The sequence below is a fragment of the Paenibacillus sp. cl123 genome (assembly GCF_900101595.1).
Taxonomy (GTDB): Bacteria; Bacillota; Bacilli; order Paenibacillales; family NBRC-103111; genus Paenibacillus_G.
Genome location: NZ_FMYY01000002.1, coordinates 170,924 through 598,446, shown reverse-complemented (window position 1 = coordinate 598,446; position 427,523 = coordinate 170,924). Strand labels below are relative to the sequence as shown.

The following is a 427,523-nucleotide window of genomic DNA, read 5'->3' as shown; positions in this document are numbered from 1 at the left end:
TGTTGGTGGGTTTACACAAAATTCTTGACAGACCCAGCGGCCGCCTTTAAAGTCGTATTCATACCACTTCATACATTCAAAGAACACGACTTTAACAGCGGTTGGAAGCCCATATCCAATTCCCTCCCCATGCTCGAAAGTATGGGTTCAGACAAGGACCTAGCCGCAGGCTAGGTTTTTCTTATTATAGATGCAGATGTATTTGAATTAAAAGCATTATTTTACGAATTACCAAAAAATGATACTTATAGTCCGTCGACTCCATGCAATTCTTTAGATTAACATGGACCTATGTCGGTAGGAAGGTTACATGGCTCTAGATTGAATAGGATGGATAGACTAGGGGGCTGCAGAATGGCTTGGTTTGATTGTCATTTTTATTCAGAGGTGTTGGGCTTGGCAACGACTATGTATGTTCTTTTGCCCCAGCGGTCCGGACTTCAGATTGGGAATGAGATAGGCAACAATCAAGATAAGCATCCAGTGCTTTACTTACTGCATGGATTATCTGACGATCATACAGCTTGGATGCGTTATTCGTTAATCGAAAGATATGCTTCCGAAGCTGGTTTAGCTATTGTGATGCCTGCCGTGAATCGCAGTTATTATACAGATATGCTGCATGGCGGGAAATATTGGACTTTTATAAGCGAGGAATTGCCACGGTTGGTCAGGTCCTTCTTTCCTATATCAGCTGACCGCGGGCAAAATTATGTAGCTGGTCTATCTATGGGAGGGTATGGCGCCATAAAGCTGGCTATGAGTTGTCCTGATCGTTTTGCCGCAGGGGCTAGCTTGTCTGGCGCGCTTGATCTGGAAGATGGTTACCGTCAAGGGATACCTGATTTTCCATTGATCTTCGGACCTGCTGAAGGAATACCAGGCTCCAAGCATGACCTGTTTGCTAATGCAGCTCGACTGGTCGAAATCAATGGCTTAATCCCGCGCTTATACATTTGTTGCGGAACTGAGGATAAGATGTACGGACAGACAGTCCGTTTCCGCGATCATTGCTATAGGCTAGGGCTGCCGCTCACTTATGCCGAAGGACCTGGCGCTCACAACTGGGATTATTGGAATCAAAGTATTAAGGATGTGCTTTCGTGGCTTCCACTCCAACAACCATTGGGCAACACGGATCTCTCATCGGGAGAACAATAATATGTTTAAAGCTTTGGCTCGATTTGTTAATTCGATTACGATTTATAACAAACTGCTGTTATCCTATTTTGTCGTAGTAGCGATTCCTGTTCTTTTGGTTGGTGTCATGCTCACGCAATCTCTTAGGGAAATGGCATTAGATAATGCGATTAGAAGATCTATGGAAAGTGTCGAAAAAATCAGGAATCGGACGAATGAAATTATTAGGACACCAATTAACATCTCGAACGAAATTTTGCTGGATAAAAAGTTAAGGAGGATCGTGAATACGGAGTATGAATTCACCTATGAAGTAGTGAAGGCTTACTCGGAGTATACCGATTTTAAGGATTATTTGCGTCTGAACAAGGTCATATCAGGCATCCAATTTTACACAAAAAATGCAACTATGCTCAACAATTGGGAGTTTTTTTATGAGGATGATCAGATTTCTTCCAAGGCTTGGTTTCAAGACGCAATGAATGCCAAAGGACGGATCGAATGGCGCTATCTGTCTAATGAAACAATCGGTGGCGGCTTTATGATCAGTTTAATACGAAAAATCGCGTTTTATGGGGATAGCAACTATGGAATGCTGGTTATAGGCATAGATCCCGCAGTTTTCCAAACTATGCTAAGCGAAGAGCCATTTGAGACGATGTTAATCACAGACGATGGATTCGTTGCAGCAGCAAAGAAAATGGATTTAGTCGGCAAGACGGTTGATGAACTAAATTTGAATGTTATGGAGGAGGGTCTGCAGGGGCAAAGCGTGATTGAAAATGAAATCGTTTACAATGGAAAGCCATCTAAGGTAATTGTGAATCATTATTTGCCGGATGCCAGTCAAAGCGGTTTCAAAATAGTTTCCATTATTCCTGTTCAAAGCATTGTCCATGAGGCAAATCGAATTAGTATATTCAGCTTTACGATCATCAGTATAAGCATATTAATCGCAGTTATCCTAATCCTCGTATTCTCCAATACGCTAGGAAGACGATTGAAGAAATTGAGTAAGGAAATTAAGAAAGTTGCTCTGGGTAATCTCTCGGCATTTTCAGAGATGGAAGGCAAGGATGAAATCGGGCAACTGTCCCGACAGTTTAATTCCATGGTTAGCAGTATTCGGGATTTAATGGAGGAAGTATCCACAGCAAACCTGCAAATGAATCAATTGATCGACAAGCAGAAGGAAATCAAGTTGAAAATGTTGGCCAGCCAGATCAATCCGCATTTTCTGTTTAACACGCTGGAAACGATTCGAATGAAAGCCCATATACGCAAGGAATTGGAGATTGCGCATGTCGTTATGCTGCTAGGCAAATTAATACGGAAAAATTTGGAGTTCGGCAATGACAAGATTCCTTTAGCAGAAGAACTTGAAAATGTACAAGGCTATTTGTCCATTCAAAAATTCCGATATGGTGACCGGCTTAATTTTCACGTGGACGTTCAGAAAAGGGCTATGTCTTTCAAAATTTTCCCTCTCATTTTACAGCCTTTAGTGGAGAATGCAGTCATTCATGGTCTTGAATGCAAAGAGGATCCCTGCACAATTCGTATACACGTACATTTTGTAGACCGGCGGCTGCAGATTTCAGTCATCGATGATGGTAACGGCATGGAATCTGAGCAATTGGAACGTGTCGTGCATACGCTCAATGAGCCAGACGAGGAGACGCAGACGCACATCGGACTTAGAAACGTCCACCAGAGAATTCGATTATCCGATGGCGAAGAATATGGTCTTTGGATCGAAAGTGTATCTGGAAAGGGGACAAGAGTTACTTTACATTTGAAGGTGGAGGGGGAAGGATATGTTTAAAGTGATGCTTGTAGATGACGAGCCGTCCATCCGGGAAGGGCTGAGGACGCTTATCGACTGGGAGCGATTCGGTTTCCGGATTGCTGGTGATGCCCATAATGGCAAGCAAGGTCTTGAACAATGGGCAAAGGTGAAGCCAGATCTCATCCTAACAGACATTCGAATGGCTGGAATGGACGGACTTGCTATGATCGAGGAGATTAGAAAGCAGGACATGAGATGCCAATTTATTCTATTGACTGGCTATTCCGATTTTCAATATGCCCAGAGAGCGATCCAATATGGTGTCGACAGCTATTTGCTCAAGCCCGTTGATCCAGTTGAACTGCAGGATCGGTTGGGACGCGTATATAAACAATTGTCTGAAGAACTGGCGGATCAGAAACAGAAAGCCAGTATGCTTCAGCTATATCACGAAGAGCTGCTCCAAAGAATCGTAGTGGGTAATGAGGGTGAGGAAGGGCATTCGGCAGCTGTAAGGGAACTGGGTTTGGAATGGAAGATTTACCGAGTATTATTGGTTCAGTTGGAATCCTCGCACCCCGGCTCTGAGGAAGTTGCAGAAAAGTCAAAGAGAGCGGCGAAACAGCAGTTACAGCAAGCCATTGCAAATAAGGGACTCGGTTATGTGTTCACACTGGAAGGTTTCATAGCTATTTTACTGAAGGAGGTATTACCTGCATTCATAAGACCACTGCTCGAGGAGACAAGAAATAGGGGCGCCGCCGAATATAAAACACAGATGACTGTTTTCATTGGACATGAAGTGAGGTTGAAGAAGGAGCTTCCTCACTCCTATCGAACGGCTTTGAAACTTGCAGTCCATGCATTCATTTATCGCAGTGGAGACGAGATGATGATTGCGGATTATGACCAAGCGAGTAATTTTTCTCAACGGTTATCTGCTTCTTCCGAAACAGATGTGGGTGAATTTTTTCAGATGGATCAAGCTGTGGAGAAGCTGATGTTCGCCGTTGAAGCTGTTAACAGGAAGCTTATTGGCAAAATACTAGGTGATCTGGCCTGTCAGCTTATAAGGACAGAATATTCGGAGTCCAGAATCAAATCGAGCTTCGCACTCGTGTATACGAAGATTATTTTCGGCCTGTCCCAGACAAGCGGTGTCTCGAAGGAGAGCATGGTTCCGTTTGAGAAGTTTGAATACCAGATAGATGCTTACCGTTGTCTTGCGACCTTGCTCACCGATCTGGAAAATTGGTTATGTGAGATCGCGGATGTGGTAAATGTGGAGGGAACGGATAAAGGTTTTGGCCGCATGCTCATGTTTATCCGGCGTCACTACGATAAAGATTTGAAGCTTGAGTCGTTGGCCGAAATGTTTCACTACAACAGTAGTTACTTGGGAAAGTTATTCAAACAACAAACGGGCCAATACTTCAATACCTACCTGGACAACCTGCGAATCGAAAGAGCAAAGGAATTGTTACTGCAAGGATTAAAGGTGCATCAAGTTGCGAAGCTGGTAGGTTACGCGAATGTTGACTATTTTCATGGGAAGTTTAAAAAATATGTCGGGCAATCTCCCTCAGGATACCGTGATGACTCTAAACTATAACAAGGGGGTGTGCATGTAGAATGCACACCTCTAATTTTTATATGAAAATTAAGCGAAAAATTCGGGTATTGGGACTTTATTAAATTTGTTACGCTGTTAAAGCAAGAAGAAAACGTTTACAAAGGAGAGATGAAATGGAGGTAAAAGCAAAGAGAGGGGCTCTCTTAGTAGGGAAGAAAAAAAGGTTATGGCAGCAAATATCCAAGCAGCGATACTTGTTGCTGATGTCATTTCCCTTTGTCCTTTGGGTGTTTGTATTCAATTACATACCCGTTTGGGGATGGACGATGGCTTTTCAGAATTATCGGCCGGGGAAGTCGTTCTGGACGCAGAATTGGGTTGGTTTCGAGCAATTTGTAGAGCTGTTCTCGGACGAAAGGTTTTATATGGTTATGCGAAATACACTTGCCATGAGTTTCCTAAGCCTGCTTATTGGGTATACCGTACCCATCGTATTCGCCATCCTTCTGAATGAGATTCGCAGAGCAAAGTTCAAAAAGGTTATTCAAACGATTACTTATTTGCCTCATTTCGTTTCTTGGGTCATTGTGGCCGGATTGATTTACAAAATGCTCTCGATCGATAGCGGGATTGTCAATGAACTCCTGCTTTTCCTTCATCTCATTGACGAGCCGGTGCAATTCATGGCTCAACCCAAGTCATTCTGGCTAATCGTTACTTTATCTGACATGTGGAAGGAGACGGGCTGGAACTCCATTATTTTTTTGGCAGCGATAGCAAGCATTGATCCTGAGCTTTATGAGGCGGCAACGATCGATGGAGCGGGACGATTCCGACGTATCTGGCATATCACACTTCCAGGTATCAAGACAACGATTATGGTGATGCTGATCTTGTCGATCGGTTGGCTGACGAGTATCGGATTTGAAAAACAATATTTGTTAGGCAACCCGCTAGTAAAAGATTACGCGGAAGTACTGGATTTGTACGTACTTAATTACGGCATCAACGTGGGCCGATATTCGTACGGCACGGCAATCGGGATCTTCAACTCGGTGGTAAGTATTATATTGCTGCTGACAGCTAATGCCATATTTAAGCGGTTCACTAAGGAAAGTGTTATTTAGCGGAAAGGAGGAAGGAAGCAGCCTGTGGATATGCATTTGGGAAAACGCTCGAATCGGGCGGACAGATGGTTTGAAGGTTTCTTGTATGTTTTTATGATTGGAATGGGTATCTTGACGGTTTATCCTTTTGTGAATGTGCTGGCGATCTCACTTAATGATTCGACGGATTCCGTGCGAGGAGGTATCTATATATGGCCCCGGAATTTCACTTTGGAAAATTATCGAACAATCTTTCAATACAAACTGTTGTTAACAGCATTCCAGAACTCCGTTTTGCGCACGGTCTTGGGAACCATTCTAGGGATCATCAGTGCTTCGATGCTTGCGTACACGCTTAGTCGGAAAGATTATTTTGCGCGCCGGTTCATTTCCTTTGTACTGGCACTTACGCTTTATTTTTCCGGGGGAATGGTGCCGGTTTACATGCTGATGAGGGAGCTGCATTTACTGAATTCGTTTTGGGTGTACATACTGCCCGGCCTTGTGAACGCCTGGAACGTCTTCGTCCTGAGATCCTATATGGATGGCTTGCCTTATAGTCTTCAAGAATCCGCGAAACTGGATGGGGCGAGCGATTGGACCATTTATTGGCGGGTCATTTTGCCTCTATGCAAGCCAGTGTTGGCGACGATAGCGCTTTTCATAGCCGTTGCACAGTGGAACGCATGGTTCGATACTTTCTTGTACAACAGTGGCAAAGAAGGGCTAACGACTCTGCAGTATGAGCTTATGAAAATATTGCGGAATACGGCTAACAGCGGAGGAGGCCAAAGCCAACTGCACAATCTGGATGGTGCGCAATCGATGCAAGTTTCACCGGAATCCATACGTATGGCCATAACGATTGTCGCAACAACGCCGATTCTCGCTGTATATCCGTTCTTACAGAAATTTTTTGTCAAAGGGTTAACGCTAGGTGCAGTCAAAAGCTGAATGATTCGATTAAAAAAAGGAAGAGGTATATCGATGAAAAGAAAAATAGGCAAATTGCTTTTCTTGTGTACGACTGTGTGTGTGGTTGCTGTTTCAGCGACAGGATGCCAATTCAAGGATTCAACAGATTCAATATCAACAGGAACATCAGGTGCGGATGAAAAATCAGGAGAGAAATTACCCCCAATAACTTTCACCATGTATGGGGCGACGCCGAATCCGAATTTTGAAAATATGGAAAGTCCGGTCGGCAAGATCATTACGGAGAAAACAGGTGTAAAGCTGAAGATGGAATATGCTGTCGGTGAAGAAAAGCAAAAAATATCACTAATGGCGGCGAGCGGCGATTACCCGGATCTGATTTTCGCACATGGGAGTGAAAATGTTTTAGTAGAAGCAGGAGCCTATATCGACTTAACTGAACTGATTGAGAAACATGCTCCTAATATCAAAAAGCTGTATGGTGACTATTATAAACGACTGCGCTGGAGTACGACGGATAAATCGATCTACACTTTGGGTGCTCTCGGTGTTAATCAACAGAAATGGGAGCCAGCGACAGGCTTTCAGCTGCAGCATGAGGTCGTGAAGGAATTAGGTTATCCCAAGCTAAAGACCATCCAGGACTTTGAGAAGGCGATTCAGACCTATAAAGATAAATACCCGAAGATTGATGGCCAGCCAACGATTGGACTTTCGATTTTGGCTGACGACTGGAGATATAAGATTTCGGTTACCAATCCGGCATTATTCGCTACGGGCGGGCCAGATGACGGTGAGTTCTATGTGAATCCCGATTCGAAAAAAACAGTTTATCATTACACGAGACCGGAGGAAAAGGAATACTTCCGCTGGCTCAACCATATGAACGATGTGGGGCTGCTCGATCCTGAAAGTTTTGTTCAAAAATATGATCAATATGTGGCTAAGATATCGTCAGGCCGTGTACTTGGTCTAAGTGATGCGAAATGGGAATATAGAGATGCAGAGCAGGCTCTTAGACAGGCAGGTAAGCTAGGACGTATGTATGGAACTTATCCGTTAACCCTCAACGAATCTTACAAGTATGCCGATTTCCAAACAGGCGGATATTCCGGGGGAACTGGGGTTGGGATTTCCAAGAAATGCAAGGATCCGGTAAGAGCCATCAAGTTCCTCGATTGGCTGGCTTCTGAAGAGGCTCAAATATTGAACAACTGGGGAATCGAAGGTGTGCATTACAAGATCGAAAATGGTAAACGCGTAATTCCACAAGAAGAAATGACAAAGCGGTTAAACGATCCTCAATACGGCAAGAAAACGGGAATCGGTGTTTATCTGTATCCCTTCCCTGAATATGGAAATGGTGTACTGGATTCTACGGGTCAAACCATAACAATTCGTTCTAAGGATCAAATTAAGGCGAGTTATACGGATATTGAAAAAGAGGTTTTATCCAAATATAACGCAAGTATGTGGATGGATCTGTATCCGCCAGCTTCTGATTTTCCAGTGAAACCTTGGGGTGACGCATGGCAAATCAGTATTCCTCAGAATTCACCTGCGTATGTCATTTCCCAAAAGACGGAGGATATTGTCAAGAAAAGAGTGCCGGAAGCCGTTCTGGCGAAGCCTGAAAAGTTTGACCAGATCTGGGAAGTATTCATGAAAGAATTGGAAGCCGTAGGTGTCCACAAGATGGAAGAGGAGTTTAACAAGCTGTTGAAGGATCGCTTAGAGCTTTGGAAATAAGCTCCATGCAGATCTAAGGTTAGGTTATTGGTTATGAGCAGCGAATCCTGCATGTATACATGCAGGATTCGTGAAGGGGGGTGGCTGTGAAAGCACACGGGTCAGACATGATGGCTGGAAAATTCTGAAGGAAATCAGAAGAATTGAAAGGAGAACATGTTGATGCCATTAACCATGAACAAAACCTCATTCCGTTTTATCGTCGTCGTCCTTGTTTCTTTATTCATCTTACAGACTATGTTTACATTTGGTGCACCTGGCAGGGCGCACGCAGCAGCAACATTTACAGTTTCAGCTCTGGCTACCCCTTCCAACGTGGCGCCAGGTTCCAGTGTGACATTGAACGTGAACGTTGCTTCATCAGAAGCTGGATCCGTACTGGTAGATGTAGAAATCTTTAATGCTTCATTAACGAGAGTTAAACAACTGGTTGTTGATAATGTTCAAATTGCAGCAAGTGGCAGCACGAACGTGCCTTTTGTGTGGGAGGTCCCAGCTAATTTACCTGAAGGGACTTACTCAGTAAGTGTAGGCATTTTTGGGGCTGGTTGGAGTTCAGGCATGAGTAAATGGGTCGCTGGCGCGGCTCATGTGACAGTTAGCGGCGGAACGCAGTCGGTTAACTTCACGAGCAGTGCAGCGGTCAATCCTGAAACAACCCATCCTGGTGGGACATTGAATGTTAATGCAGCCATTACAGCTAGTCAGGATATAAGTGCTTTAGTCGAACTAAGGGTAATGCAGCCAGATGGCACCAACGTTAAGACAGAAACGTATACGGAGGCATTTGTAGCCTCACAAACCAAAACTATGGCAACCCAATGGAATGTGCCCTTAAATGCTCAGCTTGGAGCTTACAGAGTTGAGCTAGGGGTATACAACGCTGACCGTTCCCAGACCTATCATATGAACGCACAGGCCGGTCAATTCAACGTAACTTCACCAACGCAGCCGTCGATAGGCATTCCAACTAACCTGCAGGCGGTTCCTTCACAAGCTGCTGTTGGCTTATCCTGGAATGCTGTAACTAGCGCAACCTACTATGATTTAGAGGTAGATGGAACGATAGTTAATAATATTGGAACCACTTCTTATTCGCATACTGGTTTGCAAGCTGCTACTTCACATACGTACAGAGTGAGAGCCAAGAATGTGCAGTTGACAGGAGAATGGAGCTCTTTGGTCACAGTGACTACGTTATCCGAGCCTGTGTCAGGGACGATCAAGGTGCAGACCAAAACATCCGGAAGTTCCTCCTCGCAGCAGTTGTCGCCTGGGTTTGAAATAACGAATACGGGCAGCCAGCCTATATCGCTTAGTGATATCCGTGTCCGTTACTATTTTACGATCGATACGTGGGAGACGATGTCTGTGAATTTCTGGACGACAGTCAACAGCAATAGCAACGTGCTCACCGAAATTGTCTCCATGCCAATGACGACAGAGACGGCCGATCATTTCCTGGAAATCGGTTTCACCGCTGATGCCGGCTTGCTGCAGCCCGGAGCCAAGAAGGGTGTTTACACATGGATGAACAAAAGTGACTGGTCTTCTTTCAATCAGACCAACGATTACTCCTATAGAAGCAATTCGTCAAGCTATATGGATAATGATAAAGTCGCGGGTTTGGTTGCCGGCGAGCTAAAGTGGGGATCTTCTCCAATTCCGTTCGACTTACCGGCATTCCCGGAACAAATTGCGGTAACACCAACTTCACCGACAACCCTTCTCGTTACCTGGGAACCCGTAATTGGAGCGACGAGCTACGATATCGATGCAGACGGTACCGTGACAACGAATCTGACATCTCCACAGTTCACCGACCAATGGTTGAATCCCAATATACCTCATACCTATAGAGTAAGAACACATCAGGATTCGATATATGGTTATTGGAGCGAGCCGATTACCGTGCGAATGACGAATGCGTCAATCTTGCCTCCGCCGGTTAACATCAAGGCGACCAAGACCACAAATTCGATTAGCTTGACATGGGATAATCTGAAAGAATCCGTTACAGAGTACGAGGTTGAAACGGATGGGCTCGTACAGAGCGCAGGAAGCGCAAGCTCTTATACGCATAGCACTCTGACTCCGGGTTCGTTGCATTCCTACAGAGTTAGAGCAAAGAATGGCCTTGTTATCGGAGACTGGAGCCCGCTGATCAAGCTGAACACATTAAGCACGCCGACAGGCACCTTTACTGTCGATTTTACGGTAGACCCGTCAGCCGAGAGAGCACCCATCAGCCCTTACATTTATGGAACGAATGAGAACATGACCGGAACCGAGAATTTCAAGTCGAGGAGAATGGGCGGCAATCGTTTAACTACTTACAATTGGGAGACGAATGCGTCCAATTCCGGCAAGGATGTTACTGGACAGCCAAATGACAATTATGTCCCCTTTTACTACGGTGAAGTGCCATCGTCTCAATACAATATTCCAGGGATAGCGGTCACAGCTTTCCATGAAAAATCATTGGCACAAGGTGCCTTGTCGTTAGTCACTCTACAAGCCGCAGGCTATGTAGCTAATGACAAGAATGGAAGTGTGAGCGCCAGTCAGACAGCGCCTTCTGCCAGATGGGCGGAAGTTAAAGCGAAGAAAAACACTCCGTTCTCGCTTGTACCTGATGTAACGGACCAGGTTGATTATATGGACGAATTCGTAAACTTCCTTGTGAATCGTTTTGGCAATGCAAGTACGCCAAACGGAGTCAAAGCGTATCTTATTGATAACGAGGCTGGTCTGTGGTCCGAAACTCATCCCTATATGCATCCGGCACCTGCGGGAGGCGCTGAAGTGCTCAATAAGTCGATCGAGTTGGCCAAAGCGGTCAAGAATATCGATCCTTATGCCCAAATTTTCGGTTTGGGGGCTTATGGATTTAGCGAATTCTATAACATGCAGCAGGCTCCAGACTGGAGCCAGCTTAAAGGCAACTATGATTGGTATATGGATTACTATCTGGATAAAATGCGCAGGGAATCGGCCAAAGAAGGAAAGCGGTTGCTCGATGTGCTCGATGTTCACTGGTATCCGGAGGCAACAGGAGGCGGCGTAAGAGTTACACGAAGCGATACGAATAATAATATCGAGGCTAATAAAGCGCGGATTCAGGCCACAAGAACACTTTGGGACCCAAGCTACAAGGAAACTAGCTGGATTACCGGCAACTCGAATTTCTTTTCCTTTTTACCGCTTATCCCCAGATTGCAACAGTCAATTGACCTCTATAACGAGGATACCAAGATTGGGTTCTCGGAATACAATTATGGGGGTGAAAATCATATTTCCGGTGGTATTGCATTAGCAGATGTGTTGGGTATATTCGGGAAGACAGGGGTCTACTCGGCGCAATATTGGAAAACCGTAAAACAAGTAAGCGATGCTCCATATTCTTCGGCAGCGTTCAGAATATTTAATAATTATGATGGCAATAAGTCCGAATACGGGAATATTAAGGTCCAGGCAGAAACGAACAATATTGAAAATAGCGCCATTTACGGATCTGTATTCGCCGATAGCAATAACAATCTTCACCTGATTGCGATTAATAAAAACTATGATTATGATATGAATGCCGTCTTCCATATCGGCGGAGAGACGTATAGCGCTGCACGTGTGTGGGCTTTCGACAGCAATAGTTCTGTTATTACGGAGCGTCAGCCTATTACGCAAATTAATGGATCATCCTTCTCCTATACCATTCCCAAACTTACCGTGTGCCATATTGTACTAACCAAGACGTCTGCAGGGCAATAAGTTTCAACAAGAGAGAAGTCGGTATAGAGCCGATTTCTCTTCTGCATGTGCGCCGCGCATAGCGATTAACTAGGCGGTGAAAGTCCGTGCAAGGCGGATTCTATGATCTAATGGAAGCGATGGAATCTCTTCTTTTCTGATTATTATCGACTTATTATCGACAAGTCACTGCGTAAACTAATGGAATCGCCGTTAACCGAACGGTACTTATGGTGGCATGGGAGGTCGGCTACTCAACTAATGGGTAGCCTCCTACCCGAGGTCAGACTCCAGAACCGTCATTAGCCCGGCTTTCATGAAAAATTGAGGACATAAAGTCTATCCCAAGCTGCGATCATTTATTATCTAATGAAAATGATACTTATAGTCCGTCGACTCGGCTCATGATGTAGCTTAGGATTTATTTATACCCATAAACCAGAAGGATGCGTTTTTATGAATATTATGCAAGATTTTGGACCACGTCTTAAAGAATTAAGACTACAATCAAATATGTCTCAAGACAAGCTTGCCTCACTCTCTGGACTGGACAGGACGTATATTGGGGGTGTGAAGCGTGGCGAACCAGCACCGGATTGATCCGCTCGGATTTTTGAAAGAATTACAAAAGGATTACGGTGGCGTGGCCCAAATAAGATTTGGTCCGCAGACTATGTACGTTATTTTCATATTTACTTAGGTTAGGAGAATTACTTAAATGGATATTCAAGCTGAATTTGGATTTCGCTGCAAACAACTTCGAGCTCGATCCGGAATGTCCCAGGAAATGCTGGCAATATGTTCTCAATAGAACGATTTTCCGATACTCCTGCCTATCAACGGCAAGATTTCATACAACCCATCTCAGAACGATTTAAATACCATACGGATTTTGAAAATAGAATATTATCTTTTCAGATTAGTGGACTGTTAAACGCGGAGCATGTTGAATGCATGTCGAAAACATGGTCTAAAATAAGTGCATTATTTGGGGATAAAGATATAAGTGTATTTTTCGACTATCGTGGCATGATCGCTTCTGATGGTGAGCCCGCGGTCTTTTTACCCGAGGTTGCGGAAAAGGCGGGCATGTTCCAAAAGAAACTGACTTCAAATATAAATCGATTGGTAACACTCTGTAATTCTGAATACATGAAGCAACAATTAAATCATGTTTCAGCGATTAGTAATAATTCAGATAGATCACTCAACCTGTTTGGAAACAATAAGGAAATGATTGGTAAGGCTTATGAACTCTTAGGTATAATTGATAATGAACTTATCAAAGCAACGACGTCGGTAGCACAGCCTGCAAGGTTCCTAGGACGAACAATCCGGCCAGCCGACGAAGGAACCGGGGGAAGAACGCGACACCTTTCCAGACTGCAGAATCAACTTGAAGCGTAAAGCTGTATCCGAAGAGGAAAGAGAACAGAAGGTAGAACTTCATCTTGGACAGCAAGGAGTATGCGAACACAACGTCAAATAAGAAAAAATATGCTGGTTACACCTTGCTTGTTTCCTGTTAAAGAGACAAACACCAAACTTCGAAGAACTTCTTTTTCTTCCTAACAGGTTAATATCGATCAAACGTGGAGAATCTTATCTCAAATAGTGGTAAAGCTAAAAATGGAAATAATAGATAAATATGGATTTTTGATTTTCATGGAAAAATAAAAAGAAAGGGATGCATAGGCATGAGTGAAGAAATAAAAATTGTTAAATATAATCCACAATGGGCAATTGATTTTGTACAAGAAAAGTGCATCTTATCCTCGCTTCTTGGTGATCAAGCTATTGCTATTGAACACATTGGAAGTACGTCCATTCCTGGTCAAGAAGCAAAGCCAATAATCGATATCTTCGTTGGAGTGTCACCTTTTTCAGAGTTAGCTTACTATAAATCTATACTTGATTCAGAGTTATACCATTACATTCAAACGGACATGAGTAGTAGATATTTATTCTATAAATACACAGATGGAGTCTGGACCCATAACATACACATCATCCCTTACAATGTTGAGTTCTATAACAGAAATGAATTGATATTAAGAGATTATTTGAAAGAACACCCTAAATTAGTTCAAAAATATGGGGAACTCAAGAGAAATTCCGCTAAAAATTTTAATGTGAACTTGGATGAATATACCCGTTCTAAAACGGAATTTATACAACATGTAATTGATGTTGCAAGAACTAAAAAAGGACTGCCTTTACAAGATGTTTGGACTAACGAGTTAAAGTAAATAAAACATTACCGCCTGTTCAGAGTAGGCGGTTTTTTTGTGGTCGAGAAACAACAATAAAATTTAATAAAATAGGGCATTGAATTAACGAGCAGCATTCCTATATTAAAGAAAGAACCAAAAAGGCTCCTCAGTATCATGTTAGTGGGTCCCAAAGCTGGCCTGCGACCGGATCCAAAAACAAACCAAGGAGACTACAAGATGCATGCTACTCAAAATGAACGAATTATTACTCTCAATCCAAGTAACAAAGCGGCATCTCTGCCAGGCCGTTTTGTCTTTATTTAAACGCATCTAGATTTTTTCTCAGTAGCAGGTTCACCATAAATGAATATAATTCGTACAGCTTTGGAATTCTAGACTTATGTATTTGAGGAGAATTGAGGAAAACTTCATGTGGCCTAGTTTCTATGTTTTCTTTCCAAAACTGTCTTCTTTGATTGGGGCATTTATCTCCTTTCTAATCCCATACACGATTGACCGGATATTTCGATTGATATCGAGTTCTATTAGAAGAAGGTGAGAGTGTTGCCGCAACCGAAGTTCACAGCAGGTCTCCAGGATAATTTGATTATCATGAAAGAAATCTTGGGAGGCAGTATGGATTTTATGATCCGTACGCTTACGATTCAACCTGCGTGGAAAGCAGCAGTCGTGTACATAGACGGATTGTTAGAAAAAAACGTCTTGAATGACCAAGTTATCAAGCCTTTGTTGAACTTGCAGTCTACGATGCCGCAGTTAGCTTACAGAGATCCTGAACAGCTTATGCAATTTATTTCCGATTCGATAGTTTCAATCTCGGAAGTTCAAGCTGTTAGGCAGGTAAACGAATGTACTTCACAAGTGCTGCAAGGGAATGCAGCATTATTTCTTGAAGGCGTTGCATATGTGATTATTCTTGGTACGGCAGATTGGGAAAGCCGTGCGATAGAGGAACCTTTTTCTGAAGCGGTGGTAAGAGGTCCGCGGGAAGGATTCGTCGAGAAGCTCAAACTTAATATTTCGCTGATCAGACGCCGGATCAAAGATCCTCATTTAACCATTCACAATTATAAAATCGGTCGACGTTCCAAAACCGACGTTGCTCTATTATATGTGGAAGGGATAACCAACCCCGATTTGATCAAAGAAGTAAAGGATAGGATCGAGCAGATTGATATCGATGAAATTCCTGAGTCCGGTTTTATCGAACAACTCATTGAGGATAATTCCCTCTCTCCTTTCCCACAGGTACAAAATACAGAGCGTCCCGATAGGGTCGCCAGTGCCTTATTGGAAGGGCGAATAGCATTAATCATCGACGGTACGCCTATCGCTTTAATTGTCCCGGTTACCTTGGCTGTATTGATGACCTCCTCGGAAGATTATTACGAGCGATGGCTTCCTTCCTCTTTGATTCGACTAATACGTTATGGTGCTGCGCTCATTTCACTATTCCTCCCGGCACTATACATTGCTTTAATTTCTTATAATCATGGTTTGATTCCTACCAAGCTAGTCTTGTCGATCGCTGCCGGAAGAGAAGGGGTTCCTTTTCCATCTTTGATCGAAGCGTTAATTATGGAAATTACGCTGGAGATTCTAAGGGAAGCTGGTTTGAGATTACCCAAGCCCATCGGGCAGGCCGTAGGTATTGTAGGCGGTTTGGTGATAGGGGAAGCTGCTGTGCAGGCTGCAATCGTGAGTCCAGTCATGGTAATAGTGGTAGCTTTAACTGCCATATCATCTTTTGCCTTTCCTCAGTATGCCGCTGGTTTAGCTATTCGTATGCTCCGATTTGCCTTGATGATAGCCGCGTCTGTGCTGGGACTGTACGGGATTATTTTGATGGTTCTTCTCATATCGGCTCACTTGATGAAGTTAAAGAGTTTCGGAGTGGAATACATGAAGCCGTTTGTTCCGATTCGTTCGAGCAATTGGAAGGATTTAATCCTCAGACTGCCGCTCCAAAAGATGAAACAGCGCCCAGAAATGGTTAAGCCCATCGATCGTCGTCGCAGATAAAGAAGGGCAGGGAGAGTGTATGTTTACGAATAATAAAGGTGAAATCACATCGACCCAGATAGCCGCGATCGTAGCAAAAAGTATGATTGGAACAGGGATTCTTATTTTGCCTCGCGAAATAGCGAAAAGTACGGATTCTCCAGATGGCTGGATATCTGTCATCTTAGGCGGTTTAATAACGCTATGCGCAGGATATATAGTAATGAAATTAAATCTTATGTTCCCGAAACAAACGATTTTTCAGTACGGCAATACCATTGTTGGAAAATATCTAGGGATCTTCAACAGTCTCATAGTTATAGCCTATTTTACTATTTCTGCAGGTTATTTGCTACGGGTCTTAGGTGAAGTTATTCGGATGTATCTATTAGTCGAAACTCCGATTGAAGTGACCATGATCGCTTTTTCAAGCGTGGCTGTTTATTTGACATTGGGAGGAATCCAGCCGATTGCGCGCTTCATTGAGTTTTTCTTCCCTCTTATCATTGTCATTCTGATTGCTTTAATTGCTTTAAGCTTTCGGGAGTTTGAAGTAGATAATATCCGTCCAGTTCTTGGAAACGGGGGTTACCCCGTACTCAAAGGCATCGTTCCTTCTGCTCTTTCATATAGCGGTTATCAGATCATGCTGATTCTTGCAGCGTATGCCAAGGCGCCGGAAAAGGCCGTGAAATTGGCTCTGACGGGTATTTGTATTGTGATTATTTTGTATACAATGGTTGTTATTGTTTCGATCGGAACTTTAACCGTAGAGGAAGTTAAAACTGTAACTTGGCCAACAATGTCAGTCGCCAAAGATATTGACTTGCCTGGGGGATTCTTTGAGAGGTTTGAATCCATGTTCTCTGTGCTCTGGGTGATAAGTATGTATACAGCGTTTGTCCCATATCACTTTGTGGCAAGTTTAGGTTTAGGGGAGCTTTTCCACAAGAATTATCAGAGCTTTGCTTACTTGTTGCTTCCTTTTATCTATATTTTCGCAACGTATCCGAAGGATTTGAATGCTGTATTTCGACTAGGGAATTTTGTGGCATATTATTCAATATTTACGATGGTCGTGATTCCCCTCTGCTTATGGATCATTGCTAGGATGAGGAGGATCGGAACTTGAAAGCATGTGGCACTTTACGGATTGCCATCGCTCTGACAAGCCTCATGATTTTAAATGGATGTTGGGACCGAGTGGAAATCGAAGACGTAGGTATAACTCTCGGCATCGGTTTTGATATGCCAGATAAAAATACAATGCCTAGTGATAAGGAAAAACAGCTAATTTCCATGACCCATCATTTTGCCATTCCTGAACAATTCTCATCCAAAGGAGGTACCACAGCAAAAAAATCATATACAAACCTGGCCAGTACAGGGGAACAAGTCTTGGAAAACGTTAGTGAAATATCGATGCGCTTGTCCCGCACTCCCAGCTACGAGCATCTAAGAGTTATTGTTATCAATGAGAACGTGGCGAAAACCATTGCTTTGAAAAATATTATTAACTTCTTACTGCGAAATAGTGAGACAAGGAGATCAATGCCCGTCTTAATTTCACAAGGACCAACGATCCAAGTTTTTGAAAAGGAAGCCATTGCAACAAATCCCGCAGTGAAATTAAGGGGAATGACAGAAAATTTCCGCAAAACTTTAAGTATACCGCCATCCCTTAAGTTAGGAGATCTGTCAGAAAAGCTTACCGGAAAGAAAAGCTTTGTCATTCAGAAAGTAGTGACCACAGCCACAGAATCCAAATTGTCAGGTGCTGCCGTGGTCAAGGGGGAAACTGGGAAAATGGCGGGATGGCTATCTGAGGAAGAAACCACAGGGTTAAATTTACTTTATCCGGATCATCAAAGACGAGGTGTAATAAAAGGAATTGATAAGAGAAGCGGGGGGCCATTAGTCTTTGAGGTACATCATTTAAACAGAAAAATTACGCCGCGACTGTTCGAAGACAGGGTTGATTTTGAAGTTGAGTTGAATGTAGTTGGCCGCCTTCGAGAGGACTGGGTATTTCCAGGTAACGCATTTGATCAAGAATTCGTCGCAAGATCTGAGTCTGCAATCAAGCAATCCATCGAGAGACTTATTAATAAGGCACTTTCTAAAACACAAAAAACGTTTAAAGTCGATGTAGCAGGTTTTGGAAAGAGACTTCAAATTAAAAATCCCAAGTTATGGAGTAAACTGAAGGATAATTGGGATGATAGGTTCACCCAGTCTGTAATTAACGTCAAGGTTGTTGTGAAAATTATCGAGTTTGGAACGACAGCGACTAAAAAAGGGTAGAAGAGAACCGAGTCGATTGTTCGGGACACAACCATGATTGCTTACAGAATCTAGGCAATGTCCCGAACATTGGCACGCCGCTGCTGACGCGAGCCGGGGAAATGTCTCCGCTGGACACATGCGTGGTCGAGCTATCCAGCTTCCAGTTGATGGACATGACGTGCTCTCCCTATGTAAACGGCGACAACCCAGCGACCGCCACACTGCAAGGACGGGGACGGACTAATTATTTCGGTGCGCAAATGATCCGGGAAGTCAAGAAAAGGTGCGGCTTTCATCCTTTTGGTGGAACGGTACCGGCTTTCATCCTTTTGAATGGCTTATTCATTGCGAAAAATATTGTCGAACAGCATCAAGGCGCGATCTCGGCCCAAAGCGACCGAATTCGTACGCTCTTTGAAGTCCGTCTCCCGCAAAGCATCGTATCCGAAGGATAATCAGACTACCAATCATTTAATAAAAATTTTATTTTTACCCCACCTATTCTTTAAACAGTCCTCCCTATTCTAAAGCTAGATGAATAGATGGAGGAAACTGAGAATGAATAAGTGGGGATTTTTGTGTCGCTAATACCCGCAAACGATCTTGAAATAGCTCTAATGGCGGATTGATTCGGTTAAATCGCAGTATGTGGAAATCAAACCAAGAGAATGGCCGGCACTGTCGGCAATGTGGCGTATTCGCCGGAAAACGTCGCCGATTACACCATAATGCTAGTACGTATGGCCTTGCCCAGGCCGAGAATGCATTGCAATGGGCCAAATGACCTCGTCGGCGCCGGCGCTCCGCTTCGCCGATAAAGGCAAATGGTTGGAGGAAGCAGAACATGAAGAAACGGTTCATTAGGCACGACGTTGCTGTGAAGATAAAGAAATGGAAGCGTAAGGATTCGGCGGTTGCCTGGATATTTCTCGCACCGAGCGCAGTCGGATTCGCGCTGTTCTACCTGATTCCGTTTGTCATGGGAGTGTTCTATTCATTCGTGGACAATGCGGTAGATCGTCATTTTGTGGGATTGGAAAATTACCGCGAATTGCTTGCGAGCGGGTCCTTCCGTAAGGCAGCATTCAATACGTTTAATTTCAGCGCGTTGGGCGTTCCGCTTAATCTAACGTTGTCTTTAGGGTTAGCGTTGCTGCTGAATACGAATATTTATCTGCGGAAATGGTTGCGAACCGCCTATGTTCTGCCTCTTGTCGTTCCCGTCGCCTCGATTGTGTTTATCTGGCAGATGCTGTTTGATTGGAACGGATCTGTGAATGCCTGGCTGAACGACTTCGGAATCGAACGCGTGGACTGGATGAAGACCGAAGCGGCACGGTATGTCATCATTGTCGTTTATTTATGGAAGAACATCGGGTATAACGTCATTTTATTTTTGGCGGGATTGCAGCAAATCCCGAAGGATTATTATGAAACCGCCCAAGTGGAAGGAGCGGGACGTTTGCGGCAGTTTGGCAGCATTACCCTTGTCTATCTCACGCCCACGATGCTTTTTGTCGTCATTTTGTCGATCATGAGCTCGTTTAAAGTTTTCCGGGAAACGTATTTGATCGCAGGCGATTATCCGCATGACAGTATCTACATGCTGCAGCATTATATGAACAACATGTTCACGTCGTTGGACATTCAGAAGCTGACTGCGGCAGCGACTTTGATGGTCGTTTGTATTCTTTTGATCGTCACGGGATTGTTCACGCTTGAACGCCGGTATCGGCAGTTCACGGAATAGAGGTGGAAAATCATTGCGCATTTTCAAAGTGCTTCAAAGATTTGGGCTCACAGTCGTCATGGGTACGGTTGCGATCCTATTCTTATTTCCGATTGTGGTCACGTTCACCAATTCATTCATGACGGCACAGGAAATCGGTATCAATTATGGAACCATTGGGCAGATGAATGAAGCGGCTGAAGAAGGAAAAAACCTTTTTGCGAATGTTAAATTGCTGCCGGATCTAGTGACCCTAGAGCAGTATGGGAAAGTATTGGTGGGCAGTCCAAGATATTTGACGATGTTCTGGAATTCGGTATTTTTGGTGGTACCGATCATCGCAGGACAAACTTTCGTAGCGGCTTTTGCCGCGTATGGATTCTCCAAGCTGAAATTCCCTGGCCGGGATCGGTGGTTTCTCATCTATGTCATGACGATGCTCATGCCATTTCAGGTGACATTGGTACCGAATTTCATTATGGCGGATAAGTTGGGACTTTTAAATAGTCCCCATGCTGTTATATGGCCCGGCGTTTTCTCAGCTTTCGGCGTATTCATGCTCCGACAGTTCATGCTGCATATTCCGTATGCCTACATAGAAGCTGCGAAGATGGACGGGGCCGGCCATTTGCGGATTTTCTTCACGATCATCCTTCCCATGGTGAAACCGGGCCTTGCAGCGCTTGTTATTCTTTTATTTGTCGATTATTGGAACATGGTGGAACAGCCGCTTATTTTTTTGGACGATCCGTTCAGGCAGCCGTTATCCGTGTATTTATCCAGAATCAATGATGAGCCGGGGATTGCTTTCGCAGCGTCCATGCTCTACATGACTCCGATGGTGCTGTTATTTTTGTACGCGGAAACCTATTTCATTAAAGGCGTTCAATTGTCCGGCATCAAGGGGTAAAAGAAAGACTTTCCAACGGAAAATTTGTTAGGGAGGAGAAAGACCAGATATGGAGTTAGCAAACGAACCGGGTGATCGCAGACGCAAGCGAAGTATTCAAGTTGTGTTCATTGCCTTTATGGGATTGCTATTATTTCTTACGTTTTTCAGCAATACGTTCGAGTCATTGACCTTGCCGAAGGTGAGAACGGAACCGTTGGTTACCGGAAGCCTTTTATTTACGATCGAGGGCAGCGGCATGTTGCAGCCGTTCAACGAAGCGAGATTAGCGAACCCCGCCGGCTGGGAGGTTCAAACGATTTTTGTCAAGGAAGGAGATCGGGTGAAGAAAGGGCAAAGGCTCATCGAGTATGACAGCAAAACGGCCGAGCGAGAATTGGAGAATGAAATCGCCAACTTGAAGAAGATGAACATCGAGTTGCAAAATCTTCAGGATCAGTTCATTCAGTCGACAAAGGGAGGGGATGAGCTCGACATTCGGAGCACACGCCGCGCGATCGAAACACGAAAACTGGATTTAGGCACGCAGGAACGAAAAATTGACGAGTTGAGAGATCGTTTGACAAGCGGACAGGAGCTGACCGCTCCGTTCGATGGGATCATAACCCAATTGAATGCCGTCGAAGGACTGGCGACAACTGGAGAACCGGATGTTCTGATTTCAAATGACAGTCAGGGCTACAGGTTGGATATTCCCGCCGATTCCGCGCTGATGACCCGATTGGGGATTGCAGTCGGAGCGAAGATAGATGTCGAGGTACAAAACCCTCAGGAACAACAGACCCGTATAATCGAAGGAACGATTGCCGAAATGGCGAATGCCGAGCCGAGAACCGAGAGTTCATCTGAATCCGCAGAAGAGGCGGTCCAGACCCGAACGATTCCTCAGAAGGTGATTCGCATCCAGGTTGTTGATTCCGAGCTGAAAGGAGGTGAGCAAGCACGGATCAATATCGAGAAACGCTCTCGCCTGGAAGGGCTGGTTATTTCGAATGAGGCGATTCATCGAGATCAGGGTGGCATGTTCGTTTATAAGATTAACGAGCAGAGAGGAGCGTTGGGCAATGTTTTCGTCGCACGTAAAGTGCGTATTCAGCCCGGTGAAAGCAATGACACTGAAACATTGATTCAAGCGGATAGCCTGGATGAGGACGATCTGATGATTCTGGAAAGCAGCGAGCCTTTGCAGGATGGAAACCGTGTTCGTCTGCAATAGGGTAGCAAGGATTTATAAAAAGACAGGAGGAAATCATTCGATGAAAAAGTGGCAGTATACGATAGCTTCGGGGATTTTAATCACGTTTGTGACCGCATGCAGTTCCGGGGGAGGAGAAGAATCGAAAAGCCCAGTACATTCGGTCAATCAAGAAGGGAAGACCATTGTTACAATGTCTGTCCAACAACCGATCCCTTTTTACCAGACAGCAGAAAAAAAGTTTGAAGAGAAGAATCCGGATATCGATCTGCAAATCAAGGTTACAGAAGATTATGAACAATATCAAAAAACGACGAGTACAGAAATACTATCGGGCAAAGGCCCGGATATCTTTGAAATAAGTGGTTTGCCCATCAAAGATTATGTAAATAAAAACTTACTCCTGAACATGGGCGAGCTTATGGAGCAAGATAAAACGCTAAATAAAAGCGATTTGCAAATGAACATTTTGGATGCATTAAAGTCAGATGATGGTATTCTGTATGCCATGCCTTTCGGATTCAACTTGCGTGCATTTGTTGGTGATGGAAATATTCTTAAAAACGCGAAGATCGACGATCAGAATTGGAGTTGGAAGCAGTTCGAGGAAATATCGAAGCAATTGGGAGAGAGCGGTGCGGAACGTCGTTATGCCATGGCGGGTGAAGCGCCTGATTTTCGCATGCAAGAAATGATTGTGGATCGATACACAGAGTTTGTTGATCCTGCAGCGAAAAAGGCCATGTTCGACTCGCCCGTATTCGTGGGTGCAATGCAACAAATTAAAGATATGTACGATCATAAGGTCATGACTTCGGAGCCGGCAGATATAGGTAAGCAAATGTTCTATTCTACCGTTCTGCGATCGCCGGCAGACTTCATCGATGGTCTGCACGCCTTCTTCTCCAATCCAAAGCTGCTGCAAAAACCGGAACAAAAAGGGGGAACGAGGATTGTCCCTGCATCACAGTTTTCCATTCAAGCCAAATCCCCGGTGAAAGAGGAAGCTTGGAAGTTTATTGTGTTCATGCTGTCTGAAGAAGGGCAATCGCTTCAAGAGAGACCAGGATTTTCACTGCTGAAATCCGTGAATGAGAAGCAGTTGAACGACATCCAGCAACAAGTGAAAAGCGGAACGTACAAGACGCCAGACGGGAAATTACCTAAAATGTCGGATAATGAAATCGCCAAGTTCAAAGAATTCATTAATACGGCGGACAGCTACGCGGAAGCGGACGGTAAGGTAATCTCCATTGTAGGAGAAGAATCGATGGCATTTTTTAGCGGACAAAAAACTGCTGACAACGTAGCAAAGCTGATCCAGAACAGAGTGACAACCTATTTAAACGAGTAGAAATTGAAGCTGCGCACATGCGCGGACGGGAACGGCGACAGCTTGGGGGATTTAATCGTAACGGGCAGTTCCACGACGATCCCTTAAAAAAATATGTTATATTCTGTTTATGGGTCTCAATGTTAACGCATCTGTCAAAATGGCCAACGACGCAAAAAAACACCGTTCACTAAACAGTGGTTTTTTGCGTCGACAGGGGCCGGGACTTTTTAGAACTTGAAAATACACATCATATAATGTGTAACCATATTTACAAACTCTTGTGAGACAAGGGATATTTCCGGTCTCGGTACATATGTACAAAATACGGGTTTTGTGAAAAAGTATTCGGGATTAATTACCGGACTGTTTGAACCTACATTTAAATACGCTTCGATAACACTTATTTCAAACAATACTTAAATAGCTGGTTGATTTCGTGGCTGCTGCAGTTATATTTATTCTCCATATTAATCCGCTCTTTTTTGAAACAAAGCTGCCCATAATCCCGATGTACCAAAACAATCACTTGGTTGTTCAATATCCTGCATTCTCCGGATTTCAACAATTTGAAAGTCTTGAAATATCATCTTTAATTTTTCAGGGGTATATCCAAGTCCGCCTCTTAGACTACGTTGACGATAAACTTCCCAATCAGTAATATCAGAACCACCTAAAATACCATTCTCAACAAAACAAGTGATTCCAAAGAATCCACCAGGTTTTAAACCTTTGTTAAGCAGGTTTACATAATCAATTCTTCGATGTGGAGCAATATGGTGAAAGCATCCAGAATCATATATGACATCGTATTCTGACTTCTGAACATCCAAATCAAATATGTTTTTAAAAATAAAATTAATGCTGATCCCTTGCTCTTTAGCCCTCTCATTCCCCCATTGCAAAGCCTCTCTGGATAAATCTACTGCATCAACGTCATACCCTTGCTTGGCAAAATAAATAGCATTTCTTCCCGGTCCGCAACCCAGTTCTAGGACCCTTCCTCCTGGTGTGAGCAAATTGTTCTTAAAATATTTAATCAAGTTTTCATCAGGAGCATTTACGAAAAACGGAACTGCCTTGCTTCTTTCAGAATAGAAAGCATCCCAATTAAATTTAGACTGTTCTTTTAATAAGGAATCTAGCATATTAAGGATATCCTCATTGGAATAAATTGTCTCTGTCATAATGTCCTCCTCCCGTCTTAATGTAAATAAACGGTCAAGTTCGGATACGACAATGCTAATCTTTCTAACTGTTGATTAAGTGAATCCCTAGCGAATCCTTTGCCAAATATTTCGGGATCGGGTCTAAAGGTTATACGGGTACCATTGGATTGCGATACGCCTACTGTCATTAGATCGGATTGTGGAATACCATGTTTATAATCTTGACGATAGATATAACCTTCTCTTTTGACCTCAACAGTAAGACTGTAGGTAAGAGCATTGACGATTGCAATGCTAATTCCTTTTTCCGCACCAGGTGCTTGGTACGGAGCCTCGCTGCTAAATCTTTCGATGTCAGTTAATACAGTTTGAACAGTTGATTTATTGCTGTCTTGAAATGCTTTTACGGGTATACCTCTACCGTTATCGCTAACGGTTACACCACCATTTTGATGTAAAAAAATATGGACCTCGTTGACATAACCGGCAACGTGCTCGAGAATTGAATTCTCTACCACTGCCCATAAAAGCAAATTAGCATCGAAGCCATCCTTGCTTGTTTTCCCCAGATATGATCCTGCCGAATTTCTCACCTCGACCATATCTAAATAATCGCTAGTATCTAACATATCCACCACAGCTGATAACAACAAAAGGAAAGGCAATTTTCGGTGATCAGGCAATGTGTAGCGTCCGCTTTTGTCCTGTGATAGCAAGTCTGCACCTTGCAATGCCTTCAAATGGTGATATAACTGCCCAGTGGTACCCAAACCTAACTTTTCGACGATTTCGGTGCCAGTAAGCGACTCGATAAGAATGGATGTTATAATATCGAGACGCGGTTTACTGCCTAAGGCTGAAAGTATTTTTGAAATTTTTTCGGTGCCAATACTAAGTAACTGTTCCAATTGTCTTTCTTTGGGTTCCCAACGCAATAATTTTCCATTTGATTGATACTGACCAGCATAATAAACATAACCAGACGAATTTCTTTCATTAGTTGCATGAATCTCGTCCGGCAACTCGAAAGAAGGACGACCGGTCGAGATATTTCGAACAAGTCGTTCTAGTTCCGTCATTTGTGTTTTCAATGCGTTAATCTCAATACGCAATTCTTCATTGCTGATGAATACCGCCCCCCAAATTATACGTAAATACGTAATTACGTATTAACTATATCAAAATGCCGACCATATGTAAACAACTACCATTAAAATGTTCCTTATCGATTTGTTCTGGCGAGATTATTGGAAACATATCCAATTCCTAAATCGGTTTAGCGATAAGCTAATGTTTTAGCCCCTGCCTACTTCACAAAGAACTTCTCTGCGCCACTATCAACTCCGAAGCTAATGTTTCCAGAATCCTGTTGGTCGAAAACGGCAAACACCCGTCCTATTGTTCTGTGGTAAATTCTCTTTTAACGTCCAATCAAATAAAAATGCTTAGAATAAAATGGAAGGAATATAAGTGAAAGGCGTGTATTTATGTACAAACATGAAACACCTATAGTTGTTCTTAACCTTAGCGGTTCGGGTCTATCCGTCATAAGAAGCTTACGCCGTTATGGAATCTCCTTGTACGCATACGATATTAAATCACGATATGTAATCGGGAAAACACGTCTTGCCGTTTGTGGTATATGCCCTAATCCGTTAACAGAGGAAGCAGAGTTGCTGCAATTTTTATGTAAGGTCGGTTCATCATTTCCAACAAAGCCGGTTTTATATCCATGCTCGGATGATTTTCTTCATTTCATATCCAGATTTAGGGAAGCATTGTCTCTTTACTTTGTATTTCTAATTCCGGAGCACTCGCTGGTTGAAACGGTTTTGGACAAACGACTCACCTACGAACTTGCTGCCAGATACCGTATCCCAGTTCCTAAGACATTTATTATTGAGAATGCCAATCATTTGGAAGAGCTTTTGCCGCAAATTCCTTTTCCTTGTATTTTAAAGCCTGCCTTCGGCATAATCTTTCGGGGTAAGACGCATCTCAAGGCAATTGCAGCCGACAATCCCGATGATCTCAGAAAGAAATATTTGCATTACAGTCAATACAGTATGCTTATGGTGCAGGAGTTGATACCAGGGGAAGACCACTGTATCGTCAGCGTTAAAACCTTCTATGACCAAGAAATGAATTTGATCGGTATGTATTGCAATCAGAAGCTGCACCAGTTTCCGGCGGATTTAGGGTCGGCCTGTTATGCGGTTACGAGTAATGACAAGGAAGCTATCGAAATGGCCACCTCTTTTCTCCAACAAATTCATTGTCGGGGCATTGCGGGGATGGAGTTTAAGAGAGATCCCAGGGACGGGAAGCTAAAATTCATGGAGATCAATGCAAGAATTCCGTTAACCGGCGCACTAACCCTCAACTGTGGTGTCGACTTAGCCTATCTATATTATTTGTCCATGACAGGACAGCAGCCTAAACCCGTTACTTCGCAGAAAGATGGAGTAACCTGGGTTTACTTGGTTCGGATGCTTTTGACTTTTCAAGTGAAGCACAAGCAAGGGAAAATGACTTATAGGGAACTGGCTCGGATCATCTTTTCGAAGAAGACCGAAGCGATGTTTACCTGGAGGGATCCCATGCCATTTGTGCGCAGTTTTATCTCTCATCTGAAAAATGACTGGAATCAGAAGCGGATGAGTAAATCGTCTAAGGAGAGTGTCAGCGATGCCGAAAACCGTAATGGTGTTTGCGGCCCACCCGGATGATGAAATATTGGGTGTGGGAGGAACCATCCGCAAACTGATCATAGAGGGAGCCAGCGTAATTAGCGTGATATTGGCTCACGGCCGCAAAGAGGAACAAAAACGAATAAGCACATGCATTGAAGAAGCGAACCGGCAAATTGGCGTGAGTCAGGTTATTTTTCTTGGACTTCCGAATTTGGAAATGGAGACGATCCCTTTATACACCATTAATCAGGAAATTGAAAAGCTTCTGCGTACTTACACGCCAGAAATGGTTTTTACTCATCATTATGGCGACCTGAATAAAGATCATCAGATTACATTTCAAGCCGTTTTCACATCATGCAGACCCTTACCTGGTTATTCGCCTGCCGAATTGCTCTGTTTTGAGACCCCTTCCTCCACCGAATGGATGGCTCCATTTCCAGAACAATCATTTAAACCCAATTTCTTTGTCAATATATCAGAGACGTTATCAGAAAAGCTGCGTGCTCTGCGCCATTATCAAATTGAAATGAGGCTCTATCCCCATCCTAGGTCTTATGAAGGAGTGAAGCATTTAGCGGCAGTACGAGGAATTACGATTGGCGTCCCACACGCTGAAGCGTTTGAAGTGATAAGGAGAATCTGGAAATGAAGCAACGGCCGTTTATACGGCGCTTATCTAGCGAGCCCGCACCTGTTCGTAAATCGTATTTAGTTCATTCATCATTCTTCGCGTCGACAAATAGGATCGGGCTCTTTTCTTTGCTTCCATGCCCATAGTTATCCTTACTCCTTCGTTAGCCAATAAATAAAACAATTGACTATACAATATTTCACTATTTTCGGATGGAAAACAAAGGCCGGTCACCGTGTCCTCAATAAGTTCCGGCAGCCCCCCGGCATCGGAGACAACAGATGGTTTTCCGGACCATTGAGCTTCCATTGCCGCATATGGATAATTGTCATTAATGCTGGGGCACACAAAGATATCCGCTAACGTGAACAAATAGGCAACATCCGTACGCTGCCCTAAAAACAGAACATGAGAATCGAGCCCTAAAGCCGTGCATTGGAGCTTTAAGGCTTTTTCCATATATCCTTCACCACAGAGCCAGCAAACCCAATCATCTGTATGAAGTTTCAACTTTGAAAGCGCATCTATAAGGATGTGAATCCCTTTGGCGTAAATTAATCGGGATGTACAGATCAAGATTTTTTTACCAAGCTGCATTGAGCTCGGCAGTGGATATTGATATTTTTCTAAATTGGCTTGGAATTTCTCTTCGTTAATGCCGTTATGTACACACTGCATGTTGATATGGGGCAAAGGATATTGATTGTGAAAATAATTTTTTAACCATATGGAAGGAGTGATGGTTATCTCTGCAGATTCTAAGCCTATTCTCTCTAAATCGGAATAATAGTGATATTCCGGAGTTTTTTTAAATTCATCTTCCGAGTAATTTGGAATGACAGCTTTTGTCTGCAAATATAATTTCCGCAGCAGAGACCCGTGAATGGTAGTGACTAGCGGTATGGGCTCCTTCAGCACTGTTCGAATGGATCTCGCTGCGATGACATCTTGAGCGTGTATCACATCGTATTGATTTAGATTCAATAAAGCTGCATGCAGCTCCATGCAGTATCTGTACATTTCATTTTTATAGATAAAATGGTCTTCTTTAACGGGAATATTCGTGAGGTTAATTTTGCGGTATAACGACGGTAATAATGGAGCATTAGAAAAAATTCTATTTTGATTCACGAGATGAAAGGCATTTTCGTTCATCCTTCCGAATAAATCAACCTGGTGTCCGGTTCTTTTGAGTTCAGATGCTAGGTGCTCCATATATGACCATACACCACCGGCAGAGGGTACTTCCCAAAAGCTTGCCAAGAGGATTTTCATTCTTATCTAATCCCCCCTTTCACATCATTCCTATCCCATTTTATGTTTGATTCCTCTCAGAATGACCCTAACCTGCCGCCTCAACTTCAATTTATCTCGGGCAAGATTCGTGTGTAGTTAGACGGGAGGTTCACCAAGATGATGGTCGATCAAACGCAGAATAGCGTCTGTGCCGTCGACGTAAGTCGCGGATGCCATCCTGCGCCTTAGCTCCTCGCCGTTCTTCATTGTCTCCAGCGCTTCGCGCAAAAGCGACTCGGGCGTCAAATTTTCCTCGAACAAAACCCGCGCAAACCCTTGCTGGCGGAACGATTCCGCATTCAACAGCTGGTCTCCTCGGCTCGTCCAGAGCGTTAGAGGAATGAGCAGCATCGGCTTGCGAAGCGCCAGCAGCTCGAAGATCGATGTTGAGCCGCCGCGGGAAACGACCGCATCGCTGGCAGCGAACAAGTCGGGGAGCTGCTCCTGCACATACTCGAATTGCTTGTAACCGCGACGTCCCTCATGATCCAAACTGATGTTCCCCTTCCCGCAAATATGAATAACCTGGAACTTCTCCAGCAGCCTGTCGAGCGTCGCTCGCACCGTTTCATTGATCTTCTGCGCGCCGAGACTGCCTCCGACAACGAGCAGGACCGGCTTCTGCTGATGAAAATCACACAACGACAGCCCGCTCCAAGCGTTCCCCCGCATGATTGGCTCGCGGATCGGCAAGCCGGTGCACACCGCCTTCTCCCCCTTGATATGCCGCATCGTTTCCGGAAAAGTCACGCACACGCTCGTTGCTAGCGGCATTGCTATTTTATTGGCCAAACCGGGCGTATAATCGGACTCATGGATAATGACGGGGATGCGATTCAGCCAACTGCCGATAACGACTGGAACGGAGACGAAGCCTCCCTTGGAGAACACGAGGTCGGGCTTCAAACGACGCAGCAGCCGATACGATTGGCAGATCCCTTTCAGGACGTTCAGCGGGTCCTTGAAGTTTTTGACGTCAAAGTAGCGGCGCAGCTTGCCGGAAGCGATCGGATAAAACGGTACTCCTGCCTGCTCGACGATTTCACTTTCCATGCCGTCTTTTGAGCCTATATAGGCGATATCCCAGCCAGCAGCCTTGAGCCTGGCCATAAGCGCCAGATTCGGCGTCACATGGCCGGCCGAGCCTCCGCCGGTAAAGACGATTTTTCTCATCATACAGGTCACCTCGAATAACGGGAAAAGGGCGATGGCGCCCTCTCTCCTCCATCACAGCTTTCGCGTACACGTTCATTTCGCCGCTTGCAAAGCCCGCTCGACTTGGGCGAGGTGCTTGGCCATAGTCGCTGCCGCCGCTTTCGGATCGCCGTCGCGAATCGCTTCGAACAGCCGTCTATGCTCTTCGAACAGCTGGCCGGCCGTATCTTTCGCGCTATAGAGCCATAGCTTGCGGCTGTCTTGAATCGTTCGGTATATCGCAGCAGATACGTGCGTCATCATGGTCTCCAGCATCTTATTGCCGGATGCTTTGGCGATGGCGATATGAAAGTTGGTTTCGTAAATTTGGCTGATTTCCTCGTTGCCTACGGCGTTTCTCATCTGTTCGACGATTTTGCCGAGCTCTGCGATGTCATCCTCGGTACGATGGCTGGCCGCCAGCTCCGCCGCTCCCACTTCGAGAACTTTGCGCACCTGCAGCACTTCCGCCAGCTCGGCGTTCGACGTCTGCAGCGAATCAAGCACCGCCTGCGGCTGGGGACCGGGCTTTGTTACATAAGTGCCTCCCCCTTGCCGCGATTCGACAAGACCGAGCGCTTTCAGATGGCTGAGCGCCTCGCGTACCGTCGATCGGCCTACCCGATACTGCGCAGCCAGTTGGTCGATCGTATCGAGCTTTTCTCCCGGCTTGATGAGCCCCGCCTCAAGAATACGGCGCAGCTCGTCCGTAATGATCTCGTAATTTTTCTTATACACATTCATGATAAGCGACCCGTTCACTATAAAACAGGGAAATCAAAATAGGTGTCGGGGTACGGTTCGTTTCTCAATACATAGTGCCACCACTCGAAGCTGTATGCTTCAAACCCGCTGTTTTCCATGATGGAACGCAAGCATCTGCGATTTTGCGCTTCCGTGCTTGTAATCCCTTGGGCATCATGATGGGAACGCTCGTCCATAAAATCAAAGCTGCCTCCCATGGGAACAAGCTCACCCGTATCCAAGCGATAAAGCGTAAGGTCCACGGCGCTTCCGCGACTATGACTGGATCGTGACGCAATATATCCCTTCGCCACCATCTCGTTTCGCCGGATGTTCGGATAAAACAGTTCTTTGGTGAGGTTATCTTCCTGTTGTTCGGACCAGCGCAGAAAGCAATCCACCGCGCGTTTGGGCCGGTACCCGTCCCATAACAGCAAACCGTACCCGAGCGCCTCCGCTTGCTTCTGCGCCTCCAATAGCGCAAAGGCTAAAGCATGCGTGCCCACAATGCGATTGACCTCATATCCGTCCACCGGTTTTCCTGTGAAATTGTCCCATGTAGCATATTTGGCGTCCCAGCGTACACCGTGCAGAATATGATCCAAATAAACAAATCCCTTTTCCATGCTTATCATCCTCTCTCCTTTAGCGCTAACAGGATCAGGCGGTCAATCAGCTCGCGAAGCGTCATACCTGCGGCGGCCATCATACGGGGATACCGGCTGTATGAGGTGAAACCGGGCAAGGTATTGACCTCATTAAGCACAATGCGGCCGGTATCTTGTAAAAACATATCTACACGGGAAAGACCTTTACAGCCAAGCGCCTTATAGATTTGTTTGGCCGTCTCCTGAATCCGTCTCCGTTCCACTGCCGGCAAGTCTGCAGGAACAGTTATACTCGCGTTTTCAGAGCCTTTCTCCGGCTCGGCTTCCTGATGAATGCGAAAGATCCCATGCCGCAGCCTGATTTGATCCACCTCGCCAACTATCAACTCGGAACCGTTACCCATAACGGCACAACCGACCTCACAGCCCGACACAGCCTGCTCAATTAAGATTTTGCTGTCATATTGCTTGGCCGATTCAAGGGCGGCGTCCAGTTCGTCCGGGCCGCCGACTTTGGTCACGCCAAAGGATGAGCCTGAACGCGCCGGTTTAACAAAAACAGGATAGGTCAACGCGTTTGCTGCCGGCCTCTCGTCTTTATCCATCACCCAAAACTCGGGCGTAGCTATGCCGGCGTGCTTCGCCATGATGTAGGCCAGCGATTTGTCCATGCAAATCGCGGAGCCTTGAATATCGCAGCCCACAAAGGGGATGCCGGACAATTCAAACAGACCTTGTATGGCTCCATCTTCACCCGACTTGCCGTGCAAAACAGGAAATGCTGCATCAACGCGGCGGATTTCATATTCCTGGTTCTTGATCACAAGCAATCCATGCATATTTTTATCCGGCGAGAGCACGGCTGTACAGCAGTCCCCGTTTTCCCAATCCGGCCCAGGTTTTTCACATAATTTCCAAGCGCCGGATTTTGTAATGCCAATGTATAACGGCTCGTATTTTTCGTTATCGATATGAGCGGCGACCTCGATGGCGGATTTCACCGATACCTCATGCTCCTCCGAGCAACCGCCAAACAGAATGGCAACCTTTACTTTATCCATACGCCAAACTCCTTTCAAAATCCAAACAGTTTTTTATTGTTTTTATAACAGTATCTCGCAACGCCTGTTCGGTATAGTAAGCCATATGAGGCGTGAGTATGACATTAGACATCCCTTGAAGCTTCAGTAAAAATGGATGATCAATGGGCTGTTGTCTGCAATCCAAATAGAAAATCCCTTCCTCTCCCTCCAAGACATCCAATGCGGCTCCGCCCAGTTTTCCGGCTTCCAGTGCTTGAACGAGCGCAGCCGTATCCACCAGCATACCGCGGCCTGTATTGATTATTAATGCGCCTTGCTTCATTCGGCTTATTTGTTCATGGCTGATGATATGACGCGTATCGCTGCTAAGCGGCACATGAAGCGTAACGATATCGCTATTTTGCAGCAGCACATCCAACGGGACATAATTCGCCTCAATGCTTGGGGTGCGGCTATAAGCAAGCACGCGGCATCCAAATGCTCGCAGCCGCTCCATAACCGCTTTGCCTATGTGACCGGTTCCCAGCACGCCGACTGTCATGTCACGCAGCACCTTACCACGGACATTGCTCAGCCTGAAATCATGTTTTTCCACCGAGCGCTCGATAGATTTCGCGTTGCGTAGGGCCATCAGCATCAGCATGATTGTAAAATCAGCTACGCTATCCGGCGAATACGCCACATTGCCGACCGAAATGCCCATGCTCTTAGCAGCAGTTGTATCTATATGATTACAGCCGACGCTTCGGGTTGAGATGTATTTCACGCCGGCTTTCTTCAGAGCAAGAAGAACAGACGCGGAAACCTTGGATTTATGTCCCACGCTGATACACGAATGGCCAAGGGCGGATAGAGCATTGACCTCTGATACCGCGGCGTTAATAATCGTGGGCATGATACCAAAGCGCGGCGAAAGAGCACGGAATGCCTCTGCTTCATCCTGCTCGCATCCATAGACGGTAATGCCGATGCTTTTCGTCATGAAGCCCCTTCCTTTCTGCAAACTGCCTCTTGGATTCCGCCATTTCCGGTAATCGAAAAAGGCTCGTTCTTACGGTTTAAGTCTACCGTACAAGAACGAGCCATTATTTAAGTTTAAATGGTTAATTTCCTAAGAAAAAGTAAAGATGATCTTTAGATTTTCCTAAGAAGCCGGCAAAGCCGGAAGCTCTACCGTGAACATGGTGTAGTTATCCTTGCTGTCCGCGTAAATCCGTCCGCCATGCTGAACAATGATTTCATTGGCAATCGCAAGTCCTAGTCCCGCTCCCCCCGTATCGGAAGAACGGGCTTCATCCAGTCTGTAGAACTTTTCAAATATAGCGGCGAGCTTATCGGAGGGGATGCTTCCGGCATTCTTGAATACGATGGACACCACATCCCCCGACAGGTTTGCCGTAATGTCAATAATGCTGTCAGCCTCGCTGTATGCGGCGGCGTTTTTCAAAATATTATTAAAAACCCGCGCCAGCTTGTCGGGATCGCCGAATACGGTCAAATCCTCGGAGGCATGGATTACCGCCTGTTTTCCATTCGCGGCAAGCTGGGGATAAAATTCGTCGGCCATCTGCACCAGCATATAGTAGAGGTCTATTTGCTTTTTTGTGAGCGTAATCGTTTGGAGGTTATACCGCGTAATCTCGAAAAACTCGTCGATCAGCTGTTCGAGACGAATCGCTTTGCTCAGCGTGATATTCACGTACTTGGCCTTTTGCTCCGCCGGCATATCCGGAGCCTCGTCAAGCAGGCTCAGATAACCGATAACGGATGTGAGAGGCGTTTTAATATCATGCGCCAAGTACAACACAACGTCATTTTTTCTTTGTTCGGCCAGCTTGGCGTCCTGCTCCCGCTTCTCCAAAGTTTGTTTTAATGTGCCGAGCTTCTGTTCCATGAACTCCAGCTCCGCAGAAAACTCAATCGGTTTATCTTCATTCTGAATCAAAATATCAATGCCGGCATTGACCTCGTCAAAATATTTTGCAAATTTGGACAGCATGACGCGGCATAAAATAAGAAAACTGATGGCAATCGCCACAGAAATAATGATATCCATATTATTTCGTATCACATAGTGGTAAATATCCATCGCTACCTGATGGTCGAAATGAAAACTTTTTTCCAAAAAACGTACGATCCAGTCCCCGACAGCGGCTTGTTTCTGAGTAAATAGACGCAAGAACAACACGAATCCAACCGCTGCCGTAACAGTCACAAAGATATACAAATATAATTTTCGGATGAGTCTGGAATAATCGGTTTTTTTATTCTTATTTTTCAATTTTATAGCCAACCCCCCATACCGTTTTTATATACTTCGGATTATCGAGGGTATCGTTCATTTTGATGCGCAGATGCCGGATATGCACAGTGATGGTGTTGTTGCTCTTGCTGAAATACTCGTCGCCCCATATCTCATGAAATAACTGCTCGGAGCTAACCACATTCCCCTTGTTTTCACAGAGAATGCGCAGGATTGAAAATTCAGTCGGCGTCAGGGACAGAGGTTTTTCGTTCAAATAACACTCGTGCGTATTAATATCTATCACAAGGCCAGAGTGGACGATAACATTCTCATTTTTCACCGTCGCTCCGCTGTATTTCTTATAGCGGCGCAGCTGCGCCTTCACCCGCGCAACTAACTCCAGCGGGCGAAAGGGCTTCGTCATATAATCGTCTGCGCCGATCGTTAACCCTGTAATTTTATCGATCTCCGTATCTTTTGCGGTCAGCATGATAATGGGATAGGTGTGCTTCTCCCGTATTTTTTGGCAAATCGTGAGGCCGCTCGAACCGGGAAGCATGATATCCAACACGGCAAGGTCAAGCTCGGTATTGTCAATACAGGCCAAAGCATCCTTGGCCGTATAGCATTTGAAAACCGTATAGTTTTCGTTATTCAAGTACAGCTCAACCAAATCGGCGATTTCGCGTTCGTCATCCACCACAAGTATTTTTTCGCTCATCCTAATCAGCTCTCTTTTAACAAATTCATTAATGCCATTATAACCCGATACGCAACCTGATGCTGAATGAACCGCGCAAAAAACCTCCATGTCCGTCAAGGATAGGAAATTTTATCACATTCCCGAGATGGAATCAACTTCCTTTATCGCCCTCCAAAACTACCTATACTCCATTCGCGCATACTGCGATTCCGGCGCCTGGTACTGCTTCAACAATTATCTGGTTCAACTCATCCTCTAGATATCCATATGAATTTCTTCTATGCATTTAGGATGCAAACTCCTTCTTTGTTTTCGCTTGACTGGTCAAAATACCGCTGAATATGAAAAATAACAACGAACCGGCAAAGCATATAGCCGCAAACATGCCTACGGCCAAAAAACCTTTAAAAGTCGCGTAAATCAGGCCTGCGACCCAAGAACCGAGCGTTGTCGCAGCGTACATGATTGAATTGGCCAAGCTGGAGATCGTGCCGCGGATGGTTGGATTTAAAGAATTCAGCATTCCCAATATTAGGGGAAAAGCGATCCCCATATTAACGAATATGAAAAAGTAAACACTTTCGAAAGCCGCAACGGATGGCAAGTGAGGCAAAACAATAAAACATGCGATAGAAACAAGAAAGCCCGCAACCAGCGTATTGAAACGGTTTAACGTTTTGATCACATAGGCACCGCCGAAGCTCCCGACTATATTCCCGAGACCAAGAAAAAACATCACGTACCCCGCTTGATCAATTGAAAGGTAAAAGCGATCCGTCACCCATTTTCCAATGAAAGAAAAGGCAGCAAAAAATCCGCATTGAAATAAGAAATGAGCGAGGAAAGCCTTTCTCGCCACTCGGCTATTCAATAGTGGGATGTATCTACTGAAAATCGGAGTTTTGGTTTTTTGGCCTTGGTTCGGTTTCATTTCGGGCAAAGCATAGAAGATGAATACTGCTACCAATAATGCACATGCACCGATTGTAAAAAAGGGATAATTCCAATGGGTTGAGGCAAGCAGACTTCCTATAGGGATGCCGAACGCTTGGGAAGCCGCCAAGCCTGCCATGACGATTCCTGATACTTTGGCGATTTTTGTTGTTGGAAACAGAGTAGGAATTGAGGCCCAGACTTGAGGCGCCGTAAATGCTGCACTGACTCCGGCTAAAAAACGGAAGAAGAACATCGACCAAAAACCTGTGGCAAAGCCGCATAACACGGTTGAAACCGAGAAGCAGATCATGCCGGAAAGCATGACTTTTTTGCGATCCCATCCATCGGAAAGCGGTCCAGCAATCAATGCAAAAATGGCATAGCCTAAAGCATAAGACCCCACCATCCAACCAGAATATTCGGTCGGGATTTGAAACAAGTCCTGAAGAGTGGGGATGAGCGGAGAAATCAAAAATGTATCCGTACCAATAACAAACATGATGAGGAAAAATAAAGCAGTTAATTTGATCATTCTATTCACCCTTTGTAGTTAGTTCTATAGTTCAAATATTATTGAACTAATGAAGAAAAAAAAGAATTTCTTTCTACAACGTATCCAGAAATCCGGGTAGGTAAGTTTGAAATGTCTCCAAATCGATGCTCATATACTTCGCTTGAGCTTCTTTTCGTACCTTGATCAGTTTCGCCTCCTTTAAAGTACGCAAGTGATACGATGTATTCGATTTCGTAGTATCGCGAATATGTCCTACTTCTCCACAATTCATCTCCTTCTTGCTGGCGTATAGAGCTCGTATGATGTCCAATCTTGTTTCATCAGCTAACGCCTTAAATATTTTGACTCTGAGCTCATCATTTATTGTTTTTTGAGTAGTCATAAAACCATTGTACTAAGATATCGCTACAAATTTCAAGTCTTTAGAAAAATACCACCATAACTTTCTTTACTCTTAAAAAAATGGACACGCCGCTCGCCGGGAACGGGTGTCCACTCACTTTGTCTATTGGTGCAAAGCCTCGACGACCAACTGCTTGATGGAAGTCGTATGCCCGATCAGCTTCTGCAAATCATCGGCCGTTCTCTCCATTTTCCCCTCTGCTACGGTGCTATAGATAAAAGCCGTCATTTCCGCCAAAGCTTCCGGCATGCCGGAGCGCACGAGCAGGCTCTTCTCCTCTTCCATGGAAATCGGCTGATGGATTACGCTCGTTCCCGAGACCTCGGTGAGAATAGCCGCCAAATCGTCAAAACTCCACGGATTGTTGGAAACAAGGTTATATGACTTGTTTTCATGTCCGCTCTCTGTCAGAGCGGTTGCCGCAGCCAGAGCCAGATCGTTGCGGCTGACCGCATTTATTTTACCCTTGCCGGTATTCGTTGTTATCACCCCGTTCTGTATGCAGGTTTGCAGGGATGAGTTAATAAAAAAATCGGCATAACCTCCGTTGCGCAAGAAGGTGTAGGGAATATGAGTCGTGCGAATCGCATACTCGGTAGCCAGATGCACATGAGCAAACGGATTGTCTTCGGCAAAAGCAAAGCTGGTATAGGCTATATGCCGAATATGCTGATCTCGTGCCGCTTTGACAACGTTGGCGTGCTGAACAATGCGCAAAGGATCATCCGCTGCCGAGCTGGATATAAACAGCAGCTTGCTCCCCTCTTGAAAAGCAGTCTGAAGAGATTCAGGGTTGTTATAATCCGCCTGGCGAATCTCGATCCCCAGTTCTGCCAGAGGAGCGGCTTTATCGAGATTTCGAACGACCGCGGCCATACCGTTAGCCGGTACTTTGTTAAGCAGATGCCGTATGGCAAGACTTCCAAGCCGGCCTGTTGCTCCTGTAACGATAATTTTCATGAACCAGGCATCCTTCCTCATTTTAGATAATAGCGTTCAGCCACATCCCGTGGGCGCTAGCTTAACCATAACTTTCCGTTTAAGAGACCGCAAGTGAGTTCATCGCTATAGTTATTTTTTATTATGCGGCTCGAAAAAAAGCAGCGGCAGGTCAGGAACCGAAAGTCCCTGCTCTGCCGCTGCGTCACTTTATTCAACTACACGATGCGTCCATATCCCTCGAACGGATAATCGATCGCAATGCGCCCAACCTGACAATCTCCGATGCCGCTGTAAAGATCCGCTTTGCCGTCCGGACGCATGACAATGCCTGATGCAAAGACGCAGTCGACGAGATGCGGCGCCTTCGCAGGTCCCGGCGGATAGCAGGAACGGCTTCCAATCAGATGCAGGTTCGATGACTCGCGCGTGATGGGATCAAAGATGAACGCCATGTTCAGATACACCTTCACGACGTCTCCGCTCTCATCTTTATCCTGGTAGCAAATATGGCCGATAACGCCGATTTTGCCGCTGTCCAGCAGGTAAGCCTGGTTAACGCCTCCCCATTCGCCTTGTCCGAATATGCCGTAAATGTACGGGGCGTTCTCGATGACTTCCGCCGTAAGCTCTTCGAGACTGCCAATGATCGTGAAGCCGATCATGGATTCGCTTCCGTATTTGACTTTCATGTCCGCGTGGCGCGGACGCGAGAAAACGCCGATCCTGCCGTCCGCTAACGGTACGAGGCGAATATCTTTCATTTTGTTGGGCCCGGTCGTAAAGTAGTACAAATTGTGGAGGTCCGTGCCTCGGAAGAAATAGCCGAAGAACGTGCTGTATTTCCCCCGATCATATTGCACATGCGTCCCGCCCATCACAAGCTCATTCCCGAACTCGGTGATGTAAGGGTCCTCCAGCGTATAAATCATGCTGTCCTTCACGACCGTCCATTCATCCTGTCCCGTCTCCTCGAACAGGCGTACCCAGGAGCGCGCCCATTCCTCGCGCCGTTCAACCCGCCCGAATATATATCGCTTTCCGTCCCGGACGAACGGAATCGAAACATTATAGACGTCAAAGCCGTCCACGCCGCGAAAAGCGACGGTTGTACTTTCATAAATTTGTTTGGCTGCTTCAAACTGTATTTTCTGCGCTTGCAGAGTCAATGTTCACCACACCTATCCATCGTGTTTTCAAGCCTACGGCTGCAGACAAAGCCCGAGCAGATCGTCCACATGGGCGGTCGCCAAGCATTCCACCGTATCGGCCGCGCCGTAGTATATTTTTACTTCGCCCGAAGGCTCCAGAATCATGCCGCCCGGGAAAATGACATCGTTGCGGAATCCGCCGGATGTCTCGTATGCAGCTTCCGGAGCGAGCAGCGGCGACTTGCTCATGCCTACGATCCTGCTCGGGTCTTCCAGATCGAGCAGCATGATGCCGGCCGAATACCGTTTCTTCCATGCCCGCTCCCAGCCGTTCTTGCCGCGATTCTGATCGATATCGACGGCGTGGAACGTTGTCAGCCAGCCCTTGGCGGTCTTAATCGGCGGTGCGCCCGGGCCAACCTTATCGTTGGCGAACGGCACGTCCTCCACCCCTAGCACGAGCTTGGAGTCGCCCCAATAACGCAGATCCGGCGAATCACTCAGCCACGTATCGAAGCGGTCGACGCCGCCGCGGCCGTATACCGGGAACGGACGTTCCAGACGGACGTACTTGCCGCCGATCCGTTCCGGGAACAACACCATGTTCCGGTTGTCCGGCACCGACATGCTGAGCACGTCGAAGTTGTGGAAGTCGTCCGTGACGGCAATGCCGCCTCGCACCCCGTGCTTCGTATCGACCGCAAAGCACATATAACATCTGCCGTCCATGACGGTTAATCTGGGGTCGTACACACGCACGATCTCTTCATCGTTCCAGGACCAGACAGGCTGCGGCTGAACGTTCCAATGCACGCCGTCGTCGCTCAGCGCCAGACCCAGATTGGTCGTGCGGGCAGGCTCGACGGTTTCCGCTTCGGCATTGCCGTAATCGTTGCGGAATACCATCACGTATTGGCCTTCGTATTTGGTAACGCCAGCGTTAAATACCATCGCCGGGCCGTAAGGCACATCCTTCGGCGACAGCAATGGATTAGCCGGATGACGGTGAATGACCGGACTCGACTGCAGCGGACCGATAAGCGTTTGATTTTTATTCGTGGACATAGCTAATCTCCTTCGTATCGGCTTTATTTGCCTAATTTGTTCATATACTCGATGTATTCTTTCTCGGCGTCAGCTGTAGCCGGGTACCATTCCTTCTCCAGGAAGTCTTTAAATTGCTGCTCCGAAATCTTTCCGAGAATGAACTGCATCTCCTGCTCGTCTTTCTTCTTCATCAGATCCGGAATCGATTTGCTGAGGTTCAAAATTTTCGGCGACCGTACGACCGGCACGTTGATAACCGTCACCTGCTTCATCGCCTCGTCCAGCTGCGTCTTGTAGATTTTCATCCGCTCCGGCGTATCGGCATTTTCGATCAGTGCCGGTTCGCCGTCGATAGCATTGGCGATCGTCATGTAAGTGCTCGTTGTGCTGACAAGCTTCGTTGTCTGATCGGCGGTACGCGATATGCTTTTCGTAGCCGGATCGTAGCTGTCATACGTAAGCCCTTTGATACCGATTTGGAACAACGTGTTGGCTTCCGCCGTATTGCCCCAGTCCAAAAATTTCAAAGCCTCGTCCACATTCTTCGACGATTTCGGAATCATCCATCCGCCCCACGTCGCCTGCGTTACCCAATCGCTCGCTATGCCTCTGCTATCCTTCAAAGGAGCGTGGTACGTATATTTCTTGTCGGAATCCTTATCCTTGGACAAGTTGGCCATGACCGTGTACTGATGCGCGATGTTGATGCCGACACGGTTTTGGTTCAATTTGTCCTGATCGACGTAAATTTTGTTGACCAGAAACTCCGGATCGATCAATTTCTCGTCGTTCAGCTTCTTCAAGTAAGTCAGGAAAGGGATGTAACCGGACATTTTCTCCTTGATTTTGTAATTGCCGTCCGTATCCTTCGCTCCGCTCACAATCGGCAAGCTGAACGCGGACGCCAAGAAGTACGACGCGTTCCAAATCGTATTGGAGCCAAGCGTCGGGTTGGAGAAGCTGAGACAATACGTATCCGCCTTGCCGTTGCCGTCGGGGTCGTTTTGCGCAAACGCCTTGCAGACGTTCGTAAATTCGTCGAGCGTCGTCGGCGCTTTCAGATTCAGCTTGTCCAGCCAAGTCTGATTAATGATATAGCCCCAATGATTGACGATGTTGGTGCGCGGCACGATGTAAATTTTGCCGTCGTTCACCGACCTGACGCCTTCCCACATTTCTTTCGTGATGTTTTTGGTCAGGTTCGGATACTGGGCGATTTTGTCATCGAGCGGTGTGAGCAGACCGTTCTTGGCCCAGGTTTCCATATTGGAATCGGCGCCGCCCCAGTTATAGATCAGATCCGGCAGATCGCCGGAGGCCATAAGCACCTGCAGCTTGTCGTTGTAGTTGTTGATCGGCGGCGCTTCCAGAGACAGCTTCACATTCGCCAGCCTGCCCGCCTCGGCGAGAACCGGGTTATTGTCGACGGCGATCTGCGCGTTGACCCGATTGAACATGGTGAGGGTGACCGGCTCGTTTTTGCCGGACGCTGCGCCCCCGTTACTGCCTCCGGACGAATCCGGGCCCGTGCTGCAGCCTGCGGCGAATACAGCCAGCAGCGTTGCGCCGGCGATAGCGCCTACTTTGCGTTTATTTTCCATTTTCCACGACTCCCTCGTAATTTAATTATATTACAACTGCAACAAGCTGCAGCTATAACCGAATGGTTGGACTACCCTTTAATCGAGCCGACGAGCAAACCTTGCATGAAAAACCGCTGAAGGAACGGATACACGAGCAAAATGGGAAGCGATGCGAAAATAATAATCGCCATCTTGATCGTAAACACCGTCACGCCGGCGCTGCTGGCGTCCATCGCATCCTTCGCAAGCCCGCCGTCGTCCACGACCAGATCGCGTAAGATAAGCATCAGCGGCCACAAATCCCGCTTGGACGTGTACATGACCGCCGCGAAAAACGTGTTCCACTGCGCGACCGCATGGAAGATGACGAACGTGGCGATCGCCGGCTTCGACAGCGGCACGATAATTTTCCATAACACCTTCAGCTCGTTGGCGCCGTCGATGAAGGCGGCTTCCTCCAGGCTCGGCGGGATGGCACCGACGAAGTTTTTCATTAGAATCAGGTTGTAGGCGCTCAGCGCCCCGGGCAAAATCATACTCCACAGCGTGTTATACAGATGCAGCTCCTTCACCAGATAAAAGTTCGGGATGAGCCCGCCGTTGAAAAACATCGTGAAGGTGATGAGCACAAGCACGACGTTGCGGCCTTTCAGGTCCGTTTTGGACAGCGGGTACGCGGAGATAAGCATCAGAACGATGTTGATCGCTACGCCTATGACCGTTATAAGGATCGTGTTCCGGTAACCGGTCCACATCAGCGGCATGTGCAAAATTTGCTTGTATGCGCCCAACTCGATTTGGCTCGGAATGAGCTTCATCGGATTTTCCAAATATTCGGCATAAGGCGTTACGGAAAAGGAAGCTACGTAAAGAAACGGGAACAAGCAAGCCAGAGAAAACAAGGTGACAAACACATAATTGATGACATCAAACGTTTTATCTCCGAACGATCGGATTTTCACAAGTACCGCCCTCCTCGTCGATATGCCGTGCCGATTACCATATGCCGTCCTCCTTCAGCAGCTTGGCGATACGGTTACCGGCCAGCAGGAAGATGAGGCCGATCACTGACGTGAACAGTCCGACAGTCGTACCGAAGGAGAACCTTCCGCCGAGGATGCCGACCCGGTACGCATAAGTCTCGAACACTTCCGAGACGTTCAGGTTCATCGGGTTTTGCAGCACGAAAATTTGCTCAAAGCCGTTATTCATGACTTGTCCCAGCCGCAAAATAAGCAAAATGACGATCGTCGACTTAATCCCCGGCAGCGTCACGTACCACATTTTTTGCAGCCGGCTTGCGCCGTCGATACTCGCCGATTCGTACAGCTCGGAGTTGATGCCGGCGATCGCAGCCAAATAAATAATGCTGCCCCAGCCCGCTTCCTTCCAGATGGTGCTCAGCACGACGACCGGTCGGAAATAGTCCGGGTCGGCGAGGAAAAATACCGGGTCGAAGCCGAGCTGCTTCAGGAAAATGTTGACGAGTCCCCAAGCCGGCGACAGGAAATTGACGAGAATGCCGCCTATGACAACCCAGGAAATAAAATGCGGGAGGTAAATGATGGTTTGCGTCACGCGCTGATAAGTCATGTTGCGTATTTCATTCAGCATCAAGGCCAATATAATCGGCAGCGGGAAGCCAAACACGATCCGCAGCACACCCAAATAAAAGGAGTTCCAGAACACCTGGTAAAAATCGCTTAGGCTGAACATATACTTGAAGTTGTCCAGTCCGACCCAAGGGCTATGGAGAATCCCTTTTGAGAAATCAAAGTCCTTGAACGCCATCAGCACGCCGTACATCGGCATGTAATTGAATATGAGGAAGTACACGACGCAAGGAAAAAGCAGTAAATATAAATATTTCTTCTTGTTCAAATAACTGAGCACAGCGTTCACCTCCACCTTCGATTTGTCTACATCAGTGTAATATGCGCCCCCCCCTTGCAACATCTAGGAATTATGGGAATCCGGATAATATCTTTAGTTTGCGGTACAGCAATTAAAAAGCAGCAGCCCGGAAGCCGAAGCCTCCGAGCTGCTGCTCGTAATCCGTTAGTCATTTGCCTTGCGCGGCGCGCTGTTCCTTGAACATTTCATAGATGTCTTGCGTCAAGATGATGCTGTGTCTGTCGTGCGCGTAAAAATTCCGGTACCAGTCGTCGACCTGCTTGCCCCCCGCCTTCTCCCACGCCGCTATCGCGTCCCGCTTCGCTTGCTCCGGCGTATAGTCCGGCGTCACGATCGCCTTGATCCAAATATCGCCGGCATCGACATCGACCTGGTTCCTCGTGCCGGTCAAGATCGTCTGCAGCTCCTTGGGCAGCTGCGGCAATTGCTCGGAGTTCGTGGGACCTGCGATCGGCAAACTGAAATCCACATACGCCGAGTTCAGTTCAAACATGTTCTTGACGTCCTGCTGCAGCGGATCGCGCGAATCCAGCTTCTCAGCGGCATAATAGCAGTTGCCGGCCAAAATCGGCGAGGCCAGCATCGCAAAGTCGCCGATGGCGTAATTGAATTCCGTCATCCATTTGCCCAAATCTGTCATGACCGGGCATTTTCCGGGCTCGGTCTTGCTGTGGACGCCTTCAAAGCCATAGTACATCGTCTTCATGAACTTCTCGGAGGAAGCGAAATCGACGTATTTCATGACGGCTTCCGGGTGCTTGGTTTCGGCATTGACAACTGCCGTCATTTGAATCGGATTGACGAAGATCGAATTGAACCGTCCCACCGGCGTCGCCGGGTACGGGATGACCGCCAGCTCGGCACTCGGCACGTTGCGCTTCAGCGGCACGTAAGTGTCGGTGTAGAACGTCATCGGCACGTTAAACTGGTCCATGAACATGCCGATGCGATTGTTCAGAAAATCCTTCTTCGCCCTGGCCCCGTTCTTGTCGCTTAAAAAGTTCGGGTCCACCAGACCTTCGCTGTACAGCTTCCGCTTGAACGCCGTCAGCGCCTCGATATGGTCCCAGCCATGCACCAGTTCGCCGTCTTGGACAACGAAATTCGGGTACGTCACGCCGAACATTTCGCTCAGGACATAGCCCGAGCTGCCCGACAAGGCGATGCCGTACGTGTCGTTGATTCCGTTGCCGTCAGGATCCTGCTCCGTGAACGCTTTCGCCACTTCGTACAGCTCCTCCGTCGTCGTCGGAACCGCCAGGTGGAGCTTCTTCAGCCAATCGGCTCGTATGAAGAAGCCCCGAGTCGGAATCGTCTCGTTAATGCGCCCGAACTGGTACAACTTGCCGTCCGATCCGGTTCCCGCCTTGCGCAGCGCCGGGTACTTGGCCAGCAGCTGCTTATAGGTCGTGCTGTAGCGCTCGATCATATCGTCAATCGGGCGCACCATCTTGCGGTCGATCAACGTATTTTTAATTTGCGGCGCATATTCCATCATGAGGTCCGGCCCTTCGCCGGAAGCGAACAGCGCGTTCAGCTTCTGCTCCGCCTGCGAGCGCGGCACGGCCACGAATCTCGCTTCCACATCTGCGGTTTCGTTGATCCACTTCGTAATTTTGTTGTTCTCGATCGTGCCTTCGCTGGACGGAACGTTGCCGCGGTCGTAGACGGTCACGGTGATCTGTTCCCGCTCCGAAGCTTGCGGCGCGTTTTCATTGCGGGTATATCCCGGGCTTGCCGAGCAGCTTGCCGTGACGGCGGCCAGCGCGCCAGCCGCCAGTAGCGGCAGGGCCGCACGCTTGAGCTCATGCAGCATGTCCGCTCCCCCTTATATCATATGGTGCTTGCGATACTCCTTGGGCGTTAAGCCCGTGTTGATTTTGAACAGCTTGGCAAAATAATTCGGCAAATCGTACCCCACCTTGCCCGACACTTCCGTAACGTTCAAATTCGTATTGGACAGCAGCAGCTTCGCCTTGTCCATGCGAACGTCGATCAGGAAATTGACGAAGCTGCGGCCGGTTTCTTTTTTGAACAGGTGGCTGAAATAAGCGGCGTTCAGATGCACATGCGAAGCGACCTGCTGCAGCGACAGCTGCTCGGCGTAGTGCTCTTCGATATAGCGGATCGCCCGAGACACCGCGTTGGAGCTGTACCGGCTCTGCCATTCCTCATAATGACGCATAAACCGCTCGGTCTCCGCCTTCATCCACGCGCACACTTCATCCTTGCTGCGACATTCGTTCAGCTTGCCGATCCGTTCCGACAAGCTGCGCGCATCGGACTCCCGCTCCAGCTGCTTGCGAGCCGCATCCTGCAGCGCAAAGCTGAGCGACAATGCTTCGATCGGCAGAGCTTCGGCGTCCAGGGCGCTCATTTCTTTCATCAGCCCATCCAAATATTGCTGCAAAGCTTCCGCTTGGCCGGCCATAATGAAAGCCGCCGCCTGAGCGCCTATGAGCTGCTGCCGGACGCGGTTAACCGGCAGAGCCGCTTCCGGCTGCTCGTCCCGATCCCTGGAGGCGCGGCTCTGCGCGCTGTTCGCCAGGGCTGCCTCGTACATGTCGGCAAGCCCGCCGAGGCTGGAGACGACGCCGGCTTCATGCGCCGCGACCGTCAAGCCGAGCAGCTGCCGCACTGTGGTGCAAGCCGCGTCAAGAAGCCGCTGCACCTCGGCCTCGGCTCCCGGAGGCAGCAGCAGGGCGAAGCGCCCTGCCTCAATCAGCAGCAGCATGCTCCAGGACCGATGCGCGTCGAGGAGCTCGCCCATGATGTTCAAGACCGCGAATTGCAGCAAGGGCACATCGCGCTTCGTATAGCTCCGCTCTGGCGGGAGAAAATCGGCTACGTGCAGCACGATCAGCTTAGTGGAGCGAAGCTTCTGCTCCAGCTCGGCCGCCGCCTCCGGCCGATACGGAAAGCGCAGAAAAATGGCGCGCAGCGCATTTTCCTGGAGCAGCTGGCGCTCGCTCGCCTTCTTGCGGGCAGCCGTCCGTTTCTTTTGCACGAATATATCTGCTTTGGTCAGCGCATCGTGCATATCCTGCTTGCTGCACGGCTTAACGAGCAGATCGAGCGCACCGCTGCGCAGCGCCGCCTGTGCGTATTGAAAATCCTGAAACCCGGTAATGACGATAAACTCGATATCCGGGAAGGCGGCCTTGGTGCGCTGCAGCAGCTCCAGCCCGTCCATGACCGGCATCCGGATATCCGTGACGATGAGATCGGGCTGCAGCTCGGCAATGAGCTGTTCGGCCTCCTGGCCGTTCTCCGCCTCGCCGCAAACATCCCAGCTCGCTTCGCTGCCCGCAATCATTTTGGCCAGACCTTTACGGAATAAAGGCTCGTCTTCAACTAACAGGATGCGCATATTGCTGTCCCCCTTCCTCCAAGCGACCCGTTTCCTCTTCATATGGCAGCTTGACACGAACTAGCGTTCCTTCCGGCAAACGCTGGATTTCCAGCCCGTACGACTCGCCGTGCACCAAATAAATGCGGCGCAGCACGTTGCGCACCCCGAGCCGCTCCCGTTCGCCGCGCTCGTCGTACAGCGTGCGGTCATCCAGCAACCGATGAATCATGTCAGGCGATATGCCGTGCCCGTTATCTTCGATTTCAACGAACATATCAGCCTCCCGGCGGCTGACGCGAATGGCCAGCCGCTTGCTTGCCGTCTGATCCATAAAAGCATGAACGAAGACGTTTTCGACAAGCGGCTGCAGCAGCAATCGCTGCATGCGGCAGCCCATGAGCTCCTTCGGCGCTTCGATGCTGACCTGCAGCTCGTCGCCATGCCGCGCTTCCTGAATCCGGATATAGTTCCGGATTTGCGCGAGCTCGTCCCGCAGCGTACTTGGCGTCGATACAGGGGCGAGCGAGTAGCGCAGCAGCTCCGACAAGCTCGTGACGAGCGCCGCCGTTTCTTCGTCGTCATACAGCAGCATGATTTTCCAATAAATCGAATTAAGCGCGTTATGCAGAAAATGGGGATTCAGCTGCGCCTGCAGCGCCTTGAGCTCGGCCTCCTGCTCGCTCAGTTTGCTGACGTACACTTCCTGGATGAGCGACTGAATGTCCGCCGCCATTTGATTAAAGCTGTCCGTGAGAAAAGCAAACTCGTCATTCGACGTACGCGGTATGGCGGTCCGCAGGCTGCCTTCGCGCACCCGCTGCATCGCCCTCACGAGCACATGCAGCGGCTTCAGCATTTTGCCGCTGAAGAACGAGACGCTGACCGCCATCAGCACAATGCTGACAAGACCGAAGGCGAGAGCAAAATGATAAACCGTGCGCCCCTTCGCCTTGATATCTGCGAGCGAAATACCGCTGATAAGCTTGAACGAACGGGGTTCGTAGACGCTCTTCACAAATAAATAGTCGTTGCCTTCGCGGTGCTCGATGAAGCTCCCGGGACGCTTGCCCGGGGCTGGCTCGAAGCCGGGGCTGCCTTCGGGCTCCCGGCTGAACAGCAGCCGGTCGTATTTATCGTAGATGTAGGCCCCGGCCGTTTGTCCGGCCATAAGCCGGTCGAGCGAACTGCCGAAGTATTGTTCGTCAATAATAAGAATAAGCATGCCGTACACCGTCTGCTGCTCGGTCGACTTCAGCCAGCGCGAGGCGACCAGGCTTCTCTTCTCTCCGGACGCTTCATAGAGATCGGAGATATTCATCCGCTGCCAGACAATTTCCGCCGACGAATGATCCATCCCCTTTTTCACCCGTTCATAAAACTCGGGAAACTGAAGCTGAATCGACGGGTTCGCCTGGCTGTAATACATATTATAGCCTTGCAAGTCCGCAATATAGACGGCGCGTATATGTGTCGTTTCATTTTTGAGCGGCAGCAGGACATTCTCCAGATTCCGCTCCAGCATGAAGTTCCGATACGCGACGCTCTCTCCGGGCTGCGGATCGGCATGCATATTTTCCACCGTGCGTTCCACGTGGGTGTTGAAAACCACGAAGTCCGTGATGCGATAAATGTCCTGAATTTTGGAGCCGATCTGCTCGATCGTTTGCTCGCTTGTCTTCAAGTACTGTTTGCTGATTTCGCTTTCAAACAAGTTCAAATTCATCCGGTAAGACATATAACCGGTGACGAGCGAGCAGATGGTAATAATGACCGACAGCGACAAAATGAGCTTCACTTTGAAATGCTGATTGATATATTGGAGCACATGCTTGTGCTTCATCATGGATGGCTCCTCTTCGCGAAGTTACAGACGTTGGCTCTCAGCTTATTATAATGAATTGGCGCTGATCCTACAGCCAGGAACCCGAGAAAAACGGATAAAATTTTTAGGTTTCAAGAAAAGGAAGACGGCGGGAACGTCAATAGGAACCGAAATGGGCGGATGCTCATATACTTCATGAACGAATGTTAGGAGGAGAAAACTATGTATCAAGCACCCTCATACTGGAGAAGTTTATATTATATGCGGGTCGACTTTGTGCCTATCTGGAGCACCGGATTTGCGAAAGCCGTACAACTGATAAAGGAAGCGGTGCAAGGGGAGCGTAACGATGAGTTGTTCTACAATGAACTGATCAATCTGGCCCCCTCCCAAGAACAGGCGGCTATTATTGAAAGCATCCGTAACGACGAGCGCGCTCACAATAAAATGTTCAGAGAGATGTATCGGGCTTTGACGGGACAGGAAGTTACTGGCGTCAGCAGCTGAAAATCACGAAGTCCGTGATGCGGTAAATGTCCCGAATTGGGGAGCTTATCTGGAGCGAGCAAATTGTGACAATGTTAAGGTCCCTTTTACCGTTCCTTTTCTTTGATAATAAAGTCCCCACCGCCTGTGCAGATGGGGACTTGTTGCCGTCATATGAAACAGCAGGCGGCACGGCGGCGAAAGGTTCCTCAGCTCACCTGTTTACTGTACGACCTGATGACCTTGCGGATCAAGTCGTTTTTATCCAGCTTCCGGGCGATTTCCGGAGACAGCTTGAACATAGTGCCGGATGGAATAACCGCACAAGCAAAAAGGATACATAACTAATGTTATGTATCCTTTTTGCTTGTGAAATGATCCGCCAGGCTATGAGTAATAAACCCGGTACTCAATACGGCTTCTTGGCTTCCTGATGTCTTGGCTCTCTTAGTCTTTCAAGCGAGTTGATTTTATCGCCATTCCCTTGGTCGAACCCCTCCTGGAGCATTTGAGCTACGCTTTCCGCTGTATAAGACGAAACCTCTTCGTGACCGGTGAAGCCGGTTTCAGTCTCAAGGTTTGTCCTGTTTCTCCCCCCTCTTCCTCCGAAGTGATACATGCTATATGATTTAGGAAAACTACCTCTAAGATTTCGTCGTGTAAGGATTTAAATTTTCTGCTATACAAAAGATAACATAATATTAATTATGTAATCTTTAATCCCGAAGACGTTCTTCCATTATTTCGCTTAAACGATCAAGCTCATCGTCCAGTATTGAAAATGCGGCTGCTGCCATGATGGAAATGTTTGTTCGCTCACCTAAGACCGTCGTGAGACGGGACTTTGCAGTAACAACTCCTGCTTCTCGTCATCGTATCCGTAAATAATTCCGAATTCGGGAATAAACAAGCTCCACCTTATGACGGGATTGACCATCTCTATCGACTCTTGCGCAAAGGCGCCAGCCTTGTTCCAGCTTCTCCGGCGCTGCGGGCGTCCGGAACCCGTCAAGATGCTCGCAGGTAAAGCCTGAAATGTTAAGCGCAATCTGGCAGTAAGTCTGCTATCAGCTTACTTAATTTGAGAAACATTAAAAAAATGAGTACACTAGAGAAATGAAGGAGGCGAGTGCAATGGCCCATGGGGCTGTCAACATCGAAATAGGAATCAGCACATTTTTGGAGGCAACGCCAGATCCTGTGACAGGAGAGGTCATCAGTCACGCCGAACGGCTGCGCCATGCCGTGGAAGAGATCATTCTGGCCGACCAGGTCGGCCTGGATGTTTATGGAATCGGAGAACACCATCGCGCCGATTACGCCGGCTCCGCCCCCGCTGTGGTGCTGGCGGCAGCGGCTGCCGCGACCAAGCGGATACGACTCACGAGCGCGGTTACCGTTCTGTCGTCCGATGACCCGGTCAGGGTCTATCAAGCGTTCTCTACACTGGACGGCATTTCTAACGGCCGGGCCGAAATTATGGCCGGGCGCGGCTCGTTCATCGAGTCCTTCCCCCTCTTCGGCTACAGTCTGGAGGATTACGACGAGTTGTTCGAGGAGAAGCTTGAGCTGCTGCTGGCGATCCGGGCTTCGGAGAAGGTGACTTGGGAGGGCAAGCATCGTGCGCCGATCCACAACCTGCCGGTATATCCTCGATCCGTGCAGGACCCGCTGCCGGTATGGATCGCAAGCGGCGGAAACGCGCAATCGGCTATCCGTGCCGGCATGCTGGGACTTCCCATCGCCTTCGCCATCATCGGCGGCATGCCGGAAAGCTTTGCCCCGCTGGTGAAACTGTATAAAGAAGCTGCCAAGCGAGCCGGACATGATCCGGACAAGCTGGAGATCGCCACCCACTCCCATGGCTTTGTCGCGGATACGAACGATCAGGCTGCCGATTTGTTTTTTGCCCCGACGCAGGCCCAGATGAACGTCATCGGACGCGAGCGCGGCTGGGGACAGTCATACACCCGGTCCACGTTCGATGCCGCGCGCAGTCTGCGTGGAGCGCTGTATGTCGGCGATCCGGAATATGTCGCAGAGAAAATTATTTTGCTGCGCAAAAATCTGGGCATTACCCGCTTCTTCCTGCATGTCAACGTCGGCACAATGCCCCACCGCGAGGTGCTGCGCGCCATCGAATTGCTCGGCACCCGGGTAGCGCCGCTCGTACGCCAGGAGCTGGCGCGAACCGAAGCTAAGAACTGAGCCGGTCTGCGGACCCGGCGTCCGGCGTACCAAAAAACCATTGAACCTACATGCGTAGATTCAATGGTTTTCTTGTTTAACCGATGACCGTGTCCACGAAATGCTCTAAAGCGGTCATATCTGTGATGTTCTTGTTGCATTCCTGACTGTGCGCGCACACATAGTTCCCGACCGCTTTATAGTAATCAGCGGAACTGTGAACAGGTCTTTTGCGGGAAACCGCGGAGAATAAGACCAGCTCCTCATACTTGTTGCACACGAAGCAGAAGCCTTTTTTATTCGTATCCGTATATCTGCCTTCGATGCCAACGAACTGACCGTTCATCGGATAGACCATGAATAACTTCTGGGTTGCTATATCGGTCCAGCTCAGATACGAAACCTGCCGATAGTCGATCGCGGACAGATCCGGCAGCTTGAGCTTCTTATTTTTCGGAAACAGCTTTTGAATCTGCTTGGCCGTAATGGACGGAAATTCCATCCGATACGGCTTTAGAGCCTCAAGATATCTGTGAAAGTCTTCTGAAGTGTTCAATCCGGCTATTTGACCCAGCATACGCTTTTGCTCATCCGCGGCGTCCGGGAACAACTCACTAATCTTGGTTTCGGCGCTATATCTGACGGATTCCACAATCTTCGGATCGGCAATCGTACGCAGAGCCTGCTGCAGAGACTCAGCTTGCTTCTTGATGAAGTTATACTGATGGTTTCTAATAAATGGTACATGCATGGATGTCCAGCCCCTTATTTTTTATAGTGAGGAAATAAGGTGCAAAACCCAAGTATTAGAAACGATAAATGTAAATTCGGGCGATGTTAGGAATAACAATCCGCCCATGCAAAGTATCGCCTCTAATCTAGGCTTTGCATGAGGCTGAGCCAATCCGGCAATCGATCATTGCCATCGTTACCAACTCCCCGGCTTTGAGATAAAACTATTATAGAGGAAAATACTCGCACGCTCAATGGCGAGTATCGGTAAGCGGTTGATTCCGAATACCTTCGCTTGCCGGACAAGCAGGAGTAAGCTATAATTAATACTTTCAGTATTCCAATTCGAGATTGCGCAGGTGACCAATATGATAGAGATCAAAACTTCTTCATTAAGCGACGGAGAGTTCAATAGAGGCGTATTTGCAACACGGAATATAGCGAAAGGCGAGCTCATCCATGAAGCGCCCGTCATTCCCTACCCCAATGAACAGCATGTCCATATTGAGAAAACATTGCTAGCCGATTATATGTTTGAATACGGAGCCAACCATACGGCCCTGCTGCTCGGATACGGCATGCTGTTTAACCACTCTTATACGCCCAATGCGTATTATGACCTTAACTTCGACAATCACACGGTAGATTTCTTTGCCTACACCGATATCCTGGCGGGCGAAGAAATTTTAATTAACTATAACGGCGAGGTCGATTGCGATGATCCGCTGTGGTTTAACGAGAATAAAGAGGAAGCTTCCTCGGAGAGCTGAGACAGCAAGGGAATTCCTTGCCAACGCTTTAACAAGATCATTCAACAAGCAAGCGGTGACAACCGGGACCGGGAACGCGCAAGGGGTCACCGCACGATTCGTTTTCGTTCGAAATAATCCTCGCTGCGGATACCATCACGTTTACCCGGTCTCGTAACGATTATCAAGCCCCCCCAAAAGTTTTTCCCGCTATAAGTAAACGCCATTGTTACTCAAAATGCCTAACCCATTGCGCTCAAATCCCTGCACGTTACCGGTGGAACTCCTTCTCCCCTTTTTTCGCCAGGCGACGAATCCTTTCTATACACTTTGAGCAGACTTCCGGCTTGCCAAGGAAACGGCCGCAGACTCCGCTTCTTGAAAAGCTTTAGCCAATACTTCCTCCCTAGTCAAGGAATAGTTCCCTTGCGCGCGGATTATTTGATAATCGACTCCCATAAAGCTGAACATGGATTGTAAAAATTTATGCGAATACTCAACTTCCGTATACCAATCCTGGTTCGTATAAATACCGTCGCTCGCTTGAATAACAAGTACATGCCGGCCGTCATTTAGCAGACCGACCGAGCCCTTATCCGTATAGGCAAAGGTCTCTTTGGCGATCAGAATATTATCCATATAGTCTTTTAGCTTGGATGGAACGTTAAAGTTATGCAGCGGCATGGCGATGACGTATTTGCCCGCACTTTTAAATTGTCGGAGAATTTCCGACATCCGGGAGTCCAGCGCCTGCTCTTCTTCCGTCAAGCGCGCAGCTCTTCCCTTTTTTTCCTGAAGACTCAGAAAGGTTCGGTCAATGCAAGGAACATATTCCCGGTACAAATCGATTTGTTCGATGGGTCCTTCAGGGTTCGCTTGTGAGTAGTTCTCCAGAAAATGACGAAGCACCTGCAGACTTACGGACGAATCGTCCTCTACTTTGGGATGGGCATTTATAACGAGCAGCTTTTCCAATGTCGATCTCTCCCTTGTTCTCTACTTGGTACGTCTATAAGACAACTAAGGGACGTGTTTTGTGACACAATTGCTCAATTCAGATTGATTCCAGGCAATAGGCTTCAGCTTATCCGGATTCGTAATCATGTATAATCGGACAGGACGGGAGTGGCTATCAAACTGAAAGGACAAGATTCCGAAAAGTTCACCGTCCCTCATAAGCAAAAGCCCCGGCTGGCCATTAACGTTGACAAGCAGCTGATTTTGGGACCGCAGACTTTTGGGGGCAATCCCTTGGAGAAAAGCAAGGATTCTTGCGCTGCCGATAATCGGGAAGACGGCTGCTCGCACCTTGCCGCCGCCGTCCATGTACAATCGCGCCTCATCCGCCAGCATCCGGACGAATGGCTCGAAATTACCGGTAAGGGCGGCGTTCATAAAGGAGCGGGCAAGCACCTCCGCTTGCATGGCGTGCGTGCTATCGGCGCTGATGTCCTCGATCGGCAGCGCAATCGGAGCTTCCCGTTCGCCCGCCGTTTCCTCTTTTTTCCTCTGAATTCGTCCGCGGTTGATTTTCTGTTTCCCCCGGCTGTGCAGCTTCCGGCAGCTTTCATTGCTTTTGCCCAGCAGCTCCGCAATGTCCCGGTAATCATAGTCCAGCGATTCCCGAAGGATGAAGACAGCTCTCTCCATGGGCGATAGCTGCTCCAGGAGGACGAGAAGCGCATAGGATATCGTTTCCGCCCGCACCGCCAACTCCTCCGGAGTTCCAGCCGCATCGCGCACCTCAGGCTCCGGAAGCCAGGGACCGGTATAAACCTCGCGCGTTCGGCGGGCTGATTTCAGCAAATTCAAACACCGGTTGGTGACCATTTTTACCAAATAGCCCTTCATATTCCTGATATGCTCGACACGCATGGTCTCCAGCTCGGCAAACACATCCTGCACCATATCCTCGGCATCCGTTAAAGAGCCTGTCATTCGGTAAGCGATGCCGTTCAACAACGGTTTATAGGCGTCATACAAATCATTTATACTCACTCTCATCATCCCAACTCATTTTTCCTGCGGATTTCCGCATATTGTATCATAAATCGAAGCTTCCAGGCAGTTCCAGGCGCGGACAAGCAAAAAAACGGCTGCTCCCCAATACGATGGGAAACAACCGTCTGTTCGCCGACGAACAAGCTCTTCCTTTAATCCCGCTGAATCGGGTCGGGTACTAATCCTTCCTGTGCCAGCTCTCCTTCCGTCTTGACCTCCTTCATATCCTCGCCAAGACGTTTAACCTCCTCCAGATCAGGAGCCATAGAGCCATTTATGACTTCGCTGATCGGCTTGTCCGATCCTTTTTTCTCCGCAAATTTCTCATGTTCCTTTACGGTTTTCAGATCTTCATTTTTATATTCATTGTTGATCATGGATATCGCCTCCTGTTTCGATGAACCGATAACCTTTATTAACCGGAGGCTGGCTGGCTTAAACAGGTCGAATGAGGCGAACGGTCCGGTCGCCAGCCGTGTAAAAAGCTGCCCCTGTCCTATCTCCTCACCGAAGCCGGAAGGTCCGCTTCTCCATGCAGAAATCTTCGGCCTCACCTTAAATCGGCGATTTGGAAGGCGCCGATCTCTCCCCCGGTGTACGCCAGGTCCCGTCTTTCCTTACTTGAATCGTACGCATGCTCACGGCTAATTCGCTCGCTTTTATGCCGAACGTTCACTTCTGCGATGTGAGCTGCTGCTTCAGCCAGTCCCAGGAACGGCGGCCGGAAATCTCATGCTTCCCTGGAAAAAGATCCGATTGCAGGTGGTCCTCCGCCCCTGTGAGCCGGTAAATGGCGCCCAGCCTGCCCAACGCCTCGCGTGCCGCTTCCACGGGAAAGACGAGATCCTCCGTACCGGACTCGATAAACAGCGGCCTCGGCGCTATGAGACCGAGCAGCTCCGGCTGCTCGGCCACCTGCAGGATACCCGGGATATAATTATCCAGACAGTGCGGGCGGCTAAGTATGCTGCTCTCGAACGTATTGGCGTAGCCGCACAGGACGACAGCGCGGATGCGCTCATCCAGCGCCGCCGTATGCGAGGCGACAAGCCCGCCGCCCGAGAAGCCGAGCGTCCCGATCAAGCCTGCGTCAACCTCGGGTCTGCCGGCAATATAATCCAGCCCCCGCTTCGCCTCATACACGCGCAGTCCTGCGATCGTCATCCCGCACATCAGCAGCATGAGCGAGATCGGCAAGCAGCTCGTATCCGTCGCCTCCGGATTGGCATCGACGCTGGCCTGCAGACGACGGTCGCCGAAGCCGATCAGCTCCGGCACAAGGACGAACATCCCCCGGCGCGCCAGCTCGACTGCAAAGCGGTTATGGATACCCGCTTCCTGCGCGAACGTGCCGTCCGCATTCAGGCCGAGGGCAGCGCGCTGCCCCGGACCGTGCCCATGGCAGGCCAAGACGGCCGGGAGCTTGCCTCCGGGTTCCCGCGGGTACAGCGCATACGCCGGCACACGCAGTCCCTCGCAGGTCGTATAAGCCAGCTTCTCGATGATAAGTCCCTCATGCTCGAACCTTTCCAGCGTTTCGGGCTCCAGGGGGGCATCCTGCTCCGGCACGCCGCCCAAGGCGTTTGCCAGCCTGCGCCGGAGCTCCTGCTGCTTCTTGGCATAGGGAATCTGCTGAGAAGCGGCGTCGAAGCTGGAAGCGAGTGTATCGCGATACAGCTTCGCCAAATAGCTGTCAGGGCTCCACATCCTTTTCAGCTCCTCAGACATCATCGCTCGCCCTCCCGGGTAAATTTTTGCGGGCTTGCATTTAGATGAACGACTGCTCTGTGGGTCCAAGAACGAGCCGGGTTCGGGCTAAGGGTCATAACGGTTATCCGCCTCCATAAATAGACAATCATGTTTCCGTAATCCTGGAGCCACCGCGCCTGTAAGCCGGCGCCCACCGCCGCAGAACACGGTCAACCTCTGTCAGCAGAATCGGCTTGCTGATGAAATCATGCATGCCGGCAGCCAGACATAATTCCCGGTCCTCCCTGCGTGCGAATGCGGTCACGGCGATAATAACCGGACAGGCTGACTCGGGAAGCAGGCGCAGGATCTCCTGAGTCGCTTCGATCCCATCCTTGACCGGCATCTGGACATCCATAAATACGATATCGTAGCTCCCGCCGAGCACGGCACGAACGGCGTCTTCCCCGTTTTCCACCAGGTCTGCCACATATCCCCGCTTCTTCAGGATAGCGGTCCACAGCTTCAGATTGACCGGATGATCTTCGGCTATCAATAGCCGGATGGGCCCGAATTGGGCGGGGGGCAGCGCATAATCGCCGGCCGAGGCGTCGTGTTGGCTCAAAGCGCGGCCAAAGGCAGCCTCAGCGCTGTCCGTCTGAGGAAGAGCAGCCTGGATCGTGAAGAAAAAGGTTGCCCCTTCTCCCCTCTGGCTCTCCACCCCGATGCTTCCTCCCATCAGCTCGACCAGCTTCTTGCTGATGGCAAGTCCCAGTCCGGTTCCGCCGTATTTGCGGTTAATGGACGGATGCAGCTGAGAGAAGGATTGGAACAGCTGGCCCTGACGATCGAACGGAATCCCGATTCCGGAGTCCTTGATCGTGAAATGCAGCAATAACTGGCCTGTGGCTGGCTCTGGCCTAGCGATCACTTGCAAGAAGATCGTGCCCTGCTCCGTAAATTTCACGGCATTGCCGATCAAGTTGACCAGCACTTGTCTGAGCCGCAGCTCATCGGTGATGATGAGTTCGGGAAGCAGAGGGTCCAGCTCCCAGGTCAGACTCAGCCGTTTCTCCGTTATTTTGACAGCGAACAGCTCCATCACGCCCTTAACGACCTGGCGTACATCGACCGGCTCCAGATTGAGCGTCATCTTGCCGGCTTCGATTTTACTGAAATCGAGAATTTCATTCAAAATATGCAGCAAAGCCTGGCTGCTCTCGTTAATAATCTCCGTGTAGCTGCGCTGCTCGTCTGTCAGCGAAGTTTCGGCCAGCAGGCTGTTCATCCCGATAATGCCGTTCATCGGAGTTCGAAGCTCATGACTCATGATCGCCAGAAATTCAGACTTGGCTCTATCCGCCTGTTCGGCAAATTCCTTGGCCCGGATAATCTCCTTCTCATCGGTCATGTCGCGGAAGACCACGACCGCTCCTACCGTCACGTCATTATCCACCAGCGGCGTTACCCGGTACTCCACAAGGAAGCTTGTGCCGTCCTTGCGCCAGAACACGGCCTCTTTGTTCTCATAGGTTCGCCCTTCCTTGAGTGCCAGGAAGATCGGGGCTTCCCCGGCCGCATACTGGGTCCCGTCCCCGCGGGTCTGCTGAATCGCGTCCAGATAGCAGTGGCCGATCATCTCCGCACTGGAGTATCCGAGCAGCGCGGCGCCGGCGGGATTCAGGAAGGTCGTTCTCCCCGACATATCCATGCCGAAGATGCCTTCCGATACGGCATTGAGAATCATTCCATGCTCGTAGCTGAGCTTCTCCACCTGCTCCATGTACCGCTTGCGCTCCGTAATATCGCTGGAGATGCCATACACTCCGACGACCTGATCATCGATAATGATCGGAATATTCGCCACGCTGATTTCGACAGGATATCCGTCGCGGTGAATAATCGTAATCTCATAATTTTGCGGATAGCCTTGGCGAGCCAGGTTGAAATGATACAGCGTCTTGGCCATATCCTTCTCCGATACGAGAGGTCCGAAGTACATCCCGATCAATTCGTCATGCGTATAGCCGGTCAGCTTCTCCAGATTCGCATTGGCCGTCAAATAATTGCCTTCCAGATCCATCGAGTAGACCGCTGCCGGATTGTATTCGAACAGAGACTTGTACCGGCTTTTGCTTTCCTTCAATCGTTCCTCGGCCATGAGGCGCTCCGTACTGTCGCGCGAGATGGCGATGATCTCCCGATTTTGCGTATCGGCATCCTCCAGATAACGGCATACGGTTTCGAAATGAATATAGCTGCCGTCTTTCCGCCGGAACCGGAAAGTGAACGCCTCTGTGCCGCCACGGCTCTGAATCTCCTTCAGCAGCCGGCGCACCCTTTTCACATCATCCGGATGTATAAACTCAAGCCCCGACCGCCCGATCATCTCCTCCGGCTCGTAGCCGAGCATGGTCCGGCATACGGGAGAGGCATACAGGAAGGTGCCAGCTTCATCGCCGGCATGCCGGGAAATAAAGTCCAGCGATGTCTCCGAAATAAGCCGGTAATGCTTCTCGCTGTTGCGCAGCCGCTCCTGCATCAGCATGCTGTCGGTAATATCCTGTACGAAGCCCAGAACCTGCACCGTTTGTCCCTTCTTATCCAGAGCAACCTCCCATTGGGTATTCACATAGCGTACCGATTGACCGGGCGGCAGAAGGCGAAATACCAGCTCGCCCGATTGTCCGGCGCGGATGGCCTCATTCACCACTCTGCAAACTTTGGCGCGGTCTTCCGGGTGGATGTACTCCGGAAATCCGTCGGAACAATCATCGGAGGACAGTCCGAATATGCGCTTCGCTTCCTCCGAGTAAGTAAACTTCCCCTGCTGGATATCCCATTCGCAGCTGCCCAAGCGAGCGATCCGCTGAGCGGCGAGCATTATATCCGCTTGCTTCTTCTGCTCGGTCACATCCCGTCCCATGGTCAGCACCTTCTCCACTTGACCCTGGGCATCTCTGATGATCTGGAACGAAGTTTCCATCCACAAGTAATGCCCGTTCTTGTGCCGCAGCCGTCTTGTAAACCGTTCTTGATCCGAATAAAGCCTGTTGGCCTGGCCCATATCGTCTGCATCGGACGGATGATAAAACTCTCTGCGGTTATGCCCGATCATTTCCTCCGGCTCGTAGCCCAGAACGCTGAAGCAGGATTCAGAGATATACAGGATCTCCCCTTCGGCATTGCTGAAGGAAACCAAATCCTGCGTATTGCGCGTCAGCAATTGATGAAGATCCTGATGCTCCTCTTTCCACCGCTCCAGCGCCTTGAGCCCGGTCTTGTCCACAAGCTCCGCATAAGCCCACTCGGGAGCCTCCCCCCCTTGCTCCGCCGGCAGTATCCGGATGCGGACATCGCCCCACACGATCCCGTCCGCCCTCAGCCCGCGCAGCTCAGCATAATAAGTGTCAGAGGAAGAAGCTCCCTTGGACCATGCATGCCAGGACCGTTCGTACTCCGCCCGGTTATCCGGATGCCACAACGCCCAGAAGCCATGTCCCTTGCACGCCTCCTCGCGAATAGCGAAGAAGTTGGCCAGCGAAGCATTTGCTTGTCTTACGAGTCCTTCTTTTATCGAAAATACAGCCATTCCTGTTGAGGAAAGCCGGAATAGTTGTTCATATAGACTATTATCCGTTTCTTGGTAAATCTCCACCGAGTTACCTCCTAGCTATCGGTCGATGCTTTTCCTTCTATTTACCCGTGGATAATCAAGTACAATCCTTATTTTAACTGATTTCCTTATCGAGAAAAGCCCTTGAACCGGTTTTATCCGCATTATTTCGGGAAAATAGGGTCCCGCAGCTAAAAGACTACGCCAAACAGCCCATCTCCGCGCATCGTACGCGGAGTATGGGCTGAAGGAGATCCGCCAAGCTGACCTTAGGAGACGGTCACCGTTTTCTTCTTGGTAACGTGGAGATCGCCTTGGTAGATGTGGATATATATCGTGTAGACGCCGGCTTTATCGAATGTTTTCTTATACACATACGCTCCGCCGCCGGCGGGTTCGGCGGTCACGACCTCGGGCAGCGCATTTTTGTTTTCGCCGCGGATGTCGAACTGAACGTTCGCGCCCTCCTCCTTCACCAGCCCGCTAACCTGGGCGGTCAGCGCAACCTCGCGTGCGGCAGGGGGCGCTGCCGGGTCGGTCGTCAGTTCGACCTTCACACTGGCAGGGTCCTGCCCCTGATTGGAGGACGAGCAGGCGGTTAAAGCGAGCATGACGCACAAGCTGAGACAGAGGCTGATCCATATCCGTTTCATTTCACAAGCCAAACTCCTTCCGTTGAGGGATACAAGCTGTTGTAGCTTCATTGTACCCTTTTTCCGGAGCATCGTGATGACTCAATGGGGCTATAAGCATGTCCAAGCTGTGACATTCATGAATTCGGCTGGCAACTTACGACGATGAGAGCGTCATATGGAAATAATCATGGTTCGCGATGACGAATTGTCCGGTGACGCTAAAGCCCATACGCTCATACAGCCGGCGGGCATTAACGTTAAACTGCTCGACATTCAGCGAAAGCTTGCTCCATCCGGCTGCTCCCGCTTCCGCGATGACGGCTTCGAGCAGACGCGTGCCCACCCCTTGGCCCCGGAATTGGGGAAATACGCACAAGGAATCGATGTACAGCTCATCCTCTTCGGCTTCCCGGTCGAAAACGACCTCTTCGCCAGGATATCTGGCGGCGATCAGCTCGGATAAATGCCGGTCCAATCTCGCGGCCTCGGAGCCCGGATAGACCAAGGCTATTCCGGCGACGCGTCCGTCAAGCTCAAGCAGGCGGACGTTGGCTAGGCTGAACCGATTGTCCTCGGCGAGGTAAGCTTCTTCAATTAGTGCGAGCAGTTCTTCTTCCGTCAGCTTCTCGACAAACGGAAGTCCCATGTCCCGGACAATAACCGCCAGCAATTGCGCAGCTTCGCGGCTGTCTGACATTTGCGCAGATCTAATCATAGCTGTCCTTTCCTGACCGATTCATGCAATTAATTATTCATGCAATTAAATATTAACGAAGTATATTATAACCTTGCTCACCGTAGGGCTGCAGCTTTTCAAGCCATTTTGCTTCCAATTTCTTCAGTTCATCCTTCATATTGAAGAAAGGGTTGTCTTTTTTCTCCACAATTTCGAGTACATCAAAATCGAATGCTTCCTCGCCCAAAGCGCTCCAGTCTTTCTGCAGCTCTTTATTCATATGCGAGCCGGCATTCAGGGAAAATCGCACCCCATTCAGATTGCGAAGATTGGGACTTCCGTCAATAAATATTTTTCCGTTTTTGTTATTCTTTATGCGATAGATACCGGCTTCTATCTTCACTTCCTGGTATTGCTGCTGCAGCTCTTTTCTGCGGTCCTTGTTGCTCATGGCATTTCATCCTTTCTTAAGTCGATTGCCGTCAGGCAAGCCAATACTCGCTTCCATCGGGCTGACGCTTCAGGAAGCCGTATTCGATCAGGTAACGGCGCAGGGTGACATAATCGTCATGGGCTTGCTTCAGGATCTCGTTCACTTCCGGTTCGCTGTACGTGCGGCCGGGCCGGAAGCGAGCGGCAATCTCCCGAAGCACGATCAGCTTGTTTTTTTGCTTCGATGGGAATGTTTTGAGCAGACCGTCCTTGCCGTTCGGAAAATAGGTGTTTACGATCCGGTCCCGTTCCTCCACCGTCACATTGTAACGTTCATCGACCATCGTGGCGGTTTGATGCACATCGACGAAGCGCGGCGCATGCCGGTCCTTCTCTTTCAGCAGCTCCATGAGCGCTAGGAACACCTTGGACTGACGCTCCTTCTCTTTCAGCACAAAGCGATGATTGCGGATGGTTGACGCGCTTCCGATGCCTAGCTCTTGCTGAATCTGCGCATCCGTGCGCTCCTGGTAAAATAAACGCAGCAGACTGTTCTGATGCTCCGTTAAGCCCGTCAGCTTCTTGTCCAGCTGAATCAAGTAGTCAAAGACCGACTGATGCGCGATCCGGATATGCAGTCGTATATATCGCTCCGCTTCGTAAAGCAGCCCGTCGACCGGATATATAATCCCCCGCACACAGCTGCTTCCGCAGAGCAGACAGATGAATTGATCCTCTTTTTGGACATACCCTTGCTTTAACTCCTCCAAAGAGGCGCTCCAAAACAGCTCACTCACTTCCATTACAAACACCTCTTACATCCGTTTGCTTTATACATGGACATTATAGATTTTGTTTGTGAGCTAGTCAAGTTTGCAAGATTTTTGTCCTGCCGTTTTCCTCAATCTTTTCTTTGATCTGCTGCTTCTTTAGATTGAGCAGCGTATTTGATATACGATATAGTATAATAAGCTAAAGAAAAAAGTGGGATTTTATTAATTGATTACATAATAAATATTATGTTAACTAATAACCTGTCACAGCCAAGGAGTGAGCAAGATGAATGTGATCAAAGCCAAAGATAGGCTGGAGCTGGAGAAAAAAATTCCGCAGATGCCGTGGTATGTCGAAAAATTTATGAACTACAAGCTGCCTGATCTGTCCCCTTCATCGCTGCTCGAATATGCCAGAGACTACGAAGCGTTTTTCGGGTGGATGCTGGCTGAAGGTTTGGCCGAAGGCGCCTCCCGCATTCAGGATATCCCGATTACGGCGCTGGAGAAGCTCCATATGGAAAGCATCGATCACTTCAAGATGTTTCTTTCCATGCGCAAAACCCAGGCGAACACAAGAACTACGATCTCGCGCAAGCTGTCCTCCCTTCGCTCGTTATTTCATTATTTGAGCCAGATTGCCGAGGACGAAAACTTCTATCCGCTGCTGAAACGCAACGTAATGGCCAAGGTCGAAATCAAGCGCACGCACAAGCCCAAGGATACGGCGGCCAAGCTGGAAGGGAAGCTGCTGCAGGAAGCGGAGATCAGCGAGTTCATCGACTATATTAAAGCCGGCTACGGGCAGGATGTGAGCAATAACAAGCAGGCGACCTATGCCTATGAAATCAATAAAACGCGAGATGTCTGCATCGTCAGCCTGATCCTGAATTCGGGACTCCGGGTGTCGGAGGTCGTAAATTTGAATATCGAAGACGTCGATATGAAGAAGAAGCTGCTGTATGTATTTCGAAAAGGCAAAAATGACGAGACGTTCAAAACGCCCGTCTATTTCCGTCAGGATGCGGTTGACGAGCTGACCCGTTACATGGAACTGCGCGCCGCGACGTATAAAGCGCCCAAACGCGAGAAAGCTTTGTTTCTGGCCGTCGCCAATGGCAAGAAGGAAGGCGAGCGGATGACGAAGCGCGCCATCCAAGAGATGGTCGTCAAGTACGCCAAACGGTTCGGCAAGCCTTATTTATCCGTTCACAAGCTTCGCCATTCCTTTGCGACGGATTATTATTTGCGCAACGATCTGTACAGAACCCAAGAGCAGCTGGGCCACGCCTCTCCGGAGACGACCCAGATCTACGCTCATCTGACCGACAAGACGATGTCCGAGGCGATCGACAAGCAAAAGGACGGCACCGAAGGGTGACCGTCCTTTCTTTTCGTATAAAAATGCCGCTACTGTCCTTTGCTGATCCAAAACGACACGCTCTCGCCCTTGGCAAGCACCGTGCCGGGCGCAGGGCTTTGGCGGAATACCGTATTGGCGGAGTTCGGATTTTTCTCGAGAAAATATTCGTACTTCAAGCCGGAATCCAGCGCGCGCTTCTCCGCTTCCTGCTTATTTAAGCCGACCAGCTCCGGAGCCTCTACGACTGCATCCGTTTCTTCCTTTCTTTCCTCTTCCGGCGGCTTAGCAGGCAAAACGGGGGCTTCAGGCTGCCGGTCCGTGACCTTGCTGCTCACTAACGGAGTGCCCGTTGCCTGTTGGCTGCCTGCCGGCTGAGGCTTGACCGCTTCTTCCGTAACGGCCGAAGCCGGCTTCTTGCCGAGATGCGCTCCCAGCTCCAGGAACAGGAAGAACACGCCCACCGCGCTGGCCAGCGCCACGCCGGCCAAGGTGATGCCGAAGAACGTTTTACGCACAATCCGCCTGCCGATTGGCCGCTGCTCTTCGCTTTCTTCCGGCTCAGCGGCCTCGCTATCCTCCACGGAAGCTTCCATGGCACGGTCGGGTCCGGGACGGCTCCAACCCGCATGCCGCGCCGTATCGGCCCCGAGCTCCTCGCGCAGCGAAGACAGCGCACGGGAAGCGGAAAGCTCAGCCTCCTCCTGTGCCCGGGCTAATAATGGATTCGGAGGCTCCTCGACCGGAGGACTGCCTGCGAGCACAGCAAGCTGATCGACCATGCCCCGCAGCGTTTCGCCGCCTTCCCATACCCGGCTTAACAGAGCGATGAGCCGCTCGGTCCATTCTTCGCGAGCGTGCGGTTCTATCGCGGCCCGAAGAGCGCGAAGCCGCTCCTTGCCGTCAGCCGGAATCGCTTCGCCTCCCGTTACAAGCTGATAAAACAACCCGGCGAGACCGTAAGCCCCCTGTCTTTGCCGCTCAGCCTTCTCCCAATAATTCACTATTTTCAATCCGCCGTCATCGCCGACCCAGACGTTGTCCGCCAACACCGAGAATCCGGATATATCCCGGCCGGCCGCTTCGCTTACGCCTTGTCCAAGCTCGGATACGGCTGCAGCCGCTTCAAGCGGAGTCCGTCTTCCTTCCTTGAGCTGAGAGGATAACGGTTCTCCCGGATACGCCTTCAATACAGCATAAATGGACAGCTCTTCGACGCCTACATCAAGCAGGTGCAGGAACCGGCTGTCATTATAATGCGCTACGGCCTGAAGCAGTCTCATATATGCCTGCTGCTCGATCCGGCTCGGCTGTTCGGATACGAACACAGCAATATCCCGGCGAAGGGATAAGTCTTCTCCAGCGAACAGCATGCCGTTGCGGGCAGGCAAGACCGGTTTGTGCAGCACGTATCGGGCACGGAGCGTCTTTTCCATGTGACTCCCTCCAAACCTTATACTTACTTTAGGGATTAACCTAAATTATGTTCGTTTAAACGCTCTTGCAGCTTCAGAGCGCCCAAGCATCAAAATGCCTTGGAAGTCGTTCCTATACTTATTCGCAATCATTTGTTCCATTGTGACCGTCTGCCAATAAGTTAACATAATAAGGATTATGTTATCAACCAGGACGTACAACCCAAAAAGATGATTCACGCTCTATTAGATTAATCCTCGCGTGCGCTTCCTCATGGGTAACCGTACTTTCATCTTAGCCTAATCCTGCGAGAACAGCAACTCGGGCGGATTGCCGCGCTGCTGTGAAAGCGCTTGGGTCACCCGGCTGTTGGCTGCGGGCTTAACGCAGCCAGGCTGCCTGCTCCAAGACCGCCGGCAGGCTTAGAGTTAAACGCATCCGCTTTATGGGATGAAAAATCAACCGGTTTATGGCCAAACTCAAACTGCTGTTACCGAGCCCCCACAAACTTCTAAACGGTCACTCCCCGTAGGCTTAGCTGAAGAGGCCGCGGGTTTGACGTTTACGCGAGGATTTGCGGTAAGCAACAACGAGCAAGAGAAACATTCGCGTTTCAGCCGAAGCTTATTGCGAGCAGAAAGAAAATTTAACCCCGTCTTATCGCTGGAGTAAATCTAAAAAAAGCAGGCCGTCCGGCGGATGTACTCCGCCTTGATGACCCGCTTTTGGCGGCGTTGGTGTTTTGCTCGCAACACTCGCTATTTCCTTAGAGAAGACAGCAGCAGCGAAACGCCGCGAACCGGTTTGCTTTCTTCTCCGTCTGCTCCGCCCTCTTCGGCTTCGCTGCGCTCCGCCAGCTCTTCGTTCAATGCAGCCCGAAGACGCATGAGCTCCGGCGGGAAAGGCGTCAACAGGCTTTGCAAATAATCCGGTTCCCCGTTGCGCTCTTCGTTCAGCCACTCGTCCCAGTCATTTCCCTTCAGGATCGCGGGCATCCGTTCCGTATAGGCGTAGAGAAGCCGATTCGATACGGTCGTCATCATCGTGCAGGTACGGAATTCGCCGCCCTGCTTGTCGAGCCAAATCTCATAAAAGCCGGCAAGCGCAAGCGTCTCCCCATTCTCCGCCGCCGCCTCATACACCTGCTGGCGTTTTCCTTCCTGCGTGTACACATAAAACTTGTCGCAAGGAAATACGCAGCGATGCTTGGCGAACAATTTGCGATACTCCCGCTTGTCCTGGATCTCGGCGCTGTCCGTCAATACGGCATCCTTAGCCCAAAACGGGACCAAGCCCCAGCGGTGCCCTTCCAGAGCCCGCTTGCCGCCGTCGTTTACAATCACGGGGACCGTGCGGTTCGGGCTGTAATCATGCCGCGGACGCAGCGACACTCTCGTATCATGCAAGGCGAAGCGCTCGCATAGATCAGGTACAGTTGTCGTTAATGAAAATCGGTCACACATTGCTTCATCCCACCTTTTTTTGACTGCCTGGTTCCAGTATCTTCCCGAACCCGAAAATTATGCAGCGTTTGACAAGGTTTCCACCGTATATGGTAAGATACGGGAGGAGATAAAGGAGGGATAAATGGATGAGCGCTTATGAGATTCGCACTTATGAGGATACGTACACCGTTTACGAATTAAAGGAGCCGGCTACCGATTCCTGGTTTCGCATCGTACCGCAGCGCGGAGGAATCGTAACCAGTTACGGCACAGCCGGTGAAGAACGGCTCTACTTGGAGAGAGACACCTTGCTTGATCCGGAAGCGAACATCCGCGGCGGCATTCCGGTGCTGTTTCCGGTCAGCGGCTTCGTCACAAGCGGCGGCTATGAGTGGGAAGGGCAGCGCTATGCGATCAACAACCACGGGGTCGCCCGCAATTACGCTTGGACGGTCGAACGGACCGGCACAGATCACAGCGCATATATCGTGGTATCGCTTCGAGCCAATGAACAGACGCTTGCCGCGTTCCCGTTCGATTTCGAGCTGCGTTTTACTTACCGGCTGCTGGAGGGCAAGCTGACTATCGAGCAGGATTACATCAACCATTCGGAGAAGCCGATGCCGATGTACCCGGGATTTCACCCGTATTTCCTTGCCGATGCCAAGGCCGTCCATTATGAGACCGATGCGGATCAGCTGTTCGACTTCAACGATTACCAGCACAAGCCCTACGCTGATGTGATCGACCTGGACAAGCTGCCGGAATCCGTCGTATTTCAAAATGCGAAGGACCCGTCCATCCGGGTTACCTTCAAAGGCCGGCAGCATGTCGAGATGACTTACAGCGACGCGTTCCGGTATGTGGTACTCTGGTCTGTCCGAGGCAAGCCGTTTATATGCGTTGAGCCCTGGATGTCGATGCCTGATGAAATCAATCACAAGCAGGAGCTGGTCTTTGTACCGCCAGGCGAGACGGTATCCGCCGAGCTGTCGATCCGGAGCATACCCGTATAGCGTATAGCGGCTGGCTATAAACGCCCGACAACTTCTTTTAGAAGACGTGCGTTTACCAAGCAATCGAGCGATCACCCAAGCTTGCGCTTCTTGAGACCGAACAAAGGGCAATTTGTCAAAATGGGAGGCCCTTCTTCCCCGGATTTGACAGATTGCCCTATTTTTTATCCCAATTAGATCTCTATTTGTCGAAAATATCTGAAAAATCGGAAAACAAATCATTTCCTGCGCTTACCCGGGAAATGAACGGAGCGGGCGGCCATTATTTCCCCGCCAGCTTGGCTTCGACCGCATCCGCGACCATCTCGTAATAGGCTGCGGGATGTGGCACAAAGTCGGCCGCAGACACGGTCCGCGCATCCGCCTCCAACTGGCCTTGCCGTCCCAGCTTCACGCCTTCGATCACGGCTGCTTGAAACGTCCCGGCAGCAATCTGCCTGAGCTGGCCCAGTCCAAACGCGTATAAGCCGGTTACTTCATCAGGCTGCAGGGAGTACCGGTGAAGCGGCCAATCGCTGCGCAGCAGATAAATGTGGCAAAATTCCCGGTCTATGCAGTCGGCAGCGATAATGTCCTCCTCGGTGAATATGCCGACGGGACTCAGCTCGCTGAAACTTGCCTGCAATCCCAGCTCCTCTTCCAGCTCGCGCACCCCGTCTTCGGCGCTCTCCCCGGCCAGCAGATGCCCGGCACATGAAATATCGAGCAGCCCCGGAAACGTATCTTTCTCCGGATGGCGCAGCTGCACCAGCACCTCAGGACCTCCATTTCCTTCCGTCCATATCCAGCAGTGAAAGGTCTGATGCCACAACCCCTTCGCATGAACCTCCGCTCTCGTTGCCGTGCCGATCCGGTTCCTTTGCCTGTCGAAAATATCAAACAGCTCTTGCTCCATCCTTCGGCCCCCTGTTTCTCAAGATATTGTGCTAATACCCTCGTTCGATCCGCACCCGATTCGGGAGCTCGGTCTCTCCCTGCTGAAGCAGCCGCCACGTGGCAAGCAGCTCTTCGGCGGCCTCTCCAGCATCCGTCACCGCCGCGATATGCGGCGTAATCCATACCTCCCGTCTGTCCCACAGGAGAGAATTTGCCGGGAGCGGCTCTGCGCTGAAAACGTCCAGAACCGCTTTGCGTACCCGACCCTCGTCCAGGGCGCGGATAAGCGCCTCTTCCACTAGACTGGCTCCCCGCCCCACATGGATGAGCGCGCTTCCGCGCTTCAGCTTCCGGAATAGGCGTTCATCGAATAAAGCTTCCGTACGCTCAGTCAACGGCAGCGTATTGATGAGCCAATCCGCGCGCCCAAGGACGCTGTCCGCCTGTTCCAGGGTGGACGTTCCATCGAAGCCCGCATGTGGAGTACCGCTGAGCGAAACGCCCCATACAGTGACGCCAAGCGCGCGAAGTACGGCAGCAACCGTTCCGCCAATTGCTCCGGTACCGAACACGACAACCGATTGACCCGTTAGCGCAGCGGCAGGCTTCGGCCGCCATTGCCGCGCGGCCTGGTCTTTCCTGAACGACTCATGATGCTGAGCGTCGGCGAGCATATAGCCCAGGCAATATTCGGCTATCTTGCGGCCAAATTCGCCTGTTGTCCTTGTCAATATTGTCGCAGGGTTCCACTGCCGGCGGTGGAGGTAAGCATCTACACCCGCACCCAGCGCATGCACCCAGCGGAACCGGTCCGCGCGGAAGCCCGGAACCGGCCTGAATCCGACATAGGCGTCTGCCCAGGCAAGGTCTGTCTCCCCCACTTCCGCTTCCGGAAGGCAGCGCAGCTCGGCATCTATGGAGCCGGCCAGCCGCTGCCCTAGCTCGGCATACAGTCTGCCGGTCAACAAAATTTTCTCCAGCTTCATCTGATGTTCACCCGTTCCTGTCATTGTCAGTTTTGCCCCGGATAGTGTATCATGAATTTCATGGAAAAGCATGAAGAGAAGGAGCAGTCTAATGAACGTACACGAAGCCATCACCGCGCACACTTCGAAACAGCATGCCCATCTGCAGCGCTTCCTCGAGCTGGAGGAAGCCAGAGAGCGCGCGATTGACCGAGCGCTGGACGATTGCCGCGCCGGCCGGCCTGTTTCCGTCGAGCCGATCAACGTCTGGACGGCGCTGATCAACGAGCATGCGCAGCAGGGCATTTCCCCCACCCGTACGACGGTCACCGAGCAGATGATTCGCGAATTCGCTTCCCGCAGCTAGCGGTCGTTCGCTCTGGCGAACGGATTCGACATAGCAGCGCCCGCCCTGGATTTGTCTTGCCAGAGGCGGGCGCTGCTTGCTTTATAATCGTCCTTCCTTGATCCATGAACGAACTCTAAATAACCAGAAGATCGTGAGGATAGTCCAAACGATGACATAAACCATTCCACGTTTGACTTGATCTTTATCGACAACCATGTAAATCAAGCCGATGATGTCGATCAACACCATTATCATCCGTATATAGACAGCGACGGCACCACATCGGTAAACCGATACAGCTGCGCCGCCCGCTGAGAGTAACGATTCGACATCCGAGGAGTGCCGTCGGGCTCGCGGACTGCCTCCAGAATGCCCTTGCGGCTTTGGGTGGAAGTTACTTTGCGGATAAAGTTTTTTTCCTCGAATTCGGGTACGACCGTCTGAATGATCTGGTACAGCTCGCTGAGCGTAAATTCCGCGGGGAGAAATTCCTTGGCGATCGTCGTCGTCATCATGCTCCGGCGAATCTGCTGCAGCGCGTCGCCTATGATCTGATGATGATCGAACGCAAGCGGCAGAGCCGGCAGGTCCGCGACCGGGAACAGACGCACATCCGCCGCATCATCCGCAGCCCGGCGTTCCGCCAGCGCCTCCTCCTTCACCAGGGCAAAGTACGCATGGGAGATCATCCATCCGCGGGGATCGCGGCCTGGTTCGCTATATACGCCGAAATACTCCAGATGCACCTCGGCAATGCCCGTCTCTTCTTGAAGCTCCCGTCTCGCACAGTCATGGAGCGACTCGTCCGGACTTGAAAACCCGCCGGGGAGCGCCCATTGCCCTTGGAAAGGCTCGTTTTTCCGCTGGATCAGCAGCACCTCCAGCCTTCGCTCCGGCAGCGCCTTTTTTCCGCTTTGCTTCTCCCGGGACGTAATCGTAAAGATGACGATATCTGCCGGCGCGCCGTCAGGCGTCCGGTACCGCTCTGACGAGTAACTTGTATGATCGTCCAGCATGCCAACCCCTCCATACTTCTCGCTGTTTGATAATGTCAGTATGACATATAAACTCCGCTTGTCAAGAAAAGTCGTCTAGCCCGTCCCGGAGATCGCAGCTCAACCGGATGTCCAACCCAAGCTACAAAGCCGGACGCCGACTCCGGTCACTCCAAATTTCTACGCTCTTCCACATGAGCCAGGCCCATCGCCGCAATATCCAGCCACTGCTCCAGGTCCTCGATATGGCTTTCGTCGATTTTACGGGCGAAGCGGATAACGATCCGGTACATGTCGGGTGCGTCGGCAGCCCATAGCTGCGCTCCTCCCTGGCTTGGGAGCAGTGGGACGGACAGCGTGTGCCGGATATCCGCTTCTTCCCCCCATAGCCGGGTCAAATAATCGTGCAGAGCGCCGGAGTAAGGCTGGTACGACGCCGGCAGCTCCAAGGCCAGCTGCAGCTCGGCGCCGCAGCGAAGCTCCGCCGGACGGGCAATACGCCGCTCCATGGCGAAGTCCGTCAGTCCGCTGGTCAAGGTCACAACGGCCGAGCAGCGCCCACGTGCAGGCTGGATGGTCATCCGGAACGTGCGCGACAGCGCGGCAAGATCGATCAGATCCTCGCGTCCGGTTATGCGGATGCTTCCCTCGGCGTCCAGGTCATACAGCCTGCCTTCCATCACTACTTTCAAGTTATCGAAAATCGTCGGGTCAAACATCTGCGCATTCTCCTTTGCCGGGTTCGGGATAAGCCGGTATAAAGTCCGGCATGGGCTTGGAACAATAAGGGAAATGACATTTGCCAAGGAGATGCTTAAGCTATGAAGCAAAACAAACGGACGCCTCGGCTCACCGCTTTCGGAGCCGCCGCCGCCGTTGGCATACTGATGATGGGAGCGGAGACGGGCAGCTCCCGTCAGGCTGAGCAGGTCCGGCCACAGCAAACGCAGACAGCCGAGCGAGCCTGGCAGGCCGCTCCGGCGCTTTCCCCGGCGTCTCCGAGCGATCCGCTCGCTGAACGCCTGAAGCGGCTGCGCCTGCCCCATGAGGCCATTCCAACGGCTGAAGCCTTGGCCCGCCAAGCTGATTTGATCGTCTTCGGCCATCTGCAGAGCCAGGTATCGGCGTATCCCGCAGGGGCCAGGATCGGGGCCGGAGAACTGTATCATTACGTGCAGACGATCGTCGTCCGCACCGTATTGCGCGGCGGAGGCGCTTCCGCGCCTTCTGCCGTCAAACTGGTCACGGACGGGATCGAGCCGCTGCCTCCGGCTTCTGATCCGCTGAACCTTACGTATACAGGACCGCTGGCTGAAGGAGAGTATGTCTTCTTCCTTCGCCGAATTCCCGGTACAGATCTCTATGCGCTGCTAAATGGCTGGCAGGCGCTATACCCGGTGCTGGACGGCAAGCTGATCGCTCTCAAGCAGAACGGCTTTGCCGCTTACAACGATTTGACGATATCCGGACTGCAGCAAAAGCTGCGCTCCAGCGCCGCCGCATCGCCTGAAAACCCTTGAGCGGAAGAACATGCGATTCCCGTGCAAGCGTGAGTCCCGAATGTTTATCCGGGAACGCCCCGGCGATCGTCAGTCTTCCGCAGGAATATCCCGCAGATCCAGCACATCTCCCTGCCGCCAGTCTCCCGATCGGATGAACCGGATGAGTCTATCGGCAGTCTCCTCGGGAGTTTGCAGCAGCCCGCCGGCCTTCAGGTCTACGAATCTACTCTTGGACGGAAAGTCTTCTTCATCCGCAGCTCGAATCTGTTCCTGCATTCCGGTATCGATGACGCCCGGAGCGATGGACAGGCATCGGACCGCCCCAGGCTTCTCCCCCTGCTCGGCAGCTATGCTTCGGCTCATCATGTCAAGACCTGCCTTGGCCGTGCAGTAGACGGCCCAGCCGGCGTACGGCTTGCGGCCCGCACCGGAGGAAATGCTGACGATCGCCCTCTCGGCGCTGTCCCGATAAGGCTCCGTCAAACGGATAAAGGCCGAGCTGAGCACGAGCGGCGCCGTCAGATTTACTGCCAGATGGGCGGACAGCTCCTGCTCGCCCGCTTGCTCCAGCGGTCCGATCGGCCCGAGTATGCCTGCGTTATGTATCAGGGTCATCCGCGTGGCGGCCGTTATCGGGAGACGGCCCAGCGCCTCCTCCAGCCGCTGCGGGAGCAGCTCGGTGCGCTGCAGATCGGTTTGGACGAAGACGAAGCTTCCTCCGTTCCCTCCTGCATGCGAGGAAGAGGCTGCAGCCAGCTCGCCGAGCGATCCGTCATCCGAGCGGGAGATGCCGATCACCGCCGCTCCTTGGCGGATGCATCCGGCAGCCAGCGCAGCGCCGAGTCCCCTTGTCGTTCCCGTAATGATATAGACGTCCATTTCGATCCCGCTCCTTCTCTCAATGTCTGTAAATGAAAAAAAAATAATCCCCGGACAGCCGGGGATAAAGCCAAGCGGATCAGGGAGTCATCCAATCGTCTGCGGTAATTCCCTGTTCAACGGCAAACTCAAAATCATAAACGTCGTATACCTGCACAGGAATTTCCGCCTGAATTATTTTATCCATAAATTCCACCTGATCCGTTAGAACAGGCGCCTGCTCCCGCAGAGAAGTGAGAATGACCTCCGTTTCGATCGGGTCGATAGCTTCGCCGTATTGGGCATTTTCCATCGCGTTCACCACGGTAAAGGTCACATGCTCGTTGATCGGCAGCGGCGGGCTAAGCCGCCATGGCGCCTGGAGCGCGCGTTCCAGCTTCTTTTTGTTAAACGAGTCGTCGAAGAAAGCGATCAGCTCTGCAATCTTCCCTTTAACATGGGCATCGTCGCCCGCTTCCGGCATGACCGGCTCGGGGCTGTCCTTCATCTCGTAAAGCTCCATAATCGTATGGTATGGGATCAAATACTCCACGGGCTGACTGGGCGCCATCAGTTCTCCGTATATGGCAACCAATACCGCTTCAATTACAAATCGCCGGGACATGCTTGATTCCTCCTTCAAATGATGCGTCCGTCCTTCTTGTCCGGCCTCATTCTTTCATAACATAAATATTTGGAAATGTCCATCCGCTTATGCAGCCCAGCCGCCTGAATTCCGCGTCCGCCTGCTGACAGAACTCAAGAAAAGCCGCCCGCCAAGCGCGGCAAGCGGCCCATAACTTCCTTGCTTCCATTTACATGCAGGAGAACAGAAACCCGGACCCGTATTAATTGTAGCAAACAAGCAAACCCCGTTCTCCCGCATAGGTGCCGATGACCGGTCCCATGTCCGTAATGATCGTGTGACGGAACGGATAACGCTGCAAAATGCGGTCCTTCAACGCAACGGCTTCCTCCAGGCAGTTGCTGTGCGCGATGCCGAGCACCTTCTCCTCCAGCCCGTGCCGGGCGTCCTCCAGCTTATCGATCAGCCGGATCAGCGCGTTTTTACGGCCTCTTACTTTATCGGTCACCTCTACTTCTCCGGCCTCGCTCGCTTGCATGACAAGCTTGATGCTCAAGACCGAAGCGATCGTTCCTTTGGTGCGATCCAGCCTTCCTCCCTTGATCACATTCTCCAGCGTATCGAGATAAAAAACGGTTCGCGTATGTTTAACCCGGCTGCCGCTGCGGCGCACGATGTCGTCGAACGAATGGCCGGCCCGTATGTCCTCCAAAGCCCGAAACAACAGCAATCCCGTGCCCAGCGAGGCCGTCAGGGAATCAATAACCTCGATTCTTCCCGAGCGCACGCCGGTTTCTTCCGCCATTTCCTTGGCGAGCCGGGCATGAGCATAGGTGCTGCTGAGAGAAGAAGAAAGCAGAATAAGCAGGATATCGTCATCCGGATATAAAGCAAAAGCGCGCAGAAAATCCTCCGGCGACGGACTGGCCGTCTTGGGCAGCTCCGAATGCGTTTTCATCATGTCGTAAAAATCAGGTTCTCCCTGAACATCCTCGTACCGTTTACCCCCGAAGGTGACATACAGCGGGATACAGTGCACGACTCCTTCTTTCTTCCATTCCGCCGGATAATCCGCGCCTCCGTCCGTCATTACCCGAATGGCCATAAGCTTCCCTCCCTTTCCGGACTTGCTCGTCTATTCTCTGAATCTAGTTATATTATGACATATAGCGACTATATTCGACAAGTTTGGCGGCTGACAGATAGTTCTGGAATTAAAAAAAATCGGCCGCATATCGGCCGACTTCCTCCTGCACAAAAGTATGAACGCTAGATCCTACATGACGCGGCGCGCCGTAGCGTAATTTTTCTTCCACCAATCTTTGTTGATATCGGTAATCGTCACACCCGGGCTTCCGTACGTATGAATCATTTTACCGTTGCCGATGTAGATGCCTACATGGTGGATCGGGGAATAGAAAAATACGAGATCGCCCGGCTTCAGATTGGCTTTGGACACATAAGTGCCTACCTTGGACTGTTCCTTCGCTGTACGGGGCAGCGTTTTGCCGTAACGTTTGAATACCGTCCAGACAAATGAAGAGCAGTCGAAGTTGCGGGTTTGTCCAAGAGCGGCGCCGTATTTATACGGTTTATTCAGGTATTGCTTGGCCGTCGCGATGACGCTCTGAGCTTTGGAGCTCGTCATAGCGCTGGCTTGTGGCGCAGGAATGGCAAGTGTACCGGTCATAAGCAGCGCCGCGCTCAAGCTGACGGACACGAAAATTTTAGTGAGACGTTGTGGGAACCGTTTCGTCATTGATTTCGTCCTCCTTGGGTTTGGGTTGGCTCATGGCCTGAAGCCAATATACCATACGCCAAGACTGGATGAAGCTGGCAATGACGCTGTATTCATAGACGGGCCGGAGCTTTGGAGCCTTTTATTAGAAATTGATTAAAATATCGCCCGCGGAAGCGTTATCTCCACTTGAGTCCCCGCTCCGGACCCGCTTTGTATGCTGATTGTCCCGTTATGACGGTCCACGATCTGCTTGGCGATCGACAGGCCGAGGCCGCTTCCTCCGCTGCGCCGCTGCCGGGTTTTATCCACGCGGTAGAACCGCTCGAACAGATGCGGAATGTCCTCCTCGGGTATCCCGATTCCTTGGTCGGCTACCGTGAGCACGATCTCTCTTCCCTGCTCCCTGCACCCTATAAGGACAGGCCCGTCGCTGTAGGAAACCGCATTATCGAGCAAGATGATCAGAAGCTGCTTAAGCTGCTCCTCGCTGCCCAGACAGACGGGCTCGGCCCCTTCCGACACGTCAAGCCGGATCTCCCTGCGGAAAGCCATCGCGAGCCGGCCGGCCGTTTCCTGCAGCAGTGGGATCAGCGATACGGGCTGCTTCGGGAGCTCCTCCCCCCGTTCGAACTCGGCCTGCCGCAGCAAGGAATGAATCAGCCCCTTCAGGCGGACCGATTCGGATTGAATCGCTTGAATCGCCTCCTCCCGGACCTCCGGCCTCTCCCCTCCCCACCTGCTGAGCAGGGAAGCGTAGCTTTCGATGACGGTCAGGGGGGTGCGGAGCTCATGCGAGGCGTCGGCCACGAATTGCTTTTGCCGGGCGTCCTGCTCCTTGAGCGTTTCGATCATATCGTTGAACGTTTGACCCAGCCTGCCGAGCTCGTCCTTGGCCGACGCATAGCGGGGGCTTAGCGTCACGAAATACCGTTTCTTGCGGATCTCGTTCATCGTGTCCAGCAGCTCTCCGATCGGACGGATCAGAACCCGGGTATAGAAATACCCGCTGACCAAAGCGACGACCAATACGGCTCCGCTTGTCATGTATAGCCCCGTGCCAAGCAGCTTAAGCCATTCGCTCATGACATTAAGCGACTTGCCGAGCTCCAAGGTTCCGAGCTGGTAGCCGTGCGCGCGAATCGGCACCTGAACGAATAGCATGCGGACTCCGAATTCATTGACCATAGCGCTGCCGTAACCGGATTTGTACGAAACGGGATAGGCGGCCAGCCGGTCACTCGTAGACACGGACGCTCTGATCACGCCCTCCGTATCGATGATGCGGACGAGCATATCTGGCTCGTTGTATTCCGCCAGCAGATCGGGATCCCCCCAATTATCCGGCTGGCGAGAATAAGGGTTGCGCAAAATAATCTGCGCCTTATTCCAGAGTAGCTTCGTCTCCGCTGTAGTGGAATTTCGAAGGATGTAGAAATAGATCGTGACGTTGAAGACGATCACGAGCAGCAGCACCCATACGGACGACAGCAAAATCAACCGGGTACGCAGGCTCATGGGCTCGGAGGAGACAAGGAATAACCGATGCCGCGGATGGTGCGGATCAGCTTCGGACTGAATCCCTTGTCAATCTTTAGGCGCAGATAACGGACGTACACATCGACGATATTCGTATCTCCCGTATGCGCGTAGCCCCATACGTCGCCAATCAGCTGTTCGCGGCTCAGCACTTGCCCTTGATGCTTCATCATATAATGGAGCAGCTCAAACTCCGTGGGCGTAAGCTCGATCACGCTTTCTTGGCGGATCACCTGGCGGCTGCCGGGGTTCAGCGTCAGATCGGCCGCAGTCAGTACCTCCCCCGGCTCCTCCTTGCCGCTCGTCAGCCGAATCAGATTGCGGATACGCACAAGCAGCTCCTGAGTGGCGAACGGCTTGGTGACATAATCATTAGCCCCAAGCTCGAATCCGAGCACGACTTCCTTCGTCGAATCTCTCGCCGTCAGCATCAGCACGGGAGATTCGCCGCCTCCGCTGCGGTAACCCTCCAGCACCTCCAGCCCGCTGATGCCCGGAAGCATCACATCCAGCATAATCAGGCTCCAATTGCGGGCCAGAGCGAGCGGCAGCGCGCGCGTGCCGTCCGACGCCACGGCTGTCTCATAGCCTTCATGCTGCAGCTCCAGCTCCAGCACGCGGGCGATATGCGGTTCATCTTCGACGATCAATATGGAATGGTTCATAGAGGCAGCTCTTTCATGTTGCGCATAGTTGGAGATAGCATCCCCTCGCCGCATGACCTCTATACGTTTGCCGCTGCCCCCAAAACTCTCGCCGAGCGTTCCGCTACCGCTTCTCCTGCTCCTTCACATGCTCGCTGCCGAAAGCCATAAGGACCGTCTCAATCTTCTGCAGGCGAATGAACTCATTTTGCTTCAGATCGGCTCTGAAATAAGCGTACATATATACACCCTCGAGAAAGGTCAGCGACGGATAGCATACCAGGTCTGCATTCGTATACGGGTTGTCGATCAGAATCTGCCATTCTCCGTCCCTGCAGTCCGTACCGATAGATTCCAGCACCGTGCGCTTGTAGCCGGCGATCGCTTCAAACTCGTCCCAGATATGCGCCCAGGACGGGCTGAAATGCGCCGGCTCCGGGAACAGCCGTTTGGCCAGAGCGATGCTCTCCGCAATCTTGGCGGAATCGTCATCCTCATATTCCTTCAGCTTGCTGCGGAAGCCGTCGAGGAAATGGCGGAATGCCGTGAAGCCGCCCTCGATGACCGTTTGCCTGAATTGCTGCAGTTCTTCCTCCGAGGCAGCCTGCTCAAACTTCACAAAAAGGTTCGTCATCCTCGCTCTCCTTGTTCCATATAGGTTTGCCTTCTGCCTTCATACGGTATGCTTCATGGCAGGCGCCCTTCCAGCGTTCCCTCCGGATGCATGATCAGGCGGCGCGCCGGATCGTTTTTAAGCTTCACATTTCCGAGCTTGACCCGGCTCTCATCCAGATGCAGCACGAGCCAGCGATGCTCGTCGTCATGTCCGATCTGCTCCAGAAACATGGCTTTCTGTTCCTGCGCCTCCTGCTCGCTGTCCCATTGGCGGATGCCGTAATAGTCCAGGTCATAATTGTTTTTCTGCAGACAAGCGGCGATTTCTCCGGTAACGGAATGTCTTAGCACATAACTCATGGCGGGTAACACCGTCTTCCTGCCTTCGCAAGGCATGTTTCATTCGTTCGATAGGGCAAGAAGGACGCAAGGCTCGAACCGCGAGTTTGCGCCCTTCTCTTGTGTACCGTCTCTTTTACAGATACGGATTTTCGTGCTTAGCCTTCAGCCTGCTCCAGCGGCGATCGACCTCGTTTTCGAACGATTGCAGCGCCTCCGCATATTCAGGCTTGGTGAGATGCTTCGTTTTGCCCATATTTTTCAGCCAATCGCCGACCGGTATACGCTTGCTCTTCTCCTCGGGATTGTACGTAATATTCGTGATGCCGTTCTCCACCTCGTACATCGGGAAGAAGCAGGAGTTCACCGCTTCATCGATCAGCGTCTGGCCGATCTGTTCCTCGGACAGCCAGTTCAGCGGGCAGGTGATGAGAATTTTACCGTAGACCAAGCCTTCATTCTGAGCATAGTACTGCGCCTTGGCCGCTTTCCTGAGCAGATCCTGGGGCAGCGACTCGGACCCGGTGAATACATAAGGAATATTGGTTGCCGCCATAATCTGCGGGGTATCCTTGTGATGGAACAGCTTGCCTCCTTGATGCTTGCCGACATTGGAGGTCGAGGTGCGGTGTCCGAGCGGCGTCGAGTAGGACAGCTGGGCGCCCGTATTCATGTATCCTTCGTTATCATACTCCAAAATGATCATCTTATGATTGCGCAGCGCGGCGCCGATCGCCGGGCCCATCCCGATATCCATCCCGCCGTCGCCCGTGATCATGACGAAGGTGAAGTCAGCAGGCAGATTCAGATGGTCGAGATCGCCGCGGCGTTTGCGCTCCCAGAACATCTCCACCACGCCGGACAACGTCGCCGCTCCGCTCTGGAACAGGTTGTGGATATACGTAGCCTTATGGGAGGAGTACGGGTACCCCGTCGTGACGACCATCGCGCAGCCGGTATGGAATAAAGCGACGATATCGCCCTCGATCCCCTTGAAGAACAGCTCCAGACCGGAGAAAATGCCGCAGCCCGGACAGGCGCCATGACCCGGAGCCAGCCGCTTCGGCTTTTTGGTAAGCTGACGGATCGGCGGCACTTTGACCTTCAGCTGCCCCGTGGCTTCATCTTTGTTTACCGTAATCAGACCCGAGTTCAGATCCTCATACTTCATCGGCTCGATCACCCGCTGAGGCTTTTTGTTCGGATCTCCGGGCGTATGACCGTAATAATCGAACGGAATCTCTATTCTTCCCGCCTCCACGGCGTCCATGGCCATACGGAAAAACGCGTGACCGTCCTCGGCGTAGAAATCTTTGCCTCCCAGCCCGTATACCCGGCTGATCACCATCGTGTCGGTATAACCGGCCGTGAAGAGCGCCGCCTTGATCTCCAGCGACATATTCCCGCCATGCGCGCCATAAGAGTCCGCGCGGTCGCCGATCGTCACGGCTTTGACGTTTTTCAGCGCCTCGGCGATTTCCTTGGCCGGGAACGGACGGATCATGTTCGGCGCGATGGAGCCTGCCTTGATCCCCTGCTCGCGAAGCTGGTCGACGACATCCTTGATAATCTCCGAGGAGGAGTTCATCAGGAAAACAGCGACGTCGGCATCTTCCATCCGGTAGAGGTCGAGGATCGGATAGTCGCGACCGGTCAGCAGCTTGTATTCCTGGCGAATCCGGTCAAATACTTCCCCTGCGCGGTACATCGCTTCCGACTGCTGGTAACAGTTGTTAATGTAATCCGGCTCATTCATATAAGGTCCGACCGTGATCGGGTTGTTGCGGTCCAGCACATGCGGGAACTGCTTCGGCTGCTCCCCGATAAAGGCGTGCACATCGGACTTGTGGGCGAACGTCTGTACCCGGCGCTTCTGGTGGGATGTGAAGTAGCCGTCCGATGCGACGATAACCGGCAGACGGACCTCCGGGTCTTCCGCCAGCTTGATTGCCATGATGTTCATGTCGTACACGGCCTGCGGATCGCGGCTCATCAGAATCGGCCATCCGGTATTAAGCGCGTAATACAGATCGGAGTGGTCCCCGTGGATGTTGAGCGGCCCGGACACCGAGCGGCAAACCAGGTTCATGACCATCGGAAAACGCGTCCCGGACTGTACGGGCATCTGCTCGAGCATATACAAGTAGCCGTTGGCGCTTGTGGCATTAAATACGCGTCCGCCCGCTGCCGCGGCTCCGTAACAAATCCCTGCCGAGCCGTGCTCGCCGTCCGCCGGGATCAGCTTGATATCATGCTGGCCGTTCGCTTTCATCAGATCGAGGAACTGCGCGACCTCCGTAGAAGGCGAGATCGGGAAATAACCCATCACGTGATAGTTGATCTGATGGGCCGCATACGCCGCCATCTCATTGCCCGACTCATAGACCATGCGCTGCTCGACCGTGCCTGCGCTCACTTCTTTATTCAATTCGATTGCCATTGTTTATCTTCACCTCTCCCGTATAGGATATGAGTTATTCGGCCAGCTGGAACCGGTGCGCCACGCGATTCGCTTCCGCGTACCCGTCCGTCTCGCGGCTTGAGGACAATGCCTCCGTCGGACAGGCAACGACGCACTTCAGACAGCCCTTGCAATACTGATAATCGATCCCTTGCAGGAACATCTGAGGACGGCCCTTCTTGTCCGGCTGCTCATCCCATACGAAGCAGAAGTCGGGACAGGCGGTATCGCAGGCCGCGCAATGAATGCACTTCTCGTCGTCAAAATGCGGCATCATCCCGTTGCGGGAAATGCTCAGATCCTTCAGGATGCTGTTGCCCGGGTTCGAGACCATCCCGCCGATCGGCTGGGTCAAATAGCCGTAAACCGGAATGTCCCAGCGCTTTGGCTCCGGCATGGAAGCGCCTTCAGGGAGCGTGAACGTCTGGAACTGCACTTCGTCGTAGCCCCGTTGGAACGTGCGCAGCGCCGGTTCGACAGCGCCGGGGTATTTTTTCTCCAAACTTTTGCGGATAATGCCCTTCATATGTTCAAAGTCGAGGAACGTACACAAGCGGAACAAGCCGCCCAGCATGGCCATGTTGACCCGGTTCTTCTCCTCCAGCGAGATGCCCGTCGCGTCGACTACGGCGACGATTCCGCCGGTCAGCTTCAGCTTCTCCTTCAGCTCCTCAGGGCTTTTGCTGGAGTTGACCAGCACAACGCTGTCCTCGTAGATGCCGCTGACGACATTGACCGTCTTGGACAAATTCTCATGAAAAACGCCGACCACATGCGGACGCTCGACCGGGGTCGTATCACGGATATTCGTATCCAGATCGCAGAACCGGATGTGGGCCTTCACCGGGGAGCCCTTCTTCTCCGAGCCGTAGGAAGAAAAGCTGACGCCGTTGAAACCGCTTCCGACAACGCCGGCTTCAGCAAGCATCTTGCCGGCCAGGTTAGCTCCAAGTCCGCCGATGGACTCCAGCCTGATCTCGAAGAAGCCGAGGTCATTCATTTTCGGTAGAACCGCCATGCTACTAACGCCCCCTCAAGAATATGATAGAATGGAATTTCATTCCTTGGCATCAGTATAACAGCATATAGGGGGAGCGCATAGTGTTTACGTCATATTTTTTTGCTGAAAATGGGCTGAAACAAGGGTTTTTTTACGACTATTTCCCCTAAAAGTAACACTGTATAGTAGTTGTCAAAAGTACTACTAATACAGATAGCATGGACTTAAGCTTGTTCCGCCGCTGTTGTCAATGAATATGCGGTTATCTCTCATTGTCCATCGAACATTGCACTCCGAATCTATCAATACGAGATCGGTATTCGCTTGAGGAATATCCTGCTGACGCAGCATCGGGACTGCGACGCAAGCTGCGGTTGCTCCGGCTGCCGAAGCGATAACGGGCATGGATGTCATGCCCGCGTTGCCGGTTGAAGCGTTTATCCGCTGCGCTTGCGCCTTGCGTCCGGCATGGCCTTGCGGATGTTCAGGGATAACCTTTGCGGAAAACCCGGTCTTCGAATCAGCGGAACAAAACGAGCACCCGATTCGGCCCGGTGCGGCGCATCACCCGATAACCGGAGGGAGCCGCCGTTGCTTCGCCCTTCTCTCCCGGCAAGCAGAAGCCGCCAGGACGGCAGGTGCCGTCATCGCGGACCTGAAGCTGGCCGAGCAGACCGACTGCGACCCACTCGGGCCGTTCGCTGCGGGGGATGTAAGGCTTCGCGCTGTCCCAGTCGGGATGAATCAAGCGGCGGATTTCGGTGCGGGCCGGCAACGTTACGGTGCCCAGGCCGTCTGTTTCAGCCTCCAGCCGGACCGCTTCCGTAAGCGGCCTCCCCCATTCGTCCGTTTGATATTTCCCCCGCCATTCCGTATCTCCCGCATTCCCCAGCACAGCAGGCGCGGCGCTCGTAATACCGAGCACGTAACCGTCCTCTGCAGCGGCCGGACGAATCTTGTCGCCCTCAAGCGTGACAAAGTATCCCGGCTCGATCGCGAGCCCGTCCACCGTTTCGAACAGCTCCGCATAATCGGCAGGCCCGAGAGAAGTGCCGCCTGTGAACGTTCCGACGCCAGTGTTGCCGGATATTTTGGCTTTGATGCCACCGTTGGCCAGAAACCAGGAGAACGATTCATTGGCGCTGCCGCTTTGGCCCATGATATGCGAAGCGGTGAATCCGGCCGTGGAGGTCAATATCCCCTCCGAATGAGACACCGGTCCGCTGGCCAGCGTCTGAAAGCCTTGGGCATGAGCGGATTCTCCGCTGGCGATGGTCGCGCTGCCTTCGGCATGGCTGTTGTTGCCGCTCGCCGACGTGCTCCCGCCTTCGGCATGCGAGTTTAGGCCGCTCGCTATCGTATTGAAGCCTTCCGCGTGGGCCGCCTGACGGCTGGCCGTCGTGTTGAAGCCCTCGGAGTGAGCGCCGAGGCCATTTTCCAGCGTGCCTGCTGTCGTATTAAAGCCTTCCGCATGGGAGGCTTCGCCGACAGCCGTCGTAGCCTGTCCTTCTGCGTGGGAAGCTTCGCCGATAGCCATCGTCAGCTTATCGACGCCGTCGATAATCGCATATTCGCCTTCGGCATGCGAGGCGAATCCGCTGGCGACGGTAAGGTTGCCTTCGGCATGCGAGGAAACCCCGCTGGCCAGCGTAAGGGCTCCTTCGGCATGCGACAGATTGCCTTGGGCGATCGTTTGGATTCCCTCCGCATGGGACGCGTCTCCGCCCGCATACGTGTTGCTGCCTTCCGCATGGGCGCCTACGCCTGCTGCGATCGTCTGAAACCCCTCGGCATGCGAGGCGAACCCGCTTGAGGTGGTGGATTGTCCTTCGGCCGACGAGCAGCCGCCGCTCGGATTTGCATTGCAAGCCATACTCCTCACTCTTTTCATTATGAGATGGTGTACCTTCTTGTCCGTACGCTATATGCATATGTAATCTGCCGGAGGATGGCGGCGGCGCTTACCTTGCTCGCAGCGCGCATGGCAAAGAGGCCTAGCCCGAATCTTGCTTGGACTAGACCTATGCCGCGGCCCGGCTTCAAGGATGCTTGCGCCAGCTGCTGAACAACGCCCACCAGATGACGTACAAGGCATACACGCCCAGATAGGCGCCGCTCATTAGAAACCACGAGCTATAAAATACGCGGTGTACCTCGGTCATCATGACCGTATCGTCTCTCAAAATTTTGTATATAGCCCCGGTTGCGATCCATCCGAAGCCGTATAACGCCGCTACCGCTATAAAATCAAAAAACAGCGCCAGCTTGGGAGTGAAAAACCGCACCGCGAACATAAGTAGGGGGGCCAGTATAGAGCCCGCAATCAGCAATCCGAACAAAGGCACCATCTCCTTCGCCCCTAGTCTCGCGCAAAGAGCAGTCGGCTATGCATGTTTACCACAACTAATCTGCGGTGAATCTTGCCCTTCCGCCGACCGGCCCATAGCATTCCAGGCTCAGCGGTCTGCTGATTGCGTGCCGGAACCGGCGCCGTGCGGGAGCAGCATCCCGCCCGCACGTCCCATAAACCATCGTTTGGTCAACCAAGCCGCAAGCAGGCCAAGCACGCCTGCGAAGTAGAAGCCGCTCTTCAGACCGGCCCATTCGTTTAACCCTCCCGCCAGGAACGGGCCGGCAAACATGCCGATGGCGTAGACCGCCTGATAGAAGCCCATCGCCGTAGCCCGTTTGCCCTCCTCGATATGCTCGATCGCGAGCCCCAGCAGCAGAGGGAAATGCAAACCTTGCACAGCGCCGTTCAGAGCCTGCGTGGCGACAAGCACGGCCAGTCCCGGCGCAAACGATGTCGCCGCCGAGCAAACCGCGCTGACCGCGAAGCCGGCCAGCACGACCGGCCATGAACCGAACCGGGGCGCCAGGAAGCGTCCCGAGCAGAAGGCCGTCAGCGCATGCGGAATCATAAACGCGAGCACCAATACGGTCAGCCCCATTTCATCCGCGCCCAGATACACGGCAAAGGATGGCGTAAACCCGAACATCGTAATAAACAAGATGCTGTGAGCCAGGATAGATAACGTCGAAACCTTCCAAAGCAGCCGGTCCTTCATCACGGGCCACAGATCGCCGTAGCTCATGGAAGGTCTGGCAACTTCGGAGCGAGGCTCCTTGAGCAGGAATGACAAGGCGAAGCCGAGCAGTCCGATAACCGCTCCAATCCGAAACGCCAGCTCATAGCCGCCCGCGCGGACGAGAAAACCGCTGACGCTCATGCCAAGCAGCTGACCGGCCGCCGTGAGCAGACTGATCATGCCCATCGCCCGCGTCGCATGCTCCTTGGCGTACATGCTCGCATACAGTACCGTGAAGGCGACCCAGGTGGAAGCCGCGACGCCGGACATAATGCGCCCCGCGAGCGCCCACTCCAGACTCTCGCCCAAGGCGAAGCAGACGCAGCTGAGCGTCACGGCCAGCATGCCGGCAACTACATACGGCTTGCGCTTCTTCATGCGGTCGGAGGCGACGCCGAGGGGAAGCCGCAGCGCGATCTGCGTCAAGCCGTAGCTGCCGAGCACGATTCCCATCACCGTGTACGACATGCCCATCTGCTCCAGATAAGGGGACAACACCGGCACATAGACGTACAGCGAGCACCAAAACAACAGGGTGACGATAATAAATAAATAACGGTTCAGCCGATCCGGCTCTCCTCTGCTCATCTGCCGGACGGCCTACAAGCTGGAGCGGAGAATGTTCAGCACATCGTCGGCCTGCAGCTTGCGGAACGAGCCGACCGGACCGAAGCGGACCGTCTCCTCGGCCATTCTCTCCAGATGCTCGTCCCCGATGTTCAGCTCGCCGAGCGTGGATGGAGCGCCGATCCGGGTGAAGTAGCTCCGGGTCGCCTCAATGCCGGCGCGCGCTACTTCCTCCAGGGAACGTCCGCTCGGATTGATCTGCCATACCCGAGCGGCATATTGTGCAAACCGCTCCACCCGCTGATCGCACACATAAGTCATCCAATTCGGGAACAGCACCGATAAGCCTGCAGCATGCGCGATATCGTACAGAGCGCTCACTTCATGCTCGATCATATGCGTCGCCCAATCCTGCTCCATGCCCACGCTGATCATGCCTCCGTTCAGCGCATAAGTGCTGCACAGCATCAGGTTGGCGCGGGCTTCATAATTGTCCGGCTCGGCGAGCGCCTTCTCCCCGTTCTCAATAACCGTTTGCAGAATCGACTCGCACAGCCTCTCCTGAAGCGGGGTGTTTTCCGTCAGGCTGAAATATTGCTCGAATACATGCGACATCGTATCCACAATCCCGTTGACCGTCTGATGAGGCGGGACGGAGTAGGTCAAGGTCGGATCAAGGATCGAAAATTTCGGATAAGCATGGATGCTGCCAAATGATTTCTTCAGATTCTCCTCCCAGTTCGTAATGACCGAATTGCCGTTCATCTCCGAGCCGGTAGCAGACAACGTAAGCACAGTGCCCAGCGGCAGAGCGGAGCGAATCTCCGCCTTCCTCATCAGAAAGTCCCACACATCGCCCTCGTAAGGAACGCCTACAGCCACCGCCTTGGCTGCGTCGAGCACGCTGCCTCCGCCTACGGCGAGTATGAAATCGACGTCATGCTCCCGGCACAGCCCGATGCCGCGGCGCACGGTCGTTACACGGGGGTTGGGCTCGATGCCGGGCAGCTCTACGGCGCGAACCCCTGCTTGACTGATCTGAGCCTGAATGCGGTCATACAGACCGCTATGCTTGATGCTGCCGCCTCCATAGACTAACAGAACCGTCTTGCTGCCGAACGCGGCGAGCTGCTCGCCCAGTTTATCTACCATACCTGCTCCGAACAAGATACGGGTAGGGTTCTGAAAAGCAAACGAATTCATCGTGATCTCCTCCTTGTGCTTGCAACCAATGACCATTATAGCAATTATTCTTCCTTAGTGAAATGAACTAAACAACCGTTAGGAGCTAATTATCTTGCCCTCATTGAGCAAGAACTATCCTCTACATGATTGCCAGCTCATCGCCTGATGAGTCATACTCCCACGTTAGGCCGCCGTCATTACTCGATAAAAAGATGGTTCCGACTGTACCTTTTTCATGATCGGTCAGCGCTATGGGATATTTCCCGTTCTTCCCGTTAAACGTAGGGGATAGAGGCGTTTTTAGGTAGGCGTCAAATTTCTGCGGCAACGTTACGGTTAGCTGACTCCAGGATTTCCCTTGATCCTTGGTCCAATAGATGATAGGACCTTTATCTTCATAATACCGGTAACTGATGAAGCCGACGTCTGAGTTGGAGAAGCCAGCCCCAGCTGCCTGCTCCGCATATTGTTCATTCGGATTCCCGACTTCTTTCCAGCTCTTTCCTCCATCATGAGTCTGATAAACGTAATTCAGCGCTTGACCAACGCCGGCGGTGCCGCCTGCTACAATCCAGCCCTCGTTCTTTGAGATGAAGCCGATCCATTTAGTATCATAGCCCTTTGCGCCGTTAATGGTATACTCGTTCCACGTTTTCCCTTGGTCGTCGCTGACTAAGGCATGTAGCGGTTTGGCTCCGTCTGCGAATCCGTAGACAATGGCCGTTTTTTCTTCGGAGACGAAAAATCCGGTTTCACTGGCACCCATGCCGACTTCCCTGCCAGTCGTATCGAGTTGCAGCGGCGCTTTGGCAGTGATCGCTCCGTTTTGAAAGGAGAGCGTGATGTTTCCGGCTGGGTCAACCGCATATGTGCCGGACTTAAGTGTCGAGCTTACTCCATTCCCGTTCGTACATACGGCCAACACGCCGACAGCAACGAGCAGCATTAGCATAGTGCAAAAGAGAAACAGATCATTGCGTCTTTTTTTCATACTAAGAATGCTTTGGAATCGTTGTTTCATAGAATTTTTATCTCCTGAAAAATGAATGGATAAAGCAGAAAAACGAGGGTGTCCGCCCTGCATGGCCGATAATATCGCTTCACAATACTTCTTGCGGTACGCCAGATCACGGGCATGAACAACCGTATCGTCACAGTAAATTTCAATTTCCCGTCCGGCCTCGCGTACCATTCGCCAGACGAAGGGATTAAACCAGTGTACGGCGTTCACTAAGAGCAGTATCAGCTTATAAAAGCCGTCATGTCGTTTATAGTGAACCAATTCATGCCGTAATATAAAATCAAGCTCTGTTTCGTTGAATCTTTCATGAGGCAAAAACAGCACCGGCTTTCGGACACCCACCAGCATAGGGTTGGGCACCTTTTCGCTCGTCAGCAAGCGGACTGGCCGTCGTAGTTTCATTTCATTGCTGATTCGGTTCATATGATGAACTATTCGCCGCGTGACCGGCTTGCTCCAGCGAAAAGCCTGTCTTTTAAACAGTCCATAGCCGATAACGTGATAGAGAAGGTACAGCACACAGCCGACTAGCCAGATCAAAGCCAATTCCGATAGTAATTTGGATGTTGGTGACGCTGCTGTTTGCTGCATGGGCTGCATGGCCATATCGGATACAAACGGTGTCTGAGAAGCGGATGCCGCTTGCCAAACATTTGCGAGCCGGGGCGGTTCTGGAACTTGAAATTCAATCAAGGGATTGGGCAGTGAATAATTTACCGGCAGCAGCAAGCGGATCGCTAACACAATCCACATCCAGTAGATCCATTTGGCCGTAAAGTGTTTGCGTAATAAAGGAGAACAGACGGTCAGAGCAATCACAAGTAGACTGGTTGTAGCAGAAACGAGAAGTAATTGCGTAAACAGGTCAATCAGCATCACATCTCCTCCTTATCTACTTTGTCCAGCAGTTCGCGCAGCTCCCGCAGATCTTTTTTGTCAATTGCCTTCCCGTTGTATAAGGACATAACCATATGCTGAACAGAGTTGCCAAAAAGATTAACGAGCGTCGATTTTCCTTCGCTTGCCTTATAGTCGTCTTCAGATATGAGCGGACGATAGGTATTGAATCGCCCTTCCTTCTCGCACATTAAAAACCCTTTGTCCGTTAGCCGGGAAAGCACTGTCATTAAGGTTGCCAAGGCCCATTGACGTTTTGTCCGCAACTGATCCAAGACGTAAGAAGAGTTGACCGCTTTGTCGGCCGCCCAGATGACCAGCATAATTTCCAACTCGGCATCAGGAAGTCGTTTAATTTTGTTTTCCATGTTCATCCTCACTTATACAAATGTGTAATGAGTTCAATTATACAATTGTATAATTGAAAGGCAAACAAATCCCTGAAAAATTGCTCTCCATAATCTTTGACGATTCGGAAGAAGGAAAGGTTGCGTCGAACCAAGGATTTACCCTGATTTTGTTAAAAATTACAATATAGAGATAGACCTATCATGTCTTTTATTGCAGACCATTCACGAAAATTGTCGTTTTTAGCGAAAAAGGTATGGTAATTTCGACATATTTTGAATAAGATTAATTCCGGTACTTTTACCTAACTTGCTGAAAGGGTGCGTCCAATTGAATCAACATCGAGAAATCCAGGTGGGGGAACGCCCGCCTCTGCTCCAAAGCGTTCCGCTCAGCTTGCAGCATCTGTTCGCCATGTTCGGATCGACCGTGCTCGTGCCGGTCCTCTTCAAGATCGATCCGGCCATCGTGCTGCTGATGAACGGGATCGGCACTTTGCTGTATCTGCTGCTATGCCGAGGCAAAATCCCCGCCTATCTTGGCTCCAGCTTTGCCTTCCTCTCCCCGGTATTTGCCGTGTTCGCGGCCGGCATGTCCTATGAGGCGGCGCTTGGCGGCTTTATCGTCACCGGGCTTATTTTCACGCTCGTGGCCCTGATTATCCGGTTTGCCGGAACCGGCTGGCTCGACGTCGTATTCCCTCCCGCCGCCATGGGCGCGATCGTAGCCGTCATCGGCCTGGAGCTCGTACCCGTCGCAGCCGGGATGGCCGGGTACATCAAGCCTTCCGACGCTGGCGCGGACTGGTCGATCAACCCCGATACGGTGCTGATCTCGACCGCGACCCTGCTGATCGTCATTATCGGCAACGTCCTGTTCCGCGGCTTTCTAAAGATTATCCCGATTTTGATCGCGATTGTGGGCGGGTATTTGCTCGCATTCCTGATGGGCTACGTCGATTTCACGGCCGTCTCAGCCGCCCCTTGGCTGCAGCTGCCGACCCGGTATACGCCCCAGTTCGAGTGGTCGGCGGTCGCAGTTATCGCGCCGGCCGCTCTCGTCGTGATCGCCGAGCATATCGGCCATCTGATCGTGACAGGCAACATCGTCGGTAAAAATCTGTCCAAGGACCCGGGTCTGGACCGCTCTCTGCTTGGCAACGGCTTGTCTACAATCATCTCGGGATTTGCCGGATCAACGCCCAATACGACGTATGGAGAAAATATCGGCGTTCTCGCCATTACCCGCGTATATTCCGTCTGGGTGATCGGCGGCGCCGCGGTGCTGGCCGTCTTCCTGTCCTTCTTCGGCAAGCTGGCCGCGCTGATCAGCACGATCCCTACTCCCGTCATGGGCGGCGTGTCGCTGCTCCTCTTCGGTGTCATCGCCTCCTCCGGCATTCGTATGCTGGTCGAAACGAAGGTGGATTATGCCAAAACATCCAATCTGATTTTGACGAGCATCGTCCTCGTCGTCGGCATCAGCGGCATGAGCGTGACCTTCGGCAACTTCTCCATGAAAGGGATGGCTCTCGCCACCGTGCTGGCCATCGTGCTTAGCCTGTTTTTCAAAGTCATCGAGAAGCTGAAGCTGTCCAACGAGGCATAAGGGTGCTTCTCCGATGACGGTACGCTGCAAAAACGGCGCCGTACCTAGAGCAAGCCCTCCGGATTTTCGGGAGGCTTGCTTTTTTTGTCGCTTCTGCGGGCAGCCTCGTGCGCTCCGATAGTTGCATCTGCGGGCAGCCTTGTGTTTGCCGATGGTTGCGTCTGCGGAATCCTCGTATGCGCAGAAAATCGCGTTCACGGTATCCCCGTGTGCGGATGGCTGCGTCGACCGACACTCTTCGTTTGCGATCCGCCCGTTTCGCCCTTCTTCCCGGCACGCAAACAACCCCGGCTGTCTCCAACCGGGGCTTCGCGTTATATCCATCGTCTTCGGGGCTGCCTCGTGCGCGGCTGCCGCGCTCAGGTCACGGCATCCAGTCCGCCGTACCGCGAGATCGCAAGCAGAAGATCGTGCAGCACAGGCAGAACGAATTGAACCATGCTCAATTTGAAAATGCCGCTGCGGTTATGCAGCGTCGCCTCCTTGGCATAGATGCGGTAATGCTGCATGCCGGACTGAACGCTGACCGTCTCGCTGCCGCCTGCGCCCTCGCGGCGGATGCGCATAGGCTTGGCGCCTACGGGAAATTCGAACGGGGTGATGCTGATAATATCGGCCAGCTTGATATGATAATTCGCATGCGGTCTCTGATAGACAAGCTCCTGCGTAGAAACCGTCAAGCCGAAGTCGCGCTTTTTATGGGAAAACTTCAGTTCCCCTTCAAGCGCCTTGATTCGGATAAAATGTTCATTCAAAAGGCCTTCCTCCTTCAACCGGCGAACGGCGTGCGCGGACAGGCTATCCCCTCTCGTCCAGCCGAGGTATTCCATCCAGCATACCACAGAACGCATAAGAGATGCTACAGACTGCCGGGAAAAGGAGAAGGCCGCCTGAGCGGTTTATCCTCCCGGGCGGCCTTGCTAGGGTCATGCTGCCTTGCTGCTGTTTTAAAAGCGCGGTGACTGACGCGGCCTGCGGCCGACCGGGGATAACCGCTCGCTGTTTCAAATCTACTGCTTGACGTTACTGCTTCAACGTTACGAGCAGACGTTTCGCTGCGCCGTTCGGGGTTTGTACCGTCTCGTAGACGCGCACGCTGAGCGGGTATTGGAATTGATTGTTGTCAACATTAGTCAACGTGATATTTTGCCAATCATTGATCAGCTTGTTTGTTCCCTGCAGTGTGTAGGTGCTGCTGCCCAGTGCCCGGCCTGAAGGGTCCACCAGCTCAAACTCCAGAGATCCCGTTGCGTCATCCACCATGACATCCGGCTGTTTTTTAATGTTCAAATCCAGCGAAAGCTTGTAGGCCCAAGTGTTGTTGTTGTAGTTGCCGTTCAAGGACCAGTTATTCACCTTCACCTCGTAAGGGTACAGCTTCAGCGTCGTTCCGAGAACCTCCGGCTTATCGCCATCCGTCGACCGCACCGCTACTTGCTTGGCTGCGATCGGCAGCTTCAGCTTGGAGGTGCCGCTGCCTTCCAGTATGCTCAGCTTGAACGTGCCCTTGACGTCCGGCGGAAGCAGGTAAGAATAGCTGTAGGCATAGGAAGCCTGCGGGACCAGTTCCTTCAGCACCGTCGTTTGCTTCGTACCGCTATACGTCTTCCCGCTCCCGTCCTGAAGCTCGGTAGCCAGCTCCGGCAGCGTCAGCGTTTCCTGCCCTTTATTGGTGAATTTATATTTGGCGATCACCGACTGATACCCGGTTTCCGGATTCGAGTGCGAGTTGATCTCCACAAGAGTGACTTCCAGGTTTTTGTTCACGGATTGATTATCCGCCTTGAATACGAACGGTGTGCCAAGCTCGCTGCCGGTTGCCGGCGTGCCGTCAACTCCGGCTTGCAGGCCGCTGTCCAGGTTCAAGGCAGCCAGCGGCAGCGTAACCGAGCCGCCGGAAGAACCGCTGCCGGAGCCGGTTTGTGCCGAAGCGCCTGTCGGTTCCGCGGCATTGGCGCCTGTCGCCGAGCCGGATGCTGCGGACGATTTCTTCTCCGAGATGTACAGCTCATACTGCTCGGACACCAGCTCGTCGGGTATCTCGGCGACGAATTGGAAGGTAGCGTCTTTCCCTGCCCCTATATATTTCTCCGTGCCGGTGATCGTCTCCGTCGCCAGCGAATTTTGCTGGTCCTTGGAAACCAGCAGGCCGGCAAACTCCGGAATGGCGATCGAGCGGCTGCTGCCGTTATAAAGCTTGGCGGTCACGATGCCGACACGTTTGCCCGATTGCATCACTTCTTCGGCTTTGGTCGCTTCAAGGGTCATCCCTTCATGGCCCGGGCCCGCCAATGCGGCTTTCTCGCCGAGCTTGACGAGCTGGAAGGAGGATTGCAGGCCGATTTGACCGATTTCCTTGCCGCTTGACTTGACCTGCATCACCAGGGATAAACCGTCAAGCTGAGGCTGCGCATCCAGCTTGGCTGTCAACAGCATAGAAGTTGCCGTCGCCCCGTCCTGCTTGGTTTCATCCGTCTTGGCCGCCGCCAGCGCGATGGTCTTGCCCTGCTCATCCCTCAGCGCATAGCTGAGGCCTGCAGGGTCCCAGCCGCTGCTCGTGCCCGACACTTTGACCGTTGTGTCCAGCGCGACATTCCACTTGCCGTCAGCCGGATAAGCGAACGCTGCCCCTGCCTGTACGGAGACAAATGTGCTGCCCGTCTGTGCCGGATCGGCGGCAGATAGGCTGAACACGAATTGACGGTCATTTTGCTGGAACGACATCGCCTTCGATACCGACAAGGAACCGAGCTCCAGCTGATTGCGGCTGCGGTCGAAGAACGTGACGCTCAGCTGATCCGCAGTCAAGTCAGAAGCAAGCTTCGAGATGAAGGCAAATGTTTGGCTGGACTGGGGATTTACCAGCGCGTCGGCCTTCTCGCTGAGCTGCGCGTAATAGCTGCGGCCGCCCGGCGCCGTTACTTTCACGCCATAGTTATTGAAATCAACGGCCGTGCCGCTGCCGTTGGTCAGCATAACCCGCAGCTGCAGCGATTGGCTGTCGGTGCTCTTGGAAAGCGAAACCTCCTCCAGTGTAAAAAATACGCTATTGTTGATGAACACCCCTTCCTTGCCGGCATAGGAAATGTTCGGGCAAAGGCTGTACAGCAGCAGGCAGGCGATGATCAATACCCAAGCAATGAGCGGATACTTGATGCGGCTGGGTCTGGTGTAATTCAGATCGTTGTTCAATGTCGTTACCTCCTTGATTCGCTATGCGAGAATGCTTGTTCGTCAGTCGGTGCGCAAAGCATCGATCGGCCGCAGCTTGGACGCCTTGTTCGCCGGATACAGGCCGAAGATGATGCCCACGGCCACCGAGAACAGGAATGCGTAGAAGCTGATATCCCATGAAATAACGGTCAGTTGGTTTTTATTCAGATAAGGCCAAGCCAGCGATATCCCGATGCCCAGTATAAGCCCGAGCAGCCCTCCGAGACCGCTTATGACGACTGCCTCCACCAAAAATTGAGCCAAAATGTTCCGCCGCTTGGCCCCGATCGACTTACGGATGCCGATCTCGCGCGTCCGTTCGGTGACGGTAACCAGCATAATGTTCATAATCCCGATGCCGCCTACCAGCAGAGAGATGCAGGCTACGCTGACGAGCTGGCTTGTCAGCGAGCTGGTCGCTGCCGTGCGGGACTCCACCAGGGAGTCCTGGTTCAGGATGCGGAAGCCGTTTGCGCTTTTGTATTTGGTCGTCAAATAATTGGAGAAGGTTGTCTGGGCGAGCGCCATCTGTTCCTTGCTTTTCGCTTCGATATACGTCGTCCGGATGTTGCCCAGCGCCAGCTGCCGCTGTCCGGTCGTAATCGGAACGATGATCGATTCGTCGACCGACATCCCCATCGTCGCGCCCTTCGTTTTCAATACGCCGATAACCTTGAATTCATATCCCTTGATATTGATGATTTTGTCTATAGGGTTGGCCGACTCGAACAGCTCGGTCGCCACTGTGCTGCCCAGCACGGCCACATTGGTCCGGAAGCTGATATCCGATTCCGACATGAGCCGTCCCGAAGCAAGCTCCGTTTTCGTAATCGAGAAATACCGGTCATTGGTGCCGAGCACGCTGTATGTATCCTGCGTACGGTCATACTTGACGTTCATATTCCCGCCGGTTACGGCCGGGGCCAAATAGTTGAATTCGGGAAACTCTTCGAACTGCATCACTTCCTCATAGTCCAGGCTGTTCGCGCGTCCTTGACCGAGAATATTGACGGTAATCAGGTTCGTCCCCAGATTTTCGAATTGCTTTTCGATCGCCGCTGTCGTGCCCCGTCCTATCGAGACGAGCGTAACGACGGAGGCCACCCCGATGATAACGCCCAGCATAGTCAGCAGCGTGCGCATCCAGCTGGCCGTCACCGTCTTGAGCGCCATCGCTATAAGCTCGCCCGCCCTCATACGCTTACCTCCGTCGCCGGGCGGCCAGCCGCGGATTTCAGATCATTGCGCTTGTCGCCGACGATCTCTCCGTCCCGGATCGTTACGACCCGCTTGGCATTGTCTGCAATATGCTGATCATGCGTGATCAGTACGATCGTATTGCCCGCTTTATTCAGATCAATCATCAGCTCCAGCACTTCCTGGCCTGTCGTAGAATCGAGCGCTCCGGTCGGTTCATCCGCCAGCAGAATAGCAGGACCGATCGCCAGCGCTCTGGCGATGGCGACTCGCTGCTGCTGCCCTCCGGACAGCTCGCTCGGCCGGTGATGGGACCGCCCGCCCATGCCCAGCGTCTCCAGCATGCTCATGCCGCGCTCCCTGCGCTCCTTCTTGGCGATGCCTGCATAGATCATGGGCAGCTCCACATTTTCGATGGCAGTCAGTCGCGGAAGCAGATTGAACTGCTGAAATATAAATCCGATCTTTTTATTGCGCACCTCGGCCAGCTGATCGTCCTTCAGCTTCTCCGTCGCTACGCCATCGAGCATGTATGAGCCGGAAGTCGGCATGTCGAGCAGCCCGATCGTATTCATCAAGGTCGATTTGCCGGAGCCGCTGGGGCCGACGATGGCAATGAAATCGCCTTTCTCCACCGCCAGCGACACGCTTCGCAAAATGGTCAAGTCTTCGGTTCCGCGTTTGAATTTCTTCACGATATCTTTCAATTCGATCAAGCTCATAAAATCACCTCTCCCCGGCCTATTATCTCATTCCGCCGCCAGCGCCTCCGCCACCGCCGCCGGGAGATATCATAACGCCGCCACCGCCCGGGAATCCGCCGCCTCCACCAAAGCCGGCATTGCCGCCTCCGGCGCCGCGGGCCCCTTGCTGGAATTGATTGCGCATCTGCTGAATCTGCTCCTCGGACAGATTATTGCTGCGGGTCGCGCCTCCGACTACAACCTCGTCGCCTTCGGCAAGCCCTTCGACGATCTCCACATTCGTGCTGTCGTTTACGCCTACCTTGATCTGCTTGCGTTCGGTCGTTCCATCCGCCTTCTTGATCATGACTGCGCTTTGTCCGCCGCGCGATTGTACGGCCTGGGTAGGCAGCAGCAGCACGCCTTTTTTGTCGGTCACAATAATATCCGCGCTGGCTGTCATCCCGTACTTGAGCTCCTCGCTGCTCTTCATGCCGAGAATGACGCTGTATGTACTGACCCCGTTGGAGGTCGTCCCGACCGTTGACACCTGCTTGACCTCAGCTTCATAAACTTTGCCGGAGATGGCATCGACTCGGACCCGCGCCTTCTGTCCGACTTTTACCTTCGGCAGGTCCAGCTCATCGACGCTGATGGCGAGCTGCAGCGTGTCGAGACTGGCGACGGCCCCCAGTTTAACGTCGCTTTTGATCGTGGAGCCGACGCGGTAAGACGCCAGCACGTTCGTCTTCGTATCGGCAAAGTCGGTCGAGAACACGCCGTCGAACGGCGCATACACCTTCAGGTTAGCGAGCTGATCGTTCAGATCCTGTATGGTTTTGGTCTGCTGCTCGATCTGCTGCCGCTTGGTGGTAATGTCTTTGTCCAGCGTATCGTTAACGATCGTGGCGATCGCTTCGCCGGCGCCCACGTTCCGGCTTTCCGTTATGTCGAGCTTGCCGATTGTGCCCGAAACATTGGCGAACACCGACGTAGTCGTCCGGTATTGCAGCTTGGCCGATGACGTAGACTCTACCTTCAAGCCGTTGACGGTGACTGAGCCCTGCACGCTCAGCTCCGCATCCAGCGTGCCGTCGTTGTCGATCCGAATCTTCACTTCGCTCAGCCGGTTGCCTTTGGCATCCGCTTTGCCGCCCGATGCGATCGACTCCACGACGCCGGTCTTGGTAATCAGGTATCCGTCCACCGTCAACTGAATCGTATCCCCTTTCGCAAGCTGGGCGACCTCCTCCTGGATGAAAGGAAGCGTAACGATCAGAGCCCTCGTATCCGCAATGGTCGCAATCTTCGTCGTTTTGGATACGCCCGAGCCTTCGCTGATATTCGCCGAGAGGATCAGCTTGCCTGCTGCTGGCGCCTTCACCCGAAGCGAGCTTTGCTGTTCCAGCAGCTCCTGCAGATCCTTTTTGTACTGCTCCAGCGAAATCTGAGCGTTGTCCAGCTTCTCCACCAGGCTTGTGTCTGTCAGCTCCAGAAGCAGATCCCCCTGCTTGACAGTTTGGTTGCGCGTCAGATTAATCGTCTTGATCATGCCTTCCTTGGGCGGCGTAATCATCTGAAGCTGCTCCGCCGCGAGCTGCGAGGTCCCTGTGATGGTTGACTGCAGATTGCCGCGGGTTACTTTGGCCGTCTGCTGCTGAACGACCGCTCCAGTACTCGGCTTGCCGGCCCCCTGGGTGACATACACCGTAGTCCCGGCCCCCGCCACCAGCAGCGCAGCCACCGTTATAATGATCGTCTTCTTCTTGTTCACAGGCCACAAACCTCCCGATATGCTACTGATCTCAATGAACTATGTATCTATTAAATCAGACCTAGATTAAAACTGCATTGGAAAAAGCTTAAGATTAGCTGAAAGGTTGCTGAAACTGTAAGAAAGGTTCCTGGCTGGAGTGTTTCACGGCTGAGCAGCCGCGTTTCAGCGGACGTTTTTCTTGTCGGTTCAAACGTTTACAGCATAATAAAAAAGCTCCTGATCGGAGCTTCCCCGGTAAAGATATATTTGTTCCGAAGTGGCTTTCGCGAGCAGCTCGGCAGCTCCTTCCAGGACCGCCGGCGGGCTTAGAGCTGCTACGCATACCGCTTCACAAAATACCGTCTCCCGCCCTCGAAGACCGCAGACAGGCCAGCATGGACTCCCAACGAGCCCAGGCCTCTGACCCACTTCAACGCGTCACCGCCGTGATTTGCGCACACACCGCGGCAAGCAGCAGCCGTAGCTTAAGCAGCGCCGTCGTCACTCTCGGCGAAACGCCGCTGGCCTGGCATGTCTTTCCATGGGCAGCCGCACTTCAATAACAGTTCCTTCTCCCTCTTCGCTCTCGGCCCTGATCGTTCCATGATGGGCTTCCACAATCCACTTGGCGATGGACAATCCCAGTCCCGTTCCTCCGTCGCCGCGGCCGCGGACTTTGTCGGCCCGGTAGAACCGGTCGAAAATGCGCGGAAGATCATCCTTGCCGATCCCGATTCCCGTATCTTCGATGCGCAGCAGCACGTAATTTCCTTCGGCAGCCGTCCGGATGGTTATCGTCCCTTCCCGCGTGTAGCGCAGCGCGTTATCCAGCAAAATGACCAGCAGCTGATGCAAATAACCGGAATCGCCGACCATCGTGACGGCTTCGTCCGCATAGGTCTCCAGCCGGATCCCCCGCATCCGGCTCAACTCTGCAAAATCGCCGGCAGCTCGCGCTACGAGCTCCGGCAGCGCGATGGCCGACTCGTGAAGCTTGACCCCACTCGCATCCGAGCGTGCCAGCGTAAGCAGGTCGCCGACCATCTTGCTCATCCGGCGCGTTTCGTCGATCATGACCGCGATCTTCTCGCTTTCCTGCTCGATGGTCCGCTCCGGATGGCGGAACAGCCGCTCCAGATGAATCTGCAGCACCGAAAGCGGAGTTCGCAGCTCATGCGAGGCATCTGAGACGAACTGCTGCTGCTGCTCCCAGGCTTTGCGGATCGGTATGAGTGCCCGAGCCGCGAGGAACAGACCGGTGAGCAGCGCGATCAAGATGCTGACCAAGCTGCCCGTGGCGATCATGACCAGCAGATTGTTCAGCACGTTGCGCTCCGGCTCCAGATTATAAGCGATCTGCAGCCGTCCTTCAGCCAAGTCTCGCGTCAGCAGACGATATTCCGCGCCCTCCACCGTCACGTTGACGAAAGCTCTGTTCACTCCCGCTTCCTTAAGCAGAGACGGGAGTTTATCATCGACATTTTCGCGGGGGATCTGCAAAACGAGCTTGCCTTCGGCATCCCAGTGCAGCACGGTCATCAGCCGCATGGGCCGAAATGGAAACTCGCGCCGTATCTGCCGTTTCACCCATCCCTCCAACCCGTTCATCTCATTCTCAAGCACGCGGTCCGTCTGGGAATACAGCCGGTTTTCCGTCGAGAAGTAGAGCGTCGCCCCCAGCCCGTTGATCAGGACGAAAAATACAAGGGAAAAAAGCAGCGCGAGCCTGTATCTCGTCTGTTTAAACATGAACGCTCTCCGCTTTAAGCATATACCCGACGCTTCTCACGGTCCGGATGTAATGCTCACAGCCACAGGCGCTCAGCTTCTTCCGCAAATAATGCACATACAAATCGACGGCCGTCTCGTTCGCCTCCGAGTTCATTCCCCACACCCGCGCGAAAACTTGATCGCGCTTCACAATCTGTTCCTTATGCCGGATAAAAAAGGCAAGCAGATCATATTCCTTGGCCGTCAGCTTGATCGTCTTGTCTCCGCATACAGCCTCGCAGTCCTGCGCAGACAAACTGAGACCCCCATACGCCAGAACGGGCTCCGCTTCCTGTCCCTTCCTCCGATGCAGCGCACGCAGCCGGGCTAGCAGCTCGTCGATGGCGAACGGCTTGACCAGATAATCATCCGCTCCCGCATCCAATCCGCGCACCCGCGATTCTACGGAATCCTTGGCGGTCAGAAACAGACAGGGCGTCCGGACCCCGCGCTTTCTCAGCTCCTGAATAACCGAGATACCGTCCATGGCGGGCAGCATAATATCCAGAATCAACAGATCGTAAACGCCTTGTCCGGCGAGCAGCAAACCTTCCCGCCCGTTATCGGCGCAGTCCACCTGGTACTGCTCATCTTCCAGCACAGATGCGATCGCATCCAGCAAACGTTTGTCGTCTTCAACCACCAGCACGCGCAACTTGCAAGCACTCCCGTCTGTACAGCATCCTTCCTGAAACCAGTTAATCACCTTTTGTCCCGTGAAGCAAGCGCAAAGGTGCAGCTGCCCGCAGCCTCAGGACCTCGTTTTCGCAAACGCATTATGGTACAATAAACCTTCGACAAGACAGCGCCAGGAGGAATACCCATCATGTTAATTATCGGCATCGCCGGAGGCACAGGTTCAGGCAAGACGACTGTCGCCCGCTCGGTCATCGACCGTCTGGGGAAAAACAAAGTTACTTTTATCTCCCAGGATAATTACTATAAGGACAACCCGCATCTGCCATTCAGCGAGCGGGAGAGCATCAATTATGACCATCCGCTCGCCTTCGACAACGACCTGCTGTATGCCCACCTGCAGCAGCTCAAGCAGTTGCAGGTCGTACAGGCTCCGGTATACGACTTCTCGCAGCACGCCCGCTCGGCCTCCGACACGGTGGAGCTGAAGCCCAATAAGATCGTCATCATCGAGGGACTGCATGTGCTGTCGGACGAGCAGCTGCGCACGATACTCGATATCAAGGTTTTTGTCGATACGGACCCCGATGTTCGCATCCTCCGCCGGGTGCTTCGCGATATCCATGAACGCGGCAGATCGATCCAGTCGATCCATGACCAGTATCTGAACACGGTGAAACCCATGCATGAAGCGTTCATCGAGCCGTCCAAAAAATATGCCGACATCATTATACCCGAAGGCGGGCAGAACGAAGTCGGCATTCAACTGCTTTCCATCTTGACCGAAAAGTATTTAACGACATGAATCATTCATGTCGTTTATTTTTCGCCCTTCCTCGCTAAGAAACGGAAACCGCTTCACCCCCAGGGGGATCGATCTTCATGCTGCTCTTTCTCCAGCTGCCCCAGAAGTAATAGGATGCGGACAACAGCAGCGCGCATACAAAGCCTATCGGGAAGCTCCACCAGACAGCATTCAGGCCGAACGTCTTTCCCAGGTAATAGGCAAACGGGATTCGAAAACACCATAACGCCAAAAAGGTCGTCAGCAGCGGGATCATGACCGCGCCTGTCGAGCGGATAACTCCGGACACGACGAAGGTAATGCCGAATACGATATAAGCCCACAGCGTAATATGATTGATGTTCATGCCGATCTGGATCGCGGATTCGTCCTTGAGGAAAATATGCAGAATTCGCTCATTCCAGCCATAGATCAAAGCGACCAGCAAGCCGGTCATCAGCAGGTTGAACAAGCAGCCGATCCCGGTCGTGCGGTGTACCCGGTCCCATTTCCCCGCCCCCACATTCTGAGCGGCTGCTGCCGATACCGCGCCGCCGATAGCCATCGCCGGCATCTGCACGTAGCTGGAGATTTGCATCGCAGCGCCGAACGCCGCCGTGGCCGCAGAGCCGAAGCTGTTCACCAGCGAGACGACGGCTATGGCGCTGGAAGATACCGTCAGCATCTGCAGGCCCATCGGAATGCCCTTGCGGACCAGAAGCTTGATAATCTGAGGGTCGAGCCGTACATACCGGCGGTCGGAGCCTGTCAGCCGCAGCGGATGCTTTTGCCGGTACAGATAGGCGATGAAGGCCGCCAGGCTGATGCCTTGCGCGATGACAGCCGCGAGCGCGGAGCCCGCCGTCTCCATCCGCGGGATGGGACCGAACCCGAAGATGAGCAAAGGGTTGAGCGCAATATCGAGCAGGGCCGACAGCAGCAGGAAATAAAACGGCGTCTTCGCATCCCCGGCTCCCCGGAGTATAGTCATGACGAAATTGAAAAAGAACATAAACGGAATGCCGATAAATGTAATCCTTATGTAGCCCAGCGCGTAATCCATGGAATCCGCCGGCGTCTGCATCCAATGGAGAATACGTGTGCTCAACAGCAGCCCTGCGGCCGCTATCAACACGGACAACAGCACATAAAACAGCGCGCTTGCGCCCACTACCCGTTTGGCCCCGATCTCATCCTTGGCTCCGATCCGCTGCCCGACCAGGATGGTCGAGGCCATCCCGATCCCGAATACAAGACTCAGCAGGAAAAACATAATGTTGTTGGCGTTGGAGGTGGCGGCGAATGCGCCTTCACCCAAAAAATTGCCTACCCAGATCGCATTGATCGTGCCGTTCAGCGACTGCATCACATTGCCCAGCAGAATAGGCATGGCGAATACGAGCAGTTTCTTCGCGAGCGGTCCTTCCGTAAGATTCATTCCGTTGTGCTTAGGCAGAGCCATCGGTTCCCCTCCAGCCAAGACAAATCCCTGCAAGCTGCAAGACTCGAACGGTTCAGGAAGTCCGAAGCCATGTCCGGACAGACATGCGAGGGGACGCCGGGAACTTATCGTTTGTTTGCAGAGCAGGTGCAGAAGGGCAGCTTCCGCTGCCCTTCTGCGTTATGATACGTATTTACCTGCTATTATAGCGTTCGAAACTTTAAATAAATTAATTGGCGGGTCCTTCCGTTCCTGGGACGCCAGGCTTGCTGTCGCCTTGAACCGGCAGGGTGACAACCGGAGCGGCTGTTTGCGCCGGCTTGGCTCCGGCTTTCTCCGTGAAGTTCTTGATCAACTGCTCCACATCGAGACCGCTGACGCTCTTCAGCATCTCGGGGGCGGTGGCCATCAGCTCGGTTACGTAGTTGCTGACGCGCGTAGCGCCTTGGCCGTTGCCCGTATCCACGACGGTCAGCTTGTCGATGGACTTGATCGGCTCGGCAATCCGCCCTGCCAGCTCAGGGAGCATCTTGACGATAATATCGAGGATGGCCGCTTCTCCGAACTTCTCGAACGCTTCGGCAAGCCTTTCCTTGGCTTCCGCTTCGGCAAGACCGCGCAGCCGGATAACCTCCGCCTCCGCCGTACCTTTGGCCCGCTCGGCGTCTGCAATCGCAAGACCTTCCAGCCGCTTCTGCTCCGCCATCGCCTTCGCTTCCGCCTCGATGCGGAACTGCATCGCTTCCGCTTGCGTGATTTGCTTCGCTTTATCCGCTTCAGCCGCCTGTACGACCGCGTAGCGGTCGGCATCCGCCTTCTTCTTCACCTCGGCGTCATATTGCTTCTCGCGGCGAAGTATTTCCTTCGCTTCCAGGTCGATCTCGCGTTCTCTGCGAACAATCTCGACCCGCATCTGCTCCTCGACTACGCTTTGCTTGGAGCGCGCTTCCTGGATATGATAGGCTTGATCCGCTTCGGCGCGGGCCGAGTCCTGCTCCTTCTTAAAGGAGGCGACCTTCAGCTCCTTCTCCTTGCTTGCCTCCGCAATATTCGTATCGCGCACAAGCTCCGCCTTCTGGCCCTCTTCTTCCGCCTGGGCCTTCTGAATCCGGGAATCCCTGACCGCCTGCGCTTCGGCAATCTCCGCATCGCGCTTGACCGCTGCGATCCGCGGCTTACCGAGCGCATCGAGATAACCGTGCTTGTCGCGCAGGTCCTTGATCGTGAAGGAGACGATCTGCAGCCCCATCTTCTTCAGATCCTTGGCCGCGACCCCTTGCACTTCTTGGGCAAATTTATCCCGGTTCCGGTATACTTCCTCGACGGTCATCGATCCGAGTATGGCGCGCAGATGACCTTCCAGCACTTCCTGGGCTTCGCCCTTCAGCGCTTCGGTAGGCTTGCCCATGAACTGCTCGGCCGCCGTCGCCACGTCTTCCACCGCTCCGCCGATCTTGATGATCGCCACCCCATCCGCCATAACGGGCACGCCTTGCTCGGTGTAAACCTCAGGCGTGGACACGTCCAGCTTGTGCGACAGCAAGGACAAGAACTCGGCCTGCTGGAATACCGGTAGAATAAAGGAACCTCCGCCGCGAACGATCTTGATCCGGCGGCCGGTATCATCTTCCAATACATTGCGTTTGCCGAGGAATGAACCTGTTACGATCATGGCTTCGTCGGGGCTGACCGTCTTGTATCTGGCCCAGAACGCAAGACCGAGAACTATGATGACTCCTACGATAATACCTGGTACGACTAATACATCACTTCCGAGACCGCTCATTCTCCATCACTCCTCATCGTTAATTGTGCGGCTTCCAGCGGCGCTACCAACACCGCCCCATCGCGGACCTCGACGGTTACGACACGCACCCCCGCCGGGATGCTTTCTCCATCGAAGCTTTCGGCAATCTGATTGGTCAGGCTGCCGCCGATCTTGAACAATACCTCGCCGCAGCCGGCGGCCGGCACCGGGATGGAAACCTCGCCGATCCTGCCGACCAGCTCCTTCATGGAGAAGCCAACCGAGCTGTCCGTGTTCGCCATCGGCTTCACATAGAGCAGGTAGATCAGGACGGAGCTGCCGACGGCAGCCAGAACAGCCAGCCCAAGGATGACGAGCGTTCCGAATGCGCTGTACCTGCTAAGCAGCCAACCTGCGCCTCCCATCACTGTAATACCGCTGAACAGCACCATCGGCTGCAGCGCATGAAGCAGATCGCCGCTCAACCAGTCAAACATGCCGTCAAGCGCATTGCTGAGCAAATCACCGAACAGAACCGTCACCAGAGCAAACAGCACTCCTGTAATCAACATCCCGGCATAAACGTCCTGCATCTCCATCCCCTCCCGTCCTATCAAGCTTACACTATTCTATACGTTCTATCTGTCATTTAGTTGCGCATTTCCTCGCATTTGGCAAAATTCATCCGTTTTTCCTGCAAAAAATTAACCGCTGTCGCGAATGCTCGCGCTAGCGGTCGCTATGTGGCCGGATCACAGCTATCATCTGATACACGGCACGCCGGTCGCCCTGCAGCCTGACCTCCTCCGTCCTCATCTGAGAGGAGCCGTCGCCATCCAGGAAGATGCCATCCTCCAGCTTGCCCGGGTTCACGGTCTCAAGAATCGCTTGCCGGAACTGGGCAGCGGTCACCGCCTTGTCGGAGACAACCAGCCATACCACTCCTTCCTTGTCGTAGACCGCGCCGGAACGACGCCTCCTCTCATCCATAAGCGGCATATCCTCTGCAGACGCCTGCTTCCGCCACTGGTCGCCAAGCGGCAGCGACATGCTGACGCCGCCTTGCGCCCAATACTGCTTCCGGTCCGATACCCGCAGCTGATTAGCCGCTTCGACAATCTGGACGGAAAAACGGCCGGCCAGCTTGTCCCAAACCAGGGTGCCCTTGGGCATATCAATATTGCTCCACCCCGAGCCGTAATCATGAGGCTCCCCTTTCAGCGGCCTGTCATCCGCCACCGCGATGCTGAGCAGGTCCCCGTTCCAAAAAAATCCTCCGTTGATCCCATACTCCTTCGTCTCGGTAACGTTGGTTGCGATCGGAAGCAGATGAATACGGTCGGGACTTGTGCGCATGGTATGCAGTAAGGTGCCGTCGGACGCCCTGTAGGTTTCATACCGGTAAGAAGGCTCGTGCTCCAGCACCGCAGGCGACTTCGGCGTGCGAGCTGCCAGGAGCAGCCCCGCCCACGTCCCGAGAACGAATCCGGCGAGCAGCAGTATGGTCAGGAGGTACTTGGACACAGACAATTTTCCGGCATGTGCGGACCTGGACAGTCTCATCCTATCGCTTCCTTTCGGCAACGGTCATTGACATTCTCGGACCGGCTCAGCTTGACATGCTTGTCCTCCATTCTATGAACGGGATCCCAGCGCTATGCATGCAGATAGAGGGTTGTGGTTTCCCTCGATAAACTGGCATCAAGGGCTGAGATCGGGTACTATGAGAATGCGTGAATAAACTTCACAAGATCATGCGGATGCAAGCAACAGCGAGGTGAGACTGTTTATTATGGAAGAAGTCGTGATCATAGGAGCAGGTCCATGCGGATTGTCTGCGGCCCTGGAGCTGCAGCGAATAGGAATTGACCCGCTTCTGATTGAAAAGGAGAATGTGGTGCACTCCATTTATTTGTACCCGACCTATATGCAGTTTTTCAGTACGCCTGAGCTGCTGGAGATCGGCGATCATCCGTTCTCCACACCCAATGAAAAGCCGTCTCGGCTGGAAGCTCTGAATTACTATCGGACGGTTGCCGCGCGCCGCGGGCTTCGAATTCGTCCGTACCATAAGGTGGCCGAGATCAAACGGGACGTTACCGGAGAGGGCTACGAACTGAATGTCGTGGACCGGAACGGCGGGGCCAGCACAGTGAGTACGCGTTATGCCGTCGTAGCTACCGGCTACTTCGATCATCCGAACATGCTGGGGATTCCAGGCGAGGAGCTGCCCAAGGTAAGCCATTATTTCCGGGAGGCCCATCCTTATGCAGGCACGCGGGTTGTCGTGATCGGCGGCAGCAACTCCGCGGTAGACGCTGCGCTGGAGCTTCAGCGCGCCGGGGCCATTGTCACGGTTGTATACCGGGGCGACACATATTCACCCGTTATTAAACCGTGGGTGCGTCCGATATTCGAGAGCATGGCTAATAAAGGGCGCATTCAGATGAGGTTCCGCTCCCAGGTCGTACATATCGGTCCCTCTTCGGTCATCATAGCTTCAAACGGCAAACAAGAAGAGGTCGCCAATGATTTCGTGCTCGCTCTGACGGGCTTCCGCCCCGACCGCAGCCTGCTCAGATCGCTCGGGGCCGCTTTCAAGGATGATGACGAAGTGCCGCTATACAACCCGGAGACGATGGAAACTACCGTTCCTGGCATCTATATTGCGGGCGTTGCGGCTTCGGGCCGCAATGCGAATGAAGTATTCATCGAGACTGGCCGTCTGCACGGACGTTGGATAGCTGAGCATATAGCATCGCTGAGGGGATAATGCGGGAAAGCGGCTTAAGGCCGGGGCGGCGTCGTAAGACGGCCGCTCCGGCCTTAAGATCGTTCGCTTGTGGGAGGATTAAAAAATCAGATCTTTCTCGCGCTGAGTAAGTCTTCGTCCGGCGATGTCGACCACGAACTTGCCGTCCGCGAGCCCCCAGATACGCGACCCATACTTCTCCGCGAGCTCTACTTGATGAAGGCTGCAGAAGATCAGCAGTCTCTCCTTGCGGCAGATGGCCTGGAAATCCTGCAATATGACGCTTGCCGCTTCCGGATCAAGCCCGGAAACCGGCTCGTCGGCGAAAATGACCTTGGCTCCCTTGATCAGAGCCCGGCACAGCGCCACGCGCTGCTTCTCTCCTCCGCTGAGCTTCTCCACAGGTTCATGGGCTTTGTCGAGCAGCCCTACCCGGTCCAAATAGTCCATCGCTTCCATATGATCGTCCGGAGATACGGAATTGGTAAGGAAGCGCCACCAGGACTTCTTGAATAGGAGAGCTCCAAGCACATTTTTGAGCGCAGACTTCTTGGGGTTGAACTGGGGCTTCTCCTCCAGATAAGCCCACTGCTTGCGCAGCTTCAGCTTGTCCCAAGCTCCGATGCCCGTAATATCGCGGCCATCGTAAATATACTGCCCTTCGTCCCATTTCTCTTTGAGCATCAGACAGCGGAACAGCGTCGTTTTACCGCTGCCGCTGGCCCCGATCAGCGCTACCAGTTCGCCTTCGTCGGCCTGAAAGCTGAGACGCTGAAGCACCCGGTGGTCAGGCGGATAAGTCTTCGATAAGTTGCGGACAATGATCATTGCAGGCGATTGCTCCTTTATGTACGCGGCCTGAATCCGCTCTCAACTCTTTTGCGATAACGGATAAGGCCTTTTCCTAACTATAGCATGTTTTTCCGTCCGTTTACCACCACATGTGCGTCAGGCTCCGCGATTCGGAACAGCTGCCGCGTCTGACGACTCACTTCGTGCGGAAGCGCACTGTCGCTGCCGCCTCCGGACAAGCGAAATAACCCCACAAAAGTGGGGCGAATAAGGCCGACAAGCTGCGCCGGTTATTCTTTAGCGTGATGCTTTGCCTACTGGGGATTATTTTCCTTTGTTACGCCGTTTAAGCTTGCAGGCCGCTTGGCCGCTTTCTCGGCCGAGATCGCGCTGTCTTCCTGCACGTATTTATTTTCTTTATAATTCGGGTTATTTCTGGATTCCTCGCTGTTTCCGCTCATTTGTCGTCTCACCTCCATGTCAGCAGTAATATGCCGCAATCGCTCCACGCCTATACGAAATTTGTTTCATTATGTCAAAAAAAAATTATGAGGCATTCGACAACGATTTACAAACTTTACAAGTCATCCATATTATAATGGGTCGAGATACGGACAACTTATTTGGTGGGAGTTGGGTAAGGTAAGATGGAAGAAGTGGAATTGAAACGTCGCTTGGAGAGCATGCAACACCAGCTCTATATGCTGGTAGAACAAAGAGGAAGCTTTGTTGATCCCCAAGTGGTTGAGCTCAGTCAACAAATCGATCGCCTTGTCCTGACCATCCAACGAAACAAGATGAAGCAGCATGCCGAGTAAACCAGAGGCCGCTAACCATGCGCCTCTTTTTTTAAGTGCAAGGAAAATTAAACTTATATTAAAGCGATAGGACAGCACACAGATTTGGAAGTTTTGCCAGCTCCATCAGGTTGTCTGCTTTTTCGAACTGGGCTTGAAATAGTTAACACGATGTGTTATATTAAAAACGAGGAAAATCAAGGATTTATAGCTGAGAAAGGGCTTTCCTCGTTACCAAGCTGCACCCGCTGATGCACCACTCATTCTTAAGGAAAAGGAGCGATGCACCATGTCTTACGAAACGCAGCAATCCCCTCAGGATAAAAAAATATCCGTTGAACTAACTTTCAATGAAGCCTTGGCTTTGACCGGCGTCCGTTTTCCGCAAAATCACCAGTTGGAAGTTGACGCCATGCACAAGATCAAGAAGCAATTGGAAGAGCAGCTGATCGACCGTCGTAAAAATCTGCAATAGTCTTCCATATCAGCCCGCCGGGATCTTGAATCTCGGCGGGTTTTGTATATCTGTATCCCCCGCTCCCCGCGCTAGGCCGCTCGTTGCCCTTCCTCCCGCCAGCGTCTATAATAAAATGGCAGCTTATACATTCAGCGCAGGCGCAGGAGGCGAGTCCCCTATTATGAATACAACGATTGCAGCATGCATAGATCGGCATGCGGAAGCTTTCATCGAACTGTCCGATTTTATCGCCCGGAATCCCGAGCTCGGACATGAGGAATGGAAGGCGTCGCAGCGGTTGAAAGAGGCGCTGACCCGGCACGGTTTCCAGGTAGAATCGCCCGTGCTCGGTTTGCCGACAGCCTTCCTGGCTACGTATCAAGCCGCGAAGCCGGGACCGACGGTAGCTTTCCTATGCGAATACGACGCGCTGCCGGAACTGGGACATGCTTGCGGCCATCATCTGATCGCCGCGATGGGCTTGGCTGCCGCCGTCGGCTTCCAAAACGTCGTCGAAGAAACCGGCGGCATGATCCGGGTATACGGAACGCCGGCGGAGGAAACCAAAGGCGCCAAAGTCACAATGGCCGCGGAAGGGTTATTTGACGATGTCGATATCGCCCTGATGGCTCATCCCTTCTATACGTATGAGCGTTCCGGTCAATCCCTTGCCATGGATGCGCTGCAATTCGAGTTCCATGGCAAAGCCGCCCATGCCGCAGCCAGCCCTTATGAAGGCGTCAATGCGCTGGATGCGCTGCTGCTGCTGTTCCAATCGATCGGACTGCTCCGGCAGCAGCTTCGCAGCGACGCGCGGATTCACGGCATCATCAAGGAAGGCGGACAGGCGCCGAATATCATTCCTGACTACACCGTCGCCCAATTTTATGTACGCTCGGCAGACCGTCCTTACACCGACGAGCTGGCCAGCAAAGTCATTCGCTGCGCGGAAGGCGCGGCTCTGCAGACAGGCTGCACGATGACGTGGTCCAATTACGAATATTCGTATGACGAGCTCATAACGAACGAAGCGCTCTCGGAAACTTTCACCAGGCAGCTTCATGAGCTAGGTATTCCGGATGAGGAGATTCAATACGGCAAGGATCACGGTTCCCTCGATCTTGGCAATGTGTCGCGCCGTTGTCCTGCAATCCATCCTTACGTGAAGGTCATCGACGAGAAGCATCTGCTCCATTCGACCGAATTCCGCGATCTTGCCCAGCAGCCCAGAGCTTATGAAGGCATGCTGCTCGGAGCCAAGGCGCTTGCCATGACCGCCTATGAGGTAGCCTCCTCCCCCGAGCTGCTGCGCCGGATCAAGGAGCAATTTCACCAAAGCCGTTCCTAACTTTAGCTCATAGCGAAACAAGCTGAGGACCTGCCCGCTGCCGGACTGCCTCAGCTTGTTTGGCTTTATCGTTCACCTACCCGTGTCGGACAACCGGGTTTCGTAGGCTACAGCACTTTGCGCAGAAAGTCTTGCGTCCTAGGATGCCGCGGATTCGCAAATACGTCGGCAGGCTGCCCCTGTTCGACGATCTGTCCACCGTCCATAAAGATCAGATGGGTGCCTACCTCGCGGGCGAAGCCCATCTCATGGGTCACGACAACCATCGTCATCCCTTCCGCCGCCAGCTCCTTCATCACGTCAAGCACCTCGCCGACCATCTCGGGATCGAGCGCCGAAGTAGGCTCGTCGAACAGCATAACCGCCGGCGACATCGCCAAAGCCCTGGCGATCGCGATACGCTGCTTCTGGCCGCCGGAGAGGCTGGACGGATAAGCTCCCGCCTTCTCGGATAAGCCTATCCGCTGAAGCAGTCGCTGCGCAATCTGCTCGGCTTCCCCCTTGGACTTCTGCTGCAGCTTGAGCGGAGCGAGCGTAATATTATCCATGACCGTGAGATGCGGGAACAAATTAAATTGCTGGAACACCATTCCCATCCGCTGACGGAGAGCGTTTAAATCCTGCTTCGCCTGCAGCAGCGAGACGCCGTCGAATACGATATCGCCGCCGGTCGGCTGCTCGAGCAGATTCAGACAGCGCAGGAAGGTGCTTTTCCCCGAACCGCTGGGACCGATGACGACGACCACCTCGCCTTTGGCTATATCGATATCGATTCCGTTCAGCACTTTGTTGCTCCCGAAGGCTTTATGCAGACCCGTAACCTTAATCATAGGTTCTCATCCTCCTCTCGGCCAAACCAAGCAGCTTGGACAGCGTAAAGGTCATCACGAAATAAATAAGCGCTACAACCGCAAGCGGGCCGAACGTCTGGAACGTATTGCCCCGCACCGTATCGAAGCTGTACATCAGCTCGCCGATCCCGATGACGGACACCAGGGACGAATCTTTCACCACGATAATAAATTCATTGCCCAGGGCCGGCAACACATTTTTGAACGCCTGCGGCAGCACAATAAACCTCATCGCCTGGACATGGGACAGCCCAAGCGAACGCGCCGCCTCCATCTGTCCTTTGTCGATCGCCTGAATGCCCGCGCGGAACACCTCGGCCACATACGCAGAGCTGTTGATGGACAACGCGATGACGGCGAAGGAAAAGTCCGGAAACGAAACGCCCATCAAAGAAAAATCAGGCAGCTTAACGCCAAGGTTAGGCAGGCCGTAATAGATCAGAAACAGCTGCACCAGAAACGGGGTGCCCCGGATGAACTCGATGTAAGAAGCCGCCATCGCCTTGAGCGGCCACACCCGGGACATCCGCATCAGACAAAAGATCAGACCGAAGATAACGCCTAATATGATCGTGAAAAAAGCAAGCAGCAGCGTAATCTTCGCTCCATTGAGAAAAAACATGTAGTATTTAGGCAAAAATGAAAAGTCCACAAAGCCCCTCCTTCCCTAAAATGACTCCGACTCCGATAAAGCAAGCAAACGCGAGAATGTCTGAGATTCAAACAAAAACCTGCCGAAGTCCGGCTTCGGTCAGGTTTTTGGCACATGCGGTCCACCTACCGCTAGCTGACGAGGCTTATTGGACCTCGACCAGCTCATTGGCTTCCGTCACGAATTTATCGATCTGCTTGTCAGCGATGAGCCTGTCCAGCGTTTTGTTCATGGCGGCGATCAGCTCGGGGTTATTTTTCTTCACGGCGATAGCGGAGCCCGCATCCTCAACGGCCAGTTGGATGTCGGCGAACGCCAGGTCTTTATTTTTGCTCAAATAAGAGGCCGCGACCGGCTTCTCCACGACAAGAGCTTCGATCTTTTTATTCTTCAGCTCGAGCATCAGATCGGAGATTTTGCTAATGGCCTTAAGCTCCGACTGCGGAAACTGCTCCTTGACGATCGTTTCTTGAATCGCGCCCTTCTGAGCCCCAACCTTCTTGCCCTTCAGATCGGCGATTGTTTTATATTTGCCTTTATCCTCAGCCCGCACAGAAACGGTTTGCACGGCTGTATAATACACTTTGGTAAAGTCCACGCTTTGGGCGCGTTCCTCCGTTGGCGTCATACCCGAGATGACAAAGTCGATTGCGCCCGCTTCAAGAGCGGGAAGGAGACCGTCAAATTTCATATCCTTCATTTCCAGAGTCACGCCCAGATCCTTGGCGATTTCCTTGGCAATCTCGATATCGAAGCCGACGATTGTGTCCTTTTTGTCCACTTCCTTGTGAAACTCGTACGGCGGATAGTCAGCGCTGGTGCCTACGACGATTTTGCCGTTTTTCTTAATTTGCTCGAGCTTGCTCGCGGCAGCGCTCGGCGGTGCTGCCTGATCTCCGCCGGTTGTGGTCGCTGCAGGTTTAGTTCCGCAGGCGGAGAGCACGAGAGCAGAGCATAAAATAATGGAGCCTAGTATCTTTTTATTAAACATAGGTCAATTCCCCTTTCCGAGTAACTTCAACATTATATTATATTCGACGTTTGTTGACAACTTTTTTCCTCCTCGACCATAGGCATAAAATAATGGCTTAATCGTCACAATAAGCAGGTATGATCGTCTACCGGCAGACCGGCGACTTTCCTTTTCCCTATCAATAAAAGCCGCAATCTACGAAGGGTGACTAGAAGTATATGGAAAAGAATCAAAAGAAAGCTCTTATCGCTGCCGCTTCTGTCCCGTTAATCATGACGTTGGGCAATTCGATGCTCATCCCTGTTCTGCCCTCTCTGCAGAAAGAGCTTCAAGTAAGCTCGTTGCAGATCAGCTTGCTGATTACGGTGTATTCGATCGTAGCCATCGTCCTTATTCCGCTGGCCGGCTATTTGTCAGACAGATTCGGGCGCAAGAAGATTATGCTGCCGAGCCTTATCATCGCCGGGGCCGGCGGCCTTCTGTGCGGCACCGCCAGCTGGTTTGCAGGCGATCATACGTATCTGGTCATCTTGCTTGGACGTTTGATTCAGGGGATCGGGGCCGCGGGGGCCGCGCCTATCGTCATCCCTTTGATGGGCGATATGTATGAAGACGAGCGCGAGGTCAGCGGCGCTTTGGGCATTATCGAAACCTCCAATACGCTCGGAAAAGTGATCAGCCCGATTTTGGGCTCATTGCTTGCGTTATGGGCCTGGTATGCCGTTTTCCTGTCTATTCCGGTGTTCTGCCTGGCATCCGTCCTGCTGGCCGTCTTCCTTATTAAGGTTCCTAAGCGGGACAAAGCCGACTCGTCGGCGCAGCAGCGACCGGGGCAATTTTTCTCTTCGTTAGCCGGCATCGCCAGACAGGAAGGACGCTGGCTGTCCGCCATTTTTGCCATCGGCGCTGTGGCGATGTTTGTGCTGTTCGGCGTATTATTTTATTTGTCCAATGTGCTTGAGGAGCTGTTCGGCATACACGGGGTGTGGAAGGGAACCTTGCTGGCCATTCCGCTGTCGGCGTTATGCTTGTCTTCCTTTTTAACCGGCAAATGGATAGGGGAAAACAAGGCCCGCATGAAATGGGTAGCTGTAGGCGGACTCGGCATTCTTGCCCTGTCGCTATTCGGAATTGCGAGATTCGGAACCGATCCTTTATGGCTGTTATTTGTTTGCGTTGGCCTTGGAGGGATCGGGATCGGCGCCTCTCTTCCCTGCATGGACGCTTTGATTACGGAAGGCATTCGCAAGGAGCAGCGCGGAACCGTCACTTCTCTGTACAGCAGCATGAGGTTTATCGGCGTGGCGCTTGGGCCTCCTGTCATTTCTATCGGTATGGATCGCTTCCCTGGCTGGCTGTTCTACGGTCTCGGCGCTCTCTCCCTGCTCGCTCTGCTGTACGGCCTGTTTGCCGTTAAGCCGGAGCGCGGGAATCGCCGCGCTTCCAAGCCGGATCTACCTCCCGGCAGCGAACCGGCATAAGAACCGGCTTAGCCCCTGACGCAGGCAGTGTGGAGCTATTGCTTGCTTACCTAATGCGGAGAAACCGGCGGAAAATAGCTCGCCTGAATGCGTGGAAAGTGTTCGCCTTTTCGCACGCATCAAAAAAACGGCGGCCTCATTAGGGCTGCCGTTTTCCTTTGCGGCCCGTCTGCTCTAAGGACGGGCTGTTCTTATTTACAACCGCTAAGACTGGGCGCGCTGCTGCTTCGCTTGGGGCGATTCTTTTTTGATCGCCGCTGCATCCGATGAGGAGGAATCGAACCTTTTGCGTTCCGTGCGTTCGATTTGCACGATTCTGCCGTCATGTACTACTATTTGAACGCTGCCGTATTCCAGTCCGTCTACGCTTTGGATAATCCGTTTCGTCCAAAGATCGTCTATAATTAGCGGTTTGGCCATCATCGGTTCCTCCTTTAGAAGTCCGGCGAACAACAAGCGGCTGCGGCCAATCGGGGTCTTTACTCGCTGTTTCAACTCCCTGCCCGGCTCTCCTGCCACTTGTTCACCTGACTTTTAGATTTGTTTGTCTATATCGTCCAGTCATTCCAATCCTTCTTCTGCTTCTCCAGAGCGAGCAGCCAGTCCCGTGTCCGTCCAATGACCTCGGCCTTCGCCTGACCGCCCGAGAACGTATGGTCCGCCTGGAAAATTACTTCCTTGTCGCACTGGCCCTGAATTCGCAGCCAAAACAGCTTTTGGTACAGGAAGCAATAATCGACCGGGATCACTTCGTCATTCGTTCCGTGAACGAGCAGCACATCTCCTCCGAACTTGCGCAGCTGCTCGAATGGCTGATGCCGGGTTAAGCTTTCGAAAAACACAGGCTTAAGCGCGTACCCCAAATAATCCGTGGAGCCATTCTGGACAGCCTGTTCATAAGCCTTCTTGCCGGTAATTCCGACAATATCGTTAAAAGGATATGCCACGGAAGACCACATCACAAGTGTTTTCACCCGCTTGTCGCGGGCTGCGGTCAGCAGAGCTACGGCCCCGCCGAGGCTGTGCCCGAGCAGGATAACCCGCTGCGGATCGACGCAATCGATGCCAAGCGCATAATCGATGACGCTGCGGGTCTGATCGATCAGCGCATCAAGCCCGCCCTCGCCGTATTCGCCTGTGCTTTCGCCGCAGCCGCCATAGTCGAAGCGAAGCACCATATAGCCATGCTGCGCCAAGTCACGTGCCGCCAGCACGAACAGGCGGTCTACGCCGATGCGGCTGCCGATGAAGCCATGAGCGACGATGACGATCGGAAGGCGCTTGTCGGAGCGCGATTCATCGGTTCCCGTTCCGAGTGCGGGATAATGCAGAGTCGCCGCGAGCTCGATGCTGCCGCTTTGTATCGTGATGTGATGTTCCATAGCGATCTCTCCTTAGACGATTAGATATGAACGGGCAGCGGATCGATCTTGAGCTCGTTCTCCAGCGTAAGCTGCTCTTGTTCATTAAATACATACAATCTGTGAATCAGTACGGCGACCTCATCGCCTACATTCAGCTCGGGAAGCTCCAGTGTCCGGTAAGCGAATACCCGCTCTCCCTCAACTTCCACTTCAATCTGCCAATGAACGCCGCGGAAGTAAACATGTTTGACGATCCCCTTCTCCGCAGCGGAGGGAAATGAAACTTCGCCAGGGCGGCCCAGCTCGATAAATTCGGGCCGGACCATCGCCTTCGCCCCCGGCAGCCTATCCGGATCAAAGCCCTTGAAGGAAGCGATATCCTCGATCGGGTTCGATTCGCCGATAAAGCCGGCGACAAACGGCGTTCTCGGATGCTTATAAATATCGAGGGGAGTGCCCTTCTGCTCCAGCTTGCCGTTATGGATGATCATGATCTGATCGGCTACCTCAACAGCCTCTTCCTGATCGTGAGTAACGAAGATCGTCGTAATTCCGACACGGTCGATCATATCCTTAAGCCAGGTGCGGAGCTCCTTGCGAACCTTGGCGTCAATCGCTGCGAACGGCTCGTCGAGCAGCAGCAGCTGCGGCTCGGGCGCAATAGCCCTGGCGAAAGCAACACGCTGGCGCTGCCCTCCCGACAGCTGATGCGGAAGACGCTTTTCCAGCCCCTTAAGGCCCGTCAGCTCGATCAGCTCACTCACCCGTTGCTTGATCTGGGCCTTGCTCCGCTTCTGCACCGTTAAGCCGAAGGCAATATTATCGAAGACGCTCATATGGCGGAACAGCGCATAGCTCTGGAAGACGAAGCCGATGCCGCGGCTTTGCGGCGGTTCGTCGTTCACGCGTTTGTTGTGAAACAATATGTCCCCGGAATCCGGTTCTTCCAGGCCGGCCAGCATCCGCAGAATCGTCGTTTTGCCGCCGCCGCTCGGTCCGAGCAGCCCGATCAGCTTCCCCTTCTCGATCTCGAAGCTGACGTCTTTGGTCGCTTGAAAGCTGCCAAAGCTTTTGGTCAAGTGTTTGGCAACGATATGCATAGGCGTTATTCCCCTTCCCGGATTTGCTCCCTGGCATGCTTCCACTCCACGGCTGACTTGACCAGCAAGGTCACGACGGCAAGCAGGACGAGCAGCGAGGCGATGGCAAATGAACCGGCAAAATTATATTCGTTGTACAAAATCTGAATATGCAGCGGCATCGTATTCGTCTCTCCCCGGATATGACCGGAGACGACCGATACGGCGCCGAACTCGCCCATCGCTCTGGCATTGCAAAGGATGATTCCGTACAGCAAGCCCCACTTGATGTTCGGGATTGTCACTTTCCAGAAGATCCGCCAGCCCTTCGCTCCGAGTGTGACGGCAGCCTCTTCTTCCTGCGTTCCCTGCGATTGCATCAGCGGGATCAGCTCGCGGGCCACGAAGGGGAAGGTGACGAAGACAGTCGCCAGCACCATGCCGGGCAGCGCGAACAGGATCTTGATGTCATGCTCCTGCAAAAACGGGCCGAACCAGCCCTTCGCTCCAAACAGCAGAACGAAGATCAATCCCGCGATAACGGGGGAGACGGCGAACGGCAGGTCGATCAGCGTAAGCAGCATATTTTTTCCCTTGAATCTGAACTTGGAGATCGCCCAGGCGGCAGCGATGCCGAAGACCAGATTCAGCGGAACGGCGATCGCCGCCACCTGGAGCGTTAACCGGATAGCCGCGGCCGCATCCGGCTCGACGAGCGCGGCTTTATATACTTCCCAGCCTTTGCGGAACGCTTCGGCGAAAACGCTAACCAGCGGCAGAATTAGCAGCAATCCGAGAAACAGCAGCGCTATACCGATCAAAATAAACTTGACCACAGGCGCTTCCGTGACAGTACGGGAGCGCGGGGAGGATTGCCTTCCCGCCTTGCCCGCTGTTGTGACATAACCGGCCATTTGATGTCCTCCCTGACCTACACGTTAGCCATGCGGCGATTGGCTCGCCACTGGATCAGATTGATGATGAATAACGTCGCGAATGAGATGACCAGCATAACCAAGGCGATCGCCGTAGCTCCGGCATAATTGTACTGCTCGAGCTTCGTCATGATCAGCAGCGGCGCAATCTCGGTCCTCATCGGCATGTTGCCGGCGATGAAGACGACGGAGCCGTACTCGCCGACGCCGCGGGCGAACGCCAATGTGAACCCGGTAAGCAGCGCCGGCAGCAGCGCCGGGAAGATGATGGTGCGGAAGGTGCGCCATCGTCCGGCTCCCAAACTGGCGGAAGCTTCCTCGACTTCCTTTTCCAGTTCCTCGATCACCGGCTGGAGGGTCCGCACGACGAACGGAATGCCGATAAAGGTCAGCGCCAGCGTAATGCCGAGCGGCGTGAATACGATGCGGAATCCGTACGGCTCGAGCAGCTTGCCGACCCAGCCGTTCTGCGAATAGATCGTCGTCAAGGCGATGCCGGCTACGGCCGTAGGAAGCGCGAACGGCAGATCGACCAGCGCATCGACGACCCGTTTGCCTGCGAACGAATACCTCACCAGCACCCAGGCGACGATGAAGCCGAACACCGCATTGACGAAGGCGGCGGCGAATGCCGTCCCGAAGCTGAGCTTGAGCGATGCGACTACACGCTCATCCGTGACGGTAGCCCAGAAGTCCGCCCAGCCCATACCGGACGTCTTGATAAAAATGGCCGATAAGGGAAACAGCACAATCAGACTTAAGTACAGCACAGTAAATCCCATCGAAAGCCCGAACCCGGGCAATATACTGCGTTCTTTCCAAGCTATACGCATGCCGGCTGTCTCCCTTGCTTACGGTTTATAAATTTTGTCGAAAGTCCCGCCGTCGCTGAAATGCGTTTTTTGCGCCTTCTGCCAGCCGCCGAACGGCTCGTCGTTGATAGTGAACAGGTTCACCTTGGCGAATTGGTTCTCGTACTTCTTGGCAACCGACTCCAGTCGCGGACGGTAATAGTTTTTAGCCGCGATCTCCTGGCCCTCTTCCGAGTACAGATACTCCAGGTAAGCCTGTGCGACCTCACGCGTTCCCTTCTTGTCAACGACTTTGTCGACGACGGCCACCGGCGGCTCAGCCAGGATGCTGACCGAAGGCGTGACGATCTCGAATTTGTCTTTGCCGAACTCGTTGATCGACAGGAAGGCTTCGTTCTCCCAGGCAAGCAGCACGTCGCCGATTCCCTTCTGCACGAACGTATTGGTGGAATCACGCGCCCCGGAATCCAGAACAGGCACGTTCTTGAACAGCTTCTGCACAAATTCCAGCGCTTTGGCTTCGTCCTTGTTGCTCTTCTGGTAAGAGTAGCCCCAGGCGGCCAAGTAATTCCAGCGGGCGCCGCCCGATGTTTTCGGATTCGGCGTGATGACCTGAACGCCCGGCTTGATCAGATCGTCCCAGTCCTTGATGCCCTTCGGATTGCCCTTCTTCACCAGAAATACGATCGTTGAGGTATAAGGCGTGCTGTTGTCCTTAAGCTTGCTCTGCCAGCCTTCCTTGATCAGGCCGGCCTCCTGGATCGCATCGATATCGTAAGCGAGCGCCAAAGTCGTCACATCGGCTTCGAGGCCGTCGATGACCGAACGGCCCTGTTTCCCGGAACCGCCATGGGATTGCTTGATTGTTACGGTCTGGCCTGTTTTCTTGGACCAATAAGCGGCGAATGCTTTATTGTAGTTGACATACAGCTCGCGCGTCGGATCGTAGGACACGTTCAGCAGCTCGACCGGCGCCTTGGCGGCCGCGGCAGCGGGCTTGGAGCTGTCAGCCGGCGCGGGTGTCGCGGCTCCGCCGTTTTCTTTGGTGCCGCCTCCCGTGCCGCATGCGGTGAGACCAACCATCGATAGTGTTAATGCTCCGAACAAAGACCATTTGCCGACCGACCGGAATACTTGTTTGTGTAAAGTTAACATAAGAGCTTCTCTCCCCTTTTATCAATAAATCTTATGATTTGGATAAAGTTTATGGCTGTCTCCGACTTGCACTAGGCAGTCATCGCCAGGGATAAGCGCTCCGGTCGTCCGGTCACTAACTTATTAATCCGATAAACTTACTTAGTTATGGATGTATATTAGCATCCGGCTTTTTGTCCTGTCAATCACTTTTTGGAAATTTTGCGGATGAACACAAAAAGAAGCTGTTCCCGTATGCACGTATGCAGCGGGCAGCTTCTTTGAATGAAAGAAAATAACTTGGATGTTGTTTGCCATCTCGTTCACGCGACACCTGAGGAACGACTGATGCTTCAGGCAAGTTTTTACTGTTGGCGGACAAGCGGGGGTTAGTTGGGCGCGTTTGTACGATTTTCCGCATAATCGCCCGGCTTTGGGCCATCTGCCGGACGCGTTTGTACGACTTTTCGTATAAACGCCGGGCTTTGGCCATCAAATGGGCTCGTTTATACGATTTTCCGCATAAACACCCGGCTTTGGGCTATCAGCCTGGCACGCTTGTGCGACTTTTCGCATAATCGCCGGGCTTTGGGCCATCTGCCGGGTGCGTTTATACAACTTTCCGCATAAACGCCCGGCTTTAATTGGTCGGCTGCTCCGTCCCGGCTTGCCCCGCGCTGGCACTCGCATTGGTGCAATCATCGCAATAACCGAGAATATCGAATCGATGGTTGACGATCCGGAAATCTTGCGGCAGATTCGGCATATGCTTCATCGGGCAGAACTCGAACGGCACCGTCTTCTCACAATTCAGACAGATCAGATGATGATGGTGGTGGGTTCGGCAGCGCGCCCGGAATTTCAAACCGTCGTTCAAATAAATCTGCTCCAGCACGCCCATCTCGCTTAGCAGACGTAAGTTGCGGTAAACCGTATCAAAGCTGACGCCCGGGTATGACGTCCGCATATAATCATATACATCCTTCGGAGACAAGTAACCTGTCGATTCGGCGAATAACGCCGCCAGGCTTTTGCGCTGGTCGGTAATACGCCAGCCCTTGGACGACATCGCGCCGATGATCTCGCGGATCAATTCCTGTACATCCTGCGCTTCATCGTGCGTATGTCCATGATCATGTCCGTGATCATGCTCATGCCGATGTTCATGGTCATGAGTAGGGTCATCCTTATGCTTATGCTCCTGCGCATGAGCTTCTGCGTGTTTGTGTTCTTGTGTTCCCATAGCGACCTCTTCTCTAAGCATCGTTGGCGTCTTTCTTCTAATAATGCCTTACCCGGACGCCTTACGTCAAGGCAGGGGACGTTCTCCGGCCGCGTTACCTGCGTCAAGCGCGGCCAGTTCACGCACCAATGCCGTCTTGTCGAAATGCTCGCCGATAAATACGGCAACGCTCGGCACCTCCGCTTTGGGCGTTATTTTAATAAAATCTGCCTGGCGGTACGCATATTGGAACATAAACGTACTCGCGGTATCGGTAAACCGCAATACCCCTTTGGCCCGGAAAACCGTCTCCGGCAGCCGCCCGATCAACGCCTCGAATTGCTCGCTGTCGATCGGCCCGTTAAAATAATGCGTATACGCTACCACATGCTCATGGGTAACATGCGGAGCTTGCTCAGCTGCGGCGTCTTCCTCCCCGGCGTGGCTCGCATAGCTGCAGGAGGGGTCATGGCTGACGGCCGCCGGATCATGCGCATGCTGCGAGTGTCCAGTGCCATGGCCATGTGCGCCGCAGGAGCAGGATGCAGCCTCGTCCCTCCGGCGATGCCCGGTTACAGAGCCTCCCTCCAGCGAATCGAACAGCGTAAAATCGATCTCGCTGCGGACCGTCAGCAGCATCGGAGCCGTATCGTTCAGCTCCCGGATCGCCGCTTCCAGCCTGGTCCATTCCGACGGCGGCACCAGGTCAGTTTTGTTCAGCAGCAGCAGCGTCGCGCAGCGGATCTGATCGGACATAAGCCGGAAGGTTCGTGACCTTGGCGAAACGGATCTTTCGGCAAATTGCGCCGCATCGACGACCGTGATCACCGAGGCAAGCCTGACATGCGTAAGCAGCGAAGCATCGGTCACGCCATCCAGCATTTCCAGCGGATTGGCCGCGCCCGTCGATTCCACGAAAATCACATCCGGCTGATGCTCATCGATCAGCTGCTTCAGCTCCATCCCCAGATCGCCGCGGATCGTGCAGCAGATACAACCGCCCAACATCTCCGTTGTCGGGATGTCCGCATCCAGCATCATGCCGTCGAGATTGACTTCGCCGAGTTCGTTCATAAGCACGGCCGGCTTGCGACCGCTCATCTTATAGTAGTCAAGCGCTCGCGTCAGCAGCGTTGTCTTGCCGCTGCCGAGGAAACCGCTTAATATATGCACGGGAACGACATGCGGCGCTGCCTGCGGGGAGGAAGTCACTGAGGTTTGAGTATGACTATCATTCGTTTGCATATAAAGTTTCCCTCCGTTTTTCTTCAAATTGTAGGCTTGACCGGCCGGAAAGTCAATTTATAAGTAAACATTACGAAGGCGGGATGCAGTCATCCCTCCTCCTCCTGTGATGATAGAACAAGAAAGGAGCTCCCAGACTTTACGCCGAGAGCCCCTTATTCCCTATGTCATTGCTTCAGCTGCTGAAGCGCTTGTGTCATCTCCTTGTCGTATTCGCGTCCGCCAATCTTCTCCCAGGCGGCGAGCATGGCATCGTACTCCTTGGCCGGATCGTTTGAAATAATGATCTTCGAGAACGAATCGTTCAGTAATTTTGCGATCGTATCTTTATTCTTCTGTGAGAAAGGACGCGGCATGGAGAGCATCGGCTCCGCCTTGCCGTATTTCTGAAACAATTCGGTTATACGGAAATTTTCGGTCGCAGAGTACTCAGGATCAAAATATTTGGCGCTTTCGGCTTTCTTTCTTAATTCTTCCTTCTTAGCAGGCGGCTGCCCCTGCTGCACGATGGCAAGGTCTTGCGCAAACCAGCTAACTTCCCTGCTATATTTCTCGGGATCAATAGGGATTCTGAGTCCGTCTTGCAGTTTCCAGTGCACACCTTCCAGACCGGATTGGACGTTCGCAATCACTTTATCATTAGCCATCCAGTTCAGGTACTTGATCGCCGCTTCAGCCTGCTCCTGCTTGCTTGATTTCGGGATCATAATAAACATGCCATATGATGGATTAGACATCATCGCTTGTGTACCGTCCTTGCGCTTAAGCGGATCGAGTACGACCCATCTTGCATTCGGAACAGCTTTCATCGTTTTGTCCGTCAAGGTTGTGCTGGTATCGTTGGAATCGACGAATCCTGCAGTACCCGTTGCAATATACTGGTTATACTGCTGCGCGTTAACGTCGGTAGCAAATTCCTTCGGCAGCAGACCTTCCTTATACAGCTTGTTTAAGAACAGGAACATTTCCTTCGCTTGCGGCAGCGCCACGTTCGAAACGAACTGACCATCGACGAGATTGCCGCCGAGCATATCCGTTCCGTTATTGGTCCCATCGTTCATGATGCCGTACGAAAGGCCAATATTATAGAGGAATGCTTTGCCAATCGCCGGGAATGCCCACGGCACAACCTTGTCTTTGCCCACGCCGCCCGGGTCCTGTTCCTTGAACGCCTTCAGAACGGTATACAGCTCATCGACTGTCGTAGGCGCTTTCATACCGAGCTTATCAAGCCAATCCTGACGAATCTTGAAGATCGGTCCGACATGCGGATTGCCTCGAAGCATAGGAACCGAATAGGTTTTCCCTTTATACTTCCCGACCTGATCAAACGCCGCTTTGTTGTGGGCCAGCAGCTGCTGTCCGTTTTTTTTCAGCAAATCGTCCAGCTCCCAAATCCCGCCCTGATCGGCATATCGAAAAAGGGTGTCTTGGCCATATGTAAAAATAATGTCCGGAGCCTGCCCCGAAGCAAGCCATACGTTAAGCTTATCCTCGGCCTCGCCGCGTGGAACGGTGGCAAACTCAAGGTCGATTCCCAGCTTTTTCACTTCGTCCTTCGTCCATTGGATAAGCGGGGAATCATCCAGCTTCATACTGGCGGGGGCGTTCCCGCGGTCGTAGATCATGACGCGAAGCTTGGTCTGTTTGGCCGGAGCCGCAGTATCGGAGCCCGGAGTTTGGTTCGGTGCGGTTGAAGATCCGCCGGAACTGCAGCCGGCCAACAGCATCGTGGCTGCAAGAACGAGCGATGCGCTCAGCTTGATCTCTTTTTTGAGCTGTTTCATTATCCTTCTGATTCCTCCCTCTCATAGTTACATCCTACAGGCTATATAAAATGGACAAGTCCATTCCCTGTCTATCATGACAATCCGTATCTTAGCTGCGCGATTCAGCCCTTAACCGATCCGAGCAGCGCACCCTTCACAAAGTACTTTTGCAGGAACGGGTACACGATCAGAATCGGCACGGTGGCGAAGACGATGACTGCCGCTTTAAGCGATTCCGCGATTACATTCAGTTCGTTTTCTTCCTGCATCGTTTCAAGCGAGGTGTCCATCTGCGACAAAAGCAAAACGTTGCGCAGATGAACCTGCAGCGTCCAATACTTCGGATCGTCATTGTAGATGAGCGCGGCGGAGTAACTGTTCCAATGTCCGACTGCGTAAAACAGGCCAATTGTCGCCAGCACCGCGCCGGACAAAGGGAGCACGACGGTCAAGAGATAGCGTATGTTGCTGCAGCCGTCGACAACCGCCGCTTCGCGAAGCTCGTCGGGCATATTCTGGAAGAACGTTTTCATGATAATCACATTGAACGCGCCCACAAGGCCCGGAATCATCAATACCCAATACGTATTCAGAAGTCCGAGCGATTTAATCAGCAGGTATCCGGGAATCATGCCGCCGCCGAACATCATGGTAAAGATCATATAGTTCATGAAATACCCGCGCCATTTTAAATCCCGACGGGATAACGGATAAGCTGTCAAGATGGTCGCGACCATGTTCAGCAACGTTCCGAAGACGGTCGTATATACGGTGACTCCCATCGCTTTAAGCACGTTTTGGTCCAACAGCACCGCGCGCATCGCATCCCATTGAGGCTCCACCGGCCAGATCAGCACCTTACCGGCTTGAATGGCATGATCGCTGCTGAAAGCGTTGGCGAACGTGTTCAAGAAAGGGAACAAGCACATAAATGTCAATAACGAGATCAGCGTATAATTCACGGTATGAAAAGCGATGTCGCCGTAGCGAACCGGCTTTACCCTTTTCTTTGCCGAAGGCTGTGTCTGCAACAAAGCTCATCCTCTCATCTTTTTGTCTATGTTTACCAAATACCCTCGCGCCCTGTCAATCTTGCCGCATAGTTCGCTCCAACAATGAGAATGAGGTTAATGACCGACTGCACCATGCCGACAGCTGTCGTCAACCCGAACTGGCCGCCCTGGATCCCGACTTGGTACATATAAGTGCTGATCACGTCGGCGACATCTGTGACAAGAGGATTCATCAGCGCCATGGGCTTCTCGAAACCGATCGACACCATATGTCCGACGTTCAGGATAAGCAGGACGACAACCGTTGGCAAAATGGCGGGAATCGTAATGTGAACTATTTTGCGGAAACGCCCCGCGCCGTCCATAATGGCCGCCTCGTAGAGATGCGGGTCAACCGTCGTAATCGCCGCCAAATAAATAATCGTACCCCACCCGACTTCCTGCCAAATGCCCGAGCCGATATAGGTGGTGATCCACCAGCCCTTGGAGGCCATAAAGTAAATCGGTTCTAAACCAAAGTACTTCAGAATTTGGTTGATGACGCCGTACTGCGGGGACAAAAGCGCGTACACGATGCCGCCCAAAACAATCCAGGACATAAAATGCGGCAAATAAAGCAGCGACTGCGAGATTCGTTTAAAATACTTGTTTCTTACTTCGTTAAGCAATAGCGCCAAAATAATCGGTGTCGGGAACCCGATTAAGAGTCCCATAATGTTAAGCGTCAAAGTATTGCGAACGATCTTAAAGAAATCGGGGAGCATCAGCATATCCTTGAAATACTGAAAGTTGTTCCATTCGCTCGCGAATACCCCCTTAAAGATGTTATAGTCTTTAAATGCAATTAGCAGCCCGAACATCGGAATATAAGAGAAAATTAGAAAGTAAAAAAATCCGGGGCACAGCATCAAGAGCAAATCGTAGTTCCTGGTTAATTCATCCAAGAAGGCACCGCGAGCCTTTCGCTTCGTACTGGCCGCAACTCCGGGAATCGGGGACGCTTGGGTATCCATACTCCATACTACACTCCTCTCTGCGCTTTGCTTTAACTTCATGTCCCCAGTATAGAAGTAAATGAAAGCGGTAACAATTAGGCGTTTTTTACTTTTTATTAGTTTATTTGCTCTATTTAGCTTCAAAAAAATAAAGCCGCGGTCGAGAAAACCGCAGCTTCCAATGCATATAGATAGGACTGATCCTTTGCTTTATATGGACCTTACCGGCTCCCGAAACAGCGGAATCCGAATTTGCACCGACGACCCTTCGCCGATTTCACTCTCGATGGAAATGCCGTAATCGTCGCCATACAAAATCCGGATTCGTTTGTGTACGCTGATTATTCCGACATTCGTATGCTTTTCCTTGCTTTCCACCGCATTGTAGCGTTCCGGATGCAGAAGACGTTCAATTGTCTCCTTGTCCATCCCGATCCCGTTGTCCCTGACTACTATTCGCAGGTCGCCGCCGTCGCGCCTGCACTCGATGTGGATTTCGCCTACGCCAGGCTTCTTTTCAATACCGTGAATAACCGCATTCTCGACGATCGGCTGCAAAATAAATTTCGGCACCGCATGGCCCATCAGCTTCTCGTCCAGATTATATTGCACTTGAATCTTATCGCCGTAGATCATTTTATGAATCGACAAATAATCTCCGATAAATCCGATTTCCTCGCTAAGCGGGATAACGTCCCCCTTCCGGCGGATGCTTTCGCGGAGCAGACGGCCGAGCAGGTACACCATCTCCCCGATTTCGTCCTGCCCCTTGATCTTGGCCAAACTATGAATCGCTTCCAGCGTGTTATATAGAAAGTGGGGGTTCATCTGGGCCTGCAGCGCCTTGTACTCAAACTGAAGCGTACGATATTCCGCTTTCTGCTTTAAAAGCTTCTCGAGATAAACGGTGTTGAACAGCTCGTGGATGCGTTCTACCATCAAATTGAATTTTTCAGCCAGCAAGCCGATCTCGTCCCGCCCCTTCGGCACGATCACTTTTTGGTGAATGTCCAGCGCGAAGCTTGACATGGTGTGGAGCAGCATCCGAACGTTGGCCGTAATGCTCTTCGAGATGATCGCAGCCAGCAGAAATGCAACTACTAGCGCCGTTACCATGGTACCGATCGTCCAATACTTGATGACGTCTGTGCCCTGTATCAGCTGACTGATATCGATGGCCTGCAAAATTTTCCACTTATCGTAATCTGTAGCAAGGACCTTTAACATATAGCGCTTGCCCATGTATGTAAATCCATTCTTCAACGCTGTCTGTGACTCAAACAGCCTGTTCTCCATAATATACTGGACAACGGGACTTTGCTGCTGCTCGCGGATGAGCAGTTCGTTATTGTCATTCAGGAAAAAAATATCGGCGCCTATCAGCATCGTCTCATCCTTGACAATACTGTTGATGTACCCGCTGTCGAGGCCGACAGCGAGAATGCCTCTGTAATTGTTCGTCGGAACATCATAGATCGCCCGCGCCATAAACACGGTGCCCTTAGCCCCCCGAAACCATAAGGCGCGCCCTCTGGCCGCCAGCACGTCATCGGGACGCAGCTTTTCCATCAGCTCCTGCTGATAGTACTTCAGGTTGCTTCGTTCAATCGCGTACGATCGCCCGTACCTGTCTATAATTTGCACCGCCTGAAAATAATCCTGGTCAAACATCAAACTGTTCATGAAATCGGAGATATACTTATCCCGGTCAAATGCTTTCTCGTTCGTTTCCGGTATGAGACTCAGCTGCTCGCTCAGGCTGGAGCTGCGGTATTGCCGGAAAACGAGCTCCTCTACGTCCGCTGTCCGCTTCTCCAGCGTAATCCCGACTTGTCTAAGCAAATACTGGGAGAACTCCCCCGAATTGCGGCGGATCGCGTCTACGGAGACGAAATAGTTCACCGTACTGATCATCAGCGTAGTAATGACGATCAGTACAACAAACGATGCTAGAAATTTGGACCTGAGCTTCATATTTGCCAACATATCCCCAATACGCCGAATTGGACTCACCTGCAATGCGAGGTTAAAGCGCGGTCAAGATCGCCGATAATCGACTCCAAGCTTTCAAGCCCGACTGAGATGCGGAGCAGCCCAAGCGGAATGCCGATACGGCGGGATGTTTCCGCATCGATCCCGAGGCCCGGGGAGTTAATTAAGCTTTCGAAGCCGCCCCAGCTGGGTCCTTCCTCGAAAATGTCCAGACTTTTCATCATGCTGCGGATTTGCTCCGGCGTCCCTTTCGGCACGAAGCTGAGCAGGCCGGAGAAGCCGGTCATCTGCCGCTTGGCCAGCTCATGCTGGGGATGACTCGCGAGTCCGGGATACAGCACCCGCTCGACAAGCGGATGAGCCTCAAGAAAGGCGGCAACCTGAAGCGCGCTCTCCTGGTGCTGCTTCATCCGCAGCGGCAGCGTCCGCAGACCGCGGGCAAGCAGCCACGCTTGATGCGGGTCCATTACGGCGCCGAACAAGCTGCGCTCGTTGTCCGCGAGCGATTGCATCCTCTCCCGGCTTCCGACAGCGGCCCCGCCCAGAATATCGCTATGTCCGCCAAGATATTTGGACGCCGAATGGACGACCAGATCGATGCCGAAAGCGAGCGGATTTTGATACAGCGGTGTCGCCCACGTATTATCCACGATCGTCGTGATGCCATGCGGCCTCGCAAGCGCAGCCACACCGGCCAAATCTTGCAGCGTAAATAGGTTCGACAACGGCGTTTCCAAATAAATCGCCTTCGTATTCGGCCTGATCGCCTGCGAGAATTCTTCCAGGCTCTCGCCGGATACGAATGTCACCTCCACGCCGAATCGGCCCATGTAAGTCTCAAGGAACACTTTGGTCGGGACATATACCGCCTTCGGACAGATGATGTGGCTGTCCCGCTCCAGAACCTGCATAAGCACAGCCGAGATTGCTCCCATGCCCGAAGAGAAGCAGCGCGCTTCCTCGCCCCCCTCCAGCGCAGCGATCTTCTTCTCCGCCAGCTCGATCGTCGGATTGCTGACACGCGTGTACGTGTAGCCATGGTTCATCTTTTTGCGCGTAAACAGTGAATTCTGATATAGCGGAGGCACAATCGCACCAAGGTGCCGGTCATAGTCATCGCCGTGGTGGGTGCAAATATCGGCTTTCGTCATAGTTTTGGGGTCCATCCGTAATCATTCCTTTGCAGTTTTCATGAAAGAAAGGACGGTCTGGCGGCACGCATGCGTCCGTAATCCCCGTCCTTTCCTCTTTCATAACATGTTCAGTTTTACGGGAGAGCCTTTGCATTGGTTTTTATAGCTCTTCGGCGAGATGCCTTCCAGCTTTTTGAACACTTGATAGAAGTAAGCGTAGTCCTTGTAGCCGACCATTTCGCCCACCTCGTTCACTTTATACTTCGGGTTCCGTAAAAGCCGTTTCGCCGCTTCGATTCTTGCCTTGTAGACGAGATCGACGAAGTTGATGCCGGTCTCTGCTCGCAGCAATCGGCTCAGGTAGCTCGGACTAAGGCCAAAATGTTCGGCCACTGCGGTCAGACTGATGTTGTCGGCAAAGTTCGAATTGATGTAGTCAATTACTTCTTTGACCATCAGGCTGTACTCCTTGTTTCCTCCCTCGAGCTTGAGTTTAATGCTCTTGATAAAGGCTTCCAGGTATTGCGAAGCCCCCCGCATGCTGCCAAGCTGGTAGATATCGCACAGAATCTGGTCGATGCTCTTGTCGAGGCCAAACTCATCTCCCGTGACACGGTAATAGAAGCGCGCCAGCGCCAGACAGCTCTCGGACAACAGTCCTTTGGCCACCAAAATATTACCCTCGCTGTAAACCGCGATCTTCTCAAGCAACTGTTCAAGCTGCTCGATCATCTGCTCGATGCTCGATTGCTCAAACAGCTGATCGAACCGCTCCAGATCGCGTATGATCGAAAGCTTGCCAGGCGCTGCCGACGAAGGAATTTGATCGAAGTAGAGCAGCGGTTCTTCGCTGCGAAAAAAGCCCGCCTCAATCAAACTGGCAGCCTCTGCGTAGGCTTCGGACAGCTCTTTTAGCGACTTGCGGGCGGAGCTGACAGTGATGCGGCAGCTCAGGCCGTTGTCCCGCTGGAGCTCAAGCACGAGATCCTGGCAGAACGGCTGAAGCTTCATCCGCACCTCACTTTGCCAGAGCGGCCTCGAAAACAGGCAGACCAGGACAAGCTGATTATGATGAGAGCAGCCAACGATGTCGAAGTCCGCTTGTTTCTTTACCCGATGGACGGTTTCGAAAAGTCTGGCATATTCTCTGGAAAGGTTGAAATCGCTTTCGCCGGTGAAGCCGCGCGGTCCGGTAGAAATGATAAGCACGATGAAGCTTTTAAACTGAAGCCCAAGCTCCTGCTGAACCCGATTGACATCCATGGATTCCGGCATGTAGCCGCCAAGAAGGTCCATAATCAGCTTGTTTGAATACGCTTCCGATTTTTCTTTCATTTGGTCTGCTTGCAAAAGCCTGTCGTCGAGCTCCTTCACGGCGGAGGAAATGGCAACCTGGAGCTCTGCATTGCGAATTGGCTTAACGATGAAATCCATCACGCCGATCCGGATTGCACGCTGCGCATATTCAAAATCCTGGTATCCTGTGATCAGGATTGTTTTGGAAGCGGGCCTTATTTCCTTCAAGTGTTCGGCCAAATCAAGCCCGCTAAGCCCAGGCATTTTGATATCAGTAATGAGTATATCCGGCTGCTGCTCCAGAATGACGCGTTTCCCTTCGATACCATCTTCAGCCTGCCCCACGACCTCGCAATGCAGCTTATCCCAATCAATCGTCTGCACGATCGATTGGCGAATCAACGGCTTATCATCGATTACGACGACCTTCTTCTTCAGCGGACATCCCTCCTTACATAGCGAATTATACAACAAGTTCCAGCGGTTGTCCCGACTAAACGTGCTTCAAGCTTTCCACCATCATAAGCAGCGCCATGGATTGGCCGTAAGGCATCGGGCAAATTTTGATTTGCTTATAGTATTCGGCGGTCTTCCCGACCACCGTCCCGTAGGATACGCCCTGAACGGTGCCGTCTGCGTCGATTCTGGAGAGGACGGCTTGCAAAGCCTTGATTCCTGTTTCCTTGTATTTGGCATCCAAATACCCTTGGCGTACCGCCTTCAGAATGCCGTAGGCAAATCCGCTTGTGGCCGAAGTTTCCACATACGAGGCAGGATCATCCAAAACCGTGTGCCACATGCCGTCTGCTGCTTGCAATTTTTCCAATGTCTGCACTTGGCGCTCCAACGAAGAGATCAAGAAGTCCGATACCCCTTGGGGCAAAGGGACCATGTCCAGATAATCGACCAAGCCGGCGGTGTACCATGCATTGCCTCTGCCCCATAGAACGCGGGCATAGTTGTGATTCCCTTCGAAGCTCCATCCGTGAAAAAACAGTCCGGTCGACGTATCAGTCAAATATTTCAAGTGAACCAGAAATTGGCGGATGCTTTCCTGGCAGTAGTTTTCGTTGTTCAGTATTCTCCCCATACGCCCTACAAAAAGAACCGTCATATAAAGCGTATCATCCCATAGCTGATCTTTATTGGGCCCTGAGATAGTCGCATGGGCCATACCCATCTCCGGGGTACGCGGAATTCCGCCGTTAACCGCGTAATTTACCCATTCTTGGCAAAGCTCCAGGTAATCCTGGCGCCCGGTTTCTTCGTACAGATAACTCAGAGTAAGCATGGGACACATCGTATTGATATTTTTAGAAGGAAGCCCTTCCTCGATTCGGTTGTCGAACCATTGGATTAAATAATCGAGGATATCTTGGTCGCCGGAATCTTTATAATAGAGATAAAGGGAAAATAACCCGACACCCTGCGACCAATCCCAATGGTTCATAGAGATGATGTTTATTTTCCCTTCGCTTTCGGCTTCCAGACCGATCATGCCTTCAATAATTTTACCGATTACCGCTTCAAGCTCCGTTCGTTGCACAATGCTCGCTGTCATCCCGTCCATCCCCTTCCGTTTCCATGTTCACAGATACCTTTCAATCTTTGTTTTCCAGCCGGCGCGGATTGCCTCAGCTTCGTCGATCGCCATAGCCTCCGGCGCCTTAATAACCATCAGCGGCTGCCCCGCTTCTTTGCTCCAAGAAACATCAATACGCCCGAAAGGCGTCGGAATTGAGCCTTCCGCCCAAGTTATATCGGTTACCGGAGGCTGAAGCACGATCGACTTGAAGCCCTGCTCGCCTTTTGTTACCCCAAGCAAGCGGCTGCCCATTACGTAGGCGGGCGCTGCGGACCACGCATGGGCAAAGCTGCGTGTATGCGGATAAGTCTCCCACGCAGTCGTCGATCCCTCCCGGACCATCGTTCCCCATACCTCCCGTATACGCTCCAGAATTCGGTCCAGCCGGCCCATCCGGTGCCACATCTCAAATAAATAAAATGACATGAACGGCGAAATAATTGGCACCCAATCCTCAGGAGGGTTGAGCAAACGGCCTTCCACCGCTTCCCGGTTGCGATCATTCAGGGCATTGAAGAGATAGAGAAGCACATGGGTTTGGTGGCTGAACGTTTTGGACCGCTCACCCGTACGGTATAGGCCGTCAGTATAAGCCTGATTGGCTTCATCCCATAAATGCGTGTGAAGCGCTTCCCTCATCCGGCGGACGACGCGGCTCCACTTCTCGGCCTCATCCGGCTTCCCCAGCTGAAGAGCCATCTCAGCGGCCAGCTCGCAGCAGTAGGCAAGCGCCGCATGCTGTGCGGTTCCAATCCCTGCACGCGGGATGTCCATGTCGGCCCAATCCACCATATTCCAGGCGCTGATATCAAACAAATCGTCCGCATTCAGAAACTCGCAGTAAGCATCCAAAGCACGGGCATAGTCGGGATAAATTTCGCTGGCAAAACCTGCATCCCCGCTATACTCTATGTAATCCTTGCACGCGATCATCCAACTGAACGTCCACATGGGAATGACTGTCTGCCAATCCGTGGGTAAGCACGCAAGCAGAAGCGGGCTTTGGTCACGAGAACGCGGAACCATCTGCAGACAATGCTTGGCCAGTTCATACGAGCCGAATAAATAGTAATTTACCAATGCGCTTACGCGGCAATCTCCTACCCAGAATACCCGTTCGAACGTGGGACAATCTACAAACGTATCCTCCGTGCATACTTCGGAGGTATGGCGGCTAATTTCCCAAATATCGTTCAAGAGCGGATCCGAACAGCGGAATATCGCCTGGTCGGTGACCGGATAGCCCGACTGCTCAGTCATGACCTTATAAATCGATACGGGCTCTGTCTGATTCCGAACGGTCAGGATCAAGTATCGGAATCCCATCCGGGAATCGCTCTTGTACGTCTGCCTCCCGCTCCTGGACGTATAACGGAAGCCATTGTTTAACCCTGAGGTATATCTTATACTGCCGTTCACCATAGCCTCGAAACCATAGACATCGAACACAGTTCCTTCCGGCGCTTCCACATCCAGTTCGATCCGTCCGACGTAAAGCTTGCCAAAGTCGATCACATATTCCATGTTCCCGCCGAGCTTTGGCATCGGGATGACAGCAGGGCGATCATGGTCATACAGCATCCTTTCCTTTTCGCGTTTTACGGCGTAGGATGCCAATGTTTTTTTTCGGAGCATAAGAGAATAAATACTGATGTTTTCCATGACATGTGCGGCGTCTACCGTTTTAGCCTCGCTCCGGTAACGCTGAAGCGCTTCCAAAGATTGGACTTCCCCTACCGTCTTGAATTCCGGTAATTCCAAATCAAGTCCATTCTTCTTTTCTACCCCTCCGTACTTCGGCTGCCGCCCGTCGGCTTTCGATCTGATCACCTGGTAAGGGCCCAGAGTAACGAAGGCGGATTCCCCTTTCTCAAGCCGATCCTTCAAAGGGTGCACGAAACGAATCTCTGCCTGGAAATCCCATTCCATATGGCTGATGACATCATTATGTACAGCTCCGATCTGAACCAGAAACAGATGCTTTCCTCGTGTCAGTGTCATTTCGTCTCCGGCCGCGTACCACTTCTCATCTATTTTAAACCGGCCCTGGACTCCATTCCAAGGTGTGTGAGCAAATGTCAGCTTGCCGACCGCCTCTTCATCCACTTCGATGGCGGAGGCGAAATATCCCGTGAAAACCTTGGCATTCGCGTCCCGCTCCCCGGGAAAAAAATTATCCCGCATGTTGACCGCCACTACTTTTTGCACCGGCTGAATCTCCGATTCGGAAACCAGCTGCCGGGGGAAAATCGTCCGCTTCGCGAAAGGTTCGATCGGCCTGGGAAACAGCTGCCCCCACTCGCCTTCACCGCCCGCACATACCGTATGCGCCGACGGCCAGCCCGAGTCGTCAAAATCAGTGTCCAACCATTCCTTGTTCCAACGCCGGGCGTCATACACTTCCAGCCAGCCGATGTTGACATTGCGCTTCACCACATGTTTCTCATACCCCTCATGAATATGAGTCTTCCAGCTCGAATCGCTGGGGTAAGCAGTTATATGGCCGGACTGATCTTGAATTTCCAGGCAAGCGATGAGGCCGGCGCGGTTTTCGACGTATTGGTAGGTGGAGACGCCGTAGTGACACACCTCTGCCGCGATCGTGTTTATTCCCTGCTTCAAGAGATGCTGAACTTGATATTGCTCGTAATACCAATGGTCTTTAGTAGATCGGATCGGTCCGTCACCGACCTCCGCCCCATTGACCCATACTCGAAATAACGTATCGGCGCTAATCTTCAACACAGCCTTGGCGACGTTCCTACAATGGATGGCAATCGACTTGCGAAAGCACACATGCGCGTTAATGGGCTGAGCTTCCTCATTCAACCAGATCCATTCCGCTTTCCAATCCATATGGCTTCTCCTTTAAGGCAGAGTGTACTCATTATATAAGGTATTTCATTCCTTAGTGATAAAAGGATAAATGGCATATTCGTCCTGCACGTGAACGAATCTGTGCGATTCCTGCAGCCGGGTGAGAGCTGCCCATTGTTCGGGGTAAATGGCCGCGCTTAACAGCGACTCGGCCGATTGCAATTCCTTCAACTTGCTGATTCCTACTAATGTCAAGTCAATATCAGGCTGAAATAACCCATATTGCATCGCAGCGGCAAGAATGTCGATTCCCATCTCCCCGCATAACTTCTTCATACCTTGAATCAAGCGATGGCGCTTCAGCACCTGTTTATTTATGTACGATTCCCGTTCTTCCGACAATTCCACCCTCTCGCCTGAATAGGAAACGAGAAACCCGGGCATCAAGGTGGAGGCGTTGATAAAAGCAACCCCTTGTTCCTTCGCACAAGGTAAAATCCGCTTTGCCGCTGTACTTAACAGGTTATACTCGAAATAGCATAACGAAGCGTCGATGATGCCGTCCAGCATCGCTTGTTCGTGTGCGACCAAGGATCGCGTGCCTAAGCCAATAGCGCCAATCATGCCTTCTTTCTTCCGCTCCTCCAGAAAGGGCAAGACTTGTTCAACGCCAACCGCATAGGATTCGGTGTCGTGAATATGATACAGATCAATATAGTCGGTACGCAGCCGTTCGAAGCTTTCATAGAAGGTTCTCTTGAAAACCTCGAACGCGGCATGCGCTCCTTTCTCCTTATACGGAAACGGCGCTTTCGTAGCGATAAAAACAGAGGTACGCTCTATCTGGTTCATAAAGTGCCCCAGCAGAACCTCGCTGTTGCCGTAGGCTGCGGCCGTATCGAAATAACGTATGCCTGACGAGTATGCCTTCGTCAGTAATTCAAGCGTATTGGCAAGAGCTGTTTCGCCATTTCCTTCCCTGCCGATCATCGCGCAGCCCATTCCCACCGGGAGCCGCCTTGATCCCGCTTCCCAATAAAACTGCCTAATTTTCAATTTCAGCGAAGCGCTGCTCACGACGCCACATCCCCATCGGAAAAAGGATCGCCGTAGAACGGCTGATTGCAATAACGCGACACTCGAAGCTCAAGGTCGCATTGCGCGGCTGGTCCCAGTTCTACCTCAAACAACGCAGCGTTTATCTCGGTGGCTTCCCCATCATGAAGAACAGAAACGATGGAATGCTCCCCATAAACGCCCGATTGAATATATAACGACCTTGCCTTCGTCGGGTGAAGATTACACAAAGTAAGACTTACGCCGCTGTCATCCATTCCGCGCACAAGCGCAGCCACATCCTCCGGAAGACCGGGTCTTCGCTTCTCCGCATCGAAATAACGGACGGCAGCCTGCAGCAGCCCGCCGTTATAGATCGGCAGTGCCCCGCCCATTGTTAATTGCACCAAGCCTTCCAAGGAGATTGGACTCCGCTTTTGCAAATAACTATTGTCCTCGAACTTCTCCCTTACGGGTTCTTCCCGAATCGTTTTCATACGGGAATACACATGCTCCAGATTGAGCTTCAGTATGTTCTCCGGATAATCGTCAAAATCCCCGTTCAGGAATTGCAGCCATGACAGATCATGTCCGCCTAAGCATTTCTTCATGGAATAGGACTTTACAATTTCCCTCCAATCCTGTTTGCGGCGGTCCTGAAGGCTGGATATATAATCGTAATCCTCTTTATTTTGCGAGATGAACCACATATGCGCAGGTTGTTCGAGCGGCAACGGGCAAAACTCGTACCAGCCGTCAATTTCCAGAAGCCGCTTGTAAGCGGGGTTGTCGGTAATTTTCTGTTCGTCGGGCATGGTTAAAAATTGTCCTTGTTCGGCAGGGTGATATTCCTGAACAGCCCCCGGCTCACTCTTCTTCAAAGGGACGAAGATGGTTCCATCCTGCTCGACGGATTTGTCTCCAAGCATGCGATATTGGGAACGAATCCAATCGGTTCGCTCCAGTTCTCCGGTTAACAGAACTTCATTTTCTATAGCGACCGTCAGCGCATCGGCAATAAAATAAAATCCGTGCGGCCATGTCCACCCATAATATCCGCCGTACCAATTATGGTTTGGCATGCATTCGCCAATACGGCCATTCGGGCCTATATTATCGGGCACGATGCCACCGTTCTCCTGTGTTCGCACGCGCCACGTTTCAGTATATTGCAGAATCCACTTTTTATATTTCTCATCGCCCGTGTGCAAGTACGCATTCATGATCAACGACGTAGCAAGAAGATTCACAACGGTGTCGCCGTAAGCCATTCGCTCCTTCATTGCGATTCCCATGCGGACCGCCTTTTCCGGATAGTCCATGTCATCGATCGTGACGATGCCGTCCAGATCGTTGAACGGAAGTCCATACCATACTTTCCACCCCTCCTTGACCCAGGGCTTCCCCTCGAAATTGCGATGCGCAGCACCCTTGCTTCCGACATAGCAGCAGAGCAACATATGTTTGTCTTCGTCGAAATTGATCGCGTCCGGATCTTCATTCAGATAAAAACCCGCATAACGGAGCGATCTGGCTTTGTTGGCCGGATGCAGGGGATCGGCCAGATTGAGCAGATAGAACAGCCCATACCCTTCTCCCTGGTGCATCCAATCATACCCTTGCTCGTATTCCTTCACGACCATCGGATGTCCATGGCCTGAATCGTAGTGGGTGAACTGCTCTGTGATCGCTTCGAATTGCTTCTGCGCAACGGTTAGGAACCGTTCATGCCCGCCTAATATATAATAAAGCGGCCAATAATAGAAGCTTTCGTACATGTCATCCAAGCCGTCGATCGAGGTAAAGTCTGGAGAAGGAGGCCATTTCATATAACCGTTCGGCTCCACATACTTTTCCATAACAAGATCGATCGTCTCATTCATCGTGCGAAACAACTGCCGCTGCAGGACCGCCCACGTCGGCATGCGTTTAGCGGGTGTCCTACAGATGATCTTCTTGATTCCCGAAGCTGCTTTCAAGTGTACCCCTCCTCCATGCTACCGTTTCCCTATGCTCTTGAAGGTCTGACGCCCGGCAGCTCGCTCCTGGCTTCGACCGCAAACTCATCCTCCGCCGGGATATTCCCCACAACGATTGCATGCTCCTCTTCAGGAGCGAGCGTAAACGGCACCTCGTCCAGCTTAAGTTTGACATTGCTGCTCGTATGCAGCTGAATCACGCCGCTTACGGTCTGGTTGCTGGCATTTCGAATGGCCAAAGTGAGCGTTCTTTCCCCTTTGTACGGATAGGTTAAGCTTGTTAAAATCCTGGGAGGATTCCTGTCCCGATCGCCCTCGATCAAACCGATCGTGCTTAACTCCCTGCGTTCATATCCATATTCGTAGGCTTCAGATCCTTGACGGACGGCAATGTCGCCCCACTTCGCGTCCGCGAAATCGGAAGGCTGGGCTGTAAAATTTTTCTCAAATAGCCATGAGCCTTTCCCCGCCGACCATTCCATCTGAACGTCTTGCCTGGAATCTACAATCGCACAGAGCTGAGCCGGGGTCGGCTCAATCAAAGTACAGTCGTCGTACAGCTTCTTATTATTTTCATCCCGCTTGTCGTAAAAATAGCGAAAGAGCGTTTTGGAGCAGAAGACATTCCGGGAGATTCGGGCCGCGCCCGTCATCGGACGGTTCTCTCTAAACATCCGGTCGATTTCGGCGAGCTCAGGGTACCGGTCGATATAAGGACTTTGGCTTGCGTCCAGCGCAGGCTCTGCCGAATCCTTGCGCCAAGACGACGCTCCTTCGTAGAAGCTCTTTTTGAGCACCGCGTAAGCCCGATCCCAGAAAAATTTCGTATGCGCGACGCGGCTGTCCGCCGTGATGGCAGGATAGCATTTGACGAAAACATTGTTTTTTACCACAAAATCCACGCCGCCGCCCATAAATGCCGCCCGGCCGACCTCTAGGAAGAAGTTATCCTCCATCACAGTTCCCGATATGCCATCATCATTGTAGATCCCCATCGTCCCGAGCCCGACTCCGCCAAGATGATGGATAAAGTTATGGCATACGCGGTTGCCTCGGGAGCTGAGATCGCGGCCGGAATAAATCGCGCCCGCATCCCCGGTCTCCATACACACGCTGTAAATTTCATTATGCTCGAGAACGATGTCATTGCCCCAGTACAAAATGCCGATGTGCGGAAGGTCATGAATCAGATTATGCGTCGCCCGAATCCCGACGCCCTTGATGTTGATCGCCGTGTTGTAGCAGCGGCTCCACTGCCCGATCCGGTAAATATGGTTATTTGTAAGCGCAAATTCGCACGATGCAAGCGTTGCCCGGTCTCCGCCAAACGCGTTGATTCCTCCGTCTCCGCAGTGATGAATCGTACAATTGCGGATGGAATTGCGTTCGCCGCCTTCCAGATGAACGGCCGTATTTCCGATGTGGCGGAATAGGCACCGGTCGATGATCAGGTCGGATGCTCCTTCAGCCTGCAGTCCGTTGCCTCGGGTGCATTCAAACGTTAAGCCGATAAGCGATATTCCCCGGCATCCCTCCAGCTTTAGCATCGGCGTCTCCAGCATCGATATGAGCAGCTCGCTATTTTCGCTGGCCGTTTGGCTGTCGGGGCAGAAATAAAGCTTGTTTTCCTTGCGGTCTATATAATAATCGCCCGGGCTGCGAACTTCCTCGAGAATATTAAGGAAACAGAAGCGTTGACCGATCCGGAAAGGATGGACCGCATACGGCGGGTTCGTCCGTACATGTCTGGTTTCCAAATCAATGGACCTTACATGTTCATAGGACTGAGCCCAATCAAAGCTCCAATACCCGTGTATCCAAAGATCGTCATTCGCCGCCCAGGAGGCAGGTTGTTCGTCGTCATAATAAAATCCGTGCTCGGGTATTCCCGCCATTTCTTCCAGCTCATTCATTTGTCCTTGGGCGAACCCGGTAATGGTAAGGAACTCCCCCCGTTTCGGGTATTGGCTGAGATGCAGCGGTTTACCGTTCCAGAACACCTCGGCATGAGAAGGGGCAGCCGCGCGGCCAAAGCCGCGTGAGACAAAGCTGCCCGTCTGCCTGATTCCCTGCTCGGCAAGATCGCAAACCATCACTTGTCCTCTCACCGCCGGATTCAGCCGTGCAAGCACTTCCGCTGACTGAATCGGCTGCCATCCCTTCAGCTGCCTTCCGCCCAGGAGTCGGACGCGTCCTTCCCCTCGCAGAACAAGGTCTTGGTAGGCGGCGTCAAGGACAAGAGCAGAAGCCAGGCAATAATCCCCTTCCGCGAGCACAATCTCCGTTTCCCCTCCTGCAGTACGGCAAGCTTCGAGAGCCGCTAGCAATTGATCCGAAGCGGTTACATGGTATACCTGTTTTATGTTCATAGAGGCTGCACCCTTTCAGCATGTATGGGTTCGTTCTTCCCGCTCCGCTTCATAGCAGCGAATCGACAATGTCTGTGTTAAGGGGGTCATACTATTGATCGTCAATCGGGTTACATCCGGATTCGGCTTTTCGTTGCGCATAACAACATCCCGGTGTTTCTTTTCCCCCGGTCCGATCTCGATGCAGTCCCCATCCTTCTTGTAAACGGCATACCCGCTCGTGAGCTGCAGGATCCTCGCCGCGTCCGTCGTTCGGATCCCCTCGCCGCCGAGGGCGCCATCCGGATCGAACTGAAACACATGCTGGAAGTAAACTCCTGACACGTTATCAGAAATAAGCGTGATATCCACCCCGTTCTCCAGCAGCTCGAATTCCATTGCGACCTGAAGCATGGTGACATGCGTCTTCGCCCGTTCCCGGTTGGGCATGTCAACGTACGAGCCATTCAAGCCCTGCACCTTCTCCGGAGGCAGCGCATCGAAGTAACATCCTTCCAATTCGACCTCCATTCGGTATCGGGCAGACCCGATTTGGACAATGGAGGGGAAGCTGACGTTTGCGATTCCGAACCAGCCAAGACCGAGCTTGTAACCCACCATCCGGGCGTGGCCAAACTGGACATATAACAGTTCGGGCTGCGCCGACATGACCGTCACGCTTAATTGGCCGCGGCGATGCCGGACAAGCGGCGCGCCGTGCGGGTGTTTCCTGATCTGGCTTCCGTAGGGAATATTCGCCGGAACGTTTACCTGGTTGCCTTCGCCCAGAAATATCGTGTAATACTCGGAAAGCGGCTCGGCAGGCCCCTCCGGCAAAGTCATTCTCTCGGGGTACAGCATCCAATACATGAGCGCATGGGAGCCGACCGATGCCGTTTCCTCCGCAAGCCTGGCAAGGGAGACGAGAGCAGGGTCGCGGTCCTTCGAAGCCATAAGATGCAAAGAAGTATAATACCAATCATTCATCTTCGCGCGCTGGCCCAGATCCTGACGGCCGGAATACTCCGTCACAATGTCGTTGCCCGGATGGAACATGTATGGCATCATGAGCAAATTTTTACGAACCGCTTCGTACGAGGCTTCGTGGCCGAACACCTCGCCGACATCAACAAGGTGAATGGCCAGCGCGGAATTGTACATCGCATTGCTGCGCTCCGTCCATTCGCCATATTCCGTAATATCCAGACCCTCATCGAGAAACTGGAAAGCCCGGCGTTTGAACGCCTCATCGCCGAATATCTCGTACATATTGGCTAAAGCGCCGCACATGACCCAGCGATGGTTCGGCGTATGGATCCCGCCGGTAAGCAAGCAGGGCTTCGCCCGTTCCAGAAACAGCCTGATTCCTTCCACGATTTCCGAGAGCTCAGGTAAACCGCTCTTCACCAGCACTTGATAAGCGATTGCAGTGCCATGCACCTGAAAGGCAGTGTCGGGCGGCGAGTCGATGTTGCAATTAAGCAAAGAGATGCATCCGCTTTCTAATTGATCGCCCAGAAGGCATTGCACCCCCTGTTTCATCCAAGGCAGCAGCGAAGCATCCCTGTAATAAAGAGATTCCTCGTGGCAATAGAGGGGAGTCAGCAGGTTGATCAACCCTCTGCCGACAAGCGCCTCCCTGTCCAATTCATCCTCTGTCCTTTCGATTCTGGACAAAAGCTGCGCCCAATGAGTTTCCACCATGTGAAGAATTCGTAATGCCTCGCTCAATTTCACCATCCCCCAACTCCAGCTATTTCATTTAACAGCCGTTCGAAAGCGCATACAAGACTGGCTGGCAACCTGTCGATTTCCTTGTTGCAGCTTTTAACGGCATTCACTCCTTCGATCCGCGAGCAGCTAGTATCCCTCTTCTCCCCTCATTAAATCAAGAAACGAAGGCGTATGACATTCCAAAATTTAATCATTATATTAGTTTTTTTGTCATGACCATCAAAGCGATGGCGCGAAAAAGCGTCTCAGGCGGCCGACCGGTCAGCCCTCGAATTGCTCGCCGTCGACCGGCCCGGTAAAATAAGGCGTATAAGCAACAACATGCTCATGGGCGGGTTAATCCCATGGCTGTGAGCGTTCCTCCGTTTCTCTTCAAATTGCAAGCTGGACCGGCTGAAAAGTCAACTTATAAGTAAACATTACGAAGGCGGGATATGCGATGCTCAAGCGCAGAGACGAACAAGCGACGATTCAAATCGATCCTACGTTTGCTTATTACACCGGCAGAAGCCCCCACAGCGTAGCGGCCGAACTGGCGGCCGCCGGCTACAGCGCCGTGCGATATTTTGTTACGGATGAGACGCGCGTCCAAACCGCTCTCGTACATGCGCTGCGCGAGCACGGCCTTGATGTATGGGCGATGGTGCTGGGCAACGGCGCCTATTCCTCGTCCCATCTTCCGCCGGATTGGCGCAGCTGGCAGATGGAGCTTTTGAAGCCGGTAAATGACGGGTATATCCGCCTCTCTCCCTTTCACCCGGCGTACACCGCGTGGAAAAAAACGGCGCTCGCACGGCTAGCCCGCGAGCATCCCTTTACCGGCATCGAGGTGGCCGAATGTTATTTCCCCGAATGGAACGGTCTGTACACCGGCGTATACGGCGATATCGGCCCGCAAGCCCAAGCCGCCTTCCGAGCCTGGGGAGGCGGCTCGCTGCCCGAATTCCGAAGGTCCGGCTCCGCACATTATTATAAAAAGGATCTTGAGCGCTATGCACGCTGGATAGAATGCCGCGTCGACGCCGTGAATCGGTTCGTGAACGAGCTGTTCAACGGCGCAGGCGGCGTCCGGGAAGCGCGCGGCGATATCCGTATCGCAACCTGGTCTGTGGCTGTCGATGCCGGATCCCGAGCGGCGCTTGACGTGCGGGAGCTGCAAGGGATGGACGCCGTCACGATGATCCGGCTCGTACGGCCGGATGCGCATGTGCTGCAAACGCATTGGCCCGATTGGATGCGCGCTCGCCTGCCGGCCGACTATGCCCGCCGTTACGAAGCGTTTGCCGCGCCGATCCGCGAAGCGTTCCCTTCCCTCGCCTTGGGCATCCAGACGGATATAGGCTCGCTGCGCCGGATGAGGCGCAGCTCCGCATGGCTCGACCGCTTCGCCGCAGAATCGCATAAGCTGGGCTACCGGTTCTGGACGGCGTATGAATATTCCATCGGCCGCTGGATGTACGAGGAGCCGCCGATGCCGGTTCAGGCCATCCGCCTCGCCGCCGATCGCTTGCGCATACAATTCAGCAAGCGCATCGACGCGGATTCGGCGCGGGACGCCGTGTATGCGGTCGTAACGGGGGCCCCCGCTCCGCGTTCCGGCGAGGCATTCGGCGGTGAAGCTGAGCCGCCGGCGGGACGCAGCGTCCTCGGACGCCGGATCGGCAAGCCCTCAACGGCGAAGCGGACATTGACTCCGCTGGGCCTGGACGTTGACGGCCAGCTGCTGGAGCTCCGGGCCGCCGGTTTGCCCGAGGGTCCGTTCGAGCTCGAGCTGTCCGGCATTCGGGATACGCCAGGCAGCTGGCTGCTCAAAGGCATGGCGGCCAATAAGCTGCCGGCCGGCTGCCGCATCCCGGTTGACGGCTGTCCGGACTGGTCATAACAAATTGACTCCATAAAAGTGCTGCGATAGTCAAAGGTATTTATAAGTCCTAGACTATCCCTGCTTTATTCCTTTCCACGCAGAAAGCCGGCATTCGTTTACACGGTAACGATGCCGGCTTTTCTTCCTATTGTTTATACAAGACTTGCATCATTATAGTCGGATGAGAGCAAGATCCTCCATCACTCGCATAAGGACCACTGCCGCCTCCGCTCGTGTCGTATGAGCTTTTGGGTGCAATTCCGATGGGGTAACTCCAGTTATCCACCCCATCGATATGGACTGAAGTGCAGCCTCACGAGCCCATGGGGCCAGCTTAACTTCATCCTCATAGTCGCTTAGTACAAAATCGCCCTCTATCTTTTCAGTTACTTTGCCCAGCCGGTTTGCATACCGGACGAACAACACCATCATTTCCTCCCGAGTAAGGGGGTCCTCGGGCCGGAATTGCCCATTGTCGCCCTGGACCAGTCCGAGCCTTGCTGCCTCCGCGACGTAAGAAGCATACCATGCGTTATTCGGTACATCCGTGAACGGATTAGTACTGTCTACCCTATTGGACTTAAGCGAACCAGCCTTGCTTAACGCTTCTACGAGCAGCTTCGTCAATTCCGCCCGCGTCAGAACGCGATCGGGCTCGAAACGCTGATCCGAAGTGCCGTTTACAATGTGACGGCTGGTCAGAATCTGTACCTCCGAACGGCTCCAATGTGAGGCCATGTCGTCAAACTCCTGTCGGTAGAGCAGCACGGCATATTCTCCCCACTGGTCGGCATTAGCACGAAGAATTGACTTGGACGCATTATCCAGACCGCCGATATAGGTCCAGCCGGCGGGCGTGCCGCCATCCTTTCGGTAGATGCCGAATCTTCGGGTATCTATGGCTGGAATAACCGACCGGTCATACACGAGTTCAAGTTCAATGGAACCTTTTACATCGCCAGTTTCTCGTCCAATACGGTACGTCGGGGATAATTTCGTATAGGCTTTGTTCAAAATACCCGTTTTTTCGTCGGTAATGGCGTATGTTATATCACTCTCGCTGTTAAAAGAGCCCGGCTTCACGCGAATCGCCAACCGGCCTTCGTAAGCATGGAACGTGCCGCCCTCCTTACCAACCTTCCACGACGTATCCCCTCCGAATGGTGGAGTCGCCCCGCCGCCCGGAGGCGTCTGTCCTCCGCTAACAGGCGGTGTTTCGCCTTCGTCCGTGATGTAACCGGCTGTTGCGGTTACCTCGGAAGCGATCGACTCATTCCCTTGCTTGTCGATCGCAACCACAAATACCTTATAGCTTGCCCCTTGCCGAAGATCCTTTATTTCATATGTGGTGCTTTCCTTGGCCACCTCCGTAGAGCCCCCGCCCGAAGCGGTGCCGGCCGCCTTCCAGCTGATGCGCAGCTTCGCTAGATCGGGTGACAACGGATTGCGCCAGGAGATCGCCAGCTTGCCGCCACCAGCTGCAGGAGCAGCTTGAAGCTCGCTTACGGTACTCGGCGCAGTGTTATCCTTCTTTTCTGCGGTCACCCACCGCCATACCGCACCTGCCGATTCATTGCCGTATTCGTCTTTGGCCGTCACGAGTACATCATAGCTTTTATGTTCGGACAGACCGCCGATAACAGCCCAGCTTTGATCCTTTGCCATATCGATCGGTGCACCGTAATCTTCCGCTCCCGACTCCTTCCAGCGAATGCGCGCTCCCGCATAATCCATATCTTCCGGCGGGCTCCACATTAGCGATGCTGACTCTCCGGCTATACCGCCAGCTAGCTCCGTCACTTCTGCCGGCGGAGTCTTATCCTCGCCTTCAATCAGCAACTGCGCGGTAAACACATCCTTCAGCGGAATACCAGCGTAGCTTAACACGGCTTTATTTAATGTTACCGTATAGGTCTGGCCGATGGTCAAAGTCTTATTTGGCACGAATAGAGCCTCCGTCGACAGCAGCATGCCATCCGTTCCCGGCTGCGGCTCCAGCCCTTCCAAGGTTCCGGCGACCGTCTCCCCGTCCTTGGTAACTGCGATCGTCTCAGCAGTCAGCGAATTGGCCTTCACCGGCTTTGTAAATTGCAGTTTAATGCCGGTTCCGCCTGGCTGCGCTGCGATTGCCTTCACCTCCGGAGGATCATTCGAGACCATTGGAATATTAACGTCAAGCTGCGGCGGCGGCACTTCCAGTTCATCGCTGTATGCGGTTGTATAGCCTTCCTTCTCGAATTTGACTTTCCAGCGTCCGGGGGGAACATCCCATGCGTAACGTCCGGCATTGTCCGTATTCAACGGGTTCTGCTGCTCGTACCATGCTGAATCCCATACGTCCCACGTTGTGCTATTCTCGTTCCACTGCAGCGCCGTTGCCAGTACCTCGGAAATACGGTTCGAAGGAAGTCCTTCGTACACGTACCCGCTCGGATCAAGAATATAGCCTGGCTTCGCTATTGGCGGCCCAGCCGGCTCCGGCGGCGGCATGCACATCATGGAAAAATAGGGCTTGATGTAAGTTTCCAGCTCGTTCAATTCCATTTCAATGATCTCATCCATCTTCTTGCCGGCCCATGTGGCTTCCGTCCACAGGATCAGACCCGGAAGTCCGGGAAGCTTAATCGTCCCCGCCGCATTAAGCCCATGTTTGACAATCTCCGTGAACGCAAGATCGACCAAAATTTCCATCGCAAAGTTCATGTAGTACTCACGAGCACGTTCATCGCATATTTTTTTCGTCATCTCGTAGAGCCTGAGAGCCCGTTCGACCGCCCCATCCGGGTTGGCAATACTCTCTAGGGCGTTGATTAAGTCAAACGTCTTCGCCCCTTTGTCGAGTGCATCTACCGTAATTTCTAACAACCTCATCCCGCTTCCGGCAGCTGCTAGAGCATTGCTCGAGCCCTCCGGAATATAGCCGCTAATCGAACCTTTGATTGAGTTTTTGCCTATGCTTCTCGATAACGAAAATCCATATAAGGGAATCCCTGATTCTCGCTCATTATTCAAATCTTTCGCTGTTGGAGTGTAATCCGTCACCGGACTGCTGGAAATCGTAACATCCATCTCCAGGTCCTCCATCAGTCGAATCCTGGAGTTCAGCGAAGCCTTGTCAGGATATGGCTGTTCCGCGGATAATATCTCAAAATTTCGCAAAGCAGGCGGCAGCGTGTCGCGCAGCTCCTGGTCGGTATAGGGAGGCGGAACATGGCCGGGATCTGACTTTTTACTATATTTGACAAAGATCGGTCCCGGATCGGTATTGAGTTTCATCGACGCCTTGAAAACACCATCCTCCAGCCTCGCCTCCGCACGGTTATTCCCGTTCCAAACCTCGACGTTCGAAATACGTGCCGGGTCGCGGAACTTTAACTCGTAGAGAATCGGCTTCGCCGGAACAAATACGTAAGGGAAGATTGCTACGCCGTCCTCTGTCCGGAACGTATGAACCCTGCCGTCCGGCTGACGCATGGACACCTCATCTATTCCCGGATCGTTCGGGTCATAAATCAGATTTGCCTCCTGGCCGGCTTGAACGATGCCGCCGACCTCTACCTGCGTCCGGATCGAATGCCGACGATGCGTCGGATCCGCTAGCGTTATATTCGCCTGCCAGACTCCTTCAGGCGTTACAGCTGCAGTCGCTACAGCCGTGCTGCCATCCAGTACCGTAATCTTCGAGTTGGCCGGTGCACTGCCGCTAACCGCAAAAGTCGGCTTAACGACAAGCTCAGGGACATTCAAGGTCGCTTGAGCAACCTGAACGAGCGCTGTTCCTATGATCTCTTCGCGTTGGGCCTGATCGGCCGAATACCGGACAGCCGCCGGCAACACTATGCTGCTCTGCTGCTGATTTTCAGCCGTCTCCAGAGTGAAGCGAATCCCCCCGTGTTCAAGCTTCCCAATCGTGCCGACCTTCACGATGAGCAGCTGATTCTCCTGCACGAAGTCGGAATGCGCCTTGCCGTTAACAACCACCGTCCCCGGCAGCAGAGCTACTCCCTTCGGCAGCAAAAAAGTGAATGCTGCATCCTGAACCTCACTCCTTGTATTCTTATAAGCTAATCTTGCCTTGATTAAGCCATCCCGCGTTGTCAGATTCGAAACTGTCGTGAACTCATTTCCTTCCTGGCCGGTGAAATGGCCGGGCTTCCGCAGCATAATTACCCCCAAATCGACAGGCAGACCAAGCGGAACATCAAAATCAAGAATAGCGGTTGACCCACCGTTGCCTCTGGCCTCCAATCGATAGCGGCCGGGTTGGGACACTCCGATGCGGTAGCTGCCGGTCAGCCTTGTCACGATCGCTTCTTCAAGGACGAGAGCTTCAGCATCGTAACGATACAGCTTTTGATGTACATAGCCCGGATCGGACCCATCCTCTAGCTGGAATGCTGTAAGCACTTGGGCACCAGCGGATTCCAGCCTAATTTCGAGCGCAGCTTGATTGTCATCCCCGATGACAACCTCTTCGCATGTTGAAGGAAGCTGCGATTGACTGCCATTGACGCAAACTCGGAAGTTGTCCCCGGCAACTGCCGCAACCTGCAATGGCGGGCCGTAGCTGAGAATCGCAGCCGAAGGCTTCACCTGGAAGTGCGCGGCTACCCGCCAGTCGATATCGAGCGGCCCCTGCCACGTGCTACCCTGCTGCTTCGTATAGAGGTCAAAATCAACCGTCGCATAATCCAGGAGCCGCAGTTCAATGCCGTTTGCGCCCCCTTCCGGCACAGGGACCGTCACGTATGTCGACAGCTTGCCGTTGACTCCGTAGCTGGACGCTCGGAGCCGAAGCTCGCCAAGAGGAGTTACGAACGCATATTTCCCCTGCCCGTCTGTCCGGACCTTAAATACCTTCTGCGTCCCCATGAGCTGTGCGGTAACAATGGCATCCTTGACCGGCAAGCCGTCTTTCCCGAGTACGGTTCCTTCTACGGGATGCAGGTCTTTGTACGCGAAACGCACAGGCAGCTCCTTCACCAGCTGATCGGCAGAAAACTCAAACGTCTGGGGAAGATAGATCGGATCATTCGGCGTCAGCGTCAGCCGGTACCGCATGCTGCTTGCCGTGTCCACCCGGATATCATACCGGCCTAACACCTTCCCTTGCGCCGTAACGGCACCGGACTCATCCGTCAGCTTGTAACTGGCAGAGACGGCCTCATCGTCTGGTCCCTTGATTGTCCCGGTTACTTGAACCCTGAAATTTGGTTTCACCTTGTATTCCCCCGTCTCTCCGTACCTCACTGCAGGCAGATCAGCGGAAAGCTCGAGCAGCTTGGAATTGGCTGGACGAACGGAGGTCTGGTATCGGGCTGTCTCAAGCGGCACATCGAATGTGTAGACAAGCCGGTCAGCCGTAACCGTGACCCGTTCGTAGTAGTTAAAGGTGGACTGTCTGTCGTTAACGATAAGAGACGCTCCTTCAAGGGTATCCGCCCAACCGTCTCCATCCGGCAGCTCGAAAGAAAGCTTAAACCGGCCGGCTGCGTTCATACCGATCGGATAGGCGTTCCCCACCTGCTCGCCGTCGACGAGCGCAGTAACCGATTCGAATCGAACATCCCCTTCCTCAACACGGAAAACGCCTTCGTAATGACCAGATGACGCCTCCGTCAACGAAATGATTCTCTTCACCGTTTCAAGCTCTTGATTATTTTCCTGCCTGCGCTGGACCAAAAGCTCTCCGGCAAGCAGAAGTCCCGGTTTGGCGGAAGCAGCAAGCTTCGCCTCGCTTCCCATCACCACAGCCTCGCTAGGACCGCTGCCGACGGTACTCCCGAATTCGGCAGTCATTGCCTTCACCGCAGCCGTCGTCTGCCGAAGCTCAAAGCTGATCTGGTTGCCGCCAACGGCAAGCGTGACAATCTGCGGCTCCGTCTCGTCGTAACCTACAGGAGGTATGACGGCAACCTTGATTCGTTCTCCCGCCCGATGCGTTCCGGGAAGCTGCGCCTTACCTTGCTCGTCGGCCTTTACTTCTCCAATCAACGCGTCGTCCGCAGCATACCTGAAAACGATGGTTGCCTGTTCGGCTGGGGGTTTGTCATAGTTAACGACAATGGTCAGCGACGAAGTAAACTGAGGGTTCAATTTAACAGAGGTCGTCTTGGCGTTTGCTATCTCAATGCCGCTCTGCTGCGCAAGCTGAATCTTCCTACCCGCATCTAGGAGCGCTAGGCTATAAGGCTCGCCGGCCGCCAGCTGGATTGAATAGGTTAAAGCATGCGGTGCAACAGGTATCTCACTCACCTGACCGTTCGGCTTAGTCACAAGCAAGTGTGTGCCCAAGAGCAGCTCCGGCTGTTCAGTCTCGATCTCGATTGCAAGCAGACCGGATATACGGACCGGAAGCCGTTCGAGCGCAATGGTCTGACTGTTATCCGGAAGCGAAACCGTAATTCCGGTCAGCTCGGTAACACCTTCCGCAGCCGTAAATTGTCCGGCGTAAAGACCTTCCGCTCCTGCATCCTGAAGGAGCGGCACAATGGTTGATTTCGTTTCGTTTCCTTGCTTGAAGTAAACATCCGCCACTACACTCAGTCCCTTGCTGCCGCCAGCCTGAATGGTCAGTGTGCTTCCCGGCTTCAGCTCTCCATCCACCCACGCCGTTGTCGGCGCCGTCCAATAGGCCGATGTAAGCGGCTGTTCAGGCCCAGGCCCCTCGCATGTGGAGATACACATCATGTAGAGCGCTTGACTGCGCGCATAGATAAGCCGCTTGCCCGAACCGTCCATTACGCCATTCGACGAAGGCATCACCGGGTTGCCGGCTGCGATAACTTTACCTGTTTGCCGATCGAACAGCTCGCTGTACCGGTCCATCCCTTCCACTTCTGGCTCAGTATCATTCAATTGGGCCAGAACAAAGCGGCCATCTTCGCTTAGACTCAGCTTGCCGTAGGCTTTATGGAGCACCTCGGTTTCACTGCGTCCTGCATTCAAATCCAACATTTCTCCGGTTGAACGGTCGTACAAATACGGATGGCCAAGCGTACTGCCGCCAGCGGACTCGTTATAGGCGATGTAACGGCCATCTTCGCTTACAGTCAGCTGGTCATGATATTCATTCGACTTGAAACGTCCTGTAATCGAAGAAGCTCCCGTCTCGAACATATAGATGGCATGCTCTTTTCCGTCGCCGGCCGGACCTGTCAGATTCGAAGAATCGGACGTAAAAGCAATAACCGACCCATTGCCGCTTATGGCCGGGCTGCCGCTTACGCCATCCTCGCTTTGAGCATTTGCACGGCTGACCAAAATCCTATCCTTCGTTTGCGTATTATATGCATAGACACGTTCATTGAGGGTCAAGGCCACGAGCGAAGCCGTTCCGCTAATCGACGATCGTCCCACCCTCTCCCCCGGATGGGAGAGCAGCAGAAGATTTTTCTCGGAGCGGTTGTATAGGTACACATAGTCGCCCGGCGCTTCCGGAGCAACCCAGAGGTTCGCGGCATTCGAGGTAAAAACGATCGTATTCCCCGTCCGGTCCACATCAATATCCCATACTTCTCCGGAGAGCGGCGCGCCGAACTGAGTAAGGGACAGCTTCGACTTCTCCTTCGTCCTCGTGTCGAGCGCATAAAGCTCCCAGCCGCTCATATCGGCTGAACGGTCGGTGTAAACAACAGTCGAGCCGTCGGCGCTGATCGCCACACTCGACGCCGGAAGATCCGAATAGCTGGCAGTGAGGTCAACGAGCTTGTCTTCCGCGGCAGGCGAGATACCAACCGTGACGGCCGTACCCGAAGACTCCCTGCCATCGCGATCTATCGTCATGACCCAATAACGATAAGCAACTCCGGCCTCCAATGATTCAAGAATAAATGCCGTCTCCTCCGTTATCCCTACCTCGACATATTCATCCGTGTAAACCTTGTACTGCCACATCCCCGAGTCGTTATCCGAGCCGGATGGTGCAGGAGGCTCCCAAGCTAGCTTCACGCTTGAAGCATCCAACTGGTACCAGTTTAAATTCTGCACTTCGCCCGGCAACGACGTCTCATCATTGCCGGAGGGCTTCGCGATAGCTTCCGTTACTTGTTCGCCTTCTCCGGAGTCAACGTCTGGTGCAGTTAACGGTGAGATGACCTGCAATGGCTCTGCCAAGCCGACTGCCGGCTGCAGACTTGTAAACAGCATGGAGGCAATCAGGAAAAACGCGATAAACGGCCTTCTTTTTCGTCTTGCGGGTTTCATCAACCAAGCCCCTTCCTGCGGATATTTCGCCGGTAGACCGATATTCGCCAATCGGCCGATAGCCCCGGCGTTTAATCCACATAAAGATAACATGAATGGATCTGGTGCAGATATTACTCGGAAGTATACTCTTAACTCCAAAACTATCCGTAAGGATAGTAGCTATATCTTGATTTTCAGCTGATAATGATGTGGTCGCTGTCAGTAAGAATCTATATGCTGCGGGAGGGAGAGGGATTGACAAAATCAGATTAAATGATGGACTGATTTGGAACATCCTCTGCCGGAGAAAGAGGATTGCGAGGGGGACAAGAGCCCTTGTCCCATCTGCCCCGGCGGATGCCGAGAGGTTAAAGAACATACAGGAGGGAATATATAAAATGCCCAAGTTAAAGACTCATTTCGCCAAGAAGCTGTTGTTCCTGGTTTTAACCGGCTTATTCGTTGTATCCGGAACCGCGTTTGGATTCGGCGAGACGAAACCTGCAGGAATTGAAATCAAGGAATTCAGCCTGCTCGATACAGCAACTGATCTTATAGGCTCCGATTATTTCAAGCCCGAGGGCTACAAAGACGGGCATTTTAAGCTGAAACTCAATCTCACGAAAAAAACCGTCATCAAAGCCATCGTCCTGCGAACAACGGATGAAAACGGCAAGGATGCTTCCCAAGGCATTTGGAGAACGAATCGAGTGACCGCAGGCTGGCTGCTCGGAATCGTTCAGAACAAAACAGTTACCACCAGCACCGGCACTAAACAAGAAAATGTCATTATAAACACTGGTGGATTTCACAAAGATACAACGGTTCCCGTCGGTGAGTTCGAAGGGAATCTGTCGTTTGATTTGTATGCGAGTAATAACGGACACAGCGGTTCGATTAAAGAGACACAGCATTTTGTACTGGAAATCGAGACACCGGAAGGAACGGTTTCATCGATTCCAATTAAATATAAGAAACCGATGATCGTTGAAGGAGCATCTCCTGCGCCGGATTCTGACCCATCGACGCCGCCTCCGCCGGCAAGCTCTACGATCGAAGTATATTTTAATGACGAGAAAATTCAATTCGGTAGTGCCGCGCCAATAATCAAGAATGGCTCAACGCTTGTTCCGTTCCGCAAGCTGTTCGAAACGCTTGGCTTTACGGTGACCTGGGAAAGCTCAACTGAGCAGGCCACCGGCACCAAGGATGGGCTTGTGATCGAACTGACGATCAACAGTTCAACCGCGAAGGTAAACCAAAATGCGATCACTCTTAGCGAACCCGCTCAAATCATTGAAGGAAATACGATGGTCCCGCTTCGTTTTGTGGCGGAGAACAGCGGTTATCATGTATCGTACGACAGCAACAATGGCATTAGTACGATACGTATCGATAAAAAAGGCGGTACCCCGAGTATCCCTAGTGCCCCAAGTACCCCAAGTACCCCAGATACGCCGGGTGCGCCCAATTCTTCGCAGGATACCGTTGAGCCTTATGTGGTAAAAGGTTATATTCGCGACATCGACGGTAATCCGATCGCCGGGGCATCGGTTTTCGCGGATAACACCCTTTTCTATGACAGCAATATTATCGGACAGACCGACGCTAACGGTTATTACCGTCTGGAGCTTCCAGAACTCGCAGCAACATGGCGGATGAGCGCAAAGTTCACCAAAACTATTAACGGCAGTAATTTCACCTACACCATCTATGCCGACCAAGATCAGCCGTTTGCCGGTAACTCCGGAGCGATCCGTCCCTTTACATGGAAGAATGCCGACGGGTATATCTACATCTATCCCGACCATTCTTCGTTTAGAGAAGACCTGCCGACTTTTAACATGCTTGATGTTGAAATAACACTGACACCTACAAGCGGAGCAGAGCCCATTACAAGGAAGGCCCACTTTGTGAATGACAGCGTCGGATTAGACCAGCTGCCTATTACCCGTTACAAGGCAACTGCCAGATGGCTGCCGGAGGGTCATGACCCGATACCTCTCTTGATCAGAGTGGAGAATACCGGAGCATATGCGGCATCCGTCGAATTTGAATTTGGCGGACCGAAAGGCGGATTGGATTACTTGAAGTTTCAAAAAGAACTCGAAATTAGCGTTCCTTAGCGTAAAATAGAGCGTTTTCCATAGCGCTTGCGAAGCCTCGGGAAGGTGCTCTTTCCGATGTATGCTCCTCCAATAGAAATACACCTGCCGCAAGAGTAATACCGTTTGCGACAGGTGTATTTTTGTACAAATGGCGGATCAAGCAAGTGCTCCGCCCACAAGGCATCCATGCGACGGGCCAGCGGCTATTTGATCTGCTCGAGTATGATGCTTGTAAGCTGCGTTCGGTTTTTCAGCCCGGTCTTTTGCAGCATGGATTGCACGTGCTTCTTGACGGCGGCCACGGTAATATACAAAGCGGAGGCGATTTCCAGATTCGTATGTCCGCGTACGAGCAGGTCGGCGACCTCCCTCTCTCTAAGCGTAAAAGGCAGCTCTCCGATATGATCGGTTTTTTCTAAAGAAGGACTTTTCGGGATCTCCGAGCCCTGGAGCAGACCTGTAACAAACGCGTACAATTTATCACCGCTCGTATCCAGCATGTAAGTGTAGGCGGGTAATTTTTTGTCGTATTCATAATGCTTGGTTCCGGCTACCGGTTGGAAGCCCAGACTCTGGTAAGTTTTGGAAAAAAATTCGACCGGCAGCGGAGAAAGGAGCAAAATTTTCCGGGACATCATAAACTCGAACAAGAGGCGGATAATGTCCGATCGCAGCTCGGTTTGCTCCATGTCCTCAACATCAATGGCAAATAAGTATGTGCCGGGCGAATGCTCGGCGGACGTACGATAGGTCTTTAATTGAGCTGGAGTCAAACGGCTGAAGAACGGTCCCGATACTGGGGATTTCATTAAGTAATCCAAGGTCGATTCATGAATGGGCATCGCCGCAAGCAGACCTACCATCCGCCCTCCCGGGTTGCGCAGCAGTTGCAAATCTCCTCCGACACGAAGCATCTCCCGCACCCGCACGCAGCTGCTAAGACGGGAATTACTTTGCTCCTGCGTGTATTTATACCGAAACGAAGTGCCGGATTCAGGGTCGGAGCAGACGATTTTCCAATCTTTGTCCTGCCGGTTCCGTAGCCTGATATATTGTTCCACTTCTCCGATATTCGCCTCGGTCACAGCTTCCAAACAATTGGTAGATCCTCTGGAATGCCGGAAATGAGCTCTCAATATCGGATTATCCGTATGAGGCAGCATTTCAGCGACTTCCCATGCCGCATTTTGACCGCTCACCATCGCATTGAGAATGTACCGGTGATAGATTTGAACCGTTAATTGGCGCTGCTTCTCGAACGTTTCGGGCATTATATCCCGATAAGTCCGTCGTATCGTTTCTCTTACAAGCTCATGCATTTGCCATCCTTTGGCCGACCGGCGAATGAAGGATAACCGGATCAGCTGGCTGAACAGCGACAGAGGGACTTCTTTTTCCATCAGCTGCGACAAAAATTCCTGATGAAACGTCCGTGGAACGGACGCCGTCATAATGAGGCTGCGCAGCTCGTCGCTTGGCGCTTCCTGAAACCACTGATCGACTATCGCTTCGAATGGCGACTCCTGCTCGTAAGCAAGCTCGGCTGCCGTTCCTGCACGTGCTGCGATTGGGCCGAACAACGAAAGGGTGAGAGGATGACCCAACGTTTTGAGCCATACTGTATCGATAACAAGTTCGTCGGTAATGCCCAAATTTCGCGCGTATGCCGTCGTCTCTTCATAGTTCAGCTCTGAAACGGGGAGCGTTACAATAAGCTTCTGCCATGCTGAGGATACCCGCCATGAGCCTTCCAAAGGATACCTGCCGGCTATAAGGATCAGCACCTGGTTATGCAGTTGGGGGATGAAAGACTCCCTGAGCCACTTATCCATGCTTCCGGATTCCTCATAGTGATCGAAGGCAAGGATGATCCGCTCTTCGGCTGCCGCCATGTTCAGAAGCCTCATACCTTCTTCCTGCCGGCACTCGTCGTTCGACTGCAGTTTCCCGTAGATTTGCCGGACCAACTGGTTAACAATGGCTGCGGGATCGTTCATATAATCTCTCATATCGACAAGAGCAAACCGTATGCCCCGCTGTTCCGCGCGTTTGCGGTACTGCTCCAAAAGCCGGGTTTTGCCCATGCCTCCGGTTCCGTGAAGGTTGATTATGCGCTCCCTGCGTGTATGCAATTGCGTTAAATATTCATCGAATAAATGAAGCTCGAACGATCTTCCGGTAAAATCCAGATCATTCCACTGCTCGAGCTGCTGGCCGATTGTCGGGAATGACCGGATCGACTGCCCGATTTCCCTTTCCATGGACCCCATCACCTGACCTCTCATATTTTAAGCCAAAGTATACTATGAATTTCCACTTCTGGGTAGTATCCCGCAAAGGGCTTCGGAAAGGCAAGCAGCGGCGGGCTTCTTCCATCAGTTTCATGGCTGGTGGAATCCTGATTTTCAGCGGGCTCCATTCGCTTGTTTCTTCGACAAAAAAACTTGATCGACATAAAGTCAATCAAGTTTTTGCTTTTCCATTTCGTTATCTTAACAGAATATCGATTCAACTAATGCCAGCTATGACTGCTCCGATTTCTCGTGGACCAAACTGCATACCCCATGCCGATGTAGGAAAGTCCCCACAGCAGGGCGACCCATTTTTCCAGCATCGGTATTGGCCCGACAAATAGCATGGCAATCATTAGGATGCAAGGCCATTTCGGCAGCACGCGGGCTTTTAAGCCGGCAATCGGGAACAGAATCAGACCGAGCATGCCTGTCGTGATCTCCATTGTCTTGACGATGCCCCACTCCCAGGGATCAACATGCAGCATCGAAGACCATACCGTACATGTCACCAAGATGAGGCCAAGCTCCAGAATCAAGAAGGAAATAAAGCCAAACTTGCCCGATTCTTTTATTTGCTTCAAGTAAATTCCGAAGGTGCCGATCACCATCAGAATATTTGCGATAAACGCGCAAATCAATTCCTGATCGCTGTCTCCTCCCCAGATGTACGATGAAGGAGTCATCCCGATCCGGCTGATCCCGCCCAGAATGGCTATAAGCGCAAGCCAGCCTGCCGCTTTGTCAATTGTCATAACATCTCCTCTTTCGATTGTCCATGCTGAACCGCAGGAAAGACTCTCCCTGGCTCCATCGGCCAATTAATCAGCTTTTGCCGGTATGCGTACTTCGAACTCCCGCATAAATTTGAGCGAGTCCGGTCCATTGACTGAGCTTCCAAACTCGAATTGGACGGATTCGGCGAACTCCCCTTTGTTCTCTAGCCGGATCAAGAGCGGAATAGGATCATGCCCTGCCGGCAGCCAAATGGCAGAAGCGGTGAACTTGCCCATGGGCAATTGCTCCAGCCCGACGCTGTCATTTACATAATCGACCATCCTCGTAATAGGGGTTCCTCCGCCTACAGGCGTCAGCGTTACTTTCACATCCAGCATGTCGAACTGGGGCAGATCTTCTCTAAAGGAGAAGATATCCGGGTAGAGATAGATGTATCCATCCCCATTTTTCCAGGTAATATGGCGTATTGCTCCCGTGTTGCCGCTAAAAGGCTCATCCTTGTCAGCAAAGACTTGGAATTCGGTGCTTTTGCCGTTCACAACTTTTGTGAATGTTGCTCCTATCCGCCATGTGGAGGCGAGCTCAGGAAGCTGCAGCCGGTAATACCCCGTTTCGTCCGAAGCTCCGATGATATTGCTGTCATAGAGTAGGGTGTTGTCTGCATAAACCGTCGCGCCTGCAATCGGATTTCCTTCGGCGTCGCGAATATAGCCTTTCACCACATAAGGCTCGATGTTATCCGATAAAGAATCCGGCGCATCCGGAGTGCCGCCTGATTCACCGATTCGTATCGTACTGACGCCATTGTTGCTGTCGAACGATACTTGATAGCCGCTGTTCTCCGCCACAAAGCGAAGCGGGACCATCGTATTCCCTTCGATGATTTGGGCGGGTTCGCTGAGAGTGACCGCTTTTTGGTTTACCTTCGCGGAAGTACTGTTGATCGTAAGTTCAATCACAAGCCCATCCTTGGTGCCGATGGCCCGCTCTGATGAGCTTTCCCAGGTCACCGTGTAGCCAAGTGTTTCAAACAGCTTGCGGAACGGGACAAGCGTCGAGCCGTTTTTGATCAGCGGCTCGGCGTTATTGAATTGAAGCTTTTCCCCTTGGAAATATACGTCGATAGTCGAGCCCGCTTGAGCCCCGGCAACGAATCCGCATGCGCTTGCCGAGCACACGATTTCGCCTGCCACGACCAGACTAAGTGCCTTTCTAATAAACCATGGCTTTACAACAAACATTTTGTTCTCCCTCCTGAATCTTGTGAGTCGACCTCATGCACTCAGAACATTATAATCCTGGATCTGCCGGGATTCCTATTCACCTTTGGGATAGAAGTTGGTATCCGATATGCTACCTTTCTCCATCAACTGATGAACGAAGATTGAAAAACAAAGGTTGCTAACTCCACCATGCGGCGCAATCGACCGGTAGCGGGTCTTGTTGGTAAGATGCTGGCGGGACCTTTATAATAAAGAAAGAAAGGAGTGAGGGAAAAAATGAATGCCGCTGTATTAAAGCAGGAGCGGGCCAATGCGATCAGTCACGGAATCGGCGTGGTGCTGAGTGTAGCGGCGCTCGTCCTGCTGGTCGTTAGATCCTCCCTGCACGGAACGCCTTGGCATGTCGTCAGTTTCGCCATTTTCGGAGCTTCTCTGCTGCTGCTTTACTTATGCTCCACCCTGCTGCACAGCGCACGGCAGGAACGCTGGGTCCGCATCTTCGAGATTATGGACCACTCCGCCATCTATGTCCTGATCGCCGGAACGTATACCCCTTTTCTGCTGGTTACGATCCGCAGTCCGCTCGGCTGGAGTCTGTTCGGCATCGTGTGGGGGCTTGCCTTGGCGGGTATTATATTTAAGCTGTTTTTCACCGGCAGATTCAATGTGTTGTCCACGCTCTTCTACATAGGCATGGGCTGGCTGATCATATTCGCGTTCGTCCCTCTTCAACAGCAGCTTCCGCAGCCCGGACTCGCCTGGCTTGTGGGGGGAGGCGTCTTGTATACGCTGGGGACGGTGTTCTACCTGTGGAAAAAGCTTTTCTACCATCACGCCGTCTGGCATTTGTTCGTACTGATGGGCAGCATCTGCCACTTCGTCTCCATCTATTTTTATGTGCTGCCGAGTTAGGCTCCCGTTCCACGCTGAGCAGCCCGCTCCTGGATACCAGGAAGCGGGCTGTTAAGGCATAACTTTTAATTAATATCATTAATTATATAGATGATTAAATGTAATGTTCCCTATCTTCTTTTCAACCGCTTCCATTGGTAATACAGAAAACAGCCTACACAAAAGCCGGCGAGCGCAATTAAGGCCGCCAGCGCTACGAAACCGGCCAGCACATAGCCCGTCCAGCCGTCGCGATCGATCCAGAAGCCGACAAGCGACAGCGTCAGCAGGCTGACCGCTATGGCGTTATTAAACCGCTGCAGCTCCCGCGATTCCGTCTGAGCGCCGGCGATCCGGCTTCTCAGCAGAGGGGCGGCCAGCTGTACGAACAGGTTCGCTCGTACTCCCCGCCACAGGGTCATCACCTGCACTGCCCACAGCGCCGCTATGATAGCGGGTTCCTTCAATAGAATAGCCGCCGCCACAAATAGGACAATCCCCGCTTGATTGGTTTTAACTAACGGTACAGGCACTTCCTTCATGCTCCGTCCTCTCCTCCTCCGCAAAATGTTCAATGCCAAGCCGTAGCGCAGCGCCCGCAGCAGCAGAGCAAGCCCTGCCGCTTGCCGCCGTGCCCCGGCCGGCTCATATACACGCTCGCAGGTCAGGTTCCGTCCGCCGGCTCGATCGCCAGCTTGCCGGTAACGTTGTCCTTCAGGACAAGACTTCCCTCCAGCACATGCCCCTGCTCGTTCTGCAGCCGCATCCGGGCCGTGCGCCCGTGCCGGAGCAAATACGCGACAGCCGTATCGGTCAAGGATGCGCCGAAGCTGTCCTTCCAGATCACGAACGTACAGCCGGACTTGTAGGCACTGCAGCCATAACCCCGCTTGCCGCGTATGATACGGCCCTCGCATCCGGGGCGCGGACATGCGCCCAGCGCCGCATAGCCCCCCGGAGGAGCCACGCTGCTGCTGCGTTCCGCGTCAGCTGCTCGCAGCGAGGCTCCTCCGGGCGGCGGGGAGCCGGCGCTTGTCGCTGCGGCGACGGCGGACGCTCCCGCGCCGCCGCGGGAACGCGGCGCCTGCCCGCCTGCAGCGGCTCCGGCCGTCGCCGCAGCCGAGCTTGCTGCGCCGGCCGCGCTGCTGCGGCGCTTGGGAGCGGCTGCTTCGGCGCGACCCGCCTCATCGGCAGCTGCCGCTGTCCGCTTGCCGCCTCCGGCCGCTCGGCCGCCTGTCGTCCCGGCAGTCCGGGCAGCGGGCGAACGCTTCCCCCGCTTCGCCGGGGAGTCGCCGCCTCCCGCTGCCGGATCGGCAGCGCCGCCCGGCTTGGCCTTCGTCCTGCGGCCCGGCTTCTCCGGCTTAGTCTCCGACTCCGTGCCGAACGCCTGCTTCTCCGCCGGACGCTGCATTCTTACCTTATCGACGATCGATACGGTGAACCGCTTGACATTTTGCATAAATGTCTCGTCCGAAGCCGAGCCGCGCGCAATTTCATTGAGCCGGCGTTCCCATTGGCCCGTCATCTCCGGCGAGGTCAGCAGCTCGACGCCGGCCCCGCGAATCAGCTCGACAGCGGTCCGGCCCTTCGTCGTGATCTCGATGCGCTTGCCCTGCATCACGACATAGCCGACCTGCTTGAGCCGTTCGATCACGGAGGCACGCGTCGCCGGCGTCCCGAGACCCGAATCCTTCATGGCATCGCGAAGCTCCTCATCCTCGATCTGCTTGCCCGCGCTTTCCATCGCTTTCAGCAAGGTGCCTTCGGTATATGGCTTCGGCGGCTTGGTCTCCTTCTCCTTGGCCTCCGACTTCCGGCATGTCACGCCCGCAGCCGCATCCAGGGTGAACGGCGTTGTAATCTCTTCTTCCGCCGATTCCTCTTCGGCTTCCTTGTCCCCGCCTTTTTTCGCTGTCCGGGAGGCCGGCTTCGTTTCTTTCGGCTCGCCGGCGTATACGGTCTTCCAGCCGGGAGACAGCTCCTGCTTGACCGTGCTCTTGAATTTCTCTCCTTCGCACGCGGTCACCACCGTATGAACCTTGTACAGCGCCGGCGGGTAGAAATGCGACAAAAACCGCTTGACGATCAAATCGTACAGCTTTCGCTCGTCCGGAGCGAGCGCCCCGGGCATCTTATGGGTCGGGAGTATCGCATGGTGATCCTCGACCTTGGTTGGATTGCAGACGGCCCGGTTGCCCGTATGCACCAGCTTCTTGTCCGCCTGCTCCGCAAGCTGCGCGTAGTCTGTCCGCTTCAGCTGCTCCAGCGTGCGGTGCATTTCGGGCACATTTTGCTCCGTCACATAGTTCGAGTTGGTCCGCGGGTAGCTGATCGCCTTATGTTTCTCATACAGCGCCTGTGCAAGATCAAGCGTCTTTTTGGCCGAGAAGCCGAACTTTGCGTTCGCTTCACGCTGCAGCAGCGTCAGATCGTACAATTTGAACGGATATTCCCGGGTATCCTTCACCTCATAGCTGTCGATCCGGCCGGGCTTGCCCTTCACCTTGGCTGCGATCGCCTCGGCCTTCTCCTTGTCGGTCAGCCGCTCTCCCTGCCACAAGCCGCGGTACTCGGTGGGCTCTTGGGCAAACCATGCCTCCACCTCATAATAGGTGGCCGACTGGAAAGCTTCGATCTCCTTCTGGCGGTCGTAGAGGATCGCAAGCACCGGCGTCTGCACACGGCCGACCGACAACAGCTCCCGATGCTTCGTCGTAAAAGCGCGCGAGCCGTTCATGCCGATCAGCCAGTCCGCTTCGCTGCGCGCCTTGGCTGCCCGCGTCAGCGGGTCGAACTCCGCCCCATCGCGCAGCTCGGCAAAGCCCTTGCGGATCGTTTCGGGCGTGAGGTCCGAGATCCAGAGCCGTTTCACCGGCTGCTTCAGCTTCAGATGCCGCTGGATCAGGGAAAAAATATGCTGTCCCTCGCGCCCGGCGTCACAAGCATTAACTATGGCGTCGCAGCGCTGGGCCAGTTCCTTGATGACCTTCAGCTGATCCTTCGTCCGCGGATTCGGCACAAGCTTGAATTTGTCCGGAATGATGGGCAGATCGTTAAAATTCCATTTCTTATAGCGCTCCTCATACAAATCAGGCTCAGCCAGCCCGATGAGGTGTCCGATCGCCCACGTGATCACATAGCGTTCTCCCTCGATATAGGTTCGCTGATTTTTCGCCTTCGGCTCGATTGCTGCGGCGATATTGCGCCCCATATCGGGTTTTTCGGCGATAATAAGAGTTTTCAAACGTTATTCGCTCCCTGATAAATACATGTTTTCACAATGCTGCCGCTGCGGAATTCCCTGTCTTCTACGAGAATCATACCATAACATCGCACCTTCCGCGACGCAACCTTTCCGTCCAAAATGCTTGTCCCATGGACGAAAGTTGTTCTGCTTCATCTTGGCTCCTTACGAATCAAGAAGAAGCCTGTGAGCTGGAATGCCGCCCGATGACTGGAGGCCCTACAACAATCCGGCGGTATGGCAAGAAGTCCGAAGCGTTCCTCCTATCCAGCGCAAATAGCCCGCACTAGAAATTTCCGCTGGCATCGGGAAATTTGTGTGCGGGCTTCTTTTACCCATTTGCGCCGTTTGTACATGACCCTGTTTCCTTACCGGAGGGATCGCCAGGTTTAGACGCGTTATCCTGATGTCACCGCAGCAGCGGGACCGTGACCATGTCCCCCATTTCCAGCGTTCTCAGCTTGGATGACATGTTAAGCCGACCAAGCATTTCCGCTCTGAAGCTAACCCTTGCTCATTTCTGCTTTTTTATCCGCCAGCATTCTGGCCTCTTTCCACTTCCCGAACCTGTAATACCATACATTCAGAATGGCTCCAAGCAGGAAGCTGGCCGGAAAGCTCCACCAGATGGCATCCAGGCCGTACTCGTAGCCCAGCCAGTAAGAGAGCGGAATCCGCAAAATCAGCAGCGCAATAAACGTATAAATCAGCGGCATCATAACCGCTCCCGCAGATCTCACAACGCCTGCCACCACATTAAATATGCCGAACAGGATGAAAGACCACAAGGTCACATTATTAATATGGATGCCGATATCAATGGCCTTGCCTTCTGCGGGAAGGAACAGGCCCAGCGCTTGCCGGTTAAACAGGTGGATGAGCACTACCAGCAAGCCGGTAAGCACGATATTAAAGCCTACGCCCGTCCACGTGATGCGATGAACCCGGCTCCAATTGCCGGCGCCGATGTTTTGCGCAGCCATGGAGGTTACCGCCCCTCCGATCGCCATTGCAGGCATCTGCACATAACTGGAAATCTGGTTGGCGATGCCGAAGGCGGCTGAAGCTTCCGATCCGAAGGAGTTGACCAGATGGATGAGCAGCAGATTGCTTAACGAAACCACCACCATATTGAGTCCCATCGGCAATCCTTTGGCTATCAACGCTTTCACGATCATCCAGTTGACCCGGAGCATATGCAGATCGCTCAGCGTGATGCGCAGAAAATACTTTTTGCCGTACAAGTACAGCAGCAGCAGCACAAAGCTGATCAACTGGGCGATAAAGGTTGCGACGGCCGACCCGGCAATGCCCATTTTCGGAAAGGGGCCCATCCCTTCGATCAGCAGCGGATTGAGAATAATGTCCAGCACGGCCGACAGCAGGAGGAAATAAAAAGGCGTTTTGGCATCGCCCGAACCCCGCAGCACGGCCATAATCAAGTTGAAGCCGAACATAAACGGAACTCCGGCGAATATAATCCGGGTGTAAGTGACCGCCAGCTCCATAACATCCTCAGGCGTGTTCATCCAGCCCAAAATGGCTTCGGAGAACAAGACGCCGATTCCTCCGACGATGACGGACAGTACCGCGAAAAAAACGGTGCTTGTGCCTACGACCTTTTTCGCCTCATCGATCTTTTTGGCGCCAAGATTTTGCCCGACCAAGATGACCGCGGCCATGGCAATGCCGAAGATGGCACTGATAAGCAGGAACATCAGGATGTTGGCGTTCGAGGTGGCGGCAAGCGCCTGCTCCCCCAAATACTGGCCGATCCAGATCGAATTAATCGATCCGTTCAGCGATTGCAGCACGTTGCCCAACAAGATCGGCAGCGAAAATAAAAACAATGTTTTGGCTATCGGTCCTTCGGTTAAAGAAGCACGATTGGCTTGCGGCTTAGGCTTGGATGAATTCATGCAGTTCTCCTTATCGGGTTGTCCGGTGTTTCGTGGCGGCCTCTCCGGCCGCAGCATCGACTTCCTTGATTTTACACCCCGGACGCGAAAAATGCGAACTTGAAAAACGGCGCTTGCTTCGGTTCGCAGTCAAGCGGCTGCTCAGCGAAAAGGGTTCCGCCCTCTTGCGGCGCACAGGGGATTTCATTCCTGCGCCGAAGCTGCCAAGCGCAAGAAAAAGCCGCCGGGCGAGCTGCTCCCCGGACGGCCGCTTTCGACCTATGACGCTCCGCTTGTATCGTTAGCCCTTATGACCGGCCGCTTCCTGAAGCGCCGGTCAAGCCCGAGCCAGCCGAATCAGTCGAACCGGAAGTCGTCGTCGGTCAACGATTCCGTATGAATCGTCCGCACGTAGCCATTGCCTTTTTTGGAGAAAAAGTCATGCTGCTTCGTGCGGGTGCTGATGCCGTTGAGGACGATCGGATTGATATCCTCCTCCTCGAACAGCGGCTCCTGCCCCAAATTCATCATCGCTTTGTTCGCATTGTAGCGGAGAAAAGCTTTCACATCGGCCGCCAGCCCGATCGGTGCGTAGAGCTGATCGGTATACTGCTCCTCATTGGCATGCAGATAGCGGAGCAAGCCTTGCAGCGTCTGGAGCGCCTCGTCCTGCTCGTCCTCCGACAGTCCGGCATACACTTCCTGCGCCAGCACGCCGACATACAGGCCGTGGATGCTTTCGTCGCGCAGAATCAGGTCGATGATCTCGCCGCTGCTCGTCATTTTCCCCTGTCCGGCCAAATACAGCGGATAGAAAAATCCGCTATAGAACAAGTAGCTCTCCAGCAGCACGGAGGCGGCCATTGCGAGATACAGCCCCTTCGGCGTATCGATGTTCTGATAATACTGCGAGATCGTCTCTGCCTTCAGCTGCAGATGAGGATTTTTCTCCACCCAGCGGAATACGCCGTCGATCTCCTCGGTTGTAGCCAAGGTCGTGAAGATGCTGCTGTACGACTTGGCATGAATCTGCTCCATCATCCCCATAAAGCCGAGCACCGCTTTGCGCTGCAGCCCGTCCACATGCTCCAGCAGCTTGGGCATCCCGATGCCGCCCTGTACCGTATCGAGCAGCGTCAGACCGCCCAGCACCTTCATATACGTATCCCGTTCCTCCGCGCTCAGCGTGATCCAGGACATCTTGTCGTCGGACAACGGTATTTCCTCGTCCGTCCAGAACTGCATCAGATTCTGATTCCAGAACATAATGGAGAAGTCGTCATCCGGCCGGTTCCAGTTCACTGCTTTGAAGACGCTCATCAATCACGCGCCCCTTTCTATGTCTTGTAGCGTTACACGGAGCAGCTCAGGCATTCTTCCACCGACAGCCGGTTCGTCCGCGTGTAATATAAGGACTTCAGACCCTTGCGGGCCGCATATATATAGTAGCGCGCCAGCTGACGCGTCGTAATGTCGCTGTTCACATGCAGCACCGTCGACACGCCCTGATCGACATGCGCTTGAATTTCGGCGATCAAGTCCAGCACCTTGAACTGGTCCGTCTGGTAAGCCGACTTATAATAGAATACATTATTCCGGTCCATATACGGCATAGGATAATAAGTCGTGGAGTTGGCGTAAGTGCGCGTCTCAATCTGCTCGACGATCGGCATTACGCTGCTTGTGGCGTTCTGAATATATGAGATGCTCTGCGTCGGAGCGATCGCCAGACGGTACGCATGATACAGACCGTCGCGCTGAACCTGCTCGCTTAGCGCCGCCCAGTCGTCAGGCGTCGGCACATGCATGCCGTCAAACAGCTGCTTCACCTTGTCCGTCTTCGGCGTGTAGTCGGTTTTCACATAGCGGTCAAAATAAACGCCGCTGGCGTAGTCGGATTTCTCGAAGCCGTCGAACCTTTCTCCTGTCTCGCGGGCGATCTCGGCGCTTTTCTCGAGCGAATAATAGTTCATCATCATGAAAAACGTCCCGGCGAAATCACGCGCTTCCGCACTGTCATAAGCGATCCGGTTTTTGGCGAGATAGCCGTGCAGGTTCATCGCCCCTAGACCGACCGCATGCAGCTCGCGGTTCGCCTTGGCGACGCCCGGCGCATTGCTGACCTCCGTCATGTCGGTGACCGAAGTCAGCGCGGCGATTCCTTCATGAACGGATTCCCGCACTTTGCGGCGCTCCATGACGTTCACAATATTGAGCGAAGCCAGGTTGCAGCAGATGTCCCGGCGGATCTGATCGGCTTGGCCGTAGTCGCCGATTGTCGAAGTCTCCTGCAATTGGAAAATTTCCGTGCACAGGTTGGACATCTTGATCGAGCCGATTCCGTTCAGCGCATGAGCCTTGTTCGCATTGCTGCGATTCATCATGTAAGGGTAGCCGGACTCGAGTTGAATGGCCGCGATTTTTACCAGCATATCCCTTGCGCTCATCACGATTTTTTTGCGCACCCGATTGTCGGCGAGCAGCGTATCGTACATGTCATCCAGATCCATATCGTCGAGATGCTGACCGTAAGCTTTGAACACGGTGTAAGGCGCAAATACATGCAGAGGCTCGTTGTCCTCCGCCAGCTTGTAGAACCGGTTAGGGACAACCAGTCCGATCGAAAGGGTCTGCAGCCGCGTCTTCTCGTCCGCGTTGATCTTCTTGCTGTCGAGGAACTCCATCACATCCCAGCCGAAGATGTTGTAATAAGCGGCCCCGGAGCCTTTTCTCTGCCCCATCTGATCCGCATAAGAGAACGCGTCCTCCATCAGCTTGAGCACCGGCATGATGCCCTTGGCAGCGCCTTCCACGCCTTTGATCGGCTCTCCCCGGCCGCGCAGCTTGGACAGATTGACGGCCACGCCGCCGCCGATCTTGGACAGCTGCATGCAGGTCGCCAGCACATAGTTGATCGAATTGAGCGAGTCGTCCATCTCCAGCAGGAAGCAGGACACCATCTCGCCCCGGCGGCTTTTCCCGGCGTTCAGGAAGGTCGGAGTAGCCGGCTGCACCCGCTGCTCCATCATCGCGCGGGCCAGGTCGCGCGCTACCGCTATCCGGCCGCGTCCCAGATGGAGCGCGACGATGGCGACACGGTCCGGATAATGCTCCAGATAGACGGAGCGGTCATCGCTTTTGACCGCATAGTCCGTATAGAACTTGGAGGCGGCCATATAGGAAGGAAACTCGAAGCCGTAGTCGTGTGTAATCCGGTAAATCTCTTCAACCTCGGAAGCCGAGTATGTATCGAACACATTCTCATAGTAGTCCTGATCGATCATGTAACGAATCTTGGCCGCGTGGCTACCGAAGGTCATGCTTCTGGCATATACCTCTTCCATGAAAGCCTGGACTGCCTCCCGGTCCTTGTCCAGCTGGAAAAATCCATCCGTCCCCCGTTGCATCAGAAGATTGTTCAACTCAATATGCCGCAACCTTGTCCACTCCCATCATAAATTGTTGCACATCCCGCTGCGTCCCTGCGAGCTCGAACTTGGCCAGTACCGGCACCCGGTACTCCTGGGCGATCTTATCGGCGCTCAGCGCGAAGCCGGATCCCCAATTGCGGTTGCCGCTTGCCGCCACGCCTTGCAGATAAGCGCCATTGGCGCGCAGAAATGCCGCTACGCGATCGGGGACTTGTCCGAAGCCCGTCGTATAGGTGACAAGAACAAACGGTTCCTGGGTCAGCATGGCGTCTTCAATTTGCAGCGAGCGAACGTTCAGCTTCCGGACAAACCGGCGAACGTTGCCCGTCTTGGAATCATATACAACCAGCATAGAGGAATCCCTCCAAGTCTTGTAAGTATGCCCGCGCGCCTAATATGACGGGGCTGGGCGCTCCTCCGGGGACTGCGGAAAGCAGCCGCCGCATGGCGGCAAAAACCGGGCCCGCTGCCGCCTCCAGAGACTTGTCGCTATAGCGCGAATGCTTGTCCCTAAGGCGCGTTCCCTTGATGCCTCACGCGATATCATTACCCCGGATTCTGATTTTCAAACCATATGTAGACACATTCAACAAACTCATATCAATATATAGTGTTTTTATCCTTTCTGTCAATGAGAATCTTTATCGACAAAATAGGACAGCGCAAGAGTCTTTCGCCTCTGGGAGCTGTCCCGGCAAATGCTTGGCATGCGTTTACGAATAACCTTGTCGTCAACCAGATTATTGAATACTTCTGTGTCACATGCGAACAGCGTGGCCACCTTTGGCTCTCCATTGCTCCCCACCCCCATCACGTACCACCCACACCGAGCCCTATCTCTTCACAGCTCGAACCCGTGATCCATCAAGCTGATCTCTATTAACGATCTCCTTGGAATGCGCTCTGTGATCTCTCCGTTCTTCCTGAAAGGTGTCACAAGAGCGTATACTTTCTGCCGAAATAGAAAAAGCCGCCCACCCGGCGGCTCGACGCGCACAAAGCGCATGTTCATTTAGTTCGTTTGTATCGCGAAAATAGCCATGATATACTACGATCATGCCCAAAATCGTAAATCATTCCTTAAGACGCGAGCAGCTTGCAGAAGCCGCATGGCGCGTTATTCACCGGCAAGGCATCGAGGGCGTCACCGTACGGTGCGTCGCGGAAGAGGCCGGCGTCTCGCTCGGTTCGCTCCGCCATCATTTTACTACACAGTCCGAGCTTCTGGCTTATTCCATGAGGCTTGTTTCCGAGCGGATTCATCAGCGGCTCGGCCAGCTCCCCTCCACCGGCGACCCGCGGGCCGACTTCGAGCGGATGCTCGGCGAGCTGGTGCCGCTGGACGACGATACCAGATCGGAGTGCGAGATTTGGCTCGGCTTTATCCAGAAAGCCTCAACATCGCCCGAGCTGAGGCCGCTGAGCATGGAAGTGCATGAGCAGCTGTATTCCGCCATTCGGCGCTGCCTGCGGCTGATTGCGGAAGCCGGCGACGCTGGAGCGAAGATGGATATTGAGCTGGAAGCTCTGCGCGCCCACGCTTTGATCGACGGGCTGGTCGTACACGGCATCCTCTATCCTTCCTATATGAACAATGAGCGGATCGCCCGGATCATCTCCGCTCATGTCAACAGCCTGTGCGGCCTTTAAGCTGCCTGCTGCTGTTGCATCCAACTGTGCATATTCAGCCCTCCGTCCGTAGACGAGGCGCAAGCCAGCCTCCGGCCGCTGCTTTGCATGCCGGAGGCTGGCTATGGCATGGCGATGCCTAATCGGCTTCATTGGCCTATCGACTGCCGAGGTTCCTGAAGCCCCAGGAGATCATTCGCCCTTCGCCGATTCGGCCACAAGCCGGTTCAGCACAGCGGCATCGGCGAGAAACTGCCCGGGGTCGCTGTCCTTGACAAACTCCAGCATCGCATACCGGCGCCGGCCATCCGAACGGGCCAGCTTCAGATAAGCCAGCCACTCTTCGGCCCCTTCGGCCAGAGGAAGCTGCTGTCCTGGCAGCCAATGAAAGACGTGCAGATCGGCCAGATCCGGAAGAGCCGCCTTCAGCGTCTTCAGACGATCGTTGGACGAGAGAGGGATCGGCGGCTGCCAGTTGGTCCTAACGTTGGCATGGCCCGTTTCTGCGAGCAGAAGCGCCGTTGATTCGGCCGTGTCCGTCAACGTCTTCGCATGGTATTCCAGATGGATAGCGATGCCTCTCGCTCCTGCAAGCTCCCCCACTCGGGCGATATCTGCCGTAATCATGGCCCTCTCATCTAGCGTTGTAACCGCGCTCCCTTTATTGCCAGCCCATATCCGAATAGCAGGCGCACCAAGCTCGGCGGCGGTTCGCAGCACGACATCGAAGGCAGGAGAGCTGCCATCCGTAACTCCCGCTCTATAGTAAGAGCCGTAAGAAGCAACCGCCAAACCTTCATCCTCGGTCAGCCTTCTGACCCGCTGCGCCTCGTCGTAACGGCCGTGCTGGACGTGCTTATCTCCGCCCCACTCGATGGCCTTCAGCTCCGCTTCCTTCACCAGCCGGACAATCTGCTCGCAAGTCAGCTGCCGGAAGGTAACCGACAGCATTCCTATTGTCAACATTCTCAGTCTCACTCTCCCCTAGTTCTCCAGCCTTCTGCTCATGTATCGAAAGCCTTATATTTCGTATGATGGTCCTTCTTCTTTTCCCTGACTTCAATGACTTCAAGCCTTCGGATGGATCATCTCTTCCGGCTTCACAACCTCGTCGAACCGTTCTGCGCTCAAATATCCGCTGCGGACGGCCGCTTCCTTCAGCGTCAGCCCTTCCTTATGAGCCGTCTTCGCAATAGAGGCCGCTTTCTCATACCCGATATGCGGATTGAGCGCCGTAACCAGCATAAGCGATTGCTCCAGATGACGCGTGATGACGGCCCGGTTAGGCTCGATGCCGACGGCGCAATGCTCGTTGAAGGAATTCATCGCATCGGCCAGCAATCTGACGGACTGCAGGAAGTTATGGATGATGACGGGCTTGAACACGTTCAGCTCGAAATTGCCTTGGCTTGCGGCAAAGCCGATCACGGCATCGTTGCCCATTACCTGGCAGGCCACCATCGTCATGGCCTCGCTCTGCGTAGGATTCACCTTGCCCGGCATAATCGAGCTGCCCGGCTCATTTTCCGGGATGGTCAGCTCGCCGATGCCGCTGCGCGGACCGCTCGCCAGCCAACGGACATCGTTGGCGATTTTCATCAGATCGGCGGCCAGCGCTTTCAGCGCTCCGTGCGTGTAGACGATCTGATCATGGCTGGTCAAGCCGTGGAACTTATTATCGGCCGATGTGAAAGGAATTCCCGTCTCCCGCGCAATTTCTTCGGCGGTCGCTGCGCCGAATTCGGGGTGAGCGTTCAAGCCCGTACCGACGGCGGTCCCTCCGATAGCCAGCTCATGCATCGTCTCCATACTTTGGCGGATCATCCGCTCCGTCTTGTCCAGCATCGCCCACCAGCCGCTGATCTCCTGCCCGAGCGTCAGCGGAGTTGCGTCCTGAAGATGCGTTCTGCCGATTTTCACGATATCGGAGAAGGCTTCGGACTTGCTCATCAAGGTGGACTTCAGCGTCGCGATTGCCGGAAGCAGCCGCCGGTGCAGCGCTAGGACAGCCGCAATATGCATTGCTGTAGGGAAGGTGTCATTCGAGCTCTGGGAACGGTTCACATCGTCGTTCGGATGAATGCGCACGTCGCTTCCCTGTTCTTCTAAACGCTGATTCGCCAGGCGCGCGATGACCTCGTTCGCATTCATATTGGACTGGGTGCCGCTTCCCGTCTGCCAGACGACGAGCGGGAAGTGCTCGTCCCACTTGCCGGCTGTCACCTCGGAGGCCGCGGCAGCGATGGCGTCGGCCTTAGCCTGCTCCAGCTTGCCCAGCTTCAGGTTGGCCAGCGCCGCCGTCTTTTTCAGCAAACCGAAGGCATGCACGACCTCGAGCGGCATCCGTTCGGTGCCGATGCGGAAATTTTCGCGGCTGCGCTGCGTTTGGGCTCCCCAGAGCTTATCGCTCGGAACGCGTATTTCACCCATCGTATCTTTCTCAATCCGGTAATCCATGCCAATTCCTCCTCATAATTCGAATCTGTCCGGGTTGTGACCGGTTTAGTTTGCCTTGCTCGGACTGGCTCCATCCCGCTGCCGACCGGTATGCATAGGCCGGCTGGGCGTTTGGGCAACCTATATGACTGACAAGAGAGGAGGGATTTCCTGTGAAGGACAACCTGAAAGGATCGACAGAGCAGTTCGTTGACAAGCTCCACGACACTCAGGCCAAGGATGAAAAAAACCGCGAGCATAACGGTGGAGGCCATCCGGAAGGCAAGCTGCCGAACAAGCAGCATCTGAACGGCAACTGATAGCGCTGTCCGCCAGCCGGACTCACGACCTCTCCGGGTCGGGAGCCGGCTTTTTCTTCGTGAAAGCGGATGACCTTCCTTATATTCAGCGGACTATCGGCGGCGAAGCCGGCATCAGGCGCGATAGAGCATGTAACATTCAGTCGGCTAAGGAGAGATGCTCTATAGAAGTCCGGCTTGACCGCCGCGCCGCCATCGTATTGCGTTATCTGTGAGCCAGCATCGCCGTTTTTTCGCCCTCCCGTTCTTCCCTTCCATGATAAGACGAATACGCACCCGAAGCAACTTCAGCGGCGGCCACCGGCCGGCTGGAAGGTTACAGTTGCCGCCCGGAGCCAGGATGTGGTATACTCTTCAATCTGTTGACAGTTGTTGGAACATAAGGAGAACGGGAGGACAATCAATTGGAAACCGCTTTGCACCAAGCGTATCAAGAAGAGCTGGATCGGCTGGCACGCACGATTCGGGAGATGGAGGACCATCTCAGCCAGCTGGAAGCCGTGCCGCGATACACCGGGCACGATGTGTCGGAGCAGGTCCTGGAATCCATTCGCGAGAACAAGCGGCATAACTTGGCCCACGCGATGCCGGAGCCGTATTTCGGCCGGTTGGACTTTCAAGAGGCCGGCAAGCCAGAACCGACACCGTTGTATATAGGTAAATTCGGTGTCGAGAAGGCCGATTCCCCCGAGCTTCTCGTCATTGACTGGCGGGCGCCGGTAGCCAGCTTGTTCTATTCCTTCACAGGCGGTCTCGACTCCGCCGCCTACGAGTCGCCCGACGGCACGGTGGAGGGACTGGTTTATTTGAAGCGCAATCTGGCGATCCGCAAGCGCATTCTCCAGCGTGTGGTCGATACCTTCGACCGGGAGCAGGATGCGATGGCCGTCACCGACGAATTTCTGCTCTACCGGCTGGGCGAAAACAAGGACAACAAGCTGCGCGACATCGTCTCTACGATTCAAGCGGAGCAGGATGCCATTATCCGCGCCGGCAAAAATGACGCTCTTGTGATCCAGGGCGTTGCCGGAAGCGGAAAAACGACCGTTGCGCTGCACCGGCTCGCCTTTCTGTTATATCAATACCGCGATCAGGTGAAAGCGGAAAAAATGATCATTTTTGCTCCAAACCGGATGTTTCTCGACTATATTTCAGGCGTGCTGCCGGAGCTCGGAGTCGGGCATATCCAGCAGACGACCTTCAGCGACTGGGCGCTTGAATTGCTGGACCGGGAGGTCGCGTTATCCGACCCGGCGGAAAAGCTGAACGAATGGTTCCGCGTCGGTCCCGAGCGTCCCGCTGCGGATGATCAGGCTCCCGGACGCCTGAAGGGCTCGCTTCGCTGCATGCAGTGGATCGCCGATCATCTCGACGCGTATGAACGACAGGCCGTGCCGCAGGAAGACTTCCATCCCTGGGAGGGCAAGAAGCTGCCGGCAGCGGTTATCCGGAATTGGTTCGAGGTCGAGAACAAACATGAGCCGCTGATGAAGCGCCGCGAGCGCGTGCTGGCACGCATCAAGCGCTGGGCCGAGATGGAGCTTGAGAAAATATGGGAGGTTCATCTGCGCAAGGAATACAAGAAGAAGCTGTCTTCGCGGCTGCGCGATTACGGCAAGCGCTGGACGGCTTATACGCCGTTTACCTTCTATAAGGAGCTGTTCGCACCTGAAGCCGAAGCCGCCCCATTTGTCCGGGAGGTTACGGGACGAAGCGGCTTCCTTCTGCCGGACTCGGTGCGCGAAGCTACGCTGCGGCTCGCCAAGAAGAAAAAGGCGCAGCCGGAGGATCTGGCCCCCATGCTATTCATCCGGGAAAGGTTCTTCGGCATCCACCCGGATCTCCGGTTCGATCATACGGTGATCGATGAAGCGCAGGACTTCTCCCCGTTCCAGGTAGCGGTGCTGAACCGCCATACGAAAAACGGCTCCTTTACGATACTCGGCGACTTGTCTCAGGGCATTCATGCCTATCAGGGCGTACACCGCTGGGAAGAGCTGCTTGAGATGTTCCCGGCAGACAGCCGCGGCTTCTTCACCTTGAACCGCAGCTACCGGTCTACGATGGAGATTATCCACTATGCCAACGCTGTGCTGGAACGGGCGCCCGAGCCGCCTGCGACACTGGCTGTTCCGGTTTTCCGGAGCGGACGCGAGGTGACAGTCGCGGAGGTGCAGGAGCCCGCCCTGATCGATCGGCTGGCGGACGAAATCCGCGCCTTCCAGGCCGCTAACGACAACGGCACGCTGGCGATTCTTACCCGTACCGAGCAGCGAAGCAGCCATATTTACGAGCGATTGCTTCAAGCCGGTTGCGAGCATGTGCATCGTATCGGGGCCGGACAGCAGCATTATGAGGGCGGCGTCTCCGTATTGCCCGTGTACATGGCCAAGGGATTGGAGTTCGATTCGGTCATCATCATCGATGCGGACAGAAAGCATTACGAGCGAACCACCTGGGACGCCAAGCTCTTATATGTCGGATGCACCCGCGCGCTTCATGAATTGAAGCTGATCTATAGCGGCGAGGTCTCACCCTTGGCCTTGGCAGCGATCTGATTGCTGCCCTCGCCTCGCTCCCCTCGTCTTGCTTGAGCAACACGCCCCGCCTATATGCGCAGGCCCCACGCTCATGAATGCAGCGTATGTCATCCGCAGAACGTACAGAAAGGCGCGCAGCCGGCCGGCTAGCGCGCCTTTCCTATAGACAACGGGCTTTGCATTTGCTGCCGCCGGCCGCCTGGTATGTAGTGCCTACGTTCAGCTCGGCGGATCAGGTCGTCGCCTTCTCCGGGTTCCAGTCCATGATGCCGTTATCCTCCAAAATGCCGAGCGTCACATCGGATATATCCGGATCAGCCAGCAGCTGGTCGCGAACCCGGAATTTGATATCGTCCGCATCGGCCAAGGAGAAGCCCTTGCGCAGCTCGATATAGCCCTCGACGTGGTAAGTGCGGCCTTCCTGGATAATCCGCAGCTTGTTAATGTCGGTAACATCCGGATCATTCAGAATAATTGCGGCAATTTTCGTTTCCACCTCTACCGGCGCGGCAACCCCGATCAGACCGACCATATTGTCATATCCGACCTTGAAGGCAACCCCGACCATCAGAAATCCGATCAAAATCGTGGCGATGCCGTCGAACAGCTTGAAGGGCGTGAGCTGAGCGACGATAACCGCGATTAATGCAAACAGCGCGCCGGATGTCGCTACAATGTCCTCGTAGAATACCAGTCTCGTCGGAGGAGCGGCTCGGCCCACATTCCGGAAGGCCGCCGGGATAACCGCCGCCCCCTTGGCATCTACCCGGGTTTCCTTGACGATTTCCTTCATGGCCTTGATGAGGATCGCGCCGTCCACGGAGATCGAGATCAGCAGCACGATGAAATTCAGCCAGAAGCTGTGGCTTTCAGCCGGATGCTGCAGCAGATGCCAGCCTTCCTTGACGGTCTCATAAGCCATGACCGTAACTACGATAACGGCAACCATGCAGAAGATGTTGATGATGCGGCCATAGCCCACCGGGAACCGGCGGTTCGGCTGCTTCTCCGCCCAGACGCTGCCCGCAAATACGAAAGCCTGATTCACCGCATCGGCAACCGAATGCATGGCCGAAGCAAACATAGCGCCGCTTCCGCTAAAGGAGGCGGCGATCGCTTTTAACACCGCGATGCCCGTATTGCCCAGAGCCGCCGCCGCGGAGGATGTATTGCCTTTTTTCACCATTGCCCAAAAATTCCCCATAATCGTCTCCCTCGCCAATCAGGATAAATAGTGTAAAACTATCGGATGCAAGCTTGCATTCCTCTCTATCTTACCCGATTTCGGCGCCTTGCTACCGGACATTTTCCATAATTGCGAGAAAAAATCTCGCATCTGCCGCCAAAGGCACGGTTAGAACGGCTTATTCAGCATCAGATACAGCACGACGAGCGGGATGATCGTAACCAGGGTGCCAAAACTATCCCATAATCGAGAGGCTTTGCGGTACGAAGGAGTAAGGCTTCCTGCGGAGGCTGACAAGCTGCTCTCGCGAATCATCGCCCGCTGAGCCGGCAGCAGCACGAGCAGCCAGATGAGTCCGCTGAGTGCGAACAACCCTTCCGAAGCGCTGACCCAATTCCATTCGGTAAGCGGATAACCTCGCTGGGCGGCCAGGATATGACCTGTCGCCAGCAGCAGCACAATGCCCGGCAGCGTGAATATATAATCGGCCAGCATCACATTGCGGGTCACCCGATGCAGATGCGGAAGATCGCCTCCCCTCTCCGCCTTCAGCTTCCAGAATGCCGCCGTCACAATATTCCCCAAAAACATCATAGCGCCAACCACATGCAAAAAAATCAAAATCCCCATTCGTCTCCACTCCCCGTTTGTTATCAATTTACTACCCCTCAAGCTCCTTCTGCAGACGCTGCAGCGCCTCTACCTGCCCTTGGTGATATCCGATCCCGTACAGCAGAGAAAGCTTCGTCGACTTAGGCATATGCGCCTCATGCTGCTCCATCAACAAAGAAAGGCGCGACAGCTTGCTGGTATGCTGCTCCAATCCTTGCCTGATCCAGTCCGCAAGCTCGGCGTCCTCCTCCTCGGTTCCGAAATACAGGCGCATCGTCAGGTCCGAGCGGACCTTATCCTCGATCAGAGGACTTTGCAGATACAGCGCCAAAGCCTCAATGCCGGCTTCCGTAATCGTGTAATCATGCCTGTTTGGGCGGTCTGTCTGAACGATCGTATGCTTGACGATCAACCCCTCTTGCTCCAGCTTGTTCAAGGTGGGATAGACGCTGCCGTAGCTGGCATCGAAGAAAAACGAGATATCGCCTTCGAAGCTCTTCTTAATCTCGTAACCGGACATAGCTCGCGTGCGCAGCAGACCGAGAATGACATACTTCGCTTGCAATTGCATTTGAAAAAACCACCCCTCCTGGTTCATATGCATATAATATATATTAATAATATGAATATAAGGCGCAATTGTCAACAGGCTTATTTCGTCCTGCGGGTAAGATGTGAAACGGCAGCCGATCCTATGCTCGGCTGCCGTCAGCAAGAGGCACGACTCTGCTGTCCATTTCTTCTTCATCGCGAACAGGTGTATCTTTACTTACTACTACTCTCTCCAAAACGTGGAACAGTTAGCCTTTGACAAAATATTGAAATCAATCATTTTCTCAATTAGTGAGTAATCAATCGGACTCTTCCACGGGAAGCGAACCAACTCTTTAGTGTAGTCAAGTCCAGCCTTCACAATGTCATCCTCTAAATGAGTTATTGTATAACTTTCAGGTGATACTGCTAAATGCTTTTTAGAAGCACTAAATCCAATAATAAATGTTCCGTGATCCGTAAACATCGGTTGTTTCCATTTTATCACTTCATCTAGTTGGGGATACTTTTGTCTAATCCAAGTAAACAATTCCTCCATTTTTTCTCTGTGGTTAGGGTCATCAATCCGCCCTAAAAAATCAAAAAAATCTTCCATTATGATTCCTCCCACTATAAAGTAATGTTTTCTCTTATTTTCTCATAAAATCTCACTTTAAACAAAATCGCTGCTAGACTCAGGCGAGAGATGCGATAGATACGCATGTCACCGCTTGATTCTGCGATCAAATACAAGACGTTTCGTTTAGCGACGATACCGAGCGGATTGACGATCCTCTCCACACTCTCTTCGTCTCTTCGGTAACGATTCCCTCAACTGATGCCAACCAGCCCCATCAACTAGCATCCGCTGACGCACCTTTTCGGCATTCATTTTTATTTCCGTCGGGGAGGCGGCCAACAATTTTTGAATGGCGACATCAAAATGATCTTTAATGCCAAGGTCATCCAGCAGATTGGACGGATTGGTAAGCTGAAACGATAAGATCTCCTCTGTTTTCATCCCTGTCAGATTTGTCCGGCACCCAAGAGTGGTTTTCTGTGACACGCACTCGGGACGAACTATCCATGCTGTGTCCGACGTCAGCAACCCATAACCTGGATAAGGTCGAATCCGAGCAGCGAAGGCGTTGCATTCAGGTGGCAGATGTGTTGGATTTCGGATCAACAAGGATTCTATATTTCGTTGTAACCTCAGGAAAATGATTCCTGGGTGGCTTCTGCCTTGCGCAGATATGTCCCCGTTATCAAATGCTTGGCACCAGCAAGCTGGACAGGCGTGCCTTCGAATACAATTTGGCCACCCCGGTGGCCGCCCTCTGGACCCACGTCAATGATCCAGTCCGCACTCTTGATCATATCCAGATTGCGTTCGATGACCACCACCGTGTTGCCCCCGTCGACCAAGCGGTTCATAATGTCCATCAGACGAGAAATATCGGACATATGAAGTCCGGTAATCAGCGAGCCGCATTCTGGGCACATCCCGGCCGGGTCGTTAAAGGAGAAAACATGCGAATGACCGGAAAACGGTTTGCCGATTCTGAAGAACAGCAGCCGGGGCATCGCATAATTATCCATGATGTGCCGACAGTCGAACTGGAGGTGCCGCCGAGTCTCTTCTAAATCTATGACAACTGCCGTAAACAAGTTCTCGATGAGATCGGCATCTGGCTGGCTAACCGGGGCAGCCGGCTGCGGATGAATGCGGAGAAAGTTCTAATGACGCTATCATTGACGTTCATGGCCCCCACCGTCCCAATGGTAAATGAGCTGTACAAGGCCTGAGGAGAACGTTCTTGTATGAGCCAACTTTAAATTCAACCGTTGTTTGATATCTGCAAACAGCGGTTTCCCTTCTCCTAACACCACGGGGTGAACGGATAATCTAAATTCATCCACAAGTCCTAATCGGATAAACGTTGTAATCAGACTTGCTCCACCATATAGCCAGATGTCTTTGCCGGGTTTCTGCTTTATTTTATTTACTTCTTCAAGGATATGATCGTTAATAAATACGGCCTTATGATCCGTCCCCTGCTGCGCCCTGGAAAACACATATTTCTCTTTGCTATGAACCAATGCCCAAAATTGTTTGTCAGCATCCGAATCCTCATGATTCGGGGTGAATTGTCCCCATTCGTCATAGCTTTTTCTTCCATAAAATATGGTATCAACTTGATTTAAAAATTGATTAAACTCCAGTTCAGGATCCATAATGCACCAATCCACTTCACCATTTTTTCCCTCAATGAAACCATCCAAAGTAACTGCCAAGTCTAAAATGATTCTTCTGCTCATGATTTACTGCTCCTCTCGTTGATCTACTATTATTATAGAAATTCATTATGTCATCTTGTGTCATATTTAAAACAACTTGCTTAATAAAACTTTTTAGCTCGGTACTCAAGTGAGAATGATGCGGCAATCGTGGCTGTTTTCTTCAAACCGGTCTCTACAATCTCGCATGTCAAAAAGGCAGGCCGGCGCATCCGGTACTCCTTCCTGCCTTCCACTATTTCTATGCTCGCAGAGATATCCCTCGCTGCATACTCCACCCCGTCCGGGTGACGCTTGCTACAGCAAATGCTTCAGCTCGGGCACAACATGTGCCTCGCCTTCCCCGGTCAAGACCGCGACCAGATTGCGCGCGCCAAGCATCGCCATATCGAAGCGCGTAGCATGCGTCGCCGAACCGATATGAGGGAGAGTAACGACATTCGGCATCGTGAAGAACGGATGATCCGCCCGCGGCGGCTCCGGATCGAATACATCGAGGCCGGCCCCCCGGATAACGCCGTTCTGCAGCGCTTCGACTAGGGCGGCTTCGTCGACCGTCTGTCCCCGGGAAGCGTTGATAAAGATCGCGGACCGCTTCATGAGCGCGAAATGCTCTTTGCGGATCATATGCTCAGTTTCCGGAGTGAGCGGCGTCATCAGCACGACGAAGTCCGAGACGGACAGCACCTCCTCCAGCGTGGAGTACACCGCGCCGTATTGCTGCTCCGCCTCCGGCTTGCGTGAGCGGTTATAGTAGTGCAGCTTCATCCCGAAGCCATGCACAGCCCGTTTGGCGATGGCCTCGCCAATCCTGCCCATCCCGATAATGCCTACAGTCCTGTGATGCACGTCCACGCCGAAATGAGCATCTTCGGGAAGCCCTTGGCCCTTCTGCCACTGCCCTCGCTTCACATAGGTATCCAGCTCCGGGATGCGGCGGGCCGCAGACAGCATCAGGGCAAGCACCAGATCGGCTACGGTATCATCCAGCACATAAGGAGTATGCGTGCCTATGACTCTCCGCTCTTTCATCGCATCCAGATCGAAGTGGTTGTAACCGACGGAGATGCTGCTCACCGCGCGCAGCTTGGGCGCCCTCTCCAGCAGCTCCCGGTTGATCAGCGCCCCGCCCGGCATCAGCAAGCCCTCCGCATCTCCCAGCTCGGAGAGCAGCTTCTCGCGGGAGGCGCCGCCTTGTCCGTCCCACATCCGGCAGACGGCATGCTCCTCCAGATAGCTCAGCACCTCTTGCGGCACCGGTTTAGAAATATAAATGCTAGGCTTCGTCATCTTGCGAAATCCTCCTTGGGTGCTGGTTTGACTATATCCCGTTCCTAAGAAATGACTCAAGCATGTAAAGCTTGCTCCGACGCAGGCAATACTTCATTCAGACTGCCCGACCGGTAGCCCAGCAGATCCAAAGTCACGTAATCATAGCCGATCTCGCGCAGCTTCGCGTATACCGTCTCCGCGACCGGCAGCAGCTCGGCCAAGTCCGACGACGCCACCTCAATACGGGCCAGATTGCCGTGCTGACGAACGCGCACCTGACGGAAGCCAAGCTGCATGATGAAATCCTCCGCTTGGTCGATCATCGACAGCTTGCGCGCCGTAATTTCCTCGCCATAAGGAATACGCGACGACAAGCAGGCAAATGATGGCTTATCCCATGTGGCCAGTCCGAAGCTGCGGGACATATGCCGAATCTCCGACTTGCGGATGCCCGCCTCCAGCAGCGGAGCCAGCACCCCGCGCTCATGCGCCGCCTGCAGGCCAGGACGATGCTCGCCCAGGTCGTCGGCGATCGCGCCGAACACGACATAGGGATACCCTTTGGCTTCGGCGATCGGTATCAGATGATCAAATAATGAATTTTTACAGAAATAGCACCGGTTGGTCGGATTTTCGGCATATCCCGGAATGTTCAACTCGCTGGTCGGAATAACTTCATGAGGCGCGCCCAGCGACTTCGCCAGCGCGATCGCTTCCGCCTTCTCCCGTGCCGGGTAAGTCTCGGAATCCGCCGTAATCGCCAGCACATTCTCCTCGCCCAGCGTATCCATCGCCGCCTTCAGCAGAAAGGCGCTGTCCACGCCGCCGGAGAAAGCGACCACTACCCGCTTCATGTCGCGCAATATATGTTGAAGCTTTTCGTATTTACTCTCCATGCTGACACCAGTTTCTGCCATACGTTCGGCCTCCCTCTTCATCCATGACGGCTCCTGCCGTTTATGCACACGTTTTCCGTCCCATAGATCCCAGCGATTTAGATCTACTGTAGCCTATTATAGAACGTTTTGCGCCGGGAGGAAATCGTTTTATGCCGCGGCCGGCAAAATAATGGAATCCCGCCGCTGCCGCATAACGGCACGGATGCCATGCGCCGTCCCTGTTATGCGGCAGCAGGCTCAGGCAACCTATCCGAGCAGCTCCTCGATATCGGCCTTCAGCTCGGAAGGCTCCGTTCTCGCGCCAAATTGCTTCACGACATCCCCTTCGCGGTTCACGAGAAATTTGACAAAATTCCATTCGATGTCTCCCGTGCGATAAGGCTCAGGCACGTTGTCCACCAGATACTTGTATAACGGATGGGCATTTGCGCCTTTTACATCGATTTTGGCGAACAGAGGGAAGCTTATGTTGTAGTTCAGCTCACAGAACTGCTTGATGTCTTCTTCCGTCCCCGGCTCCTGACCGGCGAACTGGTTGCAAGGGAAGCCCAGGACAACGAGTCCCCGGTGCGCATAAGACTCGTGCAGCTCCTGCAGTCCCTTATAATGAGGAGTCAGGCCGCAAGCGCTTGCCGTGTTCACAATCAGGAGCACCTTGCCGGCATAGGCCGACAGCGGTTGTTCATGGCCATCGATCGTTCTGGCGGTAAACTCGTACACATTCATTAATTGAAGTCCTCCTCTATACTCTTCTGCCGGGCGTATGCAAATTCCGCAGCCGCGTCTTTCTCATTGTAGCATGCCTTGGAGCGCGTAGACAAAGTAAAGCGACTTGCTCAAGTTAGAGAATTTACACCGGGTCTGGTACAATGAATCGAGTCAAGATTACGACGTAACGAAGGGAGTTTTCTCGCAGATGAATGATATAGAAGTCATCCAACATAAGCTTGAGCAGGCTATCGAGCAGCTGGAAGCACGCTTTCTGGAGCGGGAAGAGCTGATCCGGATTCTGTTGCTCGGCCTGATGGCCGGAGAAAACGCGCTGCTGGTCGGGCCGCCCGGCACCGCCAAGTCGCAGCTTGCCCGCGCCGTCGCCCAATTGTTCGACGGCGGACGCTGGTTCGATTATTTGCTCACCCGTTTTACGACACCTGATGAGATGTTCGGGCCCGTCTCACTCCGTCAGCTCAAGCTCGATCACTATGTGCGTCAAACCGACGGCTATCTTCCGTCAGCCGAATTTGCCTTTCTCGATGAAATTTTCAAGGCCAATAGCGCTATTCTGAATGCCCTGCTGTCGATTCTGAACGAGCGGATCTTCTTCAACGGTCAAGACAAGCAGCAGACCCCGCTGCGTTTCCTGATCGCCGCCTCCAATGAGCTGCCCGAAGACAATGAGCAGCTGGAAGCGCTGTACGACCGGTTTCTGATCCGGTATGAAGTCGAATATATGAAACAGATGTCCAGCTACGAGCGCATGTTCCAGCTTACGGACGAGCCGCTTGCTCCCGTACTCTCGCTGTCCCATATCGATATCGTGCGCAACGCCTCCGTCAAGGTCGTTCTGCCGGAAACGTTGATCTATATGCTTTATCAGCTGAAGACGGCCATGGAGGAGAAGGAATTCCGGCTCTCCGACCGCCGCTGGCGCAAAATTGGACAAGTGTGGCAAACCTCGGCCGCTCTGAACGGCCGCACCGAGGCGAATGTGTGGGATACCGTCTTCACTCCGCATATGCTCTGGGATCTGCCGGAGGATTATACGACCCTCCATGATCTTTTCCAGCAGGCATTCCAGGAAACGTTGAAGGCCGAAACTGAACGTGAGCTTCCGCTGAGACGCTATGACCGGATCGCCAAGCACTGGCTCGCTCAAGAGGATGCGCTGCATGCCTTCCAGTTCAAGAAAGAGATCGGAGCGCGGCTCAGCCAGGAGGAGCAGCTCAAGGCCAAGGCAAACCTGGAAGAATGCAAGCTGGAGCTGGAGGAAACGGCCCGCGAGCTTCAGGGCAAGCTGGTGCAATGGCTGCAGCGGGAGAAGGACTTGCCGGGCTATATCCGCAACCGCAACTTCCTGGTTCTGCAGACCGCCCATTATGCAGTCAAATACACCCATCTGCGCATCCAGGGCGAACGCACGCTGCAGTCGCTCCAAGGGCTGTACCGCACCTTGTTCGACCGGGAGCTCCCAGGGATTGAATACGACTACACCCTCTAAAAGTCCCGTAAACAAATGGCCGGGGAGCCGATTGGGAGTTGAAACGGCAAGTGGAGACCCCGATCGGCCGCAGGCCGCGCGTTATTCGCCGGACTTCCAAAGCCTTACATGAAATGAGGTGAGCTGATGATAATCCGCGCCGCCAAGGTCGATCGCTATGTGTTCGACGGGTTTGTGACAAATTCCCGCGCCGCTCAGGAGTGGATGCGCGAGGTCAAGCTGCGCACCGCGTGGTTTACCGTGGAGCTGCTGGCCGATTTCTACCATTGCTTCTATCTGGCGAAACCCGAGGAGGAGCCGTATGCCCAGGCGGAGCCCTTCCATCGCTGGATGGTCAGGGAGCTGCGCAGGCAGCATTTTTACCGCAAGCTGCATCCTCTTACGGCCGGGCAAGCGAACGCTTCTTTCCGCACGGCGTTAAAGGCTTTGATGTGGCTGACCTCCACCTTCGAGGAGGAGGTCAAACGGCGCAAGCAGGAGGAAGCGCAGCTTCGCACGATCGGTCTCAGCGAGCGCGAGCGGCAGCAAGGCCGGCAGGAGCAGGAATCTTCCACGGTGCAGGAGCATCTGACCGCCAAGCAGATTGAGCGCCTGAAGCTGGTCGGCTATACGCTGCAGCAGGGCAAGCAGAAAGTGGAGGACAAGCAGGCGGCGCTCGATGCGAAACCGCTGGTCGCCGGCGAGGTGCAGCTTCTTAAGGAGCGCGTCCGCTCTCTGCAGGAGGAGATGCGGACGGACTTCATGCGACGCGACAAGCTGAGACAGAAGCTGGCGAAAGCGGAGCAGGAGCTGAAGGACGCGGAGAAGCAGGCGGAGCGGCTGCGCCGCAAGGAGCAGGAGACGTTCCGGCAGCTGGATGAGCAGCTCGGAGATTGGCTGGGCCGTGCCCTCTCGGAATCGCTGGAACGCGAAGAAAACGCGGAGACGGACCTCTCCGAGCTGCTGAAGGCAAGCCAGCGTATAGCGAACAGACGGTGGGGCAGCGACCTGGGGCGTCTGCACCGGCAGCAATACGCCCAATACCTGGAATGGATCGAGAAGCTGAAGCGATACCCCGATCTGCTGAGCTTCCTGCAGGAAGTGGGCCGCCGTCTGCAGCAGCTCAAAGCTTCGCGCAAGCAGGCCCGTTCGATCCGGATGCCGGAGAGTTATGACGATCTGCGCCAGTCGGGCGATATTGCCCATATGCTGCCAAGCGAGGCCAGCCTGCTCTCCGATCCGGATTATGAAAACTACTTTCTGGTCAAGTGGCTCGAAGGCAAGCTGCTCAGCTATAACATCTCGGGACGGTCCAAGGAGCCGGAGAAAGGGCCCGTAATCTGCATGCTCGATACGTCGCATTCGATGCGGGGAGCCAAGCTTCGGGTAGCGCAAATTTTCGTCGCTACCTTCGCCGCTTTCAGCATGCTGGAGAAGCGGGACTTCCTGCTGATGCTGTTCGGCGCCCGCGGCGAGCTGCTAGAGCGGCCGCTTTATTGGCGAAAGCCCGATTGGGCGGCGTTCTACGCCCTCTCTCAGCTTGCCTTCGGGGGCGGGACCCACTTCGACGCTCCGCTGCGCCGGGGCATCGAGCTGGTCGGCTCCGAGCCCCGCTACCGGGACGCCGACTTCGTCATGGTGACGGACGGCGTCGGAGCCGTCTCCGCCCCTGTGCGCGACGCGTTGGCGGAGCTCGGGAAGACGAAGCGGGTTCGGCTGCATACGTTGATCGTAGGGACGGCGCGGCAGCATCTGGTTCAGCGCTACGATCTGCCGGGCGTATCGCATCAGGTCCGGTTCGCCGCCAGCTGGGAATCCCAGCAGCAGCATGACCTGCTGCTGGATGTATGCCGACCGCAGCGAACCTGATGGGCTGTCCAGCCGGTCTCAAAGCTCTGCTGTCTTACGAAGCCTCCGCGGGATTGCAAGCCAACACCGCCGCGGTCCGTAAGGCGGCAGAGCCTCTCGGCTCGCGCTTTTCGCTGTTAACCCTCAGCTCCTTTTCCTCCCGCTTCGCATTGTTAAGCCTGCAGCCCCACTCCCCTCAGCTTCCGCCTCCCGCAGCTAAGCCCACAGCTCCATTTTCTCCAGCTCGCGCCGCTTGACATCGCCATTGCCCTTGTGCAGCCTTGTTCCCTATACGGCCGAACGAACGTCAAACATTACGTCGCTCTCCTATCTTCCGCATCCGCAGCCGAATCTCTCATTCTCGCATGTCTTCGCATTTGTTTCCCGGATATATAGTTTAGCGGGACTGAATGCCCCGGTCGCCGCTTGATCAACCAGTTCCTGGAACCTAGGACCTTTCGGTTAAATTTATCACTTTTGGCCTTTTTTTCGTAAAGGGCAATTCTATTTTCCACTATATTCATGGTAAGATAGAATTACAGATTTGACGAAATGAGGTTTACCATGTCGAACAAAAATAAGCATGTCCCCCCGTTTGCCCTTAAGGCCTGGAGAGGTCTTTTGGCCGCTTCCCTGGTTATAGCCCCCGCCTCCTATCCCGCTGCATTCGTGCATGCAGATCTCTCTCCTCATCCGGTGCATGATATCGTCGCGCTGCCCGGCGAGCATATGAAGCTTCAATTAAAAGATTTGTTTGACGGCAACAGCGGAGTTTTCCAGCTTTCGGGCACCGAGGACGACGAGCAGGTGGTATCCGTTAATTTGGATACGCATGATCTTCAGCTTTTCTTCCGGCAGCCGGGCCAAGCTACATTTACGGTCACCCTGAATGGCGATAGCCGTCAAGTCGCCGTCAATGTGCTTGAGGCTGCCAACGAAGGTCCGATGGATATCGGCGACCTGGTCCGCTTTATTAACGCCAACCCGGAAAAATTCACCGACCGCTCCTCGGTCTCCACTTATCTGCAAACCGTAGCCCCCGGCGAGGTTCAGATGAATCATGCGCCTACGGTGAGTCAAGCTACTTATTCGCTGCGCTACACGTCCGGCTATACGCTGGACATGTCGGCCTTTTTCAACGATTCGGACGGCGACACGCTGGACTATGTGGTTCTTCCCGCCTCCATGAACGGCATTGAAGCCTCGCTCTCCGGCAGCGTGCTGACATTGACCGGGACACAAACCGCGAAATCGGCTTTTACCGTGTACGCGATGGATCCCAAAGGAGCCTTTGCATCCATCAAGCTGCTGCCGAATACGCCTCCAGCCCCCCTTTCGGTTACAGGCAGCGTGTATGCGGCCGTCTATGAACAGCCCCAAGCCATCTCCCTCTCTCCATATTTTATCGATATGGAAGGCGACGAGCTCAGCTACCGGGTAGCCGGAGTAACCGTGACCGATTACACCTACAATGGGCAGTTGACCCCTCTTGTTCCGTTTATCAATCCCGGAGAGAGCATACTGCGCTTCAGCGGGCAGCTCGCAGCCAGGACAGATATCAGCATCATCGCGGGCGACGGCCAGTATGAATCCGAGCCGTTCCGGCTGACGCTGGACCCGTCTCCGTCTGCCTATAACCGGCCGCCGGTCGGAACGCCCCTGTCGCTTTCGGCGTACAAAAATTCCTTGCTATCCTCTGTTACGCTCAGCACATACTTCCACGATCCGGATGGCGATCCGCTCACCTATTCGGTATCGCCGTCTACTTCCGGCAACGTCACGGCTTCTATAGCGAACGGCATCTTGTCGTTCAGCGGGAAGATCAAGGCCAACGCGACCTTTACGGTCGTCGCGACAGACAGCCACGGCGCCTCGACCAGCGCAGCATTTACGTATACGCTGGATAATCGCGCGCCGACGGGTTCGCCTGTCACAGCCGTTGTGTACAAAAATACCGAGCTGTCCTCCATAGCACTCGCTTCGCATTTTACCGATCCGGATGGCGACTGGCTGACGTATACGGTATCCCCGCCTACTTCCGGCGGCGTTACGGCTTCCATTACGAGCGGCGTTTTATCCTTCAGCGGACAGTTGGCCGCGAATGCAAGCTTTATTGTTACGGCGAAGGATGCTCAGGGCGCTCAGGGCAGCGCCGCCTTTACGTATGTGCTGGAGAACCGGCCGCCGGCAGGCACGCCATTTACTGTTCAAGTGCCTCTGTATACGACTCCGGACTCCGTAACGCTGGCCACCTATTTCTCCGACCCGGATGGCGACGCTTTGTCTTACACGGTTACTCCCGGAGCCCCCGAATCGCAGAACGGGCTTGCGGCCAGCATTATTGACGGCATCTTGTCGTTTAGCGGAGCGATCACAGGCCCGTCGGAATTTGTGGTCCGGGCTTACGATGGAGGAGGACTTTTCGGCGAAGCCGTCTTTGCGTATGACATAGCCAATTCGGCTCCGATTGCCGCCGAGCCGGTTGTCTCCTTGAACGTTCATAACGAGGTGCCGCCCATCGATCTGTCCGCCAACTTCAGCGACCCTGATCTGGACGAATTGACCTTTACTGTCGATCCGCTGGAGGCCGCCAAACTGCCGGCTTCGATAGAAAATGGCTATCTTCTGATAGACGGCATGCCGGAGGATATCGTCTCCTTCACCGTTACCGCAATGGACCCGAGCGGCGCTTCGGCAAGCGCGGTGTATCAGCTGACGCCGTCGAACACTCCGCCAATCGCAGAGCCGCATACGGTGACCGGCGCCAGATACCATGCTCCAGACCCGATTGATCTGACCGAGTTTTTCCAGGACGACGACGGGGATAAGCTGACCTTCAGCCTAACTTCAACTGAGGAAAGCGGCGGATTAAACGCATATATCGAAGGCAATCATCTAAATTTCTCAGGAGCCCAAACCGCAACAGCCGTATTCACTGTGACCGGAACAGACCAGATGGGCGGCACGATCAGTGCTATGTTCACGATCGAATTAATCAATCAAGCGCCTACGGGTTCATCGAGGAACGAAACGGTGTTTAAGAATGACGAGCTTGTGTCGCTTTCCTTGGACGACTACTTCACCGACCCGGATGGCGACGAGCTGACTTATACGGTCAGCCCGGACGAAGCGGGCGGGATTACCGCTTCCATCGAGAGCGGCGTGCTTTACCTCAGTGGATTGATCCAAAGCGACGCCAGCTTTACGGTAACGGCGACGGATATTGGCGGCGCCGAAGCCACCGCGACCTTCAGCTATTTGCTGGCGAACCGCAAACCGGAAGTTGTCCAGGTGCCGGATGCGATCAGCACACCTAGGAACGGCGCGCTGACCAGTATTGATCTGAGCGCATATTTCTCCGACCCGGACGGCGACGAGCTTTATTTTGAGGTTCTGCCTAATGAAGAAGTAAATGGCATTACCGCTCAGATAAACGGCGGCGTAATGTCGTTTATCGGCTCCATAACGGAAACGACGACGTTCACGGTGCGGGCATACGATCATTCCGAAGCGTATGAAGAGCTTGAATTTACCTTCCTTATAGTCAATCAGGCTCCTATAGCCGGGGAAACGCTTATTACCTTGCAGGCGCACAATGAAGTGGGGGCCATCCATCTGCCGAGCAACTTCAGCGATCCGGACGGCGACAAGCTGATATTTACTGTTGACCCAGCCGTTACAGGCGATCTTACGACAAGCATCCAAAGCGGCAATCTTTATATCACCGGCGTTCCCAAGGAGCAAGCCTCCTTCACGGTTACGGCTACGGATGAGCGCGGAGAGTCGGCTTGGGCCGTTTACACCATAGTTCCCGTCAATCAGGCGCCAACCGGCAGCCCGGTCACCATTGCCGGTACCTGGAATGAAACGCCTGCGACAGTAGACCTCAACGACTATTTCCAAGATTCCGATGAGGATGAGCTTCTGTTCAGCATAGCCGAGCCTACAACAAGCGGCGGATTAACGGCTTATCTGGAGGGCGGGCATATGCTCTCCTTCACCGGCAATCAAACAGCCGAAGCCCGATTCGAGATCACGGCGGCCGATATCATGGGCGGGTACGAAACGATCACTTACACGATAGAGCTTCATAATTTGCCGCCCGTCGGCGAAGTGCTGTATTTGGACGTAGGCCGCAACAGCTATGCAGCTCCGATCAGTCTGGCCGAGCTTTTCGTCGACCCGGAAAACGACCCTCTTACCTTTGAGGTGGAGACTCTCTCCTCCGGCAATGTGCACGCCTCGATTTCCGGCAACCTGCTTATGTTTGAGGGGCAGATCGAAGCGGATGCCAGCTTCAGAGTAACCGCCACGGAATACCGCTACGATCAGGCGGCTCCTTTGTCGGCTACTGCAGATATTCATCTGCGAGCCGTGAATTCGGCTCCGGAGACTGCCAGTCCGGTGATCACCGACTACTATCATTACTTGTACGGCGAAGCTTATATTTATCCGGCCGTAACGCTGGCCCATCTGTTTTTGGACCCGAACGGGGACCCCCTGACCTTCAGCTTGAAGGACGGGGCGAATAGCGGCTTGTCGGAGGTTACAGTCAACGGCGTAAAAGCCACTATCATGCCGGATAATGAAAAAATCATGCTTTACTTTGGAGGCAATCCGACGAACGTCGACGAAGCGATTGAATTTACAGTCGTGGCGGCGGACGGTCAAGGCGCTGAAACTCCGTTAACCTATCGCCTGGCGTTTAATCACGCTCCCGAGCTTGTGGACCCAGAGGGCGGCTCCGAAGGGCTGGCTTATGTATATATCGATCATACCGGAACTATCGAGGACCTGGATCTGAATACCCTGGTTGACGATCCTGACGGCGATCCCCTTGCTTTTACTTATTACGAGGATGATTCATACACGGACGGACTTAGCGTAACGCTTAGCGGCTCCACGCTTAGCTTCGAGGGGCGTCTGAATAGGGAAACTCCCGAACCGGAGCTTGCCCTTCATCTCCAGGCCGACGATGGAAAAAATGGAAGGATCGATTTTGTTCTGCTGGCCAGATACCGCAGCATTCCGGTAGCGAGTGAGCCCGAAGTTCGCGTCAGCTATTTGAAGGAACAGCCGGCGGGCGCGTTAGCCCTAAGCTCCGTCTATAATAGATTTTACGCTACGGATGGCAATGAGCTGTTTTATGAGATTTATGAGCCTGAAGGCGAGCCGCTTCCCGACGGGTATCATGCCGAGCTTGCATACCCTGACGGGCTGCTCCATGTACAATTAAGCAAAGACAGCTCGGTTGAGGTCGAGACCCCTTATGTTCCTGTTCGGGTGCGTGCTCACGGCGCCCACGGCTTCGCCGAAATCGTATATGTATTTCAGTTGAATCAGGCACCGGCTTCTCTGCTGCCATCTAACGTAGATATTTACCCGGAGATCGGCATTTTGAATCAGCGCGAATTTTTTATGGACCCGGATGGTGGAGATTCGTTTACCGTAGAGATGTCTATCACAGACCGGGGGTATGACGGCCAAAATTACTGGCTTGGCATCACCGGCGGGAGCTACGAGCTGATCGGACTGAATCCTTATCTGGAAGACGGACTGAACGGGATCATCAGCTTTACGGCCACAGACAATCATACGCAGTCCTCGCAGCAGACCGTCGAATTCCACAAAACGGCTGCTTCAGAGGTCATCCAAATGCCGGACAAGCGGTTGTCTGCCGGAACGGAGCTGACGCTCAAAGACTTGAGCACCCGTTATTCGCTGGACACAATACACAAATTCAAAGCTTCCAGCGATGATCCGGAAGGCATGCTTGTTTCTATATCCAACGATGGCCAGGACTTGACGCTTGCCGCCGAGCATGCCGGCACGTATCGGATCACCTTGATTGGAACGGCTGCGGACGACACCGGCTTCATCGATCAATTTTATGTGACGGTAACAGAGCCTGAAATTTTCGGCTCCAGCTTGACCATTAGCAACCCGTTCGGCACGGAAGCCATCGTTAATCGCGATTCGGTGGAATCGGAGAATGCGAATTTTGCAGCTGTGCTCGAGGACGAAGCTGATCCTGACCTGCTTCAGCTGCAGGTGAGCGTTGACGAAGGGGCAGCGTTCTTGGAGAATACGTATTTTATCCTGTACTCCAACGGTGCGATCTACAAAATTCGCTTCTATTCGAATACGACGGCTTAAGGGTAACGGACGATGACTATATCGAACAACCAACCGCCCTCTTCGAACCGTTATGCCGGAATCATCGGGCATCTGCAGCATCGCAGATACGCCGAGGCGGAGCGGGAAGCGATCCGGAAAATCCGTCAGACGGCTCTCCATCCGCAAGGCTGGACGTTGCTGGGCGAAGCTCTGCTCCATCAAGGCTTCGGCTCGGCGGCCCGTCTTGCGTTCGACCGCGCCTGGCTGCTCGATCCTCAGGCCGATTGGGTCGGCCGAGTGCGCCGCCATCTCGGCGAAGTGCCGGGCGGCCCCGAACGCGGCGATATCCGGCAGCTGCTTCAGACAGCCCGCCCTACCGTAGCAATCGGAATTATCGCCAAGGACGAGGAGAGGACCATCGCCCGGTGTTTGTCCAGCCTGCGCGGTGCGGCCGACGAGATCGTGCTTGTCGACAGCGGCTCGACCGACCGGACTTTGGCCATCGCCGCAGAATTCCCTGAAGTCAAGATCGTGCATGCGACTTGGCGGCAGAGCTTTGCCGAGCTGCGCAATGAAGGTCTGCGTCATATGAACGCGGATTGGGTGCTGTGGATCGATGCTGATGAGTACTTGCATGAAGAGGACGTACCTGCTGTCAGAGAGGTTGCCGGTTTATTCGATTCGGCGCCTCTGACGCCTATTTTATATATCTGGCAGGTGAATCAGGTTCGGGGGATGCTGAAGCATGAATTTTCCCAAGCGAGAATGTTCCCGCTGCGCCGCGGCTTAAGCTACCACGGGAGAGTCCACGAACAAATCGGGCCGGCGAATGGGGATTCATTCACCTTCGAGGCGTATCGTCAGCCGGTCCGCATCCGGCTGCTGCATGACGGGTACGAGCCCTCCGTGGTGGCCGCCAAAAACAAGCTGAACCGCAACCTGGAGCTGCTGGCTATGATGACGAAGGAACAACCCGAGCACCCCGGCTGGTGGCTGTATTATGCCCGGGAATCGCTGGCCATGGGCTTTCGCGAGCAGGCTTCCGCCGCTCTGGAGCGCGCGGAAGCTGCCGCCCGGTATGTTCCTTCGTTCGCCCGCCTGCTGGATATATATATGCTGACCGCGAAGCTCCATGCAGCCGAAGGAAATTGGAATGCCGTCGAGGAAGCTTGCGACAAGGCGCTGGCGCTTCATCCGGATTTCCCCGACGCCTTGTTCTACCGGGCGACGGCGAAGCTGAAGCAAGGTTACGCCCTGTACAGGGAAGCGGAAGCCAATCTGAAGCAGTCCAAGCTGGGCTTCTCGACTTATCGCGGCACGGTAAGTCCCGATCATGAGATCGGCAGCTGGAAGGCGGATGCCTCGATCGCCGATATCGCCAGAGCTGTCGGCAGATTCGGCGACGCCGCCCTCATCTATCATCAGCTGGCCGAGCAATTTCCGCAGGTGGACAGTTTGAAGAAACCCAAGAAGCTGATCGATGAGCAAAGAACTATCCTGAATAAGCTGTACGATTAAATAATCGCATGCCAACAAGCACGCAGTCTCCCTTTACGGAAAGGAGCTTGCGTGCTTGTTGTTGGTATTGGGTTCTTCCCTAGTCCGCCTTGATCACGCCGCAGGCGATCCTTGCTCCTGCATTGCCGGCAGGTGCCGATTTGTAATCGTCCGGCTTCTCGTGAATGACGAGCGAGGTTCCGCCTTCCTTCAGCAAGGAGTTAGGCTTGCCGGGTTCAAGTGTAACAGAACCGGCCACTACATCGATCCGCGCTTTACCCTGCGCGTCTGCGACAAGATTGGGCAGATCGCCGGCATGCGCTCCGCCCTCGCTGTGCATGCCGTGGGTATGTCCGCCAGGGTTTAGATGCCCGCCGGCAGATGTAAAATCGGGAGCGACGCAGGCGCCGGATTCATGAATATGAAAGCCATGCTCTCCAGGTTTTAATCCCAGAGCTTCCCCCTGCAGTCTGACGCCTTCCGGTGCCGGAGTCAAAGTCACTTCGCCGGCCGCCTCCCCCTTTGTACCCAGCAGCTTGATCCGGACGGCAGCAGCCGATTTGTCAGCCGCCATCACGGCAGTGCTTCCTTCAGACCTCGGGGAATCATATCCGCGTCCATGCTTCGTATCAGCTCCCATCCACGGGAGCATCGGGCTGTCGCAGCCGGCCGCGAGCAGCAGCGGCAGCGACAGAACGACCGCTCCAAGCCTGCGGATCGTTTGTTTGTTCATTTGATCATCTTCTCCTTATTCAGCAGCATTTGGCCTACTGACCAGTGTTGCCGGGTTGGAGCAGATTTAAACGAACGCCGACGGACGCAAGCCTTCATGCCTGCGGCCCCGGCTATCCCGCCTTCTGCACGACAAGCTCCTTCCTCCTGCCGAACAGCAGCGCATACAGCAGGATCACGACGGCAAGGAGCAGCGCAAGCAGCAAGAAAATATTGCTGTACAGCACGCCGCTCTGCACCGTGACCAGCGGATTGAAGCCAACCGAAGAACCTCCGAAATCCAGCACTTTGCCGATCACAGCTGTAGCGGATGCACCCGCAATAAAGTTCAGCATCGAGAACAATCCCATCCCGATCCCGGTCTGCTCCCTGGACAGTGTGCGGGAAATCGTGTTGGACATGGCAATCTGCATGAAGGTTTGCCCCACAAAGCCGAAAATCAGAAACAGCGCGATCCAATAAGGGGAAAGTCCGGCCACGGTCGACATGGCCAGGAAGCAGATCATCAGCATCCAGGCCGCCGTATAGACGAGAAATGAATTGCCGCGCTCATCGGCGAGCCGCCCTCCCCTTCTCCCTAGCAAAGCGGATGAGATAGCCGCCGGAAACATCAGAAAGCCGATGACAGCCGGGGTGACGTGATTGACATGGGCCAGCAGCTGCGGAATCGTATAGCCGATGCCGAAGCTGAAGCTGGTGGCCAGGAAAGCGATCATGAGACCGTAGACGTACGCCCGGTTGCGAAACAGCGCCGGTTGTACGAAAGGCTCGGCCGCTGTCCGAATCCGCACGATAAACAAAACGAGCAGCAGCACGCCTGCGCCGAGCAAACTCCAGGCGGAAAGCGTAATAGCGAGCAGCAGAGCAGCTACGGAAGCGGCCAGCAGGAAGCCGCCGACAAAGTCGATCCGTCCGGCTTGACCGCGTTCGTCATCCAAGTATTTGCGGTAGAACGGCAGCGTGAGCAGCGCCAATATCGACAGCGCAAACAAAAGGCGCCAGCTGGCAAAGCTCGTGACAAACCCGGAGACGATTGGTCCGAGGGCTCCGCCAAGAGACAGGCCGATCGCCGTCGTACCCAGAGCGCGTCCGCGCTGCTCGGGGGCAAAGTAGCGGATGGGGATGATCATGGCCGTCGCAGGAATGACAGATGCCCCGGCCGCCTGCAGCACGCGTCCGGCGATAACCATCCAGAACTGGGTCGCTGCCAGGCCCATAATCGAACCCAAAGCAAAGACGATAAGTCCGATCGTAAGCAAATCCTTCAGCTTGTACTTATCCGCGAGCTTGCCGAAGGTCATCGATCCGATCGCATACACAATCATATAGCTGGTTATGATCCAGCTGACCTGCGAGGCGGACAACTGGAACTGCTTGCTGATCTCGGGAAGCACGACATTAAACATCGAGGCGTTCATAACGGATAAGATCAAGGTGAACACAAGCACCTTAAGCAGTTTTTCTCCGGCCTGAACTTGCTGGCGTTGCGGTATGGCATCCATCTGGTTTCCTTCTTTCTGTCCGAACCTCGTCAGCTGCGAAGACGGCTTTAGTGTATGTACCATTATCACCCCTAAAACATACTTAGTCAATAAATATGTATATAAAGTTTTATGAAGCTTGCATGCCGCTTTATGACAGATGTCCGCAGCTATAAAAAACAGCCTGCCCAGGGTTTATGCCCTATGCAGACCGTCTTGAACCTTTCGTTTATCGGGAATAAAACGGATTTTTCCACTCCATCAGCATCGCATAATTCCGCGATTCCTCGTCTTCCAGATAGTCGGCTGCAAGCTTCAGCGGCGTGCGTCCGCATTTTAACAGGAAGCTCATGACCGGATCTTTGCGCTTGCCCTGCAGCACTTCCTCCACATACGCTTCAGGCGTCATCTCCTCCGCGACCCGGCCGTAGCCCGGGAGCCGCCCGCCGCCAAGCAGACGCTCGCGGTTCAGCCGGATGACCACCTCGTACATCGAAAGCATCAGCCATTTGCCCAGTCCCAGCTTGCGGTACGCAGGGCGCGCCCCGATATCGACCACGTACAGCGTGTTTCCGTCCGGGTTGTGATTCGTGATGTAGCCGGAATCGGTTATTTCCGCCCAGCTGTGATCTTTGTCCTGCGGATCGTAATGAACGAGCAGGCCCGTCATGGATGCGACGACCTCCCCTTCGACCTCCGCGCACAGAGCGCCTTCAGGAAACAGCCTCATATGATTGCCGAGCTGCTCTCTGTTCCACCAGAGCTCTTCAGGGAACGGAGGCGGGAAGCTTTCCTGCTGAATTCGGATCATAGCCTCCATATCCTGCTCCGTATACGGACGAATCACGGTTTTCCTGGGACGCTCTCCGTCAAACACGTACAACTCCTTACGGTACATGGTCATCTCGCCTCCTGTCTGCGTTAGCTCCAATCCGTGTACAGATCCGTCCGGCGGTCGCGCCAGGTAGTGACAGAGCCCTTCTCCCGCACCTCGTAGAGCAGCTGCAGGTCCAGATCCCCTGTAATGATCATATCGCCGTTGATCTCGCCTGCCGTCATGATGCCTCCGGGCGGGAAGGGCACGTCATTGGGCGTAATGATCGCGGCCTGTCCATAGTTGCCCCGCATGAAATCAACAGTCGGAAGCGAGCCCACCGTACCTGTCGTCACGACGTAAACCTGATTCTCGATCGCGCGCGCATGGCAGGTGTAGCGGACGCGGTGGAAGCCGTGCCGGTCATCCGTGCAGGACGGGCAGAAGATGACGTCCGCCCCGCGCGCCTTGGCCATCCGGACAATCTCCGGAAACTCGATGTCATAGCAGATCAGCAGCGCGATCCGCCCCTTGTCCGTGTCAAATACCGAAAGCGCATCGCCTGCGCCCATCCCCCATCCCTTCACTTCCGATGGCGTAATATGCAGCTTGCGCTGCGTAACGATCCGTCCATCCGGGTAGAACAGGTAGGCGGCATTGTACAGCTTGCCGTTCTCCTCCACGATATGCGTACCGCCTATCAGATGCATGCCGGTGGAGCGGGCCAGGCGGCTGAACAGCTCCTCATAATCCTGGGTGAAGCCGGGCAATGCCGTAATCGGCAGCCCCTCCCGGCGGTTGTCCGGCTTGCCGATGGACAGCAGCTGCGTGGTGAACAGCTCCGGGAACAGAACGAATTCGGCGTCGAATTCAGCGGCTGCTTTGACATAATGTTCTACCTGAGCCGCAAACTCTTCGAAGCTTGCTATTGTATGCAGGTGATACTGGACCACGGAAACTCTCATTTTCATACTTGCTCTCTCTCCTCTTCTCCCTCGTATGGAACAAGGCTGTCTTCGATGGGATCAAAAAATAAGATATGCGGCTTCTTCACGCACCAGGTTGTCATGGAGCGCTGCCGTTCCACCTGAACGGTTTTGATCGGCTCGACAAACAAGCCGTGCAGCTTGTCCGTCCATTTGTGCAGAAACTCCAGGTCGGCCAAATACCGCTCGGTGCCGTCAGGCAGCGCAAAGCGCCGGTTCCCCAGCGGCACCACGAGATCCTCGATCCCTATGGTGGAGGCCAGCCGCACGAAAAGCAGCCCTCCCGGCTTGAGCACGCGCCACAGCTCCGTGATCATCTGCCTGAAGTGCTCGTCATGCTCGGCGAAATGCAGCACGGCGCATGCTACCACCGCGTCGAACGAATCGTTGGCGAAGCTCAGCTTCTCCAACGGCTCTACCCGGAATCGTTCCTCCAGCTGCTCGCCGGTCAGTCCGTGCGCCAGACGGCGCACGGCACGGATGGCTTCCGGGGAACGGTCGACGCCGTAGGCTTCATAACCTTCCCGCAGAAAATAACCGAGATTGCGCCCTTCTCCGCAGCCTGCGTCAAGCAGCCGCATACCGGGCACGATACGACCCTTCAATAACTGGTCGAACAGATAAATATCGATCAAGCCGAACTGCTCTCTAGGATTCATGCCCCCGCTCGCTTTCTTCCCTTATAAGGCGTTGTACGCTATTATAGCACGTTCGGATAGGCTGCTCCACGCCGTAAGATGATTTTCATAGAGTTAGCGCTTCCCACTGAAATATGGTACAACAAATAAAGACTGTATGTCATGCTCTCATAATGGCATGAATGTGAAAGGAGCAGCTTTCCCATGAAATCATTGGTATTAGCCGAGAAGCCCAGCGTCGCCAAAGAAATCGCGCGCGTGCTTGGCTGCGGTCAGAAGCATAAGCATCATTTTGAAGGCCCCGCCTATGTCGTGACCTGGGCGCTCGGGCATCTGGTCACTCTTGCAGAGCCGGAAGACTATAACCCGAGCTACAAGGAATGGAGATTGGAGGATCTGCCTCTTATCCCTGAGAAGATGAAGCTCAAGGTCATCCGCGAGACGACGCCTCAATTCAAAGCCATCGCTCAGCTTGCCAAGCGCAGCGATTTGAAGGAACTGATCATCGCCACGGACGCCGGACGCGAGGGCGAACTGGTGGCCCGCTGGATCATGGAGCTGGTCCAATGGCGCAAGCCGTTCAAGCGGCTGTGGATTTCCTCGCAGACCGACAAGGCGATCCGGGACGGCTTCGCTTCGCTGAAGCCCGGACGCGATTATGACCGTCTGTATCGTTCGGCCGTATGCCGGGCGGAAGCGGACTGGCTGATCGGACTGAACCTGACGAGAGCGCTGACTTGCAAGCATAGCGCCCAGCTCGCTGCGGGACGCGTCCAGACCCCTACGCTGGCGGCGCTGATGGAACGGGAGCGGCAGATCCAGTCCTTTCAATCCAAAGATTATTGGCTGCTGCACGGGGACTTCGGCTCCTTTCAGGCTCAATGGCGCAGCTCCTCCGCGCCGGATGGCAGAATATTCGATCAGGCGGCGGCAGAAGCGCTTTTGCACAAGCTCGAGCGTGCCGGATCGGCCCAGATTGCAAGCGTGAAACGAACGGAGAAGCAGGAGCCTCATCCGCTCGCTTATGATTTGACCGAGCTGCAGCGGGATGCCAATAAGCGTTACGGCTTCTCGGCCAAGCAAACCTCCAATGTGCTGCAGCGGCTGTACGAGCAATACAAGCTGGTCACTTACCCGCGTACCGATTCCCGCTATTTGTCCACCGATATCGTCCCTACGCTTGCCGGAAGGCTCCGGGCGCTGCAGGCAGCTCCGTATGCCGCATTGATCAAGCCGCTGCTGGCAAAACCTCTCCCTGTAACGAAGCGGATCGCGGACGACAGCAAGGTAACCGATCATCACGCGATTATCCCGACGGACGAGCGGCCTGCGCTTCAACTGCTGGGAGCCGACGAGCGCAAGCTGTACGATCTGATCGTCAAGCGGTTTCTCGCCCTGTTCTATCCCGCTTACCGCTATGACGAGACGACGGTCACCGCAACGCTCGGTGGAGAAGCGTTCCACGCCCGCGGCCGCGTCGTCCGCGAGCCCGGCTGGCGGCAGCTGTACGAAGAAGCGGTTTGGGCCGAGGATGCCGAGGATGAGGATAACCCGTCTTCCGAATCCGGGGCCATGCAGTCCCTGCCGCCGCTCTCGCAGGGCCAGAAGCTGGATGCGCGCCGCTTGAGCCTCCAAAAGCAGATGACCCGTCCGCCCGGGCGTTACACCGAAGCCGGACTGCTGACCGTGATGGAGAAGCAGGGCTTGGGCACCCCAGCTACCAGAGCCGATATTATCGAGAAGCTCCTGCAGACCGATACGATCGAACGGCGGATGAATACGCTGCAGCCTACAGGCAAAGGCGCTCAACTGATCAACCTCGTATCGCCCGAGCTTCGTTCCTCCGAGCTTACTGCCTCTTGGGAGCAGGAGCTGCAGCGCATCTCAGCCGGGCAAGGGGACGCCGACGCCTTCATGAGCCGCATCCGCAAACAGACCGAGTCGATCGTCCGGGAAGTCAAAGTCAGCAGCGCGGAATACAAGCCGCATAATCTGACCGGTTCCCGCTGTCCGGAGTGCGGCAGCCAGCTTCAGGAGATGAAGGGCAAGCAGGGCAAGCGCCTCGTCTGCAGCAGCCGCGAGTGCAGCTACCGCCGTGCCGCCGAAGCTCCCTTGCTAAACAAGCGCTGTCCGCAATGCCGCAAGAAGATGGAGCTTCATGAAGGAAAAGCCGGCAAATACGCCCAGTGCAAGCCGTGCAACGTTATCGAGATGCTGGGCGAATCCTGCGGCGGCCGCGGCGGCCGCGCCGCCAAGCGCCAGCAATCCCAGCTGGCGCAGCAGTTCAGCGACAACGTAACGGTGGGCTCCAGTATGGAAGAAGCGCTGCGGGCTGCGCTGGAGAAGAAAAAATCCTAGGCAGTCCGGTTTTCTTTTAGGAAAACTTGGCTATCGGTCGGATCTGTATGCTTTAAATGAACTCCCCCTCAGCACAATCACCGGAGCTTATCCATGCTGAGCGTTGCACAAAGCCCTGCCCGGAGTCCGGGCAGGGCTTTGTGCTGGGCAAACGCGCGTTAGATCGTCGGACGCACCTGCTGCTCGTAATAATGCCGCAGCTGCGCCTTCTCCGATTCGGTAAATTGATATTCGCAATCTCGGCCTTCATCCTGCGCGGCAATCTCCACCAGCAGGCCGTCTCTTGTGGCGACAAGCAGCGCCCCCAGCTCCCCGATCGAAGCCGGCACAAGCTCGGGCGCTTCCGTTTCCAAGCGCACATAAACGTCTACCCACCGCTCATCGCGGATATCGATATCATGCTTCATCGAAGTAAACTTCAGCTCGCTTACATCCGTGCTGCCATAGGTAAGCATGCTACTTCCCCCCCTGCTTCCCGTCCGGCAGCAGATCCATCAGCGCAAGCTCCATGACCGGATAATTAAAGTGAAAATTGCGATCCAGCGCAGCCTTGGGCAGTACCCGCTGGCCTTTCAACAGCAGCTGGCTCATTTCTCCAAACATCAGCTTGATCAGAAACGCCGGCACCGGGAAGAAATTAGGCCTGCCGAGCCGGGCCGCAACTCTTCGGCTGAATTCATCATTGCTGATAGATACCGGAGCGGTCGCATTCACCGGCCCCTCCAGCTCACCATCGGCGATGCAAAAGTCGATCAGACGACACAGATCGTCGATATGAATCCATGACATATACTGAGTGCCGGAGCCGATCCGGCCGCCAAAGCCAAACTTGAACGGAGCGATCATCTTCGGGAAAGCTCCGCCGTCTTTGCCAAGCACTACGCCAAGGCGCAGCAGCACCACCCGCGTATCGGGGATTTGCTCGGCGGCAGCCTCCCACTCGTCCACGACATTGGCCAGAAAATCGTCCTTTCTCCATTCGCTTTCCTCGATGAAGCTTTCGGTCTCCGACATCCCATATATGCCAACGGCGGATGCATTGATCAGCACCGGTTTCTTCTCCATGTTCTCGATCCAGGAGCTGACGCGGGCAACCGCATCAAGCCTGGACTGCATAATGCGCTTCTTGGCGTCCTCCGTCCAGCGCTGATTGATCGTCTCCCCCGCCAGATTGACGATGGCGTCGACGCCATCCAGAAGCTTCGCTCCGGCCTCCAGCTCATCCCAGGTCACATACCGCATCAGAGGATGGGACGACTTCTGCTTCTTGCGTGTGACGACCAGCAGGCTCGCCTTCTGCGCGATGTAATAATCAATCAAATGCTTGCCGATAAACCCCGTACCACCGGTAATAACCACCTTCATCTACATTCCTCCGCCTGATTCCAAACCTGATTATGCCCTACATTATATATCAAATCGGACTGGATGAAAAATAGCGGAAGTCTTTCCAGGCGAATATTGCGAAATTTATCTGGATTTGTCTGTCCATGTCAAAGAAATGGAAGCTTTAACGGTTGCTTAAGCTAGTTAATGAAAGTAAAATAGCATCAGAAGATCTAGCATCGGAGGTCGCCGCATTGGTCTGGGATTTCATTGAAACATCCGTCGAGCCGGTTGACGCATATGGCCGCATGAGTTTATATCGAGCCGTGGAACGAGAAACCGGCATGATCCGCTATTTGAAGGCTCCGCATCCCGAATACGCAAATGAATTTTCTTCAGTGAGGCTTCCAGCCGAGCTCCGGCAAGCGGCCAAGCTGCAGTCCGCCGGCGTTTGGATGCCCGCGGAGCCGGCCGAGTGGAACGGCGTTCCAGCCCTGCTCATGCAGCCTGTTGAAGGACAGCCGCTTGTCTCTTACATACGCTCCGGACCCATGGAGCTGACGTTATTCCTCCATCTGGCGGCTGGGATGGCCGAAGCCGTAAGCAAGCTTCATCAGGCGAAGCATCTTCATCTGGCGCTGTCCCCTCAAGCCTTTTTTGTCGAATCTAATCGCAGGGCATGCAGGCTGACCGAGCTGCATCTCGCGGCTCCGTTCTCGGCGGCTGCGGAGCAAAATCCCGGCGCTCATCCGCAGCCGGACGGAGATGAAGGCGCCTTGTTATACACCGCTCCCGAACGGATCGGGCGGCTGTACCGCCGCGTGGACCCGCGTACGGATATTTATGCGCTGGGCGTTCTTTTCTACCGCATGCTCACCGGCGTTCACCCTTTCGACAGCGCCGATCCCGCTGAGCTGGCGCACAGCCATGTCGCCAAAGACCCGGAGCCGCTGACAGCTTGGCATATTCCGAAGCCAGTCTCGGATATCGTGAACAAATGTCTGGTGAAGCAGCCGGACGGGCGCTACCCCAGCTCCTTCGCTTTGCAGCGTGATCTGAACACCGCGCTGGAAAAGCTGCTCAGCCATGGTTATATCGAAGACTATGAGATTGAAGCAGACAGAATCTCCGACCAGTTCTCCATCTCGGAGTCCATCTACGGCCGAGAGAACGAGCTGCAGCTGTTGGAAAACGCCTACAAACGAGCCGAGACCGGGAGCCGGGAAGTTGTCTTTGTCTCCGGCATATCCGGGATCGGCAAATCCTACCTGATCCATGAGTTCCAGAAGCTTGTCCATCAGCGGGGAGGTTTGTTTGTTTCCGGCAAGTTCGACCAGTTCCAGCGCGATACCCCCTATCATGCGCTCCACCAGGCAGGCAACCAGCTTCACCAGCACCTGCTTACGCTCGGAGAGGACGAACTGCAGCTGCGCAGAGATCAGATTTTGCAGGCCGTAGGAGGCAACGGACAAGTCCTGATCGACATGAATCCCTCCTTCGAGGCTTTGTTAGGTCCGCAAAATCCGCTGCCTAAGCTGCCGCCCGCCGAGATGCACAATCGCTTCGTCCTGACGCTGCAAAGCTTCTTGTCCGTGTTCTCCTCCAGGGAGCAGCCGCTGGTCGTCTTCCTGGATGATCTCCAATGGGCCGACGCCGCTTCCATCCAGCTGCTGCACGATATGAGCATCGGTTCCCTCGCGAGGGGCTGCCTGTACATCGGCGCTTTCCGCGACCGCGAGATGGGCGCCAATCAAGCGCCTCTGCGCAAGCTGATGGAGCATCTGGAGGGCAGCAAGCATTTTCACTACACAGGAATTCGTCTCGAAGCGCTTCAAGCCGGCCATCTGGAGCGCCTGCTCGCAGACAGTCTTCAGCCAAGCGGCCGTTCGGTCAAGAAGCTGTCCCAGCTGATGATGCAGAAAACGAGAGGCAATCCTTTTTTCACGAAGCAGCTTTTCCGTTCGATCTTCGAGCAGCAGCTGCTCTGGTTCGATTATGCCACCTGCCTGTGGACCTGGGACGAAGACAAGATTCAAGAGCTGCACATGACGGAGAATGTCGTCGACTTCATGATCAATAAAATCGTACGGCTGCCGGAGATGATTCAGCATCTGCTCATGCATGCGGCATGCATCGGCCATCAATTCACGACGGACATTCTCGCTTTGTCCAGCGGTCTGGAGCACGACGAGATCCGGCAAGCGCTGCTTACGGCCGAGAAGGACGGACTGATTCACGGCTCCAGCCTGTTAAGAGGCGCGGAAGCCGAGGAAAGCGCTGCCTATAAATTTCTTCATGACCGCGTATATCAGGCCCTCTACTCGCTTGTGTCGGACGAGGATAAAGCTGCTATGCATCTAAAGATTGGCCGCATACTGGAGCAGAAGTACCGGCTGGCCGGCAGCCTGGAGATGCATTCCTTCGAAATAGCGAACCAGTTGAATCTCGGTTCCTCATTGCTTCAATCCCGCGAAGAGCGCGAGCGTCTCGCCCAGCTGAATCTGATCGCCTGCCGCCGGGCCAAAACAAGCTCCGCCTACGATACGGGGCTGCGCTACGCCAGGCATGGCTGCGATTTACTGGAGACTGACTGCTGGGACACGCAATATGCGGTGGCGTATGCCCTTCTGCTGGAGAAAGCCGAGCTCGAATATTTATCCGGCAACTTCGAGGAAGCCAAGCTCTCCTTCTCATCGGCGCTCGGCCATGCGAAGACCCGGCTGGAGAAGGCGGATGCCCACACCTTGATGATGGTGCTCTGCACCAATATGGGAGAGCATGAGGAAGCGCTGCGCATCGGCCTCGAAGGGCTGCAGCTGCTCGGCATCCGGATCAAGTCCCGGGTCGGCAAGTCGGCGATCCTGTGGGAGCTGCTGAAGTCCCAAGTCCGCAAAGGAACGCGCAGCGTCGACGATCTGCTGGACATTCCGGTCATGACCGACGCTCATCATCAAGCCGTCATTCGCCTGCTGCTCCACCTGATCGCGCCCGCCTATTATCTGAACTCGGAGTTGTACGTTTATCTGATGCTGCGCATGTTCAACTATTCGCTCCTGAACGGCCATACGGAGGCCAGCGCGCTCGCTTACTCCACCTACGGCGTCATATCCAGCTCGGTGCTCGGCAGACTGCAGGCCGGTTACGACTATGGGATGCTTGGCGTGAAGCTTAGCGAGTCGTTTAATCATCTGCCGGTCAAATGCAAGGTATATTTCGGTTACGGAGCCTTCACGAGCCAAGTGAAGGAGCCGATTTCCAACAATATCGAACAGTTGCATAAAGCCTATCAGTTCGGCGTACAATCCGGCGACTTCGTGTACGCAGGGTATGCCATCACCTTCAGCTTCTTCCTCCGGCTGTTCAAGGGCGATCATCTGACGGATGTGCTTAAGGAGACCGAGCAGTACCAGAGCTTTATTCTAAAGGCCAAGGACCGGGACACCGCCATGATCCTGACCGTGCTTCAGCGGTATATGCTGAATCTGAAGGAGAAGACGCCGCTGCTTCCCCCGGGTACGGACGCAGAGACGGAATGCTTCATGACCACCGAGGAGCTCTCGGAGCTCCCGGGCTATACCAATAAGGCCATTATTCATACGTATTATGCGATGCAGGGACATACGTATTATCTCTTCCAGCGTTTACACGAAGCGAGGAAGCTGTTGGAGGAAGCCGAGGCATCCTTGTCCAACGTGTTTGGCATGCTGCATATCCATTTGCATCATTTCAATTATGCGATGGTGCTGGCTGGACTATACCCGGAGGCCGGGGCTGCGGAGAAGAAACGGTACCGTTCCCGCATCCGGAAAAGCCTTCGATTTTTGGACAAGTGGGCGCAGCATTCACCGGACAACTTTCTGCATCTGAAGCTGCTGTTAGAGGCGGAGTGGCATCGTATCCATGACGACCGCCATATGGCCGAAGAGAAATACGACCAAGCGATTCATTATGCCGGCAAGCACCGCTCCATGCAATATGAAGCCATAGCGAGCGAATGCGCGGCCCGGCATTATTTCCGACTTGGCAAGCTGAAGATCGCCCGCTCCTACCTGGTGGAGGCGCGCAGCTTGTACGCCCAGTCGGGGGCCGAGCGCAAAGTCGCCGATCTGGACGAACGGTATCCGTATCTCGTAGGTCGGGGCCAAGCCGAATCGTCCATCGACATGTCGAGCCTCGTGAAAGCTTCCCAGGCGATGTACGGGGAGACGGTGCTCCAGCAGATGCTGGACGTGATCATGGCCATCGTCCTGGAGCATGCGGGAGCCGAGCGCGGGCTGCTGACGCTGGTCCGTGACGGACGGTTGTACATCGAAGCCGAGAAATCGCTGCAGGCGCCGTTCGAGGCGCTGCAGGCTTCACCGCTCGATAGCTGCGAGCATGCCGCCATATCGGTTATCCAGTATGCAGCCCGCTCGGCTGAGCCCGTGCTGCTGCACGATGCGGTCCACTCCGAGCTGTTCGGCAAGGACCCGTACATTCAAGCCAGACGTCCCAGATCCGTATTGTCCTTGCCGGTCAGCCGCTCTAGGCAGCTGGTGGGCGTCCTGTATCTGGAGAACAATCTGGCGACCCATGTGTTCCATGAAGAGCGTCTGCAAACCTTGAAGCTTCTCGCTTCGGAGATTGCCGTCCTGATCGAAAACGCCAAGCTGTACGACCACATCGAATCCAGGGACTACAAGCTGCAGCTGCTCGAAGAGCAGGAGCGGAGCATCCGCAAGCAGCTCAGCGAGAAGGAGCGCTGGATTCAGTCTTCCGAGGCAACGATGCTGAACATCCGGAAGGCTCAGCATGAGCTTATCAACAATGTCCAAACCGTACATGCCCTGCTTATGATGAACAAGTACGATATGGCCAAGGACTATATCTCCGTCTGGTGCAAAGAGATTGTTCACCAGTCGGTGATCGGCTCGGTGAAATTTCCGGTGCTTGGCGTCGTTCTGAACAATCTATCTCTTACCTGCATCTCCGGGAAAGTCGAGCTGCAAGTGGACGGCGATCTGGCATGCACCTTCGAGGAGCTTACGCTTCCGATCAGTTATTTCTCCAGCATCATGCATAATCTGCTCAAGAATGCCGTGGAAGCGATCCCGCCTGACGACACGCTGCGGACAGTCAGGCTGACCTTGGAGGAGCAGCAGGACGGCTATAAGCTAACCGTATTCAATACGGGCTCCTATATCCCGGAGGCCAAGCTGGCGAAAATTTTCGATAAAGGGTTCACGACAAAGCCCGAATCGGGCAATTCCGGTCTCGGCCTTCATATCGCCCAGCATTATGCCGAGCATTACGGAGGGCGGATCGACTGCATCTCCAAGCTTCATGAAGGCACCTCCTTTTTCGTCTACTTGCCGAAGCGGCGACAGTCGCAGGACCTGCCTCCGGGACTGAGGGAGCGCGGCGCCGACTCTGCCGTCCGCTCCTCCTAGAGCGGACGCGGCGCGCAGACTGTGCCTTTCGCTCCCCTAGAGCGGACGCGGCGCGCGGCGGACCGGCACTGCTTGCCCGCGGCGTATCGGAATGCCAACGGCCCGCAGTTTCGCTTGTCGGTGCAGACAAGTCGAAAACTGCGGGCCGTTTCTTTCGGCTTTAACTGTGCAGCGTACGCTCGATAAATCTTAACGCCTCGGGCAGATGTCCTCCGAAGTAGGCCCACTCATGCTCCCCTTCGAATTCCATATATTCATGCTCATACCCGATCTGGTCAAGCAGCGCCTTGAACGCCTGGTTGGCCGGGAATAGATAATCGCCGCGCCCGCAGTTAAAATGCAGCGCGGGTCGCAGCTCCTCGCGGACCCGTTGGGCAGCCAGCACATGCAGGTCAAGCTGCTTGGCGTAAGGGCCGTGCAGCGGCCCCATGATTCGCGGCGTCTCCGATCTGTATTCCTGCGGCGACAGCAGCGAGGTGCTGATCAGCGCCCCGGCGATGCTGCTTGCGGCTCCGAACATGTCCGGGTTGCGCAGGGCCAGAGAGAACGCTCCGTACCCTCCCATCGACAAGCCGACGAGCGATCTTTTCGAGCGATCCGCGATCGTCCGGAATTCACGGTCAATCGCCGGGATCAGATCATAAAGGAAATAGTCCTCGAAACGTCCGGTCCCGTCGTACCAGTTCACATAAAACGTGCCGTGGCCATAGCCGCCGTCACTCGGTATCACGACGATGCTTTCGCTCAGCTCGCCGGATTCCATCAGCGCATCCAGCGTCGATACCGCATTTCCTTTGACTACCCAGCTCGTCTCATCCCCGTTAAGGCCGTGCAGCAAATAAATAACAGGATATCGCTCGTCCTCTTCCTGCGCGTACCCGGCCGGCAGGTATACCTGACATACCTTTCTGGCAAACAACGCCCCCGAAAAAAATGAAAAAGGGATTACGTGTCCTTGGCTCATGCTCGCACGCTCCTCTCGCCTTTCGTCACTCCATCAGCTCAGGACGGCGTGCAGATGCTCTTCCGTAATCGCCCAGTGCGACGTGTTCCACACCGTTTCCTTGTTTTTGACATACAGCACTTGCGGCGAAGCATGCTTGACGCTGGTGTCCTCCGCTATCTGATTGGATACCGGACGGGATTCGATAACCTTGACCAGCAAGTAGTCGACATTCTCGTTCGGCGATTTGCCGAGATACGCCTCATATTCCTGAAGCGCGTTGAAGCTGACAGGACATGCCGTGCTATGCTTCAGTACTACTAACGGCTTGCTGCTGCTGTTCTCCAGAGCTTGCTCCCATTCCTCATTCGTCGTAATTTCCTTCCAAGTAGCCATATGCTTCTCCTCCTTATCATGAATGAATTGCCGGACTGCGGTCCGCATAATAAACATGCCGGGCTTCGATCCGATCGGTCAGCTCCAGTATGCCATACGAAAAAAGCTGCTGCCGCCGCTTATCGGTAGGCGACCCGGGATTAAATAAAAGGACGCCGCCCCGCGTCTCCGAGAACGGGATATGCGAGTGGCCGAACACAATCACGTCGACCTCCGGCTTTCCTTCCGCGCTGCAGAAAGCCCGATACGCCGTATCCGGCGTAGAACGGCCCCCGTCCCCATGGATGAGACCGATCCGGCGTCCCGCCAGCTCCAGCACCTTCCGCCTGCCGAAGCGGCGTACGATGCCGGGACCGTCATTATTGCCAGCGATGCCGTCAACAGGCGCAATCGCAGCGAGGCGATCCACGATCGACTCGCCGATCCAGTCTCCGGCATGAAGAATGCGATCCACGTCCTGCAAGCCCTCTACCAAAGCGGCCGGGAGCTCCGGCTTGTGATCGTACAAGTGGGTGTCCGACACGATACCGATACGCATGCTTCATCTCCTTTGCAGCTGTGTATTTTATTCTACCATAATTGCCCGGACGAGAACAAAACAGGCGACCCGGGTCGAGCCTACAAGACTGCCGGCGGGCTTGCAGCGGCCGTTCTGACCAGACTTCTCCCGTCTAAAAGACCGCCCGCGGGCTTGCGAGCTCGAATCGCGCGCTGGATTCGCCCAAGCAGGCTGCCAGGAACGAAAAAGTCGAGCTCAGGGACAAATGCATGCCCTGGCTCGACCTTTCTTCATAAATGCGGGAGTAGCCCCTCGCCTTTTCTCAATCCACTACTGCTTCGCGACAGCCCGCTTGTAACACTACTCTCTGAACTCTATCGCGTCGGTTTTCCCTTCCAGATCCTGATCCTCCTTATTGTCCCGAACGGTTTTCTGGAGCACGAACGAGGACATCGTCAGGAACAATGCCGTCACCGCGTAATAACCTTGAACGGACAGCGGCTGATTCAAATTGACGATGCCGATAAACATCGCGGCGAGCGCCGTGGCGAATGCCGCCCAGGCCAAGAATGTAAAGGCTTTGGTGTTCCGCTTGGTCCGCTCCCCTTCATCATCCTGATTGTCGCGGATCGTCTTCTGGAGGACGAACGACGCCATCGTCAGGTACAGCGCGGTCACGGCATAATAGCCTTTGACCGACAGCGACTCTTCCAGCGTATAAATTCCGATAAACATAGCCAGCAGCGCGAAAGCAAACGATGCCCAAGCCAGAAAGGTAAAAGCTCCGGTATTCCGTTTTTTCATCATCTCGACACCTCTTCACGGTTATTTTTAAGATGAACTTTTAGGACCAGGTGGTTATAGTTACATCTTACCAGCTTTTCGAAAACCGACCAGTACTATCTTTATGTAGTACTCCCCCTCCGCTATCACCAATGCCGGTAAAGCCGAGCGAGGCCTCGGCTGCAGGCTAGGCGGTAACTTCGCTGCACTTCCAGTCGTCCTTGCCAGTCGTCCCTACCTTTCGTGCTTACCAGTCGTCCTTAACGTCGCCCTTGCCACTCAAGCTTGCCAGTCATCCTTTACAGTCGAGCTTGCCAGTCGTCCCTACGTATCGAGCTTGCCAATCACTCTGCCGTTCGAGGAGAACGCTTTTAGAAGCCAGTGCCGTTTGCCTTATAGCAACCGAACAAGCGCCGGAGCTTATACGTACTGAGGTTCAAGCCAAAAAACCCGTCAGCCTCGGGGCTGACGGGTTCCTCGCATCTCATCCATGATTGTCGGCTAACGAACAGTTAGCTCGGGTTGCCTGCAATCTCCAAAGCTTGCTCGGAGATCGTTCCTTTGAACTTGGACATGCAGTTGCACAAGAAATCCTTGCGGCAGATCGGGCAAGGCTCTTTGAGCAGCCGGTTGATATGAGTCGGCTGCAGGCTGCCGGATGCGTCCGTTCCATAGATAAGACGACATACCGTCCGGTCTTTGAGCTGAGCTACGATCTCGAACAATCCGTTCTTCGGATTATGGCTGACGATTTTGGCATCGACGACCTGTGGGTTATATGCCATCTCCAGAACTCCTTTTCCACTATACATATATTGAGACTCAAACGCTGTATTATGAATGATAACGTTCTTAACGGTCGCCGTCAAGCAAATTGCCGAGCCCGCCGAGGATACTGCCTTCCTCCTTGCGTCCGCCTGCGCGAGATGCGCTCAGTACCCGGTCCGCAAGTCTGCTGAACGGCAAAGATTGGATCCAGACGCGTCCCGGGCCGCGCAGCGTGGCAAAGAACAGCCCTTCGCCTCCGAATAACGCCGTCTTGACGCCCTTGACAAACTCGATGTCATAATCGATATCCTGCGTCATCGCCACCAGACAGCCCGTATCTACCCGCAGCAGCTCGCCCGGACGCAGAATACGCTCGCAGATCGCGCCGCCCGCATGAACGAAAGCAAGTCCGTCGCCTTCGATCTTCTGCATGATGAAGCCCTCGCCCCCGAAGAAGCCGGCCCCCAGCTTGCGCTGGAAATCGATGCCGATCGAAACGCCTTTGGCCGCGCACAAGAAGGAGTCCTTCTGGCAGATCAGCTTGCCGCCCAGCTCTGATAAATCCATGGGCAGGATGCGCCCGGGATAAGGCGAGGCAAAGCTGACGCTCTCTTTCCCTTGCCCCCTGTTCGTGAACAAGGTCATAAACAGGCTCTCGCCCGTCAGAAGCCGTTTGCCCGCCCCGAACAGCTTGCCGACCAAGCCCTTGCCTTGATCGCTGCCATCGCCGAATATCGTCTCCATGGCGATATTTTGATCCATCATCATCATGCTGCCGGCTTCGGCAATTACGCTTTCGCCGGGATCAAGCTCGATCTCCACGTATTGCATCTCCGAGCCTTCGATCCGGTAATCGATCTCATGCGCGTTCATTCGATCCGCTCCCTGTCGTGTATTCGATGCGCAGCAGACCCGCGGCCAGCTTGGCGCGGCTTCTTGCCTCTTCCACTTCGTCGGCCGACGCAAGAGCCACCGCCATCCGGCGCCCGGGCTTCGTCTCCGGCTTGCCGAATACGCGGACTTGTGTATGCGGCACCGCCAAAGCTTCCTCCAGACCGCCTATCCGGAAGGCCGTGCTGTCGCGGTCAGCTTTGAGCGTGCAGGAAGCGCCGGGCGTCAACACGCGCACATCCGGAATCGGAAGGCCCAATATGGCGCGGACATGCAAGGAGAACTCGGACAAATCCTGGGTCGCCATCGTGACCATCCCCGTATCATGCGGCCGCGGGCTGACCTCGCTGAAGTAGACGCGATCCGGCGCCAAGAACAGCTCTACGCCATATATTCCGTATCCGCCAAGAGCTTCCGTAATCGCACCGGCGACCTGCTGAGCTTCCCGGATCTGTTCGTCGCTCATCTCGTGAGGCTGCCATGATTCGATGTAGTCCCCGTCCTTCTGAATATGCCCGATCGGAGCGCAGTAAGTCGTCCCGCTGACCGAACGGATCGTCAGCAGCGTAATCTCCGAATCGAAGCGGATGAACTCCTCCACGATAACGCGCGCTTTCTTGGCTCTGCCCCCTTCCATGGCGTAGCTCCAGCATTGGTCTGCTTCCTCTGGCGTCCGGCATACGCTCTGGCCTTTGCCCGAAGAGCTCATAATCGGCTTGATCACGCATGGCGTACCGATCTCTGCCACCGCTGCCCTAAGCTCATCCAGACTGTCGGCGAACGCATATCGCGCCGTAGGCAGCTTCAGCGTCTCCGCAGCCAGGCGGCGTATCCCTTCCCTGTCCATGGTCAAACGGGCCGCATTGGCCGTCGGGACGACCTTGAAGCCCTCCGCCTCCAGCTCGACGAGCGTTTCCGTCGCGATCGCTTCAATCTCCGGCACGATCAGATCCGGCCGTTCCGCCTCGATTACCCGCCGCAACGCGGCCCCATCCAGCATATCGATGACATGGGAACGGTGCGCCACCTGCATGGCCGGCGCATGGGCGTACCTGTCCACGGCGATCGTTTCGACGCCGAGACGCTGCGCTTCGAGCACGACCTCCTTGCCCAGCTCCCCTGAACCAAGAAGCAGCATCTTGCGGGCTTGTCCTGTATAAGGTGCTCCGTACATGAAACTCCATTCCTCCTATCGGTAATGAAAGCAGACTCCTATCGCATTTATACTGGATTTGCTCCGTTTTTTCAACCTAAATATGCAAGTATCGACAACAAGGAACCCTTCAATTGTGATGGCAGAGGCCAGATTCGGACAAGATATGCAAACTGGACACAAAAATCTTACTTAAACGAAGTAACTTATGTTAAAATGGATACAGAAGAGGTGAGAACGATGTCAGATCATCCACAAACGATGTGTCCGAGGTTTGAAGCGGCGTTTGAAATATTGGGGAAGCGATGGACAGGATTAATCGTCCGCGCGCTGCTGCAAGGCCCTCGGAGATTTAAGGATATTTCAGAAATGATACCGGGCATGAGCGACAGGATGCTGGCCGAACGGTTCAAGGAGCTTGAAGCGGTCGGCGTCATCAGCAGGCATGTATATCCGGAAACGCCGGTACGGATTGAATATCAGCTTACTGAAAAAGGCAAAGCGCTGCAGCCCGTCATGGAGGCTGTGCAAAACTGGGGAGAATCGTGGTGCTGCCAAGAGTAGCACTCGCTTCTTCCTTCTTCTTGACATGGCCATTTCGCGTCGTTCGCTCTAAAGCGCTTTCGCTTTGTTCCGCGCTTCGACTGGAAAGCGAGCTTGTCCTATTCCGTTCCTGCACAGAGCAGAGCATGCCAAAAAGACGATTCCGGACAGAATCGTCTTTCCATTGCCGCAGGTTCGGATGTTTTACATAATTTACATGATCCGGCGGATCGGCAGCGCGGTTCTTGAGCCTGCCTCCGGTAGGATCAGGAAGTTTGGCGCATCGGATGCGATTCATGCATCGCCCGCAGGATTAACTGGTCAAGCTCCATGCTCTTTCCGACGACTTTCGGATCAGTAAGCATGAGCCCTTTGCCGGACACCAGGTCGCTCAGTTCATCCACACATTTTTGAATTTGGCACTCCAGGCGGACAGTTGTCATGATCAAGATCGTATCCTCCTCATTCGCAGTTCGCATTTACGAACCGGCGTTATATCGATTTAAGCGCTCCGTCATTCTGTTACATTATCTTTAACCAATTCAAAATGATGGAAATCACAAAATTGCAACTTGTCATGATTTTGTTGAATTACTTGTATTATGAACCCGAATATTTTGGAAAGTTACAGCCCCGCATGTGGCGAATATGAATTTTGCTAACCGATTCCTAATATATTTCGATAGTTGAGGTGGACTGTCATGTCTAGAATATTGCTGGTTGAAGATGATCATGGTATCGCGGATATGATATCCATTTATTTGAGCGAAGAAGGCTATACGGTGAATCGGGCTTATGACGGTCAGCAAGGCATCCAGATGTTCAATGAGCATCGCCCCGATGTCATTATTCTGGATCTGATGCTGCCGGATACGAACGGCATCGATCTGTGCAAGCAGCTGCGGGGGATATCCTCTGTCCCCATCATGATCGTCTCCGCCAAAAATGAAGTTTCCGAGCGGGTCAACGCCCTGATGAACGGGGCGGACGATTATCTGTGCAAGCCGTTCAGCATGAGAGAGCTTGCCGCGCGCACAACCGCCCTGCTGCGGCGTTCCGCCCTGACCCAGCAGAGTGGCGCGGCTTTGACGCCCGAGCCCCCGGCTGTGGATACGCGCGACATTGTGCTGGATATGGAAAAGCGCTGCATCTATGTTCACAAGCAGCCGATCGATACGACCTACTCCGAATTCGAGATTATGAAAAACTTTTGGCTATACCCGGGGAAGGTGTTCTCAAGAGAGGAATTATTGAACAAAATCAGGGGAATCGATTCCTTTGTCACAGAGCGTTCCGTGGATGTTCATATTACCAACCTGCGCAAAAAAGTCGAAGCCGAGCCCAAAGAACCGAAGCATATCAAAACGGTCTGGGGCGTCGGCTATAAATTCGAGATGTAGGACATGTCGTTTGAATACCGGAGCGGAAGATACAATAACCGTACAATCCATGCACAATGGGGACGACTTCAAGCGCTGTTGAAATCCCCCTCCCCACGCGACAAAAATACAGGACAATACGCGGAAACCTTCAAAAACCCGGCCACCGCGGGCTGTTGACTCATTATCAACAGCCCCGCTAGCCGGGTTCTTTTTGCGGTAAAGATCGTTTATGTCCTCTGCCAAATGAAAGCCTTGTATGAAGGGTCAGCGAGTTCCGTTACAGCTCCGGTCGTGCCCATCCCACCTCTCATCCGTCCGTCCGCAAGGCTACTCGTCAGACCGCTTTCCTTGAGAAATAGATCATGCCTGACGTCAGAAACAGAACAAGCCCGCCAAGGATGATACCGTATAAAGTAAAGGCGGATACATGAAAGGCGCCATAGGCCTCACCGGTATTAGGCATCATGGCCAGCATGGGCTGAGCCCACGGATAATAAGGGCCGAACTCCCGCGAATTGACGATCAGCAAATTGGGCAGCGTAAAGATCGCGTTGACGGCGAGCGGCGCGGCAAAGTTCGGCCATGCTATGGAGATCCCGAGCTGCAGCGCAGCAAGCGGCAGGCAGGCCAGCAAGCCGCCCGACAAGGAGCTCAGCAGCTCCGACCATGGGATCGGGAAGGCGAAGCCGAGCGACATTCCGACGAGCAGCAGCAGCCCCAGGAATAACAGCTGCGTCACGGCGAGCAGCAGAACGACAAAGCCGAACTTGACGAGAAAGACCTGGCTTCTCCGTACAGGAAGGGCGAGCATCTGCTTCCATCCTCCGCTCATGTGCTCATACCGGCATAGCAGCGCGGCAAATACTCCGGTCAGCAGGGGCAGAAATAGTAAGGCATGCAGCGCGGACATAACCGAAAGCGCGACAAGCCACGCCGAAGAATCGTGCGTGCGCTCCGCGTCCAGCAGCGCGACCGCTCCCGCAAGCAACGGACTGACCGCCGCGAGCAGCCATATGACCGTCTTGCGCAGCTTCAGCCATTCGGATCGTATGATCGCTAGCATCATCTCACATCCTTCCGTACGAATTCGAGCATGCCGGCAACCAGCACCACGACGCCTCCGAGCATGCCAAGCGCGATGGAATAAAGCGGATTGTCCGCGGCGTTTTGCAGATAAGGCCATTTGTAGGGCATCCAATCGCCGAACCGGAGGGAGAACATCGAAAACACGGTTCCTGCAAAACCGATGACAAGCGGAATCGCCTGATTATGCATCGTGATGGAAAGCCAAACCTGCAGGGAGATGAACGGAATGATCGCCAAGTAAGGAAAATAGCTCATCATAAGCACCTTACTGTACGGTACCGCGGTAAGGTCCAGCCCAAGCGCGCCGCCTAGCCCTACCATGCCGACGGCCAATAGCGTCGCCGAGCACCCGAGCAGCAGCAGCGTGAGCAGAAATTTGCCCAGGAACACTTGAGTTTTCGTCACCGGCAGCGCAAGCGTCTGCTTCCAGGCATTCATCTGATGCTCGATGCCCGCATTCATGGAGGCGATGATCGTCAAGCCGATGAACAGCGTAGGCACCGTCAGTACGGCGACTTCACCGATCAGTCCGCCCCAGGGATTCTGCGCATAACGCTTCATCAAGTAGTCATAACGCAGCCCGAAGTTTACTGCCTGCAGGCCGATAACGCCCGCCGGCCCAAGCATGATCAGGAACCAGATCATTTTTCTGCGGATTTTAAGCAGCTCCGACGCCATAATACGCGCGATCACAAGCTCCCCTCCCCGCCGGTCATGTCCAGGAAGATATGCTCGAGAGAAGCGCCTTCACGCTCGACCCGGTACACCTCAAAGTCATGTCTGACCAGGCTGGATACGATCGCCGCGGCGATATGATCGTTGGCCCCGTTTACCGTTAGCCGGCTCCGGTCCCAATCCGCCTGATAGCCGGCCGACAGCAGCATCCGCCAAGCGGATTCCGGCTCGCTTACGCCCAGCCGGATTTTCGCCGGCGCCTTAGCCTGCAGCGACTGGATGGAGTCCTGGAAAATCATCCTTCCTTTGGCAATAATCCCGACCCTAGTCGCCATCTGCTCCATCTCCGACAGCAGATGACTGGATACGACGACCGTTACGCCGAGCTCCTCGGGCATCCGCTTGATCAGCTCGCGGATCTCCAGAATACCCGCCGGATCGAGCCCGTTGGTCGGCTCATCCAGAATGAGCAGCTCGGGCTGGCCCAGCAAGGCGGTAGCGATCCCGAGACGCTGCTTCATCCCGAGCGAGAACCCTTTGACGGGCCGCTTGGACTCCGAGGTCAGCCGCACCATATCCAGCACCTCTCCGATCCGGGTACGCGGCACATCCAGCAGCCGGCGGACGGTCTCGAGATTTTCCTCCGCGCTCAAATGCCCGTAGTAGGAAGGATATTCAACGAGCGAGCCTACCTTGCGCAGGATGGCCAGCCTCTCTTTTCTCAGCTCTTTCCCGAAAATGCGGATGCTTCCGTGGGTCGGCTTGGCCAAACCGAGCAGCATGCGGATAGTCGTCGTTTTGCCCGCTCCGTTCGGCCCCAGAAAGCCGTATATATCCCCTTTCCCGATCTGCAGCTTGACATCGTTCACTACGGCTTTACCGCCGAGCGTTTTCGTAAGCTTCTCCGTTTCCAATATCCATGAACTCATGCTTCTCATCACCTCGAAGCCTATGATACAGCCTCAAGGTTAAATCCAAAGCAACGTTTCGTTTAAAATTCGTTTAAAAATCAACATACAGCCGCCTATTCCGGATTGGCGAGCCTACGGGTTCGGCTCCGGGTCTTTGCGAACGGCCGGCGAGATGCGGATCACGGTTTTCCCAGGCTTGCTGGCGACCGTGCTGCTCAATCCCATCTCCTTCAGCATAAGAGCGATGATGGACAGCCCGAGCCCTGCTCCCTTCTCGGCGGATTCGCCGCTCATCCCCGGACCATGATCGGTGATCGTAATGGCTCCCCCATGCCGCTCGGTCACCTCCAGCCCGATATACCGACCGGAGCCGGCATGCCGGAGCACATTCTGAAAGTAATTGTCCAGCACGCGCTCCAGCCAAGCGGGGTCCAGCTGCCAGTACACCGCCGTCTCGGGAAGCAGCAGCTCGATCGTAAAGTCATGCTGCTCGAACACCGGATACCAGCTGGCGAACAGCGTGCGCACCGTGCGGACCATTTCAACGCTTTGCGGCCGGTACGGATATTTGCCGGCGGACAGCAGCGAATAAGAGAATAAATTTTCGATCAGCCCGCTGAGATGCTCGATTTTCCGTTCGATCAGCAAGGTGGAGGCGACCCCTCTATCCGACAGCTGCTCTTCACGCAAGCTGTAAGCGTGGCTGCGAATCGTCGTCAGAGGGGTCCGCAGATCATGGGAAAGCTTGGAGATGAGATCGCGGCGCAGCTCCTCCTCTTCAGCCTCTCTTGCACGGCTGCGCTCCAACTTGTTCACCATCACATTAAACTCGGCTTCCAGCAGGCCGATCTCGTCTTTGTTCTGAACGATGATCTGATCGGGAATTCCTCTGTCGGAAGTTTGCGTCATCGCCCATTGAAGCCGGACAAGCCGGCGTCTGATCTGGTTGAAGAATACGAAGGAAATAAACAAAAACGCGCCGAGCACCAGCAGCATCCCCGTGATAACCGCCATACTATAGCCTTCCAGCAAACGCTGTCCCTGCGGCTTCATATAGTCGCGCGGCAGCTCGAATATCATAAAGCCTTGGGACTGGGATTTCCCGATGAAAGCAACGATCGTAAAAGGATCGCCATTCGTCCGCTCCTTCATAAAACGGATGGTGTACGGGACCGACCAGATGTCCGGGTAATCGCGGTTCTCCAGCAGTTGAAGACGCGTCCTGCCCGACTCATCAACCCACAGCATGCCGGCTTCCGGATAAAGTGCCTTCAGGCGGCGCAGCTCGTCGTCGATAACGCCGGCAGGCTCCCCTTCCAGCTTCGCCGCTTCCCGGTGCCACATGCGCTCCAGGTCGCCGGATTGCCCGTATCGGGCCGCAGTCTCCTCCGTCGGGCCCCAGCCGCCTAATGTATGCGTAGAAATCAATATAATAATGGGGACCAGAATGAAGGCCAAGGGCAACAGCAGCAATGCCCCGCAAATAATAAGAACATATTTGGAGAGCAGCGAATGACGAAACCAGTTCTTCATAACTTAACCCGGTACCCGATCCCGCGGATCGTTTCGATGATAACGGGATCGCTCGGATCGATCTCGATTTTCTCCCGCAAATACCGGATATGAACCATCACGGTTTTGTCGCCTTCCATATAAGGCTCGCCCCACACGGACTCATAGATTTGCTCTTTCGTAACGATCTGATTGCCATGCTTGACAAAGTACAGCAAAATTTGCAGCTGCTTGGCCGTCAGCGGGATTTCTTCGCCAGTTCGGCTGTCGATAACGGTCTGCCGGTCCGGACGCACGAGGATATGGCCGACCTGGATGTCCTGGCCGGACGATTGGCCGAATCTTCGCTGCAGAACCTCAAGCCGGGCCGCCAGCTCGTCGGGATGGAACGGCTTGGTCATGTAGTCGTCCGCAAAGCTGAGGCCATGCAGCTTGTCCTCCACTGAAGCAAGCGCCGACAGCATCAGAATAGGGACGGACGGCGCTTCTTTCTTAAGCCTCTGACCGACGGAAAAACCGTCCAGGCCAGGCAGCATAATGTCCAGCACGACCAGATCGGCCTGCTTTACCCCATCAAGCGCTCCTTCGCTTGACAAAAGCCAGTTTACAGCGTAACCTCGCCTCTCCAGGTCCGTTTTCACCCATTCGCCGATCTCCCGGTCATCTTCGATGTACAAGATCGTTTTCATCCGCGGACACCCCATTTATCAGGAAAGTGATTAACCTTTAAGTATGTTTTACATTCTAGGAGATTCCCCGGGGGATAGAAAGTTAAATTTCGTTTAAATCTTTCGCATAAACCCATTTGTTCATGCAGCTAACCACTTGTTCTACAGCGAAAAAAGCCCTCCGCTTCGCCATGCGGGCGAACGAAAGGCTTACGAAAGAAGTAAACGCCGGTTATTTGCGGGTATTTACATTATCCGGAAACACATGTTGAATCATCGTGTTGAATTCATTCATGTAAGGCGTGAGTCCGTTTTTTTCTTCCCGGGCGTACAGGCGGACGCGCTGCACAAAGTTAGGGTTGGCCGACACATACACGTCCTGAATCTGAGTCGACGCTGAGGAGAGGACCAGCTTGCGGATCTCATCGGCCTTGCTGTGGGCCAATCCTCCGCTCTCCGTCCAGGATATCCGCTCCGGCGTCCCTTGGCCGGTTCCGAACAAACCGGCTCCGCCCTTCTCCGTGATCCGGTGAGTCGTCGTATCGGGGTTCGCTTCCTCGTCCGGATTATGTCCGTCCAGCACGACCGCCACATAGGCATTAACCTCCGTCAGCAGCACCTGAGCCGCCTGAACGCCAGGCAGCTCCGCGATCTTCGCCGCAATACCGGGATCGAACGCCATCGTGCCTGCCAGATGACGGTTGGTCATGTCCAGTTGAGTCCTGCCTGTGTATTCCGGTCCCTTCCGGTTCTCTTGCTCCTGAATCCAGCGGTCCTTCACGCCAAGCGACTGGTCCTCATTATTGCGAGAATCGCGGTCATAGACCGCCTGCTGGCGGTAGTCGGCGAGTCCGGCTCCAGGCTTCTCTCCGGAAGCATGATTGCCCGAGCAGCCTGTGAGCAGCAGCCCGGCGGCAGCGGCGAGAGCAAGGCTTTGAACGGCGGCTTTGCCGGTCCTTCTGATCTGCATCCTGCACTTCCCTCCTGTTTCTCCTAGCTTTGGAGACTCCAGGTTTAGGATGAATCATCGGAAGGAAATTATGCGCGATCCCGTCACTTTTCCTCGGAATCCGCTTCCAGCTTCCGCAGCAGACGCTCCACTGCGGCCTCGGACAGATCGCCTTCCGCCTTGAACCGGTTCAGCTCCTCGAGAATTTGCTGTCCCAGCGCTTCATATTCGCCTTCCGCTTCTGTATAAGACGGATCGAACCATACATAGTCGCCCTCCGGGCCGTTGCGTAGAAAAGGCTTCTGCCAGTGCTCCGGATAAGCATACGGCTGTTCGCTGAACATGATCCCGAGCACATCGTCGGATTCCAGCGGCAGCAGCTGATGAAAAACCTCATCCTGTCCGTTCGTGCCGATCGCTCCGATATTCCGGTGAAGATAGGCGTAGTGCAAATAGTGCTCGCCGGTCAGCTTGTCCTTGGCGATCTCGTACAGCTCCAATTCATCCTCGCGCAAGGTGCGCACGGTCTCCAGCCTCTCCTGCATCGAGGCGGACGGAACGAGCTTCCATTCTTTCCAGGACGTATCCGACTTATGATCCATAGTTGGCCACTGCTCCTCTCCTCTATTCAGCTTCCGCTCTTCTCCATAGACGGCTCGTCCGACAGCTTCAGCGAACGCCGCGGCAGCCGCCACTTGCGGATAACAGACAACATGCGCAGCAGCACGACCGCGGCGAAGAGCGCCAGCAGCTGCCAGGAGCCTTGCACCCAGCCGAGCCCGATCATCAGACCGGCCAGCATCGCCCATACCGCGTAAATCTCATCACGAAGCACGAGAGGCTTGCGGCCGGCCAGAACGTCGCGTATCATCCCGCCGCCGATCCCGGTCAGCATCGCCGCTACCATGACGGCGGACAGCGGCACGTTCATCTGCTTGGCGTACAAAGCTCCCTGAATTGCGAAGGCGGCCAGGCCGATGGCGTCAAACAGCGACTCCCACGTTTTCCATTTGCGAATCCAGCTGACAGGCACGATAAAGACAAGAAAAGCGGCGATGAGTGCGGTTTTTAACAAATTGCCCTGCTCCCACAGGGTCGTCACCGGGATGCCGATCAGGACATTGCGAACGACCCCGCCACCGAAGGCGGTGACGAGGGCCAGTACAAATACGCCAAGTATATCGTATTCTTCTTCCATCGCAACAACTGCGCCCGATATAGCGAACGCAATTGTGCCGATCATGCTGAATAGCTGTAAATTCAATTGAAGCAGTTCATCCATCGGCATGTGACTACTCCAGACTCCAATCCAGGTTTACCAGCTGGCCGGTCCGCGACGATTCATAGATCGCCTCCAGCACCAAAGAGTTCGCCAGTCCCGACATCGCGGAGGTAAGCGGCTCCCGGCCTTCGCGCACGCATTCCAGGAAATGTGCGTTCATTCTCAATCGAGGGCCTTTGTCGCCTTCGGGGAACGTCAGCTCCACATCCGCCGTCCGGTCGAACAGCTCGGTATGCAGCGTACCCTTGAACGGCTTCAGCGAAGCGCCGCCGTTCGTTCCCATCAGATTGATATACGGTCCGTTATCCTGGAATGCCGTATGGGCCGCCCAGCTGACATCCAGCGTTATCGTGCTGCCGTTATCCAGCTTGATCAGCGCCGAGGCGAGATCCTCAACATCGTAGAAGCCATTCCAATCGGGTCTGCCCCAGCCGCCGATTCCCTTTTTGTGCGGTCCGAACTCGGCATAGGTCGAGCCGAAGACGGACACAGGCTTGGGGCTGCCCATAAAATGCAGGGACAAATCCAGCATATGTACCCCGATATCGATCAACGGGCCGCCGCCCGATTTATGCATTTGCGTGAACCAGGTACCCCAGCCCGGAATGCCCTTGCGCCGCATCCAGCCGGCCTTGGTGTTGTAGATATGGCCGAGGGCGCCTTTGTCAATCTGCTCCTTGGCCTGCATGTAGATGGACTCCCAGCGGTTTTGATGCGACATCATCAGCACCTTGCCGCTCTTGAGGTAAGCCTTGACGATCTGCTTGGCCGAGGCGGCATTAAGCGCCATCGGCTTCTCCAGCAGCACATGCTTGCCGGCCTGAAGCGCTTCGATGGCGATAGGAGCATGCACATCGTTGGGAACGGCCACGACAACGGCGTCGATCCCGGGATCAGCCAACAGCTCCTGATAGGTGACATATACTTTCGGTATGCCGTATTGCCCGGCCCTCTCGATCGCCAGCGGCTGGAATACGTCCGTTACCGCGCATACGGCCGCCCCTTCCGTAGCCTGGAAGCCTTTGATGTGCTCGTTGCCGATGCCTCCGGCGCCGATAATACCGATTTGGATTTGATCATTTGCAGCCATCGCGTTTGATTCCTCCACTTTCTTTGGATCGGATTATAAATGTCGTACCTACTATATCACAACCGTTACAGGATGCCCATATCTTTTGCCTTCTGCGCAGCCTCCTTGCTGCTCTTGCCTCCCAGCTTCTTCAGGATATTACCTACATGCACTTTGATGGTGCGGATCGACACGAAGAGGGTATCGGCGATTTGCGTCTGGGTCAGCCCCTTCTCGATCAGATCCAGCACCTGCACCTCCGTCGGCGTCAGCAGATCGCGCAGTTCCTTCACCCGGACCTCATGCTCAAGCTGCTTCAACCGCCGGAATTCCTCCCGCATCTGCGCCGCAACGCTCGGATGGATCGCGCTCCGGTTCGCATAAGCGCTGCGGATCGTCTGCGGAATTTCCTTGAAGTCGGATTTCACCATATAATCCACCGCTCCGGCCTTGAACGCTTCGAAGATCATATCCTTTTCTTCCATGGAAGACAGCATGATGACTCTGGCTCCGCTGCATTTGACGATCTCCGCCGCCGCCCAAAGTCCCTCGGGGTTATCCGACATCATGATATCCATCAGCACGACGTCAGCCTCCAGCTCCTCCAGCAGCCGTACGGCCGCCTCTCCGCCCGATGCCGTCCCTACAACCTTCATATCCGGCTCCCGGCGCAAATAGCTCTTTAGTCCGGCCAGCCATTCCTGATCGTCTTCGACTATAACAACGCGTATGAACTCGTTTTCCTCCTGCATACGCTAACCTCCTTCCGACCGCTCCCTTCCCGGCGATGCGGCGTCCGGCCCCAAGGCCGTCTTCTCCGTCGTCTCCGGCTTCGGGAACTGCATGAATACGCTTGTTCCCTGGCCCGGCTTGCTATGTATATTCATCGTTCCTTTATGCTTTTGCACGATCGCGTAGCAATAGGACAGTCCAAGCCCGAAGTTCATCTTTTTCCCGCTTTTGGTCGTATAGAACGGATCGAACACCCGTTTGAGCTGATGCTTCTCCATCCCATGTCCGCTGTCCTTGATTTCGACGACGATTTTGCGCTTGGTTTCCGTGATACGGACCGTCAGCGCTCCGCCCTGCGGCATCGCCTCCAGCGCATTTGTCAGCACGTTGGTCCATACTTCGGCTAGCAAAGCCCGGTCGGCCCGCAGCACGCCGCGATACCCGTAATGCTCGGTCAGCTCGATCTCCTTCATCTCCGGCGCCAGCATCTCGAGACATTCATGCATCAGGTCCGCGGCCGGGACCTCTCCCATCCGCAGCTCAGCCTCCTGCGTCTGCCCCTGAATCCGGTAGATCATATCATAGATATGCTGGGAGGCTCGCATAATGACCTCGACATCCCGGATCAGCTCCGCCTTGTCGGTCAGTCCGTCCTCTGCGTCGTATTTGATTTTTTCTCCGAACAATCTGATTTTGCCGACATCGTTTTTGATCGCGTGGTTAAGAATCGATGTACCGGATGTGATCGCGCGGAGCGTATAATCGAGCTTCTGATTCTGGATGGAGATTTGCAAGCCCATGAAGCCGTAGCGGAAGCTGGAGCCGACAATGACGGCCAAAGTAAAGGCGATCAGCACGGCATTGTACCGCCACCACTCGTATACCCCGAAAAACGTCGGCAGCACATATAGCGTAAACAGCGCGAACAGCAGCGTCGGAACGGCAGCGGCCGTGACGAGCATCCGGCTGCGCCGCAGGAATGAATTCCGCTCCTGCAAGGTCACGGACAGCAGCAGACCGATGCCTGCCACAATATACGGCGTGGCCCATGCCGTCACGTACCCGTACGGGATCGGATCGCCCGGCTTTATGTCGAACAGCAGCGAGCCGGCCACGGGAACAAGCAGCGCCCAAGGCAGCCACGCTCCATTTTTCCACAGCGGATAACCGGGATGATAGACGATAGCGAACATCAGGAACGTATACGGAAGCCCGTAGTAGCAGGTCAGCGACGATATGCGCTCGGCCGTGGCGAGCAAGTCCGCCAGAGGCTGGGTCAGCCACCCTCCGGCGGCCAAGGCCGGAACGAGATGGTCGGCGATAACCGCAGACAATCCGCCGGAGCCGCCGGTGAAGGCGATGCTGCTGATCCAGCGCGTGGTCGGACGTTTGGGATCGGTCAAGATCAGCAGCAGGCCGATGGTCCACAGACCGACGAACACAAACAGCATGATCGATCACTTCCGTTTCTTTATGTATAGTCCCGCTTCCGCTTCTCCAGCTCCTCCAGGCCGCGCTCAGCCCATCTGCGCATCCGGTCCAGCCGTTCCTGCTCTCGCTCCAGCGCTTGCAGCAGCGATGTCCGGTAATCCGGCACGGTTCCGTGATAAGCGCTCACCGTGTGCGGGGGCATCAAAGCGATCTCTTGGTAGGCGAGCGCGGGACGCTCATGAAAATACGGCACATCCGGGTCCATCGGGTGATGCAAATCTCCTTGGACAGGATGTCCGGCAACCGCAAGGACGCGGACAGCGAGCTTGCCGCTGTTCATCAGCTCGACGACCTCGCCAATGTATTCGCCCGTTTTATACGAGGCTTTGACAATCGCCCCTGGTTGGAAGTCATGAGTAGACATCAAATTTTTCTCTCCTCTCGGAAAATGACGAGCAATTGACGATCAGGGGCTGCCGCCTGCGCTTATCCATTCCCGCAGCGCGGGCACGCCCTCCATCCGGTAGCGCTTGCGGAGCACACGCCCGCCGCGAGTCTCGACCAGACAGGGCACGCTCTCGATCCGCCACGCCCCGGCAAGCTCCCGGCATAGGTTAATATCGGCAAGTCCGAGCCTCAGGCCCGGGTCCATGACGGCCACAATCTCAAGCATGCGCCGCGCCGCCTGGCATGTTCCGCACAAGGGAGTAACCAGCAGCACATAACGCGGGCCTTCCTTGTGTTCGTCCAGGCTAAGCACGGCTGGGCGGCGCAAAAGCTCCTGTTCCGTCCATTCCGGCAATTTCAATCTCGTTCGCTCCCCTGGAATTATGGTTGCTTAGCAGTGGACAAATCCGGTATAGTGGTAATATATTGACCTACAGGCAGGTGTTAACTCATGACAGAGACTAATCAACCGGAAGAACCGCGCAAAATCAGCCTTGCGGAAGCCATGAAGCAGAAGCTGGCCCAGAAGAAGCAGGCGCAAGCCGATGCCAAGAACAATCCGCAGCAGCGGGCAGGCAGCGACGCTACCATGCGCAGCCAGAATCACAAGAAGCCGAACAACCAGCGTCGCCGCACCGGCGGGAGCTAATCGGCCCACAGGTGCTAAAGAAGGATGAGGACTTCCCCCGGGAAGCCGCTCATCCTTTTTCTTGTTATCAGCAGGTTGACGCCCCGGTACGGGGCGCGTTCTTAGGCGTAAGCGAGCTCGCGCTGGCGCTTGATGTCCTCGTTCTCCAGGTACTCGTCGTAAGTGATGACTTTATCGATAAGACCGGTCGGCGTAATTTCGATGATCCGATTCGCTATCGTTTGCACGAATTGATGGTCATGCGAAACGAACAGCATCGTGCCGTCGAAATCGATCAGCCCGTTGTTAAGCGCCGTGATCGATTCGAGATCCAAGTGGTTCGTCGGCTCGTCGAGCAGCAGCACGTTGGCGCCGCTCATCATCATTTTGGACAGCATGCAGCGAACTTTTTCTCCCCCGGACAGCACGCTCGCTTTCTTCAGCGCTTCTTCGCCGGAGAACAGCATGCGGCCCAGGAAGCCGCGAAGATAGGATTCGTCCTGATCCTTGGAGAAAGGACGCAGCCAATCGACCAGCGTCGTATCCTCCTGGAAGTAGGAAGAATTGTCCTTCGGGAAATAAGCCTGCGACGTAGTGACTCCCCAGCTGTATTCGCCGGAGTCAGCCTCGATCTCGCCCATCAGAATCTGGAACAGCGTCGTCTTGGCGATACCGTTCGGTCCGACCAGCGCGATTTTGTCGCCTTTGTTTACCGTCAGCGAGATATCGTTAATGACAAGCTGTCCGTCGATCGACTTGCTCAGCCGCTCGATCGTCAGCAACTGCTTGCCCGCTTCGCGCTCCGGCGTGAATTTGATAAACGGATATTTGCGCGTCGAAGGCTTGATATCCTCCAGCTGCAGCTTCTCCAGCGTTTTCTTACGGGAAGTCGCCTGCTTGGACTTCGAGGCGTTGGCGCTGAAGCGGCGGATAAACTCCTCGAGCTCCTTGCGCTTCTCTTCGGTCTTCTTGTTCTGCTCGCGCACGAGCTTGAGCGCCAGCTGGCTGGACTCGTACCAGAAGTCGTAGTTGCCCACGTACAGCTGAATCTTGCTGAAATCGATGTCCGCGATATGCGTACAAACTTGATTCAGGAAGTGCCGGTCATGGGATACGACGATAACGGTGCCTTCATAACGCGACAGGAAGTTCTCCAGCCAGCGCACCGACTCGATATCCAGATGGTTGGTAGGCTCATCGAGCAGCAGAATGTTCGGGTTGCCGAACAACGCCTGGGCCAAGAGAACGCGCACCTTCTGGTTGCCGTCCAGCTCCTTCATCTTGAGATCGTGCAGATCCTTCGGAATGCCGAGACCGAGCAGCAGCTCGGCCGCGTCGGACTCAGCCTGCCAGCCGTCGAGATCCTGGAATTCCCCTTCCAGCTCGGCTGCCTTCATGCCGTCTTCTTCCGAAAAATCCGGCTTCGCATACAGCGCGTCTTTCTCCTCCATGATTTGGAACAGGCGGTTATGCCCTTTAATAACGGTTTTCAGAACTTCAATTTCATCATATTCGTAATGGTTTTGCTTCAGGACAGCCATCCGCTCGCCCGGAGTGATGCTGACCTCGCCTTTGTTCGGCTCCAGCTCTCCGGCCAAAATTTTGAGGAATGTCGACTTGCCCGCGCCGTTGGCGCCGATCAAGCCGTAGCAGTTGCCGGGCGTAAACTTGATGTTTACGTCCTCGAACAAAGCCCGTTTGCCGTATCGTAAGGTGACATCGGTTACCGTAATCATTATTAGCAGACCCACTTTCGGTTATAGACTGAAGCGACGCTCGACAATCCAAACGCTTCCAAACGTTAATTATACCATAACTGCGGCATGTTTCCCAAGAAAAGTTGCGAAATTCCGTTATTTGTTGTTCCCGATGCTTTCGACCAGCTCGGACAGCTCCGACCAGCGCTCCATCGCCTGCTCAAGCTGAGCCGTCAGCTCCTGCTCCTCGCGGAACAAATCCTGCACCTTGCCGTAATCGCTGCCGGCCTGCTCGATGCTTCGCTTCACTTGGGCAAGCTTATCCTCCATCTCCGCGATCCGGTCTTCGATCCCGTCCCATTCCTTTTGCTCCTTGAAGCTCAGCTTCTTGGGGCGGCCGGTGTCCCGCTTACCTTCTTGCTGTCCGGCGGTCTGCGACTCTCCGGCTGCAGCGGCAGACGCTTTGACAGGACGCGCCGCCTCGCTCTCCTGCTGGCGCTCCAGCTTCGACTGCTCCAGATACTCCGAGTAGTTGCCGTAAAACTTGCGCACCTGCCCGTCTCCCTCGAAGACAAACAGATGATCCGCCGTCCGGTCGAGGAAATACCTGTCATGGGATACCGTAATGACAACGCCAGGAAAGTCATCGAGGTATTCCTCCAGAATCGTAAGCGTCTGGATATCCAGATCGTTCGTCGGCTCATCGAGCAGCAGCACATTCGGCTCGCCCATCAGCGTGCGCAGCAGGTACAGCCGCCGGCGCTCTCCGCCGGAGAGCTTGCCGATCGGCGTCCATTGCTGGGAAGGCGTGAACAGAAACCGCTCCAGCATCTGCCCGGCCGTAACGGCTTCCCCGCTGGCCGTGCGGATGACTTCCGCAGCTTCCTTGATATAATCGATCGCGCGCTGCTTGTCATCCATTTCGACATTTTCCTGCGTGTAGTAGGCCAGCTTCACGGTCGTGCCCGTCTCAATGGTCCCTTCATCCGGCTGCAGACGGCCCGCCAGCATATGGAGCAGCGTAGACTTGCCTGACCCATTCGGTCCGATGATGCCGATCCGATCTTCCGGCAGCACGATATAGCTGAACCCGCCGATCAGCTTGCGGTCCCCGTAAGATTTGCCCACATCCTCCAGCTCCATGATCTTCTTGCCTAGCCGGCTTGCGCCCAGCGACATGTCCATGGAAGCGGCTGGCCCGTCCACCTTGCGGTCGCGCAGCTCCGTTACCCGGTCGATTCTGGCCTTCTGCTTCGTCGTCCGGGCCTTCGCGCCGCGGCGAAGCCAGGCCAGCTCCCGGCGCAGCAGATTTTGCCGCTTGTCCTCCATCGAGGCTTCCCGCTCCATCCGCTCGGCTTTCTTCTCCAGGAAAGAAGCGTAGTTTCCTTCATAGCTGTACAGCTTGCCGCGATCCAGCTCGAACATCCGGTTCGTCACCCGGTCCAGGAAATACCGGTCATGCGTAACGAGCAGCAGCGAGCCCTTCCACGAGCTCAGATAGCCTTCCAGCCACTCCACCGTCTCGTGGTCAATATGGTTGGTCGGCTCATCGAGGATGAGCAGATCCGCAGGCTGAATCAGCACCCGGGCCATCGCCACCCGCTTGCGCTGCCCGCCCGACAGCGTGCCTACGCGCTGGGAGAAGTCGCGGATGCCCAGCTTGGAGAGGACGGTCTTGGCTGTCGTCTGAGCCTCCCAGGCGCCTGTGGCGTCCATCCGGCTTTGCGCGGCGAACAGCTTGGCCTGCCGCTTCTCATCGCTAGGCGCCAGCTGCAGCAGAGCCAGCGCCTCCTCATAGTCCCGCAGCGCCTTCATAAGCGGGGTATCTCCGTGGAATACCTGCTCCAGCACGGTCGAGTCCATATCGAATTCCGGCTGCTGCGGCAAATATTCCACATGAAAATGATTGGCATGCGTAAGCTTGCCCCGCTCCGTGGACTCCAGGCCCGCCATCACCCGCAGCAGGGTCGACTTGCCGGTCCCGTTGACGCCGACGAGCCCGATCCGTTCCCGTTCGTTGATCTGGAACGCGATGCCGTCGAACAGCACTTTCTCTCCGTAGCTTTTATATAAATCCTCCACCGAAATAATATTCATGCGGCGCGCTCCTCTCTGGGCTTCTTAAGCCTTCGGTCATCTATTCGTAGCTTGCCGCGGGCTCTTGCACATAAGCGGCAAGCAGAGCGGCCGTATTAACGATCGCCTGCCGATGCGTGCGTTCCATCGCATGCGAAGCGTGAACCCCCGGTCCGATCAAGGCCGCCCGGATGTTGCTCCCCCCGCGCAGAGCGGCCGACGCGTCCGACCCGTACTGCGGATATACGTCCACGGCATAGGACAGCCCCTCCCGCTTGGCCAGCTCGATCAATTTGGAGGTCATTGCATAATCGTATGGCCCCGACGAATCTTTGGCGCAGATCGACACGTCCAGCTCGGTGCAGGACAGATCGTCGCCCATGGCCCCCATATCGACTGCGATCAGCTCGCTGATATCGCCGGGCAGCCAGGCTGCTCCGTGCCCTACCTCTTCATAGGTGCTTAGCAGGATGCTGAGCGGCCTGGCCGGCGTGACCCGCTCCCGCTTCAGCCACTCCAGCAGGCCGAAGACGGCAGCGACCCCAGCCTTGTCGTCCAGATGCCGCGACTTGATGTAGCCGTTAGGCAGCATGCGCACCCGCGGATCGAAGGAGATAAAGTCGCCCGGATCGATGCCGAGCGCGCGGACGTCGTCCGCCGACTTCACCCGCTCGTCCAGCCGCACCTCCATCACCGCTTCCTCGCGCTTCAGCTCCCTCGCATCGGCGTATACATGCACGGAAGGCTTATTCGTCATGATCGTTCCGGTATAGGTCCGGCCATCCCTCGTATGAACGATGCAATATTCGTTCTCGACGGAGCCGAGCATATATCCCCCGATCAGGGTGAACCGCAGCGTCCCCCCGGGCCTAACCGCCCGCACCATCGCGCCGAGAGTATCCACATGCGCGCTCAGTCCGATGGCCGGGCCTTCGGACATTCCGTCTACGGTGATGATCCCGTTGCCTTTGGGCGTAAGCTGCATGGCGAGGCCGAGCCGCTGCGCTTCATCGCGGAGAACGTTCATGATCGTCCGGCAGTATCCGGTCGGACTCGGTGTTTCCAGCAGCTTGCCAAGCAAGGCTGCGATATAATTTTCATCGATGCTGATTCCCATGATTCGGCTCCTTTATTTGATTCCCCGCCTACATTCGTGTAAGCTTTGGAATGAATTTAATCCGAGGCTGGCCCATGGCCTTAACAGGAGGAATTGCTGATGTCTAAAGAATTGGAAGCTTTGCCGCCCAAAACCTGTACGATCGAACGCATGATCACGGTGGAAGCTGATGTGGAGAAGGTGCTCAGCGGTCAAAAAACATCCACCCGGCGCAACGGACGTTACGCCGATCCCGGGGAAATTATGGAGCTGCGCGGACAGCGCTTCGAAGTCACTCGTGTGTACCAGCAGTCGCTTGGCGAGCTGACGGATGAGAATATTCAATCCGAAGGTTATCCGACCGTGGACGCGTACAAAACATACATCACATCCCTGCATGCGGGCATGCCTTGGCTTCCGCAAATGAAGGTATGGGTGCACGAATTCCGGCAGGTCTAGCGCCCCCGGGCGCAGGTCTGCTTGACCGTCCGCTCAAATGAAAACAGTGCAGCGGTGACCGCCCTCCCCGGCTCCCGGCCCGGACGCGCTGATCACTCGCTGCACTACTCACCGACCGATCTCTCTTGTCTGGAGGAATAGCACTTATGTATCAATGGCTTGTTTACATTCATGTGGTCAGCGCCCTCGTATCCATCGGACCGTTCTTCGTGCTGATGCCGATGCTCCGCAAGCTCACGCTTGCCGAAGGGGAACAGCTGGACATCTATCTGGATTCATTCGCCTTCGTCGTCAGATTGTCCAAGCATACCGGCCACGTCCTCGTCGTCTCGGGCCTGCTGCTGATGTGGCTCGGCGGTTATCCGTGGACGACGCCGTGGATCTTCGGCACCTTCGTCGTCCTCTTCGCCTCGCTGCTGTTCATGGCTCGCGCCTTCTCCCCCACGATCCGGCAGCTCCGCCAGCCCGGTCACGATCGCGGCGCCCTTGTGCGGAAGCTGGCCAGATCGCTTTATCTGTATCTTTTCGTGCTGTTCGTAATGCTCGGGCTCATGGTTATGAAGCCGGCCCTTTGGGGCTGACGTGCAGGCGAAGCGGAAAGCCGTCACGCCTTGCCTGAACCGACCCGGCTGCCAGAAACGCCAATCAGCTTTCGAAATCCACGCACACGCTCGTCCCGTCGAGCACCTGCTTCATATGCGCCTTGACCTCCATGTGAAGCGGGTGGACGTCATATACTCCCAGATCGGCCAGCGAATCAAACTTCGTAATCAACGCGATGTCGTAGGAACGTTCCGAATGCAGCACATCCAATCCTACCTCTATGTAGCGCAGCACCTCGATTTTGCCTTCCATATTGCGCAGCACGTTCGCTGTAACCTCTACCGCTTCTGGACTCCGGTCCTTTAATTTGAAAAATACGACATGTGTCAGCATCTTATAATCTCCCTTATAAATGAGTTATAGCTTGCGATCGCAGGCCGCGTCGTGGAACTTGCAGTGGCACGGCGCGGATGGCCATACCATTATAGCATCTAGCGGGAGCGCGAATCCAGAGGAGCAAGAAGCAAAGACCAAGGCGGAACGGATTAGCCGGATAACCACCACGGCAGTCTCGGATGCCGAATACGGTGGACGATGATGGACAGTCTCGCTCCAAACCGCCGCAGCCCCGCTTTCCCCGGGTCGGTCGGCCGCAGCGCGAGCACGCTGGCATTGTCCGGAGCGGTTCCTTCCAGCGTGCGCGACAACAACGCGTCGCAGAGCGCCTGCACATCCTCTACCCGGCCGCCGTTCTCTCCGATCAGCCGGGATACGCCCCCATCGGCAAGCGGACCGTGAAGCCCGTCGCTGGTGAGCAGGAACAGGCACTGTCGTTCGTACAGCCCGCAGCGGACATCGATCCGGGCCCGGCCACGCATCCCGAGATATCGCAGCAGCACATTGCGCTTCGGATGCTTGCCGGCCGTATCAGCGGCCATCAGGCCCAAGCGGACCTGCCGACCGACCCAGGTATGATCGCGGGTCAAACGGGCCAGCCGGGTCTGCCGACCGCCGCGGCCGGACAGCTTGTAGACCCTGCAATCCCCGATATGGAAAATCCAGTAAACCGAATCAAATAAAAGCAGTACGGTCAGCGTCGTTCCCTGCTTCATTCCTTGGCTGAGCGCCCGCTCGCTTATGCTGCAATGGATCGATTCGAACCGCCGCTGTATGGAAGCTTCCAGCAAGCCCCATCTGTCCTTGCTCTCCAGCAAATCCGGCAGCTCCTCCTCCAGCCAGCTTCTCAGGCCGTCTATCGCTTCATCGCCGGCCAATCCCCCGTCGGCGAGTCCTCCCATACCATCGGCCAATGCCGCTGCGGCATAAGGAATTCCCCTGCTCGTCAGGCCCATGCGCAATAAAGAACGGTCATCGTTAAGCGTGCGCTGCCAACCGCTGTGGGTGGCGGCACCGTATTGCCAATGGACAGCAATTTTTGTTTTCAATGGCGTCTTGGCTCCCTGAAGGTCATATGTCATACTTGTGCTTTCCTCTACTATACCATCTCCGCTGCGGATTTGTTATGGGAAAGAAGACGCCGGGCAGCACAAAACCCCGGACGCATCATGCGCACCGGGGCCGCGAGGGAATAACGTCGTATTTGCCTGGATCAGGTCAGCTTGAACAGCTGCTTCGCATTGCCGCTGAAAATTTTCCGCTTCTTTTCAATCGGCAGCCGCTGCAGGATTTTCGTCGGATCGTCGAAATCCCAGTGCGGATAATCGCTGGAGAAGAGCAGCATATGCTCGGCGTCAAACATCTCGAAGACGGCGTCCAAATGCTTCGGGTTGTCCGGCTCCTCGATCGGCTGCGTCGTCATGTAGCAATGGTCGCGGACATATTCGCTCGGCATCCGCTTCAGCCACGGCGCGGAAGCCCGTAGCGCCTTGAAGTTTTTATCCAGCCGCCACAGCAGCGACGGCAGCCAGCTGACGCCCCCTTCGCTGAACACGACCTTCAGTCCGGGGAATTTCTCGAATACGCCTTCGCATACGAAGCTGACCAGATGCGCCATATACGTCTGCGGCAGGCAAGTGTGCCACTGCAAGTAGTTGGACACGTAGCCTACGGCGGTAGGCGGGTTGAAAACACCCGCTCCTTCCGCGCCCGGATGGATAATGAAAGGCAAGCCGTGTCGCTCGCACGCCGCGTAGATCGGATGATAAAATCTTTGCCCGTACGGCGACCGCGAGCCGCCGATGACGGCGACGCCGACGATATCGGGATGCGGACCGATCCGGTCGATCTCGCGGGCAGCCTCTTCGGGGTCCTGGGTGCCGATGCACAGGAAGCCTTTGAACTTCGGGCTTTTGGACAGCCATTCCGCAATCAGATAGTCATTGTAAGCTCGGCAGATCGCCGCCGTATAGTCGGGGTCGGCGAAGCCCGATACGCCGATGATCGAATCCGAGCAAAGCAGCGCATATTCCATATGAAACGGCTCCACCAGATGCTCCAGCATATAGTCCGGATCGGAGCCGACCGGCAGACCGCTGGGCGGATCGGCGTCCTTGCGTTTATTGCCGATGGGAGAAGCATAAGGCAGTCCGCCCCCGCTCACCCCGAACTTCGCCACATGGCTTTTCCACGGCTCCTCCAGGTACGGCACCAGATCCTTGCTGCTGCGGAACTGGTTATGCACGTCGCAGTCGATGACGGGAATAATTTCTTTAGCTTTTGAATGATTCATGGGTTACCTTCCCTTCTGCGGACGAACGGCCTAGAACAAGACCGATCTTTCCCTCCTCGACGACCACCGGATAGCTGCGCACCCGCACTTTCTCATTGAACAGCGATTTCCCTGTCTTCAAATCAAATTCCCACCCATGCCACGGACAGCGGACGATTTCCTGATCCCGGCCGTAGATGAATTCGTACACCCGGGATTCAAGCGTCGTCCCGCAGACAGGACCTTTGCACAGCTCCGCCCCCTGATGCGGGCAATAATTATGGACGGCGTAATATTCGCCCTTGACATTATATATGCCGATGGAGCGGCCCTCTACCTCGACAATCTTATACGTGCCGGGCGGGATCTCGTCCACCGAAGCGATCGGATACGTCTGCATCCTCGTTCATCTCCTCTTCCGTCTGTACTAGCGGGTAAGCGCCGGTGCTATAGCGGACAGTTCCTCCTCGCTCAGCGCTTCGCTGAATACGGCCAGCCCTCCGAGCGACCCGGCAAAGAAATTGCCCATCTCCCCGGAGCGATGCACGCCTCCCACCGTAAAATCCGCTCCATGCTCGCCCCCGTCGTACAACCCGTCGAAGTAAGGGAACGGATTGAACGCGAGACGCGCATCAAGCTTTCCATCGAGATAGACCTTCGCGAACGAACCGTCATAAGTGAAAGCCGCGAATCTCCACTCTTGCATAGGGACAGGCGTCGCTCCGATGGCCGTCGTCATGCACCACGGATGTCCCGGAGTGGGACCGCCCACGGAGGACACATGCCCGCACACCTGATCCGCGCTGTCCCAAATCCGCAGATTCAAAAACATGCAATATTGCCTCTTCTTCTCCGTCTCGTTCCACATGCCGGCGACGGCCTGACACTGCTTCTCCGGCGCGGGCTCCCGCTTGATCCATGCGGCAAGCGTCAGCTTGGCTCCCTGTCCGCGGAAGTTAAGCGCCGGGCACTCGGCGCGCGGGATGCGCAGCCATTGTCCGCGTTCGAAGCGGAGCGACTGCGGACCGAACACGCCTTCGGGACGCCGCTCGACGGCTCCGGCCATCTCCTGCAGCCTGTAAGGATGCGGGCCCTTGGCCTGCAGCGCGTCTTCTCCCTGGAAGTCCCAGAACGATACAAGCGCAGGGTGCTCCATGATGGACATAGGTTCAGCAGTCATGAATTGCATCACTCCTTTGATTACAGTTTAGAGGGGAAACGGTTGATTAACCAGACATGAAACTACTGTTTTTTGTACGATTCTATGGTAATATCAATAAGAGTTGGAAGGAGGTCATCACATGCTATCGCTTCAGTCCGTTTTTGTGGACGATATGGACCCCTATTGGGTGAAGGATGAAACGCCGACTTTGCATCATATTTTGATCCTTGTTACCCACGGCAAGCTGCATTATCATCTGGAGGGCGTTCATTTCCCGCTAGCGAAGGGCGATATGCTATTTATTCCGAAAGGCATGCGCCGTTCGGGCTTCAATGATCCGGCAGGTCCTCATCAGAAATATTCGGCCCATTTTCTTCTGGACGCGCCCTCTCGCCTGCCATGGCCGGACCCGTATAAGCCGCGTAAGGCGAGTGCGCGCAACTCGGAATACCTGAAGCAGCGCTTCAAAATTCTCGCCCAGCAATGGACCGGTCAGCTGCCGGCCTACGAGACGATCGGCCAAGGCATCGTCATCGAGCTTCTCGGCTGGCTGGCCCAGGAAAGCGAAGCCGAGCATTTCTCCTCCGTGAAGCTGGAGCTGATCAAGCAGGTGCAGGACTATTTGCGGGAGCATTACCGCGAGCCGGTCCGGATCGCCGAGCTGGCCGAGCTGATCGACAGAACGCCCAACCACGTGACCCAGACGTTCAAGGAGATTACCGGCGTAACTCCGATCGCTTATATGCATCAGCTTCGCATCCATACCGCTCGCGATCTGATTCTGAATACCCGGATGTCGATCGGCGAGGTGTCCGACTATCTCGGATACAGCGACCAGGCTCATTTCAACCGGATGTTCAAGAAGATCATGGGCTGCCCGCCTTCCCGTCTTTTTCGCGAAGTGTAAGCATGAATAAGCCGCTCCCCGCCCGATAAGCTTGCTCTGCACGGGGAACGGCCATATAGACAAACACTATTTCTTCGTATACCAGGCGTTCATCGCTTCGATAGCGGCTTTTCCGCCCTTCGCGTTGAATTCCTGGACAAACTTGTCGAATTCATCCAGGCTGCGTTTATTCATAATAAACTTCAGAGCATTTTCCTCCGTGAAATTGCGAAGCTCGGTAAATTTAGTATCCCACGCCTCGACGGATGGGGAGAATACCGTCTCCTCGCGGTTCCGCTTGAAGGGCTCCAGCGGCTGATAATACGGCAGGAAGCCTTTGGCTTCCAGTCTCGCGAAGAAGCTCGGGTCCGAGTCTCCCAGGAAATACAGCGTCCGCCATGGAATTTCATTGCTTTGCTCAGGAGTCTGCACGGCTTTGCCGTTCTCCATCTTGTAGTCCTGTCCCTCGATGCCGTAGGTCAGCAGCTTGTCGGCCTCTTCCCCATAAATGTAGCTGATATATTCGGCAGCGCCCTGCTTGTTTTTCGCTTGCTTGGGAATAACCCAATAGCTGCCCCCGGCCACCGCTTCCTCCGGCACGCCAGACTGGCCGTTTTTGCCGGTGACGGGCGCGATATAGCGGAGCGCGCCTCCGTTTTTCTTCTCCTTGATCGAACGGTCGATCGTAAACGCATCCGCCCAATAACTGACGGAGAATGCCGCGGTGCCGTTGATCATCTTATCCTTCTCATCCTTGTTGATGGAGAACTCCTGGTCGATCAGCCCTTCCTCATACCATTTTTTCATCGTGGTAAGGAATTCCTTATACTCCGGCTGCAGCCAGGAAAATGCGAGCTGTCCGTTCTTCACGACCGTCGTAGTGCCAACCCCGAACGCTCCGGCGAAGGGCAGGAAGGATGCTGTAAAGCTTCCCGGATTCGATGCCTTCGCGGTCAATGGCGCCATATTTTTCTTTTCCTTGATCGTCTTAAGCGCCGCATAAAATTCGTCAATCGTCTTCGGCTCGGCTACTCCCGCCTCCTGCAAGATATCCGAGCGGGAGAGGATACCCACTCCGACCTTCTGGGCAACCCGGTGCGGAAGCCCGTAAATCTTGCCTTCATAGCGGGCGGCATCCAAAACTTCCTTCGTATTCATCGACGAGATATTCGGAATATATTGCTGGATCAGCTCGTCTAGCGGCTCGAACGCCCCTTGCTGGGCGAGCTTGAAATAATCCGACTTGCCGTTGATCCTCATCAGGTCGGGCACATCGCCCGAAGCCAATATGATCGACACCTTCTGGGAAGGATTGTCCTTCGGCAGCGACTCATACTTTACGTTCAGCCCGGTCTTCTCCCTGATCACTTTCGTCAGCTTGTTGTCATTCATGTTGTCCGTGCCCTTGAACTGCTCCATCGATGCATGATAGGACATCATAACCTTGATATCTTTGTTTTTGCTGCCGGATGTCCCTCCGGCCTGTGTGCCGGTCCCCTGCTGCTGGCTGCAGCCGGCGGCCACGCCTGTCAGCAGCAGCGCAGACAAGCCGATAAACGAAGATTTTCGGAATAACATAGGTAACCCTCCCCAGGTTTATTATCTATATGAGGATGCGGTATCCGGCCATCCGGATCAGCCTTTTACCGCGCCCAGCATAACGCCCTTGACGAAATATTTTTGGATGAACGGATAGACGCACAAAATCGGAATGACCACGCACAAAATCGCCGCCGCCCGGATCGTCTCCGGCGTAATGTCGCGGAACACATCCAGTATGGCCGTATCCGCCGTCCGCTCATCCGTAACCAGCTGCAGCAGGAACATCTGCAAAGGCATCCAGCGCCTTTCCGTAATATACATCATCGCCTGAAAAAAGCTGTTCCAGTAGCCGACCGCATAAAACATTGAGATCGTTGCCAGAGCCGGCATGGACAGGGGGATATACAGCGACCACAATATCCGCCAGTTGGATGCTCCGTCGATGCGCGCCGATTCTTCCAGCGTTTCGGGCAGACTCAGGAAAAAGTTGCGGATCAGGATCAGATTGAAGGGAGCCAAGGCTCCAGGCAAGATCAGCGACCACAGCGTATTGAGCAAGCCGACTTCCTTCACCACGAGATAGGTCGGGATCAATCCCCCGCTAAAAAACATCGTGATCACGAACAGCAGCATCAATCCCCGGCCGTAAGGCAGGTTTCGTTTGGACAACGGATACGCGGCCAGCACTGTCAGCAGCATGCTGATCGCTGTCCCAACAACCGTGATAAATACCGAATTGGTGAAGGAATCGAAAAATTGCTTGTTTGTCAGCACATACCGGTAAGACTCGAGGTTCAGTCCTTTGGGCCACAGGATGACGTCCTTGGCCAGCACATATGCTTCGCTGCTGAGCGACTTGGCGGCGATATGGATAAACGGCAAAATCATCGACAGCGACACGAGACTTAATATCGCGACATTAAATACGGCAAACCAGTTTTCGCCCTTGGTACGAATCAAGCCGTTCCACTCCTTTCTTTTCGCTCACTCATTTAATAGACGCCGTCCTCGCCCATTTTCCGTGCTATAAAGTTGGCCGTCACGAGGAGCAGGCACCCGATCACCGACTTGAACAGTCCCGCTGCGGTTGTCAGCCCGAATTGCATCGTGCCGAGTCCTACTCGGAACACATAAGTATCGATGATATCCGCTACGGAATATACTGTTGGATTGTACATGGCCAGTACCTGCTCGAAGCCGACATCCAACACATGTCCGAGCCGCAGCAGCAGCAGCACGATAATGGTAGAACGGATACCGGGCAGCGAGATATGCCAGATCTGCTTCATCCTTCCCGCTCCGTCCACCGTCGCCGCCTGAAACAGCTCCTCATTGATGCCCAGCAAAGCGGCCAAATAAATGATCGCTCCCCATCCCGCTTCCTTCCAGATATCCGTAAAAACCAGTATCCAGCGGAACAGCCTCTCGTCGGTCATGAAAAATACCGGCTCCATGCCGAAGCTCATCATGATCTTGTTGACGATGCCGCTGTTGGGCGACAGCAGATCGACTGTAATGCCGCCGACCACCACCCACGAAATAAAATGCGGCAAATACGTGATCGTCTGCACCGTCCGCTTGAACAACGCCAATCTCAGCTCATTGAGCAGCAGCGCCATAATGATCGGAGCGGGAAAGCCGACGATCAGCTTCATCAAGCTGATGATCAGCGTATTACGCACGACCTGGGGAAATTCGCTGAAGGTAAACAGCTCGCGAAAATGCTGCAGACCGACCCATGGACTTTTCATCACGCCTTGTATAATATTGAAGTCCTTGAAAGCGATCACGACGCCGTACATCGGCGCATACTTGAACACAAGCAGGAACAGCAGCGCCGGAATCAGCATAAGGTACAGATCCCAGAACCTCACGAACCGTCGGCTTTTTTTCTTGGCGGTATCAGGCAATGCCGCTGCCTGTGAAGTCGCCGTTCTCATGGCCTCTCCTCCTCTATTTTCTGTTGGTGTAATCGCTCTCATTTACTTTAGCATCTTTCTCCGCACTGTCGTATACCACTTCTTTGCGTTTACTCGCAACTTTTTTGTCCTCTTGCCGAAGGGAGAAACGCCAAAAAGCCGGAATCGCATCCGGCTATTTGTTCACTTCGCTGGGTTTCATGCCCCAGTATTTTTGGAAATTTTTAGAGAAATAATTGACATGCTTGTATCCCACCTGCTCGGAAACATCATAGACCTTGCAGCCTTTCGCCAGCAGCTCCTTCGCTCTCTCCATCCTCAGGCGCAGCACATAGTCGGAGAAAGACTCGCCGGTCGCTTCCTTGAAGCTTCGGCTCAGGTAGGAGTAGCTGATGTACATGTTTTCCGCGATGAGATACAGGCTCAGCGTTTCCTCATGGAGATGCGTATGGATAAAACGCACGACTTCGTTCATCGCGATCTGGGTGCCGGATTGTCTGCGCTCGGTAATGGTTCGGCTAATTCGGGACGCCATCCGGAACAGCCATTCCCCGATCTGTTCCTTGGAGAGCAGCTGATGGAACTGCTCGAAATCTTCAAAATCGTCCTTCAGCGTGTCCCGCAGCGTCCAGCCATGCTTGTGGACCATTCGGGCCAGCAGGCAAACGAATCTCCAAAGCATTTCTTTGGAATCGGCCACCGCCTGTCCGCCGGCAAACTCCGTGTCCATCACGCTCCGGATCACCTCATTGCTTTTAGCTTCATCTCCCGTCTCAATCGCAAGCTCCAGCTCTTTCTCCAGCTGCTCCATATGGACCCAGGAATGCTGCACCGCCCCGTCGTCGCGGTAAGGGATCGCGATGCCGCTGCCGAAGATGAGCCGCTCCTGCAAGGCCAGCCTGCTCTGCTTGTATGCCTGGCTGAGCAGCAGCCGCTCTTTGACGACAGGACCGATACCGGCGCTTGCGGTCAGCTTCAAGCAGTCTTTCACCGTGCCGAGCACTGTGTTGACCCATGCATTCACCTTGAGCTGAAAAGCTTCCTCCTTATCGCCGGCCGGGGCGAAGCATACGACGGCCGTCATCCCGTCATCATCCTGCAGCACCACGCCGTCTTCTACCGGCAGCAAATCCCGTACGATCGTATAGAGCAGAAACTGGACAAGCCGACGGTCCCGCGCCCGAAACCGTTCATTGTCCTTCGCGATCGGGTCCATATCCAGGATCAAGGGCTTATAGAGCTGCCCTTCGAGAGGCAGCAGGAGCTCTTGGCTGCTTTTTTCAATCTCCCAGTCGGTGTACCGTCCATTCAACCAATTTTTATAAAAAAGATCCCGCAGATGGGGCAAATGTTCTCTCCAGCGCCGCTCCATCACTTGCAGATCATGCTTGGCCAGCAGCTCCTTCTCGCGGACAGCCCTTGCTTCCAGCACCGTGCTTATAATCTCTTCGTTGTCCGCCGGCTTAAGCAAATATTTAAATACGCCATGTTCGATGCTTTCTCTTGCATACTCGAAGTCATCGTAGCCGGACAGCAGGATCGTTTTCACAAGCGGAAATTCAGCCTTGATCTGTCTCGCCAGCTCCAGACCGCTCATCTCCGGCATATAAATATCGCTCAGGACGAGATCGATCCTGTCATTATGCATGATCAAAAGCGCTTCAGCAGCGCTTTCTACCGCAGCGGCCAGTTCGATCTGATGGGCCGACCAATCGATGCCTTCGGCAATTCGCTCCCGGACATGCGGCTCATCCTCGACAATCAGCAGCTTCATGCCTTCTCCCCCTTTTGGATTGGTATAATGATCGTCGCCTTCGTCCCTTGACCTTCCGAGCTATCCAGGAGGAAGTCCGCTTCCTCCCCGTAATAAAGCTTCAGGCGAGACTTGACATTCTGCAGGCCGTAGAAGCGCCGGAACGGAAGCTCACGGGGCATCTGATACGACTGGCTGTTGATCGCGGACAGCACCTTGCGAATCTCGGCAAGCCTGTCCTCGGGAATCCCCGCCCCCGTATCGCTGACTTCCACGCTCAGCCGATCCCCGTCCTCGGACAGCTTCGAGCGGATGTAGAGCTTGTTTTCTCCTCGGCTTTTTTCCAAACCATGGATAATCGCATTCTCGACAAGCGGCTGAAGAATCAGCTTCAGCATAGGCAGCCGCTTGGTCGCTTCGTCCAGCTCGATATGCACCGAAAAGTTATCCTTGCGCAGCTGCTGGACCCGGATATAATACATCAGATGCTGCACCGTCTCGGACAAGGTGAACGATTCCCTGCCTTTACCCAAGCTGACGCGGAAAAACCGGGCCAGGTTGATCACCATGTCGCTAATTTCGGGAACCTGCTTCTTCAGCGCCACCGAGTAAATCGCATCCAGCGTGTTGTACAGAAAATGCGGGTTGATCTGCGATTGCAGCAAGCTGAACTCGGCCTTGGCGAGCCGCAGCTCCTTCTCATAATCGTCTTCGATCATTTTCCGCTGCGCGACCGCCATCCGGTTAAACGCATTCATAACGAATCCGAATTCATCCCTTCTTTGATGCTCGACCTGGGTAGTCAGATTGCCGCTGCTAAACTGCTTGAAGGCGACGACCAGCTGACGCAAAGGCTTCGCTATGCGGCTGTAGACGAACCAGGCGATCCAGACCGCCATCACAATGCTGACGGCTATAATGATAAAGGTGAACCGCTGCAGGTTGCGCGACAGCTGGAACACCTCGGCCATCGGCTGCTCCAGCTCGATCGACCAGAAATCGCTTTCAACTTTAATGTGAAACATCGGCTGATTCCGGTCGCCGGCCGGCAGCGGATTCGTTTCCAGCACGGGCTCGTCATTATAGAACAACGTGATGTCCGTATGGTCGGAGGTTTGCAAGTGCTGAATAATCGAACGGAACGAAAGCTTGTCCACCGCCAGAATCATCACATTGGGTTCTTTATTTTGACTCAGCACATCCAGCAGTCTGACATAATAAATCTTATCCTCGCTCAAATAATCGGACCGGAAGCCGTCTGCCTTCGTCGGGACGTAGGTGACAAGCCCTCCCCTGGCATGCATCGTCTGCTGGAACCAGAATTCTTCCTTCACGCCGGGCCACTTGACCCCGCCCTGCAAGGTCGAGACGCCGTTCCCGCTCTCCCCGTGAAGAATAAACGCTTCCTTAACCGCGCCGTTCACATTGGTCAAGGCGGACAGCTGCTGCTGTACGGTGTGTATGCCATACAAGAGGTCGGGTCTAAGCGGATCGTCCACATCGCTCCAGATGTCAACAATGTTAGGATTGGAGGCGATCAGCAGCGTCTGCTGGTCCATGCTTTTGGTCAGCTGATCGACATACTCCAGCGTGGTAAGCAGCGCTCCCTTAGTCCGATCGCTGATTTGCTCGTTGAGGATGTTCTGCGAATAATAGTTCGCAAACACGCTGACTGTTACCAGCGGGAGCAAAATCAGCAGGAAGGTCATCGTCAGCTTCGTTTGAATCGAGTGGTTGCGGGGAACATGCTTCATCAGGGCAAGCCTCCTCCGGAGAATACTGCTATCTTAGGGAATTTGACGAGTATCGTCAAGCATGGCTTGGAGGTGTGAGGCGGTGAAATTAGGGAAGCTTGCGCAAGCTCCGGTCTGAGAGGCTGGGATCAGCAGAAAGCTTGCGCATGCTTAGGGACTGAGAGACGAAAACAGCAGAAAGCTTGCGCACGCTCAGGAGCATAGAGCCGCGAATGCTGCAAAAGAGCCCCGCAAGGCGTCTTTGCGCCTAACGGGGCCTAGTTCATTCGTTTAATACGTAAGCTGTCTCACTTTGTCTACTTGGAAATCGTATAACGCACCGTTATGCTGCCTGAAGGAACCGAACGGATCACGGTCAGGATCTGGCGGCCGATCTTCAGGCTCATGCTGTTTCCGCTGGCCTGAACCTGCTCGATCAGCTGACCGAGCTGCTGCTCCGATGCGGTGATGCCCGCCGACCGGAGCAATGCATAACCTCCGCGGACCAGCGACGCTTGAGTTGTATCCAGCAGCTGCAGCTCCCCGGATGTTTCGTCGGTACGAGTCAAAATGACGCCGCTGCCTGTGCCTGCCGGATGAGCAAGCTTGTACCCGCTGCCCGTCGTCTCCATCGTCAGGCCGAGAGCAGCTACAGCCTGCTGCAGCCGCTCTTCCCGCATAACGCCGGTATCACTGCTCGTTCCCGGATCTTGCGGCCGCGTTGGCGGCGGGTCTGTCGGGGGCGGATCTGTGGGAGGCGGATCTGTCGGCGACGGATCAGGCTTCTGCCCGCCCGTCGAGCCGTTCGAGCCCCCGGGCTGTACCGGGCCGGAACCGCTGCCCGCTCCGGCTTCGCCGGATTGCCTTGGCCGGCTGCCGCTTCCTTGACCGGCCGGCTTATCATGCGTGCCGGGCTTCGCATTTGGCGCCGCAGGCGGCGCCAGCATGGCCGCATACCGGATGACGCTGCGCACGAAGGTAACCGCTTCGGCCCGTGTCAGCGTCTGGTCGGCGGCAAAGCCCTCCGGCGTCGCAGCCGTTTTGCCTTGCGATAAGCCGGTGTCCAGCAGAAAGCGAATGGCGCTTGCTTCATCCGCCATCTTCGCTTGCCCGGCGAAAGCTGCGATCAGCACGGCGACCCTCCCCCGCTTAAGCTCCAAAGCCATGCCATTTTCAGCTGCTTCCACCGGCAGTCCATATTGGACAGCCTTATTGTAGTAAGGCATGTACCAGCTTTCGCCTGCTGCCGGAGCTTGCACCTTGGCCGAGGCGGCGCGGAGCAGCATCGTCACGAATTCCGATTCCTTGACCGGCTGCCCCGGGCGGAACGTGCCGTCTTCATAGCCGAATACGGCCTGTCGTTCGACCGCCCAGACAAGCTCTTGCTCATACCACGCGCCGGACGGAATGTCAGTAAAAGACGCCGCCCAGGCCGAGCCTCCCGCCGCCCCTCCTGTCAGCAGCAGGAGAGCGATTGCCGCTCCCCATACTTTGCGCTGCCTTCCGTCAGCTGCTCTGTCGTTTATTCGTTGTTTGTAACGCCAATTAAGCATTGTTATCTTCCTTCCGCATCCGGCGTTCTACTCCTGAGGTCAATCAAGGATTGGTTACGATCAGCGTAGCCGAACGCCCCGGCAGCTCGACCGAGTAGCCGGCCCCCGCCTCCAGCGAGCCGACATGTGCAAGCCGGTTCGAAGCATCAAACCGGTATACGTCCTTCCTTGCCCCGCTATACCCATCGATCTGCACATTCGCCTGCTTCGGGAGCGGGTCTTTATTGAACAGGAGCACGTACAGCTTCCCGTCCGGGCCTTGAACCGCATAGCTGCCAACCATATCCACGTTGGAGCTGTCCGCTTTTACACTGAAGCCCTCGATCTTTCCTCCCTGGCCATCATAGTCCAGGAACAGCTTGAAAGCATCCTCGACCGGCGTATTCGCCAGCGGCTGACCCCATCGGGTTGCCAGATCTACGCCTTCCCGGCCGAAAATCGCCATTGCCTCCGCCTGCGCCAGCCCGCTGCTGATTCCCCGTCCATTGCCGAAGTTATACTCGGTGATGGCCAGCTTCGTGCCGGGCGCCGTCCGCCCGATCAGCTCCTTCATCCGCGGAATCAGGTTCACCGGTTCCCCGATCCAGGAGGAGCTGTCCTTGAAGCTCGGATCATACAACGCTTTAAGCGATCTCAAGCGCCTTGCGGCAATCTGATTCGACTCGTCGGCTGACAGCGCCACGCCCGATTCGGTCGGATAATAGTGGATATCCAGGTAGTCGACAAGCCGCGTACCGTTAGTCTGCTCGTGCTTGCGCACCTGCTCCAAATACCATTCGAGAAACGGCTTGCCGCCATGCGCCTGCCGATCGGGTCCCGGAGCGCAGCCGTCTGAAGCCGAGTAGAAATATGCGCACCAGCCCCAGACAACCGGGCCGAAAATTTGCCCGTCCGGATCTGCCTGCTTGATGGCCTGTCCGTAGTCCCGTGTATATGTCCACACCTCGTCATACGTCGTCATCTCCGGGTGGATATCCCGGTGCGTGTACGGCCACAGCATAGGCTCATTATCGAGCGCGTAATAGTTCACTTGATCGCCGACCCGGCTCTGGATATGGTCGATCCACCGCGCCGCAAAATCCGGCCCGACCGGCTTCGACGTGTCATGCGGATCGTTGCCCGCAATATAGCTTCCATCCGGCCTGATGCCGTTGCCGGCATCCGGATTGCACCACCAGTCCCCCCACGAGCATTCGGTCTGCTGCTGCTGGCCGTACTTGCTGACCGAATAACCGGTGCGCACTTCCCTGTCCTTCGGCGTCCACCCGATGGTCGGCACCGTCAGCAGCACTTTGCCGCCGTCCCCAAGCGTCTTGTCGATCAGCTGATCAGTCCGCGAACCGTGAGGCAATTGCTCGTTCGGGCTGTTCGTCTTGGGTAAATTCATATAAAACCAATCCGAAGCATGATTCTGGACATTCGTCTCCCAGTTGTACCGGGTTGTCGAGTTGCCGCCCCAGCGCACAACCGGGTAACCGGTAAACGAAGACATGTCCTGCGGCTCGATTTCCTCAAAATTCACACCGTATATATCCGGGTTGATCGCCCTTCGGTTGGCGCTCGGATCAATCCGGACGTCGACCTCATGGACGACAGGCTTCGGATTTTGCCGGCGGTCTTTGTAGCGAAGCAGCTGGATATCGTCGATATACACAGGCTCCTGCTCCCGCCAGTCCCAGGCCTGAACGACGAAGGAGTCGAAATAGCCTTCGGTGATGCCCAGATCGGCCAGCCTTACCGTCACCTTCTGCCAGACGCCCGGACGGATGCCGTCAGGCAGCAGCTCATCCAGCACAACCGAACCGAGAATCGTGTTCATATCCTGGACGACAAAACGCAGCTTCTGCTTGCCGAGGTCTCCGCCATGCACGTAAAATTCGAACCCGTAATAATCACGCGCTTCGAAGCCTTCTTCATGATCGATGTAAACGCCCTGCCACCACCTCGGCGCAAACCGGATTGCCTGCGACCCGCTGCGGACGACTGTCCCGTCCGTTAAGCTGACAGTTCCCCAGCTCCAGTTGTCGAAGCCTTCGCGCAGACGATCGTCATATACAGGCTCCGGCTCTACTTGAACGACCTGCACCTGCAGCGAGGCGGCAAACGTTTCATACGTCGCCGTCACCACCGTGCTGCCGGTACGGTACGCCTTCAGCCTGCCGTTTTCGACAGCCGCTATGTCCGGCTGGCCGCTTGACCAGCTCACTCCTTGCTCCTGCGACTCAACATAGCCGTTATCATAAAAAGCTTTGAGCAAGGGAGGCTCGTCGCCGCCTTCATGCACCACGAGCGAAACCGCCGGAAAAGCGATGCGCTCCATACGAGGCTGCTCGTACGTCTCCTTGACGATAACAAGATCGTCCAGATAGACGGCAGGCTGCGATCCATCCCCTCTTCCTTGGAAGAGCAGGCCGTCAAAAACCTCGCCCGGCAGGTCCAGAGTATCCAGCGCTATCGACGCTTTGCGCCACTCGCCGGCGGCGATCGTTCCGTTCGTCAGCAGCTTCTCGACTTCGATCCGGGCTGCCGACTGACCGCCTGCCTGAATCGTCAGATCAAGCTGCTGGCCGCCTTCCGTCCCTCCATGCACCCAAAATTCCAGCGTTTTATACTCCGTCGTACTGAGCACCCGGTCTTTGTAGAAGTAAATCCCATGCCCATCACCGGGTACAAGCGACGCCGCATACGTACCGGCATGCACGGTCGTCGTCTCCAGCAGCGAGCTGGCGGGCGAGCCAAAATACGTGAAGTCGGCCCTCATCCGGTCGTCGAATACGACAATCTGTTCGCTGATCGGCGCCGGCTGCTTGTCCGATACCGGGAAGCGCTCGCGGACGAGCCGGATGTCGTCTATGTATACGTCCTCCTGATGACCGTGGCTTTGGTCCCCCAGCATAATGCCGTCAAAAACCCCGCTGGGGATTTTCAGCTTGGTGAGATCCACTTGCACCTTCTGCCAGTCGGCAGCCAGTCTGCCTTCAGCCAAATATTCGCCCAAATCCACCTTGGCGGCCTCTTGACCTCCAGCCTGAATAATGACATTCAGCTTCTGTCCTCCGAGAGAGCCGCCGTGAATCCAAAATTCCAGCGTGTTGTAGTCGGACAGCAGATAAGCGCTTGAACTGTACAAGTAGAGGGCGTTGTCCAGACTCGGATTGAATCGGATCGCCACGCTCCCCTGATGCACGACACCCCTTTCGGTGAATGATCTGTCCCCCCAGCTGTAATCGGTAAACCCGTCCCCCAAACCTTCGGCAAATACAACCCTTTGATCCAGCTCCTCCGCCTGTACTCTGGCATCCGGCGTCACAGGCAACATCCCCGCCAAGCCGAGCACAAGAGCGACGGCAATCGCCGCCTTACGTTTAGCTCTGCGCATCCATGCATTCATTCCTCCATGCCTCCCCTAGCTGCCTACATTTGCTATTCTACTGCCTAATTATATAGGATACCGGGAAGCTTGAGTAGGACTTGCAGCTCATCATTACAAAAGTTGTGACAACAAATGACAACCTCCGTAAACAGGTAAAAGTTCGACCCGCTTAACGGAATAGTCCATTCTTCCTGTCCTTTGGAATTAAGAGACAGCGCCCTTGAAAACAGGCTGAACCGCAAGGATGTTGGCGATCAGAAACGCCCGCGGAGCGCGCTTCACAAGACAAAATGCTTGGACCACACCGTCACGGACACCCCGAACCTCGACAGTGCGCTGAGTGATTTGATTGTTTCGTCCCATGTACACCATTTCAATCGTGCGACCTATATATTTCTCCATTATGTTCGCCTCCCGAACAGGAACATTTGTTTGTATATATTCAGTATATGCGAACTTATGTTCCTTATTCAACTGGGATAAAATAACTGTTAGCGGCACAGGTTTAGGGAAAAAGTATCAATTTCGCGCGTTAGGGACATTTATTTACATTTCTTTCCGAATGGTGTCGGGGAGATCATTCGTTAGGAGAGGATAGCATGAAAATCACGCTTGATATTCGCCAACTGGCCGATCAGCTGAAAGGACCTTATGCCGAAGCCCTTCATGCTTGGCAGCAGCAATCCGACATGAAATCCGCTCCTTCCAAGCGGCAGCATGCAGGCGAAACGAAAACCATCAACAGCGTACGGCAGCATGTGTTAGCCAAATAGCAATAACCCCGCAAACAGCTGCGGGGCCAGACCAGTGACTCGGGATTCGCGATGCACGGCGGCAGACCGGAAGCAGAATCCGGGTGCTGCTTTTAATTTTTGAATATAAACTCGGTCGTCACGATCCGTATCGTATCGCCGTCGTTCAATCGCCGGCCTTGATAGGGGATCAGAAGCTCGCCGTTTACCCAGGTGCCGTTGCTGGAGCCGAGATCCTTGACGGTCACAATTTCCGATTCCGTTACAATTTCAGCATGGAGTCGCGAGACACCCATTTCATCCAATACATAAGCGGCCTCAGCTCCTTGTCTGCCTATGACAAAGCTTTTTTTGTCAAGCCATATTTTGTCGGTTTTCCCGCCACCGCGAAGCTCCAGATATTTTCCGGTCATCGCTTTCGGAGAAAACGTCTGTGAAAGTACGACCGTCGCATCCGGGCGGCGCAGCATCGTAGTGCGGCCATCCAGCCTTGCTTCCATGGTCAGCGTTTGCTGATCAGTCTCACGCTGGCCGGCCGTGACCACATTCTCATCGCCTGCGCCAGTGGAATGCCGCAGATTCGGAGTCGAACCGGCTAAGCCGATGCTTTCAAGATAAGAAGGAGCTTCGGCTATGAGCGGGCTTGCCCGAAGCGGAGCGCTTCTTTCCGGGTAAACTCCGGCTTGCGGCCAGACAGTGCCACGGGTTCCGTCAGCAGCGAAAGCGGCGGCTTCGGCCGAACGTTCCGGAATCGGCGGGGCATACATTTGCGCGGGCGGAGAAGCTGATTTCGACTGCCCGCCGCCTGCTTTCATACGCAATAAGCCGAAGCCTGCGGCCACAATGACCAATGATCCTCCGGCGCATACATACAGCAATTCCTCCTCAGGCTGATCCGCATACAGCTTCCACAGCAGACTGATTGCAAGTATCATGCCCAGCGCAACCGGCAAGCGCCGGAATCGCGGAGCATCCCCCTTCTCCGCCTCGCCGCCGTCAACCGAAGGCTTCGGTTCCGCAGGATGATAAGGGCTCGTTAGCCCGGAGCCGAAGTGCAGCGGGCCGTCTAACGGACGAGACGAGCCAGCTTCGTGCAATTTATTTGCCGGAGCCGGTCGTTCTCTCGCGGAATCCGAATACGACTGCCGTTCCCCGAGCCGGATAGAACCTGGAAAAATGCCGGTGTCGCTCAGCTGACTTTTCTGCGTCGCTGCTCCTGCCTGTTCGTCCCCCGGGCCGTACGCTTCATAGCTCCTGCCTGCTGCGGATGCCGCAGCCTCCGCAGCAGCACCCGCAAGCCGGTCAAGCTGCCGGTGCAGCAGCTGTTTAAGCTCCGGCACATTAAACGTTTCTTCCTGCAAATACCGCATCAGCTCCTGAAATCCTCCGCCCTGCAGCTCGCTGACACGATGAATCCAGCGTGAGGCCAGATGCAGCAGATCGGCGGAAACACTGTTTTTACCCTCCAGCTGTTCTTTGGGCAAGTAAGTAAGATAAAGCTGATCCAACCCGCCTGCGCAAAACATAAAGTCCTCTTTCAGCACAAATCTTCCTGGCTGAAGCATGTGCATCGCACTGTCTGCAAGCACCTCCGCGATCTGAAGCAGCAGCGTATAATATTGCTTCATCGAGATCGGCTCCATGCGAAGCAGCTGCGAAAGCATCCGCTTGCCGGCTATATTATAATACAGCGTGCAATTCCCATCCTTCGCTTCGACCTTCAGTTCAAGCAGGCTCGGAATCCGGTTGGCCGCCAGCATGCGAAGCTGGAATTCGGACAGCATGTCCCTCTTGAGCCCTTCTTCGGCGTATATCGCCATATCATGCCCGTACTGCTTAACAAATTCAACCCGCAGGCCGTACAGCGGTTGTGACAATGCTTGTTCACCTCCTTCATTTGAGCGTTTGCGTCATCCTTGCGCGGCAGATGCCGCTCGCTATCGCGTTCTGACGCGGCTCACCTTATCCATAATGCGCCCCGGCATGTCCTCAGAACAGCTCCTGCCAGGACAGAAATGAGTAGACCGCTCCCGGCAGCACCGCCCACATAAACGGAAACCGGAGCCTGTCGCTCTCATTGGCCGGTTTGGCCAGCGCAGCCAGATCCCGAAACAGCCAAAGACGAAGCAGCAGAGCAGCTATATGTCTGAACCGCTGCGCGCGGTCATGCCTCCATAGAAATACGAAGCAAGCTATAATTCCCGCCAAAAAAAGCGAAACAGCCAGCGTATACAAAGTAAATGAAGCGCCCGTAACAGCTCCGACAGCGGCAAACAGCTTTACATCCCCGGCCCCTACGCCTTGTATGGCATACAGCAGCAGCAGCGGAACGAAGCCTGCCGCCAGACCCAGCGCCGACCAGGCCAAGCCATCCCAGCCTGTGGCGACACCGTGGCCTGCAAGACCGGCGGCTGTTCCGGTGACCGTCAGCCAATTCGGAATAATACGCTTGCGGACATCGGTTGCGAACGCTATGGCAAGCAACAGACCGGCAAACCACCATTCCATCGTTTCAGCCTCCTATCCATGCTTGCTCTCTGGCCTGCTTGCGCAGGACGATCTTCCTGGTCACGAACGGAAGGAGCAGCGTAAATTCATATTGCGCCTCCACAATAACTGCCGCAGTCGTTCCATTATGGAAGTCGGGGAGCCGCACGTCCGTTACTTTGAATTTTCCCGGCCGCAGGACGGAGGCATCGCCGAAGCTTGCAATCAGAGGAGTCGAGGCCTCCGCGGCTTTTCGCCGCAGCGTCCGCTTCCATTCATCTGTCTGCTCGCCCGCCGCCGCCTCCGCCGCCGCCCGGTAGTCTCGCTCCCACGCCATCAAACGAACGATCGGCTCGGGGATAAACCGGCCGTACTCCTCGGTAAATGTCTCTGCAGCGATGACCCGGGAGCGGGCGGCATCCGCCTGAGCGACCGCCTGCTCCAGCCACACGCCGGGCGGGCTTGCCGCCAAACGCTGGCGAGCCTCGCCGTATAGCTGCTGGGCCGGGTACAGATTGGCCGCAATCACTTTGGCCGATTCGGAGACAACGGCTTGCAGCGCCATATCGGCTTGCGCGAGCCGGATCATGGACGCGAACAGCATAAGCAGCGAGACAAACAGCGGCAGGACAAGAGCCGCCTCCAGCACCATGCCGCCTGCATTCGACTTGAACAGGCGCATGCCTTTCACCTCCTTGCTTGTGCATCCTATTGGATCAATAGTGATAATCCGCCGTCTTCGTCCGCATGCATCGGGATGGCTCGTCGCCGCATCCTCCAAAGCTTTCTGCGCCAAGCGAACGCAAGATGCCTCCCATAAACCAAAACCGGAAGGAAACCGTAGCTTGACCGGATGCATAAGTAAAAACCGTAGACAAATCGACAGAGGTATTGTAGTGAATCAATGCCTGCATCCGGGACAACAACACGCTTTCCCGGCTGTGCAGCAGCAGGAAGATGCGCAAGTAATCCCGGTAATTCAAAGTGACGGCCTGGCTCAGCTTGCGGGACAACGCCACTTCCTCTCCTTGAATAAGCTTCGCCATATCCTGCTGGGCCCGTACCGCCCCTTCGGCGACCGCTGCCAGCAGCACCAGCAAGGGCGACCCGGCGGCTAACGCTTCATTTCTGGGCTCCAGCAGCGCCTCTGCCGTCCCCACCGCCAGCCGGAAGGCGAACATCTCGGCATAGGCAAGCGAATAGTTGCCTGCGCAGGAATCGGCTCCATAGATTAAATACTCCACCTCCTGATTCGTCAACGGATGCTGCTCCGGCAAAGACAGCTCCTTGGACTTCCGTGGCGCGCCCGCAGACTCTGCTCCGAGACCCAGCGTCCGGTAGCTGAACTTTGTGACCGCGTACTCATCCACATAAAATTCATCCCTTACATCCGTCAGCAGCTGCTCCAGGCCTGCTGCCAGCTTCAGCGCGCCCAATCCGGCCCGATCGGCGGAATCCGTCGGAACGGCAGGAACCGCTTCCCCTCCGGCGGGAGCCGCATTGCGCGTCATGTATGCGCTGAACAGCCCTTGGGCGTCCGGCTTGCGCGAATCTCCCTCCAGCTTGAGGTAGATGTTTTCAAAGGGATCTGCACCAGTTGTCAAGCTGCAGACACCCAGACTTTTCCGGACTTCGCTTAGCACGGCCTCCGTTTTGCTGCGCTGTTCCCGTTTGCCCGCCTGGATAGCCCGCTGACTGGCTTGCTGGCGCATGACCGTGGGACTCATCCGGGCGGCAGTCGCCTCAAGGGAGCTCTGGAAGCCTTCCAGCGCCTGAAGGACTGTCGTATATTTCGCTTGCGTAAACCACAGCCCGTCATTCATCTGCGCATCGAAGCCGGCAAATTGGGCGACGGCCCCGACCACATCCGCCTGCCACGTGTCCAGCTCCTGCCTGCTCAGCACCTGAACCTCCGCAAAAGTCCGGTTCTCCGTATCCGCAAGCGCCTGGGAGCCGAGCGGCGTTCCCGAAACAGCTCCGCCGCCTCCGCGGATTCGCTCAAGCTCCTTCTCCACCGCCTCGCCAGCTTCAACCGCTTGCCGATGCGCCTGCTGAAATTCGCCGAGCGCGGTCTGAACCCGCCCCAGATCGGCGGATGTTTTCGTGCGAATGACAAGCAGCAATTCCGCATAACGGGCGAAATTTCTTAGCAGCTCTTCGAATTCAGCCGCCAGTTGAATCGCTTCCCGGTATTGCGCATTCAGCTCGGACTTTGCCTGGCTTAGCTGAATAAGAGCCGGAACAGCCGCTGCTCCCGCCTGCGCGAGGGAAGCCATGGACGCGTCAATTCCTTTTATCTGCTGCTCCAGAGCTCTTGCCTGAGCTTGAGCGTTTTGCAGCGCCGCACGGGCGTTTTCCAGCGTGTGCACCCCGATTTTGGAGCTGAGCGCATTCAGATCGCGCAGCTGTGTCCGGTAGAAGGGCGTCAGCTCGGCGGCTTGTCCCCGGATATCCTCAAATTCCTTCCACGCCGTCTCCAGACGGCTGTCGCGTTCCTCCAGCAGCCTCTCCAGCTGCGCCGCATTTCCCCCGAAACGGGAAGCTTGGCCAAGGTTAGCGGCGATACCGTTCTTCCTCCACTTGTCGATCAGCTCGAGGGAATAGCTGATGGGGGCTCTATATTTCATCTCCTCCAAAATTTGCCGCTTGAAAATCTGGTGGCTCGAGAGCGGATAAATAGCCGTTAACCGCGCATCTCCGTCTTCCTTCTCCAGCGTCTGCGCGGTCCACGCGAAACGCTCCCCTTCGGCGGGAGCCGCGAGGTTATCCGCAACCGTTTCCGCAAACAGACGGTTCGCTGCCTGCCCGTCGCCCGCGTCGAGCGCGAACAATCCGTATGCCTGGAGCGGCTTCGAGAATCCTGCCAGCACGGAACGGACACCGGCCTTGACGGCCAGCTCCGCCTGCTGATCGGCAGTTCGCCAGCGGAGCACATCGATCAGCAGTCCGAGCAGCAGCAGCAAAGGCAGCAGGATGAGCATCAGATAGACGGATACGGCGCCGTTTTCCTTTCCCAGAAGCCCTCTCTTCCCGGACATAGGTCTTCTCCTCCCCGGCTTATTCATGAAACACCATCACGATGCCGTGACGTTCAATATCGTTTTTCAGAGCTTGCGTCAGCTTGACCCGTTCCTGCTTGGACAGCTTGAAGAAATGCCACACCACGCCCTTCACCTGCGTTCCCGCCTTGAGCAGCGCCGCGTCTTTCGGGAGCTGCACTTCCCGCAAATTTTTCTCGTTAAACGTATAATACGCCTGATGAGCCACGCCCGAAGCGTCCAGCGCATCGATCACCCGCTTCGTCTCCGGCGTCACCTGCACCGTCTTCTCGGCACCGCCGACGAGCAAGCGCACATATTGCGCAGCCTGGGCATGCGAGGTGATCGGCGGCTTTGCCGCAGAGCCCGTAACAGGCTCCGTCATCAGTGCAAGCGCCGCGGCCGGCTTGATGCGGCCCTGCACCTCGGCGATGAACGTCCGCGTCAGGTCGGTCAGCCGGATCGTTTCTACAGGATCGATCACATGAGACGAAGTGCCGGCTTTCAGCTGCGAAGAGGCGTGGAACCAACTCCTGACAAAATCAGGAAGCCGGACCGTACGCTCCAGCGATGACCGAACGACGCGGAACAAACCGTAATGTAGATAGGTCAATTCCCCGCGCTGCTCGCTCCCAAGCTCCGCTGCGGCTCTTCCCAGCTTGCCCGCCGCTCCCCCTCCTGCCGAACCGGCAGCCTGCGACGGGAGCTGAACGCCCACCGGACCGGAAGAGTGGGTTATGTTAAACCATTGCGACAGCCCGTCCGCCGTAAGCCGCCAATACAGCCCGTCGCTTAACGCCGGATCAACCGCTCCCGTCACATAATCCTTGCTGCTGTTATTCCATATATAAGCTGTCCGCTCTGCCGATCTTCCGGCCGTATAATACAGGCTGGACTGCTGGTAATAATAAGCGGCCACCGCCAGCAGCACGAACGTTGCCAGCATAATGACAGGCAAAGTCATGGACGCCTCCAGCGTCAGCTGGCCGCTCCGTCCTTGACAGAAACCGGCCACTCTTCTGCCCGCAGCCCGGAAAGCTCTGCCTGCCGAGCGGAAATGCCGTCTGCCGGATTGCCGTCTTTTCAGAATCACGGAGTTGTTTTCGGACTCAGCTTGTTCCCGTCGCTGCGGACATTTTCGTTCTCAAGCTTGATTTCCGCATCCGCATTCGTGAACAGATCGCTCATCCACTTCATGATCCATTAGCATCACACTAATGGTAAAAATTTATATTTATGCATCATTAGTCTTAATTCTGTATATTTATAAACTATTTTGTATAATTTTATGTCATATTTTAACGATGCATTATGCAATAGATAATATCATGCATATCTTGTATATAAATGTAATTATCTGCCGATATTTGTATTAATTAATTATTTAATTAATACAGGGTGAAGTATGTCTATGCTTACAATTAGAACTGGCGAACAAAAACAACAACAAGAAATTTTTATTAACACAATACAATCCATATTCAGCATTAATAGTCGTGCCCCTTTCAGGTTTATAGAATTTCTAACTGAGCAACAAATAAATCATAGTATTAATTTATTCATTTTGAGTTTAATAATTAAATCACATACTGCCGAAATTTACGAAAAAATAAATGCAGTCAATACTTTTAATCTTACAAGTATTATTTATTACGCTACATATAAATTCTCAAAAGAAATTTTTGATGCAAATCAGATTGATTAGGTCACGTGTTTATTCTTACATATACGAACTATCTCAACTTTCTCTAGAAATAACTTAAGTGGAATCGTCTCTAGGCGGTTCAGCATATCTGGAGTTAAGTTGCATGCCCGAAGTTAACGAGCCCTCATGTCCAGTATTCATCGCCTGAGCCATATACACACGGTTACGAACATGAAAAAAAACCTTGAAATATCAAGGTTTTTGCAGAATTATGTATTGTCTTATAGGTTAAAATACATCAGCGGGACACGGGAAAATTATATATATAATAGGACACGTGCTTCCCCACCCTTCATTGGCCTCGACAAACGAAGAGTATTAATATTTTTATCTTCAAAATCCAAATTTTGATTGTTCACTCGTTGTTCGTTATTGCCATATTTTTGAGATCCTATCATCAAAACACTTAATTTTATCGTCGAAATTCAGATCAAATATTTCACTAATACTTTCTAGAGCAATTAATACTATTGACGCAGATGTAAGTACATAATCTTTTAAGTCTCTCGTTATTGGTCCATTGTTAAAGCTCACTATATTATCATTATTATCAGTATTAATGTAGGAGTATAAGGAAAAAGGTGTAGTATGAACATCATCACTTAACACTCTATATACGTATTGATAATACGATTCCATATCTGCTCTTGAAGCAAGTTCTTCTACTTTAAAATCTCTAATTTTATCTTCTAATTTTTCTTTTTGTAGTATTTCTCGCAACTCTTCATTAGCCTTTGTCCGATTGTTAATAAAAGTATCTTTAGTGAAAATGGCGTTAAGCCATTTTAACTGCATACTTTTATGATTTGAACCAAAGAATTCTTCAGTAAATTCCTTGTTAGAGGACATTATTTTTAATGGGAAAACCGCCTCTAAAAGAGACCTTGTTAAAATAGCACATTCTACTCCAAGGCCTTTTTTAGCTAAAATGATTGTAGATTGAAAACAATTTAAAACTTTTAAATAAAGACTTGCACTTGCAATAAATCTTCGCTCGTTCGCTTGAACATTTAGTTTATACTTAGCTTGGTTTCCAAAAAGACTAATCTCTTCAATCAACTCGAAAACGTCCGTATTTTCCTTAAGATAAGACTCCATGATATCATCTATTTGTTGACCCAGAAAACCGATTTCATCAAAGTCAGGTCTCATCAGTCTTTCCCCCCGAGAATTTTTAATGATTTCACAATTTAACCATGAGTTCTGTTTAAAAGAATATGATTTAACTAACATGCTACCTCAGTACCATTACCATTTTTCCATTGACTCAACATCTAGTTTCATAGCTCCAAGAACATTTTCCAAAAGAAATTCAGCTTCTAATACTCCCCCGCAAAAATCAGGCGAAATTGCAATAGTTATAATATCCCATGGGTATAAATTCAATAGGCTTTCAACACTTTCTCTGACCACATGCATTGGTGCTAACATTGGGTCGCGATCTGACTCGTTAAAAACATCAATATCAAGATCAAGGATAGCCGTCCTGTCTGAAACGTAATCAGTAAAGTTATCCCTATTGAAAGACATTAAAAAGGATTCAATTGAGTGATACCTTAAATGCCTATAATTGCAGTCAAAAGGAAGATTCGACATTATCATTCTTGACTCTATCCCGCCATTTTGTTTTAACCCCTTTATTGATGTTACTTCTTGCTTATCCCTCGATACATATATAACTTCTTCAATAGTTCTTCTTGCTATTGATGCCCATATAAAATTATCAATATGCATTATGTTATTTTCATTAAAGATTCCAGAAGATCTATCATAGCTTTCACTAACCTTCATAATCTCTTCAACTGTTTTTGCGGACAGTAAATTCGTTACTAATGCTCCATCCGCTACATCGTCAAGATGTGAATCAACATGTACAACTAAGGATTTTTCTTTGATTCGATTATCGATTTTTGCTATCTCCCATGCAGCAAAACTCCAGTTATGGTCTCTCATAAGATATACACGTCTATCTTTAGTGCGCAACTTCCAATTTATATCCTTCTCCCATTCAATCATCGCTTTCCACCTTTTCATAAAGTAATTTAGTTTATAACTTTCTTTGATTTCAGATCTCTGTATAACTTTAGTTGCTCAGTTAGGAAAATATGTTCATCATCGGATAGTTCAGTGATGCTCTTTTCTTCTGGAAAATTTTCCATGTTTTCAAAAATTGAAATCATTTCTTGTGTGAATAGAGAGCTTGGATCAATTTTTAGATAACCCTCATCAAATTTTGATGTCTCTAAATAATTTGTTGTTTTCATGATCTGTGTAAGTTCTCTTAAAATATCAATTTTATCTTTAACTCCCATCGATGACATTACATATTCAACGATAGTTTCAAAATTAGTCTTAAAATGCTCCGCTTGTTCGTCTCCATCCTGTACAAATCTCAGAAAAAAATTTTTATTATTGATCATGAGAACTTTGAATGTATCCGTGAATGAGTCAAGTATTTCATTAAGTACAGGTGCTTTTTCTGCATAAGCGGCCAATATTAGTTCCTCAGCATCTGATTCTAAAACCTCAGCTAGTGCCCTATTGATCTCATCTCCAGCAGGTGGTAATTTCCCATTCTGTAATTTACTAATATATGTTTTATTGGTTGCTAGTCCGGCTTCTCTAAGCCTTATCTCTAGCTGACTTAATGTTAATCCTGAATTTTCAATATATGTTTTAAGTAATTCGCTGTATGATTTCATAAATTGCACCCCGTAATCGTTCATTTTGTTATCATAATTAAACAACGTTGTTTTATGTTGACAATGAATTATCTCAGTGCTATTATTGCTTTATAACAACAACATTATACCACGTTGTCTAATTAAGACAATAACATCTGAAAGGAGCTACGCTCTTATGCCAAAACTGATCATTGCAGTAGTGATATTATTATTAATTGTATTATTCCCTGCGCAGATGTCTCATTTTTTTGTATCAACCACAACTGGCCTAATTGAATCTATTAGCAATCTGTTAATCGAGAATATACAGCTAAACTTAGCACAGTAATACATATATTAGGCAAAGAAAAATCACCTCCTTATATTCTTGAGGAGGTGATTTTATTACTATGTAATTTGCGTAAGAGAAGTTTCGGTTATGATACGAATATATTTTAACGAAGCAAGGTATTGTTCTCTCGCCTCTCACTACCCTAGAATCTTGCTTTTCATCTTACATAAGTACACTTTTGAGAGTTGTAATTCCGTATGTCTGATCTAAGATATCTTTGGGGCATCTTTCAAGAAACCTTTTAACGCATGCAGGATTATACAAGACGATATGGACGTATCCTTTTTTGTATTCAAACTCCATGTCTCCTCGAACTCTCCATTCTCGTTCATGAGTCCAATCGGTAATATCCCAGTCGTTCCCAGTAAGTTTATACTCGTTGTCAACGATTCTCCACCATTCTTCTGGAGGTAAAATAGATTTGGCAACCTCAGTCTCCTCATAGAAGACTTGCCTAGCTCCATAAAAATGATACATGTCAGGTTTTATAAATGATATGCCTACACCACAATATCGTAACTTTTCCCTAGCATTCACATCTCTTCTTTTTCTTTCATGTTCAACATTTTGGACCAGTGCATACAAAGGTGTATCCTGAAAACAAACAGCTTTATTACTACCGATTACATAGCCCTCCCTGGAACTTCCATTGAGCTTTTTCTCAGTTAAAATATTTATTAAATTATCTACTGCGAGAAGATTTATATCCTCGAAGCTTATTCCATTGAGATCTAAATTTTTTGATGGTCGAGTTAAATGCGTTAACCTACCAGTTAAGTCTGAACGACTTGCTATTCGCGCAGCCCAATCACTACTATTAATCCCCATGGCCACAACACCTCAATATAATATTCAATGAAATATGTCTTTCATCGATTTATTCCCTTCTCTATCATATATCTGCCTATTTCAAAAATAGCTGCAAATTCAACTGATGAGACTTTAGCAATTATTGTGTTGTCAGATTTTCGATAAAAATTCTCTCCATCAGTGTATACATACTGGTAGATAGGACTTATATCAAAAATAACTTTGGGTCTTACGAATCCTTCTCCTTGAAGTATTCCAGCAGATATTGAATGATTTCCTCCCTTTACAAACCCAATCCTCATAGGTAGCCACAATTCAATTGAATGATTTAATTTATCCTCTGTCCAACTCCCCCGGATTCTTCCTTCACCTATATTGGCTAATGATTGTATTTGACGGCCTTCATCCCAGGGCCAAGGTAAAACTAAGTCATGTTTGATACTGACAAGTGCCTGCTCAGTAGAGACTTTCTTAAATAAATCATACATTCCTTTACCATCGTAAGTAATATCCTCGGAATCACTAAAAAACACGTGCCATGGATCCATGTTGGGCAATCGTTCTCTTTCGTAATTATATAATAAATTGGTCAAGTATTTTGTTTGAGTTCGCAACCCAATTAATTTTATAACATCAAAAATGGGGTGAGTAGGCTCAGCAGCTTGTCTCTTGTCTCGATTTTTTTCATGTGTTTCAATAACATCGCTAGCAAACGTCAACATTTGGTAGAACACCGATTTCATTTCCATGCTCGAAGCACAAACACTCTTATTATAAACATTTTGTTTCTTTTGTTCTTTTTTAAACATAGTATTTATAATATTTTTCAGCATCGTGATCCCCTTGTATATTACCATCTAAACATATCATTTCTATCACTATTAGCACTGTTGGCATTCGAAAATCCGTCCAAATCTGGAAATAATGTTTCATTTCTGATATCAAAACAATCAATTAATAATCTTCGACAATCCAATTTCAATTTAGCTGTAATTGCAATAAATAAATTTGCATTATTTTCCACAGGCAATTTTAAACTGCCTCTTTGCATTTCGCTTATATCACTGTATAAAAATACTCCATGTTGAGCTGCAATTCTCTTCGATACAACTGGAGTTTCAATGAACATAGGATGATCGTATGCATTTAGATTCTTTGTTAAATCATTATAATCCCGATCTTCAAGAACACCTTCGACACCACCCCCTACAAAATTTGTATGAACACCTAACAATACTCCTGTTTTGTCTTGATTTGCTTGAACACAAAACCATAAACCAACAAGTGCGTTTTTGGAAAAATCAACTAGCCTTGTTGCTGCTCCGTGATGTTGCAATTTTGCGAGAAGTTCTGAATCACTAATCTCATTCCCATATAACTTTCCGTAGCCTTTGTGTCTTGCTTGTTTTATCAAAGACCTTTCATAGTATAAAATATCTTCCTCTAAAATTTCAGACTTAGATTTTATCAATTTTCGATAGGCGCCACTATGTATAGGCCAATCAATATCACTTTGACCGCGCCACAATCTAACATTACCGAATTTTCCGGAATTATTAATAATAACCAACTCGATTAATTCAAGAAAAGACTCAGGTTGGAACACTTCGCCAAATAAATCAGTTTGTAAATAATTCAAATTTCCCACCTCAAAGTTCTATAAATTTAAATACAAAACATATTAAAAAACTCATTTTCTTCGAATCAATCCCTCGGGTAATCAAAATTCATGATTTCCATGAATGGTTTTAACTAACTTGTCCCTACGAACATGAACTTTGCCATAATAAACAGACGATATTTCATGAAAAGCTTCTGTAATTTGTTCTCCAAGCTCTTCTAAAGTGAACGCAACTCGTGTTGATCCTTGAAGAGTCATTTAATGAACTTAATCCAACTCGAGGAGTCCCCATTAACCCTATTGTAGATATCTAAAGATGTCCATTTTTCGCCTTCCCCATCAATGAACACACAACTTTGAGAATACTGATCTATAGATAAAACAGTAAGATGAAGGGTTCTTAGGCTCGATCCAATTTCTATCCTACGGGGAAATCTCCCTTTTGCCTCGATTGTTTGACCAATTTCAAGATTATTCAACTCATTTAGAGTATTAATGTTTTCATTATGTCTAGTCATAATTTATTTTGATCCTCATTTCATAATAAAATAACCTTAATATGCTCAAGGATGTTAGTTTTCCTATCCCAAAATACAATATTGATGTTATACTACAATAGTACCATAAATAGTATTTTATACCTAGTTACTTTCTTGTTACTTGCATTTATTCACTTTCATAAATAGGAGGAATTAATTATGCTTAATCAGTAATAGAAGTTAAGAAGTCAAGTAGTTATACGGTTCAGGTTCTTATGGGAAGCTCTGTATTATATTTATTCTCTCATTATATTTACAACTATAGTCCTATAGTGTAGTGTTTATTTCATTTCATTTCTACAAATAATAGAAGTCCTGCAAATTTATTTTCAGCATATAAAATTTCGCTTAACTAATAAGACAATTCCAATAATACTCAAGTTGCACGGATGCCCGCTTTGATATTACAATGACAATACTCTAAACACACATAGCTGTTTTAAGTAATATCCTTCATTTAAAAACACTTTATTTCCAGTATGTTTCTTTATCACTCCTACATAATCAATTTGTTCAGATTCTTGGAATATTCCAATCTTTATACCGAAAAACATAGCATTATCAAAATCGACGGGTGAAATAAGCACTTGATTTATTTTGAGCATTTAGTTATCTCCTATATTTGCGTATTGAATTCTACGAAATTGATTAACAAATACTATTTTTATTTTTTGAAAACGGATAAGTTTACATAAGTAATAATCACTTTAAGATTCTTCGAAAATATTTGATAAGTCTAAGAGTCACGTAATTAATTAAATCACTTACCATTTTGATAAATTTGGTTATATTATTTGTAATTATTGGATAATATAAGTCACATAACCCCGCACCACTCTACCACTATTATCCTCTTTAATTCATGATCCATTTTCTAAACGCTATTGCAATAATGATTAATACCGCTATTATCAGTAAAATTTCCAGAGTTCCGAGGCCGTCTTCTTCCTTCCAGAAACGATGCCAGGCCTGCCGGAGCCGCCGCCCATTTGTACTCATGTCCAAACTTGTACTCGCGCCCGAACTTGAACTTATTCCCGTACTTAAACTCATGCCCATACTCATATCCCTAGCGATATTTCCGCCCACGCCGGTAACCATGCCCATATTCCGTTGTCCTCCTCTTAGCTTTATTTGACCGAATCTGACTCGAAATCACGTATTCGCAACCCCAAACCCCGTAATCCGCAACTCCCATCAACCCGCCAGCAGCAGCGCAGGGACAGCCACAATCACCATAACGACAAAGAAAATCAGCACCATCGGAAACACCAGCTTGGACGAAGCCTCCTCGCCGAGCGTCTTGGCGAGCGCCTTGCGCTTATCCCACAGCGTCATCGACAGCTCGCGCAGCGAGACAAGCATTTCATCCCCTCCGCGTCTGTAGTTCAGCAGCAGCGTCGTCGTAAATAACGTTGTCTCCTGCAGCGCGCACCGTTTGCTAAACTCCTCCATCGCCTTGGTGAAAGAGGCGTTCATCCGAAGCGCGCCGGCCGTCTCGCTCAGCTCCTGGCGGAGCGGATTATCCGCTCCGCCGACACCGGCATGCTCTGCGATGCGAATCATCGCCTGCTGCACCGTTTCGCCCGCGCCAACCAGCAGCATCAGCTGATTCAGCACCTCGGGAAGTTCAATCAGCATCGCCCGTTTTTTGCGCAGCAGCTTGGCCTGCTCCTGCTTGTAGAGCACGAGGGGAGCGGCAGCGGCGCACAATACGCCATAAACAAGCATTTCGGGTTCGCCGTCCATCAGAGCGCCGGCCGCAGTGAAGAAGGCCAAACATCCCCACATGGACAGCAGCGATCTCACCGTAAACCAGCGCGTACGAGCCAAAGCCGCTCGAGCCCCATGCAGACCGGCCATAATCTGATGCACCTTGTGCAGCGGCTCGCTAAGCCTGTCGGACAGCTGCAGCCGCTCCATGGCAAAGAGCGCAGCTGCCCCCAGCCAATACAGCGCATCGCGAGTTTCCAGCCCCCATTCCTCCTTCAGCCACGGAGCATAGCCGCGATGCGTTCTAACCGCCAGCGTCGGTACTGCAATCGCCTGCAGCAGCATCAAAGCGAGCATCCAAGCCAACCTCTCACACCCTTATATTCATAATTCGCCTGATCCAGGCAGTGCTCAGTCCAAGCGCCAGCAAGGCCGCCGTCATGACGAAACGCCCGCCGCCCTCATAGAGCGGCTCCATATAATCCGGCGCCGTCCAAGCCATCATGCCCACAAATGCGACCGGCGCGGCAGACAGCAGCCTGGACTCGAGCTTCTTTTGCGCCAAGGCGACAGACAAGTCCTGCTCGATATCCAGCTTCTCCTGAATCAGCATCGATGTTCTTCGCACCACCTGCACCAGATTGCCACCGGTCCGTTTGCAGATGACGAACACATCGGCGAACTGGCCGATCTCGCTCAGGCCTGCTCTCTGCGCGAATCCGAGCAGCGCCGATTCGATGCTCTCCCCGTTATCCAGCCGGTGACCGATAATCTCCAGCTCACGGATGATCATCGTCGTGGAGTCCGGATAAAGCAGGCGCAAATCCTGCATCGCGTCGCGAAAAGCCGTCTCTATCGACTTGCCGGCGCCCAGCGAGGTCGAGACGGCCGACAGCAGCTGCTTGAACTGAATCTTGAGCTGCGCTGTCCGGCGTTCCAGCAAATATCTCCGCAGCAAGTCAGGACATAGCAGCCCCGCAAACGCAAGCAGCAGCACGGCAAACGGATGACGGTAAAACACCCAAGCCAGCGCTCCGCTAAGCAAAGCTCCTGCTCCGATCGCCAGCCACCGCTGGCTTGAGCTCAGCTCCAGCTGACCATAATCGGTCAGCTGCGCCGCCGGCTTGAACCTGGAGACGCCCCGTCTCCATCCGATCTTCTGCCGGAGGGCCGACAGTCGCTCGCCCGCTCCCTTCCATCCAGCCCATTGTCCAGCTTTCATGCATGTCCCCCTTCTGCGCATGATTTTATTTGCATCCCGCTATCATCCCGCACCGCCTGCCGTCCTCTTGCCCGAAACAAAAGCAAGCGGCTCGTCCCGCACGTCTTCCAAGCGGCCGATCACCCGGCCGTCCGGAGCTTCCCCTCGCTCCACGAACCGGAACACCGGCCGCAGCATCACCTCCCCTCCCGAGATGCCCGCGACCTCGCTGATCTCCGTCACGCGCCGGCTCCGGTCGCGAAGCCGCTGGAGATGCACCATAACATCGAGCGCCGAGGCAATCTGCTTGCGCACGACATCCAAGGGGAGCGACGCTCCGCTGAGCACCATCGTCTCCAGCCGGCTGAGCATATCGGCCGTCGAATTGCTGTGCCCCGTCGACAAGCTCCCCTCATGCCCAGTGTTCATGGCGGCCAGCATGTCCAGCGCCTCCGCTCCGCGCACTTCGCCGACGATGATCCGGTTCGGCCGCATTCGAAGCGAAGCGCGGATCAGCGCGCGGATGGGAATTTCGCCGCGCCCTTCCGTATTCGCGTTGCGGGTTTCCAGCCTGACCAGATTCGGCACGCCCCGGATCTGAAGCTCCGCAGAATCCTCGATCGTGATAATCCGCTCATCGTCAGGAATATGCTGGGACAACGCGTTCAGGAACGTCGTTTTGCCGGAGCCGGTGCCTCCGCTAATGAAAATGTTGGATTTGTCTTTCACCAGACGGATCAAATAAGCGGCCGCCTCCGGGGTTATCGCCTGCCTGCGCTGCAGTTCCTCGAGGCTCATGGGATCTGCCGGGAATTTGCGAATCGTCATGGTCGGCCCGTCCAAAGCGATCGGAGGAAGCACCACATGCACGCGCGATCCGTCCGGAAGCCTGGCATCGACGACCGGACTCGATTCATTGACGATACGGTTAACGCGTCCGACGACAGCCTGAATCGTATCCTCCAGCTTCTCCCGGCTTTCGAAGGCAAGGCCGGTTTCCGTTACACGTCCCGCTTTCTCCACGAAGATGCGATCATGGGAATTGACCATAATCTCGGTGATGTCGGGATCATCAACCAGCGGCTGGATGACGTCCAATCCGCGGAACGAGTGAAAAATATCCCGGACGAGCCGGTCCATCCTTCCGGCCGTCAAGCGGCTACGGCTGGAGCGGGCGAACACCTCCGCTTCGATCAGATCGAGCAGCTGATCATCCGTCAGCGTACTGCCGTAATCTATCCGCTCCTGAACGATGCGCTTAAGCTCGGCCCGCAGCTCCATCCACTGCCGCTCTTCGTTCAACCGCCCCGCCTCCCTTCACCAGAGCGGCAGCATCATCGGCGAAACCGCGGATCAGCATCTCTTCGACCCGTGCCACGCACTTCCACTCCGGCACATAGGGCAGCTGGCCGCTGACGGTAATGGAATATGCCGTAAAATCATTGCGCCGCTCCCCCGTGTTCCGATTGTGCAGAAACCTGAGCTTATCCAGCAGCCTCCTCGCCTCCTCCCCGTTGCGCTTGCGCTGGGCTTCCATCCAATCGCTAGTTTTTCTGAGCTGTACGCAGTCATCGGCTATCGGCCACAGCACCAGATCGGCTTGCCGCAGCAGCTCGAGCTGTGCGGAAGCGTCGGACGAATCCGAATCCACGATGATTCGGTCATACAATCCGGATTGTCCGGCCGCCTGCAGCAGCGCCTTGATGTCCGAAGGCTTCAGTTCCATCCATTCGCCGACTTCCCGGAGAGGACGAAGACCGTCAAATCGTCCCAGCGTATGCCGGTACTTGGCTTGTTCCAGCTTGGCCGGCAGCAGCTCCGGTCTTGATCTCGCATAATACAGCAGCCGTGAAAATGTGTCATCCGGCTCGACTTGATCAGCCGGTCCTTCATACCACGCATACGAGGGCAGGCGCTCAAGCGAAAAGCAAAGCACCCGCTCCCCTTGAGCGGCGAGATGGGCGGCCAGATGAACGGCTGTGACGGTCTTCCCGCTGCCTCCTATCGCCGAGTATACGGCGATAATCTGCGCCGCTCCCGCCGAGTCGCTGTACAAGGGCATCTCCGCACAAAATTCGTGATAATGCGCAGCTGCCATAGCCAGCATCCGATTCAGCGGCTGATATTTGAACAGGACCGGAAACTCCAGTACGCCGCCCATCCGTTCCGTTTCGCTGACAATCAGCATGCAGCCGGTCCTTCTGGCGAATACCTCATCCGGCGGCGGAAGCCATGATTCATGAATCAACGCGATCACAGGCTCCTTCGACCCGGACAAGTAAGCAAAACCTTCCTCGCGGCTCGTAAACCGCTGCAAATCAAAACGCGGCGCAAACTCGGACGACCTTATGTACGCGGACAGCATCTCTCCGAAATACGGGTCGGAATCCAGCAGCGCCAGCTGAAGCCGGCTCATCATCCCATACCCCTCCCTTGTCCCGAAACGCAAAAAAAGCACGCGCTGCCGAGACTGTTGTCTCGGGCAACGGTGCTTCCGCTGACCTCATTCATAGAACTTCATTTAAGCTATGACTTGGATTATATACGAGAATCTGGAAAATTTCAAGCGTGTATACTAACGGACCGAGTCACTTGAGCGCTCTATAACCCCTTGCCTCCCAGCGGCAGGAGCGAGATCGCCTCCACCCCCGCGATGAGAGGCATCGCGCGCTGGATCGAAGCTCTTGTTTCTTCCAGGGCCAGAGCGGCATCATGCGCGTCTTTGCTGCTCCAAACCTCGTTGACCCATATCGTGTCAGGCTCCGTGTCCGATACATGCACGATATACAGCTCGCAGTCCCGATCCGGGCGCGCGAGCTCCGCCGCTTCCAGCAAAATGTCCGCCAAAGCTTCTCGTTGCCCTGGCTGCGCCGTAAATTTTACATTCATACCATATCTGCTCATATATTCACCTCAGCATGGGAGTTGGACATCTACTTTGTCAGCATAGCCTTCTTAACGGAAGCTGTCTTGTAAAAACACGACAAGAAGAAATCCGGTCATCAAGCCTTCCGTCTCGCATGCTTCGTTCCGTTTACAGCCTGTTCAGCATTCTTCGCTCAGCCTGGGGCCTGCAGGCATCGCATACCCCGATGACCTGTCCCGTTTCATTCGCATAAAAGGCCAGTCGTCCGCTTTTCTTTTTGCAAAAGGAGCATGTTTTTTTATTCCCTTTCATCTCCTTAGCGGACTTCCCGGAGCGGCCTGACCGCGCTTTGTACAAGCTCATCTTGATGACCTTGTTCGCTTCCGCCTTGTCTCGGACCTTACGGCCGACCTTAACCAGCATCCATGCCGCTATTCCCGCAGCAACGATTCCGGCAATCACCCAGCTTGCAGTCCAATTTGTCCACATAGGCCCGACCGGCTCCTTTCCGCTTCGAATTAGACGTGTTTAGACGCGTCAGACGGGACAAATGCACGCGGATCGTCATATTCACCGGCGCCATTCCCGTCTGCTCCCCGCCTCAATCCCGCTGGACCGCCGCCGTCCACGCTATCTTCGGCCGGTCATAACGCGGCATGGGACATTCCTCCAGCAGGCTTATATGCCAGCGGCCGAACAATGCTTCAAGCTGCTCCCGCTCAAAAAAACGCTTCAATCTTCCGTCCTGCTCATAAAGACCCGGCTCTAGCTCCAGCCCTTGCCCCGCTCCATATTCCGTATCCCGCAGCGAATTGACCCGGCACAGCAGCCAGCCTCCGGGCTTCAGAACGCGCCGGATTTCCTGAAGTATGCGGACTGTATCGGCCCAGTGAAAATAATGCAGGCTCAGGTCGGCTACAACCGCCGCAGCATGGGCATCCCCGAAGGGAAGCGGCTCCAGCAAGTCAAGCTGGACAACCGGGACTTTCGGCAGCCGTTCCCTCACCCGCTTCAGCGCCTCGGCGGAGCGGTCGCAGGCGATAACCGGGATGCCGCGCTCGTACAAATACAGCGCATTGTTGCCGGCCCCGCAGCCCAGATCGAGCACCGGCCGTTCGGCATCCTGACGAAGCTGCTCCAGGTAAGGCTCCAGCCATAAGTCATACCGCAGGCTTTCTGCCGTCTTGCCGGCAAAAATGTCGTCCCAATACTGCTGCGACATAGCAGCCTCCTTTCATCGCAAGTCGCGGCTTGGCGAGCTTATGCCTTGAGGAAAAACAGCGTAAGCTCATCCCGGTTATGGAACAGCTGCTTCGCCTTCTGCAGAGTGAATGCGCCAGCCAAATCCTCCGTCACTTCCCGGATCGACTGGAACGCTTTTTTGTGCATGAGCTTGACGGTAATGATCGCCGTCCCCCCGGACTGCACCGCATCGGCCAGTTGAAGAACAAGCTTGGCCATCTGCCGGTGGCTCCAGCTCATATCGCAGACGAGCAGATCGAATCGGCCTGCATCGAACTTCACCTCATCGGCTTTTTTGGCCAGATACGTCAGACGAGGATGGCGCAGCAGCGCAGGGTCCAGCTTGGCCGGGTCCACGGCCGTCACGTCCAGGCCACGTTCCAGCAGCAAGCTGGTCCAGCCGCCCGGCGCCGCCCCGATATCCAAAGCCTCCCGGTAGCTGTGAAAATCAAGGCCGAAAGCCTGCTCCGCCTCCAGCAGCTTGAATTTGGCCCGGGACACCTGGCCTTCCTCCTTGCGGAAGCGGATCGCTCCTCCCGGCCAGTCGGACAAATTCTGCTCAGGTTTTGTCAGCCCGACATACAGACTGCCGCGGGTCATGTAGACGGACAATATCCAGTCCGACTGCCGGACAACGGCCTGCATGCCGTATTCCTGCTCCAGAAGCACGTCAAGCTCGGCCTTGAGCGCGGCAGGCGAGGCGATATCCTGCTCCGCTTCCGGGCGGCGGATCTGAACGGCGATCGTCGTACGGTCCTTCAACGCGGACCGCTTCTCCCCGATCAGCTCGCAGACAGCGCCAACCGCTTCCTCTGCCGTACCGCTCCATTCGCGCTCGGCATCGGCCGGAAACATATGCCTGAGAAATGCCGGCTCCTGCTCAAGCACGGCGGCAATCGTTTCCTCGCGCCCAAGCGGCGACTGAATCCGAAACGTCTCCCCGGGCGATAGCCATCCGAAGCGAACGGACGGGCCGAGCAGCCGCTTCAGCTCCTCCTGGGCCTGCTGGGCGAACCCCCGGTTGGAGGTTCCGACAAAGACGGCACCGCTCATCCCAGCACCTTGATCCACGGGCGATCGCCGAACCATTCGATCCGAATGGGAACCTGGAACGCTTTCACCAGATTCTCCTCGGTCAGCACGTCGCGTTTCTCGCCGCAGGCGATGACCTTGCCTTCTTCCACCAGCAGCACGTGGGTGAACATAGGGACGATTTCCTCCAGATGATGGGTCACATAAATGACCGTCATGGACTGCTCGCCAAGCGTATTGATATTCACAAGCAGGCGCTCCCGCTCGAACAGATCCAGCCCCGCGCACGGCTCATCCATGATCAGAATCGAAGGCTCCGTCATCAGCGAGCGAGCCAGCATGACCTTCTTGCGTTCGCCCTGCGACAGGGAGCCGAGCGGCTGATCGGCCATATGCAGCAGTCCTACCTCATGCAGCTTGTCGAGCGATTTCTCACGGATTCCTTGCGGAATCGCCTCATAGAACCGCAGAAAGCCGAACTCTCCGGTAGCGACCACTTCCCAGACCGGGTCGGCCGGATTCAGCTTCTCGTACAAGGACTGGCTGATGTATCCGATCTGCTTGCGAACCTCGCGGACATCGCATTGTCCATATGTATGGTCGAGCACGCGAACCTGGCCGCTGGAAGGGAATTGATAGCCGTTCATCAGCTCCAGCAGCGTCGTCTTGCCCGAGCCGTTCCTCCCCAGAATAACCCAATGCTCGCCTTCCTGAACGACAAAGCCGACATCGTTCAAAATATGCCTGTTCTCGCGTATAAAATGAATGCCCTCCAGCGCCACAACCTCCGCCGTCCGGGTAACTTTCGTGCTTGCTGTCATTTGCAACCTCACCTATTCTTCAGCTATTTGATTGGAGGCTTGCCCTGCGTGCGGGCAATCTCCACGAGCAGCTCATAAGGCACAGGCCCCGCGGTCAGCGACACATGAGCAGGCTTGCTCTGGTACAGCGCCTCATACATCTGCCTGCGGCCGATATCGCTTGATGTGTGCAGGTAGATCTGCTCGGGGTATTGCCCTGAGGCGATAATGCCCCGCACCACATCCATACCGGTCGGCTCATGCCAGCCGAGATCATAATCCAGCGACAGGATGCCGATGTCGTAATCACGCAGCAGCAGCAGGCATTCCTCTACATTTCTGGCGAGGACGAAACCGGGCGGACAAGGCCTGGCGTCATCCAGATACACATCCATCTTCATTACCCCGGCTCAACTCCCGAATGAATCGAATTTCAGCTTCATGGGTCGTTCGGGCCGCCACAGGCGTCTCCAGCACGACTGGCAGACCGGCCTTTTCCTTCCATACCGGCGAAGCCAGCATTCTGGCGAAAATTTCTCTGCCCATCTTCCCGCGGCCGATCGGCGCATGCCTGTCCTTGCGGCCCTCCCGCGGATAGACGGAATCATTCAGATGAACAGCCTGAAGAGCGGGCCAGTATCCGGTACGCTCCATCTCCTGCTGCAGCCTGTCCCAGCTGTCCGCCCCTCCGGAAGGCCACAAGCCGGAAGCGAAAGCATGGCAGGTGTCAAAGCAAAATCCGACCAGCTCCGGACGTTCGCACAGCTTCCGCACCTGAACCAGCTCTTCGAATGTCGTTCCCATGCCGCCGCCTTCGCCCGCCTGATTCTCAATCAGCAGCATCGTGCTGCCGGTATAGCCCATGAGCGCTTCATTTATACATTGTATAATATTTTTATAGCCTTGTAACGTGTCATTTCCCCGGTATTTGCCAAAATGAACGACGATTCCGGCCGAACCGCAGGCATTTGCGATCTCCAGATCATTGCGCAGTGAGGCGATCGTAGCCTCCCGCAGCTCGCCGGGCTCGACTGCCGGATTCGTCGGATAGGGCGTATGTGCGATCGTGACGATCCCATGCTCGCTGCAAAATGCCGCGCAAGCTTGAGCGTCGGCGGGAACTGGCGATTTGATGGACAAACTGCGGGGATTTTTGGGGAAGTATTGGAACGCGTTAGCGCCTAACCGAACCGCCGCTCGGGCCGCTTCCAGATAACCGCGGCGAATGCTGAGATGACAGCCGAGCTTCATCGTCTCCTCCCTCCTTTCAAGATTGGCATCCGAGACAAAAAAAGGACTTCTTGGAGGAAATCTCTCTCCGCTGAATAAGAGCTCCGCAGCGCACGCAAGGCTCGCCCTCGCGGTCATAAACGCGGCAGCGGCTGTCGAAGCCGCCTGTCAGCCGATCACCCGGATAAAGCGGCAGCTCCATATAACCGCCCCAGTTGGTCGCTTCATCCAGCACTTCGCGCATGGAGTGAAATAGCCGTAGAGCCTCCGCCGTGCTCAGCGAAGCCGGCTTGCGTTCGGGCAGCAGTCCGGCGGCAAAGCAAATTTCATCGCTGTAACAGTTGCCTATGCCGGCGACAAAGCTTTGATCGACCAACGTGCTTTTCAGCGTTCCTTTGCGATCGGCCAGTTTTTCAAGAAATACAGGCGGGGTAAGCATCGGATCATACGGCTCGGGGCCCAGCTTGGCTAACGCTTCGATCAGCTGCTCCGGTCCCAGGACATGCAGATAGCCAAGCCGGAGACCGATCAGATACAAGTGACGGTCCCCGAACGAAATCCGCACCTGGACCGTACGATCGGGTTTCTCCTGCAGCGTGCCGTAGCAAATAATTCCGCCCAGCATCAGATGCAGCACCATCGTATCGCCGGATTCCAGCGCGAACAGCAGATGCTTCGCTCTCCGGTCGATGCGCCTAATCGCCTGTCCCTGGAGCAGACGGTCGAACTCCTCCGGGTCCAGATTAATTGATTTCTCGCGGGTAATCTCCGTGCCGGTAATTGGTCTTCCGACGATCAAGCCGCTCAGCAGACGCCGGTAATTTTCCATCTCGGGCAGTTCGGGCATAACGTTCTCCTCAAGGTCGTAGTAGGTTATTCCAGTTTATGCCCCGAATAACGTCACTTTATGCATGGGATGAAGCCTGTCCCCTCCGGTAAATGCAAAAACGCCCGGGAATCCGGACGTTTTCGGCTGCCGTCGCTCCTTGGTTACACCAGATGCGCCGGCTTCAATCTGAATAGCTCGTATTTCAAATGCGTGTGCTGTCTATCGCTAGAACAGCTGCGGCTGTGTGATCGCTCTTCATACCGCTAGAACGGCTCAACCTGCCAGACAAGCGTTACGCACCGTCAGAACAGCTCCTGTTGCCCGACAGCTGCCCGCTCCGAGCGCCGATTCCGCCGCACCGGTTGACTTCCCGTAGCTGCCATGCGACCCGTGCCCTTTGACTCTATGTCATCGTCCGCCCATTGCCCTGTCGTCTCCCGCATTCCCGGTCCCGTCGCGCTTCCTGGGGCGCTGCGTCCCTTCGGTCGTCCTTTTCGCTCCAGCCGCTCGATCCGCTTAAGCAGCCGAGCCTCCTCGCTGTCCATGTCTTCCTCGCTACTGCCCGCGGGACGCGCGTTCACACCCGCCTGGCGCATGCTGCTGCGCTCCAACGCCTGCCGTCTCCAGAGCACATCCTGTGCGCCCTTCGCATAGCTCAGAGCCATATCCAGATCCTTAAGCTTGTGCTCGCCATACATCGACAGCTCGATGTACGGCTCCAGAGAAGCAAGTCTGGAGCTGCCCTGGCGCTGGATGTACAGCTTCCACATCGCACTGGCTGAGTCATACCGCCCGTTTTTCTTCAGATAGCGGGCCAGCGGGAGCACGCAATCCGGCAGCACCGAGGCCGCCGGGGCATCGCCTGTGTCCGTCAGCAACTCATCCATCAGCAGTTCGTCGACCAGCGCTTCCATCGTTACCATCGCCGCCTCGCCGAGTCCGCAGCGCTCCATCCACCGTCCGTAGCGGAACCATTCCTCGCGCCCGAATAAGCGGACATCCTCAAAATCCGTCTCGCCCGTCAGCAGCCTGCTGAAATGCACCGCCAAGCCGACCAATGTAAGCACATCCCATTCATTGTGACGAAATACGCCTTCCAAAATGGCAGGATCGCGCTCCGCCAAATATTGAAAATATAAGGCTGGAGCCAGCGATCCCGGCACATCGTCCTCTCGCCGCACGCCAAGCCGGTCTTCTTCCACCTGTCCCAGCCGGCAGGAGGCTAGCGTCGTCCTCCACAGGCTGCGGGACGGGTATAGAAAATCGATATGGCCTTCCGGTTCCGGCGGCAGCGGAATCCGGTTTAGAATAAACCGGTTTTTCACGATCGGCCAATCGAACGACTTGCCGTTATACGAGATCAGAATCGGCCGCTCGGCGATGCATGTCCGCAGGTAAGCCAGCATAGACGCCTCCTCGCCCGGATGGCGGATCAGCATCTGCTCCACCGTGAAGCCTCCATTCTCAAAATAGCCGATCCCGATCATGAAAGGCACGTTGCCCGCCCCTTGACCAAGTCCGGTCGTCTCCGTATCGATGAATAACAGCCGCTCGGCGGCCGTATCCGGCACCGCTCCCTCCCGGGCGGCATGCTTCCCACCTCGCCCGGACTTGGCTTGCGGCTGCAGCAAACGCTCCAGCGCTTCGGCGGAAGCCTTCAGCTCACCCAGCATGTAATGCCCATGGCGAAATTCCAAATCATAGGTCAGACGCCGCGTGACGAAATCCCCCCACTCGCCCGGCCGCAACGCGGCGCCAAGTTTTGACCAGCCGGCGTCCTCCGGATCCGCATGCGGCGAAGGTTCGGACGGCGGCCCGGAAGTCGGTGCAACGACGGCAGTCGGCGAGTCTTCGGCAGCGCTTGCCGTCGCAGAAGTCTTCTCCTGCATTTCCGAAAGCTGCTGCGGCTCCAAGCGCTCCGCCAATTCGCCGTCAGAACTCGACACTACAGCATCCGCCTGCTTCAAATGACGGTTTAATCTCTCACGCAGCCTGCTCATCGCGCATCCTCCTTCAGTCTGGCGAGCAGCTCCAGCGCCAGCTTCTTGCCGGTCAATCCGACTTCCTCGATCGGTCCGACGCAGGCCGGACAGCCGCTAAGGCAGCCGCAGCCGCCGATTAGCCTGGAAGCCTCCGCGAGCAGCTGCCCGTGCAGCTCGTACAGCCGCTCGCTAAGACCTACTCCGCCGGGATAGCGGTCATAGAAGAAAATCGTCGGCTGCTTGTTATGGACCGCCTTTACTTGAGCGACGACGCGAATATCTTGAGGGTCGCACATGAGATACAGCGGCGCGATGTGGACAAGCACATTCGACAGCCCGAGCAAAGCGAACTGCATGTCATTCGTCGTCATCTGAGCGGCCGTCTCCTCGTCGAAGGTTAGCCAGTAGGAGCTGGTGTGCAGTTCCTCCTCCGGCAGATGAATGGGCCCCGAGCCTATATTCTCGTGCGTATGCAGCTTAAGCTTCTTGAAGATCGTCGCCTTGGCGTTCACCGTAACCTCGCCGTACTGCCGGGTCAGCCCCTGCAGGCGGTCCTCCCGCATCACATGCAGCACCTTCAATTGAACAGCCAGATTCGCATCCGTGAAGTAATCGACGTCCACCTCGCGCACGTAAGCTTTCTTCTCTTCATAATCCAGCTTCTCCACCTGGTATTGAACGCCCTCGTGCAGATAGATCGCTTCCTCATGGATCAGGGTAGGCGCGCTGAACCGGTCGACCTCACCGAGCACCTTGGCTCCGCCCGTCATGTCGATGATGATAAAGTTCTCCTGTGCGGCGGACCGCAGACTGACATCATGAGCGGGGAACGATTGCTCCATCCAATGCCAACGGCTTTTCACCCGGTGAAGAATGCGCTCGTCCGTCAGAAATTCGAGAATTTCATGCAGCGCTTCGCCGCCGAACGTCTCATTCTCCTCGAAGGGCAGCTCGTAGGCGGCGCATTTCACATGATCGACCAGGATGATCAGGTTATCCGGTTCGATCAAGGCCCGCTCCGGCGCCTTCTCGATGAAAAAATCCGGATGCTGGATCACATATTGATCGAGCGGGTTGCTGCTTGCCACGAGAAACGTAATCGAGCTCTCCTGACGCCGGCCTGCCCGGCCTGACTGCTGCCAAGTGCTGGCGATCGAGCCCGGATAGCCGTTCAGCACGCAGGCCTGGAGCTGGCCGATATCGATGCCAAGCTCCAGCGCATTCGTGCTGACGACGCCGCGGATTTCGCCGCTGCGCAGTCCCCGTTCGATCTCCCGGCGCAGCTTGGGCAGGTAGCCGCCCCGATAGCCCCGGATGGACTTGGTACCGAGCTCGTGAGCGACCAGCTCCTGCAAATAGGTCAGCAAAATCTCCACCCTCACCCGGCTGCGCGCGAAGACAATCGTCTGAATCCCCTGCTTCAGCAGCAGCCCGGCCAGCTTGCGCGTCTCCAGCACGCTGCTTTTGCGAATGCCCAGCTGCTCATTGACGACCGGCGGGTTATAGAAAACGAAATGCTTCTCCCCGGCGGGCGCGCCGTTCTCGTTCACCAGCGCCACCCGTTCGCCGATCAGCCGCTCGGTATGCTCCTTGGGGTTGTCAATCGTCGCTGAAGCGCATATAAACTGCGGCTCTGAGCCGTAGAACCGGCATATCCGCTTCAGGCGGCGGATGACATTGGCCACATGGCTGCCGAAGACGCCACGGTATGAATGCACCTCGTCGATCACGATATACTTGATATTCTCGAACAGCTTCACCCATTTGGTATGATGAGGAAGAATAGCCGCGTGCAGCATATCGGGGTTCGTTACGACGATATGTCCGGCATTGCGGATAGCCGTCCGCACTGTCGGCGGCGTATCGCCGTCATACGTATGCGTCTTGATATCCGCTCCCATCGTGGTCGCCAGCTCCTGGAGCTCGGCGACCTGGTCCTGCGCCAGCGCTTTTGTAGGGAATAAATACAAAGCCCGCGCGCTGTCATCCTGCAAAATACCTTGCAGAACGGGCAAGTTGTAGCATAACGTCTTGCCGGAAGCCGTCGGTGTCACCGCCACGACATGGCGGCCTGCCGCCGCTTCACGGAAAGCCTGAGCCTGATGCGTATATAGCTGCCCGACGCCTCTTGAGACAAGCGCTTCGCGCAGCTGTTCGTTCAATCCCTCTGGGAACGGTTCGTAGCGCCCGTCCCGGGCCGGGATCGTATGCCAATAAGTAACCTGCTTCATAATCTCCGGCATGCTGCGCACCAGCTCGATCCATTCGTCCATGGAAGATACTTTGCCGGTCAATCGGTTCATGAGAAGTCCCTCTTTCCTCTACAGCTAGCTTCTTCCATTATAAACGAATGCATGTTCGGCTACAATGGTTTGGTTAGAAACCTTGGAATTTCCGTATCATTTGTCCAAGTTCCTTATATACATAGTAAAGAGGCGGGACTTTTTGGGGGTAGAGCGGCTGCTTCATGCTTCCTATCCGCAGGTCTTGCGGCATCCGGCCTCCCCCGATCCGCCTGCGTCTCACTACTATTGTCAATTCGAGGTGACTGCCATGCTTCGCACGCTCAAAAAAGCCATGAGGAAGAGGAAACGCTCCGCTCTTTGCCCTCATAAGCCGACCAAGCCGTATGTATCGATCAATTTTCCTGGAATACCGCATCAAGCCTTAGGCGGAGAAAGCAGAACGGTATGATGGGCCGATGGGTCATCCTTATGTCGATCCTGTACCTGCTCTGGTTCGTTGTCGGCTTGACCGGCAGCGGCTTGAGCGTCCAATGGCTTGCATGGGCCAACGGCATTTATCTGATTCTCGGAGGGGCTACGGCTCTCGTATGGTACGTCCGCAAGTATGGAGCCAGGCAAGCGGTTTTGATGTTTATTATTTGCTCAAGCATCTCCTATGCGGCTGAGTGGCTCGGAACGAGGCACGCCGGATTTCATACCGGTGCGGACAGCGATCCATCCCGCTTTGCCCCGCTGCTGTTCGGCGTCCCGCTTGCTGTTCCATTTGCCTGGTGCATGCTGCTGATCATAGCCAAAGCGTTCGCTCCCGTCGAGCCTGCGCAGGACATCTTGAAAGGACTTACACCGCTCGAGAAATTATCGCCGGGCTTGAGACAGCTGAAGCTCGAGCGCAAGCGCCGCAAACGCCGCAGCTTCTGGCTGCCGGCCTTGTGGACGGCCAGCATGGCCGCCTCGATGAACCTGCTTCTGCAGCCAAGCGGCGTTCAGTCGCAGCCCCGGCCATGGAACGGCGGCTGGCTGAGTGTCTGGAGTACGCCGGACGACCAGACGACCTTGATTTTTTTCATCTGCTGGTGGTTTACCGCTCTGCTCATTATCAGCATCATTAATTATTTACATGATGAATATATAGACCAGGCCCGGTCGGCTGCTTTTTCTCCATTGTTCGTTCCCGTTATGCTCCTGCTGACATTGGAATCGTTATTTCTAACTTTAGCGGTGCAAAGCGGTCTGTGGTGGAGCGTGCTTCTGAACGTATCCATGCTCGCTCTTCTGTTCCTGCTCCGGCGGAAAAAAGCTTCCATAGTTTAAACTTACGCCAAACAAGGCCTGCTGCGATAATGTATCGCGGCAGGCCTTGTTTGGCGAAGCTCGACATGCGGTGCATAGCGCCCGGGTCCAAGCTCATCCCAGATCCGTGGAGTCGTCATAATCGAAACGATATCCGTCTTGAAAAGCAAGGTGCGATGAACTCATCGCTGAGGAAGCATTTGCTCTCAGCTTGCCCAGCACCTCCTGATAAGCGGCACTTTTGCTTGCATCGCTCTGCGAGCGAATAGCAATCTGCAGGGCTTGTTCAATCACAGCGATATCTTGACTCGTAAAGCCCATACTGCACCCCTTCCCCATGTATGGAAATTGAAGCGTAAATTTACAGCAACTATTATGCTCAGCCAACTGTGAAGGTATACCTGCAACCTCTATATTCGCCATGAAAAAAATTTAATACTTGAATTTCGTTCCATAGCGCGAGCTATTGTCGTTTACGATGCTGGGACCGCCGGTATAATAATAGATCCGGTAGCCTCCGTTCTCCACGTCGATGCGCTTCACATACTGGCGCAGAGGCTGCCGGACCTGCTGCCCGTTCAACTGCAGATGGGTTGTCACCATATGGACAAGCTCGGTTTCTTGTATGCGAAAGCTGTTGGCGCAAGCGCCAGTTCCCTTTCTCATATGAGTTAAGCAGCCATAGACGCATATATCGCCTGACAAGCTTCCGCGATAGGATGCGCCGCAATGCTTGCAGCACAGGAGGGAAGCAAACAAGGACATATCCGCTCCCTTGGTAAATCTGTAACTGAACCGGCTGAGCGTCATTTTAAGCGCGTGCAAAGGCATCCCTCATCTCTCCTTGCTTGGGCTTTGGACTAATCTAGCATATTCCGCTAGAGAGAGAGTTATGCTTTTTATTGAAGAAAAACGAGCGGATCGCAGGGCCTGCTCCCGGATAACCGGAAGCGCCTCTGCTCCGCTCGCCCTCTGCAGCCAGCCGTTAGCTGGTTGTTCTCCAATCTCCGAAGTTAATTTGACCGTTGTTGCCGCCGCTGTCTTCCGTATATCCGTCCGGCGCTTGGCGGGTGATGCGTATCGTATTGGGCGGACCGTTTTGGTTGCCGTTATATTTAATAGTTTGACCGGTACTTAAACCGCCGAAATACATGAAGCCATCCAGATTGTAATTGAAGGCTATCCCTGCCGTGCCTGCTATAAAGCTGCCGACAAAACAGTCATCCTTCGAATTACATCCATACAATTTCGGAAATGTTACGGATCCGTCTCGCGAGAGCAGCGCCCCGTCGATATTCAAATAGCTCAGGTTGACCGGCATGGTGACGTTCTGGTAAGCATAGATCGATTGGCCGACTCGTACTCCGTTCAATTGCTTGAAGTCTATGCCCTTGGCCGAATAGATGGACTGCTCCACCACAACGCGATATCCGGCATTAAAGTTTAAGTCCGCCACTGTAGAGTTGCTGACCAGATTTTTTTTGAACACCGTGCTCCCGTTTATATTGCCATTGAAAGCAAGCAGCTTGTTCGCGATGACATCTCCCAGCACAGTCGCATTATCAAAATTACCATTAAACGTAATATTCGCGTCGCTCTGAATGTCGCCAAGCGTCGCGGAATTTCCTTGCACGGCTTTCCACAGCACAATATTGCCCTTCGCGTACAATCCCATGATCGTGGAGCTTGTTATCGGCTCGTTGAACGTAATCGTGTCATGACTGTGCAGGGAACCGCTAATGAGGACTCCGCTGCCTACTTCCTTATTGAATGTAATGGCCTTGCCCGCTACAAACCGGGCAGAAGCTGTCAGGTTCCGGACCGGCTCATCGAAAGTCATGCTGCCGCCGCTCATCAACGAGCCGGATATCGTAACAGGTCCATTCTCGCCGACAGGACGCTTGAACTGCATATTATTGCCGGCCACCATGTCGGCGCTGATAGCAGCTTTTTCGATTTTCTCTTGAAATACAATATTGTTTGCCGCCGACACTCGTCCTGAGTATGTGACATTGCCGATCACATTTTTGAAGTAAATGCTGTCCCCCGATACCATCTCGCCTGAGAAGACCGCACCGTTCAGCTTGTTCGCAAACTCGATGCTGCCTCGCGCGGAGATTTTTTGGGAGTGAGTAAAGCCGCTGTTCAGCTCGCCGCTAAAAATCACCTTGCCGCCCGCAATCAGCTCCCCGTATTTCCCCCCGGACAATTTCCCCTCGAACACAATATCTTTACCCGCCGACAAAGCCCCAAGCGTCGTGCCCGCGCTTAAATCGCCTCTTACCCGGATCGTGCCGTTCGAATAAATAGTTGTTCCTTTCGTCAAACCAGCGGGATTAATCGTTATATCGCCCAAGCAGTAGATATCGGGGTATTTCTCCAGATCCGCCCTCTGAAACTCTGCCATGGCGCAGTTTTTATTGTCAAATACATCAAGCGGTGTGGCCGGCGTGCCCGGAGCCTGCAGCGGGTGCACAGTCGAAGCTTTGAACACCGGCCGCTTCGTATCCACCTGCTGCGTAAAATACTTCGTCATCTGCTCCTGATAGTTTATAATTTTGTAGTACTGGCCAGGCGCCGTCTGCACCTTGCCGTCCCAATGGCGAACCCAAGCCTCGGTCTTCGCCTTGTTTGTCTCCGTAACCGACGTGCCCACCACATCGTCTCCGAAGATGCCTTTGCCGTTACCGCCAGCGCCTCCGCCCGACGTATTCAGCAGAATAGGGAGCGTAATCTTGGTCTGTCTCTTCAAGTTATCGCTGTATTTGGATTTACCGGTAATCTCGACAACAAATTGACCCGCTTCCTTGCGGGAGCTGATTTCCATCGCATTGCTTCCGCTCAGCGAGAAGGACGGATTGACTTTCTCCAGGGCCGTCTTCAGCTGCGACTCCTCCATGCTTTGCACCTGGACATTGTTTGCTGCGGCATTTTTTACCAGACGCTTGACGATAACCGCTCCGGATTCCGCTACATAATTGGACCGTTCGGCATTGCCGTCATGAACAGAATTTCGTTGACCCTGCTGAGTGCTCATAATCAGCGCCGTTAAACCGACCGTAACGACCATGCTGAGCATCAAGACCAGAATAAGGGCAGCGCCGCGCTCATTTCTCCATAAATTTTTCATGGATCCCCATTCCCTCATCATGATTTTTGGACTATATTTATAGTATCATAGTCCTTGCTTGAAAGGGTGAATAATTTGGTAAAAAACCAAAAAGGGCTGACTCTTGTCGAAATTTTGGCGAGTATTGTCATATTGGCTATGGTTATACTCGCATTCACGTATATGTATAATAACTTGTTTGCCGCCTCGACCAAAGAGCAGCGTCGCGACGTCTCCGTCGATATTGCAAGATCGGTGATGGAGCAGCTCAAAACAAGCTTCAGCACGGGAGCGGCGACGATGAATATCTGGTTCCCTCCGGCCGGCGCCTCGGCCGCTCCGCCCGGCTCTGGCGCAGGGAGCCAGCAGTCGGTCGATCTGACAGCGCTGCGTCAAGTTGTAACGGCTCCCTATACGGCGGACGCTATCTATTATCCAAGCGCGGCCGACAGGCAATACAAGGTTCAGATCTCCAATGTGCCGATACCGGAGGCAGGCACGCAGAAGTATACCTTGAACGACGGGACGACCAGCTATACGCTGAATGTCGTCGATCACTTTTCCTTGATTCAGGTCGAAGTCATCGCGATGGGGACAGGAGTCAGCTACTCCATACAAAGCTATCTGGACAGGAGCCCTTAGCCATGAAGAACTTCATCCGTAAACAACAAGGGCTCACCTTGGTCGAGCTGCTGGCTGTTATTGTGCTTGTCGGGATTGTGTCGGGGGTCATCGTCATGGCGCTGGGCCAGCTGAGCGCAGGCAATCAAGTCACCTTCGCCCGCCAGAACGCCCAGGAGGAAGCGAGAATCATCTCGAATCATATCATCGGCAAGCTGCGCGAACAGAAATACAATCTGATCGTCCCGGCAGGAGCAGCCACGGCGCAGTCCAAAAGCTTCCTCACCCTGTACACCACCGCCAGCCGCACGGACAATTACATCCGCTACTATCTGGATATCCCGCGCAAAGCCATCGTGGTGGAAACGGTTATGAACGGCCAGGCTCCCGTAACCAAGGATCTGGCTGCTAGCGTTACCGGCGCCAGCTCCTACTTCCTGACGCAGAGCGGCCAAACCAGCAGCCTGAGCAGCAGCGAGATTCAGGTCAAATATCTTCACCTGGAGTTCCAGCTCGTTCTCCTGGCCAATCAGAAGGGCAAACAGCAAACCTACGATTACAAAACGGACATTACTATTCCCGCTTGGGATAAGTAATGCCCATTTTTTCTTTCTACTTTTTCTCGTCAGCGGACAGGTCCGATACTTTGGCCGCCAGCGCCGTGTTCAATGACTTCGCATAATCATTGTACAGTGCCCAGCCGAGCTTGTAGTCGCTGGTTTGCTTGCTGCCCCAGCCACTGATGACGATCTGCATGGAAGCCATCATTTTATCGAACAACACCGCTGTCGGCTCGTCGCCTAGCTGCTTGGCAATGTCGCGCAGCTCCCCGTACCGTTTGTTATTCGTCACCAGTCTCGCTTCATTGTCGCTTTTAAAGGCCGCGATAAACTCAGCCGTAATGGAATTGTTTTGCAGGATCAAATACTGATACATCGCCTTCTGGGAAGCCTGATAGATGTCCCTCGTTCTGTCCGAGGTAAAATCGACATCGACCGTCTGCGTCTGCCCGTTCCAGCTCACTTCGGCTCCAAGCGCCTCGGACAAGCTGCGCAGCGGCACGTAGATGGAACCTTCATAGAACATAACGTCGCCCTGCATATTGGCTTTTTGTCCGTTCATGGTCAGATTGATTTGCGAGAACATCGCATCGATCGTGCGCAGGCTGCTTTCGGCAAACGCGGTCCCGTATAGAACGGCCGACATGACAAGCGTGCTGATGATGATCTTCTTCATCCGGGAGCACTCCCTTTCCTGTAAGTATTATGGCGCCGGCTTCAGCAGCGGATAGAAGGAGTTATCAGTCAGAGTAGGATCTGCTCGCGACTCGGAGACCGGAGAGGAGACCTGCTCTAAGGAGCCCAGCTTGCCTTCGTAACCGGGAGCCGCATACAGACTTAACACCAGCTCCATACTGTGCACGGCTGCAGCAACATTTTGCTCCGAGCCGCCCTCCTCCGGGTTGGCGGCCGCAGCTTGCCCCGCAGAGGCGGCTGCATTCGTTTTGCCCGAATTGGCCGTGATCGCCCATGATGTCACGGTTGCGAGCCGCTCCGTCATCTGGATACCGCTGAGGAACTGCTGCAGCGAAGCGTAGGTCCCGCTCACCTTCAGATTGACGGTCAGCTCCGTCAGCCCGTTGGCCTGTACGGCCTCAGCAGGCTGAGCCGCCTGCGTCTGAACGGAGTTTGTTCTCGTATCGATAAACTGCTGCTGCCCCTCTACATGTTTAGCTGCCGTGCCTGTGCTGTAAGACTGCAGCACAACGCCGGAAGCTCCCTCCGTCTGCAGCAGCTCGTACAGAAACCTTGGTATTTCAGGCCGGGTAGGCACTCGCTGCAGGACGGCCGCAATTTCGCTTTCCTGAACCTTCACAGGTACGGGCTGCTGCTCCAGCATCGCCCGCTGCTTCTCCAAAGCAGCAATCTCCATACTTGCCGCACTCGAAGCGGCCAGCACCGGATATACCGAACGAATCACATACAATCCAAGCATCACTACACTGAACAGGATGGCTGCCGTCAAGATAACTTGCCGGTTTTTCAAGCGGACCGCTAAATCTTTCCATTGTTGTTTGTTCATGCGCCTCACCTATTCATCTATGGCGTACTTGTTATGGGAAGAGGTTTTGTTTGAATTTCGAGATTGACCTTGTACACGATAGCTTTTTTTTCCGGAACGGCAGGAGCCTGGTCCTTCTCTTCCTGCACCGGGTCCGCGCTGCGATGGTCTGAGTCTGCCGGGAACATCGCATCGAACTTGTTGACCTGCTCCTGTGCCTTACGCCATTCATCCTCCGTAATCGGGGAATCTCCGATCGGCTCCGGACTTGTAAACTGCCTGTCAGGCAACGTAATGCCATGCTCCTGCTCAAACATGCTGCCGCTGATCAGCCAATCCAGCTCGGAGAGCAGCTCCTCTGATTTGGTTGCCGTTTGGCCCGGTTTCTGGGCCTGTGCATCCTTAATAAACTTCTCCTTGAGCGTAGGATCTGGCGCCTTCGGTGTCTTGGGCGTCTCCGTCTCCGTCACCATCGCCACAGGAGCGGGGAGCACGATTTCATTTTTCTGCACGGTCGTGATGACGACTTCTTGAATATGCTTGTCTTGCTTCACGCGTACGACATAATCCGCAATCTGCCTGAAGTCGGAAAATTCCAGCGTAGCGACAAGCTTCTGGCTGGCTCCCCCCGTTCCCGTTGGACTGCCTGCCGTCTGACCGTTTGGAGGCGCTGCCGCCGCGTCCGTATCACGAGCCTCCGCGGTCTGCAAGCTTAGCAGGCGCGAAGCTTCCGGCAGTGGTGAGGTGATCCCCGCAATAATCGGCATCCAATCGATTCGCTTGTCTTCCAGACGCTTAACCTCAAGAACCAACCGGCGATACTCGGCCGTTCGCGGTTCTTCTGCATGCTGCTGGGTAAGCGCCTGAATGCTGGCCTGCAGCTGCTGCTTATAAAGCGCGTCGGATGCGGAAGCCGAGTGCAGCTTGTATTGCAGCACGGCGAGCGAACCGAACGAAATAACCAAAGCTACAGCCGTTACACTCAGGACCGGCCAGAATAGCTGCTCGCTTCGCGGCTTGCGAGGAAGAAGGTTAATATTGTTCATGCGTCAGCCCCTCGCAATGCAAGCCCGATCGAAGCCGCGAACGCTTCCGGAGCCAATTTAATCGACCGAAGCGGCCGATCCCAGTCCGCCTGTACGATCAGCTTGGCTGCCTTCAGCGAAAGCCGGTTCTGCAAATATTCGGCAATCTCATCAAGCCTCTTCACGTCCCCTGCGATATATAACACGAGAAACTCCTCATTGCGATTGTTCAATGTATATTTATAGAAGTTGATCAGCCGTTCCAGCTCATGAGCCAGCTCGCTGCATGCATGATGAAAGCCCGAGTCTCCGGAATCAGCCGGATCAGACAACCAGGAGAACGAATCCTCTTGCGGCTCCTTCGAAGGCTCTTCTCCAAACGCCACCTGCACGTTGCGCGAAATTTTCAGCTGCGAGTCGGCGAACACATTAACATCGCATATGGTCTCATTCACATCGATCAGCAGAAAAGTTCCTTGCGGCTGTTCTCGTTCCGTCTGCAGGCAGCGGAACAATGACATTGCCTTGATCTCGATGCTGCCCAGACGAATCCCTGCCTGCTTGAACAGCGCCATATACTCTTCGACCATCGCTCTCGGGACGGCGACCAGCATAACGTCGCAAAGCTCTTCCTCTGGTTTGTCCTGAGACTGCTTATCCAGGTCTGCGAACGGATCATGGTTTTTGCTCCCGAACAATCCTTCAGCTGATGCAGCCGCCTCCCTGCCCGCGACGGTCATCTGCTTGGTGGCGGCAGCCTCCCGCTTTAGCAGCTTCACTGGAGATCTTTGGTTGTTATGGCCCGTCAGCTTGACGAAATCATACACCGGATCTTCAAAGGGCAGATGAATCGTATGCTTGATCTCGAAATCAATTACCTGGCGCAGCTCTTTCAATGGAATATCCGGAAATTTCATAAACCGAACCATGACGTTTTGGCTGGGCAAGCAAATATTGGCCCGATTGGCGCGCTTCGAAAGTCGCGCCTTGGCCGTCTGCAGAGTGCGGACGACCTCCTGCGGCTCGACAATTTTGCCGTCCTGGATCGCGTGCTTGGGCAATGGCTCAAGCACGCAGGATGTGATGCAGGGGGGCGCTCCTTTTTTTATAGTAAGCTCTGTCAGCTTCACTGCAGAGTCCGTGAATTCGATCCCAAGATAACTGCTGGCCGGTGTAATCCAATGACGCAGCCTCTGAATGTTAAACCGCATATGACCAGCCACCCTTCACTGCATTAGCGTGTTGTCCGAAAGATCGTTCATTTTACCGCAGAAGTCCCACATACCAATCAATCCACTCATTTCCGATAAACATACAAATGACGCTTGCACAAGCTATATAAGGTCCGAACGGTATATAGGATTCGCGGTTCGAGCGTTTGACAGCTATGGCTATCACGCCAACAACCGTACCGAGCAAGCTTGCGACAAATAAAGTAAGCAGGGTTAGCTTCCAGCCCAGTACAAGGCCAACAAGCGCAAACAGCTTCGCATCCCCCATCCCCATCGCTTCTTTGCGGAGAATGAGCGAACCTAGCAAAGCAATACCTACAATCAACAGCAAACCGCCTATCATACCGACGACATAATGCCAGAACGGAAGCGGATGAGAAATCAAACGAAGGACCAGCACCCCGGCCAGACCGACCAGCAGGACACGGTTCGGAATAAGCATGGCCAGCAGATCGGTGATGACAATAGCGATTAGAATCGATACGAATATAAGCCCGATAACGGCTTCCCAGCTTACTCCGTATTTCCACACAATGACTATATAGAGCAAGCAAGTTGCCGCTTCCACTAATGGGTATTGGATAGAGATACGTTGATGACAATATCGGCAGCGGCCTCGAAGAAATAAATAGCTAAATAGCGGGACCAGATCCCAAGCCTTCAGCCGGTGGCTGCAGTGAGTGCAATGGGACGGCGGATAAGCTACGGACTCGCCTGACAAGGACCGAAGCGCAACCACATTCAAAAAACTCCCGATCAACAACCCCAGCACGGCTGCGTACCCGATAATGATCGCCATCTCCATGATTCCCTGCTCACCTCCTGCTTGAATGAAACAAGGTAACCCGGGAGAGTTACCTTGTGGTTAGAGAAAATTGATGACTTAGTGATTAAGGGTTAGTAGGAGTAGCCGTACCAGTATTGACAGTAGTTGCCGTCCATCCTGTGTTTGCATTATGAGCAACGGTTACAGATACATAAGGGACGCCAGTTGCCTGCCTATTAATATTACCAGCCTTCAGATAGCCATTTGTCTGAAGATCAGCAATCGTAACATTTGTTACTGTGGTAGCAATATTTCTATCGATTAAATATCGAACTGCAGCATCGCGAATAAGTTCCTCGGACTGAGTGTCCGCGTTAACCTTAGAATTCTGAATTACCCCACCAATCGATGGCACAGCAATCGCAGCAATGACCCCCAAAATTACAATAACAGCGAGCAATTCTACCAGCGTCAACCCTTTTTCATTTTTACGGAACAGCTTCAATTTCAGAAACTTCTTCACAGTAATCTCTCCTTTACCAAAGTAAATAATATATTTAAAAAAGTAATACACCAGTAATAAGTACTAAACAATCAAATCAATTGATTCCCACAATCCCGTTCTTCATCATCTCGAACGTCGGCAGCATAACCGCCAGCACGATGCCTCCGACAACCCCGGATAAAGCCACGATCATCAAGGGCTCGAGCAGGGACTTGAGACGATCGGTCATCGCATCGACATCCGCTTCGTAGAAGTCAGCGACCTTCTCCAGCATCGTATCCAGCGCGCCCGACTGCTCGCCGACCGACATCATCTGCACGACCATCGGCGGGAACAGCCACGACTGGCGAAACGGGTCCGTAATGGACTTGCCGCCAACCAGGCCGTCGCGTGCGTCTTCGATTACTTTGCCGATGACGACATTGCCTGTCACGCTCGATACAAGCGTCAGCGCCTGAAGCATCGGAATAGCAGCCGTAAATAACGAGCTGAACGTGCGGCTGAACCGTGCGATCGCTTGCTTATGAAGCAGCTTCCCGAATACCGGGATGCGCAGCTTGGCATAATCGATCCAGTAAGGCCCTTTGGGATGACGTTTGATCAGGCCTACAAGCAGGCTTGGAACAAAGACAATAACGGGAATCGCGTACCAGTAAGCTACGATCCAGTTGCTGACCTCGACGACGATTCTTGTCGGCAATGGCAGCTCGAGTCCCATGGATTCGAAGCTGGACACATAGTTCGGAATAACGAACAGCATCATAAGCGTAACGACAATGACGGTCAGAATCGCCATGATCACCGGATATACCATCGCGGACTTTACTTTCTCCCTCGTGTAATGCTCCTTCTCATAGAAGACGGCCAGCCGGTTCAGCATCTCGTCGAGATTGCCGCTAAGCTCTCCGGCCCGCAGCATATTGATAAAAATACCGCTGAACACCGTCGGATACCGCGAAGCCGCCTCCGACATCTGCGTTCCCTGCTGCATGCTGGCAGCCACTTCGGACAAAATGTTCCGAAATTCCTTGCTTTCCATCTGCTCGGCAAGCGCCTTGACCGAATCTACCATCGATACGCCGGACTTGTATAAAGTCGCCAGCTGTCTGCAGAACAGCGTAAACTGCTGCACCTTCACCTTCGGTCCGCCAAACTTGATCTCCCGGTGAAGCACGCTCTGGCTTTGATCGAGGAGCTCGGTGATCCAATACCCCTTGCGCTTAAGCTCATCCATAGCCTGCTGGAATGATTGGGCTTCCAGCGTCCCCTTGAACGGCACTCCGCTATGATCCACGACCTTATACATGAACTTGGGCATAGCTGTTCAACTCCATTCTGCGCCGTACCTGAGCTAACCTAGCTCCGCAAACCCGAACAGCGCTTCCTTGGCCGTTTCCAGCGAAACGACCCGCTGCTGTACAAGCTCGCGCAGCACCATATCCATCGTCACCATGCCTTGCGCCCGCCCCGTTTGCATCGCGGACCGGATCTGATGCACCTTCTCGGATCGGATCAGATTGGCGACCGCCGGCGTATTAACCAGCACCTCGATAGCCGCCACTCGCCCCTCCCCATCCAGTCTGGGCAGCAGCCGCTGCGCCATCACGCCGAGAAGCACGGAAGCGAGCTGGACCCGTATCTGCTGCTGCGACTCCGGAGGAAATACGTCGATAATCCGGTCGATCGTCTGGGGAGCATCGGCTGTATGCAGCGTGCCGAACACAAGATGGCCCGTCTCAGCTGCGGTAATAGCGGTCGAGATGGTTTCCAGATCGCGCATCTCCCCTACGAGAATGACATCCGGGTCCTGACGCAGAGCCGCACGCAGCCCGGTACCGAAAGAATCCGTATCAACGCCGATCTCCCGTTGATTGACAATGCATGACTTGTGGGTATGTACAAACTCGATCGGGTCCTCCAGCGTAATAATATGATCGCTGCGCGTCCGGTTGATAAAGTCCAATATGGCCGCCAGCGTCGTGGACTTTCCGCTCCCGGTCGGTCCGGTTACGAGAAGCAGGCCTTGGGGTTTCCTTGCAAACTCCAGAGCCATCGGCGGAAGCCCCAATGTTTCCATCTCCGGAATTCGGGAAGGAATCAGGCGGATCGTCAAGGAAACATTGCCTTTTTGATGAAAAGCGTTAACCCGAAACCGGGATACTCCCTCTATCCCGTAGGAAAGATCCGCGTCGCCCTTGCTCATAAACTGTCCGAACTGCTGCTCGGTCATAATCTCACGGGCCATGGCCGCACAAATCTCGGGCGTAAGCAGCTGATCGTTCACCGACTTCAAAGTCCCGTGAATTCGGAATTTGACCGGTGAACCGACCGTAATATGTATATCGGAAGCCTTTTTCTCGGCAGCAAGCTTCATAAGATCAACCAGCAATGACATGTAAAACTCTCCCCGCTCCTCATTCATAGGATAATTATCCTGTAAATATAGGTATTACAACCTATTCCATACCATTCCATTATACGGCGCGGCATATCGAAAGAAATCCATTATCAATTATTTTTTATAGATTCTTGACACTTCCGGCAGCCGCCTCAATAGCTTCCCAGCACGCGAATGACCTCGGAGACGGTCGTTTGACCGCTAACCACCTTATTCAACCCGTCCCTGATTAATGGAATCAGCGATTTGGACTCCGCATACTTCTGATAATCGCTATCCGCCCGTTTTTCCAAAATCATGGACTTCAACGTCTCATCAATGGTGAGCACCTCATGAATGGCCAGCCTGCCTTTATAGCCGGTACGTCCGCATTCTACGCAGCCGGCCCCGCGCCGAAGGCTTCCGAACGAGTAGCCGTGCTCTCCCAGATACCGCTTCTCCTCTACCGTCGGCTCATTCTCCTGGCTGCAGGATGGACATACCCGGCGGACGAGTCGCTGGGCGACAATGGTTTTGAGCGAAGAAGCGATCAGAAACGGCTCGATCCCCATATCAATAAGTCTCGTTACCGTATTGGCAGCATTGTTCGTATGCAGCGTGCTCAGTACCAGATGGCCGGTCATCGCCGTACGCACCGCGATCTCAGCGGTTTCCATATCCCGGATCTCACCGATCATGACGATGTTCGGGTCCTGCCGGAGTATCGCACGAAGCCCGCGGGCAAATGTCAGCCCTGTTGTCGTATTGACCTGAATCTGATTGATTCCGGGCAGCTGATACTCAACCGGGTCCTCGATCGTGATGACATTGATATCATCCGAATTCAGCCGGGCGAGCGCAGAGTAAAGCGTCGATGTTTTTCCGCTTCCAGTTGGACCCGTGATGAGTACTACGCCGTGTGCGCTCTGAATACCTTTCATAAATTGCCGGTAGTTGCTCTCCGAGAAACCAAGCTTCTCAATATCCGTCAGTGCGCTGCCCAGATCAAGCACCCGCATAACGACCTTCTCTCCATGAATCGTAGGAAGCGTGGATATCCGGATGTCTACTTTGCGGAATTCATTCTCGATCTCTACGCGTCCGTCCTGAGGAAGTCTTCGTTCGGCCACATTGAGATTGGCCATAATTTTAATACGAGCAACAAGAACCCGCTGCATATGAGGCGGAAGCGTCCGCTCGGTCCGCATCACGCCGTCGACCCGGTACCGTATGCGCAGGGCGTCCTCCTGTGGATCAATATGTATGTCGCTGGCGCCAACTTGTACGGCTTGTATAATAATCTGGTTCACCGTCTTCACGACCGGTGAATTCTCGTCTTCGATCTGGGTGGTAATTTCCTCCGCTTCACGCGTCTGCAAAATCTGACTGATCTGCTCTACGGATTCCTGCAGGCCGTAATATCTGCGAATAGCCCGCTGCAGCTCCTCGCGGGCGGCGATCGTCGGCTCAATCCGCAGCCCTGTGCTCATCCGCAGCTCGTCGATAGCGAAATAGTCGAGCGGATCGGCCATCGCAAGCAAAAGCTTGTTGCCGTCGACTCGCACAGGCAGCACCTGATGCTGTTCGGCAACCCGTTGAGGAATCAGATTGATCACCTTGGGATCTATCTTTTGCCGGAACAGTTGAATATGCGGAATGCCCAGCTGGAACTCCAGCACTTCAATAAGCTGCTGCTCGGTAATATAGCTGCGGTTAATCAGAAACTCGCCGAGCCGCATCTTCGTTTCCCGCTGTTCCTGAAGCGCCTTCGACAGCTGTTCCTGGGTCAAAAGTCCGGCTTCTACCAGCAGATCGCCTATACGCTTGCGAGGTGCCATCCTAGTTCCCCCTCATTCCAACCGAATACAAAAAAGACCTGGATCGGATAACACTCAGGTCGGTTGCGCTACTTGCTCATGGCTGCCCAAGCGCCCACATACAGGCTTCCACTCATCGCTCTTCTAAGTTATTCATTTACATTCATTTAAGCATAAGCCTATGCAAATCGTCAACGAAAAATTAGATCAAATTCACTAACGTTTTGTAAATTTCGACATTATCTAACAATATTATCACATTCCAAGGACCCATCTCCGCCATCCAAGCCATGCAAACTTCTTCATTACTAAAAAGTCAAGTGATATTATTACCGAATATTTCCACAACATGCCATACGGCAAGGTTTAGCGTTCGTCATCATTCACAGAAGACAGGCAAGAAGAAACTAGTTCCAGTTCTTATTTCGATAGTTCTCATTGGACCCTCTCTCTTGAACAGATAGATTTGAATTCGCCTGAACCAAAAGAAGCCGCATACTGTTGCGGCTCCTCGCTTCCCCTTATAGACAGCGACCTGCTCGGCTTCCTTGTTTAATGGCCCCTTCCCCCGCGAAGGGGGATATCAAGGCGAAAATGATCAGCCGCTAAATAGGTCTGAGGATGAATCGACTGCGCCTCGCGCAAAAGCTCATCGGCAGCATGCTCCTGGTAACGGGAGCTGATATGGGTCATAATGAGCGTCCCCACGCCGGCTTGCTGTGCCGTACGAGCGGCATCCATCGCTGTGGAATGATCGTAGCGGATCGCCATCTCCTTGCGCGCCTCGGCGAAAGTCGCCTCATGGACCAGCAGATCAGCCTGACTGGCAAGCGCGACGGCATTATCGCAAGGCTGAGTGTCGCCCAGAATAGTGATGATACGTCCCGGCACAGGGGGACCCAGGAACTCGGAAGCGGCAATCTCCCGACCGTCTGCCAGCACGGCAGGCTGGCCTTTCTTGATACGCCCGTATTGCGGCCCCGCTTCCACCCCCAGCTCCCTGAGCCTATCGGTCAGCAGCTTCCCGGGCTGATCCTTCTCCGTAATGCGGAAGCCGAAGCTGGCGATCCGGTGCACCAGCGGAGCATATTCCACCCGTACCTGATTATCCTCAAACAGCAGGCCGCTGCTCTCTTCTTCCATTTCGACAATATGAGTTTCATATCCCAGATGCGAGTCGCTGATCCTCAGCGAAGTCTCAATAAATTCCCGGATGCCTCGGGGACCGTAAATCGTGAACGGCGTATCCCCCCCTTGGTAGGATCGGCTCGACATCAAGCCCGGCAAGCCGTAAATATGATCGCCATGAAGATGCGTGATAAACAGCTTCTCCAGCTTGCTGATTTTCACAGGGGCGCGAAGAATCTGATGCTGAGTCCCTTCCCCGCAGTCGAACATCCAGTATGCGTTCCGCTCGGCAAGCAGATTCAGCATAATGGAGGTCACATTGCGCTCCTTGGACGGCATTCCGGCCCCGGTTCCAAGAAAATAAATTTCCATCTCCATCCACCCCTCCTTCCACCGCTCTTGCGGCTTCCATACAGCGAAAGAGTGGAGCTTCATGCCCCACTCTTTCTAGTATAACCCAAATTCATTAAGCGTTAAAATAACGGGCCTGCGGATGAGCGAATACGATCGCCGAGACCGAAGCCTCCGGCTCCATCATGCTGCCCTCGGTCAATTCGACCCCGATATCCGACGGATTAAGCAGGGCAAACAGCTGCTGCTGATCGTCGAGATTCGGGCAAGCCGGGTAGCCGAACGAAAAGCGTTGGCCGCGGTATTTGGCTCCGAACCGTTCCTGCATCGTCATCTCCGCCGGGTCAGGGAATCCCCACTTATCCCGCATCAGCTGATGCACGCGTTCGGCCAGCCCTTCCGCCATCTCCAGCGCCGCAGCCTGAAGGGCATGAGAGCGAAGATAGTCGCCTTTATCCCGCCACAGCGTCGCAAGATCGCTAATGCCATGACCGGCAGTTACGACCAGGAAACCGACGTAGTCCATCTCTCCGCTGTCTACGGACTTCAGGTAGTCGGCAAGACAGAGGAAAGGTTCTTTTTCCTGCCGCGGGAACGTAAAGCTTTGCAGCACCTTGGTTTGATCCTGCGGATCGTACACAAGCACCTCGTTGCCGCGGGACTGCGCCGGGAAAAACCGATACATCCCGTGGGCTTGAATAATACCTTGGGCCTGGGCTTCGGCGAGAATGCCGTCTACGGTTTCCTTCAGCTGCAAAGCCTTGGGATCCTTTTCGGCCAGCAATTGATTGACTTTGCCTTTGAGCCCGAGATGATGACCAAGCAGCATCTGCATGTTGACGTAAGGGATCAGATGGCTAATCGGGAAATCGCGCAGTACATGGCGTTCCAGATCGGGCGGAACTTGTACCGGAAGCGTCCGGTCCACATCCGAGGTCCTCACGCGGGACAAAGCAGGCATAGCCTCTTCCTTGCGGCCCGCCTCCTTCACATCCGATTCGATGCTCTCGCGAAGCTCGCGGACTAGCTGCTGACGCTGCTGAGGGTCGCTCAGCTTGTTGGCGATATCCAGCCCGTCCATCGCATCCTTGGCGTACAGAACCATGCCGTCGTATTCGGGAGCGATGCGGGTTTTCGTAAATTTGCGGGTTAACGCCGCGCCGCCTACCAGGATCGGCACATCGATGCCGGCCGTTTTCAAATCCTGGGCGGTCACCACCATCTGCTGAGCGGATTTGACCAGCAGCCCTGACAGTCCGATCGCATCGGGCTTCTCCTTGCGGTAAGCTTCGATCAGCTGCTCCGGCGGCACCTTGATGCCCAGATTAATAATTTTGTACCCGTTGTTCGACAAGATGATCTCTACCAGGTTTTTGCCGATGTCATGAACGTCGCCCTTTACCGTAGCGAGAATGATCTTCCCTTTGACCGCGCTCTCGGACTTCTCCATGAACTGTTCCAGATAAGCGACAGACGCCTTCATTACTTCGGCGCTCTGCAGCACCTCCGCCACGATCAGCTCATTGTTGTTGAACAGCCTTCCGACTTCTTCCATGCCACGCATCAATGGTCCGTTGATAACTTCCAGCGGAGCATAGGTTTTCAGCGCTTCCTCCAGGTCGGGCAGCAAGCCGTCCTTTGTCCCCTCCACCACATAAGAGGCCAACCGCTCCTCCAGGGACAGGTTCGAAATCTTCTCTTTCTTCTCAACCTTTTTCGTTCGGAAATGCGCGACGAAATCAGCCAGCGTATCGTCGTTCGTGTTATAGATCAGATCCTCCGCAAGCTTGCGCTCCTCTTCAGGGATCGAAGCATACCGCTCCAGCTTCTCGGTGTTTACGATCGCATAATCAAGTCCCGCCTTGGTGCAATGGTACAAGTAGACGGCATTGAGCACCTCGCGTCCCGCGTCCGGCAAGCCGAAGGAAATATTGCTGAGACCGAGAATGGTTTTGCATTCCGGATATTTTTCCTTAATCAGCTTAATACCCTCGATCGTTTCGACGGCCGAACCGATGTACTGAGGATCGCCGGAGCCGACCGGGAACATATTCGGGTCGAAAATAATATCGTGCGGCTTCAAGCCGTACTTGTTCGTAAGCAAATCATACGCGCGAGTCGCCACCTCAAGCTTCGCCTGACGGGTGACTGCCTGCCCCCGTTCGTCGATCAAGATCATAACAACGGCAGCGCCGTATTTATGAATAAGCGGTACGATGCTTTCGAACTTGCTCTCTCCGTCTTCCAGGTTGATCGAATTAATGATCGCTTTACCCTGCGAATGCTTGAGACCCAGCTCTATGATATGATCGTAGGTCGAGTCGATCATGAGGGGTGCTTTGACTTTCTTCGTGACGAAGCTCAGGAAATTCTCCATCGCGTACGCTTCGTCAATATCCGTGTCCTGAAGGTTGATATCAATCACGTGGGCGCCGTTCTTAACCTGCCCCCTGGCGATCTCGGAGCCTTCCTCGAACTTGCCCTCTTTAATCAGCCGCTTGAATTTGCGCGAGCCGGAGATGTTCGTCCGCTCGCCGACCATGATCGGCCGGTTATCTTCCTCCAGATACACCGTCTCGATCCCGGATACGGCTGCCGGGTGCGAGCCCAGCTGCTGACGCGGCTTGTATGAGCTCAGCGTCTCGGCCATCGCCCGGATATGCTCAGGCGTCGTGCCGCAGCAGCCCCCGGCAATATTCAGCCATCCCTGATCGGCAAACCCGGCAATTTTTTTCGCAAGCGACTCCGGAGATTCATGATATTGCCCATTCTCATCAGGCAAGCCGGCATTCGGATAGCAGCTGACAGCCGTGCCTGCGATTTCGGACAACGTACGAATATGATCGCGCATGAATTCGGGGCCCGTCGCGCAGTTTAGTCCGATGGAGATCGGATCGAGATGTTCCAGCGAGATGTAGAACGATTCGATATTTTGACCCGCCAAAGTCGTTCCCATAGGCTCGATCGTACCGGAGATCATCAGCGGAAGCTTAGTGCCGCTTGCCTCGAAGGCATTCTTGATCCCGATGCTCCCGGCTTTTACGTTAAGCGTGTCCTGCGATGTTTCAAGCAGCAGTGCATCTACGCCCGCTTCAATCAAGGCCAGCGCCTGCTCGCAGTAACTATCGACGAGCTCCTCGAATGTCACGCCACCTGTAACCGACAAAGTTTTGGTCGTAGGGCCCATCGCCCCGATTACATAACGCGGCCATTCCGGCGTGCTGTATTTATTGGCAGCTGCGATTGCCAGCTTGGCTGCCGCCAGATTGATTTCTCTGGCTTTATCCTGGATATCGTATTCGGCGAGCACCACACTCGTCGCGCCGAATGTATTGGTCTCGACCATATCGGCTCCCGCGGCAAAATACTGCTCATGGATACGCTGAATCACATCCGGCCTAGTCAGCACGAGCATTTCGTTACAGCCGTCCAGCTCTTCTCCGCCGAAGTCCTCTTCGGTCAGATCCTCCTGCTGGATCATCGTGCCCATCGCACCGTCCAATATCATGATTTTACGTTTAAGCTGTTCCTTCAAACTCAACTTTGCCATATTTCCAGCCTTCCCTTCTTTACCGTGCCGGTCGTCAGCTGCCGTTCAACCCTTGGCAGAACGAAATCGCTCCCTCCGCGAAGCGAACGATTTCTTATCATATATTTCGGATATTAAACTTTAGTGTAGCAGAAACATGACATGAAGAAAAGAAACTCAGATAAAAAACACATATTTTTCATAAATCCTATCGGTTTGGTTAGTTATTGTAGATCGACAGACGCGCTCGCGTCTACTATAATACGTAATAGAAGTCATTATTCCATTTAGAAAGAGGGCTACCCCATGGCAGAGATCCGAATCCGCAATACCGATGAACGCATCCGGGGCGAAGAAAACGTTCGCGCTTTTCTAGAAAATCAAGAAGTGTTGTATGAACACTGGAATCCCGGCAAGCTTCCCGCCGAGCTACAGGAGAAATTTACGCTGACAGATGAGGAAAAAGCACAGATCCTCTCCACCTTCGACACGGAAATTCGTGATCTGGCTGGCCGCCGCGGCTATCAGACCTGGGATTTGATCGCCTTGTCCGAGGCTACGCCAAATCTTGATGAGCTGCTAAAAAAATTCGAGCAAGTGCATACTCATACCGAAGACGAAGTTCGCGCCATAACGGCGGGACGCGGCATTTTTATTATCAAAGGCACGGACGATGTCGGATATTTCGATGTGGAGCTTGAAGCCGGCGATGTGATCTCCGTACCGGAGCATAAGCCACACTTCTTTACTCTGATGGATAACCGCCAGATCGTTGCCGTGCGTCTGTTCATCGAAACAGAGGGCTGGATCGCGCATCCGTATGAAGACGCCTCGTTCCAGAAGGCTTAATATCAAAGCATCTACAAAAACAACCCGGCTGCGATGCCGGGTTGTTTGCATATCTAAACGAAAAAGCGGCTCCGCATATAGCGAACACCGCTCGTATCCAATACATTTTCTTATAGGGAGGCCAGAATCGGTTCTATCTCACGAAGAGAACGGATTTGATGGACAGGTTTGTTATCCCCCGTAAGCTCAAGCTCATGACGATTAATCCACATATTGCGCATCCCTACAGCGTTCGACCCCATAATATCTGTGGTCAGCTTGTCGCCAATCATAACGCCTTCCTCCGGCGTAATCTGCAGCAATTCCATCGCATGATGGAAAATAGATGCGGCAGGCTTGCCTTCGCCGAACTCTCCCGATATCACGATATGATCGAAATAAGGAGCTAGCTGAGCCACGCCGGCGAGCTTCTCCTTCTGCAGATCGGGAGAACCGTTGGTCAACAGCAGCAGCTTGTACTTGCTCTTCAATTGGTCCAGCACCTCAAATGTCTCCTCATACACAATCGGGCGCCTTCTGCGTTCAGCCGGAAACTGTTCGGCCAGCTTGGCTCCCAGCTCCGCATCTTCAATCCCCAACGCTTTTAAGCCGCGCGTCCAAGACTCCTTGCGATAACCCGGCGCAAGTGCCTCCAGCTTACGGAACTCTTGCTGATGCCCTTGGGTGAAATTCGCCCAAAGACCTTCAAACGGATTAATCCCGATCATTTTGGTAAACGGGAATGTCTCGAATGTCTCATAGAGACTTCTCGCTTCCCGACGCACTTCTTCCTCCAGGCGCGCTGGGTCCAAATCATAATACCGGGCAGCTTCCTGACAAGTTGCCTCGAAAGCCTCTTTCACGCTGCGGTCATCCCACAGCAGCGTATCGTCCAGGTCAAACAAAACCGCCTTGATGGTCATCGTTAAGTTCCTCTTTCTCCCCTAATCTAATTAAATCGATAAATGACATGCCTTTTATACAGTCTGCTTGAACTCCACATTATTTTTGGAGGCAAACTCGGCCAGCTTTTCTGTCATCGCTTCGATAGGCATCCTGTGAAATGTTTTGGAGAAGCCCCAGCGATTGCCTTTGGGCCTTATAGTGACAATAACAGTGTCCTTCGTAATCGTAATATCCTGGATCTTCGAAGCTTCCACGACCCGGTCCCCACCGAACCGTCTCGAAGTCAGGGAAGTTTTGCCGACCTTCAGCAGCGGTCGTCTAGCCCAATACATCAGCAGTGCCAGCACGATATAGCTTGAGCCAGTCACCCAATACATCGACTCCTGACCCGGCATCCTCCGGAAAACGACAAAACAAAATATCCCGATAACGATCAATAATAAGGGAAGCAGCCAGCTTCTCCCCTTAAAGGTAACCGAGCCGTCCGTCGCTTTTACAGCCGAGCTCGTACTTCCGCTTTGATTGCGCCGCGCAGCAACTTTGGAGTTTTTGCGCACCATGCGTTCCCACTTGCGAGATGACATCGTTCAATCCCCTTATGTATGTCTTATAGAAGGCTAATCTCGTGGTTACAGCTCACGACGAAATTTTTCGATAAAGCGATACGGATACTCGGACGGCAAAGCGCTTATCTGATCCAGTCGCTCCCACTGTGACTCCGACAGCTTCCAGCCTATAGCACCGATATTGTCGTCATATTGCTCCAACGTACGGGCGCCGAATATCGGAGCCGTAATCCCAGGCTTGTTAATCAGCCAATTCAACGCTACTTGGGCAGGGGTCTTGTCCACCTCTTTGGCCACTTCCAGAACCTCATCCAGGATACGGAAGTTTTTCTCCGTATTGCGCAGCTCCCAACGGCTTTCCCCGGCTTTGGACGACAGTCTGCCTTCGCTCGGCTCCTGACCGCGTTTGTAACGTCCCGTCAGGAAACCTCCGCCAAGCGGGGCCCATGGTATGACGCCGACATTCTCCTCCAGACTTACTGGCAAAACCTCGCGATCCATCTCGCGGCTGACTAAGCTGTACTGCGGCTGAATGGAAATAAACCGCGCATAGCGGTTATAATCGCTGACAGCCAAGGACTTCATCAATTGGTAGCCTAGAAAATTCGAACATCCGATGTAGCGAACTTTTCCGCTGGCCACCAAGTCGTCCAATGTCCTGAGCGTTTCCTCGATCGGAGTCAAGTGATCCCAGACATGCACTTGATAAAGGTCAATATAATCCGTCTGCAGGCGTCGCAGACTGTCTTCCACACCGTCCATAATATGCTTGCGCGACAAGCCCCGTTGATTGACGCCCGAGCCAGTAGCCATTCTCACCTTCGTGGCCAATACCACATCGGAGCGGCGGCTGCGAATCGCTTTGCCGACAATCTCCTCGGACTTTCCCGAGACATACACGTTCGCTGTATCGATAAAGTTACCGCCACGTTCCAGAAAACGGTCAATCATCTCAATAGAGTCGCTTTCGTTGGTGGCAGCGCCAAAAGTCATCGTACCTAAGCACAGCTCTGACACGACCAGACCGCTTTTACCCAGAACGCGATAATTCATTCAAACCCCTCCTATCTCTTCTCCTCATCTTCATCAATAAATTTGATGTTGTCAAGCTGAGTCCGCAAGGAAGCTTTGAACGAATTGATATACTTGGTGCGCAGCTGATTCCGCTCTTCGATTTCAGCCTCGGACAGTCCCTCGGCTTTCGCCTTGCGGGCCAGCTCATTAATTCTTTTTACGGTTTCGTCATGTTCGGATTCCTGCATGCCGGTCCTCCCTGTATCATCATCTGCCTAAGCGAGAGATTGCTCGTGAGTATTCACGCCAAACTCGCTCCACTAGCTCAAATTATACTTTGACATTGCGGGCATGCATTGTCAAGAGAAGCCGTTACCGAACAAGGGTCCTGCTTTAGCCCGCTAAGGCAGAAGCAGCTTCTGGCCGGAACGCAGCGAAGACTCTTTCAATCCGTTCAACTTCTTAATCTTATATATGTATTCTTTAATGGTCTCGTCCGAAGATTTATAAACGGCTGCGATCGTCCACAGAGATTCACCGCTGCTGACAACAATGGCGGGATGATTTACAGGCTGCATGTCGGCTGCATAAACATCGGAATCTCCGGCAAACAGCATAATCGCGCCGCTGCCTACTAGAAGTGCGACAAGAACCGCAGCAATCACGACAAGGCGCCCCGCATGTCCGTTAGATCTATGAGCTGCCCGGCTGCCGGCAGCGGAACGCGCCTCCGAATGAAATGGAATCGTTTGTATCATGTCCATGTCCCCCAAACGTTTGTTCTGTTCTTGTTCTTAAATTAACACGAACAAACGTTTGTGTCAACGTATTTTCGAACTTATGTTTGTACGAACGGCTATTCTATGTTATACTTCGTTTTAATAATTCCCTATAATTGGAGTGATACCATGAGCAAGATTTCCTCACGGCAGCAGGCCATTCTTAATTTTATTAAAACCGAGGTCAAAGATAAGGGGTACCCTCCATCCGTTCGCGAAATTGGCGAAGCCGTGGGACTGGCATCCAGCTCGACCGTTCACGGACATCTGGAGAGACTGGAGAAGAAGGGCTTGATCAGACGCGACCCGACCAAGCCTCGCGCTATCGAGATTTTGGACGGCTCCGAGGGGGACAATGCCTACGCGGTGGCCGTTGCCCACGTGCCTCTCATCGGGCGGGTAACTGCCGGCGTGCCGATTACGGCGACCGAGAACATCGAGGACTACTTCCCATTGCCAAGCCATTTTGTCGGAGATAACAATGTCTTCATGTTAAGCGTCATCGGCGAGAGCATGATCGATGCCGGCATTCACAACGGCGACTATGTGATCGTCCGCCAGCAGCAAACCGCCAACAACGGCGAGATCGTCGTTGCCATGACCGAAGAAGACGAAGCTACGGTCAAAACCTTTTACAAAGAAAGAGATCATATCCGCCTTCAGCCCGAAAATCCGACGATGGAGCCTCTGCGCCTGACGAATGTATCCATACTCGGCAAGGTCATCGGCGTTTTCCGCAATATCCATTAATCCCTTTATAACACAAAACCCCTTCGGCTCCTCCGACCGGCATACGTCCGGCGAGGAACCAAAGGGGTTTTGTGTTGTTCGCAGCTCCATCGAAAAGAAAACGGGCATCCCGGAATCCGGACGCCCGTCGATCGGCCTATTTTTAATACAAGCTCATATATTGATCGCGTTCCCAGGCATGGACCTGCGTGCGATAAATATCCCACTCGATTTCTTTCAGTTCCACGAAGTGAGCCAGCGCATGCTCGCCGAGCGCATCGCAGATTACATCGTCGCGCAGCAGCTCGTCCAGCGCCTGCTTCAAACTTTCGGGCAAGCTTGGAATGCCTTGCTCTTCGCGCTCTTCCTCGGACATGACATAGATGTTGCGGTCCGTAGGAGGAGGAAGCTGCATATTGTTCTTAATGCCATCCAAACCGGCCTTCAGCATTACGGCAAGGGCCAGATACGGGTTGGCCGCCGGGTCCGGATTGCGAACCTCGACGCGCGTACTCAGCCCGCGGGAAGCCGGAATCCGAATCATCGGGCTGCGGTTGCTGGCCGACCAGGCTACGTAACAAGGAGCCTCATAGCCCGGAACAAGACGCTTGTACGAATTGACCGTAGGATTCGTAATCGCTGTAAAAGCGCGCGCATGACGCAGAATGCCTGCCATGTATTGACGGGCAACCTTGCTCAGGCCGAGCTTGTCGCTTTCATCGTAGAAAACATTTTCATTACCGCTGAACAGCGATTGGTGCGCATGCATCCCGGAGCCGTTGACGCCGAATAGCGGCTTGGGCATAAAGGTAGCGTGCAAGCCATGCTGGCGTGCGACGGTTTTTACGACAAGCTTGAACGTTTGAATCTGGTCTGCGGCCTTAATGGCATCTGCGTATTTAAAATCGATCTCATGCTGGCCCGGTGCGACTTCATGATGGGAAGCCTCGATCTCAAAGCCCATCTCTTCGAGCGTAAGCACGATCTCGCGGCGGCAGTTCTCGCCAAGGTCGGTAGGCGCAAGGTCGAAATAACCGCCCTGGTCGTTCAGCTCCAGGGTAGGATTGCCTTTCTCGTCCGTTTTGAACAGGAAAAACTCCGGCTCCGGCCCTACGTTCATCGCCGTGTAGCCCATTTCTTCCGCTTCCTTAAGCGCCGCCTTCAGAATACCGCGCGGGTCGCCTGGGAACGGGCGTCCGTCCGGCAAGTAAATATCGCAGATCAATCTGGCTACGCGGTCTTCCGCTACCCAAGGGAAAATAACCCAGGTGTTCAGATCAGGGTACAGGTACATATCGGATTCTTCAATCCGCACATAACCTTCGATGGAGGAGCCGTCAAACATCATTTTATTATCCAAAGCTTTCTCAAGCTGGCTTACGGGAATTTCAACATTTTTGATCGTGCCGAGCAAATCGGTAAATTGCAAGCGGATAAAGCGAACGTTCTGTTCCTTGGCAATACGTAAAATATCGTCTTTTGTATAAGTTCTTTCTGTCACAGTCTATTCTCCTCCTTAAGCTGCATGCCTTATGCGGCCGATCCGATGCCGCCTTTGCAAGCGGCGCCGGTGCTTCCCAGTTGGTCCTTACTTTCTAAAAAAGCGCGACAGCTCGCCCTGAATCAACGACACATGATTCGGCCGTTTTCCCCCGCCCATCAGCTGCTGCTTGAGCATCTTATGGAGCTGGGAGTCCGTAAGCTCGCGCCGCTTGACTTCGGATTGCTCGCTGACCACCGTCGCATCCTCCGAATCCTTGTCGACCGGCAGCAGCACCTGCTTGATCCCGGCGATATTGACGCCTTTCTCGATCAAGTCCTTGATCTCAAGCAAACGCTCCACATCGTTGAATGAATACAAGCGCTGATTGCCGCCGGTTCTTGCTGGTATGACCAATTCATGCTGCTCGTAATACCGGATTTGTCTGGCTGTCAGATCTGTCAGCTTCATCACGATACCGATAGGAAAAAGGGCCATATTTCTGCGGATATCATCACCCATAACTATCACCCCTAACACAGGAAAAACCTTACTTCCATTGTAGCTTTGAAGACAAAAAGTGTCAAGTCATGTTAGGTTATCTCAAAAATGTAAGCTATGATTACAATAAATTGCGGTCCTTCATATTTTGTAAAGCGGTGAGTACGCCAAGCTTACAGTGCGAATAAGTGAGCCCGCCCTGCATGTAAGCGATATAAGGTTCGCGAATAGGCGCATCGGCCGACAGCTCCAAGCTGCCTCCCTGGATAAATGTCCCTGCCGCCATAATGACCGGGTGCTCGTACCCCGGCATGTCCCACGGCTCAGGCACCACATGCGAATCGACCGCCGCCGCCTGCTGTATCCCTTGCACGAATGCAATCAGATGCTCCGGTCCGGTAAAACGGATCGCCTGGATCAGATCTGTCCGCGGATCGCTCCATTTCGGATGCGTGACAAAGCCGAGCTCATCGAAGACGGCCGCCGCAAACACAGAGCCCTTCACGGCTTGTCCGACCAGATGGGGAGCCAGGAACAAGCCCTGGAACATCGCGCGCAAGGTTCCCAGCATGGCTCCTACCTCGCCGCCGATGCCGGGAGCCGTCAGCCGGTAGGAAGCCAGCTCGACGAGCTCGCGCTTCCCGGCGATGTAGCCTCCCGTAGAAGCAATCCCTCCGCCCGGATTTTTGATCAGCGAGCCCGCGATCAGATCGGCTCCTACTTCCGATGGCTCCTGCAATTCCGTAAACTCACCATAGCAATTATCGACGAAAACGATCACATCAGACTTCACTTCTTTGACAAACCGCACCATCTCCGCAATTTGTCCGACCGTAAAAGAAGCCCGCCACGAGTAACCGCGCGAGCGTTGTATGCCGATCACCTTGGTCTTCGGGGAGATGCGTCTGGCAATTTCCTCCCAGTCGGGGCTGCCGTCCTCGCGCAGGCATACTTCCCCGTAGCCGATGCCCCAGTCCTGGAGCGAGCCTTGGCCGTCTCCCGGCTTGCCGATGACCTTGTGCAAGGTATCATACGGCCGGCCCGTTATCATCAGCAGCTCGTCCCCCGGACGCAGCACGCCGAACAAGGCGGTCCCTATCGTATGCGTTCCCGAGACGAAATGCGGACGCACAAGCGCCGCCTCCGCCCCGAAAACATCCGCGTACACGAGATCAAGCACTTCGCGTCCGCGGTCATTGTATCCGTACCCGGTAGAACCTGCAAAATGATAATCGCTTACTTTATGCTTCTGAAAAGCGCCGATCACTTTCCATTGATTGCGGTCGACCGTCCGGTCGATATCCTTCAGCTTCCCATCGGTAACCTGCTCCGCCCGTTCCATCCAGGCAAGCACCTGCTCATTAAACATACTCCGTCGTCTCTCCCTCATGATCCCCATGCGCCTGCCGCGCCGAATCGTAAGCAGCAAGCAAGTAGCCCAGTTTGTTGTATTCCTTCGTGTTTACTCTAACCTTGAACAACATCTCTTCCCCAACCATTTCGTTCTCCAGCACCTCGCCTACCCGGTACACCAGCGAGATTACATCGCCCTTATCGGCCGGAATGCGGAACAGCCGACTGCCTCCCATCAGATGCTTCTCCAATGCCTCCAGCACACGGCCAAGATCCGATTCCACATAGGCCGATATCCGCAGAAACTCCCCTCCGGTCGTCAGCATCTCGCGCTGTTCCGGCGTGCACAGATCGGTTTTGTTAAACAACGTGATCCGGTCTTTGCCATGAGCGCCCAGCTCCTCCAATACCTCGTCAACCACCCGCATCTGTACGGCCATCATATCCGTGGAGCTATCGACGACATGCAAAATCAGATCGGCTTCATTAACCTCTTCGAGCGTGGCCCGGAAGGCCGCGACCAGATCATGCGGAAGGTTCTGGATGAACCCGACCGTGTCGGTCAGGACGATCTCCAGTCCGCCGGGCAGCTTGAGAGCTCTGGAAGTCGGGTCGAGGGTGGCGAACAGTTGGTTTTCTATATACACATCGGCTTGCGTAAGCTGGCGGAGAAGCGTTGACTTGCCAGCATTCGTGTAGCCGACCAGCGCCACTTGATAGACGCCTGTCTTCTTCCGGCGTTCCCGGTGCAGCACGCGATGACGGACGACCTCCTGCAGCTGCCGCTTAAGCTCGCTGATCCGTCCGCGGATATGTCTGCGGTCGGTCTCCAGCTTCGACTCCCCCGGCCCCCGAGTCCCGATCCCGCCGCCCAGCCGGGATAAATTTTTGCCATGTCCGGACAACCGCGGAAGCAGGTAGCTGAGCTGGGCCAGCTCGACCTGTATGATGCCCTCGCGCGTCTTCGCCCTGCCGGCGAAAATATCCAGGATAAGCTGGGTGCGGTCAATGATCTTCACATCCAGAAACTGCTCCAGGTTCCGCACTTGGGCTCCTGACAGCTCCTGATCGAATATGGCGGTGTTCGCTCCCGACTCCTCTAACAGCTGCTTCAGTTCAGCCGCTTTGCCCTTGCCGATGAACCATTTGGAATCCGCATACTCCTTATTTTGCGACAGCGTGCCAAGCACCACGACGCCGGCAGTCTCGGCGAGCCGAACAAGCTCGGCGAGCGAGTAGTCGGGATCATAGTATTCTTCCCGCTTGAGCGATTGGGTAACCAAGCTGACCAGGACAGCTCGGGCCTGATTGTCCGGCGTTACCTCATGAACGGTAGGTTTCATACGATCTTAGGGGTCTCCTTTACCGATTGCGAACGAACCGCGCGCTGCCGATCGCAATCTCCAGTTGATTTTTCTCATTCGCGATCTGCTGACACAGCTTCAGCTCCGTAGCGGGATTCATTGTTTAAGCTGGATTTCCCGAACTATACGGTCCATCAGCTGACCTGCCCCCATATTATCTCCACTTCTCCATTTTCATGTAATTTTTTTCAAATTCCTCCAGTTGACTTTCTAAATTGTTTAGTTTTTATGATACCTTTAGAAAATAGATTAATCAATCGAGACTTGGATTTCTCCTTTAGCAAGATTTATGATTAACCTTGTATGTATTTGGATAAGCAAACGCTCATCCTCAAAATTTCGAATACTTTAGTATCTTCCTGTACATCGTTTTGTCTTTTAAAGTATTAAAAATGCTCATATCCGGCCTAGTGTTAACCTCTAACACCCATGGTTTCATTTTCGAATCAATAGCGATATCAACCCCGAAAGCTTTATTTCCGCGGAGGCTTTTCCCCAGGACAACACTTGCTTCCCTCCCTAATGATTCAATCTTTTTTATTACACTCGCTCTCTGAGATCCTCTCAAATGAGATTTGAGTAAAGAATCTATTTTCATGGGAGTGCCCCCATTGTGATAATTAGTAACTATCTTGTTCCTTTTAGCCAGTCGCCCAATGATGCCCGTTGTTTCGAGCTGCCTATTTCTGTTCTTTTGCACCATCACTCTTATATCGAATGGACGCCCTTCATGTTTTAATAAGTCAATACCTTTTTGCACCACATATTTCTTTTTGCTTACCACCCTTTGAATAGAACCGTATAAAGCTTGAAAAGACTTATATTCTGTTGAGCGAGTTCCACTTTTTAATATAAAGCTGTTATTCTTTTTAATGATCTTATAAATTCCAAAGCCACCTGTCCCCACATTTGGTTTTAAGTAGAGAGAATCATACTTGTTTATCATGCTGACTAGATTAGCTTTTGTAGCTGCACGCGTATCAGGCAATACTGTATTAATACGATTATATTTTTTCATGAAATTGTGTTTTCCTAGTTTGCCCACTTAATTACACCTCCATTTATTGACACGAAAGTAATATATGCCAACAGAAATGGAAAAGGTGTGGGTGCCCAATGATTCTGGACACTTGGATAATTTTTCAATGCATGATTTATAATAATCAGCAGGAGGTGAATCATGAATTCCATTCCAAAGATATTAATCACTCTCGGTGCTGTACTTATGATCATAGGTGTCTTATGGGCTGTTTTATCAAAGTTCATAAATATCGGGAAGCTGCCTGGCGATATCGTAGTTGAAAGAGAAAACTTTAAATTTTATTTCCCAGTCGTTACATGTCTTGTTATTAGTGTTATTCTGTCTGTCATTATGTACCTGATAAGGTTTTTTAAATAGGAGTTTTTAATGATGAATGAGTCTGGCCCTAACTGGCCTATCGTAAATTTTTGAATTCCGCATTGCGACTAAAGACATAATCTGCTATTGTCGAATAGGTACTAATAACTATACCCAGGAGTGAATTACTATGCGCTTCTCAAAACTACCTATTCTCGTGTCGATAGTTCTAGCTGTTCTACTAACCTCTCCTTCTTTTGCTCACCCAGGAAAACTCGACAAATACGGCGGCCATGAATGTTCATATGAGGCATTAATGAAACGTCTGTGCAAAGGATATCACTCGCATACCGGCGGCTTTTTTATAGGTGAGTTCCCATCGAATGAACCTACAGCCCCCGCACCGGTCATCGAAGAGGTTATCCCAGAAGGACATGTTAAAGTTACTCTTCCTACATTTAGAATTCTCATTAACTATGAATCCGGAGCTTCGGATGCTCAAAATTCAACTTTAAAATACCCGTTTTTTATGTACAATGATATCATCTACGCGCCTTTGAATTATGATATGTGTTCAACACTTACAATTGAAAGCAATTGGTCGAATGAAGTAGGCTTATCATTAAGAAAAACTGACGCAAAAATTGGACAAGGTGTGCGGTTTCAACGTATCGAAGCATCCTCTGCTCAACCTGCAAACATGTATGCTCATCTTCCTTCGTTCAATATTTATGTGAATGATACATGGGTCGATAATGGGAAAGAGGAATATCCTTTTTTAGTTTATAATGATGTAACCTATTATCCAATGACTTGGAATAATAACAATAAGTTTGGTCTAATCACTGGATTAAAAGACAACAGGTTTGATATTTCCAAGTAGATGAAAGAGCTGCCAATGGCAGCTCTTTTTGCGATCTTTACCTATTTTAGGTTTATGCAAATTTAGAGAACTTATCAAGTTTGCTGGCTTGAATCTCCTCATCCATAACAAAATCTTCACTAATCAGGTTAATCAAATCTTGTTTTGTGGGTGGTGCGCTTTTTCGCACAATTCTTACTGCTTGATGTCTAATCGCTTTCTCGATCAGATTGCGAACAAACCGCGCATTGCTAAAATTTAAAGAAAATACCTCTTGATTCAACCGCTCTCGAATTTTTATAATTCCATCTGATGTTATGACGTAGTCTTTTTCTACGGCAAGCTTATTAGCAATCTTAATTAATTGCTGAACGGTATAGTCTGGAAACTCCACCTGAATTGGGAATCTTGAAGGAAGCCCGGGATTTGTAAGCAAAAAATTTTCAATTTCAGTCGGATAGCCGGCAAGAATTAAAATAAAGTCATTTTTATAGTCCTCCATGGACTTCACTAAACAATCGATGGCCTCCTTGCCGAAATCCTTATCTCCGCCCCTCGCAAGGCTGTAGGCCTCATCTATAAAGAGGACCCCTCCCAATGCCTTCTTGACCAATTCCCGGGTCTTTAACGCGGTATGGCCGATATACTCACCGACCAAGTCTGCTCTTTCCACTTCTATCATATGACCTTTCGATAAAAAACCCATCGACTTAAACATTTTTCCAAGGATTCGCGCAACGGTAGTTTTGCCCGTCCCCGGGTTCCCTTTGAAGATCATATGATATACCTGGCTGCCAGTTTGAAGTCCGGCTTCATCTCGAAACTTTTTTACCTGAAGCATTGCATACACTTGAAAAACCAGCTCTTTAACATCCTCGAGGCCGATCATCTCATCCAGTTCTCTGAAGATATCGGAGAATGTATCTGTATCATGAACCAGTTGTCTAACCTCTGCTTTTTCTATAGCCTGTTCTGCCTCTGATGGTTTAAAAACAACATTAATTTGCCGATTTCGTTTGGTGATCAAACGGGTATCTTCACTCATCCATCCATCCCCTTCTCTTGATTCAGAAGAGCCATTCCTATTCTAAAGGATATGCGAGCGGATAAAGAGCTACGACTTCTGGTTTTGATAATTTATTCCTTGCACGACATCGATCTGTCGGGCATTTTTCGTGATCTGAATTTGATCCGATGGCCGAACACATCCATTCATGCGTCACATCACCTCTTCTTTGGTGGTAAATATATACGCACAAGCCGGGCGGATTTTGTCTGTTTTATTTTTCAAAATGACTTTCGGAACGTGCCGCGGATGTTCTCCTAGTCGCCTTCATACAAAGAAGCCGGCGCCTTCGAGGCCGCCGGCTTTGCCGATTCGTAAACAAACTTGCCATGCTATGAGACGACAGCTACCCCAGCTGTACGCCGCCTTCAGGCCGCTGCCGCAGCGTTCAGCTTCTTCCGGTACACCCACTTGGATAAGGTGACGCTGAACTCATACAAAATCAGCAGCGGGACGATCACAAGCACATCCGAGATGAAATCCGGCGGCGTAATCGTGATCGAAATGACAATCAGCGCAAAATAGGACACTTTCCTCGCCTTGGCCAGCCGGTAAGGGTTCAATAGGCCGATTTTCGTCAGAAACATGACGACAACAGGCATTTCGAACAGCAGACCGAGGGGCAGCGTCAAGTTCAGCATAAATTTAAAGTACTTGTCTACCGTGTACAAGGTTTGAACTTGTCCTTCGGCCATTTCCCTGAGAAAGGACAAAACCATCGGAAACAGCACGGCGTAGCCAAAAGCAATCCCCGCTGCGAACAGCAGCGTTAAAGCGGGGATATACCCGAGCGCCGCTCCTCTCTCCTCTTCGGACAATGCGGGCGCTACGAACAGCCACGCCTGCACAGCCGCCACGGGGATCGTAACGCCGATCGCGAATACCCCCGAGATCATCAGATAAGCCCATAAAATATCGGTAGGACCAAGCACGGTCAGCTGTCCTCCCAAATCTCGGACAAGCCAATGGTAGATGGGCTTCGCGTACAGAAATGCTGCGATTAAGGCGACCAGGAAAGCCGCTAGCGTAATAATCAGACGCTTCCGCAATTCCTCCAGATGGCCGAACACATGCATATCCTTTTTATCCATAACCTGTTTTGCACCTTCTCCGCCAATTGAGCCTAGCTTTCCTTGCCTGCCGCAGGCTGCGCCTTGCCCGCCTCGGCCGCTTTTTCATCTTCCCCGTTCACAAGAGCGCGCGTGGCAGTTTTGAACTCGCTCAAGGTGCGTCCGAAAGCCCGTCCGAGCTCGGGCAGCTTGGAAGGCCCGAATATGATTAGCGCAATAATAAGAATCAATATAAGTCCCGGTATTCCAATATTGCCGAATGGCATATGCTCATCTCCTTAGGTGATGTTCGTTTCCTCGCGGCCAGAACCTACTTCAGCTTGAAGCCGCTGATCGCCACAACGGCTCCGCGGGCTTTCTTGTCGCCCTTGCGGTGCGGCCATAAGCTCGTCGGCTTCTCCAGATCCGTTGTGTTTTCTCCCGGATGCTGGATCGAGAGGAACAAGGTCTGCTCGTCCGGGGTGAAGTATGGCCCGGTCAGCTCGCAGTCCTTAGGTCCGGAGGCGAATTGGAGCGCCTTCCCCTTGCTTGGTCCCTGTGTCGGAATGACGAACAGCCCATTGTTAGCGAAGGATGCGTATACGCCCTTGCTGATCGAGGAGCTGGAAATGTCGGTAACGACCCACAGATTGCCGTTCGAGTCGAACGCCAGATTGTCAGGCGAGCTGAAGCCGGATTGACGGCCGCCGGCAGCAAAAATTTCGAAGTCGAATTCCGTTGAAGCCAGGTCGTTGTCCTTCTCGAAAATTCGCGTAATATGCCCGTGAATATTGCCGTGCGAGTCATTATTCGTATGACAGATGAAGATCGTGTTGTCGAAAGGCGAAATCTCCACATCCTCCGGACGGTCGGTAGGCATCCCGCCAAGAATCAGTGCCGCCTCGTGACAATTCGTCACGATATCCGCCTGGCTTTGGAACAGCTTTTGCAGCTCCTCCCGGGTTCCCTTGACACCTGCAGGGGCTTTGAATTTCTCATTGTCCAGCGTCTTGGCCATCGCTTCATAGGTCAGTGGAATCCATTTGCCGCTCTTCAGATTAGCCACATACAAAGTTCCTTCCGCCAGCAGGTCGGAGTTGGCGCGCCCGTTCGCAGACACATATTTGTTTTTCGTTACAAATTTATAGACACAGGCGTCCTTCTTATCATCGCCCATATAGACGACAACCCGGCCGTCCTTGGCCAGTCCCATCGCCGTGTTCTCATGATTAAAGCGCCCGAGAGCGGTATGCTTTTTCAGGAAAGAGCCGTCAAACGGATCGATTTCCACGACCCAGCCATAGTGGGTTAACGGAAGCCCCGCATCGGTTGCCGTCTCGGAAAAATTCTCCTCACAGGACATCACCGTATTCCACAGCGTTACGCCGCCCGAGCAGTTGGCGAACGTCCCTTGAGCCGTCGCGGCATGATTCAGCGCAGCGGAGCCTTTCGCCGGACCTGTGAATTCGAATTTCGTAAATCCGTTGATACGGCGAGCATACTTGGAGGCAGTGTCCATCTTCCAGACGCCGTCCTCGTCACGGAATACTTCGAGCACGGACATTCCCTGATAATACAGATCTTTTTCCACTTGCTCCTTTGTTTTCTTTCCGTCCTTAATCGGCCCGAGACCGAAAATAGACGTGTATTCATGGTTATTTACCAGCAGTCCGCGTGAATTCGATCCGTCGATCGGCAGGAAAGCATTGTAGTCGGAGCCTTCACCGAATCTTTCTCCAGCCTGGTTGATCACATCATCCAGCGCCGCGATCACATCGTATTTAAAACCTTTGGGGAGCAGCAATTGATCTTCCGAGGAAGGCTGGATCGGCTCAAAATAACCGCTGACTTTATTGGTCTTGAAGCCAAACAGATGATCGGCAGTCGAAGAAGCTGCCGAAGCCTTGCCCTCCAGCACGCCCAGACCGGCCGAGGCCGTAGCCAGAGCGGCGGCTCCGGTGCCCAAATAAGAAAGAAACGTTCGACGATCCATGTTTTTTTCCATATGTACACTCCCTATAGACAATTGTGATTCCATAGACAAGCATACGGTTCCAAGATCATCGGAATGTTACGAGCGTTTGAAGATTATGTAAATGGCAGCAAGGTATTGGAGGCGGGAATTACATGCGGTCGGTTTCATGCGCCAACTACTACGGAGTTCCGTTCCAACAACTTCTTCCGTTCCCTTCGTACAATCCTGCGTCCGCAATCTAGCCCATTCCAGCCCCATTTTATCATCTGTGGCGCCGCCCTGAAGCATCGTCGGATGTAAGGGATAAACTTTCCAGCAAGTCAAAAAAACCGCCGAGGATCAGCTCTGCAGCTTATCCCCGGCGGTCAGAAATCACGCGCTTCCCCTCAAACAGGCTGCGCTTGCTCAAACGGTTTTATCCGAATTAAACTTTCTTCGTCTCCGGCTTCTCGTCTTCCTTATCCCCCGAAGTCAGTCCTCGGGTCGATTCCTTGAATTCCGACAGCGTCCGGCCAACAGCCCGTCCCAGCTCAGGAAGCTTGGAAGGTCCGAATAGCAGCAGGATAACAACGAAAATCAAGATCAGTCCGCCGATCCCAATATTAAATGGCAATGTGATCACCCCGTTTCTGGAGTACATTCTTGTTATGAATTATAGCATAGGTGAGCGCAGAATGATATGCTTGCCTTTGCGACTGGCGCATGGTCAGCCTTTAAGCTGACGCCCCAGCACCAGCTGCAGCTTGTCCCACTCCCATTTGTAAATAGCAAGCGTCTCACGGCTCCGGTGCCAGGCCATCATCAGTACGCTCGAATCCATAGGCGAAACCTTCGGCTGCTCATACCCGACATATCGGGCAATATCCAATGCCCGCACCGCATGATACCGATGCGTAATGATCACGGCCGATCTCCAGCCATGACGCTCCATCACAGCCTGGCTGAACTTTAAATTTTCGTAGGTGCTGCGCGCTTCCTGCTCCAGCTCAATATGCTCCGCCGGAATGCCCTGCTTGACCAAATAATTACGCATACCCTCCGCTTCCGTCAGCTCGGAATCCTCCCGATCGTAACCCCCGCTGACGATGAGCCTGGGAGTCACGCCTTCCTTGTACAGCTCGGCAGCGCGGTTCAGCCTCTCCTTGAGAGCCGGACTTGGCTCAGTCTGCCATAAGGCTGCTCCCAGCACAATCCCTACATCCGCCGGAGGAAGAGACTGATCGGGCAAGGTGATCATTCTCCACTGAATACCGCCCATACCCAGTGCAAATACGAGCATTAGTCCCAGCAGCAAGCGGGAGGTTCGACCGCCTATTCGTTTCAAATTGCCGCGCTTCTGTGTCTCCATATCCCACTCTCCGTCTCTGGCTGAACTTAATTCGGCAGAGAGAGAAACCGCCCGACCGTCCTGAACACTTCGGGAGCATCGGGCTCGAAGCATAACATGTGTCTGGATTGCGGGAAATAGATCAGTTCCTTATCCCCCTGAAGCCGGTTATAAATATAACGGGCGCTCCGGGGGTGAACGATCTGATCCTTGCGCCCTTGAGCGATCAAGGTGGGGACGGCCACCCGTCCCAGCTCGCGCGTCTTCGCATAACGGGCCAGCTTCATGAACTGCAGAGTGGCCAGCAGCGGCACGCGCTTAACGCGTCCCCAGTGCTCCCAGTCATGAAGCCTCATCCGCTCCGCCAAGTCCCGAATCAACAGCAGAGGGCTCACATAGATAGCAGCCGCATTCAGCAGGACAAGCCGCCTGATCGGGAACCGGTTGGCCACATAGGCCGACAGCAGCCCGCCCATCGAGAAGCCCACCACGTCGAACGTCTCGTATTGCCTGCTCATCTCGTAAGCCTCGCCCGCCGCCGCATCGAGCCAATCTCTCCAACTGACGCGGCCCAGCTCCCGCAGCTCCTGATCATGGCCGGGAAGCATCGGGATCCGGCATTCGTAGCCAAGACCGTGCAAATAATCCGCCAGCGGCTCCACCTCAAACGGACCACCCGTGAACCCATGCAGCAGCAGACAACCCCGTTCCTTCATCTATGTCTCTCTCCTTTCCATTAGACGATATGCCACCCGAGACGGTTCCCTTGCCAGCAACGGGACGCGACGAAAAAATCTGAAAGCAGCGTGAGTATGACCTCTCACGCTGCTCCCGGGTTTACTTTTCCGTAATGGCGATGGACTGAATGACCACTTTTTGCGTAGGCTTGCTCGGTACCTGCTCGCCTCCGGCTTCCACCGGCGTTGCCGCAATTTTCTGGATCGTATCCATCCCTTCAATTACTTTTCCGAATATCGTATAATTCGGGGTTCTGTTCAAATTTTTGCTGTCTTCCCCTGTACAAATAAAAAACTGGCTGCCGTTGGTATTCGCACCGCTGTTCGCCATAGCGACAATACCCGGCTCGTATTTGCGCGTCGTTTTGAGCTCGTCCTCGAACTTGTATCCCGGTCCGCCCGTTCCATTCCCTTTAGGATCTCCTGTCTGAATCATGAAAGACTGGATAATCCGATGGAACACCACATCATTATAGAAGCCTTCCCGCGCCAAAAATACAAAGTTGTTGACCGTCTTGGGCGCTTCCTTCGGGTAAAGCTCAATCGTAAACGTCCCTTGCGAGGTCGTCACGGCCGCCTTGTACGTCTTCGCGGTATCAATGGTCATGGCCGGAGGAGACGACCAGGATTTCGGCTTTGCTTGCTCGGTTTGGCCGCCCTGCGCCGGTGCGCCGGAACTGCCTCCAGCTCCTTGATCGGCCGGCGCGGGTTTCGTTCCGCAGCCCGACAGCATCATGCCTGCCAGCAGCAGCGACGAGAGCGCGATTCCGATCGTGGTCCGGGTCATTTGGATACTCATGGTTGATTTCATCTCCATCTGAACTAAGTTGATTGCTTTGGCAAGATTATACTACAGATGCCGATCAGAATAAAATCAGCGGATTTTCAGGCGGCACAGAACGTCAGGAGGCAGGGGAAGCCTGCAATGCTGCCGGCTTTCCCCCTTTCGATTGCATCAGTCCCGCCGTTTATGCCGCATCCGCTCAATTGCCTCCGTTGACAGCGCCGGTGCCCGCTCCGGTTCCGCTGCCGGTATTTGTTCCCGTACCTGTGCCAGACCCGGCGTTTGTTCCTGTACCAGTTCCCGCGCCTGCGCCGGACCCTGAACGTGTGCCGGTTCCGGTACCGGTCCCCGTACCTGTTCCAGTCCCTGTACCCGACCCGCTTCCGGTCCCCGTACCTGTTCCTGCTCCAGACCCGGTGCCGGTCCCCGTACCTGTTCCGGCCCCTGTACCCGACCCGCTTCCGGTCCCCGTACCTGTTCCAGTACCAGTACCCGACCCGGTCCCAGTCCCTGTTCCAGTACCTGTACCCGTTCCGGTGCCGGTGCCGGTCCCTGTTCCAGTGCCTGTTCCCGTTCCGGTGCCGGTCCCTGTTCCAGTGCCTGTTCCCGTTCCGGTGCCGGTCCCTGTTCCAGTGCCTGTTCCCGATCCGGTGCCGGTCCCTGTACCCGTTCCAGTACCTGTACCCGTTCCGGTGCCAGTACCGCTGCCCGTTCCTTGACCGTTGCCAGCTCCGGTGCCGGTTCCATTACCATTCCCATTCCCGTTGCCATTTCCCGTATTCGGTCCGCCAGGGCCCGTCGTTCCATCGCCCGGCTGATTCGGATTCGTTGTGCCCTCTTCCGGGTTCGCCGGATCGCCAACGATCACACTGACGATATTGGATGGACTGCCGGCGACATTATTTTCCGGATTCACCGGCACAACCATATATTGATACGTGTCCGGCTGAATCGCGCTGATATCGTTGACCTCCGTAAGCGTCGTCGACGTGAGCGGCTCCTTCGGAAAGTCCTCCGTCTTGCTGTCCTTGCGGAATACCTGATAGGTCGTGCCCTCTCCTACTCCAGACCAGCTTAGCTTCACCTTACGTTCGGCGGCCGCATATTCCCCTTTCAGATCGCCGACTGTTTTCGGCGGCTCCTTCAGGTCCTGAACGCCGTCCGGCTTCGTGAACTTGGTCATCGGCTTTTTGGCCAGCGACTTCTGCATCACTTCCTTGAAAATAGCCGCCGGCGCGCCGCTGCTCATCGACACGTAATGCTTCGAATCGGTTTTGTCGAAGCCCATCCAGACCGCCGCCGTCCACTCCGGCGTGTAGCCGACAAACCAGAGATCGCGGTTGTACTTCTCCAAGCCTTTGATTTCGAGCTGAGTTGAACCTGTCTTGCCTGCGACCGGCCGCTCGAATTTGGCAGCAGTTCCCGTTCCGCCCGGCTCAACGACGGTTTGCAGCATCTGGGTCATATTCCAGGCCGTTTTCGCGCTCCAGACCGATGTTTTCTCCGGCTTCACTTCAATCACTACGCCGCTTTCATCGGTGATCTTCTTAATCGCATGGGCCTTGACCATGCCTCCGTTATTTGGAAAAGCCGAGTAGGCCTGAGCCATCTGCAGCGTCGTCACGCCGTTCGTCAGCCCTCCGAGCGCAATCGCCAGGTTGTTATCCTTTGCATCAAACGTAATGCCCAGCTTGCTTACATAGGATTTCGCCTTCGACACGCCGATCTCGCTCAGCACCTCGACAGCCGGAATGTTCGCGGAGCGCTTGATCGCATCGATCATCGTCACCTGCCCGCGGTAAACCCCGTCCCAGTTGCGGGGCGAATAGCCGTTGAACGACCTTTGCTCATCCTTCAACATCGAATATGGCGTATATTTCCCCAGCTCGAGAGCAGGCGCATAGGAGATGAGCGGTTTAAAGGAAGAGCCCGGCTGTCTTGGCTGCATCACCGCCCGATTCAGACCGCGGATCTGATAATCCCGTCCGCCGATCATCGCTACGATGCCGCCGTCGGTATTGTTCAGTATCACCATACTGCTTTGCATTTTCTGAGCAGGTCCATCCTTTTGGAAAAACTTGGAATTAGCATACGTTTGCTCCATGATGCTCTGCGCATTCGGATCGAGATTCGTATAAATATCGTATCCGCCACGCAGCAGCTGATCCTCGTCGAAGCCGTGCATCTCTTGAGCCTCGCGCAGCACGTAGTCAATATAGGTCTGGTATTGCTCCTTGGAGCCGGTCTGCAGCGGTTCATACTCCTTCTCCGCCGCTTCAGCCCGCTGCTGCTCCGTAATATAGCCCTGATCGGTCATCAGCCTCAGCACGACCGCCCGGCGGTCCTTGGATTTTTCCGGATTATTGATCGGATTATAGGTGTTCGGCGCCTTCGGCATCGCAGCGAGCGTAGCGACCTGCCACAGCTCCAGCTTGCTCAGATCGCTTACTCCAAAGTAAGCTTTGGAAGCGGCCTTGATCCCGTAAGCGCGGTTGCCGAAGTAAATCCGGTTCAGGTAGTATGCCAGAATCTGTTCCTTAGACATATTGCGCTCAAGCGCCATCGCGATCGACATCTCCGTCGCCTTGCGGAAAAACGTTTTATCCGAGCTGAGAAACACATTTTTGGCGAGCTGCTGCGTGATGGTGCTTCCGCCCTCCACCATGCTCCGGGCCACGACATCCTTGACGAGCGCCCGGCCGATCCCGAGCAGATCGATCCCCGTATGCTCGTTGAACCGTTTGTCTTCCGTCGCGATAAAAGCATCCTTGACGAGCTTCGGAATTTCTTTCTCGTCCACGCTTTCGCGGTTCTCAACCTTCAATGTGCCAATTTCATTTCCGCCCAGATCGTAAATATGGGAAGCTTCATTAAATTCCAATTTATTGATGTTAGCTTTATAAATGTCCTCGCCGTTAATGATGACGAAAATATAGACGCCCATCGCACATAAAGCCGCCAGACTGCCCGTGATGAAAAGTGCGAGAAAAATTTTCCCTGCGTTGGACTTTTTCTTCCTGGGCTTCTTGCCTCCGCCGCTCTTCGTACTGCCGGACGCTGCTTTTTTCTTCGGCGCTTGGCCCGGTGTCTTCTTGCTCTCTCCCGTCATGCCCCGACTCCCTTTCTATGTCTGTTTGACTGCCTATTACCCTGAGGCGTCCCCGACTTAAACAAAGAAGAACAACCCGGGGAACGGGTTGCTCTTCGCGGGTTCTATGCAATAGACGTGTCCTGCTGGCAAAATGTTGCTCGCAAGCGCAGACGGGCGACAGCTACTCCCCCGCCGTATCCTGCTGCTGCATCAACGAAACGGCCCGCTGCGGGGTGAATGTCGATATCGCATGCTTGTAAACCATTTGCTGGCGGCCTTCGCTGTCGATAATAATCGTAAAATTATCGAAGGCCCGAATCACTCCGCGGATCTGGAATCCGTTCGTCAAATAAACGGTGACCGGAATGCTCTCCTTGCGCAATTGGTTCAAAAATGTGTCCTGAATGTTGATCGACTTGTTCATCAATGGGCCCCCTCGGTAATAGTTAACGGTCCAGATTTAGTTTAGTAGCAATTATACCACGAACGGCTTGCAGCTGGGTAGAAAAATCTGCCATTTCACTCACGTTCACCCATTCGATATCCTTCATATGACGGAACCAGGATAACTGCCGTTTGGCAAAGTGGCGCGTATTTTTTTTCAGAAGATCTACCGACTCCGCAAGCGTTAAGCGTCCTTCCAGGTAAGCGACAATTTCCTTGTAGCCGAGTCCCTGCATGGACAGCGCAGAGCTTGATACGCCTTGCGCCAGCAGCCTGCTCACCTCATCGACCAGACCCTGCTCCAGCATCAAATCAATACGTTCTTCAATACGTTTATATAGTATTGCTCTATCCATTGTCAACCCGACGATGCACAATTGATAAGGCGTAGTCCGTTTTTGGCGCTCCAATTGCTCGGACATTCTCTCTCCCGTCAATCGATAGATCTCCAAAGCCCGGATCACCCGCCGCACGTCGTTCGGATGGAGCCTTGCGGCGGATGGGGGATCGACCTCCGCCAGCTTTTGGTGCAGCGCCCCGGCCCCCTCAAGATCTGCAAACCGCTGCATCTCTTCCCGGAAGGGCTCGTCCGAGCCCGTCTCGCTGAATTGGAAGTCGTAGCAGACGGACTCGATATATAACCCCGTCCCTCCGACGATGAACGGAAGCCGTCCCCGACCGTCGATCTCGCGAATCAGCGGAACGCTTCTCTCCTGAAATTCAGCTGCCGAGAATGGTTCGTTCGGATCATGAATATCGATCAGATGGTGCTTGACCAGCGCTAGCTCCTCCTGGGAAGCTTTGGCCGTGCCGATATCCATGCCCCGGTAGACCTGCATGGAATCGCCCGAGATGATCTCGGCTCCATAGAGCTGCGCCAGCGTCAGGCTGAGCTTGGTTTTCCCTACCGCCGTGGGACCGACCAGCACCAGCAGCCTGGGCTTATGAGGCGGCTCGCCTTCTACGAACATCGAATCACTCCATATGCAATTTTTGTCGAAGGCCGTCTCTCCACCAAAAAACCCAGCCGTTCGAACTCTTGACTGTCCCGATGCTCCTTAAGCACTACGGCCCGCCGGGCAACCCGCCGCGCCTCGGCGACCGACTCCGGACTGAGGGCGCGCTCATCCGCCAGGCCGCGGATAGCCCGGATAGACGCCGATTCGGTGATCGGCTTGCGGAACATCGGATCGAAAAACACGATATCATAGCTGTTATCCGGCTGCGAGCGCAAGAACTCCAGATGATCGAGCGTCCGCACGTCGATTCGGCGCATTGCTTCATTTAATCCCGGCACATCCGACTGGTAGGAGCTGACACCCCGCGAGAGCAGAAAGCCGGGGATCAAGGCGCTCTCAAGCGCCGTCACGGCGCCCAGGGGACCCACCGCGTGAGAGAAAACAATGGCATCCGACCCGAGCCCGGCCGTGCAATCCAGCACGCGGTCTCCCGGCTTTATGCCGCACAGCTCCAGGAGCGGATCGCGCTCTCCCAGATTAAGCCGCTTAATCCGGATGCTCGCCGTGCTCGGATGAAAAAACAGCGGCTGGCGGCCGCCATGATGGTATTCCAGGCGCTCCTTGGTAATGACGAGAATACCTTCTTCGCCATCTTCCCGGCCGAAGCGCTGGCGCAGATGCGCCAGCGTCATCTGCCGTCTCGGCACTAGGCGGCCACCCAGCTTCCCGGCGAGCGAATGCGCCTGCTCCAGCTGTTCGGCGCTAGGCTCATAGGAAGTTGTAACTAACACCGCTACATCACCCTCTTGAACATTTTCTCCAGCTCATACGTCGAGAAGCTGACCACGATCGGCCGTCCATGGGGACAGGTGTACGGGTTGCGGCAGGCTCCCAGACGATCCAGCAGCACTTCCATCTCCAGCATGCCCATATTCTGATTGGCCTTGATCGACGCTTTACAGGAGCACATGATAGCCGCCTTTTCGCGGAATTTGCCGATATCGACCTGCCTGCGCTCCGACAGCAGCCACTCGATCATCTCTTCGATCAGCGCCTGCTCCTCCCCTTGCGGGAGCCAATGCGGATAAGCTCTAACCAGGAAGGAGGAGCCGCCGAACGGCTCCAGGAACACGCCGGCCTGCTCCAGCTGAGACAGCTTATCCTGCAGCCGAACGGCCTCGGCGGAAGTAAATTCCAGCGTAATAGGAACGAGCAGCTCCTGGCTGGCGGCCGCCGGTTTCCCGAACATTTCATAATAATGCTCGTAATTGATCCGTTCATGAGCCGCATGCTGATCGATCAGGAACAAACCTTCTTCATTTTGAGCCACGATGTAAGTCCCATGCAGCTGCCCGATCGGGTGAAGCTTCGGGAAAGCGGGCAGCGGCGGGGGGGCGGTCGCCGCCTGCTGGGCCAGCGAGCGCGACAGCGCTTCGGAAGCGGCAGCGGTCTCGCGGTTTGATGCCCGGCTTCCGGGCGCCTCGGCAGAAGACGCGCCCACTGCCGCCGTACGCTGCTGCTCCCATGAGCTTCTGTTGCTGAAAGAACCGGAACCAGAAGAACGTACTTGGCTGTCCGGCCTCTGCGCCGGCTCCCTGGAGGAACGATCAGGCATCGGGTTATCGCCGCCGGTTCGTACAGGCGCCTCAGCAGCACCGGCAGATATGCCCGGCTTTTCTCTGTCCGCATTTCCCCCGGTTTCTTGCGGAGACGTCGGCCAGGGCGCACCCTCCAGAGCTGTAACGCTTGTGCCGGCTGGCCCGGCTGGCTGACCGGCCGCACCACCGGACCCGGTGTAGCCTTCCTGAGTCCCATCCGGCTGCCGGGACGGCTCCGTCCGGTACAGCTCCAGCTGCTCCTGTACGACCGCCTCCCGCGGCTTGCGGGCGGCTGTTTGACTCGCCTCCGGGATAAGCCGCTGGCGTGACAGCACCGAGCGCGCTTCCCGTTCGACGAACTGCATCAGCTCCTGCTCCTTGCTGAAGCGGGCCTCCAGCTTGGCCGGATGAACGTTCACATCGATCAATCCGGGGTCCATCTGCAGGTGCAGCACGGCTATCGGATAACGGTTGATCGGAAGCAGGGTATGGTAGCCCTGCAGCAGCGCCAGCGCCAGCGTATAATTCCGTATGTAACGCCCGTTAATAACCGTTGTTATTCCTCCGCGGTTGGCTCGCGTCAGCTCAGGCTTCGACATGTAGCCCGTCAGCTTGTAATCCAGCGCCTCGCCCTCCAGCTTAAGCATGGAACGCGCAACGGCCGTGCCGTAAATAGCCGCCACCGTGTTCAACAGATCGCCGTTGCCAAGCGTCTGAAGCAGCGTGCCGCCATTATGTTTCAGCGTAAAAGCAATGCCGGGATGAGCCAGCGCAAGCCGGTACATATAATCCGTAATATGGCCTAGCTCCGTCTGGACCGTCTTCATGTACTTTAACCGCGCCGGCGTATTGTAGAACAACTCTCTTACCGCAATATCCGTCCCCCGGGAAGACGCCTTGTCCGACTTGTCGACAAGCGCGCCGCCTTCGATCACGATGCGTCTGCCGAGTCCGCTCGTATCGGAGCAGGTGACCAGCTCGACCTTGGACACCGCCGCAATGCTGGGCAGCGCCTCGCCGCGGAAGCCCAGCGTCCGAATCGCAAACAGATCATGCGAGGTCGCTATTTTGCTGGTCGCATGGCGGAGAAAGGCCACCTCGCCATCCTCGGGCTCCATGCCGGAGCCATTGTCCGTCACGCGGATGAGCGCCAGCCCTCCGTCCTCAATGGCGACATCCACCCGGGTGCTGCCGGCATCCACCGCGTTCTCGACCAGCTCCTTCACGACGGAGGAGGGGCGCTCGACAACCTCGCCCGCAGCAATCTGGTTCGCTATATGATCGTCCAACAGCTTGATTTTCCCCATAAGCGCGCTCCTTACCATGTATTGCCTGTTTCCGCCGGATTCACACCCGCCGGCTGCTTATCGCGCCAGCTCTGAACCCGGCCTTGTTTCTTGTCCGGCTTGCCTGCTCCTAACAGACAAGCCTGTCAGCTGCGTCCTGATCTTGCCTATTTCGCCTTGAACATCTTGCCTTGCTTTTGTTTGCCGCATCTATCATCGTTTTCCTGTCCTGCCCGCCGCATGCGTCAAACTTGCCGCGGCAGGCATGGACAGCCCCGCCATCGGCATGTCCCCGCGCTTCGCCTCTTAACCGCCAAGCTTCAGCACCTGACCGTCATCGCTCCATGTCAACGACCGGAAAAATTCGGCAGCCTGAGACAAGCTGACATAAGTGACTCCATCCTGGAGCTTGCTTCCCGTTCCGGACGGGGCGTAGACGATCGAGCCGTCCTGCGACTGAAGCTTCGCGGATGAGGTTACGGCATCCCACGCTACCTTCGCGCCCAACACAGCGGCCAGCACGCGGGCCGGCACATAGGTTTGTCCTCCCTCGCGCAGCACGCGGAACGAATCCTCGACCGCATGGCCGTTCACCGTGAGGTTAATGCGGCGCAGTTCCAGCGAGAACGAGCCGACGCCTGCAGTCCGCAGCGCCGTCAGCAGCTCCGGCACCTGGCCGCCTTCCACGGCGATATCCGGCTCCAGGCCGACGCGATTCACCGGACGCTGATGAGGCGTCAAGTATTCCTCCACGGTAACCTTCAGCGCTCCGCCCTGGTCAAGCGGGATCACGTTCTGCACGCTGCCCTTGCCGTACGTCTTCGTACCGATGGCTATGGCCGCTTTGTAGTCCTGGAGCGCCCCGGTCAATACTTCGGAGGCGCTCGCGCTGCTTCCGTTAACCATCATGTAGACCGGGAACGGCTGGACTTCTCCTCCCGAGAAGGTTACCGGCTCATCGAGTCCGTTGCGGTTTTTCGTATGGATCAGCGTGCCCTCCTTCACGAACAGCCGGGCCATCTCCTTGGCGGTGTCCAGCAGTCCTCCCGGATTGTCGCGCAGATCGACGATCAGACCTTTGATTTCCCCTTGCGATTTGAAATATTCAAGCAAGGCCGCAACCTGCTCGTCCGCGTCGCTGGAGAAGCTGGTCACCCGCACGTAAGCGACTCCTCCCTCGAATCGCTTGCCGGTCACGACAGGCACCTGAATCTGCTGCCTCTTCACCGTCTTCTCCAGCTCGGCGCCGTCCCGGACAAGCCGCAGCTTCACTTCCGTGCCAGGCTCTCCCATGATCAGGGAGGTCGCCTCCCCGAGCGGGGCTCCGACAACGCTTTGCTCCCCGACCTTGACGATGACGTCGCCGACCCGGATCCCCGCCTCACGCGCAGGACCGTCGAACACTTCGGCAATATAGACGCCGTCCGGCTGCTGGCTTACCCGCACACCGATCCCGACATAACGGTTCGCCACTGCATTTTCGAACTCGGTCAGCTCCTCGGGCGTGAAATACTGCGTATACGGATCGCCCAGCGATTCAATCATCGCCTGAATCGCCACATCGGACAGCTTCTTCGCGTCAGGCGCGCTGACATGTTGACTCTCCAGCTTCTCCAGCACTTCCTTGGCCCGTTCGGCGGGATTGCCTCCCACCGTCAAGGCAGCCGCAGCGGCAGGCAGCGCCGCAGGCAGAATCAGCGTCAGCGTCAACGCGGCCGCGGCCGTCCGACGCCACATTTTTCCTTTGCGTATCGACTTCATTGGATCGGATTCCTCTTCTCTGTATAGGTTCTCTATGTGTACTGTGTAAATTCTAATGAGTGAAACGCTAGGAGCCGGCCAGCTGCTTTTTCAGCTCATAAATCAGATTCATCGCCGTCATCGGCGTCATATTCATCAGATCGGCCGCCCGCAGCTGCTCCAGCACCTTGTCAGCCCTGGCGTCCTTCTTGGACGGCTTCTCCGGCGCAGCGGCCTCGGCCGGAAACAGACTAAGCTGCACCGCACGGCCGGCTGGGCCATCCTCCGGACTGGCTGCAGCCGGCGTGCTGTCTCCCGCTTCGGCGCCGCTGCCTGCAGCTGCCGGACTGTAGCCGCGAGCCGCAGTCTCGCGAACTTCCGCCGCTCCCGGCTCGCCGCCCACCGCTGTTGCTTCGGCGCCGAGCTCCGTTCGCGGCTCCGCTGCCGGCGTTTCGCCTTCGGCTGCAAGCGCTGCGGCACGGCCTCCTCCCCGGGGCTCTGCGGCTGCAGCTGCCTGGAGTTCGCTCTGTCCCAGCTCGGCCCGCGCCTCGAAGGCGTGCAGCAGCTCGTAAGAGCGCTCGATGATCGAGCCGGGCAGTCCGGCGATCTGAGCGCAGTAGATGCCATAGCTCGTATCGGCCGCACCCGGGACCAGCTTGCGGAGGAAGGTAACGTCCTGACCGCTCTCCTTCACAGCCATGCGGCCGTTGCGCAGATCGCGCAGGCTTTCCTCCAGATGCGCCAGCTCATGGAAATGCGTGGACACCAGCGTCTTGCAGCCGATGCGGTCATGCAGAAATTCGATGACGGCTTGAGCGATAGCCATCCCCTCACCGGTTGACGTGCCCCGGCCGAGCTCATCGATGATGACCAGACTTCTGGCTGTCGCCTTCTCCGTCATGACCTGGATATCCATCATCTCCACCATAAACGTGCTCTGGCCGCCGATCAGATCGTCCGCCGCTCCGATCCGGGTGAAGATGCGGTCGACGATCGGGACGACGGCGCGTTTGGCAGGGACAAAACAGCCGATCTGCGCCATCACGCTGATCATCGCAACCTGACGCATGTACGTGCTTTTGCCGGCCATGTTCGGGCCTGTGATCAGCAGCATGGAGCCGCCTTCCCGCGTCAGCGACGTATCATTCGCGATGAAGGAGCCGTCCTCAAGCACGGCCTCCACTACCGGATGCCGTCCCTCCTCGATCTCCAGCCCGTAAAATTCGCCGACCTGCGGACGGGTGTACCGCTGAGCGGCGCTGACATGCGCCAGCGACTGGTAAACGTCGATCGCGGCGATCAGCCCGGCCAGCTGCTGCAGGCGGGAGAGATGAGCCAGCAGCTTCTCGCGCAGCTGCGAGAACAATTCATACTCCAGGTCGACCATCCCCTCCTGAGCCTCCAGGATCAGGGCCTCCTTCACCTTCAGCTCCGGCGTGACAAAGCGCTCCGCATTGGCCAGCGTCTGCTTGCGCTCATAACGCCCTTCTTCCAGGGCGGACAGATTCGACTTGGTAACTTCGATATAGTAGCCAAACACTTTGTTGTAGCCGATTTTCAGGGACTTGATGCCGGTGCGCTCACGCTCTTGACGCTCCAGCTCGGCCAGCCACTGCTTCCCGTTCGTATTCGCCTCGCGAAGCTGGTCCAGCCGCTCGCTGACGCCCGGACGGATCATGCCGCCGTCGCGAACGGACACCGGAGGCTCGTCCACGATCGTGGATGCGATCAGCTCTTGCAGATCCCCGCAAGGGTCGATCCGCTCTGCCAGGGCGGCCAAAGTAGCCGAACCGCTGTCTGCGCATAACCCGCGCAGCGTCGGAACCTGTGCGAGCGAGCAGCCGAGCGCGACCAAGTCGCGCGCATTGGCGCTGCCATAGGCGATCCGGGCGGTCAGCCGCTCCAGATCGTACACTTCCTTCAACGACTGCTTCAACTCGTCGCGCAGCATTAACTGATTGTACAGACGATCTACGGCCTCCAGCCGCTCCTCGATCTGGGAAGCGTGCATGAGCGGCTGCTCGATCCATTTGCGCAGCAGCCTGCCGCCCATCGCCGTCACCGTCTTGTCCAGCAGCCATAGCAAGGAGCCCTTCTTGGAGCGGTCCCTTACCGTCTCCACCAGCTCCAGGTTGCGCCGCGTGAAGGGGTCCATCATCATGTACTGGTCAGGTTCATAGACACGGATATGCTTGATGTGGCCGAGCGAGCGCTTCTGCGTCTCCTGCAAATAATCCATCAGCAGCTCCAGCACGGCTCGGCCCCCTCGGGGCAAGGCAGCCAGCTGCTTGTCCGAGAAATATGCCGTTATCGGCTGCAGATTGGCTCCGGCCGCCGCTCCCGGCGTTCTCTCCGTCAGCACCGATGTCCGCAGGAACGCGGCCGAGCCGCTGCGGATCTCCTCCAGCAGCGCGCAGTCGCCGAGCACCTCGGAGGGCGCGTATATATTCAGCTCATCCAGCAGCCGCTGGACGGAGTCCGTCATCCGTGTCACGTACAGCTCGCCCGTCGACAGATCGCAGGCAGCCAGACTATAGCCCTGCTCATCGCCCAAAACGGAAGCGATGTAGTTGTTGGCCGTTTCGCTCAGCGATCTTGCGTCCATCACCGTGCCGGGCGTGACGATCCGGACAATCTCCCGGCGAACGACGCCCTTGGCCTCGGCGGGGTTCTCCACCTGCTCGCAGATGGCAACCTTATACCCTTTCTCTACGAGTCTCGCGATATAATTGTCGGCCGAATGATAGGGAACGCCGCACATCGGTATGCGTTCCTCCGCTCCTCCGCCTCGTCCCGTCAGCGTAATCTCCAGCTCGCGGGCCGCCAGCACGGCATCTTCGAAAAACAATTCATAAAAATCTCCCAGCCGGAAGAATAAAAAAGCGTCCTTGGCCTCTTCTTTAATGGCAAGGTACTGCTCCATCATAGGCGTGTATTTGGCCATTCTCCATCCTCCACCAACATTGCCGCAGGGGCGGACCGGTCCGCCGCAGCCGAGCAAAGCAGGCTGCCGGCGGATGCGAAAGCGGCATCCGCTTCCCGGCAAGCCGGGCCGCGTATGCCGCCTGCGCGCCGCGCCAAACGCCCCCGCAAGTTATCTACTAGTATATCATGAAATAGTAGAGAACACCCGTTTTAGACGAACGGCGCTATTTTCCACTTCGGCCGGATATCTTCCTTTTCGTTCCAAGAGCGCATCTGCAGCATCATCCGTCGCAAGGGAAGCAGATACGGCTCCAGCGCGGCGTAGCCGGACAGCTTCTCCAGATCATGCCAAAGCGACGGCACAAAGGAACGGATGTGCGGCTTGTCGCTGCGGTAATACGCCTTGACGATCTCGTAGTCCGCGAGCGGTCTCCGGTTCAGCAGCGGATAGTTTTCCGCCGCCAGCTTGGCAAGCGCCAGCACGCCCTTGGCCACCGACGGCGACACCATCCAGCTGGGCAGCACCCGGTATTCGAAGCCGCCATGCCGCTGCCGTCTGAAATCGCCGAGAAAGCCGTACTGCGGCTTGCGGGCAGCCGTCGTCGCATCCTCCAGCAGCGTCAGAGGCAGCGCGACATAATTATCCAGCACGCGCAGCAGCTGCGCATCCAGCTCAACGCCGCTGAAGTGAATATGTCCCCCCAGCGGGAAACCGCGCACAGGCATGCCGCCCGCCACCCAGGCGAGCTCCGTGTCGGTGATGCGCTTAGCTGCGAGCTGCATCGTGCGGTGCAGATGCACGATCAGCTTGCGCACATCGGTGCTCGGCGCCGGACGCAGTTCTGCCAGCGGGAACACCTTGCGGCGGCTGGGAAGCACGATCGCGTCGCAGCCGAACGGTCCCTCCTTGCCGACGAATTGCGAAGCGAATCTCACCTTGCCCCGATCCGTCACCAGCAGAAACTCAGGATCGGCCCCCAGCATAACCTCACGCACGCCGCCGCGCTCCGATTCCTTGGCCAGACGCTGATCGAAGCGGTTAATAGCCTGAGCGAACAGCTCGGCCAGCCGCGGGCTCAGGACTGGTATCGGCTCCACCCCCTGCACGACGAGCGAGGCGTCCGCTTTCACTCCGACCCGCACCACCCCGTAATCCAGTCCAAGCGCGTAGATGCTCCGCACCGCTATGCGCATCGCACGCGAGGCATAATAACCTGGCTGCTCGAGCCCGACCTCGTTGAAATCCCCGCCCGCAGACTCGCCTGCCCGCTTGCCCGCCGTACCCAGCTTTCCATAAAATACACCGCCGCCCGAACGATGCAGCACCGTAAGCGCCTGCAGATGAAAGACGGGCACGATGTACTCATGCGACCATCTCTCCGTCTTGGCGGCGTCGCTGCCTTCTTCAGCCCCCGTCTCAAGTCCGTGCAGCCGGAGCAGCTCGGCGGAGCGATGCGGCTGCAGAGCGGCCAGGATGCTTTTGACCGGCTGCAGGACAGCCGGTTCTCCTTTGTCGGGATGATACGCTCCCCAATGAATCAACCGCACCTCCTCCTGTCGGCTCTGGGGAAGCTTGGCGCCGTGCGGAGCCGTCAGCCCGGCAAGCAGCGCGTCAAGCCCGGGTTCACCCGAATGTAGCAAAAAAGCGCGCATACCGCTCACTCCTCTGCCGCCGTCTGTCCGGCGGCCCTAGTTGCCGTCTGCGGCCATTCCATATTTGCAGGCCGCAGACGCCGGGTCAAAGCCCAATTTGCGGTCACAGCCGCCCCTAAACAAAAAAGAGGGCTGACGCCCTCTGCCGAAATGAGCTCCGCAGGCATATACTGCATTACAACCCGATAAGACTCAGCCCAGCTCGTCGTCGAGCAGATCCGGGTCGAGATCCTCAAAATCGCCTTCGTCTGTGCCGAAGTCCACATGCTTGTCGTCAAAATCATCGCAGCCGTTAGGGCTTACCACCACGCAAACCTTCGTCTCTGCGATCATTTCCACCTTGAACTCCCGCTCCACACGGATTAGCACGCTTTCTCCGCTGGAGGAGATGCTTGCTTCCACGCAGTTCGGTTCCTGGGTGGCGACAGCGGCTACTTCGGCCGTCGACGGCTTATGTCTTTTGTCCAGATAATGAAGCGGTACGACCTCTACATAAGACACCGTTTCCTTGGCCACATCGGTCTTCGTGTTCCTGTCGTAGGAATACCAGATGTTGATGTCGTAGGTGCCGACCACCTCCACGTTTTCCCCAGCCTTAACCGCGTCGTATTGGTTGTTGATAATCCAAGCACCCAAAATACTGGTCGGAGCATGAGGCGGAGTGACCGTGTTGGTTACCTGGGAAAATTTACGTCCTTTGCCGCAGACAGCCTTCGTATAGATCTCTCTGACTTGCAAGTCTTTATCTAATGACATCCTTCTAACCTCCTCCATACAATCATTCCATACATTTGTATGCAGGACAGTCGTCTAGTGTGATAACTTTTTTTCGCCGGATGCTTCTCCACCCGGAACGGGCGCATCCGCGGGCGCCCTGCCCGGCCTCGCCTCCTAAGCGCGTGCGCCCACTGGCCGCTTCTCTTGTTTGGCCGCAGCCAAATAAACCTTCAGCTCTTCCACCAGCTGAAGCAAAGCTGCGCGGATCTCGAATTCCTCCCGGGTCGCCGGCAGCGCCATTCCTCGAAATTCCTCTTCCAGTCTGGAGAGCTCCTGCTCCGATCTGCCTGTGTAATGTGGAATTTTAACGTCCTCGCTGAGTCCTTCGAATACGCCGGCCAGCAGCTCCGCATGTGGCAGCGTCTGATAAATGCGGGCGACAAGCTGCGTCATCCGGCCGATCCCTTCCAGCTGGCGTTCCCTCATATAAAAATAAACGCTCCAGTCCGCCCGGTCCTGGCTGAGGCTGTTCTCCATGCGCCGCTTCGCCGCGTCTTGCGCCAGACGAAGCAGCTTTTCGCTGTCCAGCAGCTCCTGCCCGCTCCATACATAAGCGTTATCTCTCAGATGCCGGGAAATTTCCCTGAATATCCGGGAAAACTGCTCTTCCAGCTCAGTGCGGTAGTGCAGAAGCTGCTTGTCCTCTCTCGGCATATAGATCACATTGACCAGCGTTGCCATGCCCAGACCGACGACCAGCAGCGCGACCTCGTTTACGAGCAGCTCGAAGCTGACAGTCCGGGCAGCGTACAGATGAAACATCACGACCGAGCTCGTCACGATGCCGTCCTTTAGCCGAAGCCTGCTCAGCAGCGGATACATCAGCATAATATAAAGTCCGATCACCCATACATGAAAGCCGAGCAGCAGAAACAAACCGACGCTCAGCAGCAGGCCGAACACGGAAGCCACAATCCGCTGTACCGAGGTCGCGATGCTTCGCTTCTTCGTCACATCGACGCCCAGCACAGCCAGCAGCCCGGTTGACAGCGGTGACGACAGTCCCAGCGCCTGAGCGGCATAAATAGCGATAATGACGGCAATGGCCGTCTTGATTACGCGGATTCCCATGTTCCCACACACCTTTTGACCAACTGATCGATCCCTAATCTATGTTTCTTATCTTAACCATTCGGATCTGCTCTGACAACCGGCTGCGGCGGGCGCCTTCGCTGCTTGTCCGCTGCCGGTTATTTTAGAAATTCCGCGTGCGGCTCCATCCTTTTGGTGCGTGGGGGAATGGAGGGGCGCTGGGTTCCGCTACAATTATAAAGACATCGAACAATCACCGGAGCTTGTACTTGCTGAGATTTCAAGCAGAGCGGCTCCTCGGAGCCGCCCGTCGCCGTTCCTCCGTCCGCCATCTGTGATTGGCGGCGGCTTTGATTTACCCCGACCTTCATCGCTGCACAAGCTTGCTTTCGAGATATGCGACTCCTTGATACATGATCGTCGCCGCAACCGCGATAACGACAACGCTGCCGATCACCAGCGTAAAGTTAAACACCTGGAACCCGTAGATGATCAGATAGCCGAGCCCCTGCTTCGACACCAGAAATTCGCCTACGATAACCCCAACCCAGGACAGGCCCACATTTACCTTCAATGTAGAGACAATAGTCGGATACGAGGCAGGGAGGATCACCTTCTGAAACACTGTCCGCCGGGCGGCGCCGAAAAGCTGAACAACCTTCAGCAGCTGAGGGTCCACCTCGCGAAAGCTGTTGTACACCACCAGCACCGTGATGATGACGGTGATGGACAAGGTGGTGGCCACGATGGACAGCGCTCCCGGACCGAGCGCTACGATAAACAGCGGCCCCAGCGCAACCTTCGGCAGGCTGTTCAGCACCACGATATACGGGTCGAGCACCCGTGACAGGAAAGGAGAGAACCAGAGCAGCGCAGCGATACATGTTCCGGCCAGCGTACCGAGCAGAAATCCGACAATCGTCTCCCATACGGTAACGGCGGTATGGAGCGGCAACGAGCCGTCCAACGTCTTCTCGTAGATCATGACCGAGATCCGTGCCGGAGAGCTGAACAGCAGACCGTCGATCCACTTCAGCCGAGCCGCCGCCTCCCAGGCAAGCAGGAACAGCGCCAGAATAGCGGCCTGCGTGATGCGCACCTGCCGCGTTTTGCGGCGTTCCTTCTGCATATAGGCTCCGTATACCTGGGCCGACAGCGACTCCATGCGGCTCCGAGCTTCCGGCTTTGATTCATGCGTCGTCATGGCCTTCCTCCTTTCTCTCCATCTGCTCGAACATCTGCCACAAGGAGCGGAACAGCTCGTGAAAGCCTGCCTTCTCCCGGGCCTCGAGCGGGAGGGCGCTGCGGATCGGCTCAGGCACCTCCACCTCGGCGAGCAGCCTTCCCGGGCGGGGCTGCAGCACAATAATCCGGTCGCTCATCGCGATGGCCTCCGAAATATCGTGCGTGACCAGCACGGCCGTCTTGCCCTTCGCCTTCAGCGTGCTCACGATCAGATCCTCCAGCTGCAGCTTGGTCTGGTAATCCAGCGCGGAGAACGGCTCATCCAGCAGCAGGATGCCAGGCTCGGCGGCCAAGGTACGCACCAGCGCGGCGCGCTGGCGCATGCCCCCGGACAGCTGCTGGGGCGTCGCGTGCCGGAAAGCGCCCAGCCCCATCTCCTCCAGCAGCTGCCGCACGGACCGGACGGACTCGTCGTTCTTCCGGTCCAGCAGCTCCAGCCCGAGCATGACATTGTCTTCAATCGTACGCCACGGAAACAAATAATCCTGCTGCAGCATATAGCCTACCTGCGGCGTTGGCTTGGTCACCGGCTCTCCCATCACGCGAACCTCGCCTTGCACGGGAGACAGCAGCCCGCTGATCAGCGACAAAATCGTCGTCTTGCCGCAGCCGCTCGGACCGATGAGGCTCACGAACTCGCCCGTCTTGATCCGCAAATCGATTCCGGCCAGCGCCGGGTAAGCCCCTTTTGTATTGACATACACGTGAGTCACGTCATTAACTTCGATAGCCGCTTCGCGGGCAGCCGTTTCCGTCGCAGCATTCGCAGTCGTCTTCACAGCTATCCCCCCTTGTATGCTGGGCGCAGCGTCCGGGCGGAGGCTGCTTTTTCACTTTTTCGCTCCAAGTCATGGCTTAACGGTCGATTTGGCTTTTTCTGCGAAGCTATTGTCCACCAGCTTGCCGTGCTCCGCCCGCTGCTTCAGTTCGCCGGCCGCTTCCATCACGTCCTGCAGATTATTCCATTCGGCCTCATCGACAATACCGTCCGTTGCAAACGAGCCCTGCTCCTTGTAGCGTTTGACGACGCCGATGACAATCTCTTTGTCCGTATCCGGGAAGAACGACATGATCGCATCTGCGATCTGCTCAGGCGTCGAGGTCTGCACCCATAGCTGCGCCTTTTGAACGGCATTGGCAAATTTCTGAACGGTATCCGGCTGCTTCGTCATATAGCTTTTCTTGGTCATAAACACCGTATAGGGCAGCTTGCCGCTCTCCACGCCAAACGATGCGATAACATGCCCTTTGCCTTGCTTCTCGAACATCGTCGCCTGAGGCTCGAACAGCTGCACGTAATCCCCGGTTCCGGAGGCGAAGGCCGTAGGAATATTGGCGAAGTCCACATTTTGCAGCAGATTCAGATCCTTATGCGGATCAATGCCGTACTTCTTCAAGGTAAACTCGCCGGCCATCTGCGGCATCCCGCCTTTGCGCTGGCCGAGGAAGGTAGACCCCTTCAGCGTATTCCAATCGAACTTACCCTGGAGCGGCTTGCGCGAGACGAGGAAGGTTCCGTCGGTCTGGGTCAGCTGGGCAAAGTTCAATACCGGGTCGTCGCTGCCCTGCTGATGCACATAAATCGAGGTTTCGGAGCCGACCAGCGCCACATCGATGCCGCCCGAGAGCAGCGTAGTCATCGTTTTGTCACCCCCCGCTGTCGTAGTCAGTTCCACATCCAGCCCCTGCTCCTTGAAAAATCCCTGGTTAATCGCTACATATTGAGGCGCATAGAAAATGGATCTCGTCACCTCGCCGATTCTGACCTTCACAGCTCCGTCCTTAGGACCCATACCGCAGCCGGCCAGCAAGGCCATTCCCGCCAGCACGCCGGACACCGCCACAGCCAGCAAGGCTCTCTTGCGGCCGAATCTCTTGCTCATAAGCCAGTCCCTCCCATCGTTGATTTTGCTTTAGAAGTTACTGGCAGTGTATGCATCCGCCCAGCGAAGGGTGCGGAGTGTGTGTCGTATCGTTCGCTGGGCGGGTAAATGAGAGCTTCACGCTGATTCAGTCAACCGGAGGGCGAGGGCACATAGCAGGGAGTTCGTTTCAAAGCCGAGTCCGGTACTTAGCTGGGACCCTACCTTTTAAATTTTATAAATGACAAAAAAACCGCTCAACCAGGAGCGGCATGCTGCTAACCCATTAATGGCATTGCTTCTTCAATCGGTCGATTTTATCGAGCGGGAATCCGGTCACTTTGACTATCACATCGATGAGCAGGTACAAGAACACTACGGAATTCCCCAAAAAACCTTCTCCGTCGGAGAAGGCTCGGTCTTATACCTATGCGCTCCTTACAATTGGTAGATGTCGCTGTACTTGGCCTGCAAATATTCAACCAGATAATCGGGATTCAGCTCTTCGCCGGTCACTTCAAGAATGATTTCGGAAGGGGTGAGGCTTTTCCCGTGACGGTAAATCTTCTCGGCGAGCCATTCCTTCACCGGCAGCAGGTTGCCCTGCTCGACCAGCGCATCCAGTCCGCCAAGCTCCCGGTCCAGCGTCCTTGCGATCTGCGCCGCGTACATGTTGCCTAGCGCATAGGACGGGAAATAGCCGAAGGCGCCGCCCGACCAATGCACATCCTGAAGCACGCCTTCTCCGTTGTTCGCCGGCTCTATGCCCAAATATTCGCGGTACTTCTCGTTCCATACGCGAGGCAGATCGGCCGCCTTCACCGAGCCGTCGAAAAGCGCCTTCTCGATCTCGTATCTGACCATAATATGGAGATTATACGTCAGTTCATCGGCTTCGATCCGGATCAGCGAAGGCTTCACTTCATTGGTAGCCCGGTAAAAGCTCTCGGCGCTCACATCGTCGAACTGCCCCGGATAATTGCGCTGCAGATCCGCATAATACCGGCTCCAGAACGGACGGCTGCGTCCGATCATATTTTCCCAGAAGCGGGACTGCGACTCGTGTATGCCCATGGACGTGCCCGTGCACAGCGGGGTGCCGAGCAGCTCCTGCGAAATATTTTGCTCATACAGCGCATGACCGCCTTCATGGATCGTGCCGAACAAGGCGCTGTTGACATCGTCCGGCAGGTAGCGGGTAGTGATTCGCACATCTCCGGGATTCAGCCCGGTAGCGAACGGATGCACCGTTTCGTCCAGACGGCCCGCGTCGAAGTCGTAGCCCATCTGCTCCAGAATAAACAGGCTGAATCGCTTCTGCTTATCCTGGTCGAATGTCTGCTTCAGGAAGCCGGTCGCCGGCTTGTGCGCGGACGCCTGGATCTTTGCGAGGAGCGGAACTACCTTCTCCCGCAGCGCGCCGAACACTTGATCCAGCTTCTCGACGGTCATGCCCGGCTCATACATATCGAGGAGCGTATTGTATTTATGGCCTTCATAACCCCACAGCTCGATGAACTCGTGATTGAATGCCACGATCTTCTCCAAATATGGCAGGAAAGAATCGAAGTCGGCGTTATGCTTGGCTTCTTCCCAAGCCGTCTCCGCCTGCGTGGTCAGCACCACATACTCCTGATAACGCGCGGGCGGTATTTTTTTGCTGCGGTCATAGTCCTTCTTGCACTCGCTGACGATGCGCTTGTCGATCCGGCTCAGCCCTTCCTGATGCTCAGGCTGAGAGAAATATTCCGTGAACTCGCGCATCTCCTCGGATACCGACAGCTTGAACAGCTCGCCGGACAAATCTCCGACAACCTCGGATCGGGCAGCCATGCCTTTCTTCGGCGCGCCGGTCCGCATATCCCAATAGATGAGGCCGATCGCTTCCTCATAGCTTTTCATTTTTTTCACATACTGCTTAAACTGCTCCCATTTCGCCGCATGCGCTTCAGATCCCATACGCGTACCCCTTCCATTCCTTGGTATTGGTATATGCTTGATCATACTTGGTCTTGAAATGAGAAGCAACTTCCGTCACAATAAGGGCGAAGGAGGGATAACCGCCCATGCAAATCACTTGTACCGAACAGGCCGCAGCGGTCATCGAACAGCATTTTGACGCGAGACAGTCCGGCGTCCTGAGACTTGTTTACGATAACGAAGGCTGCGGCTGCGCCGTGAACGGCGTGCCGACCTTATGGATTGAGAACGCTCCCCAGCCAAACGACCTGGCTATCGTAACGTCCGGGCTCGCACACGCCTTGTGGATCGACAAGAAGCATGAAATTTACTTTGAAGACTTCATGACCTTGGACTATAAAAGCGAAGGCCGCAGCTTCATATTGAAGAGCCGCGGCCAAATTTATAACGCGCATATGAACTTGGTGGACAAGCGCGTCTGATAGTCCCCGGCCGGGACCGGGACGAGAGGTCGGACTAGCCTTCCACGATAACGTCCAGCTTGCCGGTAGCGGGATCTATGACCAGTCCATGAACCGGAATATCCGGAATCAGCGGATGATTGCGGATCAGATTCACGCTGCCGCGCACGCTCTCCCGCACATCGTCAAACCCTCGAAGCCAGCGCTCCAGATTCATGCCCGAGTACTCGATAATATCGATCGTATCCTGCTTGATGCCCCGCTCGATAAACTTCTTCTTCACCCGCTCCGGGTTGACGCTGCTCATCCCGCAATCATGATGGCCGATTACGAACACTTCGCTTGCGCCGAGCTCGTAGATAGCGATGAGAATACTGCGCATGATGCCGCCGAACGGCGTGTTGACGATACCGCCCGCCGACTTGATAATTTTGACATCGCCGTTCTTGATGTTCATGCTGGCCGGCAGCAGCTCGATCAGCCGGGTATCCATGCATGTCAGGATGACATACTTCTTGTCCGGAAATTTAGAAGTCAGATATGGCTCATACTTCCGGCCCTCGACAAATTCCTGGTTAAACGCCAGTATGGTTTTCAATGATTCATTCATAATGCTTTCCTCCGCTCCGCAGCTGTTTATGTAGTGGTATTTTGCTAGCATACTTTCTATAAAATTGTACTTGATCGGCACTCCGTCAAGCAAGAGGCAGCTCATTGCCCCTCCGCCTGCCCGGGACGAGAGGAAGAACGACGTTCGGCCAGCCGCAGCTCCTTCTGCCGCAGCCGCTCCGCGATGACCCCGCTCCGGTCGCGAAGGGTATGCTTGTTCAGCAAAAATAGATCCTCCATCGGACTCGGCCGCTCCCAGTCCGCCCTGCCGCGGCATTGCTCCCGGCAAAGATCCAGCAGCTCGGGGTCGGCGATCGGCAGATTCAGATCCTCGAACGGCTTGTCTCCTGCCTCGAGCTCCCGCAGCCGCTTCTCCAATCTGGCTAGCGTCTCTTCCTGATCGAGTCCGAGGGGAGCCAGCGAGGTACGCGCCAGCCGCTCCACAGCGCCCTGCAGCATCTTGGCCGCTCCGCTCCTCCGCCCTCTGCGCTCATGGTAGGAGGCGACGGCGATCTGGATCAGCACGACATAAGCACCGCCCCTCGGGTCCTCCGGATGCTCCTTCCAGTATTCCTCCAGCACCTCATGGCATTCGAAATAATCTCTATCCGCATGAAAATAAATCAAATATTGCACATATTCGTCCGGATATCGGCTCACTTTATCCCCCCATCCCGTTCATTTTCTCTTACTCAGCCCATCCTCATAAAATATTGTATCAATTTTGAGTAAATGTTGAAACCACCGTCCATCTTATTCGTAGTACCGTTCGTGTGACTATACTCAAATCTTATATTTGGAGGATGCAAACAACATGTGGAAAAAGCTATCTCTCGTCTTGATGGCAGCTACCATCGCCTTCTCGTTCAGCGCTCCGCAGCAAGCTGACGCAGCGAAGAAGTACTCTTCATCCAAGAAAAGCTACAGCCCGAGCAGCGGCTCGACGAATCAGACGCCTAACAGCGGGGTCAATAATTCCAATCCGGCGGCTTCCAAGACGCCTGCCGCCTCTACATCGACTCCTGCGCAAAAGCCCGGATTTTTCAGCGGCGGACTGATGAAAGGTTTGATGATCGGCGGCTTGGCCGGCATGCTGTTCGGAGGTTTGTTCGGCGGTCTGGGCGCGCTAGGCAACATTCTCGGCATGCTCGTGAACGTACTGGCGCTCGTCGTCCTGTTCGTCGTCATCCGCAAAATCTATGTCCACTTCCGCGACCGTAAAAAGTTCGATCAAAACCCGCGCGGAAATGACTACCGCTAGGAGCAGGATGCATGAAGCTTATTGAGCAGGATATTATCAATGCTGTCTGCCTGAACATGGCGGAACGCAAACAGATTCAGCCTAGCCAGGTCGAAGTTGAGCTGATGTGGGACGAGGATCTCGGCTTCTCTGCCGAGGTGGAGGCCGATGGCCGCAGCCAAGTGCTGATCGCAGCAAATTTGCTGGAGGCTATCGAGCGCTTCCTGTACACCCAGCATAACATGCGGGTGTTCCGCGATCAGATTCGCCTGGAGCTGGAAGAGGAAATTGTCGCTTACGTAGCGGTGTAACAACTTATAACGAAGACCGGCCGGCACTGGCGAACGGGCAATCCGTTCCGGTGCCGGTTTTTGCTGTGTGCTCCTTTCCCCAAATCCGGGAATTACAGGGAGGGGTTCCCGCAAAGTACCTGCGTTGGCTTCGAGACCATTTCCAAAGCTTAACGGGCTTTTTCGCCTTTCTAGCATTTACCTTGCAACTTTCGTCTCGTTTCTGTCGTTTAATAGAGTGATAGATTCTGCACTTTGGGACAGAAAGAGGCTGATGCATGTTGAAGCGCAAGACCCTGCTGTCGTTGACCGCCCTCTCCTTGTTATTCTCCGTTGCCGGTACGGCCGCGGCAGCCGATAAGACTACGAAATACCGTGTCTACCAGGATACGACCCTGCTCTATGAAGCGCAAGATTACAAGTCGGCCGAAGCCTATGCGCGGCGATTTGCCGACTCCCATGTCGAAGAGATCGGCTCGCGCAACTGGGTATGGCATAACTACCCCCGCTACAAAGTTTATCAGCACGGCTACAGCAGCTCCTCCTGGGAATACGCTACCTTGGAGCAAGCGATCCGGGAAGCGTCCAATTGGGGCAGCGCCAGCGTTCGCGATTTGCAGTCCGGCGGCTGGGTGTGGAACAATTACCCCGAATATCAGGTATACCAAGGCGAAGGAACTATGCCATCCTGGTCCTTCCGGACGTTAAATGAAGCGATCCTTGAAGCGAAGAAGTGGTCCAACTCCCATATTATCGAACTGGATTCGCATGCCTGGGTGTGGGATAACATAAGCGCCGCCGCCAAAGCTGAGGCGCGCAGCCAAAGTCCCAAGGTATATCAGGTATACCAAGGCACGCATACTTCGGACAGCTGGAAGTTCGGGCTGCTGGAGGACGCCGTGCAGGAATCTCTCCGCTGGGGCAATTCGACCGTCGTCAATACGAATTCCGGCCAAGTTGTATTTTCCAATCTGAAGCCATTCAAAGTATACCAAAACAGTACGTATCTGAACGACTTTCTGAGTTTGGACGACGCGATCGCTTATGCCAAGCAGTTCGCCCACACACGTATCGAAAACGAACAGGCTCCCAAGGTGAATGGGAAAGCGCAAATAATATGGAATAATTATCCTTTTTATCAGGTTTACCAAAGCTCCAATCTGATCGGAGAATTTACGACGATCGGCTCGGCGCTGCAATACGCGAAAGGGTACAGCAACGCATCCATCCGCCTGTACGACGACGGCTCGGCGATCTGGGACAACCTGCGCAAGCTGCAATATTGGGGATGGAACGGAAGCTCCGCCGACGCCACGATCCGCAGCCAAGTAAATACGACGAGGGGACTGGACGTCGTCTCCCCTACCTACTTCACGCTAGCGGATGCGTCAGGCAATCTGACCGATACGTCAAACAAGGACACCGTCTCTTGGCTGAAAAGCCAAGGCATGGCCGTTCATCCGCTCGTCAACAACCAGTTTGACGCAGCCCTTACGACAAAATTTCTCGCTTCCAAGGATGCCCGGGCTAAATTTATCGCAGCCTTGGTCGACAAGTCAGCAGCGCTGGGGGTTCACGGGATCAACGTGGACTTCGAAAGTCTGGCGGCCAGCGACAGGGCCAACTTCACGACGTTTATGCAAGAACTGGTTAACGCCGCTCACGCCAAAAACCTGCTTGTTTCCGTCGATCTGCCCCGCGGCAGCGTAAAGTGGAATGCAAAGACAGCGTTTGACCATGAGAAGCTGGCTACCATTGCGGATTATATCATGACGATGACTTATGACCAGTATTGGAAGGGCAGCACGGAGCCAGGCTCTGTAGCCGGTCTCCAGTGGGTGGAGGAAGGCGTGAAGGAGTTCCTCTCCTACGGTATTCCGCGGGATAAGCTTATTATGGGAATTCCTTTTTATGTACGCGAGTGGAAGGTGGATGGCAGCGGCAATCTCGTCAGCAACCGCGCCGTTCTCATGAAGGATATCCCTAAGCTGATCCAAGACAAAAAAGCGACCCAGACATGGGACCCTGCATTCCAGCAGTATAAGGTGGAATACAAGGAAGGCGGATTCACCTACGTATTCTGGAAAGAGGACGAAGCGACCGTCAAGGCCCGGATCGATATCGCGGCCAAGCATGAGCTTGCTGGCGTCGCCGCCTGGCGCCTCGGGTACGATACGACGGAGCTGTGGAACATGATGCTTCAGCAGAAATGAGAAAACAGCAAGGCACGTCGTCAAGCCCGGCCGGACTGCTCACAGTCCAGCCGGGCTTTCTCACGTTCTCTCAAGGTTCAGGCGGATCTCAGGGGACACCCGGTTCAATGCTGCCTGTATTGCTCGGGAGACATCCCCGTAAATTTCTGGAAGGTCCGGAACAGCTGACTCGGACTTGAGAAGCCGACCTCAAGGCTGATTTCGGTAACCGTTAGCCGGGTGGAACGCAGCAGCCGCCTGGCCTCCTCTATCCGAATCCCCAGCAAGTATTGATAAGGAGCATGCCCGGTCTGTGCCTTGAAGGAACGGATAAAATGAAACCGGCTCATCCCCGCAAGCGCAGCCAGCTCTTCTACCGAGAGCGTCTTCCTATATGCATCATGCATATACTCCAACACCCGCTCCAAGTAAGGATCGGCGCCGGCCGGCAGCTTGCGGCGAGGAACGGCGGCCGAGACCTTTGAATGATTGCCCTGCAAAATTTCGGCCAAATACGCCATAATCCCCGCTTCCGTTTCCTCGATGAAACCCGGTTCCATCCGGTCCTCCGAACACAAGGCCATCGTCCATTCGCGATAATGCCTCAGAAGCTCTTCGCCGTTCACCTCCTGCTTCATCGCCGGTTCCCAGGGCCTGTCCAGTTCCCAAAGCTCCCCGATATCCCGCTTCACTTGCAGCACGATCACGCCTTCGCCATCCCCGATGTGGAACGAATGACGGTCACTTGGAAATTGGATCAGCGCTTCTCCGCTCTTTAGAGCATGCTGCCGATTCTCCAGCTGGAAGGCGCATGTGCCGTACACAGGCACCGTAATCTGGTAATGATCGTCGTGACAATGTGTCTCATTGGCAAAGCTATGCTCAATTTTCCATAGCTCCAGCCGTGGAGTAGACATATGAATGTGCATCGTTGTTCACCCGACACCAGTATAGCAAATAATGCTCGAAAGGACAGCATCATTCGCGGCGACAACATCCCTCTCCATGCGCTAAGCTACCAAATAACACTAGAGAGCAAGGAGAGAACGATTATGAAAACCGCAACAAGCTCAGCTGTCGCAGCGGCCCGCACAACTTCCATCTATGCGCTGGCCGGGGTCAGCCTCGCCCATCTGTTGAATGATGCTATGCAGTCCGCCGTCCCCGCCGTCTTTCCCCTCTTGCGGCAATCGCTACATCTGAGCTTCACTCAGATCGGCTGGATCGCCTTTATGCTGAATGTCACCGCCTGCGTGCTGCAGCCCTTTATCGGCAGCTACACGGATAAGCGGCCGATCCCGCTGCTGCTGCCGGCCGGCATGGCCTTTTCCCTGCTCGGCATTGTGGGGATGGCGTATTCGTCGCAATTTGCCGGACTCTTGATCTCCGCCATGCTGCTTGGCATAGGCTCTTCCGTCCTCCACCCGGAGTCTTCCCGCGTAGCGCATCTCGCGGCCGGCAAAGGCAGCGGCATGGCTCAGTCCGTATTCCAAGTCGGAGGCAATACCGGTCAGGCGCTTGCGCCGCTGGCCGTCGGCTTTCTCGTTATGCCCTATGGCGCCCGGGGCTTGATGCTGTTCGCACTGGCGGCCATCGCCGGGATCGCTATCCAGTATGCCGTCAGCCGCTGGTACAAGCGGCAGTTGACCGCGCCGCGCGCCGCAAAAATAAATAGAGCCGCGGTTGCGCAGCCCCGCGGCTTCGTAGCTATGGCGATCACGCTGCTGATCGTGCTGCTGTTTTCCAAGTTCGTCTATATCGCCAGCATGACCGGCTATTACGCCTTTTATTACATGGATCGCTTCCAGCGTCCATTCGAGGATGCGCAGATTCCGCTGTTCGTGCTGCAATTCGCGGGGATGCTTGGCACGCTGCTCGGAGGGCCGCTGGCCGACAAATTCGGCCGCAAGCGAATCATCTGGTTTTCCATTGCGGGTACGGCTCCGTTCTCCCTGCTGCTGCCTTATGCCGGCCCCAACTGGTCCGTCGTTCTCGCAGGAATGATCGGCGCGATCCTGATGTCCGGCTTCTCCGTCATCATCGTGTATGCCCAGGAGCTGCTGCCCGGTAAAATCGGCACCGTTTCCGGCCTGTTCTTCGGGCTTGCGTTCGGTTTGGCCGGACTTGGCTCCGTTACGATGGGCTGGCTGATGGATCTGACCAGCATTTCCTTCGTTATCAAGCTGTGCGCCTATTTGCCGCTGCTTGGGCTGCTTGCGCTGCTGCTGCCTTCCGATGCTAAGCTTGCCGGTAACGCTCGCGAATCACATTGAGATGATGCGTCTCATGTCCGGCAATGATGCAGGCGAGCGCCCGTACGGACAGCACGCTGCCGTTCGCTATCCCCTTGCGTGCGAGCTTCTCGCCGTCAAGCGTGCGCAGCAGCGTCAGCGTCGAGGCGCGGGCGGCCCGGTAGTCGTCCAGCAGCAAAGCCAACGGCACCCGGTCGAAGTCAGCCGCCTGCACGAACGGATCTTGATCATAGCCCGCCAGCGTAGACGTATCGCCACGTGAGATGCGCAGCAGCCGGTACGACATGATGCGTTCATTATCGGCGAGATGGCCGAGAATTTCCTTCAAGCTCCATTTTCCCGGGGCATAGCGGTACTCGGCCTGCTCGTCGGATAGCTGCGCGTAGATGTCCAGCGTCTGCTGCTCCTGCTGTTTTAGAATGTCAAGCAGGTCGCCTGCAGGGACCAGCTTGACATATATTTCATAATATTCCGAATATTCACCTTGCTCAGGACGTTTATGCATTTGTTTTCTTCCTCTCTCTTACTTTATTTTTTGCTGCTGTCTAAATTGGATAGGAGTCGTTCCAAATACTTTCTTGAATGTTGTGAAGAAGTGGCTTTTCGTTTGGAAACCGGCCTGTTCGGCAACTTCCGCTACAGTTAAATCGGTGTTTAAAAGAAGCTCCTTTACCCGGTCCAGTCGCTGATTTGTAATAAAGTCCGATATCGGGCAATCCATCCATTCCCTGAACACGGCCCGAAGATAGCTGACTGAGACGGAGGTATGATCGGCAATGGAATCCACACTGAGTATGGGATTATGTAAATTTTTTCGAATATAATGAACGGCTTCTGTAACAATTTCTTCTTTTCGGTTATTCGTTGACCGCTGCTTTAAATCGTCAACAATTTGATGCAGAAACGTTTCAATCCAATGGAACGCTTCATGTAAATAATGGAATTGATTTAGCGTATGCTCAATTCCTTCCATCCCTTTTACCGTGTTTAGCTTATTAAAGCTTTTCATCAGCTCATATATTAAATGTACAAGCTGCATTTTGCATTCCGAATAAGTCATTCCCTTCATATCCCCGGCCAGCTGGTCCAAATATCCTTTAACAGCCAGCAAGTTACCGATACGCACGGAAGCTACGAGCTCTTTGATCACATCTTCATCCAGATAATTTAGCCTATTCTCAAACTGCTTTAAATCACTCTCCGAATATACGCAGTCATGGCCATCAATAAAATTAAGCATGGATGCTTCCACTACCAGTTCATAGCTCTGGAGCAGCGCTTCATCCGAAGCCTTAGGATCGCTGACCGCGGCCACCACTCCGATATGCAGCCATTGGTCAATGTTTGATTTGATCTCTTGGAGCATAGCGTCGATTTTTTCTTCCTTCGTGTCAGGAAATATGAGCACGATGTGATCGATTCCAATATCGACCGCCTCTCCGGTTAAGCTATATTGTCTCATGACCTCATTAGCTATATTACTCATCGCGTATTTCATTAGCTTTCTTGAAGGAAAATCATACTTGTCACAGAATGCAGCATAAAATCGGATCCTTAAAACCGCCAGCCGGATCGAAACCGCGGCAAGCACCGGTATTTCTTGAAGCCACTCTTTTCTATAACCTTCCGAAAGCGGGCCGTTTAGTATCCATTGACGCAGCCGCTCCTCTTTGATTAATGATTTGCTGTCCTTGATAGAACGATTCATCTGCTCCACTTTGTTAATAAGCGATTCGATACCGGTAGTGATGCTCACGGTGGTTTCCACGGTGTTGGAAGGGACATAGGGCTGACCGATACGCGCTTGAATAGCCTGCAGCATAGTGCCTATAGGGCGTATATTGGTTCTGGAATACCAGTAAAGCAACGCCCAGATAATCAGAACAAGCAGACTGAAGCAAAGCAAAATCGTCCATCTGGTGATGGAAACACTTTGATTTAACGTTTCAAGCGAGGTTAGATGAAAGATCTTCCAACCCGAAATACTTAGCGTCTGATAACGTAATGACCACTCCTTGCCATCAACCGAAAAGTGAGTTTTTCCTAAGTTTCCGTCCAAACGGAATGTTCTTACCTGCTTGAGCATTTCATCCGAAATATTTCCCAGCATCAACTCCCCTTCCTCGTTCAGTATGAACACATCATTCGCGATTTGCTTATTCATTTGCAGAATGTACTGCTGGAGCTTTTCCTTATCAAGCAGCACCGCCAATTTACTGTTGTTCTCCCCTCTATCAATTACATCTCGCACAACCAATAACAAATAGCTTTTGCCCTGAACCTCGTAATTTTGCAGGTTTAGGTTGTGACTCTTTTCCGAGCGGACTTGTTCAAGAATCTCCTTGTTTTCCTCGTCAGTTAAATGAGTAAAGCCCTTATCCGAAGCGTAAATACGGTTAATGCCAGGATTAATCACGTATACGGACTGAATAAACGGCTCAATGCCCAAGTAATCCGTCAAACTTAATTCCATCGGCTTAAAAACCCAATAGTCGACTTCCGAAGAGGTCATCCAGTTGTTCACGTTCTGATCCCGAAAAATACGGACGGAATATAATTTAAGCTTCCGCAGCGTGTAATCGGTATTGTCCTTTACTTGCGCAATTCGTTGCAGAGTAAGGCGATCAATCTCAGTTACCGCATTGTTGGTCAATTGCCTAGTTAAAATATAAGAAAATATATAAATGGTCACAGTGAATGCCAAGGCCATATATAAAAACATGCGTAAATGCAATTGCTGCGGCAGCAGATGACGAAACATGGTCACCCCTCCTTGTCATCGATGAATCTCGTTAAAGCCGCTACATAGAAACCTGTCTTCTTATTCCAAGGGTATTCCTCCATATGCCTATCGTCAAGCTTGTTTTGACCGGGAATAGCTAAAAACCCTACGGATCGTAAGTAATCTGCAATCCGCAGGGTTTTGAACGCTATGATTTGTCAATCCTCTATCCTATTTGAGCAAGAAGCTTCTACAACTGCATGATTGCCGGTTTAACATACTTTGAGCTTTGTATCAATTCCTTCAGCTTGCTTTCATAAGCATCGGCGTCCATGGGCAATACAATCTTGCTTTCAGTAAATGAAGATTGCATAATGGCGTTGGCTAAGGCCAATCCGTTGATCCCTTCCGTACCGTGAGCTATTAGCTCGCCTCCATTTTGAATAGCGTTAATAAACTTTTCGGTAACAACGAGATGGCCTTTAGGCTTAGTGACATCTACAGGAATTTCCGTATACCAGCTTTCAACATTGCCGAATCTGCTTTTCGATTCCCGGATGAAATCAAATACGGACATCTGATTTTGATACATGACGATCTTGTCATTCTCAAAAACCAGCTTGCCGTGTTCGCCAACAATTTCAAAGCGGTTGGTCCCGGGCGTCTCAGCGGTAGTTGCAATAAAATGTCCAATCATACCATTCTCATGTTCAAAGTAGGCTGTCACTTCATCTTCGACTTCAATATTGTGATATTTCCCGATGTTAACAAAACCGCTGATCTTCGCGGGCATTCCGAATAGCCACTGGTAGAGGTCCATATTATGCGGGCATTGATTGGTCAGAATTCCCCCGCCTTCTCCGGCCCAGGTCGCCCGCCAATCGCCGCTATCGTAATAAAACTGCGGGCGAAACCACTGCGTATTGATCCAAGTGGCACGAATCAGCTTGCCGAGCTTCCCGCTTTGGATAATTTCCTTTAACTTTATATGAAAAGGATACGTTCTCTCCTGGAACATGATCGCAAAAATGAGCTCGGGGTAGGTTTCTTTAGCTTTTTCATAAGCAGCTATCATTTTCTTCGCATCGTTTACGTGCACGGCGATCGGTTTCTCACAAAGCACGTGAATACCTTTGCTCAAGGCGTCCATAGTAATCAGAGGATGATCATAATGGGGTGTCGCCACCGTAATAGCTTCAAGCCCCGGTTGATCGAGAAGTGCTGTGTGGCTATAATAAGCCGGCACTTCCAGCTCTTCAGCAAATTTATCGGCTCTTTCCTTAATCACATCACAAACACCGACAATCTCGACCTTTCCGTCCGACTGCAGCTGCCGTAAATTTTTGATATGACCCGATCCCATTGCCCCTACTCCGACTACGGCTATTTTTACTTTTTTATGATTCGTCATTTCTAATTCCTCCTCGGATCAAACGAATGCCCGGATGTATTGGATAAAGGCCGGCAGCACAATCTCCGGTTCTTCAAGCTCAGGATGCCACTTCTTTTCCCACTCCAACGATAAGTATCCCGTATAGCCATATTTCTTTAACAGTTCAATATTTTTCTGAATGGGAACTTCACCTTCGCCAATGAAACATAGCTGGAATTTGCCATTGACCTTTTTCGTATCTTTAACATGGACATGCTCGATATAGGGGAAGATCCGCTCGATAAATGGTTCAATGATAATCCCGTATGTTTTGTACGTATGCTCCATATCCCACAGCACGCCCAAATTGGCACTTGTCACCTTCTCCAGTACAGGCATCATATTATCCAGATCGGAGAAATCCCCATGGGTTTCCAGAAGGATGCGGACATTTCTTGGCAAGCCATAGTCACAAAGCTCTTGCACTCCCCTTGCAATCTGGGTAATCATTTCTTCTTTTTGGGAAGGGTCCGGCACCTTGTTCCCAAAAATCCTTATATAAGGCACGCCTAATTTTTGGGCTAAATCGATATGGGCTTTCCCTTCAGCAATAAAATATTCAAATTTCTCAAGCTCATGAAACTGGCAGGATGTATTTAGACCGATTATTTTTATCTGCTTTTCTTGTATTTGCTCCAGCGTTTTTTCCAGATTCTCAGGGAGAAAGGGCCTTGCCTTGGGCAGGAACATTTCCCCTTCCATGCCTCTGATCTCAATACCGTCATACTTTAAGCGTGTGGTTTCGTTTAAAATCTTTTCCCAGCTCCATTCCGGGCAAGACAAAGTTGTATAAGCTATTTTCATACCAATACCGACTCCTCAATATTATTATTTGGTTGAATTTCTCTTTACGTAAGAATCTGACATCTCCTGAACAATCTTGGCAAAATTCGGCTCCGCTTTTAATTGGTTGACAAACGCATCCCATTTTTCTATCGGTTCCTTGCCCATAACCACTTGCAGCTTCATATCGTTAATTTTTTTATTGTATTCCGGCCAGAACTTAATCCAGGTATCGGATACTAAACCGACTGACGGATCAATGATCGGATTTTTTGCCCGCTCATCCATAATCTTTACATGACGGTCATAATACTCTTTCGGAATTCCCGGAACATACGCTTTTTGATATTTGTTGTAGCTAAGAAAAATTTGACCAAACGCTTGCTGGGATACATTGTCCTTTGTAGCCTGCTCCGTAGGGATTTTAAAGCCGTCTTTTTCAACATAATGAACGTCTTTAAAGCCGAAATTCGCAAGATCCGATCCTTCCGCGGAAGCTCCGTAATCCATGAACTCCATAATTTTCTTCATCTTCGCCTCAGGAACGGTCTTAGGAATCAGAAACATTCCAAAAGAGCCGATTTCTGTCTCGCTCACTCCGTTTATGGAAACAATGGGCTCCATATAAGCGTCAGGCTTTTGTTTTCTAAGCTCGGCTGTTATATGCCATACCTGGTCTATGGCTTGTGTGGAGATACCAGCCTTCCCTGCCTTTAACATATCCAAGATTTGACTCGGTTTAAGCATCAGGAAATCTTCGGGAATCAGCTTTTCCTTAAACAATCTATTAGCGTATATAAGGGCGTCTTTTTCCGTTGATAAGTAAATAGTAGGAACGAGCTTTCCATCCTGCGCCTTCCAATCACCTATCGTTTTGTTAAAAATGTTTTCATAGGCCCTTAAATTTAAAATGACTCCATACGTATCATTTTTCCCGTTTCCGTCGGGGTCGTTATGGGTAAACGCCTTCATCGCTTCATAGAGCTCATCCATGTTGGTCGGCATTTTTAAGCCCAGTTTATCAAGCCAATCTCTTCGGATGCTTAACCCGTTTTGGCCATAGACCGGTCTTACACGGGGGATGCCATAGTTCCGTCCATCTGCATAAGTCAGGTTTTTCCAAGTTTCTTCAGGAAACTTCGCTAAATTCGGGTAATTTTTATACAAATCGGTCAGGTCCCAAAAGGCCCCTTGAGCAGCCATCCCCTTAATTACCGATGAGTTGAGCGGGTCGGTTGTCAAGATTAAATCCGGCAGCTCATTGGAGGCCAACGTCACATTTAATTTATCCGTATAGTTGTTGGATGATGTCCAGGCAATGTTCAGCTTCGTATTCGTCCGTTTTTCAATTTCTTTTATTATCGGATTGTCTTCTGAAGGCGGTTCTTGCGAATAAAAGGTCGTCAATATGCTGATTTCAGTTGGTTTTTCCTGTTTCCCCCCCGCTCCGTCCCCTGAATTTGGTTGTTCTCCCCCGCTTCCCCCGCATGCAGCCAGAAATAAAGCTAATGAGACTTGCAAGGAACACACTTTAATTACTGCACTTTTTCTGCTCATACCTTACCTCCATTTGTAAATTTTATATTCATTCCTTCACAGAGCCTACCATGACGCCTTTGGCGAAATGCTTCTGCAGGAAAGGATATACCATAACAATCGGTACGGTTGCCACAATAACTGCCGCCATTTTAAGAGTTTCCTGAGGCAAGGTTTGCTCGGAGGAAATTTGTTGGGCCAATTCCCCGCCTACACTGGTCGACGAATCGATAAGCATATGCTGCAGCAATACTTGTAAAGGCCACTTTTTGAAATCGTTCAAATAAAGAATCGCGGAAAAAAATACGTTCCAATAACCAACTGCATAAAATAGACCGAAGGCCGCCAGAGAGGGCAAAGAAATCGGCAGGATCACTCTTATCCAAATTCCTAAATCGTTGCAACCATCGATATTGGCCGCTTCTTCCAAGCCGGCTGGAATGCTGTCGTAAAAGCTTTTCATAAGAAATGTATAATAAGCTGTTGTCAGTGCCGGCAGAATTAGCGCCCACATGCTGTTGATCAGACCTAAGTTCTTCACAAGCAGATACGGCGGGATGATCCCGGGGTTAAAAAGCATCGCGATCACAATCAGCATCAGCATCGCTTTTCTTCCCATTAATCTTTTCCGCGACAAGGCGTAAGCAAAGCTTGAAGTTACGGCAAGACTCAATACCGTGCCGACTGTAGCCAGGAAGGCACTATTTCCCATCGCTCTAATAAACGTATTGGTTGACAGCAGGTATTGATAATTGACTAGCGACCATCTCTCCGGGATCAAGATGAGACCGGCAGTCCGGATATATTCAGAGGGATCGGTAAAGGATATAACCAGAATGTAAAGGAATGGCAGGATCGTGACAACTCCGGCTATTATAAGTACGGACACAACGGCTGTATCAGCTAATCTACTGCTCCATTTATAGTTCAATGTCTTCACCCCCTCAATATAGGCCTTCCTTGCCATATGTCTTAGCCAATTTGTTAGTCGCAATTACCAATATAAGACCTACAACCGACTTAAACAGTCCAACTGCCGTTGTGAAGCTAAACTGTCCATTTTGGATGCCCATCCTGTACACATAGGTTTCGAACACATCGGCAACATCAGTCACCGCACTGTTCATCATGAGATAAACCTGCTCAAAGCCCACATCCAGAACATGGCCCATTCTTAAAATTAATAGTGTAATAACTACATTTTGTATGGCAGGCATCGTGATATGCTTCATCTGCTGGAGGCGGTTGGCCCCATCCATTTTAGCCGCTTCATAAAGCGCAGGATCAACCCCGGCAATAGCTGCCAAAAAAATGACCGTACCCCAACCCGCTTCCTTCCATATGGACTGCAGGGTCAGCATCACCCAAAAGTAGTTTTCATTCGTTAAAAAGTCTATCTTAGAGTAACCCATCATCTGGATGACACTATTTACAATGCCTCCCGATTGGGAAAACAGCAGGAACGTGATCCCCGCAACGATCACCCAGGAAAAGAAATGCGGCAAATAAACGACGCTCTGGATAGTTCGTTTGAACTTGCTGTTTCTTGCTTCATTGAGAAGCAATGAAAGAATGATGGGCGCAGGGAAGAAAAAAACTAGGTTTAAAACACTGATGACCATTGTATTTCTTAATAATTTCATGAAGTCGCTGCTAAGGAAAAATCTCTCGAAGTTTTCGAAGCCTACCCACTTACTGTGCAGGATTCCTTTAAACGGCGAGTACTCCTGAAAGGCAATTACTACTCCGCCAATGGGAATATACTTAAAAATCAAAAAATACAATATTCCTGGTGCGGCGAGAAGATATAAATATTTGTCTCGTCTAAGACGGGTCAGGATAGTATTTATCTTCCCTTTTTTAACGGAATGGAGTTCTGTTAATTGCTTATCTCCTAAAGCAGTTTGTTGCAAACCTGTTCACCTCTCCTCATATAGATTGAACCAAAAGCAGCCTATGCAGCACCGCTTTGAAGAACTACGCACATCGTACGTTAACTTTCACGATATTGTATAGTTCTTATTCTCATCCCGCAGTTCTGTTTATGGTTCTCCACTTAATTATCAAGTCCTTAAATTAACTTTCGGCCCATTCGGCTGCTGGTTTGTTTCGGGAACCAGCGCTCCAGCAGGTTATAACTGTATATTTTTCATCTTTTTGGAGAGGAATTATTATAATTAAGAAAGTGGAATAATCGTGGTTTTGGAAAGAAGGGGATGTCATGGAGCTTAGAGGGATAATTACCGAGCGGGCGTATCGAAGAGAATTACAAGCTTCAAGAATTCGTCCCTTCGGCGATGTATCCATGCGAAGATTACGGGACACGTGAGCTCAACATGAACGTTAACAGGCTACTGCCTATCATGAAGAAGGAGTGAGGAAAGTATGTTTCATGTAAAAGATGTTTTATCCGATCAATTATTAGCAAATGCTAATGACCCTAGTTGGTACCTGCCATTTTCAGATGCAGTTAAAGATTTATCAGAACAAGCAGCGTTTTGGAAACCCAGTGAAGACAGTAATAGTATCGCTGAAATTGTGCAGCACTTACTTTATTGGAATGAAACTTGGCAAACCAGATACAAAAAATCTGATGTCCATGCTGTGCCTTCCATAGGAAATAATAATAATAGTTTTATAATTCCCAAAGATCAAACATTCACTTCCTTAAAAGAACGATTATTAGAAATACTTTTACAATGGCAAGATCTACTGACTGAAGAAAAGCTCGAGAGCGATGTAAGTGGCTTCCCTGTCGCTGCCAAGTGGTGGGAGATAATCGGAAATCTGTCCACTCATAATGCATATCACATTGGCCAAATTTGTTACATACGAAAATTACAGAAGAGCTTGAAAATACTGAGCTAATAATAAAATAGCGGCGAGCGCGTGTTAAAGGCAATGCAAATAAAACCGTTACGGTGTTTTCGCGGCGGCTCAATCACTCGCGAAAGGAACGTATGTCCCGATCCGTTCAACTAGGAGGCTTACCACCGCGAAAAAAACGCTGAAACCGCTCTTCGGCATGCCCCGAAAACCGCGCATGGTCGCGCTGACGCACCATCACAAATTCGCTTTCCGTTTCTCGTGCGATCCACGTATTCACCTCCTCCTGTTTTATTCCCCAATTACTGGGACTGTTATAACCCGCCTTATCTTTGGTATTGATAATCATAATCAATTAGACTAACATACAACTATATACGGCAATTTGCACGGATTGAAGGAGTGACGCGGCACATGCCAGAACGAACAGCCCCCGGCGGCACGTTTACGAAAGTAACGATGGAAAATGCCGTCCGGCTATGGGCGCGCTCCTCTGTTTCGTTATTAGACGTTCGCTACCATTTGCTAGCTGCCGGTCAAACGATGCTCCATTATCGGATGCCGACAAGCATGTTTGTCTACATCTGCGGCGGTCCGGCGAATGTCCAGCTCAACGATACGATGTACGCGACGGAACGGTTCGCCATGTTTCACGGCGGCAAAGGAACGTTATTATCGATTGAGCCGGCCGGCGATTGGCTGGAATATTACATGGTCATGTACAAAGCGGAACAACCGCCGTTTTACAAAAAAGAGCTTCAACGTCTGCTCGCCCACACCAACCCGTTTATGCAGGTGTACGGGTTCTCGCCGGAAAATCCGATTTTTTTTGTCGACAAGCTTCAAGGCATGTACGATCGCTGGAAACAGGAGCCGCCGATGAATCAGTTTTATGTGAAATCGGCCTTTTATCAGCTCGTCTATGAGCTTTACGCGAATTTGGAAAAAGGACATGTTCGCTTCATTCAGCCGGATCTTGTCGCCTCGGCCAAGCGTTTCTTGGATGAGCAATACATGCGGCCGATTTCGCTTCGGACGGTTTCCGAAATGTTCCCGATCAGCGGAAGCCAATTAAGCCGGTTATTCAAAAAACGCGAGCAAAAAAGCTTGCAGGAATATTTAAATGAGAAGAGGCTGGAAGCCGCCAAGCGGCATTTGCTTCGCACCAAGGCCACAATCAAGGAGATCGCCGTCGGCTGCGGCTTTACCGATGAACTGAACCTGATCCGAATGTTCAAAAAATATTACAAAATGACGCCAAGCGATTACCGCAAAAAAACGATACCCGGCTTGCGTAATAATGATATTGATAATGATTCTCATGATCTCTACAATGGGAAATGGCTAGTGAGACCAGCCCATTTTACAGGAGACGGGGAAATCGCCATGTTTGGACAGATCCGAAGCAAGGAATTCGTGTTGTCGGCCATGCTTAGCCTTATGCTGCTTGTATCGGCATGCTCGTCGGCGGCGCCGGCCAATCCAGGTTCGCCAAGTCCGGCACCAACGCAAGGTCAGACCGCGCAAAACGAAACAACGACAGGTGCTGAAACGGGCGCGCCGCAAACGCGAGTCGTTCGCTCGCTGAAAGGGGACATCGAAATTCCGACAGAGCCGAAGCGAATCATCGGCATTCCGATCGAATACCGGGAGCTGCTGCATTCGCTGGGGGTGACGCCGATTGCCGCGCAAAACAACAATGACGAATTTCCTTCCTATCTGGGAGAGGATTTCAAGAATGTCATCAAGCTTGGCGGCGGCGTGGAGCTGCCGTTCGAAGCGATGCTGGACGCCGATCCCGATTTGATCATCGCCTCCAGCTGGGCAGCCGCCGAAACATTCGACGCATTGAACAAAATCGCCCCTACTGTCGTCATCGAGGATACCGATTGGCGCTCGACGCTGCCGATGCTCGCCGAGGTGCTGGGCAAGCAGGAGGAGGCCAAGCGGCTATTGGCCGACTACGATGCGGCCGTGGCGGACGCCCGGCAGCGGCTGCAGAGCATCGTCGGAGACGGAACCGTCCTGATGCTGCAGGTGAACGGTAAAGATTATAAAGCGATCGGCATGAAAAACGGGCGGGCCGACATTTTGTACAACGCTCTCGGATTAAAGCCGCCGACCGTCGATCTTGACGGGGAGTCGCAGCTTGTCGTGTCGATGGAGAAGCTTCCGGAGTATGACCCGGACTACATTTTATTGCAATTGTTCGATGACGAGGAGCAATCCCGCAAAGCTTTCGACGATTTGATGAATCATCCCGTTTTCCAGAATATGAGGGCGTTCAAAAACAACAATGTGTTTCCGATCGGTCACGAAAACGGCGGGAAAGAGTGGCATTTGTTCAGCTTTTCGCCGCAAGGCAATTTATATGGAATTAAGCGGATCGTCGAAGTGTTTGAAGCTAGCTTGAAGTAGAAGCATCGGCGCTTCGCCCCTTCCGGTCGGGCAGATGGGACAACCCGTCTGCCCGTATTTTTTCTCAGGGAAGACGCCGCTGCCGGAAGCGAAACCTGTGAGTTTTCGCTTCCCTTTTACATAAGTCTCCTTCATTTATTTAGCAGTGTAATATACCATTCTCCCAGAAATTCATTCCTATCATAATCTTCGGGCGAAAGCTCTCTTTCAATAAATGCGCTCACATCCGCTTGGTCAAGATCATACATGACTTCAATTTCTTTAGAGAAAAGAAGCTTTTCTCTTCCAAGCAATCTGGAAAGAGGAGGCAGTGGCTTCGGCTGCAATTCTTGAAGGTTTAGAACTTTTTTCAAACCGTCTATATAGGATTCCAGCGGACGGCTGCCCACGATTTTAACTCCTTTGTTTTCCTCATGGGTCATAATAATAGTCGGAAAACCACGGACACCCAAGCTTCGGACCAGACCAAAATCTTCAAGCAGTAATTGTTGGCCAACAGCTCCCTCAGCTTCATTTACAATGGCTTCTCCATCAAGACCGAGGTTATTTACGATGTCAACCATAACGGATGTATCCGATATATTTTGGTTATATACGAAGAGAGCTTCCCTTGTCCGGCGCAAATATTCAAGTGCGGCAGCGTCCGTATGCTTTTTTTGAATCACTTTACATACACGAGAAGGCGGGTAGGAGGATTGAACCGGATTATCAATCATTAAAGTTCCGTCGATAGGCATTCTTGAATATTGTCCAACCTCTCTCCAGTGGACAGCTACGTCAGCTGGTTTATGAATTCCGTTAGCCGGGTCGATTGGCCCGCCATGCCATTTCTCCAGCAATCCGCCCATAACCGTATGAACCTTCAAGTAACCTGCATACTGCTCTACGAAACGACGAAGGACAGGTTCAAGTGCCCAGCAATGCGAGCATATAGGATCGGTCACATAATAAAGATGAACCGCTTTGGGAGAATGATTAAAATCAATAACCTCCATGATCTCGTCTCCGGCCGCGCCGCATACCCCCGTCTTTAGATCACAAACCATATTAGTGTTGTTCGCCATTTCTTTCTTCCTCATTTCCATGTTCGGTTTATTTGCCATGCTTATTTGCCTATGATTGAATTTTAATTGATAATAACAATCATCAACACCAATAGTTCGGCGGATTTGTCGTGTATCCAACACATTCAAGAATTTGTTTAAAAAGTGGGAGGTTAACCACATGACCCAATCCAAGACAGACCCCCGAGTTCAGCGTACTCGCAAATTAATTATGGATGCTTTCATTGAACTTTCCGAAAAAAAGGAATTTAAGGATATTACCATTAAGGATATAACGACTGAAGCCATGATTAATCGTGCGACTTTTTATTATCATTTTGAAGATATTTATGACTTATTAGAAAAGGTGCTTTCAGAAGTGTTGCTGGTTAATTTGAATTATGATTTTTACCAAAATGACGAGTTAAATGAAGAAGCCTTCGTCAGCATCTTCCATGCCGTAACAAATTTCCAAAAATCTCTATCCGTTCGATGCCACAGAGGTTATGAGGATACCATTGCCCGAATTATCCGGGAACAGCTCGAAATCATTTTCTACAAAATGTTGTTAAAACAACATAAAGCCGAACAGGATGAAGCACTTAAGATTACAGCTGTCGTATTAAGCTGGGGAATTTACGGGGCTTCTGTCCAATGGAAAAGAAGCGGTCAGGAGACGTCGCCGGAACAATTTATAAAATTAGCAATTCCATATATAAGAACAGGGATCGATAGAGCTTAAGCGGGAGCGTTTTTCTTGCAAAACTAAAGAGCCCTCGGATGGCCAAGGGCTCCTCTTATTGAGATGGGTTGTAGTTCCCTCCCCGCTCCTTATTTCACCGGAATCTCAATCTCCTTATCGTAGGTCTTCATGTAATGCATACCCTCCATAAACAGATATTCGGGCTCGAGGCCGGTCTCAAACTGCAAGACGCGCTCCTTGAGCATGCTGCCGTCCGTCTGCTTGACGAACGTCTGATTGACCGTTGTTTTTAAAGGCGTTTTCTCGTGCGGCGTCCCTATAGACACTCCGTCAAGCATGACATCCTCAGCCGTAGCGATAGTAAGCTCCAGTCCGTTTGCAGTTTTGGCTATTTTCTTCAGCCATAGTTCCTTCCCATTCAGCTTGATCGGTTCATCGCCCAAGGAAGCCAGCGGTATTTGCTCGTCCAGCCGTTGATAGCCGACAAACTCCTTCATGACCAGCTTCAGGGAATGCAACTGTTTGGGCAATGTATCGAAGCGCAGGTCGAATTTGATTCCGCCAAGCGGCGAAGATTGACTTCCGCTGGCCATTAAGGCAATTGGCATATCATCGGCCAGTAATTCGATTCCGCGCAGCGGATTCTGCACCCTGCTCCAGTTGTCCACTTTCATCGTCCCGCGGATGACCGTCATCGTTGGCGTAGCGGTGACCGAGTGGAACGTAACGCTGCCTTGATCAACGGCAATCCTTTGTCCGATCTGTTGCTTGATCGCGCTTTGCAGCGCTTGATTGGGATTGTAGGGAAAAGCCAGCGTCCCTTCCGTCATCCGACCGTCCATAGCAAACTCCCAATAGTGCAGGGTCAATTGCTTCGCAAACGGACTTACGCTCTCGAAGGTCATCGTTCCTTTCATTTCCGTGTGTGTCTCATTCATAATTGTCGTTCCGCTCTCCGCATTGGAATGAGTCAAAAATCCGTTGATTTTAAACGGTCTGAACTGTTCGGTATGCGCCTCGCTAAGACCCGCAGGATTGGTTAACGTGTAATACAACACCAGTTGATTGGCATCGGCCATAATACCGTGAATCGTAAGCTCTGTTCCGTCCGCCAGCCTGGTTTTCTTGTCGATCAGCTGCCCCATTCCCTCATCGTTCAGCCGCGATAACGTGCCGTTCATCAAGGCATCGAAGCCAAACAACTGCTTGCCGTAATAAGCAAAGGCATTATAATTCGCACCGGTTATGATGCCGGCGAACAATACGGCGACAGCTCCGGCCTTCCATAGCGGCCGCACCCGTTTCCTGCGAACAGGCTTGGCACGGTCCAAGGCCGCTCTTAACCTCGATTCCAATTCTGCGGGCGCTGTGATCGAATCTGTGCGAGCCTTCTCGTCGGCCAGCCACTTCTTCATGTCATTCATCGGAATCCCCCCCATAACGAGCTCTTAGCTTCTTCAAGCCTTGAAAGATTCGTGATTTCACAGTCCCAATCGATACCTGGGTCATATCGGCTATGGTTTGATAATCGAGGTCATGGATATATTTAAGCTGAATCGCTTCCCGCTGATGCTCATTGATATGAATAAACATCGCTTCAATGTCCATTTGCTCGTCACTGCGCTTATAAGGATCGCCGATGAATGCGGGCTCCGGCTCCTTGGGGTGGGCGTCAGGCCAATCTTCCATAAGCACGAGCTTGTTTCGTTTCTTCAGCATGCTTTTGCAGCTGTTCACCAGAATGGTTTTGCTCCAGCTGTAAAAGGCTGTGTCCTTTTGCAGCCGGTGGATATTTTCATATAAGCGGACGATCATATCTTCCATCGCATCCATAGCGTCCGGAGCATTCCCCATATAGGTGAAAGCAAGCTTGTAATAGGCATCCTTCTCGGATAAGATCAGCTGAAGCAGCGCTTCCTTGCTTCCCTTTTTCGCTTGTTTCACCAATCGAACGACATCCATGCCTTCACCTCCATCCCCTATAAGAGTCATGACCCCGCTAAAAAGTTCATCGCAGCTTTTCCCTGAACGCCAAACGAACCTTTAGCCACATCTCTAAAGGTTCGCTTATTTCGCCTATGTCACGCTCTCATCCCAGCTTCTGTCCGCAATTCGAGCAGAAGTTCGCGCCATCGGTTTTCTGCCCGCAGTTCGGGCAAAACTTCGGCTTGGGCTTGCTGTCAGACGAGGAAGGCGCCGGTTCCGGATCGGCCGGCTGCTTCGCACCTTGCTGGCTCTGATTGATGTTTTTCAGCATTTCACCGGCCATATTCATGCCCATCATCATCCCGGCCATATCCGCAGCGGCGCCCCCGCCCTTCACATTGCCGGATGCGATGCCATCGGTCATCGAAACCTGCTGATATTTCTGCAGATTGCCGATCATCTCATGGGAGGCGGTTTTCGTGATCATCGCCTGGATCTCCGGCGGATAATTGAAGCTCATCACCTGGAAGCCGGTAATCGTCATCCCGTTGTCCATCATTTGCATATCCAGATCCTCGCGGATGCCCCGGGCGATATCGGAAGCGTTCGCTTGAAGATTGAACATATCCTTCCCTTCCCGGCTGATCCACTTCATAAGCAGCTGATCCAGCACCGAGGTGATCCTCAGCTTGACGTCCTCGACCAGATAGCTGTCCTTCACGCCGGCTATTTTATCGATAAGGGTCACATAATCATTCACCTTGAAGTTAAATGTGCCGTTGGCCCGGATCGGCATCCCACCCGGGAGCTGAGGCGTCGGGATGAGGATCGGATTTTGCGTCCCCCAGCGAACGGTAAATTCCTTCGTATTGACAAACAGCACTTCCACCCGCATCCCGCTGTTGAAGCCGAACTTGAAGCCCTTGAGCGTGGACAGAAACGGGATGATCTGGGAATCCATGCTGTATTCCCCTTCATTCTCGAAAATGCCTTCGATCTTGCCGTTATTGACGAAGATCGCGTCCTGTCCGGAGCGGATGATGAGCTTGCTGCCTTTCTTGATCTCCCGGTTGCCCCACTTCCAGAAAATCATATCGTCCCGGAATTCTTCCCATTCCACAACATCAGCGAATTGGTTTCTGAAAAATACCATACCATCCCGTCCCTTCGGTTAAAATGACCCTCTGCTCCCGCTATGCGAATGACCGCCCCCGGTCGTGCCTCCGCCACCGCCGCCGCCCGATCCTCCTGAGCTGCTTTTCGCAATTTTGTGCCGGGTCATCGTGGTGCGGATATAGTGGTCCTGCTGATCGATGACCCCGGAGTTCGTTGCATCCTCATAAGTTTGCCGTTGTACGGTTACCCGCCCGCCCGAATGATAAGCCATCGTGCCGACTGTCACCCCGCCGATCACAAGCGACACGGCCAACTGAAACCAGAGGTTGAACAAGATATTGTCCGGGTTTACCCCCGGAGAAAAGCCCATATAACGGTGTGCGGTCAAAATGTAGGTCTGAAAAGCCTGCCTGTAGTCGCCGCTCGACAGAGCCGGGCTGATCCTCGTCCGTATCCGGTCCAGCCGGCCGTCATCCAGATACTCCTTCGCCTTGTAGAAGCCGGCCAGATATACCTCGCGATTGCGCATATCGACCATCAAAATCGCCGCGTTGCCATGGGGCTTGTCGTAGCCGGGCGCCCGGGCATCGTAGAAATCCTGGGTCATGCGCATAACATCCTTATTCTCGGCATTCTTGGAGGTGACGATCATAATATCCGTCTGCCTCTCGGCCCCATATTGGTTAGCCATGGCATTCAGCTCTTCGTAGTCCTGCCTGCTCAGCAGCCCGGCATCGTCATAGATCAGCCGTTTGGACTCCGCGGCCGCCGCGCTTTCTTCCGCCATCAGCATCAGGGGAACGGCCAGCCCGATAACCATCAGCAGCAGCAGTACAACCGGCAGTGCGCGTCTATGCCTTTTCACCAGAATCCCCCTCCCATCATCCAGGAGATCAGCTTCAGCGACAAGAGCGAGCAGCCGGAAACGCCCGCGAACCAGGCCGCCACCTTCCCCTTGCTGATCGGCGGCTTCCCGACCACTTTGCCAGTCTGGCCATTCATGGCGAATGTATGCTCCAGCTTGTTGTAATCGTAGTGAACGACCCACACCGGGAGCAGCACGTAGTCGGTATGTTTGGCCCGCGTATCGATATGTTTGCCCGTATAGGTTACCGCGGTATAGCCAGCCATCGAGGAACGGATATACGCCTCGATATAGTCGCTGATCTTTTCCTTGGCCCTGGGGAGCAGCTCCTCGTCGGTCTGATTGTATTTCTCTGCGATAAAGCCGGCCAGATAGGCCGTTTTGAACGTTTTCAGCTGATCGTAAGGGAACGGCTCCAGCTTATCCATCAGTTCGTCCTTCATCTTTTCCGAAGCGTCGACCGGCACCTTGGCATAGTTCAGCCTGATCTTCCGGTATACTTCGAAATGCTGGGTTTCTGTAATCTGGTAATCCCCCTGCGTATAGACCCTTACCTTTGTGCCTTGAGCCTGAACCTCGATATGATTGTCCAGATTATACAGCCAGAAAGGGACATACATCCCCGTCATGCTTTTAATCCGGTCTGCGGTCATAAATCCGGCGGGCGTGAGCCGTCCGTTCCTGCACCATTTCTTGAACGCCTGGATCGCTTCCTGCTTGCCGATGGAGAAAGGGATCACCTTGGCCGGAGCCAGCTTGCCCGTCAACCGGTCTCCGAGTACAACGCCGGACCCGCAGAAGCTGCAGACGGTTGCCGTCGTCTCCGCATCGGTGATGATGACGGCGCCGCAGCTTAAGCAATGATATTCCTGCGCCTCATCCTCGCTAAAGGTTTGTTTCGCCAGAGGATCGGGCATCTGTTCAATATTGTCTTTTCTCCCGCAGCTGTGGCAGGACAACATCCCGGTCGCGCTGTCGAAAACCATGCTGCTGCCGCAATTCGGGCATTTGTATTCGATCACCTGCATCTGCTCACCTCTTCCGCTAAGAACGCTGGGAACGCTAAAAACGAAACGGTTATTCCTTCTTCGTCCCTCTCAGTGGAGCCTCCGCCGCCTTCTCCTCCGATGTCGCGCCTTCATCCGGATGTTTGTCTAACCGGGCAAGCTCCTCATCCAGCGTGTCAGCCGGTTCCGCTCTCAGCTCGGCTATAGCCATGGCTTCCTCATACGCCAGATTGGCTTTTTTCTCCATTTCCTCGAACACTCCGTGCTTTCCGGTCAGCGGGGAGCCCAGGTCATTCACCTTCTGCTGAGCCCGGGCTGCCGCCAGCGTACCCTTCAGCCGGGTACGGCGTTCTTCCAGCGCGCCGAGATCCGCCGCGAGCTTATCCTGCATTTGCCTCATCTGACCGGCGTTCGTGGCGGCTTGATCGTAGGCAGCTTGCAGGCTTGCCGTTTTTCCCGATAGCTCCGCCTTCTTCTCCAGAAACCTCCGGGCAGCGTCTTCATCGCCGGATTCAGCGGCCTTGTCGGCATACCGCTGCAGCTTGCCGATATCGGCGCTGGCTTCGTCAAGAGCCCGCTTGGCTCTGCGTTCCTCCGCCTGCATAGCGGCCGTTTCCGCTTTCACTTGCCCCAGGTCGCTGCTCATGCTGCGCATGAAGTCATCGATCGTCTTCTCCGGGTCATCCGCCTTGTCCAAGATCGCATGAATGTTGCTGGCCATAATCGACTTGAATCTCGAAATAATCCCCATAAGAACCTCCCTGCGTTTTGCGTTCTGCCTGACGTTCGCTTCTCGGTCATGCTTCTAAGTATAGCCTGTTTATTCCAGGGATGACAATCGAGCGTCGGCCGGCGTAGCTTTTCAAGGCCAATGTGGTACAATAACAAGGCTGCCTGCGCAATCACAGGCAGTTACCCTATCAGATAAGGAAGAGAATTATATATGCGTGCATCCCGTTTGTTAAAAGGCTTTAACTTTCTTTATTTCTCCCTGCTTGCCATGTTTATCGCTTTCCTGCCCATCTACCTGAACGAGCAGGGGCTTCAGCCGTCGCAGATCGGCCTGATCGTCGGCACCGGCGGCTTCGTCACGCTCGTGGCTCAGCCCCTGTGGGGCATGATCAGCGACAAGCTGAGAACAGTCCGCCTGATTCTTGTTCTGCTGCTGCTGGCGTCAGCAGCGACGGGATATATGCTGTTTACCGCGGATAGCTACTTGCCTCTGATCGGATTTGCCCTGCTGCTGTATTTCTGCCTGATGCCGATCGATCCGCTCGCGGAAAGCTTAAACTTCACCGTCGCTGAGGCGAACGGGATCAGTTACGGCTCCATCCGCACGTTCGGCGCGCTCGGCTACGCAGTTGCCGCCCTGCTCACCGGCTATGTGATGTCGTACTTCGGCGCGCACAGCCTGTCCTGGCTGTTTGGCGGTCTGGCCGTTCTCTGTCTGATCCTGGGCTGGCTGATGCCGGACGCGCCGTCAACGGGCAAGCCTGTTACCTGGAGCAGCCTCAAGCAGTTCCTCGGCAGCCGGGAGACGCTGCTGTTTTTGCTGCTGGTTTTTATCTGTTCCGTTCCCGCCAGAATGAATGATACGTTCCTCGGCGTCTACATCCGCGAGCTCGGCGGAAGTCCCGAGCTGGTCGGTCAGGCCACCTTTCTGGCCGCAGGCAGCGAGATTCTCGTATTCGCGCTCAGCTTCTGGTGGATGCGCCAAGGGAAAGAATTGGTTATCATCACCATCGCGGCTGGCTTTTACTTCCTGCGCTTTTTTCTGTCGGCGTGGATCACCGATCCCCATCTGCTGGCTTACTTGCAGATATTGCAGGTGCTGACCTTCCCGGTGTTCTACTCCACCGCGATACAGTATTTGTACCGAATCGTGCCTGTAGAATGGAGAGCTACCGGGCAAACAGTTCTGGCTCTGCTATTTTTCGGCGTATCGGGGATTTTGGCGTCCTACGCGGGCGGAGCCTTGTACGAAGGGTTCGGAGGCCGGACGCTGTTTCTAAGCATCTCCTCCCTATCGCTGGGAGGCACTTTATTCGGAGTTGTCTTATGCCGGCTGTACAGCTCGCGCGGCACGGCCCCCGACTCGTAAGGCGCAGCGACGGCTGCCCCGCCCTTGGGGCAGCAGAGCCGGCATCAAGGGGGGCCCGTCCCTGCGCCATTCGCTATTTCACGCCGCCCTGATACGCCGTCTCGTCTTTCTTCAGCCGCTCTCTTCCCGCCTGCTCCTCCTCCAGCACACGGCTGGCATCATCCTGCGGCTTGTAGCCGATCAGATCCTCCAGCTCGTCAATATTGTAGTAATTATCCGAATTGGCGGAGGTTCCGTACAAGCATAAAAACTTGATGCGCTCGTCCGCTTCGATACAGCATTTGCTCAGCTGCACCATATCCCGCTCCGAAATCCAAATATGCTTCGCCCGCTCCGAATGCGGGCGGTCGTCTCCCGGAAAGTTGCCTATCCGCATGTTGATGGAGGAGATGCCGTGCTTGTCCGCATACAAGCGCCCCAGCAGCTCGATATAGCATTTGCTGAGTCCGTAGAAGCTGTCCGGCCGGTACGGATCGGTCGGTTCTACCTCCTCGCCAACCTTGTAGTAGCCGGTCGCATGATTGGAGCTGGCGAAAACAATGCGCTTCACGCCGTTTTTGCGGGCTGCTTCATATAGATGATAGGCTCCTGTCACGTTGATGGGCAGCACCTTGCCGAGAAAATCTTCCTCGTCCTTGGCCCAGGCGATATGCAGCACCGTATCGATCCCCTTCGTCAGCTCCAGCAGGCGCGAAGCGTCCGTAACATCCAATTTGACGCCCCCCCTCTCGGCATCAGCCTCGATGTCGCCCGCTACAATGTCATAGCGTCCCGTCTCCTGCAGCCCTTTCAACAAACAGCTGCCGATTCTTCCTGAAGCGCCGGTTATCAGAATTCGCTTGCCCATCTCGATCTCTCCTCCCGTAAGCCGGATGTTTGTCTGCCGTTTGCTGCGGCAGGCCCTCCCTTATGTTTACCCATTCCCGGCAGCTCTATCGGCAAAAACAGGAAAGTCCGGCATGAAACCTCGCGGCTGCTCCCTGCTTCGTTGACATCCAACAAAGCAACTACGTATAATGGAAACCACAAAGCAACATGACAGTTTCCTCAGTTTCTAAAGGACCAGATGAAAAGAGGCGAATATGGAATCTATTTATCGTGTACGTATTTTGCAGGCGGCTCGCGGATTGTTTAATACTCGCGGCTATCGGAGTGTGACCGTGCAGGACCTGGCGGAGAAGCTGGGCATTAGTAAAAAGACAATTTATCAGCATTTTGCAGGCAAAGAGGATATCGCTCATGTCGTGGTCGAAGAAACGATCCAACGAGTCGATCATGTGATCGGCGTGTCCAGGCAAACCGAGTCTAATCCGATACTGGCGATTAAAGAAATTTTAAAACATGTCAAGGACGATTCTACCAGGTTCGGTCCCTTGTTCCTGATGGATATCGAGAAATATCTCCCGGCACTGGCAAGCCGGCACAACGATCTGCGCGCCAGAACGAAGCAAAGCCTGCGTGAGCTGCTGCAAAGCGCCCAAGAGCGGGGCCTAGCCAGAAAGATGCCTGTTCCCTTGACAGCGGAGGTGCTGTCGGTATGCATGAAAGCTATCGTCCTGTCCGAAAATCGCTTTGTTGCGGACGAAGCGGTCGACCTGTTCCTCGATATTTTCTGTAACGGTATCGCATCATCTGCTGCAGAGGAAGCATAAGTTTCCAGTAGGATTCATGAGTGGACATTAACCTAGCGAGGTGGCCTTGGCGATGGAGCGCTACGTGCTGAATTTCAACGAAATCGATAGAAGCGATTTGCCGCGGGTGGGCGGAAAAGGAGCGAATCTGGGCGAAATGACCAAGGCCGGACTGCCGGTCCCTCCGGGCTTTTGCGTAACAACCGGCGCTTACCGCAGCTTTATTCAAACGAGCTGGCAATTGGATGAGCTCTTCGAGCGCCTGGAGCAGGTCCGTTACGACGATCTGGAGCAGATTCGTTTACTCGGCCAACAAATTCGCGCGCATCTCGCCCGGGTGGCGATGCCGTCCGCAGTTCAATCGGCCATCGAGCAGGCATGGGAGCGCGCCGGCAAAGACCGGGCTTATGCGGTACGCTCCAGCGCAACGGCCGAAGACCTCCCCTCCGCCTCGTTCGCAGGGCAGCAGGATACTTATCTGAATGTGCGCGGCCTGCAGCCGCTGCTTCACGCCGTACAGCAATGCTGGGCGTCCCTGTTCACCGACCGGGCCATTTCCTACCGTGCCCGGAACGGCTTCGATCACCGCTCGGTATGGTTATCGGTTGTCGTTCAGCAGATGGTTTTCCCGCAGGTGGCAGGCATCCTGTTTACAGCCGACCCGATCACGGGGCACCGCGCAACGGTCTCGATCGATGCCAGCTTCGGACTTGGCGAAGCTCTCGTGTCGGGAATCGTCACCGCAGATTTATATCAGGTGCAGGCAGGACGTATCGTCAAAAAACAGATTGCGAAAAAAGAGCTCGCCGTCTATTCAGCCCCAGAAGGAGGAACGATTACGTTGCCGATCCCTCCGGATCGGCAGCATGCGCAGGCGCTGACGGATGAGCAAATCCTCCTGCTCGCCGGACTGGGAAAACAGATCGAGCAGCATTACGGCTCCGAGCAGGACATCGAGTGGGGATATGCCGACGGTACGTTTTACGTGCTGCAGAGCCGCCCTATCACATCGTTGTATCCGCTGCCCTCTGCTCCTGACGATAGGTTCCGCGTCTATCTTAACTTCGGCTATATCCAGATGATGACCGATCCGATGAAACCTCTGGCCATCTCCCTGCTCAGCTATATTCCTAATTTCATCAAGAAGGACCCCGCTTCCCCGGAGAATCCGTTTATCCGGGAGGCGGGCGGCAGAGCGTTTGCCGATATTACCGGATTGCTTGCCTTCCGGCCAGTCCGGCACAGGCTGTTGAAGGTTATGAAGGGCATGGACGAGTTAATGGCATCCGCCATGTCTGAAGTCGTGCAGAGAGAAGCATTCCGGAGCGTCCATATCCCGAAGCGGAACATATTTCAGGCGATGAGAAAAATCGCCCCCATCGTGATTCCGGTCGCAGGCAAAGTGCTGGGCCAGCTGCTGTACAAGGACCCCCGGAAAGCACGCGCAGCCGCTGAAGCCTTAATCGACGAGCTCGTCACGAACACCGAGCGGACGATGGCCGAAGCTTCCGGGGCGGACCGGATTCGCTTGATCCGGCTTGCTATGGGAACGATGCTGCCGCAGGTCATCTCCAAAGTCGTCGTCTTTCTGATCGCGGGCGTTATCGCCTCTATGACGCTTGACCGGGCTTTAAAACGAAAGGTTGGAGCCGCCCGAGGGGGAACCTTGCTGAATCAGCTGTATAAGTCGCTCCCGGGCAACGTGACGACGGAGATCGGCCAGGACATGGGCGATCTCGCCGATAAGATCCGGGATAATCCCGAGGTTATCGCTTATTTACAGCAAGCGACTCCGGAGCATTTCTACGCAGGACTGCAGGAACTGCCAGGGGGACGGGAATTTATAGGCGAGCTGGAGCATTTTCTGGAGAAATACGGCATGCGCTGCATCGGAGAGATCGATATTACCAAGCCACGGTGGTCGGAAGATCCGACACAGCTTGTCCCCTCTCTGATCAGCAACCTCCGGACGGCGGCGGCCGGGGAGCATCGAGCCAAGTTCAAGCAAGGCGCCCGGGAGGCGGAAGCGGCCGCGGCCGAAATCGTCGCGGCGTTTGGCGGGCTCGCAAAGCGCAAAGTCGCCCGGTTAGTGTCACTGTACCGCAACCTGATGGGGATGCGGGAGCATCATAAGTTCACGCTGATCCGGCTGATGGCGATATACAAAGACGCCATCCTGGAGGAAGCGGACGCTCTCGTCCGACTGGGCGCACTGAGGCGCAGAGAAGATGTCTTTTATATGACGCTCGAAGAGCTTATTCTTATGCTGGAGCACCGCTTCACAGGGATGGTACCGGATATCGTAGAAGCCAGGGAACGGCAGCATGAACGGAATCAGCAGCTGAAATCTCCGCGGGTAATGACGAGCGAAGGCGAGATCATTTCCGGCAAACGGCGCGATGCGAAGGCGCCTGCGGGAGCGATCATCGGTACGCCGGTGTCGGCAGGCGTTGTAGTAGGCGTAGCCCGGGTGATTCTCAGGCCCGAGGATGCGAAGCTGAATCCCGGGGAAATTTTGGTGGCGCCCTACACGGACCCGGGCTGGACACCGCTCTTCACCTCCATCGTCGGACTCGTGACCGAGGTCGGAGGCATGATGACTCATGGCTCCGTCATTGCCCGCGAATACGGTCTCCCTGCCGTTGTCGGCATTGAGAAAGCAACGGAAATTATTCCCGACGGCGCATATATCCGCTTGGACGGCACGAACGGGTTCGTGGAGCTTATAAGCGCAAACGGGCCTTAAACGGCGAAGGAGCCCGGACAGGGCTCCTTCAGTCTTTCGCATGCTTCGGCTCCGCGAAAATCCGCTTGATCAGTTCGCTGAGCGGCCCTTGCAATTCCTGGCCGGTCGGCATTTCTCAGCGAGCACGGACACACCGCTGACTACAGGCAGCATGTCTTCGCCGTACTGAAAGCTTTTCGTCAGCCCTCGGCTCCCGCTCCTACACCTGCTCCGCCTCAAGCTCTGGCTCAGGCTTCCCCGCCTGAATCAGCACACGGCTGCCCGACATGAAGATGCCCTGGACGAACAACAGGACACCGGTGCCGATCAGCAGCCATTCGATCGCGATCACGTCCGCTACAGGTCCGAATATGAGCATGCCCAGCGGCATCATGCTGCTGGAGATCATGCCGAACACGCCGAATACGCGTCCCAAATAATTTTCTTCCACCTTCTGCTGCAGCAGGACAGTAGACGGCGTGTTGAAGACGGGCATCGTAACCCCGATCAAGCTCATCACCGCAAGATACATCCAGAAGTTCGGGATCACGCCGAGCGCGAAAGTGCCGAGGCCTATCCCGAGCGTAGCAAGAATCATCGTATGCACCTTGTTTTTAAACCCGCCCCAGGATGCCATCAGAATGCCCCCGGCCATCATGCCGATCGAGAAGGTCATCTCGACGGCCGTCAGCCTCCATACATCGTTGCCGAAGCTGCGAGTTACCTGCAGCGGCGTCAGGAAAGCAACCGGTGCGGCCAGCAGCATGAACACGGCAATGTACATAAAAAACGTTCTGACATAATCGTGTTTCCGGATGTAGCTCAGCCCTTCCTTGAAGTCGCCGAAATAACTGACGCTCTGCTGCTCCAACGCCTTGGCATGAACCGGTATCTTCAGGAACAGCAGCAAGATGGAAACTGCAATAGCCGCTGTCACGACATCGATAAAAAATATCGATTCGATCGAAGCCATCGTCAGTAAAGCTCCGCTCAGCATCGGCGAGACGAGCATCACGAGGGATTGAATGCTGCTATATGTCGCATTCACCTTCGTGAGTTTGTCCCCGGGCACGAGCTGCGGCAGGAAGGCGCTGACCGCCGGCATCTGTACGCCGGTCCCCAGCGAGCGGATAGCCGATACTACGAAGAGCAGCCATAACGCCTCATAGCCGCTAATAAACAAAATCGCGAGCACAAGCGTGGACAGTGCGATTGCGGAATCGGCCAGCATGATGAGCTTCTTGCGGTCATAGCGGTCCGCCCATACCCCCGCGAAGGGAGACAGAAAAAAGCTCGGCACGAAGCCGCAAATGATGGATATCGTCATCATCATGCCCGATTGCGTGTTTAATGTGATATACCACATGATGGCATATTGAACCAATGACGATCCGAACAGCGATACGGTCTGGCTTGTCAGGAAAAGCACGGCATTTTTCTTCCAGGCTGTGTCCAATTGAATCCCCCTCTTTCCTTTCTAAGTATCCAAACTACCATATCCTTGCCGTTTTCTTTAAGAGAAAAAATAAGTATAATCAAGCTGCCCTCAGGGGCTTTCGCTCTATATTTTGGCTGCTTCTCCCAATAAAATCAAGCGGACGCCGCTCTCTTCTCCAAAAGCATGCATTATCCTTGTTCCCGGCATTGAGTTATCCCCCCCTTACCGCATATAATTAGGAAGTTAACAAGTATACAGGAAAAGGTGTAAGTGAATGAGCATATTAAATGTCGAACGTCTCAGCCACGGCTTCGGAGATCGCGCGATCTTCAACGATGTTTCCTTCCGTCTCCTCAAAGGAGAGCATATCGGTCTCATCGGCGCCAACGGCGAAGGTAAATCCACCTTCATGAATATTATCACCGGCAAGCTGCAGCCGGATGACGGCAAGATCGAATGGTCCAAGCGGATGCGCGTCGGCTATCTGGACCAGCATGCGGCGCTGAGCAAAGGAATGACGATCCGCGACGTGCTGAAGGGCGCGTTCCAGTACTTGTTCGATATGGAACAAGAGATGAACGATATGTACGGCAAGATGGGCGAGGTGTCCCCCGAAGAGCTGGAGCGGCTGCTGGAGGAAGTCGGGACGATCCAGGATACGCTGACGAGCCAGGACTTTTACATGATCGATGCCAAAATCGAGGAAACCGCCCGCGGGTTGGGCCTTACCGACATCGGCCTTGACAAGGATGTGCATGACCTGAGCGGAGGACAGCGCACGAAGGTGCTGCTGGCCAAGCTGCTGCTGGAGAAGCCTGACATTCTGCTGCTGGACGAGCCGACGAACTACTTGGACGAAACGCATATCGATTGGCTGAAGCGCTATCTGCAGGAATACGAAAATGCCTTCATCCTGATCTCCCACGATATTCCGTTCCTGAACAGCGTCATCAACCTGATCTACCATATGGAAAACCAGGAGCTTAACCGCTATGTCGGCGACTACGATCATTTCCAGCAAGTTTACGAGATGAAAAAGCAGCAGCTCGAATCCGCCTACAAGCGCCAGCAGCAGGAGATCGCCGATCTGAAGGACTTCGTCGCGAGGAACAAGGCAAGCGTCGCCACCCGGAATATGGCGATGTCCCGGCAGAAGAAGCTTGACAAGATGGACGTTATCGAGCTGGCGAAGGAAAAGCCGAAGCCGCAGTTCAACTTCAAGGAAGCAAGAACATCCGGCAAGCTGATCTTCGAAGCGAAGGGGCTTATCATCGGCTACGACCAGCCGTTGTCGAGAGCGCTGGATCTCCGGATGGAGCGCGGTCAGAAAATTGCGCTGGTCGGCGCGAACGGAATCGGGAAAACGACGCTGCTGCGCAGCATCTTGGGCGAAATTCCCGCTTTAAGCGGGTCGGTGCAAAGAGGCGAATCGCTGTATATCGGCTATTTCGAGCAGGAAGTCAAGGAAACGAACCCCAATACATGCATCGAAGAAGTATGGAAGGAGTTTCCGTCCTTCAGCCAATTCGAAGTGCGCGCGGCGCTCGCCAAGTGCGGTCTGACAACGAAGCATATCGAGAGCAAGGTCGCCGTCCTCAGCGGCGGAGAGAAAGCCAAAGTACGGCTTTGCAAACTGATCAATCGCGAGTCGAATGTGCTTGTGCTCGATGAGCCGACCAATCACCTGGATGTCGACGCCAAGGAAGAGCTGAAGCGCGCGCTCAAAGCGTATAAAGGCAGCATCTTGCTTATTTCCCACGAGCCCGAATTTTACCGCGATGTCGTTACGGAAACCTGGAACTGTGAATCCTGGACGACAAAGGTATTTTAAGCCAGGCTGTCAATCGGATGATAGGGCCGTACCCGGGATAAACGTCTGACGGCTTCTATTAGAAGCCGCGTGTTGCCAAGAAACCGGACAATCACCGGAGCTTGTACGTTCTGAAACTTTTATAAAAAAGCGGATGCCGTCCCTGGACAGCATCCGCTTTTCGTATTCCTCTCCCCGCCTCGCCAAGGCAGCTAAGATTGACCCTGCAGCTGACTATGGTGTTTAAGGGGGCCGAGAATCAGATTCATGCCATCGCAAACGCCTTGCAAATACACGATTTTATCTTTATCCTGCGGCACTTGGGCCGATGTTTCCGTCAGCTTGCGCCGGAACTTGACCTCTGTCTCCTCCAGGTTATGAATCAGCTCGTGGATCGTGGCGGCAGCCTTCCGGCATTCCGTAAAATCGGCATCCGTAAACAGCTTTTGATTGCGTCCCAGCAGCTCTTCAATAAAACGGTGAAAATCCTTCATCGCATCTCCGCCTCTCTGCCCTTCTTGATGTAGCTTTACGCCAGTAGCTTTGGCAGATTTTGCTGATCTTATTCCCCGGTTTACCCGGTCGATTTCATGCGCCTAGGGTCTTTACAACAAAAAAAGCTAATCCGCCGCCCAGGTCAAGTTGGCGCGCGAATTAGCACTCGTTCCTCTTTCACGGACGCAACGCTACTGCAAGACAAGCAGCCAAATAACCGCAGCCACGACGACTGCCGCCAGGATGCCGATAGTCCACCACTTGGCCGTCCGTTTCTCCGTTTTGGCTTCGGGAGCCGCAGCAGAGACAGCGGCCGCATTGCCGCCGGCTTGATGAGTGAACGTGCCGCAATACTTGCAGGCAATGGAGCCAGCCGGAATCCTTTCGTTACAATGCGAACAAAATGACATCTCCACAGGCATCACTCGCATTCCATTGGATTTGGTTACGCATAGGTAATGTATGCGTTTGCTCCAGCTGTACATTAATGCTTTTCGTGCCTTTCTTTCAGCCTGATACATACGTATTTTCGCTGATAAACCTATTCCAGCCGCCACAGCTGAAATAAGTCAACCCGCCCAGCCGCAGGGAGGGACTTCAGCTCCTGTCGATACTCGCCGGATTGCCTGATCGGCCGGCTCGGCAAAAGATGCTTTTTCTTTGGATGTATAGCAGGAATTAACGAAAATCATGTCGAAATTTAGCTGTATGACCTGGAAACTCACTCATCGTTTGCTTAAATATGCTGCTATTGTTCTTGTGTATGTCTCTATTCTCTTCGGCTTGCGCCTGCTCTGGTTCGGCGGAAGCCTTACGCAGCAGCAGCCGCAGGCTGCTCAAGGCATTCTCGATATGCGCGGCTGGGACTTCGAAAACTCTCGCCCCATATCCCTGGATGGCGAATGGGAGCTGTATCCCGGCCAGCTTATGACGCATGAAGACTTCAAAGGCCAGCTTGTTCCCTCTCCCCGGCTTCTTAACGTACCGGGCGATTGGAGCAGCGCTTTTCCAGAGGAACCGGACCGTTCTTACGGATACGGCACCTATCGATTGAGGATACTGGTCGACCGGCAGCTGGATCAGCCCTACGAATTCTGGATCAGACAAATTCAAGCGTCCTCGGAAGTGGAAATCAACGGTCAACAGGAGGCCGCCTTCGGTAAGCCTGCGGCGGAGCCGGACGCTTACGAGCCGAGAGTAATGTCGTATACGGCTATTTATACGAATGACCAATCTGAAGCCATTGAGTTATTGATACGAGTAGCTAATTATGACCATCCCGCGAATGGAGGTATCGTCCGATCCATCCGATTCGGATCGCAAGCGTCCATCGATACGGAGCGCATGTATTCCGTCGGCCTTCAACTGGCAACATTTTTGATCCTATTGCTTCACGGTCTATATGCAGGCATTTTATTCATCTTCAGTCATCGGGAGAAGACCTTTCTTGTGTTTCTTCTTCTGCTTGTGACCGCCGGAATGACCATTGTGACGGATCACGATTATCTGATTTCGATCTGGCTGCCGCTCGACTATTCCTGGGCTCTGAAGCTGAGGCTGCTCTCTTATATGTGGCTGAGCTTCTTCATTTTATGGATGTCGAGGAACTTCTCCGGCTTCTATGAGTGGAAAAAGCTTTATTACAGCTATGTCACCATTCTCTGCTTGTATACCGTCTTTGTCTTGGCGGCTCAGCCGACATTTATTTATTTCACGACCGAGGCCCGGGTATTTTCCGTGCTTTACTTGTTCCCTATCGTATGGTTCGTGATCCTGATCGGGAAGATGGTGCTTCGCCAGAAGAATGACGCCTTGTTCCTGCTATTCGCCGCATCCAGCATTGCTTCAAGCGTTCTCTGGGGAGCAGTCTTCCACAATGAGTCGGCAGGCCTCACCTACTATCCGATCGATGTTATGGCCGCTATAGTCGGCTTCTCCGCTTATTGGTTTAAGCGGTACTTCCGGCATGCTGCGGAAAATGCCCGGCTGAATGAACATCTGCAGGCGGCGGATAAACGAAAGGATCAATTTCTCGCGAACACCTCTCATGAGCTGAGAACGCCTCTTCATGGCATTATTAATCTCGCTCAGACTATCGCGGCGCAGGAAGGGCATCGGATGGACGAGCGAAACTCCCGCAATATGGAGCTTCTGCTGACCATCAGCCGACGCATGTCGCATATGCTGGGCGATCTGCTGGATGTGGCCCGGCTGCAGGAGCAAAGGATCGTCTTGACTCGCGAGCCGCTGCTTCTCCAATCCGTTGTCTCCGGAGTGTTCGATATGCTCTCTGCGGCGACCGACGGCAAGCCGGTTGAGCTGCAGATGGATTTTCCGGCGTCCATGCCCCCTGTACTGGCGGATGAAAAACGAATTGTGCAAGTTTTGTTCAATCTGCTTCATAACGCCGTGAAGTTTACCCATGAAGGCTCTGTTACCGTCTCCGGGGAAACGGAAGGCGGTCAGGCCATTATTCATGTCGCCGATACGGGAGTTGGGATGGATGAGGAAACGCTGGCCCGAGTTTTTTTACCTTACGAGCAAGGGCCGCAGAACAAAACCGGCACGGGCGGCATCGGGCTGGGGCTCAGCATCTGTATGCAGCTTGTCGAGCTTCATGACGGGATATTAACCGCTAGGTCTGTACCCGGTCAAGGGTCCGTCTTCAGCTTTACTCTGCCGCTGGCCGGAGAATCTGCTGAACAAATCGCAGCGGCCGATGAGGAAAGCCGTTCAACCGAACGCACAGAATCGGCGGTTGCGGCAGCCTTGGCGCCCGAGCGTGTCACACCGGTTCCACAGCAATCCGCAGCCGGAAAACTGAATATTCTCGCCGTAGACGATGATTCCATCAACTTAAAGGTGCTTAAGGGCATTTTATCGGATGAGCCGTATGAGATCCACACCGTACTAAGTGCCCAGGAGACATTGGAGCTGCTCGGAACCAGACGGTGGGACCTGTTGATCGCGGATGTGATGATGCCCCAGATGTCCGGCTACGAGCTGACACGTATCGTCAGGGAGCGCTTCTCGCTCTCCGAGCTGCCGATTCTGCTGCTCACCGCCCGCAGCCAGCCGGAAGATATCTACACCGGTTTTTTATCGGGAGCCAATGATTATGTCGCCAAGCCCGTCGATGCGACAGAGCTGATCTATCGGGTCCGGTCGCTAACCACGCTGAAGCGATCCATCGATGAAAGCCTGCGCATGGAAGCCGCGTATCTTCAGGCGCAGATTCATCCTCACTTCCTGTTCAATACGCTAAACTCCATCATGGCGCTCAGCGATATCGATCAGGAGCGAATGCGCAAGCTCGGCGACTCCTTTACCGCTTACCTGCGAATCAGCTACGACTTCCTGAATTCGCAGCGTCTGGCCCCGCTTTCCCATGAGCTGGAGCTGGTTCGCGCTTACCTGTATATCGAGAAGGAGCGGTTCGAGGAGCGGCTGTCCGTCGACTGGCAGGTGGACCCCCTGCTGGATCCGCTGATCCCTCCGCTCACGATCCAGCCGCTGGTCGAGAATGCGGTTAAGCACGGCTTGCTCAGCCGGTCACGTGGCGGCAACGTTCGGATTCGGATCGAACAGCAAGCCGACTACACCATTCTGTTCGAGGTGCAGGACGACGGGATAGGCATGGAGGACGCCAAGATTGCGCAGCTGCTTGCACGCGATCCGGGCCGTCCTTCCGGGATCGGACTGCGGAATACGAACAGAAGGCTGCTGCAGCTGTACGGACAGGGGTTAACGATCCGAAGCAAGCCGGGTGAAGGCACAACGGTTTCCTTCGTGATTGAGCTTCAGCGGGAAGATGCTGTAGTCTGAAGGCGCAGTACCTGCCATGATACATCCGCACCCGATTCATCAAGCTTAGCGCTATACAAGCAAGGGCCGCCCCGACTTTGACCGGGGCGGCCCTTGCTATCGTTTTCGTTTAGGAATGGAATTGCTGCCCGTCGTGAACGGCTTGCACATATCCGGCACGGATGACGAAGTCGCCGAAATGTTCGCCCTGCTGGCGCTCCTTCGCATAGCGGCCAAACATTTCTTTCAGCGATCCGAGTATTTCGGCCTCTCCGATCGTTTCCTTGTACAGCTTGTTCAACCGGCTTCCGTCGAAGCCGCCTCCGAGATACATATTGTATTTGCCCGGCGCTTTGCCGATGAACGAAATCTCGGCCAGCATCGGACGCGCACAGCCGTTCGGACAGCCGGTCATCCGGATCACAATCTCTTCTTGGCGAAGTCCCGCCTCATCCAGCAGCAGCTCCACCTTGTCCAGCAGCTCCGGAAGATAGCGCTCCGCCTCGGCCATGGCCATGCCGCAAGTCGGCAGCGCCACACAGGCCATCGCATTGCGGCGCAGCGCCGAATGATGGGCGCCGTCGGTCAGCTTGTACTGCGAGATCAGCTTCTCGATCTTTTTCTTCTGGCTTTGAGGCACGTTGCCAATGATCAGATTCTGGTTGGCGGTGAGGCGGAAGTCGCCTTCGTGGACCTTGGCGATCTCGCGCAAACCCGTCATCAATTGATAGTCGCCCTCGTCCTTCACTCGGCCATTCTCGATGAAGAGCGTGAAATGCCACTTGCCGTTAGTTCCCTTCACCCAGCCGTAGCGGTCGCCGTGATCCTCGAAGCTGTATGGCAAAGCGGCTGCCAGCTGCCAGCCCAGACGGCTTGTCAGCTCGCCAATAAACCAGTCCAGTCCCCGGTCGTCGATCGTGTACTTGAAGCGGGCATGCTTGCGCACCGCACGGTCGCCGTAATCGCGCTGGATCGTCACCGTCTTCTCGGCCACCTCGATGACTTGCTCCGGTGTGCAGAAGCCGATCACCTTCGCTACTTGCGGATAGGTCGCCGTATCGCCATGAGTCATGCCCATGCCGCCGCCCACGCAAACATTGAAGCCCTTCAAACGGCCTTTCTCCACAATCGCTATAAAGCCGAGATCCTGGGAGAATACGTCCACGTCATTGGAAGGCGGCACCGCTATCCCGATCTTGAACTTGCGCGGCAAGTAAACCGGTCCATAGATCGGCTCCTGCTCGGTTCCTTCCAAACTGTCGACGATCTTCTCGCCATCCAGCCAAATTTCATGATAAGCCCGGGTCCGAGGGTCCAGATGCGAGCTGATGCGCTTGGACCATTCATAAACCTCGGCGTGAACCTCCGATTGGAAAGGGTTCGGGTTGCACATCACGTTGCGGTTGACGTCGCCACAGGCCGCGAGTGTGCTGAGCATCGCATCGTTGACTTCGCGGATCGTATGCTTCAGATTCCATTTGATGACGCCATGCAATTGGAACGACTGTCTCGTCGTCAGACGAATCGTATCGTTCGCGTACTTCTGGGCGACGCGATCCATCATCAGCCATTGGTCGGCTGTCACGATGCCGCCCGCTGCGCGGACACGCAGCATGAACTGGTAAGCCGGCTCCAGCTTCTGCTTGTGGCGCTCGTTGCGAAGATCGCGGTCATCCTGCATGTAGCTGCCGTGGAATTTCATCAGCCGGTTATCCAATTCCGGGATGGAGCCTGTGATCCGGTCCTCCAAGGTTTCGACCAGACTGCCGCGCAAATAGTTGCTGCGGCGCTTGAGCTCCTCCACATCGCTGTGTCCGGCGGAATTGGGAGAAGATATTAAATTTGTAGCCATGGTGGGTAGTCCACTCCTCTCGTTCTGTATGCCAGGGCTAGTAAACGTCCCGTTGATAACGCTTCTCCTGCTGCATGCGGCTCAAATAGTCAGCAGCCGCTTCAGGGCTAAGTCCGCCTTCCTGCTGAAGAATGGCTGCGAGCGCCGCATGCACGTCATGCGCCATCTTCTTCTCGTCGCCGCAGATATAGACAACAGCGCCCTCCTGCAGCCATTGGTACAGCTCCTTGCTTTTTTCCAGCATCCGGTGCTGCACATACACTTTCTGATCCGTATCTCGGGAGAAGGCCACGTCCAGGCGGGTTAATACGCCGTCCTTCAGCCAGCGCTGCCACTCGATCTGATACAGGAAGTCGGTGGCGAAGTGCTGATCTCCAAAGAACAGCCACGATTTGCCTTGCGCGCCGATCTCCTCCCGCTCGCCCAGGAATGCGCGGAATGGCGCAACGCCAGTGCCAGGGCCGATCATGATGATCGGGGTATCCGGATTTTCCGGAAGCTTGAAGTTTGGATTTTGCTGAACGAATACAGGCAAACCGTCGCCCGGCTGCACGCGCTCTGCGAGATGAACGGAGCAAACTCCGTACCGCTCCCGTCCTTGCGCTTCGTACCGGACGGAGCGGACAGTCAGATGCACTTCGTCCGGATGAGCCTTCGGGCTGCTAGCGATCGAATAAAGGCGAGCAGGCAGCTTTCTCAGCACGGACACGAAATCCCCGGCCGGTACACCCTGCAGCGAATAATCCTGAACAAGATCAAGCAGATCGCGGCCGTACAAGTAAGCTCGCAGCTCCTGCTCACGCCCAGCTTCCAGCAGCGCCTGCAAACCGCTGTTGCCGGTTAGCTTGGCCACCTGCTCCAGCAGCGGCTTCGTCAATACGGTGATCTCGTAATACCGGAGCAGCGCTTCGCCAAGCGGGAGACGCTCGCCGGCTTTGCCCGCAGGTACGTCCTCCGAGCTGTTCCAGCCCATCGCCCCGATCAGCTCTTCGACCAGACGGGGATGATTCTGCGGATATACGCCAAGGCTGTCGCCGGGTTCGTACTGAAGACCCGAGCCTTCCAGCGACAGTTCGACATGGCGTGTCTCCCGATCCGAGCCGCGACCGTTCAGATTGAGATTCTCCAGAACTTCCGCCTGAAACGGATTCGATCTGGAATACTCCGATTCTTCGGAGATAACCGCCGCTCCGACCGAAGCTGCAACAGCCGCAGTCGCCGGACTTGCCGCCCCTGCTCCCTGCAACGACTGGACCACTTGCTCCGCCCATTGCTTCGCGGCATCGTCATAATCGACATCGCAATCTACGCGTGGGACGATCCGCTTGCCACCAAGCTCCTCCAGACGCTTGTCGAAATCCTTCGCCGTCTGGCAGAAAAACTCATACGACGTATCTCCAAGCCCAAGCACGGAAAACGACAAGCCGTCCAGCTTGGGCGCTCTCTTGCTATGTAAAAATTCGTGGAAGGAAATCGCGTTGTCGGGCGGCTCTCCCTCTCCGTGCGTGCTCACGAGGATAAGAAGATTTTGAACTTTTTTCAGCCCGTTTGTCTTATAATCCGCCATCGACGATAACGTGACTTGAAAGCCGTTCTCCTCGAGCTTTTTCGACAGCTTCTTGGCCAGTCCGCTGCTGTTGCCGGATTGCGAACCGAACAGCACCGTCACCTCTTTGGATACGGCTGCAGGCGCTTCCGCCGGAGCCGCAGTTACCGCCGTCACTGGCGCCGCCGCCGGAGCAGCGGAGACAGCGGAACCTGCCGCGAATCCTTGAGCCGCAAGATAGCCGCCCAGCCAAATTCGCTGTCCTTCCGTTAAGGTAGGGAGCAGTCGATTAAGCAGCTCTGCCTGTTCCTGAGTAAACGGACTGTTTGTTACTAATAATTCCACCGATTCTCCACCTCGCATAACTTCCCGTAAGTAATAACCCAGTATGGGTATCTGACTAGTTTATCATACTACAAACCTACCGGCAGTGACAGAGGGTGAGACCTATATTAATCTTATAAGTCTTATAAGGGATGCTGATAAAGCATGGATTTTGTCGAAATAAAGGCAAATTTCGAGCAAGCTCGGCATGAGATTTCTTATACGCGCCAGCGCTGCGCAGCAGCTTGCCTCGCCTGCGAGGAGCACAGCGCTGTGCGCCCCCCAAAGCTCGGAGTGAGAACAGCGGCCGGAACGGGCTTTCTGCCGCCACCGCTAGCTCCCTTCGCACGCCAAAAAGCCTGGCGTCTCATCTTGGGGACGTCAGGCTTTTTGGCGGCTCGCTCATGTCGCGGACTCGGTTCCGAACCGTTTCGCGTTGCGTGCCTTGGCTCGTTCGATCTCCACCTCGCGGTTGCGGGGCTCGGCCTGGGTAACCAGAGAATCCAGCAGATGTCCTGCCGCTTCCGCCACTTCCTTGACGGCGCGATGGAATGCCTCCTCGTTAGCCTTGGATGGCGTGTTGAAGCCGGTTAGCTTCCGCACAAACTGCAGGGAGGCCGCCTGAATCTCTTCCTCCGTAGCAGGAGGCTCGAAGTTGAACAAGGTCTTAATATTTCTGCACATGCCGCATGCTCCATTCCTGAAATAATATAGGCTTGCATAAGCGGTTGAGCCCCTGTGACGGCGTGCCTCCCGATGACCTGGCAAGGGATAAGGCGTCCCCTACCCTTGGAGATGACGGGACCTGGAAGCGTTCAGCTTGGGTAAGGCATACACGGCCGAGCCAGCCAAGCACAGCAGCATCCCGGTAATGACAAACACCCCATTCACATTCCAATACAAACCGACTGCGCCGCCTATCAAAGGTCCGATCATCGCGCCAAGCTGATTGGCGCTTGTTGTCAAGCCAAATGACCGGCCGCGGAATTCGGCGTCGGTCGCCCGAACGACCAGCGTATTGACGGAAGGAACGACACCCGCCATGAAAAAACCGAATACAAACTGCACGGTCGTAAACAGCCAAAGCCGGTCAACGAAAAATTGCAGCATGACCACAGACCCGGCCGCCAGCAGACATAAGCACATGATGGAGGAATACTCATGGACCTGCCCCTTCTTTCCCCAGAACGGGGATGCCACAATGCCGGCCAGTCCAATGATCGAAAAAATAATGCCGGATGTCAATACCGCCCCCTCCAGCTTGCCCTGAATATCTGCAATATGCAGCGTCAGCACCGGCTGGATCATGTTGACGGACAGCTGAAATACGACGAGCAGCAGCAGCAGAGGCAAAAGAGCGGGCCGCTTGAAAGCTTCCTTCCAGGTATGCGTAAGCCCCACTTTGGCGGACTTTTCCGGAGCAGCTGCCCTCTCTCCTTCCTTCACCCACACGATGACAGCGATGGCCGCTGCCAAAATAATAGCCGCCGCCACGACAAACGACATCCTCAGCCCGAACCATTCGGCCAAAAAACCGCCGACCAGCGGTCCCATAATTCCTCCGGTCATCGTACCCGCCTGCATCATCCCGAGGCTCCAGCCAAGCTGTTTCTCCGGTGCTGTCGAGGCGACGATCGACATCGAGGCAGGCACAAAACCGCCTACGAAGCCGTGCAGCAGGCGCACGCCGATCAACTGCCACGGAGTTTGCACCGCAGCTATCAGGCCATAGATCACTGCCAGGCTGATGCCGGCGCGCACGACCATTTTCTTCTTCCCGTACTTATCCGCCAGCGAACCCCATAACGGCGCCATGAGCGCGCCCATAAAGAAAGCGGAAGAATAAACGATCCCGGACCATAGATGAACGGAATCCGCATCGACTCCGAGCTCGAATAAGAACAAGGGCAGAAAAGGAACGGCCATCGTGTAGCTGGAGCTGCAGAGCAGCACCCCGGCGAAAAGAATCCAAAACGTTCGTTTCCAAGCATGCATGTCATCACCTGATTTCCTTATGTACGTTGTGCGTTTTACATCTGGCCTGCCCGCTGCCGGGCTTCCTGCAGAATGGGCGGCGCGCTTCTCAGCTCCTTTATCCAGTTTACTAGATTCCGGCCGATATGACTAATGTCCGCATCGTCTACCCGCTCAAACAGACGTCCCGCTTTACAGCAGCTGCAGCAGACAACACAAATAGGGCCCCCGCTTATCCATGATAACCGGAGGTCCCTACGCTTTCTTATTCCTATTCAATTTGCCAACAGCACTCCATTCTTCTTAAGATTTCGGTAAGCACCCCGCATGCCGTTATCTGAGGCACGCTTCGCTAACGTTGTCCAATGGAAACGCCACCTTTCCAAAAGCAAGAAGTGTTTAAGGGTGAAATTCAATCCGGACCGGCGATATCCGATTCCGAATTGAAACTTGTCAGCGTAAGTAGTTGGCTTTCTTGCCTCTAACTATAGTCTATTATTATATTATTGTAAATATTCAGAATTATCCGTCTATGCGCATTTTCGCCTAAAATTCCCCTTATTTCTCCGCCTCTCTTTTATTTCCTTAAAATTCCTTCGACCCATACATTTATCCCCTGAACCCGGCGCCGCTGTAAATATGTGCGACATGCTCAGCTTGTCCAGACCGATTCCGTATGCCGTTGCGCGGGCCGTATGCGGCACGATCCGGTAAATTTCAGTCCAGTACTTGGCACGCAAATCTCGTTTTCTGGACGCTCTCATGTTAAAATAGCTTTATATGTTTTTGATATGAAGAGTTCCAGCAAAACTCGCTATACATTTTCAGCATAGGAGGCCGGAGATTTCATGTCACTTCATCTAGCGGACACTTCCGCCATTTTTGATCAAGCCTACGCCGGCATGCCTGTAGGTGCGGCTTTGCTTGCGCCGGACGGCAGGATGCTGAAGGCAAACCTTGCCTTGTGCAAGCTGCTCGGATATGACAGCGCACAAGCGCTTGAAGAAGCATGGAGCACCCGCATCCATCCGGACGATACGACTGCGAACGAAGAGGCGGTCCGGCATATGCTGGCGAGCGGCCTCCCCTGTCCGCCATACGAGCAACGTTATGCGAAACATCAAGGGGGCTGGATTCGGGTTCTCATTCACGCCCAGGCAATCAGGGAAGGACAAGACACCCCGAAATACTTTTTGTATTTCGTTCAACCGGCATCCGGGCAGCCTCACATCCTGGAGGAACCTGGAAAAAACGATCTGGCCGGGTTGATGAATAAGCATGCTCAGGACATTATTTATATAGGTACGCCGGACGGCATATGCCTATCTTTGACGCCTTCGGTCACCAAGCTGCTGGGATATGCCCCCGAGGAGCTTATCGGCAAGAAGAACCTTGACTACTATCATCCGGACGACCTGGCTGAGCTGCAGGCTCGGACCTTTGCGGACGAGGGCTTGCTCTGCTTCCGTCTGCGGCACAAAGAAGGGTACTATGTTTGGCTAGAATGCACGTACAAGATAATCCGCAGCGCCCAGGGAGAACCGGCACAAGTATTGGGGATCGCGAGAGACATCACGGACAGGAAGCGCAAGGAGGACATCTTGGCGGAGGCGCAGCGCATTACGTTGCTCGGCAGCTGGGAGTGGGATATGATCACCCAGAAGCTGACTTTATCCGAGCAGATGTACCGCATTTTCAATCTGGACCCGGACAGCTTCTCCTGGCATAACCCGCAAGACCTGCTTCGTCTGGTCCATCCGGACGATCAAGGACTCGTACGTCGGGAAGTAGACCGGATCTTCACCGGTGAGACGATGACGCTGGAGTTCAGACATGTCACAGAAGACGGTGCTGTCAAGCATCTTCATATTCTGGGCAAACTCACCAATGACAGCAGCGGCAAGCATATCAAGATGGGCGGCACCGTGCAGGATATTACCGAACGCAAGCGGATCGAGCTGCAGCTGAAGGAGAGCGTCGAACGCTACACCTCGCTCAAGAAATATAATCATGACGGCATTATTTCGCTCGACCTGGAGGGCAATATCATCAATGCCAATAATGCCGCTGAGAAGCTGACAGGCCGGACGGCATCCCAGATGGCCGGCTCCAACATCTCGCTCTACGTTGGGGCGGATATCTTGTATTACCTGGCCAATGATCCGATCCAGGCCGAGTTATCCAAGCAGCTCAAAGGGCCGGACGGACATATATCCGATGTGATCCTGACGCTCGCGCCGATCGTCATCAACCAGAAAACTGTCGGGTATTATGTGATCGTCAAGGACATAACGGAACAGCGCAAGCTTATGATCGCCAAGGAAGCTGCCGAAAGCACCAACCGGGCGAAAAGCGAATTTTTATCCATGATGAGCCATGAGATCCGCACGCCAATGAACGGAGTAATCGGCATGGCCGATCTGCTGACGCAAACGACACAGCTAAGCGATGTTCAGAAGGAATATGTTGAAATTATCCGAAAAAGCGGCAGTACGCTGCTCATGATCATCAACGACATACTGGATTTTTCCAAAATTGAATCCGGCACAGCCTCATTGCGCCAGGAGGCTTTGGATCTTCGCGAGATCACAGAAGAAACGTTGGATCTTTTGTCCCAAACCGCACAGAAGAAGCAGCTCTCCTTCTCGCATACGATCGATCCGCAGGTTCCTGCTTCGCTGGTCGGCGATCCGGCCCGGATCAAGCAGATATTGATCAACTTAATAGGCAACTCGATCAAATTCACCTTGGTGGGCGGCATCGATTTGTCCATCGAGCTGATGGACCGCCGCTCCGGCCAAGTACAGCTGCAGATAGCTGTGCGAGACACCGGCATCGGCATTCCGAAGGAACAGGCCGAGATGGTCTTCGATCCCTTTTATCAATTGGATCACTTTATGACGCGGAAGACGGAAGGTACGGGCCTGGGACTGGCGATTACGAAGAAGCTTGTACACATGATGAACGGAAAGATATGGGTGGAGCAAACCGATGGACCGGGGACCAAGATCGTCTTCACGATCTGGCTGAATGAATGGCTCCCCACATCCGCGAAGGCAACAAGCTCAAGCGGGGAGATGCTGAAATATTCCCGCCCCCTCTCGCTGCTGGTCGCAGAGGACAATGAAATCAACCAGCTCGTCCTGCGCAGGATGCTCGAATCGCTCGGTCATCATGTTACGACAGTGAAAAACGGCATGGAAGCCGTGCAAGCCGTGCAGCAGCAAAGATACGATATCGTATTTATGGACATGCAGATGCCGCAAATGGACGGCTTGGAGGCGACCAAGCGGATTAAGCAATCCATGCCCCTCCACAGATGTCCGTTCATCGTAGCGGTTACGGCGAACGCCCTCTCCGGCGATCGCGAGAGATGTATCGCCGCAGGCATGGACGAATATATTGCGAAGCCGACCAAGCTTGAAGTTGTGTCGAGCATGATACAGAAGTTTGAGAAGTATAACAGATCCTTATATCTTTAGGCCGCCCTGGCACGCCGGGCGCCTGCTTACTTCCGTCCGGCGGCGTCCGGGCGGTTTTTCTTGCTTTTCTGGTTTCCCTCGTCGTTTAATGCCATGGTCAAGCTTTTGCAGTCCATCACCAAAATTTCCCCTTTATTGCCACATCTTTTTCTCATATGGAACCAATTTTCAATGCGTAACCCTAGAAAAGTGTGGTTTAATAGATATAGCGTATAGAAATACAGAGCAAAGGAGTCATGGCCATGAAAATAGGATCTTTTCTTCTTCCTAAGGACGAGGTATCGTTCATCACTTCCTCGGTATCCATGCGGGAAGCGATGGAGCAGTTGGAGCTTCATCACTATACAGCCATTCCCATCATCGACAGCGAAGGCAAATATATAGGGACATTATCCGAGGGCGACCTGCTGTGGAAGCTGAAGAATACGCCCGGCCTAAACTTCGAGAACATGGATCAGGTCCGGGTCATCGACATCAAAAAGCGGATCTACAATGAGTGCGTTTCGATTCACGCTCACATGGAAGATATGCTTGCTCTGGCTGCCGATCAAAACTTTGTTCCTGTCGTCGACGACGACCGCGTCTTTCTGGGCATCATCCGCCGCAAGGACATTATCGAATATTACACAAGAAACATTACCGACTGACCTTGGCTTTTATTCAGCAGCCGGGGATAAACGCCTCAAGACCTCTTTTGAAGCCGTGCGTAACCCACGAAATCGAACAATCACCGGAGCATATCTTTCTGAGAAGCAAAACAGGACCTCCTGCCGGCAGCAGGGGCCCTGTCTTAGGGCGTTGCATGAAGTTTTATATGCCGGGTCTGGCTATTCCGGGCGATCAGGCACGTTCCATTCGGGCGTCAGACTACACCATGCGTACGCGGCCCGCTTCGTCCACGACAAATTTCTCCTTGCGCACCCGCTTCTCTTCCTTATACAGCTCTACGGTCCGGTTAGGGCTCGCCGAATCGTCGATGACAACCTTCCAGCCATTCGACTCGAATAAGGCCACCACTTCTTCCAGTCCCATATCTTTGTATCCGTACAGCCCGCTCAGTCCCGCCCATCTTTTGAGCAGCACATTCGTGGAATGATTCAGTTTATCCGATGTTTCTACGATAGATTTCTTCTTCAGGGCCATGTTCGGTTGCCTCCAGCACTTATTGGTTTGGATACATACGTATCCGGTTCTCTGCGTAAACGACCTTCAGAACCACTGAAACGGCTCCGCCGCTCAGTTTCTTTTCCATTTCCGGGTCTCAAGCTCTTTCTTCAGGGCGGCTTCCACGGACTCGGCAAGCATATCGAATTTTTCGGCAACCGAAAATTTCAGCACGTTTCCGCAATGGGAACAGCGGCGCATTTGCAATTCGGTCGGCTTTAGACATGCCGGGCATTTGAACATCGGGAGTTAGACCACCTTTTTCACATGAGTTGCTTCCTCTAGTATTATATAATCTTCCTGCCGATTACGAAAGACGTGAAAGCTATCTTGATATAAAGATAATGGACGGCAAGCTGCTGGTATGCCGGCGAGACGCCCGGCAGTCAGAACCTGCCCGACTTAAATATAGCATAAACAAGCCAAAGCACGAGAACGGCGGCGATGCCGAGTCCGATCTCGATGACGGGGAATCTCCACAGCATCGATTCTTGGTGCCCCATGGACGATCCGATAATAAGTCCGACCATGATGATGCTGAGGGACAGAAGCACGATGCTGAACGACATTTTGTTCGTAATGCGGTCCATTTTATTCAATAAGGCCGTCAGCTCCGGCGCTGTAATTTCGACCCGCAGCTTTCCTCTTTGAACAAAGGTGCTCAAGCTTTTCAGGCTGAGCGGCACTTCGGTTATGAGATCCATGTAATCGGGGGTATCCTCGATCCATTTTTTCGCCAGCTTGCCCAGATCGAACTGCTCTCGGAACATCCGGCGCCCATAAGGCTCGGCCACGTCGAAGACGCTGAAGCTCGGATCCAGGGAGGTGACGACGCCCTCCATCGTCAGCAGCGTTTTACCCAGCAGAGTCATCTCGGCAGGAATCCGGATGCGATGGCGGAAGGCCACGCCGAAAAGATCATTGACCGCTTCCCCCATGCGCACCTGACTGAATGGAATCTTGTAATATTTATCCCTTAACTCATCCACATCGGCGCGAAGGGATACCGCATTCACATCGTCAGGAACGATGCCCATCTTAGTGATGGCGCGTAAAATACCTTTGGAGCTCTGGTTGCGGAGCGCGATGACGAGTGAAGCAAAATGCTTCTTCATCTCAGGCGACAGCCGTCCGACCATACCGAAGTCCAGCAAGCCCAAACGGCCGTCAGGCAGCACTAGGACATTGCCGGGATGCGGATCGCCATGAAAGAAGCCCTCCACCAGAATTTGGTGAAAAATGGCGGAGGCCAGCCTGCTCGCGATGAGCGTGCGATCGATTCCCGCTTGATCCAGCAGCGCAGGCTCGGACAAGCGGATTCCTGTCATAAATTCCATCGTTAACACTTTACGTGAGCCATACTCCCTGTATATTTCGGGCACGCTCACATGCTCCATCCGCTTGCATTGGTCCGCAAACTTCTCGCCGTTGCGCGCCTCGGCCATATAGTCAAGCTCCGCTCTGAGCGACTTGGTCAGCTCTTCCACAATTTCCCCCAGCCGGTAAAGCTTTGCCCATTCCAGCCGGTTTTCGGCGATCCGCGACAGCTCTGCGAGAATATCGAGATCCGCCTCGATCATGGCCGTGATCCGGGGGCGCTGAACCTTCACCGCCACAACCGTTCCGTCCGGCAGCTTGGCCTTATGCACTTGCCCGATCGAAGCGGAAGCGACCGGATGCGGCTCGAATTCGGCGAAGAGCTCGCCGATGCTGTCGCCGAGCTCTTCTTCTATGATCCGCACGGCCTCCTCATAGGAGAAGGGCGGCACCTTATCCTGCAATTGTTCCAGCTCCGCGATCAGGTCGGCCGGGATCAAGTCGGGACGGGTACTCGCGATTTGCCCCAGCTTGACGAAGGTCGGGCCCAGTTCCTCCAGAATGAGGCGAACGCGTTCATTGACCGTTTTTTTATGGATATCTTCTTGCGATCCGCCGCGAAAGAAGGTCACCGTCTCCGAAAATCCAAGCTCGTGCACCACAAAGCCGAATCCGTTGCGGACAAGCGCGGCAGCGATTTTCCGGAATCGCTGAAGATGGCGGAGCCTTCTTCTCACAATCATCGTCTTCCCTCCCAGGCGCCGTGCCTTGCCCTCTCTAGCTGTTCGGCTCGCCTCGTTCTGCCAGCAGCTGCTCTAACCGGTCCAGACGTTTCGCCAGCAGGGCGACCTCCTCTTTCGTGGCCCATTTTTTCTCGCCGATGATGGCCTGCACGCGTTCGCTGACGACCGACTCCATTTTTTGCCGCGCCTCTTCTCCCTTGCGGACAAGCTCGTCCACCATATCGGACGATTCGTTCCGGCTGACCTCGCCTTTTTTGACAAGCTCCTCAACCGCCTTCTCGATCTGCTCCTTGCTCTCCGCAGCCAGCCCGAACCCCAGAGATATCGCACGATTGAATAAGTCCTTCATCTACGTCCAGCTCCTTGTTTGTTGTTCTAACACTTCCGTACCTGTCTTACTTATATTACCACCACAGGGAATCATGAATACTTGGGATTGAAAAAAACGCTGAGTCTGTCGAAATTAAAGATCATACGGCCGGTTAGCTATGCATGAGTATATCCGAAAATACTGCGGTGACGGCAGAGCAAGACCAGCGGTAAGCTCTCTTGCTCTCCATGGCCGGTCGGCGCTTGTGCGCTTGCGCATGTCACCTGAGATCATGCCAGAAGTTAACCGGCTCCATATCCTCGCTCAAGGGAGCGAATCTATACCCATCCTCACGCAGCGCTTCGAGAATTCGCGGCAGTACCGAGACCGTTGCCGCCTGATCATGGAACAGAACGATCGGTGTCGTCTGCTTGGCTTTCAAGCGTCGAATGTCCGCCAGCACGTTCTCGTACAGCTTCTCCGGCTCCTGCGTGTACCGCCAATCGTTGGAATCTACGTTCCAATCCCAGAGATGGTAGCCCGCCTGCGCGGTCGTATCCCGGTAAGCTTCCGTGAACAGCGGCTTGCTTCCATACGGCGTCCGAATCAGCGTGGTCCTTGTCTCCGTTATTTTCTGGAGCCGTTTATTGGCCTGATTCATTTCCTCAAGGGCCGATTTCGGCGTGCGGTAAAACTTGTCGCTTTCATGCGTCATGCTGTGAAGACCCGGCTGATGCCCTTCGCGGACCAGGCGCTGCACGGCGTCCGGATAAGCAGTCATATGGCCGCCCAGCATGAAGAAGGTTGCTTTGGCTTCATAGGCTTTCAAACAATCCAGCAGGTCCATCGTGCTTTTGGAGGGTCCGTCATCGAAAGTAAGATAAATCGGCGGTTTTCTAGCCTCACGCTCCTGAGCGATCGCCTCCCTCACCTGCTCAGCGAACTGCTCGTCGCTTAATGCCGCCGCGCCGCTGGTCAGCCGGAGCAGCGGAATGTCAGGGAATACGGACAGCTCGTAGCCAAAATAGCCGGCGATATAAGCGACCGGCACCATCACCTCGTCCCGGCGCAAAAATTGCCACATGACGAAAGTCTGCTCCTGATCATTAATCGCCAGATTATCGTCATACAGCAGCTTCAGCGTACGCCCCGCTGACGACAATGTGAGCTGACGCTCCGCCGTCTCAAGCTTGATCTGCATCGCATCTGCGAGCGGTCGGACCGGTGCGAAGGAAACCCCGCTATGTACCTCAGGAGGAATCGTCCCGAAGTCCGGACGTTCGTCATTGACCCCGATCCATAACTCCGGTTCATTCGCTTGAGCCGACGCCGAACTGACAAAGACGGGAAAAAGCAGGATCATCCCTAATAGGGTGAACATAGCGGCACAAAAAGCTTTGGTTTTCCGTGTATAAGTATGCATAGAAACACCTTTCTGATTCTTCAAGCTGCTGGAGCTTAGCGGATCAAAGGTAATAATTCTATGCGCGGCTGCGATTTCCTGCTCAAGCTTGGGGATGCAGGCAGGGCACATTGAAAAACACCGCAGCCAGCCGGCCCATAAAACCTCTGTGTGCATGCCTTATATTTGTGCGCAAGCGGGAGTGGGCACGGGACCTCCGGCCGTTTTCGAAGTCGCGGATTTCCGTAAACCTCCGCTCTGGTTAGACATGCTATGAGCTAGGATTAACGCCTTACGGCGTCGAACAATATCCTATGTATCCTAGGATAAAAATAGGTATCCTCCAGTCCAATTCCATGACCGAGGATACCTTTTATCAATGCGCTTGACCAGACTCACGGTCGTCTTTGGCAGCTTGACTCTTGCTTTTCAAAGCCTCAAGCTCAGCGCGGGTAAATCCGGTGGCATCGGCAATGATATCTATATCCAAACCCTTACTCAGCAGACGCAGCGCCACATCTACCTTGGCATTCTGCTCCCCCCGTTCGATCCCCTGCTCGTAGCCCCTTTGCATGGCCCTGTCCTCAAATCCCTCAAACGCCTTTTCGAATTTCGATATCATCGTCCTGACCTCCCTCGGCCTTGCATATTTGCCCAAGATGTCGTTCATTTTAGTTCTGCTCGATTCCGATAATCCAGAATACGTGATGAGTTTCATCCAAGTCTGGAACATCGGGAACAGATCATCGTCCATTCGCTCGAGAACGCCGATCAGTTGCTCCATCTGCTCGATGAACGTGTAAATATCAGGCTTGCGCTCCAATAAAAATACGGCCCCAATAAAGTTGGACAAGCGAAGCAATTGTTCTTCGTTATACTTATGAATATCGATGAGGATATACCGAAAGTCAAGAAGCTCCCCGCCAAACCATTCCTGGCCGTCCAGCGTTTCCCGAAAGCTTCGGCATGCCGTCCAGGCGGCTTCGCCATTGTATAGAACGATCGGCACAACCGCGGGCAGCCTGAAATCCTTGCGCGCCGCTTCCAGCTTATCCGTATTTTTGAGCACATCCCGCCATATTTCCGTCATGTACTGGAGCAGACGATAGGGCATTTGGAAATCTACACGGGATTGCATCTCCAGCAGCACATAAAAAATAATGTTCCGGTCATTCAGGTGCAGCTGATATACCAGATCGGCTTCCTTTTCCCGAAAATCATGCAAAATATAAGATTTGTCTACCTTGGTCAAATGTTCTTCGTCAATTCGAGTGACCCAGCCTTGATCGACAAAGCTCTGGAGCAGCTCTACGAACACACGCTTGCTGGACAGCAGATACTTGTATGCCTTGTCATGCTGATGGTGAATTCCTTCAACTGGCTCCTGATTCACATCGTCCACAACATCACTCCAATTTGACCTCGCCCTTGTATTCATTATACGTGATCTAGCGCTAAAATGAAACAAACGTTCTGCTTGGACTTCGCCCCAACGCCCCTCAGTCGAGCATCAATATCTCGCGAAGCTCCTGCTCGGACAGCGTAGACAAAGACTCATGACCAGGCTGAATCACCTCATCGGTCAAATGCTTCTTGCTCTGCTGCAGCTTAAACATCTTCTCCTCCACCGTCCCCTGCGTGATGAGACGAATGACCTGGACAACCTGCTTCTGTCCCATCCGATGCGCGCGGTCAGCCGCCTGCTGCTCCACAGCAGGATTCCACCACAGATCATACAGAACGACCGTATCCGCCCCAGTCAGATTCAGTCCTGTTCCTCCCGCCTTTAACGAGATCAGGAACACGTCACGCTCGCCGTCATTGAACCTTTCGCACAGCTCAACCCGCTCCGAAGCCGGTGTGGCCCCGTCCAAATAAAACAGCGGCACTCCCCGATAGCCCAGCTCCCGGCGAATCAGACCCAGCATCTCGGTAAATTGGGAAAATATAAGCATACGCTTCCCGGCGCTTCGGCATTCCTCCACGATCTCCAGCAGCTGCTCAAACTTGGCCGAGCCTCCGTCATAGCCTTCGACGAACAAGGCCGGATGACAGCAAAGCTGGCGAAGCCGGGTCAGACCGGCAAGAATGCGAATGCGGTTGTTCCTGAAGCCGTCTTCGCTCAGATGCTTCAACGCTTCTTTCTGAAGCTTGGCAAGATACGCCGTATAGAGCTTCTTCTGCTCGGGCAGCAGCCCGGTCGTCTGCACGGTCTCGATTTTCTCCGGCAGCTCCTTCAAGACATCTGTCTTCAGCCTGCGCAGCAGAAAGGGGCGGATACGGCGAGCTATCGTCTCCCGCGGCAGCTCCTCGAACGCTCGCTTATCCGAAAACAACTGAGGGAATACAGCATCCATAATCGACCACAGCTCGTCCAGACCGTTTTCTATAGGCGTCCCGGTGAGCGCAAAGCGGTGCTTGGCCTGGAGCGCCTTGACCGCCTGCGCGGTTTGCGTGGCATGATTTTTGAATGCCTGGGCTTCATCCAGAAGAAGCGTATGAAACGTATGCTTCGCATACAGCTCCGCATCCCGGCGCAGAAGCGGATAGGAAGTCAGGATGACATCCGCTTGGCCGAGCGGTCCGCTTATGCCGCCCTCCAGAGCCGCGCTGCGTTCATTCGGGCTCCCGTCAGCGATAAGGGTTCTGATCTCCGGAGCGAATTTTTTCAGCTCGCTGTACCAGTTATAGACCAGGGACGCAGGGGAAACGACGATAGCAGGCATGCTCTGTCCGCGTATCTCGGGGAGCACAGATACGAGAAACGATATGCTCTGCAGGGTTTTTCCAAGCCCCATGTCGTCTGCCAATATGCCGCCGAACCGGTAAAAGGCGAGCGTCTTCATCCATTGATACCCGTAGGTCTGATAGCCGCGGAGCACGCCGCTCAGACTTTCCGGCACGGGGAAGTCCAGTTGATCGGGATTTCGGATATGGTCGAGCAGCTGACGCAGCGATTTGCCCAGGCTAACCGTGCCCAGCGGGTCAGACGAATCCAGCAGATGAAGACCGCGTGAGACGGGAAGCCTGAACGACGCGCTATTCAGATCTCCCTTGTACGGCCCCATGGCGTTGATGAACCGGACGATCTCCTGAAACGCCTCGGTTTCCAACGGCAGCAAAGCGCCGTTCGGAAGCCGGTAATATCTGCGCTTCTCCTCCAGCGAAGCAAGCACCTCGCGGACAGCCGCTTCGGGGATGCCAGCCATATCGAAGGAGCATTCCAGCCAGTCGGTGCGTTCGTCGATATCGACCCTTATACGCGGCGTGACCGGCGCCGGAAGCACTCTGATCTTCACCGCCGAGGTCGCATAGACGCGAACGAGCTTCTCCAGCTGCGGCAAGACATGGTACAGAAATTCGTATTCGGCCTCTTCGTCATCCAGCACATATCCGCTTTCCGTCTTGGCGAACGACGCGCTTTCCATCAGTTCAAGGATACGGCGTTCCCTCTCTCCGTCCCGCATCAGAATCCGGTCAGCACCGCGCGCATTTTCCCCGCTCTCGAGCGGATTAATCACGATATCCCCGTAATGAAATTCCAATCCGGCGAGCAGGCGATCCTTCACGCGATCCAGATAAAGCTTGGCCAGCAGCGCCGTCTGCAGCACCCGGTCGGATATTTCCTGCGCGATCCGAACCGTCCCCAGCTTCATCAAGCCGGGAACGACCTTATCCATAAACGTCTCCATCTGCCCCGCCGGGATCGGAATGGTATGGCCGTGTGACGCCAGCAAAGCCGACTTCAAGTCGGCAAGCTGCTTGCATGCGTCGGCAGAGACTTTCAGCAGCTTGCCTCCGGCGCACACCATTCCATAAGCTTCCATCACAGTCAGCTCGTCCAATCCTTGAACGGTCAGCTGATAACTCCCCCGCGGCTTTTCCCGTCTGGCATCGAATTCAAAGACGAGGGGGAGCGGTTCGTCAGCGAGTTGAATGCCGCTCAAGGAGCCGCTTGCAGCCATAAACCTGCCTCCGGGCGCCTTCACAAGCAGCGGAAGCAGAGCAGCCCAGGATGCCGGAGGGATGAGCAGCATGCGCTCGCCGCTTTTACCCGCATCGAAGGACGGATACAGGCTGACCGTCTCCCGGTATAATTGTTCATTGCGCAAGACGCGGATCAGCTCCTGCAAGACGGCGTCGTCTTCGGCACGGAAGGTGTGCCGGTCGGGATCATAGGCAAAATGCTTGGAAAACGCGCAGCTCTCCTGAGCGCCGATGCGCTCGAGCAGCTCACGGATGCGGGAGACGACGTACGGCTTTTTGGCCCCCAGCCTCAGCTCCAAGCCAAACATATATTTACCTTTGCCGGCGTGGAAGGAACTGAGAATAAACTCTGTCTCAAGCTTCGTTCGGCCATCCGCCACCGTGCGGAGCATGCTGCGCCTGAGCGGTCTTCCGGCAAATAAACCAAGCACCGTCTGAGCGAGCATTCCCTCCTCTTCAGGCCTGCCGGAATTCCCTGCTCCCGGGGCATCCGGTTTTGTCCTGACAGTTTCTGCCGGAGATAAACTCGACGCGGGCGATCGCAAGCGAGCCTGGGAATGATCGTCCTCATCCTGGCGCATCTTATAGAGAAGCACGGACGCGATATGCTCGCAATACTGCTCTTGTTTCGAAAACTCCGGACAAGAGCAGCCGGCGTACACGTTCCCATGAGCGTCGATCTCTACCGATACCTGATGATGCTCGTTGTCCCGGACAACCGCTTCGCAAACCGGGTCTTCCGGGTCGCGCGCTCTAAGGCTGACTCTGCCTGAACGCAAATGCGTCTTTCCCTTCCGGAAGGCGGCAGGATCGCACAACAGCTTAATGATTCGTTCGGTCAGCTGAAAACTCATAAATCATCCCCCTTTCCTTATCATTCCAAAAAAACCGGTGAGCGGTCTGCGGCATACTGTCGATGGGGGATTCCATTCGCAGTTTCAAACTCCCCTTCGGCTTCCGGCCATTTGGCCACCGGACTTCTAACGAAAAACGCCCTGCCGGGCAGCCGCTGTAAGCGGCAAACCGGCAGGACGTCAGGGGACTGCTCATGCAGTATCAGGAAACGACACCGCACTCCTTGCGGCAGTCCCCGCTTTTACAGGCATGGTAATTGCCGATAAAATCCAGGCGATGATCCGTCACTTGAAAACCGTATTCGCGCAGAAGTCGTTCCTCCAGCTCGAGGAGCCAGTCATCCTTGATTTCATTCAAAGCCCCGCATGTATGACAGATCAGATGATGATGCATATGATCATGATCATCGCTGCGAAGATCGAAGCGGGCGACGCCGTCGCCAAAATTCATCTTCTCCACAATATGAAGCTCAGCCAGAAGCTCCAGTGTGCGGTACACCGTAGCAAGTCCTATATCCGGGAATCTCTCTTTGACCAGCATAAAGACATCCTCGGCGCTCAGATGATCCGCCTCGTTCTCCAGCAACACTCTTAAGGTTACCTCCCGCTGCGGGGTAAGCTTATGCCCCTTCAGCATCAACTGCTGCTTAAGCTTGTCAATCTCGTCCACGATGCTCACCATCGGAGGACACCTCCCCATCTATGCCTTCAAGGCCCGACTCCTGTTAAGTGAACCGCCGCTTCTACTCGTAATATTTACGTCAGCAAAACAAAGCGTCCTCCATGTTAAAGCAGGCCATGACTACCTGTCTTCACTTCAACTCAATAAACAATGATACGTTGTTATTTTAACATAGAAAGTTCGGATCTGTCATGCGCCCATATATTTTAACACTAAAATATTTAGCGTTGACAAAAAACTGAATTTTAATTACACTGTTCACATATTAGACAAAATAAATATCGGTTTGGAGATGAATGTCATGGACAACATCAAGTCGGTCGTAAAAGGCATGGTATTCGGTTTGTTTGGCTTTGCCGCCCTCCCTTTCCTTCTTATCCAAAGTATCGTAGAAATGTTCGGATAGATCGCGCCTGTCATCAAGTTGAATAACCCGGCCAGCGGCCGGGTTGTTTCATCTTCACACATACTCCCGTCATATTCCGACAACTAGGGTTTCAAATCGCCATACAGGGTTTAATAGATGGCAGAAACATGTTGAAGGGAGTCGAACCATGTATTATTGTCTAAGCTGCTGTCGATTGCATCCGCTTGACTATTCCACTCATGAACGCATATACAACTCCGGATTTCGTTACATCGACCAAATCCTTTACAAGGCCGGCATTTGCTCCCCGATGAGCGAGCATCCCAATCCCGAGTGGCGCAAGCCTGCATGCTAGCAGGCTTTTTCCCAAGACCGCTAACCTACGAATGCATTCTCGAAAAAGCTCCTGATCAGGAGCTTTTTTCTTATGGCAGCCGAACAGCCCGATTGTCCTGCTCTCCAGCGGATCAACTTGTAGCAAGCCTGAATAATTTGCGCGTTCCAGAAGCAGGCTATGTGAGAATTTGACCAACGGAGGATGTTTATGGAAAACGGCAAAGAGCAAGACATTACATTAACGGATAGACAGGGACATCCGATCTCGGACAATCAGAATATCCGCACGATCGGCGACCGCGGGCCATCCACATTGGAGAACTACCATTATATTGAAAAGATCTCGCATTTTGACCGCGAACGCATTCCCGAGCGTGTCGTTCATGCCCGCGGAGCGGGAGCGCACGGATATTTTGAAGCTTACGGCACTGTCGGCTCCGAGCCTGTATCCCGTTACACCCGCGCCAAGCTGTTCCAGGAGAAAGGCAAACGCACGCCGGTATTCGTCCGTTTTTCTTCCGTCGTGCACGGGGGACATTCGCCTGAAACTTTCCGGGACCCGCGCGGCTTCGCCACCAAGTTCTACACCGAGGACGGCAACTGGGATTTGGTCGGGAACAACCTGAAGATTTTTTTCATCCGCGACCCGCTGAAATTCCCGGATATGGTCCATGCCTTCCGTCCCGATCCGGTTAACAACCTGCAAAATCCGGAGCGGATGTTCGACTTTCTCTCCCTTTCTCCCGAAGCGACGCATATGGTAACTTTTCTCTTCTCACCTTGGGGGATTCCGGCTAACTACCGCCAGATGCAGGGTTCCGGTGTGAACACTTACAAATGGGTGAACAGCGAGGGCGGGGCCGTGCTGGTGAAATATCACTGGGAGCCGCTGAAGCAGGGAATCCGCAATTTGACCCAAGCGGAAGCCGAAGAGATTCAGGCGAAAAACACGAGTCACGCCACCCAGGATCTGTATGAAGCCATTGAAAAAGGCGATTATCCCGAATGGGAGCTCTGCGTGCAAATCATGAGCGACGATGAGCATCCCGAGCTTGATTTCGACCCCCTTGATCCGACCAAGCTGTGGGATCATGAGCAGTTCCCCTTCCTTCCTGTCGGCAGGATGGTGCTGAACAAAAATCCGGAAAATTACTTCGCCGAGGTCGAGCAGGCGGCCTTCGGCACAGGCGTGCTGGTCGATGGACTGGACTTCTCCGATGACAAGCTGCTGCAGGGACGGACCTTTTCTTACTCGGATACGCAGCGGCACCGCGTCGGCACGAACTATTTGCAGCTGCCGGTCAATGCGCCTAAAACTCATGTAGCCACCAATCAGCGGGACGGCCAGATGGCGTTCATCGTCGACCGGGCGGCGAAACAAAGTCCGCATGTCAATTATGAGCCATCCTCGCTCGGAGGCTTGAAAGAAGCCCCGACTACCGGCAAACCGCATGAGCCTCTCTACCATGCTCGCCTTGTACGGCAGAAGCTTGAGCGGACGCTGGATTTCGCCCAAGCCGGCGAGACGTTCCGCCGGTTCAGCCCGGAGGAGCAAGAGGAGCTTATCCGCAATCTGACGAACGCGCTCAAAATTTGCAAACCCGACATCCGCGAGCGCATGATCGGCTATTTCACTCAAGCCGATCCCGCTTACGGACGCCGGGTAGCTGACAGCCTGGCTCATGCGGACCGGGAGCAAACTGGACATATCGGCTCTGTCGCCCAGCAGGAAGGCGCTGTCCGTGCCGAACGATCCGGCCTGCCAAGCGACGGCTATTGAGCCGTCGCGCAGACTTCCTTGCCTTGCGCTCATCCGGTTCGGTGCGGGGAGAGGCCCCTTCGCCTCTCCCCGTTACCCCTCATAACCTGCCTTCCTCGCCTTGCTCTTCCGCTTCTGCCCTTAGCGGCCTGGTCAGCAGCCGCAATCCAAGCCCGCCATCAATCCGCACCGGACAAATAGGCAATATCCTGCTGCAGCAGCGCCGCGAAAGGAGCGGAGATCAAGCCGCTGCCTGCATAAGTCTGAATTTCCAGCTTCATGGACAGCAGCAGGAGAAGCTGCGGCGCCGAGCCGTCCGGCATGCTTGCCGCCAGTTTCGCCTTGGCGATCAGGCTAGCCGATACGGACGACAGACGGATGCGTCCGTCGCTTCTGCCCTGCGCGATGATATCGTCAAGCTCCGCCAGCGTTACGCTCACCGTTACCGGGAAGGTGCGCGAGCCGACATGGCCGGCTCTGTCAGTCGCCTTTACCTGCAAAGTATGAGGACCGGGAGCCAGCGTGGCGGCCGGGAATGCCGCCGGGGCAGTGACCTGAACGCCATCGAAGAACAGCTCCACCGAAGCGACGCCGCTGAGCGGGTCCGCAGCCGCAGGCTCGAGCTTGATCTTCTCGATCTGGCGGTATCCGGTGCGCGGCAAGTCGGCTATATTGGGACCGGTGCGGTCCAACTGCACGGCGGCCGTCTTCGCGCTCTCCCGATTGCCTGCGTTGTCCTCGGCATAATAATCGATGCGGTGAACGCCTTCTTCCGAAATGAGCAGCGGCTCCTCATACCGGGTCCAGCCTGTTCCTTCGTCCAATCTGTAATAAACGGCGCTCACGCCGGAATCCGCGTCTTCCGCCGACAGGGAGACAAGCGCATCCGACACATACCATTCGCCGCGACGCTCCCCTTCCACCGCATGCTCCGTCACAGGAGGTTCCGTATCTCCTGAAGGCTCCGTATAGGGAGCGTCTACCAGGAGGAAGCTGTCGTACAAGCCCGGATTTTTGCTGTCGGCGATTCCTTTGGTCCAACCGACATAGTTTTGGCGGCCCTCCTGGAAATCGGCGTCTCCCACCACGACGTTGAACCCGATCAGTTTGCCTTCCGACAGCCGGGATTGCAGATCGTGGACGATGGAATTGCCGGGAATCTGCACCTCATACACTGTTTCGCGGGATTGGTCGCTGCGCTCAATCTGGAATGGAATCGCGGTGGAAATATCCCCTGTGCGATTCGGCGGCGAAGCGGCGAAAACATAACCGAGCTTCTGACGGAAATCATTCAGCGCCAGGCCGAAATCGACGTCATCCGACCGGTAGGTGCCGCCCTTGTCGTTCAGGGGGTCCAGCGTTACCTGAATGGAATCGTTTTTCCATATGCCTGACGGCGGCTCCGAAGCTTTGTGGATATCGTCGGTCACCTTGACGGCCAGGTACAGATTCTGCTCATCCCACTTCAAGTAAGCAGTCGCATCCAGGTCCTCCGGATCGTACGACCCAGTCGCATTGCGCTCCGCGCCCCGCAGGTGAAACGGAAACGCATCCTTCCAATCGCTCAAATCCCCGTCTATGCTCAGCCCTTGCCCCGCCTTCTGGATGAGCAGGAAATCGAGGGGAGCCTCATCATCGCTGAAGATAAGCGCGCCGCTCTCCGTATCGATTACAGTCAGCTCGCACCGATACTCTCGGAAAGGACGATCCGTTTGATCGGTCCAGCGGAACTTCAGATCCTTCGTCTGCCCGGGCTGCAGTTCGAATACATCGCCGCCCGGCTGCACCGGCTCCAGCGCCGTCCCGTTCGGCCCCTTGAGCTGCACGCGGCCGCTTTTGGCGCTGCGGGATGTGCCGGTCAGCCGGACGGTTACTTCCTCCAGCTGCTGAATCGGCACCGTAACCGGCATCAGCCGGGTCCCGATCGCATCGGTCAGGTTCAGCCTGATCTTGATCAGATCCGTCTGCACGCCGTCAAGCTCAAGCACGACGGTGGCATGGTAGATGCCCCTCACGGCATCGGACGGAGCGCGGACTGAGAACAGATGCGGCACAGCGGCTCCGCCTTCGATCGGCAGCGTTGCCTCCTGATCGCCCGTCTGCACGCTCTCCCAGCCATCCGGTACGAGTAAACGGAGGGAGGCCGTCTTGGCCGCAGACGTCCGGTTGGTCAGGGTGAGCTTGACTTCTCTGTCATCGCCCGCTTCAATATCGCCGTACACCTGCTCGGCGGACATCGTAATTGCGGTGGAAATGACCGGTTCGGACGCGATCATATGCCGGACGGCTCCAGCGAATTGACGCGCCAGCACATTATACGTGTAGCCGAGCGCTTCATCCCCTTCGGCCACCGATTGTTCCGCCAGTCTGCCGTAACGATTCGCCCGCATCAGCGCGGAGGTCGATACGGGCATCAGCCCATGTCCTCCCGTCTTCTGCTCGTAGGCATACCGGGCCGTTCCGCTGTCCGTCGTCCCTTCGGAGCCAAGGACGGCGGCATAATCCAGCGCCACCTCGCTCACTCCAAGCTCAGTCTGCCCGGCTGCCAGAGACATCGCGGCGCGCTCCGCGTAATCGTACAGCGCCTCCAGCGCAACGTAGGCGCGGTTGCGGTGCAACGAGCCGCTGCCGGCCCGATCGGCCACTGCCGCCATCAGCGTATACACGTCGCCGAGCGCCTGCTCGATGCCCGCCGCCCGGGCGGCCGGGTCCGCGCTTTGCAGCGCAAGCTCCAGCTCGCCGTGAATCCGACCCGCCTCGGCAATCTCCGCCGCTGCGGACGCTCCGTCCACGGCAGCCGCCGAAGCCTGCAGCTTGCCGGTGACATCGGCCAGACGCTCAGTCAGCAGCGTCCGGGCCGAACGGTACAGCATCTGCGGACTAAGCCCTGTCAGATAGACGGGAGAGCCGCCCACAGTCAGCGTATAAACACCGCCCTCCGCAGCCAGGGCGCTTTCGTTGCCATTGACATCGACCCGGGTCAACACCGGAGGCGGCGCCGTTCCTTCCGCTGTCAGCGATACGGTAGATACGGGCGCGCTTTCCACCGGCTCCGTATCGTAATTGACCTTCTTCCACAAAGCGGCCACCGGCTCTCCCCGGTTCAGGAACACATGCGCCTCGATCGTCGGGTCGCCGGTATCCAGCTTGCCGGCATACAACGCCCGGTCCAGCGTAGTCATCAGCGTGTTCAGCGCCGCATACGCCAGCTTGGGCCGTCCGTTGCCATCCGTTATGCCGAAGCTGGTGTTGTAAAAGTTATCGTCGAAGCCGGCATTTTTCCAGGTGAAATGATAGAGTCCGGCCGTCCGGTCGGAAATCATATCGATCAGAAACCCTCGCACCACATAATCCCGCTGGGCCTCCTGGCTGACACTCGGATAGCCGGCCAGCGCCGTCGGCCATCCCGATTCCGTGACATACAGGTCCTTCCAGCCGCCCAGCTCATTCACCAGCTCCTGGACGCCGCCGGTCTGCTGCTGAATGAAGCCGTCGGGCATGACGCCATACGTGTACCTGTGGTAGGAGAAGGCATCGGCGTATGCGTAGGAGCCAAGCTCCAGCTCGCCTGGCAGCACGCCTACGACGCCTGACGTATGGTCGCCGGCCATCAGCACGGCGTCGAAATCGGCCTGTTTCATGTTCCGGTAGAACGTTTTCTGCACCTGAACAAGCTCTTGCGGAATATACGGACGGAAAGCAAGCTCCGGCTCGTTGGGCATCTCCCACCTGCGGATTTTCCCTTTGTAGCGCCCTACCAGCTCGCGGGTGAAAGCGCCGAGCGCCTCCAGCGCTGCTGGTGTATCGACCACGCCCGGGCTATCGTACGCGCCATTGGTCGCGATCCCCATGATGGGAGAAACCGTGATGCCCCGTTCCCCCATATGCTGGACGATCTCATCGTAAGCCGAGAAATCATAAGCTCCGTTGTTGCGATCGACCGGCGCCCAGTCGAACTCCTGCCGCGCGTGCCGGACGCCCATCTCCGCCACGCTGTCCAGCATATCGTCATCCCAGGTCGGATCGTAGCCGGTGTTGAAGCCGAACTTGCTCGCATGCTCCAGATCCGGCTGACTGATCGCCGCCGTACGGCGGACCAGAGCTATCCGCATCACTCTCGTTTTCTCCGGAGCCTGGACGCCGTCCACCTCCAGCTCTACCCGCAGATCATAAGTGCCGATAGCCTGCGGCGCCGGCTCAAGCCCGATCGTCTCCGTCAGCTGCGAGTTCGGGGCCAGCGTCAGCACCCGGCTGCCTGCCGCGACCTCCTCCCGGCTGCCGTCGGCGCGCGAGAGCGAATAGGTGACCTTGAACGCCTGCGGCTGAGGACCCGAGCCCGCCGTAACATCCAGTCCGACCGGCTCGCCCGCCTCATAGATCCCGGCATATCCTCCGGACGGCTGAGCATAGAATGTGAACGGCGGCGGCAGCGGCGTAATCTCCAGATCGTCGATCAGCAGCTCCAGCCCATTCACCGTGTCGAACTGCAGGAATCCCTTCTTCGGCGCATCCTCGGAGAAGTCGTCGAATGAGATCACCTCCTCGCCATCGATCAGGAGCCGGTGGTGAATGCCGGAGGCTTCGACTTCATACGTATGCCATTCGTCCGGAGCCGACCGGTAATAATTGCCGTTCGTATAACCGCCCTCCGGCGTACGGCGGAACATGATATATTTCGTATTATGGGTCGACCATTCCATCGTGTTGTACAAGCCGTTGTCCGAAGCCCTGTAACGCAGCCGCCATAAATTATAGAACGTGCTTGGGTTCGGATTGCGGTTGACGTATTTGGCCCGGAATTTTACTTTGACGTGATCAAGGTTCTGGTACAGCGAATGCACAAGCTTGGCGGAGGCATTGTCGCCATCCTTCTTGCTGGCGAAGCGCAGCACCTTGTTGCCGCTCCCGTCGTCATAGACGCCGACTTCCGCCAGGCTCCCGCGTTTGGCCCAGTTGACGGGCATGCTTCCGACCTGATCCTGCTCAAAGTCCGTAAAATAACGTACAAACGGGCGCACCGCATACGTATGCTCCCCCGTCTCCGGCGACCGGCCTACGGACCCGTCAGAGCCGCGGGCTTCGATATAATAGCTGACGCTGCTATGCTGATTCGTGCCCGGAATGACGAAGGAGAAGCTGTCCTCCGCCTGCACAGCCTCCGCGTAGGACAACGCGGTCTCGCTGCCGTACCGGTAATAGACGCCGGCCACGACGGTAGAGCCCTCGGCCAGGCCGCTTAAGGCAAACGTACCCGCAGCATCGGCGTTATAGGGGACGCTTGCAGGAGGCGTATGGGTTACCGCCAGATGAGCGGTCTCCACCGGAACCGTATAAACGCCGGCCGCAGGGCTCGTAGACGTCCGTCCCTCGCTGCCGACCGCGCGGATATAGTAATGCAGCGGCCCGACGGCCGAGGCCGGAATCGTCGCCGCGTACTGGGAGCCGCCCGTACCGTGCATCGTTACGGCTTGCACGGGCTCCGCTTCCCCATACCCGTAGAAGACTTCCGCCGTAAGCGTCCCTGCCGCGTACACGGAGGAGGATACCGTCGGCTCATAGATCGAGGCGGTGATCGTCAGCGGCGTCCCCGCCTGCATGCCGGCCGGCGGCGTATGATTGATCTGCGGTCCGGGCGGCTGACCCGCCACGACTCGGACTTCATCGACCCGCAGCACCGCATTTTTCACGGCAAATCCGATCGTCCCCCGGGCATAGGAGCCATCCGACACCTCGGCGATCAGCGCTCCGCCGATGGAAAGCGCGAACCGGTCTCCCGAAACCGCAACCGTGTAGTCGAACCAGAAGTTCTCGCCAAATTCAGGCAGCTTGCCGCCGATCGGATAAGGACCGGACAGGCGGGTATCGACGCCTCCCGCGTATTTGCCGAAATAAACGGACTTGACCCCAGGACGCACCTCGAAATAATAATAATTGGGCGCGCTCCCTGCAGAGACGTCGTAACGGAAGATCGTGCGGATAAACTTAGGCGCGCCGGAGGCCGCCTCCTCAGCTCTGGCCCTGAAGGAATACGTATAGTCCGCATTGGTGTCGGCATAGCCGGTCCATGCCCCCGGCTTCACCCGCACGGTCGGATATTGACCGTTCGACGAGGACAATACGCCGACCTGGGAGCCCGCTTCCACATCCGGCTCTTTGACCCAGCCGCTTCCGTCCCATCGGTTGGTTGCGCTTTCAAAATTTTCATAGAACGATACCTGCTCTGCTTGCGCCGGGACAGCCCCTGCCGCCTCCGGTACCGGAAGCAGCACGCCCAGCAAACAAGCAATCATCAATAAACAGATTTTTTGCTGCCCCTTTCTTCGTAAATTTCGCTTATACATACGATCCCTCCCCCTTTGCAGAACATTTATCCATAGCCGCACGCATCCGGCTGCCGACGTCCAGAGGGCAGCAATGGCCGCATTCCGCCTGCGGGCTTGCTGGCGGAATGCGGCGTTGCGATTGGCGGAATTTACGGCTTACTTGCCCAGCTTCTGCTTGTAGGACTCTTCCAGCTCCTTGAGGATCTGATCGCCTCCCTGAGACTTCCATTTGGCTGTGAATTCGTCAAACTTCTTCAGGTCTCCGCCCATGATGATCTGCGTAAAGTACGAGTCGCGCAGCGTGTTAAGTTCCTTCAGCTTGGCGATTTTCGTCGGGGAAACCAGGTAGTTGGAGGCGTCCTGAACTTGATACTTATTATTGATCGCTATGCCGAGCGCCTGCTCCCGGCGAAGCGGAGTCGCTTCCAGGTAGCGGGGCCAGCCGTTCAGCCCCGGCGCCCAAGTATAACCCTGCATGCCCCGGAAGTTGCCGTCCTTATCGACCTGCGTTTTCGGATCGATATGATCGACCTTCTGCTTCAGCTTGCCGTTCTCGATCGCATAGTCGACATTTTCGATGCCCCATATGCTGAGCAGCTGATTGTCTTGGGCCAGCCCTTTGTCGAAAATGGACAGCAGCCGCTCCGGATTTTTCGTCTTGGCGCTGATCGCAAACACTTGCCCGAAGGGCGCTCCCTGCGGAGCCACGTAGATGCCGTCTTTGCCTGTGAGCGCATCGGTAAGGGCCAAATATTTGAACGGCAGATCCGACTGATCCGGCAGCTTGTCGTCCTTGCCCATCTTGCCGGATTTCTTCGCTTCGAACGTCTCGATCTGAGTGTCGTAATCGCTCGCCGTGGACCACCAGCCCATCCAGGAGAACAGCTTGCCGGAGTACAGCTTGTCGCGCAGCTGCTCCTCCTTGATTGTGGCGAATTCCTTGTCGATCAGACCTTCTCCGTACATCTTCTGCAGGAAAGCCAGCGCGTCGCGGGTACGCGGGTCGATATCATAGTTGCTGAACTTGCCGTCCTTCTGGGTAAAATAACCCGGCGTCACGCCGAACGCCCCGAATACATGGTCAAAGGAGTTGTTCGCATACTTGACATCGCCGATCTGCGCCGTATAGCCGCCGAGCGGGATGACCTCCGGCTTCAGCTCCTTGATTTTCTTGAGCGCCGCGTAATAGTCGTCGAGCGTCTTCGGCAGCTGCACGCCGGCCGCCTGCAAGTAGTCGCTGCGCATCACGATATTCCATCGGTAGCCCGAGCCCGGACCTCCCGCATAAGGAATCCCGTAGATTTTGCCGTTCACCTTCGACAGCTCCAGGATGGCCGGGCTTACCTCCTTGAGCAGGTTCGGCGTGTTTTTCTCATTGATCAGCTGCGTCAGATCGGCGAAAGCGCCCTGTGGCGCATATTTCTGAAAATCATCGGCTACATCGATGCGCACGAGATCCGGCATATCGCCGCTGGACATCTTCAGGTTCAGCTTCGTCTTATACTGCTGATTGTCGACAAGCTCCACATTGAACTTGACGTTAAGCGCTTTCTCAACCGCCGATTTAATGACATCCTTGCCCGGATCATACGGCTTCGACACGTCGATGGCACGCAGCCACTTGATTTCATATGCCTCCTCCGCCTGGGGTCCCGCACCCTGGTTAGTTCCGGGAGCCGGAGACGGAGCCGGGCCCGTCTTCTTCGGCTCTCCCTCCGTTCCTCCGCCGCTCGTGCAGGCGGTGACCGCTACTGCGCTGAGCAGCAGAGCGGACATTACGGCGTAAGGCAATTTGCGGTTGCTTTCCATAGTCATGAACCTCCCATTTCATAAGTTACCCTTTGATGGAGCCGATGAGCATCCCCTGCTGAAAATACTTCTGCAGAAACGGATAAATGACGAGCATCGGCATAGCCACGATAATGATGCAAGCCATCTGAATGCCTACCGTCGGGGGCGGCGTCGTACCGGCCGCTTCGAGCAGCTCGGGCGGCAGGCTCGAGTTGGCGATAATCGTCCGCAGCACCAGCTGCACCGGCGCCTTGTTCCAGTCGGATACGTACAGCAAAGCGTTGAAGAAATCATTCCAATACGTCACCATGTACATCAGGCCGATAGAGGCGAACGCAGGCATCGACAGCGGAATCACGATCTGCCACAGGATGCGGAATTCGGAGGCTCCGTCGATCGCCGCAGATTCGCGCAGACTTTCGGGCAGCGATTCGAAAAACGTTTTCATGATAATCATCAGAAAAGCGCTGTAGGCCATAATCAAGATAAGAATGACATCGGTATTCAGCAGCCCCATCTGCTTCACCGTAATATAGAGGGGCACCGTCCCTCCCCGGAAAAACAGCGTCAGCACGAAGAACAGCAAAATCCATCGCCGGCCGGGCAATCGCTTCTCTGCCAGCGCATAGGCCGACGTTGCCGTCAGGAACAGCGCCAGCACGACGCCGCCGGCCGTATTGCGAATCGTCGTGTAGTAGGCTTTGTAAATCGTCGAGCCTTCACGGAGCAAATATTCGTAATACTCCAGGCTGAACTGGGTCGGAAACAAGATAAGGCCGCCCCGCTCCATAAATTCCTGATAGGGGGTTATCGATACGATCAGCACATACCAGAAGGGCAGCACGATGATCAGCGTGATGAGCGTCAGGACCGAATAATTCAGGCCAACGAACAGCTTCTCGTTCCATTCCATTCGGCTTCGCCATGCTTTGCGACGGTTCACTGCCATGCTTTTCCCTCCTTTCAGAAAATGCCGGTATCGCTGTCGATCCGCCTGGCAATGGCGTTCGTAATCAGCACGAGAACCAAGCCGACGATCCCCTTCACGGCGTCCGCAGCGGTCGCAAGGGAAACATTGAACTGCTCGATGCCCATCCGGTAAATATAGGTGTCGAGGATGTCTCCCGCCTCGTACACCATCGGATTATACAGATTCAGCACCTGATCGATCCCTGCGCTCATAATAAAGCCGATGCGAAGAATAAACAGCACGACAATCGTCGTCGCAATGCCCGGGAGCGTAATGCGGATAACCCGCTGGAGTCTGGTCGCCCCATCCACGATAGCCGCTTCGTACATCTCGGGGTTGATGCCGCTGATCGCCGCGATATAGACGATGGCGGCCCAGCCCATTTCCTTCATCGCGTCCGTGATGACGAGCAATCCCCGGAACAGCTGCGGCTCAGCCAGAAAGTACACCGCCTCGCCGCCGAGCAGCACGATCAGCCGGTTGACGATCCCCGTCTCCGGAGACAGCAGGATCGTAATCAGCCCCCCGTACACGACCCACGAGACAAAGCGAGGCAGGTAGACGGCCGTCTGCAGCGTCTTGCGGTACCAGAGCGTTCTCACCTCGCTTAGCGCCAGCGCCAGAGCGATCGGACACAGAAAGCCGCTGATCATTTTATACAAATTGATGATAATCGTGTTGGTCAAGGCATTGCGGAACATCTCCGACTCGAACAGCTGACGGAAATAATGAAGGCCCGCCCACTCGCTGCCGGATATCCCTTGCACATAGTTATAATGCAGGAATGCCGTACTAAGCCCGTAAATCGGCACATAGTCGAATAGGAATACCCAGACCGCGGCAGGAATCAGCATGATGTACAGCAAGCGGAATCTCCATATGCGGGCCCAGACGGCTTTGCTCCGGAGCCCGCTTGCCGCCCTGTTCGTTTGAGTTACCGTGCTCACGGCCGCTTCAGCTCCCTTCCCTATAAGCTTATCCCTTGCCCTTCGGCATGTGGCCATCATACCGGGAAAAGGCTTACATCTATAGGATAAAGGATAGCGGCGGCCCTTTATACCCGGGGGAAGAACGATATACCCGGGGAAAAGACAGAGCTTTTGGCATTATTCCGCTGCGGCCTCCTCAGCCGGCAGGCGTATCCGCACACAAGTCCCTTCCTCCGTCGTTTCCTCATAGCGGACGCCGTACCCGGGTCCGGCGTGAAGCTTGATCCGCCGGTCGACATTGCGCGTGCCGAAGCCCGCTGCACCCGGCGGCGCCCCGCCCTCCAAAGCCTGATTCAGCAAGGACGCATCGACCCCGCAGCCGTTATCGCTGACCTCGATCAGCAGCTCCCGGCGGACGCGCCAAGCCCGGATGCGAATCCGGCAATCCCCCCGCTTCGCGCGAAAACCGTGTACGATGCAGTTCTCCACGACCGGCTGAAGCATAAAATGAACGACCCGGGTCCCGGCAAGCCCTTCGTCCGCTTCAATCGTATAAGACAACCCTTCGTTCATCAGCATCTGAATGTCCAAATAGCTGCGCACCTGCCTGAGCTCATCGGCGAGCAAAATGGTCGGACTTCCGTTATTCAGCCCAAGCCTCAGCACGCTTGCCAGCAGCCGCGAAATTCGCCCGGTCTCCGGATCGCCCCTGGACAAGGCGCGGCAGTTGATCATGTCCAGCGTGTTGTACATAAAATGCGGGTTGATCTGAGCCTGAAGCAGCTCCAGCTGAAGCTGCTTGGCCGTAAGGTCCTGGACATACACTTCCTGGATGAGCTGATTCAGCCGCGCAATCATATGACTGTACCCGCGATGCAGCAGATCGATCTCCTCGATCATCGTAGGCCTCTTGCGCTCCGGCTCCTGGAGATCCCCCAGCTCTACCCGCTTCATGACGCCAGCCAGCTCCGTGATCGGCCTGGACAACCGGGCGGCTATGCGGCGAAGGAGCAAGGACGTGACGAGGATGACGAGCAGGCTGGCGGTCAATACGATGCCGACGATCCATCCCGAATAATCGTCCAGATGCTTCACCGGCACGATCGAAATCAGCCGCCAGCCATTCTCATATTCCCTGGACGATACCCAGGCAAGCTCATCGCCAACTTGCTCCCGGAAGGTGCCCGAGCCGCTCTCTGTCCTCGCTTCTAGGAACGCTCCCCTGCCCTTGTCTTCCCCGAGAGAAATTCCGCTTCCGTACACGATCCGGCTCTCGTCATCGACCAGTAAATATTCACCCTGCACGAGTCCGCTGCGGCTCAGAATGGCCCCGATATTCTGAATGCTGTACGCCACCACCACCACGCCCAGATCGCGCCCGTCCTTCAAACTGACCTTGCGCTTCGCCGTATAGATGTAGCCGCCTCCCTCCGGCCGGGGCTCCGCCCACCATACCATCGGATTGCCCGCCTCCGACAGCTTGCGGTACCAGCCGGCCTCCCGCACATCGTCATCTTTGTAGATGCCCCCAACTGTCGCTACCCGGTCCGTAGCCAGCTCATACAAGCCGCTGGATTGGCCGACCAGCACAGACACCATGTATGAAATCTGGGCATGGTTGTAGGGGTCCACTTCATTGAGCAGCGAGATCAGCGACATGCTTTCCAGCTCGGTGAACAAACTGAAGTAATCATTGACCGCGTCCTCCCTCGAGGTGTAGCGCTGCTCCAGCATGCTCTCCAGCTCCCGGCTGGACAAAATAAAGCTTGGTATGTTTTTGAGGCTGTTGAACTGGTACCAGACGCTCCGGTACACGTAATCCATCGACTGCCGGACCTCTCGCTCGGTTTGAGCGTTCTGCATCGCGACAAGAACCGCCCCCGCGCTCAAGGTGAGTGTCAGCACAAGCGCGATCAGCAGCATCGTAACCGGAATGACGATCCGGTGATAGAGCCGGGAAGGCTTGCGGCGCCGGCGGGTGATGATGACTTCCAAGCTGACTCCCCCTTTTTCCTCTCGGCTGTCAGGAATAAAGATACCGGTTGCGGAACTCCGTCGGGGTGCAGCCATGATGCTTCTTGAAGCTTTCGCGAAAATGATCGTTGTCCGCATAGCCGACACGGCCGCATACTTCATAGACTTTGACCTCCGGCTCCTGCAGCAGCCGGCCGGCCAGCTCCATCTTCTGCGCGATGATGTAACTGGCGATCGTCGTCCCCATCGCCTGCTTGAACACGCTGTTCACATACTTCTCGCTCAGATAGACGCTGTCCGCAATAAACTGCAGGGTCAAGCTGCTGGAGGTCAGCTCGGCTTTGATCAGCTGCAAAATTTTCTCGACGGTTCGGCTGATTTTCAGCTGGCCCGGAACTCCCGGCAGCTGGCTTTCGGCCAGATGCGGCAGATGATTGCGCATAATCCGCTGCGCCTCCCGCAGCTCCTCCCGGCTTCGCCGCTCTTCCCGAATCGACTCCGCCACCCTCGTCACGATGGCCGTCAGCTCCTCGATATCGACCGGCTTCAGCACATAATCGGTCACGCCAAGCTTAATGGCCTCCTGCGCATGGTGAAACTCTCCGAGCCCCGACAGGATGATGCAGCGTGTGGCAGGGTACTGCTCCCGCACGCGCCGGATCAGCTCCAGGCCATCCATGACCGGCATCCCGATGTCCGTAACCAGCAGATCCGGCGGATGCTCGGGATCACGGCCGATTAGCTCCAGAGCCTGTTCTCCGTTTTCGGACAGGCCGGCCAGCTCGAAGCCCAGGCTATGCCAGGCGATATGCCGGGCCAGTGTTTCTCTTACAATTTTCACATCTTCCACGATAATAACCTTCATGCTTTGCACAGGCCGCCTCCTCTCAAGGGTTCAGGCTGAAAACAATGACTTCGGCCAAGCCGGACGCTTCCTATCCATCTCCTTTCATGTGAAGGAGATCCGCACGCATGCGGACCTCCTTCAAAAAAGAGCGCATATGGAGGCTTGCGCCAGAGCGATAAATCGGTGTCAGTTCAAGCTGGACGTAATTTCGTACGTTTTGTAGCCGTTCGACTGCGCAATATCGACATTGAAGTAAATGCTGCGGCCGCTGACCGTAAACGGTACGGATGCGCCGTCAACCTTGACCGCCAGGTTGTTCATGGAGAAATCCGACGGCAGGGAAATGCGCAGCGAACCTCCGCTTTTTCCGGCGAAACGACCCTTCATCAGCGTACGGCTTACCTTTTGGGCGCTGAATCCGAAATCCCCGTTTATGACCTCCAGGATGAAGCCGCCCAAGCCGATTTTTTTGCCTTCAAACAAAGCCATCGCCTGCCAGCTGGCATATCCGATTTTGCCGATGAACAAGAAGTTAGCGCCGGTCACATTAAGCTGCGGGTCATTTTTTCCTGTCATAAATACATATTCATTGTCGTTGATCATGGCTCCATACACGGCGCTTGTGACGGTCAGCGGACCTGAGCCGTACGTGCTTCCCGTTACGGTTCCGGAGCCGACGCCCTTCGGTGCGACGATATGCATCTGCGACCCGACTCCGGACTTAACCGGGTACAGATACGGAATTTCTCCGATGTGCTTGTAGCCCGAGTTATTCCAGTAGAACGTGCCGGAAGCGGATGGGCTCAGGTCGTCGTAGATCGACAAGTAATCGTCGCGAACCATCATGACTCCGCGTCCCAGATAAGAGGCCGACTTGCCTTCCGCTCTGTAATACTGCGCGAAGTCGAAGTTATAGAGCACGCCCTCCACCGGCCGGTCCCCCAGCGATACGCCCGAGCCTGTCGGCACGAAGTCGGACAACAGCTGGACGTTCAGGCTGTCGCCGTTGGTCTCCGCATCGTTCCAGCTTTGGCGTCTTCCCTTCGCCGAGTAGATCAGATTGCCGTTGGAGACGGTGGACCAGCGGTAAGCGGGGCCGTACAGCTGCTGCACATTGACATACGCTTCATTGGGTCCGCCGAAGTCATAGCGCATGACGGCGCCGTAATCGCTGTACAAGATCGATTCCAAAGCCGGCTTCACGCCGCGGGTCCCCTTCGAGACGCTCCACTCCAGATTTCTGCCAAGCGTGACATTGACCGGGTTCGCGCTGCTCTTCAGCGCAGCTATGGTCGCCTCGAACACATTGTCGAATTCACCTCCCGGCAGGTCGCTCGCGAGCGCATGCGCCCCTTGAGGCGGCATCATGCGTACGCCTCCCTCGGCCGGAACCATAATATTCAAGTTCCACCGCATCCAGTCCCGGAACTTCGGATGGTCGAACAGATCGGTGCCGTCGTATTGCTTCAGCCCCCAATAAGCCATCAGCGAAGGCCTCAGAGAAGCAAGGCTGTAGGTCGTCGGATTCTCGTACCAGCGCCCTCCCTTGGCGTCGAATTCCGCTCTCTGCCTGCGGACGAATACACTGAGCCATTCATGGTAATACGTCATGAATTCGTTTTTCCACATCGGCGCGGCGGGATGCTCAGGGAATACGCCGACGCTGATCGCAAGCGCCTGCTTGCCGTCGATAGAGAAGTTCGCATGACCCGAGATCATCGAAGTGTGCGGGAAGTTCGTGTCCTCGGCCGTGTTATAGGCGTTGAACGCCAGCAGAGCTCTGGCCTGCTGCCGCTGGGCCGGGGTCCAGCTCCATCTGCTGTTTGCGTACTCCTCCAGCATCGTACGGTCATTGCGCTGCGGCAGCGAAGCATCCATAAACCGCTCCACAATCGGGTTAAACTTGTAATTCATCTGGAAGTTCAGCCAGGTCGAGTAAGTTGTCGTTTCATTGCCTGACATATTCCGTTCTCCGCCCGGCAAATCGAGCGCAAGCTCCGGATCATCGGCCCAGTCCAGCACCAGATCCTTGTAGCGGTCCAGGCTGAAGTCCGACAGCTTCTGCCACAGCCGAACCTCGGGGCCCGCCCCCCACTTGTTCTCGTAGCCGGTCATGGACGAATTCGCCAGCCAGGTCTGGCCTGCCGTCGTTCCCGTGCGCGAGCCGACGATCACCTCGCTGCGCGGAATCAGCCCGAGCGCCCAATGCCGCTCCGTGCCTTCCAGCCGCACCCGCATGTACTTATCGCCATCCGCGCTGTAGAAGTTTAAATTATGCGCGCCAGGAGATTGATAGAAAAACCGCTGGGACGTCTTCCAGTCGCGGTTGCGGTACAGGCTGAATATCAGGGCGTTGGCGCCGTCATCCTTCCAAAACACGGTGGACCGCATAATGCCGTAGTTGTTGACCGCATACAGCCCAAGCTCGTAAGGAAGCTTGCCGCCCGCCCCCAGCTTGTCGGTGAACTTGCCCGAATACGCCGGGGTATAACCGCCGTTGCTGATGACCAGCCGGCCGTCGGGATTGATGCCGTTCATCATTGAGAACTTGAAGTACGTCTCATCCCCGGGCTCGAATCCGCTCATCGTCTCGTCGACGGTGACATGCCGGTCGCCCTCCCGCAGCGTCAGCCGGACCTTGTACGTCCGGTCGCCGGTGAACGTATAGGCAATCTCGTAGGTCAAAGAGAGCTGATTGTGCTCGGTAACAGCCCCGGTGATCGAGGTCGTCTTCACGTTCGCCGGCCCTTGGAAGGAGCCGAGCCCCGCCCACGATTGCCCATCCCGCGAGATGGCGATAATCGGAGCCGTCGTCTGGGACAATGCCTGACCGTCCGGATAATTTACCGTGCCTGCCGGCACTTTGAGCTGCTGTCCGCCGGTCGCCAGAATCGCCACGCCGCCCGGCTGCTGCTGCACCGTGATCACCGGAGGGAAGGCAGCGGCATAATCGTAGGCCGGATCATAGTCCAGCAGGAACGACTTGACCGCTCCCTTCGGGAGATTGGAGCGAAAGCCGATGACAGCGCTTGTAAGATACCCCTGCTGATCCTCGGCTATATTCGTTAGCTCATAGGCCGTCTCCTGTCCCGCCGCCGTCGTGAGCCTTAGGCCATTTTTCTTCACGGTCCCCGCAGGAAACGACAGCGGATAGTGCAGAAGCTCCTCCGGAAAATCGTAGATATTTAAATAATCGCGGAGCACGAAAACCTTGCTCCAGATCCCTTGGCCAAAAGCCGGAACGGTTACAGTGCAAGTGGCCGTCCGTCCGCCGTCATCCGACCTCACGGTAATGACCGCTTGACCGGCTCCCCGGGCGATGACGAGTCCCGCCGCATCTACGGTTGCTACGGACTCATCGCTGGAGCTCCATGTCAGCCGATCCTTGTGCGTTGCATTCGAAGGCGTCACGCTTGCAGTCAACAGCTCGGTCGCTCCCGGCTGAACGGTCGCTGAGGTCTTGTTCAGCGCGATACCCGTGACGGCCGTCTTCGTGACAGTCACTTGCGCGCTGGCCGTGAAGCCTCCGTCCACCGTCGTGGCTGTGATCGCAGCCTGGCCGGACTGAAGTCCGCGGACAACCCCCGCTTCGTCGACCCTTGCGACCGCCGGATTGCTGGAGCTCCAAGCTACGGCTTTATTGGACGCATGAACGGGTGCAACGGTCGCATACAGCCGTTCTGTTTTATTTTCTTCCAGGGTAATAGCCGATTTATTGAGCGATACCCCGGTCGGATGCTGGATATATACCTGGACTGTACACCAGGCCGTATGTCCGCCGTCGCGGGTACGAATGGTCAGCACGGCCGTTCCCTCGCCAACGGCCTTGACCCGGCCGAATTCGTCGACATTGACTACCGCCGGGTTGCTGTTCGACCAGGTGACGCCCTGATCCTTCGCATGGTAAGGCTGGATGTCATAGGCGAGACTGGCGCTTTCCCCCAGAGACAGATTAAGAGCGGACTGACTAAGCGTCACGCCTGTTACGGGAATATTCGGCAAATCCTGGTATACGTCCATTACTTCAGACGAGCTGAGCGCACGGTTATAAATCTTGACCTCATCCATGATCCCCTTATGGAAATAGTTCTCGTTATTTTTGCCTATCCACAAATCCCGGTTCGGATAAAGCAGCGGACCTGCGAAGGTTGCCTGCCCGGCGAACTGGCCGTCCTGATAAATTTTCATCGTTCTGCTGGCTTGATCCCAAGTCATCGCCACATGCTTCCACTTCCCGAACATTGTCGTAATCGGATGGTACGTATTGACAACCTCGCGGGTTGAATCGTTTTTCAGCATGAAGGAGAAGCGGGTGCCCGACGCGGCGAGGCCCATTTCCAATCCGTTGCCGCTCGTCCGGAAGCCATCGTCCCAGGAGATGAACTTGTGGATGCCATTGCTCTGAACCTCAGGCTGTACCCACATGGCAATCGTAAATCCGGTGCGCAGATCGTAACCGGAAGCCGGCCCCCCGCTTAGAAAGGCGTTTGTCCCGTTAAAGTACATCCCCTTCGAATTGCGTCCCAGGGCGGTTTGCGTCGTATTGTTCATGGTAGCGGTGTGCTGATTTCCCGACATATCGGGAACCGTCCCGTTCGTAACTTGCTCGAAATCCCAATACGCGATCAGCCCGGGAAGCTGGGTCGCGTATACGTTCATAACAACGGGCATCGGGCTGCCGTACACGGCCGGGGTTACGGCCGGCGGCCCGCTCCCGTAGACTGATTCGGCGACATTGCCCGCTGCGGGCGAATCGGAAGCTTCCATCGAAGGCCCCCCTTCGATAGGCATGGTGGCAGAGTTGCTAGCGGCGGCGGATAGTTCCGCATCGGCAGCATAGACGCCCTGAGAGCCGGGAGGGGCAAGCCCCCACAGCTCGCTGAGCAGCATGGAGACAGCCAACGCCGTGCTGAGAAACCGTATTTTCAATCGCGACATAAGATTGACTCCTTTACTATTGAATAGTCGATCAAAGGCATTTCCTTTGATCCAGGCGACATCTTGTGACTCGATTACCGGTTAATCCTGCATCGGCAGCAAGGCGACCAGTCCTGCAAACACGAGGATTGCCGTGCTCCTGCTTAAAGATTGCGCGTCGCCGGGCGGCTGCCCGTGTCGCGGGACTGACTCGCAGAGATGCTGTTCGCTGGATATAGCGGCTTGCCGTATACATAGAGGTCACGCTTGATCAAAGCTCTGCTTGCTACATACGCCAACGGACACGACATAAGCGGGTAGTTCGCTCCTTTCGACAACGCCAGTTCCGACGTCTCTCATATTCGACAACAATTACTGAGGGCTTCCGGTGTCGAATCTTGATGTCCTGAGTCTGTGCGGGCGTTCGCCTCGGAGCCTGTGGAGCGCAGTCACCTCCTTTCGGTGAAATGGCTTCCTGCTGCATGGTATTCAAGAAAGCGCTATCACATCACCGGACAACTGGCTTATCTTTATAGTTCCGCCGTCCTCGTCCGCTGCATGAATCCGAAGACGCCTAACCGGTCGAAGCGGGAGCTCCGACCGGCAGACGCCCGGGCGCGGGTATTATTTTTTTTGCGCGGCCAAATACGCTTCCAGCTGCTTTTTGATTTCCTCGCGTATTTTTTCCAGCCCCATCTTCTTCATTTTCTCCAGCGCCTCGTTGTAGATGCCTTCGTAGTTGTCCGTCAGCCCAAGCATGGCGATCGTGCGCGCCTTCTTGAACTCGGGACCTACCTTCGCCAGCTCGCTCTTGATCGGCTCGGCATTCAGCGTAAAGCCGGCGATCGGGGATTTGACAAACGATTCCTGCTTCGCCGTATATTGCTCGATTTTCAGGCCGCTTTCCGGGAAGTCATCCGGATATCTGACAAAGGACGGGTTCCACGTGAGCACATAACCCGGGAAGCTGTAAACCTTGGAGGGGTCTGCGCCAGCCGGAACCTTGAACTTGTCGTTGCCCACCGGCTCCCAATGCTTGCCCTGTATCCCGTATTCGAACAAATCATGGTTTTGCGGGTCGGCGTACAGCCATTCGAAGAAAGCCATCACCCGGTCCGCATTTTTCGACGTAACCGGTATGCTGGAGAAGTTCCAGGCCTTGAAGTCGGTCGTCAGCGAACCCGGCTTGCCCTCGGCTACGCCCGGCACCAGGCTGACATATTCGAGCTCAGCCCCCGGAATCGCCTGAGCCAGCTCACGGTGCAGGGTGGCGCTTCCCGTATCTCCGCCGATAACGGCGAACTTGCCGGACTTGAAGAAGCCTGTGTCGTCCTTCTGGCTGATGACATCCTTCTCCATATAGCCTTTCTGCTGCCACTTGCGGGCCGTGATTTCATTGACGTACGCATTCTCCTTCTGATTCATCGGAGCCGGCAGCTTGGAAATATCTTCGCCGTGGAAGACGACGTCAACCTTGCCGTCCTTGATCGCAAATTTGGTCAGCAGATCGCCGGCCAATATCGCCGAATAGCCGCTCGGCTTCGTATACGGCTCCAGCCAGTTGCCCAGCGAGGCCAGCGAGCCTTTGACTCCGAAAGGCACCATGCCCTTCTCGTTTTTGAGCACGGCGTCAAAGAACGCTTCCAGATCGGCGACGGATTTGATTTCAGGCAGGCCGTACTTGACGCGGAGATCCTTGCGCACGATCAGCGTGCCGGCCGCGCCGTAGTTGCGGGTGAACGGAATGCCGTAAATATGCTCCTCGTTTTTTCCGTCGACAAACTTATTGTTATTGATATACTCCGGAGGGAATGCTTTCTTCAGACCCGGATACTTGTCGTTGTTGAAGTAGGAATCCAGTTGGATATACGTCCCCTTGGAGATCATCTGCGGCATCGTATTCCACTGCGCGTCGAATACCGCATCCACCTGCTCGCCGGAAGCGAGCTTCAGGCCGATCTTTTCCTTGAGCTGATCCCAGGGCACCCAGTTGAACACAAGCTTCGTATTCAGCGTATCCTTGGTTCGGTTGTAGAATTCGTCCAGCACAGCCTGCTGGTCCTTCGGCGGATCGCCGGGAAAGTAAAAATGCAGGGTAACCGGGTCCGGCGTGTTCTTGGATGGAGCCGGCGTCGGGGTCCCGGGGCTCGGAACCTGTTTGTCATCCGGCTTCGCCGGCTGCTGCCCTTGGGGCGCCGTGCAGCCTGCGAGCATTAGGGACATAGCTGCCGCTACCGTTACGTACTGAATCGTTTTCTTGTTCAAATCTTGTACCCTCCTCTGAGCTAAAGCCAATATGTGAACCGGCAGTTGACGCCGGATTCAACCTTTTACCGCGCCTACCGTCAAGCCTTGAACGAAATATTTCTGAATAAAGGGGTACAGCAGCACGATGGGTCCGATCGTCAGGATGACGGTCGCCATGCGTATGGTGTAGGAAGGAACGCTGACCGCCCCCGTATACAGCTGATTGGTAAAGTTCATGCTGCTGATGATGCGGATAATAAGCGATTGCAACGGGTATTTGGCCGGATCGTCGATAAACAAAATCGCTTTGAACCATTCATTCCAATAATCCAGCGCGTAGAACAGCGATATCGTCGCCAGCGCCGGCAGCGACAGCGGCAGCACGATGCGAAACAAAATATAAATATCGTTCGCTCCGTCGATCTTGGCCGATTCCGCCAGCGAATCCGGCAAGGTCATAAAGAAGTTGCGCAGCAAAAACATAAACCACGGGTTGACCAGCGCCGGGAGGATCATAACCCATATGCTGTTGCTCAGGTGCAGGTACTTGGAGATCAGGATATACCAGGGCACCAGTCCCCCGTTGAACAGCATCGTAAACCAGATGAAGAACAAGATGGAGTTGCGGTACTTTACGGTCTTGACGGATACCGCATACGATACGGCGCTGGTCATGAGCAAGCTGAGCGCCGTCCCCACGATTGTGACGAACAGCGTCACGGAATAAGCATTGTAGATCACATCGGTCGCAAATATGGCCGTGTAAGCCTCCCAGGAGAACGGCTGGGGCAGTATCCGGTAACCCGACTGCAGCAGCGCCGTCTCATCGGTCAGCGAGCTGCCCAGGACGATCAGGAACGGTATCAGGCATGCGATGGCGAAGAGGGCGCAGCAGCTGTAGAACAAGGTCATGAGCAGCCTTTCGCCGGCTGTCGTTGTTTTCATCGAATTCGGTTCTCCTTTCTCCGCAAAATGATCCGTACTTTCATCATTCAGAACAATGCCGCGTCCTTGTTCAGCTTGCGGACGACGGTATTGCAGCCAAGCACGAGCAGAAATCCGACGATGGACTGATACATCCCGATCGCCGACGACATGGACATATCGCTATATTGACGAAGCGCGCGGAAAACGAACGTATCGATAACATCCGTGGTCGGGTAAAGCAGCGCGTTGTCTCCGATCAGCGCATAGATCATGCCGAAATCCCCATAGAAGATATGCCCTACGGCAAGCAGCAGCAGCAATATCGTCGTATTGCCAAGCAGCGGCACGGTAATATGGCGGATAGCCTGCAGCCGGCTCGCCCCGTCGATACGGGCCGCTTCATAAATTTCCGTATCGATGGAGGTGATCGTCGCCAGATAAATGATGACCCCGTAGCCGGTAGCCTTCCAGACCTTCAGCAGCACCAGCGTGGCCGGCCAGACATCGGGATTCTGGTAGAAGGCGATCGGGTCCAGGCTGATCGACACCAGCAGCTTGTTGATCAGTCCGCCCTCTGTCGCGAAAAGCGAAACCGCAAACATGGACACGATCGGCCAGGAGATGAAATAAGGCAGCAGCATCAGCGACTGAGTCACCCGCTTGAACGGTTTGAAGCCTATCTCCGAGATCATAATGGCGAATACGACCTGCACGGCCAGCCCGACTCCGATAAATAAAGCGTTCAAATAAAGCGTGTTCATCGTTACGATCAGCCAATCGTTGCTGGTGAAAAAGAAATCGAAGTTTTTGAGGCCCACGAATTCGCTTCCAAATATCCCTTTAATCGGATTGTAGTCCTGGAAAGCGATAACCATACCAAACATCGGCAGATAAGCGAACAGGACGAAGTACAGAATCGCCGGTAAAGAAAGGGCATACAAATACTTGTTGCGGTTCAGCTCCTTAAGCAGCCCTCCGCCGAACGCGGCTTCCCGCCTGCGGGATGCTTTCAGGCTGCTTGGGCTGGCGGTTGCAGACTTCATGAGTCTGATCACTCCTTATCCCTATTGTCTCGGATGCAGCGGTCAAGCTCACCGAGCTGTGATCCATGCGCTTATCGTACATGGAGCGGAGCAGGGACAAAAGGCCGAATCTTACCCAAATCGGCCTTTGATAAAAAAACGCCCTGCCTTCAATCCTAACAATGGCGCGGATTGTTAAAAAAATAACCCCACCAGGTGGGGTTTCAGGGTTGCTATTCCGCTTCAAGTCTCGCTGTCCGAAATCCGGGTCTTCGCCGTTTTACGATAATCGTCGGGCGTCTGCCCGGAAGCCTTCTTGAACGCGGAGTAAAAATATTTGCCGCTGCCGAAGCCGACCAGCTCCGCGATCTTGTTGGCATGCAGATCCGTCTCCACCAACATGCGCCTCGCCTCGGCGAATCTCCGTTCGCTGATATAGACGCTTAGCGATTGCTCCGTATGGCTCTTGAATATCGTCCTGACGTAATTCGGAGACAGCCCTACATGCTCGGACACCGCCTCCACGTTCAAGCCGGCATCGCGGAACCTCTCCTCGACAAACTGCTGAATCCGGCGGATCAGCTCCATATTTTTATGCTCGCGGCGTTCCTTGAACAGCTCGGTCAGCTGCGAAGTAAGCCGCACAAACCAGTTCCTGACATCATCCAGATCGTCGCAGCCGGCCATTTCCTGCATGATCGTCTTGTAGGACAACCGGATATCGTCCTCTCCCGGCGGCGCCGCATGGCTGCCCTGCTCGCTCAGCGCCAGTGCCAGCTGGGTAAGCGACAGCAAAATTTCATCATAAGTGAACCGGCAGATGCCCGCGATCGCATCTTCCAGCAGCTCGAGCGCCTTGTCTCTCTCGCCCGATCGGACAGCCTCCAGCAGCCGCTTCTCCAGCTCGAAGGGATAAGCGTACGGGGCCCGCGGAATCGCCGCCAGCTCGCTATGCAGCAGGATGGCGGATTTGCCGTAGATCAGCCGGTACTCCGAGCTTTGCAAAGCGCCCGCGTACGAAAGATGCAGCTGCCTGCGCGCCTCGACCGGCTGGCCGACCGCCGCGGTTAGCACAACGTTCAGATAATGCTGCGCATGCTTCTGCACGTCTGCCAGCAGACGACGCACAGTTTCCAGCGTCTGCTGCGGCTGGGCACCCTCAGCTGTCCCCGTTTCGACCGGGATGCTGACGATAACGGCGATATGATCCGACTCTCCGTCCACAACTTCCGTCCGCAGCTCGGGGTCGAAAGTTTCGGCCGAAATATTCATCAAGGCGAAGCGAAGCAGCGACATGTCTCTGACCGACCGCTTGCCGGCCAGCTCCCGATAGCCGCATAACCGCAGGATGACGACGACAAACGGTCCGTCTTCCAGCCGGATATGCAGATTGGCTATCTGTTCGGCAGCCTCCTCCTCGCTCATCAGCTCGCCCTTGAGCAGCCGCTTCAGCAGATCGGCCCGCAGAGCGGGAAGATTGCCACGTACGGAAGCCTGCAGCTCATGCACATTGCTGACCAGCGAGTCGAATTTCCGGTTTAAATATTCATATTCGCCCAGCACCTCCGGCTCGGGATGCGGTTCGCCGGCCGTTCTTACTTTGCGCAGCAGACGAAGCAGCGGTTTGTACATATTGCGGGTGAGCCAGACCGCGATGACGAGGCTGACCAAGATAAAGATAAACGTCATCATCGCAATGACCCGGGTCAGCTTGGAGAAATTCCACAGCAGCTCCTCATAATCGCCTACGCTCACATACGTCCAGCCGAATGTCGTATCCGACTTGCGGTAGGTGATTAAGGACTTCCGTCCGTCGACCTCATCCATGAAATAGCCTCTATCCGGACCGGCCAGCACTTTGTCGATATAATCGCCTTCGTCCGTAAGCCGGGTATTCACCTTGGTTAACTGGGGATGGGAGATGGCCATCCCTTCTTTGTCGATAATAAACAGCCGGCTTGCCACATCCCCGGTGCGAGGCTTCACGATCTGCTGCAGCGCGCTTTGCTTCAAATTGAAGACAAGCGCCGCCTGCGGCTTCCCGGCGATCTCGTCTTCTACAAACAGAACAGAGATGGCGTGGTAGTCCGTTTCCTTGCCGGCCAGCGAATAGCTGACCTTGCGGGGAATGAAGGCCCGCTCCGTTCCCGGCGACAATCGGCTCAGCTGCTCCACGATACCGGAGTCGAAAAATTCCCCGACAGGCTGGGCTACCGTCAGATTGGAGAATATGCGGTCGGCCTTGGCGTTGTACACATAAACGGATTCGATCAGCGGATTGGAATTGACGATCTCCGTCAGCTTCTGGGAGATGTCGCCCATCTCGACCGACTCGTAGGCGTCTGCGAACAGGGCCTTGAAGATGGGACTGTAGCTGACCGTGCTGTCGTTCAGGCTCGTCGGCACGCTGTAGTACACATGGAATTGGCTGAGATACAAAATTGTCGACGACCAGTACGTCTCTACGACGTTGTACGATTGCTCCAGCATCCTTTCGGACTGATCATGGATTTGCAGCAGCATGCTGCGGGAAAATTGGTTGTAAAGCACGTAAGAGAGCACGCTGAGCAATATGGAGCCGGTCACCACGTACGAGAGCAAAATTTTAATAAGCAGGGCATTTCTGCGCAGATACAACCGAAAGCGAGACAACATGCTAAGCATAACTTCCTCCTGAACATCAGCTTAGAGCAAGCATATCACTGATGTTTTTGGGAAGTCCAGCCATTACTCACAGAATAGGGTTGAAGAACCATGTTCGTGACATAAAGCCCGCAGCCTGAGGCTGGGCTGCCCCGATGGGCTGGAAACGGGACGATTGGCTTAATGAAATCAGGATGCTGCCGAGAAACGTCGAACCGCTGCAAGACATGTCAGCGGCTTTTGTCCGTATCCCATAGGAGACTTTAGGGAGCTTTCGGGTCGGTAGAGTTGTCATATTGCTGCCTTGACCGGCATAGGATGGTCATTGTCACTCTACGGATAATATCCGCAAATCGAATAAGGGCCAGGTGAACGATGATGTGGGAAAGCGTATGGATGAAAGACCAATTGGAAGTACAAATGGATGCCGGCAGCAAAGCCGTTCGAGTCCGTATTCTGGAATCAAGCACCAGCGCGGTTCCTCACGCGCTTGAGCTGGATCGTTCGGGGATGTTTGAGCTGCTGCATACGCTGCTGACCATTAATCATTCCTTCAACAACGAAGGAAGCTATAGATCGGAGTCTCAGCCGCTCCCCGCTTTCGCCAGCAGCGCCCCCTCGGTTTTCAGCCGCGTGTAACCGGCCGCCGCGCCCGGCTATACGACCCGGGTTTGGCCAGTAATTGAACGCCAGTCCGGGCCAGCCGCCCGCATGAAGATGCTTCGTGCGGGCAAACCGAAGAAGCCAGTCCGCGCTTACATGCGCAGACTGGCTTCCTTCTTGCCTGTGTCACACGACTACAGGGATCAGCGATTGGTACAATTCCTTGTATTGCTGGGCCGATTTCTTCCAGCTGAAATCTTTTTTCTTCGTGTTCGCCATCAGATTGGCCCATACGCCGGGCTCATGATACAGGCGAACGGCGCGCTCGATGGTGTACAGCATATCATGGGCATTGTAATTGGCAAATGTAAAGCCTGTTCCTTCCCCTGTTGCTTCATTATAAGGCGTAACCGTATCCTTCAGTCCGCCGGTTTCCCTGACGATCGGCACGCTCCGGTACCGCATCGCGATCAGCTGTCCGATCCCGCATGGCTCGAACAGTGACGGCATCAGGAACAGGTCGGATGCCGCGTACACCTGGCGGGCCAGCGACTCGTCGAACAGGATGTTCGCCGATACTTTGTCCGGGAATGCGCCGGCCGCCCAACGGAACAGCTGCTCGAACTGCGGTTCGCCGGTTCCGACGATAATCCACTGGGCGTCCAGCTCCAGCAGCTCGCCGATCACCCGGTCGATCAAGGCCAGTCCCTTCTGGTCGACCAGCCTTGTGACCAAGGCGATCAGGGGAACGTCTCTGCGCGCCGGCAGTCCGACTCTCTCCTGTAGTCTGAGCTTATTCAGCTGCTTTTTAGCCAGCGAGTCGCGGTAATGGAACTCGACGTGAGGGTCGCTCATCGGATCGAACTCCTCATAGTCGAGCCCGTTGAGTATCCCCTGGAGCCGATGGCTTTGGCTGCGCAGCAGACCGTCGAGGTTTTCGCCATAATAGGGAGTCTGGATTTCTTCGGCATACGTCGGACTAACCGTCGTAATCGCGTCGGAGTACAGCAGCCCGCCCTTCAGGAAGCTCGCGCCCCCGTGGAGCTCCAGCGCGTAGCCGTGGAAATGCTCTTCGCCCAAGGTAAAGTAATCCATGAATTCTTCCTTGCCGAAGACGCCCTGATATCTCAGGTTATGTATCGTAATTACCGTCCGGATATGGGCATAGGCCGGCTGGTAGCTGAAGTGCGCGCGGTACAGGACAGGGATCATGCCCGCCTGCCAGTCATGGCAATGAATAATATCGGGCATGAAGCCCGTATGCTGCAGCGAATCCATGACCGCCCGGCAGAAGAAAGCGAAGCGCTCCGCATCGTCGCCATATCCGTAGCAGCCTTCGCGCCTGAAATAATGCTCGTTGTCGATAAAATAAAAAATAATGCCTTCGTGTTCCAGCTTGTAGATGCCGCAGTACAGTTTTCTCCAGCCCATATGCAGGTCGAAGACGGCCTCCAGCTCCATACGCTCTTTGTAAGCGGACGGAATCTGCGCATAGTTGGGCAGTATGACCCGAACGTCGGCGCCCTGCTTAGCAAGCGCCTTGGGGAGAGAACCGATCACATCGGCAAGTCCCCCCGTCTTGATAAAAGGTACGGCTTCTGAGGCGGCAAATAACACTTTCATGGCTTCCCACCACTCCTTTTTATACAGCGCCGCAGCAAGCGCAGCGCCTGATCATGTTAGATGACCTTCGTCTTGGAAGCGATAAACGGTGCTTGTTTGTCTCCGGTAAGCACGCGGCCCCGATTAATAAATACGTCTTTGTCCAAAATGGCGTTTTCGATAATGACGTTTTCTTCGATCTCGCAATTCTGCAAAATAATGCTGTTCTTGACGTAGGCGCCCTTGCGAATTTTGACTCCGCGGAACAGCACGCTGTTCTCGACTTTGCCTTCGATGACGCAGCCGTTGGCGATCAGGGAGTTGCGGGCATGGGCCGTGTCCGCGTAACGGGCAGGCGGCTCGTCCTTGACCTTGGTGTAGATCAGGTTTTTGCTGAAGAACAGCTCCCGCCATACCGCCGGGTCGAGCAGCTGCATGCTGTGCTTGTAATAGCTTTGCACCGTATTGACAATCCCGGTATAGCCTTCATGCAAATAGCCGTATACGCCAAGCTTGTCGATATTTTTCATGATGCCGTCCCGGACCAGGTGATCATAGCCTTGCGCGAGGCAGGACTCGACCATATCAAGGAGCAGCTCCTTGCTCATCACATACATCTCCATCGAGATGTTGTCGGTTCTCAGCCGCCCGGATTGATCCTCCATCACGGTAACCTGGCCATCGTCCTTGATCGCCATCCGGCGGAATTTCGCGCATTCGGAATCATCGGCTTTTTTGTAAACCACCGTAATATCCGCATTGCGTTCCATATGATAATCCAGCACGGCGTTATAATCGATATTGCACACCATATGCGAGCGGGTGATCAGCACATACTCCTCGCGCCCGCGATAGAAGTAATCGCGATGGTTGTAGAACTGGAACAGATCGCCGCGGGCCATGCCCGTCGTCTCCTGAAGCACAGCCGGCAGCAGAAACAACCCGCCGCGCTTGCGGTCGAGATCCCACTCCTTGCCGGAGCCCAGATGGTCCATCAGCGACCTGAACTTATGCTGGGTAAACACGGCGACATTGTTAATTCCCGAGTTGACCATGCTGGACAACGTAAAGTCGATCAAGCGGTACCTGGAGCCGAAAGGAACCGACGCCACGCAGCGGGAATAAGTAAGCTCCTCGAGATCGTCAGGCTCGTTCACCAGATTAATGACACCCATCAGTCGTTTCATATGCGGTTCACCCTTTCACCGAAGACGTATAGTTCGAGCTGATGTGCTCATTGCTGCCGATCAGAACGATATCCTGATCACCGTCTCCGTCCGGATTGCCGATGACGCTGCCGTCCTCGATAACCGTGCCGTCGCCGATAATGGCTTTATGGATCGTCACGCGATTGCCTATTTTGACATTAGGCATGATGACTGAGTCGCGCACGATACTGCCCTCCCCGACCTGCACGCCGTAGAACAGCACCGAATGCTCCACCTCTCCGAAGACGGCGCAGCCTTCGTTCACGAGCGAACGCTTCACCTGAGCCGTAGGCGCGATATATTGCCCGGGCTGGAACGGATTGACCGAATACATGCGCCACTCGCGGTCGTTCAGATCGAATTCCGGCTCGTCTTCGAGCAGGTCCATATTGGCTTCCCACAGGCTCTGGATCGTCCCGACATCCTTCCAGTAGCCCTCGAACGGGTAAGCGAACATCTTGCGTCCGTCGCGCAGCATCCGGGGAATCAAGTCCTTGCCGAAATCCTTGCTTGACTCCGGATCTTCTTCATCCTTGATCAGGTACTCCTTAAGCGCCTTCCAGTTGAAAATATAAATGCCCATCGACGCCAAATTGCTTTTGGGCTCCTTGGGCTTTTCCGCAAACTCGGTAATGCGGCGTTCGCCGTCCACGCTCATCAGGCCGAAACGGCTTGCTTCCTCCCACTTGACCTCGATGACGGCGAT

The 427,523-nt window shown here is 53.7% G+C and carries 350 protein-coding genes and 6 pseudogenes (1 of these 356 cut by a window edge); 79 read left to right on the top strand and 277 right to left on the bottom strand.

The genetic code is table 11. The annotated features are described in order from the left end of the window. The first annotated feature begins 354 nt into the window (after positions 1-354). From BLR08_RS06695 to BLR08_RS06610, 18 genes and pseudogenes are all read left to right on the top strand, one after another. Entirely contained in the window at positions 355-1,161 is an 807-nt protein-coding gene (locus BLR08_RS06695; protein WP_072327301.1) for an alpha/beta hydrolase, read from the top strand. 1 nt (position 1,162) lies between these two features. Continuing rightward, positions 1,163-2,965, top strand: a complete 1,803-nt coding sequence (locus tag BLR08_RS06690) for a sensor histidine kinase (protein WP_072327302.1) — start codon at positions 1,163-1,165, stop codon at positions 2,963-2,965. Next, positions 2,958-4,541, top strand: a complete 1,584-nt coding sequence (locus tag BLR08_RS06685) for a response regulator transcription factor (RefSeq protein WP_072327303.1) — start codon at positions 2,958-2,960, stop codon at positions 4,539-4,541. The genes BLR08_RS06690 and BLR08_RS06685 overlap by 8 nt, the downstream gene beginning before the upstream one ends. A 134-nt stretch (positions 4,542-4,675) precedes the next feature. Beyond that, positions 4,676-5,629, top strand: a complete 954-nt coding sequence (locus BLR08_RS06680) for an ABC transporter permease (protein WP_072327304.1) — start codon at positions 4,676-4,678, stop codon at positions 5,627-5,629. Positions 5,630-5,659: 30 nt separating this feature from the next. Continuing rightward, positions 5,660-6,562 carry a carbohydrate ABC transporter permease gene (locus tag BLR08_RS06675; protein ID WP_072327757.1) on the top strand — a complete coding sequence of 301 codons (903 nt, stop codon included), beginning with the start codon at positions 5,660-5,662 and terminating at the stop codon, positions 6,560-6,562. 33 nt (positions 6,563-6,595) lie between these two features. Continuing rightward, positions 6,596-8,293: an ABC transporter substrate-binding protein gene (locus BLR08_RS06670; RefSeq protein WP_072327305.1), complete on the top strand. Its 1,698-nt coding sequence runs from the start codon at positions 6,596-6,598 to the stop codon at positions 8,291-8,293. Between the two features lie 162 nt (positions 8,294-8,455). Continuing rightward, a complete protein-coding gene (locus tag BLR08_RS06665) occupies positions 8,456-12,061 on the top strand; it encodes a glycoside hydrolase family 44 protein (RefSeq protein ID WP_176835432.1) in 3,606 nt (1,201 codons plus the stop codon). A gap of 435 nt (positions 12,062-12,496) precedes the next feature. Further along, on the top strand, positions 12,497-12,640 hold the full coding sequence (locus BLR08_RS06660; protein ID WP_072327307.1) for a helix-turn-helix domain-containing protein: 144 nt from the start codon (positions 12,497-12,499) through the stop codon (positions 12,638-12,640). Positions 12,641-12,994: 354 nt separating this feature from the next. After that, a complete protein-coding gene (locus BLR08_RS31025; protein WP_176835431.1) occupies positions 12,995-13,447 on the top strand; it encodes a hypothetical protein in 453 nt (150 codons plus the stop codon). Between the two features lie 290 nt (positions 13,448-13,737). Further along, entirely contained in the window at positions 13,738-14,289 is a 552-nt protein-coding gene (locus tag BLR08_RS06650) for a GrpB family protein (RefSeq protein ID WP_072327309.1), read from the top strand. A gap of 576 nt (positions 14,290-14,865) precedes the next feature. Continuing rightward, positions 14,866-16,296 (top strand): spore germination protein, encoded by a 1,431-nt coding sequence (locus BLR08_RS06645; RefSeq protein ID WP_176835430.1) that lies wholly within the window; start codon positions 14,866-14,868, stop codon positions 16,294-16,296. 19 nt (positions 16,297-16,315) lie between these two features. Further along, the gene (locus tag BLR08_RS06640) at positions 16,316-17,407 is read left to right on the top strand and encodes a GerAB/ArcD/ProY family transporter (protein WP_072327310.1); all 1,092 of its coding nucleotides are present in this window, start codon (positions 16,316-16,318) and stop codon (positions 17,405-17,407) included. Next, positions 17,404-18,579 (top strand): Ger(x)C family spore germination protein, encoded by a 1,176-nt coding sequence (locus BLR08_RS06635; RefSeq protein ID WP_072327311.1) that lies wholly within the window; start codon positions 17,404-17,406, stop codon positions 18,577-18,579. The genes BLR08_RS06640 and BLR08_RS06635 overlap by 4 nt, the downstream gene beginning before the upstream one ends. A 317-nt stretch (positions 18,580-18,896) precedes the next feature. Next, positions 18,897-19,016 (top strand): annotated as a pseudogene (locus tag BLR08_RS30585) (vancomycin resistance histidine kinase VanS); the annotation flags it as partial. A 389-nt stretch (positions 19,017-19,405) separates the two neighbouring features. After that, positions 19,406-20,311 (top strand): carbohydrate ABC transporter permease, encoded by a 906-nt coding sequence (locus BLR08_RS06625; protein WP_176835429.1) that lies wholly within the window; start codon positions 19,406-19,408, stop codon positions 20,309-20,311. A 58-nt stretch (positions 20,312-20,369) separates the two neighbouring features. Further along, positions 20,370-21,200: a carbohydrate ABC transporter permease gene (locus BLR08_RS06620; RefSeq protein ID WP_371117118.1), complete on the top strand. Its 831-nt coding sequence runs from the start codon at positions 20,370-20,372 to the stop codon at positions 21,198-21,200. Between the two features lie 49 nt (positions 21,201-21,249). Continuing rightward, on the top strand, positions 21,250-22,416 hold the full coding sequence (locus BLR08_RS06615; protein WP_072327314.1) for an efflux RND transporter periplasmic adaptor subunit: 1,167 nt from the start codon (positions 21,250-21,252) through the stop codon (positions 22,414-22,416). Between the two features lie 40 nt (positions 22,417-22,456). Next, the gene (locus BLR08_RS06610) at positions 22,457-23,749 is read left to right on the top strand and encodes an ABC transporter substrate-binding protein (RefSeq protein WP_072327315.1); all 1,293 of its coding nucleotides are present in this window, start codon (positions 22,457-22,459) and stop codon (positions 23,747-23,749) included. A gap of 449 nt (positions 23,750-24,198) precedes the next feature. Here BLR08_RS06610 and BLR08_RS06605 read toward each other — a convergent pair whose 3' ends face one another. From BLR08_RS06605 to BLR08_RS30580, 3 genes and pseudogenes are all read right to left on the bottom strand, one after another. Beyond that, entirely contained in the window at positions 24,199-24,915 is a 717-nt protein-coding gene (locus BLR08_RS06605) for a class I SAM-dependent methyltransferase (protein ID WP_072327316.1), read from the bottom strand. Between the two features lie 17 nt (positions 24,916-24,932). Beyond that, positions 24,933-25,988 carry an ATP-binding protein gene (locus BLR08_RS06600; protein ID WP_256257314.1) on the bottom strand — a complete coding sequence of 352 codons (1,056 nt, stop codon included), beginning with the start codon at positions 25,986-25,988 and terminating at the stop codon, positions 24,933-24,935. Between the two features lie 218 nt (positions 25,989-26,206). Then, a pseudogene (locus BLR08_RS30580) lies at positions 26,207-26,296 on the bottom strand (serine/threonine protein kinase); the annotation flags it as partial. 88 nt (positions 26,297-26,384) lie between these two features. Here BLR08_RS30580 and BLR08_RS06595 point away from each other — a divergent pair. Continuing rightward, complete coding sequence (locus tag BLR08_RS06595; RefSeq protein WP_083536536.1) at positions 26,385-27,626, top strand: carboxylate--amine ligase; 1,242 nt, start codon at positions 26,385-26,387, stop codon at positions 27,624-27,626. Next, positions 27,586-28,242 carry a PIG-L deacetylase family protein gene (locus BLR08_RS06590; protein ID WP_072327318.1) on the top strand — a complete coding sequence of 219 codons (657 nt, stop codon included), beginning with the start codon at positions 27,586-27,588 and terminating at the stop codon, positions 28,240-28,242. The genes BLR08_RS06595 and BLR08_RS06590 overlap by 41 nt, the downstream gene beginning before the upstream one ends. Positions 28,243-28,269: 27 nt before the next feature. Here the strand turns inward: BLR08_RS06590 and BLR08_RS06585 are convergent, their stop codons facing one another. The 19 genes from BLR08_RS06585 to BLR08_RS06495 form a co-directional block, all read right to left on the bottom strand. Beyond that, positions 28,270-29,499 carry a glycosyltransferase family 4 protein gene (locus BLR08_RS06585; RefSeq protein ID WP_072327319.1) on the bottom strand — a complete coding sequence of 410 codons (1,230 nt, stop codon included), beginning with the start codon at positions 29,497-29,499 and terminating at the stop codon, positions 28,270-28,272. A 117-nt stretch (positions 29,500-29,616) separates the two neighbouring features. After that, on the bottom strand, positions 29,617-30,693 hold the full coding sequence (locus BLR08_RS06580; RefSeq protein ID WP_072327320.1) for an undecaprenyldiphospho-muramoylpentapeptide beta-N-acetylglucosaminyltransferase: 1,077 nt from the start codon (positions 30,691-30,693) through the stop codon (positions 29,617-29,619). Between the two features lie 75 nt (positions 30,694-30,768). Then, positions 30,769-31,458, bottom strand: coding sequence for a FadR/GntR family transcriptional regulator (locus BLR08_RS06575; protein ID WP_072327321.1), 690 nt, complete (start codon positions 31,456-31,458; stop codon positions 30,769-30,771). Positions 31,459-31,475: 17 nt separating this feature from the next. Beyond that, positions 31,476-32,084, bottom strand: coding sequence for a D-Ala-D-Ala dipeptidase VanX (gene vanX / locus BLR08_RS06570; protein ID WP_072327760.1), 609 nt, complete (start codon positions 32,082-32,084; stop codon positions 31,476-31,478). Between the two features lie 5 nt (positions 32,085-32,089). Continuing rightward, positions 32,090-33,127, bottom strand: a complete 1,038-nt coding sequence (gene vanA / locus BLR08_RS06565; RefSeq protein ID WP_072327322.1) for a D-alanine--(R)-lactate ligase — start codon at positions 33,125-33,127, stop codon at positions 32,090-32,092. Then, positions 33,120-34,091 (bottom strand): D-lactate dehydrogenase VanH, encoded by a 972-nt coding sequence (vanH, locus tag BLR08_RS06560; RefSeq protein WP_072327323.1) that lies wholly within the window; start codon positions 34,089-34,091, stop codon positions 33,120-33,122. Before vanH ends, vanA begins: the two co-directional genes overlap by 8 nt. A gap of 162 nt (positions 34,092-34,253) precedes the next feature. Further along, positions 34,254-35,396, bottom strand: coding sequence for a vancomycin resistance histidine kinase VanS (vanS, locus tag BLR08_RS06555; RefSeq protein ID WP_072327761.1), 1,143 nt, complete (start codon positions 35,394-35,396; stop codon positions 34,254-34,256). Beyond that, positions 35,380-36,075 carry a VanR-ABDEGLN family response regulator transcription factor gene (vanR, locus tag BLR08_RS06550; protein WP_072327324.1) on the bottom strand — a complete coding sequence of 232 codons (696 nt, stop codon included), beginning with the start codon at positions 36,073-36,075 and terminating at the stop codon, positions 35,380-35,382. Before vanR ends, vanS begins: the two co-directional genes overlap by 17 nt. 268 nt (positions 36,076-36,343) lie before the next feature. Next, positions 36,344-37,525, bottom strand: coding sequence for an MFS transporter (locus BLR08_RS06545; protein WP_072327325.1), 1,182 nt, complete (start codon positions 37,523-37,525; stop codon positions 36,344-36,346). Between the two features lie 73 nt (positions 37,526-37,598). After that, positions 37,599-37,889: an ArsR/SmtB family transcription factor gene (locus BLR08_RS06540; RefSeq protein ID WP_072327326.1), complete on the bottom strand. Its 291-nt coding sequence runs from the start codon at positions 37,887-37,889 to the stop codon at positions 37,599-37,601. Between the two features lie 123 nt (positions 37,890-38,012). After that, positions 38,013-38,870, bottom strand: coding sequence for an SDR family oxidoreductase (locus BLR08_RS06535; RefSeq protein ID WP_072327327.1), 858 nt, complete (start codon positions 38,868-38,870; stop codon positions 38,013-38,015). Positions 38,871-39,067: 197 nt separating this feature from the next. Further along, on the bottom strand, positions 39,068-40,018 hold the full coding sequence (locus tag BLR08_RS06530; protein ID WP_072327328.1) for a DUF1861 family protein: 951 nt from the start codon (positions 40,016-40,018) through the stop codon (positions 39,068-39,070). 33 nt (positions 40,019-40,051) lie between these two features. After that, positions 40,052-41,065, bottom strand: coding sequence for a glycoside hydrolase family 130 protein (locus BLR08_RS06525; RefSeq protein WP_083536539.1), 1,014 nt, complete (start codon positions 41,063-41,065; stop codon positions 40,052-40,054). Positions 41,066-41,088: 23 nt separating this feature from the next. Next, positions 41,089-42,648, bottom strand: coding sequence for an extracellular solute-binding protein (locus BLR08_RS06520; RefSeq protein WP_072327330.1), 1,560 nt, complete (start codon positions 42,646-42,648; stop codon positions 41,089-41,091). A gap of 71 nt (positions 42,649-42,719) precedes the next feature. Continuing rightward, on the bottom strand, positions 42,720-43,592 hold the full coding sequence (locus BLR08_RS06515) for a carbohydrate ABC transporter permease (protein WP_072327331.1): 873 nt from the start codon (positions 43,590-43,592) through the stop codon (positions 42,720-42,722). Between the two features lie 34 nt (positions 43,593-43,626). After that, positions 43,627-44,523, bottom strand: a complete 897-nt coding sequence (locus BLR08_RS06510) for an ABC transporter permease (RefSeq protein ID WP_256257316.1) — start codon at positions 44,521-44,523, stop codon at positions 43,627-43,629. A 169-nt stretch (positions 44,524-44,692) separates the two neighbouring features. Next, positions 44,693-46,360 carry an extracellular solute-binding protein gene (locus BLR08_RS06505; protein ID WP_072327333.1) on the bottom strand — a complete coding sequence of 556 codons (1,668 nt, stop codon included), beginning with the start codon at positions 46,358-46,360 and terminating at the stop codon, positions 44,693-44,695. Between the two features lie 12 nt (positions 46,361-46,372). Continuing rightward, a complete protein-coding gene (locus BLR08_RS06500; protein ID WP_072327334.1) occupies positions 46,373-47,914 on the bottom strand; it encodes a response regulator in 1,542 nt (513 codons plus the stop codon). After that, positions 47,895-49,739 carry a cache domain-containing sensor histidine kinase gene (locus BLR08_RS06495; RefSeq protein WP_072327335.1) on the bottom strand — a complete coding sequence of 615 codons (1,845 nt, stop codon included), beginning with the start codon at positions 49,737-49,739 and terminating at the stop codon, positions 47,895-47,897. The genes BLR08_RS06500 and BLR08_RS06495 overlap by 20 nt, the downstream gene beginning before the upstream one ends. Positions 49,740-49,940: 201 nt before the next feature. Here BLR08_RS06495 and BLR08_RS06490 point away from each other — a divergent pair, with 201 nt between their 5' ends. Together BLR08_RS06490 and BLR08_RS06480 are read left to right on the top strand one after the other, a co-directional pair. Beyond that, positions 49,941-50,225, top strand: a complete 285-nt coding sequence (locus BLR08_RS06490; RefSeq protein WP_371117111.1) for a ferritin family protein — start codon at positions 49,941-49,943, stop codon at positions 50,223-50,225. A gap of 1,113 nt (positions 50,226-51,338) precedes the next feature. Continuing rightward, positions 51,339-52,412: an LLM class flavin-dependent oxidoreductase gene (locus BLR08_RS06480; RefSeq protein ID WP_083536547.1), complete on the top strand. Its 1,074-nt coding sequence runs from the start codon at positions 51,339-51,341 to the stop codon at positions 52,410-52,412. Between the two features lie 76 nt (positions 52,413-52,488). Here BLR08_RS06480 and BLR08_RS06475 read toward each other — a convergent pair whose 3' ends face one another. Then, positions 52,489-53,142, bottom strand: a complete 654-nt coding sequence (locus tag BLR08_RS06475; RefSeq protein WP_072327337.1) for a FusB/FusC family EF-G-binding protein — start codon at positions 53,140-53,142, stop codon at positions 52,489-52,491. 349 nt (positions 53,143-53,491) lie between these two features. On the opposite strand from BLR08_RS06475, the gene BLR08_RS06470 reads away from it, so the two are divergent. Beyond that, the gene (locus BLR08_RS06470; RefSeq protein ID WP_072327338.1) at positions 53,492-53,893 is read left to right on the top strand and encodes an SET domain-containing protein; all 402 of its coding nucleotides are present in this window, start codon (positions 53,492-53,494) and stop codon (positions 53,891-53,893) included. Positions 53,894-54,193: 300 nt separating this feature from the next. Here BLR08_RS06470 and BLR08_RS06465 read toward each other — a convergent pair whose 3' ends face one another. From BLR08_RS06465 to BLR08_RS06425, 9 genes are all read right to left on the bottom strand, one after another. Further along, positions 54,194-54,847, bottom strand: coding sequence for an FMN-dependent NADH-azoreductase (locus BLR08_RS06465; RefSeq protein WP_072327339.1), 654 nt, complete (start codon positions 54,845-54,847; stop codon positions 54,194-54,196). Between the two features lie 45 nt (positions 54,848-54,892). Then, the gene (locus tag BLR08_RS06460) at positions 54,893-55,879 is read right to left on the bottom strand and encodes a sigma-70 family RNA polymerase sigma factor (protein WP_256257317.1); all 987 of its coding nucleotides are present in this window, start codon (positions 55,877-55,879) and stop codon (positions 54,893-54,895) included. Between the two features lie 146 nt (positions 55,880-56,025). Beyond that, on the bottom strand, positions 56,026-56,250 hold the full coding sequence (locus BLR08_RS06455; RefSeq protein ID WP_072327340.1) for a hypothetical protein: 225 nt from the start codon (positions 56,248-56,250) through the stop codon (positions 56,026-56,028). Between the two features lie 295 nt (positions 56,251-56,545). Next, positions 56,546-57,604: an alpha/beta hydrolase family protein gene (locus BLR08_RS06450; RefSeq protein ID WP_256257318.1), complete on the bottom strand. Its 1,059-nt coding sequence runs from the start codon at positions 57,602-57,604 to the stop codon at positions 56,546-56,548. Positions 57,605-57,728: 124 nt separating this feature from the next. Beyond that, positions 57,729-61,220: a PAS domain-containing hybrid sensor histidine kinase/response regulator gene (locus tag BLR08_RS06445; protein WP_072327341.1), complete on the bottom strand. Its 3,492-nt coding sequence runs from the start codon at positions 61,218-61,220 to the stop codon at positions 57,729-57,731. Positions 61,221-61,447: 227 nt separating this feature from the next. Further along, complete coding sequence (locus BLR08_RS06440; RefSeq protein WP_072327342.1) at positions 61,448-61,831, bottom strand: hypothetical protein; 384 nt, start codon at positions 61,829-61,831, stop codon at positions 61,448-61,450. A gap of 136 nt (positions 61,832-61,967) precedes the next feature. After that, entirely contained in the window at positions 61,968-62,528 is a 561-nt protein-coding gene (locus tag BLR08_RS06435) for a GNAT family N-acetyltransferase (RefSeq protein ID WP_072327343.1), read from the bottom strand. A gap of 52 nt (positions 62,529-62,580) precedes the next feature. After that, a complete protein-coding gene (locus BLR08_RS06430) occupies positions 62,581-62,940 on the bottom strand; it encodes a GIY-YIG nuclease family protein (RefSeq protein WP_072327344.1) in 360 nt (119 codons plus the stop codon). A gap of 31 nt (positions 62,941-62,971) precedes the next feature. Then, a complete protein-coding gene (locus BLR08_RS06425; RefSeq protein WP_072327345.1) occupies positions 62,972-63,724 on the bottom strand; it encodes a DUF2087 domain-containing protein in 753 nt (250 codons plus the stop codon). A 256-nt stretch (positions 63,725-63,980) separates the two neighbouring features. Here BLR08_RS06425 and xerS point away from each other — a divergent pair, with 256 nt between their 5' ends. After that, positions 63,981-65,075, top strand: coding sequence for a tyrosine recombinase XerS (xerS, locus tag BLR08_RS06420; protein WP_072327346.1), 1,095 nt, complete (start codon positions 63,981-63,983; stop codon positions 65,073-65,075). A 29-nt stretch (positions 65,076-65,104) separates the two neighbouring features. Here xerS and BLR08_RS06415 read toward each other — a convergent pair whose 3' ends face one another. Together BLR08_RS06415 and BLR08_RS06410 are read right to left on the bottom strand one after the other, a co-directional pair. Beyond that, a complete protein-coding gene (locus tag BLR08_RS06415) occupies positions 65,105-66,490 on the bottom strand; it encodes a PASTA domain-containing protein (RefSeq protein ID WP_072327347.1) in 1,386 nt (461 codons plus the stop codon). Between the two features lie 738 nt (positions 66,491-67,228). Then, positions 67,229-67,933 (bottom strand): SOS response-associated peptidase, encoded by a 705-nt coding sequence (locus tag BLR08_RS06410; RefSeq protein ID WP_072327348.1) that lies wholly within the window; start codon positions 67,931-67,933, stop codon positions 67,229-67,231. Between the two features lie 128 nt (positions 67,934-68,061). Here BLR08_RS06410 and BLR08_RS06405 point away from each other — a divergent pair, with 128 nt between their 5' ends. Next, positions 68,062-68,931, top strand: coding sequence for an aldose epimerase family protein (locus tag BLR08_RS06405; RefSeq protein ID WP_072327349.1), 870 nt, complete (start codon positions 68,062-68,064; stop codon positions 68,929-68,931). 262 nt (positions 68,932-69,193) lie between these two features. Here BLR08_RS06405 and BLR08_RS06400 read toward each other — a convergent pair whose 3' ends face one another. Beyond that, a complete protein-coding gene (locus tag BLR08_RS06400) occupies positions 69,194-69,826 on the bottom strand; it encodes an NUDIX hydrolase (protein WP_072327350.1) in 633 nt (210 codons plus the stop codon). Positions 69,827-69,857: 31 nt separating this feature from the next. Next, a complete protein-coding gene (locus BLR08_RS06395) occupies positions 69,858-70,793 on the bottom strand; it encodes a D-2-hydroxyacid dehydrogenase (protein WP_072327351.1) in 936 nt (311 codons plus the stop codon). Positions 70,794-70,884: 91 nt separating this feature from the next. Here BLR08_RS06395 and BLR08_RS06390 point away from each other — a divergent pair, with 91 nt between their 5' ends. Next, positions 70,885-71,139, top strand: a complete 255-nt coding sequence (locus tag BLR08_RS06390; RefSeq protein ID WP_072327352.1) for a DUF2533 family protein — start codon at positions 70,885-70,887, stop codon at positions 71,137-71,139. Between the two features lie 233 nt (positions 71,140-71,372). Here the strand turns inward: BLR08_RS06390 and BLR08_RS06385 are convergent, their stop codons facing one another. Further along, positions 71,373-72,137 carry an NUDIX domain-containing protein gene (locus BLR08_RS06385; RefSeq protein ID WP_072327353.1) on the bottom strand — a complete coding sequence of 255 codons (765 nt, stop codon included), beginning with the start codon at positions 72,135-72,137 and terminating at the stop codon, positions 71,373-71,375. Positions 72,138-72,283: 146 nt separating this feature from the next. Further along, on the bottom strand, positions 72,284-72,835 hold the full coding sequence (locus BLR08_RS06380) for a hypothetical protein (protein ID WP_072327354.1): 552 nt from the start codon (positions 72,833-72,835) through the stop codon (positions 72,284-72,286). Between the two features lie 102 nt (positions 72,836-72,937). Between BLR08_RS06380 and BLR08_RS06375 the strand changes: the two genes are divergently transcribed. After that, complete coding sequence (locus BLR08_RS06375; protein ID WP_072327355.1) at positions 72,938-73,636, top strand: hypothetical protein; 699 nt, start codon at positions 72,938-72,940, stop codon at positions 73,634-73,636. A gap of 69 nt (positions 73,637-73,705) precedes the next feature. Here the strand turns inward: BLR08_RS06375 and BLR08_RS06370 are convergent, their stop codons facing one another. From BLR08_RS06370 to BLR08_RS06295, 16 genes are all read right to left on the bottom strand, one after another. After that, the gene (locus BLR08_RS06370) at positions 73,706-74,497 is read right to left on the bottom strand and encodes an SDR family NAD(P)-dependent oxidoreductase (RefSeq protein WP_072327356.1); all 792 of its coding nucleotides are present in this window, start codon (positions 74,495-74,497) and stop codon (positions 73,706-73,708) included. Between the two features lie 79 nt (positions 74,498-74,576). Beyond that, the gene (locus BLR08_RS06365) at positions 74,577-75,101 is read right to left on the bottom strand and encodes an ADP-heptose synthase (RefSeq protein WP_072327357.1); all 525 of its coding nucleotides are present in this window, start codon (positions 75,099-75,101) and stop codon (positions 74,577-74,579) included. A 223-nt stretch (positions 75,102-75,324) separates the two neighbouring features. Beyond that, positions 75,325-76,167: a DegV family protein gene (locus BLR08_RS06360; protein WP_072327358.1), complete on the bottom strand. Its 843-nt coding sequence runs from the start codon at positions 76,165-76,167 to the stop codon at positions 75,325-75,327. Positions 76,168-76,338: 171 nt separating this feature from the next. Continuing rightward, entirely contained in the window at positions 76,339-76,821 is a 483-nt protein-coding gene (locus tag BLR08_RS06355) for a C40 family peptidase (protein ID WP_072327359.1), read from the bottom strand. A 135-nt stretch (positions 76,822-76,956) separates the two neighbouring features. Next, entirely contained in the window at positions 76,957-78,300 is a 1,344-nt protein-coding gene (locus BLR08_RS06350; protein ID WP_218131560.1) for a sensor histidine kinase, read from the bottom strand. Positions 78,301-78,314: 14 nt separating this feature from the next. After that, on the bottom strand, positions 78,315-79,004 hold the full coding sequence (locus BLR08_RS06345) for a response regulator transcription factor (RefSeq protein WP_072327361.1): 690 nt from the start codon (positions 79,002-79,004) through the stop codon (positions 78,315-78,317). A 103-nt stretch (positions 79,005-79,107) separates the two neighbouring features. Next, entirely contained in the window at positions 79,108-79,617 is a 510-nt protein-coding gene (locus tag BLR08_RS06340) for a hypothetical protein (protein ID WP_072327362.1), read from the bottom strand. A gap of 53 nt (positions 79,618-79,670) precedes the next feature. After that, positions 79,671-79,958 carry a hypothetical protein gene (locus tag BLR08_RS06335; protein WP_072327363.1) on the bottom strand — a complete coding sequence of 96 codons (288 nt, stop codon included), beginning with the start codon at positions 79,956-79,958 and terminating at the stop codon, positions 79,671-79,673. A gap of 115 nt (positions 79,959-80,073) precedes the next feature. Further along, positions 80,074-82,377 carry a thiamine pyrophosphate-dependent enzyme gene (locus BLR08_RS06330; RefSeq protein ID WP_072327364.1) on the bottom strand — a complete coding sequence of 768 codons (2,304 nt, stop codon included), beginning with the start codon at positions 82,375-82,377 and terminating at the stop codon, positions 80,074-80,076. A 34-nt stretch (positions 82,378-82,411) separates the two neighbouring features. Continuing rightward, positions 82,412-83,416 (bottom strand): 2-oxoacid:acceptor oxidoreductase family protein, encoded by a 1,005-nt coding sequence (locus BLR08_RS06325; protein ID WP_072327365.1) that lies wholly within the window; start codon positions 83,414-83,416, stop codon positions 82,412-82,414. Positions 83,417-83,918: 502 nt separating this feature from the next. Further along, on the bottom strand, positions 83,919-85,271 hold the full coding sequence (locus tag BLR08_RS06320) for a peptidase G2 autoproteolytic cleavage domain-containing protein (protein ID WP_256257321.1): 1,353 nt from the start codon (positions 85,269-85,271) through the stop codon (positions 83,919-83,921). A gap of 166 nt (positions 85,272-85,437) precedes the next feature. After that, positions 85,438-85,746, bottom strand: a complete 309-nt coding sequence (locus tag BLR08_RS06315) for a hypothetical protein (protein ID WP_072327367.1) — start codon at positions 85,744-85,746, stop codon at positions 85,438-85,440. 108 nt (positions 85,747-85,854) lie between these two features. After that, positions 85,855-87,075: an MFS transporter gene (locus BLR08_RS06310; protein ID WP_072327368.1), complete on the bottom strand. Its 1,221-nt coding sequence runs from the start codon at positions 87,073-87,075 to the stop codon at positions 85,855-85,857. Positions 87,076-87,087: 12 nt separating this feature from the next. Continuing rightward, positions 87,088-88,257: an iron-containing alcohol dehydrogenase gene (locus BLR08_RS06305; protein ID WP_072327369.1), complete on the bottom strand. Its 1,170-nt coding sequence runs from the start codon at positions 88,255-88,257 to the stop codon at positions 87,088-87,090. A 121-nt stretch (positions 88,258-88,378) separates the two neighbouring features. Then, the gene (locus tag BLR08_RS06300; RefSeq protein ID WP_072327370.1) at positions 88,379-90,136 is read right to left on the bottom strand and encodes a M56 family metallopeptidase; all 1,758 of its coding nucleotides are present in this window, start codon (positions 90,134-90,136) and stop codon (positions 88,379-88,381) included. Continuing rightward, positions 90,136-90,525, bottom strand: a complete 390-nt coding sequence (locus tag BLR08_RS06295) for a BlaI/MecI/CopY family transcriptional regulator (RefSeq protein ID WP_072327371.1) — start codon at positions 90,523-90,525, stop codon at positions 90,136-90,138. Before BLR08_RS06295 ends, BLR08_RS06300 begins: the two co-directional genes overlap by 1 nt. 310 nt (positions 90,526-90,835) lie before the next feature. On the opposite strand from BLR08_RS06295, the gene uraA reads away from it, so the two are divergent. Continuing rightward, positions 90,836-92,113: a uracil permease gene (gene uraA, locus BLR08_RS06290; RefSeq protein WP_072327372.1), complete on the top strand. Its 1,278-nt coding sequence runs from the start codon at positions 90,836-90,838 to the stop codon at positions 92,111-92,113. A gap of 359 nt (positions 92,114-92,472) precedes the next feature. Here the strand turns inward: uraA and BLR08_RS06285 are convergent, their stop codons facing one another. From BLR08_RS06285 to BLR08_RS06255, 7 genes are all read right to left on the bottom strand, one after another. Beyond that, on the bottom strand, positions 92,473-92,868 hold the full coding sequence (locus BLR08_RS06285; RefSeq protein ID WP_072327373.1) for a hypothetical protein: 396 nt from the start codon (positions 92,866-92,868) through the stop codon (positions 92,473-92,475). A gap of 268 nt (positions 92,869-93,136) precedes the next feature. Next, a complete protein-coding gene (locus BLR08_RS06280; RefSeq protein ID WP_072327374.1) occupies positions 93,137-95,305 on the bottom strand; it encodes a DUF4352 domain-containing protein in 2,169 nt (722 codons plus the stop codon). A 42-nt stretch (positions 95,306-95,347) separates the two neighbouring features. Then, complete coding sequence (locus BLR08_RS06275; RefSeq protein ID WP_072327375.1) at positions 95,348-96,523, bottom strand: ABC transporter permease; 1,176 nt, start codon at positions 96,521-96,523, stop codon at positions 95,348-95,350. Further along, on the bottom strand, positions 96,520-97,245 hold the full coding sequence (locus BLR08_RS06270; protein ID WP_072327376.1) for an ABC transporter ATP-binding protein: 726 nt from the start codon (positions 97,243-97,245) through the stop codon (positions 96,520-96,522). Before BLR08_RS06270 ends, BLR08_RS06275 begins: the two co-directional genes overlap by 4 nt. 22 nt (positions 97,246-97,267) lie before the next feature. Then, positions 97,268-98,980 (bottom strand): efflux RND transporter periplasmic adaptor subunit, encoded by a 1,713-nt coding sequence (locus BLR08_RS06265; protein ID WP_072327377.1) that lies wholly within the window; start codon positions 98,978-98,980, stop codon positions 97,268-97,270. A gap of 483 nt (positions 98,981-99,463) precedes the next feature. Further along, the gene (locus BLR08_RS06260) at positions 99,464-100,711 is read right to left on the bottom strand and encodes a sensor histidine kinase (RefSeq protein WP_072327378.1); all 1,248 of its coding nucleotides are present in this window, start codon (positions 100,709-100,711) and stop codon (positions 99,464-99,466) included. Beyond that, entirely contained in the window at positions 100,704-101,387 is a 684-nt protein-coding gene (locus BLR08_RS06255) for a response regulator transcription factor (RefSeq protein WP_072327379.1), read from the bottom strand. Before BLR08_RS06255 ends, BLR08_RS06260 begins: the two co-directional genes overlap by 8 nt. Positions 101,388-101,558: 171 nt before the next feature. Between BLR08_RS06255 and udk the strand changes: the two genes are divergently transcribed. Beyond that, a complete protein-coding gene (gene udk, locus BLR08_RS06250; protein ID WP_072327380.1) occupies positions 101,559-102,173 on the top strand; it encodes a uridine kinase in 615 nt (204 codons plus the stop codon). Positions 102,174-102,207: 34 nt separating this feature from the next. Here udk and BLR08_RS06245 read toward each other — a convergent pair whose 3' ends face one another. The 4 genes from BLR08_RS06245 to BLR08_RS06230 form a co-directional block, all read right to left on the bottom strand. After that, complete coding sequence (locus BLR08_RS06245) at positions 102,208-103,614, bottom strand: MATE family efflux transporter (RefSeq protein ID WP_083536550.1); 1,407 nt, start codon at positions 103,612-103,614, stop codon at positions 102,208-102,210. A 208-nt stretch (positions 103,615-103,822) separates the two neighbouring features. After that, the gene (locus BLR08_RS06240; RefSeq protein ID WP_072327381.1) at positions 103,823-105,379 is read right to left on the bottom strand and encodes a flotillin family protein; all 1,557 of its coding nucleotides are present in this window, start codon (positions 105,377-105,379) and stop codon (positions 103,823-103,825) included. Continuing rightward, entirely contained in the window at positions 105,376-105,933 is a 558-nt protein-coding gene (locus tag BLR08_RS06235; RefSeq protein WP_072327382.1) for an NfeD family protein, read from the bottom strand. The genes BLR08_RS06240 and BLR08_RS06235 overlap by 4 nt, the downstream gene beginning before the upstream one ends. A 136-nt stretch (positions 105,934-106,069) precedes the next feature. Then, positions 106,070-106,903: a phosphodiester glycosidase family protein gene (locus BLR08_RS06230; protein WP_143014339.1), complete on the bottom strand. Its 834-nt coding sequence runs from the start codon at positions 106,901-106,903 to the stop codon at positions 106,070-106,072. 229 nt (positions 106,904-107,132) lie between these two features. On the opposite strand from BLR08_RS06230, the gene BLR08_RS06225 reads away from it, so the two are divergent. Further along, complete coding sequence (locus BLR08_RS06225) at positions 107,133-108,113, top strand: YpdA family putative bacillithiol disulfide reductase (protein ID WP_072327383.1); 981 nt, start codon at positions 107,133-107,135, stop codon at positions 108,111-108,113. A gap of 78 nt (positions 108,114-108,191) precedes the next feature. Here the strand turns inward: BLR08_RS06225 and BLR08_RS06220 are convergent, their stop codons facing one another. Next, positions 108,192-108,920: a phosphonate ABC transporter ATP-binding protein gene (locus tag BLR08_RS06220; RefSeq protein WP_072327384.1), complete on the bottom strand. Its 729-nt coding sequence runs from the start codon at positions 108,918-108,920 to the stop codon at positions 108,192-108,194. Positions 108,921-109,198: 278 nt separating this feature from the next. Further along, positions 109,199-109,345: a hypothetical protein gene (locus BLR08_RS31020; RefSeq protein ID WP_176835428.1), complete on the bottom strand. Its 147-nt coding sequence runs from the start codon at positions 109,343-109,345 to the stop codon at positions 109,199-109,201. A gap of 186 nt (positions 109,346-109,531) precedes the next feature. Here BLR08_RS31020 and BLR08_RS06215 point away from each other — a divergent pair, with 186 nt between their 5' ends. The 3 genes from BLR08_RS06215 (at position 109,532) to BLR08_RS06205 (ending at position 111,486) form a co-directional block, all read left to right on the top strand. Next, on the top strand, positions 109,532-109,702 hold the full coding sequence (locus BLR08_RS06215; RefSeq protein WP_072327385.1) for an aspartyl-phosphate phosphatase Spo0E family protein: 171 nt from the start codon (positions 109,532-109,534) through the stop codon (positions 109,700-109,702). Positions 109,703-109,970: 268 nt separating this feature from the next. After that, on the top strand, positions 109,971-110,156 hold the full coding sequence (locus BLR08_RS06210) for a hypothetical protein (protein WP_072327386.1): 186 nt from the start codon (positions 109,971-109,973) through the stop codon (positions 110,154-110,156). Positions 110,157-110,319: 163 nt separating this feature from the next. Next, positions 110,320-111,486 carry a M20 family metallopeptidase gene (locus BLR08_RS06205; RefSeq protein WP_072327387.1) on the top strand — a complete coding sequence of 389 codons (1,167 nt, stop codon included), beginning with the start codon at positions 110,320-110,322 and terminating at the stop codon, positions 111,484-111,486. 107 nt (positions 111,487-111,593) lie between these two features. On the opposite strand, the gene BLR08_RS06200 is transcribed toward BLR08_RS06205, so the two are convergent. The 3 genes from BLR08_RS06200 to BLR08_RS06190 form a co-directional block, all read right to left on the bottom strand. Beyond that, positions 111,594-112,316 carry an amino acid ABC transporter ATP-binding protein gene (locus tag BLR08_RS06200; RefSeq protein WP_072327388.1) on the bottom strand — a complete coding sequence of 241 codons (723 nt, stop codon included), beginning with the start codon at positions 112,314-112,316 and terminating at the stop codon, positions 111,594-111,596. Further along, complete coding sequence (locus tag BLR08_RS06195; protein WP_072327389.1) at positions 112,309-112,989, bottom strand: amino acid ABC transporter permease; 681 nt, start codon at positions 112,987-112,989, stop codon at positions 112,309-112,311. The genes BLR08_RS06200 and BLR08_RS06195 overlap by 8 nt, the downstream gene beginning before the upstream one ends. Before the next feature lie 145 nt (positions 112,990-113,134). Continuing rightward, positions 113,135-113,980: an ABC transporter substrate-binding protein gene (locus BLR08_RS06190; RefSeq protein WP_072327390.1), complete on the bottom strand. Its 846-nt coding sequence runs from the start codon at positions 113,978-113,980 to the stop codon at positions 113,135-113,137. A 200-nt stretch (positions 113,981-114,180) separates the two neighbouring features. Between BLR08_RS06190 and BLR08_RS06185 the strand changes: the two genes are divergently transcribed. Further along, positions 114,181-115,443 carry an MFS transporter gene (locus BLR08_RS06185; RefSeq protein ID WP_072327391.1) on the top strand — a complete coding sequence of 421 codons (1,263 nt, stop codon included), beginning with the start codon at positions 114,181-114,183 and terminating at the stop codon, positions 115,441-115,443. A gap of 204 nt (positions 115,444-115,647) precedes the next feature. On the opposite strand, the gene BLR08_RS06180 is transcribed toward BLR08_RS06185, so the two are convergent. The 20 genes from BLR08_RS06180 to BLR08_RS06085 form a co-directional block, all read right to left on the bottom strand. Further along, on the bottom strand, positions 115,648-115,863 hold the full coding sequence (locus tag BLR08_RS06180; protein ID WP_072327392.1) for a YezD family protein: 216 nt from the start codon (positions 115,861-115,863) through the stop codon (positions 115,648-115,650). Positions 115,864-115,991: 128 nt separating this feature from the next. Next, positions 115,992-116,825 carry an alpha/beta hydrolase gene (locus BLR08_RS06175; protein ID WP_072327393.1) on the bottom strand — a complete coding sequence of 278 codons (834 nt, stop codon included), beginning with the start codon at positions 116,823-116,825 and terminating at the stop codon, positions 115,992-115,994. Positions 116,826-116,845: 20 nt separating this feature from the next. Further along, positions 116,846-117,907, bottom strand: a complete 1,062-nt coding sequence (locus BLR08_RS06170; RefSeq protein WP_072327394.1) for an ABC transporter ATP-binding protein — start codon at positions 117,905-117,907, stop codon at positions 116,846-116,848. Positions 117,908-117,912: 5 nt separating this feature from the next. Beyond that, complete coding sequence (gene cysW, locus BLR08_RS06165; RefSeq protein ID WP_072327395.1) at positions 117,913-118,800, bottom strand: sulfate ABC transporter permease subunit CysW; 888 nt, start codon at positions 118,798-118,800, stop codon at positions 117,913-117,915. 17 nt (positions 118,801-118,817) lie between these two features. Next, positions 118,818-119,654, bottom strand: coding sequence for a sulfate ABC transporter permease subunit CysT (gene cysT / locus BLR08_RS06160; protein ID WP_072327396.1), 837 nt, complete (start codon positions 119,652-119,654; stop codon positions 118,818-118,820). Positions 119,655-119,672: 18 nt separating this feature from the next. Beyond that, entirely contained in the window at positions 119,673-120,788 is a 1,116-nt protein-coding gene (locus tag BLR08_RS06155) for a sulfate ABC transporter substrate-binding protein (RefSeq protein WP_072327397.1), read from the bottom strand. Between the two features lie 619 nt (positions 120,789-121,407). Beyond that, entirely contained in the window at positions 121,408-121,836 is a 429-nt protein-coding gene (locus BLR08_RS06150) for a Fur family transcriptional regulator (RefSeq protein WP_072327767.1), read from the bottom strand. 240 nt (positions 121,837-122,076) lie between these two features. Next, entirely contained in the window at positions 122,077-123,234 is a 1,158-nt protein-coding gene (locus BLR08_RS06145) for a CobW family GTP-binding protein (protein ID WP_083536551.1), read from the bottom strand. Positions 123,235-123,401: 167 nt separating this feature from the next. Then, positions 123,402-125,021, bottom strand: a complete 1,620-nt coding sequence (locus tag BLR08_RS06140; protein WP_072327398.1) for an extracellular solute-binding protein — start codon at positions 125,019-125,021, stop codon at positions 123,402-123,404. A gap of 104 nt (positions 125,022-125,125) precedes the next feature. Then, entirely contained in the window at positions 125,126-126,034 is a 909-nt protein-coding gene (locus BLR08_RS06135; protein ID WP_256257325.1) for a carbohydrate ABC transporter permease, read from the bottom strand. Positions 126,035-126,066: 32 nt separating this feature from the next. Then, positions 126,067-127,029 carry an ABC transporter permease gene (locus tag BLR08_RS06130; RefSeq protein ID WP_072327399.1) on the bottom strand — a complete coding sequence of 321 codons (963 nt, stop codon included), beginning with the start codon at positions 127,027-127,029 and terminating at the stop codon, positions 126,067-126,069. Positions 127,030-127,221: 192 nt separating this feature from the next. Beyond that, positions 127,222-128,985, bottom strand: coding sequence for a sensor histidine kinase (locus tag BLR08_RS06125; RefSeq protein ID WP_072327400.1), 1,764 nt, complete (start codon positions 128,983-128,985; stop codon positions 127,222-127,224). 35 nt (positions 128,986-129,020) lie between these two features. Further along, positions 129,021-130,169 carry a trans-sulfuration enzyme family protein gene (locus BLR08_RS06120; protein ID WP_083536555.1) on the bottom strand — a complete coding sequence of 383 codons (1,149 nt, stop codon included), beginning with the start codon at positions 130,167-130,169 and terminating at the stop codon, positions 129,021-129,023. Between the two features lie 84 nt (positions 130,170-130,253). Next, a complete protein-coding gene (locus tag BLR08_RS06115; protein WP_083536556.1) occupies positions 130,254-131,906 on the bottom strand; it encodes a response regulator transcription factor in 1,653 nt (550 codons plus the stop codon). Between the two features lie 19 nt (positions 131,907-131,925). Next, positions 131,926-132,993, bottom strand: a complete 1,068-nt coding sequence (locus BLR08_RS06110; protein ID WP_072327402.1) for a beta-galactosidase BglB — start codon at positions 132,991-132,993, stop codon at positions 131,926-131,928. A 27-nt stretch (positions 132,994-133,020) separates the two neighbouring features. Beyond that, a complete protein-coding gene (locus tag BLR08_RS06105; protein WP_072327403.1) occupies positions 133,021-135,873 on the bottom strand; it encodes a family 78 glycoside hydrolase catalytic domain in 2,853 nt (950 codons plus the stop codon). A gap of 45 nt (positions 135,874-135,918) precedes the next feature. Next, a complete protein-coding gene (locus BLR08_RS06100) occupies positions 135,919-136,911 on the bottom strand; it encodes an aldo/keto reductase (protein ID WP_143151523.1) in 993 nt (330 codons plus the stop codon). After that, entirely contained in the window at positions 136,908-138,869 is a 1,962-nt protein-coding gene (locus BLR08_RS06095; protein ID WP_083536558.1) for a DUF8034 domain-containing protein, read from the bottom strand. Before BLR08_RS06095 ends, BLR08_RS06100 begins: the two co-directional genes overlap by 4 nt. Positions 138,870-138,898: 29 nt before the next feature. Next, positions 138,899-141,238: a right-handed parallel beta-helix repeat-containing protein gene (locus BLR08_RS06090; protein ID WP_072327405.1), complete on the bottom strand. Its 2,340-nt coding sequence runs from the start codon at positions 141,236-141,238 to the stop codon at positions 138,899-138,901. A gap of 15 nt (positions 141,239-141,253) precedes the next feature. Then, positions 141,254-142,957, bottom strand: a complete 1,704-nt coding sequence (locus BLR08_RS06085; RefSeq protein WP_072327406.1) for a hypothetical protein — start codon at positions 142,955-142,957, stop codon at positions 141,254-141,256. A 433-nt stretch (positions 142,958-143,390) separates the two neighbouring features. Here BLR08_RS06085 and BLR08_RS06080 point away from each other — a divergent pair, with 433 nt between their 5' ends. Further along, positions 143,391-144,833, top strand: a complete 1,443-nt coding sequence (locus BLR08_RS06080; protein ID WP_072327407.1) for an N-acyl-D-glucosamine 2-epimerase — start codon at positions 143,391-143,393, stop codon at positions 144,831-144,833. A 153-nt stretch (positions 144,834-144,986) separates the two neighbouring features. Here BLR08_RS06080 and BLR08_RS06075 read toward each other — a convergent pair whose 3' ends face one another. Continuing rightward, entirely contained in the window at positions 144,987-153,020 is an 8,034-nt protein-coding gene (locus BLR08_RS06075) for an S-layer homology domain-containing protein (protein WP_072327408.1), read from the bottom strand. Between the two features lie 380 nt (positions 153,021-153,400). Between BLR08_RS06075 and BLR08_RS06070 the strand changes: the two genes are divergently transcribed. Continuing rightward, positions 153,401-155,128 carry a copper amine oxidase N-terminal domain-containing protein gene (locus BLR08_RS06070; RefSeq protein ID WP_176835426.1) on the top strand — a complete coding sequence of 576 codons (1,728 nt, stop codon included), beginning with the start codon at positions 153,401-153,403 and terminating at the stop codon, positions 155,126-155,128. A gap of 185 nt (positions 155,129-155,313) precedes the next feature. On the opposite strand, the gene BLR08_RS06065 is transcribed toward BLR08_RS06070, so the two are convergent. From BLR08_RS06065 to BLR08_RS06055, 3 genes are all read right to left on the bottom strand, one after another. Next, entirely contained in the window at positions 155,314-157,371 is a 2,058-nt protein-coding gene (locus BLR08_RS06065) for a LuxR C-terminal-related transcriptional regulator (protein WP_176835425.1), read from the bottom strand. A gap of 251 nt (positions 157,372-157,622) precedes the next feature. Further along, the gene (locus BLR08_RS06060; RefSeq protein ID WP_072327410.1) at positions 157,623-158,156 is read right to left on the bottom strand and encodes a hypothetical protein; all 534 of its coding nucleotides are present in this window, start codon (positions 158,154-158,156) and stop codon (positions 157,623-157,625) included. A 66-nt stretch (positions 158,157-158,222) separates the two neighbouring features. Beyond that, positions 158,223-159,380, bottom strand: a complete 1,158-nt coding sequence (locus BLR08_RS06055; protein ID WP_072327411.1) for a stalk domain-containing protein — start codon at positions 159,378-159,380, stop codon at positions 158,223-158,225. A gap of 258 nt (positions 159,381-159,638) precedes the next feature. On the opposite strand from BLR08_RS06055, the gene BLR08_RS06050 reads away from it, so the two are divergent. Further along, positions 159,639-160,274 carry a PAQR family membrane homeostasis protein TrhA gene (locus tag BLR08_RS06050; protein ID WP_072327412.1) on the top strand — a complete coding sequence of 212 codons (636 nt, stop codon included), beginning with the start codon at positions 159,639-159,641 and terminating at the stop codon, positions 160,272-160,274. 110 nt (positions 160,275-160,384) lie between these two features. Here the strand turns inward: BLR08_RS06050 and BLR08_RS06045 are convergent, their stop codons facing one another. From BLR08_RS06045 to nrdI, 6 genes are all read right to left on the bottom strand, one after another. Continuing rightward, positions 160,385-160,795, bottom strand: a complete 411-nt coding sequence (locus BLR08_RS06045; RefSeq protein ID WP_072327413.1) for a DUF4395 domain-containing protein — start codon at positions 160,793-160,795, stop codon at positions 160,385-160,387. 122 nt (positions 160,796-160,917) lie between these two features. Then, entirely contained in the window at positions 160,918-163,497 is a 2,580-nt protein-coding gene (locus BLR08_RS06040; protein WP_072327414.1) for a DNA topoisomerase 3, read from the bottom strand. A 503-nt stretch (positions 163,498-164,000) separates the two neighbouring features. Further along, positions 164,001-165,416 carry an MATE family efflux transporter gene (locus tag BLR08_RS06035; RefSeq protein WP_072327415.1) on the bottom strand — a complete coding sequence of 472 codons (1,416 nt, stop codon included), beginning with the start codon at positions 165,414-165,416 and terminating at the stop codon, positions 164,001-164,003. A 336-nt stretch (positions 165,417-165,752) separates the two neighbouring features. Continuing rightward, complete coding sequence (gene nrdF, locus BLR08_RS06030) at positions 165,753-166,715, bottom strand: class 1b ribonucleoside-diphosphate reductase subunit beta (protein WP_072327416.1); 963 nt, start codon at positions 166,713-166,715, stop codon at positions 165,753-165,755. 32 nt (positions 166,716-166,747) lie between these two features. Next, positions 166,748-168,832, bottom strand: coding sequence for a class 1b ribonucleoside-diphosphate reductase subunit alpha (gene nrdE / locus BLR08_RS06025; RefSeq protein WP_072327417.1), 2,085 nt, complete (start codon positions 168,830-168,832; stop codon positions 166,748-166,750). After that, positions 168,819-169,178 carry a class Ib ribonucleoside-diphosphate reductase assembly flavoprotein NrdI gene (gene nrdI, locus BLR08_RS06020; protein WP_072327418.1) on the bottom strand — a complete coding sequence of 120 codons (360 nt, stop codon included), beginning with the start codon at positions 169,176-169,178 and terminating at the stop codon, positions 168,819-168,821. Before nrdI ends, nrdE begins: the two co-directional genes overlap by 14 nt. Positions 169,179-169,882: 704 nt before the next feature. Between nrdI and BLR08_RS06015 the strand changes: the two genes are divergently transcribed. After that, positions 169,883-170,476 (top strand): TetR/AcrR family transcriptional regulator, encoded by a 594-nt coding sequence (locus BLR08_RS06015; protein ID WP_072327419.1) that lies wholly within the window; start codon positions 169,883-169,885, stop codon positions 170,474-170,476. Positions 170,477-170,647: 171 nt separating this feature from the next. Here BLR08_RS06015 and BLR08_RS06010 read toward each other — a convergent pair whose 3' ends face one another. Both BLR08_RS06010 and fumC read right to left on the bottom strand, forming a co-directional pair. Further along, positions 170,648-171,421 carry a sugar phosphate isomerase/epimerase family protein gene (locus BLR08_RS06010; protein WP_072327420.1) on the bottom strand — a complete coding sequence of 258 codons (774 nt, stop codon included), beginning with the start codon at positions 171,419-171,421 and terminating at the stop codon, positions 170,648-170,650. Between the two features lie 102 nt (positions 171,422-171,523). Beyond that, on the bottom strand, positions 171,524-172,912 hold the full coding sequence (gene fumC / locus BLR08_RS06005; RefSeq protein ID WP_072327421.1) for a class II fumarate hydratase: 1,389 nt from the start codon (positions 172,910-172,912) through the stop codon (positions 171,524-171,526). Between the two features lie 152 nt (positions 172,913-173,064). Between fumC and BLR08_RS06000 the strand changes: the two genes are divergently transcribed. Together BLR08_RS06000 and BLR08_RS05995 are read left to right on the top strand one after the other, a co-directional pair. After that, complete coding sequence (locus BLR08_RS06000; protein ID WP_072327422.1) at positions 173,065-173,211, top strand: DUF4023 domain-containing protein; 147 nt, start codon at positions 173,065-173,067, stop codon at positions 173,209-173,211. Positions 173,212-173,615: 404 nt separating this feature from the next. Next, positions 173,616-175,769 carry a HelD family protein gene (locus BLR08_RS05995; protein WP_072327423.1) on the top strand — a complete coding sequence of 718 codons (2,154 nt, stop codon included), beginning with the start codon at positions 173,616-173,618 and terminating at the stop codon, positions 175,767-175,769. A gap of 214 nt (positions 175,770-175,983) precedes the next feature. Here BLR08_RS05995 and BLR08_RS05990 read toward each other — a convergent pair whose 3' ends face one another. From BLR08_RS05990 to BLR08_RS05945, 11 genes and pseudogenes are all read right to left on the bottom strand, one after another. Then, positions 175,984-176,955: a cation diffusion facilitator family transporter gene (locus BLR08_RS05990; protein WP_072327424.1), complete on the bottom strand. Its 972-nt coding sequence runs from the start codon at positions 176,953-176,955 to the stop codon at positions 175,984-175,986. Between the two features lie 150 nt (positions 176,956-177,105). Beyond that, positions 177,106-177,567 carry a DUF2269 family protein gene (locus BLR08_RS05985; protein ID WP_072327425.1) on the bottom strand — a complete coding sequence of 154 codons (462 nt, stop codon included), beginning with the start codon at positions 177,565-177,567 and terminating at the stop codon, positions 177,106-177,108. Positions 177,568-177,598: 31 nt separating this feature from the next. Next, a complete protein-coding gene (locus BLR08_RS05980) occupies positions 177,599-178,120 on the bottom strand; it encodes a PadR family transcriptional regulator (protein ID WP_176835424.1) in 522 nt (173 codons plus the stop codon). Between the two features lie 204 nt (positions 178,121-178,324). Further along, positions 178,325-178,696 (bottom strand): iron chaperone, encoded by a 372-nt coding sequence (locus BLR08_RS05975; RefSeq protein ID WP_072327427.1) that lies wholly within the window; start codon positions 178,694-178,696, stop codon positions 178,325-178,327. 14 nt (positions 178,697-178,710) lie between these two features. Further along, entirely contained in the window at positions 178,711-178,881 is a 171-nt protein-coding gene (locus BLR08_RS31590) for a WYL domain-containing protein (protein WP_083536561.1), read from the bottom strand. After that, positions 178,844-179,101, bottom strand: a complete 258-nt coding sequence (locus BLR08_RS05970) for a hypothetical protein (RefSeq protein ID WP_256257364.1) — start codon at positions 179,099-179,101, stop codon at positions 178,844-178,846. Before BLR08_RS05970 ends, BLR08_RS31590 begins: the two co-directional genes overlap by 38 nt. Before the next feature lie 191 nt (positions 179,102-179,292). Further along, a pseudogene (locus tag BLR08_RS05965) lies at positions 179,293-179,556 on the bottom strand (excinuclease ABC subunit UvrA); the annotation flags it as partial. Positions 179,557-179,829: 273 nt separating this feature from the next. Next, positions 179,830-180,399: a dihydrofolate reductase family protein gene (locus BLR08_RS05960; RefSeq protein ID WP_072327428.1), complete on the bottom strand. Its 570-nt coding sequence runs from the start codon at positions 180,397-180,399 to the stop codon at positions 179,830-179,832. Positions 180,400-180,675: 276 nt separating this feature from the next. After that, positions 180,676-181,668 carry a 2-hydroxyacid dehydrogenase gene (locus BLR08_RS05955; RefSeq protein ID WP_072327429.1) on the bottom strand — a complete coding sequence of 331 codons (993 nt, stop codon included), beginning with the start codon at positions 181,666-181,668 and terminating at the stop codon, positions 180,676-180,678. Positions 181,669-181,724: 56 nt separating this feature from the next. Then, a complete protein-coding gene (gene larE / locus BLR08_RS05950; protein WP_072327430.1) occupies positions 181,725-182,567 on the bottom strand; it encodes an ATP-dependent sacrificial sulfur transferase LarE in 843 nt (280 codons plus the stop codon). Between the two features lie 228 nt (positions 182,568-182,795). Next, entirely contained in the window at positions 182,796-183,275 is a 480-nt protein-coding gene (locus BLR08_RS05945) for a glutathione peroxidase (RefSeq protein WP_072327431.1), read from the bottom strand. A 190-nt stretch (positions 183,276-183,465) separates the two neighbouring features. Here BLR08_RS05945 and BLR08_RS05940 point away from each other — a divergent pair, with 190 nt between their 5' ends. From BLR08_RS05940 to BLR08_RS05925, 4 genes are all read left to right on the top strand, one after another. Next, complete coding sequence (locus BLR08_RS05940; RefSeq protein WP_072327432.1) at positions 183,466-184,767, top strand: AAA family ATPase; 1,302 nt, start codon at positions 183,466-183,468, stop codon at positions 184,765-184,767. Positions 184,768-184,893: 126 nt separating this feature from the next. Next, entirely contained in the window at positions 184,894-186,615 is a 1,722-nt protein-coding gene (locus tag BLR08_RS05935) for a hypothetical protein (protein ID WP_072327433.1), read from the top strand. Between the two features lie 543 nt (positions 186,616-187,158). Continuing rightward, positions 187,159-192,750, top strand: a complete 5,592-nt coding sequence (locus BLR08_RS05930) for an Ig-like domain-containing protein (protein ID WP_072327434.1) — start codon at positions 187,159-187,161, stop codon at positions 192,748-192,750. A gap of 12 nt (positions 192,751-192,762) precedes the next feature. Beyond that, the gene (locus tag BLR08_RS05925) at positions 192,763-194,229 is read left to right on the top strand and encodes a glycosyltransferase family 2 protein (protein ID WP_072327435.1); all 1,467 of its coding nucleotides are present in this window, start codon (positions 192,763-192,765) and stop codon (positions 194,227-194,229) included. 79 nt (positions 194,230-194,308) lie between these two features. Here BLR08_RS05925 and BLR08_RS05920 read toward each other — a convergent pair whose 3' ends face one another. The 5 genes from BLR08_RS05920 to BLR08_RS05900 all read right to left on the bottom strand — a co-directional run bounded on the left by BLR08_RS05920 (position 194,309) and on the right by BLR08_RS05900 (position 198,880). Further along, a complete protein-coding gene (locus tag BLR08_RS05920) occupies positions 194,309-194,941 on the bottom strand; it encodes a superoxide dismutase family protein (RefSeq protein ID WP_090585911.1) in 633 nt (210 codons plus the stop codon). A gap of 112 nt (positions 194,942-195,053) precedes the next feature. After that, on the bottom strand, positions 195,054-196,442 hold the full coding sequence (locus BLR08_RS05915) for an MFS transporter (RefSeq protein ID WP_072327436.1): 1,389 nt from the start codon (positions 196,440-196,442) through the stop codon (positions 195,054-195,056). A 208-nt stretch (positions 196,443-196,650) separates the two neighbouring features. Then, the gene (locus tag BLR08_RS05910; RefSeq protein WP_072327437.1) at positions 196,651-197,319 is read right to left on the bottom strand and encodes a GNAT family N-acetyltransferase; all 669 of its coding nucleotides are present in this window, start codon (positions 197,317-197,319) and stop codon (positions 196,651-196,653) included. A 23-nt stretch (positions 197,320-197,342) separates the two neighbouring features. Further along, the gene (locus BLR08_RS05905; protein WP_072327438.1) at positions 197,343-198,206 is read right to left on the bottom strand and encodes a carbon-nitrogen hydrolase family protein; all 864 of its coding nucleotides are present in this window, start codon (positions 198,204-198,206) and stop codon (positions 197,343-197,345) included. After that, entirely contained in the window at positions 198,203-198,880 is a 678-nt protein-coding gene (locus tag BLR08_RS05900) for a class I SAM-dependent methyltransferase (RefSeq protein ID WP_072327439.1), read from the bottom strand. The genes BLR08_RS05905 and BLR08_RS05900 overlap by 4 nt, the downstream gene beginning before the upstream one ends. 183 nt (positions 198,881-199,063) lie before the next feature. Between BLR08_RS05900 and BLR08_RS05895 the strand changes: the two genes are divergently transcribed. Beyond that, a complete protein-coding gene (locus tag BLR08_RS05895; protein WP_072327440.1) occupies positions 199,064-201,217 on the top strand; it encodes a DNA topoisomerase III in 2,154 nt (717 codons plus the stop codon). 158 nt (positions 201,218-201,375) lie between these two features. Here BLR08_RS05895 and BLR08_RS05890 read toward each other — a convergent pair whose 3' ends face one another. Beyond that, positions 201,376-201,672 carry a hypothetical protein gene (locus tag BLR08_RS05890; RefSeq protein WP_072327441.1) on the bottom strand — a complete coding sequence of 99 codons (297 nt, stop codon included), beginning with the start codon at positions 201,670-201,672 and terminating at the stop codon, positions 201,376-201,378. A gap of 1 nt (position 201,673) precedes the next feature. Next, the gene (locus tag BLR08_RS05885) at positions 201,674-202,582 is read right to left on the bottom strand and encodes a TIGR01777 family oxidoreductase (RefSeq protein WP_072327442.1); all 909 of its coding nucleotides are present in this window, start codon (positions 202,580-202,582) and stop codon (positions 201,674-201,676) included. A gap of 287 nt (positions 202,583-202,869) precedes the next feature. On the opposite strand from BLR08_RS05885, the gene BLR08_RS05880 reads away from it, so the two are divergent. Beyond that, positions 202,870-207,972: an AAA family ATPase gene (locus tag BLR08_RS05880; RefSeq protein WP_176835423.1), complete on the top strand. Its 5,103-nt coding sequence runs from the start codon at positions 202,870-202,872 to the stop codon at positions 207,970-207,972. 160 nt (positions 207,973-208,132) lie between these two features. Here the strand turns inward: BLR08_RS05880 and BLR08_RS05875 are convergent, their stop codons facing one another. The 8 genes and pseudogenes from BLR08_RS05875 to purT form a co-directional block, all read right to left on the bottom strand. Continuing rightward, a complete protein-coding gene (locus tag BLR08_RS05875) occupies positions 208,133-208,936 on the bottom strand; it encodes an alpha/beta hydrolase (RefSeq protein ID WP_072327444.1) in 804 nt (267 codons plus the stop codon). Positions 208,937-208,969: 33 nt separating this feature from the next. Next, positions 208,970-209,311, bottom strand: a complete 342-nt coding sequence (gene ytxJ, locus BLR08_RS05870) for a bacillithiol system redox-active protein YtxJ (protein WP_072327445.1) — start codon at positions 209,309-209,311, stop codon at positions 208,970-208,972. A 16-nt stretch (positions 209,312-209,327) separates the two neighbouring features. Continuing rightward, a complete protein-coding gene (locus BLR08_RS05865; RefSeq protein ID WP_072327446.1) occupies positions 209,328-209,849 on the bottom strand; it encodes a metallophosphoesterase family protein in 522 nt (173 codons plus the stop codon). Positions 209,850-210,170: 321 nt separating this feature from the next. Beyond that, positions 210,171-210,374 (bottom strand): annotated as a pseudogene (locus tag BLR08_RS31585) (YiaA/YiaB family inner membrane protein); the annotation flags it as partial. 21 nt (positions 210,375-210,395) lie between these two features. Beyond that, positions 210,396-210,614 (bottom strand): annotated as a pseudogene (locus tag BLR08_RS31580) (YiaA/YiaB family inner membrane protein); the annotation flags it as partial. Between the two features lie 491 nt (positions 210,615-211,105). Then, a complete protein-coding gene (locus tag BLR08_RS05855) occupies positions 211,106-211,378 on the bottom strand; it encodes a hypothetical protein (protein ID WP_072327775.1) in 273 nt (90 codons plus the stop codon). 67 nt (positions 211,379-211,445) lie between these two features. Beyond that, the gene (locus BLR08_RS05850) at positions 211,446-212,234 is read right to left on the bottom strand and encodes a TIGR00266 family protein (RefSeq protein WP_072327447.1); all 789 of its coding nucleotides are present in this window, start codon (positions 212,232-212,234) and stop codon (positions 211,446-211,448) included. After that, positions 212,221-213,426, bottom strand: a complete 1,206-nt coding sequence (purT, locus tag BLR08_RS05845; protein WP_072327448.1) for a formate-dependent phosphoribosylglycinamide formyltransferase — start codon at positions 213,424-213,426, stop codon at positions 212,221-212,223. The genes BLR08_RS05850 and purT overlap by 14 nt, the downstream gene beginning before the upstream one ends. A gap of 219 nt (positions 213,427-213,645) precedes the next feature. Here purT and BLR08_RS05840 point away from each other — a divergent pair, with 219 nt between their 5' ends. Next, the gene (locus BLR08_RS05840) at positions 213,646-213,969 is read left to right on the top strand and encodes a winged helix-turn-helix transcriptional regulator (RefSeq protein WP_072327449.1); all 324 of its coding nucleotides are present in this window, start codon (positions 213,646-213,648) and stop codon (positions 213,967-213,969) included. A 245-nt stretch (positions 213,970-214,214) separates the two neighbouring features. On the opposite strand, the gene BLR08_RS05835 is transcribed toward BLR08_RS05840, so the two are convergent. Next, positions 214,215-214,391, bottom strand: coding sequence for an aspartyl-phosphate phosphatase Spo0E family protein (locus BLR08_RS05835; RefSeq protein WP_072327776.1), 177 nt, complete (start codon positions 214,389-214,391; stop codon positions 214,215-214,217). Positions 214,392-214,649: 258 nt separating this feature from the next. Here BLR08_RS05835 and BLR08_RS05830 point away from each other — a divergent pair, with 258 nt between their 5' ends. Continuing rightward, on the top strand, positions 214,650-215,348 hold the full coding sequence (locus BLR08_RS05830; RefSeq protein WP_072327450.1) for a response regulator transcription factor: 699 nt from the start codon (positions 214,650-214,652) through the stop codon (positions 215,346-215,348). Between the two features lie 316 nt (positions 215,349-215,664). On the opposite strand, the gene BLR08_RS05825 is transcribed toward BLR08_RS05830, so the two are convergent. The 13 genes from BLR08_RS05825 to BLR08_RS05765 form a co-directional block, all read right to left on the bottom strand. Continuing rightward, positions 215,665-216,396 carry an ABC transporter permease gene (locus BLR08_RS05825; protein ID WP_371117110.1) on the bottom strand — a complete coding sequence of 244 codons (732 nt, stop codon included), beginning with the start codon at positions 216,394-216,396 and terminating at the stop codon, positions 215,665-215,667. Then, complete coding sequence (locus BLR08_RS05820) at positions 216,393-217,109, bottom strand: ABC transporter permease (RefSeq protein ID WP_090585908.1); 717 nt, start codon at positions 217,107-217,109, stop codon at positions 216,393-216,395. The genes BLR08_RS05825 and BLR08_RS05820 overlap by 4 nt, the downstream gene beginning before the upstream one ends. After that, on the bottom strand, positions 217,106-218,020 hold the full coding sequence (locus BLR08_RS05815; protein WP_072327451.1) for an ABC transporter ATP-binding protein: 915 nt from the start codon (positions 218,018-218,020) through the stop codon (positions 217,106-217,108). The genes BLR08_RS05820 and BLR08_RS05815 overlap by 4 nt, the downstream gene beginning before the upstream one ends. A 114-nt stretch (positions 218,021-218,134) precedes the next feature. Then, entirely contained in the window at positions 218,135-219,535 is a 1,401-nt protein-coding gene (locus tag BLR08_RS05810) for a sensor histidine kinase (protein WP_072327452.1), read from the bottom strand. Continuing rightward, entirely contained in the window at positions 219,532-220,203 is a 672-nt protein-coding gene (locus BLR08_RS05805; RefSeq protein ID WP_072327453.1) for a response regulator transcription factor, read from the bottom strand. The genes BLR08_RS05810 and BLR08_RS05805 overlap by 4 nt, the downstream gene beginning before the upstream one ends. Positions 220,204-220,414: 211 nt before the next feature. Next, positions 220,415-221,152 (bottom strand): YhcN/YlaJ family sporulation lipoprotein, encoded by a 738-nt coding sequence (locus BLR08_RS05800; protein WP_072327454.1) that lies wholly within the window; start codon positions 221,150-221,152, stop codon positions 220,415-220,417. 83 nt (positions 221,153-221,235) lie between these two features. Beyond that, entirely contained in the window at positions 221,236-221,733 is a 498-nt protein-coding gene (locus tag BLR08_RS05795; RefSeq protein WP_072327455.1) for a hypothetical protein, read from the bottom strand. Positions 221,734-221,759: 26 nt separating this feature from the next. Then, positions 221,760-222,413 (bottom strand): trimeric intracellular cation channel family protein, encoded by a 654-nt coding sequence (locus BLR08_RS05790; RefSeq protein ID WP_072327779.1) that lies wholly within the window; start codon positions 222,411-222,413, stop codon positions 221,760-221,762. Between the two features lie 10 nt (positions 222,414-222,423). Next, positions 222,424-223,503: a Gfo/Idh/MocA family protein gene (locus tag BLR08_RS05785; RefSeq protein ID WP_072327456.1), complete on the bottom strand. Its 1,080-nt coding sequence runs from the start codon at positions 223,501-223,503 to the stop codon at positions 222,424-222,426. A gap of 65 nt (positions 223,504-223,568) precedes the next feature. Continuing rightward, complete coding sequence (locus BLR08_RS05780) at positions 223,569-224,234, bottom strand: response regulator transcription factor (protein WP_072327457.1); 666 nt, start codon at positions 224,232-224,234, stop codon at positions 223,569-223,571. Between the two features lie 3 nt (positions 224,235-224,237). Beyond that, positions 224,238-225,665: a sensor histidine kinase gene (locus BLR08_RS05775; protein WP_072327458.1), complete on the bottom strand. Its 1,428-nt coding sequence runs from the start codon at positions 225,663-225,665 to the stop codon at positions 224,238-224,240. A 20-nt stretch (positions 225,666-225,685) separates the two neighbouring features. Further along, the gene (kapB, locus tag BLR08_RS05770; RefSeq protein WP_072327459.1) at positions 225,686-226,069 is read right to left on the bottom strand and encodes a sporulation phosphorelay system protein KapB; all 384 of its coding nucleotides are present in this window, start codon (positions 226,067-226,069) and stop codon (positions 225,686-225,688) included. Positions 226,070-226,111: 42 nt separating this feature from the next. Then, the gene (locus BLR08_RS05765) at positions 226,112-226,453 is read right to left on the bottom strand and encodes a thioredoxin family protein (RefSeq protein ID WP_072327460.1); all 342 of its coding nucleotides are present in this window, start codon (positions 226,451-226,453) and stop codon (positions 226,112-226,114) included. Between the two features lie 90 nt (positions 226,454-226,543). On the opposite strand from BLR08_RS05765, the gene BLR08_RS05760 reads away from it, so the two are divergent. Further along, positions 226,544-226,741 carry a hypothetical protein gene (locus tag BLR08_RS05760; protein WP_072327461.1) on the top strand — a complete coding sequence of 66 codons (198 nt, stop codon included), beginning with the start codon at positions 226,544-226,546 and terminating at the stop codon, positions 226,739-226,741. Positions 226,742-226,842: 101 nt separating this feature from the next. Here BLR08_RS05760 and BLR08_RS05755 read toward each other — a convergent pair whose 3' ends face one another. From BLR08_RS05755 to BLR08_RS05745, 3 genes are all read right to left on the bottom strand, one after another. Next, positions 226,843-228,456 carry an ABC-F family ATP-binding cassette domain-containing protein gene (locus tag BLR08_RS05755; protein WP_072327462.1) on the bottom strand — a complete coding sequence of 538 codons (1,614 nt, stop codon included), beginning with the start codon at positions 228,454-228,456 and terminating at the stop codon, positions 226,843-226,845. A gap of 117 nt (positions 228,457-228,573) precedes the next feature. After that, positions 228,574-230,514, bottom strand: coding sequence for an ABC-F family ATP-binding cassette domain-containing protein (locus tag BLR08_RS05750; RefSeq protein ID WP_072327463.1), 1,941 nt, complete (start codon positions 230,512-230,514; stop codon positions 228,574-228,576). Between the two features lie 40 nt (positions 230,515-230,554). Then, entirely contained in the window at positions 230,555-231,610 is a 1,056-nt protein-coding gene (locus tag BLR08_RS05745) for a M42 family metallopeptidase (protein WP_072327464.1), read from the bottom strand. A gap of 99 nt (positions 231,611-231,709) precedes the next feature. On the opposite strand from BLR08_RS05745, the gene BLR08_RS05740 reads away from it, so the two are divergent. After that, a complete protein-coding gene (locus BLR08_RS05740) occupies positions 231,710-232,048 on the top strand; it encodes an ASCH domain-containing protein (protein ID WP_072327465.1) in 339 nt (112 codons plus the stop codon). A gap of 146 nt (positions 232,049-232,194) precedes the next feature. Then, entirely contained in the window at positions 232,195-232,629 is a 435-nt protein-coding gene (locus tag BLR08_RS05735; RefSeq protein ID WP_072327466.1) for a hypothetical protein, read from the top strand. A gap of 64 nt (positions 232,630-232,693) precedes the next feature. Here BLR08_RS05735 and BLR08_RS05730 read toward each other — a convergent pair whose 3' ends face one another. The 5 genes from BLR08_RS05730 to BLR08_RS05710 all read right to left on the bottom strand — a co-directional run bounded on the left by BLR08_RS05730 (position 232,694) and on the right by BLR08_RS05710 (position 236,439). Then, a complete protein-coding gene (locus BLR08_RS05730; protein WP_072327467.1) occupies positions 232,694-232,984 on the bottom strand; it encodes a Dabb family protein in 291 nt (96 codons plus the stop codon). A 152-nt stretch (positions 232,985-233,136) separates the two neighbouring features. Beyond that, positions 233,137-234,036, bottom strand: coding sequence for a PP2C family protein-serine/threonine phosphatase (locus BLR08_RS05725; RefSeq protein WP_143014334.1), 900 nt, complete (start codon positions 234,034-234,036; stop codon positions 233,137-233,139). Positions 234,037-234,200: 164 nt separating this feature from the next. Next, the gene (locus tag BLR08_RS05720; protein ID WP_072327469.1) at positions 234,201-235,280 is read right to left on the bottom strand and encodes an amidohydrolase family protein; all 1,080 of its coding nucleotides are present in this window, start codon (positions 235,278-235,280) and stop codon (positions 234,201-234,203) included. Next, a complete protein-coding gene (locus BLR08_RS05715; protein WP_072327470.1) occupies positions 235,261-235,659 on the bottom strand; it encodes a Rieske (2Fe-2S) protein in 399 nt (132 codons plus the stop codon). The genes BLR08_RS05720 and BLR08_RS05715 overlap by 20 nt, the downstream gene beginning before the upstream one ends. 27 nt (positions 235,660-235,686) lie before the next feature. After that, the gene (locus BLR08_RS05710; RefSeq protein WP_072327471.1) at positions 235,687-236,439 is read right to left on the bottom strand and encodes a LamG domain-containing protein; all 753 of its coding nucleotides are present in this window, start codon (positions 236,437-236,439) and stop codon (positions 235,687-235,689) included. 121 nt (positions 236,440-236,560) lie between these two features. Between BLR08_RS05710 and BLR08_RS05705 the strand changes: the two genes are divergently transcribed. Beyond that, entirely contained in the window at positions 236,561-237,328 is a 768-nt protein-coding gene (locus tag BLR08_RS05705) for an AraC family transcriptional regulator (protein WP_072327472.1), read from the top strand. A gap of 66 nt (positions 237,329-237,394) precedes the next feature. On the opposite strand, the gene BLR08_RS05700 is transcribed toward BLR08_RS05705, so the two are convergent. From BLR08_RS05700 to BLR08_RS05665, 8 genes are all read right to left on the bottom strand, one after another. After that, the gene (locus BLR08_RS05700; RefSeq protein WP_072327473.1) at positions 237,395-238,885 is read right to left on the bottom strand and encodes an extracellular solute-binding protein; all 1,491 of its coding nucleotides are present in this window, start codon (positions 238,883-238,885) and stop codon (positions 237,395-237,397) included. Positions 238,886-238,942: 57 nt separating this feature from the next. Then, positions 238,943-239,809, bottom strand: coding sequence for a carbohydrate ABC transporter permease (locus tag BLR08_RS05695; protein ID WP_072327474.1), 867 nt, complete (start codon positions 239,807-239,809; stop codon positions 238,943-238,945). Between the two features lie 32 nt (positions 239,810-239,841). After that, on the bottom strand, positions 239,842-240,789 hold the full coding sequence (locus BLR08_RS05690; protein ID WP_072327475.1) for an ABC transporter permease: 948 nt from the start codon (positions 240,787-240,789) through the stop codon (positions 239,842-239,844). Positions 240,790-240,943: 154 nt separating this feature from the next. Next, complete coding sequence (locus tag BLR08_RS05685; RefSeq protein WP_072327476.1) at positions 240,944-242,542, bottom strand: response regulator; 1,599 nt, start codon at positions 242,540-242,542, stop codon at positions 240,944-240,946. Next, on the bottom strand, positions 242,539-244,275 hold the full coding sequence (locus tag BLR08_RS05680; RefSeq protein ID WP_072327477.1) for a sensor histidine kinase: 1,737 nt from the start codon (positions 244,273-244,275) through the stop codon (positions 242,539-242,541). The genes BLR08_RS05685 and BLR08_RS05680 overlap by 4 nt, the downstream gene beginning before the upstream one ends. 296 nt (positions 244,276-244,571) lie before the next feature. Next, positions 244,572-245,807, bottom strand: a complete 1,236-nt coding sequence (locus BLR08_RS05675) for an S-layer homology domain-containing protein (protein ID WP_072327478.1) — start codon at positions 245,805-245,807, stop codon at positions 244,572-244,574. 43 nt (positions 245,808-245,850) lie between these two features. Then, positions 245,851-249,198, bottom strand: coding sequence for a glycoside hydrolase family 44 protein (locus BLR08_RS05670; protein WP_072327479.1), 3,348 nt, complete (start codon positions 249,196-249,198; stop codon positions 245,851-245,853). 186 nt (positions 249,199-249,384) lie between these two features. Then, positions 249,385-249,582 (bottom strand): hypothetical protein, encoded by a 198-nt coding sequence (locus tag BLR08_RS05665; protein WP_256257331.1) that lies wholly within the window; start codon positions 249,580-249,582, stop codon positions 249,385-249,387. A 197-nt stretch (positions 249,583-249,779) separates the two neighbouring features. Between BLR08_RS05665 and BLR08_RS31015 the strand changes: the two genes are divergently transcribed. Beyond that, a complete protein-coding gene (locus tag BLR08_RS31015; protein ID WP_176835422.1) occupies positions 249,780-249,953 on the top strand; it encodes a hypothetical protein in 174 nt (57 codons plus the stop codon). Positions 249,954-250,045: 92 nt separating this feature from the next. On the opposite strand, the gene BLR08_RS05660 is transcribed toward BLR08_RS31015, so the two are convergent. From BLR08_RS05660 to BLR08_RS05640, 5 genes are all read right to left on the bottom strand, one after another. Continuing rightward, a complete protein-coding gene (locus BLR08_RS05660; protein WP_072327480.1) occupies positions 250,046-251,809 on the bottom strand; it encodes a DUF6382 domain-containing protein in 1,764 nt (587 codons plus the stop codon). A 112-nt stretch (positions 251,810-251,921) separates the two neighbouring features. Beyond that, complete coding sequence (locus BLR08_RS05655; RefSeq protein WP_072327481.1) at positions 251,922-252,440, bottom strand: A24 family peptidase; 519 nt, start codon at positions 252,438-252,440, stop codon at positions 251,922-251,924. A 4-nt stretch (positions 252,441-252,444) separates the two neighbouring features. Then, the gene (locus BLR08_RS05650) at positions 252,445-253,101 is read right to left on the bottom strand and encodes a pilus assembly protein (RefSeq protein ID WP_083536564.1); all 657 of its coding nucleotides are present in this window, start codon (positions 253,099-253,101) and stop codon (positions 252,445-252,447) included. A 34-nt stretch (positions 253,102-253,135) separates the two neighbouring features. Next, entirely contained in the window at positions 253,136-255,457 is a 2,322-nt protein-coding gene (locus BLR08_RS05645) for a hypothetical protein (RefSeq protein ID WP_256257332.1), read from the bottom strand. 19 nt (positions 255,458-255,476) lie between these two features. After that, positions 255,477-256,550 (bottom strand): hypothetical protein, encoded by a 1,074-nt coding sequence (locus BLR08_RS05640; RefSeq protein WP_256257333.1) that lies wholly within the window; start codon positions 256,548-256,550, stop codon positions 255,477-255,479. Between the two features lie 318 nt (positions 256,551-256,868). Between BLR08_RS05640 and BLR08_RS05635 the strand changes: the two genes are divergently transcribed. Continuing rightward, positions 256,869-257,162 (top strand): hypothetical protein, encoded by a 294-nt coding sequence (locus tag BLR08_RS05635; RefSeq protein ID WP_072327483.1) that lies wholly within the window; start codon positions 256,869-256,871, stop codon positions 257,160-257,162. Positions 257,163-257,531: 369 nt separating this feature from the next. Here the strand turns inward: BLR08_RS05635 and BLR08_RS05630 are convergent, their stop codons facing one another. The 22 genes from BLR08_RS05630 to BLR08_RS05525 form a co-directional block, all read right to left on the bottom strand. Next, entirely contained in the window at positions 257,532-258,314 is a 783-nt protein-coding gene (locus tag BLR08_RS05630; protein WP_072327484.1) for a DUF5677 domain-containing protein, read from the bottom strand. Positions 258,315-258,410: 96 nt separating this feature from the next. Continuing rightward, positions 258,411-259,178: a UPF0489 family protein gene (locus BLR08_RS30570; RefSeq protein ID WP_072327485.1), complete on the bottom strand. Its 768-nt coding sequence runs from the start codon at positions 259,176-259,178 to the stop codon at positions 258,411-258,413. A gap of 26 nt (positions 259,179-259,204) precedes the next feature. Next, positions 259,205-259,864, bottom strand: a complete 660-nt coding sequence (locus BLR08_RS31010; RefSeq protein WP_072327486.1) for a helix-turn-helix domain-containing protein — start codon at positions 259,862-259,864, stop codon at positions 259,205-259,207. A gap of 475 nt (positions 259,865-260,339) precedes the next feature. Beyond that, entirely contained in the window at positions 260,340-261,005 is a 666-nt protein-coding gene (locus BLR08_RS05615; RefSeq protein ID WP_072327487.1) for a DUF2971 domain-containing protein, read from the bottom strand. 41 nt (positions 261,006-261,046) lie between these two features. Further along, positions 261,047-261,820 (bottom strand): DUF6710 family protein, encoded by a 774-nt coding sequence (locus tag BLR08_RS05610; protein ID WP_143151524.1) that lies wholly within the window; start codon positions 261,818-261,820, stop codon positions 261,047-261,049. Positions 261,821-261,837: 17 nt separating this feature from the next. Next, on the bottom strand, positions 261,838-262,626 hold the full coding sequence (locus BLR08_RS05605; RefSeq protein ID WP_072327489.1) for an FRG domain-containing protein: 789 nt from the start codon (positions 262,624-262,626) through the stop codon (positions 261,838-261,840). 925 nt (positions 262,627-263,551) lie between these two features. Continuing rightward, positions 263,552-263,752, bottom strand: coding sequence for a hypothetical protein (locus BLR08_RS05600; RefSeq protein WP_072327490.1), 201 nt, complete (start codon positions 263,750-263,752; stop codon positions 263,552-263,554). A gap of 250 nt (positions 263,753-264,002) precedes the next feature. Continuing rightward, positions 264,003-264,146, bottom strand: a complete 144-nt coding sequence (locus BLR08_RS05595; RefSeq protein ID WP_072327783.1) for a Flp1 family type IVb pilin — start codon at positions 264,144-264,146, stop codon at positions 264,003-264,005. 198 nt (positions 264,147-264,344) lie between these two features. Continuing rightward, positions 264,345-265,217 carry a type II secretion system F family protein gene (locus BLR08_RS05590; RefSeq protein WP_072327491.1) on the bottom strand — a complete coding sequence of 291 codons (873 nt, stop codon included), beginning with the start codon at positions 265,215-265,217 and terminating at the stop codon, positions 264,345-264,347. Positions 265,218-265,230: 13 nt separating this feature from the next. Next, positions 265,231-266,082 carry a type II secretion system F family protein gene (locus BLR08_RS05585; protein ID WP_072327492.1) on the bottom strand — a complete coding sequence of 284 codons (852 nt, stop codon included), beginning with the start codon at positions 266,080-266,082 and terminating at the stop codon, positions 265,231-265,233. Between the two features lie 42 nt (positions 266,083-266,124). Next, complete coding sequence (locus BLR08_RS05580) at positions 266,125-267,342, bottom strand: TadA family conjugal transfer-associated ATPase (protein ID WP_072327784.1); 1,218 nt, start codon at positions 267,340-267,342, stop codon at positions 266,125-266,127. Beyond that, on the bottom strand, positions 267,320-268,480 hold the full coding sequence (locus BLR08_RS05575) for a nucleotide-binding protein (RefSeq protein WP_083536570.1): 1,161 nt from the start codon (positions 268,478-268,480) through the stop codon (positions 267,320-267,322). Before BLR08_RS05575 ends, BLR08_RS05580 begins: the two co-directional genes overlap by 23 nt. Before the next feature lie 182 nt (positions 268,481-268,662). Next, positions 268,663-268,950 (bottom strand): putative quinol monooxygenase, encoded by a 288-nt coding sequence (locus BLR08_RS05570; RefSeq protein WP_256257337.1) that lies wholly within the window; start codon positions 268,948-268,950, stop codon positions 268,663-268,665. A 145-nt stretch (positions 268,951-269,095) separates the two neighbouring features. Next, the gene (locus BLR08_RS05565; protein ID WP_072327494.1) at positions 269,096-269,416 is read right to left on the bottom strand and encodes a hypothetical protein; all 321 of its coding nucleotides are present in this window, start codon (positions 269,414-269,416) and stop codon (positions 269,096-269,098) included. A 112-nt stretch (positions 269,417-269,528) separates the two neighbouring features. Next, a complete protein-coding gene (locus tag BLR08_RS05560; RefSeq protein WP_072327495.1) occupies positions 269,529-270,149 on the bottom strand; it encodes a class I SAM-dependent methyltransferase in 621 nt (206 codons plus the stop codon). Between the two features lie 38 nt (positions 270,150-270,187). Next, complete coding sequence (locus BLR08_RS05555) at positions 270,188-271,222, bottom strand: SAM-dependent methyltransferase (RefSeq protein WP_072327496.1); 1,035 nt, start codon at positions 271,220-271,222, stop codon at positions 270,188-270,190. Beyond that, positions 271,219-272,022 (bottom strand): ABC transporter ATP-binding protein, encoded by an 804-nt coding sequence (locus tag BLR08_RS05550; RefSeq protein WP_072327497.1) that lies wholly within the window; start codon positions 272,020-272,022, stop codon positions 271,219-271,221. The genes BLR08_RS05555 and BLR08_RS05550 overlap by 4 nt, the downstream gene beginning before the upstream one ends. A 23-nt stretch (positions 272,023-272,045) precedes the next feature. Beyond that, positions 272,046-272,402 (bottom strand): cyclic-phosphate processing receiver domain-containing protein, encoded by a 357-nt coding sequence (locus BLR08_RS05545; protein WP_371117109.1) that lies wholly within the window; start codon positions 272,400-272,402, stop codon positions 272,046-272,048. Beyond that, complete coding sequence (locus tag BLR08_RS05540) at positions 272,377-273,252, bottom strand: deoxyribonuclease IV (protein WP_072327498.1); 876 nt, start codon at positions 273,250-273,252, stop codon at positions 272,377-272,379. The genes BLR08_RS05545 and BLR08_RS05540 overlap by 26 nt, the downstream gene beginning before the upstream one ends. Before the next feature lie 16 nt (positions 273,253-273,268). Then, positions 273,269-274,078, bottom strand: a complete 810-nt coding sequence (locus BLR08_RS05535; protein WP_072327499.1) for an Fpg/Nei family DNA glycosylase — start codon at positions 274,076-274,078, stop codon at positions 273,269-273,271. Between the two features lie 284 nt (positions 274,079-274,362). Further along, on the bottom strand, positions 274,363-276,060 hold the full coding sequence (locus BLR08_RS05530; RefSeq protein WP_072327500.1) for a ribonuclease H-like domain-containing protein: 1,698 nt from the start codon (positions 276,058-276,060) through the stop codon (positions 274,363-274,365). Beyond that, positions 276,057-278,345, bottom strand: a complete 2,289-nt coding sequence (locus tag BLR08_RS05525; RefSeq protein ID WP_072327501.1) for a DEAD/DEAH box helicase — start codon at positions 278,343-278,345, stop codon at positions 276,057-276,059. Before BLR08_RS05525 ends, BLR08_RS05530 begins: the two co-directional genes overlap by 4 nt. A 387-nt stretch (positions 278,346-278,732) precedes the next feature. On the opposite strand from BLR08_RS05525, the gene BLR08_RS05515 reads away from it, so the two are divergent. Beyond that, positions 278,733-279,599 (top strand): carotenoid biosynthesis protein, encoded by an 867-nt coding sequence (locus BLR08_RS05515; protein ID WP_072327503.1) that lies wholly within the window; start codon positions 278,733-278,735, stop codon positions 279,597-279,599. Positions 279,600-279,692: 93 nt separating this feature from the next. On the opposite strand, the gene BLR08_RS05510 is transcribed toward BLR08_RS05515, so the two are convergent. From BLR08_RS05510 to BLR08_RS05500, 3 genes are all read right to left on the bottom strand, one after another. Further along, complete coding sequence (locus BLR08_RS05510) at positions 279,693-279,899, bottom strand: hypothetical protein (protein ID WP_072327504.1); 207 nt, start codon at positions 279,897-279,899, stop codon at positions 279,693-279,695. Between the two features lie 111 nt (positions 279,900-280,010). Continuing rightward, a complete protein-coding gene (locus BLR08_RS05505; protein ID WP_072327505.1) occupies positions 280,011-280,409 on the bottom strand; it encodes a recombinase zinc beta ribbon domain-containing protein in 399 nt (132 codons plus the stop codon). Positions 280,410-280,563: 154 nt separating this feature from the next. Beyond that, positions 280,564-282,708 (bottom strand): hypothetical protein, encoded by a 2,145-nt coding sequence (locus BLR08_RS05500; protein WP_072327506.1) that lies wholly within the window; start codon positions 282,706-282,708, stop codon positions 280,564-280,566. A 75-nt stretch (positions 282,709-282,783) separates the two neighbouring features. Here BLR08_RS05500 and BLR08_RS05495 point away from each other — a divergent pair, with 75 nt between their 5' ends. Both BLR08_RS05495 and BLR08_RS05490 read left to right on the top strand, forming a co-directional pair. Next, positions 282,784-283,329, top strand: a complete 546-nt coding sequence (locus BLR08_RS05495; RefSeq protein WP_176835421.1) for a type IV pilus modification PilV family protein — start codon at positions 282,784-282,786, stop codon at positions 283,327-283,329. Between the two features lie 2 nt (positions 283,330-283,331). After that, on the top strand, positions 283,332-283,904 hold the full coding sequence (locus BLR08_RS05490; protein WP_072327508.1) for a pilus assembly FimT family protein: 573 nt from the start codon (positions 283,332-283,334) through the stop codon (positions 283,902-283,904). 16 nt (positions 283,905-283,920) lie between these two features. Here the strand turns inward: BLR08_RS05490 and BLR08_RS05485 are convergent, their stop codons facing one another. The 11 genes from BLR08_RS05485 to metH all read right to left on the bottom strand — a co-directional run bounded on the left by BLR08_RS05485 (position 283,921) and on the right by metH (position 298,120). Beyond that, positions 283,921-284,544 (bottom strand): copper amine oxidase N-terminal domain-containing protein, encoded by a 624-nt coding sequence (locus tag BLR08_RS05485; RefSeq protein WP_072327509.1) that lies wholly within the window; start codon positions 284,542-284,544, stop codon positions 283,921-283,923. 27 nt (positions 284,545-284,571) lie between these two features. Next, on the bottom strand, positions 284,572-285,390 hold the full coding sequence (gene pilO, locus BLR08_RS05480; protein ID WP_072327510.1) for a type 4a pilus biogenesis protein PilO: 819 nt from the start codon (positions 285,388-285,390) through the stop codon (positions 284,572-284,574). Between the two features lie 17 nt (positions 285,391-285,407). Then, positions 285,408-286,415 (bottom strand): hypothetical protein, encoded by a 1,008-nt coding sequence (locus BLR08_RS05475; protein ID WP_072327511.1) that lies wholly within the window; start codon positions 286,413-286,415, stop codon positions 285,408-285,410. Continuing rightward, complete coding sequence (gene pilM / locus BLR08_RS05470) at positions 286,412-287,605, bottom strand: type IV pilus biogenesis protein PilM (protein WP_072327512.1); 1,194 nt, start codon at positions 287,603-287,605, stop codon at positions 286,412-286,414. Before pilM ends, BLR08_RS05475 begins: the two co-directional genes overlap by 4 nt. Before the next feature lie 52 nt (positions 287,606-287,657). Beyond that, on the bottom strand, positions 287,658-288,431 hold the full coding sequence (locus BLR08_RS05465; RefSeq protein ID WP_072327513.1) for a prepilin peptidase: 774 nt from the start codon (positions 288,429-288,431) through the stop codon (positions 287,658-287,660). An 85-nt stretch (positions 288,432-288,516) separates the two neighbouring features. Further along, positions 288,517-288,915 (bottom strand): competence type IV pilus major pilin ComGC, encoded by a 399-nt coding sequence (locus tag BLR08_RS31575; protein WP_072327514.1) that lies wholly within the window; start codon positions 288,913-288,915, stop codon positions 288,517-288,519. A 76-nt stretch (positions 288,916-288,991) separates the two neighbouring features. Next, positions 288,992-290,215, bottom strand: a complete 1,224-nt coding sequence (locus tag BLR08_RS05455) for a type II secretion system F family protein (protein WP_072327515.1) — start codon at positions 290,213-290,215, stop codon at positions 288,992-288,994. Between the two features lie 33 nt (positions 290,216-290,248). Further along, positions 290,249-291,292 (bottom strand): type IV pilus twitching motility protein PilT, encoded by a 1,044-nt coding sequence (locus tag BLR08_RS05450; protein WP_072327787.1) that lies wholly within the window; start codon positions 291,290-291,292, stop codon positions 290,249-290,251. A 155-nt stretch (positions 291,293-291,447) separates the two neighbouring features. Next, on the bottom strand, positions 291,448-293,112 hold the full coding sequence (locus BLR08_RS05445; RefSeq protein WP_072327516.1) for a GspE/PulE family protein: 1,665 nt from the start codon (positions 293,110-293,112) through the stop codon (positions 291,448-291,450). Positions 293,113-293,643: 531 nt separating this feature from the next. Continuing rightward, positions 293,644-294,591, bottom strand: a complete 948-nt coding sequence (gene rnz, locus BLR08_RS05440; RefSeq protein ID WP_072327788.1) for a ribonuclease Z — start codon at positions 294,589-294,591, stop codon at positions 293,644-293,646. A gap of 94 nt (positions 294,592-294,685) precedes the next feature. Beyond that, entirely contained in the window at positions 294,686-298,120 is a 3,435-nt protein-coding gene (metH, locus tag BLR08_RS05435; RefSeq protein ID WP_072327517.1) for a methionine synthase, read from the bottom strand. Positions 298,121-298,405: 285 nt separating this feature from the next. Here metH and BLR08_RS05430 point away from each other — a divergent pair, with 285 nt between their 5' ends. Next, the gene (locus tag BLR08_RS05430) at positions 298,406-298,948 is read left to right on the top strand and encodes a 1,2-dihydroxy-3-keto-5-methylthiopentene dioxygenase (RefSeq protein WP_072327518.1); all 543 of its coding nucleotides are present in this window, start codon (positions 298,406-298,408) and stop codon (positions 298,946-298,948) included. Between the two features lie 110 nt (positions 298,949-299,058). On the opposite strand, the gene BLR08_RS05425 is transcribed toward BLR08_RS05430, so the two are convergent. The 5 genes from BLR08_RS05425 to BLR08_RS31570 all read right to left on the bottom strand — a co-directional run bounded on the left by BLR08_RS05425 (position 299,059) and on the right by BLR08_RS31570 (position 302,171). Beyond that, entirely contained in the window at positions 299,059-299,850 is a 792-nt protein-coding gene (locus BLR08_RS05425; RefSeq protein WP_072327519.1) for an HAD family hydrolase, read from the bottom strand. 54 nt (positions 299,851-299,904) lie between these two features. Beyond that, positions 299,905-300,417, bottom strand: coding sequence for a hypothetical protein (locus BLR08_RS05420; RefSeq protein WP_083536572.1), 513 nt, complete (start codon positions 300,415-300,417; stop codon positions 299,905-299,907). A 45-nt stretch (positions 300,418-300,462) separates the two neighbouring features. Continuing rightward, positions 300,463-301,452 (bottom strand): aldo/keto reductase, encoded by a 990-nt coding sequence (locus BLR08_RS05415; protein WP_072327520.1) that lies wholly within the window; start codon positions 301,450-301,452, stop codon positions 300,463-300,465. Between the two features lie 11 nt (positions 301,453-301,463). After that, positions 301,464-301,661: a DUF896 domain-containing protein gene (locus tag BLR08_RS05410; RefSeq protein ID WP_072327521.1), complete on the bottom strand. Its 198-nt coding sequence runs from the start codon at positions 301,659-301,661 to the stop codon at positions 301,464-301,466. 153 nt (positions 301,662-301,814) lie between these two features. Next, complete coding sequence (locus BLR08_RS31570; RefSeq protein WP_256257339.1) at positions 301,815-302,171, bottom strand: LysM peptidoglycan-binding domain-containing protein; 357 nt, start codon at positions 302,169-302,171, stop codon at positions 301,815-301,817. A gap of 150 nt (positions 302,172-302,321) precedes the next feature. Here BLR08_RS31570 and lexA point away from each other — a divergent pair, with 150 nt between their 5' ends. Then, on the top strand, positions 302,322-302,942 hold the full coding sequence (gene lexA / locus BLR08_RS05400; RefSeq protein WP_072327522.1) for a transcriptional repressor LexA: 621 nt from the start codon (positions 302,322-302,324) through the stop codon (positions 302,940-302,942). Between the two features lie 142 nt (positions 302,943-303,084). Here the strand turns inward: lexA and glnA are convergent, their stop codons facing one another. From glnA to BLR08_RS05375, 5 genes are all read right to left on the bottom strand, one after another. Beyond that, a complete protein-coding gene (gene glnA, locus BLR08_RS05395) occupies positions 303,085-304,422 on the bottom strand; it encodes a type I glutamate--ammonia ligase (protein ID WP_072327523.1) in 1,338 nt (445 codons plus the stop codon). An 87-nt stretch (positions 304,423-304,509) separates the two neighbouring features. Continuing rightward, complete coding sequence (locus BLR08_RS05390) at positions 304,510-304,923, bottom strand: MerR family transcriptional regulator (protein WP_072327524.1); 414 nt, start codon at positions 304,921-304,923, stop codon at positions 304,510-304,512. Between the two features lie 100 nt (positions 304,924-305,023). Then, entirely contained in the window at positions 305,024-306,271 is a 1,248-nt protein-coding gene (locus tag BLR08_RS05385) for a methionine gamma-lyase family protein (RefSeq protein ID WP_072327525.1), read from the bottom strand. After that, positions 306,264-307,598: a GTPase HflX gene (gene hflX, locus BLR08_RS05380; RefSeq protein WP_072327526.1), complete on the bottom strand. Its 1,335-nt coding sequence runs from the start codon at positions 307,596-307,598 to the stop codon at positions 306,264-306,266. Before hflX ends, BLR08_RS05385 begins: the two co-directional genes overlap by 8 nt. Positions 307,599-307,950: 352 nt before the next feature. Continuing rightward, positions 307,951-308,664, bottom strand: coding sequence for a YheC/YheD family protein (locus BLR08_RS05375; RefSeq protein ID WP_072327527.1), 714 nt, complete (start codon positions 308,662-308,664; stop codon positions 307,951-307,953). 135 nt (positions 308,665-308,799) lie between these two features. On the opposite strand from BLR08_RS05375, the gene BLR08_RS05370 reads away from it, so the two are divergent. Together BLR08_RS05370 and BLR08_RS31005 are read left to right on the top strand one after the other, a co-directional pair. After that, complete coding sequence (locus BLR08_RS05370; RefSeq protein ID WP_072327528.1) at positions 308,800-309,018, top strand: DUF2905 domain-containing protein; 219 nt, start codon at positions 308,800-308,802, stop codon at positions 309,016-309,018. Positions 309,019-309,148: 130 nt separating this feature from the next. Then, positions 309,149-309,841 carry a hypothetical protein gene (locus tag BLR08_RS31005; RefSeq protein WP_072327529.1) on the top strand — a complete coding sequence of 231 codons (693 nt, stop codon included), beginning with the start codon at positions 309,149-309,151 and terminating at the stop codon, positions 309,839-309,841. A 52-nt stretch (positions 309,842-309,893) separates the two neighbouring features. On the opposite strand, the gene BLR08_RS05360 is transcribed toward BLR08_RS31005, so the two are convergent. The 22 genes from BLR08_RS05360 to BLR08_RS05255 form a co-directional block, all read right to left on the bottom strand. Beyond that, positions 309,894-310,865, bottom strand: a complete 972-nt coding sequence (locus BLR08_RS05360) for an AAA family ATPase (protein WP_072327530.1) — start codon at positions 310,863-310,865, stop codon at positions 309,894-309,896. A gap of 389 nt (positions 310,866-311,254) precedes the next feature. Next, positions 311,255-311,977 (bottom strand): twin-arginine translocase subunit TatC, encoded by a 723-nt coding sequence (tatC, locus tag BLR08_RS05355; protein ID WP_072327531.1) that lies wholly within the window; start codon positions 311,975-311,977, stop codon positions 311,255-311,257. Positions 311,978-312,009: 32 nt separating this feature from the next. Next, positions 312,010-312,222: a twin-arginine translocase TatA/TatE family subunit gene (tatA, locus tag BLR08_RS05350; protein WP_072327532.1), complete on the bottom strand. Its 213-nt coding sequence runs from the start codon at positions 312,220-312,222 to the stop codon at positions 312,010-312,012. Between the two features lie 44 nt (positions 312,223-312,266). After that, a complete protein-coding gene (locus tag BLR08_RS05345; RefSeq protein ID WP_072327533.1) occupies positions 312,267-313,940 on the bottom strand; it encodes a PhoX family protein in 1,674 nt (557 codons plus the stop codon). Positions 313,941-314,334: 394 nt separating this feature from the next. Further along, positions 314,335-314,523, bottom strand: coding sequence for a twin-arginine translocase TatA/TatE family subunit (locus BLR08_RS05340; RefSeq protein WP_072327534.1), 189 nt, complete (start codon positions 314,521-314,523; stop codon positions 314,335-314,337). 93 nt (positions 314,524-314,616) lie between these two features. Next, positions 314,617-315,258, bottom strand: a complete 642-nt coding sequence (locus BLR08_RS05335) for a YdcF family protein (RefSeq protein WP_072327535.1) — start codon at positions 315,256-315,258, stop codon at positions 314,617-314,619. A gap of 26 nt (positions 315,259-315,284) precedes the next feature. Continuing rightward, positions 315,285-315,953: an alpha/beta hydrolase gene (locus BLR08_RS05330; protein ID WP_072327536.1), complete on the bottom strand. Its 669-nt coding sequence runs from the start codon at positions 315,951-315,953 to the stop codon at positions 315,285-315,287. Positions 315,954-316,074: 121 nt separating this feature from the next. Then, a complete protein-coding gene (locus BLR08_RS05325; protein WP_090585904.1) occupies positions 316,075-316,773 on the bottom strand; it encodes a peptidylprolyl isomerase in 699 nt (232 codons plus the stop codon). 184 nt (positions 316,774-316,957) lie between these two features. Then, on the bottom strand, positions 316,958-319,867 hold the full coding sequence (locus BLR08_RS05320; RefSeq protein ID WP_072327537.1) for a transglycosylase domain-containing protein: 2,910 nt from the start codon (positions 319,865-319,867) through the stop codon (positions 316,958-316,960). A gap of 163 nt (positions 319,868-320,030) precedes the next feature. Next, on the bottom strand, positions 320,031-320,273 hold the full coding sequence (gene hfq / locus BLR08_RS05315) for an RNA chaperone Hfq (RefSeq protein ID WP_072327538.1): 243 nt from the start codon (positions 320,271-320,273) through the stop codon (positions 320,031-320,033). A gap of 22 nt (positions 320,274-320,295) precedes the next feature. Next, positions 320,296-321,264 carry a tRNA (adenosine(37)-N6)-dimethylallyltransferase MiaA gene (miaA, locus tag BLR08_RS05310; protein WP_072327539.1) on the bottom strand — a complete coding sequence of 323 codons (969 nt, stop codon included), beginning with the start codon at positions 321,262-321,264 and terminating at the stop codon, positions 320,296-320,298. After that, complete coding sequence (locus BLR08_RS05305; protein WP_072327540.1) at positions 321,255-322,043, bottom strand: class I SAM-dependent methyltransferase; 789 nt, start codon at positions 322,041-322,043, stop codon at positions 321,255-321,257. Before BLR08_RS05305 ends, miaA begins: the two co-directional genes overlap by 10 nt. Positions 322,044-322,045: 2 nt before the next feature. Further along, positions 322,046-324,157 (bottom strand): DNA mismatch repair endonuclease MutL, encoded by a 2,112-nt coding sequence (gene mutL, locus BLR08_RS05300; protein WP_072327541.1) that lies wholly within the window; start codon positions 324,155-324,157, stop codon positions 322,046-322,048. 285 nt (positions 324,158-324,442) lie between these two features. Next, a complete protein-coding gene (locus tag BLR08_RS05295) occupies positions 324,443-325,897 on the bottom strand; it encodes a S41 family peptidase (RefSeq protein WP_072327542.1) in 1,455 nt (484 codons plus the stop codon). A 67-nt stretch (positions 325,898-325,964) separates the two neighbouring features. Further along, positions 325,965-328,820 carry a DNA mismatch repair protein MutS gene (gene mutS / locus BLR08_RS05290; RefSeq protein WP_072327543.1) on the bottom strand — a complete coding sequence of 952 codons (2,856 nt, stop codon included), beginning with the start codon at positions 328,818-328,820 and terminating at the stop codon, positions 325,965-325,967. A 191-nt stretch (positions 328,821-329,011) separates the two neighbouring features. After that, the gene (locus tag BLR08_RS05285) at positions 329,012-330,454 is read right to left on the bottom strand and encodes a putative amidoligase domain-containing protein (RefSeq protein WP_072327544.1); all 1,443 of its coding nucleotides are present in this window, start codon (positions 330,452-330,454) and stop codon (positions 329,012-329,014) included. Positions 330,455-330,646: 192 nt separating this feature from the next. Beyond that, positions 330,647-331,210 (bottom strand): outer spore coat protein CotE, encoded by a 564-nt coding sequence (locus BLR08_RS05280; protein ID WP_072327545.1) that lies wholly within the window; start codon positions 331,208-331,210, stop codon positions 330,647-330,649. Between the two features lie 135 nt (positions 331,211-331,345). Then, positions 331,346-332,302 carry an aromatic acid exporter family protein gene (locus BLR08_RS05275; protein ID WP_072327546.1) on the bottom strand — a complete coding sequence of 319 codons (957 nt, stop codon included), beginning with the start codon at positions 332,300-332,302 and terminating at the stop codon, positions 331,346-331,348. Positions 332,303-332,630: 328 nt separating this feature from the next. After that, entirely contained in the window at positions 332,631-333,467 is an 837-nt protein-coding gene (locus BLR08_RS05270; protein ID WP_072327547.1) for an ABC transporter permease, read from the bottom strand. Further along, positions 333,454-334,287: an ABC transporter ATP-binding protein gene (locus BLR08_RS05265; protein ID WP_072327548.1), complete on the bottom strand. Its 834-nt coding sequence runs from the start codon at positions 334,285-334,287 to the stop codon at positions 333,454-333,456. The genes BLR08_RS05270 and BLR08_RS05265 overlap by 14 nt, the downstream gene beginning before the upstream one ends. 69 nt (positions 334,288-334,356) lie before the next feature. Next, positions 334,357-335,391 (bottom strand): ABC transporter substrate-binding protein, encoded by a 1,035-nt coding sequence (locus BLR08_RS05260; RefSeq protein WP_072327549.1) that lies wholly within the window; start codon positions 335,389-335,391, stop codon positions 334,357-334,359. A 417-nt stretch (positions 335,392-335,808) separates the two neighbouring features. Further along, positions 335,809-337,329: a carboxypeptidase M32 gene (locus BLR08_RS05255; protein WP_072327550.1), complete on the bottom strand. Its 1,521-nt coding sequence runs from the start codon at positions 337,327-337,329 to the stop codon at positions 335,809-335,811. 107 nt (positions 337,330-337,436) lie between these two features. Between BLR08_RS05255 and BLR08_RS05250 the strand changes: the two genes are divergently transcribed. Continuing rightward, the gene (locus tag BLR08_RS05250; protein ID WP_072327551.1) at positions 337,437-337,772 is read left to right on the top strand and encodes an iron-sulfur cluster biosynthesis family protein; all 336 of its coding nucleotides are present in this window, start codon (positions 337,437-337,439) and stop codon (positions 337,770-337,772) included. A 34-nt stretch (positions 337,773-337,806) separates the two neighbouring features. Here the strand turns inward: BLR08_RS05250 and BLR08_RS05245 are convergent, their stop codons facing one another. Continuing rightward, entirely contained in the window at positions 337,807-338,361 is a 555-nt protein-coding gene (locus tag BLR08_RS05245; protein ID WP_072327792.1) for a beta-class carbonic anhydrase, read from the bottom strand. Between the two features lie 101 nt (positions 338,362-338,462). Beyond that, positions 338,463-339,020 (bottom strand): DUF309 domain-containing protein, encoded by a 558-nt coding sequence (locus BLR08_RS05240; protein ID WP_072327552.1) that lies wholly within the window; start codon positions 339,018-339,020, stop codon positions 338,463-338,465. Between the two features lie 154 nt (positions 339,021-339,174). On the opposite strand from BLR08_RS05240, the gene BLR08_RS05235 reads away from it, so the two are divergent. The 3 genes from BLR08_RS05235 (at position 339,175) to BLR08_RS05225 (ending at position 342,103) form a co-directional block, all read left to right on the top strand. Further along, complete coding sequence (locus BLR08_RS05235; protein WP_072327553.1) at positions 339,175-339,621, top strand: hypothetical protein; 447 nt, start codon at positions 339,175-339,177, stop codon at positions 339,619-339,621. A gap of 11 nt (positions 339,622-339,632) precedes the next feature. After that, the gene (locus tag BLR08_RS05230) at positions 339,633-339,911 is read left to right on the top strand and encodes a YxcD family protein (protein ID WP_072327554.1); all 279 of its coding nucleotides are present in this window, start codon (positions 339,633-339,635) and stop codon (positions 339,909-339,911) included. A 257-nt stretch (positions 339,912-340,168) separates the two neighbouring features. Continuing rightward, on the top strand, positions 340,169-342,103 hold the full coding sequence (locus tag BLR08_RS05225) for a glycosyl hydrolase family 18 protein (protein ID WP_176835419.1): 1,935 nt from the start codon (positions 340,169-340,171) through the stop codon (positions 342,101-342,103). Between the two features lie 104 nt (positions 342,104-342,207). On the opposite strand, the gene BLR08_RS05220 is transcribed toward BLR08_RS05225, so the two are convergent. Then, positions 342,208-343,011 (bottom strand): AraC family transcriptional regulator, encoded by an 804-nt coding sequence (locus BLR08_RS05220; RefSeq protein WP_072327555.1) that lies wholly within the window; start codon positions 343,009-343,011, stop codon positions 342,208-342,210. A 123-nt stretch (positions 343,012-343,134) separates the two neighbouring features. Between BLR08_RS05220 and BLR08_RS05215 the strand changes: the two genes are divergently transcribed. Continuing rightward, positions 343,135-344,355 (top strand): MFS transporter, encoded by a 1,221-nt coding sequence (locus tag BLR08_RS05215; protein ID WP_072327556.1) that lies wholly within the window; start codon positions 343,135-343,137, stop codon positions 344,353-344,355. Here the strand turns inward: BLR08_RS05215 and BLR08_RS05210 are convergent. The 7 genes from BLR08_RS05210 to BLR08_RS05180 form a co-directional block, all read right to left on the bottom strand. After that, positions 344,321-344,839: a DinB family protein gene (locus BLR08_RS05210; protein WP_072327557.1), complete on the bottom strand. Its 519-nt coding sequence runs from the start codon at positions 344,837-344,839 to the stop codon at positions 344,321-344,323. The two genes, BLR08_RS05215 and BLR08_RS05210, sit on opposite strands and share 35 nt — an antisense overlap. Before the next feature lie 18 nt (positions 344,840-344,857). Continuing rightward, on the bottom strand, positions 344,858-347,095 hold the full coding sequence (locus BLR08_RS05205) for an AraC family transcriptional regulator (protein WP_072327558.1): 2,238 nt from the start codon (positions 347,093-347,095) through the stop codon (positions 344,858-344,860). 211 nt (positions 347,096-347,306) lie between these two features. Next, entirely contained in the window at positions 347,307-348,467 is a 1,161-nt protein-coding gene (locus BLR08_RS05200; protein ID WP_072327559.1) for a Gfo/Idh/MocA family protein, read from the bottom strand. An 18-nt stretch (positions 348,468-348,485) separates the two neighbouring features. Continuing rightward, positions 348,486-349,292, bottom strand: coding sequence for a sugar phosphate isomerase/epimerase family protein (locus BLR08_RS05195; RefSeq protein WP_072327560.1), 807 nt, complete (start codon positions 349,290-349,292; stop codon positions 348,486-348,488). Positions 349,293-349,316: 24 nt separating this feature from the next. Next, positions 349,317-350,828, bottom strand: a complete 1,512-nt coding sequence (locus tag BLR08_RS05190; RefSeq protein ID WP_072327561.1) for a type 2 periplasmic-binding domain-containing protein — start codon at positions 350,826-350,828, stop codon at positions 349,317-349,319. Positions 350,829-350,856: 28 nt separating this feature from the next. Continuing rightward, positions 350,857-351,774: a carbohydrate ABC transporter permease gene (locus BLR08_RS05185; RefSeq protein ID WP_083536575.1), complete on the bottom strand. Its 918-nt coding sequence runs from the start codon at positions 351,772-351,774 to the stop codon at positions 350,857-350,859. Further along, positions 351,752-352,720 (bottom strand): ABC transporter permease, encoded by a 969-nt coding sequence (locus tag BLR08_RS05180; RefSeq protein ID WP_072327563.1) that lies wholly within the window; start codon positions 352,718-352,720, stop codon positions 351,752-351,754. Before BLR08_RS05180 ends, BLR08_RS05185 begins: the two co-directional genes overlap by 23 nt. Before the next feature lie 472 nt (positions 352,721-353,192). Here BLR08_RS05180 and BLR08_RS05175 point away from each other — a divergent pair, with 472 nt between their 5' ends. Together BLR08_RS05175 and BLR08_RS05170 are read left to right on the top strand one after the other, a co-directional pair. Continuing rightward, complete coding sequence (locus BLR08_RS05175) at positions 353,193-353,675, top strand: DinB family protein (RefSeq protein WP_072327564.1); 483 nt, start codon at positions 353,193-353,195, stop codon at positions 353,673-353,675. Between the two features lie 372 nt (positions 353,676-354,047). After that, entirely contained in the window at positions 354,048-356,051 is a 2,004-nt protein-coding gene (locus tag BLR08_RS05170; protein WP_072327565.1) for an AraC family transcriptional regulator, read from the top strand. A gap of 131 nt (positions 356,052-356,182) precedes the next feature. Here the strand turns inward: BLR08_RS05170 and BLR08_RS05165 are convergent, their stop codons facing one another. Further along, a complete protein-coding gene (locus BLR08_RS05165; RefSeq protein ID WP_072327794.1) occupies positions 356,183-357,115 on the bottom strand; it encodes a DsbA family protein in 933 nt (310 codons plus the stop codon). A 160-nt stretch (positions 357,116-357,275) separates the two neighbouring features. Here BLR08_RS05165 and BLR08_RS05160 point away from each other — a divergent pair, with 160 nt between their 5' ends. Then, entirely contained in the window at positions 357,276-357,836 is a 561-nt protein-coding gene (locus tag BLR08_RS05160; protein WP_072327566.1) for a TetR/AcrR family transcriptional regulator, read from the top strand. An 89-nt stretch (positions 357,837-357,925) separates the two neighbouring features. Here BLR08_RS05160 and BLR08_RS05155 read toward each other — a convergent pair whose 3' ends face one another. From BLR08_RS05155 to BLR08_RS05130, 6 genes are all read right to left on the bottom strand, one after another. Next, positions 357,926-359,221 carry a DUF4179 domain-containing protein gene (locus tag BLR08_RS05155; RefSeq protein WP_072327567.1) on the bottom strand — a complete coding sequence of 432 codons (1,296 nt, stop codon included), beginning with the start codon at positions 359,219-359,221 and terminating at the stop codon, positions 357,926-357,928. Then, positions 359,214-359,759: an RNA polymerase sigma factor gene (locus tag BLR08_RS05150; protein WP_072327568.1), complete on the bottom strand. Its 546-nt coding sequence runs from the start codon at positions 359,757-359,759 to the stop codon at positions 359,214-359,216. Before BLR08_RS05150 ends, BLR08_RS05155 begins: the two co-directional genes overlap by 8 nt. A gap of 127 nt (positions 359,760-359,886) precedes the next feature. Beyond that, positions 359,887-360,876, bottom strand: coding sequence for an SPFH domain-containing protein (locus BLR08_RS05145; protein WP_072327569.1), 990 nt, complete (start codon positions 360,874-360,876; stop codon positions 359,887-359,889). An 18-nt stretch (positions 360,877-360,894) separates the two neighbouring features. Beyond that, on the bottom strand, positions 360,895-361,704 hold the full coding sequence (locus tag BLR08_RS05140) for a TPM domain-containing protein (protein ID WP_072327570.1): 810 nt from the start codon (positions 361,702-361,704) through the stop codon (positions 360,895-360,897). Continuing rightward, on the bottom strand, positions 361,701-362,732 hold the full coding sequence (locus BLR08_RS05135) for a TFIIB-type zinc ribbon-containing protein (RefSeq protein ID WP_072327571.1): 1,032 nt from the start codon (positions 362,730-362,732) through the stop codon (positions 361,701-361,703). Before BLR08_RS05135 ends, BLR08_RS05140 begins: the two co-directional genes overlap by 4 nt. Before the next feature lie 49 nt (positions 362,733-362,781). Then, positions 362,782-363,462 (bottom strand): PspA/IM30 family protein, encoded by a 681-nt coding sequence (locus BLR08_RS05130; RefSeq protein ID WP_072327572.1) that lies wholly within the window; start codon positions 363,460-363,462, stop codon positions 362,782-362,784. Between the two features lie 192 nt (positions 363,463-363,654). Here BLR08_RS05130 and BLR08_RS05125 point away from each other — a divergent pair, with 192 nt between their 5' ends. Beyond that, positions 363,655-364,812: an MFS transporter gene (locus BLR08_RS05125; RefSeq protein WP_072327573.1), complete on the top strand. Its 1,158-nt coding sequence runs from the start codon at positions 363,655-363,657 to the stop codon at positions 364,810-364,812. Between the two features lie 73 nt (positions 364,813-364,885). Here BLR08_RS05125 and BLR08_RS05120 read toward each other — a convergent pair whose 3' ends face one another. Further along, entirely contained in the window at positions 364,886-365,659 is a 774-nt protein-coding gene (locus BLR08_RS05120; RefSeq protein WP_072327574.1) for an NAD-dependent epimerase/dehydratase family protein, read from the bottom strand. Between the two features lie 235 nt (positions 365,660-365,894). Between BLR08_RS05120 and BLR08_RS05115 the strand changes: the two genes are divergently transcribed. After that, on the top strand, positions 365,895-366,464 hold the full coding sequence (locus BLR08_RS05115; protein ID WP_072327575.1) for a TetR/AcrR family transcriptional regulator: 570 nt from the start codon (positions 365,895-365,897) through the stop codon (positions 366,462-366,464). A 52-nt stretch (positions 366,465-366,516) separates the two neighbouring features. Further along, positions 366,517-369,189, top strand: a complete 2,673-nt coding sequence (locus BLR08_RS05110) for a phosphoenolpyruvate synthase (RefSeq protein WP_072327576.1) — start codon at positions 366,517-366,519, stop codon at positions 369,187-369,189. A 199-nt stretch (positions 369,190-369,388) separates the two neighbouring features. Here BLR08_RS05110 and BLR08_RS05105 read toward each other — a convergent pair whose 3' ends face one another. Continuing rightward, positions 369,389-370,624 (bottom strand): MFS transporter, encoded by a 1,236-nt coding sequence (locus BLR08_RS05105; protein WP_072327577.1) that lies wholly within the window; start codon positions 370,622-370,624, stop codon positions 369,389-369,391. A gap of 256 nt (positions 370,625-370,880) precedes the next feature. Between BLR08_RS05105 and BLR08_RS05100 the strand changes: the two genes are divergently transcribed. After that, entirely contained in the window at positions 370,881-372,437 is a 1,557-nt protein-coding gene (locus BLR08_RS05100; RefSeq protein ID WP_072327578.1) for an ABC-F family ATP-binding cassette domain-containing protein, read from the top strand. 191 nt (positions 372,438-372,628) lie between these two features. Here BLR08_RS05100 and BLR08_RS05095 read toward each other — a convergent pair whose 3' ends face one another. Next, positions 372,629-372,910, bottom strand: coding sequence for a hypothetical protein (locus BLR08_RS05095; RefSeq protein ID WP_072327579.1), 282 nt, complete (start codon positions 372,908-372,910; stop codon positions 372,629-372,631). 192 nt (positions 372,911-373,102) lie between these two features. Then, on the bottom strand, positions 373,103-373,333 hold the full coding sequence (locus tag BLR08_RS05090) for a hypothetical protein (protein ID WP_072327580.1): 231 nt from the start codon (positions 373,331-373,333) through the stop codon (positions 373,103-373,105). A gap of 268 nt (positions 373,334-373,601) precedes the next feature. On the opposite strand from BLR08_RS05090, the gene BLR08_RS05085 reads away from it, so the two are divergent. Then, positions 373,602-376,736, top strand: coding sequence for a hybrid sensor histidine kinase/response regulator (locus tag BLR08_RS05085; protein ID WP_072327581.1), 3,135 nt, complete (start codon positions 373,602-373,604; stop codon positions 376,734-376,736). A gap of 109 nt (positions 376,737-376,845) precedes the next feature. Here the strand turns inward: BLR08_RS05085 and cysI are convergent, their stop codons facing one another. The 4 genes from cysI to BLR08_RS05065 all read right to left on the bottom strand — a co-directional run bounded on the left by cysI (position 376,846) and on the right by BLR08_RS05065 (position 382,432). Beyond that, positions 376,846-378,567, bottom strand: coding sequence for an assimilatory sulfite reductase (NADPH) hemoprotein subunit (cysI, locus tag BLR08_RS05080; protein WP_072327582.1), 1,722 nt, complete (start codon positions 378,565-378,567; stop codon positions 376,846-376,848). Positions 378,568-378,604: 37 nt separating this feature from the next. Continuing rightward, positions 378,605-380,458: an assimilatory sulfite reductase (NADPH) flavoprotein subunit gene (locus tag BLR08_RS05075; protein ID WP_072327583.1), complete on the bottom strand. Its 1,854-nt coding sequence runs from the start codon at positions 380,456-380,458 to the stop codon at positions 378,605-378,607. 381 nt (positions 380,459-380,839) lie between these two features. Beyond that, positions 380,840-381,121 (bottom strand): DUF2277 domain-containing protein, encoded by a 282-nt coding sequence (locus BLR08_RS05070; protein ID WP_072327584.1) that lies wholly within the window; start codon positions 381,119-381,121, stop codon positions 380,840-380,842. 99 nt (positions 381,122-381,220) lie between these two features. Beyond that, positions 381,221-382,432, bottom strand: a complete 1,212-nt coding sequence (locus BLR08_RS05065; RefSeq protein WP_072327585.1) for an MFS transporter — start codon at positions 382,430-382,432, stop codon at positions 381,221-381,223. An 827-nt stretch (positions 382,433-383,259) separates the two neighbouring features. Here BLR08_RS05065 and BLR08_RS05060 point away from each other — a divergent pair. After that, positions 383,260-385,893, top strand: coding sequence for a PAS domain S-box protein (locus BLR08_RS05060; RefSeq protein ID WP_083536577.1), 2,634 nt, complete (start codon positions 383,260-383,262; stop codon positions 385,891-385,893). Positions 385,894-386,135: 242 nt separating this feature from the next. Continuing rightward, positions 386,136-386,540 carry a CBS domain-containing protein gene (locus tag BLR08_RS05055; RefSeq protein WP_072327586.1) on the top strand — a complete coding sequence of 135 codons (405 nt, stop codon included), beginning with the start codon at positions 386,136-386,138 and terminating at the stop codon, positions 386,538-386,540. 220 nt (positions 386,541-386,760) lie between these two features. Here BLR08_RS05055 and BLR08_RS05050 read toward each other — a convergent pair whose 3' ends face one another. The 7 genes from BLR08_RS05050 to BLR08_RS05020 form a co-directional block, all read right to left on the bottom strand. Continuing rightward, the gene (locus BLR08_RS05050) at positions 386,761-387,036 is read right to left on the bottom strand and encodes a hypothetical protein (protein ID WP_072327587.1); all 276 of its coding nucleotides are present in this window, start codon (positions 387,034-387,036) and stop codon (positions 386,761-386,763) included. 407 nt (positions 387,037-387,443) lie between these two features. Beyond that, a complete protein-coding gene (locus tag BLR08_RS05045) occupies positions 387,444-389,117 on the bottom strand; it encodes an ABC1 kinase family protein (RefSeq protein WP_176835418.1) in 1,674 nt (557 codons plus the stop codon). A gap of 34 nt (positions 389,118-389,151) precedes the next feature. Beyond that, on the bottom strand, positions 389,152-389,466 hold the full coding sequence (locus tag BLR08_RS05040; RefSeq protein ID WP_072327588.1) for a phasin family protein: 315 nt from the start codon (positions 389,464-389,466) through the stop codon (positions 389,152-389,154). A 241-nt stretch (positions 389,467-389,707) separates the two neighbouring features. Continuing rightward, entirely contained in the window at positions 389,708-390,850 is a 1,143-nt protein-coding gene (locus tag BLR08_RS05035; RefSeq protein WP_072327797.1) for a polysaccharide deacetylase family protein, read from the bottom strand. Between the two features lie 355 nt (positions 390,851-391,205). Further along, on the bottom strand, positions 391,206-392,231 hold the full coding sequence (locus BLR08_RS05030) for an Rpn family recombination-promoting nuclease/putative transposase (protein ID WP_176835417.1): 1,026 nt from the start codon (positions 392,229-392,231) through the stop codon (positions 391,206-391,208). A gap of 97 nt (positions 392,232-392,328) precedes the next feature. Further along, a complete protein-coding gene (locus tag BLR08_RS05025; protein ID WP_072327589.1) occupies positions 392,329-395,670 on the bottom strand; it encodes a DEAD/DEAH box helicase in 3,342 nt (1,113 codons plus the stop codon). Between the two features lie 202 nt (positions 395,671-395,872). Next, complete coding sequence (locus tag BLR08_RS05020) at positions 395,873-396,352, bottom strand: ferric iron uptake transcriptional regulator (RefSeq protein ID WP_072327590.1); 480 nt, start codon at positions 396,350-396,352, stop codon at positions 395,873-395,875. Positions 396,353-396,906: 554 nt separating this feature from the next. Here BLR08_RS05020 and BLR08_RS32085 point away from each other — a divergent pair. Next, on the top strand, positions 396,907-397,074 hold the full coding sequence (locus tag BLR08_RS32085) for a DUF3973 domain-containing protein (RefSeq protein ID WP_176835416.1): 168 nt from the start codon (positions 396,907-396,909) through the stop codon (positions 397,072-397,074). 204 nt (positions 397,075-397,278) lie between these two features. Further along, positions 397,279-398,835: pseudogene (locus BLR08_RS05015) on the top strand (catalase); the annotation flags it as partial. Positions 398,836-398,993: 158 nt separating this feature from the next. On the opposite strand, the gene BLR08_RS05010 reads toward BLR08_RS05015, so the two are convergent. The 11 genes from BLR08_RS05010 to BLR08_RS04960 form a co-directional block, all read right to left on the bottom strand. Further along, the gene (locus BLR08_RS05010) at positions 398,994-405,155 is read right to left on the bottom strand and encodes an OmpL47-type beta-barrel domain-containing protein (RefSeq protein ID WP_072327592.1); all 6,162 of its coding nucleotides are present in this window, start codon (positions 405,153-405,155) and stop codon (positions 398,994-398,996) included. Positions 405,156-405,293: 138 nt separating this feature from the next. After that, positions 405,294-406,946, bottom strand: a complete 1,653-nt coding sequence (locus tag BLR08_RS05005; RefSeq protein ID WP_072327593.1) for an extracellular solute-binding protein — start codon at positions 406,944-406,946, stop codon at positions 405,294-405,296. Positions 406,947-406,971: 25 nt separating this feature from the next. Continuing rightward, entirely contained in the window at positions 406,972-407,877 is a 906-nt protein-coding gene (locus BLR08_RS05000; protein ID WP_083536585.1) for a carbohydrate ABC transporter permease, read from the bottom strand. A 14-nt stretch (positions 407,878-407,891) separates the two neighbouring features. After that, positions 407,892-408,845: an ABC transporter permease gene (locus BLR08_RS04995; protein ID WP_072327594.1), complete on the bottom strand. Its 954-nt coding sequence runs from the start codon at positions 408,843-408,845 to the stop codon at positions 407,892-407,894. Between the two features lie 159 nt (positions 408,846-409,004). Further along, positions 409,005-410,822 (bottom strand): cache domain-containing sensor histidine kinase, encoded by a 1,818-nt coding sequence (locus tag BLR08_RS04990; protein WP_072327595.1) that lies wholly within the window; start codon positions 410,820-410,822, stop codon positions 409,005-409,007. Positions 410,823-410,850: 28 nt separating this feature from the next. Then, a complete protein-coding gene (locus BLR08_RS04985; protein ID WP_256257360.1) occupies positions 410,851-411,666 on the bottom strand; it encodes a response regulator transcription factor in 816 nt (271 codons plus the stop codon). Between the two features lie 168 nt (positions 411,667-411,834). Beyond that, positions 411,835-416,586 (bottom strand): Ig-like domain-containing protein, encoded by a 4,752-nt coding sequence (locus BLR08_RS04980; protein ID WP_072327597.1) that lies wholly within the window; start codon positions 416,584-416,586, stop codon positions 411,835-411,837. Between the two features lie 603 nt (positions 416,587-417,189). Beyond that, positions 417,190-418,830, bottom strand: a complete 1,641-nt coding sequence (locus BLR08_RS04975; protein WP_072327598.1) for an extracellular solute-binding protein — start codon at positions 418,828-418,830, stop codon at positions 417,190-417,192. Positions 418,831-418,887: 57 nt separating this feature from the next. After that, on the bottom strand, positions 418,888-419,757 hold the full coding sequence (locus BLR08_RS04970) for a carbohydrate ABC transporter permease (protein ID WP_072327599.1): 870 nt from the start codon (positions 419,755-419,757) through the stop codon (positions 418,888-418,890). Between the two features lie 47 nt (positions 419,758-419,804). Beyond that, the gene (locus BLR08_RS04965) at positions 419,805-420,782 is read right to left on the bottom strand and encodes an ABC transporter permease (RefSeq protein WP_072327600.1); all 978 of its coding nucleotides are present in this window, start codon (positions 420,780-420,782) and stop codon (positions 419,805-419,807) included. A gap of 222 nt (positions 420,783-421,004) precedes the next feature. Continuing rightward, positions 421,005-423,416, bottom strand: a complete 2,412-nt coding sequence (locus BLR08_RS04960; protein ID WP_176835414.1) for a helix-turn-helix domain-containing protein — start codon at positions 423,414-423,416, stop codon at positions 421,005-421,007. Positions 423,417-423,800: 384 nt separating this feature from the next. On the opposite strand from BLR08_RS04960, the gene BLR08_RS04955 reads away from it, so the two are divergent. Continuing rightward, positions 423,801-424,043, top strand: a complete 243-nt coding sequence (locus BLR08_RS04955) for a hypothetical protein (protein ID WP_143014330.1) — start codon at positions 423,801-423,803, stop codon at positions 424,041-424,043. 150 nt (positions 424,044-424,193) lie between these two features. On the opposite strand, the gene glgA is transcribed toward BLR08_RS04955, so the two are convergent. The 3 genes in view from glgA to BLR08_RS04940 are tightly spaced (at most 56 nt apart) and all read right to left on the bottom strand, a layout consistent with a single transcriptional unit that may run on beyond the window. Next, a complete protein-coding gene (gene glgA, locus BLR08_RS04950) occupies positions 424,194-425,630 on the bottom strand; it encodes a glycogen synthase GlgA (protein WP_072327603.1) in 1,437 nt (478 codons plus the stop codon). A 56-nt stretch (positions 425,631-425,686) separates the two neighbouring features. Further along, entirely contained in the window at positions 425,687-426,796 is a 1,110-nt protein-coding gene (gene glgD, locus BLR08_RS04945; RefSeq protein WP_072327604.1) for a glucose-1-phosphate adenylyltransferase subunit GlgD, read from the bottom strand. 7 nt (positions 426,797-426,803) lie between these two features. Further along, a protein-coding gene (locus tag BLR08_RS04940) for a glucose-1-phosphate adenylyltransferase (RefSeq protein ID WP_072327605.1) crosses the window boundary here: on the bottom strand, positions 426,804-427,523 show its 3' portion. It continues 450 nt past the right edge of the window; only the last 720 of its 1,170 coding nucleotides appear in the window; the start codon falls outside the window, past its right edge — the gene reads right to left on this strand; its stop codon occupies positions 426,804-426,806.

Coding starts and splice junctions, on each gene's coding strand:
- BLR08_RS06695 (WP_072327301.1), top strand. CDS start 355: ATGGCTTGGTTTGATTGTCATTTTTATTCAGAGGTGTTGGGCTTGGCA.
- BLR08_RS06690 (WP_072327302.1), top strand. CDS start 1,163: ATGTTTAAAGCTTTGGCTCGATTTGTTAATTCGATTACGATTTATAAC.
- BLR08_RS06685 (WP_072327303.1), top strand. CDS start 2,958: ATGTTTAAAGTGATGCTTGTAGATGACGAGCCGTCCATCCGGGAAGGG.
- BLR08_RS06680 (WP_072327304.1), top strand. CDS start 4,676: ATGGAGGTAAAAGCAAAGAGAGGGGCTCTCTTAGTAGGGAAGAAAAAA.
- BLR08_RS06675 (WP_072327757.1), top strand. CDS start 5,660: ATGCATTTGGGAAAACGCTCGAATCGGGCGGACAGATGGTTTGAAGGT.
- BLR08_RS06670 (WP_072327305.1), top strand. CDS start 6,596: ATGAAAAGAAAAATAGGCAAATTGCTTTTCTTGTGTACGACTGTGTGT.
- BLR08_RS06665 (WP_176835432.1), top strand. CDS start 8,456: ATGCCATTAACCATGAACAAAACCTCATTCCGTTTTATCGTCGTCGTC.
- BLR08_RS06660 (WP_072327307.1), top strand. CDS start 12,497: ATGAATATTATGCAAGATTTTGGACCACGTCTTAAAGAATTAAGACTA.
- BLR08_RS31025 (WP_176835431.1), top strand. CDS start 12,995: ATGTCGAAAACATGGTCTAAAATAAGTGCATTATTTGGGGATAAAGAT.
- BLR08_RS06650 (WP_072327309.1), top strand. CDS start 13,738: ATGAGTGAAGAAATAAAAATTGTTAAATATAATCCACAATGGGCAATT.
- BLR08_RS06645 (WP_176835430.1), top strand. CDS start 14,866: ATGAAAGAAATCTTGGGAGGCAGTATGGATTTTATGATCCGTACGCTT.
- BLR08_RS06640 (WP_072327310.1), top strand. CDS start 16,316: ATGTTTACGAATAATAAAGGTGAAATCACATCGACCCAGATAGCCGCG.
- BLR08_RS06625 (WP_176835429.1), top strand. CDS start 19,406: ATGAAGAAACGGTTCATTAGGCACGACGTTGCTGTGAAGATAAAGAAA.
- BLR08_RS06620 (WP_371117118.1), top strand. CDS start 20,370: ATGGGTACGGTTGCGATCCTATTCTTATTTCCGATTGTGGTCACGTTC.
- BLR08_RS06615 (WP_072327314.1), top strand. CDS start 21,250: ATGGAGTTAGCAAACGAACCGGGTGATCGCAGACGCAAGCGAAGTATT.
- BLR08_RS06610 (WP_072327315.1), top strand. CDS start 22,457: ATGAAAAAGTGGCAGTATACGATAGCTTCGGGGATTTTAATCACGTTT.
- BLR08_RS06605 (WP_072327316.1), bottom strand. CDS start 24,915: ATGACAGAGACAATTTATTCCAATGAGGATATCCTTAATATGCTAGAT.
- BLR08_RS06595 (WP_083536536.1), top strand. CDS start 26,385: ATGTACAAACATGAAACACCTATAGTTGTTCTTAACCTTAGCGGTTCG.
- BLR08_RS06590 (WP_072327318.1), top strand. CDS start 27,586: ATGCCGAAAACCGTAATGGTGTTTGCGGCCCACCCGGATGATGAAATA.
- BLR08_RS06585 (WP_072327319.1), bottom strand. CDS start 29,499: ATGAAAATCCTCTTGGCAAGCTTTTGGGAAGTACCCTCTGCCGGTGGT.
- BLR08_RS06580 (WP_072327320.1), bottom strand. CDS start 30,693: ATGAGAAAAATCGTCTTTACCGGCGGAGGCTCGGCCGGCCATGTGACG.
- BLR08_RS06575 (WP_072327321.1), bottom strand. CDS start 31,458: ATGAATGTGTATAAGAAAAATTACGAGATCATTACGGACGAGCTGCGC.
- vanX (WP_072327760.1), bottom strand. CDS start 32,084: ATGGAAAAGGGATTTGTTTATTTGGATCATATTCTGCACGGTGTACGC.
- vanA (WP_072327322.1), bottom strand. CDS start 33,127: ATGGATAAAGTAAAGGTTGCCATTCTGTTTGGCGGTTGCTCGGAGGAG.
- vanH (WP_072327323.1), bottom strand. CDS start 34,091: ATGACGAAAAGCATCGGCATTACCGTCTATGGATGCGAGCAGGATGAA.
- vanR (WP_072327324.1), bottom strand. CDS start 36,075: ATGAGCGAAAAAATACTTGTGGTGGATGACGAACGCGAAATCGCCGAT.
- BLR08_RS06545 (WP_072327325.1), bottom strand. CDS start 37,525: ATGATCAAATTAACTGCTTTATTTTTCCTCATCATGTTTGTTATTGGT.
- BLR08_RS06540 (WP_072327326.1), bottom strand. CDS start 37,889: ATGACTACTCAAAAAACAATAAATGATGAGCTCAGAGTCAAAATATTT.
- BLR08_RS06535 (WP_072327327.1), bottom strand. CDS start 38,870: ATGAAAATTATCGTTACAGGAGCAACAGGCCGGCTTGGAAGTCTTGCC.
- BLR08_RS06525 (WP_083536539.1), bottom strand. CDS start 41,065: ATGTCCACGAATAAAAATCAAACGCTTATCGGTCCGCTGCAGTCGAGT.
- BLR08_RS06520 (WP_072327330.1), bottom strand. CDS start 42,648: ATGGAAAATAAACGCAAAGTAGGCGCTATCGCCGGCGCAACGCTGCTG.
- BLR08_RS06505 (WP_072327333.1), bottom strand. CDS start 46,360: ATGCTGCATGAGCTCAAGCGTGCGGCCCTGCCGCTACTGGCGGCTGGC.
- BLR08_RS06500 (WP_072327334.1), bottom strand. CDS start 47,914: ATGCGCATCCTGTTAGTTGAAGACGAGCCTTTATTCCGTAAAGGTCTG.
- BLR08_RS06495 (WP_072327335.1), bottom strand. CDS start 49,739: ATGATGAAGCACAAGCATGTGCTCCAATATATCAATCAGCATTTCAAA.
- BLR08_RS06490 (WP_371117111.1), top strand. CDS start 49,941: ATGTATCAAGCACCCTCATACTGGAGAAGTTTATATTATATGCGGGTC.
- BLR08_RS06480 (WP_083536547.1), top strand. CDS start 51,339: ATGGCCCATGGGGCTGTCAACATCGAAATAGGAATCAGCACATTTTTG.
- BLR08_RS06475 (WP_072327337.1), bottom strand. CDS start 53,142: ATGCATGTACCATTTATTAGAAACCATCAGTATAACTTCATCAAGAAG.
- BLR08_RS06470 (WP_072327338.1), top strand. CDS start 53,492: ATGATAGAGATCAAAACTTCTTCATTAAGCGACGGAGAGTTCAATAGA.
- BLR08_RS06460 (WP_256257317.1), bottom strand. CDS start 55,879: ATGATGAGAGTGAGTATAAATGATTTGTATGACGCCTATAAACCGTTG.
- BLR08_RS06455 (WP_072327340.1), bottom strand. CDS start 56,250: ATGATCAACAATGAATATAAAAATGAAGATCTGAAAACCGTAAAGGAA.
- BLR08_RS06450 (WP_256257318.1), bottom strand. CDS start 57,604: ATGATGTCTGAGGAGCTGAAAAGGATGTGGAGCCCTGACAGCTATTTG.
- BLR08_RS06440 (WP_072327342.1), bottom strand. CDS start 61,831: ATGAAACGGATATGGATCAGCCTCTGTCTCAGCTTGTGCGTCATGCTC.
- BLR08_RS06435 (WP_072327343.1), bottom strand. CDS start 62,528: ATGATTAGATCTGCGCAAATGTCAGACAGCCGCGAAGCTGCGCAATTG.
- BLR08_RS06430 (WP_072327344.1), bottom strand. CDS start 62,940: ATGAGCAACAAGGACCGCAGAAAAGAGCTGCAGCAGCAATACCAGGAA.
- BLR08_RS06425 (WP_072327345.1), bottom strand. CDS start 63,724: ATGGAAGTGAGTGAGCTGTTTTGGAGCGCCTCTTTGGAGGAGTTAAAG.
- xerS (WP_072327346.1), top strand. CDS start 63,981: ATGAATGTGATCAAAGCCAAAGATAGGCTGGAGCTGGAGAAAAAAATT.
- BLR08_RS06415 (WP_072327347.1), bottom strand. CDS start 66,490: ATGGAAAAGACGCTCCGTGCCCGATACGTGCTGCACAAACCGGTCTTG.
- BLR08_RS06410 (WP_072327348.1), bottom strand. CDS start 67,933: ATGTGTGACCGATTTTCATTAACGACAACTGTACCTGATCTATGCGAG.
- BLR08_RS06405 (WP_072327349.1), top strand. CDS start 68,062: ATGAGCGCTTATGAGATTCGCACTTATGAGGATACGTACACCGTTTAC.
- BLR08_RS06400 (WP_072327350.1), bottom strand. CDS start 69,826: ATGGAGCAAGAGCTGTTTGATATTTTCGACAGGCAAAGGAACCGGATC.
- BLR08_RS06395 (WP_072327351.1), bottom strand. CDS start 70,793: ATGAAGCTGGAGAAAATTTTGTTGACCGGCAGACTGTATGCCGAGCTA.
- BLR08_RS06390 (WP_072327352.1), top strand. CDS start 70,885: ATGAACGTACACGAAGCCATCACCGCGCACACTTCGAAACAGCATGCC.
- BLR08_RS06385 (WP_072327353.1), bottom strand. CDS start 72,137: ATGCTGGACGATCATACAAGTTACTCGTCAGAGCGGTACCGGACGCCT.
- BLR08_RS06380 (WP_072327354.1), bottom strand. CDS start 72,835: ATGTTTGACCCGACGATTTTCGATAACTTGAAAGTAGTGATGGAAGGC.
- BLR08_RS06375 (WP_072327355.1), top strand. CDS start 72,938: ATGAAGCAAAACAAACGGACGCCTCGGCTCACCGCTTTCGGAGCCGCC.
- BLR08_RS06370 (WP_072327356.1), bottom strand. CDS start 74,497: ATGGACGTCTATATCATTACGGGAACGACAAGGGGACTCGGCGCTGCG.
- BLR08_RS06365 (WP_072327357.1), bottom strand. CDS start 75,101: ATGTCCCGGCGATTTGTAATTGAAGCGGTATTGGTTGCCATATACGGA.
- BLR08_RS06360 (WP_072327358.1), bottom strand. CDS start 76,167: ATGGCCATTCGGGTAATGACGGACGGAGGCGCGGATTATCCGGCGGAA.
- BLR08_RS06355 (WP_072327359.1), bottom strand. CDS start 76,821: ATGACGAAACGGTTCCCACAACGTCTCACTAAAATTTTCGTGTCCGTC.
- BLR08_RS06345 (WP_072327361.1), bottom strand. CDS start 79,004: ATGAACCATTCCATATTGATCGTCGAAGATGAACCGCATATCGCCCGC.
- BLR08_RS06340 (WP_072327362.1), bottom strand. CDS start 79,617: ATGACGAACCTTTTTGTGAAGTTTGAGCAGGCTGCCTCGGAGGAAGAA.
- BLR08_RS06335 (WP_072327363.1), bottom strand. CDS start 79,958: ATGAGTTATGTGCTAAGACATTCCGTTACCGGAGAAATCGCCGCTTGT.
- BLR08_RS06330 (WP_072327364.1), bottom strand. CDS start 82,377: ATGGCAATCGAATTGAATAAAGAAGTGAGCGCAGGCACGGTCGAGCAG.
- BLR08_RS06325 (WP_072327365.1), bottom strand. CDS start 83,416: ATGGCGGTTCTACCGAAAATGAATGACCTCGGCTTCTTCGAGATCAGG.
- BLR08_RS06320 (WP_256257321.1), bottom strand. CDS start 85,271: ATGGCTTGCAATGCAAATCCGAGCGGCGGCTGCTCGTCGGCCGAAGGA.
- BLR08_RS06315 (WP_072327367.1), bottom strand. CDS start 85,746: ATGGTGCCTTTGTTCGGATTGCTGATTGCGGGCTCTATACTGGCCCCC.
- BLR08_RS06310 (WP_072327368.1), bottom strand. CDS start 87,075: ATGAGCAGAGGAGAGCCGGATCGGCTGAACCGTTATTTATTTATTATC.
- BLR08_RS06305 (WP_072327369.1), bottom strand. CDS start 88,257: ATGAATTCGTTTGCTTTTCAGAACCCTACCCGTATCTTGTTCGGAGCA.
- BLR08_RS06300 (WP_072327370.1), bottom strand. CDS start 90,136: ATGCTGATTGACCTGTTTACGCAATTACTTCTCGTTTCTGCTACAACC.
- BLR08_RS06295 (WP_072327371.1), bottom strand. CDS start 90,525: ATGGAAAACAAAATTAAACGACTTCCTGATGCCGAGTTGGAAATTATG.
- BLR08_RS06275 (WP_072327375.1), bottom strand. CDS start 96,523: ATGAGGGCGGGCGAGCTTATAGCGATGGCGCTCAAGACGGTGACGGCC.
- BLR08_RS06270 (WP_072327376.1), bottom strand. CDS start 97,245: ATGAGCTTGATCGAATTGAAAGATATCGTGAAGAAATTCAAACGCGGA.
- BLR08_RS06260 (WP_072327378.1), bottom strand. CDS start 100,711: ATGTTTAAACAGACGAGATACAGGCTCGCGCTGCTTTTTTCCCTTGTA.
- udk (WP_072327380.1), top strand. CDS start 101,559: ATGTTAATTATCGGCATCGCCGGAGGCACAGGTTCAGGCAAGACGACT.
- BLR08_RS06245 (WP_083536550.1), bottom strand. CDS start 103,614: ATGGCTCTGCCTAAGCACAACGGAATGAATCTTACGGAAGGACCGCTC.
- BLR08_RS06240 (WP_072327381.1), bottom strand. CDS start 105,379: ATGAGCGGTCTCGGAAGTGATGTATTAGTCGTACCAGGTATTATCGTA.
- BLR08_RS06235 (WP_072327382.1), bottom strand. CDS start 105,933: ATGCAGGACGTTTATGCCGGGATGTTGATTACAGGAGTGCTGTTTGCT.
- BLR08_RS06230 (WP_143014339.1), bottom strand. CDS start 106,903: ATGAGACTGTCCAGGTCCGCACATGCCGGAAAATTGTCTGTGTCCAAG.
- BLR08_RS06225 (WP_072327383.1), top strand. CDS start 107,133: ATGGAAGAAGTCGTGATCATAGGAGCAGGTCCATGCGGATTGTCTGCG.
- BLR08_RS06220 (WP_072327384.1), bottom strand. CDS start 108,920: ATGATCATTGTCCGCAACTTATCGAAGACTTATCCGCCTGACCACCGG.
- BLR08_RS31020 (WP_176835428.1), bottom strand. CDS start 109,345: ATGAGCGGAAACAGCGAGGAATCCAGAAATAACCCGAATTATAAAGAA.
- BLR08_RS06215 (WP_072327385.1), top strand. CDS start 109,532: ATGGAAGAAGTGGAATTGAAACGTCGCTTGGAGAGCATGCAACACCAG.
- BLR08_RS06210 (WP_072327386.1), top strand. CDS start 109,971: ATGTCTTACGAAACGCAGCAATCCCCTCAGGATAAAAAAATATCCGTT.
- BLR08_RS06205 (WP_072327387.1), top strand. CDS start 110,320: ATGAATACAACGATTGCAGCATGCATAGATCGGCATGCGGAAGCTTTC.
- BLR08_RS06200 (WP_072327388.1), bottom strand. CDS start 112,316: ATGATTAAGGTTACGGGTCTGCATAAAGCCTTCGGGAGCAACAAAGTG.
- BLR08_RS06190 (WP_072327390.1), bottom strand. CDS start 113,980: ATGTTTAATAAAAAGATACTAGGCTCCATTATTTTATGCTCTGCTCTC.
- BLR08_RS06185 (WP_072327391.1), top strand. CDS start 114,181: ATGGAAAAGAATCAAAAGAAAGCTCTTATCGCTGCCGCTTCTGTCCCG.
- BLR08_RS06180 (WP_072327392.1), bottom strand. CDS start 115,863: ATGGCCAAACCGCTAATTATAGACGATCTTTGGACGAAACGGATTATC.
- BLR08_RS06175 (WP_072327393.1), bottom strand. CDS start 116,825: ATGGAACATCACATCACGATACAAAGCGGCAGCATCGAGCTCGCGGCG.
- BLR08_RS06170 (WP_072327394.1), bottom strand. CDS start 117,907: ATGCATATCGTTGCCAAACACTTGACCAAAAGCTTTGGCAGCTTTCAA.
- cysW (WP_072327395.1), bottom strand. CDS start 118,800: ATGGCCGGTTATGTCACAACAGCGGGCAAGGCGGGAAGGCAATCCTCC.
- cysT (WP_072327396.1), bottom strand. CDS start 119,654: ATGCGTATAGCTTGGAAAGAACGCAGTATATTGCCCGGGTTCGGGCTT.
- BLR08_RS06155 (WP_072327397.1), bottom strand. CDS start 120,788: ATGTTAACTTTACACAAACAAGTATTCCGGTCGGTCGGCAAATGGTCT.
- BLR08_RS06150 (WP_072327767.1), bottom strand. CDS start 121,836: ATGTCGTCCAAGGGCTGGCGTATTACCGACCAGCGCAAAAGCCTGGCG.
- BLR08_RS06145 (WP_083536551.1), bottom strand. CDS start 123,234: ATGCAAACGAATGATAGTCATACTCAAACCTCAGTGACTTCCTCCCCG.
- BLR08_RS06140 (WP_072327398.1), bottom strand. CDS start 125,021: ATGAAACAGCTCAAAAAAGAGATCAAGCTGAGCGCATCGCTCGTTCTT.
- BLR08_RS06130 (WP_072327399.1), bottom strand. CDS start 127,029: ATGGATACCCAAGCGTCCCCGATTCCCGGAGTTGCGGCCAGTACGAAG.
- BLR08_RS06125 (WP_072327400.1), bottom strand. CDS start 128,985: ATGAAGCTCAGGTCCAAATTTCTAGCATCGTTTGTTGTACTGATCGTC.
- BLR08_RS06120 (WP_083536555.1), bottom strand. CDS start 130,169: ATGGACCCCAAAACTATGACGAAAGCCGATATTTGCACCCACCACGGC.
- BLR08_RS06110 (WP_072327402.1), bottom strand. CDS start 132,993: ATGACAGCGAGCATTGTGCAACGAACGGAGCTTGAAGCGGTAATCGGT.
- BLR08_RS06105 (WP_072327403.1), bottom strand. CDS start 135,873: ATGGATTGGAAAGCGGAATGGATCTGGTTGAATGAGGAAGCTCAGCCC.
- BLR08_RS06090 (WP_072327405.1), bottom strand. CDS start 141,238: ATGAACATAAAACAGGTATACCATGTAACCGCTTCGGATCAATTGCTA.
- BLR08_RS06085 (WP_072327406.1), bottom strand. CDS start 142,957: ATGGTGAAATTGAGCGAGGCATTACGAATTCTTCACATGGTGGAAACT.
- BLR08_RS06080 (WP_072327407.1), top strand. CDS start 143,391: ATGCTCAAGCGCAGAGACGAACAAGCGACGATTCAAATCGATCCTACG.
- BLR08_RS06075 (WP_072327408.1), bottom strand. CDS start 153,020: ATGAAACCCGCAAGACGAAAAAGAAGGCCGTTTATCGCGTTTTTCCTG.
- BLR08_RS06070 (WP_176835426.1), top strand. CDS start 153,401: ATGCCCAAGTTAAAGACTCATTTCGCCAAGAAGCTGTTGTTCCTGGTT.
- BLR08_RS06065 (WP_176835425.1), bottom strand. CDS start 157,371: ATGGAAAGGGAAATCGGGCAGTCGATCCGGTCATTCCCGACAATCGGC.
- BLR08_RS06060 (WP_072327410.1), bottom strand. CDS start 158,156: ATGACAATTGACAAAGCGGCAGGCTGGCTTGCGCTTATAGCCATTCTG.
- BLR08_RS06055 (WP_072327411.1), bottom strand. CDS start 159,380: ATGTTTGTTGTAAAGCCATGGTTTATTAGAAAGGCACTTAGTCTGGTC.
- BLR08_RS06050 (WP_072327412.1), top strand. CDS start 159,639: ATGAATGCCGCTGTATTAAAGCAGGAGCGGGCCAATGCGATCAGTCAC.
- BLR08_RS06045 (WP_072327413.1), bottom strand. CDS start 160,795: ATGAAGGAAGTGCCTGTACCGTTAGTTAAAACCAATCAAGCGGGGATT.
- BLR08_RS06035 (WP_072327415.1), bottom strand. CDS start 165,416: ATGAATTCATCCAAGCCTAAGCCGCAAGCCAATCGTGCTTCTTTAACC.
- nrdF (WP_072327416.1), bottom strand. CDS start 166,715: ATGAGCGTCTTCAAAGCAGTGAACTGGAACCGGCCGGATGACGACTTC.
- nrdI (WP_072327418.1), bottom strand. CDS start 169,178: ATGCTGGTTGTATATGATTCCAAGACGGGCAACGTTCGCCGGTTTGTC.
- BLR08_RS06015 (WP_072327419.1), top strand. CDS start 169,883: ATGCCCAAAATCGTAAATCATTCCTTAAGACGCGAGCAGCTTGCAGAA.
- BLR08_RS06010 (WP_072327420.1), bottom strand. CDS start 171,421: ATGTTGACAATAGGAATGCTGTCGGTTACCTTCCGGCAGCTGACTTGC.
- fumC (WP_072327421.1), bottom strand. CDS start 172,912: ATGGATTACCGGATTGAGAAAGATACGATGGGTGAAATACGCGTTCCG.
- BLR08_RS05990 (WP_072327424.1), bottom strand. CDS start 176,955: ATGGGGAATTTTTGGGCAATGGTGAAAAAAGGCAATACATCCTCCGCG.
- BLR08_RS05985 (WP_072327425.1), bottom strand. CDS start 177,567: ATGGGGATTTTGATTTTTTTGCATGTGGTTGGCGCTATGATGTTTTTG.
- BLR08_RS05980 (WP_176835424.1), bottom strand. CDS start 178,120: ATGCAATTGCAAGCGAAGTATGTCATTCTCGGTCTGCTGCGCACGCGA.
- BLR08_RS05975 (WP_072327427.1), bottom strand. CDS start 178,696: ATGGAAGATTTTTTTGATTTTTTAGGGCGGATTGATGACCCTAACCAC.
- BLR08_RS05970 (WP_256257364.1), bottom strand. CDS start 179,101: ATGAAAACAGAGGAGATCTTATCGTTTCAGCTTACCAATCCGTCCAAT.
- BLR08_RS05960 (WP_072327428.1), bottom strand. CDS start 180,399: ATGAGCAGAAGAATCATTTTAGACTTGGCAGTTACTTTGGATGGTTTC.
- BLR08_RS05955 (WP_072327429.1), bottom strand. CDS start 181,668: ATGACGAAGCCTAGCATTTATATTTCTAAACCGGTGCCGCAAGAGGTG.
- larE (WP_072327430.1), bottom strand. CDS start 182,567: ATGGCAGAAACTGGTGTCAGCATGGAGAGTAAATACGAAAAGCTTCAA.
- BLR08_RS05945 (WP_072327431.1), bottom strand. CDS start 183,275: ATGAATGTGTACGAGTTTACCGCCAGAACGATCGATGGCCATGAACAA.
- BLR08_RS05940 (WP_072327432.1), top strand. CDS start 183,466: ATGAATGATATAGAAGTCATCCAACATAAGCTTGAGCAGGCTATCGAG.
- BLR08_RS05935 (WP_072327433.1), top strand. CDS start 184,894: ATGATAATCCGCGCCGCCAAGGTCGATCGCTATGTGTTCGACGGGTTT.
- BLR08_RS05930 (WP_072327434.1), top strand. CDS start 187,159: ATGTCGAACAAAAATAAGCATGTCCCCCCGTTTGCCCTTAAGGCCTGG.
- BLR08_RS05925 (WP_072327435.1), top strand. CDS start 192,763: ATGACTATATCGAACAACCAACCGCCCTCTTCGAACCGTTATGCCGGA.
- BLR08_RS05920 (WP_090585911.1), bottom strand. CDS start 194,941: ATGAACAAACAAACGATCCGCAGGCTTGGAGCGGTCGTTCTGTCGCTG.
- BLR08_RS05915 (WP_072327436.1), bottom strand. CDS start 196,442: ATGGATGCCATACCGCAACGCCAGCAAGTTCAGGCCGGAGAAAAACTG.
- BLR08_RS05910 (WP_072327437.1), bottom strand. CDS start 197,319: ATGTACCGTAAGGAGTTGTACGTGTTTGACGGAGAGCGTCCCAGGAAA.
- BLR08_RS05905 (WP_072327438.1), bottom strand. CDS start 198,206: ATGAAAATGAGAGTTTCCGTGGTCCAGTATCACCTGCATACAATAGCA.
- BLR08_RS05900 (WP_072327439.1), bottom strand. CDS start 198,880: ATGAATCCTAGAGAGCAGTTCGGCTTGATCGATATTTATCTGTTCGAC.
- BLR08_RS05895 (WP_072327440.1), top strand. CDS start 199,064: ATGAAATCATTGGTATTAGCCGAGAAGCCCAGCGTCGCCAAAGAAATC.
- BLR08_RS05890 (WP_072327441.1), bottom strand. CDS start 201,672: ATGCTTACCTATGGCAGCACGGATGTAAGCGAGCTGAAGTTTACTTCG.
- BLR08_RS05885 (WP_072327442.1), bottom strand. CDS start 202,582: ATGAAGGTGGTTATTACCGGTGGTACGGGGTTTATCGGCAAGCATTTG.
- BLR08_RS05875 (WP_072327444.1), bottom strand. CDS start 208,936: ATGAGCCAAGGACACGTAATCCCTTTTTCATTTTTTTCGGGGGCGTTG.
- ytxJ (WP_072327445.1), bottom strand. CDS start 209,311: ATGGCTACTTGGAAGGAAATTACGACGAATGAGGAATGGGAGCAAGCT.
- BLR08_RS05865 (WP_072327446.1), bottom strand. CDS start 209,849: ATGCGTATCGGTATCGTGTCGGACACCCACTTGTACGATCACAAGCCG.
- BLR08_RS05855 (WP_072327775.1), bottom strand. CDS start 211,378: ATGGCATATAACCCACAGGTCGTCGATGCCAAAATCGTCAGCCATAAT.
- BLR08_RS05850 (WP_072327447.1), bottom strand. CDS start 212,234: ATGAACGCGCATGAGATCGATTACCGGATCGAAGGCTCGGAGATGCAA.
- purT (WP_072327448.1), bottom strand. CDS start 213,426: ATGTACGGAGCACCTTATACAGGACAAGCCCGCAAGATGCTGCTTCTT.
- BLR08_RS05840 (WP_072327449.1), top strand. CDS start 213,646: ATGTCAGATCATCCACAAACGATGTGTCCGAGGTTTGAAGCGGCGTTT.
- BLR08_RS05835 (WP_072327776.1), bottom strand. CDS start 214,391: ATGACAACTGTCCGCCTGGAGTGCCAAATTCAAAAATGTGTGGATGAA.
- BLR08_RS05830 (WP_072327450.1), top strand. CDS start 214,650: ATGTCTAGAATATTGCTGGTTGAAGATGATCATGGTATCGCGGATATG.
- BLR08_RS05825 (WP_371117110.1), bottom strand. CDS start 216,396: ATGATGCTAGCGATCATACGATCCGAATGGCTGAAGCTGCGCAAGACG.
- BLR08_RS05815 (WP_072327451.1), bottom strand. CDS start 218,020: ATGAGTTCATGGATATTGGAAACGGAGAAGCTTACGAAAACGCTCGGC.
- BLR08_RS05810 (WP_072327452.1), bottom strand. CDS start 219,535: ATGAAGAACTGGTTTCGTCATTCGCTGCTCTCCAAATATGTTCTTATT.
- BLR08_RS05805 (WP_072327453.1), bottom strand. CDS start 220,203: ATGAAAACGATCTTGTACATCGAAGATGACCGGGAGATCGGCGAATGG.
- BLR08_RS05800 (WP_072327454.1), bottom strand. CDS start 221,152: ATGCAGATCAGAAGGACCGGCAAAGCCGCCGTTCAAAGCCTTGCTCTC.
- BLR08_RS05795 (WP_072327455.1), bottom strand. CDS start 221,733: ATGGATCATAAGTCGGATACGTCCTGGAAAGAATGGAAGCTCGTTCCG.
- BLR08_RS05790 (WP_072327779.1), bottom strand. CDS start 222,413: ATGGATGAACTGCTTCAATTGAATTTACAGCTATTCAGCATGATCGGC.
- BLR08_RS05785 (WP_072327456.1), bottom strand. CDS start 223,503: ATGGCTGCAAATGATCAAATCCAAATCGGTATTATCGGCGCCGGAGGC.
- BLR08_RS05780 (WP_072327457.1), bottom strand. CDS start 224,234: ATGCAGGAGGAAAACGAGTTCATACGCGTTGTTATAGTCGAAGACGAT.
- BLR08_RS05775 (WP_072327458.1), bottom strand. CDS start 225,665: ATGCTGTTTGTGTTCGTCGGTCTGTGGACCATCGGCCTGCTGCTGATC.
- kapB (WP_072327459.1), bottom strand. CDS start 226,069: ATGTCTACTCATGACTTCCAACCAGGGGCGATTGTCAAAGCCTCGTAT.
- BLR08_RS05760 (WP_072327461.1), top strand. CDS start 226,544: ATGACAGAGACTAATCAACCGGAAGAACCGCGCAAAATCAGCCTTGCG.
- BLR08_RS05755 (WP_072327462.1), bottom strand. CDS start 228,456: ATGATTACGGTAACCGATGTCACCTTACGATACGGCAAACGGGCTTTG.
- BLR08_RS05750 (WP_072327463.1), bottom strand. CDS start 230,514: ATGAATATTATTTCGGTGGAGGATTTATATAAAAGCTACGGAGAGAAA.
- BLR08_RS05745 (WP_072327464.1), bottom strand. CDS start 231,610: ATGGGAATCAGCATCGATGAAAATTATATCGCAGCCTTGCTTGGCAAG.
- BLR08_RS05740 (WP_072327465.1), top strand. CDS start 231,710: ATGTCTAAAGAATTGGAAGCTTTGCCGCCCAAAACCTGTACGATCGAA.
- BLR08_RS05735 (WP_072327466.1), top strand. CDS start 232,195: ATGTATCAATGGCTTGTTTACATTCATGTGGTCAGCGCCCTCGTATCC.
- BLR08_RS05730 (WP_072327467.1), bottom strand. CDS start 232,984: ATGCTGACACATGTCGTATTTTTCAAATTAAAGGACCGGAGTCCAGAA.
- BLR08_RS05720 (WP_072327469.1), bottom strand. CDS start 235,280: ATGAATCATTCAAAAGCTAAAGAAATTATTCCCGTCATCGACTGCGAC.
- BLR08_RS05715 (WP_072327470.1), bottom strand. CDS start 235,659: ATGCAGACGTATCCGATCGCTTCGGTGGACGAGATCCCGCCCGGCACG.
- BLR08_RS05710 (WP_072327471.1), bottom strand. CDS start 236,439: ATGACTGCTGAACCTATGTCCATCATGGAGCACCCTGCGCTTGTATCG.
- BLR08_RS05705 (WP_072327472.1), top strand. CDS start 236,561: ATGCTATCGCTTCAGTCCGTTTTTGTGGACGATATGGACCCCTATTGG.
- BLR08_RS05700 (WP_072327473.1), bottom strand. CDS start 238,885: ATGTTATTCCGAAAATCTTCGTTTATCGGCTTGTCTGCGCTGCTGCTG.
- BLR08_RS05690 (WP_072327475.1), bottom strand. CDS start 240,789: ATGAGAACGGCGACTTCACAGGCAGCGGCATTGCCTGATACCGCCAAG.
- BLR08_RS05685 (WP_072327476.1), bottom strand. CDS start 242,542: ATGAAGCTGCTGATTGTCGAGGATGAGCCGCATGTCCGGGAGCGAATT.
- BLR08_RS05680 (WP_072327477.1), bottom strand. CDS start 244,275: ATGAAGCATGTTCCCCGCAACCACTCGATTCAAACGAAGCTGACGATG.
- BLR08_RS05675 (WP_072327478.1), bottom strand. CDS start 245,807: ATGCTTAATTGGCGTTACAAACAACGAATAAACGACAGAGCAGCTGAC.
- BLR08_RS05670 (WP_072327479.1), bottom strand. CDS start 249,198: ATGAATGCATGGATGCGCAGAGCTAAACGTAAGGCGGCGATTGCCGTC.
- BLR08_RS05665 (WP_256257331.1), bottom strand. CDS start 249,582: ATGGAGAAATATATAGGTCGCACGATTGAAATGGTGTACATGGGACGA.
- BLR08_RS31015 (WP_176835422.1), top strand. CDS start 249,780: ATGAAAATCACGCTTGATATTCGCCAACTGGCCGATCAGCTGAAAGGA.
- BLR08_RS05655 (WP_072327481.1), bottom strand. CDS start 252,440: ATGGAATGGTGGTTTGCCGGTCTGTTGCTTGCCATAGCGTTCGCAACC.
- BLR08_RS05650 (WP_083536564.1), bottom strand. CDS start 253,101: ATGCGCCTGTTCAAGTCGAATGCAGGCGGCATGGTGCTGGAGGCGGCT.
- BLR08_RS05645 (WP_256257332.1), bottom strand. CDS start 255,457: ATGTCCGGGAAGAGAGGGCTTCTGGGAAAGGAAAACGGCGCCGTATCC.
- BLR08_RS05635 (WP_072327483.1), top strand. CDS start 256,869: ATGCTTACAATTAGAACTGGCGAACAAAAACAACAACAAGAAATTTTT.
- BLR08_RS05630 (WP_072327484.1), bottom strand. CDS start 258,314: ATGAGACCTGACTTTGATGAAATCGGTTTTCTGGGTCAACAAATAGAT.
- BLR08_RS30570 (WP_072327485.1), bottom strand. CDS start 259,178: ATGATTGAATGGGAGAAGGATATAAATTGGAAGTTGCGCACTAAAGAT.
- BLR08_RS31010 (WP_072327486.1), bottom strand. CDS start 259,864: ATGAAATCATACAGCGAATTACTTAAAACATATATTGAAAATTCAGGA.
- BLR08_RS05615 (WP_072327487.1), bottom strand. CDS start 261,005: ATGGGGATTAATAGTAGTGATTGGGCTGCGCGAATAGCAAGTCGTTCA.
- BLR08_RS05610 (WP_143151524.1), bottom strand. CDS start 261,820: ATGCTGAAAAATATTATAAATACTATGTTTAAAAAAGAACAAAAGAAA.
- BLR08_RS05600 (WP_072327490.1), bottom strand. CDS start 263,752: ATGCTCAAAATAAATCAAGTGCTTATTTCACCCGTCGATTTTGATAAT.
- BLR08_RS05595 (WP_072327783.1), bottom strand. CDS start 264,146: ATGAGTACAAATGGGCGGCGGCTCCGGCAGGCCTGGCATCGTTTCTGG.
- BLR08_RS05590 (WP_072327491.1), bottom strand. CDS start 265,217: ATGCTCGCTTTGATGCTGCTGCAGGCGATTGCAGTACCGACGCTGGCG.
- BLR08_RS05585 (WP_072327492.1), bottom strand. CDS start 266,082: ATGAAAGCTGGACAATGGGCTGGATGGAAGGGAGCGGGCGAGCGACTG.
- BLR08_RS05580 (WP_072327784.1), bottom strand. CDS start 267,342: ATGGAGCTGCGGGCCGAGCTTAAGCGCATCGTTCAGGAGCGGATAGAT.
- BLR08_RS05575 (WP_083536570.1), bottom strand. CDS start 268,480: ATGATGAGCCGGCTTCAGCTGGCGCTGCTGGATTCCGACCCGTATTTC.
- BLR08_RS05570 (WP_256257337.1), bottom strand. CDS start 268,950: ATGAATGTAAAATTTACGGCGCAGCCAGGGCAACGAGAAGCTTTGGCG.
- BLR08_RS05565 (WP_072327494.1), bottom strand. CDS start 269,416: ATGTGGACAAATTGGACTGCAAGCTGGGTGATTGCCGGAATCGTTGCT.
- BLR08_RS05560 (WP_072327495.1), bottom strand. CDS start 270,149: ATGTCGCAGCAGTATTGGGACGACATTTTTGCCGGCAAGACGGCAGAA.
- BLR08_RS05555 (WP_072327496.1), bottom strand. CDS start 271,222: ATGAGCGGTGCCGTCTTTGTCGGAACCTCCAACCGGGGGTTCGCCCAG.
- BLR08_RS05550 (WP_072327497.1), bottom strand. CDS start 272,022: ATGACAGCAAGCACGAAAGTTACCCGGACGGCGGAGGTTGTGGCGCTG.
- BLR08_RS05545 (WP_371117109.1), bottom strand. CDS start 272,402: ATGAAGATGGATGTGTATCTGGATGACGCCAGGCCTTGTCCGCCCGGT.
- BLR08_RS05540 (WP_072327498.1), bottom strand. CDS start 273,252: ATGAAGCTCGGCTGTCATCTCAGCATTCGCCGCGGTTATCTGGAAGCG.
- BLR08_RS05535 (WP_072327499.1), bottom strand. CDS start 274,078: ATGCCCGAACTGCCCGAGATGGAAAATTACCGGCGTCTGCTGAGCGGC.
- BLR08_RS05530 (WP_072327500.1), bottom strand. CDS start 276,060: ATGAGCAGGCTGCGTGAGAGATTAAACCGTCATTTGAAGCAGGCGGAT.
- BLR08_RS05525 (WP_072327501.1), bottom strand. CDS start 278,345: ATGAACCGATTGACCGGCAAAGTATCTTCCATGGACGAATGGATCGAG.
- BLR08_RS05515 (WP_072327503.1), top strand. CDS start 278,733: ATGATGGGCCGATGGGTCATCCTTATGTCGATCCTGTACCTGCTCTGG.
- BLR08_RS05510 (WP_072327504.1), bottom strand. CDS start 279,899: ATGGGCTTTACGAGTCAAGATATCGCTGTGATTGAACAAGCCCTGCAG.
- BLR08_RS05505 (WP_072327505.1), bottom strand. CDS start 280,409: ATGCCTTTGCACGCGCTTAAAATGACGCTCAGCCGGTTCAGTTACAGA.
- BLR08_RS05500 (WP_072327506.1), bottom strand. CDS start 282,708: ATGAAAAATTTATGGAGAAATGAGCGCGGCGCTGCCCTTATTCTGGTC.
- BLR08_RS05490 (WP_072327508.1), top strand. CDS start 283,332: ATGAAGAACTTCATCCGTAAACAACAAGGGCTCACCTTGGTCGAGCTG.
- BLR08_RS05485 (WP_072327509.1), bottom strand. CDS start 284,544: ATGAAGAAGATCATCATCAGCACGCTTGTCATGTCGGCCGTTCTATAC.
- pilO (WP_072327510.1), bottom strand. CDS start 285,390: ATGAACAAACAACAATGGAAAGATTTAGCGGTCCGCTTGAAAAACCGG.
- BLR08_RS05475 (WP_072327511.1), bottom strand. CDS start 286,415: ATGAACAATATTAACCTTCTTCCTCGCAAGCCGCGAAGCGAGCAGCTA.
- pilM (WP_072327512.1), bottom strand. CDS start 287,605: ATGCGGTTTAACATTCAGAGGCTGCGTCATTGGATTACACCGGCCAGC.
- BLR08_RS05465 (WP_072327513.1), bottom strand. CDS start 288,431: ATGGAGATGGCGATCATTATCGGGTACGCAGCCGTGCTGGGGTTGTTG.
- BLR08_RS05455 (WP_072327515.1), bottom strand. CDS start 290,215: ATGCCCAAGTTCATGTATAAGGTCGTGGATCATAGCGGAGTGCCGTTC.
- BLR08_RS05450 (WP_072327787.1), bottom strand. CDS start 291,292: ATGTCATTGCTGGTTGATCTTATGAAGCTTGCTGCCGAGAAAAAGGCT.
- BLR08_RS05445 (WP_072327516.1), bottom strand. CDS start 293,112: ATGGCACCTCGCAAGCGTATAGGCGATCTGCTGGTAGAAGCCGGACTT.
- rnz (WP_072327788.1), bottom strand. CDS start 294,591: ATGGAAATTTATTTTCTTGGAACCGGGGCCGGAATGCCGTCCAAGGAG.
- metH (WP_072327517.1), bottom strand. CDS start 298,120: ATGGCAAAGTTGAGTTTGAAGGAACAGCTTAAACGTAAAATCATGATA.
- BLR08_RS05430 (WP_072327518.1), top strand. CDS start 298,406: ATGGCAGAGATCCGAATCCGCAATACCGATGAACGCATCCGGGGCGAA.
- BLR08_RS05425 (WP_072327519.1), bottom strand. CDS start 299,850: ATGACCATCAAGGCGGTTTTGTTTGACCTGGACGATACGCTGCTGTGG.
- BLR08_RS05420 (WP_083536572.1), bottom strand. CDS start 300,417: ATGTCATCTCGCAAGTGGGAACGCATGGTGCGCAAAAACTCCAAAGTT.
- BLR08_RS05415 (WP_072327520.1), bottom strand. CDS start 301,452: ATGAATTATCGCGTTCTGGGTAAAAGCGGTCTGGTCGTGTCAGAGCTG.
- BLR08_RS05410 (WP_072327521.1), bottom strand. CDS start 301,661: ATGCAGGAATCCGAACATGACGAAACCGTAAAAAGAATTAATGAGCTG.
- BLR08_RS31570 (WP_256257339.1), bottom strand. CDS start 302,171: ATGATACAAACGATTCCATTTCATTCGGAGGCGCGTTCCGCTGCCGGC.
- lexA (WP_072327522.1), top strand. CDS start 302,322: ATGAGCAAGATTTCCTCACGGCAGCAGGCCATTCTTAATTTTATTAAA.
- BLR08_RS05390 (WP_072327524.1), bottom strand. CDS start 304,923: ATGGGTGATGATATCCGCAGAAATATGGCCCTTTTTCCTATCGGTATC.
- BLR08_RS05385 (WP_072327525.1), bottom strand. CDS start 306,271: ATGTTTAATGAGCAGGTGCTTGCCTGGATGGAACGGGCGGAGCAGGTT.
- hflX (WP_072327526.1), bottom strand. CDS start 307,598: ATGAAACCTACCGTTCATGAGGTAACGCCGGACAATCAGGCCCGAGCT.
- BLR08_RS05370 (WP_072327528.1), top strand. CDS start 308,800: ATGAATTCCATTCCAAAGATATTAATCACTCTCGGTGCTGTACTTATG.
- BLR08_RS31005 (WP_072327529.1), top strand. CDS start 309,149: ATGCGCTTCTCAAAACTACCTATTCTCGTGTCGATAGTTCTAGCTGTT.
- BLR08_RS05360 (WP_072327530.1), bottom strand. CDS start 310,865: ATGAGTGAAGATACCCGTTTGATCACCAAACGAAATCGGCAAATTAAT.
- tatC (WP_072327531.1), bottom strand. CDS start 311,977: ATGGATAAAAAGGATATGCATGTGTTCGGCCATCTGGAGGAATTGCGG.
- tatA (WP_072327532.1), bottom strand. CDS start 312,222: ATGCCATTCGGCAATATTGGAATACCGGGACTTATATTGATTCTTATT.
- BLR08_RS05345 (WP_072327533.1), bottom strand. CDS start 313,940: ATGGAAAAAAACATGGATCGTCGAACGTTTCTTTCTTATTTGGGCACC.
- BLR08_RS05335 (WP_072327535.1), bottom strand. CDS start 315,258: ATGGAGACACAGAAGCGCGGCAATTTGAAACGAATAGGCGGTCGAACC.
- BLR08_RS05330 (WP_072327536.1), bottom strand. CDS start 315,953: ATGAAGGAACGGGGTTGTCTGCTGCTGCATGGGTTCACGGGTGGTCCG.
- BLR08_RS05325 (WP_090585904.1), bottom strand. CDS start 316,773: ATGAGTATCCAAATGACCCGGACCACGATCGGAATCGCGCTCTCGTCG.
- BLR08_RS05320 (WP_072327537.1), bottom strand. CDS start 319,867: ATGACGGGAGAGAGCAAGAAGACACCGGGCCAAGCGCCGAAGAAAAAA.
- hfq (WP_072327538.1), bottom strand. CDS start 320,273: ATGAACAAGTCGATCAACATTCAGGACACATTTTTGAACCAATTGCGC.
- miaA (WP_072327539.1), bottom strand. CDS start 321,264: ATGTTCGTAGAAGGCGAGCCGCCTCATAAGCCCAGGCTGCTGGTGCTG.
- mutL (WP_072327541.1), bottom strand. CDS start 324,157: ATGGGGAAAATCAAGCTGTTGGACGATCATATAGCGAACCAGATTGCT.
- BLR08_RS05295 (WP_072327542.1), bottom strand. CDS start 325,897: ATGAAGTCGATACGCAAAGGAAAAATGTGGCGTCGGACGGCCGCGGCC.
- mutS (WP_072327543.1), bottom strand. CDS start 328,820: ATGGCCAAATACACGCCTATGATGGAGCAGTACCTTGCCATTAAAGAA.
- BLR08_RS05285 (WP_072327544.1), bottom strand. CDS start 330,454: ATGCGCGCTTTTTTGCTACATTCGGGTGAACCCGGGCTTGACGCGCTG.
- BLR08_RS05280 (WP_072327545.1), bottom strand. CDS start 331,210: ATGTCATTAGATAAAGACTTGCAAGTCAGAGAGATCTATACGAAGGCT.
- BLR08_RS05275 (WP_072327546.1), bottom strand. CDS start 332,302: ATGGGAATCCGCGTAATCAAGACGGCCATTGCCGTCATTATCGCTATT.
- BLR08_RS05270 (WP_072327547.1), bottom strand. CDS start 333,467: ATGACGACGCATGAATCAAAGCCGGAAGCTCGGAGCCGCATGGAGTCG.
- BLR08_RS05260 (WP_072327549.1), bottom strand. CDS start 335,391: ATGAGCAAGAGATTCGGCCGCAAGAGAGCCTTGCTGGCTGTGGCGGTG.
- BLR08_RS05255 (WP_072327550.1), bottom strand. CDS start 337,329: ATGGGATCTGAAGCGCATGCGGCGAAATGGGAGCAGTTTAAGCAGTAT.
- BLR08_RS05250 (WP_072327551.1), top strand. CDS start 337,437: ATGCAAATCACTTGTACCGAACAGGCCGCAGCGGTCATCGAACAGCAT.
- BLR08_RS05245 (WP_072327792.1), bottom strand. CDS start 338,361: ATGAATGAATCATTGAAAACCATACTGGCGTTTAACCAGGAATTTGTC.
- BLR08_RS05235 (WP_072327553.1), top strand. CDS start 339,175: ATGTGGAAAAAGCTATCTCTCGTCTTGATGGCAGCTACCATCGCCTTC.
- BLR08_RS05230 (WP_072327554.1), top strand. CDS start 339,633: ATGAAGCTTATTGAGCAGGATATTATCAATGCTGTCTGCCTGAACATG.
- BLR08_RS05225 (WP_176835419.1), top strand. CDS start 340,169: ATGTTGAAGCGCAAGACCCTGCTGTCGTTGACCGCCCTCTCCTTGTTA.
- BLR08_RS05220 (WP_072327555.1), bottom strand. CDS start 343,011: ATGCACATTCATATGTCTACTCCACGGCTGGAGCTATGGAAAATTGAG.
- BLR08_RS05215 (WP_072327556.1), top strand. CDS start 343,135: ATGAAAACCGCAACAAGCTCAGCTGTCGCAGCGGCCCGCACAACTTCC.
- BLR08_RS05210 (WP_072327557.1), bottom strand. CDS start 344,839: ATGCATAAACGTCCTGAGCAAGGTGAATATTCGGAATATTATGAAATA.
- BLR08_RS05205 (WP_072327558.1), bottom strand. CDS start 347,095: ATGTTTCGTCATCTGCTGCCGCAGCAATTGCATTTACGCATGTTTTTA.
- BLR08_RS05200 (WP_072327559.1), bottom strand. CDS start 348,467: ATGACGAATCATAAAAAAGTAAAAATAGCCGTAGTCGGAGTAGGGGCA.
- BLR08_RS05195 (WP_072327560.1), bottom strand. CDS start 349,292: ATGAAAATAGCTTATACAACTTTGTCTTGCCCGGAATGGAGCTGGGAA.
- BLR08_RS05190 (WP_072327561.1), bottom strand. CDS start 350,828: ATGAGCAGAAAAAGTGCAGTAATTAAAGTGTGTTCCTTGCAAGTCTCA.
- BLR08_RS05185 (WP_083536575.1), bottom strand. CDS start 351,774: ATGGCAAGGAAGGCCTATATTGAGGGGGTGAAGACATTGAACTATAAA.
- BLR08_RS05175 (WP_072327564.1), top strand. CDS start 353,193: ATGTTTCATGTAAAAGATGTTTTATCCGATCAATTATTAGCAAATGCT.
- BLR08_RS05170 (WP_072327565.1), top strand. CDS start 354,048: ATGCCAGAACGAACAGCCCCCGGCGGCACGTTTACGAAAGTAACGATG.
- BLR08_RS05165 (WP_072327794.1), bottom strand. CDS start 357,115: ATGGCGAACAACACTAATATGGTTTGTGATCTAAAGACGGGGGTATGC.
- BLR08_RS05160 (WP_072327566.1), top strand. CDS start 357,276: ATGACCCAATCCAAGACAGACCCCCGAGTTCAGCGTACTCGCAAATTA.
- BLR08_RS05155 (WP_072327567.1), bottom strand. CDS start 359,221: ATGAATGACATGAAGAAGTGGCTGGCCGACGAGAAGGCTCGCACAGAT.
- BLR08_RS05150 (WP_072327568.1), bottom strand. CDS start 359,759: ATGGATGTCGTTCGATTGGTGAAACAAGCGAAAAAGGGAAGCAAGGAA.
- BLR08_RS05145 (WP_072327569.1), bottom strand. CDS start 360,876: ATGGTATTTTTCAGAAACCAATTCGCTGATGTTGTGGAATGGGAAGAA.
- BLR08_RS05135 (WP_072327571.1), bottom strand. CDS start 362,732: ATGCAGGTGATCGAATACAAATGCCCGAATTGCGGCAGCAGCATGGTT.
- BLR08_RS05130 (WP_072327572.1), bottom strand. CDS start 363,462: ATGGGGATTATTTCGAGATTCAAGTCGATTATGGCCAGCAACATTCAT.
- BLR08_RS05125 (WP_072327573.1), top strand. CDS start 363,655: ATGCGTGCATCCCGTTTGTTAAAAGGCTTTAACTTTCTTTATTTCTCC.
- BLR08_RS05120 (WP_072327574.1), bottom strand. CDS start 365,659: ATGGGCAAGCGAATTCTGATAACCGGCGCTTCAGGAAGAATCGGCAGC.
- BLR08_RS05115 (WP_072327575.1), top strand. CDS start 365,895: ATGGAATCTATTTATCGTGTACGTATTTTGCAGGCGGCTCGCGGATTG.
- BLR08_RS05110 (WP_072327576.1), top strand. CDS start 366,517: ATGGAGCGCTACGTGCTGAATTTCAACGAAATCGATAGAAGCGATTTG.
- BLR08_RS05100 (WP_072327578.1), top strand. CDS start 370,881: ATGAGCATATTAAATGTCGAACGTCTCAGCCACGGCTTCGGAGATCGC.
- BLR08_RS05095 (WP_072327579.1), bottom strand. CDS start 372,910: ATGAAGGATTTTCACCGTTTTATTGAAGAGCTGCTGGGACGCAATCAA.
- BLR08_RS05090 (WP_072327580.1), bottom strand. CDS start 373,333: ATGCCTGTGGAGATGTCATTTTGTTCGCATTGTAACGAAAGGATTCCG.
- BLR08_RS05085 (WP_072327581.1), top strand. CDS start 373,602: ATGTCGAAATTTAGCTGTATGACCTGGAAACTCACTCATCGTTTGCTT.
- cysI (WP_072327582.1), bottom strand. CDS start 378,567: ATGGCTACAAATTTAATATCTTCTCCCAATTCCGCCGGACACAGCGAT.
- BLR08_RS05070 (WP_072327584.1), bottom strand. CDS start 381,121: ATGTGCAGAAATATTAAGACCTTGTTCAACTTCGAGCCTCCTGCTACG.
- BLR08_RS05065 (WP_072327585.1), bottom strand. CDS start 382,432: ATGCATGCTTGGAAACGAACGTTTTGGATTCTTTTCGCCGGGGTGCTG.
- BLR08_RS05060 (WP_083536577.1), top strand. CDS start 383,260: ATGTCACTTCATCTAGCGGACACTTCCGCCATTTTTGATCAAGCCTAC.
- BLR08_RS05055 (WP_072327586.1), top strand. CDS start 386,136: ATGAAAATAGGATCTTTTCTTCTTCCTAAGGACGAGGTATCGTTCATC.
- BLR08_RS05050 (WP_072327587.1), bottom strand. CDS start 387,036: ATGGCCCTGAAGAAGAAATCTATCGTAGAAACATCGGATAAACTGAAT.
- BLR08_RS05045 (WP_176835418.1), bottom strand. CDS start 389,117: ATGATTGTGAGAAGAAGGCTCCGCCATCTTCAGCGATTCCGGAAAATC.
- BLR08_RS05040 (WP_072327588.1), bottom strand. CDS start 389,466: ATGAAGGACTTATTCAATCGTGCGATATCTCTGGGGTTCGGGCTGGCT.
- BLR08_RS05035 (WP_072327797.1), bottom strand. CDS start 390,850: ATGCATACTTATACACGGAAAACCAAAGCTTTTTGTGCCGCTATGTTC.
- BLR08_RS05025 (WP_072327589.1), bottom strand. CDS start 395,670: ATGAGTTTTCAGCTGACCGAACGAATCATTAAGCTGTTGTGCGATCCT.
- BLR08_RS05020 (WP_072327590.1), bottom strand. CDS start 396,352: ATGGTGAGCATCGTGGACGAGATTGACAAGCTTAAGCAGCAGTTGATG.
- BLR08_RS32085 (WP_176835416.1), top strand. CDS start 396,907: ATGTATTATTGTCTAAGCTGCTGTCGATTGCATCCGCTTGACTATTCC.
- BLR08_RS05010 (WP_072327592.1), bottom strand. CDS start 405,155: ATGTATAAGCGAAATTTACGAAGAAAGGGGCAGCAAAAAATCTGTTTA.
- BLR08_RS05005 (WP_072327593.1), bottom strand. CDS start 406,946: ATGGAAAGCAACCGCAAATTGCCTTACGCCGTAATGTCCGCTCTGCTG.
- BLR08_RS05000 (WP_083536585.1), bottom strand. CDS start 407,877: ATGGCAGTGAACCGTCGCAAAGCATGGCGAAGCCGAATGGAATGGAAC.
- BLR08_RS04985 (WP_256257360.1), bottom strand. CDS start 411,666: ATGAAGGTTATTATCGTGGAAGATGTGAAAATTGTAAGAGAAACACTG.
- BLR08_RS04980 (WP_072327597.1), bottom strand. CDS start 416,586: ATGTCGCGATTGAAAATACGGTTTCTCAGCACGGCGTTGGCTGTCTCC.
- BLR08_RS04970 (WP_072327599.1), bottom strand. CDS start 419,757: ATGAAAACAACGACAGCCGGCGAAAGGCTGCTCATGACCTTGTTCTAC.
- BLR08_RS04965 (WP_072327600.1), bottom strand. CDS start 420,782: ATGAAGTCTGCAACCGCCAGCCCAAGCAGCCTGAAAGCATCCCGCAGG.
- BLR08_RS04960 (WP_176835414.1), bottom strand. CDS start 423,416: ATGTTGTCTCGCTTTCGGTTGTATCTGCGCAGAAATGCCCTGCTTATT.
- BLR08_RS04955 (WP_143014330.1), top strand. CDS start 423,801: ATGAAAGACCAATTGGAAGTACAAATGGATGCCGGCAGCAAAGCCGTT.
- glgA (WP_072327603.1), bottom strand. CDS start 425,630: ATGAAAGTGTTATTTGCCGCCTCAGAAGCCGTACCTTTTATCAAGACG.
- glgD (WP_072327604.1), bottom strand. CDS start 426,796: ATGAAACGACTGATGGGTGTCATTAATCTGGTGAACGAGCCTGACGAT.